The organism is Thermococcus pacificus (assembly GCF_002214485.1).
Classification (GTDB): Archaea; Methanobacteriota_B; Thermococci; order Thermococcales; family Thermococcaceae; genus Thermococcus; species Thermococcus pacificus.
In genome coordinates this window covers 549,848-988,501 of sequence record NZ_CP015102.1, presented here as the reverse complement: position 1 = coordinate 988,501, position 438,654 = coordinate 549,848, and the positions used below count along the sequence as shown (strand labels likewise).

The 438,654-nt window shown below is 53.9% G+C and carries 470 protein-coding genes, 25 tRNA genes, 1 rRNA gene and 7 pseudogenes (2 of these 503 only partly in view); 229 read left to right on the top strand and 274 right to left on the bottom strand.

From position 1 onward, the window contains the following. Together A3L08_RS05525 and A3L08_RS05520 are read right to left on the bottom strand one after the other, a co-directional pair. Positions 1-150: the start of an energy-coupling factor ABC transporter ATP-binding protein gene (locus A3L08_RS05525; RefSeq protein WP_088854066.1), read on the bottom strand. Its footprint begins 711 nt before the window's first position; 150 of the gene's 861 nt are visible here — the first part of the coding sequence; its start codon is at positions 148-150; its stop codon lies beyond the left edge, outside the window. Further along, positions 147-1,628: a TrkH family potassium uptake protein gene (locus A3L08_RS05520; RefSeq protein WP_088854065.1), complete on the bottom strand. Its 1,482-nt coding sequence runs from the start codon at positions 1,626-1,628 to the stop codon at positions 147-149. The genes A3L08_RS05525 and A3L08_RS05520 overlap by 4 nt, the downstream gene beginning before the upstream one ends. Positions 1,629-1,723: 95 nt before the next feature. Here A3L08_RS05520 and map point away from each other — a divergent pair, with 95 nt between their 5' ends. After that, positions 1,724-2,611, top strand: a complete 888-nt coding sequence (gene map / locus A3L08_RS05515; protein ID WP_088854064.1) for a type II methionyl aminopeptidase — start codon at positions 1,724-1,726, stop codon at positions 2,609-2,611. Between the two features lie 141 nt (positions 2,612-2,752). On the opposite strand, the gene A3L08_RS05510 is transcribed toward map, so the two are convergent. Then, positions 2,753-2,838, bottom strand: a tRNA-Ser gene (locus A3L08_RS05510). A 135-nt stretch (positions 2,839-2,973) separates the two neighbouring features. Between A3L08_RS05510 and A3L08_RS05505 the strand changes: the two genes are divergently transcribed. Beyond that, positions 2,974-4,149: a CBS domain-containing protein gene (locus A3L08_RS05505; RefSeq protein ID WP_088854063.1), complete on the top strand. Its 1,176-nt coding sequence runs from the start codon at positions 2,974-2,976 to the stop codon at positions 4,147-4,149. Between the two features lie 4 nt (positions 4,150-4,153). Here the strand turns inward: A3L08_RS05505 and A3L08_RS05500 are convergent, their stop codons facing one another. Genes A3L08_RS05500 through A3L08_RS05490 form a run of 3 tightly spaced genes read right to left on the bottom strand, consistent with a single transcriptional unit; the run spans position 4,154 to position 7,325 of the window. Beyond that, positions 4,154-5,257, bottom strand: a complete 1,104-nt coding sequence (locus tag A3L08_RS05500; RefSeq protein WP_088854062.1) for a DUF835 domain-containing protein — start codon at positions 5,255-5,257, stop codon at positions 4,154-4,156. After that, positions 5,254-6,513 (bottom strand): bifunctional sugar-1-phosphate nucleotidylyltransferase/acetyltransferase, encoded by a 1,260-nt coding sequence (glmU, locus tag A3L08_RS05495; RefSeq protein WP_088854061.1) that lies wholly within the window; start codon positions 6,511-6,513, stop codon positions 5,254-5,256. Before glmU ends, A3L08_RS05500 begins: the two co-directional genes overlap by 4 nt. After that, entirely contained in the window at positions 6,510-7,325 is an 816-nt protein-coding gene (locus A3L08_RS05490) for an undecaprenyl-diphosphate phosphatase (protein WP_088854060.1), read from the bottom strand. Before A3L08_RS05490 ends, glmU begins: the two co-directional genes overlap by 4 nt. Positions 7,326-7,381: 56 nt before the next feature. Here A3L08_RS05490 and A3L08_RS05485 point away from each other — a divergent pair, with 56 nt between their 5' ends. The 3 genes from A3L08_RS05485 (at position 7,382) to A3L08_RS05475 (ending at position 10,408) form a co-directional block, all read left to right on the top strand. Beyond that, positions 7,382-8,188 (top strand): MBL fold metallo-hydrolase, encoded by an 807-nt coding sequence (locus A3L08_RS05485; protein WP_088854059.1) that lies wholly within the window; start codon positions 7,382-7,384, stop codon positions 8,186-8,188. Positions 8,189-8,249: 61 nt separating this feature from the next. Next, positions 8,250-9,326 carry an NOG1 family protein gene (locus A3L08_RS05480; RefSeq protein WP_088854058.1) on the top strand — a complete coding sequence of 359 codons (1,077 nt, stop codon included), beginning with the start codon at positions 8,250-8,252 and terminating at the stop codon, positions 9,324-9,326. Between the two features lie 167 nt (positions 9,327-9,493). Continuing rightward, entirely contained in the window at positions 9,494-10,408 is a 915-nt protein-coding gene (locus tag A3L08_RS05475; protein WP_232461671.1) for a zinc ribbon domain-containing protein, read from the top strand. Between the two features lie 5 nt (positions 10,409-10,413). Here the strand turns inward: A3L08_RS05475 and A3L08_RS05470 are convergent, their stop codons facing one another. Continuing rightward, positions 10,414-10,806 (bottom strand): 30S ribosomal protein S8e, encoded by a 393-nt coding sequence (locus A3L08_RS05470; protein WP_088854056.1) that lies wholly within the window; start codon positions 10,804-10,806, stop codon positions 10,414-10,416. 129 nt (positions 10,807-10,935) lie between these two features. Between A3L08_RS05470 and A3L08_RS05465 the strand changes: the two genes are divergently transcribed. Then, complete coding sequence (locus tag A3L08_RS05465; protein ID WP_088854055.1) at positions 10,936-11,826, top strand: DUF2189 domain-containing protein; 891 nt, start codon at positions 10,936-10,938, stop codon at positions 11,824-11,826. Positions 11,827-11,828: 2 nt separating this feature from the next. On the opposite strand, the gene pyrG is transcribed toward A3L08_RS05465, so the two are convergent. Continuing rightward, positions 11,829-13,430: a glutamine hydrolyzing CTP synthase gene (gene pyrG, locus A3L08_RS05460; RefSeq protein ID WP_088854054.1), complete on the bottom strand. Its 1,602-nt coding sequence runs from the start codon at positions 13,428-13,430 to the stop codon at positions 11,829-11,831. Positions 13,431-13,544: 114 nt separating this feature from the next. Here pyrG and A3L08_RS05455 point away from each other — a divergent pair, with 114 nt between their 5' ends. After that, the gene (locus A3L08_RS05455; protein ID WP_088854053.1) at positions 13,545-14,468 is read left to right on the top strand and encodes a hypothetical protein; all 924 of its coding nucleotides are present in this window, start codon (positions 13,545-13,547) and stop codon (positions 14,466-14,468) included. On the opposite strand, the gene A3L08_RS05450 is transcribed toward A3L08_RS05455, so the two are convergent. The 8 genes from A3L08_RS05450 to A3L08_RS05415 all read right to left on the bottom strand — a co-directional run bounded on the left by A3L08_RS05450 (position 14,469) and on the right by A3L08_RS05415 (position 24,330). Beyond that, the gene (locus A3L08_RS05450) at positions 14,469-14,849 is read right to left on the bottom strand and encodes a DUF555 domain-containing protein (protein ID WP_088854052.1); all 381 of its coding nucleotides are present in this window, start codon (positions 14,847-14,849) and stop codon (positions 14,469-14,471) included. A 10-nt stretch (positions 14,850-14,859) separates the two neighbouring features. Further along, on the bottom strand, positions 14,860-15,147 hold the full coding sequence (locus A3L08_RS05445) for a DUF357 domain-containing protein (protein ID WP_088854051.1): 288 nt from the start codon (positions 15,145-15,147) through the stop codon (positions 14,860-14,862). A gap of 233 nt (positions 15,148-15,380) precedes the next feature. After that, positions 15,381-15,468 (bottom strand) — tRNA-Leu (locus A3L08_RS05440). A 91-nt stretch (positions 15,469-15,559) separates the two neighbouring features. Further along, positions 15,560-16,228: a uracil phosphoribosyltransferase gene (gene upp / locus A3L08_RS05435; RefSeq protein WP_088854050.1), complete on the bottom strand. Its 669-nt coding sequence runs from the start codon at positions 16,226-16,228 to the stop codon at positions 15,560-15,562. 69 nt (positions 16,229-16,297) lie between these two features. Next, positions 16,298-17,719: an MATE family efflux transporter gene (locus A3L08_RS05430; RefSeq protein WP_088854049.1), complete on the bottom strand. Its 1,422-nt coding sequence runs from the start codon at positions 17,717-17,719 to the stop codon at positions 16,298-16,300. Positions 17,720-17,762: 43 nt separating this feature from the next. Beyond that, positions 17,763-19,172 (bottom strand): MATE family efflux transporter, encoded by a 1,410-nt coding sequence (locus A3L08_RS05425; RefSeq protein WP_088854048.1) that lies wholly within the window; start codon positions 19,170-19,172, stop codon positions 17,763-17,765. A 134-nt stretch (positions 19,173-19,306) separates the two neighbouring features. Continuing rightward, positions 19,307-21,658 (bottom strand): phosphoenolpyruvate synthase, encoded by a 2,352-nt coding sequence (gene ppsA / locus A3L08_RS05420; protein ID WP_088854047.1) that lies wholly within the window; start codon positions 21,656-21,658, stop codon positions 19,307-19,309. A gap of 212 nt (positions 21,659-21,870) precedes the next feature. Next, entirely contained in the window at positions 21,871-24,330 is a 2,460-nt protein-coding gene (locus A3L08_RS05415) for a glycosyltransferase family 39 protein (protein WP_088854046.1), read from the bottom strand. A gap of 56 nt (positions 24,331-24,386) precedes the next feature. Between A3L08_RS05415 and A3L08_RS05410 the strand changes: the two genes are divergently transcribed. The 8 genes from A3L08_RS05410 (at position 24,387) to A3L08_RS05375 (ending at position 36,715) form a co-directional block, all read left to right on the top strand. After that, the gene (locus A3L08_RS05410) at positions 24,387-25,436 is read left to right on the top strand and encodes a hypothetical protein (RefSeq protein ID WP_088854045.1); all 1,050 of its coding nucleotides are present in this window, start codon (positions 24,387-24,389) and stop codon (positions 25,434-25,436) included. Between the two features lie 154 nt (positions 25,437-25,590). After that, a complete protein-coding gene (locus tag A3L08_RS05405; RefSeq protein ID WP_088854044.1) occupies positions 25,591-29,877 on the top strand; it encodes a S8 family peptidase in 4,287 nt (1,428 codons plus the stop codon). Positions 29,878-29,962: 85 nt separating this feature from the next. Next, positions 29,963-30,262, top strand: a complete 300-nt coding sequence (locus A3L08_RS05400; RefSeq protein ID WP_088854043.1) for a DUF424 domain-containing protein — start codon at positions 29,963-29,965, stop codon at positions 30,260-30,262. A gap of 42 nt (positions 30,263-30,304) precedes the next feature. Then, positions 30,305-31,471, top strand: coding sequence for a 60S ribosomal export protein NMD3 (locus A3L08_RS05395; protein WP_088854042.1), 1,167 nt, complete (start codon positions 30,305-30,307; stop codon positions 31,469-31,471). Between the two features lie 94 nt (positions 31,472-31,565). Next, entirely contained in the window at positions 31,566-32,894 is a 1,329-nt protein-coding gene (gene cdr, locus A3L08_RS05390) for a CoA-disulfide reductase (protein ID WP_088854041.1), read from the top strand. 285 nt (positions 32,895-33,179) lie between these two features. After that, positions 33,180-34,622 carry a potassium channel family protein gene (locus tag A3L08_RS05385; RefSeq protein ID WP_088854040.1) on the top strand — a complete coding sequence of 481 codons (1,443 nt, stop codon included), beginning with the start codon at positions 33,180-33,182 and terminating at the stop codon, positions 34,620-34,622. 4 nt (positions 34,623-34,626) lie between these two features. Beyond that, on the top strand, positions 34,627-35,763 hold the full coding sequence (locus tag A3L08_RS05380) for an ATP-NAD kinase family protein (protein WP_088854039.1): 1,137 nt from the start codon (positions 34,627-34,629) through the stop codon (positions 35,761-35,763). 52 nt (positions 35,764-35,815) lie between these two features. Then, positions 35,816-36,715 carry a hypothetical protein gene (locus A3L08_RS05375; protein ID WP_088854038.1) on the top strand — a complete coding sequence of 300 codons (900 nt, stop codon included), beginning with the start codon at positions 35,816-35,818 and terminating at the stop codon, positions 36,713-36,715. Here the strand turns inward: A3L08_RS05375 and A3L08_RS05370 are convergent. The 6 genes from A3L08_RS05370 to A3L08_RS05345 all read right to left on the bottom strand — a co-directional run bounded on the left by A3L08_RS05370 (position 36,712) and on the right by A3L08_RS05345 (position 43,196). Then, entirely contained in the window at positions 36,712-37,911 is a 1,200-nt protein-coding gene (locus A3L08_RS05370; protein ID WP_088854037.1) for a cysteine desulfurase, read from the bottom strand. The genes A3L08_RS05375 and A3L08_RS05370 overlap by 4 nt on opposite strands. Beyond that, on the bottom strand, positions 37,908-38,201 hold the full coding sequence (locus A3L08_RS05365) for a hypothetical protein (protein WP_088854036.1): 294 nt from the start codon (positions 38,199-38,201) through the stop codon (positions 37,908-37,910). The genes A3L08_RS05370 and A3L08_RS05365 overlap by 4 nt, the downstream gene beginning before the upstream one ends. Positions 38,202-38,383: 182 nt before the next feature. Then, entirely contained in the window at positions 38,384-39,400 is a 1,017-nt protein-coding gene (gene hypE / locus A3L08_RS05360; RefSeq protein WP_088854035.1) for a hydrogenase expression/formation protein HypE, read from the bottom strand. A gap of 49 nt (positions 39,401-39,449) precedes the next feature. Beyond that, the gene (gene hypF, locus A3L08_RS05355; protein ID WP_088854034.1) at positions 39,450-41,768 is read right to left on the bottom strand and encodes a carbamoyltransferase HypF; all 2,319 of its coding nucleotides are present in this window, start codon (positions 41,766-41,768) and stop codon (positions 39,450-39,452) included. Between the two features lie 91 nt (positions 41,769-41,859). Beyond that, entirely contained in the window at positions 41,860-42,969 is a 1,110-nt protein-coding gene (hypD, locus tag A3L08_RS05350) for a hydrogenase formation protein HypD (protein WP_088854033.1), read from the bottom strand. A gap of 2 nt (positions 42,970-42,971) precedes the next feature. Next, positions 42,972-43,196 carry a HypC/HybG/HupF family hydrogenase formation chaperone gene (locus A3L08_RS05345; protein WP_088854032.1) on the bottom strand — a complete coding sequence of 75 codons (225 nt, stop codon included), beginning with the start codon at positions 43,194-43,196 and terminating at the stop codon, positions 42,972-42,974. Between the two features lie 101 nt (positions 43,197-43,297). Here A3L08_RS05345 and mobA point away from each other — a divergent pair, with 101 nt between their 5' ends. Continuing rightward, positions 43,298-43,885 carry a molybdenum cofactor guanylyltransferase MobA gene (gene mobA, locus A3L08_RS05340; RefSeq protein WP_088854031.1) on the top strand — a complete coding sequence of 196 codons (588 nt, stop codon included), beginning with the start codon at positions 43,298-43,300 and terminating at the stop codon, positions 43,883-43,885. Here mobA and A3L08_RS05335 read toward each other — a convergent pair. The 7 genes from A3L08_RS05335 to hypA are packed head-to-tail and all read right to left on the bottom strand — an operon-like array spanning position 43,880 to position 46,707. Then, entirely contained in the window at positions 43,880-44,065 is a 186-nt protein-coding gene (locus tag A3L08_RS05335; protein WP_088854030.1) for a hypothetical protein, read from the bottom strand. The two genes, mobA and A3L08_RS05335, sit on opposite strands and share 6 nt — an antisense overlap. Positions 44,066-44,108: 43 nt before the next feature. Then, positions 44,109-44,339: a hypothetical protein gene (locus A3L08_RS05330; RefSeq protein WP_088854029.1), complete on the bottom strand. Its 231-nt coding sequence runs from the start codon at positions 44,337-44,339 to the stop codon at positions 44,109-44,111. Further along, positions 44,332-44,817 (bottom strand): hydrogenase 3 maturation endopeptidase HyCI, encoded by a 486-nt coding sequence (locus A3L08_RS05325; RefSeq protein WP_088854028.1) that lies wholly within the window; start codon positions 44,815-44,817, stop codon positions 44,332-44,334. The genes A3L08_RS05330 and A3L08_RS05325 overlap by 8 nt, the downstream gene beginning before the upstream one ends. 10 nt (positions 44,818-44,827) lie before the next feature. After that, positions 44,828-45,193, bottom strand: a complete 366-nt coding sequence (locus tag A3L08_RS05320; RefSeq protein WP_088854027.1) for a HEPN domain-containing protein — start codon at positions 45,191-45,193, stop codon at positions 44,828-44,830. Next, complete coding sequence (locus A3L08_RS05315) at positions 45,190-45,510, bottom strand: nucleotidyltransferase domain-containing protein (RefSeq protein ID WP_088854026.1); 321 nt, start codon at positions 45,508-45,510, stop codon at positions 45,190-45,192. The genes A3L08_RS05320 and A3L08_RS05315 overlap by 4 nt, the downstream gene beginning before the upstream one ends. A 46-nt stretch (positions 45,511-45,556) precedes the next feature. Beyond that, positions 45,557-46,291 carry an Mrp/NBP35 family ATP-binding protein gene (locus A3L08_RS05310; RefSeq protein ID WP_088854025.1) on the bottom strand — a complete coding sequence of 245 codons (735 nt, stop codon included), beginning with the start codon at positions 46,289-46,291 and terminating at the stop codon, positions 45,557-45,559. Next, positions 46,288-46,707, bottom strand: coding sequence for a hydrogenase nickel incorporation protein HypA (gene hypA / locus A3L08_RS05305; RefSeq protein WP_088854024.1), 420 nt, complete (start codon positions 46,705-46,707; stop codon positions 46,288-46,290). Before hypA ends, A3L08_RS05310 begins: the two co-directional genes overlap by 4 nt. A 243-nt stretch (positions 46,708-46,950) precedes the next feature. On the opposite strand from hypA, the gene aor reads away from it, so the two are divergent. The 6 genes and pseudogenes from aor to A3L08_RS10240 all read left to right on the top strand — a co-directional run. Next, the gene (aor, locus tag A3L08_RS05300; protein WP_088854023.1) at positions 46,951-48,768 is read left to right on the top strand and encodes an aldehyde ferredoxin oxidoreductase; all 1,818 of its coding nucleotides are present in this window, start codon (positions 46,951-46,953) and stop codon (positions 48,766-48,768) included. A gap of 71 nt (positions 48,769-48,839) precedes the next feature. After that, positions 48,840-49,088: a MoaD/ThiS family protein gene (locus tag A3L08_RS05295; protein WP_088854022.1), complete on the top strand. Its 249-nt coding sequence runs from the start codon at positions 48,840-48,842 to the stop codon at positions 49,086-49,088. Next, positions 49,045-50,226, top strand: a complete 1,182-nt coding sequence (locus tag A3L08_RS05290; RefSeq protein ID WP_088854021.1) for a tungsten cofactor oxidoreductase radical SAM maturase — start codon at positions 49,045-49,047, stop codon at positions 50,224-50,226. The genes A3L08_RS05295 and A3L08_RS05290 overlap by 44 nt, the downstream gene beginning before the upstream one ends. A gap of 143 nt (positions 50,227-50,369) precedes the next feature. After that, positions 50,370-50,846, top strand: coding sequence for a helix-turn-helix domain-containing protein (locus A3L08_RS05285; protein ID WP_088854020.1), 477 nt, complete (start codon positions 50,370-50,372; stop codon positions 50,844-50,846). Between the two features lie 133 nt (positions 50,847-50,979). Then, the gene (locus A3L08_RS05280; RefSeq protein ID WP_088854019.1) at positions 50,980-51,714 is read left to right on the top strand and encodes a sulfite exporter TauE/SafE family protein; all 735 of its coding nucleotides are present in this window, start codon (positions 50,980-50,982) and stop codon (positions 51,712-51,714) included. Next, positions 51,698-51,916 (top strand): annotated as a pseudogene (locus A3L08_RS10240) (SufD family Fe-S cluster assembly protein); the annotation flags it as partial. The gene A3L08_RS05280 and the pseudogene A3L08_RS10240, both read left to right, overlap by 17 nt. Positions 51,917-51,946: 30 nt before the next feature. Here A3L08_RS10240 and tdt read toward each other — a convergent pair. From tdt to arsB, 3 genes are all read right to left on the bottom strand, one after another. Continuing rightward, a complete protein-coding gene (tdt, locus tag A3L08_RS05270) occupies positions 51,947-52,951 on the bottom strand; it encodes a TDT family transporter (protein WP_088854018.1) in 1,005 nt (334 codons plus the stop codon). Between the two features lie 85 nt (positions 52,952-53,036). Then, on the bottom strand, positions 53,037-53,429 hold the full coding sequence (locus A3L08_RS05265; RefSeq protein WP_088854017.1) for a NifB/NifX family molybdenum-iron cluster-binding protein: 393 nt from the start codon (positions 53,427-53,429) through the stop codon (positions 53,037-53,039). A gap of 184 nt (positions 53,430-53,613) precedes the next feature. After that, positions 53,614-54,708 (bottom strand): ACR3 family arsenite efflux transporter, encoded by a 1,095-nt coding sequence (gene arsB, locus A3L08_RS05255; RefSeq protein ID WP_088854015.1) that lies wholly within the window; start codon positions 54,706-54,708, stop codon positions 53,614-53,616. 147 nt (positions 54,709-54,855) lie between these two features. Here arsB and A3L08_RS05250 point away from each other — a divergent pair, with 147 nt between their 5' ends. From A3L08_RS05250 to A3L08_RS05240, 3 genes are all read left to right on the top strand, one after another. Continuing rightward, on the top strand, positions 54,856-55,308 hold the full coding sequence (locus A3L08_RS05250) for an arsenate reductase ArsC (protein WP_088854014.1): 453 nt from the start codon (positions 54,856-54,858) through the stop codon (positions 55,306-55,308). Positions 55,309-55,436: 128 nt separating this feature from the next. After that, on the top strand, positions 55,437-55,910 hold the full coding sequence (locus tag A3L08_RS05245) for a universal stress protein (RefSeq protein WP_088854013.1): 474 nt from the start codon (positions 55,437-55,439) through the stop codon (positions 55,908-55,910). Between the two features lie 3 nt (positions 55,911-55,913). Continuing rightward, the gene (locus tag A3L08_RS05240; protein WP_088854012.1) at positions 55,914-56,930 is read left to right on the top strand and encodes an arsenic resistance protein; all 1,017 of its coding nucleotides are present in this window, start codon (positions 55,914-55,916) and stop codon (positions 56,928-56,930) included. Here the strand turns inward: A3L08_RS05240 and A3L08_RS05235 are convergent. Next, positions 56,920-57,330 carry an OsmC family protein gene (locus tag A3L08_RS05235; protein ID WP_088854011.1) on the bottom strand — a complete coding sequence of 137 codons (411 nt, stop codon included), beginning with the start codon at positions 57,328-57,330 and terminating at the stop codon, positions 56,920-56,922. The two genes, A3L08_RS05240 and A3L08_RS05235, sit on opposite strands and share 11 nt — an antisense overlap. Positions 57,331-57,389: 59 nt before the next feature. Here A3L08_RS05235 and A3L08_RS05230 point away from each other — a divergent pair, with 59 nt between their 5' ends. Further along, positions 57,390-57,719: a NifB/NifX family molybdenum-iron cluster-binding protein gene (locus A3L08_RS05230; RefSeq protein ID WP_088854010.1), complete on the top strand. Its 330-nt coding sequence runs from the start codon at positions 57,390-57,392 to the stop codon at positions 57,717-57,719. A 66-nt stretch (positions 57,720-57,785) separates the two neighbouring features. After that, positions 57,786-58,685, top strand: a complete 900-nt coding sequence (locus A3L08_RS05225; protein ID WP_088854009.1) for a cation diffusion facilitator family transporter — start codon at positions 57,786-57,788, stop codon at positions 58,683-58,685. On the opposite strand, the gene A3L08_RS05220 is transcribed toward A3L08_RS05225, so the two are convergent. After that, positions 58,682-59,641, bottom strand: coding sequence for a tetratricopeptide repeat protein (locus A3L08_RS05220; RefSeq protein WP_088854008.1), 960 nt, complete (start codon positions 59,639-59,641; stop codon positions 58,682-58,684). The genes A3L08_RS05225 and A3L08_RS05220 overlap by 4 nt on opposite strands. Before the next feature lie 190 nt (positions 59,642-59,831). On the opposite strand from A3L08_RS05220, the gene A3L08_RS05215 reads away from it, so the two are divergent. The 8 genes from A3L08_RS05215 (at position 59,832) to glmM (ending at position 67,206) form a co-directional block, all read left to right on the top strand. After that, positions 59,832-60,776 carry a ribonuclease Z gene (locus A3L08_RS05215; protein WP_088854007.1) on the top strand — a complete coding sequence of 315 codons (945 nt, stop codon included), beginning with the start codon at positions 59,832-59,834 and terminating at the stop codon, positions 60,774-60,776. After that, positions 60,773-61,468, top strand: coding sequence for a TraB domain-containing protein (locus tag A3L08_RS05210; protein ID WP_088854006.1), 696 nt, complete (start codon positions 60,773-60,775; stop codon positions 61,466-61,468). Before A3L08_RS05215 ends, A3L08_RS05210 begins: the two co-directional genes overlap by 4 nt. A gap of 27 nt (positions 61,469-61,495) precedes the next feature. After that, positions 61,496-61,675 carry a KH domain-containing protein gene (locus A3L08_RS05205; RefSeq protein ID WP_088854005.1) on the top strand — a complete coding sequence of 60 codons (180 nt, stop codon included), beginning with the start codon at positions 61,496-61,498 and terminating at the stop codon, positions 61,673-61,675. 25 nt (positions 61,676-61,700) lie between these two features. Then, positions 61,701-62,297, top strand: a complete 597-nt coding sequence (locus A3L08_RS05200) for a site-2 protease family protein (RefSeq protein WP_088854004.1) — start codon at positions 61,701-61,703, stop codon at positions 62,295-62,297. Between the two features lie 65 nt (positions 62,298-62,362). After that, complete coding sequence (gene pgiA / locus A3L08_RS05195) at positions 62,363-62,932, top strand: glucose-6-phosphate isomerase (protein WP_088854003.1); 570 nt, start codon at positions 62,363-62,365, stop codon at positions 62,930-62,932. Positions 62,933-63,005: 73 nt separating this feature from the next. Continuing rightward, positions 63,006-64,370: an ADP-specific glucokinase gene (locus A3L08_RS05190; RefSeq protein ID WP_088854002.1), complete on the top strand. Its 1,365-nt coding sequence runs from the start codon at positions 63,006-63,008 to the stop codon at positions 64,368-64,370. A 69-nt stretch (positions 64,371-64,439) separates the two neighbouring features. After that, entirely contained in the window at positions 64,440-65,834 is a 1,395-nt protein-coding gene (locus A3L08_RS05185; RefSeq protein WP_088854001.1) for a mannose-1-phosphate guanylyltransferase/mannose-6-phosphate isomerase, read from the top strand. Between the two features lies 1 nt (position 65,835). Further along, entirely contained in the window at positions 65,836-67,206 is a 1,371-nt protein-coding gene (gene glmM, locus A3L08_RS05180; RefSeq protein WP_088854000.1) for a phosphoglucosamine mutase, read from the top strand. Here glmM and A3L08_RS05175 read toward each other — a convergent pair. The 11 genes from A3L08_RS05175 to A3L08_RS05125 all read right to left on the bottom strand — a co-directional run bounded on the left by A3L08_RS05175 (position 67,196) and on the right by A3L08_RS05125 (position 73,005). Beyond that, positions 67,196-68,002 carry an energy-coupling factor ABC transporter ATP-binding protein gene (locus A3L08_RS05175; protein ID WP_088853999.1) on the bottom strand — a complete coding sequence of 269 codons (807 nt, stop codon included), beginning with the start codon at positions 68,000-68,002 and terminating at the stop codon, positions 67,196-67,198. The two genes, glmM and A3L08_RS05175, sit on opposite strands and share 11 nt — an antisense overlap. Beyond that, positions 67,999-68,658: an energy-coupling factor transporter transmembrane component T family protein gene (locus tag A3L08_RS05170; RefSeq protein WP_088853998.1), complete on the bottom strand. Its 660-nt coding sequence runs from the start codon at positions 68,656-68,658 to the stop codon at positions 67,999-68,001. Before A3L08_RS05170 ends, A3L08_RS05175 begins: the two co-directional genes overlap by 4 nt. A gap of 1 nt (position 68,659) precedes the next feature. Next, on the bottom strand, positions 68,660-68,908 hold the full coding sequence (locus A3L08_RS05165) for a PDGLE domain-containing protein (RefSeq protein ID WP_088853997.1): 249 nt from the start codon (positions 68,906-68,908) through the stop codon (positions 68,660-68,662). Beyond that, entirely contained in the window at positions 68,905-69,519 is a 615-nt protein-coding gene (locus tag A3L08_RS05160) for an energy-coupling factor ABC transporter permease (protein ID WP_088853996.1), read from the bottom strand. Before A3L08_RS05160 ends, A3L08_RS05165 begins: the two co-directional genes overlap by 4 nt. Positions 69,520-69,668: 149 nt before the next feature. Further along, positions 69,669-70,472, bottom strand: a complete 804-nt coding sequence (locus tag A3L08_RS05155; protein ID WP_088853995.1) for a proteasome assembly chaperone family protein — start codon at positions 70,470-70,472, stop codon at positions 69,669-69,671. A 1-nt stretch (position 70,473) separates the two neighbouring features. After that, the gene (locus A3L08_RS05150; protein ID WP_088853994.1) at positions 70,474-70,653 is read right to left on the bottom strand and encodes an RNA-protein complex protein Nop10; all 180 of its coding nucleotides are present in this window, start codon (positions 70,651-70,653) and stop codon (positions 70,474-70,476) included. After that, positions 70,653-71,480 (bottom strand): translation initiation factor IF-2 subunit alpha, encoded by an 828-nt coding sequence (locus tag A3L08_RS05145; protein ID WP_088853993.1) that lies wholly within the window; start codon positions 71,478-71,480, stop codon positions 70,653-70,655. Before A3L08_RS05145 ends, A3L08_RS05150 begins: the two co-directional genes overlap by 1 nt. An 84-nt stretch (positions 71,481-71,564) precedes the next feature. Further along, positions 71,565-71,762: a 30S ribosomal protein S27e gene (locus A3L08_RS05140; protein ID WP_012571194.1), complete on the bottom strand. Its 198-nt coding sequence runs from the start codon at positions 71,760-71,762 to the stop codon at positions 71,565-71,567. Between the two features lie 3 nt (positions 71,763-71,765). Continuing rightward, positions 71,766-72,050, bottom strand: coding sequence for a 50S ribosomal protein L44e (locus tag A3L08_RS05135; RefSeq protein WP_012571193.1), 285 nt, complete (start codon positions 72,048-72,050; stop codon positions 71,766-71,768). Between the two features lie 131 nt (positions 72,051-72,181). Continuing rightward, positions 72,182-72,763, bottom strand: a complete 582-nt coding sequence (locus A3L08_RS05130; RefSeq protein WP_088853992.1) for a lysine exporter LysO family protein — start codon at positions 72,761-72,763, stop codon at positions 72,182-72,184. Continuing rightward, complete coding sequence (locus A3L08_RS05125; RefSeq protein WP_088853991.1) at positions 72,760-73,005, bottom strand: hypothetical protein; 246 nt, start codon at positions 73,003-73,005, stop codon at positions 72,760-72,762. Before A3L08_RS05125 ends, A3L08_RS05130 begins: the two co-directional genes overlap by 4 nt. Before the next feature lie 196 nt (positions 73,006-73,201). Here A3L08_RS05125 and A3L08_RS05120 point away from each other — a divergent pair, with 196 nt between their 5' ends. Next, positions 73,202-74,401 (top strand): pyridoxal phosphate-dependent aminotransferase, encoded by a 1,200-nt coding sequence (locus tag A3L08_RS05120; RefSeq protein WP_088853990.1) that lies wholly within the window; start codon positions 73,202-73,204, stop codon positions 74,399-74,401. Positions 74,402-74,637: 236 nt separating this feature from the next. Here the strand turns inward: A3L08_RS05120 and A3L08_RS05115 are convergent, their stop codons facing one another. The 3 genes from A3L08_RS05115 to A3L08_RS05105 form a co-directional block, all read right to left on the bottom strand. Beyond that, positions 74,638-75,540: a hypothetical protein gene (locus tag A3L08_RS05115; RefSeq protein ID WP_157721587.1), complete on the bottom strand. Its 903-nt coding sequence runs from the start codon at positions 75,538-75,540 to the stop codon at positions 74,638-74,640. Positions 75,541-75,845: 305 nt separating this feature from the next. After that, positions 75,846-76,949 (bottom strand): hypothetical protein, encoded by a 1,104-nt coding sequence (locus A3L08_RS05110; protein WP_198362095.1) that lies wholly within the window; start codon positions 76,947-76,949, stop codon positions 75,846-75,848. 138 nt (positions 76,950-77,087) lie between these two features. Beyond that, positions 77,088-77,291, bottom strand: coding sequence for a MoaD/ThiS family protein (locus A3L08_RS05105; RefSeq protein ID WP_088853987.1), 204 nt, complete (start codon positions 77,289-77,291; stop codon positions 77,088-77,090). A gap of 158 nt (positions 77,292-77,449) precedes the next feature. Between A3L08_RS05105 and A3L08_RS05100 the strand changes: the two genes are divergently transcribed. The 6 genes from A3L08_RS05100 to A3L08_RS05075 all read left to right on the top strand — a co-directional run bounded on the left by A3L08_RS05100 (position 77,450) and on the right by A3L08_RS05075 (position 80,932). After that, positions 77,450-77,535, top strand: a tRNA-Ser gene (locus A3L08_RS05100). 20 nt (positions 77,536-77,555) lie between these two features. Next, positions 77,556-77,630, top strand: a tRNA-Cys gene (locus tag A3L08_RS05095). 322 nt (positions 77,631-77,952) lie between these two features. Further along, entirely contained in the window at positions 77,953-79,221 is a 1,269-nt protein-coding gene (locus tag A3L08_RS05090) for an Nre family DNA repair protein (protein WP_088854897.1), read from the top strand. 66 nt (positions 79,222-79,287) lie between these two features. Continuing rightward, positions 79,288-79,485 (top strand): hypothetical protein, encoded by a 198-nt coding sequence (locus A3L08_RS05085; RefSeq protein WP_088853986.1) that lies wholly within the window; start codon positions 79,288-79,290, stop codon positions 79,483-79,485. Then, complete coding sequence (locus tag A3L08_RS05080) at positions 79,482-79,817, top strand: type II toxin-antitoxin system PemK/MazF family toxin (protein ID WP_088853985.1); 336 nt, start codon at positions 79,482-79,484, stop codon at positions 79,815-79,817. Before A3L08_RS05085 ends, A3L08_RS05080 begins: the two co-directional genes overlap by 4 nt. Then, positions 79,814-80,932, top strand: coding sequence for an alkaline phosphatase family protein (locus A3L08_RS05075; protein WP_088853984.1), 1,119 nt, complete (start codon positions 79,814-79,816; stop codon positions 80,930-80,932). Before A3L08_RS05080 ends, A3L08_RS05075 begins: the two co-directional genes overlap by 4 nt. Positions 80,933-81,036: 104 nt before the next feature. On the opposite strand, the gene A3L08_RS05070 is transcribed toward A3L08_RS05075, so the two are convergent. From A3L08_RS05070 to A3L08_RS05025, 10 genes are all read right to left on the bottom strand, one after another. After that, positions 81,037-81,684 carry a 30S ribosomal protein S7 gene (locus tag A3L08_RS05070; RefSeq protein WP_088853983.1) on the bottom strand — a complete coding sequence of 216 codons (648 nt, stop codon included), beginning with the start codon at positions 81,682-81,684 and terminating at the stop codon, positions 81,037-81,039. Between the two features lie 5 nt (positions 81,685-81,689). Further along, positions 81,690-82,133, bottom strand: coding sequence for a 30S ribosomal protein S12 (locus tag A3L08_RS05065; RefSeq protein ID WP_014122317.1), 444 nt, complete (start codon positions 82,131-82,133; stop codon positions 81,690-81,692). Between the two features lie 10 nt (positions 82,134-82,143). After that, a complete protein-coding gene (locus tag A3L08_RS05060) occupies positions 82,144-82,581 on the bottom strand; it encodes a NusA-like transcription termination signal-binding factor (RefSeq protein WP_088853982.1) in 438 nt (145 codons plus the stop codon). Next, the gene (locus tag A3L08_RS05055; protein ID WP_088853981.1) at positions 82,581-82,886 is read right to left on the bottom strand and encodes a 50S ribosomal protein L30e; all 306 of its coding nucleotides are present in this window, start codon (positions 82,884-82,886) and stop codon (positions 82,581-82,583) included. Before A3L08_RS05055 ends, A3L08_RS05060 begins: the two co-directional genes overlap by 1 nt. A gap of 13 nt (positions 82,887-82,899) precedes the next feature. After that, on the bottom strand, positions 82,900-84,075 hold the full coding sequence (rpoA2, locus tag A3L08_RS05050) for a DNA-directed RNA polymerase subunit A'' (RefSeq protein ID WP_088853980.1): 1,176 nt from the start codon (positions 84,073-84,075) through the stop codon (positions 82,900-82,902). A gap of 1 nt (position 84,076) precedes the next feature. After that, positions 84,077-86,794 (bottom strand): DNA-directed RNA polymerase subunit A', encoded by a 2,718-nt coding sequence (locus A3L08_RS05045; protein WP_088853979.1) that lies wholly within the window; start codon positions 86,792-86,794, stop codon positions 84,077-84,079. Positions 86,795-86,798: 4 nt separating this feature from the next. Further along, positions 86,799-90,167 (bottom strand): DNA-directed RNA polymerase subunit B, encoded by a 3,369-nt coding sequence (locus A3L08_RS05040; protein WP_088853978.1) that lies wholly within the window; start codon positions 90,165-90,167, stop codon positions 86,799-86,801. A 17-nt stretch (positions 90,168-90,184) separates the two neighbouring features. Further along, positions 90,185-90,433 carry a DNA-directed RNA polymerase subunit H gene (locus A3L08_RS05035; protein WP_088854896.1) on the bottom strand — a complete coding sequence of 83 codons (249 nt, stop codon included), beginning with the start codon at positions 90,431-90,433 and terminating at the stop codon, positions 90,185-90,187. A 485-nt stretch (positions 90,434-90,918) separates the two neighbouring features. Beyond that, positions 90,919-90,996: transfer RNA gene (locus A3L08_RS05030), tRNA-Ile, on the bottom strand. A 5-nt stretch (positions 90,997-91,001) separates the two neighbouring features. Next, positions 91,002-91,077, bottom strand: a tRNA-Asn gene (locus A3L08_RS05025). A 124-nt stretch (positions 91,078-91,201) separates the two neighbouring features. Here A3L08_RS05025 and A3L08_RS05020 point away from each other — a divergent pair. Beyond that, positions 91,202-91,278, top strand: a tRNA-Thr gene (locus tag A3L08_RS05020). A gap of 807 nt (positions 91,279-92,085) precedes the next feature. On the opposite strand, the gene gcvPB is transcribed toward A3L08_RS05020, so the two are convergent. Beyond that, positions 92,086-93,594, bottom strand: a complete 1,509-nt coding sequence (gene gcvPB / locus A3L08_RS05010; protein ID WP_088853976.1) for an aminomethyl-transferring glycine dehydrogenase subunit GcvPB — start codon at positions 93,592-93,594, stop codon at positions 92,086-92,088. Between the two features lie 10 nt (positions 93,595-93,604). After that, entirely contained in the window at positions 93,605-94,966 is a 1,362-nt protein-coding gene (gene gcvPA / locus A3L08_RS05005; protein ID WP_088853975.1) for an aminomethyl-transferring glycine dehydrogenase subunit GcvPA, read from the bottom strand. Positions 94,967-95,322: 356 nt separating this feature from the next. Between gcvPA and A3L08_RS05000 the strand changes: the two genes are divergently transcribed. Then, positions 95,323-96,000: an HAD family hydrolase gene (locus A3L08_RS05000; protein WP_088853974.1), complete on the top strand. Its 678-nt coding sequence runs from the start codon at positions 95,323-95,325 to the stop codon at positions 95,998-96,000. Here A3L08_RS05000 and A3L08_RS04995 read toward each other — a convergent pair. Beyond that, positions 95,992-96,276, bottom strand: coding sequence for a hypothetical protein (locus tag A3L08_RS04995; RefSeq protein ID WP_088853973.1), 285 nt, complete (start codon positions 96,274-96,276; stop codon positions 95,992-95,994). The genes A3L08_RS05000 and A3L08_RS04995 overlap by 9 nt on opposite strands. A gap of 91 nt (positions 96,277-96,367) precedes the next feature. Between A3L08_RS04995 and A3L08_RS04990 the strand changes: the two genes are divergently transcribed. From A3L08_RS04990 to A3L08_RS04970, 5 genes are all read left to right on the top strand, one after another. Continuing rightward, complete coding sequence (locus A3L08_RS04990; protein ID WP_088853972.1) at positions 96,368-97,054, top strand: metallophosphoesterase; 687 nt, start codon at positions 96,368-96,370, stop codon at positions 97,052-97,054. Positions 97,055-97,094: 40 nt separating this feature from the next. Continuing rightward, positions 97,095-97,856 (top strand): hypothetical protein, encoded by a 762-nt coding sequence (locus A3L08_RS04985; protein ID WP_088853971.1) that lies wholly within the window; start codon positions 97,095-97,097, stop codon positions 97,854-97,856. Positions 97,857-97,897: 41 nt separating this feature from the next. Then, entirely contained in the window at positions 97,898-98,599 is a 702-nt protein-coding gene (locus A3L08_RS04980) for a PrsW family intramembrane metalloprotease (protein WP_088853970.1), read from the top strand. A gap of 1 nt (position 98,600) precedes the next feature. Further along, positions 98,601-98,804 (top strand): hypothetical protein, encoded by a 204-nt coding sequence (locus A3L08_RS04975; RefSeq protein ID WP_088853969.1) that lies wholly within the window; start codon positions 98,601-98,603, stop codon positions 98,802-98,804. A gap of 78 nt (positions 98,805-98,882) precedes the next feature. Next, positions 98,883-99,542: a hypothetical protein gene (locus tag A3L08_RS04970; protein ID WP_088853968.1), complete on the top strand. Its 660-nt coding sequence runs from the start codon at positions 98,883-98,885 to the stop codon at positions 99,540-99,542. 14 nt (positions 99,543-99,556) lie between these two features. Here A3L08_RS04970 and A3L08_RS04965 read toward each other — a convergent pair whose 3' ends face one another. The 7 genes from A3L08_RS04965 to A3L08_RS04935 all read right to left on the bottom strand — a co-directional run bounded on the left by A3L08_RS04965 (position 99,557) and on the right by A3L08_RS04935 (position 107,426). Further along, positions 99,557-99,904 carry a DUF1667 domain-containing protein gene (locus tag A3L08_RS04965; RefSeq protein ID WP_088853967.1) on the bottom strand — a complete coding sequence of 116 codons (348 nt, stop codon included), beginning with the start codon at positions 99,902-99,904 and terminating at the stop codon, positions 99,557-99,559. After that, the gene (locus A3L08_RS04960) at positions 99,901-101,166 is read right to left on the bottom strand and encodes an NAD(P)/FAD-dependent oxidoreductase (RefSeq protein WP_232461780.1); all 1,266 of its coding nucleotides are present in this window, start codon (positions 101,164-101,166) and stop codon (positions 99,901-99,903) included. The genes A3L08_RS04965 and A3L08_RS04960 overlap by 4 nt, the downstream gene beginning before the upstream one ends. Next, complete coding sequence (locus A3L08_RS04955) at positions 101,166-102,656, bottom strand: NAD(P)/FAD-dependent oxidoreductase (RefSeq protein ID WP_088853966.1); 1,491 nt, start codon at positions 102,654-102,656, stop codon at positions 101,166-101,168. Before A3L08_RS04955 ends, A3L08_RS04960 begins: the two co-directional genes overlap by 1 nt. Before the next feature lie 167 nt (positions 102,657-102,823). Continuing rightward, positions 102,824-104,305: a glycerol kinase GlpK gene (glpK, locus tag A3L08_RS04950; RefSeq protein ID WP_088853965.1), complete on the bottom strand. Its 1,482-nt coding sequence runs from the start codon at positions 104,303-104,305 to the stop codon at positions 102,824-102,826. Between the two features lie 279 nt (positions 104,306-104,584). Then, positions 104,585-105,886: a hypothetical protein gene (locus tag A3L08_RS04945; RefSeq protein WP_088853964.1), complete on the bottom strand. Its 1,302-nt coding sequence runs from the start codon at positions 105,884-105,886 to the stop codon at positions 104,585-104,587. 42 nt (positions 105,887-105,928) lie between these two features. Beyond that, positions 105,929-106,681, bottom strand: a complete 753-nt coding sequence (locus tag A3L08_RS04940; RefSeq protein ID WP_088853963.1) for a glycerophosphodiester phosphodiesterase family protein — start codon at positions 106,679-106,681, stop codon at positions 105,929-105,931. Continuing rightward, complete coding sequence (locus tag A3L08_RS04935; protein ID WP_088853962.1) at positions 106,659-107,426, bottom strand: glycerophosphodiester phosphodiesterase family protein; 768 nt, start codon at positions 107,424-107,426, stop codon at positions 106,659-106,661. The genes A3L08_RS04940 and A3L08_RS04935 overlap by 23 nt, the downstream gene beginning before the upstream one ends. A 91-nt stretch (positions 107,427-107,517) precedes the next feature. On the opposite strand from A3L08_RS04935, the gene A3L08_RS04930 reads away from it, so the two are divergent. The 4 genes from A3L08_RS04930 (at position 107,518) to A3L08_RS04915 (ending at position 112,064) form a co-directional block, all read left to right on the top strand. Next, a complete protein-coding gene (locus tag A3L08_RS04930; RefSeq protein WP_088853961.1) occupies positions 107,518-108,879 on the top strand; it encodes an SLC45 family MFS transporter in 1,362 nt (453 codons plus the stop codon). Between the two features lie 77 nt (positions 108,880-108,956). After that, positions 108,957-110,213, top strand: coding sequence for an MFS transporter (locus A3L08_RS04925; protein WP_088853960.1), 1,257 nt, complete (start codon positions 108,957-108,959; stop codon positions 110,211-110,213). Then, positions 110,210-111,076, top strand: coding sequence for an alpha/beta hydrolase (locus A3L08_RS04920; RefSeq protein WP_088853959.1), 867 nt, complete (start codon positions 110,210-110,212; stop codon positions 111,074-111,076). The genes A3L08_RS04925 and A3L08_RS04920 overlap by 4 nt, the downstream gene beginning before the upstream one ends. 151 nt (positions 111,077-111,227) lie before the next feature. After that, positions 111,228-112,064 carry a DUF2334 domain-containing protein gene (locus A3L08_RS04915; RefSeq protein ID WP_232461773.1) on the top strand — a complete coding sequence of 279 codons (837 nt, stop codon included), beginning with the start codon at positions 111,228-111,230 and terminating at the stop codon, positions 112,062-112,064. Here the strand turns inward: A3L08_RS04915 and A3L08_RS04910 are convergent. The 4 genes from A3L08_RS04910 to A3L08_RS04895 form a co-directional block, all read right to left on the bottom strand. Further along, positions 112,002-112,688, bottom strand: a complete 687-nt coding sequence (locus tag A3L08_RS04910) for an ABC transporter permease (RefSeq protein ID WP_335755218.1) — start codon at positions 112,686-112,688, stop codon at positions 112,002-112,004. The genes A3L08_RS04915 and A3L08_RS04910 overlap by 63 nt on opposite strands. A 321-nt stretch (positions 112,689-113,009) precedes the next feature. Continuing rightward, positions 113,010-113,627: a dTMP kinase gene (gene tmk, locus A3L08_RS04905; protein WP_088854893.1), complete on the bottom strand. Its 618-nt coding sequence runs from the start codon at positions 113,625-113,627 to the stop codon at positions 113,010-113,012. A gap of 106 nt (positions 113,628-113,733) precedes the next feature. Next, a complete protein-coding gene (locus tag A3L08_RS04900) occupies positions 113,734-114,441 on the bottom strand; it encodes a phosphohexomutase domain-containing protein (RefSeq protein ID WP_088853958.1) in 708 nt (235 codons plus the stop codon). Between the two features lie 10 nt (positions 114,442-114,451). Continuing rightward, the gene (locus tag A3L08_RS04895) at positions 114,452-115,537 is read right to left on the bottom strand and encodes a sugar phosphate nucleotidyltransferase (protein WP_088853957.1); all 1,086 of its coding nucleotides are present in this window, start codon (positions 115,535-115,537) and stop codon (positions 114,452-114,454) included. Positions 115,538-115,679: 142 nt separating this feature from the next. Here A3L08_RS04895 and A3L08_RS04890 point away from each other — a divergent pair, with 142 nt between their 5' ends. From A3L08_RS04890 to A3L08_RS04880, 3 genes are all read left to right on the top strand, one after another. Further along, a complete protein-coding gene (locus A3L08_RS04890) occupies positions 115,680-117,554 on the top strand; it encodes a phosphoenolpyruvate carboxykinase (GTP) (RefSeq protein ID WP_088853956.1) in 1,875 nt (624 codons plus the stop codon). Between the two features lie 99 nt (positions 117,555-117,653). Next, positions 117,654-120,146 (top strand): maltodextrin phosphorylase, encoded by a 2,493-nt coding sequence (malP, locus tag A3L08_RS04885; RefSeq protein WP_088853955.1) that lies wholly within the window; start codon positions 117,654-117,656, stop codon positions 120,144-120,146. A gap of 124 nt (positions 120,147-120,270) precedes the next feature. Then, a complete protein-coding gene (locus A3L08_RS04880) occupies positions 120,271-121,554 on the top strand; it encodes a sodium-dependent transporter (RefSeq protein ID WP_088853954.1) in 1,284 nt (427 codons plus the stop codon). A gap of 51 nt (positions 121,555-121,605) precedes the next feature. Here the strand turns inward: A3L08_RS04880 and A3L08_RS04875 are convergent, their stop codons facing one another. The 7 genes from A3L08_RS04875 to dcd form a co-directional block, all read right to left on the bottom strand. After that, positions 121,606-123,324: a glutamate--tRNA ligase gene (locus tag A3L08_RS04875; RefSeq protein WP_088853953.1), complete on the bottom strand. Its 1,719-nt coding sequence runs from the start codon at positions 123,322-123,324 to the stop codon at positions 121,606-121,608. Positions 123,325-123,444: 120 nt separating this feature from the next. Next, on the bottom strand, positions 123,445-124,860 hold the full coding sequence (dnaG, locus tag A3L08_RS04870) for a DNA primase DnaG (protein ID WP_088853952.1): 1,416 nt from the start codon (positions 124,858-124,860) through the stop codon (positions 123,445-123,447). Further along, positions 124,857-125,258, bottom strand: coding sequence for a toprim domain-containing protein (locus A3L08_RS04865; protein WP_088853951.1), 402 nt, complete (start codon positions 125,256-125,258; stop codon positions 124,857-124,859). Before A3L08_RS04865 ends, dnaG begins: the two co-directional genes overlap by 4 nt. A 54-nt stretch (positions 125,259-125,312) precedes the next feature. Next, positions 125,313-125,654, bottom strand: a complete 342-nt coding sequence (locus A3L08_RS04860) for a hypothetical protein (RefSeq protein ID WP_088853950.1) — start codon at positions 125,652-125,654, stop codon at positions 125,313-125,315. A 44-nt stretch (positions 125,655-125,698) separates the two neighbouring features. Further along, positions 125,699-126,973 carry a TIGR04013 family B12-binding domain/radical SAM domain-containing protein gene (locus A3L08_RS04855; protein WP_088853949.1) on the bottom strand — a complete coding sequence of 425 codons (1,275 nt, stop codon included), beginning with the start codon at positions 126,971-126,973 and terminating at the stop codon, positions 125,699-125,701. Positions 126,974-127,043: 70 nt separating this feature from the next. Continuing rightward, on the bottom strand, positions 127,044-127,247 hold the full coding sequence (gene hpkA / locus A3L08_RS04850) for an archaeal histone HpkA (RefSeq protein WP_088853948.1): 204 nt from the start codon (positions 127,245-127,247) through the stop codon (positions 127,044-127,046). Positions 127,248-127,584: 337 nt separating this feature from the next. Continuing rightward, the gene (gene dcd, locus A3L08_RS04845) at positions 127,585-128,052 is read right to left on the bottom strand and encodes a dCTP deaminase (RefSeq protein ID WP_088853947.1); all 468 of its coding nucleotides are present in this window, start codon (positions 128,050-128,052) and stop codon (positions 127,585-127,587) included. A 47-nt stretch (positions 128,053-128,099) separates the two neighbouring features. Between dcd and A3L08_RS04840 the strand changes: the two genes are divergently transcribed. Next, positions 128,100-128,175: transfer RNA gene (locus tag A3L08_RS04840), tRNA-Arg, on the top strand. Positions 128,176-129,189: 1,014 nt separating this feature from the next. Here A3L08_RS04840 and rpl12p read toward each other — a convergent pair. The 8 genes from rpl12p to A3L08_RS04800 all read right to left on the bottom strand — a co-directional run bounded on the left by rpl12p (position 129,190) and on the right by A3L08_RS04800 (position 134,631). Beyond that, positions 129,190-129,510 carry a 50S ribosomal protein P1 gene (rpl12p, locus tag A3L08_RS04835; RefSeq protein WP_088853946.1) on the bottom strand — a complete coding sequence of 107 codons (321 nt, stop codon included), beginning with the start codon at positions 129,508-129,510 and terminating at the stop codon, positions 129,190-129,192. A gap of 79 nt (positions 129,511-129,589) precedes the next feature. After that, positions 129,590-130,612, bottom strand: a complete 1,023-nt coding sequence (locus A3L08_RS04830) for a 50S ribosomal protein L10 (protein ID WP_088853945.1) — start codon at positions 130,610-130,612, stop codon at positions 129,590-129,592. A gap of 5 nt (positions 130,613-130,617) precedes the next feature. After that, positions 130,618-131,268 carry a 50S ribosomal protein L1 gene (locus A3L08_RS04825; RefSeq protein WP_088853944.1) on the bottom strand — a complete coding sequence of 217 codons (651 nt, stop codon included), beginning with the start codon at positions 131,266-131,268 and terminating at the stop codon, positions 130,618-130,620. A gap of 79 nt (positions 131,269-131,347) precedes the next feature. Continuing rightward, entirely contained in the window at positions 131,348-131,839 is a 492-nt protein-coding gene (locus tag A3L08_RS04820; protein WP_088853943.1) for a 50S ribosomal protein L11, read from the bottom strand. A 24-nt stretch (positions 131,840-131,863) separates the two neighbouring features. Beyond that, positions 131,864-132,322, bottom strand: a complete 459-nt coding sequence (locus A3L08_RS04815; protein ID WP_088853942.1) for a transcription elongation factor Spt5 — start codon at positions 132,320-132,322, stop codon at positions 131,864-131,866. Between the two features lie 21 nt (positions 132,323-132,343). Then, entirely contained in the window at positions 132,344-132,529 is a 186-nt protein-coding gene (locus A3L08_RS04810) for a protein translocase SEC61 complex subunit gamma (protein WP_088853941.1), read from the bottom strand. 38 nt (positions 132,530-132,567) lie between these two features. Then, entirely contained in the window at positions 132,568-133,692 is a 1,125-nt protein-coding gene (gene ftsZ, locus A3L08_RS04805) for a cell division protein FtsZ (protein ID WP_088853940.1), read from the bottom strand. Between the two features lie 120 nt (positions 133,693-133,812). Continuing rightward, positions 133,813-134,631, bottom strand: coding sequence for a D-aminoacyl-tRNA deacylase (locus A3L08_RS04800; RefSeq protein ID WP_088854892.1), 819 nt, complete (start codon positions 134,629-134,631; stop codon positions 133,813-133,815). Positions 134,632-134,945: 314 nt separating this feature from the next. Between A3L08_RS04800 and A3L08_RS04795 the strand changes: the two genes are divergently transcribed. From A3L08_RS04795 to A3L08_RS04785, 3 genes are all read left to right on the top strand, one after another. Further along, positions 134,946-135,935: a TAXI family TRAP transporter solute-binding subunit gene (locus tag A3L08_RS04795; RefSeq protein WP_088853939.1), complete on the top strand. Its 990-nt coding sequence runs from the start codon at positions 134,946-134,948 to the stop codon at positions 135,933-135,935. A gap of 137 nt (positions 135,936-136,072) precedes the next feature. Next, entirely contained in the window at positions 136,073-136,402 is a 330-nt protein-coding gene (locus A3L08_RS04790; RefSeq protein ID WP_232461772.1) for a DUF1850 domain-containing protein, read from the top strand. 58 nt (positions 136,403-136,460) lie between these two features. After that, complete coding sequence (locus tag A3L08_RS04785; protein ID WP_394335139.1) at positions 136,461-138,737, top strand: TRAP transporter permease; 2,277 nt, start codon at positions 136,461-136,463, stop codon at positions 138,735-138,737. A 76-nt stretch (positions 138,738-138,813) separates the two neighbouring features. Here A3L08_RS04785 and A3L08_RS04780 read toward each other — a convergent pair whose 3' ends face one another. Beyond that, entirely contained in the window at positions 138,814-140,022 is a 1,209-nt protein-coding gene (locus tag A3L08_RS04780; RefSeq protein ID WP_088853937.1) for a hypothetical protein, read from the bottom strand. Positions 140,023-140,082: 60 nt separating this feature from the next. On the opposite strand from A3L08_RS04780, the gene A3L08_RS04775 reads away from it, so the two are divergent. After that, positions 140,083-140,682, top strand: a complete 600-nt coding sequence (locus tag A3L08_RS04775) for an RNA ligase partner protein (protein ID WP_088854891.1) — start codon at positions 140,083-140,085, stop codon at positions 140,680-140,682. 26 nt (positions 140,683-140,708) lie between these two features. Beyond that, a tRNA-Thr gene (locus A3L08_RS04770) sits at positions 140,709-140,785 on the top strand. A 562-nt stretch (positions 140,786-141,347) separates the two neighbouring features. Here the strand turns inward: A3L08_RS04770 and A3L08_RS04765 are convergent. Beyond that, positions 141,348-141,425, bottom strand: a tRNA-Pro gene (locus A3L08_RS04765). 175 nt (positions 141,426-141,600) lie between these two features. On the opposite strand from A3L08_RS04765, the gene topA reads away from it, so the two are divergent. After that, positions 141,601-143,787: a DNA topoisomerase I gene (gene topA, locus A3L08_RS04760; protein ID WP_088853936.1), complete on the top strand. Its 2,187-nt coding sequence runs from the start codon at positions 141,601-141,603 to the stop codon at positions 143,785-143,787. Here the strand turns inward: topA and A3L08_RS04755 are convergent, their stop codons facing one another. From A3L08_RS04755 to surR, 3 genes are read right to left on the bottom strand one after another with little or no spacing between them, the layout of a single operon-like run. Then, positions 143,788-144,978, bottom strand: a complete 1,191-nt coding sequence (locus A3L08_RS04755; protein WP_198362140.1) for a geranylgeranyl reductase family protein — start codon at positions 144,976-144,978, stop codon at positions 143,788-143,790. Continuing rightward, positions 144,975-145,178 carry a DUF362 domain-containing protein gene (locus tag A3L08_RS04750; RefSeq protein ID WP_088853935.1) on the bottom strand — a complete coding sequence of 68 codons (204 nt, stop codon included), beginning with the start codon at positions 145,176-145,178 and terminating at the stop codon, positions 144,975-144,977. The genes A3L08_RS04755 and A3L08_RS04750 overlap by 4 nt, the downstream gene beginning before the upstream one ends. Further along, the gene (gene surR / locus A3L08_RS04745; RefSeq protein ID WP_088853934.1) at positions 145,162-145,878 is read right to left on the bottom strand and encodes a sulfur metabolism transcriptional regulator SurR; all 717 of its coding nucleotides are present in this window, start codon (positions 145,876-145,878) and stop codon (positions 145,162-145,164) included. Before surR ends, A3L08_RS04750 begins: the two co-directional genes overlap by 17 nt. A 134-nt stretch (positions 145,879-146,012) precedes the next feature. Here surR and pdo point away from each other — a divergent pair, with 134 nt between their 5' ends. The 6 genes and pseudogenes from pdo to cas2 all read left to right on the top strand — a co-directional run. Then, positions 146,013-146,693: a protein disulfide oxidoreductase gene (pdo, locus tag A3L08_RS04740; protein WP_088853933.1), complete on the top strand. Its 681-nt coding sequence runs from the start codon at positions 146,013-146,015 to the stop codon at positions 146,691-146,693. A 125-nt stretch (positions 146,694-146,818) separates the two neighbouring features. Beyond that, complete coding sequence (locus A3L08_RS04735; protein WP_088853932.1) at positions 146,819-147,742, top strand: hypothetical protein; 924 nt, start codon at positions 146,819-146,821, stop codon at positions 147,740-147,742. Between the two features lie 547 nt (positions 147,743-148,289). Beyond that, on the top strand, positions 148,290-149,594 hold the full coding sequence (locus A3L08_RS04730) for a dicarboxylate/amino acid:cation symporter (RefSeq protein ID WP_088853931.1): 1,305 nt from the start codon (positions 148,290-148,292) through the stop codon (positions 149,592-149,594). Positions 149,595-150,172: 578 nt separating this feature from the next. Beyond that, positions 150,173-151,081, top strand: a complete 909-nt coding sequence (locus tag A3L08_RS04720; RefSeq protein ID WP_198362139.1) for a radical SAM/SPASM domain-containing protein — start codon at positions 150,173-150,175, stop codon at positions 151,079-151,081. Further along, on the top strand, positions 151,078-151,680 hold the full coding sequence (locus tag A3L08_RS04715) for a hypothetical protein (RefSeq protein WP_088853929.1): 603 nt from the start codon (positions 151,078-151,080) through the stop codon (positions 151,678-151,680). Before A3L08_RS04720 ends, A3L08_RS04715 begins: the two co-directional genes overlap by 4 nt. Positions 151,681-152,113: 433 nt before the next feature. After that, positions 152,114-152,302 (top strand): annotated as a pseudogene (cas2, locus tag A3L08_RS04710) (CRISPR-associated endonuclease Cas2); the annotation flags it as partial. Here the strand turns inward: cas2 and A3L08_RS04705 are convergent. The 7 genes from A3L08_RS04705 to A3L08_RS04675 all read right to left on the bottom strand — a co-directional run bounded on the left by A3L08_RS04705 (position 152,295) and on the right by A3L08_RS04675 (position 158,863). Beyond that, positions 152,295-152,969: a PD-(D/E)XK nuclease family protein gene (locus A3L08_RS04705; protein WP_088853927.1), complete on the bottom strand. Its 675-nt coding sequence runs from the start codon at positions 152,967-152,969 to the stop codon at positions 152,295-152,297. The pseudogene cas2 and the gene A3L08_RS04705 sit on opposite strands and share 8 nt — an antisense overlap. A 49-nt stretch (positions 152,970-153,018) precedes the next feature. Then, complete coding sequence (locus A3L08_RS04700) at positions 153,019-153,912, bottom strand: hypothetical protein (RefSeq protein WP_088853926.1); 894 nt, start codon at positions 153,910-153,912, stop codon at positions 153,019-153,021. 33 nt (positions 153,913-153,945) lie between these two features. Continuing rightward, positions 153,946-154,935 carry an RAMP superfamily CRISPR-associated protein gene (locus A3L08_RS04695; protein ID WP_088853925.1) on the bottom strand — a complete coding sequence of 330 codons (990 nt, stop codon included), beginning with the start codon at positions 154,933-154,935 and terminating at the stop codon, positions 153,946-153,948. Then, on the bottom strand, positions 154,904-155,296 hold the full coding sequence (locus A3L08_RS04690; protein ID WP_157721585.1) for a hypothetical protein: 393 nt from the start codon (positions 155,294-155,296) through the stop codon (positions 154,904-154,906). The genes A3L08_RS04695 and A3L08_RS04690 overlap by 32 nt, the downstream gene beginning before the upstream one ends. Continuing rightward, the gene (locus A3L08_RS04685; protein ID WP_088853923.1) at positions 155,274-157,082 is read right to left on the bottom strand and encodes a hypothetical protein; all 1,809 of its coding nucleotides are present in this window, start codon (positions 157,080-157,082) and stop codon (positions 155,274-155,276) included. Before A3L08_RS04685 ends, A3L08_RS04690 begins: the two co-directional genes overlap by 23 nt. Beyond that, entirely contained in the window at positions 157,051-157,839 is a 789-nt protein-coding gene (gene cas6 / locus A3L08_RS04680) for a CRISPR-associated endoribonuclease Cas6 (protein ID WP_088853922.1), read from the bottom strand. The genes A3L08_RS04685 and cas6 overlap by 32 nt, the downstream gene beginning before the upstream one ends. Before the next feature lie 325 nt (positions 157,840-158,164). Beyond that, positions 158,165-158,863 (bottom strand): acetate--CoA ligase family protein, encoded by a 699-nt coding sequence (locus A3L08_RS04675; RefSeq protein WP_088853921.1) that lies wholly within the window; start codon positions 158,861-158,863, stop codon positions 158,165-158,167. Positions 158,864-159,008: 145 nt separating this feature from the next. Here A3L08_RS04675 and A3L08_RS04670 point away from each other — a divergent pair, with 145 nt between their 5' ends. After that, positions 159,009-160,313: a DUF4139 domain-containing protein gene (locus tag A3L08_RS04670; protein ID WP_088853920.1), complete on the top strand. Its 1,305-nt coding sequence runs from the start codon at positions 159,009-159,011 to the stop codon at positions 160,311-160,313. Here the strand turns inward: A3L08_RS04670 and A3L08_RS04665 are convergent, their stop codons facing one another. After that, positions 160,314-160,547: a hypothetical protein gene (locus tag A3L08_RS04665; RefSeq protein ID WP_088853919.1), complete on the bottom strand. Its 234-nt coding sequence runs from the start codon at positions 160,545-160,547 to the stop codon at positions 160,314-160,316. It lies immediately after the preceding gene. An 83-nt stretch (positions 160,548-160,630) separates the two neighbouring features. Here A3L08_RS04665 and A3L08_RS04660 point away from each other — a divergent pair, with 83 nt between their 5' ends. The 3 genes from A3L08_RS04660 (at position 160,631) to trmBL2 (ending at position 166,012) form a co-directional block, all read left to right on the top strand. Continuing rightward, positions 160,631-161,170, top strand: coding sequence for an SWIM zinc finger family protein (locus A3L08_RS04660; RefSeq protein ID WP_449353697.1), 540 nt, complete (start codon positions 160,631-160,633; stop codon positions 161,168-161,170). Positions 161,171-161,222: 52 nt separating this feature from the next. Beyond that, positions 161,223-164,909 carry a reverse gyrase gene (rgy, locus tag A3L08_RS04655; RefSeq protein WP_088853917.1) on the top strand — a complete coding sequence of 1,229 codons (3,687 nt, stop codon included), beginning with the start codon at positions 161,223-161,225 and terminating at the stop codon, positions 164,907-164,909. 308 nt (positions 164,910-165,217) lie between these two features. Further along, positions 165,218-166,012, top strand: a complete 795-nt coding sequence (gene trmBL2, locus A3L08_RS04650; RefSeq protein ID WP_088853916.1) for an HTH-type transcriptional regulator TrmBL2 — start codon at positions 165,218-165,220, stop codon at positions 166,010-166,012. A 393-nt stretch (positions 166,013-166,405) separates the two neighbouring features. Here trmBL2 and A3L08_RS04645 read toward each other — a convergent pair whose 3' ends face one another. Genes A3L08_RS04645 through A3L08_RS04635 form a run of 3 tightly spaced genes read right to left on the bottom strand, consistent with a single transcriptional unit; the run spans position 166,406 to position 167,668 of the window. Next, complete coding sequence (locus A3L08_RS04645) at positions 166,406-166,618, bottom strand: helix-turn-helix domain-containing protein (RefSeq protein ID WP_088853915.1); 213 nt, start codon at positions 166,616-166,618, stop codon at positions 166,406-166,408. Then, entirely contained in the window at positions 166,615-166,938 is a 324-nt protein-coding gene (locus tag A3L08_RS04640; RefSeq protein WP_088853914.1) for an Sjogren's syndrome/scleroderma autoantigen 1 family protein, read from the bottom strand. Before A3L08_RS04640 ends, A3L08_RS04645 begins: the two co-directional genes overlap by 4 nt. Before the next feature lie 4 nt (positions 166,939-166,942). After that, positions 166,943-167,668 (bottom strand): arginase family protein, encoded by a 726-nt coding sequence (locus tag A3L08_RS04635; RefSeq protein WP_088853913.1) that lies wholly within the window; start codon positions 167,666-167,668, stop codon positions 166,943-166,945. Between the two features lie 139 nt (positions 167,669-167,807). Here A3L08_RS04635 and hxlAB point away from each other — a divergent pair, with 139 nt between their 5' ends. The 12 genes from hxlAB to A3L08_RS04580 all read left to right on the top strand — a co-directional run bounded on the left by hxlAB (position 167,808) and on the right by A3L08_RS04580 (position 178,664). After that, a complete protein-coding gene (gene hxlAB / locus A3L08_RS04630) occupies positions 167,808-169,028 on the top strand; it encodes a bifunctional 3-hexulose-6-phosphate synthase/6-phospho-3-hexuloisomerase (protein ID WP_088853912.1) in 1,221 nt (406 codons plus the stop codon). A 50-nt stretch (positions 169,029-169,078) separates the two neighbouring features. Next, positions 169,079-169,834 (top strand): hypothetical protein, encoded by a 756-nt coding sequence (locus tag A3L08_RS04625; RefSeq protein ID WP_088853911.1) that lies wholly within the window; start codon positions 169,079-169,081, stop codon positions 169,832-169,834. 4 nt (positions 169,835-169,838) lie between these two features. After that, positions 169,839-170,483, top strand: coding sequence for an HAD family hydrolase (locus tag A3L08_RS04620; protein WP_088853910.1), 645 nt, complete (start codon positions 169,839-169,841; stop codon positions 170,481-170,483). Continuing rightward, on the top strand, positions 170,480-170,656 hold the full coding sequence (locus A3L08_RS09995) for a hypothetical protein (RefSeq protein WP_198362138.1): 177 nt from the start codon (positions 170,480-170,482) through the stop codon (positions 170,654-170,656). The genes A3L08_RS04620 and A3L08_RS09995 overlap by 4 nt, the downstream gene beginning before the upstream one ends. Positions 170,657-170,659: 3 nt before the next feature. Then, a complete protein-coding gene (locus A3L08_RS04615) occupies positions 170,660-171,469 on the top strand; it encodes a DUF4392 domain-containing protein (RefSeq protein WP_088853909.1) in 810 nt (269 codons plus the stop codon). A 4-nt stretch (positions 171,470-171,473) separates the two neighbouring features. Beyond that, positions 171,474-172,094, top strand: coding sequence for an HD domain-containing protein (locus A3L08_RS04610; RefSeq protein ID WP_088853908.1), 621 nt, complete (start codon positions 171,474-171,476; stop codon positions 172,092-172,094). Between the two features lie 101 nt (positions 172,095-172,195). Then, on the top strand, positions 172,196-172,708 hold the full coding sequence (locus A3L08_RS04605) for a KH domain-containing protein (protein ID WP_088853907.1): 513 nt from the start codon (positions 172,196-172,198) through the stop codon (positions 172,706-172,708). 45 nt (positions 172,709-172,753) lie between these two features. Continuing rightward, positions 172,754-174,070, top strand: coding sequence for an aspartate--tRNA(Asn) ligase (aspS, locus tag A3L08_RS04600; RefSeq protein WP_088853906.1), 1,317 nt, complete (start codon positions 172,754-172,756; stop codon positions 174,068-174,070). 650 nt (positions 174,071-174,720) lie between these two features. After that, positions 174,721-176,208 carry a BatD family protein gene (locus A3L08_RS04595; RefSeq protein WP_232461771.1) on the top strand — a complete coding sequence of 496 codons (1,488 nt, stop codon included), beginning with the start codon at positions 174,721-174,723 and terminating at the stop codon, positions 176,206-176,208. Between the two features lie 62 nt (positions 176,209-176,270). Further along, entirely contained in the window at positions 176,271-176,627 is a 357-nt protein-coding gene (gene pth2 / locus A3L08_RS04590; RefSeq protein ID WP_088853904.1) for a peptidyl-tRNA hydrolase Pth2, read from the top strand. Between the two features lie 3 nt (positions 176,628-176,630). Further along, positions 176,631-177,881 carry a tRNA pseudouridine(13) synthase TruD gene (gene truD, locus A3L08_RS04585; protein WP_088853903.1) on the top strand — a complete coding sequence of 417 codons (1,251 nt, stop codon included), beginning with the start codon at positions 176,631-176,633 and terminating at the stop codon, positions 177,879-177,881. A 51-nt stretch (positions 177,882-177,932) separates the two neighbouring features. Then, entirely contained in the window at positions 177,933-178,664 is a 732-nt protein-coding gene (locus A3L08_RS04580) for a phosphoglycolate phosphatase (RefSeq protein WP_088853902.1), read from the top strand. Positions 178,665-178,750: 86 nt separating this feature from the next. Here the strand turns inward: A3L08_RS04580 and A3L08_RS04575 are convergent, their stop codons facing one another. Continuing rightward, the gene (locus tag A3L08_RS04575) at positions 178,751-179,902 is read right to left on the bottom strand and encodes a M20 metallopeptidase family protein (protein WP_088853901.1); all 1,152 of its coding nucleotides are present in this window, start codon (positions 179,900-179,902) and stop codon (positions 178,751-178,753) included. A 125-nt stretch (positions 179,903-180,027) separates the two neighbouring features. On the opposite strand from A3L08_RS04575, the gene A3L08_RS04570 reads away from it, so the two are divergent. Beyond that, positions 180,028-180,105: transfer RNA gene (locus tag A3L08_RS04570), tRNA-Ala, on the top strand. Positions 180,106-180,115: 10 nt separating this feature from the next. Beyond that, positions 180,116-180,193, top strand: a tRNA-Val gene (locus A3L08_RS04565). A gap of 1,084 nt (positions 180,194-181,277) precedes the next feature. Here the strand turns inward: A3L08_RS04565 and rpiA are convergent. The 5 genes from rpiA to psmB are packed head-to-tail and all read right to left on the bottom strand — an operon-like array spanning position 181,278 to position 186,302. Then, positions 181,278-181,961 carry a ribose-5-phosphate isomerase RpiA gene (gene rpiA, locus A3L08_RS04560; RefSeq protein WP_088853900.1) on the bottom strand — a complete coding sequence of 228 codons (684 nt, stop codon included), beginning with the start codon at positions 181,959-181,961 and terminating at the stop codon, positions 181,278-181,280. Positions 181,962-181,965: 4 nt separating this feature from the next. Further along, positions 181,966-182,343 carry a hypothetical protein gene (locus A3L08_RS04555; protein WP_335755217.1) on the bottom strand — a complete coding sequence of 126 codons (378 nt, stop codon included), beginning with the start codon at positions 182,341-182,343 and terminating at the stop codon, positions 181,966-181,968. Positions 182,344-182,379: 36 nt separating this feature from the next. Then, positions 182,380-183,711, bottom strand: a complete 1,332-nt coding sequence (locus A3L08_RS04550; protein WP_088853898.1) for a pyridoxal-phosphate dependent enzyme — start codon at positions 183,709-183,711, stop codon at positions 182,380-182,382. Positions 183,712-183,733: 22 nt separating this feature from the next. Then, positions 183,734-185,680 carry a beta-CASP ribonuclease aCPSF1 gene (locus A3L08_RS04545; RefSeq protein ID WP_088853897.1) on the bottom strand — a complete coding sequence of 649 codons (1,947 nt, stop codon included), beginning with the start codon at positions 185,678-185,680 and terminating at the stop codon, positions 183,734-183,736. Between the two features lie 10 nt (positions 185,681-185,690). Then, on the bottom strand, positions 185,691-186,302 hold the full coding sequence (psmB, locus tag A3L08_RS04540) for an archaeal proteasome endopeptidase complex subunit beta (protein ID WP_088853896.1): 612 nt from the start codon (positions 186,300-186,302) through the stop codon (positions 185,691-185,693). Positions 186,303-186,420: 118 nt separating this feature from the next. Between psmB and A3L08_RS04535 the strand changes: the two genes are divergently transcribed. Next, positions 186,421-187,584 carry a P-loop NTPase family protein gene (locus tag A3L08_RS04535; RefSeq protein ID WP_088853895.1) on the top strand — a complete coding sequence of 388 codons (1,164 nt, stop codon included), beginning with the start codon at positions 186,421-186,423 and terminating at the stop codon, positions 187,582-187,584. 111 nt (positions 187,585-187,695) lie between these two features. Here A3L08_RS04535 and gdhA read toward each other — a convergent pair whose 3' ends face one another. Beyond that, positions 187,696-188,955: a glutamate dehydrogenase gene (gene gdhA / locus A3L08_RS04530; RefSeq protein ID WP_088853894.1), complete on the bottom strand. Its 1,260-nt coding sequence runs from the start codon at positions 188,953-188,955 to the stop codon at positions 187,696-187,698. A 634-nt stretch (positions 188,956-189,589) separates the two neighbouring features. On the opposite strand from gdhA, the gene A3L08_RS04525 reads away from it, so the two are divergent. After that, positions 189,590-191,149 (top strand): sodium-dependent transporter, encoded by a 1,560-nt coding sequence (locus A3L08_RS04525; protein ID WP_088853893.1) that lies wholly within the window; start codon positions 189,590-189,592, stop codon positions 191,147-191,149. A 152-nt stretch (positions 191,150-191,301) separates the two neighbouring features. Continuing rightward, positions 191,302-192,036 carry an alpha-glucosidase gene (locus tag A3L08_RS04520; RefSeq protein ID WP_088853892.1) on the top strand — a complete coding sequence of 245 codons (735 nt, stop codon included), beginning with the start codon at positions 191,302-191,304 and terminating at the stop codon, positions 192,034-192,036. Here the strand turns inward: A3L08_RS04520 and A3L08_RS04515 are convergent. Continuing rightward, the gene (locus A3L08_RS04515) at positions 192,033-192,350 is read right to left on the bottom strand and encodes a P-II family nitrogen regulator (RefSeq protein WP_088853891.1); all 318 of its coding nucleotides are present in this window, start codon (positions 192,348-192,350) and stop codon (positions 192,033-192,035) included. The genes A3L08_RS04520 and A3L08_RS04515 overlap by 4 nt on opposite strands. A 58-nt stretch (positions 192,351-192,408) precedes the next feature. Next, positions 192,409-194,401, bottom strand: a pseudogene (locus tag A3L08_RS04510) (1,4-alpha-glucan branching protein). Between the two features lie 433 nt (positions 194,402-194,834). Here A3L08_RS04510 and rqcH point away from each other — a divergent pair. Continuing rightward, positions 194,835-196,787: a ribosome rescue protein RqcH gene (rqcH, locus tag A3L08_RS04505; protein ID WP_088853890.1), complete on the top strand. Its 1,953-nt coding sequence runs from the start codon at positions 194,835-194,837 to the stop codon at positions 196,785-196,787. Here the strand turns inward: rqcH and A3L08_RS04500 are convergent. Next, on the bottom strand, positions 196,784-197,200 hold the full coding sequence (locus A3L08_RS04500; protein ID WP_232461770.1) for an amino acid permease: 417 nt from the start codon (positions 197,198-197,200) through the stop codon (positions 196,784-196,786). The genes rqcH and A3L08_RS04500 overlap by 4 nt on opposite strands. A 6-nt stretch (positions 197,201-197,206) precedes the next feature. Continuing rightward, complete coding sequence (gene nikR / locus A3L08_RS04495; protein WP_088853888.1) at positions 197,207-197,623, bottom strand: nickel-responsive transcriptional regulator NikR; 417 nt, start codon at positions 197,621-197,623, stop codon at positions 197,207-197,209. A 78-nt stretch (positions 197,624-197,701) separates the two neighbouring features. Here nikR and A3L08_RS04490 point away from each other — a divergent pair, with 78 nt between their 5' ends. Then, a complete protein-coding gene (locus A3L08_RS04490; protein ID WP_088853887.1) occupies positions 197,702-198,148 on the top strand; it encodes a hypothetical protein in 447 nt (148 codons plus the stop codon). Here the strand turns inward: A3L08_RS04490 and A3L08_RS04485 are convergent. Continuing rightward, positions 198,145-199,146 (bottom strand): TIGR00341 family protein, encoded by a 1,002-nt coding sequence (locus A3L08_RS04485; protein ID WP_088853886.1) that lies wholly within the window; start codon positions 199,144-199,146, stop codon positions 198,145-198,147. The two genes, A3L08_RS04490 and A3L08_RS04485, sit on opposite strands and share 4 nt — an antisense overlap. Positions 199,147-199,265: 119 nt before the next feature. Here A3L08_RS04485 and A3L08_RS04480 point away from each other — a divergent pair, with 119 nt between their 5' ends. Then, a complete protein-coding gene (locus A3L08_RS04480) occupies positions 199,266-199,949 on the top strand; it encodes a hypothetical protein (RefSeq protein ID WP_088853885.1) in 684 nt (227 codons plus the stop codon). Between the two features lie 430 nt (positions 199,950-200,379). Continuing rightward, the gene (locus tag A3L08_RS04475) at positions 200,380-201,705 is read left to right on the top strand and encodes a TrpB-like pyridoxal phosphate-dependent enzyme (protein WP_088853884.1); all 1,326 of its coding nucleotides are present in this window, start codon (positions 200,380-200,382) and stop codon (positions 201,703-201,705) included. A 22-nt stretch (positions 201,706-201,727) separates the two neighbouring features. Here the strand turns inward: A3L08_RS04475 and A3L08_RS04470 are convergent, their stop codons facing one another. The 3 genes from A3L08_RS04470 to A3L08_RS04460 all read right to left on the bottom strand — a co-directional run bounded on the left by A3L08_RS04470 (position 201,728) and on the right by A3L08_RS04460 (position 203,565). Next, positions 201,728-202,414 (bottom strand): Ribonuclease P protein component 3, encoded by a 687-nt coding sequence (locus A3L08_RS04470; RefSeq protein ID WP_088853883.1) that lies wholly within the window; start codon positions 202,412-202,414, stop codon positions 201,728-201,730. Next, positions 202,411-202,866 (bottom strand): RNA-binding protein, encoded by a 456-nt coding sequence (locus A3L08_RS04465; protein ID WP_088853882.1) that lies wholly within the window; start codon positions 202,864-202,866, stop codon positions 202,411-202,413. The genes A3L08_RS04470 and A3L08_RS04465 overlap by 4 nt, the downstream gene beginning before the upstream one ends. A 114-nt stretch (positions 202,867-202,980) precedes the next feature. Continuing rightward, positions 202,981-203,565 (bottom strand): 50S ribosomal protein L15e, encoded by a 585-nt coding sequence (locus A3L08_RS04460; RefSeq protein WP_088853881.1) that lies wholly within the window; start codon positions 203,563-203,565, stop codon positions 202,981-202,983. A 127-nt stretch (positions 203,566-203,692) separates the two neighbouring features. On the opposite strand from A3L08_RS04460, the gene A3L08_RS04455 reads away from it, so the two are divergent. Further along, on the top strand, positions 203,693-204,769 hold the full coding sequence (locus tag A3L08_RS04455; protein ID WP_088853880.1) for a M24 family metallopeptidase: 1,077 nt from the start codon (positions 203,693-203,695) through the stop codon (positions 204,767-204,769). Between the two features lie 14 nt (positions 204,770-204,783). Here A3L08_RS04455 and A3L08_RS04450 read toward each other — a convergent pair whose 3' ends face one another. Further along, positions 204,784-206,388 (bottom strand): amidohydrolase, encoded by a 1,605-nt coding sequence (locus A3L08_RS04450; protein ID WP_232461769.1) that lies wholly within the window; start codon positions 206,386-206,388, stop codon positions 204,784-204,786. Positions 206,389-206,612: 224 nt separating this feature from the next. Here A3L08_RS04450 and leuS point away from each other — a divergent pair, with 224 nt between their 5' ends. The 3 genes from leuS to A3L08_RS10110 all read left to right on the top strand — a co-directional run bounded on the left by leuS (position 206,613) and on the right by A3L08_RS10110 (position 210,447). Then, positions 206,613-209,516, top strand: coding sequence for a leucine--tRNA ligase (gene leuS / locus A3L08_RS04445; RefSeq protein WP_088853879.1), 2,904 nt, complete (start codon positions 206,613-206,615; stop codon positions 209,514-209,516). A 119-nt stretch (positions 209,517-209,635) separates the two neighbouring features. After that, positions 209,636-210,031 carry a methyltransferase domain-containing protein gene (locus A3L08_RS10115; protein WP_232461768.1) on the top strand — a complete coding sequence of 132 codons (396 nt, stop codon included), beginning with the start codon at positions 209,636-209,638 and terminating at the stop codon, positions 210,029-210,031. 14 nt (positions 210,032-210,045) lie between these two features. Further along, the gene (locus A3L08_RS10110; RefSeq protein ID WP_232461767.1) at positions 210,046-210,447 is read left to right on the top strand and encodes a hypothetical protein; all 402 of its coding nucleotides are present in this window, start codon (positions 210,046-210,048) and stop codon (positions 210,445-210,447) included. Here A3L08_RS10110 and A3L08_RS04435 read toward each other — a convergent pair whose 3' ends face one another. The 4 genes from A3L08_RS04435 to fni all read right to left on the bottom strand — a co-directional run bounded on the left by A3L08_RS04435 (position 210,448) and on the right by fni (position 215,537). After that, positions 210,448-211,791: a M20/M25/M40 family metallo-hydrolase gene (locus A3L08_RS04435; RefSeq protein WP_394335137.1), complete on the bottom strand. Its 1,344-nt coding sequence runs from the start codon at positions 211,789-211,791 to the stop codon at positions 210,448-210,450. A 70-nt stretch (positions 211,792-211,861) separates the two neighbouring features. After that, positions 211,862-212,893: a polyprenyl synthetase family protein gene (locus A3L08_RS04430; RefSeq protein WP_088853877.1), complete on the bottom strand. Its 1,032-nt coding sequence runs from the start codon at positions 212,891-212,893 to the stop codon at positions 211,862-211,864. Between the two features lie 75 nt (positions 212,894-212,968). Next, positions 212,969-214,303: an RNase J family beta-CASP ribonuclease gene (locus A3L08_RS04425; RefSeq protein ID WP_088853876.1), complete on the bottom strand. Its 1,335-nt coding sequence runs from the start codon at positions 214,301-214,303 to the stop codon at positions 212,969-212,971. A 109-nt stretch (positions 214,304-214,412) separates the two neighbouring features. After that, the gene (fni, locus tag A3L08_RS04420; RefSeq protein WP_088853875.1) at positions 214,413-215,537 is read right to left on the bottom strand and encodes a type 2 isopentenyl-diphosphate Delta-isomerase; all 1,125 of its coding nucleotides are present in this window, start codon (positions 215,535-215,537) and stop codon (positions 214,413-214,415) included. 194 nt (positions 215,538-215,731) lie between these two features. On the opposite strand from fni, the gene A3L08_RS04415 reads away from it, so the two are divergent. Genes A3L08_RS04415 through A3L08_RS04405 form a run of 3 tightly spaced genes read left to right on the top strand, consistent with a single transcriptional unit; the run spans position 215,732 to position 218,068 of the window. Beyond that, the gene (locus tag A3L08_RS04415; protein ID WP_088853874.1) at positions 215,732-217,093 is read left to right on the top strand and encodes an ATPase domain-containing protein; all 1,362 of its coding nucleotides are present in this window, start codon (positions 215,732-215,734) and stop codon (positions 217,091-217,093) included. Further along, positions 217,086-217,385 (top strand): NitrOD5 domain-containing protein, encoded by a 300-nt coding sequence (locus A3L08_RS04410; protein ID WP_088853873.1) that lies wholly within the window; start codon positions 217,086-217,088, stop codon positions 217,383-217,385. Before A3L08_RS04415 ends, A3L08_RS04410 begins: the two co-directional genes overlap by 8 nt. A gap of 2 nt (positions 217,386-217,387) precedes the next feature. Then, on the top strand, positions 217,388-218,068 hold the full coding sequence (locus tag A3L08_RS04405) for a hypothetical protein (RefSeq protein ID WP_198362136.1): 681 nt from the start codon (positions 217,388-217,390) through the stop codon (positions 218,066-218,068). Between the two features lie 32 nt (positions 218,069-218,100). On the opposite strand, the pseudogene A3L08_RS04400 reads toward A3L08_RS04405, so the two are convergent. The 5 genes and pseudogenes from A3L08_RS04400 to A3L08_RS04380 form a co-directional block, all read right to left on the bottom strand. Further along, positions 218,101-218,824: pseudogene (locus A3L08_RS04400) on the bottom strand (molybdopterin-binding protein). Between the two features lie 4 nt (positions 218,825-218,828). Next, complete coding sequence (locus tag A3L08_RS04395; RefSeq protein ID WP_088853872.1) at positions 218,829-219,620, bottom strand: isopentenyl phosphate kinase; 792 nt, start codon at positions 219,618-219,620, stop codon at positions 218,829-218,831. Then, positions 219,617-220,621, bottom strand: coding sequence for a mevalonate kinase (locus tag A3L08_RS04390; protein WP_088853871.1), 1,005 nt, complete (start codon positions 220,619-220,621; stop codon positions 219,617-219,619). Before A3L08_RS04390 ends, A3L08_RS04395 begins: the two co-directional genes overlap by 4 nt. 53 nt (positions 220,622-220,674) lie before the next feature. Next, positions 220,675-221,550 carry an MEMO1 family protein gene (locus A3L08_RS04385; RefSeq protein ID WP_088853870.1) on the bottom strand — a complete coding sequence of 292 codons (876 nt, stop codon included), beginning with the start codon at positions 221,548-221,550 and terminating at the stop codon, positions 220,675-220,677. Between the two features lie 36 nt (positions 221,551-221,586). Next, a complete protein-coding gene (locus tag A3L08_RS04380; RefSeq protein WP_088853869.1) occupies positions 221,587-222,651 on the bottom strand; it encodes a pyridoxal-phosphate dependent enzyme in 1,065 nt (354 codons plus the stop codon). A gap of 72 nt (positions 222,652-222,723) precedes the next feature. Here A3L08_RS04380 and udp point away from each other — a divergent pair, with 72 nt between their 5' ends. After that, entirely contained in the window at positions 222,724-223,557 is an 834-nt protein-coding gene (udp, locus tag A3L08_RS04375) for a uridine phosphorylase (RefSeq protein WP_088853868.1), read from the top strand. Positions 223,558-223,892: 335 nt separating this feature from the next. Here the strand turns inward: udp and A3L08_RS04370 are convergent. After that, a tRNA-Gly gene (locus tag A3L08_RS04370) sits at positions 223,893-223,970 on the bottom strand. A gap of 106 nt (positions 223,971-224,076) precedes the next feature. Between A3L08_RS04370 and A3L08_RS04365 the strand changes: the two genes are divergently transcribed. After that, positions 224,077-224,154: transfer RNA gene (locus tag A3L08_RS04365), tRNA-Arg, on the top strand. 186 nt (positions 224,155-224,340) lie between these two features. On the opposite strand, the gene A3L08_RS04360 is transcribed toward A3L08_RS04365, so the two are convergent. The 4 genes from A3L08_RS04360 to A3L08_RS04345 all read right to left on the bottom strand — a co-directional run bounded on the left by A3L08_RS04360 (position 224,341) and on the right by A3L08_RS04345 (position 228,227). After that, on the bottom strand, positions 224,341-225,690 hold the full coding sequence (locus A3L08_RS04360) for an FAD-dependent oxidoreductase (RefSeq protein WP_232461766.1): 1,350 nt from the start codon (positions 225,688-225,690) through the stop codon (positions 224,341-224,343). Positions 225,691-225,782: 92 nt separating this feature from the next. Further along, entirely contained in the window at positions 225,783-226,586 is an 804-nt protein-coding gene (mtnP, locus tag A3L08_RS04355; protein WP_088853866.1) for an S-methyl-5'-thioadenosine phosphorylase, read from the bottom strand. A gap of 40 nt (positions 226,587-226,626) precedes the next feature. After that, on the bottom strand, positions 226,627-227,928 hold the full coding sequence (locus tag A3L08_RS04350; RefSeq protein ID WP_088853865.1) for a hypothetical protein: 1,302 nt from the start codon (positions 227,926-227,928) through the stop codon (positions 226,627-226,629). Positions 227,929-228,017: 89 nt separating this feature from the next. Beyond that, the gene (locus tag A3L08_RS04345) at positions 228,018-228,227 is read right to left on the bottom strand and encodes a hypothetical protein (protein WP_088853864.1); all 210 of its coding nucleotides are present in this window, start codon (positions 228,225-228,227) and stop codon (positions 228,018-228,020) included. Between the two features lie 531 nt (positions 228,228-228,758). On the opposite strand from A3L08_RS04345, the gene A3L08_RS04340 reads away from it, so the two are divergent. Genes A3L08_RS04340 through A3L08_RS04320 form a run of 5 tightly spaced genes read left to right on the top strand, consistent with a single transcriptional unit; the run spans position 228,759 to position 231,949 of the window. After that, positions 228,759-230,105 carry a signal recognition particle protein Srp54 gene (locus A3L08_RS04340; protein WP_088853863.1) on the top strand — a complete coding sequence of 449 codons (1,347 nt, stop codon included), beginning with the start codon at positions 228,759-228,761 and terminating at the stop codon, positions 230,103-230,105. Next, complete coding sequence (locus A3L08_RS04335) at positions 230,102-230,341, top strand: Lrp/AsnC ligand binding domain-containing protein (RefSeq protein WP_088853862.1); 240 nt, start codon at positions 230,102-230,104, stop codon at positions 230,339-230,341. The genes A3L08_RS04340 and A3L08_RS04335 overlap by 4 nt, the downstream gene beginning before the upstream one ends. Positions 230,342-230,345: 4 nt before the next feature. After that, positions 230,346-230,846 carry a YkgJ family cysteine cluster protein gene (locus A3L08_RS04330; protein WP_088853861.1) on the top strand — a complete coding sequence of 167 codons (501 nt, stop codon included), beginning with the start codon at positions 230,346-230,348 and terminating at the stop codon, positions 230,844-230,846. Between the two features lie 54 nt (positions 230,847-230,900). Then, complete coding sequence (locus A3L08_RS04325; RefSeq protein WP_088853860.1) at positions 230,901-231,617, top strand: phosphoribosyltransferase family protein; 717 nt, start codon at positions 230,901-230,903, stop codon at positions 231,615-231,617. 5 nt (positions 231,618-231,622) lie between these two features. Then, entirely contained in the window at positions 231,623-231,949 is a 327-nt protein-coding gene (locus tag A3L08_RS04320) for a hypothetical protein (protein WP_088853859.1), read from the top strand. On the opposite strand, the gene A3L08_RS04315 is transcribed toward A3L08_RS04320, so the two are convergent. Further along, entirely contained in the window at positions 231,935-232,384 is a 450-nt protein-coding gene (locus tag A3L08_RS04315; protein WP_088853858.1) for an Lrp/AsnC family transcriptional regulator, read from the bottom strand. The two genes, A3L08_RS04320 and A3L08_RS04315, sit on opposite strands and share 15 nt — an antisense overlap. Before the next feature lie 70 nt (positions 232,385-232,454). On the opposite strand from A3L08_RS04315, the gene A3L08_RS04310 reads away from it, so the two are divergent. Both A3L08_RS04310 and A3L08_RS04305 read left to right on the top strand, forming a co-directional pair. Beyond that, positions 232,455-232,532: transfer RNA gene (locus A3L08_RS04310), tRNA-Arg, on the top strand. 597 nt (positions 232,533-233,129) lie between these two features. Further along, complete coding sequence (locus tag A3L08_RS04305; protein ID WP_088853857.1) at positions 233,130-233,891, top strand: metallophosphoesterase family protein; 762 nt, start codon at positions 233,130-233,132, stop codon at positions 233,889-233,891. 11 nt (positions 233,892-233,902) lie between these two features. On the opposite strand, the gene A3L08_RS04300 is transcribed toward A3L08_RS04305, so the two are convergent. Further along, positions 233,903-234,202 (bottom strand): FUN14 domain-containing protein, encoded by a 300-nt coding sequence (locus tag A3L08_RS04300; protein WP_088853856.1) that lies wholly within the window; start codon positions 234,200-234,202, stop codon positions 233,903-233,905. Between the two features lie 109 nt (positions 234,203-234,311). Here A3L08_RS04300 and A3L08_RS04295 point away from each other — a divergent pair, with 109 nt between their 5' ends. Then, a complete protein-coding gene (locus A3L08_RS04295; protein WP_088853855.1) occupies positions 234,312-234,641 on the top strand; it encodes a PadR family transcriptional regulator in 330 nt (109 codons plus the stop codon). 108 nt (positions 234,642-234,749) lie between these two features. Here A3L08_RS04295 and A3L08_RS04290 read toward each other — a convergent pair whose 3' ends face one another. The 53 genes from A3L08_RS04290 to A3L08_RS04030 form a co-directional block, all read right to left on the bottom strand. Next, positions 234,750-234,908 carry a 50S ribosomal protein L40e gene (locus A3L08_RS04290; RefSeq protein WP_088853854.1) on the bottom strand — a complete coding sequence of 53 codons (159 nt, stop codon included), beginning with the start codon at positions 234,906-234,908 and terminating at the stop codon, positions 234,750-234,752. Between the two features lie 58 nt (positions 234,909-234,966). Then, positions 234,967-235,054: transfer RNA gene (locus A3L08_RS04285), tRNA-Leu, on the bottom strand. A gap of 39 nt (positions 235,055-235,093) precedes the next feature. Then, positions 235,094-235,699 carry a 30S ribosomal protein S2 gene (rpsB, locus tag A3L08_RS04280; protein WP_088853853.1) on the bottom strand — a complete coding sequence of 202 codons (606 nt, stop codon included), beginning with the start codon at positions 235,697-235,699 and terminating at the stop codon, positions 235,094-235,096. A 13-nt stretch (positions 235,700-235,712) separates the two neighbouring features. Beyond that, positions 235,713-236,738: a hypothetical protein gene (locus A3L08_RS04275; protein ID WP_088853852.1), complete on the bottom strand. Its 1,026-nt coding sequence runs from the start codon at positions 236,736-236,738 to the stop codon at positions 235,713-235,715. Between the two features lie 6 nt (positions 236,739-236,744). Next, positions 236,745-236,918: a DNA-directed RNA polymerase subunit K gene (locus A3L08_RS04270; protein WP_088853851.1), complete on the bottom strand. Its 174-nt coding sequence runs from the start codon at positions 236,916-236,918 to the stop codon at positions 236,745-236,747. A gap of 51 nt (positions 236,919-236,969) precedes the next feature. Beyond that, positions 236,970-237,047, bottom strand: a tRNA-Pro gene (locus tag A3L08_RS04265). A 17-nt stretch (positions 237,048-237,064) separates the two neighbouring features. Beyond that, the gene (locus tag A3L08_RS04260; RefSeq protein WP_088853850.1) at positions 237,065-237,262 is read right to left on the bottom strand and encodes a DNA-directed RNA polymerase subunit N; all 198 of its coding nucleotides are present in this window, start codon (positions 237,260-237,262) and stop codon (positions 237,065-237,067) included. 35 nt (positions 237,263-237,297) lie between these two features. After that, positions 237,298-237,705, bottom strand: a complete 408-nt coding sequence (locus A3L08_RS04255) for a 30S ribosomal protein S9 (protein ID WP_055430131.1) — start codon at positions 237,703-237,705, stop codon at positions 237,298-237,300. Positions 237,706-237,716: 11 nt separating this feature from the next. Then, the gene (gene rplM, locus A3L08_RS04250) at positions 237,717-238,145 is read right to left on the bottom strand and encodes a 50S ribosomal protein L13 (RefSeq protein ID WP_088853849.1); all 429 of its coding nucleotides are present in this window, start codon (positions 238,143-238,145) and stop codon (positions 237,717-237,719) included. A 6-nt stretch (positions 238,146-238,151) separates the two neighbouring features. Continuing rightward, positions 238,152-238,517, bottom strand: a complete 366-nt coding sequence (locus A3L08_RS04245; RefSeq protein ID WP_088853848.1) for a 50S ribosomal protein L18e — start codon at positions 238,515-238,517, stop codon at positions 238,152-238,154. A gap of 62 nt (positions 238,518-238,579) precedes the next feature. Next, a tRNA-Leu gene (locus tag A3L08_RS04240) sits at positions 238,580-238,667 on the bottom strand. 1 nt (position 238,668) lies between these two features. Further along, positions 238,669-239,463 carry a DNA-directed RNA polymerase subunit D gene (locus A3L08_RS04235; RefSeq protein ID WP_198362147.1) on the bottom strand — a complete coding sequence of 265 codons (795 nt, stop codon included), beginning with the start codon at positions 239,461-239,463 and terminating at the stop codon, positions 238,669-238,671. 29 nt (positions 239,464-239,492) lie between these two features. Beyond that, positions 239,493-239,915: a 30S ribosomal protein S11 gene (locus A3L08_RS04230; RefSeq protein ID WP_088853847.1), complete on the bottom strand. Its 423-nt coding sequence runs from the start codon at positions 239,913-239,915 to the stop codon at positions 239,493-239,495. Beyond that, the gene (locus tag A3L08_RS04225) at positions 239,912-240,454 is read right to left on the bottom strand and encodes a 30S ribosomal protein S4 (protein WP_088853846.1); all 543 of its coding nucleotides are present in this window, start codon (positions 240,452-240,454) and stop codon (positions 239,912-239,914) included. Before A3L08_RS04225 ends, A3L08_RS04230 begins: the two co-directional genes overlap by 4 nt. A 15-nt stretch (positions 240,455-240,469) precedes the next feature. Next, complete coding sequence (locus tag A3L08_RS04220) at positions 240,470-240,919, bottom strand: 30S ribosomal protein S13 (RefSeq protein ID WP_088853845.1); 450 nt, start codon at positions 240,917-240,919, stop codon at positions 240,470-240,472. A 39-nt stretch (positions 240,920-240,958) separates the two neighbouring features. After that, positions 240,959-241,045 (bottom strand) — tRNA-Ser (locus A3L08_RS04215). Further along, positions 241,031-241,618 carry a class I SAM-dependent methyltransferase gene (locus A3L08_RS04210; RefSeq protein WP_088854886.1) on the bottom strand — a complete coding sequence of 196 codons (588 nt, stop codon included), beginning with the start codon at positions 241,616-241,618 and terminating at the stop codon, positions 241,031-241,033. The genes A3L08_RS04215 and A3L08_RS04210 overlap by 15 nt, the downstream gene beginning before the upstream one ends. A 79-nt stretch (positions 241,619-241,697) precedes the next feature. Beyond that, positions 241,698-242,708: an RNA-guided pseudouridylation complex pseudouridine synthase subunit Cbf5 gene (locus A3L08_RS04205; protein WP_088853844.1), complete on the bottom strand. Its 1,011-nt coding sequence runs from the start codon at positions 242,706-242,708 to the stop codon at positions 241,698-241,700. Between the two features lie 58 nt (positions 242,709-242,766). Further along, entirely contained in the window at positions 242,767-243,477 is a 711-nt protein-coding gene (locus tag A3L08_RS04200) for an SDR family NAD(P)-dependent oxidoreductase (RefSeq protein ID WP_088853843.1), read from the bottom strand. Between the two features lie 74 nt (positions 243,478-243,551). Further along, positions 243,552-243,803: a 50S ribosomal protein L14e gene (locus A3L08_RS04195; RefSeq protein ID WP_088853842.1), complete on the bottom strand. Its 252-nt coding sequence runs from the start codon at positions 243,801-243,803 to the stop codon at positions 243,552-243,554. Continuing rightward, the gene (gene cmk, locus A3L08_RS04190) at positions 243,804-244,397 is read right to left on the bottom strand and encodes a (d)CMP kinase (RefSeq protein ID WP_088853841.1); all 594 of its coding nucleotides are present in this window, start codon (positions 244,395-244,397) and stop codon (positions 243,804-243,806) included. It lies immediately after the preceding gene. Positions 244,398-244,407: 10 nt separating this feature from the next. After that, positions 244,408-244,680 (bottom strand): 50S ribosomal protein L34e, encoded by a 273-nt coding sequence (locus A3L08_RS04185; RefSeq protein ID WP_088853840.1) that lies wholly within the window; start codon positions 244,678-244,680, stop codon positions 244,408-244,410. 42 nt (positions 244,681-244,722) lie between these two features. Beyond that, complete coding sequence (locus tag A3L08_RS04180; protein WP_088853839.1) at positions 244,723-245,250, bottom strand: DUF106 domain-containing protein; 528 nt, start codon at positions 245,248-245,250, stop codon at positions 244,723-244,725. Further along, positions 245,243-245,833, bottom strand: a complete 591-nt coding sequence (locus A3L08_RS04175) for an adenylate kinase (protein WP_088853838.1) — start codon at positions 245,831-245,833, stop codon at positions 245,243-245,245. The genes A3L08_RS04180 and A3L08_RS04175 overlap by 8 nt, the downstream gene beginning before the upstream one ends. Positions 245,834-245,908: 75 nt before the next feature. Continuing rightward, the gene (gene secY, locus A3L08_RS04170; RefSeq protein WP_088853837.1) at positions 245,909-247,357 is read right to left on the bottom strand and encodes a preprotein translocase subunit SecY; all 1,449 of its coding nucleotides are present in this window, start codon (positions 247,355-247,357) and stop codon (positions 245,909-245,911) included. 33 nt (positions 247,358-247,390) lie between these two features. Then, entirely contained in the window at positions 247,391-247,837 is a 447-nt protein-coding gene (locus tag A3L08_RS04165; protein ID WP_088853836.1) for an uL15m family ribosomal protein, read from the bottom strand. An 11-nt stretch (positions 247,838-247,848) separates the two neighbouring features. Then, positions 247,849-248,316, bottom strand: a complete 468-nt coding sequence (locus A3L08_RS04160; protein WP_088853835.1) for a 50S ribosomal protein L30 — start codon at positions 248,314-248,316, stop codon at positions 247,849-247,851. An 11-nt stretch (positions 248,317-248,327) separates the two neighbouring features. Then, positions 248,328-249,035 (bottom strand): 30S ribosomal protein S5, encoded by a 708-nt coding sequence (gene rpsE / locus A3L08_RS04155; protein ID WP_088853834.1) that lies wholly within the window; start codon positions 249,033-249,035, stop codon positions 248,328-248,330. After that, on the bottom strand, positions 249,032-249,637 hold the full coding sequence (locus A3L08_RS04150) for a 50S ribosomal protein L18 (protein WP_088853833.1): 606 nt from the start codon (positions 249,635-249,637) through the stop codon (positions 249,032-249,034). The genes rpsE and A3L08_RS04150 overlap by 4 nt, the downstream gene beginning before the upstream one ends. A 10-nt stretch (positions 249,638-249,647) precedes the next feature. Continuing rightward, the gene (locus A3L08_RS04145; RefSeq protein WP_088853832.1) at positions 249,648-250,094 is read right to left on the bottom strand and encodes a 50S ribosomal protein L19e; all 447 of its coding nucleotides are present in this window, start codon (positions 250,092-250,094) and stop codon (positions 249,648-249,650) included. 10 nt (positions 250,095-250,104) lie between these two features. After that, positions 250,105-250,485, bottom strand: coding sequence for a 50S ribosomal protein L32e (locus A3L08_RS04140; RefSeq protein WP_088853831.1), 381 nt, complete (start codon positions 250,483-250,485; stop codon positions 250,105-250,107). Positions 250,486-250,495: 10 nt separating this feature from the next. Next, positions 250,496-251,050 carry a 50S ribosomal protein L6 gene (locus A3L08_RS04135; protein WP_088853830.1) on the bottom strand — a complete coding sequence of 185 codons (555 nt, stop codon included), beginning with the start codon at positions 251,048-251,050 and terminating at the stop codon, positions 250,496-250,498. 10 nt (positions 251,051-251,060) lie between these two features. Beyond that, on the bottom strand, positions 251,061-251,453 hold the full coding sequence (locus tag A3L08_RS04130) for a 30S ribosomal protein S8 (RefSeq protein WP_088179855.1): 393 nt from the start codon (positions 251,451-251,453) through the stop codon (positions 251,061-251,063). Between the two features lie 11 nt (positions 251,454-251,464). After that, positions 251,465-251,635: a 30S ribosomal protein S14 gene (locus A3L08_RS04125; RefSeq protein WP_088853829.1), complete on the bottom strand. Its 171-nt coding sequence runs from the start codon at positions 251,633-251,635 to the stop codon at positions 251,465-251,467. Between the two features lies 1 nt (position 251,636). Continuing rightward, positions 251,637-252,188, bottom strand: coding sequence for a 50S ribosomal protein L5 (locus A3L08_RS04120; RefSeq protein ID WP_088853828.1), 552 nt, complete (start codon positions 252,186-252,188; stop codon positions 251,637-251,639). A gap of 11 nt (positions 252,189-252,199) precedes the next feature. Beyond that, positions 252,200-252,931, bottom strand: a complete 732-nt coding sequence (locus A3L08_RS04115; protein ID WP_088853827.1) for a 30S ribosomal protein S4e — start codon at positions 252,929-252,931, stop codon at positions 252,200-252,202. Further along, positions 252,931-253,296: a 50S ribosomal protein L24 gene (gene rplX / locus A3L08_RS04110; protein WP_088853826.1), complete on the bottom strand. Its 366-nt coding sequence runs from the start codon at positions 253,294-253,296 to the stop codon at positions 252,931-252,933. Before rplX ends, A3L08_RS04115 begins: the two co-directional genes overlap by 1 nt. Before the next feature lie 10 nt (positions 253,297-253,306). Next, a complete protein-coding gene (locus A3L08_RS04105; protein ID WP_088853825.1) occupies positions 253,307-253,732 on the bottom strand; it encodes a 50S ribosomal protein L14 in 426 nt (141 codons plus the stop codon). A 5-nt stretch (positions 253,733-253,737) separates the two neighbouring features. Then, complete coding sequence (locus tag A3L08_RS04100; protein WP_088853824.1) at positions 253,738-254,073, bottom strand: 30S ribosomal protein S17; 336 nt, start codon at positions 254,071-254,073, stop codon at positions 253,738-253,740. Next, positions 254,070-254,447, bottom strand: coding sequence for a ribonuclease P protein component 1 (locus A3L08_RS04095; RefSeq protein WP_088853823.1), 378 nt, complete (start codon positions 254,445-254,447; stop codon positions 254,070-254,072). The genes A3L08_RS04100 and A3L08_RS04095 overlap by 4 nt, the downstream gene beginning before the upstream one ends. Next, positions 254,333-254,599, bottom strand: a complete 267-nt coding sequence (yciH, locus tag A3L08_RS04090) for a stress response translation initiation inhibitor YciH (RefSeq protein WP_232461778.1) — start codon at positions 254,597-254,599, stop codon at positions 254,333-254,335. Before yciH ends, A3L08_RS04095 begins: the two co-directional genes overlap by 115 nt. Before the next feature lie 36 nt (positions 254,600-254,635). Then, positions 254,636-254,836, bottom strand: coding sequence for a 50S ribosomal protein L29 (rpmC, locus tag A3L08_RS04085; RefSeq protein ID WP_088853821.1), 201 nt, complete (start codon positions 254,834-254,836; stop codon positions 254,636-254,638). Then, positions 254,823-255,452 (bottom strand): 30S ribosomal protein S3, encoded by a 630-nt coding sequence (locus tag A3L08_RS04080; RefSeq protein ID WP_088853820.1) that lies wholly within the window; start codon positions 255,450-255,452, stop codon positions 254,823-254,825. Before A3L08_RS04080 ends, rpmC begins: the two co-directional genes overlap by 14 nt. A gap of 5 nt (positions 255,453-255,457) precedes the next feature. Then, on the bottom strand, positions 255,458-255,928 hold the full coding sequence (rplV, locus tag A3L08_RS04075; RefSeq protein WP_088853819.1) for a 50S ribosomal protein L22: 471 nt from the start codon (positions 255,926-255,928) through the stop codon (positions 255,458-255,460). A 10-nt stretch (positions 255,929-255,938) separates the two neighbouring features. Further along, complete coding sequence (locus tag A3L08_RS04070) at positions 255,939-256,340, bottom strand: 30S ribosomal protein S19 (RefSeq protein ID WP_088854885.1); 402 nt, start codon at positions 256,338-256,340, stop codon at positions 255,939-255,941. A gap of 5 nt (positions 256,341-256,345) precedes the next feature. Next, entirely contained in the window at positions 256,346-257,065 is a 720-nt protein-coding gene (locus A3L08_RS04065) for a 50S ribosomal protein L2 (RefSeq protein ID WP_088853818.1), read from the bottom strand. Positions 257,066-257,078: 13 nt separating this feature from the next. Beyond that, positions 257,079-257,339 (bottom strand): 50S ribosomal protein L23, encoded by a 261-nt coding sequence (locus A3L08_RS04060; protein ID WP_088853817.1) that lies wholly within the window; start codon positions 257,337-257,339, stop codon positions 257,079-257,081. A gap of 6 nt (positions 257,340-257,345) precedes the next feature. Then, positions 257,346-258,113 carry a 50S ribosomal protein L4 gene (rpl4p, locus tag A3L08_RS04055; protein ID WP_088853816.1) on the bottom strand — a complete coding sequence of 256 codons (768 nt, stop codon included), beginning with the start codon at positions 258,111-258,113 and terminating at the stop codon, positions 257,346-257,348. Positions 258,114-258,123: 10 nt separating this feature from the next. After that, positions 258,124-259,167 (bottom strand): 50S ribosomal protein L3, encoded by a 1,044-nt coding sequence (locus A3L08_RS04050; protein ID WP_088853815.1) that lies wholly within the window; start codon positions 259,165-259,167, stop codon positions 258,124-258,126. Between the two features lies 1 nt (position 259,168). Continuing rightward, positions 259,169-259,939 carry a putative RNA uridine N3 methyltransferase gene (locus tag A3L08_RS04045; RefSeq protein ID WP_088853814.1) on the bottom strand — a complete coding sequence of 257 codons (771 nt, stop codon included), beginning with the start codon at positions 259,937-259,939 and terminating at the stop codon, positions 259,169-259,171. A 1,355-nt stretch (positions 259,940-261,294) separates the two neighbouring features. After that, complete coding sequence (locus A3L08_RS04040) at positions 261,295-262,437, bottom strand: RNA ligase (RefSeq protein ID WP_088853813.1); 1,143 nt, start codon at positions 262,435-262,437, stop codon at positions 261,295-261,297. A 133-nt stretch (positions 262,438-262,570) separates the two neighbouring features. Then, positions 262,571-263,119 (bottom strand): 50S ribosomal protein L16, encoded by a 549-nt coding sequence (locus A3L08_RS04035; protein WP_088853812.1) that lies wholly within the window; start codon positions 263,117-263,119, stop codon positions 262,571-262,573. A 90-nt stretch (positions 263,120-263,209) separates the two neighbouring features. Then, complete coding sequence (locus A3L08_RS04030; RefSeq protein WP_088853811.1) at positions 263,210-264,376, bottom strand: MFS transporter; 1,167 nt, start codon at positions 264,374-264,376, stop codon at positions 263,210-263,212. Positions 264,377-264,539: 163 nt separating this feature from the next. On the opposite strand from A3L08_RS04030, the gene A3L08_RS04025 reads away from it, so the two are divergent. Then, the gene (locus tag A3L08_RS04025; protein ID WP_088853810.1) at positions 264,540-265,697 is read left to right on the top strand and encodes a pyridoxal-phosphate-dependent aminotransferase family protein; all 1,158 of its coding nucleotides are present in this window, start codon (positions 264,540-264,542) and stop codon (positions 265,695-265,697) included. 2 nt (positions 265,698-265,699) lie between these two features. Here the strand turns inward: A3L08_RS04025 and A3L08_RS04020 are convergent, their stop codons facing one another. After that, complete coding sequence (locus tag A3L08_RS04020) at positions 265,700-266,281, bottom strand: P-loop NTPase family protein (RefSeq protein ID WP_088853809.1); 582 nt, start codon at positions 266,279-266,281, stop codon at positions 265,700-265,702. A gap of 196 nt (positions 266,282-266,477) precedes the next feature. Between A3L08_RS04020 and A3L08_RS04015 the strand changes: the two genes are divergently transcribed. Then, complete coding sequence (locus A3L08_RS04015; protein ID WP_088853808.1) at positions 266,478-267,380, top strand: asparagine synthetase A; 903 nt, start codon at positions 266,478-266,480, stop codon at positions 267,378-267,380. A gap of 72 nt (positions 267,381-267,452) precedes the next feature. Next, positions 267,453-268,631 (top strand): aminotransferase class V-fold PLP-dependent enzyme, encoded by a 1,179-nt coding sequence (locus tag A3L08_RS04010; RefSeq protein WP_088853807.1) that lies wholly within the window; start codon positions 267,453-267,455, stop codon positions 268,629-268,631. Positions 268,632-268,695: 64 nt separating this feature from the next. On the opposite strand, the gene A3L08_RS04005 is transcribed toward A3L08_RS04010, so the two are convergent. From A3L08_RS04005 to nuoE, 3 genes are read right to left on the bottom strand one after another with little or no spacing between them, the layout of a single operon-like run. Beyond that, entirely contained in the window at positions 268,696-271,557 is a 2,862-nt protein-coding gene (locus A3L08_RS04005; RefSeq protein ID WP_088853806.1) for an NAD(P)-binding protein, read from the bottom strand. Further along, a complete protein-coding gene (nuoF, locus tag A3L08_RS04000; RefSeq protein WP_088853805.1) occupies positions 271,557-273,359 on the bottom strand; it encodes an NADH-quinone oxidoreductase subunit NuoF in 1,803 nt (600 codons plus the stop codon). Before nuoF ends, A3L08_RS04005 begins: the two co-directional genes overlap by 1 nt. Further along, entirely contained in the window at positions 273,352-273,816 is a 465-nt protein-coding gene (gene nuoE / locus A3L08_RS03995) for an NADH-quinone oxidoreductase subunit NuoE (RefSeq protein ID WP_088853804.1), read from the bottom strand. The genes nuoF and nuoE overlap by 8 nt, the downstream gene beginning before the upstream one ends. Positions 273,817-274,055: 239 nt before the next feature. On the opposite strand from nuoE, the pseudogene A3L08_RS03990 reads away from it, so the two are divergent. The 5 genes and pseudogenes from A3L08_RS03990 to A3L08_RS03970 form a co-directional block, all read left to right on the top strand. Then, a pseudogene (locus A3L08_RS03990) lies at positions 274,056-274,235 on the top strand (amino acid--tRNA ligase-related protein); the annotation flags it as partial. Between the two features lie 71 nt (positions 274,236-274,306). Next, positions 274,307-274,975: a DUF257 family protein gene (locus A3L08_RS03985; protein WP_157721584.1), complete on the top strand. Its 669-nt coding sequence runs from the start codon at positions 274,307-274,309 to the stop codon at positions 274,973-274,975. Next, entirely contained in the window at positions 274,972-275,640 is a 669-nt protein-coding gene (locus A3L08_RS03980) for a DUF257 family protein (protein WP_088853802.1), read from the top strand. The genes A3L08_RS03985 and A3L08_RS03980 overlap by 4 nt, the downstream gene beginning before the upstream one ends. 26 nt (positions 275,641-275,666) lie before the next feature. Then, entirely contained in the window at positions 275,667-275,987 is a 321-nt protein-coding gene (gene pbp11 / locus A3L08_RS03975) for a tRNA-binding protein Pbp11 (RefSeq protein WP_088853801.1), read from the top strand. A 9-nt stretch (positions 275,988-275,996) separates the two neighbouring features. Beyond that, positions 275,997-276,842, top strand: a complete 846-nt coding sequence (locus A3L08_RS03970) for a TatD family hydrolase (RefSeq protein WP_088853800.1) — start codon at positions 275,997-275,999, stop codon at positions 276,840-276,842. Here the strand turns inward: A3L08_RS03970 and A3L08_RS03965 are convergent. Both A3L08_RS03965 and rtcA read right to left on the bottom strand, forming a co-directional pair. After that, a complete protein-coding gene (locus tag A3L08_RS03965; protein WP_088853799.1) occupies positions 276,818-277,444 on the bottom strand; it encodes a HEPN domain-containing protein in 627 nt (208 codons plus the stop codon). The genes A3L08_RS03970 and A3L08_RS03965 overlap by 25 nt on opposite strands. A gap of 47 nt (positions 277,445-277,491) precedes the next feature. Continuing rightward, entirely contained in the window at positions 277,492-278,526 is a 1,035-nt protein-coding gene (gene rtcA / locus A3L08_RS03960; RefSeq protein ID WP_088853798.1) for an RNA 3'-terminal phosphate cyclase, read from the bottom strand. 88 nt (positions 278,527-278,614) lie between these two features. Between rtcA and A3L08_RS03955 the strand changes: the two genes are divergently transcribed. Beyond that, complete coding sequence (locus A3L08_RS03955; RefSeq protein ID WP_088853797.1) at positions 278,615-279,205, top strand: hypothetical protein; 591 nt, start codon at positions 278,615-278,617, stop codon at positions 279,203-279,205. On the opposite strand, the gene A3L08_RS10105 is transcribed toward A3L08_RS03955, so the two are convergent. From A3L08_RS10105 to A3L08_RS03945, 3 genes are all read right to left on the bottom strand, one after another. Beyond that, entirely contained in the window at positions 279,186-279,530 is a 345-nt protein-coding gene (locus A3L08_RS10105) for a hypothetical protein (RefSeq protein ID WP_232461765.1), read from the bottom strand. The two genes, A3L08_RS03955 and A3L08_RS10105, sit on opposite strands and share 20 nt — an antisense overlap. 92 nt (positions 279,531-279,622) lie before the next feature. After that, on the bottom strand, positions 279,623-280,036 hold the full coding sequence (locus A3L08_RS10100) for a hypothetical protein (RefSeq protein WP_232461764.1): 414 nt from the start codon (positions 280,034-280,036) through the stop codon (positions 279,623-279,625). An 86-nt stretch (positions 280,037-280,122) separates the two neighbouring features. Further along, complete coding sequence (locus A3L08_RS03945; protein WP_088853796.1) at positions 280,123-280,635, bottom strand: metallophosphoesterase; 513 nt, start codon at positions 280,633-280,635, stop codon at positions 280,123-280,125. A 108-nt stretch (positions 280,636-280,743) separates the two neighbouring features. On the opposite strand from A3L08_RS03945, the gene A3L08_RS03940 reads away from it, so the two are divergent. The 9 genes from A3L08_RS03940 (at position 280,744) to A3L08_RS03900 (ending at position 290,034) form a co-directional block, all read left to right on the top strand. After that, positions 280,744-281,238, top strand: coding sequence for a hypothetical protein (locus A3L08_RS03940; protein ID WP_088853795.1), 495 nt, complete (start codon positions 280,744-280,746; stop codon positions 281,236-281,238). Next, positions 281,238-283,757 (top strand): hypothetical protein, encoded by a 2,520-nt coding sequence (locus A3L08_RS03935; RefSeq protein ID WP_088853794.1) that lies wholly within the window; start codon positions 281,238-281,240, stop codon positions 283,755-283,757. The genes A3L08_RS03940 and A3L08_RS03935 overlap by 1 nt, the downstream gene beginning before the upstream one ends. Before the next feature lie 79 nt (positions 283,758-283,836). Further along, a complete protein-coding gene (locus A3L08_RS03930) occupies positions 283,837-284,268 on the top strand; it encodes a translation initiation factor IF-2 subunit beta (protein ID WP_088853793.1) in 432 nt (143 codons plus the stop codon). Positions 284,269-284,399: 131 nt separating this feature from the next. Then, complete coding sequence (locus tag A3L08_RS03925) at positions 284,400-285,968, top strand: carboxyl transferase domain-containing protein (protein WP_088853792.1); 1,569 nt, start codon at positions 284,400-284,402, stop codon at positions 285,966-285,968. A 9-nt stretch (positions 285,969-285,977) separates the two neighbouring features. Continuing rightward, positions 285,978-286,364 (top strand): OadG family protein, encoded by a 387-nt coding sequence (locus A3L08_RS03920; RefSeq protein WP_394335136.1) that lies wholly within the window; start codon positions 285,978-285,980, stop codon positions 286,362-286,364. Positions 286,365-286,366: 2 nt separating this feature from the next. After that, positions 286,367-286,840 carry an acetyl-CoA carboxylase biotin carboxyl carrier protein subunit gene (locus tag A3L08_RS03915; protein WP_088853791.1) on the top strand — a complete coding sequence of 158 codons (474 nt, stop codon included), beginning with the start codon at positions 286,367-286,369 and terminating at the stop codon, positions 286,838-286,840. 5 nt (positions 286,841-286,845) lie between these two features. Continuing rightward, positions 286,846-288,051 (top strand): sodium ion-translocating decarboxylase subunit beta, encoded by a 1,206-nt coding sequence (locus tag A3L08_RS03910; protein ID WP_088853790.1) that lies wholly within the window; start codon positions 286,846-286,848, stop codon positions 288,049-288,051. Positions 288,052-288,134: 83 nt separating this feature from the next. Then, positions 288,135-288,980, top strand: a complete 846-nt coding sequence (locus tag A3L08_RS03905) for a CBS domain-containing protein (protein ID WP_088853789.1) — start codon at positions 288,135-288,137, stop codon at positions 288,978-288,980. A gap of 43 nt (positions 288,981-289,023) precedes the next feature. Then, positions 289,024-290,034: a homoserine dehydrogenase gene (locus A3L08_RS03900; RefSeq protein ID WP_088853788.1), complete on the top strand. Its 1,011-nt coding sequence runs from the start codon at positions 289,024-289,026 to the stop codon at positions 290,032-290,034. Here A3L08_RS03900 and A3L08_RS03895 read toward each other — a convergent pair. Then, positions 290,021-290,431, bottom strand: a complete 411-nt coding sequence (locus tag A3L08_RS03895; RefSeq protein WP_088853787.1) for a hypothetical protein — start codon at positions 290,429-290,431, stop codon at positions 290,021-290,023. The two genes, A3L08_RS03900 and A3L08_RS03895, sit on opposite strands and share 14 nt — an antisense overlap. 57 nt (positions 290,432-290,488) lie before the next feature. Here A3L08_RS03895 and A3L08_RS03890 point away from each other — a divergent pair, with 57 nt between their 5' ends. Next, a complete protein-coding gene (locus A3L08_RS03890) occupies positions 290,489-291,013 on the top strand; it encodes an ASCH domain-containing protein (protein WP_088853786.1) in 525 nt (174 codons plus the stop codon). Here the strand turns inward: A3L08_RS03890 and A3L08_RS03885 are convergent. From A3L08_RS03885 to A3L08_RS03850, 8 genes are all read right to left on the bottom strand, one after another. Next, the gene (locus tag A3L08_RS03885; protein WP_088853785.1) at positions 291,004-291,714 is read right to left on the bottom strand and encodes a ZPR1 zinc finger domain-containing protein; all 711 of its coding nucleotides are present in this window, start codon (positions 291,712-291,714) and stop codon (positions 291,004-291,006) included. The genes A3L08_RS03890 and A3L08_RS03885 overlap by 10 nt on opposite strands. Before the next feature lie 63 nt (positions 291,715-291,777). Further along, on the bottom strand, positions 291,778-292,182 hold the full coding sequence (locus A3L08_RS03880) for a cell division protein SepF (RefSeq protein ID WP_088853784.1): 405 nt from the start codon (positions 292,180-292,182) through the stop codon (positions 291,778-291,780). A 178-nt stretch (positions 292,183-292,360) separates the two neighbouring features. Next, on the bottom strand, positions 292,361-293,170 hold the full coding sequence (gene rrp42, locus A3L08_RS03875) for an exosome complex protein Rrp42 (RefSeq protein WP_088853783.1): 810 nt from the start codon (positions 293,168-293,170) through the stop codon (positions 292,361-292,363). Position 293,171: 1 nt separating this feature from the next. Continuing rightward, on the bottom strand, positions 293,172-293,921 hold the full coding sequence (gene rrp41 / locus A3L08_RS03870) for an exosome complex exonuclease Rrp41 (protein ID WP_088853782.1): 750 nt from the start codon (positions 293,919-293,921) through the stop codon (positions 293,172-293,174). Beyond that, positions 293,918-294,688: an exosome complex RNA-binding protein Rrp4 gene (gene rrp4, locus A3L08_RS03865; RefSeq protein ID WP_088853781.1), complete on the bottom strand. Its 771-nt coding sequence runs from the start codon at positions 294,686-294,688 to the stop codon at positions 293,918-293,920. Before rrp4 ends, rrp41 begins: the two co-directional genes overlap by 4 nt. Next, on the bottom strand, positions 294,685-295,395 hold the full coding sequence (locus A3L08_RS03860; RefSeq protein ID WP_088853780.1) for a ribosome assembly factor SBDS: 711 nt from the start codon (positions 295,393-295,395) through the stop codon (positions 294,685-294,687). Before A3L08_RS03860 ends, rrp4 begins: the two co-directional genes overlap by 4 nt. An 11-nt stretch (positions 295,396-295,406) precedes the next feature. Beyond that, positions 295,407-296,189 carry an archaeal proteasome endopeptidase complex subunit alpha gene (gene psmA / locus A3L08_RS03855; RefSeq protein ID WP_088853779.1) on the bottom strand — a complete coding sequence of 261 codons (783 nt, stop codon included), beginning with the start codon at positions 296,187-296,189 and terminating at the stop codon, positions 295,407-295,409. Positions 296,190-296,271: 82 nt separating this feature from the next. Beyond that, positions 296,272-296,493: a hypothetical protein gene (locus A3L08_RS03850; RefSeq protein WP_088853778.1), complete on the bottom strand. Its 222-nt coding sequence runs from the start codon at positions 296,491-296,493 to the stop codon at positions 296,272-296,274. A 55-nt stretch (positions 296,494-296,548) separates the two neighbouring features. Between A3L08_RS03850 and A3L08_RS03845 the strand changes: the two genes are divergently transcribed. Beyond that, a complete protein-coding gene (locus tag A3L08_RS03845) occupies positions 296,549-297,001 on the top strand; it encodes an HIT family protein (RefSeq protein ID WP_088853777.1) in 453 nt (150 codons plus the stop codon). Here A3L08_RS03845 and A3L08_RS03840 read toward each other — a convergent pair. Beyond that, the gene (locus A3L08_RS03840) at positions 296,988-297,314 is read right to left on the bottom strand and encodes a nucleotide pyrophosphohydrolase (protein ID WP_088853776.1); all 327 of its coding nucleotides are present in this window, start codon (positions 297,312-297,314) and stop codon (positions 296,988-296,990) included. The genes A3L08_RS03845 and A3L08_RS03840 overlap by 14 nt on opposite strands. Positions 297,315-297,329: 15 nt before the next feature. Continuing rightward, positions 297,330-297,617, bottom strand: a complete 288-nt coding sequence (locus A3L08_RS03835) for a hypothetical protein (RefSeq protein ID WP_088853775.1) — start codon at positions 297,615-297,617, stop codon at positions 297,330-297,332. Between the two features lie 92 nt (positions 297,618-297,709). On the opposite strand from A3L08_RS03835, the gene A3L08_RS03830 reads away from it, so the two are divergent. Together A3L08_RS03830 and iorA are read left to right on the top strand one after the other, a co-directional pair. After that, entirely contained in the window at positions 297,710-297,967 is a 258-nt protein-coding gene (locus A3L08_RS03830; protein ID WP_088853774.1) for a hypothetical protein, read from the top strand. 82 nt (positions 297,968-298,049) lie between these two features. After that, positions 298,050-299,963 carry an indolepyruvate ferredoxin oxidoreductase subunit alpha gene (gene iorA / locus A3L08_RS03825; protein ID WP_088853773.1) on the top strand — a complete coding sequence of 638 codons (1,914 nt, stop codon included), beginning with the start codon at positions 298,050-298,052 and terminating at the stop codon, positions 299,961-299,963. A gap of 4 nt (positions 299,964-299,967) precedes the next feature. Here iorA and A3L08_RS03820 read toward each other — a convergent pair whose 3' ends face one another. After that, positions 299,968-300,651, bottom strand: coding sequence for a DUF4152 family protein (locus A3L08_RS03820; protein ID WP_088853772.1), 684 nt, complete (start codon positions 300,649-300,651; stop codon positions 299,968-299,970). 178 nt (positions 300,652-300,829) lie between these two features. On the opposite strand from A3L08_RS03820, the gene A3L08_RS09885 reads away from it, so the two are divergent. Together A3L08_RS09885 and A3L08_RS03810 are read left to right on the top strand one after the other, a co-directional pair. Continuing rightward, positions 300,830-301,180 carry a hypothetical protein gene (locus tag A3L08_RS09885; protein ID WP_157721583.1) on the top strand — a complete coding sequence of 117 codons (351 nt, stop codon included), beginning with the start codon at positions 300,830-300,832 and terminating at the stop codon, positions 301,178-301,180. Positions 301,181-301,266: 86 nt separating this feature from the next. Next, the gene (locus A3L08_RS03810; protein WP_088853770.1) at positions 301,267-302,313 is read left to right on the top strand and encodes an AI-2E family transporter; all 1,047 of its coding nucleotides are present in this window, start codon (positions 301,267-301,269) and stop codon (positions 302,311-302,313) included. On the opposite strand, the gene A3L08_RS03805 is transcribed toward A3L08_RS03810, so the two are convergent. Continuing rightward, positions 302,249-302,785 carry a nicotinamidase gene (locus tag A3L08_RS03805; protein WP_088853769.1) on the bottom strand — a complete coding sequence of 179 codons (537 nt, stop codon included), beginning with the start codon at positions 302,783-302,785 and terminating at the stop codon, positions 302,249-302,251. The two genes, A3L08_RS03810 and A3L08_RS03805, sit on opposite strands and share 65 nt — an antisense overlap. Positions 302,786-302,876: 91 nt before the next feature. Further along, positions 302,877-303,281, bottom strand: coding sequence for a DUF2240 family protein (locus A3L08_RS03800; RefSeq protein WP_335755216.1), 405 nt, complete (start codon positions 303,279-303,281; stop codon positions 302,877-302,879). A gap of 80 nt (positions 303,282-303,361) precedes the next feature. Between A3L08_RS03800 and A3L08_RS03795 the strand changes: the two genes are divergently transcribed. From A3L08_RS03795 to A3L08_RS03780, 4 genes are all read left to right on the top strand, one after another. Next, positions 303,362-303,778: a PaaI family thioesterase gene (locus A3L08_RS03795; RefSeq protein WP_088853767.1), complete on the top strand. Its 417-nt coding sequence runs from the start codon at positions 303,362-303,364 to the stop codon at positions 303,776-303,778. A 49-nt stretch (positions 303,779-303,827) separates the two neighbouring features. Continuing rightward, complete coding sequence (locus tag A3L08_RS03790; RefSeq protein WP_088853766.1) at positions 303,828-304,127, top strand: PadR family transcriptional regulator; 300 nt, start codon at positions 303,828-303,830, stop codon at positions 304,125-304,127. Position 304,128: 1 nt separating this feature from the next. Next, positions 304,129-305,313: an MFS transporter gene (locus A3L08_RS03785; protein ID WP_088853765.1), complete on the top strand. Its 1,185-nt coding sequence runs from the start codon at positions 304,129-304,131 to the stop codon at positions 305,311-305,313. An 87-nt stretch (positions 305,314-305,400) separates the two neighbouring features. After that, positions 305,401-306,390 carry an asparaginase gene (locus A3L08_RS03780; RefSeq protein ID WP_088853764.1) on the top strand — a complete coding sequence of 330 codons (990 nt, stop codon included), beginning with the start codon at positions 305,401-305,403 and terminating at the stop codon, positions 306,388-306,390. On the opposite strand, the gene A3L08_RS03775 is transcribed toward A3L08_RS03780, so the two are convergent. From A3L08_RS03775 to A3L08_RS03760, 4 genes are all read right to left on the bottom strand, one after another. Further along, positions 306,391-306,612, bottom strand: coding sequence for a hypothetical protein (locus A3L08_RS03775; RefSeq protein WP_088853763.1), 222 nt, complete (start codon positions 306,610-306,612; stop codon positions 306,391-306,393). 39 nt (positions 306,613-306,651) lie between these two features. After that, positions 306,652-306,906, bottom strand: coding sequence for a hypothetical protein (locus A3L08_RS03770; RefSeq protein WP_088853762.1), 255 nt, complete (start codon positions 306,904-306,906; stop codon positions 306,652-306,654). 73 nt (positions 306,907-306,979) lie between these two features. After that, positions 306,980-309,202, bottom strand: a complete 2,223-nt coding sequence (locus A3L08_RS03765; protein ID WP_088853761.1) for a DHH family phosphoesterase — start codon at positions 309,200-309,202, stop codon at positions 306,980-306,982. Positions 309,203-309,237: 35 nt separating this feature from the next. Then, entirely contained in the window at positions 309,238-310,413 is a 1,176-nt protein-coding gene (locus A3L08_RS03760) for an MFS transporter (RefSeq protein WP_088853760.1), read from the bottom strand. Between the two features lie 248 nt (positions 310,414-310,661). Here A3L08_RS03760 and A3L08_RS03755 point away from each other — a divergent pair, with 248 nt between their 5' ends. From A3L08_RS03755 to A3L08_RS03735, 5 genes are all read left to right on the top strand, one after another. After that, entirely contained in the window at positions 310,662-311,123 is a 462-nt protein-coding gene (locus A3L08_RS03755; RefSeq protein WP_232461763.1) for a DUF2391 family protein, read from the top strand. Next, on the top strand, positions 311,124-312,161 hold the full coding sequence (locus tag A3L08_RS03750; RefSeq protein WP_088853758.1) for a DUF3226 domain-containing protein: 1,038 nt from the start codon (positions 311,124-311,126) through the stop codon (positions 312,159-312,161). A gap of 39 nt (positions 312,162-312,200) precedes the next feature. Continuing rightward, a complete protein-coding gene (locus tag A3L08_RS03745) occupies positions 312,201-312,905 on the top strand; it encodes an HAD family hydrolase (RefSeq protein ID WP_088853757.1) in 705 nt (234 codons plus the stop codon). Between the two features lie 15 nt (positions 312,906-312,920). After that, positions 312,921-313,121 (top strand): hypothetical protein, encoded by a 201-nt coding sequence (locus tag A3L08_RS03740; RefSeq protein WP_157721582.1) that lies wholly within the window; start codon positions 312,921-312,923, stop codon positions 313,119-313,121. 118 nt (positions 313,122-313,239) lie between these two features. After that, complete coding sequence (locus A3L08_RS03735; RefSeq protein ID WP_088853755.1) at positions 313,240-314,244, top strand: hypothetical protein; 1,005 nt, start codon at positions 313,240-313,242, stop codon at positions 314,242-314,244. Positions 314,245-314,249: 5 nt separating this feature from the next. On the opposite strand, the gene A3L08_RS03730 is transcribed toward A3L08_RS03735, so the two are convergent. The 3 genes from A3L08_RS03730 to A3L08_RS03720 are packed head-to-tail and all read right to left on the bottom strand — an operon-like array spanning position 314,250 to position 317,303. After that, positions 314,250-316,574 carry a DNA polymerase gene (locus A3L08_RS03730; RefSeq protein WP_088853754.1) on the bottom strand — a complete coding sequence of 775 codons (2,325 nt, stop codon included), beginning with the start codon at positions 316,572-316,574 and terminating at the stop codon, positions 314,250-314,252. Then, positions 316,571-317,047: a DUF3368 domain-containing protein gene (locus A3L08_RS03725; protein WP_088853753.1), complete on the bottom strand. Its 477-nt coding sequence runs from the start codon at positions 317,045-317,047 to the stop codon at positions 316,571-316,573. The genes A3L08_RS03730 and A3L08_RS03725 overlap by 4 nt, the downstream gene beginning before the upstream one ends. Continuing rightward, positions 317,031-317,303, bottom strand: a complete 273-nt coding sequence (locus tag A3L08_RS03720) for a hypothetical protein (RefSeq protein WP_088853752.1) — start codon at positions 317,301-317,303, stop codon at positions 317,031-317,033. The genes A3L08_RS03725 and A3L08_RS03720 overlap by 17 nt, the downstream gene beginning before the upstream one ends. 81 nt (positions 317,304-317,384) lie before the next feature. Here A3L08_RS03720 and A3L08_RS03715 point away from each other — a divergent pair, with 81 nt between their 5' ends. Beyond that, positions 317,385-318,740: an RsmB/NOP family class I SAM-dependent RNA methyltransferase gene (locus A3L08_RS03715; RefSeq protein WP_088853751.1), complete on the top strand. Its 1,356-nt coding sequence runs from the start codon at positions 317,385-317,387 to the stop codon at positions 318,738-318,740. Here A3L08_RS03715 and A3L08_RS03710 read toward each other — a convergent pair. Further along, positions 318,737-319,354, bottom strand: coding sequence for a TIGR00296 family protein (locus A3L08_RS03710; protein ID WP_088853750.1), 618 nt, complete (start codon positions 319,352-319,354; stop codon positions 318,737-318,739). The genes A3L08_RS03715 and A3L08_RS03710 overlap by 4 nt on opposite strands. Before the next feature lie 96 nt (positions 319,355-319,450). Here A3L08_RS03710 and A3L08_RS03705 point away from each other — a divergent pair, with 96 nt between their 5' ends. Genes A3L08_RS03705 through A3L08_RS03690 form a run of 4 tightly spaced genes read left to right on the top strand, consistent with a single transcriptional unit; the run spans position 319,451 to position 322,805 of the window. Then, positions 319,451-319,753 (top strand): MTH1187 family thiamine-binding protein, encoded by a 303-nt coding sequence (locus A3L08_RS03705; RefSeq protein WP_088853749.1) that lies wholly within the window; start codon positions 319,451-319,453, stop codon positions 319,751-319,753. Next, the gene (locus tag A3L08_RS03700; protein WP_198362135.1) at positions 319,746-320,879 is read left to right on the top strand and encodes a DUF373 family protein; all 1,134 of its coding nucleotides are present in this window, start codon (positions 319,746-319,748) and stop codon (positions 320,877-320,879) included. The genes A3L08_RS03705 and A3L08_RS03700 overlap by 8 nt, the downstream gene beginning before the upstream one ends. Next, a complete protein-coding gene (locus A3L08_RS03695) occupies positions 320,857-321,918 on the top strand; it encodes a hypothetical protein (RefSeq protein ID WP_088853748.1) in 1,062 nt (353 codons plus the stop codon). Before A3L08_RS03700 ends, A3L08_RS03695 begins: the two co-directional genes overlap by 23 nt. 41 nt (positions 321,919-321,959) lie before the next feature. Beyond that, positions 321,960-322,805 (top strand): deoxyribonuclease IV, encoded by an 846-nt coding sequence (locus A3L08_RS03690; protein ID WP_088853747.1) that lies wholly within the window; start codon positions 321,960-321,962, stop codon positions 322,803-322,805. Positions 322,806-322,809: 4 nt separating this feature from the next. Here the strand turns inward: A3L08_RS03690 and A3L08_RS03685 are convergent, their stop codons facing one another. After that, positions 322,810-324,420, bottom strand: coding sequence for a B12-binding domain-containing radical SAM protein (locus A3L08_RS03685; RefSeq protein WP_088853746.1), 1,611 nt, complete (start codon positions 324,418-324,420; stop codon positions 322,810-322,812). Between the two features lie 129 nt (positions 324,421-324,549). Then, positions 324,550-325,593 carry a DmpA family aminopeptidase gene (locus A3L08_RS03680; RefSeq protein ID WP_088853745.1) on the bottom strand — a complete coding sequence of 348 codons (1,044 nt, stop codon included), beginning with the start codon at positions 325,591-325,593 and terminating at the stop codon, positions 324,550-324,552. 83 nt (positions 325,594-325,676) lie between these two features. Here A3L08_RS03680 and A3L08_RS03675 point away from each other — a divergent pair, with 83 nt between their 5' ends. From A3L08_RS03675 to A3L08_RS03665, 3 genes are all read left to right on the top strand, one after another. Continuing rightward, positions 325,677-327,302, top strand: coding sequence for an ABC transporter permease (locus A3L08_RS03675; protein WP_088853744.1), 1,626 nt, complete (start codon positions 325,677-325,679; stop codon positions 327,300-327,302). Next, a complete protein-coding gene (locus A3L08_RS03670) occupies positions 327,296-328,300 on the top strand; it encodes an ABC transporter ATP-binding protein (protein WP_088853743.1) in 1,005 nt (334 codons plus the stop codon). The genes A3L08_RS03675 and A3L08_RS03670 overlap by 7 nt, the downstream gene beginning before the upstream one ends. Before the next feature lie 122 nt (positions 328,301-328,422). Next, the gene (locus tag A3L08_RS03665) at positions 328,423-329,760 is read left to right on the top strand and encodes an NCS2 family permease (protein ID WP_088853742.1); all 1,338 of its coding nucleotides are present in this window, start codon (positions 328,423-328,425) and stop codon (positions 329,758-329,760) included. 41 nt (positions 329,761-329,801) lie between these two features. On the opposite strand, the gene A3L08_RS03660 is transcribed toward A3L08_RS03665, so the two are convergent. Further along, positions 329,802-330,242, bottom strand: coding sequence for a metal-dependent transcriptional regulator (locus tag A3L08_RS03660; protein ID WP_088853741.1), 441 nt, complete (start codon positions 330,240-330,242; stop codon positions 329,802-329,804). Positions 330,243-330,450: 208 nt separating this feature from the next. On the opposite strand from A3L08_RS03660, the gene A3L08_RS03655 reads away from it, so the two are divergent. Next, positions 330,451-330,528, top strand: a tRNA-Lys gene (locus A3L08_RS03655). A gap of 297 nt (positions 330,529-330,825) precedes the next feature. Here the strand turns inward: A3L08_RS03655 and A3L08_RS03650 are convergent. Then, a tRNA-Asp gene (locus A3L08_RS03650) sits at positions 330,826-330,903 on the bottom strand. Positions 330,904-330,911: 8 nt separating this feature from the next. Then, a 5S ribosomal RNA gene (gene rrf, locus A3L08_RS03645) occupies positions 330,912-331,033 on the bottom strand. Between the two features lie 98 nt (positions 331,034-331,131). Between rrf and scpB the strand changes: the two genes are divergently transcribed. From scpB to A3L08_RS03625, 4 genes are all read left to right on the top strand, one after another. Further along, entirely contained in the window at positions 331,132-331,761 is a 630-nt protein-coding gene (scpB, locus tag A3L08_RS03640) for an SMC-Scp complex subunit ScpB (protein ID WP_088853740.1), read from the top strand. Positions 331,762-331,883: 122 nt separating this feature from the next. Then, complete coding sequence (locus A3L08_RS03635) at positions 331,884-332,957, top strand: OB-fold nucleic acid binding domain-containing protein (RefSeq protein ID WP_088853739.1); 1,074 nt, start codon at positions 331,884-331,886, stop codon at positions 332,955-332,957. A 1-nt stretch (position 332,958) separates the two neighbouring features. Further along, positions 332,959-333,336 carry a replication protein RepA gene (locus A3L08_RS03630; RefSeq protein ID WP_088853738.1) on the top strand — a complete coding sequence of 126 codons (378 nt, stop codon included), beginning with the start codon at positions 332,959-332,961 and terminating at the stop codon, positions 333,334-333,336. Continuing rightward, on the top strand, positions 333,333-334,148 hold the full coding sequence (locus tag A3L08_RS03625) for an OB-fold nucleic acid binding domain-containing protein (protein ID WP_088853737.1): 816 nt from the start codon (positions 333,333-333,335) through the stop codon (positions 334,146-334,148). The genes A3L08_RS03630 and A3L08_RS03625 overlap by 4 nt, the downstream gene beginning before the upstream one ends. 73 nt (positions 334,149-334,221) lie before the next feature. Here A3L08_RS03625 and A3L08_RS03620 read toward each other — a convergent pair whose 3' ends face one another. From A3L08_RS03620 to A3L08_RS03610, 3 genes are read right to left on the bottom strand one after another with little or no spacing between them, the layout of a single operon-like run. Beyond that, on the bottom strand, positions 334,222-334,602 hold the full coding sequence (locus A3L08_RS03620) for a ribonucleoside-triphosphate reductase (RefSeq protein WP_088853736.1): 381 nt from the start codon (positions 334,600-334,602) through the stop codon (positions 334,222-334,224). A 17-nt stretch (positions 334,603-334,619) separates the two neighbouring features. Next, complete coding sequence (locus A3L08_RS03615; RefSeq protein ID WP_088853735.1) at positions 334,620-335,450, bottom strand: geranylgeranylglycerol-phosphate geranylgeranyltransferase; 831 nt, start codon at positions 335,448-335,450, stop codon at positions 334,620-334,622. 44 nt (positions 335,451-335,494) lie between these two features. Continuing rightward, complete coding sequence (locus A3L08_RS03610; protein WP_088853734.1) at positions 335,495-336,562, bottom strand: Clp1/GlmU family protein; 1,068 nt, start codon at positions 336,560-336,562, stop codon at positions 335,495-335,497. Positions 336,563-336,777: 215 nt separating this feature from the next. Between A3L08_RS03610 and A3L08_RS03605 the strand changes: the two genes are divergently transcribed. Further along, positions 336,778-337,242, top strand: coding sequence for an Lrp/AsnC family transcriptional regulator (locus A3L08_RS03605; protein WP_088853733.1), 465 nt, complete (start codon positions 336,778-336,780; stop codon positions 337,240-337,242). Here A3L08_RS03605 and engB read toward each other — a convergent pair. Further along, a complete protein-coding gene (gene engB, locus A3L08_RS03600; protein ID WP_394335135.1) occupies positions 337,189-337,812 on the bottom strand; it encodes a GTP-binding protein EngB in 624 nt (207 codons plus the stop codon). The two genes, A3L08_RS03605 and engB, sit on opposite strands and share 54 nt — an antisense overlap. A gap of 85 nt (positions 337,813-337,897) precedes the next feature. Here engB and A3L08_RS03595 point away from each other — a divergent pair, with 85 nt between their 5' ends. Next, positions 337,898-338,554, top strand: coding sequence for a hypothetical protein (locus A3L08_RS03595; RefSeq protein WP_088853731.1), 657 nt, complete (start codon positions 337,898-337,900; stop codon positions 338,552-338,554). On the opposite strand, the gene A3L08_RS03590 is transcribed toward A3L08_RS03595, so the two are convergent. Then, on the bottom strand, positions 338,551-338,721 hold the full coding sequence (locus A3L08_RS03590; protein WP_088853730.1) for a preprotein translocase subunit Sec61beta: 171 nt from the start codon (positions 338,719-338,721) through the stop codon (positions 338,551-338,553). The genes A3L08_RS03595 and A3L08_RS03590 overlap by 4 nt on opposite strands. Positions 338,722-338,868: 147 nt before the next feature. On the opposite strand from A3L08_RS03590, the gene A3L08_RS03585 reads away from it, so the two are divergent. From A3L08_RS03585 to A3L08_RS03545, 10 genes are all read left to right on the top strand, one after another. Continuing rightward, positions 338,869-339,246, top strand: a complete 378-nt coding sequence (locus A3L08_RS03585) for a 30S ribosomal protein S6e (protein ID WP_088853729.1) — start codon at positions 338,869-338,871, stop codon at positions 339,244-339,246. A 114-nt stretch (positions 339,247-339,360) separates the two neighbouring features. Next, positions 339,361-340,593 (top strand): translation initiation factor IF-2 subunit gamma, encoded by a 1,233-nt coding sequence (gene eif2g, locus A3L08_RS03580; RefSeq protein ID WP_088853728.1) that lies wholly within the window; start codon positions 339,361-339,363, stop codon positions 340,591-340,593. A 32-nt stretch (positions 340,594-340,625) separates the two neighbouring features. Continuing rightward, positions 340,626-341,039, top strand: a complete 414-nt coding sequence (locus tag A3L08_RS03575; RefSeq protein WP_088853727.1) for a type II toxin-antitoxin system VapC family toxin — start codon at positions 340,626-340,628, stop codon at positions 341,037-341,039. A gap of 99 nt (positions 341,040-341,138) precedes the next feature. Then, a complete protein-coding gene (locus A3L08_RS03570; RefSeq protein WP_088853726.1) occupies positions 341,139-341,915 on the top strand; it encodes a metal-dependent phosphohydrolase in 777 nt (258 codons plus the stop codon). A gap of 21 nt (positions 341,916-341,936) precedes the next feature. Continuing rightward, entirely contained in the window at positions 341,937-342,584 is a 648-nt protein-coding gene (locus tag A3L08_RS03565; protein ID WP_088853725.1) for a DUF434 domain-containing protein, read from the top strand. Between the two features lie 147 nt (positions 342,585-342,731). Further along, positions 342,732-343,907, top strand: a complete 1,176-nt coding sequence (locus A3L08_RS03560; RefSeq protein WP_232461762.1) for a hypothetical protein — start codon at positions 342,732-342,734, stop codon at positions 343,905-343,907. A gap of 94 nt (positions 343,908-344,001) precedes the next feature. Further along, positions 344,002-344,616 (top strand): hypothetical protein, encoded by a 615-nt coding sequence (locus A3L08_RS10095; RefSeq protein WP_232461761.1) that lies wholly within the window; start codon positions 344,002-344,004, stop codon positions 344,614-344,616. Next, positions 344,613-345,068, top strand: coding sequence for a hypothetical protein (locus A3L08_RS10090; protein WP_232461760.1), 456 nt, complete (start codon positions 344,613-344,615; stop codon positions 345,066-345,068). The genes A3L08_RS10095 and A3L08_RS10090 overlap by 4 nt, the downstream gene beginning before the upstream one ends. A gap of 57 nt (positions 345,069-345,125) precedes the next feature. Beyond that, on the top strand, positions 345,126-345,767 hold the full coding sequence (locus A3L08_RS03550; protein WP_088853724.1) for a DUF432 domain-containing protein: 642 nt from the start codon (positions 345,126-345,128) through the stop codon (positions 345,765-345,767). Between the two features lie 2 nt (positions 345,768-345,769). Further along, positions 345,770-346,861, top strand: a complete 1,092-nt coding sequence (locus A3L08_RS03545; protein ID WP_088853723.1) for a mechanosensitive ion channel family protein — start codon at positions 345,770-345,772, stop codon at positions 346,859-346,861. On the opposite strand, the gene A3L08_RS03540 is transcribed toward A3L08_RS03545, so the two are convergent. Both A3L08_RS03540 and A3L08_RS03535 read right to left on the bottom strand, forming a co-directional pair. Next, complete coding sequence (locus tag A3L08_RS03540; RefSeq protein WP_088853722.1) at positions 346,858-348,186, bottom strand: RsmB/NOP family class I SAM-dependent RNA methyltransferase; 1,329 nt, start codon at positions 348,184-348,186, stop codon at positions 346,858-346,860. The two genes, A3L08_RS03545 and A3L08_RS03540, sit on opposite strands and share 4 nt — an antisense overlap. Continuing rightward, complete coding sequence (locus A3L08_RS03535; RefSeq protein WP_088854881.1) at positions 348,164-348,796, bottom strand: METTL5 family protein; 633 nt, start codon at positions 348,794-348,796, stop codon at positions 348,164-348,166. The genes A3L08_RS03540 and A3L08_RS03535 overlap by 23 nt, the downstream gene beginning before the upstream one ends. A gap of 69 nt (positions 348,797-348,865) precedes the next feature. Between A3L08_RS03535 and A3L08_RS03530 the strand changes: the two genes are divergently transcribed. From A3L08_RS03530 to A3L08_RS03520, 3 genes are read left to right on the top strand one after another with little or no spacing between them, the layout of a single operon-like run. After that, the gene (locus tag A3L08_RS03530) at positions 348,866-350,212 is read left to right on the top strand and encodes an ATPase domain-containing protein (protein WP_088853721.1); all 1,347 of its coding nucleotides are present in this window, start codon (positions 348,866-348,868) and stop codon (positions 350,210-350,212) included. Beyond that, positions 350,205-350,507, top strand: coding sequence for a NitrOD5 domain-containing protein (locus A3L08_RS03525; protein ID WP_088853720.1), 303 nt, complete (start codon positions 350,205-350,207; stop codon positions 350,505-350,507). Before A3L08_RS03530 ends, A3L08_RS03525 begins: the two co-directional genes overlap by 8 nt. A gap of 1 nt (position 350,508) precedes the next feature. After that, complete coding sequence (locus A3L08_RS03520) at positions 350,509-350,766, top strand: hypothetical protein (protein WP_088853719.1); 258 nt, start codon at positions 350,509-350,511, stop codon at positions 350,764-350,766. A 10-nt stretch (positions 350,767-350,776) separates the two neighbouring features. Here the strand turns inward: A3L08_RS03520 and dph2 are convergent, their stop codons facing one another. After that, the gene (gene dph2 / locus A3L08_RS03515) at positions 350,777-351,805 is read right to left on the bottom strand and encodes a diphthamide biosynthesis enzyme Dph2 (protein WP_088853718.1); all 1,029 of its coding nucleotides are present in this window, start codon (positions 351,803-351,805) and stop codon (positions 350,777-350,779) included. A 91-nt stretch (positions 351,806-351,896) separates the two neighbouring features. Between dph2 and A3L08_RS03510 the strand changes: the two genes are divergently transcribed. The 6 genes and pseudogenes from A3L08_RS03510 to A3L08_RS10075 all read left to right on the top strand — a co-directional run bounded on the left by A3L08_RS03510 (position 351,897) and on the right by A3L08_RS10075 (position 354,131). Next, complete coding sequence (locus A3L08_RS03510; RefSeq protein ID WP_088853717.1) at positions 351,897-352,235, top strand: YbjQ family protein; 339 nt, start codon at positions 351,897-351,899, stop codon at positions 352,233-352,235. 5 nt (positions 352,236-352,240) lie between these two features. Further along, positions 352,241-352,972: a YhfC family intramembrane metalloprotease gene (locus A3L08_RS03505; RefSeq protein WP_088853716.1), complete on the top strand. Its 732-nt coding sequence runs from the start codon at positions 352,241-352,243 to the stop codon at positions 352,970-352,972. Positions 352,973-352,978: 6 nt separating this feature from the next. Next, on the top strand, positions 352,979-353,338 hold the full coding sequence (locus A3L08_RS03500) for a PadR family transcriptional regulator (protein ID WP_088853715.1): 360 nt from the start codon (positions 352,979-352,981) through the stop codon (positions 353,336-353,338). A gap of 1 nt (position 353,339) precedes the next feature. Further along, positions 353,340-353,729, top strand: a complete 390-nt coding sequence (locus A3L08_RS10085; RefSeq protein ID WP_232461759.1) for an SdpI family protein — start codon at positions 353,340-353,342, stop codon at positions 353,727-353,729. Then, a pseudogene (locus A3L08_RS10290) lies at positions 353,730-353,861 on the top strand (DUF1648 domain-containing protein); the annotation flags it as partial. Then, a complete protein-coding gene (locus A3L08_RS10075) occupies positions 353,862-354,131 on the top strand; it encodes a hypothetical protein (RefSeq protein ID WP_232461796.1) in 270 nt (89 codons plus the stop codon). Here A3L08_RS10075 and A3L08_RS03490 read toward each other — a convergent pair whose 3' ends face one another. The 3 genes from A3L08_RS03490 to A3L08_RS10220 are packed head-to-tail and all read right to left on the bottom strand — an operon-like array spanning position 354,132 to position 355,313. After that, positions 354,132-354,524, bottom strand: coding sequence for a sigma factor-like helix-turn-helix DNA-binding protein (locus A3L08_RS03490; protein ID WP_088853714.1), 393 nt, complete (start codon positions 354,522-354,524; stop codon positions 354,132-354,134). It lies immediately after the preceding gene. Continuing rightward, a complete protein-coding gene (locus A3L08_RS03485; protein ID WP_088853713.1) occupies positions 354,508-355,200 on the bottom strand; it encodes a hypothetical protein in 693 nt (230 codons plus the stop codon). The genes A3L08_RS03490 and A3L08_RS03485 overlap by 17 nt, the downstream gene beginning before the upstream one ends. Next, positions 355,185-355,313, bottom strand: a complete 129-nt coding sequence (locus A3L08_RS10220; protein ID WP_257789348.1) for a hypothetical protein — start codon at positions 355,311-355,313, stop codon at positions 355,185-355,187. Before A3L08_RS10220 ends, A3L08_RS03485 begins: the two co-directional genes overlap by 16 nt. An 85-nt stretch (positions 355,314-355,398) precedes the next feature. Between A3L08_RS10220 and A3L08_RS03480 the strand changes: the two genes are divergently transcribed. Further along, positions 355,399-356,199: a class I SAM-dependent methyltransferase gene (locus A3L08_RS03480; RefSeq protein WP_088853712.1), complete on the top strand. Its 801-nt coding sequence runs from the start codon at positions 355,399-355,401 to the stop codon at positions 356,197-356,199. On the opposite strand, the gene A3L08_RS03475 is transcribed toward A3L08_RS03480, so the two are convergent. After that, the gene (locus A3L08_RS03475) at positions 356,165-356,959 is read right to left on the bottom strand and encodes a nitrilase (RefSeq protein WP_088853711.1); all 795 of its coding nucleotides are present in this window, start codon (positions 356,957-356,959) and stop codon (positions 356,165-356,167) included. The genes A3L08_RS03480 and A3L08_RS03475 overlap by 35 nt on opposite strands. A 514-nt stretch (positions 356,960-357,473) precedes the next feature. On the opposite strand from A3L08_RS03475, the gene A3L08_RS03470 reads away from it, so the two are divergent. Together A3L08_RS03470 and A3L08_RS03465 are read left to right on the top strand one after the other, a co-directional pair. Continuing rightward, positions 357,474-358,124, top strand: a complete 651-nt coding sequence (locus A3L08_RS03470; RefSeq protein ID WP_088853710.1) for a metallophosphoesterase — start codon at positions 357,474-357,476, stop codon at positions 358,122-358,124. 100 nt (positions 358,125-358,224) lie between these two features. Beyond that, complete coding sequence (locus A3L08_RS03465; protein WP_088853709.1) at positions 358,225-358,566, top strand: transcriptional regulator; 342 nt, start codon at positions 358,225-358,227, stop codon at positions 358,564-358,566. Here A3L08_RS03465 and A3L08_RS03460 read toward each other — a convergent pair. Then, entirely contained in the window at positions 358,563-360,251 is a 1,689-nt protein-coding gene (locus A3L08_RS03460) for a DUF4910 domain-containing protein (RefSeq protein ID WP_088853708.1), read from the bottom strand. The two genes, A3L08_RS03465 and A3L08_RS03460, sit on opposite strands and share 4 nt — an antisense overlap. A gap of 73 nt (positions 360,252-360,324) precedes the next feature. Beyond that, a complete protein-coding gene (locus A3L08_RS03455) occupies positions 360,325-361,383 on the bottom strand; it encodes a glycosyltransferase (RefSeq protein WP_088853707.1) in 1,059 nt (352 codons plus the stop codon). A 75-nt stretch (positions 361,384-361,458) separates the two neighbouring features. On the opposite strand from A3L08_RS03455, the gene A3L08_RS03450 reads away from it, so the two are divergent. Next, positions 361,459-361,536, top strand: a tRNA-Pro gene (locus A3L08_RS03450). Positions 361,537-362,261: 725 nt separating this feature from the next. On the opposite strand, the gene A3L08_RS03445 is transcribed toward A3L08_RS03450, so the two are convergent. Next, the gene (locus tag A3L08_RS03445; RefSeq protein ID WP_088853706.1) at positions 362,262-362,525 is read right to left on the bottom strand and encodes a hypothetical protein; all 264 of its coding nucleotides are present in this window, start codon (positions 362,523-362,525) and stop codon (positions 362,262-362,264) included. 94 nt (positions 362,526-362,619) lie between these two features. Here A3L08_RS03445 and A3L08_RS03440 point away from each other — a divergent pair. From A3L08_RS03440 to A3L08_RS03370, 15 genes are all read left to right on the top strand, one after another. Beyond that, positions 362,620-362,695 (top strand) — tRNA-Gln (locus A3L08_RS03440). A gap of 413 nt (positions 362,696-363,108) precedes the next feature. Then, a complete protein-coding gene (locus tag A3L08_RS03435; RefSeq protein ID WP_088853705.1) occupies positions 363,109-363,330 on the top strand; it encodes a hypothetical protein in 222 nt (73 codons plus the stop codon). Between the two features lie 29 nt (positions 363,331-363,359). After that, complete coding sequence (locus tag A3L08_RS03430) at positions 363,360-363,827, top strand: DUF7344 domain-containing protein (protein ID WP_198362145.1); 468 nt, start codon at positions 363,360-363,362, stop codon at positions 363,825-363,827. 209 nt (positions 363,828-364,036) lie between these two features. Beyond that, a complete protein-coding gene (locus A3L08_RS03425; RefSeq protein WP_088853703.1) occupies positions 364,037-364,630 on the top strand; it encodes a DUF1102 domain-containing protein in 594 nt (197 codons plus the stop codon). Positions 364,631-364,644: 14 nt separating this feature from the next. Continuing rightward, positions 364,645-365,193 (top strand): DUF1102 domain-containing protein, encoded by a 549-nt coding sequence (locus A3L08_RS03420; RefSeq protein ID WP_088853702.1) that lies wholly within the window; start codon positions 364,645-364,647, stop codon positions 365,191-365,193. A gap of 54 nt (positions 365,194-365,247) precedes the next feature. Continuing rightward, complete coding sequence (locus A3L08_RS03415; protein ID WP_088853701.1) at positions 365,248-366,315, top strand: signal peptidase I; 1,068 nt, start codon at positions 365,248-365,250, stop codon at positions 366,313-366,315. Next, a complete protein-coding gene (locus A3L08_RS03410; RefSeq protein WP_232461758.1) occupies positions 366,308-367,276 on the top strand; it encodes a hypothetical protein in 969 nt (322 codons plus the stop codon). The genes A3L08_RS03415 and A3L08_RS03410 overlap by 8 nt, the downstream gene beginning before the upstream one ends. Before the next feature lie 52 nt (positions 367,277-367,328). Further along, a complete protein-coding gene (locus tag A3L08_RS03405; RefSeq protein ID WP_088853699.1) occupies positions 367,329-368,333 on the top strand; it encodes a DUF5305 family protein in 1,005 nt (334 codons plus the stop codon). A gap of 109 nt (positions 368,334-368,442) precedes the next feature. After that, a complete protein-coding gene (locus tag A3L08_RS03400) occupies positions 368,443-368,979 on the top strand; it encodes an inorganic diphosphatase (RefSeq protein WP_088853698.1) in 537 nt (178 codons plus the stop codon). 36 nt (positions 368,980-369,015) lie between these two features. Further along, the gene (locus A3L08_RS03395; protein ID WP_088853697.1) at positions 369,016-369,576 is read left to right on the top strand and encodes a DNA-directed RNA polymerase; all 561 of its coding nucleotides are present in this window, start codon (positions 369,016-369,018) and stop codon (positions 369,574-369,576) included. A 2-nt stretch (positions 369,577-369,578) separates the two neighbouring features. After that, positions 369,579-369,764, top strand: a complete 186-nt coding sequence (gene spt4 / locus A3L08_RS03390) for a transcription elongation factor subunit Spt4 (RefSeq protein WP_198362144.1) — start codon at positions 369,579-369,581, stop codon at positions 369,762-369,764. Next, the gene (locus A3L08_RS03385) at positions 369,764-370,297 is read left to right on the top strand and encodes a GTP-dependent dephospho-CoA kinase (protein WP_088854880.1); all 534 of its coding nucleotides are present in this window, start codon (positions 369,764-369,766) and stop codon (positions 370,295-370,297) included. The genes spt4 and A3L08_RS03385 overlap by 1 nt, the downstream gene beginning before the upstream one ends. After that, entirely contained in the window at positions 370,287-370,583 is a 297-nt protein-coding gene (locus tag A3L08_RS03380) for a 30S ribosomal protein S24e (RefSeq protein ID WP_088853695.1), read from the top strand. Before A3L08_RS03385 ends, A3L08_RS03380 begins: the two co-directional genes overlap by 11 nt. Before the next feature lie 10 nt (positions 370,584-370,593). Continuing rightward, positions 370,594-370,776, top strand: coding sequence for a 30S ribosomal protein S27ae (locus A3L08_RS03375; RefSeq protein ID WP_088853694.1), 183 nt, complete (start codon positions 370,594-370,596; stop codon positions 370,774-370,776). A 51-nt stretch (positions 370,777-370,827) separates the two neighbouring features. After that, the gene (locus tag A3L08_RS03370) at positions 370,828-371,409 is read left to right on the top strand and encodes a HemK2/MTQ2 family protein methyltransferase (RefSeq protein WP_088853693.1); all 582 of its coding nucleotides are present in this window, start codon (positions 370,828-370,830) and stop codon (positions 371,407-371,409) included. Here the strand turns inward: A3L08_RS03370 and A3L08_RS09990 are convergent. Next, the gene (locus A3L08_RS09990) at positions 371,394-371,531 is read right to left on the bottom strand and encodes a hypothetical protein (protein WP_198362134.1); all 138 of its coding nucleotides are present in this window, start codon (positions 371,529-371,531) and stop codon (positions 371,394-371,396) included. The genes A3L08_RS03370 and A3L08_RS09990 overlap by 16 nt on opposite strands. Positions 371,532-371,677: 146 nt before the next feature. Between A3L08_RS09990 and twy1 the strand changes: the two genes are divergently transcribed. The 11 genes from twy1 to A3L08_RS03315 all read left to right on the top strand — a co-directional run bounded on the left by twy1 (position 371,678) and on the right by A3L08_RS03315 (position 385,782). Next, positions 371,678-372,679: a 4-demethylwyosine synthase TYW1 gene (twy1, locus tag A3L08_RS03365; RefSeq protein WP_088853692.1), complete on the top strand. Its 1,002-nt coding sequence runs from the start codon at positions 371,678-371,680 to the stop codon at positions 372,677-372,679. Positions 372,680-372,762: 83 nt separating this feature from the next. Next, positions 372,763-374,973 carry a prenyltransferase/squalene oxidase repeat-containing protein gene (locus A3L08_RS03360; protein ID WP_088853691.1) on the top strand — a complete coding sequence of 737 codons (2,211 nt, stop codon included), beginning with the start codon at positions 372,763-372,765 and terminating at the stop codon, positions 374,971-374,973. A 7-nt stretch (positions 374,974-374,980) separates the two neighbouring features. Continuing rightward, positions 374,981-376,150, top strand: coding sequence for an FtsZ/tubulin family protein (locus A3L08_RS03355; protein WP_088853690.1), 1,170 nt, complete (start codon positions 374,981-374,983; stop codon positions 376,148-376,150). After that, on the top strand, positions 376,143-376,772 hold the full coding sequence (locus A3L08_RS03350; protein WP_088853689.1) for a hypothetical protein: 630 nt from the start codon (positions 376,143-376,145) through the stop codon (positions 376,770-376,772). Before A3L08_RS03355 ends, A3L08_RS03350 begins: the two co-directional genes overlap by 8 nt. Before the next feature lie 94 nt (positions 376,773-376,866). Continuing rightward, the gene (locus A3L08_RS03345) at positions 376,867-377,385 is read left to right on the top strand and encodes a hypothetical protein (RefSeq protein WP_232461757.1); all 519 of its coding nucleotides are present in this window, start codon (positions 376,867-376,869) and stop codon (positions 377,383-377,385) included. Next, positions 377,360-377,803 carry a hypothetical protein gene (locus A3L08_RS03340; RefSeq protein WP_088853688.1) on the top strand — a complete coding sequence of 148 codons (444 nt, stop codon included), beginning with the start codon at positions 377,360-377,362 and terminating at the stop codon, positions 377,801-377,803. Before A3L08_RS03345 ends, A3L08_RS03340 begins: the two co-directional genes overlap by 26 nt. A 28-nt stretch (positions 377,804-377,831) precedes the next feature. Further along, entirely contained in the window at positions 377,832-378,260 is a 429-nt protein-coding gene (locus A3L08_RS03335; RefSeq protein WP_232461756.1) for a hypothetical protein, read from the top strand. Beyond that, entirely contained in the window at positions 378,257-379,651 is a 1,395-nt protein-coding gene (locus A3L08_RS03330) for a hypothetical protein (RefSeq protein WP_088853686.1), read from the top strand. Before A3L08_RS03335 ends, A3L08_RS03330 begins: the two co-directional genes overlap by 4 nt. Beyond that, the gene (locus A3L08_RS03325; RefSeq protein ID WP_088853685.1) at positions 379,648-381,816 is read left to right on the top strand and encodes a hypothetical protein; all 2,169 of its coding nucleotides are present in this window, start codon (positions 379,648-379,650) and stop codon (positions 381,814-381,816) included. Before A3L08_RS03330 ends, A3L08_RS03325 begins: the two co-directional genes overlap by 4 nt. Beyond that, positions 381,813-385,031, top strand: a complete 3,219-nt coding sequence (locus A3L08_RS03320; RefSeq protein WP_157721581.1) for a DUF2341 domain-containing protein — start codon at positions 381,813-381,815, stop codon at positions 385,029-385,031. The genes A3L08_RS03325 and A3L08_RS03320 overlap by 4 nt, the downstream gene beginning before the upstream one ends. Positions 385,032-385,035: 4 nt before the next feature. Next, positions 385,036-385,782 carry a DUF2101 family protein gene (locus A3L08_RS03315; RefSeq protein ID WP_088853683.1) on the top strand — a complete coding sequence of 249 codons (747 nt, stop codon included), beginning with the start codon at positions 385,036-385,038 and terminating at the stop codon, positions 385,780-385,782. Here the strand turns inward: A3L08_RS03315 and A3L08_RS03310 are convergent. The 9 genes from A3L08_RS03310 to purD all read right to left on the bottom strand — a co-directional run bounded on the left by A3L08_RS03310 (position 385,737) and on the right by purD (position 394,273). Then, positions 385,737-386,012: a TonB-dependent receptor gene (locus A3L08_RS03310; protein WP_088853682.1), complete on the bottom strand. Its 276-nt coding sequence runs from the start codon at positions 386,010-386,012 to the stop codon at positions 385,737-385,739. The genes A3L08_RS03315 and A3L08_RS03310 overlap by 46 nt on opposite strands. Before the next feature lie 152 nt (positions 386,013-386,164). Continuing rightward, the gene (locus tag A3L08_RS03305; RefSeq protein ID WP_088853681.1) at positions 386,165-386,734 is read right to left on the bottom strand and encodes a GMP synthase subunit A; all 570 of its coding nucleotides are present in this window, start codon (positions 386,732-386,734) and stop codon (positions 386,165-386,167) included. A gap of 9 nt (positions 386,735-386,743) precedes the next feature. Beyond that, positions 386,744-387,667 (bottom strand): glutamine-hydrolyzing GMP synthase, encoded by a 924-nt coding sequence (gene guaA / locus A3L08_RS03300; protein WP_088853680.1) that lies wholly within the window; start codon positions 387,665-387,667, stop codon positions 386,744-386,746. A gap of 68 nt (positions 387,668-387,735) precedes the next feature. After that, positions 387,736-388,731: a formate--phosphoribosylaminoimidazolecarboxamide ligase gene (locus tag A3L08_RS03295; protein WP_088853679.1), complete on the bottom strand. Its 996-nt coding sequence runs from the start codon at positions 388,729-388,731 to the stop codon at positions 387,736-387,738. Next, complete coding sequence (purL, locus tag A3L08_RS03290) at positions 388,728-390,872, bottom strand: phosphoribosylformylglycinamidine synthase subunit PurL (RefSeq protein WP_088854878.1); 2,145 nt, start codon at positions 390,870-390,872, stop codon at positions 388,728-388,730. The genes A3L08_RS03295 and purL overlap by 4 nt, the downstream gene beginning before the upstream one ends. 5 nt (positions 390,873-390,877) lie before the next feature. Continuing rightward, the gene (gene purQ, locus A3L08_RS03285) at positions 390,878-391,549 is read right to left on the bottom strand and encodes a phosphoribosylformylglycinamidine synthase I (protein WP_088853678.1); all 672 of its coding nucleotides are present in this window, start codon (positions 391,547-391,549) and stop codon (positions 390,878-390,880) included. A 1-nt stretch (position 391,550) separates the two neighbouring features. Continuing rightward, positions 391,551-391,793, bottom strand: coding sequence for a phosphoribosylformylglycinamidine synthase subunit PurS (purS, locus tag A3L08_RS03280; protein ID WP_088853677.1), 243 nt, complete (start codon positions 391,791-391,793; stop codon positions 391,551-391,553). A 10-nt stretch (positions 391,794-391,803) separates the two neighbouring features. Next, complete coding sequence (locus tag A3L08_RS03275; RefSeq protein WP_088853676.1) at positions 391,804-392,946, bottom strand: formate--phosphoribosylaminoimidazolecarboxamide ligase family protein; 1,143 nt, start codon at positions 392,944-392,946, stop codon at positions 391,804-391,806. A gap of 10 nt (positions 392,947-392,956) precedes the next feature. Continuing rightward, positions 392,957-394,273, bottom strand: coding sequence for a phosphoribosylamine--glycine ligase (purD, locus tag A3L08_RS03270; RefSeq protein ID WP_088853675.1), 1,317 nt, complete (start codon positions 394,271-394,273; stop codon positions 392,957-392,959). Positions 394,274-394,379: 106 nt separating this feature from the next. On the opposite strand from purD, the gene purE reads away from it, so the two are divergent. Further along, positions 394,380-394,811, top strand: a complete 432-nt coding sequence (gene purE, locus A3L08_RS03265; protein WP_088853674.1) for a 5-(carboxyamino)imidazole ribonucleotide mutase — start codon at positions 394,380-394,382, stop codon at positions 394,809-394,811. A gap of 323 nt (positions 394,812-395,134) precedes the next feature. Here purE and purT read toward each other — a convergent pair whose 3' ends face one another. Further along, positions 395,135-396,403 (bottom strand): phosphoribosylglycinamide formyltransferase 2, encoded by a 1,269-nt coding sequence (gene purT / locus A3L08_RS03260; RefSeq protein ID WP_088853673.1) that lies wholly within the window; start codon positions 396,401-396,403, stop codon positions 395,135-395,137. 118 nt (positions 396,404-396,521) lie between these two features. Here purT and purM point away from each other — a divergent pair, with 118 nt between their 5' ends. Further along, complete coding sequence (gene purM / locus A3L08_RS03255) at positions 396,522-397,526, top strand: phosphoribosylformylglycinamidine cyclo-ligase (RefSeq protein ID WP_088853672.1); 1,005 nt, start codon at positions 396,522-396,524, stop codon at positions 397,524-397,526. A gap of 31 nt (positions 397,527-397,557) precedes the next feature. Then, a complete protein-coding gene (locus tag A3L08_RS09985; protein WP_198362133.1) occupies positions 397,558-397,722 on the top strand; it encodes a hypothetical protein in 165 nt (54 codons plus the stop codon). On the opposite strand, the gene purC is transcribed toward A3L08_RS09985, so the two are convergent. After that, positions 397,694-398,401, bottom strand: coding sequence for a phosphoribosylaminoimidazolesuccinocarboxamide synthase (purC, locus tag A3L08_RS03250; protein ID WP_088853671.1), 708 nt, complete (start codon positions 398,399-398,401; stop codon positions 397,694-397,696). The genes A3L08_RS09985 and purC overlap by 29 nt on opposite strands. Positions 398,402-398,558: 157 nt before the next feature. Here purC and purF point away from each other — a divergent pair, with 157 nt between their 5' ends. After that, positions 398,559-399,908 (top strand): amidophosphoribosyltransferase, encoded by a 1,350-nt coding sequence (purF, locus tag A3L08_RS03245; protein WP_088853670.1) that lies wholly within the window; start codon positions 398,559-398,561, stop codon positions 399,906-399,908. On the opposite strand, the pseudogene fdhF reads toward purF, so the two are convergent. From fdhF to guaB, 8 genes and pseudogenes are all read right to left on the bottom strand, one after another. Further along, positions 399,898-401,892, bottom strand: a pseudogene (gene fdhF / locus A3L08_RS03240) (formate dehydrogenase subunit alpha). The gene purF and the pseudogene fdhF sit on opposite strands and share 11 nt — an antisense overlap. A 72-nt stretch (positions 401,893-401,964) precedes the next feature. Continuing rightward, the gene (gene pdxT / locus A3L08_RS03235) at positions 401,965-402,558 is read right to left on the bottom strand and encodes a pyridoxal 5'-phosphate synthase glutaminase subunit PdxT (protein WP_088853669.1); all 594 of its coding nucleotides are present in this window, start codon (positions 402,556-402,558) and stop codon (positions 401,965-401,967) included. A 38-nt stretch (positions 402,559-402,596) separates the two neighbouring features. Further along, positions 402,597-403,604 (bottom strand): pyridoxal 5'-phosphate synthase lyase subunit PdxS, encoded by a 1,008-nt coding sequence (gene pdxS / locus A3L08_RS03230; RefSeq protein ID WP_088853668.1) that lies wholly within the window; start codon positions 403,602-403,604, stop codon positions 402,597-402,599. 133 nt (positions 403,605-403,737) lie between these two features. Next, complete coding sequence (nadC, locus tag A3L08_RS03225) at positions 403,738-404,571, bottom strand: carboxylating nicotinate-nucleotide diphosphorylase (RefSeq protein ID WP_088853667.1); 834 nt, start codon at positions 404,569-404,571, stop codon at positions 403,738-403,740. A gap of 1 nt (position 404,572) precedes the next feature. After that, entirely contained in the window at positions 404,573-405,481 is a 909-nt protein-coding gene (nadA, locus tag A3L08_RS03220; protein WP_088853666.1) for a quinolinate synthase NadA, read from the bottom strand. 44 nt (positions 405,482-405,525) lie between these two features. Further along, positions 405,526-406,713 carry a TIGR00529 family membrane protein gene (locus A3L08_RS03215; protein ID WP_088853665.1) on the bottom strand — a complete coding sequence of 396 codons (1,188 nt, stop codon included), beginning with the start codon at positions 406,711-406,713 and terminating at the stop codon, positions 405,526-405,528. Between the two features lie 50 nt (positions 406,714-406,763). After that, positions 406,764-408,164 (bottom strand): L-aspartate oxidase, encoded by a 1,401-nt coding sequence (locus A3L08_RS03210; protein ID WP_088853664.1) that lies wholly within the window; start codon positions 408,162-408,164, stop codon positions 406,764-406,766. A 43-nt stretch (positions 408,165-408,207) separates the two neighbouring features. Further along, positions 408,208-409,665 carry an IMP dehydrogenase gene (guaB, locus tag A3L08_RS03205; protein ID WP_088853663.1) on the bottom strand — a complete coding sequence of 486 codons (1,458 nt, stop codon included), beginning with the start codon at positions 409,663-409,665 and terminating at the stop codon, positions 408,208-408,210. Between the two features lie 392 nt (positions 409,666-410,057). Between guaB and A3L08_RS03200 the strand changes: the two genes are divergently transcribed. The 3 genes from A3L08_RS03200 to taw3 all read left to right on the top strand — a co-directional run bounded on the left by A3L08_RS03200 (position 410,058) and on the right by taw3 (position 413,096). Then, positions 410,058-410,387 (top strand): hypothetical protein, encoded by a 330-nt coding sequence (locus tag A3L08_RS03200; protein ID WP_198362132.1) that lies wholly within the window; start codon positions 410,058-410,060, stop codon positions 410,385-410,387. A gap of 135 nt (positions 410,388-410,522) precedes the next feature. Then, positions 410,523-412,505 carry an IGHMBP2 family helicase gene (locus A3L08_RS03195; RefSeq protein ID WP_088853662.1) on the top strand — a complete coding sequence of 661 codons (1,983 nt, stop codon included), beginning with the start codon at positions 410,523-410,525 and terminating at the stop codon, positions 412,503-412,505. A 3-nt stretch (positions 412,506-412,508) separates the two neighbouring features. Further along, positions 412,509-413,096, top strand: a complete 588-nt coding sequence (gene taw3 / locus A3L08_RS03190) for a tRNA(Phe) 7-((3-amino-3-carboxypropyl)-4-demethylwyosine(37)-N(4))-methyltransferase Taw3 (RefSeq protein WP_088853661.1) — start codon at positions 412,509-412,511, stop codon at positions 413,094-413,096. A gap of 4 nt (positions 413,097-413,100) precedes the next feature. On the opposite strand, the gene A3L08_RS03185 is transcribed toward taw3, so the two are convergent. Then, a complete protein-coding gene (locus A3L08_RS03185; protein ID WP_088853660.1) occupies positions 413,101-414,168 on the bottom strand; it encodes a DUF1464 family protein in 1,068 nt (355 codons plus the stop codon). Positions 414,169-414,291: 123 nt separating this feature from the next. Continuing rightward, complete coding sequence (thsB, locus tag A3L08_RS03180) at positions 414,292-415,929, bottom strand: thermosome subunit beta (RefSeq protein ID WP_088853659.1); 1,638 nt, start codon at positions 415,927-415,929, stop codon at positions 414,292-414,294. Between the two features lie 171 nt (positions 415,930-416,100). On the opposite strand from thsB, the gene A3L08_RS03175 reads away from it, so the two are divergent. After that, positions 416,101-417,126: a tetratricopeptide repeat protein gene (locus tag A3L08_RS03175; protein ID WP_088853658.1), complete on the top strand. Its 1,026-nt coding sequence runs from the start codon at positions 416,101-416,103 to the stop codon at positions 417,124-417,126. Positions 417,127-417,350: 224 nt separating this feature from the next. Here the strand turns inward: A3L08_RS03175 and A3L08_RS03170 are convergent, their stop codons facing one another. From A3L08_RS03170 to A3L08_RS03145, 6 genes are all read right to left on the bottom strand, one after another. Beyond that, a complete protein-coding gene (locus A3L08_RS03170; RefSeq protein WP_088853657.1) occupies positions 417,351-417,626 on the bottom strand; it encodes an elongation factor 1-beta in 276 nt (91 codons plus the stop codon). Between the two features lie 17 nt (positions 417,627-417,643). Then, entirely contained in the window at positions 417,644-417,823 is a 180-nt protein-coding gene (locus A3L08_RS03165; protein WP_012572828.1) for a zinc finger domain-containing protein, read from the bottom strand. 283 nt (positions 417,824-418,106) lie between these two features. Next, complete coding sequence (locus tag A3L08_RS03160; protein ID WP_088853656.1) at positions 418,107-418,547, bottom strand: putative toxin-antitoxin system toxin component, PIN family; 441 nt, start codon at positions 418,545-418,547, stop codon at positions 418,107-418,109. Continuing rightward, the gene (locus A3L08_RS03155; protein ID WP_232461755.1) at positions 418,544-418,822 is read right to left on the bottom strand and encodes a ribbon-helix-helix domain-containing protein; all 279 of its coding nucleotides are present in this window, start codon (positions 418,820-418,822) and stop codon (positions 418,544-418,546) included. Before A3L08_RS03155 ends, A3L08_RS03160 begins: the two co-directional genes overlap by 4 nt. A gap of 638 nt (positions 418,823-419,460) precedes the next feature. Beyond that, positions 419,461-419,538, bottom strand: a tRNA-Ile gene (locus tag A3L08_RS03150). 13 nt (positions 419,539-419,551) lie between these two features. Then, positions 419,552-419,629: transfer RNA gene (locus tag A3L08_RS03145), tRNA-Glu, on the bottom strand. Between the two features lie 189 nt (positions 419,630-419,818). Here A3L08_RS03145 and A3L08_RS03140 point away from each other — a divergent pair. The 12 genes from A3L08_RS03140 to A3L08_RS03085 are packed head-to-tail and all read left to right on the top strand — an operon-like array spanning position 419,819 to position 432,035. Next, positions 419,819-420,307 (top strand): hypothetical protein, encoded by a 489-nt coding sequence (locus A3L08_RS03140; RefSeq protein ID WP_157721580.1) that lies wholly within the window; start codon positions 419,819-419,821, stop codon positions 420,305-420,307. Between the two features lie 24 nt (positions 420,308-420,331). Further along, entirely contained in the window at positions 420,332-421,216 is an 885-nt protein-coding gene (locus A3L08_RS03135) for a glycosyltransferase family 2 protein (protein ID WP_088853654.1), read from the top strand. Between the two features lie 3 nt (positions 421,217-421,219). Beyond that, positions 421,220-421,429 (top strand): glycosyltransferase, encoded by a 210-nt coding sequence (locus tag A3L08_RS03130; RefSeq protein ID WP_157721579.1) that lies wholly within the window; start codon positions 421,220-421,222, stop codon positions 421,427-421,429. A gap of 24 nt (positions 421,430-421,453) precedes the next feature. Further along, the gene (locus A3L08_RS03125; RefSeq protein WP_088853653.1) at positions 421,454-422,671 is read left to right on the top strand and encodes a glycosyltransferase; all 1,218 of its coding nucleotides are present in this window, start codon (positions 421,454-421,456) and stop codon (positions 422,669-422,671) included. Between the two features lie 17 nt (positions 422,672-422,688). Further along, positions 422,689-423,828: a glycosyltransferase gene (locus A3L08_RS03120; RefSeq protein ID WP_088853652.1), complete on the top strand. Its 1,140-nt coding sequence runs from the start codon at positions 422,689-422,691 to the stop codon at positions 423,826-423,828. Further along, the gene (locus A3L08_RS03115; RefSeq protein WP_088853651.1) at positions 423,825-424,895 is read left to right on the top strand and encodes a glycosyltransferase family 4 protein; all 1,071 of its coding nucleotides are present in this window, start codon (positions 423,825-423,827) and stop codon (positions 424,893-424,895) included. Before A3L08_RS03120 ends, A3L08_RS03115 begins: the two co-directional genes overlap by 4 nt. Continuing rightward, entirely contained in the window at positions 424,810-425,496 is a 687-nt protein-coding gene (locus tag A3L08_RS03110) for a dTMP kinase (RefSeq protein ID WP_088853650.1), read from the top strand. Before A3L08_RS03115 ends, A3L08_RS03110 begins: the two co-directional genes overlap by 86 nt. Beyond that, a complete protein-coding gene (locus tag A3L08_RS10230; protein WP_269466916.1) occupies positions 425,486-426,190 on the top strand; it encodes a xenobiotic acyltransferase family protein in 705 nt (234 codons plus the stop codon). Before A3L08_RS03110 ends, A3L08_RS10230 begins: the two co-directional genes overlap by 11 nt. Beyond that, on the top strand, positions 426,183-427,685 hold the full coding sequence (locus A3L08_RS03100; protein WP_088853649.1) for an alkaline phosphatase family protein: 1,503 nt from the start codon (positions 426,183-426,185) through the stop codon (positions 427,683-427,685). Before A3L08_RS10230 ends, A3L08_RS03100 begins: the two co-directional genes overlap by 8 nt. A 5-nt stretch (positions 427,686-427,690) precedes the next feature. Continuing rightward, a complete protein-coding gene (locus A3L08_RS03095) occupies positions 427,691-428,842 on the top strand; it encodes a glycosyltransferase family 4 protein (protein WP_088853648.1) in 1,152 nt (383 codons plus the stop codon). Further along, positions 428,823-430,598, top strand: coding sequence for a hypothetical protein (locus A3L08_RS03090; protein WP_088853647.1), 1,776 nt, complete (start codon positions 428,823-428,825; stop codon positions 430,596-430,598). The genes A3L08_RS03095 and A3L08_RS03090 overlap by 20 nt, the downstream gene beginning before the upstream one ends. After that, positions 430,599-432,035 carry an alkaline phosphatase family protein gene (locus A3L08_RS03085; protein WP_088853646.1) on the top strand — a complete coding sequence of 479 codons (1,437 nt, stop codon included), beginning with the start codon at positions 430,599-430,601 and terminating at the stop codon, positions 432,033-432,035. Here the strand turns inward: A3L08_RS03085 and A3L08_RS03080 are convergent. From A3L08_RS03080 to A3L08_RS03050, 7 genes are all read right to left on the bottom strand, one after another. Further along, complete coding sequence (locus A3L08_RS03080; RefSeq protein ID WP_088853645.1) at positions 432,032-433,561, bottom strand: flippase; 1,530 nt, start codon at positions 433,559-433,561, stop codon at positions 432,032-432,034. The two genes, A3L08_RS03085 and A3L08_RS03080, sit on opposite strands and share 4 nt — an antisense overlap. A gap of 66 nt (positions 433,562-433,627) precedes the next feature. Further along, positions 433,628-434,491 (bottom strand): dTDP-4-dehydrorhamnose reductase, encoded by an 864-nt coding sequence (rfbD, locus tag A3L08_RS03075; protein ID WP_088853644.1) that lies wholly within the window; start codon positions 434,489-434,491, stop codon positions 433,628-433,630. Next, positions 434,488-434,958: a type II toxin-antitoxin system VapC family toxin gene (locus A3L08_RS03070; RefSeq protein ID WP_088853643.1), complete on the bottom strand. Its 471-nt coding sequence runs from the start codon at positions 434,956-434,958 to the stop codon at positions 434,488-434,490. Before A3L08_RS03070 ends, rfbD begins: the two co-directional genes overlap by 4 nt. After that, positions 434,946-435,134, bottom strand: coding sequence for a hypothetical protein (locus A3L08_RS03065; protein ID WP_088853642.1), 189 nt, complete (start codon positions 435,132-435,134; stop codon positions 434,946-434,948). Before A3L08_RS03065 ends, A3L08_RS03070 begins: the two co-directional genes overlap by 13 nt. A gap of 116 nt (positions 435,135-435,250) precedes the next feature. Further along, positions 435,251-435,751 (bottom strand): dTDP-4-dehydrorhamnose 3,5-epimerase, encoded by a 501-nt coding sequence (gene rfbC, locus A3L08_RS03060; protein ID WP_088853641.1) that lies wholly within the window; start codon positions 435,749-435,751, stop codon positions 435,251-435,253. Between the two features lie 2 nt (positions 435,752-435,753). Beyond that, a complete protein-coding gene (rfbB, locus tag A3L08_RS03055; RefSeq protein ID WP_088853640.1) occupies positions 435,754-436,755 on the bottom strand; it encodes a dTDP-glucose 4,6-dehydratase in 1,002 nt (333 codons plus the stop codon). Between the two features lie 9 nt (positions 436,756-436,764). Further along, positions 436,765-437,823, bottom strand: coding sequence for a glucose-1-phosphate thymidylyltransferase (locus A3L08_RS03050; RefSeq protein ID WP_088854875.1), 1,059 nt, complete (start codon positions 437,821-437,823; stop codon positions 436,765-436,767). A gap of 426 nt (positions 437,824-438,249) precedes the next feature. Here A3L08_RS03050 and A3L08_RS03045 point away from each other — a divergent pair, with 426 nt between their 5' ends. Continuing rightward, positions 438,250-438,654, top strand: partial view of a hypothetical protein gene (locus A3L08_RS03045; protein WP_088853639.1) — the 5' portion only. 240 nt of this gene lie beyond the right edge of the window; the window shows 405 of its 645 coding nt (coding positions 1-405); its start codon is at positions 438,250-438,252; its stop codon lies off the right edge, out of view.

Below are 438,654 nucleotides of genomic sequence, written 5' to 3'. Positions count from 1 at the left end.
CGTCAGGCAGAGGGTCGATTTGCCGCTGCCGCTGGGCCCTATTATGCCCAGAAGCTCACCTTCCTTCACGGTGAAGCTCACGTCCCTGAGGGAGTACCTCTCGGCCCTCCGGTACTTGAAGCTCAGGTCTTCCACGGTGATAACGTTCATTTGCCCTTCACCACCCTGGGGACGAGAAGGAACGCGCTTATTATGAACACGAGGGTTGAGAATATCTCAAGCCTTCCTATCCACATGTGGAGGATAAGGAGAACCTTCATGTCGACCGGCATGCTTGGGGAGGTTATTCCAACGCTCAAACCAACGTTGCCCTGGGCGGAGGCCACCTCAAAGAAAGCATCCACGAGGCTCGTCCCCATGCGTATCATCGTGTACACGGTCCCCACGAGGAGGAAGGCTATGTAGGTCATTGTGAAGCTCATGACTTCCTGAACGTCCTCTTCTGTGAAGATGTAGTCGCCGACCTTGCGCTTGATGACGGCTCCCCTCGGCAGTATCGCCTGCTGGAGGGTCCATTTGAGGCTCTCGTACATCAGCGTGACACGGATGAGCTTTATACCACCGGCGGTACTTCCCGCTCCACCGCCTATGACCATGAGGATGCCCAGTATGAACTTGCCGAGCTCGGGGTACTTACTGAGGTCAGCAATCCCGAAACCGGTACAGGTAATGGCCGAGACCGCGTGGAAAACGGACTGGCGGATGGAATCTGCAGGGGTATCCCCAATCTGGAGGAGGCTGTAGGCCGTTATGGCCACCGTAGGAACGAGGAAGAAGAACATGTACCTGACCTGAATGTCCTCGAAGAAGGGCTTCAGGCGCCTGTTCACGAACATCTTGTAGTGGACGGTGAAGTTGACGGCACCCATTATCATGAGAAATATTGTGACGGCCTCTATAGCGGTGCTGTTGAAGTACCCGATGCTGAGGTCGTGGGTGCTCATACCGCCGGTTCCGAGGCCGGTCATGGCGTGGGTCACGGCATCGAAGAGGGGCATGCCGTTGATATAATAGAGGTATATGCCAGCGACCGTCAGGATGAAGTATATCTGGAAGATGACCTTTGATGTGTTCACGAGGTTGGGCAGGATCCTCTCACTCCTCGCCTCGGCCCTATAAAGCCTCGCTGCAGCGACGCCCGGGCGTATGAGAACTGTCAGTGCAACGAGGACTATACCGATACCACCGAGCCACTGCATCCAGGCGCGCCAGAAGAGGAGTATGCGAGGGTAGCTCTCCAAATGGCTCATCATTGTGAGCCCCGTGCCGGTCCATGCGCTCATGCTCTCAAAGTACGAGTCGACAAAGGACATGTGGGCTATCGCCATGAACGGGATAACGCTTATCGCGGAGGCAAAGAGCCACGTGAAGGCGGCCGACACCATGGCCTGCCTCAGGTTAACGTCCTCGATTTTCCCCATGTGCCTGCTCAGCCACGCCCCGAGTAGTATGCTGAACACTCCCGGGGCGGCGAAGTAAACAACGTATTTGATCTCCTCTGGATAAAACCACCCGAGGAGCACGGGGATGAGGTAGGCGATTCCAACGCCCTGCAGGATAGAGCCGATGAGGTTTTTGACGACGAACAGGTCATCCGAGATGTTGATGTGCTTGCCGAGCTCCAGCATAGGCCCACCGTAGGGGTAGCGCTCACAGGGAATAAAAGGTTTTCCCGTGGAAAGGTTTAAGGGAACCGGCGCTTTCCCCGTTATGGTGATAAGAAGTGGACGAAAGGGAGGCGCTGATAAAGGCCGGCGAGATAGCCAGGCAGGTCAAGAAGGAAGTGGTCGACCTGATCAAACCCGGAGCAAAGCTGTACGACATCGCGGAGTTCGTCGAAAGGCGCATAGTCGAACTCGGGGGAAAACCAGCCTTCCCATGCAACCTCTCGATAAACGAGATAGCGGCTCACTACACGCCATATAAGGGGGACGAGAGCGTCCTTAAGGAGGGGGACTACCTGAAGGTCGACCTGGGAGTCCACGTAGACGGCTACGTGGCCGACACCGCGCTCACCTTCCGCGTTGGAATGGAGGAAGACGAGCTGATGGAAGCGGCAAAGCAGGCCCTCGAGGACGCAATAGCCACCGTCAGGGCAGGGGTTAGGATAAGTGAGATTGGAAAGGCCATAGAGGAAGCCATACGTGGAAAGGGGTTCAATCCGATAGTGAACCTCAGCGGCCACAAGATAGAGCGCTACAAGCTCCACGCCGGGGTAAGCATACCCAACGTCTACCGCCCCAACGACACCTACGAGCTGAAGGAGGGCGACGTCATAGCGATAGAGCCCTTCGCGACCACCGGGGCCGGGCAGGTTATAGAGGTTCCACCGGCGCTTATTTTCATGTACGTGCGCGACAGGCCCGTCAGGATGGCCCAGGCAAGGAGACTGCTCATGCACATCAAGAGGGAGTACAACACGCTGCCTTTCGCCTACCGCTGGCTCCAGGGTTTCATGCCGGAGGGACAGCTCAAGCTTGCCCTGGCACAGCTGGACAGAGTTGGGGCCATATACAGCTACCCGATACTCAGGGAAGTCCGCGGAGGGATGGTGGCGCAGTTCGAGCACACAGTCATAGTCGAGAAGGACGGGGCTTACGTCACCACCTGAGTTTCCTCTTCTTCCTTATAGGGTTCGTAGCCAAGAAGCATACAGTCTACGATGCAAAATAGCTGGTTTTGTTTTAGATTAATCCCCGCTCGGCAAACGGAAGGGGGAAGGAGGGTAGGAAACCCTCTCGGGCTCGGCAGATGGCGCCGGGGCAGGGATTTGAACCCTGGTGCGCAGAGCGCACGGGATCTCGAGTCCCGCGCCTTCCCAGGCTAGGCTACCCCGGCGCGGTTTTGAGTTCCCGCTCCGGTTTTATAAATCTTTCCGCGAAAAATTTATTAACATCGATTAACTAAAAGTCTCCGGGTTGCAAAGGTTTAAATTAGTGAGTGCCTTAATAAGAATGAAAAGGAGGTGGCAGCATGGTCGGTATTCTTGTGCAGGAGGTTATGACCGACAGGTTCCAGAAGATAGACATCGACGCCCCGCTTTCTGAGGCGATCGGAATATTCGAGAAGGAAGACCCTGACCTGATTCTCGTGTTCGATGGGAACCTGTACAAAGGAGTCCTGACCCAGGACCTGATAATTAGATCCCACCTCAAGTGGGATCCAACGAAGGCGAAAGTTAGGGACGTTTACAAACCTGCCCCCGTTATCAAGCCCGATGAGGACCTCAGCAAGGCTGCCAAGCTCATGATGGAGGTTGACCTGCGCTCCCTCCCGGTTGGGGAAAGCAAGGCTGAAATCATCGGTGTTATAAGCGATATAGAGCTTCTCAAGAGGGTCTCAGAGGGAGACTTCGGAAAGAGGAAGATAGAGGAGTTCATGACCAAGGACGTGATAACCCTCAAGCCGGACGACACCGTCGCCAAGGCCTTCGCCACGATGCGCGACCATGCCATATCGAGGATACCCATCGTAAACGAGGCGGGCAAGCTCGAGGGACTGGTGACCCTCCACGACCTCATCATAAGGTTCATCAAGCCGCGCTTTAAGGCGCAGGCCGGCGAAGTGGCTGGAGAGAAGATACCCCCCTTCAGCATGAAGCTCCGCGACGTTATGATAAGGGGTGTCATAACTATTCTTCCCGACGCAAAGGTCAGGGAAGCCGTTGCCACAATGAAGGACAACGACATCGACGGACTGGTGGTGGTCAACGAGGACAACAGGGTCGTGGGGATCTTAACCGTCAAGGATTTACTCCTGCCAATATCAAGGATGGTCGAGAAGGAGGCGCGCTTCTACCTCCAGCTCGGCGGAGACGCGGAGATACTCAGCGACTTCACCAGGGAGAGAATAATCGAGGACGTCAGGCGCTTCGTCGACGGCTACGAGGACCTGCTCGGCCAGGAGGGCATAATCTACCTCTACATAAGGCGCTTCCCCGAGAAGTTCAGGGGAGTGCACCTCTACCAAGCCAGGATGAGAGTTGTGACCGACAGGGGAGTGTTCGTAGCCACAGGTGAAACCTGGGGTGCAATCCAGGCTGTCCACGACGCCCTCAGGGCCATAGAGAGACAGCTTCTCCAGAAGGCGGAGCTCGAGAAGGACACCCACTACTACAAGAGGTTTATAGAAAAGATGGGCCTCATGTGAGGCCTTATTCGCCAAACTCCCTTTCTATTATCTTCCTCTGTCTTTCTGTGAGAGTGTCTGGGTTGATAACGAGTATCAGCGTCCCGCCCGAGCTTATAACCCTGTCCTTGACGTTGAGCAGGAACTTGACCGCGTTCTCAAAGCTGTTTTCCAGCATCAGGTACTCAAAGGCGTCTATGTAAACCACGTGATATCCCTGGCTCACTGCCTTTGCTATGAGGTCCGTGAGGATGTCTATCCTTGTCGGGCTTGTGGCGTAGACCGTTGGCGACTCACTCAGCTTGCCCTCTGCGGAGCGGGTTATCCAGAACACTAGCGTCTCGGGATGAGCCCGCTGGGAAAGCTCCTTGATATCCTCCCTTGTGACTAAAACGGTTCCGGGCTTTGCGTAGAACTCTCCGAACTTGGAGAGAACTTCTTCCTTGGAGCGGAGCATGAAAGCACCTGGCTTTATGTCAAGCTCTGTCTCGGAAGTTACAGGACTTACGGGATAGAACACGAACTTAAGGGCTCCAATTGCGGCGATAAACCTGAATACTGCCCCTAAGAGGAACCCTATCGGTGCAAACCAGTCGATGAACCTCGCAATGGGATAGATTAAGTTGAGTGCACCAAGGAGAATAAGCCCCCACGGGAATAGCTTTTCAATCCAGTGCGACGAGACCACGTAGTTCAGGAGCACCCTCCCAAAGTAGATGGAGGCCAGCCCGAATAGTAAAGAGGGGACTGAGGCACGGATAGAGGGGCTCTCTATGAGGTCAGTTGCGAGCAGGAAGATCCAGACGTATGCCACAACCGTTACGCCTGAGATGTAGAGGACGTGCTTCAGCTTACTACTGCCGTATTTGAGATGGATTGCGCCCCAGACGAGGAGTATCGCAATGAAGAAGTTGGGGATTGTTGAAGCCACTTCATATGCGCGGGAATTAATGGTCATCCCAAGCGGGCCGAGGACGTAGTCCTCTATGTCCATCACATCGATGAAGAAGGCGGTGGTGAGGAGTGCCCACCCCTTCTCCCTCGTCTGGTAGGCTTTGTGGAGAACGGCTATAAAGAGTGCCCACCTGGAGATGATGTTGAGGTATGCGATTATTGTGTCCCACGTCATCTCGTGCGCACCTCCTTCTCCTGTTTGACGATAAGCAGGCTCTTTGGAGGAACGTTCCTGTCAACTATTGCGCCAGGCCCTATGAAGGAACCGCTGCCTATCTTCCTTCCAGGATAGATGCTCACGTTTATGCCTATCTTAACTCCGTGGCCGATTATCGCCCCGAGCTTGTGCCTCCCGCTGTCCTCGAGCTTTCCTTTGATTTCAACCCTGACGTTGCCCCTGTCGTGCCGTAAGTTTGCTGTTATCGTTCCGGCACCGAGGTTTGAGTTCTCGCCGATTATGGAGTCGCCCACGTAGTTGAGGTGCGGCGCGTTGGAATTGTCCATTATTATGGAGTTCTTTATTTCCACAGCGTTGCCGACATGGCAGTTATCGCCTATGCTCGTGTAGGGCCTTATGAAGCAGTTCGGCCCTATGCGTGAGTTCTTCCCTATCTTGACGGGACCGATTATGTAGGCCCCACTCCTGACTACCGTCCCCTCACCTATCTCCACAGGCGGGACTATCGTTGCCCCTTCCTCGACTATGCCTCTTATTGAATGCCTCAGCTTGGTCTTGAGCAGGTACTCGTTGAGCTCGAGCAGGTTCCAGGGACGGCCTATGTCGTTCCAGTAACCTGAGTAGGGGGCATACACAACGGTTTTCCCCTCCTCAATCATGAGATTGAGGGTGTCGGTTATCTCGTACTCCCCGCGCTCGCTCAGGGGAGTTTTCTCGATGAACTCGAACACTTCTGGCCTGAAGATGTAGACCCCAAGGTTGGCGTAGCCGGAAACCCTCCCCGGCTTCTCAAGAACGGCTTTAACACGGTTCCCTTCAACCTCTATCTTGCCGAATTGGCTCAGGTCGTCGAACTCCTTGACGAGCAAAGCCGCATCGGCCTTCTCCTTCCTGAAGGTTGAGACAAGCTCCTTAACGCCGTCTATCTCAAAGTATATGTCCCCGTTGACTGCGATGAACTCCTCGTCCCCAACGCTTCCCTTCGCGGACTCTATCGCCTTTGCCGTCCCTTTTCCTGGCAGCTGCTCCACGTAGGTTATCGGCTTCCCGTTGAACTCGTCGCCCAGGGCCTTTATCAGCTTCTCCTTCTCGTAGCGGACTACGACTATGAACTCGTCCACAAACGGGTCGAGGTTCTCAAGCACGTAATCGATTATAGGTCTGTTGGCGACCTTCAGTATGACCTTCGGCCTGTCGTCCGTGAGCGGACGGAGCCTTTCACCTTTACCCGCGGCAAGAATAACCCCCTTCAAATTATCACCCCCATCAGGCAGACGATGATGGACACCGAACCGAACAGGACGAGGAACGTCTCTCTCCCCAAGGCCTCGGCGGCCTTAAGCAGGGCCCTCATTGTGAGGATGCTCGTGATGAAGGATGCCACGAACGCTGTGAAGAGCAGGGACACCGGAAGCTCCGGGCTCCCGCCACCCATAAAAAGGAGTTTCATGGTTAGGTAGATTGGGGCAACGACGAAGGTGAGCTCCAGGGCCTTTTTTATATTGATGCCAGTGCTTGAAAGCCCCAGGAGAACAAGCCCCACGTTGGAGATGCCCCCGATGAGGGCAACCCCCTGAGCTACCCCCGATATAAGGGCGTCGATGAGGGTGGTGTCCTCCTCGTCCTCCCTTACCCGCTCTTCAACATCTTCAAGGGGCGCTCTGAGGTGCTTCCAGTATATCACCCCCACAACCACCAGCCCGGCGCCTATGACGGCGTTTACCAGATCGGAGGTTCTGGGGCCCAGGGAACCCCCCAGTCCACGGGCGAGGGGATATCCCACGAGCACGGTGAATATCGCGGCGTAGACAAAATACTTGATGGTGGAGCTGAAGCGACCTACGAGGGCTTTCTGGGTGTCCGGACCTATCAGATCCTTGAAGTAGAAAAGAACCGCGAAGATAACCCCCATGTAGGAGGGGACGAGGTAATCACCGTACACAGGAGCTACAGCCTCGAGCAGGCGTGAGACGGCGTACCCGCCGGACCCTATGGGAAACCACGACGTCAGGGCCACGATGATTCCAGAGATTAGGGGCGAAATATAATCCAGAGATGCTACCATGGTAACCACAAAAGGATTTTAACGAGCTGGAACATAAACTTTTCGAGGGATTTTGGATGAAGCTAACCATCCTATATGAGAACCACTCTGGCTTTAAGAAGGGCCTTCTCGGAGGACATGGCTTCTCAGCCCTGGTGGAACTGGACGGAGTTAATGTGCTCGTTGACACCGGGACAGATGGGAGGGTTCTCCTCAGCAACATGGGGGAGCTTGGAGTCGGGCCTGGAGACATCGACTACGTCTTCATAACCCACGGTCACTACGACCACACCGGCGGGCTGAAGGACTTCCTCAAGGCAAGGGGAAGGCCGGTTAAGGTCATCGCACACCCGGAAATCTTCAGGCGTAGGGTGGCCCTCAAGCCGCACAGGAGGGAGATTGGAATACCCTTCACCAAAGAGGAGCTTGAAGAACTTGGGGCGGAGTTCGTTTTAAACGGGAAGCCCTTCGAGTTTGCACCTGGCCTCTGGAGCTCGGGCGAGATAGCGAGGCGCACGTGGGACAGGGCTGTGGGATACGTTGAAGAGGAGGAGAGGCTCGTGAAGGACGCCGTCCCGGATGACATGACGCTGATAGTAGACCTTGGTGAAAAGGTCGCCGTGGTCACTGGGTGCGGGCACTCAGGTGTCCTCAACATAGCCTGGCACGCAGAAGACGTCGCCGGGAAGCCGGTTAAGGCCCTTATAGGGGGGTTCCACCTCATAGGGGCCAAGAGAGATATCCTGGACGAAGTGGCAGAGGAGATAGATGCAGAGAAGCTCTACGCCGGCCACTGCACGGGCGTTGACTCCTACGCATACCTGAAGGCAAAGCTCGGAGAGAGAGTGGAGCACCTCCACGTGGGAAAGACCATCGAGTTTTAGCGAACCTTTAAATACCCGGCCGAAAAGCTAAGCATCGCGAGAGAAAGGAGAGGTGAGAGAGATGAAGAACCCTTTCGAAAAGATGCCGACGGTTCTTACCGCTGACGAGCTCATCGACAAGGCGTTCAGAAGGGCGGAGAAGGCCGCCTCAGCCCTCACACCCAAAGGGGGACCAAGGGCCAAGGCGAGGGAGAGGGAGGAGCTTCGCGTTAGAACAGTTTCCAACGTCGTAAGGGATAACCTCAGAAAGCTCCTTGACAGAACGCCCGGTGTTTCAGAACTGCCTGAGTTCTACCGCGAGCTTGTGGACACTCTGGTCGACAGGGACCAGTTCCACCGCTCCCTTGGAAGGGTCAACTGGGCAATAAAAACGATACGGGAGCTTGAAAAGCGCCACGTCGAGAAGATACGCTATCTTAGGGACCCAGCTGAGATAGCCAAGGTCAGGAGAAGCTTCTACGGCCGCGTCGCGGATGTCATAAAGAGCATCGCCGATGACCTCGAGTACCTCAACCAGGCGAGGAATGTGCTGAAGGATCTTCCAGTTGTCGATTTAGAGCTTCCCACTGTGGTCATAGCAGGCCACCCGAACGTGGGCAAGAGCACTCTCCTGAGGGCATTGACCAACGCGAAGCCCGAGGTGGCGAGCTACCCCTTCACCACCAAGGGCATAAACGTCGGCCAGTTTGAGGAGCACCACCTCAAGTACCAGGTCATAGACACACCTGGCCTTCTTGACAGGCCGCTCAGCGAGAGGAACGAGGTGGAGAGGCAGGCGATACTCGCTTTGAAGCACCTCGGAAAGGTCATCGTCTACATCTTCGACCCCAGCGAGTACTGCGGCTACCCGATAGAGGAGCAGATCCACCTCTTCGAGGAGATCCACCGCGAGTTCGGGGAGTTTCCGTTCATAGTGGTGCTCAACAAGGTGGACATTGCAGACGAGGAGAAGATAAAGGCAATCGAGGAGTTCGTTATGGCCAAGGGCCTCGAACCGCTGAGGATTTCGGCGCTCAACGGCGAGGGGCTTGATGAACTAAAGCGGCGCGTCGTCGAATTGGTTAAGCCGATGGTCGAGGAACAGGCGAGGAAGATCATGGAGCGGGAACTCAGGAAGTACAGGGAAGAGGAGTTTTGAGCCCCTCACACTTTCGCCCCACCAATTCTTCCTATTTTCGCGCTTCCACCCTTTTCACAAGGCCTGTTGCAGCATACTCCCTCTTGCAGGTTTCATAACGTGCCAAAAATGTGACGTAAAGGTTCCCGTCGGAGGGGTTATATACTTTGAGCACGTATTCTTATTAGGTGAGACATGTGGAATACTCTAGGATTGAGAAGATACTTGCGAGTTTATTCGTTGCGTTTCTCCTCGTGGCTAGCATCAACTTCCTCCGCGAGCTTGAGAACGTCCCTCTGAGGCCGGATTATGGGTACTATCAGGAGAAATATGGGATACCTGACCTTTACGAGAACCAGAGCCGCCTGGCGAAGCTCGAGAAGGAGCTCTTCCAGGTCTACAAGGGGACGGAGTCCAACCTGACGGAGGCAGAGAGGCTCTACCTCTTCAGGAGGGAGGAATACCGGGTGGCACTGGAGAGCGGGAACGTTACGGGGGAGAAGCTTAAACAGCTGGAGGATGAATATTTGACTGCAAAGGAATCCTACGAGATGGCCTACCGCAGGTACCTCGGTGCGAAAAGTGCCTACGAGAAAGTCCATTCTCAGCTCGAGGAGTTCAACTCCAGAATCCGGGAGCTGGAAATCAAGGCGAACGGAGAGTACAACCGCGCGTATCAGGCATACAGGCTCAAGGTTCTGATCCTGAAGCTGACCTTCGTCTTGTCCCTCTTTGCCGCGTCTCTGCTGCTCCTCAGGAGGTACAAGAACATCTATACGTCATCGTTTGTCACGTACTCCTCCCTGCTCCTGCTCTACCTGATACTGTCCGCAATATGGGACACAGTACACACCATAGGCCTGAGCCTCTTCGGGGCCCTCGCGACGTTTGCCGCCCTCTACTACATCAGGAGGGAATACTTCAGGCCGGAGAGGGTCTACAAGAGGAGAATCGCCCAGGGAAGATGCTACAACTGTGGCTTTCCCGTAAAAGATGACTACCTCTACTGTCCGAACTGTGGTGCAAAGTTGAAAGAAAAATGTGAACACTGCGGGGCCCTAAAGCCCATCCATCTCGAGTTCTGCCCATACTGTGGGCGGTAGCACCATCAGGCGCTCTCTTCCTTTATGAGAACGGCGTTGACAACTCCGTCCTGACCCGGCCTGCTGGTGACGATAGCTTTGCCGGCCTCGGTCTCGATTATGGCGCCCTTGGTGATTATGTTTCTCCTGACGTACTGCCTGTTGGCCGGGTTTTCAACGACGTTAAGGATCTTGACCTTCTTGCCCTTTCCGCCATCGAAGACGTTGGCGTAGAGGGCCTCAACGAGGCGGACCTTCCTGTTGCCGCCGTAGGTCCTGATTATCTTCTTCTTTTCCCTGTCCTCGCCAACCTTCGTGAAGGCCGGCTCCCTGCCAAGCTCGTACTTCCTCTTTTTCCTCGCGAGGATAATCCTTCCGCCTGAGGGCTTCTTAAGTGATCTTCCCTGCCAGATGGCCATTCTTCTCACCTCATGAGATTGACATCAGTTTTACAACCTATCGCCACTTTCGGGAGTCCGTTTATAAGCTTTTCTAGAGGCATCCAAAAAGATTTTAAACCTTTCAGCTTTACTCTCACGGGTGGTGTGATGGGAGCGGTTGACGCCTTCGTAAAAACTTTCTCGCTTATACTGGCGAACAAAAAGCTCTACCTGCTGGCGCTCATACTCACACTCATACTGGCCCCAATGGGAGCCTACCTCGTCCCTAACGAGATACCCTTCGAGCAGAACCAGACGTCTATACAGAAGGGCAGTGTCATCGTGGAGGAATACGGGAGCCTCCTAAACGAGGACGAGATGGACGTTTTCCTCCAGCTCATGAAGGGCCTGGCAGTGTACCTGCTCATCTCGATAGTCCTGAGCTCGATCTTTGAGTACAGCGTTGCCAAGGGGGCACTCGCCTATCTGGCGGGGGAGGAGAGGGCCCTAAGAGACCTCATCCTGGACGGCGTGAGGCACTTCCCCGGCGTGTTCGTGATAAACGTGGTCTACTCACTCATCGCCTTTACGTTCATCGGGATTGCCTTCATCCCGATTGTGGCGGGAGTCCTGACCCTTCCCGTAGGCGGGGTTCTCATCCTCGTTGGAATTGTCCTTCTGATTCTCATCGGAGCGCTCGTTACTTCCCTGTCCGCCCTCGCGATACCTCTCTACGCTGACAGAGGCAGCATTGGGGCAGCCTTCGAGGCGTTCGGGCTGGTATTCAGAAACGTACTTTCGAGCATGGGCTTCGGCCTTCTGGTGTGGGTCGGAATCTTTGGAATAGCAATGGTATCCGCGCCGATAGCGTTCATAACCGAGCTGTTCCTCACCTCAGACGCGGGGACCTACGTCTCGGCACTCCTCCAAGCCCCGTTCAACGCCCTCCTCTCCACGTTCATCTGGGTCGCTGGGGTTGCGTTCTACAGAGAACTGCAGAGAATGGAAGAACTGAAAAAAGTGGACGAAGAGCTGGCCGAGCTTGGAATGGACTTCTGACGTCAGCTCTCGTACTTCTTCTCTTTTACCGCTTTTACCAAGCCCCTGAAAACTGGGGCAGGGTTCATCGGCCTCGACTTGAATTCTGGATGGAACTGGGTCGCTATGAAGTAGCTGTGCTCTGGAAGTTCCAGTATCTCCATCCTCCTGCCGTCGTCGCCGGCTATTCCGCTGAACACCAGCCCAGCCTTCTCAAACTGCTCTATGTACTCCGGGTTTACTTCCCAGCGGTGCCTGTGGCGCTCGTAGACTATCTCCCTGCCGTAGAGTTCCCTCGCAAGGGTGTTGGGCTTTATGTGAACAGGATAAGCACCGAGGCGCATCGTTCCACCAAGCCTGTCCAGATCGCGCTGCTCGGGCATTAAATCCACAACCGGGTAAGGCGTCTGCGGGTCTATCTCCGTTGAGTGCGCACCCTTGAGTCCGAGGACGTTCCTAGCGAACTCGACGACGGTGAGCTGGAAGCCGAAGCATATGCCGAGGAACGGAATGTCGTTCTCGCGGGCGTATCTCACTGCCATCATCTTGCCCTCTGTGCCGCGCGCACCGAAACCACCGGGGACGATGATCCCATCGACGCCCTCGAGGAGCTTTGTTCCAGCTTTTTCAAGCTCCTCAGCCTCTATCCAGCGGATCTTCACCTTCACGCCGTTGGCGACGCTGGAGTGCTTTAACGCTTCCTTTATGCTCAGGTAGGAGTCCGCTAACTTGACGTACTTACCGACAATGGCGATCTCAACCGTGTCCTCAAGGTTCTTGTACTTCTCAACCATCTCGCGCCATGCTTCGAGTTCGGGCTCCTTCTCCGGGAGGCCGAGTCTCTTGGTGAGGTACTTAGCGAGTCCCTCCTTCTCCAGCATGAGGGGAACCTCGTAGGTGTCCTCGACGTCGTAGGCGCTGATAACCGCCTCGTCTGGGACGTTGGTGAAGAGGCTTATCTTGAGCCTCGCGGACTCTTCAAGCGGCTCCTCGGAGCGCGCGACTATTGCGTCCGGCTGGATTCCGAGGGAGCGCAGCTCCTTGACGCTGTGCTGGGTTGGCTTGGTCTTCTGCTCGCCCACAACGCGGAGCTTGGGCACGTAGGTGACGTGGACGAAGGCGACGTTTTCCCTGCCCTCTTCTATCTGCATCTGCCTCGCCGCCTCAAGGAAAGGCATGCTCTCGATGTCGCCGACGGTTCCGCCTATCTCCACCACAACGACGTCGTAGTCCCTTGCTATTCTCCTGATGCGCTCCTTTATCTCGTTGGTGATGTGCGGGATGACCTGAACGGTGGCGCCGAGATACTCGCCTTTCCTCTCCTTCTCGATGACGGCGGAGTAGACCTTGCCAGTGGTTATGTTGTGGTCGAAGCTCAGGCTGGTATCCAGAAAGCGCTCGTAGTTTCCGAGGTCGAGGTCAACCTCGCCGCCGTCGTCGAGGACGAAGACCTCACCGTGCTGGTAGGGGTTCATCGTCCCGGCGTCGTAGTTGATGTAGGGGTCGATTTTGATGTTCGTCGTTCTAAATCCGCGCGCCTTCATGAGCATTCCGAGGGAGGCGCTCGTTATTCCCTTTCCGAGGCCGCTGACCACACCACCCGTGACGAAGATGAACTTTGCCATGGCAAAACCTCCAGGGGTTATGTCGTTCCTTGATTGGCGAATGCTTAAAAGCTTTGTCGAAAGCGCGGGGAAAAGCTTAAATGGATTCAACAACACACCACAAAGCGATGTAACATGGAGACTCATGAGGTTGAGTTGGGACAAACGCTCAGGAGTAAGAAACTGCTGGCCCTCCTGCTGATCTCGGTGCTTCTCACCTACGCCGTTCCTTTCCCGTTCATCGCAGGATTTCTCGAGGACTACGGGAAGATAAAGGAGATCAAAAAGCAAATGGAAGAGGAAAATGAAGCGATAGTATGCCACACCGTTTACGATACCGATCCGGAGTTCTTTGGCAGCCAGGGTATGGAGTGCAGCGATGAAAACTACCGCCCCAACGAGTCCACAGTCTCATGCTGCGGCATGAGCGTCTACCGCGACACGTACCAGGAGTACCTGAGGGCCAGGGAAGACCTTGGGAAGGAGCTGCCGAAGTTCGTCCTCTTCGTGGTCTGGGTCTTTCTCTCGCTGCTGGCATTCAGCTACGCCCTGGTCGAAGGCGCGGTGAGCATCACCAATGGCGGTGAAGTGTCCCTCAAGAGATCCATCCTCTCAGGCTTCCGTGCTCTCCCTGCCTTGGTCGCATCGGAGTTCGTGATGTTCGTTGCCATCATTGCAGTGCTGATCCTGCTGGCCGTCCCGATGGCGATACTCGGGCCCCTCGGCGGAATACTGGTGGTGATCCTGACGGCGCCGGCGTTTGCCCTTGTGATACCGGTATACTACTTTGAGCGCAAGATCGGGCCAGTGGGGGAGATATGGAGGATCTTCAAGAACAACACAGGCGGCTACCTCGTCCTCGGCCTCCTTGCAGGGATAGTGGATCTCCTGGTGGCCTTCCAGTACGAATACTACTTCGGGATCGGGACGCTCCTGATAATGCTGGCCATTGGGATACCAAGATATGTCCTCAACAGCGTTGGGGCGCTGGTCGTATATTTGGATGGTGTAGAGACCCTGGAACGGGAAGAAAAGCGGGGGATAGAGTGGGAAGTCTGATCACTCCCCCAGCTCGACGCCGTCTCCCTCGTCTTCCTCGGTCAGCTCCCTTATCTCGTAGACCTTGAGGGGGACCTTCTTGAGGGCCTTGCCTATGACCGCTTTAGCTATCCTTTCGGCGTGCTCCACAGTTTGAGCGTTGTAGACCTTTATGGTCAGATACATGCCCACGAGCCCGACCGATCCAATAACGAAGGCGCTCTCGAAGTGGGCCCCGCAGACGGGGCACTGGGAGTAGCCTATTTCAACCCTCACAAAGTCGAGCTTCTCCTTGTTGAGCGCCTTTGCGACCTTGGAAACGGCGACGTTTATCGCATCCTCGCTCGTTTCAACGTCCCTCACTATTATCGGCGCCTCCAAAACGACGACGTAGTCTCCCATCTTTCTCACCTCAGCCGAAGGCAAAAAGTCGGTCATCCTCTCCCCTGAAAACTCCGAGTCTTACGCCCGCATCGATAAAGCCGTGGGCGTAGTTCAGCGCCGCGAACGCTGTGACGTAGTCGCCCTTCTCGTAGTAATATTTGGCGTCCTCAAAATAGCTCTTCGCCATCGTCAGAAAATCCTGTGCGGCGACCCAGAGCAGGCTTTTCTCATGAACCGCAACCTCAAGGGTTCTCAGAGCCTCTTCTGTGATTCTAAAGTACTTCTGGAGCTTTTCCTCGGTTATCTCCCGCCCCACCGGTCTCGCCTCACGAGTGGTTGGGATGCTGTCTTATAAACCTTATCCTGTGGCTTTGCAGGGCAAAGTTCCATCAAACAAACTTTGCTCCACAAAGTTTGATTAAAGAGTGCCCTTCCCCATGAAAGAGCAAAAGGTCAGTCGTGATGTGTTCAAGGAGAAAGTGTCAGGGAGTTTAACACATTTAATTAGACTCTATCTTCCGCCAGCGCTCTCGTCAGAAAGGGCTATAATGGTGCGGGGGAGGGGATTTGAACCCCTGAACCCCTGCGGGAGTGGATCTTGAGTCCACCGCCTTTGACCAGGCTCGGCAACCCCCGCGTGGAGGGCTCGAGAATAATAAATCCCGGCGAGCTTATAAATTTAACGTGTCCCAAGGATAAACGCCACCAGAAAATGATAGAAACGAGAATCAGAGCTTCACCGGTGCCCCAAAGGCCCTATCGCCGGCGTCACCGAGGCCCGGAAGTATGTAGCCCTTTTCGTTCAGCTCCCTGTCTATAGCCGCCACGAAAATCTGGACGTCCGGGTGGGCCTCCTTTATCCTGCTTATTCCCTCTGGGGCCGCTAAAACGCCCACTACAACGTAGCGCTTGGCCCTCCCGTAGCGCTTGACCTCTTCGAGAACCTTAATGAGAGTCGAGCCCGTTGCTATCATCGGGTCGGCGACTATAACAGTGTCTTCCGGCTTTATCTCTGGAATCTTAACGTAATTCATCTCTATCTCGAACTTCGGTGCCTTTCCGCGCGAGGCGGAGACGATGCCGACGCGCGCGTGGTCGAGAACCTTGATAAGGCCCTCCATTAACGGTATCGCAGCGCGGAGAACGGTTATTATGACAACGTTTCGCCTGTCCTTTACGAGAACCCCCTCCGTCTCCTCGAGGGGTGTCTTCACAGGAACCTTCTCAACCTCCATCGTTTTCGTCAGCTCGTAGGCCATGTACCTTCCCAGCTTTACAAGGCCTTTCCTGAAGGCTATTGGCCCCGTTCTCTCGTCGCGAAGCTCAGTCAGAATCTCCATGATGAACGGGCTGTCCTCGAAGGAGTAGACACCTTCCCAGCGTTCGTCTCTCTTCATGAGTCTCACCGGCAGAACTTCGGCGGAGGGTTTATTAGACTTCCGCCTGCCAATTTCGCCATCAATGTATCACTTTTTTGATTCATCTTCGATAATGCGCCTCATCCAGGTTCCACGCATGAACCATGCTAGAGCCACCAGCGCCGCCAGAAAGTTGCTCATGCCCATCCCGAAGAATACGCCTTTGCTCGTGAAGCCGAAAAGCTTCGCCAGTGGTATCGTGAGGCCGAGCACCGTTATAGCACCGACGTAGCCGAAGGCGTAGCTAAGCGGAATCCTGAGGCCCCAGAGGCGCAGCATGCTGAGGAACATGCTCTTCTTTGTGTGGCCTGCTGAGCTAAAGGTCCTCGTGACTACGACGAATATCCCGTTGAAGAAGGGCACGGAGATGAGGAAGTACTTGAGCACGTACTCACTCTGGGCTATAACCGCTGGGTCGTCGAGGAAGACCCTGAAAACGGGAACCCGGAAGAGGCCGATAACAACTATCGCAAAGCTCGCTATGAGGAAGTTAATCACCATTGCCCTCTCAGCTATTTTCTTGGCCCTCCCGTAGTTTTCGGCCCCAACGTTCTGGGCTATCATCGTCCCCATGGCCATGCTAACGCCCCTCGCTATGCTCGTTATGAAGTTGACGAGGCGGGTGGTTATGGTGTAGGCAGCGTAAACCACGTCGCCGTAGCCGTAGATGATCCTTGTGAGGACGACGAAGCCGAAGCTGTCCGCTGACTGGCCAACGGCCGACGGAAGGCCAACGTGGAATATCTTCCTGTAAAACCCGAAATCAGGCTTCATGGTCTCGCGCGTGAGGTGCAGGCCGGCCTTCCCGCTTGTCAGAATCTTCGCGCCGATTATGGCTCCAGTGCCGTTTGAGAGAACCGTGGCAATCGCCGCTCCCTCAACGCCGAGCCCAAGGACGAATATGAAAATCGGGTCGAGGACTATGTTCATCCCAACGGTAAGCATGCTTATCTTTACGGGCGTCTTTGTATCTCCAGAAGCCCTCATGAGGGCAGAGAACGCCATGAAGGAGAATGACAGTGGTACGCCGGCGAAGACCACCTGCGCGTAGGCCTTTGCGTATGGGTAGACGTTGGGTGTGACCTTCATGAAGCGGAGCGCGTAGGGGAGGATGGCCAGGCTTATTATGGCGGTTGCCGTGGAGAAGAGGAGCATGAGCGAGTAGAGCGCTCCAGCGGAGCGGTTGGCCCTTTCGTAGTTCCCCGCGCCTATGTACTGGCCGACGAGGGCAAAGCCGGCCGTTGCAAAGCCCATGCCGAGGGCCATTAGGGTTCCTATTATCGGCCAGCTGGTCCCAGGAGCGGCCAACGCCTCCCTCCCGAGCTTTCCAAGCCAGAATGTGTCCGTTATGTTGTAGAGAACCTGAACGAGGTTGTTGACGATTAGAGGATATGCTAACTTGAGGAGTGTCTTTTCAATGGGGCCGTTGAGTATTTCCTCGCGCATTCTGAGCAGTTTTCCGCGCTCCATCAGCACCACAGTTAGACAGTAGTCGAAATGCGCCAATAAAAAGCTACTCCTCGATTATTGCCTTCATCCAGCTTCCCCTCAGGAACCAAGCCAGGGCAACCACCGCCCCAATGACGTTGCTCAGGCCCATCCCAAGCCACATCCCGGCGGTGTCTCTCATCAGAACCCCGAGACCGTAGCTGAGCGGGAGCCTTATCCCCCAGAGCCTCACCATGCCGAGCACCATGCTCTTCTTTGTCTGTCCTGCGCTCTGAAAGACGTTGTTTACCGCTGCAAAGATCCCGAAGAAGGGCAGAGATGCCGAGAAGTACTTCACAACCTTGGCGCTCTCGGCTATGACGGCCGGGTCATTTATGAAGAACCTGAAGATGGGCACGCGGAAGAATATGAAGAGGAGCGTTCCAACGCCGAGTATCGTGAAGTTTATGACCATCGTCTTCTCGGCTATGGTTTTTGCCCTGTCATAGAGCTTCGCCCCTATGGCTTGACCAACCATAGTTCCCATGGCCATGCTGATTCCATCTGAGAAGGCGAACATGAAGTTCGTTAGGCGGTTGGTTATGCTGTATGTGGCAAAAGCAACGTCCTCGAAGTTGGGGATGCCGTGAGCCTGGCCGTAGAGCTTTCCGATTGTAAAGATAACCCTCGTCAGAATAACGAAGCCCAAAGCCGTTGTTGAGCTACCGATGCTCGCCGGAAGGCCGACGCGGAAGATGCGGGAGTAGAAGTTGAAATCCGGCTTCAGGGTCTCAGGGGTGATGTGAATTCCCACCTTACCCGTGAACAGAAGGTAGCCGCCTACTATGGAACCGGCCGTGTTGGAGAGCATCGTCGCTATCGCCGCTCCGACAACGCCGAGCTCTGGAAACGGCCCCCAGCCGAAGATGAATAAGGGGTCGAGGATTATGTTAAGGATTACCGTGGCGATGTTTATCTTGACCGGTGTCTTCGTATCTCCAACCGCCCTCAGCAGGAAGTTGAAGGCGAAGAGGGTGAAGGAGAAGGGTATCCCCCCGAATATGACCCTAGTGTAGCTGAGCGCGTAGGGGTAGATGGTATCGCTGACGTTCATCAGGTGGAGCAGTTGGGGGGCGAGAAGCACTCCGGTTATGCCAACTGCTGTGGCGAAGATGAGCATGAGGGAATAGAGCGCTCCAGCAGCGCGATTCGCCTTATCGTATTCCCTGGCACCGACGTACTGGCTCACGAAGGCGAAGCCAGCAGTTGCAAAGCCCATGCCTATACTCATAAAGAACCACACGAGGGGCCAGGCAGTTCCCGGGGCGGAAAGTTCAGTCCTGCCAAGTTTACCGAGCCAGAACGTGTCGGTGAGGTTGTAGAGGACCTGAACGAGCTGGTTGATTATCAGAGGGTATGCTAACAGGATGAGCGTTTTGACTATCGGGCCGTTGAGGATCTGCTCGCGCATGGCTTCAACTTTCTCGCTCCTCATTGAGACGGCTATCGAAACGTTGGTATAAAAAGTTTGTTGTGGATAAAAGAGCCAGCTACCAAGATGCAGTCCCATTATAACCAGAACAACGATACAGACTCAAAACGAAGTAGAAAAGAGGAAGCCGGAAGGCTTCACTCGAGGGCCTTCCTGGCGGCCTCGAGCCTGATCCTGGCCTCCTCCCTGGCGACGGTCTTCCTGACGAGCTCGACCGCGTCCGGGTTGGCGCTGACGCTGTCGATGCCGAGCCTGACGAGGAGCTTGACCATCTTCGGGTCGCTTCCGGCCTGGCCGCAGATGCTGGTCTCGACGCCGTACTTCTTGCAGGTCTTGATGACGTTCTCGATGAGCTTGAGCACTGCCGGGTGCTTCTCGTCGTAGAGCTTGAAGACGCGCTCGTTATCCCTGTCGATGGCGAGGGTGTACTGGGTGAGGTCGTTGGTGCCGAAGCTGACGAAGTCAAGGCCCTCCTTGATGAGGTCCTCGATGATGAGGGCACTGGCCGGGGTCTCGATCATGACACCCCACTCGACGTCCTTGTGCGGGACGAGGCCAACTGAGAGGGCTATCTCCTTGGCCTTCCTTATCTGCTCGGGGTGGCTGACGAGCGGGAGCATGACGCCTATGTTGTCGTAGCCCTCGTCGACGAGCCTCTTGATGGCCTTGAACTCGGCCCTGAGGAGCTCCGGCTGGTCGAGACCGCGCCTTATTCCGCGCCAGCCGAGCATCGGGTTCCTCTCTTCCGGCTCGTCCTCTCCGCCCGGAAGCTCGCGGAACTCGTTGGTCGGGGCATCGAGGGTCCTGTACCAGACACGCCTCGGGTAGAAGGCCTCGACGACCTTCCTGATGCCCTCGACGAGCTTCTCAACAAGCTCCTCCTCCTTGCCCTCCCTGATGAACTTGACCGGGTGGGCACCGATGCCGAGGATCATGTGCTCGGCCCTGAGGAGACCAACACCATCGGCGCCGGTGGCAGCTGCCCTCTCGGCAACCTCGGGCATTGAGACGTTGACCTTGACCTCGGTGGCGGTGACGAGCGGGGCACCGGCAACGACGACCTGGCCACCGGTTGCTTTCTCTTCCTCCTCCTTCTTAACGAGGCTCTTGACTATGCCCTCGTAGACGACACCCCTGGTACCGTCAACGGTGACGAGCATGCCGTCCTTGAGGACCTTGGTGGCCTCCTTGGTACCGACGACGGCCGGGATGCCAAGCTCCCTGCTAACGATGGCGGCGTGGCAGGTCCTTCCGCCCTCGTCGGTGACGATGGCGCTTGCCCTCTTCATGGCCGGAACCATGTCCGGGTTGGTCATGGTGGTGACGAGGACATCTCCTTCCTTGACCTTGTCAATCTCGCTGGCGTCGAATATGACGACGACCTTACCGGCACCAACGCCGGGTGAAGCTCCAAGACCCTTGAGAAGAACCTTCATCTCCTCGGTCATCTCAGCCTCCTCCGTCTTAACCTCATCCTTGAGCGTTGTTATCGGCCTGCTCTGGACGATGTAGAGCTTACCGTCGTCCTTGTCGTAGGCCCACTCGATGTCCTGCGGCCAGCCGTAGTGCTCCTCGATCTTGGCACCCATCTTGGCAACCTCTATGATCTGCTCGTCGGTGAGAACCTGCTTCTCGACGTATTCCGGCCCGAGGTAGTCGGCGACCTTAACGTAGACGGTACCCTTGCCGGTCTCCGGGTTGCGGACGACCATAACTTCCTTCTTGGCGATGTACTTCTCCTTTATCTTCCAGGTGCCCTTCTCGACAATGTACTCGTCCGGGGAAACGCTGCCGCTGACGACGGCCTCACCGAGACCCCAGGCGGCGTTGATCATGATCTCGCTCCTGTCGTTGGTGACCGGGTTGGCGGTGAACATAACACCGCTGGTCTCGCTGTTGACCATCTTCTGGACGACGGCTGAGAGGTAGACCTTGCTGTGGTCGAAGCCCTGCTTGGCCCTGTAGAAGGTAGCCCTGGCAGTCCAGAGGCTGGCCCAGCACTTCTTGACCTTGTCTATGACGTCGTCAACGCCGTAGACGTCGAGGTAGGTCTCCTGCTGGCCGGCAAAGGAAGCCTCCGGAAGGTCCTCGGCGGTAGCTGAGGAGCGAACCGCGACGTAAACGGCGTCCTTGTTGAACCTCTGGCTGAGCTTCTTGTAAGCGTCCTCTATCTCCTTGGCTATCTCGGGGAGCATCGGGAGCTCGATTATCTTCTGCCTGATCTTGGCGGTGTTCTCCTGAAGCTGCTTTGAGTCATCAACGTTGGTCTGGGCTATGATGTTCATAATCCAGTCCTGGAGGACGGTACCGTCTTCGAGCTTGACATTCTCGACGAAGTACTTGTAGGCCTCAGCGGTGACACAGAACCCGGGCGGAACGGGTATTCCCGCGTTGGTCATTTCTCCGAGGTTGGCACCCTTTCCACCAACGAGGGGAACGTCGTTCTTTCCAAGCTCCTCAAACCATCTTATAAACTTGTATTCGCTCATGCGAATCCCTCCACAATTGTTTACTGCGGGTGATATATCGGGGGACCACTTTTAAAATTAACTATCCAAGGCTGTTCTCTGGCGTACAGAAATGAAAAAGGAGTCGAATGTGCCCATTTAAAAACAAGGAGGGCATAACCCTCCCCAGCGTAAACGATAAACCCTTCTCTTTGAAAATCCTTCCGGTCCCAGGTGTTGGCGTTGGTAGAGGTTCACCCGAACTCAAGCAGGGGGTGGAGCTTCAGGAGGTCGTTTACCATCTCCAGGGCCCTGTCGCTCCCGTAGGCGTAGCTGAAATAGCGGTACATCGTGATGACCGAATCTAATGGGGAAGCTTCTTTGTTAGGGTCAAAGGTCTCGTGAATGAACTTGAGTGTGAGCTCCTCAGCATCTTTAAGGCCGGCAACGTGGTATATGTAGGCCATCTGGACGTAGGTTGAGCGGGAGAAGGCGTACTCGTACTTCTCGTCCTCCAATTTCCCGTCCTCTCCCTGCTGTTTTGCCAGCCACTCTGCGGCCTTTCTGACGGCGTTCAGAACGGTTTCATTGCCTGTTAGCTGGTAGTACCTGGCAAGGCTCGAAGCTATTGCAGTCGTCGTCCCAACATTATCGTTCCAGCTTCCGTCCCCCTTCTGCTCGCTAAGCGCTTTCTCCAGCACGTTCCTTTCGGTGGTGCGGTTCAGTATCCCAAATTCCCTGTAGAGTGGGAGTAGCATGGAGTTGACTAATGGGGAGCCCTTCTTGTCCTTGGGGGTCGTCATGAAGAAGTCCCCCTTCTGCCTCTCCCGGAGAAGGTCGAGGGCTCTTTCGCTTCCCTCAAAGCTACTCCCAATTAGAGGTTCGAGGGTATAGGCCGTGTAGAGGGTGTAGTCGTTCGGGGGAACGCCCCAGGGGAAGGCACCGTTGTTCATCTGCTTGTAATAAAGCCACCTGAGTAGCCAGTTTGCCCTCTCCTTGAATTCCTCTTCCCCTGTCTTCTGGTAGAGACGGGAGTACACGTCAAAGATCCACGCGTTGAGGTTGAAGTACGCCTTGTACTTGCTGTCGAAGTCTGCATAGTTGTAGCCGGTCCAGAACTTTTCCAGGAAGCCTACAAGCGGAGAGTAGTTGCCGCTGTAGTCGATGGGGAAGGGCTGCTCCATCTTTAGAGCTGGCTCCGGAATAAAGCGGTATATAACCGAATTTCCGTCGCAGAACTCGAGCTTGAAATGGGTGTCGTAGGCGGCGTACTCCATGAGGCCGTACCGAACGAGACCGTAGGAGTACCTTTTTCTGTCAACAAAGACGTAACTCACATTGTATTTTTTCATAAGATAATACACCCATTCCCTCTGGGATGAGCTGAACATGACCACATGATCGAAATAGGCTTTTGAGGCTTCCTTTACAGTTGGTGCCTCTCCGAAGAAACCCTGATAGACCTTTTTCCAGATTACAACGTCCTTTCTCTTAGTATTCCCAATCAGGAGGTATCCCATGTCCCACCAGACGAGTATGGTGGCATTCTCGGGGGTGTTCTGGGATATCCACTCATAAGCTTCCCTGTCGCTAACTGTGGGGGCCTCAACGTATTTGTACGCACCATAGAACCCCTGGACGACCGGCGAACTAAGGAGGAGGAGCACCACGATGGAGGTTGCCCATTTTTTCTGGGACGTCTTTCTTATCCACTCTGCCCCGAGCCCCTTAACGCCCTCGAAGGTTTTCCTGAGGAGCGAGCCTATCCTGGGAATTACCGTGTCTAGAATGTATTCTGAGGCCATAACCGAGAGGGGTATTGCTGCGTATGGATCGCGGAACCTGAAGGATACCCCCCCTGCCAGCATAAACGCCCATGCCCAGAGTGCGAAGCCGCGCCTTATCCTGTCGCTTTTCAGATAGTAGGGAGTCGCCAGTGAACCAAAGACGAGCTGAATAACCCCAATCCACTTGAAGTAACCGAGGAAGCTCACCTCACTCCTCTGGAGCCTCAGGGCGAGCTCACCGACGGTCGATTGGATGAACGACACCTGAGTGTAGACCATTATCCCGATCACCGCGAGAGCCAGGAAGTACTGGAGATTCCTTCTTATGAAACCCCACCAGTAGGAGACCATTACGAAGAAAGCTGCAAGAACGAAGAAGAGCCACCCCCTATGGGTTACCATGTAAACCAGAAAGACTACCCCAAAGAGGAGGAAGTTTGAGGGCTCCCTTGACTTCAGGAGCCTGAGGCCGAAGAGCATGCTAAGTGAGAAAAGGAACAGCCCCAGGTTCTCTGGAATGTACAGGCTCGTCCTGTATATAAAGTTAGGGGCAAAGGCCAGGAGGGTCGTAGCTAAAATTGCCCGGTTCCTGTCCCCGGTGAGCTCCTTAAACGCCAGATAGAACCCCAGAACTGCCAACGTGCCATAGAGGGCCGGCAGGACGAAGAATATGTAATCCGAGGGGAACACCCGGTAGAAAGCGGCTCCGATTATATGGAAGAGAGGGGGATAGCTGTAGGCCCTCAGGCCGAAAAGGGATAGAATGTCACGGGAGATTGAGCCGACCCCCTGGCTCGCTATCCTCAGGGTTATGTCGCGGTGGAGGTACTCATCGTAGGTTGCCAGGAGAAGTGTCCTGTGGGGAATGAGCCTGACGATGAAGGACAAGATGAGAATCATGGGTAGGTAAAGGCGTTCCTTATTCATTACGAGGACACCCCTCAAGTTTTTAAGCTCCTGTCTTGACATTGATTGGTGGTAAAGTGAGGGGGTTAAAAATCTTTAGCCTCGCTTTCTTCTCGTATCTTGGCCTTTCACTCTACGCTAACTATTTTGACGAGGGGCTCAGGGACACCATATACTCCCGGGGCTTTGAACTCTCGATGCTCGTCCTCGGGACTGTCTATGCCCTCGCCTTCTTCGCGGTCTTTGCCCTTGGTTACTCGGCGAAAATCGAGCTTCCTCCGGGTTTCTTGGCCGGGCTGTTCTTCCTTCTCTCCCTTAGCCGGCCGGTGGTTATAACCCCCGTGGCATTTATTGTTTTAGTGGCTTATAAAAAGGGGGTAAATCCCTTCAGGCTCTTTCCAGAAGAGTCCCTTTTAGTGTCACTGCTCATACCCCTGTCCCTCTATGTAATAGTTGGGATACCCCTTCGAGATAGATGTTTAAGATATGAACTTGTTGGTCCTTTGGTTCTTGCCGCGATACTAGCAGTTATTGGAATAGCTTATTCAAAGCTTTCGCTTCGATGGAAGACCCTCCTCCTGTTCGTGTATTCCTTCCTATTCTTCCTCGGCACCTTCCGCTCCCTGACACTCCTCGTTTTCCTGGCGTACTTCCTAACAGTCTACATAGGCTATCCTCAGCTTAGGAAGTGGCTTGTTCCTCTCAGCGTTTTTCCACTGGCTCTGGTCGTCGGAATGAGTGGTGGGTTGGAAGCCGTCTTCATTCGGGTAGGCTTCACTTTCCTGGTTTTCCACAACCTCGTTCGCCTTTCCCTCCCGTGGGGCCTTTTCCACGGCTCTCTCCTGCTGAGCAACAACCCACGGCATCTGGTGGCTTCCCTGTTTGACGGGCCGACCAACTACACGTACTTCTTCTTTGGCCAGCCGATAGCTGACTTTGGCCTGCTGGGGCTCTTTGAGGCGTTTCTCCTGGGAATGTTTCTTCGCGATAGTGAGAGGACTCCGGAAAGCCTGGTGACCGTTTTGTCACTAATGATTTATTCAATCGACCCGGGGGTCGATGCTTTCCTGCTGATGTTCATTGTGAGTACGCTTCTATTTCTGAGAATGGAGAGAAAGTCTGTTTGAAGTTTATTGCAAAAAACGTGATTTAATGTCCCAATATAGTCACTTAAGGTGGTACATAGGTATTATTGCTAAGTTTACCATACTCAAAGGCCGAAATATTTATATCGGTGTCCATTCTAGATTAAGGGCGAATACTACAACTGGAGGTGGCAAGATGAATAGGAAGGCGTTAAGCCTTTTAATCGTGGCAGTAATGGTCCTTTCAATAGTGCCAGTGATGCTTCCTGAAATATCGGTGTCTGCTGCTTCAGCCGATAATCTCAAAGACACCCCGACTTCAGTGGCTAGTTCAACTACTAATACTAACTTTGTTAAAGGGGAGGCGCTCCAAAAAGAGATCCAGAGAATCTTGCAGACTAGCGACCGGACTGTAAGGCTGATAGTAGCCCCAGACAGGGAGCACGCAATGGAAGTTTATAACGCCCTCAAGGATCTTGGAAGGATAGACCCAATAAGCAGGCCTGAGTACCAGTTCATCGTCATTGAGATGCCTGTGAGCAACGTTGAGAAACTTGCAGATATACCAGGCATTCTACACGTCTGGAAAGATAGGATGGTAAAACTCCAGGAACCAGTCTCCCCGGAGGAGAATGTTTTGGCGGAGTCCCCCGCAAAGGAGTCTCCTAAGTTGCCCGACATGTTCATGAGCGTCTTTACAATAAACGCGTACAACGTCTGGGACAACTATGGAATTTACGGGGATAACGTTATCGTCGCAATCCTCGACACTGGTATCGACGTTGCTCATCCATTCCTTCAGACGACCCTCGATGGAAGGCCAAAGATTATTCACATTAAGGACATGAGCGACGAGGGAATGGTAGAGATTTATCACACCACCACAACGGTTTCGGGCGGTGTCATATCAGTAAACAAGGACGTTACTGTTTACTGGGGCGCCTATGCGAATTATTACGGCCACGATCCCATAACTACCTATCACATGGGCGACTATGTAGTGGGCTCAATATCTGGGGACGTGTACTATCTTGGACTGCTCCCTGAGAGGTATTTTGACCTAAATAACTTCAGTGGAGTTCCCAACGATCCCTATGGCTTCGGGCTCTTTGGAGATCTCAGTGACGTATATCCGGTCCTTATAGTCAACCAAAGTGGAAACCTCTTTGCCTATATTGACTTCAACCTCAATAACGACTTCACCGATGAGGAGCCCATGGGCATCTACGACCTCACGAGGGACTACGTTGTTGTTAGCACCACGAATGTTACAGTTGCTTTCGAGGGCTTCTACGGCAATGTGGCTTACTTCATGTGGGACGCCCATGGTCACGGAACCCACGTAAGCGGTACCGTTGCGGGCGTTGGTCTGCCCAGCGACCCGGTGTTCTATGGTGTCTACGGAGTTGCCCCCAACGCCCAGCTCATGGAGTACAAGGTCCTCCCAGGAGAACAGGGATTCGGAAGGACTAGCTGGATAATCAACGGAATGATCGAGGCCACGCTCGATGGAGCGGACGTAATTAGTATGTCCCTCGGTGGAGGCGGGGAGATAAACGACGGCCTTGAGACTCCAGAGATATTCTATGTTAACCTGCTCAGTGACTACTATGGCGTGGTGTTCGCGATAGCGGCGGGCAACGAAGGGCCAACAACCAACAGCGTCCACGCTCCGGGTGACAGTGACCTAGCAATCACAGTTGGCAACTACTGGGAGAGCGAGCGCTGGGAGCTTCTCTACGGCCTGCCGGGAGTTGCCAACGGCCCGGCTATGGGCTCCAGCAGGGGACCGAGGGACGATGGTCTCCTCGATCCAGATGTTATGGCGCCTGGAACAGACATATTCTCCAGCCTGCCGATGTGGTACACGGTTCTCTATGAAGACCCCTATAGGTACTATGGCTTCTGGAGCGGCACCTCAATGGCCACCCCACACGTCAGCGGTGCCGTTGCCCTGATGATAAGCTACGCCAAGGCAAGGGGCATACCCTACGACCCGATCATGATAAAGCGGGCCCTTGAGCTAAGCGCCAAGCCAACGAACCAAACTTTGGTTGACCAAGGCTTTGGTTTGATTCAGGTGGACAAGGCCATAGCCAAGCTTGAGGAGCTCAGTCAGGAGCCGAGCATATACATATTCGCTGGCACGACCTTTACAAGCTTCAAGAACCCCATCGAGGTTCCGCTCATACCAATATCCCAGGCTTATGTCGACTTCAACGGCTACTTCCAGAGCGTCTTCGGATTCCCGTACCTCTACAGGGGAGTCTACATAAGGGACGAGTTCCCCGGAAGCGTCCCAATATACTTCTCACCACTTGAATATTGGCAGGGATGGGGACTCGGGTACGTCTTTGAGAACAAGATGTACACGATAAGCACAAACGTTGACTGGATCATCCCGAACACAACGGAGGTAACCATACACGGTGCAGACGCTAGGTACATAGAGGACCTCATGGGGCAGTTCTCCATCAGCATAGACTACTCCAGGCTCCAGAAGAGTGGAACGTACGTAGGTCTCGTTTACATAGACGATCCTGACACCAGCTACATCGACGGTTACGTCCCGGTTATTGTAGACATTCCGCTCAACAGGAATGGAGAACTCAGTGCCACGATCTCTGACACGGCCAATCCAGGTGAGACCAAACACTACTTCTTCAACGTACCCCGTGGGACCAAGGAACTCCGTATTACCCTCAGAATACCCACTGATAGTGAGGGCACTCCAATGGGAAGAGTCAAGCTCGTCATTGCTAGGCCGCTCGGTGAGGTTGTTTACGACGGCGTTCCGGGTTACCTCTACGCCGGTCCAGGTGGGCCACTTGAGTACACATGGATCGTCGAGAACCCCGTTGAAGGAAATTGGGAAATAACAGCCTATGTAAGTGTTAGCTCGTACGCCAGCACCGGATACGAAAAGGCACATTACGAAATTGAAGTCATGACCAGTGATGTGGAGATGAATCCAGAGTTGATAGTAAAGGACATAGCAGAACCAGGAACTATTAACGTCCAAGCTCAGGTTATCAATAACTACGAAACCTTTAATGCTGAGCCTGTGGGGTATGGAATGGGAAGGCTCGATATCGCTGAAGGCACGATGAGTCAGGTAGGCCAAGATGAAGTGGATATAGTTGGATATGCAGGTGTAGACCCGACAACATACTTCCTGAAGATGGGGATAACAGACCCAGAAGATCCAGCTGCTGACTTGGATCTCTACGTTGCATATTACACAACATACGAACAGATGGTTAATGATCTGCAAGATGGGTACATTAACGATTATACTACCTTATATACTGACCAAATAGGGCCAACTAGTGAGGAAGTTCTTGAACTATTCATGCCCGACCCAGGGTACTATCTTGTATACGTCTACGGATACGACACAGCTGGTCACGACAAGATAACCTACACGTTCTACTACCAAATCCTCGGGGACAGCGGTGATATAAGTATTCAGAGCGAACCTTTCGAATTCATGAAAGGCGCCAAAGAAACTCTTGAAGCGTCAGTCTCGATATCTGACGAAGGCACTTACTTGGGAATTATTGGCCTTAGAAACTCCGACACTGGGGAGATTTTAAGTTACGCCCCGATCATAATTCAGGCAGGAAAACCAAGCATGACAATGGTCTTTTCAACAAATGCCACTATTGGCAAGGGATCTGTAATAAAAATAAAGTTCATTGACCCCGTAACAGATGAACCCATAAAAGGAGAGACAAAAGTGGTAGTAAATGGGGTCCCATATTACACAGACGATGGTACTCTGACAGTTTACTATGTGCCTAAGCATCTAGAGGAGACATTCACGATAAACGCAATTAATTCCCAGTACCAGGACATTGAGACACAAATAGCAGTAAAAGCTAAGGAGCCGTTTGATAGTACCATTGAATACACTACTAGGATAACTCCAAAAGTCATTTCCGGATTCGGTCAAGTTGCCTCCTACGAAACCTATGGAAATCGCCTCAGGATAACTGTTGATGGCCCCAGTGGATACGAGGGATACGTGCTTGTGCCACTACCATACAGCAGCGGTTACGCTAAAGTTGAGGGAGAGGGGGTAGTTGACTATTACTACGAAGTTGGCAGTATGGCAACGTATCTAATCGTTAAAGTCAAGTATGGCTCACCAGTTACGTTTACAGTGGACTTTGTGCCAGTTAAGCCAGCGGTGAGCGGCATTAACTACTTCTACTACAGCAGGTATCTCAGACTCAACCAGACTTTCACGGAGCTTTACCAGAAGGCGGTAGAGCTCGGTGTTGACAACGAGACACTTCAGATGGCACTTAACTACCAGCAAGCTGCAGAGGCATGGTACAAGGAGGGCCTTGAATACATGAACCCAATGGCGACTTCGAGTGGAGTACTGGCCATGATCCGCTTCAGGAGAGCATATGTCAGTATACAAGATGCCATCAGAATCCTCGAAAAGGCCGTCGAGGAGCTCCAGGCTTCATGAGCTCCAGCTTTTCCCTTTTCTTTCAGTTTTCCTTCTTGCTCAAGGTTTTTAAAGGTCTGGACGTTTCCCCCCTCTGGTGACGAGAATGATATACGTTAAAATCTACCGAGTTCAGGGTGAAGTCCTTCTGGCGGCATGCGACGAGGAACTGCTTGGAAAGACTTTCCGCGAGGGCGAGCTGAAGCTTGAGGTCAAGGAGCGCTTCTACAAAGGTGAACTCGTGGAGGAGGATGCACTGGAAAACCTCCTTGAGGAAGCTACCATAGCCAACCTCACCGGGGAGCGTTGCGTCTCTAAGGCGATCGAACTCGGCTACGTCGATGAGGAAAGAGTGCTTTACATAGATGGGGTCCCCCACGCCCAGATGGCCAGGCTGTTTCTCTGAAGGTTTTTAAACTTCCCCTCAATTCTTCTCCCGGTGAGAGAGATGGGAGAGAGGTTCTGTTACCGGTGTGGAATAAGCGAGAGCGAGGGAGGTCCGCTCATCGAGGGGCTCTGTCAGGTGTGCTACCGCAAGGAGAACCCCGTACTGCTCATCGAGGGCGAGGTAAACACCGAGCTCTGCCAGAACTGCGGGAGCTACAAGAAGAGGGGAGTTTGGGTTGATCCTCAGAGCTACGAGCTCGATGAGCTGATATTCGAGGTCGCCGACAACGCGCTCATGGAAGCCCTAGAAGACTCCCTGAGCGATAAAACCAGGGAGTACGAGGTCGTTTCGATGGAGGAGCTCGACGAGGTGGATGACCTCCCCCTGGGAAGGGCCGTCATTGCCTTCCAGCCCGTTGACTGGCACATCGAGTACTTCCCCGCGATAATAACCTACGAGGTTCGCGTTAAGGCAAGAACCCACGAACTCCAGAGGGAGCTTCACGACGAGAGGACGCACGTTACCGTCTACGTCCGCCAGACCGTCTGCCCCCGCTGTTCGAGGTTCCTGGGAGGATACTTTGAAGCCATTCTCCAGGTCCGCGCCGACGGAAGACCTCTGACCCACGAAGAGCGGAAGGTCATCGGTAAGCTCGTGGAGGAAAAGGTCGATGAAATAATGCAGAAGGACAGGATGGGCTTCATTCAGGACACCATAGAGAAGGAAGAGGGTCTGGACTTCTACATGGGCTCCACCTCCAGCGCGAGAAAGCTCGCCCAGGCCATAAAGGAGCGCTTTGGGGGGACAATAAGCGAGGCATACGAGCTGGTCGGCGTCGACAGGCAGACGAGCAGAGAAACGTACAGGACGAGCGTGAGCATCAGGATACCGAAGTTCCGGAGGGGCGACATAGTGGCCGATAAGCGCGGCAACGTCTACGAGGTCGAGAAGGTGGACGGAAGGGGCCTCTCGCTGAGGAACCTGGCCACCGAGGAGAGTGAGCACTTGACATGGAAGACCGTCAAAAGGGAGGAACTCGATACGGTTGAGCACGAGAAGAGCGAGGCCATGGTGACCAGCATTACCCCTAACGAGGTTCAGCTCATGGACATGAGAACCTACGAGACCTACGAGCTTGAGAGGCCCAAGATGAACCTCAAAGAGGGGGAGATCTACAACATGGTCGAGGTTAAGGGGAGGAGATACTTCCTGTCAAAGAAGGAGTGAGTTTTCCTTTACCCTTGCACGACCATATCAATACCCGTTTCTGCCCATCAATCTTTTTAACCAAAGGTTTAGAACACCCCCCGGTGGTGCGATCATGGAGAGAAAAACGGTTGTTATCATAGGCGGTGGAGCAGCGGGAATGAGCACTGCATCGCGTGTCAAGAGGCTCAGGCCCGAGTGGGACGTCAAGGTCTTTGAAGCTACCGAATGGGTAAGCCACGCCCCCTGCGGCGTTCCCTACGTCGTCGAGGGGCTTTCACCGAAGGAGAAGCTGATGCACTACCCGCCCGAGGTCTTCATCAAGAAGCGCGGCATTGACCTCCACATGAAAGCAGAAGTCATTGAAGTCGAGCAGGGGAAAGTCCGAGTGAGAGAGCCCGACGGGGAGCACACCTACGAGTGGGATTACCTCGTCTTCGCCAACGGTGCCTCTCCAAGGGTTCCGGCGATAGAGGGCATAGACCTTCCGGGGATTTTCACCGCCGACCTGCCCCCTGATGCGGTCGCAATAACCGAATACATGGAGAAGCACGACGTCAAGGACGTGGTCGTCATCGGAACCGGCTACATCGCCCTTGAGATGGCCGAGGCCTTCGTCGCGAGGGGTAAAAACGTGACCCTCATCGGCAGGAGCGAGCGCGTTCTCAGGAAGACCTTCGACAAGGAGATCACCGACATAGTGGAGGAGACGCTTAAGGCTAACCTCAACCTCCGCCTAGGGGAGCTCACCATGCGCTTTGAGGGCGACGGAAGGGTCGAAAAGGTCATCACCGACGCCGGAGAGTACAAGGCGGATCTCGTCATAGTTGCCACTGGGATAAAGCCGAACACCGAACTGGCCAGAGAATTGGGCGTCAGGATAGGCGAGACCGGCGCGATATGGACGAACGAGAAGATGCAGACGAGCGTCGAGAACGTTTACGCGGCCGGAGATGTTGCGGAGACGAGGCACCTCATCACGGGCAGGCGTGTGTGGATACCCCTCGCCCCGGCAGGAAACAAGATGGGTTACGTGGCCGGAAGCAACATAGCCGGGAAGGAGATACACTTCCCCGGAGTGCTTGGAACGAGCGTCACCAAGTTCCTCGACCTTGAGATAGGCAAGACGGGTCTCACCGAGGTCGAAGCAATAAAGGAGGGCTATGACGTCAGGACGGCGTTCATCAAGGCCAAGACGAAGCCCCACTACTACCCAGGAGCCAGGGAAATATGGTTGAAGGGAGTTGTTGACAACGAGACCAACAGGCTCCTCGGTGTCCAGGCCGTCGGTGCCGAGATACTGCCAAGGATAGACACCGCCGCGGCGATGCTCACCGCTGGATTCACTACGAAGGATGTCTTCTTCACCGACCTTGCCTACGCGCCGCCCTTCGCCCCGGTCTGGGATCCGCTGATAGTCCTTGCCAGGGTTCTGAAGTTCTGAACTCTTTTTCCCCCCATTTCCCCAGCAGTACCTGGCTCCCTCAGAGGAGCAGCAGGCTGGAGGCCAAAGGCTCCACCAAAACCGGCTCCGCAGATAAGAACCCCTCTCAAGGCGCTTCCAGTTATGTATCCCGTCGAGCCCACCACGTTATAGGTTTTCGTGGCACTCCCCCTTCTCTTTCTCCCCGGCCGCTTGACTGTCGGGGCCGGAGGTTCAGCATGCACGCCCTTCCGAGCAGGGAAAACCTTAACAACTAGTCTATGATGAATTTAACGTGGGAGACCTATGTGCGAATACGTTTATGAAAACGGCCAGAAGTGCAGGCTGAAACCGGTTGAGGGCTCGAAGTATTGCCCCCTCCATATCCCGTACGATGAGGCTGAGCGGCTGTTAGGTGAGAGTGCTGGGAAAGTTAAGGGAGAGGCCTTCCAAAGGCGCCTGAAATCGGGATACACCTACTTTGAGGGCGTCTACCTCTATGACGTTAAAATCAGCGAACTCAAGACAGAGAAGCCTGTAGTCTTCAAGAACTCCACGATCAGGACGATACTCTTCGACTCCGTTGATGTCCCCGGGGTAACATTCTACAACTCTCGGGTGGGGAGGATAATCCTGTTCGGGAGCAGGGTTGGAACTTTTCTCCTCCAGGGCTCCCACGTCTTCGGATTGAACATCCTCAGGGCGAGTTTTTCCAACTCAATTTACATAAGGGATTCCAGCGTCCGCTACGTCATGATAAACTCGACGGAATACGTGGGCACCGGTGAGAAGGGCGAAGAAGAGTATGGGGAGAAGAAGGCGTTGGGGAGGATAGAACTGAGTAACCTTAGCGACGTGAGGAGGATTGGAATCAACGTTCGCTACCCCTTGCTGAAGCGTATCCTGGAAGAACATGGCATAAATCCCGTCTCCTCATCGGAGAGGAGCGTCAAGGTCACAGATTTAGTTCTCAGAGACATCGAGTTCGATCAAGCCACGAGATTCAAGAGGCAGATTCGGCTGAGCGTGAGGCGTCTCCACGGCGGCCTGGTCCTCGAAAACCTCAACATCTTTGGCCATGCGGAGGTTACCGGCAGCTGGCTTCGGAACCCTGAGTTCATCCACACGAGGGTCATGGGTAACCTGATATTCCGGAGGACGGCCTTCCATGGCGACTTTGCATGGAATTCGACAGTTCTTCCCAACATCCCGGTTGAACTGAGCGTCGAGGGCTTTGTCGATGTGGAAAACTGCAGGTTCAGCAGCCCGCGGGCGGCGGAGGTGTTCTACCGCCTCGCCAGGATCAGCTGGGAGAGGAACGGGGACTTTGAGAGGGCCGACAATTACTACTACCTTGAGATGGTGGCCAAGAGGAATTCACGGCTGGGGGGCAGGAGAAAGGGCGTTAAAAGAATCTTCATAAAGCTGGAGGCCGTCTTCGAGTGGCTGTTTGCTGACCTGACCTGTAAGTACGGAACCGACTGGAAGAGGCCGATACTCATATGGCTTGTGGCCGTCAACGTCTTCTTTCCCATCCTCTACATCCTCACAGCGAGCGTTGAAGGCCTTTCAAGCACAATGGGAATCATGGACTACGAGTACTTCAGCATCGTAACCGCCACCACACTCGGCTACGGTGACTACCACCCAATAGGTGTGGGGAGGGCTATAGCGTCGGTCGAGGCGCTCTTCGGAATGTTCATGTGGGCGGTCTTCCTGACAGTGTTTGCGAGGAAGTACATGAGGTGAAAACATGCGCGTTGGACTCATAGTCAACCCAATAGCCGGAATGGGAGGAAAAGTTGCCCTCAAAGGCACCGATGGGGTTGTGGGAGAGGCCATAAAACGTGGAGCCAGGCCCATAGCCGCTGACCTCGTGAGACTGTTTCTTAGTGAATTGACACACTACGAAGAGGCCCGAAAAATTGAGTTTCTAACCGGTCCGGGGCCGCTCGGGGAAGATGTTCTTAGGGAGTTCGATTTTCCCTACGAGGTTATCCGGCATAGGGAGATAGGCTATCACCTTGTTGAAGGGATCAGAATTCCGGACACCACTTCAGAGGACACAAAGGAACTCTCGAAGAGCATGCTGGGAAAAGTCGGGTTGCTCATCTTCGCAGGCGGCGACGGAACTGCTAGGGACGTCGTTGAAGCCGTCGATGAGAAAGCCCCCATCCTGGGAATACCCACCGGCGTCAAGATGTACTCAGGAGTCTTTGCCGCATCGCCGGAGGACGCGGCGAGGGTTTTAGTGGAGTTCATCAGGGGAAAGGCAAGGCTTGAGGAGAGAGAGGTCAGGGACATAGACGAAGAAGCCTACAGGCACGACGAGGTTAAGGCCAGAACCTACGGGAAGGCCCTCGTTCCGGTCGTTGAGACCCTCGTTCAGGGGAGCAAGGAGGGAGTTCCCCTCGATGAGGAGGACGAGCTTGAAGCCATAGCTGAAGCCCTTGCGGAGGAGATACTCGAGAACGACGGGATTTACTTCCTCGGCTCCGGCTCAACGATAAAGAGAATAAAGGACGCGCTTGGAATAGACGGAACGCTGCTCGGCGTCGATGTCGTTGAGGTTCAGGGTGGAAGGGCTAGACTCCTCGTAAAGGACGCGACCGAGAAAGACCTCCTCAGGTTTGTTGATCGGAACCCGAAAATCGTTGTCACGGTCATCGGGGGCCTCAACTTCCTCTTCGGCAGGGGCAACCAGCAGTTCTCTGCGGAAGTTCTGAGGCACATTCCCAAGGAGAACATAATAGTCGTCGCCACGCCCTCAAAAGTCCGGAATGGCTTTATCAGGGTCTACACGGGCGACAGAGAAGTGGACGAAAAGCTTAGGGGGTACATAAAGGTCAGGGTGAGCCCCTGGATGGAGAGAATGGTGAAGGTTGTCTGAACGGAACCCGTTTATACCCCCTCCCCATATTTTTAGCTTAGCGGTGATACTTGTGAGATATAGCAGCATAGCCGTCAGACTTTTTGAAAGGGAAGGCGAGGTCGTCTTCTACGACCCAGCCTATCACGGCAGGACGCTGAAGGTCTTCGGTATGGACGAGTGGCCAGACAAGGCATTGGAACATTTAGCCGGAAAATACATGGAGAAAGACTACTCCAGGGTCATCTTCGACACGAAGGGAAGTTTCAGTGAAGAAGGCTTTGATACAGTTCTCAGAATTCAGGACACGAAGCCCAGCGGTCTGGATCCCATAAAGCTCGCAGCTGAAGGCCACTTTGACTTCTACACAGCCGCCACGATAATTCAGACGATTTACGGCCTTGACAGGACGCTAACGGAGATGCTCTATTCGGATATACTGGCAGGGAAGGTTGGGAGTGTTCCGGAGGCGTTAAAGGCCGGGCAAAAATACTCGGAGGTAATCGCGGAGAGCTACACTGCCTTAGACCAGCTCCTCTACTCAGGTGAAGTGCCGGAACTCGGCCAGAACATCCTCGTGGACTTTGGAGATGCCCACAGCATAACCCTCGTTGGAAACGCTTTCCTCATCTTGTCAGCAGCCGTCGAGAAGAGGAGAAGGGTGATGGTAGGCCTCAACGATGCGGCCGTTTTGGCCTATACCACCGCGGGAGGCGCGGGACTTCCCATCCTAGCAAAGCCGGCCCTCAAAAGGGTAACCGTGGTCACCAGCGAGTACGCCCTGGATTCCCTGCTGAACATGTCCGGCCCGGTTCTGCTCCTTTATCACGACCCAGATGTGCAGAGCTTGATCTACGAAGCAAGTGGAGTTCCGCCAGGCCCGATGAGGAAGCACGTCCACAAGGGGCAGGGAGCCTTCATCTACCGCACGCCTGAAACAATAGACGTGGAATGGGGCGAGATGCCCCTCTAACCTCTCAAACTTTTTACCAGCTCCTCCATCACTCCCAGGAAAGTCTCGACCTCTTCAACGCTGTTGTAGACGTGGAAGGAAGCCCTGACCGTGCCGTTTATCCCGAGTTTCTTCATAACCGGCAGGGCGCAGTGGTGGCCGCTCCTCACCATTATGTTTCTCCCGTCGAGTATCGCCGCCACGTCGTGGGGGTGAAGCGGTGGAACGTTGAAGCTCACAACTCCGGCGTGCTTCTTCAGGTTCCTCGGCCCGTACCACGGGACTTCCAGCTCGTCCAGGCCTTCAGTGATGCGCTTCACGAGTTTGTGCTCCTGCCTCTCGATCTTATCGAGCCCTATCCTCTGGATGTAGCGTATTCCTGCTGCGAGGCCTATCGCCCCGCCGATGTTCGGCGTTCCCGCCTCGAAGCGCTCAGGTGGCTCTGTCAGTTTGTAACCGTCGAAATCAACGTCTTCAATTGTCCCGCCTCCGATGAGCGGTGGCTCAAAGACGTCAAAGAACTCCCGGTTGATGTAGAGCACCCCTATTCCCGTTGGACCCATCGGCCCCTTATGGCCTGAAAACGCTAAAAAGTCCGCGTTCAGTTTCCTCACATCAACTTCCATGTGGCCGGCGCTCTGGGCGGCGTCAACGACAAATATCGCTCCCTCCTCCTTAGCGAGCTTTCCAAGCTCTTCAACCTCGTGGATGACGCCAAGAGCGTTGGAGACGTGCTGAACTGCCACTAACTTCGCGCCCCTTATCTTTTTCTCGGCGTCGCTTAAATCGAGGTTGCCCTCGTCGTCCCCTTCAATGAACTCCAGCTTCAGGCCCTTTTTCTTCGCCAGCCTCTGCCAGGGGAGCAAATCCGAGTGGTGCTCGTAGGGGGTCGTCACTATCTTGTCCCCCGGCTTGAAGAGGTGCTCCAGTCCCAGTGCTACAAGGTTGAGGCTCTCGCTCGTGTTCTTGGTAAAAACCACCTCTTCAAACTCTGCGTTGATGAAGTCGGCCACGACCTTCCTGCTCTCCTCGTACTTGTGCGTCGCCATCTGGGAAAGGCGATGAACCCCGCGGTGGACGTTGGCGCGGTACCTTAGGTAATACTCGTCCATGGCCTCGATAACGGGCTTCGGAGTTAGCGAAGTGGCCGTGTTGTCGAAGTAGATGACCTCGCTGGTAAGCGGAATATCCTTCCTAACGTCGTCCGGAATCTTCATGATACCACCTCCAGAATCCCAGCGCAGTCATACACAACGGTCGCCATCTCCCTGCCCCTGTTAGCGTCGTCGAGAAGCTTGATTATTATCTTTCCGCTGGGATAAACGCTAACCTCAAAACCTTCCATCTCAACGATTAGCATCATGTCCGGGATGAGCTTCTTGACGGTGTAGCCCTTCTCCTTGAGACACTGGGCGGTTTTCGCCAGGTCTATCTTTATCGGCCTCTCCCAGGAGTAGCCACTTATGACGATGCCCTTCATCGTGACACAGGGCTTCGAGATAATCATCCATAATCACCGTTATTATCTTCGCGGGGGCGTTTATACGGCTTTTTTGAACCCATGGTTAAAAACGTCAGTTTGAGGTTCGCGGATTTGCAAAGCTTTTATAGTCTTTTCTCTCCCTAAAAGGAAGGGGTTGTTTAAAAGTCGCTACCCCTTCATTTCTTCGCTAAAAGAAAAGGGAAAAGTCAGCATATCCTCGGAACCGGGTCCCCCTCAGGGGGTTCCATAAACCTCTTCCCACCGATTCCCGTTTCAAGAATAACCTTCCCGCGGTACTGGTCTATTACCTCACCGATTATCGCCGCGTTCTTGCCCTTTTCGGTTTTTCTCATTGCTTCAAGGGCCTCCTCGGCGTATTCTTTAGCCACAACCATCACGACCTTGCCCTCGTTAGCAACGTCGTAGGGGCTTATGCCAAGCATCTCGCTCGCGGCCCTAACTTCGGGCCTTATTGGAATATCCGCTTCCCTTACGAGGATTCCCACGTTGCTCTTACGAGCGATCTCGTTGAGCGCGTTGCTCAAACCAGCCCTCGTCGGGTCCTTCATCGCGTGGATGTTCTCCCAGCCTATTGCATCCCCCACCGCTTTAACGACGTCCCATATCGGCGCGACATCGCTCTTCAGCTCGGTCTCAAAGGCTATCCCCTCGCGGTGGCTCATCAGCGCTATCCCGTGGTCTCCTATCGTCCCGCTGACCAAAACAGCGTCTCCAACTTTGGCCCCGGCATCGCTTATCGGCCTCTCGGCAATACCTATTCCTGCGGTGATTACGAACATCTCTATCGGGTCTTCAACGACCTTGGTGTCGCCCGTGACTATCGGGACTGGCACTTCTCTGGCCGTCTCATCCATCGAGCGGAGAACCCTCTCAAGGACGTCCATATCAAGGCCCTCGCCGATTATCATGGAATTCGCCAAAGCGAGCGGCTGGGCTCCCATAACAGCCAGGTCGTTCACCGTACCGCTGACTGCCAACCTGCCGATGTCTCCGCCGGGGAAGAAGAGCGGTTTAACGGTGTGACCGTCTATTGTGAAGACTACGTGCTTATCGCCAAAGGGTATCGTCGCCCCATCGTCGAGGGCGTCGAGTCCTATTCCACCGGCGCTCTTGAGGGTCAGCGTTTTGAGTATCACGTCCCTCAAAAGCTCCTCCATTATCTCTCCGCCGGCTCCGTGTTCGAGCTTTATCTTTTCTCCCATTTTCAACTCCCCCGTTTAAGGTTATACACCTTTGAATTTAACGCTTTGCTCAAAGCATCAAATCTTCTTTGCTCAGGTAGCCCTCAAGGTAGAGGCCGCCGAGGAAGGCCTGGCCGACGTTTATCCCGTTGTCTCCGCGCGGAACTTCCGTCGTCGCGTGGAACCTCAGTCCGGATGCTTCAACCGCTTTTCTAATCGTCTTCACGATGAGCTCGTTGTAGGCTACGCCGCCGCTTATAGCAACGTCCTTCACGCCGAACTCCATGGCTTTTTCTATGGCAACGTTCGCGAAGGCTCTCGCGAGAGCCAGGTGAACTGAATACGCTATGTCCGCCGGAGAAGCTTTCTCGATTGCATCAAGGGCCTGAAGGAACAGCTCTTCAACCTTTATCAGCTCGCCCTCGACGGGAACTTCGAACTTCAGGTCGTTCTTACCTTTCATCGCAAAGCTCTCGAGCTTCATCGCGGGTTCGCCCTCGTAGTGCCTCCTGTAGGCGACGTTGAGCAAAACAGCGAGCGAATCTAGAACCCTTCCAGTCGAGGATGCGTAGGCGGTGTTTACGCCCTTGGCGAGCTGGTTGAGGATAACGCTGAACTCGACCTTTCCGTACTTGAGGCTCTCGACCGCTTTGGGACAGCAGCGCCCTATTATCTCCCCAAGCTCCTCGATTGAGTAGACTTTGCTCAGAATCCCCATCAACGCCCTCAGCGGGTAGTAGCTCGCTAAATCGCCACCTGGGAGCGGATAGTAGTCTATATGAGCTAACCTCTCGACGTCTTCGTAGCCCAGGTAGAGAACCTCCCCGCCCCAGACGTTCCCGTCGGTTCCGTAGCCGACTCCGTCGAGGGCAATCCCAACCCCCGATTCGAGGTTCTTTTCTGCCAAAACGCTCGCTATGTGGGCGTAGTGGTGCTGAACCTGGAGGAGCTCAACGTCCAATTCATTAGCCAGCTCCATCGCCAGCTTCGTCGTGTTGTAGCCCGGGTGGAGGTCAGAGATGATTAAGTCAAAGTCCTTGACGCGGAGAATCTTTCTGAAGTGCGCTATTGCCTCGCGCATGAACTCAAGGACTTCGAGCTTCCCCGTGTTGCCTATGTACTGGCTCGGGTAAACCTTTCCGTTCTTTGAAACGCCAAATGCATTCATCAGCTCTGCCCCAACGGCCAAACCGCGGTAATCGAAGGGAATCTCTACCGGCAACGGCACAAAGCCGCGGGAGCGCCTTATAACGGCCCTCTTCCCATCGACGAAGCGGATAACACTGTCATCTGCCCTGTTGAGTATCTTCCTGTTGTGCAGGAGGAGGTAGTCGGCCATCTCTTTAAGCTCCTCGAAGGCCCTCTCGTTGTCCTTGACCATCGGCATCCCGGGGTAGTTCGCTGAAGTCATCACGTAGACTTTACTCCTGCTCCAGTGGAAGAGGATGTAGTGGGTTCCCGCGTAGGGGAGCATAACTCCGATGGTGTGCAGACCTGGAGCCAGATTTTCGGGCAGGGGGAAGGGTTCCTTCTTGCGGAGCGTTATTATCGGCCTCCTGTAGCTGGTGAGTTCTTCTTCCTCTTCCCTGCTCACGTAGGCGAAGCTTTTAACCGTCTCAAGGGAGTCGGCCATTATCGCGAAGGGCTTCTGCGGCCTGAATGTTCTCCTCCTGAGTTCGACAACTGCCTCCTCGTTGGTCGCATCGCACGCTAAATGAATTCCGCCGATGCCTTTAATGGCCACTATGTAGCCTTTGTCTATAAGCTCGGCCGCCTTCCTCAGCGGGTCGCCTGTTAGTTCCTTCCCGTCGCTCGTGTATAAGCGGTAACTCGGCCCGCAGACGGGACAGGCCGTCGGCTCGGCGTGATAGCGTCTGTTGAGCGGGTCTTCATACTCGCTCCTGCAGAAGTCGCACATGGGGAACTCTCTCATGGTCGTGTTCTCGCGGTCGTAGGGGAGGTCTTCAATTATCGTGAACCTTGGTCCGCAGTTGGTGCAGACGATAAACGGATACATGTAGCGCTTGTCGGTCGGGTCGAAGAGCTCCCTCAGGCAGTCGTCGCATATTGCTATGTCGGGAGGGATTATTGAGTCGCCACCCTTTCCACCCTTCGAGCTTCTCTCGATGTAGAACTCGGGAAAGCCCTGGGGCGGGATTTCCCTCTTCTCAACCCTGTCAATCCTCGCGAGCGGCGGCTTCTTGCGGTGTAGGTCCCTAAGAAACGCCTCTATATCCTCCTCTCTGCCCTCAACCACTATCTCAACGCCCGCATCTCCAAGGTTCTTGACGTAGCCCTTAAGGTTGTGCTCGTGAGCTATTCTGTAGACGAAGGGCCTGAATCCAACGGCCTGGACTATTCCCTGAACGTGAATGTGATACGCCTTCATCCTCTCACCTGTCCTTCCTTTGCAATCAAAGGCTTTATAGGTTTCCAAAACCAAAAGTTGAAAACGATAGGGGAGTTTTGAACCTTTGGTGTCAGAACAAGACGCCGTACTTGTAGAATATCTGGCAGGTTCCCTCGTAGGACACCATGCACGGGCCAACGGGACTCCTGGGCGTGCAGGTCTTGCCGAAGTGCGGGCAGTCGGTTGGGAGCGCCAGACCCCTCAGCACTGCCCCGCAGAGACAGCCCTTTTCGAGGTCTGGAAGCTTGGGGACCTCCGGGTCGTAGTAGGTTCTTATCTCAAGCTCCCTCCACTCCCTCTTCAGCTCAAGCCCGCTCTTCGGAATAACTCCGAGGGCTCTCCACTTGGCGTCTTTGACCTCGAAGAACTTCTCTATGAGCCTCTGAGCTGTAACGTTGCCCTCGTACCTGACGGCGCGAGTGTACTCGTTGAGTATCTTTACCTCCCCGCTTTTGACCATTCTAATGAGCATAAGGATTCCCATCAGAACATCAACGGGCTCAAAACCAGCTATGACCTGCGGTATGCCGTAGTCCCCGGTGAGGTACTCCCAGCCCTTAACGCCGATTATCGTCGAGACGTGGCCGGGGTCGATGAGGCCGTGGAACTTGGTGCCCTGCTTTACAAGCGCCTCAACTGCCGGTGGCGTTAGGCGGTGGACGGAGTAAATCCTGAAGTTCTCAAGCCCCTCTTCCACGACGGTGTTGAGCATCCCGGCGGTTGGGGCCGTTGTTGTCTCGAAGCCGGGACTGAAGTGAACAACCGTCCTGTCCGGGTTCTCCTTCGCTATCCTGTAGGTGTCGAAGATGGAGTAAACTATTCTCACGTCGTAGCCTTCACTCTTCAAATCAGCGAAGCTCCCCAGGGGGGTCGGGATCTTGTACATGTCCCCGAAGGTCGTGAGGATTATCCTGTCCCCTTCGGCGTAGGCCTCCTTCATGATCTCACGCATCTTGACTATGTCCTCTACGGGGGTTATGCAGACAGGACAGCCGGGCCCACTGACGATTTTGACGTTCTCCGGGAGAAGGGAGCGTATCCCGAAACGCGTTACCGTGTCCTCGTGGGTTCCGCAGACGTGCATGAAGCGGACCTCTTCCAGTCCCTTCGCTTCCTCGTGTATCTGCCTCACGATCCTCTGGGCGATTTTCCTGTCCTTAAAAACACTGAGCGGCTCCATGGTCAGCCCTCCAAGGCCCTCTCGACCTCGGCCCAGGCCTCAAGTATCTCAAGTGCCCTCTTCTCGTCGAGCCTCTCTATGGCAAAGCCCGTGTGAACTATCACGTAATCGCCCACTTTAGCCTCCGGGAGAAGGTCGAGCCTTACCTCCCTCTTAACGCCTCCGAAATCAACAACGGCGGTTTTTCCTTCAATCTCGATGATCCTTCCGGGGACGGCTAAGCACATTTTCTCTCACCTGTGATTGGTTCTCGCAGGCCTTTTTAGGGATTTTCTAAACCTACGGTTTGAAACCGCAAACCTAAAAACTCTCAACCCAATTTCGGAACATGATTGCCGCGGTTCTCGCCGGCGGTTCTGGAAGGCGCTTTGGCGGAGATAAGCTCCTCTTCAGGATAGACGGCAGGCCCCTGGCCCTCCATACAATTGAGAGGCTCAAAAAAGCGGATTCAATAACCAAGGTCGTCATAGTTGCTTCTCCTGAAAACGCTGATAAGCTCAAGGCCTTTGGCCACGTGGTTGTTGACGAGCTCCTCGTCGGCCCTATCGGCGGTGTCTACACTGCCTTATCCCTCGGAGACGCCTTCGTGGTGGCGGGGGACATGCCTCTTCTCGTTCCGGAGTTCGTTGACTTCATAGTCGAGCGCTTTAAGACAGCTAAAAAGCCCGCCTGCGTTCCCAGATGGGGCAACGGCTACCTTGAGCCGCTCCATGCGGCCTATTCTTCGGAGTTCAGAGAGTTCTTGGAAGAGAAGATCAAAGCCGGGCATTATGCGATAAACAGGGCAATAATGGAGAGCGACGCCTGCTACATTGAAATCGAAAGCCTTCCGGAGGAGTGGAGGGAGAGCTTCTTCAACGTGAACACGAGGAAGGATTTGGGGAGAATCAGAGGCACTCGGGAAAGGGTTCTATGATCTCCGTTGTGTTCGGAACTCCTTGATTACTTCCCCCATGTCTTCGTCGGTTAGTTCCGAGTCACTCAGAAGTCTGTTGAGTTCCGTCAGCTCGGCTAACCTTTTCTCTACCAGCTTTGCAAGCCTTTTTGCAAATTCTATATCAACACCCTCGGGAACTCTAATTGCTATGCTCGTCATAACCGATCACCCGAGTTTAGTTTTTGGTGTTAATATGCTTTTCTCATCCGTGCCTCCATCTGATCCATTTCTTCCTTAACTCGGGCAGGTAAACGAGCACCGCCGCGAGGATGAAGATGGAGCCGAGAACGTCTCTTCGGAAATACCACAGCAAGAAGCCGGTGCCGAGGAAGAGGTCTTTCAGTGTCTCCTCCCTGCTCTCTTCCGCTTTCAGGTCTAAAAGAGCAGAGACAACGCCCAGGATACCGGCCACAAGCCACACGTATTCAATCATACCCATCACCGCGCAGGATTCCCGCTAGTAACTCGGCAAGCCTCTCAGCCATCTCTTTTATCAGCTCGCTCGGTTCCTCGAAGAGTCCCGTTGAAGCTGGCTGACAGCCCATTAAGACGAAATCAGCTTTGATCTGCGTCTTCAGATATTTCACGAACACCCTCAGCGGCAGGCTGTGCGTCGAGACGGCTTCCCCCACCGTTCCTTCGGGGTCGGTGATGATCAGCTCCCCGTGCTCCCCTTCGAAGTCAACCGCGTCCACAAAGACGACTAAGTCCGGTTTAAAGGAAGTTATTTTTCCCACGTAGCTCTCCGGGACCTCACCACAGTTCAGAACGAGGACGTTCGGGCTGTCGAGGAGCTCTTTAAGCCTCTCTGCGACGAGAACTCCAAAGGCGTCATCCCCGCGGATGTCGTTGCCGATGCCGCAGATCACTATCCTTTTCTTCCCCGCAAAGATTTCTTCGAGGGCATTCATAGGAGACACCTCAAATTTTATCCAGCACAAACTCCAGAACTTTCTTTGCCGTTTCTATAGCCTCAGCGGCAATCTCCTTAGGAACAGTATAGTAGCCCGGATATCTAACTTCAACGGCAAAATCCGAGAGGTAGTGGGCGTTCATGTCGTAGAGCCTTTCAAAAGATGGATCTACCTCTTTACACAATTCAATTAGATAAGCGATGTCGTGAGTTCTGGGAACGGGTTTGCCTGCCTTCACAAGAAAAGCCTTCAGGAACTTCTCAACTGCCTGCTGGGCGTGGAATGCGGCATAATCATAGATTCCGTTCTCAAGGGCCAGTTCAGCGAGCCTTATGTCGTCCTCGCCTTTGCTTATCCATCGCTCGTAACTCATACCCTAATTCCCTCCGAGAGGGCGTAGCTGTAAACGTAGCCGGGATCGTTTTTTAGCCTCTCAAGTTTCTCCCTGGATATTATGAGGACGTCGATGGGCATTCCCTTCTTCGCGAGCCTCTTTCTAATCTCCCCACTGAGGCGGAGGCGCTCCCTCCAGCTAAGTTCCCTCTCGGTGACGAGTAGGATGTCCCAGTCGCTGTCCTTTCTAAAATCCCCTCTCGCGCGGGAGCCGAAGAGGATGACTTCCCCCAGCTCTATCCCGAGTTCCCTACAGACCTCGACAACCGTTTTCTTGATGAGTTCTTTTTCCTTCATTCCCGACCCCTAAACAAATTTGAAAAACTGGAGAAAACCCTTTCGCTCAGAGCTTCTCAGCGATCTCCCTTATCCTCTCCGCGAACTCGGTCTTCATCAGCTCGTCAACTTTTCCTATTTTAGCGTCGAGGTCTGGGTAGAATGGTATCCCTGCCAAGTAGGGAATTCCGAACTCCTTTGCTAAGGCCTCGACGTCCTTTTCCTCGTCGAGTTTCATGTTTTCAACTATTCCGATAACCCTGTGCTTCTCCTCAAGGAGGAGCTGGACGAGCTTTCTGACCACGTTGAGGGCGAGCTTTGAAGGCGTTGCCACGACCAGGAATTCGCCCCTCTTGAGGAAGCGGAGCACATCGAGGAGCTGGTCACCGAGGCCGGGCGGCATGTCAATGACAAGGTAGTCCAGCTCGTCCCACCGGGTTATGGTGAGCAGCTCGATTAGAGCGTCGCTTATCTCCTTCCCGCGGAGCGGTGTCGGCCTGTCCTCGGTGTAGTAGGCTATCGTCATGAACTTGATTCCGTGAACCGTGTGGGGGATGACTCCCCTGTCTTCTTCCGGGAACTCCTTTGGCTCGAAGCCGAGGATGACGTGGTCGCTCGCCCCGTGGAAGTCGAGGTCGAGGAGGCCTACCTTGTGGCCTTTCTCGGCCAAAGCTAAAGCCAGCGTTGTAGAAACCAGCGACTTTCCTACTCCGCCCTTCCCGCTGACGACCGGAATGATCCTCTTGACATTCTCAAGCCTCGCGCTTATAGCTATCTCGCGCGGGTCTATTCCGGCAATCATTCTTCTCCCCCCTTCTCTATCATTATTCCCGCGACGTAAACGCCCCTGCCCTGGACCACCTCAAAGTCGTGGCTCCCGCACTTTGGACAGGCCATAAAGGCGTGAACCACCTCAGGGATGAAGTGAATGTCCTCCTTAATGCGCTCGTCAAACTTGTCCTTCACTTCCTTGAGCTTCCACTCATGGCCGCAGTTCCTGCACCTGAAAACCGCTTCCTCCTCTTCAAAGATTATCTCCGCGCCTTCAGCTATGGTGCCCGCAAAGAGCTGTTCCATGGCGAACTTCACTATGTCTTCCGCGACGTCCTGCAGTTCGCCGAGAACGACCTTGACGGCCTTGACGCGCTCCGCTCCCTCTCTGTTAGCGTAATCGAGAACTGTCCTAACTATGGCATCTGCTAAGGCCCACTCGTGCATTTTCGACCCCTCCTGAGATAGTAGAGGGCTCTTCTTTAAAAACAGTGGAGTTTGCAACCTTTGGTTTCATAACGCTTCCTGCCCTTCCGAGTTTGCTCACAGATATTGATGAGGAGATTTTCATACTTCTAATCTCTCCTTTTCTTTATCAACACTTCCGTTTAACAGTTGGCAGTTCGCAACTCTCTTTATTTTCACTAAGATTTATAGGCATTAATGTCCATCCTATTTTTGGCGATGCCTATGTACGGCAACTGGGGTAGATTTCTGCGTGTAAACCTCTCCACGGGGGAGGTAAAGGTTGAGGAGTATGGCGAAGAACTCGCCAAGAAGTGGCTCGGAAGCAGGGGCCTGGCCATATACTTCCTCCTAAAGGAGATGGACCCAAAGGTCGACCCTCTCAGCCCTGAGAACAAACTGATCATTACACCGGGCCCGCTGAGCGGTACGAGCGCTCCAACTGGTGGAAGATACAACGTCGTCACGAAGAGCCCGCTGACGGGCTTTATAACCATGGCAAACTCGGGTGGCTACTTTGGTGCCGAGTTGAAGTTTGCCGGCTGGGACGGCATAATCGTTGAGGGCAAGGCCGAAAAGCCGGTGTACATCTACATAAACGACGATAACGTTGAGATCCGCGATGCGAGTCACCTCTGGGGCAAGGTCGTGAGCGAGACAGAAGAGGCCATCAGAAAGGAGATAGGGAGCAAGAAGGTGAGGATAGCACTGATCGGGCCGGCAGGTGAGAACCTCGTTAAGTTTGCCGCCATTATGAACGACGGCCACAGGGCAGCTGGAAGGGCCGGAGTTGGAGCAGTCATGGGCAGCAAGAACCTCAAGGCAATAGCCGTTGAGGGAAGCAAGCGCGTCCCGATAGCGGACAAGCAGAAGTTCATGCTCACCGTCAGGGAGAAGATAAACAAGATCAAGAACGACCCTGTCGCCGGCGGTGGACTTCCAAAGTACGGTACAGCAGTTCTGGTCAACATAATCAATGAGAACGGTCTCTATCCAACGAGGAACTTCCAGAAGGGCGTCTTTGAGCACGCCTACGAGCAGAGTGGTGAGGCGATGACTGCCAAGTACCTCATAAGGAACCAGCCGTGCTACGCCTGTCCGATAGGCTGTGGAAGGGTCAACAAGCTCCCGACCGTTGGAGTAACTGAGGGGCCAGAGTACGAGAGCACCTGGACCTTTGGAGCCAACCTAGGCATAAACGATTTAGCCAGCATAATCGAGGCCAACCACCAGTGCGACGAGTTCGGTCTCGACACCATCTCGACCGGTGGAACGCTCGCCACAGCCATGGAGCTCTACGAGAAGGGCCACATAACGGACGAGGAGCTCGGCGATGCGCCGCCGTTCAGGTGGGGGAACACGGAGGTTCTGCACTACTACATAGAGAAGATAGCCTACAGGAAGGGCTTTGGTGACAAGCTCGCGGAGGGTGGCTACCGCCTCGCCGAGAGCTACGGCCACCCGGAGTACTCCATGAGCGTCAAGAAGCTTGAGCTTCCGGCATATGACCCTCGTGGAGCCGAGGGACACGGCCTCGGTTACGCAACCAACAACCGCGGCGGTTGCCACATCAAGAACTACATGATAAGCCCAGAGATTCTGGGGTATCCCTATAAGATGGACCCGCACGACATAAGCGATGAGAAGGTGAAGATGCTCATAATCTTCCAGGATTTGACGGCCCTCATCGACGCCGCTGGACTGTGTGTCTTCACGACCTTCGGCCTTGGAGCGGACGACTACCGTGACATGCTGAATGCCGCGTTAGGCTGGGACTTCTCAACCGAGGACTACCTCAAGATTGGAGAGCGCATCTGGAACGCCGAGAGGATTTTCAACCTCAAGGCCGGACTCGTTCCGGAGAGGGACGACAACCTGCCGAAGCGCTTCTTGGAAGAGCCGATGCCCGAGGGGCCGAACAAGGGCCACGTTGTCCGCCTGAAGGAGATGCTCCCGCGCTACTACGCTCTCCGCGGCTGGACCGAGGACGGAAGGGTTCCGAAGGAGAAAGCGGAAGAGCTCGGCATAGCGGAGTTCCTCTGATTCTTCTTCCCATTTTTGTCCAGCAACTCTTTTATGTTCCTTCGAAAAGAACCTGAGTTAAGGTGATCTTCGTGCTGGTTAAGCTCTTCGCGACCCTCATTGAGTTCACTGGGAAGAGAAAGCTGGAAATAAGCGGCCCGAAAACAGTTGGCGAGCTTTTGGAAGAGCTGGATCGAATGTTCCCCGGCTTTAAAAAGGAGCTTGAGAAGGGGCGCATAATCCTGGTGAACGGAAAGAACATCGAGCATCTCCAGGGCCTTGATACGCCCCTCTCGGATGAAGATACCGTTAGCATATTCCCGCCGGCAGGGGGCGGTTGAATTGACCGACAAGGAGTACACCTTCTCCCTCTGGGATGGAAAGGTTATAGTCAGGCCGAAGCTCGACATGAAGTACCTCTACATCGAGATAACGAGCCGCTGTAACCTAAAGTGCGAGATGTGCTTCAAGCAGTACTGGGAAGACGAAGAGGGAGACATGGATTGGGAGCTATTTCTTAAGATCCTCGACGACGCGGAGGAGTTCCCAGAGCTTAAGATGATTTACTTTGGCGGTATCGGAGAGCCGACCGTTCACCCGCGCTTCATGGACATGGTGAGGGAGGTTAAGAAGAGGGGCTTCGCCCTCGGAATGAGCAGCAACGGAACCCTCATGACTGACGACATGCTCCGCGAGTTCGCAAAGCTTGGCGTTGATCTGATATATTTCTCCATGGACACAGTCCCAACGGCTCAAAACGCTATAACCCTAGGACACCTCGCCGCGGCTGCGACCGCCGACAGGATAAAGAGGCTCGTTAAATACCGCGATGAGTACGGCACTCACAGGCCGAGCGTTGGCGTTGAAGTGGTCGTTACGAAGGAGAACTACAAACAGCTCCCCGAAATGGCGCGCTTCCTGCTCGACCTCGGCGTTGATTCCATGCTCGTCTCGAACCTCCTCCCCATGACAGGAGAGCAGATGGAGGACATCATTTACGACGGCAGCGTGGATATGAAGCCAATCCTCGAGGAACTCTACAGAATAGCCCACAACGGCCTCTACATAAAACTCCCCTACTTCGAGCTGAAGACTGAAAGGAGCTGCGACTTCGACGAGAACAACGTGGCCGTTGTGCGCTGGGATGGAGAAGTTGCCCCCTGCTACCGCTTCCTGCACAGCTATTACGAGTACATCTTCGGCAGGAAGAAGAAGGTGAACGCCTACTCCTTTGGGAACGTGCGGGAGAAAAGCCTCGCGGAGATATGGACGAGCGAGAAGTACACGTGGTTCCGCTTCACGATGAAGAACTACATGTACCCTTCATGCACCGATTGTCCCCTTGTTGACGCCTGCGACTTCGTCAAGACGAGCGATATAGACTGCTGGGGCAACGAGCCGAGCTGTGCCGACTGCCTGTGGGCGAGGCGTATCGTCCAGTGCCCGATTCCGCAGCATAACTTCGGGAAGTTCTACTGAGCTTCCATTTTCCTTTTAAACCACGTCCTGGGGTTGTATTCCCAGCTCCACGGCGTTCTCAAGGGCCTTAACGGCGTGAACTCAAAACCTTTTTAAGCCTCTTTTCCTTTTGGCTTTTAAGGCGTGCTCTGGGTGAGGGATTGATGGCGGTCTCGAAAAGGGAGTCCAGAAGGTTCGTTGAAATCGTTGCCCAGCTCCTGGGCAGGTGGGGCTACAGCCACACCGATGGCAAGATATACGCCCATCTCCTTCTAAGTGAGAGGCCCCTCACGATATCCGAACTCGCCGAGGCCACGCACCTGAGCAGGTCTTCTGTCTCCGTTTCCCTCTCCAGACTCACGCGCGATTATCTCGTGACCTACAGAAAAGAGGGAAAGACAAAGTATTTCTCCGCCGTCCCGGCCTTCCTCGAGAAGTTCCTCCAGCAGCCCAAGGACATCCTCGAGCGCGAGGTCAGACCGCTCAAGGAGATAATCGGCCGCCTCGCTGAGAAGGCCGAGTCCGAGGAGGCCAGGACGAGGTTCGAGGGCATACTTAACGACCTTTCCACCCTGGAGTGCGTCCTCGAGAGGATAATAAAGCTTGAGGAGCAGGAGAGCGACTGCATCAGGTCTGACTGATTTTCCTCTTTCTGCCCGCGTGTTTCCTTCCAGCCACGATTTCTCCCTTTGTGTCGGATTCGTCTGATGTATCAAAATCTTTTTAAGTGACTTCCCCTTCATTCGACAAGTACAACAAAATGAGGCGAACCTAATGAACTATCCAGAACTAGCGCTGATATCCCTCATCCTCAGTATCGTCTTTTCAATTGGGGGCGTCGGGAGTGCGATAGCGATAGTTCCAACGATGACGTGGTTAGGTGTGCCCCTGATGACCGCCAAGCCGACTGGTCTCTTCATAAACACGCTCTCGATGCTCTCCGCGACGCTCAAGAACCTCAAACACGGCAAGCTCGACCACCGCTTTGGCCTACCGATTCTTCTCGTTGCCACCGCTATGGCTCCGGTTGGTGCCTACGCCGGTAAGTTCATCCCCAAAGTCTACGTCCTCTGGGTCTTCCTGGGCTTCCTGCTCTACTCCGGGACGATGATGATTTTCTTCAAGCCGAGGCGGAGGCCGAAGGACGGGAACCACATCGTTGAAGGCTCGATAATCGGCGGGATAGCGGGCTTCCTCGGCGGTCTCCTTGGAGTGGGCGGGGGAGGGATAATAAGCCCGGCCCTCATAATGCTCGGCTACGAGCCCAAGAAAGTGGCCTCAACAACGGCTCTCGTGGTGTTCTTCTCCTCGCTGAGCGGTTTCCTGACTTACTGGGGCATGGGGGCCCTCGACTGGATGCTTTTGCTCTGGGTCTCGATTCCGGCGATAGCAGGCGGATGGATTGGAACACATCTGATGCACTTCAAGATGAGTTCGGATGATGTAAAAAAGGTAATAGGGGTGATAATCTACCTCATAGCCCTCAAAACCCTTGCAAACGTCCTCTGATTTCATTCTTTCCTTGGTGAATTCTGATCAGGCGGAGCAGGATGTCCAGACGGTCCCCCTGCTTAGGGTAAAGAATGATAAAGCGGAACTCACGCACGAGGCCCCGATAGGCAGGGTAAACGAGGCCCAGCTCGTCCAGCTAATGGCGAAGGGCTTAGCCAAAGAGGAAGCGACGGAGCTGATTATAAAGGGCCTTTTGGGGAGTGAACTTCGACCAGATAAAAAAGAAAAATTAGTCAAGCAGGGTGTGCTTCAGCGTTTTCACCCCAGTTAGGAGCCACAGCGCAAGGAGCAACCAGTACAAGGCAAAGCCGAAGGAGTCTATGGCCCCAATTCCAAAGGCCGTGCCGACGTTGTGGGTGGCGCTGACGTAGGCCCCGAGCGGGAAGATGAAGGCCCACCAGGCGAGGCTGTAAGGGAGGCTTAGCCTTCTTATGTAGTGGAGCGTCATTATTACTGCCATTGCGAGCCACCAGACACCGAAGCCCCAGAATACAATTCCAAACGCCAGGAACGGCTCCTTTGCCGTTATGAAGTCTGAGTTCCTGACTAGCATGTAGAGTGTTGAAGTGCCCGCACCTATTGGACCGAGGTTTATCCAAATTGCAGGGGCTATCCCGCACGGCAGGGGCTCGTGGGTGATGAAACGGTGCATGACTACTGCGAAGAGGGCCAAGTACAGAAAGAACCCTGAGCCCCATGCAAAGTAGTTGATCAAGATCGCAATCTCCTTCCAGATTCCGTGGAACGTGCCGATGAGGGGGCCTCCGCTCAGGGGGATTACTATAAGCCCCACAGGTGGGATAAACCACGCGGGTGTGACGCTCTTTATGTCTATCTTCTCCTGAATGAACATCAGATAGGGTATCAGGAGGGCGAAGAATATCGTCAGGGGTGTTCCGATGAGCCAGAAGGCCTTAGCTACGGCGGTTTCCCTTAGTATGAGCAGGTAGTCCGCAGAGAGGACGAGCATTGCTATGGCTATGGTCCCATAGAAGTGAGAGACCATCGGGTGATAGAGGTCTTTTGTGGAATTTTCCCTGTATTTTAACCACCTGAGGGACCAGGGTATCAGGAGCACGAAGAACATGGCAGTGTTGAAGTATGTCAGCCAGACTGCGACGTTTTTTAGAACGGCTAGTCTTCCTGAGTAAGCAAGGCTCACCAGTGCCAGTGCCCCTGTGCCCATAACGCTCGCAAACCAGCTCGGTGCAAAGTCCTTGACGCTCACTTTCATTTGACTTCACCAGAAAAAACTCACATATGAAAATTTTTAAATATTTCTTAAACCGAGTGTTCAAAACAAGTAAAAAGGAGAAAGCTCAGTGCTCCCCGCATTCTCCTCTGTGCTCTTTCTCCCATTCTATCTTCTCCTTCCAGTTGGGGTCGACTTCAAGAACCTGCTCTATGAAGGCTTTAACGACGTCCTTAATTGGGCCGTAGGCGCCGGTGACGACCGCTATTCCGAGCTCGTTGAAGTAGCTCATAGCTTTCCTGCCCATGCCGTAGGCGAGAACGACCTCACCGCCGTGCTCCTTCACAAAGCTCGGCAGGTCTCCGGGCCCGTGCTCCTCGAAGGGAACCTCGACGACCTCATAGCCTTTAATCTCGTTGTCCTCCACATCCACGAAGACGAAGTATTTAGCCCTTCCAAAGTGGCCGCTCACGTTGCTCTCCAGGCCTCTATCATCCTCAGCCGGAATTGCGATCCTCATTTTCATCACCATACCCATGAATATCTTTTCAAATATAAACTTTGTGCATATGCACGCTCATTCCTTGAAAATTTCCCCGTAACGAGGTCTATCCCGATTTTTCTGACCTTCAGCTTCCAGAGCTTCTCGGGGGTCAGTAGCTCTCCGGCTTTGGATAGGATAAAAAAGAAGAAAAAACCTGTCATTACTCCTCCGCGAGTGCAGGCGCGGCGCTCCCTGCCTCGAACTTCGCCGTGAAGAGGTGTCTCGTCTTGTTGGCTATCCAGACGAGGCTGAGCATTATGGGAACCTCTTCAAGAACACCCACGACCGTTGCCAGGGCTGCACCGCTCTCAAGGCCGAAGAGGGCTATCGCCACCGCAACAGCCAGCTCAAAGAAGTTGCTTGCCCCTATGAAAGAAGCTGGAGCCGCGACCTTGTGCGGAAGCTTCCAGAGCCAGGCCCAGCCGTAGGCTATGGCGAAGATGAAGTACGTCTGAATAGTTAGCGGAACCGCTATGAGGGCTATGTGGAGCGGGTTCTCCAGGATTATCTTCCCTTGGAAGGAGAATAGGAGTATCAACGTGAGGAGGAGGCCGACGATTGAGACGGTGCTCAGCTTTGGAAGGAAGTTCCTCTCGAACCACTCTACCCCTTTGGTTCTGAGGAGGTGCCTCCTGGAGAGATAACCTGCCGTGAGCGGAATCACCACGAAGAGGACAACCGAGAGGAGGAGCGTGTCGTAGGGCACGGGGACCTCGTTGAGCCCCATGAGGAAGCCAACTATCGGGGCAAAGGCGAAGAGGATTATGAGGTCGTTGGTAGCGACCTGAACGAGCGTGTAGAGCGGGTCTCCATCCGCAAGGTAGCTCCACACGAAGACCATCGCCGTGCACGGTGCTGCCCCGAGGAGTATCGCGCCCGCTATGTACTCCTTCGCCAGTGAGGGCTCTATGAGGCCGAGCTTCGCCGAGAAGAGCGCGCCTATGAAGAACGAGCTTATGAGGAACATGCTGAAGGGCTTTATCAGCCAGTTGGTCACCCACGTGACGGTTAAACCTTTGAGCATCTGCCCCTTGTGTACCCTTTTTATTGCCGAGAAGTCCACCTTGACCATCATGGGGTAAATCATGGCCCATATCAGCACCGCAATGGGCATGTTGACGTTAGCTATCGTGAGCCTTGACAGAGTTTCCGGGAGCGCTGGAAAGAGCTTTCCAATGGCTATGCCCGCCATTATGCACAAAGCGACCCATATTGAGAGATATTTCTCAAACAGGCTCAGCCCTTTCTTCCCCATTTTCCTCACCTTATTATTTGAAGGAACGTTCAAATAAAAGGATTTTTAGAACCTTAGGTTTACCACCCTTCTGGGGGCTATATAGCCTACATAGACTACTTTGGCAAGGAATTTAAAGGCCGTCTCCGAGTCCATCCGGTGGTAGAAATGGAGAAGAAGCTCATACTCTTCGTCTGTGTCAAGAACTCAGCGAGGAGCCAGATGGCAGAGGCGTTCTTCAATTACTTCAACGACGACCCGCGCTTTAGGGCCATGAGCGCCGGCACAGAACCGGCCGAGGACATAGACCCGCTCGCGAGGAAGGTCATGGAGGAAATCGGTATCTCCCTCGAGGGACAGTATCCAAAGCTCTACACGGAGGAGATGGCGGATAAGGCCTACCTCGTGATAACGATGGGCTGTCTCGACAAATGCCCCTATGCTCCTCCCGAGAAGACCTGGGACTGGGGGCTTGAGGATCCTTATGGTAAGCCGATTGAGAAGTATCGGGAGGTTCGGGACGAGATAAAGAGGCGCGTCTTAAAGCTCATCGAGGACTTGAAGGCCGGAAAGAGCAGGGAGGAGATAATAGGAAAGAAGAGTCTTTTCAGCATCTCTTAAACTACTTCTCTGATCTGATTTTCTTCTCACTTGAAAATAATCACATCTGTCCAGCAAACTTTAAAACCATTATGCATCCCAAACATATGAAAAATTATTAAAGTGAAAAGCTTAACAGGTGATACCTCATGTTTAGAAAGGTGCTCCTCCCAACGGATTTCAGCGAGGGGTACTGCAGGGCGGTGCTCCAGTTTGAGAGGATGAATGAGATGAGGGTTGGGGAGGTCATCCTCCTCCACGTGGTCGACGAGGGAACCCTTGAAGAGCTCATGGACGGCTACTCGCTCTTCTACGGGGACGAGGAAAAGGAGCTCAAGGACATCGAGGAGAGACTGAAAGAAGTTGCCATGGAGAAGCTCCTTGAGAGAATGGACGAGATCAAGAGGGCCTTCAGGGCTGAGAAGGTCACCCCAATGGTCCGCTTCGGCGTCCCCTGGGAGGAGATAGTTAAGGTCGCTGAAGAGGAGGACGTCTCCCTCATCATCCTCCCGAGCCACGGGAAGCTCGGATTCTCCCACGAATCCCTTGGCTCGACCACAATGCGCGTGCTGAAGAAGACGAAACGGCCCGTTCTGCTGATAAAAACCCACGAGGAGGTATGAAGAATGAACTGGCTGAAGCTCTCCAACAACCTGAAAAAGAACCTCCTATGGTACTCGCTGGTTGCAATAGCCGTGGGCTGGCTCCTTGGGCTAGCCTTTCCCGGGTTTGCCAAGGCCCACAAGGTGGGACTGAGCTCTTTAACCACCCTCCTAGTGTTCCTTATGATCTACCCGATGATGATTAACCTCAACCTCGGGCGTATCCCTCAAGTTATGAAAGAACCGAGGCCAGTACTCCTGAGCTTGGCGTACAACTTCGTCCTGACGCCCATAATAGGGTTCCTCCTCGTTAAGGGCTTCATTCACGACCCGAACCTTGCCCTGGGCTTTCTCCTGGTCATGCTCGTCCCCGGCTCCTCTATGAGCATAGGCTACACCGGACTGGCCGGTGGAGACCTTGAAGTTGCTACCGTTGCCCTCGGCGTCAACTTCCTTCTGATACCCGTGATGCTCCCCCTGTGGATAAAACTCTTGGGGAGTGCTTACAGCGTCCCGGTTCCACTTTCACTGCTGCTCAGGACGGTCTTCATCATGCTAATCCTGCCGATGCTCCTCGGGGACCTGACGAGGAGGGCACTCATAAGAAGGCTCGGCCCGGAGCGCTTCCTGTCGCTGAAGCCACTCTTTGGGGCCATAACGATGTCCACAATGCTCGTCCTCGTCGGCCTGATATTCTTTATGAAGGCCGAACTCCTGCTGAGCAAGTGGACGCTTCTCGTCGAGCTTGCCGTCGTGAACACGGTCTACATGGTGATCATGCTCGGCCTCATCACGTGGCTAGACAGAGCCCTTGGCCTGAAGTACGGGGAGCACATGGCCATCGCTTTCCTCAGCGTCGGCAAGAACAACGGGACGGCAATAGCGATTGCCACCCTCGCATTCGAGCCCCTGGTGGCGATTCCAGCCGCTACGCTCCCAATATTCCAGATAATCTTCCTCATCCTATACCTGAAGGCCGCTGAGAGGATTAAATGTATCTTCGAGACGTGCAGCGAGGGAGGAACTCCAGCTACGGTCTGACTATCTCGACTTCCCCATTTATTTTCTCCGCTCCGACTGTGTTGAAGACCGTCCCGTACTTCTCGGCGAGCTCCTTGACGCGGAGTATCTTTCTCTCCGGCTCGTTCGTGAAAACGGTGATCTTGTAGGTTATCTCTCTCAGCTGGGGCTCGTCCCTCGTGCGCCATCCCCTGACCTCGACCTTGAAGCCCTCCACGTCCAGACGCATCTTCTTGATGAGCCGCCCCCAGTTCACCGTCAGACATCCGCCTATGGCCGAGAGGAGGTACTCGGTCGGGTTCGGGCCAGCATTGCGGCCGTCGGTGTTGGTGTCAATTTTGAAGGTGAACTCTCTAACTTTAGCAGTGCTCCCGACGTTGCCGTCCCACTCAAGCTCGGCCTTGTACTCAAGCCTCTCCATAACACCACCGGAAGTCCTTGGGAGGCAAACTTAAAAATTCTTTCACCCATTCTTGACCGGTGGTGAAAACGCTGGTTGCGGTTCCTACTTCAAAGGGCGGTCTCGACGATGAAGTTCACAAGAGTTTGGTGAGGGCCGAAACGTTTACGCTTGTTGAGGTTGAAGACGGAGCTGTAAAGGACGTTAAAGTCATTGAGAACCCCTACAGGCAGGAGCCTTATGGAGCAGGCTCAAAAGTTGCCCTCTTTCTGGTCAACCTCGGCATCAACGCCATAATATCAAGAACGGACTGCCCTAAGGGTAAGATGATTTTGGATTCAGCTGGGATTAAGATGGTTGTCCTCGATACCCCCATGAAAGTGGGAGATGTCCTTCGGAAGCTTCGTTGAGATTTCAATCTTAACGTTCAAAACATTTTTAAGCCCTTCACTTCACCGGAAAATGGTGGGTAAAGAATGGGCCATCACCATCATCACGGCGAGCTTAAGGGGAGGATGGCCTTCTCGATAGCTCTCAACTTGGTCATCACGATTGCCGAAGTAATCGGTGGAATCCTCTCGGGAAGCCTCTCCCTCCTCAGCGATTCCCTCCACAACTTCAGTGACTCGATGAGTTTACTCGCGAGCTACTTCGCGATAAAAATCGGCGAGAGAAGGGCCAACGAGAAGTACACCTTTGGGTACAAGAGGGCCGAAATCCTCGTTGCCTTCATAAACTCCGCCGTCCTCGTTGGGGTTTCCCTCTTCCTCCTTGTTGAGGCTTACAGGCGCTTCAAAAACCCGGAGCCGATAGACGGTCCGCTTATGCTGGGGGTTGCCTTAATAGGCCTTGGCGCCAACCTCATCTCCGTTCTCCTCCTCCACAGCCACGCTCACGAGAGCATGAATGTCCGCTCCGCTTATCTGCACCTCATGAGCGACACCCTCTCTTCCGTGGCGGTCGTCGTCGGTGGGGTTTTGATAATCAAGTGGAACGTCACCTGGGTTGACCCGCTCGTTACGGTCTTCATATCGCTCTACATCCTGAGGGAGGGCTACGAGATACTGAAGGAGAGCGTTGAGGTTCTAATGGAGGCTTCTCCAGAGCTCGACTTCGAGGTGATAAAAAGGGAAATCGAGTCCATCCCGGGAGTTAAGAACGCCCACCACTTCCATGCCTGGCGGATTGGGGAGAAGGAAATCCACTTCGAGTGCCACGTTGAGGTTGACGACATGCCGGTAAGTAAAGGCCAGGCCATAATAGACGAGGTCGAGGAAAGGCTGAGGAAGTACGGGATAACTCACGTGACGGTTCAGCTTGAGGTGAACCGGTGCACCAGTAAGAACGTGATATGCAATGAAGAAAAGAGAAGCTAAAGCTCCGCTTCCCCGAGGAACTCCAGCAGGTCTATCTGTCTCTGATCCGTAACCTTCTCGATGTATTTGCTTACCTCTTCCTCAGACATCTTGCCGTCCTTGTAGAGGGCTATCGCCTTCACCGCCTCGAAGAAGTCCTTCATGTCCGGGAAGGCCCTTGCGAACATGTCGATGTTAAGGTAGACCGTCTCGAAGTCATCCTCAAGGAAGAGCTGCCAGAGGACGTCCATGAGCGAGCCGAAGGCTACGTCCTCGTAATCCGTTCCCTTCGCGTGGATTAGGGCGTAGAGGCACTCCTGCAGGGCGGCATCGTAGTTCTCGTCGTCCTCGAATATCTCCTCGAAGCTCAGGTGGAGCTCAACGAGCAGGTCCTTCTTATCGAGGACTTTCGGGAGCAAGCCGGCGAGCATGGCCTTCGCTTCATAGACCTCGCCGCTCTCAAAGAGCACGTAAGCCCTGTGAATCCCCACCCTGAGGAGCTGCTCCTCGTCCCCAAGGTCGCGGTATATCTCCTCCGCTCTGTCCATGAGTTCAAGGGCCTTCTCGTACTCCTGGAGCTCCTCGTGGATGAGGGCCATGCTGTAGTAGACCTTGGCCACGTTCTCCACGTTGCCCTTGGCCGTCTCCTCCTCCAGAAGCGCGCGGTAGAGGTCCAGGGACTTCTCCAGCTCCCCGAGAAGGTAGTAAAGGTCAGCCAGCTCGAACTTGGCCTCAAAAGTGTCCTTCTCCTCGGCAAGCTTCTCGAACTCATTTACCATGTCTATTCCGAGAAGCTCGTGGAAGTAGTAAATGGTGAGCTTGTAGAGTTCAAAGTCCTCACATTCCAGGGCGAGCTTTTTGGCCTTTTCAAGGACCTCTTTCAGCTCCTCGTCGCCCAGCTCGTCAACCTTGTGGTACAGAAGTTCTGCAACTTTTTTGCAGTTCCTCTCCTCAATCGCCTTCAGGATCTCTTCCATGTTAGAACACCTCATAATAATTAGCCGCCTGCGAGTATTTAACACTTTGGCCGGGATTAAACGAAAGGGAGTCGAAAAGAAGGCCCAGCTATCTCGGTACTCACCCCGATACGAACCCAAAGGGGCATCAACTTGTCCTCAGATCCGAAGAAGCAGTCACCTTTTAAAGGGGTCGCGAGGAGCATACACCATGCTCGAAGTCTTCTTCCTCGGCACCGGCGGTATAATGCCCACAAAGGAGAGAAACGTGCCAGCGATAGCCCTCCGCTACAAAGGTGAGATAATCCTCTTCGATGCCGGGGAAGGCACGATGAGGCAGATGAACACCGCAAAGCTGAGCCCGATGAAGGTTGAGAAGATTTTCATAACCCACTTCCACGGCGACCACTACCTCGGACTGGCTGCATTAATCCAGACTATGAACCTCTGGGATAGGGAGAAGCCACTCCATATCTACGGGCCCAAGTACACCTTCGAGTTCGTGCAACACTTTCTAAACAGCGGCTTCTTTCGGCCCGGTTTTGATATACACGTCCACGAGCTCGGCGAGACCCGCTTAAAGTTCGGTGACTACGAAATCTGGTCCTTCAAGGTTGAACACGGCATTCCAGCCCTCGGCTACGTCTTCAAGGAGAGGGACAAACGCGGGAAGTTTCTGCCAGAGAAGTTGAGGGAATACGGCCTGAGCGAGGGGCCAATCCTTGGGAAGCTTGAGAGAGAAGGCCAAATCGAGTGGAACGGCCGTGTAATCCGCCTTGAGGACGTTACCGGGCCAAGGAAGAAGGGGCTGAAGGTGGTCTACACGGGCGACACGGAACCGGCTGAGAGGGTGAGGCTCTTCGCAGAGAGGGCCGACCTTCTGATCCACGAGGCGACCTACCTGAATCCCGGCGACAGGGGCGAGAGCTACCACTCCACAGTAGAAGAGGCCTGCGATATAGCCAGAAAGGCGAAGGTGAAGCTCCTCGCGCTCTTCCACAGGGCCTTCCGCTACACCTACGAGGAATACGTGAGGGAAGCGGAGAGGATATGCGGGGACTTCGGGGTGAACTTTATCGTCCCAAAGGACTTCGACGTGATAACCTTCAAATCCGGCTCCTGGGAGCTGAGGAATCTCCTGGAGGAGAGAGGATGAGCTACCTTCGCTACGTCAGGGTCATAGGCACGATGCACGTCTCGCCGAAGAGCAGGGAAGAGGTCATCAGGACGATACTGGAGGAGAGGCCCCACGCCGTCGCGGTGGAGCTCGACAGAACCCGCTTCATTGCCATGGGCCAGGAGAGGGAGATGACCTTCGAGGACGCGCTCCGCTTCGGGAGGCGGGGACTGATAAACTACGTCCTGGCCAAGGTTGAGGAGAAACTCGGAGAGGAGTTTGGCATGAAGCCGGGGGAGGAAATGAAGGCGGCCATAAGCACCGCCCGGGCCCTCGGCGTGCCTCTTTACCTCATCGACGAGGACATAAACGTCATACTGGGGAAGATAGCGGCCGCCCCCGCCAGAGAAAAGCTCCTGATGGCCCTCGAAGCCCTCGCTGTCTTTCTGCCCATCAAGCCCGGCGAGGGCATGCCAGACCCCATGAGCGAGTACAGAACCATGATGATGGGCTTCAAACGCCGCTATCCGTACCTCTACCGCGTCCTGGTCGAGGAGAGGAACGAGGTCATGGTCAGAAACCTCATCTCGATAGTCGATAACCTGAAGCTCCAGGGGATTAAGAGGCCCAGAGTGGTGGCAGTGGTGGGCCTCGGCCACAAGCAGGGTATCGAGCACATCCTTGACCGGGCGGAAGAAAGGGTCGCAACCAGTCGTTACTTTTATATTTGATGGACCCAAATTAAGGTGGGGATTGCCATGAAGGACAGGCTGGAAAAGATGCTCAACGTCAAAATCCTGGAAATGGAAGAGCTTGAGGACAAAATTATCGTCTACGTTCCAAAGGACCAGGTTAGAATCGCCGTCGGGAGCGGAGGAGCCGCGGTTAAGGCGGCCGAGCTCGTTATCGGCAGGAAGATTGAAGTAGTTGGCAGGTAAGTCCTGCCGTTCTGGGGGACGGTTGATGGACTACCGCGCTTGGAAGGGGAGCAGAAAGAATGAACTCGAGGACTTTGCGATTTCTTTCTTGGTACTCGTTCTACTCTTCTCAAACTTTGATCCCAGACAGTTGCCCTACGCCCTTGTGGCGGTTCTTACGGCATTCCTCTCCCATGAGCTCGCCCACAGGCAGGTGGCAAGACGCTACGGTTATAAGGCGTACTACAAACGTTGGGACACGGGGATAATGATAGCCCTCCTGTTCGGCCTCCTAACGAGGGTTCTAACGGGGAGCACATGGATATTCGCCGCCCTCGGGGCTGTCTACATATACACCCCCTACCAGTACTGGGAAGATAAGGAAGCGTACGGAAAGATAAGCCTTGCAGGCCCGGCCACCAACATAGCCGTCGGCTTCCTCTCACTGCTGATCCTGAAGTCCCTTTATCTTTCCCCATTTGCATGGAGAGTCCTCTGGACGACCGTGGTAGTGAACCTCTGGCTGGCGTTTTTCAACCTTCTCCCCTTTCCACCGCTCGACGGATATAATGTCACGCGCTGGAACACCGGCGTCTGGGCGGCTTCCATCGGCCTTGCCTACCTCCTTTACAGACTTCCATAACACTGACAGTGATACAAAAGGGAAAGGTTAAATAGGGCTTGGCTTATCTTATCCCGGTGATGCTTATGGAGTATAAGAACCCGATTGGAGTTAACATAGACCTTGAGACCGGCGTCATTCCCGGGGCGAAGAAGCTCGTCAGGAGGCTCAGCAGCCTGAAGGGTTACTTCCTCGACGAGGAGGCCTACAACGAGCTCCTCAAGGACGACCCGGTCGTTTACGAGGTCTACGCTGTGGAGCAGGACGAGAAGGACGGCGACCTCAACTTTGCCACAACCGTCCTCTACCCAGGCAAGGTCGGCAAGGAGTTCTTCTTCACGAAGGGACACTTCCACTCAAAGGCCGACAGGGCAGAGATATACTACGGCATCAAGGGGAAGGGCGGAATGCTCCTCCAGACACCGGAAGGAAAGGCCGAGTGGATACCGATGGGCCCCGGAACCGTCGTCTACGTCCCTCCCTACTGGGCGCACAGGACTGTCAACACTGGCGACGAGCCATTCATCTTCCTCGCGGTTTACCCGGCTGACGCCGGCCACGACTATGGAAGCATAGCTGAGAAGGGCTTCTCTAAGATCGTTATCGAGGAGAACGGAGAAGTTAAGGTGGTGGACAACCCGCGCTGGAGGGAGTGACTCCCTCCGCTGGCCTGTTCTTTCCCACCGTAACCCTTATTAATTTTCACACTTTACTCACTCCCGGTGATACATGATGACCTGGGACGCTCTTTACTCATCCGCTTTTGAGGCCGTCAGGAGCAGGATTGGAAGGGTCGGAAGGGTTCTTTTGGCATACAACACCAACATCGACGCAATAAAGTATCTCGACGGGAGAGACCTGGAGGGACGGATTGAAAAGGCCGGGAAGGACGAGGTTCTCCGCTACGCAGATGGGCTTCCTGAAAGGATAGAGAACGTCCCCCAGCTCCTCGGCTCGATACTCTGGAGCATAAAGAGGGGGAAAGCGGCCGAGCTCTTCGTTGAAAGCTGCTCCACGCGCTTTTACATGAAGCGCTGGGGCTGGGACGAGCTGAGGATGGGCGGCCAGGTCGGCATAATGGCCAACCTCCTCGGCGGTGTCTACGGCGTTCCGGTCATAGCCCACGTCCCCCAGCTTTCGAAACTCCAGGCGGACCTCTTCAAGGACGGGCCGATTTACGTGCCAAAGGTTGAAAACGGCTCACTCAAGCTCGTCCAACCAAGGAACTTCGCCGGGGACGAGGAGAACTGCTTCCACTACATCTACGAGTTTCCGAGGGGTTTCGGGGTCTTCGACTTCGAGGCACCGAGGGAGAACCGCTTCATAGGCTCGGCCGACGACTACAACCCGAACGTCTACATAAGGCCGGAGTTCAGGGAGAGGTTTGGGGAGATAGCCAGCGAGGCAGAGCTGGCAGTAATCAGCGGCCTCCAGGCGCTCACGAAGGAAAACTACCGCCAGCCGTTTGAAATCATCGAGGAACACCTCAAGGTTCTGAACGAGAAGGGCATTCCCGTCCACCTCGAGTTCGCGTTCACGCCAGATGAAACTGTTAGAAAGGCAATCCTGGGCTTACTCGGAAAGTTCTGGAGCGTTGGACTTAACGAGGTCGAGCTGGCATCGATAATGGAGGTTATGGGCGAGAAAAGCCTCGCTGAGAAGCTTCTCTCTCACGATCCCGTTGACCCGATAGCCGTCACTGAGGCCATGCTCAAGCTCGCTGAAAAAACCGGCGTGAAGAGGATACACTTCCACACCTACGGCTACTACCTCGCGCTGACAGACTACAAAGGCGACTTCGTCCGCGATGCCCTCCTCTTCGCGGCCCTGGCTGCTGCGGCAAAGGCGAAGCTCGGCGATGTGCGCTCGATAGACGACGTTATAAAGGCCATGGACGTTCCGGTCAATGAGAAGGCAAAGCCCGTGGAAGAGGCCCTTGTGAGGGAATACGGCATGAGAGACGGGATAGCAGAGGTTAACGGCTACCAGCTCGCATTCATCCCAACGAAGATAGTGGCAAAGCCAAAGTCCACCGTAGGAATCGGCGACACCATCTCCAGCTCTGCCTTCGTGGGCGAGTTCGCCCTCCGTTGATTTTTCCTTTCGCCAAAGTTAAAAACCTGTAACAACAAAGCAGTAGGCAGAAGCTAGATGGTGGTCGCAATGAAGACGCTGATTCTCGCCGGTGGAAAGGGGACGAGACTCTGGCCCCTCAGCAGGGAGCTGATGCCCAAGCAGTTCGTCCGCTTCCTCGATGGGGAGAGCCTCTTCCAGAAGACCGTAAAGAGGGCGCTCAAATTCTCGAAGCCCGGAGAAATCTTCATAGTCACGAACCGGAAGTACAAATTCCGCGTTTTAGACGATCTGAGCGAACTGGGCGTTGAAGTGCCTGAGGAGAACCTTCTTCTCGAACCGGTTGGAAAGAACACCCTTCCGGCGATATACTGGGGGGCAAAGCGCATTGAGGAGACCTTTGGGGACTCCATCGCTGCGGTTCTCCCGAGTGACCATCTCATCGACGCCGGGGAGGCCTACGAGAGGGCATTCAGGAACGCGGAGAAGCTCGCCAGGGAGCACCTCGTAACCTTCGGCATAAAGCCGACTAAACCCCACACGGGCTACGGCTACATCAGGCCCGGGGAGGCCCTTAGAGAAGGGGATGACATTCTCGGCTACCGTGTCGGCGAGTTCAAGGAGAAGCCAGACCTTGAAACGGCCAAGCGCTACGTTGAGGAGGGCTACTACTGGAACAGCGGCATGTTCGCGTTCAACACGGGAGTTTTCCTGGATGAGGTGAAGAAGCACGCCCCGGAAGTTGCGAAGGCCTTCGAGGAGGAGAGCATAGAGAAGGCCTACGAGCTGGCCCCGGATATAAGCATAGACTATGGGGTCATGGAGAAGACCGACAAAGCGGCGGTAGTTCCCCTCAACACCTACTGGAACGACCTGGGAAGCTTCGACGCGATCTACGACGTGCTTGAGAAGGACGAAGATGGAAACGCCGTCGTGATGAAGGGCAAGAAAACCTACCACATTGGGGTAAACTCGAAGAACAACCTCATAATGGCCGAAAGATTGACGGCAACTGTCGGCGTGGAGGATTTGATAATCATCGATACTGATGATGCCCTCTTAGTGGCCCACCGCGGTGAGGGGCAGAGGGTTAAGGAGGTTTACAAGCGCCTGAAGGAGCGGAATGATGAGCGGGCGCTTGTGCACAGAACCGCTTACAGGCCGTGGGGAAGCTACACGGTCCTTGAGGAGGGCGAGCGCTACAAGATAAAGCGCCTCACCGTTCTGCCGGGCAAGAAGCTGTCGCTCCAGATGCACTACCACAGGAGCGAGCACTGGGTCGTGGTGAGAGGAACCGCCAAAGTCCGCGTCGGGGACGAGGAGATACTCCTAAGGCCCGGTGAGAGCACCTTCATCCCGGCAGGAGTTATTCACCGCCTTGAAAACCCGGGAAAAGTTGTTCTTGAAGTTATCGAGACCCAGATCGGTGAATACCTAGGTGAGGACGACATAGTCCGCTTTGAGGACGATTTCGGGAGGGGTTGAAATGGGAAAGCTCTTCGGAACCTTTGGAGTCCGCGGAATAGCGAACGAGAAGATAACGCCGGAGTTCGCCCTTAAGATGGGCATGGCCTTCGGGACGATGCTCAAGAGGGAGGGAAGGAAAAGGCCCCTAGTCGTTGTCGGCAGAGACACCAGGGTAAGCGGGGAGATGCTGAAGGACGCTTTAATCAGCGGCCTGCTAAGCGTCGGCTGTGACGTGATAGACGTTGGCATAGCTCCAACTCCTGCAATCCAGTGGGCAACTGCCAACTTCAACGCCGATGGAGGAGCCGTCATAACCGCCAGCCACAATCCACCCGAGTACAACGGCATAAAGCTCCTCGAGCCGAACGGCATGGGCCTGAAAAAGGAGAGGGAAGCGGTCGTTGAGGAGGTTTTCTTCAAGGAGGACTTTGACAGGGCCAGATGGGACGAGATAGGTGAAGTCCGCGAGGAGAACATCATCAAGCCCTACATCGAGGTGATAAAGAGCAGAGTGGACATCGAGGCGATAAGGAAGAGGAAACCCTTTGTCGTTGTCGACACCTCCAACGGCGCCGGCTCGCTCACGCTTCCATACCTGCTCAGGGAGCTCGGCTGTAAGGTTGTTTCTGTAAACGCCCACCCGGACGGCCACTTCCCGGCCAGAAACCCGGAGCCCAACGAGGAGAACCTTAAGGAGTTCAAGGAGATAGTTAAGGCCCTTGGTGCAGACTTCGGCGTTGCCCAGGACGGCGACGCTGACAGGGCGGTCTTCATAGACGAAAACGGTCGCTTCATCCAGGGCGACAAGACCTTCGCGCTCGTTGCCGACGCCGTGCTGAGGGAAAACGGCGGCGGGCTTCTCGTTACTACCATAGCTACATCAAACCTCCTCGATGACATAGCGAAGCGTAACGGGGCAAAAGTGATGAGAACCAAAGTCGGCGACCTCATTGTTGCCAGGGCCCTTCTGGAGAACAACGGTACCCTCGGCGGCGAGGAGAACGGCGGCGTTATCTTCCCGGACTTCGTCCTGGGAAGGGACGGTGCGATGACTACTGCCAAGATAGTCGAGATATTCGCCAAATCGGGCAAGAAGTTCAGCGAGCTTATCGATGAACTGCCCAAGTACTACCAGTTCAAGACGAAGAGGCACGTCGAGGGCGACAGAAAGGCAATAGTGGCAAAGGTCGCCGAGCTCGCTGAGAAGAGAGGTTACAGGATAGACACAACAGACGGAACCAAGATAATCTTTGACGACGGCTGGGTTCTCGTGAGGGCGAGTGGCACCGAGCCGATAATCAGGGTCTTCAGCGAAGCTAAAAGCGAGGAGAAGGCGAAGGAATACCTGAACCTGGGGCTTGAGCTGCTGGAGGAGGCCCTTAGGGCCTGATTCTCCCGGCTTTCCACTCTTCCAGCAGTTTCTTTCCTTCCTCAACGCTCCCAGGAACCGGAAGGTCCAGGCTCAGGAAGAGCTCTGCCAGCGGCGGGACATCGAGGTTGTGTTCCCTCAGAAGGTCGGGGTTTCCGAGTACCTCTTTGGGCGTTCCGACTGTGACTATTCTTCCCCCGTCCATCAGGGCTATCCTGTCGCAGAGCGAGAGGTACTCGGCCTCGTGGGAGGCGAGGATAACTGTTTTTCCTTGGTTCTTCAGCCCGAGGATAAGCTCCCTCATCAGCTTTTTGCCCCTGAAGTCCAGGTTGGCAAAGGGCTCGTCGAAGACGATGATTTCAGGTTCTATCGCTAAGACTGTTGCTATCGCTATCCTCTTCTTCTCGCCGAAACTCAGCTCCTTTGTGTCCCTATTGAGGTATTCAACCATGCCAACGAGCTCCAGCGCGTTCAATACTCTCTTCCTCAGCTCCTCTCCGCGGAGACCGAGGTTGTAGGGGCCGAAGGCGACGTCCTCAAACACCGTCGGCGAGAAGAGCTGGTCGTTTGGATCCTGAAAGACTATCCCGACCTTTCTCCGGACTTCCCTCGGGTTTTTTGCCGGGTCAAGGCCGTCCACGAGAACCTTTCCCCTCTTCGGCTTTAGTATGCCGTTAAGGTGGAGGATTAGGGTGCTCTTTCCAGCCCCGTTCGGCCCGAGGAGTCCAAAGATTTCTCCCCTCTCTATGGCAAGGCTTATCCCCCTCAACACCTCCCTGCCGGAGTAGGAGAAGTGAACGTCTTCCAGCTCTATCATACCAGCAGACCCCCCAGTGCGAGAAGGACCAGTGTCGCCGTTTGGACGCTTGGTCTCGGCTCTTCCAGGCTGGGAAACTCTCCGAAGCCCCTGGAGAGCATGGCGTTGTATATCCTCCCGTTCCTGAGGTATGCCCTGACGAAAACCTCTCCTATGAGGGAGCCGAGCTTCCTGTAGTACTCCCTTTTCCCCACGCCAAAGGTCCTCGAGTCCAGGGCGCGCTTCATCCTCATGGCTTCTTCCACGAAGAGGTCGAGGTAGCGGTAGGTGAAGGCCAGTGTCAGGGTGAGCACCCTGGGAAATCTAAGGGCCTCCATCTCGGCGAGTATCCTGGAGAAGCCCACGGAGTCCGTCACAACCACGGCCGTTCCCGCGGAGAGGAAAGCCTTGCCGAGGAGGGTGAAGAAAGAGTACACTCCTTCGTGGGTTATCGGGCCGAGGGGCGTCTCCAGAAGCGGCCTTCCAGGGTTAAACAGGGCCATAACGAACAGCAGACCTTCAAAGCCGAGGAGAAAGCCGAGCTTTTTGAAAACGCTCCTCTTAGGTCTCATTATGAGTGCAACCACCAGGAAAAGGAGTGCGAAGTAGGCTAACTCGGTGAGGCTCTTTCTCGTCACCACGCCAATTGCATAAAGGAAAATGAAGGGCAGATACACCTCAGGCACCCCTGGCGAGCTTTGCCAGGCCGTAGCCAACCCCAAAGGCCAGAGTGATTCCGAGCAGGCCCATGGCGAAGCTCTGGCCCCAGGTTTCGCCGTAGTCGAGAGGCGCTTGATAGACGGGCTTCTCCTCAAGGCCAACCTTTTCCATAGTTGCCTCCAGCCCGTCGGGATTGCTCGACGCGAGGGGTAACACTATCGCCAGGAGGAGGGCTATAATTATCAACCCCTTGAAAACCGTCCTCATGCCGGCACCCCCTCAATCGACGGAAGCTTCACCCTTACGGCGTGGACTATCAGGACGGTGAGTACAGCCTCGCCGATTCCGATTATCGAGTGATAGCCGACCATCAGGGTGAGAACCCTGAGGAACGGGAGGCTGTGGCTGAGGCCTATCTCGACGCTGGCAAGGGCCGCCCCAAGGACGACGGAGAGCCATGCTGAAAGGCCCATCGCGAGGGTCTCGTTGATGTTCTTGAGCTTTGTGTAAAGGGCATATCCTATGAATGCCCCGATCAGCCCCATGTTGAGGATGTTTGCACCGATTGCGGTTATTCCTCCGTCCCCGAAGAGGAGCGTCTGTATGAGCAGAACCGCGGTCATGACCATCACAGCTGCGTAGGGCCCGAGGAGTATTGCAACAAGCGTTGCCCCGAGGAGATGCCCGCTGACGCCGCCTATTATCGGGAAGTTGACCATCTGGGCCGCGAAGATTCCAGCGGCGAAGAGGCCGAGGAGCGGGATTTTTTCCTCAGGAAAGTCCTTGAGCTTTCTCGCAGAATACCCAACTGCTAAGGCGGTTATTATATACGTAACTGCTATCACAGGGGTGCTCAGCAGACCGTCAGGTATGTGCAACTCGAACACCTCCCTTTTGGTGTCATCAATTACAAGAAGAGTAGCACGAAATAAAAGCGTTTTTAAAACCGCGTATTACCAACCAAAGGTTTGAAACGGCCCTGCCAAAGCGGGGTTGTCATGTAAGAAATACAAGAAAAGGCGGGAGTTCAGAGGTAGCCCCTGTCCTCCTCTTCCTGCGTTGAGGGGGGCATCTGCTGTTCGAGCATAGCCCTCTGCATCTCCTGGACCTTCCTGAGTATCTCCTCTGTCTCCCTGGCGCGCTCCTCGAGGGCGGTCATGTCTATCTCGAGTCCCAGAACCTTGGTAACTGCTAGGAGGACGGACTTGGCCGACTTGGCGTCGACTATGTAGCCGAGGCTCTCACCGAGCAGGCTTATGCCGTACATGGAGCGGAGCTTGCCCATCCCGAGGAGTAGACCAGCTGCCCCGACTATCGCGCCACCCTCATCCTCTCTCCAGATAACCTCAACCTGGCAGTCCTTGAGCTTCTCCTGATAACGGCCAACCAGATCCTCGTGAGTCACCGCTGCTAAAACCCTCGGCTCACCCTGGAGCTCCGGAACCTGGTAGCCGCCCATGGTGATTATCTCCCTGACACCGAACTTGCTCACGAAGTCGAGCATCTTGCCCACGACCTCATAGTGGCCCGGACTGTCAGTTGGAGCGACCTGCTGGTCGCCGGTGATGATAATGACGTCCCTGCCGTTCTCGTCGGGGTTCTTCCAGTAGTAGAATTCGTTCTTCATGAGCTCGACGACGGAGCCCTTCTTGATGAGAACCTGGTGCATGAAGTGTGGTGAATAGAGCTCAGCGAACTTTACCGCGTTAAGCTCCTGGATGAGGTGCTCAGCGGCCAGCTTCCCAACGAGGCCTATTCCCGGGAGCCCCTCAATGAACACGGGGTCCCTGAGTTCGGGCCTCTCCAGAACGTAGATGGTGGTCTCCTTCATCTCACTCCCCCCTGGCTATGCCCATCTGTTCGCGCTTCAGCCTGCGCCTGTACTCCCCGTAGGGATCTTCGGGCGAGAAGCGCGGCGGGTGGGCTACCTTGGTTTTCTCTCCACAGACGGGGCAGGTCTCCTTCAGGGTGTAGCGCCCACAGCTGGGGCACTTCCTTATCCTGAAGTGCATCAGCTACCCCTCTTCTTGACTTTCTTTATGCGCTTCTCCTTCCTTATGAGGGTCGCCTCTCCGCCCGCTTCCTTGATAACGCGGAGTATCTCCTCAGCTATGTCTTCAAGGACTTCCTCGGCCTTGTGGTAGTCCGGGGCAGTGACGTCTATCCTGTAGCGCGGCGCCCCCTGGTAGGAGAACTTGACCTCTATCTCTTTCTCCTCGTTGGCCCTGTCGCGCGCCCTTATCAGCGCCTCTTTGATAATCTCAATGCCATTTGGCTTTGGAACTGTTATCTCGAACTCCGCGTCGATGGTGACGGTCGGGATTTCAACGTAGGCCTCGATTATTGGCCTGAGCGCCTCTATCCACTCGTCGCTTATGAGTCCCTTGAGAACTTCTATCCCGTTCTGGGCGGCGTCTTCAAAGGCCGCGTAAACCTCCCCGTACTCTTCCTCGAGCGGAACCCAGACCTCCCTCCAGGCGGTCTCGAAGTCCTTTCCTATCTTCTCGGCTGCCATCTTGAGCAGGTTCTCAGCCTTCTGGGCGCGCTTGTACTCCTGGAGCTTGGCCTTCCTCTGCTGCTGGTTTACGCGCTTGAGGCTCAGGTCGATATGTCCCTTCTCCGGGTCAACGCGGATGACCTTGGCGACTATCTTCTGGCCCTCCTTGATGTGGTCCCTTATGTTCTTGACCCAGCTCGAGGCAACCTCGCTTATGTGCATGAAGCCCTCTTTTCCGGGATACTCATCGAGCTTGAGGAATGCACCGTAATTGTGAATGTTCTTAACGGTAGCGACCACGAACTCTCCCTCTTCTGGGTACTCTTTGGCTTTCCTTGGCATTACAACCACCTCAAAATTTTCTCTGCCGGGGTAAGTTACGAAAAGAGGTATTTAAAGTTTAGCAGAACGAAAAGAAGGAGAGGTTCACTCGAGAACCTCGAGTATCTTGGCCTTTATGACACCTTTTCCGCCGGTCGGCTCGACGAGCGTTGCTCCGCAGACGAGGCAGCGGACGGTCGTGGCAGGGTTGCTGAAGACTATCTGCTCGTTGCCGCAGTCGATGCACTTAACGCGGAGGAACCTGCTCCTCGGCATGGGGATGAGGTTCTTCGGGAGCGCCATGCGTCACACCTCCACCAGCTCAAACTTCTTAACACGGAAGCCCTGTCCCCTCGTGTGGGCCTTGCCGCAAACGGTGCACCTAAAGCGAAGGTCGAGCTTCTTGACCGGTTTCTCCCTTCCGGCCGGGTTCGGCCTCGGGAAACCGCGGTAACCCTTCATGATTCTGCGGAATCTCCTCTGGCCCTGGCTGAGCTCGCTCCTCGGCCTCTTCTTGACCTTCTCGACCTTGTGGATCGTGTGCTTTTTACAAAACGGGCAGTAAGTCCTTATCTGCTTCGGGTACTTCATTCTCTCACCTCCGAGAGCGGCCCGGTGGGCTCCTACTCGCCCCGGCCTCGGACACCCCCGAGCCATGAGGCATGATAGCGCCTGCAAACCCCGGTAGCCCGGAGGCTTTAAAAAAGTTTTTGCCTGCGCACCTAAAGCTGGAGAATGAACGGCACCACGAACGGAACGAGAGCCGTTAGCACGAAGCCGTGAACGAAGGCTATAAGAGCCACCTCGCTCCCGCCGAACTTCGTTAGGAGGGGCAAGGTCGTGTCCATTGTCGTAGCTCCACCCATTGAAACCGCCAGCTCCTTCGGGAGCCTCTTTATTGCAAGGGGGTAAAACAGGACGGTTAATATCTCCCTCATGAGGTTTGCCAGGAAGCCCAGCGTGCCGTAAACGGCAGAGTACTGGCCTATAAGCGGGCCTGTGAGTGAGTACCAGCCGCAGCCGGCCGAGACTGCCAGGCCCCACTTGAGTTCTATGCCGAGGAGCAGTGATGCCACCAGCCCCCCTATGAGAGAGCCTATGAGCGTCCCGAGGGGTAGCTTCACCGCCAGTTTCCCGAGCTTTTTGATCTCTCCCAGCCTGAAGCTCCCGCCCAGGTCGATCCCGATGATGAGTATGAGCAAGTATAACATGACCTCGTACAGGTTGCCGAAGTCAGGGGCGTAGAAGTGGCCGACCGCCATGCCCGCTATGAGCGACGCCAGAACATAAGCCAGGAACCTCATCTCCTACCACCCACCAGAAGGGCCATTCCAACGCTTCCGGCTATGGTGAGGGCCGCGAATACAATTGACGAAACCAGCAGCCACCCCGCGTTTATCTCGACCTTCCCTGCCTCAACGCCCATGAAGAATATCAGCAGGAGCAGTGCGGCACTCATGGGCAGGTCTACGTTGAGCTTCTTTCCGCGCTTCCGGAGGGTGTACCCTATCAGAACGCCGGCAAGCAGGGGGATGAATATGTTCATGCAACGAGATGGCTCTGAATGTTAATAAAGCTATCGAGGGGCTCGGAGGGTGTTCACGTCATCATTCGTGAGCGTTCAGTTTGCTTGCTAATCGTCATCGCCCGCCATAAGTTTGGAACGTCCCTTTTTAAATCTGACCTGATGCCGATGCCAAGGTTTTTATGATGGACTTCCCTTCATTCAAATGGTGATTGATATGATCCGCGCATCCGAAAGGGCAATGGGTATTGAGTACGCCATAAGGGACGTCGTTCTTCCAGCCAGAGAGCTCGAAAAGAAGGGAATAAAGGTTATCAGACTCAACATCGGTGATCCCGGCAAATACGACTTTCAGCCGCCGAAGCACATGAGGGACGCCTACTGTAAGGCCATCCAGGAGGGCCACAACTACTACGGCACCAGCGAGGGCCTTCCAGAACTCAGGGAGGCCATTGTCCAGCGTGAAAAGAGAAAGAACGGCGTCGACATTACTCCTGAAGACGTCCGCGTTACCGCCGCGGTTACGGAGGCCCTTCAGTTCATATTCGGCGCCCTCCTCAACCCCGGCGACAACATACTCGTCCCCAGCCCGAGCTATCCGCCTTACACAGGCCTGGTCAAGTTCTACGGCGGTGTTCCGAACGAGTACCTCACCGTTGAGGAGAACGGCTGGCAGCCGGACATCGACGACATGAGGAAGAAGATCAACGAGAAGACGAAGGCCATAGCGGTGATAAACCCGAACAACCCAACGGGAGCACTCTACGAGAAGAAGACCGTGAGGGAAATCCTCGACCTGGCTGGTGAGTACGGCCTGCCGGTCATAAGCGACGAGATATACGACCTCATGACCTACGAGGGGGAGCACGTTTCACCCGGCTCGCTCACCAAGGACGTTCCGGTCATCGTCATGAACGGCCTCTCCAAGGTCTACTTCGCCACGGGCTGGCGCCTCGGCTACTTCTACTACGTTGACCCCGAGGACAAACTCTCCGAAGTGAGGGAAGCCATAGACAAGATGGCGAGGATAAGGATATGCCCGAACACTCCGGCCCAGTTCGCGGCGATAGCGGGCCTCACCGGGCCGATGGACTACCTCAAGGAATACATGGCCAAGCTTAAGGAGAGGAGGGACTACATCTACAAGCGCCTAACCGAGATTCCGGGAATAAGCACCACCAAACCGCAGGGAGCCTTCTACATATTCCCGCGCATCGACGAACGCTCCAAGTGGAAGAACGACAAGGAGTTCGTCCTCGACGCCCTCAACGAGGCCCACGTGCTCTTCGTCCACGGCTCAGGCTTCGGCTACGCCGGCGACTGGCACTTCAGGATAGTCTTCCTGCCGCCAGTCCCGATTCTGGAAGAGGCCATGAACAACTTCGAGGCATTCATGAGGAGGAAGCTGGGTTCCTGACACCTTTTTCTCCTTTAAAAAACACATGGGAGTTTTCACGGGCCGACTATTCTGTAGGCCTTCACCCCATTCCAGGTTTTGATGTACACTATGTTTCCATCAAGTTTAACGTCATACGGCCTCTCATTTGCTTCCTTCAAGGAAATAAGCATAATAATAGAATTCCCTCTGGAGTGGATTGGCATTGTTGTTTTTTCTTTTGTTTATGGTGTATCGACCACCTTACGTGGTGCTCGTTACCATAGACTGAGTATCTTGTAAGCTTTCACGCCTTTTGTTGTTTGCACGTACACGATGTTGTCTTTAACCTTGACTTTCAACGGGCGTTCTCCCTCATTGAGTTCTTTGCAGGCGATTTTTCGTAAGCTCCTTGCCGTAAGCACGCAAACGCCGTTCTTTTCTTCTCCTCTTTCGTTGGCTAGGAAGTATGCTACGGCCACGTACTTCTCGTTAGCGTCAATGGGTAGTCTAATGCCAACTCCCTCTCCGCTGATGCTAGCAATTTCACTCTTCCGGAGTTTGTTGCCCTCCTTCACGTAAATGAAGGCTCTGGTTCTCAGGGGAGGAGCCTCAGGAACCCCAATTGTAACATAAACCCTGTCATGGAGTATTTTAACATCTGAAATATAGCCGCCGAGAACGTTCGGACAGAACCAGTTTTTTAACAAGCCCGTTGAGATGTCTATGACGTAAACACAAGAGGTGTCAGAAGAACCAAAACGAGGATTACCAACAAGAATCAGGCTCTCGTTTAAGTGTTTAAGTGGATACGCTGGGAACTCTTTCTTCCACTTTTCGGTGAGGTTGTCACCCAAGAAGAGTAGCGTGGACTGACTGTCTTGGATGAAGTATGCGTACAGGAGAACTCCCTCTGGAATGCAGATGTATCCCCCGTTAATTCCGGGTAGCGTGTAGTTGCTCTTTTGAATATCCTGCGTGAAGATCGTGAAGTAGTAAGAGAAATTTTCAAAATTGAGGCTAGTTTGAATTTTAAATGGACATTCTAATGAGGACACATCTTCTTTAAAAGAAGCTCCTTTGGCGTTGGTCGGGACAAGTATTCCTTTTGGGATAATGAGAAGAATTAATGAAAAAACAGTTACAACTAAAAGATATTTTTTGACATTCATGTCCAGCACTCTCCAGTTCTGTTAACCATTAAACAGGACTACTATCGCTCTTCCGCATTCCGTCCCATGTTCTTCTTTAGTGCACACAACAAAATTCTGGGACTTCGATGCATCTGGTGCAAAGCATCCTCCATAGTGATTGTTCGCCCACTTACAAGAGTTCCCTACATCTCCGCATCCACAGCATGTAAGCCAATGTGTATTTATGTATAATTGATAATATTCGGAATAATGCGATACGTCGGGATCAGGGAGGGGTTTCAAGTAATTAGTGACAACCCAGCATCCAATCCTGTTACATTCTACCTGCCATATTATATTGCTTTCTTGATAGCTCGACACTTTTGGATTGTATGCGCCCCTTCATAAAACAGCTTTATCTGTATTGATCCAAATGTTTGCAATCCTAACTCTATAGCCCTGTTCCAATATTTCTCAAAGTCTGTCCCCGTACTCGGGAACTCGTAAGTACAGTAGTCACCCCAAAAGTGGTTGACATCGGGTTCGCTACTAGTATACATTCCCACCCATAACACGACAGGATAAAACTCTCTGTAGTACATGTATGGGGCTTCTGAGGCATCAAGTGGATGGATGACTCCCGGTAGAGGAGGAGCTGTGCCATAGGAATTATAGCAGTGCAGGTAAGAACAGAAGCAACCCTTTGCAATTCCTCCGAACTTTATTGCCAGGGGCTCTACTCCAGTAGCCGCTTTTATTAGTGTCTGTTTTCGTCCGGTTTCTTTGAGTGTTTTCAGGGTTTGCAGTTTCTCTTTCTCCTCGGCAAACTTGTAGATTTCTCTCCAGAGTTTTTCTCTCTTGTCAAGCAGGGTGAGGATTTCGTTGATGGTCTCTTCAGTGTAGTTCCCGGCTTCAACTTTCTTAAGCAGTTCTCTCATCCTCATGTCCGTTTGAACGACTTCTGTAAACGTCAGCTCCGCCGCCTGCCTGTAGTAGGCTATGAACCATGCCAAGTCTACGTCGCTCCTTACTGGGTGGACTTTTTTAACGTGCTCTTGGACGATGGTGCTCTCGGGGGGTGGTTTGTAGTAGAGGATTTTTCTACCATAAGGTGTCTGAACAGTGTAGTTTTGGACGAGTTGGAGGCTGAGTTTTTGACGTTTGAGGTATTTTAACTCGTTGGTGAGGAGTCTAATCTCATCTTTTTGCATCACAATTTCAAAGAGAATGCTCATGTTTTTAGTGGTGTTCCACTTCTCGTAAAGCTTTTCGAGTCTTAACTTCTTTTGGTCAATTGTGTGAGTCAAGTTCGTGATGTTTGCTGTTAGGTTATCTAAGAGAGTGTTAACGTCGATGCACGAGCAACTCTGACAGGTATGGGCTTGGTTTGTGGTTTGTGTTGTTCCCGCCTTGACTGTTTGGACACTACTCAGGAGGGGAATCCCAAGGAGGAGCATTGCTACCCACTTCCGCATTCGCCCCCTCCCACCAAAGACGTTATCACGGTATAATTATCAAAAGTAGTATATAACCCTTTCGAAATCATAACCAAGTTTTTTACAAAATTGGTAGTTATCTGGGGGATAAAATCATTTTTACCCTCCAGAAACGACCGGGATGACCTCAACGTAGTCCCCGTCTTTAACGCTCTCGTCTTCCAGAGCCACTCTGCCGTTGACCTTTGCTATTGCGCTCTCCGTGTTAAATCCGATCTCCCTGAGGACGTCCGCGACCTTCATGCCCTTCTCCCACTCCAGTTCCTTCTCTATGCCCCTGCCAAGAACCTTTACTCTGATCACTCTCACCACCGAAAGGCATATTTCCCCCGGGTTTATAAAGTGCACTGGCCGAGGATGAGCGGTTGGCCCGGCACCGAGGGGTGAGGAGGGCCACCACTCCTGAGGCCTCCAAAAAACTTAAAAACCCTCCCCTGCTCATATAACTCGGGCACTGGAATGCCGCGGTAGCCTAGCCTGGTAGGGCGCCGGCCTGCTAAGCCGGTGGCCATTGGCCACAGGGGTTCAAATCCCCTCCGCGGCGCCAAATTTTCTCCGGGATCAAACGCCGGGATAGCCTAGAGGTGAGGCGGTGGACTGCAGATCCGCTTTACGGGGGTTCAAATCCCCCTCCCGGCTCCATAACAAACTTCGCCTCCATGAAGTTTGATTAAGGTTGCATGTCGTGTTTATGGAATCCCTGTTTTGAGGGGGTTGCTCTTCCACTTGCTGGTTCTGCAGTGTTTCACTGTGGGAATAACGCCCCTCGCGCGTTAATTGGAAGTTGAACTCCTGCCAAAACGCAAACTAACAACGGCGGAATTCAAAATTCACTCCAGCGTTTTTCATTGGAATTCCACCCAAACTGGCGATTTAGCAGGAACCATAAACCTTGATGAAACCTTACAGGGTAAAGTTTTCACCTAGAACAAACCATAAATACCTCCCCGCGTACCTCCCTTCGATGAGTGCCCCAGTATTCAACTCAAAACTCTGTGCGGTCTGCAAGGGAAGGAAGCTCCTCTGCGGCAGGCCAACCTGCCCGATACTCGAACGCTTCAGGGTAGCCCGCAGTGTTGAGCAGAAGCTGAACAAGCGCCACCTCTTCGGCTCATCACCACCGAGCATCTTCGTCGGAGAGTACGGCTACCCGAAGGTTAGAATCGGACCCCTCGTTCCGCCCATCGAGGGGAATACAGACTACCTTGACAACCCCCTCAAATGGGAGAACAAGACCATAAAGGACATCCTCTACTACCGCTCGCTGCTTGTCATGGGCGAGAGCGAGGCGGACGTGAACGTGAGAAAGAGCGGCAGAATACTGGGCGAGGTTCAGGAGCTGGCGATGAGTATAAAGCCCGTCGACAGCGAGATACTCCTCAAGAGAAAGCCCGTTCTCAAGGTTCTCCCGAGCGAGTTTGCACCCCCAGTAGGGCCCAAGGCTGAACTCCTCGACTTTGAGCTGACGGAAAACCCAAAAATCCCACGCAGAACGGATTACGTCGTGAGCGACGAGCTGAAGGCAGAACAGGCAATAATGCGCCTCTACAACTGGGGCTTCGACGAGTACTACATCATTAGACTTCTCTCAGCCGGGCTCCTCGGTGTAGACAAGAAGCTCGTTCCCACCAGATGGAGCATCACGGCGGTTCAAGACACGATAGGAAAGAACCTGCGGCGTGAGGTTCTCCACTACCCCGAGATAAACGACTACGAGGTCTACTTCTACCGCTTCCTTGGCAATCGCTATGCAGTACTGCTGATGCCCGAAACTTACGCCTTCGAGCTTTTGGAGGTCTGGCTGAAGGGCTCGCTCTTCGGCACTTCGGAACCCAACGTCATCCACGACTACGAGGACTTCAGGGGCAGAAAGGAATACGTCAAGGAAACGGCTGGAGCATATCACGCGGCTCGCTTGAGCGTCCTCGAAGCTTTGCGCGGGAGGAGGAGGCAGGCGAGGGCTGTTGTTTTCCGTGAGGTTACTCCAGAATATTATGCCCCAGTAGGGGTGTGGCAGATAAGGCTGGGGGTTAAGAAGGCGATGGGCAATCCCATAGGCCGCTTCGAGACGCTAAACGAGGCCCTTGAGGCCATTAAGAGACGCCTTGAGCACCCGTTCGAGAAGTACCTTGAGAGGAGCTATATCCTAAGAAACCTCGCGAGGCAAAAAACCTTGGACGAGTGGCTCGGAAAGAATATATACCGCCTCGATAGAGAGAATGCAGGTGGATGACGACCACTCCATCCCACTGAAAGGTGATGACTGCACGTCAGGCCGACACCGCTTGGGGGTGATAGCGTGGAGAGTGTTGACCTCATTAGAGAGCTCATGAGAATTGAGAAGAAACTTGAGGACATAGAAAAACTCCTGAATGAACTGCTTGAGCGGGAGGAGAGTTATGCCCTAATGAAACTCTCGGAGGAATCTCTAAAGGAGTTCTTCACAGACGAACCGGATATATACTCCGAGGAAGACCTTAAGGTGAGATATAGATGAAGGGGAAGATAGTTCTTGTACCGTTTCCATTTACAAGCCTGAGAGGAGCGAAACTCCGCCCTGCCCTTGTGTTGTTTGAAGACAAGGACGATGTCACACTCGCGTTCATATCCTCAAGGGTTGAACGTTACAATCCAGAGACAGATGTTCTTATCGAAAAATCTCACCCAGAGTTCCACTTAACCGGCCTCAAAGTTTCATCGTTTGTTAGACTCACAAAGATAGCGACAGTCCAGAAGGATATTCTAATCGGTGAACTCGGCGAAATTGGCCCAATTCTCAAAAAAGAAATAAGCCAAAAGATATGCTCACTTCTGGGGTTTGAGTCATGAGAAAAAAGCTCGCCCTAATAAGCCTCGACGGCAATGGAATCTACAACCTCAAGCACATGCCCTTCCTGAGCGAGCTGGCGGAAACTGGCGACTTTGCGGTCGTTGATTCAATCTTTCCTACCCTGACTGACTTAGTTCACACAAGCGTCATGACCGGTGTGTGGCCGAAGGACCACGGCGTCGTCGAGAACGGCTACTACGACCGCTTAAGCGACAGGAAGGTGAACTTCTACGAGTATGAGGTGGCCTTCAATCCTCATAGGGTCATAAAGGCGCCAACCATCGTGGACATCCTCAGAGGGAGGGGCGTTAGAACCGCCGCCGTCAGCGGCTACACCATGCCCCCCTTCAGCGGGACTGACGTCAGAATTTTCCCTCCTTTCTTCGCGGGCGACAAGATGTACAGGCAGCACGGCAGGGACTGGAGGAAGGACGTCTGGGTATTGAATTCGGCGCTCTACCTCTACGAGGAGTGCAAACCGGATCTGCTCCTCGTCCACTTCGCCTCAATAGATGGAATGAGCCACGACCACGGGCCCCTGAGTGAAGGCGCGCTTAAAGCAGTGGAAACCGTCGATACCGCCGTTAGAACCCTGTGGGAGCGCCTCAAGGATGAATATGCATTCATAATCTTCGCTGACCATGGCCAGGAGGAAGTCCACACCTGGGTGAACCTGAGGGCTTACCTGAGAAAACACGGAATAGAGACTCTCAGGGTTTCATCGGGCGGAGGCGTTCACGTCTATCTGAGGGATCCAAACCAAAGCGAAGAGGCCTTCGAAGTTCTCAGGAAAGCCCCCGGCGTTCGAGAAGTCTTCTTCCGCGATGAACTTCCCCACCTCGACAGCCCGAACAGCGGTGAGCTTATAGTCTCGGCAAAGCCGGGCTACTGGTTCTGCTCCCACAGGATGTGTAAGGGAACAAAGGGCGTGAGCCACTGGGTTAAGGGCATGCACGGCTCGATGAACGAGCCAGTTGTGAAGGTTCCGCTCATCCTCTGGGGCTTTGAGAATGCAAACCTTGAAAACGCCTCGCTCATGGACATAGCGCCGACGATACTGGATTTCTTCGGCGTTGAGAAGCCAACTAACATGGTGGGGAAAAGCCTAATTTAATGGCCACTGAAGTTTGTTGGGCAAAATCTACAATTCGACCCGCGCTGAGAGACTTATCGAGAAAAGCAGAAGTGAGTGAAATGAGGAAGAAATCCAGCCAGCCCTCAGCGCGAGGACTGGGCAACCCTCTCGATCTCTTCCTTCTTGCTGTAGGCGAAGCTCTTCGGGTCCTTGTTGGCAGCGGCAATTATCTCCTCCGCGAGGGCCTGGGCGTAGCTGGTCTTGTTCCTGTAGCACTTGGCGCTGGCTCCAAGGGCGATGTTCTTCAGGGCGATGTCGAGCCTCCTGAGCGGGGAGACGTCAACTGACATGTGGTAGCGGATTCCACCGAAGGCTATCGTGGTGGTGTCCTCCCTTGGTGCGGAGTTCTCAATGGCCCTGACGAGAACCTGAATCGGGTTCTGCTTCGTCCTGCGCTCGATGATCATGAGGGCCTCCTTAACTACCTCGTAGGCCTTCATCTTCTTGCTCATGAGGGAGCGGTGTTCCCTCCTCATGAAGTGGCCGCCGACCTTTGAGTGGCTCGCACCGCTGCGCATGACTTTGTTTATCAGGCGCTCAACGATGTGGACGTTGGCCTTTCCAAAGGACTTCTTGGCGTGCCTTCCGTGGCTGTGCGGGAGTATCCTCGGCTCAAGGTTTATGTATGGCCTGAGCGACGGGTCGTTGACTGTTACCTCCTCAACGCTCCACCTGCCCATGACCTTGGGCTCCTTCGGGACGAAGAACCTCTCTGTGAGTGCCTTGGCCATTCACTTCACCTCCTCGGCTTCTCCTTCCTTCCCTTGACGAGCTCCTTGAGGGAAACCCTGTTGACCTTGACGACCTTGTACCTGATACCGGGGATATCACCCATCGAACCGCCCTTAGGACCGCCGATTCCCTCGATGATGACCTCGTCGTGCTCGTCGATGTGGTTGATGGCACCGTCACCTGGAGTGAAGGCAGTGACGACCTTACCGTTCTTGATGAGCTGAACCCTAACTGCCTTACGCATAGCTGAGTTCGGCTGCTTTGCCTCGACGGCTATCTTCTCAAGGACTATACCCTTCGCCTGCGGAGCACCCTCGAGCGGGTCGCTCTTCTCCTTGAGGCGGAGGACTCTTCTCTTGTATCTTATGTCACTCCAGCGGAACTTCTTCCTCTTGAGCTTGAGCTTCCTACCGGCAAACTCTCCATACGGAGCCTTCTTTCCAGCCATGATCATCACCTCAAATTATGATCACATCACTAATACCGTGGTGTCTCTCCATCAGTTCTTTCACGAGGTTGATGTTCTGGCCGCCCCTGCCTATCGCGCGTGGCTTGTCGCGCGGGCCTATGTCGAGGAGGGCGACCTTCTTACCATCACGCTTCTCAGTTATGTGGACCTTTTTAACCTTAACCCCGAGGCTCTTATAAATGTTCCTCAGGAACTCCTCTGGGTTGTCCGAGTGCTCGATGAGCTCGATGTCCTTTCCGAGCATGTTCTGGACGCGCTTAACGTTGGCTCCCTTCTTTCCAAGGGCGAGGCCCATCTCACCCTTCTTGATGACGTAGATGAGCCTGTTCCTGCCGGTGTCTATGAGGCAGTCGAGTACCGTGGCTCCGGTCATGCTCTCGAAGAGTGCTATGAACTTGATCTGGTCTGTGTTGAGCTTCAGCGGCATTACTCCTTACCCCCAAGGGCGAGTATTCTGCTCTCACCGGGGTCGAGGATAGCGAGGGCAGAGACAGTGTGCGGCCTTCCGAGGAGGGTTCCGAGCTCGACGCTGGTTCCCTCGAACTCGTATATCGGTATTCCGCTGAGCTTGGCGTAGTAGAGTATGTCCTCCTTGAGATCCGGCCTCGCGTTCCTGGCGACGATGATCAGCTTCGCTCCACCCATCTTCGCGTACTGTATGGCCTTTTTGGCTCCCATGACTATCTTTCCGGTCTCCTCAGCTTTCCTAAGTTCAAAGGCGAAATCAACCATTACTTACACCTCCCTACTCCCTTTTCGGTCTCAGGGGGAGATTCATTGCCAGTTTGACCATTCCCGTACCGACAGGCACGGGCTGGCCTATGAGCACGTTCTCAACGACGCCGTTGAGCGGGTCAACGTCACCCCTCTCAGCGGCCTCGAAGAGGTGCTGTGTGGTTATCTCGAAAGATGCCCTGGAAAGCACGCTGGCCTTCTCCCCAACTATACCGTGCCTGCCTATGGGCAGTATAACTCCGTCGAGCGTCATCATGTCGGCGACGAGCATGATGTGTCTGACATCGACCTCGAGACCCTGCTCGCGCATCGTGTTGACGATTTCCTCTATGATGGCGTTCCTTGCCGCTTCAATGCCGAGCACTTCGGCGATCTCCCAGATGTTGTTGGTCCTGGTTCTCGTTGGATCAACGCCCGGGACCTTGAGCACCTGCTTGAAGTTCGAGCCCTCTGTGTAGATGACGTACTCGTCGCCTTCCTTCCGGATGATGGTCTTTCCGACGCCCGAGAGGCCTTTAAGACGGTGCTTTTTAACCTTTTCGGAGAGCTTCCTCAGGTCGGAGAGCTTGCCTACCTTCTTGGGCCTCATAATGAGCGTGTATCCGTCCACCTCAAACTCTGCGGTCTTGAACGAGCCCTCAAGCTTCCTCTGAATCTTCTCCATGTCGAGGCCGGCTTTCTGAAGCCTCTCCGGGTCGATCTCCACTATGAACTCGTAGTTGAGGATGTCAATGCTGGTCTCCCTTGCGAGGTTCTCGAGGGTGGTTCCCTCTATCCTCCTCGCCACTTCAAGGGCTTTCTCCCTGTCGTAGCGGTGCTTCTCGTCGAGGTAAACGGTCATGATAGGCGTTGATGGGTTCTTTCTCGCGTCCACAATCTCGATGATTCTCGGCAGACCGAGGGTGACGTTGATCTCAGCGACACCAGCGTAGTGGAAGGTGTTGAGGGTCATCTGCGTTGACGGCTCACCGATTGACTGCGCCGCAACGGTTCCAATGGCTTCTCCCGGCTCTATCTTGGCCTTTTCGTACTCCCTGACGGCCTCCTGGATGATGGCCTCGATCTCCGCCTTCTTGAGCTTGTACTTCTTGTCGTACTCGACGAGCTTGTTGTAGAGCTCTTCCTTGATGTTCTCCGGAAGCTCTGCCTTATCAACAAGGCTCCTGATGGTCTTCGCTGCTACCATTTCACTCACCTCCCCTCATCTTCACGAGGGTTCTAACGATGACCCTATCAACGTCAATCGTCTTGCCCTGCCAGCTCTTCATCGGGTCTATTCCGTCCTCACCGTACTTGAACTGGACGATGATTCCCATCGGATCCCTCACCGTTCCGTCGTAGTCAACCTTGAGGTCCTGGAGGGCGTTTATCAATCTCCTCTGCATGTAACCGCTCTGTGCCGTCCTGACCGCGGTGTCAACGAGACCTTCCCTTCCACCCATTGCATGGAAGAAGTACTCCTGTGGGGTTAAGCCACTCTTGTAGGAGTTCGTGACGAAGCCCCTGGCCTTGGCTCCAAGGTCGCCGGGCTTGAAGTGGGTTAGAACCCTGTCGCGATAGCCGCGGTAGAGACGCTTACCACGGATGGACTGCTGTCCGAGCATCGCAGCCATCTGGGTGATGTTGAGCATCTTACCCCTCGCTCCGGTCTTGGCCATGATGACCGCGTGGTTGGTCATACCGAGGTACTTTTCAGCGACCTTACCCGCGTTGTCACGGGCCTCTGCCAAAACCGCCATGATGTTGCTCTCAAGTGTCTCCTCGAGGGTCTTACCCGGAAGCGGCTCGAGCTCACCGTTCTTGTACGCCTCTATGAGCCTGTTGACCCTATCCTCCGCCTCGCGGATTATCTCGTGTATCCTGTCGAGGGCCTCCTGCGGGAGGTCTTCGTCGTCTATTGCTGTTGTGAAGCCCTTGTGGGTGATAGCCCATATGGCGAGCTTCGTGACCTGGTCGAGGAACTGCCTGGCCCTCTCAACGCCGTACTCCCTTACGATGATGTCAAGGAGCTTTCCGTCCTCTCTACCGTAGGCCTTCTTGTCTATGGCACCGCTGAGGAGCTTTCCGTTCTGGATGTAGACGAAGCCGTCGTAGGCTATCTTCCTGACCTCCTCAGGGTCCGGGATAAGCTTCTCCTCTATGAGCTTCTCTATGGCCTCGCAACGCTCCGGCTCGTCGCAGAGTTTGTTGCGGTACCAGATGGTCAGGTCGTCCGGCAGGAGGAGTGAGAATATAGTCTTTCCACTCCAGAGCTCAACGCCATTCTCAACCTTGTCCGGTTCAGGGAGCTCCTTCACATCTACGCCCGCGAACATGAGCATCTGCTCCACTTCGCTGCGGGTGAAGTACGCTCCCTCGCGTGTGAGCAGGTAGCCACCGGAGATGTGATCCTGTATTCCCGCTATAAGCGGACCGCCGTAACGCGGTGAGATTATGTGGTTCTGAACTTCCATAAGTATCTTCGCTTCCGCCTGCGCCTCCTCAGTCTGAGGCACGTGGAGGTTCATCTCGTCACCATCGAAGTCCGCGTTGTAGGGCGGGCAGACAGCCAAGTTGAGGCGGAAGGTTCTGTAGGGCATGACGCGGACGCGGTGGGCCATGATGGACATCCTGTGAAGCGACGGCTGCCTGTTGAACAGGACTATGTCCCCGTCCTCAAGGTGCCTCTCGACGGTCCAGCCGATGTCGAGCTTTTCCGCGATTATCTCAAGGTTGTTCTCCATGAGGCGTATCCTTCTTCCCTCGGGGTCGATTACATAGTTGGCTCCAGGATACTTCTCGGGACCGTTCAAAACCCTCTGCTTGAGCTTCTCGAAGTTGAACTCGGTGACCTTTTCCGGAACGGTGAGCTCCATGGCAACCGCGAGGGGAACGCCGACCTCATTGATGCTTATCATCGGGTCTGGGCTGATAACGGTACGGGCGGAGAAGTTAACACGCTTACCGCTGAGGTTGCCACGGAAGCGTCCCTCCTTACCCTTAAGCCTCTGGGAGAGGGTCTTGAGGGGCCTTCCGCTCTTGTGCTTGGCCGGCGGAATGCCTGAGGTCTCGTTGTTGATGTATGTGGTGACGTGGTACTGGAGGAGGTCCCAGAGGTCCTCTATAATCAGCTGAGGTGCTCCTGCCTCGATGTTGGACTTGAGGCGGTTGTTGATACGGATTATGTCGACGAGCTTGTGGGTGAGGTCGTCCTCCGCTCTGATGCCGCTCTCGAGGGTGATGGAGGGCCTCATGGTGACTGGCGGAACCGGGAGGACGGTGAGAACCATCCACTCAGGCCTGGCCTTCTCCGGGTGCAGGCCGAGGAGCGGTAAGTCCTTGTCGGGTATCTTCTCGAGCCTGTCGCGGACCTCGCTCGGCATCATCCTGTGCTTGTACTCGTTGCCCTCTTCGTCCTTCCTGAGCTCCCAGTAGATGGTCGGTCTCTCAAACTTTATTGGGAACTGCGGCGCTCCACAGTGCGGGCAGACCATCCTCTCTTTGGCCTTCTTGTGTATCTCCTTGATGAGCCTGTCCTTTGCCTTCTTCCTGTCGCCCACGACATCGAACTTGTGCATGTACTCCTCTATTTCCTCGTCCTTCAGCTTTATCCTGCCACACTCACGGCAGGTGCTCTCCAAAACCCGGTGGATGGTCTTGGCGAATCCGACGTGGATTATCGGCCTTGCAAGCTCGACGTGGCCGAAGTGGCCGGGACAGTCCCCGGCCCTGGCGCCACAGGTCTCACAGCGGAGTCCCGGGTCGACGACACCGAGGCGCTTGTCCATAAGGCCGCCTTCGATGGGATAACCGTCATCGTCGTAGGTGTCCGGGACGGTTATCTCAGCCGCGCTCATCTTTCTGATTTCCTGCGGTGAGAGGATTCCGAACTCAATACTCCCGATGACCTTCTTCATCGACTGCATGGTATCACACCCTATCCGTTATGTTGAGGGACGGCCTTATTACCATCGCCTTCAGCTCGTCCAGCAGGAGCTTGAAGGCGTAGCTCATCTCGACCTTGCTGATCCTCTCTTCCTCTCCACAGACCGGGCAGTAAACCTTTCCTCTGCGCTTGTCCTCCAAAGCTAAGTGTCCACAGCTCTCACAGACCCATACTTCAGTCTTGTCACTCTCCTCAAGGAGACGCTCGATCAAGAGCATCGCAGCGCCGTGGCCGATGAGGACGTCGCGCTCCATCTCACCGAACCTGAGACCTCCCTCGCGGGCCCTTCCCTCGGTCGGCTGCTTAGTGAGAACCTGAACCGGACCGCGTGAACGGGCGTGCATCTTGTCCGCGACCATGTGGTGGAGCCTCTGGTAGTAGATGACGCCAACGAACACGTCAGCCTCAAGGCGCCTTCCGGTTATTCCGTCGTACATAACTTCTCTGCCGCTGTGCTTGAAGCCGAGCTCCTCGAGCTCCTTCCTGAGCTTCTCCTCGGGTTCACCGATGAAGGCCGTTCCATCAACGCGCCTGCCCTTGAGCGAGGCCACCTTTCCACCGATGGCCTCAATGAGCTGTCCGACGGTCATACGGCTCGGGATACCGTGCGGGTTGACTATGAGGTCGGGCACTATTCCGCTCTCGGTCCAGGGCATGTCCTCCTGAGGCACTATGAGGCCGATGACACCCTTCTGACCGTGCCTGCTCGCGAACTTGTCGCCGAACTCCGGAATGCGCAGATCCCTGACGGTTACCTTGACGAGCTTGGTTCCGTCGCCGGTCTCGGTGATGATGACCTTGTCCACTATTCCCCTCTCGCTCGGTCTAACCGAGACGCTCGTCTCACGCCTCTCCTGGAGGATTATTCCTCCGAGACCGCTCTGCTCCTCAAGGAACCTCGGTGGCGAGGTCCTTCCGACGAGGACGTCCTTTCCTTCGACCTTGGACTCCGGGAAGATTATGCCATCCTCATCGAGGTTGCGGTAGTACTTGTCGCCGAGGTAGCCCTGTATGGTTGGGTCCGGAACCTCGAAGCGGTCGGTCTGACCACCCAGATACCTCTTCTCCTCGGCTTCGTATGTTCTGAAGAAGGTCGATCTCGCCAATCCGCGCTCTATTGAGGCCTTGTTCATTATGACAGCGTCTTCCATGTTGTAACCGCCATAGCTGAGAACCGCGACCACGAAGTTCTGACCTGCAGGTCTTTCCTCGAAACCAACGGCCTTCATGATGCGCGAGTTAACGAGCGGAACCTGCGGGTAGTGCATTAAATGACCGCGGGTGTCAACTCTGATGCGGAAGTTCGCGCTTCCGAGACCGAGGCTCTGCTTGGCCATACCAGCGCCGTAGGTGTTACGCGGGGCGGCGTTGTGCTCCGGGTAGGGGACGAGTGAAGCGGGAATACCGAGTATCGCGGCCGGCATGAGCTCCAGATGGGTGTGCTCCTCGGTCACTTCCCACGGCCAGGTTGCCACGTAGGCGTTTTCCTCTTCCTCGGCGTCGAGGTACTCTATGACTCCCATCTTTATTAGGTCGCTCCAGGTGAGGGTGCCGTTCTTTATGCCCTCGACGTGCTCCCTGGTGAGCTTGGGCTGACCGTTTTCGACTATGATCAGTGGCCTTCTAACCCTTCCATCGTCGCTGTTGACGTATATCTCCTTGACCTCCTCGTCCTGGTAGAGGGCGACGTTTATGGCGTCGCTTATCCTGCCGCTTCTTCTGTCGGTTCTTATCCTGCCCACGAGGCTCTCCCCGTCCTCGACGGTTCCGATAAGGACTCCGTTGAGGTAGACACGCCAGAGCTTGGGGTTGGGCCTGCGTTCCTCTATGGGAACAACGCCGAGCCTGCTCAGATATTCCCTCACTTCCTCCTCAGGGATTCCTGTGGTTATCTGGGACATTAACGCAAGGTTTTTGACGAGACCACAGTTCGGACCCTCTGGGGTTTCCGTCGGACAGATTCTTCCCCAGTGGGTTCCGTGAAGGTCACGCGCCTCGAAGTGGGGCTGGTCCCTGCTGAGCGGGGAAGTTACACGCCTGAGGTGTGACAGGGTCGACATGTAGTTCGTCCTGTCAAGGAGCTGGCTGACACCGGTTCTTCCACCGGGCCAGGCACCGGTCGCCAAAGCGTGCTCTATCCTCTCGCTTAGCACGTCGGGCCTTATAGAGTTCCTAACAAAGCGCTGAATGTTTTCGAAGGTGTACCTTTCTCCCTTCCTCTGGTAGGTCTTGGTCATCTGGTACTGCATGTCCTTCACGAGCTGGCCAAAGGCCACTCTGAAGAGGTCCCTGAGAAGGTCTCCCGCCAGCTTGAGCCTCTTGTTGGCGTAGTGGTCCTTGTCGTCCTCGCCACGGAGACCAAGGGAGAGCTCGAGAACCTTTAGTGCCATCATGCCGAGGTAGTAGGCCTTCACCCTCCTGTCTTTCTCCTCAACCCCCATGTGCGGCAGGAGGTTGTTGTCTATGATGTGTTCAGCCCTTCTGAGCCTGTACTCCTTTGGCTGACCGGGAAGGGCGAGCTTTCCTATGTAGTCAAGGGCCTCCTCCTGGGTGGTTATGTCGCTTGCATCTTCGAGATTGTCGAAGAGAACCTGCTGTATCCTCGGGTCGTCGCTGACGGCCTCGACTATCTCCCTATCGCTGAGGAGGCCTAAGGCGCGCATGACGTAGACGAACTTAACCGGCCTCGGAACGTTCGGGATGTTGACGTAGAGAATTCCGTCCTTCCTCCTCTCGACGGTGATGAGTGCGCGGTAGCCGTGTCTGTAGGAGAAAACCTTTGCTATTATCCTGTTCTGCCTGTCGTCCCTCTCCACGAGGGTCTTGTTGGGAGCCAGGTCCTCAATAGAAACGATAACTCTCTCGGAACCGTTGATAATGAAGTATCCTCCCGGATCCTTCGGATCCTCTCCAAGCTTTACGAGCTCCTCGTCGCTGAGGCCGTAGAGACGGCAGGCCTTTGATTTGAGCATTATCGGAAGCTCGCCGATGCGGACCTCGACGGGCTCCTGTTCAATGCCTTTAATGACCGGAATGAGCTCAAGGTAGAGCGGTGCAGAATAGGTAAGGTTCCTTATCCTTGCGTCCATCGGGTAGAGCGGCTTTCTCTGTCCCTGGGCCTCCTGGAATTCAGGCTCGCCAAGGCGAACCTTGCCGAACTTGACCTCGAAGTCCGGTATGTCCGGCTTAACGCCGCCGAACTCGTCTATAACCTGCTGCATGCCGTAGTCGATGAAAGCGTTGTAAGAGTCAAGGTGCTGCCTGACAAGGCCCCTTTCCTTCCAGTATGCCTCCATAACAAGCCAGAGGTCGTCGGGAGTAACATCAACAACGGTCGGTCCTCTCGATGCCATGATCTCACCTCGCAGAATCAGTCCTCCACCACAAGGCGGTAGTAGTAATAGTAGCCCGCCGTCGGGCTCTTCCTCTTGATCTCAAGAACATCGCCTGGCTTTGCGCCGAGCGCCACCACGGCTGGGTCTGAGGCCTTGATCTGCGGGAGCTGGGATATCTTTATCCTGTACTTCCGCAGGAGCTCTTCCTTCTCCTCCTCGCTGAGGATTCTGTGCTCGGGAACCAGCTCATGCATGAATATATCAAACTCTTTTTTCGTCGCCACCGAGAATTGCCCCCTTAACATTTTTTAAGAACGATACCACTACCTCCCACCTGCGGGTTTCGGTATATAAGCTTTTCGAGTGGTATCTGGCCCGTAGGGGTTTATATCGGTTGCGTAAAGTTTAAGAACCGATTTCCATGCAGAAAACGAGCGTTGGTGTACTTCGCTGTCCACCGGGAATGGGAAAGGCTTATAAACGCTCGGCGGAGGTTCGGGGTTCGAACTTTTTGGAAAGGGAGCACTCCATGAGATGGGGCTGGCAGAATGCCATATGGACGCTCATTTTGTGGGGATTTTTGGGGTTAAACGCTCGATTCCTAGCAGAATGACAAATCAACTCGCATTATTTTCGCCGATTAGCGACAACGAAAACAGCCCCTGTAGGGGTTCAATTCAGGAGAACAGAGAATGAGTACCTGTGGAAGGTAATTTAAACCGCCATCGCTAAATCTCATAGAAACGGGGGTGATATAAGGTTATCTGAGTGGTGGGCCCGGGGGGCTTTGAACCCCCGACCACGCGGTTATGAGCCGCGCGCTCTGACCAGGCTGAGCTACGGGCCCACGGCTGGCGCCGCCGCCCGGACTCGAACCGGGGACCGCCGGATTAACAGTCCGGCGCTCTACCGACTAAGCTACGGCGGCACGACCCAATGTAGGGAATATGGGGGGGATTTATAAATCTTACGGTGTCCTCAGAAGAGACCATTAAAACCCCATCCTACCATCTGCGAAAACTTTATATTTTCCCCGGGGGTCTTTAAACCGTGCCCCGGTAGCCTAGCCTGGCGGGGCGGCGGACTTGTAATCCGCCGGTCGCGGGTTCAAATCCCGCCCGGGGCTCCATTCTAACAGCCCTTGCTCCGCAAGCGCTGGCGGAAGAGGCGCGTGCTGTTTTGAAAATGATGATTTCCAGAGAGGGTTTACCCGTCAATTGTCGTTTCTCGAGTGTTTGCTCTCCTCAAGGCGTCCAAAGGACACCAGAATAAAACGCAAACTGGTTGGGTGGCTTTCTTTCGGGATAAACCCCGTATCTAGGTGAGAATTCGAGAGTGCACGCTAATAACATCACCTAATTGTGCGGAGGGAAACTCTTTTGGTCCTTTTTCCAAAGCTTGCTCACATTCATTCGCGACGCGGAGGAGAGCTCCAACGCACGGGACGAGAGTCCCGTTGAGTTTGATCAAACTTTGCAAGATAAAGTTTGTTCGTCTGCACGACGTTTTAGAAAAGGAAATCACTCTCTGTCGTCAACCGTTACAGGAACCCCCATGGACGAGCCATCTCTTTCCGTCGTCGTTGATGTAAGCTTTGATGAGTCTGATGTTCCCCTTTATTACCTCCCCCCGTAGGAGACTCTTCCTGACGCTCCCCCGTATGACGTCCTCCCCGACGTCCTTGGGAGCTCCTCGTCAGCGAGTAGAAGCCCCCTCAACGTATATACCCTCAAGACGGTTCCCCCTAGCAGAAAGCCCTTTATGAGTACTTGGTACTCGTCTATGGTACGCTCGTAACCTGAATTGTTCGATCTTTTAATATCCCGCCTCATCCTTCAGCACCAATTTGGGTTCATTGTCGAAATTATATCAACATTTCTACCCAAAACTGGAAAGTGTCCGGCTGGGTTCAAAAAGGGAACAAAAATGGAAGAAGTCAGATGTCTATCTCGCCCTTCTCTTTGAGCTCCCTGTACATGCGCCAGGTTATCACTGGCCTCTTCGCCGCTAAAACGTCATCCACCCTCTTCACTGCTGTGTTGTGCGGTGCGCTCTTCACCACCTCGGGGTTGGTGTAGGCCTCTTCACTTATCCTCTTGAGGGCCTCAACGTAGGCGTCGAGCTCTTCTTTGGTCACTGTCTCAGTCGGCTCTATCATCAAAGCTTCGTGCACTATCAGCGGGAAGTAAACCGTTGGAGCGTGCATTCCAAAGTCGAGGAGCCTCTTGGCGACGTCCATCGCAGTGACACTAGTTTCCTTCTTCATAGGCTCGGCTGAAAAGACTGTCTCGTGCTTTCTCAGTTCTTTGCCAGGCAACTCGTAGCCGCGGGTTCCCTTCAGCTTCTGGGTGAGGTAGTTTGCGTTGAGGACAGCGACCTCGCTGACCTCTCTCAGGCCATCCCTACCCATTATCTTGAGGTAGGTCAGGGCCCTGACGATGACGGCGAAGTTCCCATAAAGCTCTTTGACCTTGCCGATGCTCTTCGGCACGTTGTAGTCGAGGTAGTAGCGGTCGTTTTCTTCGTCGTAGCTCACCAGTGGAACGGGCAGGTAGTCCTTCAGGAAGTCTTTAACGCCGACGGGCCCGCTTCCGGGGCCGCCACCGCCGTGTGGCGTCGAGAATGTCTTGTGGAGGTTGAGGTGTACCACGTCGAAGCCCATATCACCGGGCCTGACCTTTCCGAGGACCGCGTTGAGGTTCGCTCCGTCGTAGTAGAGCAGGCCGCCGGCTTTGTGGACGATCTTCGCTATCTCCAGTATCTCATCCTCAAAGATTCCAAGGGTGTTTGGGTTTGTGAGCATCAAGCCAGCAGTCCTCTCGCTTACCGCGTTCTCAAGGGCCTCAAGGTCAACAGTTCCGTTCTCGTTGGAAGGTATCTCGATAACCTTGAAGCCGGCCATGGCCGCACTTGCCGGGTTGGTTCCGTGCGCTGAATCCGGAACCAGCATCTCGTCCCTCTGAACTTCCCCGCGGTCGAGGTGGTAGGCGCGGATTATCGAAACGCCCGTGAACTCTCCGTTCGCTCCAGCCGCTGGTTGAAGGGTGAAGCGGTCCATGCCGGTTATTTCCTTCAGCCACTGCTCCAGCTCCCACATTATCCTGAGAGCTCCCTGGACGGTTCTCTCGTCTTGATAGGGGTGGACATAGGCGACGCCAGGATGGGAGGCGATCTCCTCGTTTATCTTGGGGTTGTACTTCATGGTGCACGAGCCGAGGGGGTAGATTCCGGAGTCAACGCCGTAGTTCATTTCGCTCAGGCGGGTGTAGTGTTTGACCACCTCGGGCTCGCTCAGCTCGGGAAGGTTGAGCGGGCTCTTTCTCCTGAGCTTCTCGGGGATTTCAACCTCAACGTCCTCAATGGGCTTTGGAAGGGTGTAGCCAATCCTTCCGGGGCGTGAGAGCTCAAAGATAGTTGGCTCATCCCATTTAGCCTGCCTGAACATCTTAACCACCTCACAGCTCCGCCTCGCTTATTATCTCTCCCAGCGCTTCAACCAGCCTATCAACCCACTCCTTCCTCGTTGTCTCGGTCGCCGCGAAGAGCGCTGTCTCGCCCAGCTCTGGGAAGTGCTTTCCGAGGTAGTAGCCGCCGTGGATTCCCCTCTCAAGGAGCCTCTCGTGGATGATGTCGTAGGGAATCTCAAAGCGAACTGGCACGTCTTTGAAGTAGATTCCCTCGAAGGGAACCTCGCCGACCTCTGAGAGGCGCTTCTTGAGGTAGGCCGTGTTCTTGAGGATGATCTCGCCGAGCTCCGCCAGACCCTTCGGCCCGAGCGTTGCGAGGTGTATGGCGGCTGCAACTGCAACGAGCGCCTCGTTTGAGCAGATGTTAGAGGTTGCCTTTGCGCGCCTTATGTGCTGTTCCCTCGTCTGCAACGTCATCACGAAGGCCCTCTTTCCGTCCGCGTCTTTGCTCATACCGATTATCCTGCCCGGCATCTGGCGGATGAGGGACCTGTCGTTCTTCACCGCGAAGACGCCCGCCCTCGGGCCGCCGAAGTTCATCGGGCTTCCAAGGTAAGATGCTTCCCCAACGGCTATATCAGCGCCCAGCTCCCCCGGAGCTTCAAAGACTCCCAGCATCGTCGGGTCTGCTCCAACGACGAAGTAAGCCCCTGCCTCATGGGCTATTTCGCCGATTTCTCTAACGTTCTCCTCAAGGAGGCCAAAGAAGTTGCTCATCTCGACGTAAACTCCAGCTGAGTCCTTAACTTCCTCCTTGAGCTTTTCGAGGTCGAGCTGGCCCTTCTCGTCCCAGGGAACCTCGACTATCTCAAGGTCTGCCCCGCGGGTGTAGGTTCTAATCACCGCTTTCTTCTCAGGGCTTAGGGCCTTCAGGATTAAGAAGCGCTTCCTCTTCCCTCTGTGGAGCCTCACCGTCATCAGGGCCGCTTCCGCTATTGCAGTCCCCCAGTCGTACATGGAGGAGTTCACAATGGGGAGGCCGTAGAGCTCGGCCATCATGCTCTGGTACTCGAAGAGGGCCTGGAGCATGCCCTGGCTTATCTCGGGCTGGTAGGGGGTGTAAGCGGTCAGGAACTCGCTCCTCTCGATGATGTACTTGACGTGTGCGGGAACGTAGTGGAAGTACGTGCCCGCTCCTAAAAAGCTGGGCATTTCAAGGACGGTCTTGTTTTTGCCCAGAATTTCGTTCATCTCGGTGAAGACCTCGTATTCGCTCTTTCCCTCTGGCAGGTCGAACTCCTTGACCATGCCCTTGGGAACGTCGGAGAATAGGTCTTCGATGGCTGAAAAACCTATCTCTTTCAGCATCTCCTCTTTGTGGGCCGAGTTCGGGATGTAGTGTCTGCCCATACCTATCACCTTCTGAGCTTTAAAATGCTCGTTGAAAGTTGGGTGGGGGAAATATATGCTTTGTGCCCGGAAGCGCTCACGTGAACAGAAGTGTGCATAGAAGAAAGGAAGCCACTCCAAAAAAGATAAGGAAAATCAGTCGATGACTGCATTAGAATCGAGCCAAGCTGTGGGTTGTCCCTATAGACGGACTCAATGTGGTTAAAAACTAATGGCTCATCGGAACGCCGGCAAATCTTTAAAACACCCGACTCTATGCTAAGGGCATGATGTGGGTGAGGTTCGAGAGACGTTACATTGGCCCCTGGGATGACCAGCGAGCGGGCCACTTCTACGTCTCGCTTGGAGGTGGTTGAATGATAATAGCGTTTGACTTCGACGGAACCCTTGCTGACACTTACTCGTGTATTGAGGAGGCCTTCAAGAGAGCACTGGAGAAACGCTACCACTGGCTTCCGGGGAAAGCTCTCTGGGCGAAGCTCCTCACCAAGATAGAGCTCCAGTTCGAGAGACCGACTTTTGGAAAGCACAAGAAGAAGTCAAAGCCGCCTTTCTTCCTGAGGACGAAGTTTTTTGAGACCTGGTTCGAGGAGAGGGCAAAGCTGACGAAGCCGATAGACGACTCCCCCGAACTGCTGAGGAAGCTCAAGGAAGCCGGCCACACCGTTATCTCGTTCTCGGCGGAAGACTTCATCGACGGCATGAAGGTAAGAAGGCTGAAGGAGATGGGCATCTACGACCTCTTCGACGACGTTATAGTCTTCGGGAGGGACTTAACGATAGAGGAGGCATTTCAGCTCGTCCGCGAGAAGTATGGAGACGAGATCTTCATCTGGGTGGACGACAAGCCTTGGCGCTTCATCGGCCACGGCGACGAGAACACGGAATACGTCTGGTACTACTTCCCGTTCACTGCTAGGTTCATCGAGAAGAATAGGGAAAGGCTCGCCCTGATTCCGCACATGCATATAATCCGCGACCTCTGGAGCATCTTCGACGTCATCGAGAGGGTTAAGGGGGAGCGCTCATCCTGAGTCCGCGTTCGTGTACTCTATTGTGTCTTCGACGAACTCGTCGTAGGTCTCTTTATCCACTTCTTCCAGCCTTATTGAGAACTCCTTTCCCAGGGACCACCTTATCGCGACTGGCCCCTTGTCCGTCTCCGCTATCACGAGCCCAAAGGGCAAATCGCCCGCCCAGTGGTGCTTTGAGAAGCCTATCGTGAATCCTTGTCTCTTCAGCTCGTCGATGATGGCATCGAAGGTTCTGCCCGGGCCGTAGGGACTCTTAACGAAACCAATGTAGGCCATTTTTACCCACCATTGTTCCATAGATGGACAGATTTAAAACCTTTTCGGTTCCCCTAACAAAGTTTAAAAGCCGAAGCTCCAACCACGACACATGAAACCCCGACCCCTCCCCGGAAAGGCCCTCAGGCTGGGAAGAACCATCGTCATAGCAGACCTTCACCTCGGCTACGAGGTCAGCATGGCAAGGGAGGGCTTCTATCTTCCGAGGGTCTTCCACGAGGTCGTTGAGAGCCTTCGAACAATCCTTGAGAAGGAGAAGCCGAAGCGCCTCGTCATAGACGGCGACCTGAAGCACTCCTTCGTCCCGGAGTGGCGAGAGAGGGAAGAGCTAAAGGCCTTCGTGGAGGAGGTTTCCCCACTGGTCAGTGAACTGGTTCTTGTCAGGGGCAACCACGACGTTGGAACCATCTGGCTCAGGGAGCTCGGCGTTGAGGTGGTCGATGAGCTTGAGGTTGGATGCTGGAAGCTCGTCCATGGCCATAAACTTGTGGAGGGTGAGCGCTTCATAATAGGTCATGAGCACCCTGCGATAAGGCTGAGGGACGAGGTTGGGGCGCTTGTGAAGGTACCGGCTTTTCTTTTTGGGGAGGATCTGATAGTCCTTCCAGCGTTCAGCCCCTGGGCCTATGGTAACGATGTGCTAAGGGAGATAGTGTCGCCTTTCCTGAGGGCGTACGACGTTAGCAGAGTCCGTGTGCTCGTCCCTCTAGATGATGAACTCCTTGATTTTGGGGAGCTCGGAAAGCTCTCGCGCGTCCTTGGCTCGCTCGGGGGCTAACCTTTTAATACCCCGCACGGGAGTTACCAGGGGTGATGAAATGAGGAGAGCTTACCTTGGACTGCTTATCGCATTCATCGTTTTTGCCGCCGGTTGCATCTTTGGAGGATCGTCCCAAACGGGCACCCCGAGCACAACGACCTCTAGCAGCCTTCCGTTCACGGCAGAGGAGCTTAAGAACGCCATAACCGGCCTCAAGAGTTACGAGTACGCCGTTAGGGTCGACAGCTACAACGGTACGAAGCTCGCCGCCCAGCTTTTCACCAACGGCAGCGTCGACTTCGAGAGGAAGCTCAAATCCGTCTTAACCTTCTCGAACACCACCTCAGGGGGCGGTGCCTATTACAGGTCGTACTATTACACAACGGCGAGGGGCTACGCGGCCTATTTTGACAGGAACGGCACCGTCAGCTGGGAGGCCTCGTGCTACGGCCCCGGACAGGGACCAGGCTTTAATTCGACAAGTTTGGACTGGCTCTCGGATATAATAAGCGTCGACGGAGTTAAGGTGGTTGAGAAGGATGAGTACTACATCGTCTACGCCAACGAGACCGGCGGAACCGCTGGGAACAACCAGATAACCGCCTACAAGACCGAGGTCGTGGTAAAGCTCACGAAAGAACTGATACCCGTCGAGGTTAACACGACGGTTCACTACAAGAGGGACGGCTTTGACTGGGTAGACGTGACCAGGATGGTTATCTCAAGGCCCAACGCCGCAAAAGTCGAACCTCCTGAGGAACTCGTGAGCTATCTCGAAAAGCAGGGTATAAGCCTGGAGGAGTTCCTCAAGGGATGCTAAACCTTTAAAGTCTCTGCCCCCATTTCCTTTTGGTGAACAACGTGAACGCTCTCGATGCCCTCATATTCTTCGCCTACGCTCCGGCGCTGGCAATACTGTGGTACTTGTATCACGCGGACAGGTACGAACCTGAACCGAGGAGATACGTCATAGGCACCTTCATCCTAGGGGGAACGCTCTCCGTTGGAATAGCCTACATCCTGGAGGGCGTTTTGACCGTCGGAGGGATGATAAAGCCACTCCTGCCTGCGACTGCATTCTACGTTGCGCTCGTTGCTGGACTCGTGGAGGAACCTTCGAAGGCCCTCGCAATAAGGTGGCCCTACAAGAGGGGCCAGATGGACGGGATTATGGACGGCCTTGTCTACGGCGCCGCGGCAGGCCTCGGTTTCGCCGCCACCGAGAACTTCATGTACGGTCTCGGCTGGGGCCTTGGAGTTACCATCACGCGTGCCTTCCTCACGCCATTCGCCCATGCAACCTGGAGCGCGATAATCGGCGTCGGCTACGGCCTGAAGGCGGAAGGAAAGATAAACTCCGTCGGACACTACTTCCTGCTGGCGATCTTCCTCCACTTCATCTGGGACTACTACGCCTTCCTGAGTGCCAGTGTCCCGGCATACAACATCGTCCTGATAGTTCTCATCGGGGTCAATCTGGCCATACTGAGGTACTTTATGATAGCCGGCCTCGCAGAGGACAGGTCAAGGCTCCTTTACTACTGGTTCAGGAGGGGTGTTTGAGATGGGCAAGGTTGATGATGCTCTCTTTGAGGCCCGGCCCTACGTTGAATACTGGGATAGGCTTAAGGAACTCGTGGAAAAGCTGTGGGACGAAGTGGAGAGCGAAGAGGAGTTCATCAAACGGATAATGGAGGAGATGGAGAAAGCGGAGGAGCCTTTCAAGACGGACCTCAGGATATTCCTGCAGAAGTTCGAGGTCCTTTGATTTCCCATTTCGGCTGTTAGAGCGGTGAACCAAAAAAGGCTTTTTTGAAAACCCAGTTAAGGGTGCGGAGGTGGTGAAATGGAGAGGCTGACGGCGGTGCTCGCCCTAGTACTCATTGTGCTTGGAGCCGTTGGAGCGTGGTACCTCGCTGGGGGTGGCCAAACCATCCACCATACGTCCGCCCAGGTGGTAAAAGCGAAGGTGCTGGTAAGACTCGGCACAATGGACTGCTACTCCTACTCTCAGAACATGACCGTTAGCTATGGTAACGTGACCATACAGTCTCACGCCGATGGGGGTTTGAACAATGGAACCTACTACTTCCATGGAACAAGGGATGAGATGGAGTGGTGGGGAACCATAAAGGATCACCACCTGGTTGAGAAGGTTGTGGGCTCCGGGGAGACCAAGGAGATTGAAACGAACCTAACGGATGAAGAGCTGTCCGCCATGATGCTGTACGATCCGGTGAAGCTGGCCCTCCGCGCCCTCGGTAGCTCAGAGGACGTCCAAATCTCGGCCTCCTGGATCACCTGCAACTTCACACTTCCGGAAACAGAAGGGGGAGCCCATAAAACATTCTCCGGGACTATCAAGGTGCGGTTCGACGAGTCATACAGGCCCTTAAAAGTCGTTGTTGATGGGAAAATATCCTATGAGGGGAAGACGCTCAGAAGGGTCTCGTTCTCGGCGGACGTTAAAAATGAGTGTTCAACACCGGAGTGGGAGAACGAGTGAATGCTGTTGAGGGGCTAAGCGCCCCTCGTAGCCACTATTTTTATTCCTTCCCACTCGGCAACAACGTCCCCTATCTTCACCGGTGCCTTTACCTTTATCCCGGCGAGGAACTGCATCAATTCGGGTATCTTCTCCTTCGGAACCGGCTCTGCCGTTTTCACGCTCACCGTTGGAAGGGCGCCTCCTTCCACGGGGACTACGCTCATAACGACCCTCTTGGGATTCGTGACCTCCTGAACCGCCCACTCCTTACCGCGCGGGCAGGTGTGCCCCTTGACCTCGAGGACTTTTCCGTCTTCAACATCAACCTCAATGGCACAGCCCAGGGGGCAGACGATGCAGGTAAAGCGGTAGGTGGTCATGCCTTAACCACCTCCACGGTTAGCTTTCCGTCGGCATTCTGAATCTCCTCCGCCTTCAGCTTGACCCTTATCATCTCGGCCGGCTTGACCACCGGGAGCTTGAGCCTCTTGCCTATCTCAGGAATCCCCAGCTCAACGTCCTCCATCGGTTTTGCGACGCGGAGATATAGGTAGACGTCCCTCTCCCCGCTCAGGTAGTGTGGAACTACGAGGCGAACGTTGGAGCCTTTCTCCACTTTCACCCACTTCCTGCTCTCGATTCCACCGTTGTCTATGAACTCTTTAGCCCCTTCGGCGGCAAGCTCACCCTGCTCTGCAACGTAGTCCACGAGGTCGTTGATTACCAGCGAATTCCCGGCCACGAATATTCCGGGAACGCTTGTCTCAAGCCTATCGTTGACCACAGGACCACCCGTTGCGGGGTCTATCTCGACGCCGATCTTCTTCAGATTTTTCACCGCCGGAACCAAACCCGCCGAAATCACGAGCGTGTCGGCCTCTATCCAGAACTCGCTTCCAGGCACTTCGTTGAGGTTCTCATCAACCTTGACCACCTTAACGCGCTGAACGCGGCCCTTTCCGCGCACCTCAACGACCTTGTGCCCCAGATAGAGGGGAATGTTGAAGTCCTTGAGTATCATGACGTTTCTCGCCAAACCGCCGGGATAGGGCATAAGCTCCACAACGGCCTTCACCTTGGCCCCCTCAAGGGCAAAGCGGCGCGCCATGATGAGGCCGACGTCGCCAGAACCGACTATGACTATCTCCTTGCCTGGAAGAATGCCGTAGATGTCCATGAGCGTCTGGGCCTCTCCGGCCGTGTAGATGCCCGAAACCCTATCGCCCACGATGCCTATCTCGAAGGCGTGCCTTTCCCTTGCTCCAGCCGCGTAGATTACAGCCTTCGTCCAGACCTGGTAGACACCGCTTGGAGATGTGAAGATTACAACCTTCTCCAGGTCGGAGTAGTTCTTTATCTCAAGAACCCTGGCGGAGGTTCTGTACTCCACTCCAAGCTCTATCAGCTTCTTCGCAAGCCTTGCCGCGAACTCCGGTCCGGTCAGCTCTTCCCTGAAGTAGTGTAGCCCAAAGCCGGGGTGGATGCACTGGGGAAGTATTCCGCCCAGATAGTCGTTCTCGTCGAGCAGGAGAACCTTCAGGCCAAGCTCCCTGGCTCTGACAGCTGCGGCCATTCCAGCGGGCCCGCCGCCGATGACGAGGACGTCGTAGCTGAGCATCGGGATTTCCGGGAAAGGCTCCATCATGCCTCATCCCTCCTGAGGAGGGCCTTAACGTCGCCTATTCCAATCTCGCTTCCCTTACCCTTCAGAGTCACATTCCAGGGCTCGACGCCGTATTCTCTAGCCAAGAGCTGGACTATCTTCGGCCTGCAGAAGCTTCCCTGGCAGGTTCCGGTGGTGGCTTTCGTCCTGAACTTGACGGAATCTACGCTTGGCGTCCTAACCCCTATGAACTTCATTCTCTCTATCGCCTCAAGGATGTCACCCTCGCTCACGTTGTTGCACCTGCAGACTATCTTTCCGTAGGCAGGGTTCTTCTTCACCATCTCGTTGGCCTTCTCCGGCGGGAGCATGAAGAAGTGTGTGATTTCCCTTCTGTAGGGGTTCCACTTCTCTTTCTCCACGAGCTTGATTCCAAGGTCGCGCTGGATTATCTCCGCGACCTCGTAGGCTATTGCCGGAGCGCTTGTCAAACCGGGTGAGCGTATTCCAGCGACGTTTATGAAGCCCCAGACTTCTTCCTCGGCTTTGATTATGAAGTCCCCACCGGTTGGCTCGGGCCTCAGGCCGGCGAAGGTCCTAATAACTTTGCTCCTTGGGGGTAACTGTGGCCAGAGCTTCTTTGCCCCTTCCCAGACCTCCTCAAGTCCTTCCCTCGTTGTGGCGAGGTTGTCTTTCTCCTCTGGAGGTAAATCCTGCGCGTTCGGCCCTATCATAAGGTGCCCGCTTATCTCGGTCGTAACGACGATTCCCTTGCTTATTGGCGTAGGCGTCGGGAAGAGAACCCTCCTCGGCCCGGGAATTGTGTCATCGAAGAGGAAGTACTCGCCTTTCCTCGGGTGAATCTCAAAGTAGTCTATCCCGGCCATCCTCGCTATCTCGTCCGCGTGGAGACCGGCCGCGTTGATGACTATGTCAGCCTCTATGAAGCCGTTGTTGGTCTCAACTCCTTTAACCTCGCCGTTCTCGACTTTTATTCCCCTGACCTCGGTTTCAAGGTGAGTCTTTACTCCGTTTGCAACGGCGTTCTCAACGAGCGCTATAACCGCTGGAATTGGCCCTATCTGGCCGACTATGGGAACCCAGAGGGCACCGATAGCTTCCCTTGTGAGCCCAGGCTCAAGGTGAAAGAGCTCTTCCTTCCCGATTATCCTCATCTCCGGCACGCCGTTCCTCCTTCCGCGCTCCAGAAGCTTCTCCAGTTCGTCGAAGTCCTCCTCTTGCAGAGCAACTATAAGCGCCCCATTCCAGACGTGGGGAATCTGGAGTTCCTTAACCCACTGGTGCCAGAGCCGATTACCTTTTATACAGAGCTTTGCCCTAATGGGGTACTTATCCGGGTCGTCGTCATAACCCCCGTGGATTAAAGCCGTGTTCGCTTTGCTCACGCCCCAGCCCACGTCGGGAGCTTTTTCTATTAAGTGAACTTCCAGGTTCTCGTATTTGCTCAGGACGCGCGCTATGCTCGCACCGCTTATTCCGGCGCCTATGATGGCTACCTTAGTCTTCATACTCCTCCCTCCGATTTAAGCTTAGAAACGTTCTTCTCCATTTTAAAGCTTTCTCTAACCTTTAGTTTGACCGAAGGGAAATGAGAGAATGGTTCTGGGCATAAAAAGGGAGGACATCACTGAACACCAGATGAATGTACATAAATGGACTTTAGAAATAAGAAGAATTACTGGTCAACGACCTTTGCCCAGCTCATCGCCCTCTTCACTGCCTCTTTCCAGCCGCGGTAGAGCCTCTCCCTGGTTTCTTCGTCCATCTTGGGTTCAAAGACCCTCTCAGCCTTCCAGAGGCTCTTTATCTCGTCGAGGCCGCTCCAGTAGTCGACGGCAAGGCCAGCTAAGTAGGCCGCCCCGAGGGCGGTGGTCTCCTTCACGACGGGTCTGATGACCCTTCTGTTCAAGATGTCTGCCTGGAACTGCATTAAGAAGTCATTTGCAGTCGCTCCCCCGTCAACGCGGAGCTCCTTGATTCCAACGAGCTTCTCCATTTCTTCCACCACATCACGCGTGAGGTATGCTATGGCCTCTAAGGTTGCCCTCGCGAAGTGCTCCCTGCCGGTACTGCGCGTTATCCCTATTATCAGACCGCGCGCGAACTGGTCCCAGTAAGGCGCACCGAGACCAACGAAGGCCGGCACGAAGTAAACTCCCTCATTGCTCTCCAGCTTAGCCGCGAGTTCCTCCGTCTCGGCGGCACTCTTGATGATCTTTATCCCATCGCGGAGCCACTGAACTGCCGCTCCCGTCACGAATATGCTCCCCTCAAGGGCGTAGCTGACCTTCCCGTTGAGGCCCCATGCGATAGTGGTGAGCAGGTTCTCCGAGTAGCGAACCATCTTGCCCGTGTTAGCCAGGATAAAGCTTCCAGTCCCGTAGGTGGCCTTCACCATTCCGGTTTCAAAGGCCGCCTGACCAAAAAGGGCCGCCTGCTGGTCACCGGCGTCTCCGCTGACCGGGATTTCTGCACCGAGGAGTTCTTTCTTGGTGTAGCCATAGACCTCGCTCGACTCCCTGACTTCAGGAAAAACGCTCTCTGGGATGTCGAATATCTCGAGCAGTTCATCATCCCACTCCAGCCTTCTGATGTTGAAGAGCATCGTCCTCGAGGCGTTGGAGTAATCTGTAACGTGCTCACCCGTGAGGCGGTAGATGAGGAAGGTATCCACCGTCCCGAAGAGGACTTCGCCCTTTTCAGCCTTCTCCCTCAGACCGGGCACGTTGTCGAAGAGCCACTTGAGCTTGCTCGCCGAGAAGTAAGCATCCGGCACAAGGCCGGTCTTCTCCTTGATGATGTTTCCGTACTCCCGCTTTATCTCCTCGACCATTTCAGCCGTTCTCCTGCACTGCCAGACTATCGCGTTGTAGAGCGGCCTTCCACTTCTGTCCCACACAATCGTCGTCTCGCGCTGGTTGGTTACTCCAATGGCGGCTATCTGGTTCGGCTCGATTTTAGCGCGCTCAATGGCGGTTTTTATAGCCCTCATCTGAGCTTCCCATATCTCTTCCGGATTGTGCTCCACCCAGCCGGGCCTCGGGTAGTGCTGCGGAAATTCGTACTGGCCGATGCCGGGTATGTCGCTCTCCCTGTCGAAGATTATTGCCCTCGCCGAGGTTGTCCCCTCGTCAAGTGAGAGTATGTAGCGCTCCATGGTATCACCATGGTGATTTGGGGCTCCACGGTATTAACGGTTTCGTCAGCCCCTCGCCACTAAGTACGCCATCCCAATTAGAACCCCTACCGATGCCAGTGTCTTGGAGAGGTTGTGGTAGTCTTCCGGATGGGGCGGATACGGGAGATCTGCATATACGTTGAAGTACACTGAGTTAATCCCCTCGGTTAGTCGTTCAAGCTCTCTTCATTCAGCCCTCATTGGCCAACCCTCCGGTAATGGAAATGGGGGAAGAACTCCAAAGCTACACCGGTTGTTTTACCCATCATTCTTCCAACTAACCACGAGAGCTATTCCCACGACGAGAAGGGCCAACTTCGCCAGGAAACCCGAGAGCGAGGAGTATTGAATAACCCCGTATTCGGTGGGGATTGCAATGCCAACCTCGTAGCAGTTTTTGCTCGCGTTTAGCTGTTTCTCAGTCTCTTCCAAGAACTGTTTCTGCAGCTCGATGAAGCGCTCCACGGACTCTCTTTCAGCCTTGGGCAGTTTGGGGAGGTATTTATCAAGTGTTGCTATCATCTCTTTCTTCATCTCATACTCCTTCTTTCTACTGTCTATAATCCTCAAAACGTCCGACTTGGGAAAAATATCGACCTGCAGGCCCAGCTCTTCGGCTTCCTTTGCTAATTCTTCGTAACTTTCGGGGTTCACGCCGACCTCAAGCTTCACTATGTAGTCCTCAAAGCTCACCCTGAGAACCTTAGCGTAGCTCTCGTTTATCAGCTGAAGCGCCCGGGGTATGCTATCCGCGCCTGAATCAGAGGGGACGTTTATGGCACCCACAACGGGCCAGCACTCTCCGCCAGTCCCTTTAAGCGAAAGGACGGATGCAACGTTGCTGTTCCACTCAGCTTTCTCGTGCTCCAGGTAAAGGACTTTCCCGACGAAGAAAGCTCCAAGGAGGAGAATAATCACAAATGAGACAAAGATGACCTTCTTCCTCCGTTTCCAAGAGGTAAAAAGGCCGACAGCGCTTAAGACCATGACGATAGCCCACACAAAAACGAACGGCTTCCAGACGAATTCCGTGCCTCTGGTACCGATAATTATCACTTCAACGTGGGTGTTGTTCGTTTTTGGAAGCTCAGAATTCTTGGGAGAGTAAGACGCAAAGGAGAAGAAGGGCTTTAGTTTTTCGTAGTCGGGGGTTCCCTTCGTCAGGTTCTCAAGGAGTAGTGACGCGTTGTAGAGGGCCGGGTCATGGGAGATGGTGGGTTCCTTTGAAAGTTCCTTTAGAGAGATGATTTCGCATCCGTATGGAAGGCTTTTCTCGAAGGAACTCCAATTCCCAACAACGATGGCCGTCCTTAGGCTTCCTCCCGCCCCCCGGTACACATGATAGTGAGGGAACCTGAGGGTCCAGTTCACGAGGTATTCGTAGTATTCTCTCGTTTCTGCCCCACACAGAAGGGTTGCGACCCTGCTGGGGACCTCCTGATAGACATCATAGTTACCGTTGAGATAAGGAACGTTTGGAGGGCTGTAAATCTCGCCGGGTATCGGAAGGGAAACCAAAAGCACTGTTGCAATCAAAGTGAGAATCCACCTGGAATCCATTCAAACCACCAAGAAAAGTAAAAATGTGAACTTTTTTAAAATTTACCTCAGCCCGAGCTTCCTGAGGTAATTGCTCATTCTCTCAACGTCGTTGACTATGACCACCTCGAAGAGTCCCGTAAGCTTTGCGAGGTTGTCGTTGAGGTAAAAGAGGTCGTCCTTTTCCGTCCAAAGAACGACTTTGAGGCCGAGGGAGCGGGCCCATTTAACCGCCTGAACTGTTTTTTCAAGACCGAGGAGGGGTATAGCCTCTATTGGGATGTTAATTGACCACAGGTTCAGTTCATCCTTAAGCTTCGGGATGAGTGGAACGACATCCTCCCTGTCTATCAGCAGGCCCATCCTTGTTTTCCCGTCAAACTTCCGGTACTCCCTGAGTGCATCAACGTCAAAGGAGGAAATCAAGACCCTCCCTGGGTTGTTCTCCTTTACTATTCTTGCAACCTCGCCGGCGGCATCCCTGTCCTTGAGCTCGATGTTGAGTAGGGCATTATCGGGCAGGACCTCAAAGACCTCCTCCAGCGTCGGAATCCTCTCCCCCATGCCTATATCAGCCTTCTTGAGCTCCTCAAGCGTCATGTCCTTCTGTCTCCCAGTCATGTTGCTCGTCCTGTCAATAGTCTCGTCGTGCATTATGACAACTCTTCCGTCCTTACTGAGCCAGACGTCGAGCTCGATCCCATCGGCGCTGGCCTCGATGGTCTTTCGGAAGGCAAGGAGACTGTTCTCAGGGTACTTCGCGGAGTAGCCCCTATGGCCGAGAACGAGCACTCTATCTGATTCCCAGCTCGTCATAGGTATCGCCACCGAAGAGTGCGCCATATCCGTAAAAACCTTTCTTTACCCACACAGGGTTATCCAAAATGAGAGCGTCGGCAAACCTCCAAAGCCTTGGCGCCCACTCCAGCTCGTTCATCCGATAGTTCCAGAGGTATATTCTCAGGCCCCTCTTACGCAGAGCCTCAAGCAAAGTGACAAAAGTGCGGTAGCCAACGTAAGAAACTGCATCTATCGGCACGTGAAGGGAGTAGAGCCCTTTAAGCCTTGGGATCCACACGAGGGAGGAGTAGCCGACTATGGAAAAGCCCACGCGACAGTCGGGGCACTCCCTTAAAAGGGCCTTAACGATTCCAGGGTTCTCTGAAGAGAATACGACGCGACCTGCAACGCTAAACCTCTCGACGAGTTTTAGGAGGGGCTCAACGGCCTCTGGTTCTTTAACATCAGCGTCAAAAAACGAGTTTCTGAAGGTCCTGAAAATGTCCTCCACTCTGGGAACGAGCTTTCCGAGGGGATGGATACTCCTCAATTCCCTGAGACTCAGGCCATTTATTCTGTAAAAGAGGCCATCACTCCAGAAACCTTCATCGTGGTGGGCAACCAGTTTTCCATCGCCGGTAACCCTGACGTCGAACTCCACTCCGTCGGCGTACAGTAAAGCCCTTCTAAAAGCTGGAAGGGTGTTCTCCAACGGCCCTTTGAAGCCTCTGTGACCTAGTATTAGAGTACTTTCATTGTTCACTTCTGTTCCGGCTCTCATCGTTCAGAAATGAGCTGGCAACCCTTAAAAGTTTCTCCTACAAAACTTTCATACCGCTATAACCCTTGAATATCGAATTGGGGGTGGAAATGTGGAGTTCAAATACTCACGGATATTCCTGCTCGGATTTGGTTTCTTTGGTATAAGCATCATATGGTCTCTGTACAACGCCTACATACCAATCTTCCTGCAGGACACCTTTGGCATGAGCAGAACGGCGACGGGCTTCGTGATGACAATAGACAACCTGTTCGCGGTTCTACTGCTTCCGTTCCTCGGTGCGCTCAGCGACATGACGCGGACGAGGCTCGGCAGGAGGAAACCATACATCCTTCTCGGCGCCCCATCCGCCGCCATAATGTTTGCCCTCATCCCGATAGCCAGGGAGCACGGCAGTTTGGCCCTTTTCATGGGGACGATAATCTTCATGAACTTCTTCATGGCGCTCTTCCGTTCCCCGGTTGTCGCCTTCATGCCTGACATCACACCGAGCGAGAAGAGGAGTCAGGCCAACGGCATAATCAACTTCATGGGCGGCCTCGGAGCCCTGTTGGCCTACTTCGGTGGTAAAGTTCTCTACGACATGAACTACGCCTACCCCTTCTACGCCGGTGCGGCGATAATGCTCCTCGCAAATCTCCTGGTGGTGTTCTTCGTTCCCGAGCCCGAGGAATACCGCGTCCCAGGGGAGAAGGTCAGCATTAGAAAGCTGCTCTCCGAGACGTCACGCAAGAGCTTTGGCGAGCTGAAGGAGAACCTCAAGGACGTCTTTGCAAGCCACGAGAGGAGCCTTTTGTTCATACTGGTCTCAATATTCTTCTGGTTCGTTGCTTTCAACTCCCTGGAGACCTTCTTTACCAGCTACTTCAAGTATCACCTGTTCAGAATCCCAGTGGGTGCCGCTGAGACTGAGTTCACGAGGAAGATTGAGAGCACCGGGGCCTTCCTGCTCGGCGCAGTGTCGCTCAGCTTCATGATATCTGCGATACCCGCGGGCTTTCTTGGGGCGAGAATTGGGAGGAAGAGAACCATAACCGCGGGCCTGATACTCATCTCCCTCGTGGTACTCGGGGCGTACTTTTTGGGCGAGACCCACCAGCCCCAGAGTCCGTCCCTATCTGACCCAGTCGTCATGGAGTTCATGGCCCTGTTCTTTGTTGCGGGGATAGGTTGGGCGATGGTCAACGTGAACTCCCTACCAATGGTAGTCGACATGACGACGGAGGAGAAGCTCGGCGGCTACACTGGGCTCTATTACTTCTTCAGCCAGGCCGCTAACCTCGTCGCGCCTCCCCTGGCGGGAGCCTTTCTCGACCTCATAGGCTATGAGACGCTCCTCCCCTTCGCGGTGGTGTTCTTCATACTGGCGGCAATAACGATGCAGTTTGTCAGGAGGGGTGACATTGTCAGAACCAAGGGCAATGCCCTTGACTACGTTCCGGACATGGACTGACCTTTCCTTTTTAATTTCATGGGCCGAAACCATAAAAACGCCTTTTGACAAGTTTATGGCAACTAGGAGGTGAAACCGTGGAAAGGAAGGGATTCAACTGGGGTGTTGTGCTTGGACTTGCTCTGCTCGGCTTCAGCAGGAGCATGGGGTGGGCCCTGAACAAGGGCTTTTCCTTCCCCCTGCTCTCCGATTACACCACTTCCGCCTTTGTTAAGGGTAGCATCCTCGCCCTCGAAGGATTTATTGGCCTGCTCGTCCCGCCGCTCCTCGGGTATTACAGCGATACCCTGAAGTCCAGGCACGGCAGGAGGAGGCCCTTCATCTTCATCGGGGGCGTCCTCGCGGCGCTGGCGACGCTCATGATATGGACTGCCTACAGGATGGGCGTCCCGCTCTGGGGTTTTGCCCTGACCCTTGCGTTCCTTTACTTCTCGCTTCACCTCTACACGGCCCAGTTCAGGGCCCTGATGCCTGACACGGTTGAGAGCGGGCAGCGCGGGAAGGCGAGTGGAGTAATTACCCTCCTCGAGTGGGCGGGCAACCTGTTCCTCTTCGGCCTCGGCGGCTTTTTGGTGGCAAAGTACGGAAAGGACCACATTGGACCCTTCGGTCTTACTGCTCTGTTCCTCTTCATAGCCGCTGCCTTCGTCTACTACAAGGTCAGAGAGCCGGATGCACCTGAGATAGAGGAGAACGAGAGCCTCACCGAGTACGTGAAGAGCATATTCACCATGAGGGACTTTCTCAAGTTCTACACGGCCCAGATACTCTGGTGGATGAGCTTTGAGTTCATAGCGATCTTCCTTTACGGGATACTGGCTTTCATACTTTACGGCTCGGCCACACAGGAGAACATAGACGCGGTCACCTCTATGGGCCTCTACCTCATGGCCCTCTTCAACGTCGCCGTCCTGCTCGGTTCCCTACCCGGCGGCTACATCTACGATAAAGTGGGCAGGAGGCTCAGCATAATCCTCGGCGGTCTTATCTTCGCCCTCCCGCAGCTCTGGGGCTGGTTCATCCACACTGAGGCACAGATATACGCCGCCCTTCTGGTGGCCGGAATCGGATGGGGCGCCCTCATAGCGGCTTCATATCCGGTGGTCGGTGACCTGCTCACAAAGTTCGAGAAGGAGGCCTTCACCGGCCGCTACTACGGAGTCTACGAGGCCACCAAGTCCATCCCCGTCCTTCTGGCCGGAACGATAGGAGGGGCCATAGTTGACCTCGCGGGCGGCAACTACCGCATCCTCTTCCCCATCGGGGCGGTGCTGGTGCTCATAGCCATGCCCCTCATATGGAGTATGAAGGAGCTTGAGGTGAGCGAAAAATGATCATTGAAGTCTTACTTCTTGTTATTTTCCTCTTCCTTGCCTTCTCGGCCTTCGTTGGGTATAAGATGGTGAAGCCGCCGAGGCTCATCGGGGACTGGACGCCGAAGGACCTCGGCTTCGACTACGAGGATATCACATTTGAGACCGAGGACGGGCTAAAGCTCAGCGGCTGGTGGATCCCGAACGGGAGCGATAAAACGGTCATTCCTCTCCACGGCTACACAGCGAGCAGGTGGTACGAGCTCTACATGAAGCCGACCGTTGAGTTCCTTCTCAAGGAGGGCTACAACGTCCTCGTCTTTGACTTCAGGGCACACGGAAAGAGCGAGGGAAAGTACACGACTGTCGGGGATAAGGAGATTGCAGACGTTAGGGCGGCCGTGAAGTGGCTGAAGGAAAACCACCCAGAGGAAGCGAGGAGAATAGCCCTCGTAGGTTTCTCAATGGGTGCTATGCTCACCATACGCTCCCTCGCAGAGATTGAGGAGGTCTGCTGCGGCGTCGCCGATTCGCCGCCCATGGATCTCGATAAGACTGGTGCAAGAGGCCTCAAGTACTTCGCCGGCCTTCCGGAGTGGCTCCACGTCTTCGTCAAGCCCTTCACAAAGCTCTTCAGCGGTGGGAAGGAAGTCAACCCGATAGAGTACGCGGACAAAGTAAAGAAGCCGCTCCTCCTAATAGCTGGAGAGAAAGACCCGCTCGTCACGGTGGAAGAGGTTCGGGAGTTCTACGAGCGCAACAAGGCCATAAACCCGGATGTCGAGCTCTGGGTGACTGACGCTCCCCACGTAAGGACGCTCAAGCTCCACCCTGAGGAGTGGAAAGAAAAGGTCCTGAACTTTTTAACTCGGCATTTGAAATGATTTCCAATCTTTTCTTGGGTGGGAACGGTTTCTGAAACCGTTACAGAAAAACGCTTTTATTGGGATAAATTGTAAAATTATTTGGTGAACCTGAGTGGAAAGTCGTAACGTCTATTGGCTAAAAATTGGACTAATTGTGGCTATAAGTGTTATGATGTTCATGGCCACTGTCTCGGGGATTCAGGGAGAAAAGCCACTAGGAATTCCCTCAAAGTTCTTGGGGAACGAAGAACCTAACGCTGAACACAAGCCGAGTGAACTTGGCTCAGACATAACACAGGCCCAAGAGCGCGCAGAGCTCATTATCCTCGTGCACGACGTCAGCCCCGTTTATGAGAACGAGCTGAAAGAGCTCTTGGGCATAATCTCCCACTACGGCTTTCAGAACGAGACCTACCTCTTCGTTATCCCTAATCACGGTGGAAAGATGCCAATAAATGACTATCCAGAGTTCGTGGCCTTCCTGAGAAACCTGAGTAGCGAGGGCTACCACGTGGAGCTTCACGGCTACGACCACATAGGGGACGAGTTCAACTGCGGGCGTGGTGAGGCGGAGAGGAGGCTTTATTTGGGTCTGAAAGAGCTCGAAGATGCCGGCTTTGTGCCAGAGTATTTCATTCCGCCAAGATACTCACTCTCGGAGGATGCACTGAACGTTCTTCTCTCCCATAATCTCACCGTCATCGGGAAGGACTTCATCTACCTGACTAATGGCACCATGAAACCCATTATCAATCGCGAATATACGTGGTACATCCCGCGTTTTTTAGTTGACTACCAGCTGGAGAGTGCTGAAGAAAGCTACAAAAACACAAAGGGAACCTTCTTCCTCTCCATTCACCCTAAAGCTGCCAACAACGAGGCCGGACTGGAGTTCCTGAGGAAGTTCCTTGAGTTCGTGAGGAAATATAAAACAGGCCTAGGCTCACTGGAGTCTCCTAACGGCCCAGTTGTAGAGGAGCACCGCTATCAGGAGCATTCCGAGTGAGCCAGCGGCGAGCCACACTATATCCGGGAGCACTTCACGTGGGGGCCTGGGGTAGAGCTCCAGCAGGCGGAGGTCTTTCAGCGCCCTTCCGAGCGGGAAGTAGTTCGCTATCGGCTTCGCCCAACCTGGGAGTACGCTCTCCGGGATGACGATGCCTGCTAAGAAGAGGAGGGGCATTGAGATGAGGTTCACGAGAGCATTGGTGGCCTTCATGCCCCTCGTTCCCATCGCTATTGCGAGGCCAAGGCTCATCGAAAAGACCGCCGCGAGCACGATGATGCCCCAGCCGGCCAAGCCAGGGAAGACGGTCTCACCGAAAACCAGCCTGTAGTAGCTTATACCTATCAGTATGCTCACCGTTATCACCGTGAAGGTCGAGAGCATCTTGCCCACGAGAAAGTCCCAGGCCGTTGCTGGGGAAGCCGCTATTCTCCTCAGCGTACCCTTCTCGATCTCCTCGAAGACCAGACCCGAAACCGTGAGCATGGTCGTGAAAAGGAATTGAATGCCGATGAAGCTCGTCACGTAGAACTGTATCGGCGAGGGCATTTCGCCCTTCACCCGCTCCTCGTGGAGGTCAAAGGGGTTGATGAGGCCCACCAGGTAGGCCTTCATCGTGTCCATAACCCTCAAAGAAACTCTCAATCGCCCTGAACCTCTCAACGGCTCTCTCATCGTTCGGCTCCATCCACCACCGGAAGTGGCGGTAGAACTCCTCCAGACCTCACCACCGTAAAAAATGCATGAAGCCAGTTTTAAACGTTTGGCCTCGGCTAACCCTCTTTTCCTCACCGCTCAGCGTGGCTAACGCTCGTCATCGGCCGGGAGAATTTTGGGAGAACATTTTAAAAAGCAACCGCCGAAGGGAGAAGGGGGATGAAGAGCGTTTACCGGTCTGATTCGCTACCGGATGAAGAGACTGGCACTGGCTGACCCCAAAGCGGCTCACTTCTTTAGGAGCTCGTGCTCCACGAGCGCGACGATGTCGTTGTGTATGTCCTCGACGCTCGCGAGGGCGTTGACGATCCTCATCTCCGGGAAGCGTTCGGTGAGTTTCAGATAGTTCTCGCGCACCTTCTTCTGGAGCTCGGCTATCTTGTCGAACTCCGTCTTTATGCTCCTGCCGTTTATACGCTTCATGCTCTCCTTGACCGGCAGGTCGAGGAGTATCACGAGGTCTGGTCTCACCGCAAAGCGGTTCAAGTCTATCAGCCACTCAAGGTCCAAGCCGCGGGCCCACTGGTAGGCGAGCGATGAGTAGAAGTACCTGTCGGATATCACGATTTTACCTGCCTCGATCGACGGCTTAATCAGCTTCGCCACGTGTTCCGCCCTGTCTGCCGCAAAGAGGAGCGCCTCGGCCTCGTGGCTTATCCTGGCACCGTCTATTATGCCTTCCTTCCCACCGGTGAGAACGAGCTTTCGAATGAGCTTTCCAAAGGCTGTGTCAGTGGGTTCCTTTGTCAGAACCACTTCGTATCCCCTTTCTTCAAACCACTTCGCAAGAAGCTTTGCCTGGGTTGATTTGCCGGCGCCATCGATTCCCTCGATAACAACAAACATTCCCACAGGTGTCACCTCCAAAATGAACGGAGGGGATGTCGGGAAGTACCTTTTTAATGCTTTTCCGTGAGGATTTTTTAAAGAGTTTTAAAAAATAACCGAAAAATCAAAGGTTCTTCTTCATGTGATCAAGGAGCTTCCACATGCTTCCAAACTCGAGTTCCTCACCTTCCCTGTAGAACTCGACCACTCCTTCGGGCCTGAAGCGCAGGCCGAAGTCGTAGTCTCCCTTGCTCAACTTGTGGAGGAAGACCTCCTTCGGCTTGGGTGGGAGGTAGCTGGTCATCATGTCGTTGATCAGCTCGACCTCGAAGCCGAAGTGATCGCTCATGCGCGGGAAGAAGAGCACAGCGGGGGTGTTCATAGCGTCCACTAGAACCTTGCCCCCAACTTGGAAGTTATAGTGCTTGAAGACCTCGTGCAGGAAGTCGTCGAGGGCGTTGGGATAGTAGACGGTCGCGCCTATGTCGTTCGGGTGGGCCTCGATGAAGCTTCTGCTCTCTAGTATTGCCCCTATCTCGTCGCTGTCGATGCCGCTGACGTAAACGCGGACGCCGTTGTGGTAGTAGACGTACGCTAACGGAAGGCCCTTCCGGTGGGCGAAGTCTTTGAGCGCTATGAGCGGGATGAGGCGGACGTCCATTATCGTCGAACCAGTGCTGACGATTCCCACAACCATAGCTCTCTTTCCGTACCTCGATATGGCCCTTCCGTCCCTTCCGACTATTATCGTGCCGTGAGATATGGTCCCTATGGCCCTTCCAAGGAGGGCCAGCTCCTCCGGGTTGAACCTTGGGGAATGGTATACCTCCATTTTCACCACCTCAGTCAGGCAGTACTATACTCTCCTTTCCAATCCTCGACTCCACCCATATCTTGACGTTGGAGCCGATCTTGCTGAAGTCCTCGATGAGCGTGTTGTCGCCTATGACACTTCCAGGCTGGATCACAACGCCCTTTCCAATCCGGACGTTTTCGCCGATTATCGCTTCCCTTATCTCGGCACCGTCCCCTATAACAGCGCCTGAAAATATCACCGAACGCTCTATTTTAACGTTTTGGCCGATCTCAACGTTGTCGCCGAGAACCGCAAAGCCTCTGACCTCGGGCTGCCTCAGGATGCATCTCCTGCCGGTAACGACCGCCCCGCCGTACTCGAGGTTGCCCTTCAAGCTCTCGGTTCTCAATCCTGGGAGGATTAATCGGCCGAGGAAAACGTCCTCAGTCGCCTGGAGATAGCTCGAGGCCCTTCCCACGTCGTTCCAGTACTCACTGAACGGGAAGCCGTAGAGGGCTAAGTCGTTCTCCAGCATTCTCGGAAAAAGATCCTTGGAGAAGTCGAACTCCTTTGCCTTTGGAACGAGGTCAAAGGCCTCCGGCTCAAAGACGTAGATGCCAGCGTTGACGAGGTTGCTGAAGGCTTCTTCGGGCTTTGGCTTCTCCTTGAAGCGCAGGATTCTGCCGTCGTTGTCGATTATCGCTATGCCGTACTGGGTTGGGTCTTCCACCTGCGAGAGTGCTATCGTTGCAAGGGCCTTCTTCGAGCGGTGATAGTCGTAGAGCGCCTTCAGGTCGAGGTTAGTCAGAACGTCGCTGGAAACAACGAAGAACGTATCGTCCATGTGCTTGACCACCTTCTTGGTGGCACCGGCAGTTCCGAGCTTTATGTTATCCTTGTTCGAGTAGTGAATCTCGATTCCCCATCTGCTTCCGTCTCCGAAGTATTCCATTATGCGCTCCTTCAGGTAGCCGACGAGGACGTAGACCTCATCGACGCCCGCGTTGATGAGGTTCAGCAGGGCATATTCCATTAGGGGCCTGTTGAAGAAGGGTATCATGGGCTTCGGCCGGTATACCGTCAGCGGGAGAAGCCTCGTCCCCCTGCCTCCTGCGAGCACTACCGCCTTCATTGTGCGCACCACCTCAATGTATCACTCCCAGTTAATATATTTTGCGATGCCATCACCACTGAACTCATAGATGCATCAACGTACTTAGTTACTCGACAAACTATTTTAAGGCATCGCTCAACTCTTTTTTGGAGGCGATACCATGGAACCCCTTGAGAGGCTTGAAAAGCTCCTCGATAAAGAGCAGTTCGAGAAGATAAAGGCGATAGACAACCCTGAGCTGCACGCTTTTCTGGCGGAGTGGATTGAGTGGCTCGAGCCGGATAAGGTCTTCGTCTGCACAGACAGCGAAGAGGACGAGCAGTACGTCCGCTGGAAGGCCCTCTACTACTGCGAAGAAAAGATGCTCGAAACACCGAACCATACCGTCCACTACGACAACTACTACGACCAGGCGAGGGACAAGGCCAACACCGCCATCCTCCTGTCGGGTGGGAAGAAGCTCCCCTACATAAACACCAAGGACAGGGACGAAGGCCTGAAGGAGATACGCGAGCTCATGAGGGGCGTTATGAAGGGCAAGGAGCTCTTCATTTGCTTCTTCGTCCTCGGACCTAAAAACTCAATCTTCACGATTCCGGCCGTCCAGCTCACTGATTCCGCTTACGTTGCCCACTCGGAGTTCATCCTTTACCGCAAAGGCTACGAGGAGTTTAAGAGGCTTGGAAGGAGCGCAAGGTTCTTCCGCTTTGTCCACTCGACTGGAGAGCTGGACGAGAGGAAGACGAGCAAGAACCTCGACAAGAGGAGGATTTACATCGACCTCGAGGACGAGACCGTCTACTCAGTTAACACCCAGTACGGCGGGAACACTATAGGCCTCAAGAAGCTCGCCTTCAGGCTGACCATCAAGAGGGCCGTCGAGGAGGGCTGGCTCAGTGAGCACATGTTCCTCATGCGCGTGAACGGCCCGCACGGCAGGAAGACCTACTTCACCGGTGCTTACCCGAGCATGTGCGGCAAGACATCAACGGCCATGATAAGCTGGGAGAACATAGTCGGCGACGACCTGAGCTTTATCCTCCCGGTCAACGGAGTTGCCAGGGGAGCGAACGTTGAGAAGGGTGTTTTCGGCATCATCCAGGGTGTAAACCCCGAGGACGACCCGATAATATGGCAGGTTCTCCACTCACCGGTCGAGATAATCTTCTCGAACGTTTTGGTGAAGGATGGAAAGCCCTACTGGAACGACATGGGTGTTGAGATTCCCGATGAGGGAGAGAACCACAGTGGAAAGTGGTGGCGCGGAAAGAAGGACGCCGAAGGCAACGAGATACCTCCAAGCCACAAGAACGCGCGCTTCACAGTCTCGCTCGAGCACTTCCCCAACGCAGATTTGGAGGCCCTTGAGAACCCGTGCGGCGTTGAAGTCGGTGGAATGATATTCGGAGGAAGGGACGCAGACACCTGGCCGCCGGTGAGGGAAGCCTTCGACTGGGAGCACGGCGTCATAACCATGGGCGCCTCTCTTGAGAGCGAGACGACAGCGGCAACCCTAGGAAAGGAAGGAGTTAGGGCCTTCAACCCAATGGCCATCCTCGACTTCATGAGCGTCCACCTTGGCGACTACCTCAGGAACTACCTCGAGTTCGGCAGAAAGCTCAGGAAATCGCCGAAAATCTTCGCCGTCAACTACTTCCTCCGCGATGAAAAGGGCAACTGGCTCAACCACAAGCTCGACAAGGCAGTCTGGCTCAAGTGGATGGAGCTTCGCGTTCACGGCGACGTCGAGGCCATAGAGACTCCAATCGGCTACATACCGAAGTACGAGGATTTAAGAAGACTCTTTGATGAGGTTCTGAACAAAGAATACACGAGAGATGCCTACGAGAAGCAGTTCACAATACGGGTTCCGGAGCTTCTGGCAAAGATAGACCGCATTGAGGAGATATACAGGAAGCTCGATAACGTTCCCGAAGAGCTCTTCAGGGTTCTCGAAGAAGAAAGGAAGCGCCTTCTTGAGGCCAGGGAGAAGTACGGCGACTACATAAGTCCTTTCACTCTTGAGAAATCCTGATTCCCTTCTGTTTTCTTCACTTTCGTCACCTGCCGAGAGGCAGACTTTTTAAGGTCGAGGTTAAGTTGGTATCACTGTCGATGATATAAGGTGGTTGCCATGGCGGACGTTTCCCACGCAGTTGAGGATTCAATAAGGGCGAAGCTCCCCTATCCGCTGGGAGATCTTGCAGATCTGGCGTATAATTACTGGTGGAGCTGGAACAGGCGTGCCACCAAGCTCTGGGAGTACATAGATCCCGAGCACTGGCGTGAATACAAGAACCCGGTCAAACTCCTTCTGGACACGCCAGAAGAGAGGTTCAGAGAGCTCCTCAAGGACGACGACTTCATGAACCTCTATGAGCTCGTCATGGACCAGTTCACCGCATACATGAACCCGAGATCAACATGGTTCTCGACCAACTACCCCAAATGGGACAAGCCGATAGTCTATCTCTGCATGGAGTACGGCATAAGCAAGAGTCTCCCGATTTACTCCGGTGGCCTCGGAATCCTCGCCGGAGACCACGTCAAGACTGCCAGTGACCTCGGCCTTCCGTTCATAGCGATAGGCCTCCTTTACAAGCACGGCTACTTCCGCCAGGAAATTGACGAGAACGGGAGGCAGAGGGAGATATTCCCCGAGTACAGGCCAGAAGAAATGCCAATAAAACCCGTTCTGGGCAAAGACGGAAAACCTCTCCTCATTGAAGTTCCAATTGAAGACAGGATAGTCTACGCGAGGGCCTTCGAGGTCAACGTCGGTAGGGTCAAGCTCTACCTCCTCGACACGGACGTCCCCGAGAACAGTCCAGAGGACAGAACGGTCTGCGACTACCTCTACAACGCCGAGATGGACAAGCGCATAAAACAGGAGATCCTCCTTGGAATCGGCGGAATGAGACTGCTCAAGGCTCTCGGCATCGAGCCTGGTGTAATCCACCTCAACGAGGGACATCCCGCCTTCGCCAACCTTCAGAGGATAGCATGGTACACGGAAAAAGGTCTCACCTTCACGGAAGCTTTGAGCATCGTCAGGGGAACGACCATTTTCACAACCCACACGCCGGTTCCGGCAGGCCACGACAGATTCCCTATTGAAGAGGTGAGAAAGAGGCTTTCAAAATTCCTTGAGGGGAGAGAAGAGCTCCTCGAACTCGGTCGCGAGGGTGACCAGATAAACATGACCCTCTTAGCCATAAGGACTTCAAGCTATGTCAACGGCGTAAGCCAGCTCCACGCGGAGGTAAGCAAGCGCATGTGGAAGGATCTCTGGCCAGGGGTTCCCCTCAACGAGATACCCATCGAGGGCATAACCAACGGCGTCCACACAATGACGTGGGTCCACAACAGTATGAGGAAGCTCTTCGACCGTTACATCGGCAAGGTCTGGCGTGAGCACACAAACCTTGAGGGTATCTGGTACGCTGTGGAAATGATTCCCGATGAAGAACTATGGGAGGCCCACCTCGAGGCAAAGAGGCAGTTCATAGAGCTCCTCAGAGAGAAAATAATGGAGAGAAACAAGAGACTTGGAACTGATGACCCAATACCGGAGATAGACGAGAACGCTCTCATAATAGGCTTTGCCAGGCGCTTTGCAACCTACAAGAGGGCAACACTCATCCTGAGCGATCTCGAGAGGCTGAAGAAGATACTTAACAACCCAGAAAGGCCAGTGTACATTGTCTTCGGTGGAAAGGCCCATCCACGCGATGAAGCTGGAAAGGAGTTCCTGAGAAGGGTTTACGAGGTCAGCCAGATGCCAGAGTTCAGGGGCAAGATATTCGTCCTCGAGAACTACGACATGGGAAGCGCGAGGCTTATGGTAGCAGGAGTTGACGTCTGGCTCAACAACCCACGCAGACCGCTTGAAGCCAGCGGAACAAGCGGTATGAAGGCCGGCCTTAACGGTGTCCTCAACGCGAGCATCTACGATGGGTGGTGGGTCGAGGGCTACAACGGCAAGAACGGCTGGGTTATCGGGGAGGAAACCACCGAGCCTGAGACCGAGGAAGATGACGTGAAGGACGCTGAGAGCCTCTACACCCTACTCGAGGAGGAAATAATCCCGACCTACTACGACAACCGCGAGCGCTGGATATACATGATGAAGGAGAGCATAAAGAGTATAGCCCCGCGCTTCAGCACGCACAGAATGGTCAAGGAGTACATGGACAAGTTCTACTCAAAGGCCATGAGCAACTACATATGGCTCACGAGGGAGAACTACAGGGGAGCCAAGGAAATAGCGGCCTGGAAGGACAGGGTTACCTCGTCCTGGGACAGGGTGGAGATAAAAGAGGCCAAGGTTGAGGGCAGCAGGCTTGATGTCAGGGTTTACCTTGACGGACTCAAGCCAGAGGACGTCGAGGTTGAACTTTACTACGGCGTCAGGGCTCAGGGCTACGAAATAGAGAAGCCCCACATAGTCGAGCTCAGGCATCCTCAGGAAGTTGGAGAGGGCGAGTGGCTCTACGTTTACGAGGGCAACGCTCTCAGGCATCTTGGCGATCCCTGCTGGCACTACGCGGTGAGAATTCACCCGCACCACGAGAAGCTGCCCCACAGATTCCTGCTCGGCTTTGTAAAATGGAGAGACTTGATCTGAGCGTTACATGTTTTCATTTTTATCCTCCCTCTTGAAGTCCCCTTTGAGGGGGTGCCAGTCGGCGGGTAACCAAAATATTTTTAGCAGGGATTTCGCTAGTTGTTAGGACAATGGGGGTGTAATAATGGACGAGATCAAAAAGTGGACCCTCTACCTGGTATTTCTTGTCGCAGGTTTTGCCACAGGCGTCGGAAGCATAGCTCTGTTCCCGCAGTTCTGGCTCCAGTACGGCATCACCGGACTGGCAGTGCATCTGGTGTTCCTGGCGGTGCTGACTTATGTGGCCATACTTGAAGCCGAGGTGGTCATGAAGTCCGGTTACCACTTCGTCGAGCTCTATACTAAGGCTGCCAATCGGCCGGCGATGATACTCTCAATATTCGCCGTCATAGCAATGTTTCTATCATACTACACAAGCAACACGATGCTCTCGATACTCGGCCCTGTGCTTGGAACGGGTACAGTGGCGAGGCTCGTCGCCAAGATCCTAATGTTCGCCCTCGTATTCCTGATACTCACGAGGGCCAAGGAGAGGACATTTACCATAATGGCCCTTGGCTCGGTGTTCTTCTTCGTTGCGATTCTCGTGACTGCGGTAGCCTTCAAGACTCAGATACCTGAGAACGCGACCTTCCTCGGAATGGCAAAGCACATGCTCGTTGCCAGGCAAGGAATAACGCTCGCCATGGTGAGGGCCGCCGCCGAGAGGGCCATCTACGGAGTCGGCCTTGGAATGGCCTTCTACCTCATGCTGGGTAGCTTCATAAACGAGCGCTTCAACGCCAAGGTCATCATTGGCACCGGAGTTCTAGTCCAGCTCCTCATAGGCGTTATGTCAACGATAGTCGTCGTCTATGGACTGGCGCCAACTAGTCCCGAGAGGCTTTTAACGTACGTCTATGGTGGGGAGGAGGCTGCCCTTCAGCTATTGGGAGACCTGCCGGACATCTTGGCTGACTACCAGAGCCTGCTTGTTCTCATAGCAATATCAGGGTTCTTAGCCGGCCTCACCTCTCTGCTCCCAACGGCAGAAGTCGGCCTTCAGATAATTGAGCCCATTATGGGAATCAGCAGAACGAAGGCGGCCACCTACCTCGTTGGGATCTCTCTCCTGATAGGCATCTTTGACTCCCCGCCGACGATAGCGGATATGGTTCTCAAGGCAGTTGTCGCGGCCACGTTCTTTACACCAATATTCGAGCTCTATCCGGTTGTCAGAGAGAAGCTCTCGGCTCCAGCAATGGTCGCAGTCGGAGTAGCGGCGCTGGTGTTTGTGGTGGGAGGCCTCTACGCGTTCTTCGGCGTCTTCAAGGCCGGCGGAGTTTACATAGTCTCTGGAATACTGGCAGCCCTCATAATCCTCTTTGGCCTAATCGGCGACAGCCTGATGCCCCAGAGCTCTACCTGAGCTCTTTTCTTTTTGATTCTTTGCAGATAAAGTATAAAAGCAGGGAAGGCTTCACTTGTGGGCAAATATCGCCACGACCTTCTCAGGAGTAACTTCGTCGATCCTTACGAAGCCGAAGCGCTCGAACTGAACGACCTCGTCAACTTTAACCTCTGCATCGGCTTCAAGGAGGCCTTTCCTCACGAGAAGTTCGTCTCCATCCGGGACGAGAACCTCGCAGGCCTTGCCCTCGGTTACCCAGTGAACCATCCTCCAGCGGTTCTCCCTGGCTATCTCGTAGTCGACGCTGTGGAACTTAGCCTTGATGCCGTTCTCGCTGACTTCAACTACCTCGACGTTGAAGAGGTCTTTCAGGCGGACGAAGTTGCCCGGCCTGAACAGCTCCATGTCGTCCTTGGAGACGTAGACTGGTTTGCCTGGTTCAAACTTGAGCCTCCTAACGCCCCTCTCCAGGTGGTCCGGGTGGAGCGGTATCTCTGCTGTGAACTCCTCGGCTCCCTCAATGTACATCGGAATCGGGTCGGCGACGAAGAAGTAGCGGTTCGCTATCGGCTCGACTATACGCCTGTTTATCGCCGCCAGGTTGTCCCAGCTTATCGTGGTGTCGCTCCTCTTGAGGCCGACCTCTATGATGAGTTCCCTGATAGCCTCAGGCTGGATTCCGCGCCTCCTAAGTGCCCTAATGGTTCCAAGCCTTGGATCATCCCAGCCGAGGTATTTACCTTCCTCAATTCCCTTCCTCGTCTTCGACTTGCTGAGGATGACGCCCTCTATGCTCAGCCTTCCGTGGTGAACGGTAACTGGATACTCCCAGCCTAGGTAGTCGTAAACATACCTCTGCCTTGTCTCGTTCTCAGCGTGCTCCTGCCCGCGGAAGATGTGGGTAACTCCCAACTCGTGGTCGTCTATCGCTGACGCGAAGTTGTATAGCGGCCAGACGCGGTACTTGTCGCCGACGCGCGGGTGGTCCGGGTTGTCTATGATCCTAAGGGCTGGCCAGTCGCGAACAGCGGGGTTCGGATGCTTGAGGTCGGTCTTTATCCTGACCACCGCCTCTCCTTCCTTATACTCACCGTTGAGCATCTTCCTCCAGCGTTCGAGCTGAACCTCCACTGGCTCATCCCTGTGCGGGCAGGCGATTCCCTTGTCGCGGAGCTCGCGGAACTTCTCGGGCGGGCAGGTGCAAACGTAAGCCTTGCCCATCTTAATCAGCTTCTCGGCGTAGTCGTAGTATATCTCAAGCCTGTCGCTGGCGATGTGTATCTCGTCCACCCTGAAGCCGAGCCACTCCAGATCCTCATTGATCCACTCATAAAAGATGGGTTCGGGCCTCTTGACCTTCGGGTCGGTGTCGTCAAAGCGGAGGATGAACTTGCCGTCGTACATGCGGGCATACTCGTGGCTCAGGATGGCAGCCCTCGCGTTCCCGAGATGGAAGGCACCGTCGGGATTGGGAGCGAAGCGGGTAACGACCTTTCCTTTCTCCGCTTTAGGAAGTGGCGGGAGGCCTTTCTTTTCCTCCTTCTTTTCCCTCTTCTCCTCAAAGAACTCTGGGTAAATCTCGCGGAGCTTCGCCTCCTGCTCCTCAATGCTCAGGGCGTTAACTTTCTCAACTATCTCGTTGACGAGCGGGATTATCTCCTTGGCCTTTGGTCTTAGCTCGGGGTTCTCACCGAGGACCTTGCCTATAACGGCTTTTGGGTTTGCCTTTCCCTTGTGGGTGTAAGCGTTAACTAGGGCATACTTCCAGACCAGTGTCTCGACTTCCATCTTTCACCACCGGGGAGAGAAGAGACGGGGAAGTTATAAAGGTTAGTCTTTGGCTCTCCACATTCTGAACCAGTGACGTGGGAGGAACACGAACAGAATAAGAAGGGATAGGAAAGAAAGTCACTCCGCGAAGGTGACTATCTTGAGGTTTATCGGGCGCCTGACGACGTTGTACTTCCTCGCTCCAATGAGGTACTTGACACCGCTCTCGCTGACGGTATCTATGAGCCTCTGGGTTATGACGCCGTTGAATACCACCGCGTAGACGTCCTTGCGCTCCTTGAGCTGGTTGGTGAGCTCTCTGACGGGAATCTCAGCTATGACGTTCTTGTCCTTGTCAAGGAGTATCGCAGTGGATTCCCTTGCGCTCTTGACCTTCTCGATGAAGCTTCCGAACTCCTCAAGCTCGCTCGGCCTCGACTGCTGGATGGGCCTTATTATCTTCTCTTCCTTTTTGGGCTCCGGCCTCTCGGGCCTCTCCGGCTTCCTCTCTTCAACGTGCCTCTGTGCGGGAACCTGCGCGGGAGCTGGAACCGGTACGGGAGTTGGCTTCTTCTCTTCCTTTTTCTCCTCACGGGCCTTCTCCGTCTCCTTGATGACATCGTAGAAGTTCCTGCCTTTGTAGAATATTTCGGTGATGACCTGCTCGGCCGGGACTTTGCTCCTAAGGGACTTAACTATCTCCTTCTTGGTGAGCTCCTCAACTTCTTTGCCCTCCGGCGCCCTCGCCACGTAGTCAACGTCGGCCACCTGGAGGAGCTCCTTGAGGATAAGCTCTCCGCCGCGGTCGCCATCAGTGAATGCTGTGACGATGCGCTCCTTGCTGAGCTTTATGATGGTCTCGGGGACGGAGGTTCCCTCGACGGCTATGGCGTTCTTTATTCCGTGCTTGAGCAGGTTGAGGACATCCGCTCTACCCTCGACCACTATGATTGAGTCGGAAAACGGCACGTGCGGGCCGGCAGGGAGCTTCTCGGGGCCGTACTCTATGAGCTCCTTAGCCCTTACCGCCTTCTTGACCTCCTCGGTGAGCTCCTGGGTCTCAGGAATCTCCTGTTCCATGAGCCCTTCCAGTATCTCCTTGGCCCTCTCTATGATGTACTTCCTCTTGGTCGCCCTGACGTCCTCGATGCGGAGGACCTTTATCTTGGCCTCGGCGGGGCCAACACGGTCTATCGTCTCCAAGGCGGCCGCGAGGATCGCCGTCTCTACTCTGTCGAGGCTCGACGGGACGGTTATCGTTCCGTAGGTCTTTCCGGCCTTGGTGTGAACTTCAACCCGTATCCTCCCAATCCTTCCGGTTTTTTGGAGTTCTCTAAGATCAAGATCGTCACCGAGAAGACCTTCAGTCTGTCCAAAAATAGCACCGACGACGTCGGGCCTTTCAACGATTCCGTTCGCCTCAAATTCGGCGTAGATTACATATTTGGTCGTTCCAAATTCGTCTTTGGCTGACATACCATCACCCTCTTTCCGTTTTTCAAACTTCTGCTTTTCAGTCAAAATGTGATGCAGCACTGTCTTCTTTCTCTTCATCGAATCCCCTCCGGAAGGGGGTCAGAAACGGAGATGACCTTCAGGTAGAGGCCGTAGAGGTCCTCCACCCCTTTGATGTCCTTCCTTGCTATTCTCTTGAGCTCTCTGCGCGTCTCTGCGTCGACCCTGCAGGGATAGCCCTCCAGATACTGGAGGAGCTTCCTTGCGAGCTCTTCACCCTTTCTGTCGAAGTCTGTGAGTATCATGACCTCTTTATACGATGACGCGATGAGCGCAACCTCGGTCAAAGGCAGGCGTGAGAGCCTTATTATCTCCGCCCTGACCCCCAGATTCCTCAGAGCCACCTCGTCTCGCATGCCCTCAACTATGAGGGCACCCTCAAACTCTCGCAGTTTGTCTATAAGCTCCAGGAATCTTTTATAGTTTTCGGCGTACATTTCGCCGTCGCTTGGATAACGATTGGATGCGGTTATAAGCTTATTGGCGTACCTTCAGCGTTTGTACCTGAAGCCAAAGACGGGCCAGCTCATGTAGTCGCTCCTTCTCCCGTAGAGCAGGGCAACGAGTGCTCCAATAAAGGGCAGGGTCAAAAGCACCGCCGACTCCCAGCCAGTTGCGTTCGTTTTGACGCCAATCACTATAGCCACCACAAAGCCGGCAAGGAAGCCGATGAAGAAGTAGAAGATAATCCCAGCCCGCCCTGGACTCGAGGTCGAGAGCAGGAGTATCACCGAAAGTATGACCGCAGAGATGAGGCTCTCAACTCCCCATGCAATGTATGAGAAAGCCAAGAACAGACCTATAGAGACCGCAGGGACGAGCCACTTCGACATCTCCCCCGGTTGAATCTTTGGAAAAAGATCATAAAAGCCTAACGCTAGCAGACGTTCCTGACCGGAACCGTGTGGCTCATCGGCTCCTCGTAAAACTCATCGATGAGCCTCTGCAGCCTCCTCGAGAGCTCCACCTGCTTGCCCCACGAACCCTCTATCTTCCCCTTCGCCGCCATTCTTCCCAAAAACTTCTTCATTTCCGGACTGAGGGGTGAGGGCTTACACCTCGACCAGGGTGTGCCGGGGAGGGGCATGAAATAGTGGGCGCGAACCTTTCCGCCCTTGTTCATTATCCACTTCATGAGCTCTATGCTCTTCCTCTGGCTTTCCTCACTCTCGTTGGGCAGGCCCACGATGAAGTCTACGACCGGCTCGAAGCCGTATTCCAGCATGTACTCAACGGCCCTCTGCACGTGCTCGACTTTGTGTAGCCTGTGCATGGCCCTTAACATGGCATCATCACCGCTCTGGGCGCCTATAGCCAAGCGCCTGTTGTCCGCGTAGTCAATGAGGAGCTCCAGCGTCTCGGGGAGTACGAACTCCGGCCTGACCTCACTTGGGAAGGTGCCGTAGAAGAGCCGTCTCCCCTCTTTTCTCAGCGGTTGAAGCGCCTTTAGGAGCGCCTCGAGCTTGTCGAGCTTAAGTATGGCGCCGGGACTTCCGTAGGCGAAGGCGTTCGGCGTTATGTAGCGCATGTCTCTCATCCTTCTCGAGTATTTCACTATCTGGTCTATCGGCCTGTGTCTCATTCTCAGCCCCTTGATGTAAGGCGTCTGGCAATAGTAGCAGCCGAAGGGACAGCCACGGGTTATCTCTATCGGTGAGATGAGGCGGACGCTCTCAGGATAAGGTGGAAAGCGCCAGAAGTCCTCGACCTTCGCGAAGCCCGTGAAGATAAACTCGCCGTTGATGTGGAAGGCAAGCCCCCTGATGTCTAGAAGGTCTTTGGTTATCCTGTAGCCCGTCCTCTTCAGGACGTTCAGGAGCTGGAAGAGAACCTCCTCCCCTTCGCCGATGACGGCTATGTCAAAACCGAGGTGGCTGAGGGTGTGTTTTGGCATCGCTATCGCGTGGTAGCCGCCGGCAATTAAAAGCGCTCCCCGCTCTTTGAGTAGCCTGACCTCCTCCTGCAGGGAACCCCATATTTCCTCGGTGAAGAAGGAATAGAGGACGACCTTGGGCCTGGCCTTCAGAATTTCGTTGAAGTCCTTGGTTATCAGAAGCTCGCTTAGATCAAAGCCTTGGCTTTCCAAGGCGCCAAGGAGGTGGACGAATGCATTGTGGTTGCGCTTGGTCATCCTGACGGCTATCTCCGGCATGGTCTGAAGCCGAGAGAAGGGGCTTAAAACGGTAACGGTTCAGAAATGAGTAGAAAAGCCAAAAAGGCCTTCAGGCCTTGATGGCAAGCTTGATGTCCTCGGCTTTGATGGTCTTCCTGCCAGCGTGCCTGGCGAAGTCGTTGGCCTTCTTGGCAAGCTCTATGGCGTACTCCTCGAGGTACTCGGCGAGGACCTTGGCAGCCTCCTCGCTGACCCTCTCAGCGCCGGCCTTCCTTATAAGCCTGTCAATCGGAGCAATCGGAAGCTCGGCCATTCACAACACCTCCTTAAAGGGCTTTTCGGTTTTCTTTTGGGAATTGGAGATATATAAACCTTTCGGTAAACGGGGCCATTTCCGAGGATTTACAGGCGGATGCACCCTTAAATACATCCAGCTCGGGGATATGGCTATCACTAAGTACCCGCTTCGTCCCTGAATTTGTGGACGGGCCATAGGAAACCATCGGGGGGCTCACCCAGGTGGCGCTTTTTAGGAGCCGTTGGACACTTTGAAAAAAAGCGGAGCTAAAAGATAGGGGTAATGGCGGACTTTTGTTCAAGTTTGGATATGAAGCGCCTAGGATAAGAAAAAGGTGGGTTTTTGGAAGAGATCACTTTCTCCTCTTCGAGAGAACAAGATGCTGGCTTCCCTGGTAGTTGCCGCGGTAGGGGTTTTTTGCTGGGCCCTCAAGGCGTATAAACGCTATCTGCACGAACCTTTCCCCGTAATTTAGCTCAACGGGTTCCTCCGAGGCGTTGAAGAGCATGAGCGTGAGGTTGCCGTCCCACCCAGGGTCGACCCAGGCGAAGGAGCCGAGTAAACCTTCCCTCGCGAGGCTGCTCCTGAGCTTCATGTCCCCCATCACGTCGTCTGGGAGCTTCACACGCTCGAGGGTTAGGATGAGCGCGTGGGTCTTGGGCGGGATTACGACTTTACCCTCCTTCTCTACGTTGATGAGTCTTCCGTTTATGTACGCCTCTTTCCCAACGCGCAGGTCGTAGCCAGCAGGCTGAAGGGACTTCTCGTTGAAGGGCTCGATGAGAATCTCCTTTCTGATTTTCCAGTCAGGGAGCATCATTCCAACCACCGCAAGCTTTATTTTGCCGGCCCTTAAAACACTTCCGAGGGCCCGTGGCCTAGGGGACATGGCGCCGGCCTTCGGAGCCGGTAGTCGCGGGTTCGAATCCCGCCGGGCCCGCCATCAGCCCTTTCTAACGAAAGCGCTGGCGGAAAATAAGTGCCAGTTTAAACGGCTAAAAATTCTAAGTGGGGTTTTCACCCACTCGCTCTTCGGCAAGGGTTTCACCCTACAAACGGCGTCCAAAGGACGCCAATAATAAAGTTGAAACGGTTTTAAAGGGCCCTTTTTCATAGAAACCCCTGATAATTATGCCTCAACAGAGCACACGCCTAATATTTTGCTCATGTACACAAAAAGGGAATCTTTTGATCAAGCTTGTTCGCCTGCGCGACGTTGGAGCGAAGCTCCAACGCACGTCCCGTTGAGTTTGATCAAGGTTTGTGATTCTTCTCATGGGGGATTGCAAGTGAATTCCGTTTTTTACTGCACCATTTGACTTGAATTCTTTCATATCCATTGTTTTGAGTAGTTCCTCTCGTTTGACGCCCTTCGGACGTCGGTTGTAAATGGACTCTGGTTAAGAGACCCGTTAGAAGTGCAAAATTCAGGATTTATTCTAGCTTTTTTTCACGTGGAATTCTCTCTCAAACGGCAAATTTCAATAGAATCACAAACTTTGATGAAACTTTGCAGTGCAAAGTTTCCTGCACTCTCAAACCCCCCGATGCGGGGTGAAACCCCGCAACCCCTTTTCTCTTAAGCTACTGGGGGGCTAACGCCCCCGCACCCCCTTTAAATTTTCCTTCGCAAAGTCTCATCAAAGTTAGTGGCTCCCTGTAAAAGCCAGAAACCAAGTGATTTTCCTCTTAAAAAGCCACTTTCAAGTGGGAATATTTTAAATTTGACCCAGCAAGGGGTCTAACTCCAAACCGACGCCTAACTGGTCTCAAAGAAGAGTAAACCATCGCCGATGTGCCCGATTAAAACGTTCCCAAGAGAGAATCACCTATAAGACCGAAATCCTATTCACACACTTCTTAGAGAGGAGCTACAAACTTTTGATGGAGCTTTTAGAAAAGCTTCAAAGAAAATGTTTGAGGCGTCCGCCCGAGGGCGGACAAAATGGAAGAGGGTTCAGCCGAAGAGGGCACCGAGACCGGCGAGGGCCTCCTCCTCGCTGGCCTCCTCCTCTTCCTCCTCCTCTTCCTCAGCAGCGGCCTCAGCGGCGCCACCCTCAGCGGCCGGAGCAGCGGCAACGGCAACCGGGGCGGCGACCGGCATGGCGGCCTTCTCGATGACCTCGTCGATGTTGACGCCCTCGAGGGCGGCAACGAGGGCCTTTATCCTGGCCTCGTCGGCGCTAACGCCGGCGGCCTCAAGGACTGCCTTGAGGTTCTCCTCGGTTATCTCCTTACCAGCGGCGTGGAGCAGCAGAGCGGCATACACGTACTCCATTTTTCGCACCTCCAATCATCTTCATTTTTTTCATTCATTTCACACGGATTCGTTCAGGGATACGAGGGAAATGGAAAGTTCAGCCGAAGAGCGCGCCCAGTCCAGCAAGCGCGTCCTCTTCGCTGGCTTCCTCCTCTTCTTCCTCTTCCTCGGCCTCCTCAACCTTCTCTTCAGTCGGCTGAGGAGCCGCGGCAACTGCCATTTGTGCCTGAGCGTTTAAAAGCTCTTTGGTCTTCTCGTCAAGCAGTTCCTCCGGCAGGTTCTGGGCTATGAGCAGGACTGCACGAAGGGCCCTGCCAAAGATGTCCTCCACAGTTTCCTTGGTGATGTAGCCAGCCTCGACAGCGACGTTCTTTGCTCCAAGGAATGCCTTCTGGATGATAGCCTCGATGGTCTGCTTGGTCGGGTAGGCCGTGTTGACGGACAAGTTGAACGCGTGCATGTAGGCCTGCTGGAGCATGTTGATGTACTCGCTCTCGTCGATGGCAAGGACTTCCGGAGTGTAGACTATGCCGTCCTCGTAAGCGGCGAGCAGGTTGAGGCCGACCTCGAGCGGCTCAATTCCGAGCGCGTTCAGTATCCTTGCCATCTGGTCGGTTATGACTTCCCCTGCCTTGAGGGCGGTGTAGTCCTTCTGTATGCTGACCTTACCCTTCTCGATCCTCGCCGGAATTCCGAGGGCCTGCATCTCACCAACGAGGGGACCCGGCGCGAGTGAAGTCGGTCCGGCCGGGATGACGACGTCGTGCGGAACAACCGCACCCGGCTTGGCCGGAGCCGGGGTCTTGCTCTCCTCAAGGAGCTTGTAGAGCTTGAAAGGGTTCATCTCGGTGGCGAGTATTCCGGCCCCGCCCTGAATGTGGTCGATGAGCTTCTCGAGTTCGGGGTTGTTAAGCTCCTCCGCGGCCCTCTTTATGGCCAGCTCTATGAGGGTGTTCCTGCTGACCCTGAGGAGTGCCTTGCCGCGGAGCTTCTCACGCATCTTGCTGAGCGGATAGGCTGGGACGCCGGCCACGTCAACGAGCGCTATCACTGGGTAACTCTTGATGATCTTGGTGAGTTCCTCAACTTCCTTCTTCTTCCACTCGGCTACGTGGGCCATTTCCCTCACCTCTCCACCTTGACGGCCGGTCCCATGGTGGTTTTGACGTACACTGACTTCACCTGGTTCTCTCCGCGCTCAAGCTTTCCAAGGATCGCGTTGAGAACCGCCTCTGCGTTCTCCGCGAGCTTCTCGTCGTCCATGTCCTCGGTTCCTATCGGCGCGTGAACGACCGGGTTGTTCTTGAGCTGTATCCTTACTGTCCTTTTGAGCCTGGCAACTATCGGTTCGAGGTTCGTCATGGTCGGCGGAACGACCTGCGGCATCTTGTTCCTCGGACCGAGGTACTTACCGAGGTACCTACCGATCTTTGGCATCAGCGGTGCGGCCGCTATAAACATGTCGTACTTCTTGGCAAGCTTCCTTGCCTCTCTGGGGTTCTTTGCCAGCTCCTCAAGCTGCTCTCCACTAATCACATCAAGCCCGAGCTTTTTAGCCGCCTCGGCAACGGCACCATCAGCGATGACCGCGATTTTGGGCTCCTTCCCACGACCGTGGGGCAGTACAACCTCAAGCTTGAACCTGTTCTCAGGCTTCTTCAGGTCTATATCCTTGAGGTTGACTGCCATCTCGACGGTCTGTGTGAAGTTACGCGGCTTAGCCCGGGCCTTCGCCTCCTTCACCGCTTCCGCGATTTTCTGCCTGTCAAAGGCCATTTACAGCCCTCCTTTCGGTTTTGATTTAAGCCCGAAAAAGTCAAAGATGCGTAAAAAGAGGGATTTTTAAACTTTTCCCTCACTCCTCGGCGTTGGCGAAAATCTCGTCGTAAACGCCTTCGTCGATTTCCTTCTGGACTTCCCTTGGGTCCTTGCCCTCAACGGTGACGCCCATGCTCAGAGCGGTGCCTATGACCTCCTTGGCCGCGGCCTTGAGGTCAGCCGCGAGCATCTGCTCCTGCTTGGCCTTGGCTATCCTGATGACCTGCTCCATGGTAAGGTTCCCGACCGGGCTGTGTCCTGGCTCGCTTGAACCCTTCGGGGCGCCGATCTCCTTCTTGATGAGCTGGCTGACCGGCGGGACACCGACCTCGATCTCGAAGGTCTTCTTCTTGGGGTCGGTGACAATGATCTTGACGGGAACCTGCATTCCCTCGAAGTCCTTGGTGGCCTTGTTTATCTCGTCAACGACCTGTTTAACGTTGAGTCCGAGAGGACCGATAGCAGGACCGAGCGGCGGTCCGGGTGAAGCCTTTCCTCCTTCAACGAGCACCTCAACAACCTGTGCCATCTTTCTCACCTCTGAATGGTTCTTTCACTCCTTCTGACGTTTGCTTATAAGTCTAACGTATTCGCCCCTCACCGTGACCGGTATCGGGACGATTGAACCGACGAGTTCGACGACTATCTCGTCCTTGCCCTCATCAACCCTGACGACCTTGGCCTTCTCACCCTTGAACGGGCCAGCGATGAGTTCGACGATGTCTCCAGGCTCAAAGCCGCTCACAGCGGGCTTCTCCTCGAGGAAGTGCTCTATCTCCTCGAACTTAACCTCTCCCGGGAGGGTCCCCTTAGCGTGTCGGATTCCCTTTATTGCTTCGTCAACGGCACTCTTGTTCGGGGCCTCCACGAAGATGTAACCCTTAACCTTTGAGGGCGTCAATATCGCGTAAACGGGAAGGTTGTAGGTCTTGACCTTGCTGTATATCAGCTTGGCGGTGGTCTCTTCCTGGCCCACCGTGACGCGCACTGTAAATATCTTGCCGTCGCTCATCTCCTATCACCTATCTCCAGCTCACTGGCCACTAATGAGGTAGCCGATCATGCGAATTACAAGGCCGACGGAGCCTATGAGTATCATTCCAGTGCCGGTAATCTTGACGGCCAACTTAAACTCCTTCATTCCCGGCTTTTTTGTAACCAGCAAAACCCTCCGGGACTCTGCGAAGAAATTTTTAAGCTTTTCCGTCGTAGTCGCCACGCTTGTCACCTCACTAAATTTTGAAAACGAAAGGATCGTCAAAGCTCCTCAAGGTCGAGCTTAATAATTTTTCTCTCCTGCTCCTCACCGTAGTAGGATGTCTCCTCTTCCCCCGCGACGGCGTAGGGTGAGCTGACGCCGGTGACTACTATGAGGATCCTTATCATTTTGTTAAGTTCCTCGTCGAGCTGGATGCCCCAGATGACCTGTGCCTCGGGGTCAAGCTTGCTCGTGACGAGCTCGATTATCTGCTGGGCCTCCTCAAGCTTGACGTCGCTTCCGCTGATGCTTATCAAAGCGCCCTTTGCACCGCTGATGTCGACGTCGAGGAGCGGGCTGTTCAAAGCCTGCTGGGCGGCTTCGAGGGCGCGCTTCTCGCTGTCACTCTCGCCTATACCGATCATGGCAACTCCGCCGTCCTTCATGACGGCCCTAACGTCGTTGAAGTCGAGGTTCACCAGTCCGGGCTTGGTAATGAGCTCGGTGATGCCCTTGACCGCTTGGACGAGTATCTCGTCGGCCACTTTAAAGGCCATGTGGATCGGGAGGTTCGGGGCAACCTCCATGAGCTTGTCGTTCGGGATGACTATGACGGTGTCGCTGTTCTTCCTGAGCCTCTCGAGACCGTACTCTGCGTTCTTAATGCGCCTTATTCCCTCTACCGTAAACGGAAGGGTAACCACTGAAACAGTCAGAGCGCCCATCTTCTTGGCCATCTCGGCAACGACCGGAGCAGCACCGGTTCCAGTTCCGCCACCGAGACCGCAGGTGATGAAGACCATATCCGCCCCTTCAAGGGCCTCCCGTATTTCCCTCTCGCTCTCCTTAGCGGCTTCCTCACCCATCTTGGGATTGTTTCCGGCACCGAGACCCCGGGTAAGCTCCTTACCGATGAGTATCTTCTTGTGGGCGCGAACCTTTAGGAGATCCTGGGCATCGGTGTTAATTGCTATGACCTTTGCCCCCTGTATACCGACCTGCATCATCCTGTTAATGGTGTTGCATCCGGCACCGCCGACACCAACAACATATATCTTTGCCTGGATCTGCTCAAGAATCCTCTTGAGCTCCTCATCGATATCAGTTTGCGGAGCCTGAGCCTCCGGGATTTTGTTGGGGGCGGCGGAGGTCCTTTCAATGGCGTCTTCAATCAGCTTCAGCATCTTTTCACCCTCCGGGCAATTTAACATCTGTTTCACTTTGTATGCATCCACTATATAAATTTAGCTAAGGCGGGTGCTGATTTTAAAATCCCGCTTAATATCTTTAAAGATTTCGCCCGTTCAGTCCCTTATAAACTCCAGGCCCAGCTCTTCGGCGAGGCTCCTGGCCATCTGCCTCGTTTCTCCTCTACTCCCCTTCCAGTCAACATAGATGGCATCGACGCCGCCATAGGTTTTCTCAATGGCCCTAAGGAGGAGCTGCCTGTCCACGGGGTGAACGTACTTCGGAGCTATGTGGCTAAAGGCGATGTCAGTTTCAAGGACCCTCTTCGTCTGCTTCGGCGCGTAGTGGCCGCCGCCTATTCCGATTGCTACGGGAAACTTGGCCTTTTCGTAGTTCTTGAGTACGTGAACTATCGTTTCCGCTATTATCTCGCCGGCCCTCTCGTTGCGCCACTCTTCCTCGCTTGAGCCTATCTCTATGAAGAGGCTCGGCACGTCGAGCTCGCTTGGCCCGTGGTGCGTGGCCTCGTAGCAGACCGTCCAGCCGAGGTCGTTCAGCTCGTTCATCTTTAAGAGGGCAAGTTTCATCGCGGCAGGATGCGCTACAGCCAGGCTCCCGTCCTTTCCGCCGTACACTGCCTCCCCCCAGTTGCCAGTGACGTGGGTGGTTAAAGCCGGGAGCTTCTGCTTGCTAGAGTGCCTCGAGGCGAAGACTATTATCTCGGGCCTCTCCCCAAGCTGCCTTTCTATTTCAGCATCGAGGTTGTCATAGTAGATCATCTCGTCGTTGGTGGTCAGAATCAGAGTATTTTCTCTTGAGTAGACTGGGTTGCCATCGAACACCCTCTCCGTCTCCTTGAAGCCGAAGTTCTCCACGAGCTTTCCCAGTATGTTCATCGATGCCGGGTCGATCTTGGTTGTCATTATAACCTTCATCTTCAAGCACCATACCTCCCTTATGAGGCGGGATAAAAAGTTTGCCGCAGAGCGGGGGGAGATTACCTTTACAAATATAAAGTTTGCATGTGGTGCCTCCTGTTAACGAGATAATTCTCCTCGGCGTTAGGTATTGCAAACTGCAAAATTTTGTCGAAAATTCACCGGATATTTTTCGGTACTTCTGAAAACGTTGAGAATTACACCCTAGTAAAAGTTGAAACCGTAAAGTATATAATCGTGCCGATGCACATGTTTTTACTGTAATCAACTAGTTGGGAAACCATTCCGCAAAGGTGCGGAGGTTTGAAAAAATGAAGTTGAAGGCAATTGGTTTGATGTTGGTGCTCGCCTTTGCAATTGTGGCGGCGGGCTGCATCCAGTCCGAAGGCGGTGGAACGGCCACCCAGACCCAGGAAATAACCATCTACACCGGGGGTACAAGCGGTGTCTACTTCCCGCTCGGTTCTAAGTACGCCGAAATACTCAACAAGAACGGCGTTAAGGCCAAGGCTGTGACGAGCGGTGCGAGCGTTTCAAACGCCAAGGCCATCGGAGACGGTACCGCCCAGGCGGCTATCCTCCAGAACGACGTTGCATACTACGCCTACAACGGCCTCTACATGTTCGAGGGGAGCAAGATTCCGAACATCCGCGGTGTCGCTGCCCTCTACCCCGAGACCATCCAGTTCGTTGTGAGGGCGGACAGCGACATTAAGACCCTCCAGGACTTTAAGGGTAAGAAGGTCGCCATAGGCGCCGCCGGAAGCGGTACCGCGGTGGCCGCCGAGCAGGTCCTCAAGGCAGCTGGAGTTTGGGACAGCATCGAGAAGGTGAACCAGAAGTTCAGCGAGGCCGCCCAGAGCCTCAAGCTCGGCCAAGTTGACGTCGCGGTCATAGTTTCGGGTGCACCCACTCCGGCCGTCAACCAGATAGCGGTTCAGACCCCCGTTCGGGTCATCCCGATACCCGACGACGTCCTCAGCAAGCTCAAGGACCAGGGCTACATATTCTACGTCCGCCAGGTCCTCCCGAAGGACACCTACAACGGCATGGAGGAGGACACCCCGACGATAGCCGTTAAGGCTATGCTCGCCGTCAGTGCAGACCTCCCGGACGACACTGTCTATCAGATGACCAAGATACTCTTCGACAACCTCGACGAACTCCACCAGGTCCACGCCAAGACCAAATACATAAGCCTCGACACGGCCCTCGACGGTATGAGCATCCCGCTCCACCCGGGAGCCATCAAGTACTACGAGGAGAAGGGCATTAGCGTCCCAGCTGAGCTTAAGCCGTGAACAGGGTGAGGTCGTTGAGGGGACCTCCCCCACTTTTTTTTGTATTCCTGTTGCTGGCGCCATTCCTGGTGCCCACTCATGCCCTAGTCATAAGCGACGGGCACTCATCCCGCGTATACCCTCTGGTGGGGGATGTGATGGTGGAGATAGACTACATCCACAGCGTCGAGAGGAGCGAAATTCGGGAGGTGCTTGAGGCCAACTCCAGCGGGCTCTACGCTAAAGAGATGTGGTGGAAGGACTTTGGTGCAGGACTGCCGGAGGACATCCAGTACATGGAGGATGGCTTCTACGTCAAGAAGACAAACATCCCCCTCGGGAGGAGCCTGGACTTCTGGTTCATCCCCTTAAACAAAGCTGAAATAAAGGTTAACGGCGAGACTGTATTCGCCCCCAGAGAAGAGACCCTCATGAGGTTTAGGGTCAAACGCTGCATACTTGTGGAGACACTCCTAGGGAGGTGCTGAAATGCCTGATATTGATAAAGAGCCGAAGGGGTTGGAGGAACTTGAAGAGTTGAAGGAAATGGAGGAGAAGGTTGAAGAAGTCTTCGAAAAGACCAGAACCCTTACACCAAAGCTCGAATTGCTGATAAAAGCGGCCGCCATACTCATCGGTATCTATGAAATACTGTTCATCTTCAACTTCAACTACACGCTCTACGACATGTTCGCAAGGATGGGCCTCAAGATAGACCTCCTGAGGGTAACCCTCCAGACGAAGCAGGGGGAGGCCTTCGTTCTTGCCATGATACTGCTGATAACTTTCCTGATCTATCCGCTGCGCAAACGTGAGGAAGAGCTACGGAAGGTACCGTTCTACGACTACATCTTGGCGGCACTTGGGGTAATCTCATCGCTCTATCTCTTCGTCGTCTACCAGCGCTACGCGGAGTTCGCTGAAGTTTACACGCTCGACGTCGTCTTCGGAGTACTCGCGATAATCCTGGTGCTCGAGGCAACGCGCAGGGTTCTCGGGTGGGTTCTCCCTCTCGTCGTGACGATATTTCTCCTCTACGGAATCCAGAACATCGGGTTCAACTGGGTCCGCTTCACGCAGCAGCTCTACTTTGACGAGGGCATCTTCGGAATCCCGTTCTTCGTCATGACGATATACGTCTTCGCCTTCGTGTTCTTCGGGGCGTTCCTGCTCAAGATCGGCATAAGCGACTACATCACGGAGTTCATGATAACACTCTTTGGAAAGAGACCAGGTGGACCCGCGAAGGCGGCCGTCGTCTCCAGTGGTCTGATGGGAACCGTCAGCGGTTCGAGCGTCGCCAACGTCCTCACGACGGGAACTTTCACAATACCTCTCATGAAGAAAGCCGGTTATCCCCCGGAGATAGCGGGTGCAGTTGAGCCGGTCGCTTCCACAGGTGGCCAGCTGATGCCACCGATCATGGGCGCCGCCGCCTTCATCATGGCGGAGTTCCTCGGTGTGCCCTACAACAAGCTCATCATAGCGGCCGTTCTCCCGGCGCTGGTGTACTACACAGGAGTTTACCTCTTCATAGACCTTGAAACGAAGAGACTCGGCCTCAAGGGAATGCCCTCTGAGCACTTCGCCCCGCTGAAGTACTTCCTCAGGAAGCTCTACATCCTGCTCCCGATAGCGGTCATCACCGTGGCCCTCGTGTGGGGTATCCCTCCGCACATCTCGGCCATCTCCTCTTTGGGCATAGCCATCTGGGTGGCATGGATAGCGAAGGACGAGATAGAGGGACACGAAGGGCTTTACGTTGGGCTGGTCCTCCTGACCACAGTGCTCATGTTCACTAGCAAATCCATAGCGGTGCCGGTGGCTGGGATACTGCTCCTCACAGGACTGGCACTGGTGGCGCTGGCCTTCGTTAGCGACCTCGTCGAGCTCAACGAGAAGCTCTACATCAGCCTGCTCTTCATACTCTTCGTGGCCCTGACCAAGTTCCTCGGCATGTCCAAAGAGCAGATACTCCTCATGAGCGGTGTCATGGGCATAGTGTTCTCTCTCATAGTAGGTTACGTCTCAAAGAGCGAGAGCGGAAAGAAGATGTACGAAGCGACCTACCAGTCCATGATAGACGCGGGGAAGACGAGCACGAGCGTTATGCTTGCCGCTGCCAGTGCTGGCCTTATACAGGGCGTCCTCACAATGACGGGCCTCGTCACGAGCCTAGGCTACCGCCTCGTTGACCTCACAGCAGGGAACCTTTGGCTGCTCCTCCTCCTGACGATGATCTTCAGCCTCATCCTCGGAATGGGGGTCCCGACAACGGCAAACTATATCATAACGTCCCTCGTTGCAGCGCCTGCGATATACAACGCCGTCCTCGGACTCCAGCCATACAGCTCACCGGTTCCGGGCTTCGGAACTCCAATAGCGCTCCTTGCGGCCCACTTCTTCGTGTTTTACTTTGGAATACTGGCCGATGTCACGCCGCCCGTGGCGCTGGCAAGCTACGCGGGTTCAGCTTTGGCCGGCGGGGACTTCTGGAAGACCGCCATGAACGCCGTGAAGTACGCGCTGGCTGGCTACATAGGGCCATACATCTACTTCACCCACCCAGAGATGTTCATCATAACCGTGCAGGAGTGGACTGCGAGGATGGCGCTGACGGTCATCTACGACTTCGGGGCAACGCTGCTCGTGATGTACATCCTAGCAATAAGCCTCACGGGCTGGTTTGGCGTCCACATAAGGAAGGAGCTCAGGGCACTGCTGGCTGCTGTAGGAGTGCTCTCTGCGACTCTCAACCCGATAATCGTGGGCATTGGGCTCGCGGCGGTGCTGGCCATCAAGTTCCTCGGCAAGAGGGGCTGAATCCCCTTTTTCTTTTTCCTTATCTCTGGAAGTCTGTTCTAAAAGGGTCAAAGAAGAAAGAGACACAAAGGAACCCTCAGTAGAGCATGACCTCAAAGCCCAGCTCGCTGAGCAGGTCTGCAAGCTCCTCGCTGTCGACGTAGATCAATAGGTGGTGGTTGCCGAGGGTTCCGTCTATGAAATCCATCGCGTCCTCGATCCTGAGCTTAACCTGAGTCCTGCAGCGCATGTTGCTGTGCTCCTGGCCAACCACTTCCACACCGGCGACGACCGCTTTCCTCCCGCGTATCTTTAGGAGACTTGCCTTCCCCTTCGGCAGCTGGACGTCAACGCCAACTCCCATTCCGCTCTCGAAGTGGGAGCGTATGATGTACTTCCCGATGAGAGGCGCGGTGCAGTGGGCGAGGATGAGGTAGTCGTCCCCGTAGTCCGCTATGTTACCCATGAAGGCGGGTTTGTCAAAGAAGCGCCTCGCTATCATCATGCCAACGAGTGAGTTGAGCTCCCCCTCGCACGCCGCCGGGATTCCCTGAGCGTTGAACATGGCCAAGGCCAGACATGGGGTCGAACCTATCTTCCCTATGAGGTCAAAGCAGCCGATTGTGAAGCCGTCCAGTTTGTAGTCATCAAGGATACGCTTTATGGCCACGTATATCCTTCCTGCCTTTGTCAAAGCTTCCCTGTCCGGCTCCTTGATCTCAACCGCCTTGGAGACGATATCCTCAACAGCACTCCAGCCCTCCTCGTCAGTAACCGCATCGTAGTACTCGTAGAACTTCTTGAGGCTTATGCTGGTGTAGGGGAGTTCAAAGCGCTCGTTTATGAGCCACGGTGAAACGCGACCTATTAATCCGATGCGCATCCTGAGGAACTTGTCCAGGGTTTCCTTCATATCCTCATAGCCAAGGAGTGCCGCCTTGAGCTCGTTTAGGTCCTTGACGAGGGTTGAGGGAACGAGCCTCTCGCGGAAGTACTCCCTGAGCTCTATACCTGCGGCTATCGAGTTGTTGAAGGGGTCGCCGTAGATGACTATCGGCCTCCTGTAGACGGAGAACTCCTTAAGTGGGCCCTCGGTGCCGCCCGTGAGCGGGTAGAGGACTATCGCGTCGACCTCGTTGAAGTCGACCTCTTCCTTCGCCTCCTTGAAGTCTCTCTTCGTTGAGACAAAGAAGCCCCCAACAACCTCAAAATCCTTCGCGAGGTTTGTTATGAACTCCGACGCTTTCTTTTCAAAGGCTTTCGGGTTCGCCAGTTCGCTGACTCCAAAAACGACTCCTACTTTCATGCTTTCACCCAACCGTTTTAAACTCTCGACCCTAAATAAACTTGTGGTGGTAGCGTGACGATGAGGTTCGTCCTCGACACGAGCATCTTTGTCAACCCGGAGATACGGGGGAAGTTCGGGGACAACCCTACCGAGGCCATGAGAACGTTCCTCGGTTACGCCGAGAGGCTCTTCGGGAGAGTGGAGTTCTATATGCCGCCCGGCATCTACCGTGAGGTCATGCACTTCGTCGATGAGGAGGAGCTCCTGCCCGAAATCGAGCTCTATATAATCAAGAAGCCGCCGAACGTGCACGACATCAAGATTCCCGCCTTCGTGGTCTACGAGCTCATCGATGACATAAGGCGGAGAATAGATAAGGGGCTCCGCGTTGCCGAGAAAGCAGTCCGCGAGAGTGTCATCGAGACGGACAACGTCGACAGGATAATCCAGAAGCTCAGGAGGAACTACCGCAAGGCACTCCGCGAGGGGATAGTGGACAGCAAGGAAGACTTTGAGCTTATACTCCTGGCCAAAGAGCTCGACGCGACAATAGTCTCCGCCGACGTCGGCATACTCACGTGGGCCCAGAAGATGGGCATCAAGTGGGTAGACGCGGCTAACTTCAAGGAGGTCCTTGAAGGCTTGTCCGAGAGGCTCACCAAAGGGAAAAATTTATAAAGCCTCTCCTGCATCGTATCATCGACGCCCCGGTGGCTCAGCCTGGTGGAGCGGCCGCTTGGTAAGCGGCAGGTCGCGGGTTCAAACCCCGCCCGGGGCTCCATTCTAACAAACTTTGCCTTCGTGAAGTTTGATCAAGGTTCGTGATTCTCCTTTAAAACAGCAATTTTGGCGGGATTTCTCTTTAAAGTGCCGTTTAAGAGGGGATTCTTTATCAGGAGCGTTTTCCAAGTGGGTTAAGGTTTTTAGCGCTCCAACGGAGCGCGATGAGAGTAAACCCCTCATGAAGAGATCCTTCCTCAAATCCAGTCGTTAATGCTATAATCTCGGCTTGAAATCCCTCAGATGGGGAGTATCGGTGGAGAATCACGAACTTTGATGAAACTTTGCAAAGGCAAAGTTTCTTTGGTCAAGCTTTTCTAAAAAGCTTGTTCATGAAGTTTGATCAAGGCTTGCATGTCACTTCTACAATTCCAGTTTTGAGAGGGGTTTGCTCTTTCACTAACAGGTTTTGCAGTGTTTCACTGCGAGTATAACGCCCGAAGGGCGCCTTGAGGATGGCAAACACTTGAGAGATGTGATTAATGAGTAACCCTCTCTAAAAATTAGCATTTTTAAAACAGCACGCGCCTCTTCCGCCAGCGCTTGCTTTGCAAGGGCTGTTGTGGTGGGGCCGCCGGGATTCGAACCCGGGTCACGGGCTCCCAAAGCCCGCAGGATAGGCCAAGCTACCCCACGGCCCCATGCCAGCGGTAGTGAAATAGCGGGTTCCTTATTAAGCTTTTCGCTGGTGGAGGTACACAGTGAGGGTTGTGCTTAAGCTCCTAAGGTATGGATGGAATTCCTGCTTAACCGTCTGGGCAACTCCCCCTCCGCAGGATTTTTATAACCCCTGAGCTACATTCTCAAGGTGTCACCATGGTCACACTCATCATCGCGGAGAAGCCCAACGTTGCCAGAAAGATCGCCTACGCCCTAGCAGAAGGAAAACCCGTGAGGAAAACGATAGGAAAGGTCTCCTACTACGAGTTCACCCGCGATGGGAAGCGGGTCATCGTCGCCCCTGCGGTTGGTCATCTCTTCTCCCTTGCCCCCAAAGTTAAGACCTACGGCTACCCAATCTTCGACATCGAATGGGTGCCCGTTTACGTCGCCGAGAAGGGGAAGAGCTATGCCAAGGACTACATCAAGGCCCTTGCGACACTTGCGAAGCAGGCTGATGAATTCGTCGTTGCCTGTGACTATGATACCGAGGGAGAGGTCATAGGCTACACAGCCCTCAAATACGCCTGCGGCGTTGACCCCTCGAAGGCAAAGCGCATGAAGTTCTCCGCTTTGACGAAGAAAGACCTCCTCAAAGCATGGTACAACCTCGAACCGACGATAAACTTTGGGATGGCCGACGCCGGCGTTGCGAGGCACGTCCTCGACTGGTACTGGGGCGTCAACCTTTCTCGTGCTCTCACCTCGGCCATAAAGCGCGCGAGCGGCAAGTGGATGGTTCTCTCAACTGGAAGGGTTCAGGGCCCCACCCTCAAGTTCCTCGTGGACAGAGAGAAGGAGATTCAGAACTTCAAGCCGACCCCTTACTGGGTCATCAAGATGCTCCTCGAGAAGAACGGCGAGCAGTACACCGCAACCTACGAGAAGGAGCGCATCCTTGACGAGGAGGAGGCGAAGCGCATCGTCGAGGAGGCGAAGAAAGGGCCTGCATTCGTTGAAAAGGTCGAGGTAAAGCAGCAGAACAGGAACCCACCGGCTCCATTCGACCTCGGAACCCTCCAGAGGGAGGCATACTCAGCGTTCGGATACAGCCCGAAGAAGACTTTAGAGATTGCACAGAAGCTGTATGAAAAATCTCTCACGAGCTATCCGCGCACCAGCTCACAGAAGCTCCCCAAGAACCTCAACTTCCGCGCCATACTTCAGAACCTGGCAAAGCTTCCCGAGTACAAGCCCTTCGCCCACGCCCTCCTTGGAAAGGAGAATCTCAAGCCCGTTGAGGGCAAGAAGGACGACCCTGCTCATCCGGCCATCTACCCCACAGGCGAACTTCCCAAGCCCGGCGACCTCACCAAGGATGAGCAGAACATCTATGACCTCGTTGTCAGGCGCTTTTTGGCCCTCTTCATGGAGCCAGCTGTCAGAGAGACGATGAAAGTCATCATAAACTCCAACAACCACCGCTTCATCCTGAGCGGCGCGAGAACGGTCAAAGAGGGCTGGCTGAAGGTCTACGGCAAATACGTCAAGTTCGACGAGGTTATCCTCCCGGCCTTCAAGGAGGGTGAACCCGTAAAGGTTCTCCAGATAAAGCGCGAAAAGAAGAAGACGAAGCCTCCAGCCCGCTACTCTCCGGCGGCAGTGATAAAGAAGATGGAGGATTTGGGTATCGGAACCAAGGCCACGCGTGCCCAGATACTCGAGACGCTCTACAGCAGGGGCTACATCGAGGGCAAGAGGAAGATAAAGGTGACCCCGCTCGGAATGCGCGTCGTTGAGGCCCTTGAGAAGAATGTTCCAGATATAGTCAGCGTCGAGCTAACCAGGGCCTTCGAGGAGAAGATGGAGGATATAATGGCCGGAAAAGCTGAAAAAGAGCAGGTCATTGAGGAGAGCAAGAACCAGCTGGTTAAAATCCTTAAGGTCTTCAAGGAGAAGGAGATGGACATCGGGAAGATGCTCCTTGAGAGCACCGGAACTGGTGTTACTCCGTCCAAATCTTCGGCGAGGAAGGGGGGCGCGGTTAAAGAGCTGAGTGAGGAAGAAGAGCGCGAGGTTCAGAGGGCCGTTGATGGGAAAGCCAGTTCTGAGAACGCGGAGAGCAAAAAGCCCGCGAAAAAGGCGCTCGTCATCGGCAAGTGTCCCAAGTGCGGCGGCGACCTGGTAGTTCGCTACAACCGGAAAACGGGGAAGCGCTTCGTCGGCTGCTCGAACTGGCCCAAGTGCGACGTAACTTATCCCCTCCTCCAGCGCGGCGAAATAATCCCTACCGATAAGACCTGCTGCAACGGTGCCCCCGTCGTCAAAATCCGCGAGGGAAAGAAGGAGTACGAGATATGCATCGACATGAACTGCAGGGACTGGAAGAAGGGAAAGAAATGATCAGAGGAGCTGTTTGAGCAGGGAGAGCCTGCGCTTGCTCATGAGGACCTTCGGGTGTTTGAGGAGTGCTTTGATGACCTCGACGTAGTCGCCGCCGGCTATCTTCTCCGCGTCAGCACCGCTGAGGAGCTGGATGAACAGGTCGAGATCCTCATCCGTCAGCTTCTCCGTGACCTTTCTGACCTTGAGAACTCTCTCAAGCCTCTTTCCGTCGGTTTCCCACCACTCCTTCGTGTAGTTCTGGAGCAGTGAGAGATTCTCCTCCTCGAGGGCCTTGACTATCCACTTGCTCGCTATGGTTCCAGCCTCCATCGCCTCGGCCATTCCACCACCGTGCATCGGGTTGACCTGCCTTGCCGCGTCGCCAACGACGACCACGTTGTCCTTGGCAAGCTCCTTCACGAAGCCGCCGACGGGGACAATGCCGACATTGACCTCGAGTATTCTGCTCATTGGGATGTTGTTCTCCTTCAGCCACTTGTCGAGGTAGTATTTAGCGGTGTTTGGATTGTCGGAGTTGATGCCGATTCCAACGTTGGCCCTGTCTTCGTCCTTCGGGAAGACCCAGACGTAGCCCCTTGGGGCAACCTCGTTGCCGAACCAGAGGTGTATGAGGTCGGGGTCGTAGCCCTCGATGAGCATCTCGTATTCGTAGCTTGAGTCGAACTCGTGAGGGGGAGCGTAGGTGTTTATTCCCGCCTTCCTCGCTATCATGCTCTCAACGCCATCTGCCGCGACGATAATGTCCGCGTAAATCTCGACCGGCTCGTCTTCGTGCTTTGCCTTGATTCCTGCGACCTTGCCGTCCTTCCTTATGACGTCCCTGGCCTCAGTCCTGGCGAGAACATCTGCACCTGCTTTGGCGGCATAGTAGGCCAGCATCTTGTCGAAGACCTTCCTCTCAAGGATTACACCGCTCACTTCATTATAGCGGAGTTCAAGCTCGTAGCCACTCGGGGAGTAGAGCCTGGCACCGTAGATTTCGCGGTTGATGTAGCGCTTGTCGTAGGGGATGTCGTACTTGTCGAAGACCTTTATGCTTATGCCCTCGGCGCACTGCTTTGGAGTGCCGATGGCGGGCTTCTTATCGATGAGCAGAACCGAGTAACCTGCTTTGGCAACGTTTCTAGCGACAATCGGGCCGGCGATTCCGGCACCTACGACGACAACGTCGTATTTCATCTCGCTCATTCTTTCACCTCCAGCGGCTCAGCGCTGAGCGCTCCTACCGGACAGGCGTTGATACATATCCTGCAGCTTATGCACTTGTCCTGCAGAAACTCCCAGCCGCTTGAGTGGACCTCTATTGCCAGGGCCGGACAGACACCGGCGCAACCGCCGCAGAGGTAGCAGCGGTCTTCGTTTACAACGACTCTAATCTTCTCCGGCATCGTTTTCACCGCCAATTCTTTGTTTTAACCTTTCTTCGTCAATCTTGATGGTATTGTCTTTTATTTTTAACGGAACGAATCTCTCCAGTTCCTGTGCCTTTACGAGGACTTCCCTCTCCTTGAGGTTGAGCCTGTCGCTGAGCTCGTCTATTGTGGCTTCTCCGTTGAGAAGGACGTAGTGGAGTATAGCAAGCTGGGTCATGTCGCCTATCTCATTGAGGTAGGTCTCCTTGATCCGGGCCATGAGCTTGTCCCTCTTGTGTTCCACGGCCTGGAGAAGAGACAGGATTTTATCGAGCTCCCTGGTCAGCTGGAGGAAGCTCTCTATCTGGGTGTAGAGGTCGCCGCTCTCAGTATCCACTGTCGATATGTCGATGGTGGCCTTTTCCGTGGAGGCCTCATTGAGGTCGAGACCCCTGTACCAGAATATGTGGGGAGTTATCGTGGTCACGAAGGTCTTTGAGATGTTGATCTCGTAGTACTTCCTCGCGGGCCCGAGGAAGGGGCCCTCTCTCTCGTATGACTTCAGAATGCCCTCGCGTTCCATTATCTTGAGGTGCTTGGCAACAGCGGTTGAAGAAACGCTGACTTTACTGCTTAGAAAGCTGAAGTAGCACTCTGTACAGGTTAAATGGCTCAGGAGGTCCCTGCGGACCTTGTTTCCCAGGATATAAAACACATCCGGTTCGGTTTCAGGCATGACCCACACCACCCAAATCTGTGACGCAAAGCTTATATAGTGAACATTCAACCTTAGGTTGCAAACCGGAGATTTAACTCCTGGGTAGATTGCGTTCAAAGCGTTATAAACCTTTAGATATGGAGGTGTTGAGAATGGGACTGATTAGCGATGCCGACAAGAAGGTAATAAAGGAGGAGTTCTTCTCCAAGCTGACCAACCCGGTCAAGATCATCGGATTCACGGGCAGGGAGCACTGCCAGTACTGCGACCAGCTCAAGCAGCTCGTCCAGGAGCTCAGCGAGCTCACCGACAAGCTCACCTATGAGTTCCACGACTTCGACACGCCGGAGGGCAAGGAGGTCGCCGAGAAGTACAGGATAGACCGCGCCCCGGCCGTCACCATAACCCAGGACGGCAAGGACATGGGCGTCCGCTACTTTGGCCTTCCAGCTGGCCACGAGTTCGGTTCCTTCCTTGAGGACATAGTAGACGTCAGCAACGCGACCACCGACCTCATGCCCGAGAGCAAGGAGGAGCTCGCCAAGATCGACAGGGACGTCAGGATACTCGTCTTCGTCACTCCGACCTGCCCGTACTGCCCGCTCGCAGTCAGGATGGCCCACAAGTTCGCCATCGAGAACACCAACGCCGGCAAGGGCAAGATACTCGGCGACATGGTCGAGGCCATCGAGTATCCTGAGTGGGCCGACCAGTACAGCGTCATGGCCGTCCCGAAGATCGTCATACAGGTCGACGGCGAGGACAAGGTCCAGTTCGAGGGTGCCTACCCGGAGAAGATGTTCCTTGAGAAGCTCCTCGCCGCCCTCGAGTGAGGGCCTTCTCCTCTGCTTTTCTGGATTTTCAAGTTTCTGTCAATTCCCCCCCTTTTGGAAATGACCTTTTTGCGGAAACGTTATAAACACCCTCGCGGGCTTCCATACAGGGAGGGTCAGAGGATATGAGAACGGGCGGAGTTAACATTCGATTCACGGGAGAGCTTGATGATGGTTTCAGGGATGCTTTTTTCGGGCTTTTTGCGAGGCGCTACCTTCCCGATGTTGGAGTTCGCTCCGGCGACCCGCAGGTGATCGTTGAGCGCTTCAAAGGGGATGAGTTCAGGGTATTCAGCGCCAGCTATGACCACATGGGCGTCGATTCTTACAAGATAGAATCGGGCGTCCCGTCTGCCTACGGCAACGAGGCGCCGATCTTCTTTATTCTCCAGGCGGCCGCGAGGGCCGGGGCCAAATCCGGCAGGATGTTCATCACCGACTCCGTTGGCGTCGTCACCCCCAATGGGAAGGCGGTTCTGTTCGTGGGCTACCCTCACACGGGCAAGAGCACAATGTCCGTCCTTGCACTGGGCCACGGGCTTCCCGTTCTGAGCACCGAGAACACGGTCGTCGAGGTCAGGGACGGCAGGCTCTACATAGTCGGCGGGACTGAGGTCCTCGTCTACGACCCGCGGGTCGAGGGCATCTACGACGTCGAGGTTCCATACGACGAGCAGACGAGGAGTGGATACAGGATCAAGGACATGGGGATGGACGACGAGAGGAAAAAGCTGCTCAGGGACGGCGTTGAGATCGACATGATAGTCCTCCTCCATGCGGCCTTCAACTGCATGGAGGCCAGCTTCTCGCGGATAAAGGGCAGAAAAGTCCGGAAGACGCTCTGGTACTTCTCAACGGCTCTCATGAAGGGCCTCGACTACTACGAGCCCGCACCGCTCCACGTCCCCATGAACGACGAGATAAGCAGGCACCTGAGGGAGTTCCTCGAAACCGCGTCCAGCGGCTACTCGGACAGGATGTTCGAGGCCTTCGGCAACCACAGGGCGGTGTTCGAGAGGGTTCTCGAAATGTCCTCTCTGAAGGGATGATGAGAGTTTATTTCAGTTCTCCTAGAGTCTTATTGCAACGCCCCATTACCTCCCCAAGATAATATTTACCGCCCTCCTTTCAATTCTCCCAAGTTGGAGTCTTATTGCAACAGGGCGGCTTTTTCCTTTATAACTCGATGACAACTCTTGGCTTTTTAGGCTTGACCTTGATTATGTCTGCTTTTTCATGAGCTCAAGCATCTTTTTTCTCCTTTCACTTCAGGTTCATCCATGCTTCTCACCTCAAGAAAAGTTTAAATAAATTTAAAAATAAATTTATGAATGATCTTTCAACAATCATTTGTTATCTCTACGAAAGCCATATCAGGTTAATGAAGAAATCGAATTGAACAAATTTGGACAATCAGCGTGGCTAAGGGACATTTTAGATATCTTATGGAATATGTTGCCCATCGGAAATACTTTCCTGTTTAATAAAACACATTGATGTATTAATGAGATTTAATAGACACAAAAGGTTATATACCATATCTCCATGACAATTAGGTGTAAAAAAGTTCATGGACCCCATTTGGAGGTGGGCCTGGTGAGTATACTAAAAAGGTATATCAGTATACCTCTGCCATATAGGGTTGGCGTTGCATTTTTGTTGGGTGTCACATTTGGACTGGTTCTGTGGTATTATGACATGGCTAATGGAAGCAATCTCGGTCAAGGGGTAGCAACTTATGTCTCCCCATTTGGTGCAGTGCTGGTAAGGATGCTCAAAATGGTCGTTATCCCTATAGTGTTCTTCTCTCTTATAGTGGGATCTTCGGGACTTTCACCAAAGAAGCTAGGAAGAGTCGGTGGAAAGGTAATTTTGTGGTACATGCTCACCTCATTTCTTGCGGCTGTTATTGGGGTAGGTATTGCAATGTTTGTACACCCGGGGCAAGGCGTTGCAGTTGATGTAGAGAAGCTGGGGAGTTCCATGGAGGAAGGAGGCCCCTCGATAACTCCACCATCGGGGTTAACAGACTTAATTCTTAAAATGTTCACAAACCCCTTTGAGGCACTGGCAAATGGCGAATTCCTCCCAATAATAGTCTTTGCACTCCTGTTTGGTCTTGCGGCCAGGGTTCTGCTTGACCATACCCAAAACGAAACCGAGAGAAAACAGATCCAGTCAATACTTGATTTTGCCTCAGGTGCGAACTCAGTAATGTTCAAAATAGTTTCTTGGATTTTGGAGTACTTCCCAATAGGTGTGTTCTCACTGGCAGTTGTCAATTTTGGACTTTATGGACCCTCAATAATTGGACCCTACCTAAAGGCAGTTTTGGGAGTTATCTCAGGGATTGCCATAATGGTATTCATCATTTACCCCATCTTGCTTTCACTTATCCTCAAAGAGAACCCAATTGACTTCTTCAAGAGGGCTAAAGAGGTCATGATAACCTCGTTCTTCACCAGAAGCAGTGCCGCTACACTTCCGGTTACCATTAAAACTGCGATAGAGTCATTTAAGATAAAGAAAGAGCTTGCAGAATTTTCTCTTCCCGTTGGTGCAACAATAAACATGAATGGAGTGTGTATACACCTTCCGATGTGGGCTGTCTTCGCAACGGATGTTTTTAACATTGACCTCACAGTTAGCTCCTTAGTAATAATCATAATAACCACCGTTTTATCGGCAATAGGTACAGGAGGAGTCCCCGGAGGAAGTTTAATGCTTCTCTTCATAGTACTTGGGACACTCGGTCTTGAGCCCAACCAGATAGCAACAATAGTTGCCCTTGCTCTGGGAGTCAATCCCCTCATAGACATGTTTGAGACCATGAACAATGTCACTGGAGACCTATGTTGTACGTATATTGTCGCCAAGAAAGAGGGCATGATCGACGAGTAACTGTGAATCTTTTCTCTCTATTTTATGAATCAGCAGACTCTGCAGAGCTTTGGATCAACTTTAGATAACTCTTTGAGTGGAAGGAGCATACAACCTTTTCCAAGCATCTTAGAATAGATATTTTGACTAGCGCACCATGGATATAATACTCGTTGGAATTCTTCTTCATTATAGTTTCTGCAGGTTTTCTCAGCTTCTCGTCAATGTCCAAGAGTTTTTCCACCTCTATGAGAGCGCATCGGTTCATCCTTAGGCACCTCGAAACAGCGGATTGGGTTATATATGACATCCTCCTTGCCGTGAAGGACAAGGCTTTCAAAAGAAAAATGTAAAAGCCCAGCTATATGAATTTGATTACATCTATTTTCCCCGATATTTCCACCAATCACCTACGAAGAGCAGGTATATACCTATGCCAATGCTGGAAAGCTATTAAGAGATGAACTCACAACGGAAGATGCATTAACAGTCATTGACACTCTTGGAGAGGCGGGAGTTGCCGCTTTAGCCTTTTCTGGGGGAGAACCTTTGGTTAGAAAAGACCTTTTCAAGCTAATTGACAGGGCTAAAGATATGAAATGCACGTTTCAATCGCAACAAATGGAACTCTTCTGACAAAGGAGAACGTTAAAAAGCTTGAAGAACACGGCTTAGACTTCATTCAGATAAGTTTAGATGGAACCAAAGACACCCACGAAGCCTTTAGGGGAATTCCCGGAATTTATGAAAGAACTGTGGAAGGCATAAAAAACGCCGTTGAAAGTGGAATAACAACTTGCATATCAATGACCGCTACAAAGCTTAACTATAAGGACGTCCCAAAGGTCATGGATTTGGCGGAAGAGCTTGGCGTTAACTATTTCATGTTATACAATTTTATTCCAACAGGAAGGGGAACTTTTGATATTGATCTAACTGCAGAAGAGAGGGAAGAACTTTTGGAAATGCTTTGGAAAAAGCTTAACGACGAGAGCACAAAGGTAAGCTTCCTTTCTACAGCCCCGTACTATGCGAGAATTGCCCTACAGCACGAGAAGTATTACTTGGCAACACACTTTTATAATGCTAGGCTTGAAGGTCGCTTAACGGCTTTGGCAGACTTTGTAGGGGGTTGTGGTGCGGGAAGGTTTTACATGAGCCTAAAGCCCAATGGTGACATGCAGCCGTGTGTTTTCTTCCCACTTAAGCTTGGGAACATAAAAGAATTCAAGAATGGCGATGAATTCTTAGAGTTTTGGAGGACTAACGAAGTTTTAGAAAGGCTTAGGGATAAAGATAAACTTGAGATTTGTGGAAACTGCAATTATAAGTATGTTTGCGGGGGTTGCAGGGCAAAGGGCTTACGCTTACTTCAGAGATTACTTGGCCCCAGATCCCGGATGCATAATTGCCTACTCTATGTTCAAGAAAAAGAAAGAGGAACTTGGGAATATTGGAAGTTTCCAATGACAAGATGCCGCCAGGAGAATCAGTGGGTGAGGGTATGAGCAGGTGGAGGTTTGTTTTGAATGTGTGTCGTTTTGTTGTTTTTCTCGGGCTAATAAGCGGGTTAATGTACATGAGGGTTGACCATATTTACAGGAGTGCTGTGGCACTCGTTGGCCTTTTAATTCTAGAGTTCTTCCAAAGGAAAGTTGCTCCGCCTAAGAGGCTTCAGCCGTTCTTAAAGCCGCTCTACAATGATAAAACCATGGCAATCCTGGGAATTTTCATTGCCGTTCATGTTTCACTCGTGAATGTGCCCTTCACTACCATTGATCTCTTTCACAAGGAGTGGACCAATGCAGACATTATAAGCCACTTTTTGGGTGGGCTGACGGTTTGGGTTATTGTGGCTGAAGTGTTGAATGAGATTTCAAAAACTTGTGGTTTTTCTGAAAGGCAAATTATCTTTTATTCCTTTGTTATTATGCTTGTATTAGGCGTGGGGTGGGAGATTACTGAAAGGCTAAGCGAGAGTAAGATATCATACATACGAGAAAGCTTGGGTAACAAGGCTAGGGATTTACTCATGGACACGCTTGGAGCATTACTGGGCGTTTACATGGTAAAAGCAGGGGAATTCCCCTTCAAGTTATCAAGATGAGACCTGCTGGATTGTATCACGTGCAATTCAATTAATACACAATGTTGGACGTTAATTTTGGATATAGTTTGTTTGGACAAATTTAGATTATAACCAACTTATGTCTCATTCCCATGTACAAAAAAGAGCTCCCCAGTATTAACCAAACAACACCAAAGGGTCTCAGAAAAACTCAGAAACAGCTGGATTTTCTCCCCCTAAAAGGCAGGATTCAGCAGGCAGCGCTGGCCCGTAAGGCACTTTCCAGGAGGTATTTTTATGTGCACGAGACTTCCAGAGGGAGGAGAGAAGCATAAACCAGTTAAAACAGGGGTTAAATTCCTTAATTCAAAAATGTCCCAATTTCCGTAGGGTTGGTGGTGTTTTAACTTCTCATCACCCCCCGTTCAGAACTCCGAAAAAATTTCGTTACAATTTGTGCCAAATCACGTAACATATTCACTGGGTCCAGAACAGCGTCTTCGAGGGGGAAGTGACCCGGGCAGAGTTCGAACGAATAAAGGCCGGCCTCCGGGAGCTTATAAACGAGGAAGAGGACTCCATTGTCATCTACAAACTCCGCTCGATGCCGCAGAGGGAGGTAATGGGGGTGGAAAAGAACCCGCTGGAGGACATCATCTAGACTTCTCCCACGGTTTGTCTATAGCGCCGCATATCGGCCTGAAGATGCACGACTCGCATTCCCTGGAGTAGCGCGGCCTTATCCATGCCGGGAACTTCCCCTGCTCAAGGGCCTCCACGCCGTTTATCACAACCCTTGCGCGTCCAAGCATCTTACTGAACGCCTCCCCCTCCCTCTCCACTTTGAAGTGCCTGAAGTCGAGGCCGTCCCTGTCGAAGACATAGATGTAACCCTCCTCCAGGCCGGCCATGTTGAGGTAGGCGTTGAGCTGCTCCTTCCATATCTTCGAGGGCTCCTCCATCTCGTCGAGGCTTCCGGGCCCGTTCTCCGGGTTGAAGCCCTTGAGCTTGAACTCTAAAACTTTGTCCCCAAGTATCGCGTCCGCCCTTCCGACAAGAACCCAGCCGTCCGTGATCTCGTACTCCAACGGCACCTCGAACTCTATCTCCTCCAGGTCAACGTTCTCCTGAACCCACCTGTGGAGCAGCGTCCCGAGGAGCATCTCCCCGGTGCGCTCGTACTTGAAGGTCTCAAGATACGTCGAGAGCGCCGCCTTCCTGAGGCAGAAGCTCAGGGAGGTCACCCATATCTTCCTCGGCGACCTCCTTCCTGCTATCCTGTTCCTAATCTCCCGGTTGAACGTTTCGAGCCTGTCAGGGTTTTCCATTTATATCACCTCAGAACCACGCCACCAGTAGTTTTTATGCAGCCATTTGTTATTCTGCAAGGAATAATGCTGACTTGACTACCAAGTTCCTTCTCCAGTACGGTGGCCTCTCTGCACCGTATCCAATTTTGGAGTCTAAAAGAGAGAGCCTATTATACTCCACGCCTTTCGGTGGTTTTGTTATCATACCTGCAATTTTTTCTGGTGAGATTGGTCTCCATGTTTCTAAGAATCTTGACTCTCCTTGTGCATGAAGGATATAACTAGATGTTATATTCCTGCTCTTTAGCTCATAGATATGGTACTCCAGAAGGTCTCCCCACCCCATATTGCGTTTCTTGCCTACTCCAAATTTCCTCAAGATGTATAGGAGCTCCCTAAGCTTTCTTTGAGAGATACCATCCACAATTGAGGCCCACATCAGGTTTGGAGTGTATAACCTTAGTGAATAATCCACGGCCTTATAGGGACCACTCTGGGAACTTGGCAGTCCTTTGGTTCTCTTTGTTAAGCTAACTCCCAGAGAATTACGCAAAATTTCGACCTTGATTATGTCATCTCTCCGTCCAAGCCGTAAGAATATTTGGGATGACTCCCACTTTTTAGGATGTTGTCTCTCTGAGAACTCATAACGAGCTTCGCCATTAACATTAAATACCACCTTGAACCCCATAGGTGTTGTTATTGTAAGACGTTCTTCATTTACAGTGCAAGGTAACAAATACGAACTTCTGATATTGGATACCCATTCCAGTTCTCTTGCAGTTAAGACGTCTTCTAGGTATTTAATCCTCCAATCTGGATCATGTGAGAGCTTTGTTCTGTAGTACTCCGCAAATGCTAAGGGGCCGTCTAATGGCATCAATTCCTGAGAAAGCTCATTTGGGCTAGAAAGAGAGAAGGATAGGGGATAAGCTCTGAACCTTAGGGTTACCAAGTACATTACTGCACCTCCGGCAAGCCAATTTTAAGTTCATCATGTCTCTGGGCTTTTCTCATTGGTTTTTACACTCTCGCTAGAATTCGGGGAGCTTTTGAAAAAGTCGTTGGGGTTTGTTTTCAGTGCTTTTAATATGGTGTTTAAGTTGTCCCCGATGTAGTTAGTATAAGCTTCAATAAACGCTTCCCTTTTTTCGTTGTCAATACCAGAGAGCTCGATTTTTACTTTCCCAAGGCCTCCTGCAACACGGCCACCGATCTTATCTAAGCGTTCCAAGGTCTTTAGAACTAGGCCCCATTCTGCGTCTGTCATCGGGATTACATCTTCGACATAGCTGTAGAATACTGTTCCTGGAACAACCACCTGCCTGTATAGCCTCTGTTGTACTGCGCTGTCTCCAGCTTTAGCCTCTTCAACCTCACCCTCAACGTTTAGCAGGTCCTTTAGTTGCATTACTTTGTTCGTGTCGTCCTTGCGGGTTATTAAAACCGAAGCGGTAATCTCTGAAAGAGCAGGTGCACTATCGTTGGGAGAAACCCCGAGATCAGTCAGCAAGGGCTTTGTTTCTTCAGTAACTGGATATCCAATGCCCACCTTAATCTTTCCTGGGATGATTATTTTCTTTAGGGCAACGCCCATTATAGAGAGTGGCAGGAGAGGATAGACGTACTTCTCCATTATCTCTTTGATGTTGGGCATGCCCTGGGCTTTCTCTTCACCGCTTAGTATTCCTCCACTAAAGAGAGACAGGAGCGTTCCGATGTGTGCATTTAAAGACTCCTGTTTTTCTGGAGCTTCAGTTTCATTCTTCGATTCCAGTATGGCACTTTTTACATCCTCCAGGAACTGGAGCGCCATCTGATCTCTCAAAACCCCTCTAAGGCTATTGCCCGGAATCACTGGAACCTCGAGTGCAGTGCCATCTTCCTTAACTATAGGCAGGGAATAGAGTAGGGTTTCTATCCCTATGGACTCATACCCTACGCTTATAGGCTCAAGAGCCTTCATCTTCAATATTACCCTCATTTTTGCCACCCCCAGATATGCTCTCAACATACGCTGCATATAGAACCGTGCTCAGGTAGGGATAGTCCTTCAGGAACCTGAGAACTTCCTCTTCATGCTCTTTTGCTCTCTTGTATACGTTCCTGAAGTTCTCTCCTTTTTCTCGTGAAACAAAGAGGGAATCACCAGCCATCTGGCTGAGTAGCTTCTCAACAAACTCATTGAGGCCATTGGAGCTCTTGGCGACTACTGCTATCCTCTTCGCAAGGATCGAATACTTTTTTCTGCGAACTTTGTCTCCCATAGATCCCCAGTCTATAAGACCGTCTATAGCCCCTAACAAGGAAACAATTAAATCCTCAACTTTTTCTTTTTCTTGCACGGGAGCCACCTCCTCTTTGTATAGCAACTTTGGGAACCCCAAAAATCGGATTATAAACACTCTTAATTCTATGAACAAGATTTAGACCTATACTTGGATGAGAGCTGTAAAACTTCCGTACTATAGCAAACTCTTCAGAGGTCATATCTTTTTCATTCCCCGGGAACACAACTCTGGAGTGAATGCCGCTTTGAAGAACAAACTTCTTCTTTGAATAGCGTAAGGCAACGCTTAGAACTTGGGGAGTCATATCTGCGATGTATGGATAAATGACCACTTTGGGATTTAAGTAAAATGCTGTTGTCCATTCGTTTTTCTTAGTTATTTTTTGCAACTCTTTGGATTTATGGAGAGAGTAGTACACTTCGCTCAGTAACTCAAGCCATATTTTTGAGGATATGCTCCGAAGGAAGTTCTCACTTCTGAAGATCGGGATCTCAGTAGAGATGAGACGCATTTCTAATATCGCTTCCTCAGCGAGGTACTTGTTCATTCCTTGGGCTCTAAATAGTTCCTCAATTTCAAACCCAAGCTTACATGCAGGACATACGCTCGCTCCGTGCGTTAAAAGAAGCCATGTGTCTGTGAACTTATTTGCCATAATGCTTTTTACTTTTTCATTGTCACTAATAGATTCTCCAGGTTCACCACAGAAAACACACATGGTGTCGCTCTCAAATTCGCCAGTTAGAGACATTGTAATTTTCGATATGTCAATGCTATTAAATGCAGTTTTCTGTTTGTTCTTTGAGAGAGAGCGCTTGAGGTCTTCAATTAACGCACCAAGAAGAGCGTCTAAGGGCAGTAAACCATTTCCGGCATCAACATAGACCAAATAAGCGTCTTGGGCCCCAGCAAAATATATGGTGGACAAAGCCATTCCGAATGGCACTTTGACACCCCGGATCATCCTTGCTTTTGTGTCTACATCGAGCACTATCTCTGACCCCTCATAGTATTCGAAGTAGAAAACTTCCTTATGGAACCTAGAAGGTAGGGGTATGATCATCGTGTTTTCTTTAATTTCAATTTTCCAGTCGTTTTCCTGTATTAGCTTCCCTACATCTTCTACTCTTCTAAGACCTTGGACAGGCCTATACTCATACCGAATTCTTGAAACGCCCAGTATCTTCTGAAATCTTTTCGCGTACTCTTTGCTTAACTCCCTAGAAAGCATTTCTTTCAGCAAAGCTAGTAGGAACACCCTATACTTTCCAGGGACTCGTAAATGCTGGATAATCACATAATCATCTCTCTGTGGCAAAGCGAAGGGTAGGCTAGTTTCTAATGCAGAAATAAGCTTGCTATTTTCTATTTGACATATTTCATTGCACTCTCTCGTTTTGTAGTTCGGATGGTGCCATTGAGATATCCTAGCAACGTTAAAAACATTAATCGAGTCCTTAAACTCAGACAACAGTTGAACGTATGTCTTCTGGTTTGTTATATAGTGATACCACTTCCATCGATTTTCTTTTCTAAAGTCAAACACCGGCTTATAATAGTCATGAATTAAAGCCGCTAGTGTTGTTTCTGGTGAATTAAACTTCAAAGATGCTGTGGCAACTGATATCAGGTGGTGAGTTAACTCGTCTAAGTGGGGCAACCCACTTACCCGATCTGTTCTAGCTATTGTGCCCTTGATTAAAGCGAAACTTGATTCTTGGTTTAACGTTTCTGCCTGTTGGGTACGGGAAGACGTGACGGACTTGTCTTTTGATTTGCTAGAGTTGCGTTTTATTGTCAGGAATTCATCAAGCCTCTTTACTTTCCCGATTTCTTTCACCTCCCCTCCACTTCTTCTTCACCTTCGGCTTCCTCCCATCAACCTTCACCATCCCAAAGCCTATCGAGTTCTTCTCCCCGAAGCCGGCTAAGTAACCCGCTCTGAGCAGACCTTCGTCGCCCTTCGCGCGGAAGACCAGGTGCCACGCCGTCTGGAAGATGCCGGGCTTGACCTCGAAGCGCTTGGGCTTTGCGCTCAGCACCTTCATCTCGAACTCCTCCGGCGGCCTCTCCCCGTGGAGGTGCACGTACTTCTCCCTGAGGTTCTCCCTTATCAGCTCGTAGAACTCCGGCTCCGCGGGGGAGAGGTCGTAGCTCTTCGGCCTTCCGAACTGGACCTTCCTTGTCGTTACCGCCACCGGTGAGAGGGTGACGAACTTCCGGCCGCTCAACTTCTCCGGCTCGTAGAGGGCCTTAACTTCCCTGACGGTGAAGCGCTCTCCCCAGAGTTCCACTTCCGGGTTTTCGAGGAGCCCCCCGATGAAGGCCTCCGCTATCTCCGGAACCGCCGTCGAGAAGTAGAAGAAGCCGTGTCCGTGTCCAAGCAGTCCACTCCTGTCCCCGGCAAGCTCCCTCTTCTCGGCCATAAAGAGCGAGTATGTGAAGAGCTTCGGAACTTTGGGTCTGTGGAGGGAGAGGCTGAGCTCAGGGTTGAGCCTCTGAATCCTGCGGTAGATGAGTCCCTGGAGGTAGTGCTGGTGGTTGAATGGGATTTTAAAGGGCTCATTCTCGGGCAGGAGTCTTATTAGGAACCTCAATCCAACCCCTCCGGCGTATGGCTTGAAACAACCGGAGCGAGTACGATTTAAAACCTTATAAGGCTTTCTCTTGTTGGAAGTGTAAACTGAAATATCACAAAAAGTTCCATGCTTGGGGGTTGAAGAGAGTAATCTGCTTTTGCAGGATGCTCATCAAAGACCTTGGGGGGCCTTTATGTAGGTCTTTGTGTTTCATGAGAAGATAGATATGATACATGATAATCCGCCACCCTCTACGAGCCAGCCCGTGGTTATGGCGGGTGGAACCACCGGAGAAACGATCACTGGAAAGCATGAAGGAAGTAAGGAAAGGGGGCAGAAGCCCTCAGAGAAGCATCCTCGCGTCAACGGCAACGGCGCTGTCCTCGTAGGCGAAGATCGGGTTGATGTCGAGCTCCTTGATCTCCGGAAGCTCAAGGGCGAGCTCGCCGACCTTGACGATTATGTCGGCAAGGGCCTCGATGTCCACCGGCTTCTCGCCGCGCGCTCCAGCCAGAATCGGATAGGCCTTGATCTCCTTGATCATGTCGAGGGCCTCGTCCTTGGTTATCGGGGCGACACGGAAGCTGACGTCCTTGAGTATCTCGACGAAGATTCCACCGAGACCGAACATTATAGCTGGACCGAACTGCGGGTCGCGGATCATACCGACGATGACCTCTTTACCGAGCGGGAGCATGCGGTAGATGATAACGCCCCAGAGGTCGGCGTCCGGCTTGTAGTTCCTGGCGTTTTCCATGATGGTCCTGAAGGCCTGCTTGGCCTCCTCGTCGTTCTTGATGTTGACCTTGACTCCACCGGCGTCGCTCTTGTGGATGATCTGCGGAGAAACGATCTTCATGACGACCGGGTAGCCGATCTCCCTGGCGAACTTTACAGCTTCTTCCTCGTTGGTGGCGACCTTAAAGTCCGGAACCGGGACGCCGTAGAGCTTGAGTATCTCCTTCGCTTCGGGCTCGACGAGCGGCCTGTTCTCGGCCTTAGCCTTCTCGATGATTGCCTTAGCCTTTTCAATCCTGTCCATATCAATCACCTCATCAGCCTGACATTTCCCAATCCGACCGGGCAGTTAAAAGGGTTTCCATTTGCCAACTTTCGTTTCGGCCCGGTTTGAAGCGATGCAGGGGGTATAAATACCCCGAGCCCCAAATAGGATACAGGTGATTGTTATGAAGAAGAAAGCTATAGCCGCCCTCGGCGGGATAATGCTGCTGCTCTTTGCGGTGTTCTCCTTCCAGGGCGAGAAGGCGGCCGTGGGCGATACCACCGTTGTCCTCTATAGCTCGGCGAGGATCGGCGTCATCGAGGAGACCAAGGAGGTCGAGCTGAAGGAGGGTCTCAACGAGGTTCCCCTCAACGAGCTGGCGGGGCTGAACATAGCCGAGGTCACGGTGATGCCGCTGGATGACGGGGTTCGGGTTCTCGGCGTCTTCAGCAGGGGTTCGAACGGCGACGTTTACAGCGCCAACGTGGGCAGCGAGGTGGAGATAAAGCTCAGGAGCGGCGGGACGATAACCGGGAAGTTCCTCGGCTTCAAGGACGGGAAGATAACCGTCGAGGGCGACGGCTACTACCTTGTAAACCCGGACGAGGTCTCATACTTCAAGGCCAAGAATCTCGAAGGAACCGCGAGCGTCTACGCGGTTCTGCAGGCCGATAATGCTGGCAGGTACAACGTGAGCGTCACATACCGCGTCGCCAACATGAGCTGGGAGAGCAGGTACAAACTCTACATAGGCGATAACGCTAAACTCTACGGCTACATCGTGCTGAACAACCCGACGGCGCAGGAGTTCAAGGACGCAAAGGTTCTCCTCGTCGCTGGCGACGTCCAGCTCTACCAAGCCCTCCCGCAGCCGAGAACCCTATACGCGAAGGCCGAGGCGGGCGTCGAGGCCGTTGAGGTGAGCCAGCCCCAAAAGGTGGAGGCCTTCTACCTCTACAGGCTCGGAATCGTCGACCTCAACCCGTCCAGCACCATGATGTACCCGTACATATCGATGGAGGCCCCCTTCGAGAGGGAGTACCTCTACGAGAGCTGGCCCGGGAACGGTGAGAGGCCGGTCTACGAGTCGATAGCGTTCAAGACCGACAAGGTTCTCCCCGAGGGAATAGTGGAGATTTACAGGGAAACCAGCGACGGGGCCCTCCTGATAGGGGAGAGGGGGATAGAGCACGCGCCCAAGGGCGATACGCTGAGGATAGGCATCGGCAGGGACTACGACCTCAAGGGGACCACAACGGTGCTCGAACAGAAGAACGGCGATGGCTATGCCTACTACAAGATAAAAGTGACCCTTGAGAACTTCGGGAACGAGACCAAGACAATTATCGTGAGACACCACAAGTGGGGGAAGATAATAACTTCGAGCGTCCAGCCAGTTGACGAGACGGCTAACTATGTGGAGTTCAGCGTCACCCTGAAACCTGGGGAAAGGGAAGAGATAGTCTTCGACTACGAGAACCGCTGGTGATCAGCTCTTCCTGAGCGTTATCTCGAACCTCTTTTCCCCTTTTGTTGTGTCTATAACCAGGCTCTTGTCGTAGTCGATGAACTTCGTCCCGACTATCGTGTAGCCTTCGCCTTTGAGGAACTCCGCCATCTTGAGGCCCAGGTCGTCGAAGAACTCTGCCGCCATCGTGGCCATGCTCGGTTCCTTTATCCCGAGCTCGTCGTGATATTTTCTCGCCAGCTCGAAAACGTCCATGGACACCACCAATTATAGTACGGCAAAGCCGATAAAACGCTTTCGTCCGAAAGGCTTAAAGCGGACTTGACCGAGCGTCCACCATGGGAGCCATGGACGAGAAGACCCTCAGGAAGGGCGAGCGCTATTATAAATCCGGAAAGGTTCTCTGGGTCGTCAAGTATGGGGACAGGCTTTTCTCCAAGGTTCTTGGAACCTACCCCTACTACGTCGAGCTGGACCTCCGGACTGGCGAAAATCGTTGCACCTGCCCTTTGGGGGGCGACTGCAAGCACGTCGCTGCCGTAATGAAGGCCCATGAGAGCGGCTTCTACTTTGAGACCTTTGATAGACACGCCGAGCTCTTCCCAGAGGCCGTTGCGATGGAGTTTCTGGCTGAGGTTCCCGAGCTGGCCCTCGACGTTATCCTCAAGGAGCTCCGCTTCGCTCTGAGCACCGATGAGAGCGGTAGTGAAGTGGCCAGGCTCCTCAGAAGGGCCCTGAAGCTCACCGAAGCCACCGGAAAGAGGGAGGCCCTCCACTTTCTGGAAGATGCCGTTGAGGAGTACAAGCACGTCTTCAGCGACTACGAGCTCTCCCTGAAGCTGGAGGATGAACTCAGGGAGCTTAAGACGGCCCTCTAAAAAAGCCTTATAAATCCTCAAAACTCCAAACTGAAGCTTAGAGGGTGGGAAAATGAAGGCGATATACAGGGAGATGTGCCCGAACTGCCTGGGTAGAATCTCCGATGAAAGGCTTGTAGAAAAAAACCCCTGCGACGAGTGTCTCGATAACCCCGTTCACTCTGATTCCTATTTCGAGCTCGTCACCTCCGTTAGAAACGCCCTGCAGGTTAAAGGCACGCTGAAGGAGTGGGAGCGGATCTATTCCCTCGAGAAGAACCTCCGCGAGGTTGAAGACTTCTTTGAGAAGGCCACCGGCTTCACCTTCTGGAGCGCCCAGAGGACGTGGGTGAAGCGCCTTTTGAAGGGGAGGAGCTTCTCCATTATAGCCCCGACCGGAATGGGCAAGAGCACCTTTGGGGCTTTCATGGCCGTCTGGCACGCTACCAGGGGCAAGAAGAGCTACATAGTCGTCCCAACGACGCCGCTGGTTATCCAAACTGTGAGGAAAATCCAGGCCATAGCCGGGAAGGCCGGCGTTGAGGTAAACCTCGCCTACTACCACGGCAACCTTCGGAAGAAGGAGAAGGAGGAGATGCTTGCAAAAATAACCGGCGGTGATTACGACATCCTCGTCACCAGCGCCCAGTGGATGGCCAGAAAGTTTGACGAGGTGCTCAAGGACAGGCACTTCGACTTCATCTTCGTCGATGACGTTGATGCCTTCCTCAAGGCGAGCAAGAACATAGACCGTTCCCTCTACCTCCTCGGCTTCAACGACGAGGTTATAGGGAAGGCCTGGGAGATAATTCGCCTGAAGAAGCAGATGTCGAAGTACCTCAACGGCCGCGCCCAGGACCGGGAGGAGATGCTCAAGGAGCTTAACGAGAGCATAGCAAAGCTCCAGCGCGAGATTGAGGAGTTTAAATCGAATAACGACATCGGCATCATGATCATCGCCTCTGCCACAGGCTCGGCCCGGGGCGACAGGATAAAGCTCTACCGCGAGCTTCTCGGCTTTGAAGTGGGAAGTGGTAGGAGCGCACTCAGGAACGTGGTGGACAGCTATCTGAAGCCGACGAAGGACATCAAGGAGCACGTGGAAGAACTCCTGACGATGCTTGGCAAGGGTGGAATAATCTTCACGCCCATCGACCAGGGCCTCGGCTACGCGGAAGAGCTCGTCAACTATCTCCGCGAGCGCGGTTTTAAGGTTGAACTCGTCAGCTCGAAGAACAGGAAAGCCATCGAGAGGTTTGAGAACGGCGAGGCTGACTACCTCGTCGGTTCTGCCACCTACTACGGCTCCCTCGTTAGGGGCCTCGACCTGCCGCACCTAATCCGCTACGCGGTTTTTACCGGCGTCCCGAAGTTTAGGTTTTCGATAGACCTTGAGAGGCCGACGATATACAGGGCTTTAGGCCTGCTCAGTGAGGTAATGGACTTCCTGAGCGACGAGGACCGGAAGCAGGCTGAAAAGCTCCACGCAAGGCTGAGGAGGCTCATAAGGAACATACCGCAGTTCGAACTCCTCAAGATAGAGGAAGCTTTGGCCGAGGGCCTGCCCATAGAGAACGAGTTCCACAACCACGTTTTGGGAGTCTTCCGCGAGCTGGTCGAGTTTCTGAGGAGAGTTCTTCACGACGAGGAGGTTCTGAAGAAGCTCGCCGAAGACCCCTTCGTGAGCCTGACGGAAGAAGGCGGCAAGTGGTACATCGAGATTCCAGACGTGAGAACCTACATCCAGGCCACCGGGAGAACGAGCAGGCTCTTCGCCGGTGGAATTACCAAAGGCCTCAGCGTTCTCCTGGTTGATAACGAGAAGGTCTTCAACGGCTTAGTGAGGCAGATGCGCTGGCGCTTCACAGAGTTCAAGATGGTGCCCTTCGAGGAGCTTGACCTCGACGAGGTGCTGAAACAGATTGACGAGGACAGGGAGAAAGTTAGGCTGGTGATGGAGGGCAAGATAAGCGCCAAGGTCAAGGACCTTGTCAAGTCTGCCCTCATGATAGTCGAGAGCCCGAACAAGGCCAGGACCATAGCCAACTTCTTCGGCCAGCCGAGCAAGACGAGGATAGGTGACTTAGTCGCCTACGAGGTCAGCATTGGGAACATGATGCTGACGATTTTAGCGAGCGGCGGCCACATGTTTGACCTTGTGACGAATGAGGGCTATCATGGTGTTCTAATTGACGAGAAGGACGGCATGATGAGGTTCATCCCTGTCTATGACACCATAAAGCGCTGCCGCGACTGCGGTCACCAGTTCGTTGATTGGGAGGACAAGGGCGTCTGCCCGCGCTGTGGCTCCACTAATGTGCGTGACGCCCTCGAGAACGTCAGGGCGATGCGCGAGCTGGCCCAAGAGGTAGACGAGATTCTCATAGCGACCGACCCCGATACCGAGGGTGAGAAGATAGCCTGGGACATAAGGAACGTGCTGAGTCCTTATACTCCGAACATCAAGCGCATAGAGTTCCACGAGGTGACGAGGCCCGCCATAATGCGCGCCATCCAGGAGGCGAGGGACGTCAACGAGGGCAGGGTAAACGCCCAGATCGTCAGGAGGATAGAGGACAGGTGGATAGGCTTCGAACTGAGCCAGGAGCTCCAGCGCGTCTTTGAAAACAGAAACCTCTCGGCTGGAAGGGTTCAGACTCCAGTTCTCGGCTGGATAATCGAGCGCTATAAGGAGTTCAGCGAGAGCGAGACCTACTTCCTTGGTCTAACCCTTGAGAACGGCCTCCAGGTGACAGTAGAGATAGGTAAGGATGGGAAGAATGTCGAGCCGCCGGAGTACGTCACGGTTGAAGAGGTTCACCTCGAGGAGAGGGAGTTCAACCCATCCCCACCGTACACCACTGATGCAATGCTGAAGGACGCCTCGACGTTCCTGAAGCTTTCGGCGCCTGAGACGATGAGATTGGCTCAGGACCTCTTTGAGGCGGGGCTGACGAGTTATCACCGCACAGACAGCACCCACGTCAGCAACACCGGAATAGAGATAGCGAAGGAGTACATAACCCAGGAGATAGGCGAGGAGTACTTCAAGCCGAGGCCGTGGGGCGAAGAGGGAACCCACGAGGCGATAAGGCCGACGAGGCCGATAGACACCGGCAGGCTCATGCAGCTCGTCCGCGATGGCGTTATCCAGCTTCCTAAGAACCTTACGCGGAACCACTACAGGCTCTACGATATGATATTCAGGCGCTTTATGACGAGTCAGATGAAATCTGCGAAGCTCCTCATGGAGAGAGCGGTTATCGACGCGGGTGTTGGAAAGGCCGAGCTCGAAGGCTACGTTGAGGTAATCGAGGACGGCTGGACGAAGCTCCGCTCACCTCCTTTCAGGCAGCTCCCGAGGCTTGAGGAGGGCGCGAGGCTGAAGGTAGTCGAGGCCAAGAAGTGGAAGGCTCCAAAGGTTTCGCTCTACAGCCAGGGCGATATCATAGCTCTCATGAAGGAGAGGAAGATAGGCAGGCCATCGACCTATGCGAAAATCCTGGAGACCCTGATAAAACGCTATTACGTTCTCGAGACGCGCGGAAGGAAGAAGCTCGTGCCGACGGACCAGGGCATCAAGGTCTACCACTATCTCATAAGCAAGTATAAGGAACTCGTCAGCGAGGAGAAGACGAGGGAGCTGGAGGGGGTCATGGATCTTATCGAGGAGAACGGGGTAAACTACCAGGAGGTTCTCGGTGAGCTGTACCGTGAGATAATGGAGCACATGGGGGTTGGAAAGGGTGCTGCGAGCTGACCCCCATTCTCTTTGGGCTTTGGTATGTTTGTGGAGAGTCCATCTTTGACGTCATGTGATATTTCTCGATTTTAGTGGGCTTTGTGTCTACCTTAAAGTTTCAGTCTTGGATTTGCTGTTAAGTAAAACCAAAAATTTTTAAAACATTGATGTAGTAATGGGTTTGCATGCATACGCAATGGGCGTAATATCCCGCGAAGTCATCTCCACAAATTGTGGATAGCTAACGGCTGGAACTAACATGCTTTGGAAAAAAGTTATATGGGATGGAATCGAAATGCAAAATAGAAAATACGGTGGTGGTAAAGATGGTTAAGGACAAGATGGTAGAGCTCCTCCAGGAGCACTTTGAGTTGAACCTCTACGAGGCAAGGGCGTACGTGGCACTGGTCGGCTTTGGAGTTCTGACACCGGCCGAGCTTGCCAGCGTCTCGGAGGTTCCGGCACCGAGAACCTACGACGTTCTCAGGAGCCTTGAGAAGAAGGGCTTCGCCATAAGCCAGCCAGGCAAGGTCAACAAGTACAGGCCCGTCCACCCGGAGAACATCCTCGAGAAGTTCATCGAGGAGTGGCAGGAGCGCGTCAAGGAGGAGCTTGAGGCCAAGAAGAAGGCGAAGGAAGAGCTCCTCCAGCTCATGAGGCCCCTCATTGAGACCGAGATTCCCAAGTACGGCGTCGAGAAGGTCTGGGTTGTCAGGGGCATAAGGAACGCCACCCTCAAGACCAAGGAGATGTTCGAGGAAGTCAAGGAGCAGATTCTCTTAGCGGACGACGGCTACATCGCCATAAACCTTGAGAGCGACCTCATCAAGGCGATAGACAACGGTGCCAAGGCCAAGATAATCGTTACCCCGAACGTCCTCCAGAGGCTCGGCACGTCTAAGATAATGGACTACTACAAGAAGGGCAAGCTCGAGCTCAAGGTCCTCGACAAGTTCGAGCTCCCGATGCTCATCTGCGACGACGAGGTCTTCTTCGCCCTCGAGGACATGGCAGCAAGGTACTTCAACTACGAGACCCAGATATGGATCAAGGACTTCAGGGTGAAGGCCCTGTTCGAGGCCAAGTTCAACGAGTACTGGGAGAAGGCCAAGAAGGCCTGATTTTTCTCCCACTATTTTAGCGGTTTACTCTTCTCACAGAGGTACTGCGGCAGCCAGTTAGTCCCCCTGCCGTACTGGGGGATGTATTCGTACTGGCCTTGCATGCAGTTACGTTGACGATTTTAACGTCATCGGGAAACCAGAAGCCGTTTATCGTGTCGGTCGTGTTGATGTAGAAGAGGATGCTGTTCTTCGTCAGATTGCCCTTCCTGAGTGTGAAATAGACTGGAAACTGGGTCCAGTTGACGACCAGCGATCGCAGAGGAGACAAGTTAGTATCGCCAGCCTCTGCAACTTGAATACAAAAAAGCTATTGACCTTCTACCTGTCAAGATTGCAACAATACAAACAAAAATTAGGGGTAAAAACCGGTTACGCAGTCTCCAAAAGAGTTCAGACGTACTTAAACTCCTCTTCTTCCTCGCTCTTCTCCTTGATCTTCCAGAAGAGCTTGCCTTCCTTCTGATAGCTCTCAACCTTCCCCTGCTCGACGAAGCGGAGCAGGTAGCGCCTTACCTCCATAGGCTTTATGCCCGTTTTCTCGGCTATCTCCTCGATGGTCTTCGGGCCGTCGTTAAGGGCCTCCAGCACCTTCACGTTCTTCATTCTCCTCCCTCCAGTTTTCTGTAGCGCTCCAGCAGTTCTATTATCTTCTCCATTGCCCTTAAGTGTTTCTCCAGTTCGTCGATATCATCCGGCAGGGAGTTTGCTAGCTCGGAGAGTTTCTCCTTCAGCCTCTCCTCGACGCCCCTCATCTCGCTCTTTTCCTGCTTCGCCCTGTGCTCGCAGACGGGGCAGAAAACCCTGCCGTCCTTCTCAAAGAGGGGCGAGCCGCACTTGGGGCAGTGTCTGTCGAGCATCTTCGCGCCGGAGAGCAGGAGGGGCATTATGATGTTCCGCATCTCCCACTCGGTTGGGCCCTTCATGGAATCACCCCGTTAGGAGCTGGAAGACTTCAGCAAAGGCCTTTTTCCCGAGCTTTGAGCGTCTAATCCTGTCCGAGACCTCTGCTATGTCAAAGGCACTTATTTTAAAGTTCTTCTTGACCTCTTCCAGGATCTCCAGAAGCTCCTCGAGCGTCAGTTCACCGTGCTGGAAGCGGGCTATCTTGTACTCCGGCCGGAGGACGTCGAGGTCGACGGTCAGGTATATCTCCCTTCCGAGGTACTTCTTCGTCTCGTCGAGTATCTCAAGCAAATCGTTCGTCTGGAGGTTCTTGTAAGCCCTCCACTTCCCGCGGACCTTCCTGCTTCTCAGCAGGGCCGGGAAGATCTTGACACGCCTCGTCCATAGCTGGGTTCTCTCCGTGGTGGGTATCATGAGAACAGGCGCCAGAACCACGGCCCTGTTTACCAGCCTTTCTTTGAGGGCGTAGGCCAGCCAGGAGCCGTGGTCGAGGTAGTCGTGCATCAGATCAGTGTGGGCGTCTATGCTGAGGAGTGAGTTCGGTCTGAGTTTTTCCACGATGCCGTATGTGGCGAGGTGCTCGCCTATTATGTATGCACGGTCCTGGGGTATCCTATCGGGCAACAGCTCAACCCGGCTGGACTCCACTATCATGTAGTCCTCTATGAGCTTGTTCCTCTTCAGGAACTGGAGAACGTAGAGAACGCCGTCGCGGTTGGGCTTCTCGCCGAAGGGAATGAACGTTACCATTTGATTCCACCGGCGTGAGTTGTCCCAATCTCTTTTAAACCTTGGCGAAGGACTTGGACATTTTTGTGTCAATTCAGGAAGCCAAAGTTTAAAAAGTAGCACTGCAAGCTTAAATCGAAAACTCTTCGGAGGCGAGGAGATGATACTTCAAGTTGCCCTTGACCTTACTGACATTGAACAGGCCATTTCTATTGCCGAGAAAGCCGCACGCGGCGGTGCCCACTGGCTTGAGGTCGGAACTCCACTCATCAAGAAGGAGGGAATGCGCGCCGTCGAACTCATGAAGAGGCGCTTCCCGGACAGGAAAATCGTCGCCGATCTAAAGACCATGGACACCGGGGCCCTCGAAGTCGAGATGGCGGCGAGGCACGGCGCGGACGTCGTCTCCATCCTCGGCGTTGCCGACGACAAAACCATAATGGACGCGGTTGAAGTCGCCAGACGCTACGGGATAAGGGTCATGGTCGACCTCATAGGCGTCAAGGACAAGGTGAAGCGCGCCAAGGAACTCGAGAAGATGGGCGTTCACTACATACTCGTCCACACCGGTATAGACGAGCAGGTCCAGGGGAAGAGCCCGCTCGAAGACCTTGAGAAGGTCGTCAAGGCCGTCAAGGTTCCCGTTGCAGTTGCGGGCGGCCTCAACCTCCAGACCATTCCGAAGGTGGTAGAGCTCGGTGCCACCATAATAATCGTAGGCGGCGCCATAACGAAGGCCGAGGATCCGGAGGACGTTACGAGGAAGATAATAGACCTCTTCTGGGGCGAGTATATGATGACGATAAGGAAGGCCATGACCGACATAACCGAGCACATAAACGGGGTTGCGGAGAGCCTCAAGCTGGAGCAGGTTCGCGGCTTCGTTGACGCCATGATAGGGGCGAACAAGATATTCATCTACGGTGCAGGAAGGAGCGGCCTCGTTGGAAAGGCCTTCGCCATGAGGCTCATGCACCTCGACTTCAACGTCTACGTCGTCGGTGAGACGATAACGCCGGCATTCGAGCAGGGGGACCTCCTAATAGCCATCAGCGGTTCCGGAGAAACCAAGAGCATCGTCGACGCTGCTCAGATAGCAAGGGCCCAGGGCGGAAAGGTTGTCGCAATAACGTCCTACGCCAATTCCACCCTTGGAAAGCTCGCCGATGTCGTCCTTGAGATACCGGGAAGAACTAAGAGCGACGTTCCGACCGACTACATAGCCCGCCAGATGCTCACCAAGTACAAGTGGATAGCCCCGATGGGAACGCTCTTCGAGGACTCAACGATGATATTCCTCGACGGCGTTATAGCTCTCCTAATGGCCACCTTCCAGAAGACCGAGAAGGACATGAAGAGGAAGCACGCCACTCTGGAGTGAGGAACCGAAAAGGATATGAACCGGCCACCCTTTTCCTTTTAGGGGTGGCTATGCAATCTTTTACCCACCTTTTTGTTGGAATCGGGAACGCGGGTGCTAGAATCGTGAACAACATACATGCCGACGGGACGGTTAGGGTGACCGTTAACCCCGCGTATCTTCTCATGCCCCGTGCTCAAGCCCATGAGAAGAAGCTCAGGGACTTCTTCTCCCGCCTTCCGGAGAACACGTTTCTGTGGCTCATATTTGAAGATAAGGAGGCAAACCACCTGGTTCGCGAGATAATACTTGACAGTGTCCCTTCCGACACAATAAACCTCGCCTACGTGCTCACACCCAAGAGGGAGCTGGTTACGGAAAAAAAGCCCCCCTGGGCTGAACAGTTTGAGACTGTCTTCTACGACTCCCTTTGGGAATTTTTCAGGGGGCCTGACGAGCCCCTTGCCACGGCGTTTTACGCCGCCTCGCGGCACATAGCGGAGATGTTCTCCCGCCTGCACTACTACTTGGAGAATCAGATGCTGGTGAACATAGACTACGCAGACCTCTTCAACATGATAAAGGGCGGAAACGTTGGGATCCTCCGCCTTCTCCGCAAGGTGGACTTTAACTGGCACTGGGGGATCTGGGAGCGCGGGCTTATAGGCATACTTGTGGGCAACGAGTTCCCCCTCATGAACGCCCACAGAATACTTAAGAACTTCCAGGAGATACTCTCCGAAAAGGACATAATCTGGGGCGTCATAATCGACGAGAACCTCGACAGGGAGGTTGAGATACTCTCCCTACTGGTCAGGAAGTGGTGATAGCATGAAGGCGGTGTTCTTCGACATAGACGGAACCCTGCTAACCGAAATGCCACTCATAGAGCTGTTCCTGCCCCAGGTCTACGAGAAACTCTCAAAGAAGCTCGGAATCGACAGGGAGAGTGCCAGGGAGCGCTTTCTAAGGGAGATATTCGGCAGGAGGGACACCTACGACTGGCACGACTGGAACTTCTTCTTCAAGCTCTTCGACCTTGACATGGACTACTCTGAACTGATGAAGCGCTACCCCCACAAGATTCATGTTTACCCAGACACCCTTCCGACCCTCGAGTGGCTCAAGGGTGAGGGCTACAAACTCGGCGTCATCACCAGCGGGCCTGCCTATCAGAGGCTCAAGCTTGAACTCACTGGTTTGAGCGGCTACTTCGATGTAATCGTCACGAGGGATGATGTAAAGGCGATAAAGCCCGAACCAAAGATCTTCCTCCACGCCCTGGAGAATGCAGGGGTTGAGCCGGAGGAGGCTTTAATGGTCGGCGATTCCCTCAGCCAGGACGTTTACGGCGCGAAGAACGTTGGGATGACAGCCGTTTGGATAAACCGCGATGGAGAACCCGGCTATCACATGGCAGACTATGAAATAAGAACCCTTCACGAGCTTAGGAAAATCCTGGGGGGAGTGGAATGAAGGAGATATTCAATGAAAGCGGTGTTTTTGTGAAGTATGAAGAGAAAAAGGTCAGAATGGAGAACGGCCATGAGCTGACGCACAGGAGCGAGGAGCCGACGGAGCTGTGGTGGAAGCTTAAGGAGGCCGTTAAGGGCAGAAAGGTTAGGATCGTCGTCTACGAAGAGGAATGAGCGATGATAGCCCACCTTATAACCACTGACGTGGGGAACCGCGGAGTCCTGGGGGTCTACCTGGACTACCGCCGCGAGAATCCTAATTTTTTACATAATTCTGCAGAGATGTTTTTGGATAATTATTCAAGAGTTCTCATAGTAACGGGCTTCCCCATCCCACCTGATATGACCCCAGAGACGGATGGGCCGCCCGGGGCGCTGGCGCTTGCGAAGGCTGTCCAATCGCTCGGTGGGAGAGCCGAAGTCCTGACTTACCCTGAAGTTGGAAAGGCCTTGGAGCGCTTTGGGGTCAAGCTCGCGGAAAAACCCGAATTGGGCAATTACTCCCTTGTGATTGCGGTCGAAACCCCTGGAAGGGCCGCCGACGGGAAGTACTACTCCATGAGCGGGCTTGAGATAACGAGGGAGACCTTTGACTGGGCGGTTATTGAGGCCCAGAAACTCGGCATCCCGACGATAGGAATCGGAGACGGCGGCAACGAGGCGGGCATGGGGAAGATAAGGAAACTCGTGGAGCGGCACGTCCCCCACGGGGAGAGAATAGCGAGCGTTGTTGAGGTCGAGGAGCTGGTTCTCTCGGCCGTCTCGAACTGGGGCGCCTATGGGCTCCTCGCTGAGGCGTCGGTTGAACTGGGGAGAAACCTGCTGGCAGATTGGGACGAAGAGAAGGCCGTTAAGGCCATGATGAATGCCGGGCTGATAGACGGCGTCTCAAAGAAGCTGGCCCCCACAGTGGACGGCATCCCCCTTGAAGTTCACAGGGGAATCGTTGAGCTTTTAAAGGCACTCGTCAACGAGGCCCTCGGGTGATTCGATGAGACTCGCCGACTTCATAAGCGACCCCAAGAGCATCGAGCTGATAGAGCGCACGAGGGAGTACGCAAAGCACTTCTTTGAGAGGGAAGGAACTCACGGCTTCAGCCACGTTGAGCGCGTGTTCAACCTCTGCATGCACATAGGCAGAGAGGAGAGTGCCGATCTTGAAGTTCTGGCCCTGGCGGCTCTCCTCCACGACGTCGCGAGGCCCCTTGAGAGCGCCGGAAAGGTTGAGGACCACGCCGCTGAGGGAGCGAGGATAGCGAGACACTTCCTGAGGAGCATCGGCTATCCTAAGGAGAAGGTTGAGGCAGTTGCGCACGCCATAGAGGCCCACCGCTTCTCCCGCGGCCCGGAGCCGGAAACACTGGAGGCAAAAATCCTGAGCGATGCCGACAAACTGGACGCTATAGGGGCCATAGGAATAGCAAGGGTCTTCATGTACTCCGGCGAGCACGGGAGGAGCATCGAGGACTCACTGGCTCACTTTGAGGAGAAGATACTGAAGCTGAAGGACTTGATGTACACCCAGACCGCTAAGAGGCTCGCCGAGGAAAGGCACCGCTTTACAGTTGAGTTTATCGAGCGCATAAGGCGCGAGATAGAGGGCGAAATCTGAACTTTTCGCCGGTTTTTCTCCCATAATAAGGTTTTTAAATGCCTCCTGGAATTAAGGGTTAGCCCCTTTAATGTAATTCTTCAGGCGAGGGAGGTGAGAGGATGAAGGCGCCAATCTGTGAGGTGTGTTTGAAGACCGACGACATTCTGTGCCCCGCTGATGAGAAGAAGCTCCAGGAGGGTCTAATCTCAGAGCTTGATGTAAAGGTGGCACGCTTACTCTACAAACTTCTCGGGGACGTTGATATTGAGTTCAAGAAGGCCGTCGAGGCCGGCGACATCATAGTTATCATGGTCGGAGAGGGAGACGTCCCGGTAACCATCGGAAAGGGCGGTAAGAACATAAAAGCCCTCATGAGGGAGCTCGGCAAGAGGATACGCGTCATTGAGGCCGTTGAGGTCAAAGACACCGAGGACCTCAAGAAGCTTGCCACGGACCTGCTCTACCCCGCGGGTGTCTTTGGAGTCAACATCGTCTACAAGCCCGGCGGCGGGAACTACTACAAGGTTCTCGTCCTGAGCAGGGACAGGAAGAAGCTCCCCGAGAAGGCCGACGTCCTTGAGAGCATACTGTCCCAGATGGCCGGGGCAGAGGTAAAGATAAACTTTATTTAAACTTCCTTTTCTTCCCCTACAGGTTTGCCAATGGAGGTAGATGGAATGTACAGGACGCACTACTCAAGTGAGATTACGGAGGAACTCAACGGCCAGCGCGTTAGGGTAGCGGGCTGGGTATGGGAGATCAAGGATCTGGGCGGAATAAAGTTCCTCTGGCTGAGGGACAGGGAGGGCATAGTCCAGATAACGGCCCCAAAGAAGAAGGTCGATCCGGAGCTCTTCAAGCTCATCCCGAAGCTCAACAGTGAGGACGTTGTGGCCGTTGAAGGCATCGTCAACTTCACGCCAAAGGCGAAGCTTGGCTTTGAAATCCTCCCCGAGAAGCTCGAAATCCTTAACCGGGCGGAAAGCCCACTCCCGCTCGACCCCACCGGGAAGGTTAAGGCGGAACTCGACACCCGTCTGGACAACCGCTTTATGGACCTCAGAAGGCCCGAGGTAATGGCGATATTCAAGATACGGTCGAGCGTTTTCAAGGCCGTGAGGGACTTCTTCCACGGCGAGGGCTTCATAGAGATACACACGCCGAAAATAATCGCCACCGCGACCGAGGGCGGAACCGAGCTCTTCCCGATGAAGTACTTCGAGAAGGACGCCTTCTTGGCTCAGAGTCCCCAGCTCTACAAGCAGATTATGATGGCTTCCGGCTTGGACAGGGTCTACGAGATAGCGCCGATTTTCAGGGCCGAGGAGCACAACACTACGCGCCATTTAAACGAGGCCTGGAGCATCGACGCGGAGATGGCCTTCATCGAGAACGAGGAGGAAGTAATGAACCTCCTCGAGAGGCTGGTCGCTTATACAATCAACTACGTCCGCGAGCACAACGCGAAAGAGCTGGAAATCCTAAACTTCGAGCTTGAGGAGCCCAAACTGCCCTTCCCGCGCGTGAGCTACGACAAAGCCCTTGAAATCCTCTCCGACCTCGGCAAGGAAATCCCGTGGGGAGAAGATATAGACACCGAGGGCGAGAAGCTCCTCGGGAAATACATGCTCGAGAACGAGGAAGCACCGCTCTACTTCCTCTACCAGTACCCAAGCGAAGCGAAGCCGTTCTACATAATGAAGTACGATGACAAGCCCGAAATCTGCCGCGCCTTCGATCTCGAGTACCGTGGAGTGGAGATAACCTCCGGCGGCCAGAGGGAACACCGCGTTGATATCCTGGAGGAGCAGATAAGGGAGAAGGGACTCAATCCAGAGAACTTCGAGTTCTATCTAAGGACCTTCCGCTACGGCATGCCTCCGCACGGCGGCTTCGGCCTCGGAGCAGAGAGGCTGATAAAACAGATGCTCGACCTCAACAACATCCGTGAGGTCATACTCTTCCCGAGGGACAGGAGAAGGCTCACACCGTAACGCCTTTATATCACCTTTTCCTTTTGGTTATGACATCTACTTAATGAACAAGAACGATGTTGGAGGTCTAGATCATGAGGAAACCGGCTTTAATATTGGCTAGCCTGTTGATACTGTCCTTGTTCTCTAGTTGGAGCGTATTTGCAGAGAACCAAGTTAAATATGCTGCCATAAACGATGTCTCTTTGGGCCTAAAAGACCAGGTCAAGATAGGGCCATATTCTGTGAAATTTTCAGACGCTGACCCAGACTGGAAAAGAGTAAGTTTTGAGGTCAGTGGTCCGAGTGGTTCGAAGATCTTTGTAGGGACCGATGGGGATGTTTTTTATTATCCTAGTGAAGGTGATCAGTATCTGGCCATCCGTCTAGTGTGGGTGAGTGAAGCTTCCGGTAAAGTGGTTATATCCATTAAGGCACCTCTGAGAGAAATAATGACTACAGAAAACCCATTGAAAAAAGGAGACCATGTCTCTTTGCCAGCGGGTTTCCCGGATATTCAAATTTATGTAGATTCAATTTCAACGGAGTCAAAGAAAGTGACCTTTGAAATATCTTATCCATATGGAGACACTGAGCATCTAACACTACAAGAAGGAGAAGGGGATGGGATAGATTACCGCCTTCCAGGGGGTTATATTTACTCAAACTATGTGTATATTGATGTTTTAAGTATTTCCAAAGATGGAGTTAAGTTTACTGTATACGCTCCACGGGTAGCATCTACGGATTTTAAAATAATAAGAAACAACGAAAATGGAAATCAACCCTCGGAGACCCCCGAGCAGACCGTCCTCGTTTACAACGGCCTCCTCTACGTTGACGAGAATCTCCCTGTTAAGGTCGACAACACCACATACTACGTCAAGGTGGTCTCGACCATACCCGACGTTGCCAAGGTAGAGATCCTCAAGGGAAGCCAGAGCCTCGGAACCATGCTCTTGGAAGTCGGTGACGTCCCCAAGAACGTTCCCAACACCCCACTCCAGCTCTCCGTCCAAGGCGTTGAACCTGACTACCAGCGCGCCACTATAAGGGTGTACGCCCCAATGGGCGCTCAGGTCACGCCGATACTCAGACAGGCCAACCTCGTCGCCAAGATAGACGCGATTCCAAAGGAGATAATGCTCGATGACAACCTCGTCATCACCATCAACGTCCAGAACCTCGGAAGGGGCGACGCCTACGACGTGAACGTTGCCGCCCCGATACCCGACGACTTCGAACTGGTCAGTATGGCTGAGAGCTGGACCCTCAAGAACTTGCCGGCCTTCACCAACATGCCCGCACTCATATACGTCCTCAAGCCGACCAAGGTGGGCGAGTTCGACATAGGCAAGGTCATCGTGACCTTCTACGACGACAAGAGCCTTGACACAGGCAAGAAGAGGGTCGTTTACTCCCAGCCCCTGACCGGGATAAAGGTCTACAGCATTCCGACCCTCGACGTGACGGCCCAAGCCTACAACGGCACCTGGGGCAACTACGTCTCGGCCAAGGTCAATGACACGGTTAAGCTCAAGTTCACCGTCCGCGCCTCCGACGGCAACCCGGACTATGAGTTCATCAAGAACGCCACGTTGCTCCTCGACCTCACATCGAACCTGGACGGACAACCCGTTATTGATGTTGGGATGCTCAAGGCGGGCGAAACGAAAGTAGTGAGCCTCGACGTCAAGGTTCTCAAGGAGAACCTAACCAACGTCAGGGCAACCCTCATCTACCTCGACCCGCTCGGCGGCCAACACAGGCTCGACCTCGGCAACATCGTCACCATAAACAGCATCCCGCCCAAGGTGATAGTTGAGGAGGTCAAGGTCTGGCCGACCCCGGACGAGCTCCCGGACTACGTCAACAAGACCCTCTCCGGTATGGAGGACCCCATGCCCCTGGCCAGCGAGCTCGCCAACATCTCCACTTACTACCTCCCCAAGGAGGAGAAGAGCAACCCGTGGCAGCCCACCGCGATAATCTTCATCATCCTGACCATCGTACTCGCGGGAATGGCCTATAAGTACTGGGACGAGGCCCAAAAGCTCAGGGAAAAACTCGAGAGGAAGAAGCAGCACAGACCTGGAGGACTCCCGAAGAAGGAGGGTGAGAAAGAGTCCAAGGAGAGCTCGGAGATAGTTGAGCTCTGACTTTTCTCCTCGTTTTCCTTAACTTTATAAATCGATTCAAGCCACTTTTCCCGGGATGGGTCATGTTCAAGTACAAACAGGTCATAGTCTCGCGGAAGGATTTAAAGCTCAGCAAGGGCAAGTTCGCGGTTCAAGTGGCTCACGGCGCGGTTACAGCAGCACTAAAAGCCCAGAAGGAGAAGCCGGAGTGGTTCAAGGCCTGGTTCCACGAGGGGCAGAAGAAGGTCGTGGTAAAAGCTGAGAACCTCGAGGAGCTCTTCAAGCTCAAGGCAGAGGCAGAGAAGCTCGGCATCCCGACGGCGCTCATAAAAGACGCTGGATTAACTGAGATTCCGCCTGGGACTATTACGGTCCTGGCGGTTGGTCCCGCCCCGGAAGAACTGGTTGACAAGGTCACCGGACATCTGAAGCTGGTGTGAGAGATGGACTACCGCGAGTTCTTTTCTCAATTCCACTATCTGAGTGAGAAGCCCGGAATTGGTGGCAGGATTAAGGTTTTCCCCGAGGATTTCGTGGTTATTGAAGACCCCCTGCCTTCTATCTTCGAGGGGAAGAAGTATGCGATATTTCTCCTCAAAAAGCGGAACTGGGACACGATGGCGGCGGTAAAGGAAATAGCCAAGCGTGCCGGGATAAGGCACCGCGATATTGGCTTCGCCGGAACCAAGGACAGGCACGCCGTGACCTACCAGTACATAAGCGTGCCCGCCCAAGCCAAGGAGAAAGTTGAGGGCGTTCAAATAAGGGACATCGAGTTGAGGTTCGTTTCCTACGGCCGCTTCATCAAGCTCGGCCACCTCATTGGGAACCGCTTCAGGATAATAGTTAGGGACGTCGGTGAGGAGGCTTTTGAGAGAACCAGGGAGATAGTAAGGGAGCTCCGCGAGAAGGGCGGCTTTCCAAACTACTTCGGCTATCAGCGCTTTGGAGAGAGACGTGTTACCAACCACCTCATCGGAAAGCTGCTCCTCCAGGGGGACTTTGAAGGGGCGGCGAGACTCTTCCTCGGTGCCCACGAAGGTGGAATGGAAGGGGACGAGGCAAGGAAAAACTTCTGGGAGACTGGCGATGTGGACAGGGCGCTGGAGGAATTCCCGAACTTCCTGAGGTACGAGAGGGCCATGCTTCACCGCTACAAGGAAACGGGGAGCTGGAAGAGGGCCTTCCTCTCCCTACCGCTCCCGATAATGCGCATCTTCATTCACGCCTACCAGAGCTACCTTTTCAACCTCTACATTTCGAGGCGCATTGAGGAGGGGTTGCCCCTTAACGAGGCACTGGTCGGAGATATAGTAGTTCAGGTGAAAGGAGGTATACCCTACCGCGACAGGACCTACCGCGTCACGGAGACCAACAAGGACTTCGTGAACGAAAAGATACGGCGAAACCAGGCCATGGTTTCAGGCCCCCTATTTGGCTTTTCCATGAGGACGGCCAAGGGCCTTCCTGGGAGACTCGAAGAGGGAATCCTCAAAGAGGAGGGTATAAGTCTTGAAACCTTTAAAAATCTACCAAAGCCGATGGCCGAGCCAGGGGGGAGGAGAGAGCTCCTGATAAGGCCCCTCGGGATGATCTACGGCTACGTCCCCGATACTGGCATGTGCTTCCGCTTCTTTCTGCCGAAGGGTGTTTACGCCACGAGCGTTTTGAGGGAGATAATGAAGGACCATTGATGGGTAGAAAGTCTTATATCCGTCCCCTCGTCCCTTTTTTTGGGTGAGAGAATGGGGAGGATTAAAGCAATATCGCTCGACATAGACGGCACGATAACCTATCGGGATAGAACGCTGAGTATAGATGCCCTCAAGGCTATAAGGCTCGCGGAAAGGCTGGGAGTTCCGGTTATGCTGGTTACCGGAAACTCGGTCCCCTTTGCCGAAGCTGCCGCCGTTTTCATAGGCACCAGCGGGCCGGTTATAGCTGAGGACGGTGGTGCGCTCTCCCTGAAGGGCGAGGGGACAATGAGAAAGCGCGTTTTTCTCACCGACATGGACGAGGAGTGGATTCTCTGGAGCGAGCTCAAAAAGCGCTATCCCGAGGCGGAGCTGAGCTACTCAACGATGGAGCGGAAAGCCGGCCTCGTGATAACGAGGAAGGTTCCCGTTGAGGCCGTGAGGGAGCTTATAGCAGAGCTCGGGCTAAATCTAATCGCGGTGGATTCCGGCTTTGCGATACACATCAAGAAGCCCTGGATAAACAAGGGCACCGGGATAGAGAAGGCCTGCGAGTTTTTGGGAATAAGCCCGAAAGAGGTTGCCCACGTAGGTGATGGGGAAAACGACCTCGATGCCTTCCGCGTCGTCGGTTACCGAGTTGCAATAGCTCAAGCACCTGAAAGCTTGAAGGAGAAAGCCGACTACGTTACGGAGAAGCCCTACGGTGACGGCGGTGCTGAGGCGGTAATGCACATCCTGAAGAAGTTCGGCTACCTCGGTGAGGAGAGCCTGGAAAAGTAACCCTGACAATGACTCGTATGACTAGATGTTGGGGGAATTAGAAAATATGTCCAAAAGATGAGAAAAATGGGGATAGTTGGAAGTTCTCACCTGAGGAACTCGAAGGCCAGGGCAACTTCCATCGCGGTGCCGAGGTAGAGAACCTCCTCATCCACGTCGAACTTCGGATGGTGGTGGGGGTAGATTATCCCCTTCTCCTCGTTCCTGATTCCCAGGGCAAGGAATGCTCCATGAACCTTCTGGAGGTAGAAGGCGAAGTCCTCGGCGCCCATCGTCGGAGGGACGTCGCCGTATTTGAGGCCGTACTTCTCTGCCACTTTCCTCGCGAAATTGGCCATCTCCTTGGAGTTTATCGTCGGGGGAGTTAGCTCCTCTATGCTCAGCTCGTACTTGGCTCCATGGGCCTTTGTCACGCCTTCCAGAATCTCGCGCATCCTCCTCTGGATGAGCTCGCCGATTTCGGGCTTGAAGAAGCGGAAAGTGCCCTTGAACTCGACCTCCTCCGGGATGACGTTGAAAGCAGTCCCGCCGTGCACGCTCGTGACGCTGACAACTCCCGTCTCTATCGGCGGAACGTTCCTGCTCACGATGGCTTGGAAGGCAAGGACAGTCTCGGCCATTATCGGAATTGGATCAACTGTCTCGTGGGGGGAAGCACCGTGGCCGCCCTTTCCGATTATTTTTCCGCCGAATATTCCCGCCCCTGCCAGGAAGGGGCCGTCCCTTATCCCTATCACTCCGCTCGGCAGGTCCATCCAGACGTGGAAGCCGAAGATGGCGTTGACTCCTTCTAAAGCCCCTCCCTCGATCATCTTAACAGCTCCGTTTCCGCCTTCTTCGGCAGGCTGGAAGATGAGCCTAACCCTTCCGTTGAGTTCCTCTCTATGCTCGGCTATTATCTTTGCTGCCCCCAAAAGCATCGCCGTGTGGGCGTCGTGGCCGCAGGCGTGCATCTTGCCCGGGATCTTCGATTTGTATGGAACGTCGTTCTCTTCCTGGACGGGCAGAGCGTCCATGTCGGCGCGGAGGGCTATCGTCTTCCCTCCCTCGCCAATGTCCGCTATTATTCCCGTCCCGACGCGCTTGATCGAGTAGCCCCACTTGCGCAGGTGTTCTTCCACAATCTTTGAAGTTCTTTCCTCCTCGTAACCGAGCTCTGGATGCATGTGGAAGTCCCTGCGCCAGGCTATTATCTCCTTTTCAATCTTTTTGGCCTCAGAAACGGGGTCGAGGCTCATAGTGTTCACCGTATAGGCCATTGCTAAATATGAATATTAACTTTTCGATAGGAGTCTGAACGGATTTTCATGACCGCAAAATTTATAAACCCACTCTGATAGGTGAATACGGCGTCGATGGGAGTGGGCCGGTAGCTCAGCCTGGTATGAGCGCCGCCTTGGCAAGGCGGAGGCCCCGGGTTCAAATCCCGGCCGGTCCACCATCCCTGGGTTGGGCCCGTGGTCTAGACTGGTTATGACGCCACCCTGACAAGGTGGAGGTCCGGGGTTCGAATCCCCGCGGGCCCACCATACAACCCTTTGCTGACGCAAAGCGTTGACGGAAAATTTGTGATTCTTGTTTAAAACGGCAATTTTGGCGGGATTTCTCGTTAAGATTGCTCTTTGGAAGAATTGTGGATTCTTTATCAGGAGCGTTTTCAAGTGGGTTCGCGTTTTTAGCGCTCCGGAGGAGCGCGGTGAGAGTGAACCCCTTCAAGGGGAGTCCATCTAGTGAATCCCTCTTTAATGCCAAGAATTCAGCGTGAAATCCTTCTGGGAGTGAGCCTCAATTAGGAATCACGAACTTTGGTGAAACTTTGCAGTGCAAAGTTTCGCGCTGGCGGAAGAGTAAGTGCCTCTTTTTAATGCAAACTAATGTGAGTATGGGTTTCTTTCCTGTTGATATGTTTTGTGAAGTGTTTCTATCTTCAAACGGCGTCCAAAGGACGCCAATAAAAAGGTTGAAACGGTTTTAATACGGCTGTTTGGAGAGTAACCCCTTATAAATGTTGTTCTTGATTAGTGCACGTTTAATCTCTGCCAATTTAATGAAAAGGGCACTGTTTTGGTCAAGCTTTCCCAAAGCTTGTTCGCCTGCGCGACGTTGGAGTGAAGCTCCAACGCACGGGACGACAGCCCCGTTGAGTTTGATCAAGGTTGGTGGTTCTTTTTGACAGCGCTAACCGCAAGGGGATTCCTTTTTACGAGCTGTTTTAGATTTGAATTCCCTAATTATAGCCCTTTCTCAGGGAGTTCTCCTCCCTTGACGCCCTTTGGGCGTCGGTTATAATTGAACTCATAACAAGCATTAGGTTAACAGGTGGAATTCAAGATTCACTCTAGTTCCTCTCAATGGAATCCTTCTCAAACCGACTCTCAAACCGACAATTTAAGAAGAACCACGAACTTTTGGTGAGGCTTTTTTTCAAAAGCTTGTTCGTGAAGGTTCGGTTTTTTAACGCTCAACGGAGCGCGTTGAAAGCGAACCAACCGCAATGAGAACCATACTGCAGAATCCAACGTTTAATGCTTAACTCCTAGTGGAAACCCTCCAAAAATAAAGAGCCCTAAAAAGGAATCACGAACTTTGATGAAACCTTGCAAAGGCAAAGTTTCAGCGCTCCAGCCTCTTGACACCCTCCTTCGTGCCAACGAGGACGATATCTGCTATGTCCGCGAAGATGCCGTTCTCGACGACGCCGGGGATGTTGTTGAGCTCTATCTCGAGGTCTAGAGGGTCCTCTATGCGGTGGAATCTTGCGTCGAGTATGAAGTTGCCGTTGTCGGTTACGACCGGCCCGTCCTTCTTGCTAGCCATTCTGAGCTCTGCCGTCGCGTTGAAGACCTCTATTTCTTCGGCTATCGCCCTCCATGCAGCAGGGATAACCTCTATTGGCACGGGCATCTTCTGACCGAGGCTTTCAACGAGCTTGCTCTCATCGACGAGCACGAGGAAAGTCCCTGCGCGGTACTCGATTATTTTCTCCATAGTCAGAGCCGCCCCGCGGCCCTTTATGAGGTTCAGCTGTGGATCGACCTCGTCCGCTCCGTCAACCGCTATGTCTATCGCGTCAACCTCGTCGAGGCCGAGGACTGGAACGCCGTTCTCAATGGCGAGCATTCTTGACTGGTATGATGTCGGAACGCCGTAGACGTCCTCAAGCTCCTCCTCCATGATGAGCTTTCCGAGATATTCAATGAAGTATGCCGTCGTGGAGCCCGTGCCGAGGCCAACTATCATGTCGTCTTCGATGAACTTCAGGGCCTCCTTTGCCACAGCCCTTTTGAGTTCCTCCATACCATCACCCCGCGGGAGTTACGTTACAGGGAACGGTCGCGTTGCCGTTCGTTACCATCTGGTAGAGCAGGCTCTGATTGGAGTAGCACTGGGGAGTGAAGTGGGTCATGATTGAGTAGCTGAGCATAGTGAAGTACAGCCAGAACAGGAGCCAGCCCCAGAAGGCCTTTCTCAGTATAAGCCTCTCGTCGGGTATTTCCGGTGGGAGCTCCTTGATAACTGCCATCACAAACCTGTCGATGACGAAGTACAGCGCCACTCCTAGGAGCCACCCGTATTCCATCTTGGCGGCCGCTACTCCGCTGATTATCCCGGTTATGGTCCCCCAGAGGTAGACCGTGAGTGAGAACTTGTGTTCAATAGCCAGCTTCACCTTCTCCACCTACGCTTAGCTTTTAAAAGGAGCTTTAAAACCTTTCTACCCGCCGAGTGTTTCAAGGAACTTCCGACCCTTTTCGGTCAGACCGTAATAGACCCGTCTTCCTTTCCTGTGGGTTTCCTCTATGAGCCCCATGCTCTCCAGCTCGCGGAGGTGCTGGTAGACCGCCTGGTACTTAAGCGGCTTTTCAAGGGCCTCCCATATCTCGTAGCCGTACATCTCCCGTTCGCTCAGGAGCTTGAGTATATCCAGCTTTGTCCCGCCGACGCTGAACTTCTCCCTGCTCTCCGAGTAGTGGCCCTTCAAACCAGAGCTGGTCACTATGAGCGCTATTCTGTCGTCCCTCTCGAAGTAGCCCTCCTCTGCAAGCTTGAGGAGGGCGGGGACTATGACCGATGAAGCGTACTCGGCGAATATACCTTCCTTTGCCAGGAGCCTCTGGCCGAGGTCGAGCTCATCCTCGCCAACGAGAACCGCAGTGCCGCCGCTCCCGTTTATCGCCTCGAGAGCGAGCTCCTTCATGACAGGGTTCTTCACGTAGAGTCCAAGGGCTTTTGTAGGCTCAACCCTGGGTTCAACCCCGAGAACCTCACTCGCTATGGGTGAGCACCTCTCGGTCTGCACCGCTATGAGCTTCGGCATTTCATCGAGAACGCCTATTTTCATGAGCTCAGCGAAGCCCTTGTAGATGCTGTACAGGTTGCTCCCGCTTCCTGTGGGGACAATTACATGCGTTGGCCTGACCTTCTCCCAGAGTTCGAAGGCTATGGTCTTCTGTCCCTCGAGACCTATGAGGTTGCTCTCCGGGGTTATGTTGTAGAGCCCCTTACCCTCTGCCAGCCCCTCGGCGTAGCTTATGTCCTCGTCGACGCTCTCACCGTAGCGTATGAGTCTTGCCCCAAAGGCCGCTATCTGGTTCAGCTTCCCCTGCTCTATGAGCTTTGGCACAACGGTATAGGCAGGTTTTCCCGTCCGCGCGGCGTATGCCGCCAGGGACGCGGCGGCGTTCCCGTTGCTTGCAACCACGAAGCCGTTTTCGGCGTGCGGCAAACCGTATGAGACCGCAACGGTGACCAGCCTGTCCCGGAAGGAGCCCGTGGGATTTCTGGTTTCGTCCTTGATGAAGACACTGTATCCCAGCTCCTCTCCAAGCCTGGCCCTGATAACCGGAGTGCCCCCCTCGCGGAGGCTGACAACCTCTGGAACCTCTGGTAACAGCTCGCGGTACCTCCACACTCCCGGCTCCCTGTTGCTCCACCGGGAGATGTCCACTCCCTCGTAGTCGTACTCTATCCTCAGAGGTTCCCCGCAGCATGTAGGGGGAATAATGGAAGAATAGAGCCGTCCACAGCCCGGACAGCGAACCTTCATTCCTATCCCTTCATCGAAGCGCTCACTTGAGCCTTATGGCGTCGAGGTTGTTCGGGGCGCGCGTCGGGATACCGAACTTCTTGTGGATGCTCGTGCTGAGGTCGAGGCACTTGTGGGTCTCGCCGTGGACGGTTATGACCCTCTCCGGCCTGGGCCTGAGCCTGGCGATGTAGCTTATGAGCTCCTTCCTGTCCGCGTGACCGGAGAAGCCGTCGATGGTGTGAACCTCCATGTTGACGTTGACCACCTCGGTTCTTCCGTCCTCGCCGACGAGCGGTATCTCCCTCAGACCCCTCTGCACCTGTCTTCCGAGGGTTCCCTCCGCCTGGTAGCTGACGAAGATAATGCTGTTCTTCGGATCTGAGGCTAGCTGCTTGAAGTACTCGACGCTCGGTCCGCCGACGAGCATACCTGAGGTGGCTATGATTATCGCTGGCTCGCCGGAGTCTATGATGTCCTGCCTCTCCCTGCTGTTGGCGACGGACTTGAATATCGGGTTGAGGAACGGGTTGTAGCCCTCGTGGAATATCTGCTCGCGGAGGTGTCTGCTGAGGTACTCCGGGTAGGCGGTATGGATCGCGGTAGCTTCCCATATCATTCCATCGAGGTAAATCGACACTTCAAGGCCGCCGATCCTCGCGTACTCCTCGAGGACCATCATTATCTCCTGCGCCCTTCCGACTGCCATCGCCGGGATGAGCACCTTTCCGCCGCGCCTTATGGTCTGGTGGATGACCTCTATGAGCCTCTTCTCTGCCTCCTCACGCGGCATCTGGTAGTCGTTGCTTCCACCGTAGGTGGACTCCATAACAAGGGTTTCAACGCGCGGGAACCTGCTCACTGCAGGCTCGAAGAGCCTCGTCGGGATGAACTTGAAGTCGCCGGTGATGGCTATGTTGTGCAGCCCGTTGCCTATGTGGAGGTGCACTATCGATGAACCGAGTATGTGGCCCGCGTTGTGGAGCGTGAGCCTCATGTCGGGGGCTATGTCCCTAACCTCGCCGTAGTCGAGGGTTATTGTGTGCTTGATGACCTCTTTTATGTCCCTCGGCCTGTAGAGCGGCTCGACGCCGTTCATCTTCTGTATCTCAATGAAGTCCTGCTGGAGGAGAACCATCAGGTCCCTCGTCGGAGGGGTGGTGTATATCGGCCCGTCGAAGAGCTTGTAGCGGAAGAGGTAGGGAAGCATGCCGCTGTGATCGAGGTGGGCGTGGGTGATTATTATTGCGTCCAATAACCCGGCATCGAGCACATAGCGGAACTCAGGTGCATCGAAGTGAGGGAATGCCTTCTTGGGGTCGCGCAGGGCCGCTATGTTGACTCCGAAGTCGACCAGAACGTAGCTCTCGTTGGTTTGAACCAGGAGTGCGCTCCTGCCAACCTCCCTGAATCCTCCGAGACCGGTTATCCTTATCCACTCACTCTTTGTCTCGGGCTTGCGGTAGATGTTCCTGCCAGCCTGGCGGAGGAACTTTCTCCTGTCCTTGGCCTCGGCCTGGAGTATCTGCCTTATGGAGTAAATCGTCTGGCTCTGAAGCGGCGGAGTTCTGATGACCCTGGGGGCCCAGTGGACCTTCTGGGTTATGAGCCTTAGCGTCTCCCCGTTCTTTCCTATGACGAGACCTGGTTTCTTGGCCTCTATGATGACCTCGCCAACCGATGGGTCGAAGCTGATGTTGGTTATCTCGGCCTCCTTGGGGACGAGCTCCTTTATCATCTCCTCCGCTTTCTCGGGCGGAAGGAGGATGTCTGGGTCGGGGCGGACGCTTATGCGCTTCTTGAGGACCTTGGCGAGGTTCTTGATGAGCTCCCCGTCGCGCATTATGGCCTCAGGGTTCTTGACGTATATGACGAGCTCCGGCCCCTCGAACTCGACCTCGGTTATCCTGGCCTCCGGGGGAACCATCTGGCTTATCACTTCCCTTATATCGCGTAGGATGTCGTCAACGAATGTCTCTCTCCGTATCACTGGTACCACCTCATTCCAGAAGGGCTTTTATCTCCTCCTCGGTCCACTCCTTGTAACCTTCCTCTGTGATGGTAACGAGGGTAACGCCGCCCCCGGTAAAAACGTCTCTCCTGGTGGCGGCCTTTATTGCCCTGAGTGCCAGCTTAACGCCCTCTTTAAGGGGCATATCCTCTTCAAACTCGGTTTCAAGTATGGAGAAGGCGAACTCCATTCCGGAACCGGCGGCGGTGAACCTGTCCTCCGTAACGCCGCCAGCGGCGTCTATTGAGTAGAGCCTCGGGGCAGAGTCGTAGCCACCAACGAGGAACCAGGCAAGGTAAGCGTAGCCCCTGCCCCCGTGAAGGATGTTAGAAGTCAGTGTTGCGAGGGCCTTAACGCTCATTTCTCTGCCAACCTTGGCCCTGTAGAGCTTGGCCTCTGCCCTCAGAAGCCTTACTATGCTCAGAATATCGCCGACACTACCCGCCCCTGCGAGGGCCAGGTGGTCGTCTATCCAGAACACCTTTGTCACGTTCTCAGACAGCACCATGTTGCCGAGCGATGCTCTCCTGTCCGCTGCCAGGACTACGCCGTCCCTACATACAATGCCGACTGTAGTCGTTCCCTTTAGCTTTTCAGCCAATTACAACACCCCTGCTGGTATGTTTTTAGAATAGAAGAACCTTTACAACCGCACTTTGGGGGAATAGTATTTAAAGGTTTCGTCCAAAATACGGGGTTAAATACAGTGGGGTGGTAGAATGAAGGAGGTAGTCCTGCTCACAGGCCCGCCGCTCAACGGCAGGGATGAGTACATAACCGAGGCGCTCAAGCTCGTGGAGAACGAGAGCTACGCCTACTACCATGTTTTTGATTACATAAGAGAAGTCGGCAAGGAGAGGGGCGTTAAGATAACGAGGAAGAACGTCCTCGACTTTGCCATAAACCACCAGGATTTGATGAATGAGATACGCGACGAGGCCTTTGAGAGAATCCGGAGGGAGATAGACGGGAGCGATAAGGTCTATCACCTCGTCTCAACGCCGAGCCTCTTCCGCTGGGGAAGTGGGAGTGTCATCGGCTTCACAGCGAGCAACCTCAAACTCCTGAAACCTGACCGCGTCATAATAGTCCTCGACGACGTCCTGTCCGTCAGGAGGAGGATCATCAACGACCCCGAATGGTTCGAGCGCTTCGGTGAGAACCCCGAGAACATAAAGCTCACCACCCTTGTTATGTGGCGCGAGGACGCGATAAACCACGTGAAGACCCTCGTCCACGAACTCAAGAAAGAGGGGCTCGAGGTTCGCTACGTCCTCCAGTTCGGCATAAGGCACCCACACGCTGTCTTCCTCGATCTGCTCTTCCACGAGAACGAGAAGCCCCTCGTCTACCTCAGCTACCCAATGACAGGTCACGAGGAGGAGTACTACCACCGCGTCAGGGGATTCTACAACAAGCTGAGCGAGCACTTCACGGTCCTTGATCCAGGAGCTTTAGACGACTGGTGGGTCGTCGCCGAATATGACGCTCAGGTGAACGCGGATCCCTCGGTAAAGCGCATCAGGATAAAGCACCTCCTTGATGGGGAGGAGGTTGAGGAGCTTGACAGGGCCGACATAGAGCAGGCTACCGACATACTGAGGCGCCAGCTCGTCGAGCGCGATTTCAACCTCGTCGACGTCAGCAAGGCGATAGCGGTTTATCACTACGCGGAGGGCGTTTCTGCAGGAGTTATAAGCGAGATGGCCGAGGCTTACAGAACGCTCGCTGCTATTTACCTCTACTACCCGTTCAAGAGAAGACCCAGCCCATTCATGGAGTTCTACGGCATGCAGAACCCGTCGAGGAGGACGATGTTCAAGGACGAGGACGAGATGATAAAGGCAATGGTGGAAGAAAAGGAGTACTGGGCGAAGGTGTGAGCTTCCCTCGAATTAACACCGTCCTAATTTTTTCAAACAACAGATTGTCTGCGACGCCTGTAAGAAGAGAGAATTATCAGGCGTAGAAACGAATAGAAAAGGGAGAAGAAATCACTTCTTCACCCATCCGCGCCACTTCATGGCGTCGTAGACCCTCTGGACGGCTACGACGTAGGCGGCGTCCCTCATGTTGATGCCCTTCTCCTTGTGGGTGTTGTAGACGTCCCAGAAGGCCTTGGTCATCTTCTTGTCGAGCTTGGCCCTGGTGGTCTCGGTGTCCCAGTAGTCGCCGGTTATGTTCTGAACCCACTCGAAGTAGCTGACGGTGACACCACCGGCGTTACAGAGGAAGTCCGGTATGATGAGGACGCCCTTCTCGTGGAGTATCTCGTCGGCCTCCGGGGTGGTCGGACCGTTGGCGAGCTCGGCAACGATCTTGGCCTTGATCTTGTCGGCGTTGTCCTTGGTGATGACACCCTCGATGGCGCTCGGGGCGAGGACGTCGACGTCAAGCTCGAGGAGCTCCTCGTTGGTGATGTTGGTAGCTCCCGGGAAGTCCTTGACGGTGCCGTTCTTCTTCTTCCACTCGAGAACTTCGTCGGCGTTAAGGCCGTCCGGGTTGTAGATGCCGCCCTTGCTGTCGCTGACCGCTACGACCTTCATGCCGTGCTCCTCGCTCATGATCTTGGCCATGTAGTAGCCAGCGTTACCGTAACCCTGGATGGCGATGGTCTTGCCCTTGAGGTCCATGCCGAGGGCCTTGGCGGCCTCGCGGACGGTGTAGCTGGCACCCCTCGCCGTTGCGTCCATCCTCGCGACAATACCGCCGACTCCGGGCGGCTTTCCGGTGATGATACCAAAGCTCGGAACCTTTCTCCTGCTGATGGCCTCGTACTCATCCATCATCCAGGCCATGATCTGCGGGTTGGTGTAAACGTCCGGGGCCGGAATGTCGGTGTACGGGCTGATGACGTCGTAGATGGCCCTGATGTATGAGCGGGCGAGCCTCTCCTTCTCCCTCTCGGAGAGCTTCTTCGGGTCAACGATGATACCACCCTTACCTCCACCGTAGGGGAGGTCAACGACTGCAACCTTCCAGGTCATCCAGGTGGCGAGGGCCTTAACGGTGCTGAGAGTCTCGGCCGGGTGCCACCTTATACCACCCTTGGTCGGACCGCGGGCCCAGTTGTGCTGGACGCGGAAACCGGTGAAAACCTTGACAGAACCGTCGTCCATCTCGAGCGGAACTGAGACCTCAACAATCCTCATGGGCTTCTTGAGCCACTCGAGGGCCTCTTCGCTTATGTCCATGAACTGGGCAGCCCTCTCAAGCTGCTTAACGGCCATCTCAAAGGGGTCAATCTCGACCATCTATACCACCTCGGGTTTCGGTAATCTGCGAGCTACCCTTAGGCATTTGCATATATAAACCTTTCGATAAAGGAGGCAGGAGAACGGTTGATTTCAAACAAAAAGTTATATACGGAAATTTTCGGCGAAAAGAAAAACCCTCCCGAAATCTTGGGGCAAAAAGGGCGATGTACATCCAAGATTTTTTATACATTGGAGAACACAAGACTACATCGATGAACTTTTGATGAAGAAATGGCTCAGATGAACGCATTTTCAATGCAGTTCACGGCGCCCTCAGCGAGAAGTCGGTCATCACCCCCTCAGCTCACTCTTGTTGCAATCATCGGGCGCCACGGGATTTTGGTGCACGGTAAATTAAACCTTTTTGGGATGATGCTCCCAGCAGATTTTTGACATATTTTCCACAAAAGGTCATATGGTTGTCATACCTCCAACAGATTGGTTACGTTATCATGGCGTATTGAAAAAACGACAAAATGCCGATACTGTAAGTTTTATGCCCGAGTAAATCGTCTTTCGTCGAACAAAGCCATCAGAAAGTTTTTTATAGAATGCCTTTGCTTATACACAATGCCCCAATACTATCCAGGGGTTAGCTATCCCAGACACTTAAGAATAGGAGGTGGAGATTGTGGAACAACAGAGGGATCAATGGGCAACTAAACTCGGTTTGATTTTAGCAATGGCCGGAAACGCAATAGGCCTTGGTAACTTCGTCAGGTTCCCGACGCAGGTGGCCCAAAACGGTGGCGGCGCCTTCATGGTGCCGTACTTCGTGGCATTGTTCTTCCTCGGTATTCCAGTGATGTGGATTGAGTGGGTCGCCGGTCGCTACGGTGGCAAGTATGGCCACGGTACCCTCGGTCCAACGTACTACCTCATGGCCAGGGAGAGCCTCAAGCCGAGGAGCGCGCTCTGGTTTGGCGTTATAGCAGGAATGCTTGCCTTCAGTCTGACGGTGCTTCTCAACAGCTACTACCTGCACCTCATTGGATGGTCAGCGGCTTACTCCTGGTTCAGCATAACTGGCGCCTACTTCGGCCAGAACACGGGAGAATTCTTCAGCAACTACCTCAGCAACTACGGTCAGGTCTTCCTGTTTTGGGGTATAACGGTGATATTGCTTGCCATAGCCGTTGGTCAGGGTGTCAGCAAGGGAATAGAGAGATGGGTCAAGGTAATAATGCCGCTGCTCTACGTATTCGCCATCCTCATGGTCGGCTACATCTTTGTCCTCGGCTCCCCGGTTGACCCCAACTGGAGCACCATTGACGGCTTCAAGTTCATCTGGAGCCCCAACTGGAGCTACCTCGGAGACCACCTGTGGGAGGTAATGCTCGCGGCAACAGGGCAGATATTCTTCACGCTCTCGCTGGGTATGGGTATCATCCAGAACTACGCCAGCTACCTCGGCCCGAAGGATGACGTTGCCCTCTCGGGCATAGCCACCGTCTCGCTCAACGAGTTCGCTGAGGTCGTCCTCGGCGGTTCAATAGCCATACCGCTCGCCACCGCCTACGCTCCCAAGATAGTCCCGCCAGAGATCCTTGCCAAGGGCAAGAGTGAGGCCCTTTCCTGGATCGGTCACGAGTTCGGCCTTGGCTTCTCATACACCAGCCTGCCGAACGTCTTCGTAAGCATGGGGGATGCTGGAAGGATCTTCGGTGCGCTGTGGTTCCTGCTCCTCTGGTTCGCGGGCTTTACATCGGCCATAGCCATGTACAACTACCTCACGGCACTGCTTGAGGAGGACCTCAACATCAAGAGGAGCACTGGCACCTGGCTGGTACTCCTGCTCTACCTCGTGATGGGCCTCCCAGTCGTCTACATCAGCGGTTACATGGATCAGGTCGATGCGTGGGTGAACTTCCAGCTGACCCTACTAGCGCTCTTTGATATCATAATAGCGGTCTACCTCTTCAAGCCCGACAACTTCTGGAAGGAACTCCACGAGGGCGCATGGATGACCGTGCCAAGCTGGTACAAGCCAATAATCCTCTACATCGCACCAATACTGCTGCTGGTACCCATGATCGGAATGTTCAAGAGCCTCGTTGGATCAACGCTGGAGTGGCCGGCAAGGATAGCGATAATAGTGATGCTTGTCATAGGCGCCGTGGAGAGCTACTACTCAATCAAGAAGAAGTATGCAAAGGAGCTAGAGAAGAACGAGGTCATCATAAGGGTCTGAGGTGGTGACGATGGAAAGCTGGGTAATCTACATGGTGGGTGCATGGCTCGTTATCTTCGCCCTGATGTACTGGAGCGTCGGACGGCTCCTTAAGGCCGAGAAAGCACAAGGGTCTTAAATCCCTTTTCTTTTCAAATTTTGGAGGTGTTGACGTGAAGAGTAGGGACATTCTTCTTGACACAGCAGAGGTTCTCGAATCAACTCTCGGTAGAATTGACCGCATCACGCTCCTCACCGATAAGGAAAAGGAGCGCGTGAAGGCAAAGATAAGCGAGGCCTCGAAGAACTTCAAGAAGCTTGCAGAAGAGGTCGAAAAAGACAACGAAGAGCTTGCGGAGTTCTTCTATAAAAAGGCCAAGGAATTCAAGACCATGAGCACGGACAAGGCCATTGAGAGGGAAGGAAAGAAGAACTACCTGAAGCTCGCAGATAGGATTCTCCTCTACTCCCGCTCGGCCGAGTACGACTTCGTCCCTGAGAAGATGAAGGAACTGAAGGGGGTCTACCGGAAGTACCTCTTCGGGATGACGGCGTTCTTCATGCTCACGGGATTTTATCTGAACCAATTCCTCGCGATAACCGCGCTGATACTCGCTATACCGATAGTACTCTCAATGCTCTCCCTCCAGAGGAGGGGCTACCTGGGTCTCCTCCTTGCGTATTCTGCCATCCCAATACCCGTGATAGTGGGGGCCATGGCGCTGAGCTATGGTATGAGAAACCTAAACGACCCCGCGAAGATAGCGGAAATAGCCCAGCACCTCAGCAAGAGTACAACCTTCGCAAAGGGTTACCTAATCGTCCTCGTACTGCTGGCGGCCGTAGAACTTTACTTGGTGCTAAGTTCGGCCGTGGGGCTCTACAAGCACAGACATGCTTTCCTTTAGTAGAGGGCTTCCTCCCCCCTTTCTCCCGTCCTTATCCTAACCGCGTCGTACACTGGCAGGACGAAGATCTTCCCGTCCCCGGGAATGCCCCGCTTGGCGTTTCTGGCTATTATGTCGATGACTTGCTCAAGGTCGCTGTCATTAACCACTATCTCAAGCTTAATCTTCGGCAGTAGATCGTACGGCGGAACACCTCCCTGAACTCCCCTTCCCTGAACGGAGGAGACCGTCAGGGGCATGAATCCTGCACTCTTGAGGGCCTTCTTCACGTTCTCAAAATCCTCGGGTCGTAAAATAGCCTCCACCTTCTTCATTGTACCACCAAAAATAAATAGGGCAAAGTTCCGAAAAGGGTTTCGGAAAGAAAAAATGTCATTTAATCTGTTCGATGAACTTCCGGATTCTCTTCACGGAGATCCGGGTTTTTCTGGCGAGTTCTTCGGGATCAGCCCTTTTTAGGTCTTCAACGCTTTCAACGCCAGCTTTTCTGAGCCTTGCCAGCGTTTTTGGTCCGATTCCCTTTATTGAGAGGAGGTCGCTCGCACCGTTTTCCCTTCTCTTTTCGGCCTTTTTTGAGGTTTGCTTTCTGGCGACCTTCTTTTTCTTCTTCGACGACTTAACGACCCTCTTTTTCTCTCTTTGATTCCACCGTTTCAACGGCTATGGCAGTCGAGTAGGCCCTCTCTTCGGCCGGCTTTTCGGCCCCTCCCTTCTCCGGCGGAACCTCGGGAGGCTCGACGTATTCCTCAAGCTCCGGCGGGTTCTCGCTGACGTAGTGCTCCACCAATACTGGCTTAAAGGCGTTATCGCGCTCCTCAAGCTCTTCAAGCAGTTTAGTATCGAACTCTCCCGTCTTCGCGTACCTCACAAGCTCGTTAGCCAGCCTGTGGAAGTCCCTGCTGTGGACCAAAACCCTCCTCTTGCCGTACTCCTTTGCCTGGCCCGTTGTTATAAGGAACTGCCAGTCGCTGGCCTCTAAAATCAAAAGCTCCCTCGCGAGCTGTTCTATTATGCGGTCGGCCAGGGCATCCTTTCCGTAAAACCTGCTCGCGAGAGCGACCATCCTGTCCTCCGCGCGGTAAACGTGCTCCCACGTCCACTCCGTTTCTTCATTCCACCATGTCGAGTGGTCGGCGTTTGCCCCCCACGAGCCCTCTGGAAGCTCTATATCGTGCCTCTCGCCGGAGTAGTTCTCAAGGAACCTGGAGAGGCTGACCGTCTCTATTCCCCTGCTTGCCATTAACTCAAGAACCCTGCCGAGCCATTTAACTCCCTCGAACCACCAGTGGCCGAAGAGCTCCGTGTCGTATGGAGCCACTATTATGCCCTTCTCTCCGGTCTTTTCCTCGTACTCCCTCAGAAGTCTCTCCACCAGTGAGACGAAGTGCCTCGCGTGCTCTTCAACGCGTTCCATGGCCTTGTCCGGGTCGTAGAACTCCTTTTCACCGATGTCAACGTCCTTACCAGTTATCCTCCAGTACTGGCCTCCGCTCTCCGGGGCCTTCCTGTGGAACTCCCTGTACCAGAAGTCACCGGGGTAGCCAAAGTGGGCGCTCCAGACCTGGTGGCCCGTCTCCCTGTTCCTCGCGAAGACGGCAACGTTCGAACCCTTTATCCAGTAGGGCCTGAGCGTGCTCTTTCCACCTTCGTAAACCTCAACCTCACCGTACTCTTTGGTGACGGGACCTTCATCAATGAGCTTGCTCTCCACGAAGAAGTACTCTATGCCGAACTCCTCAAGGAACTTCTCGATGCCCTGCCTCCTGACCTTCCTCCCGCCCGGTAGGTCCCACTCACCAGAGGGCCTGTAGGCACATTCCGGCAGCCATATCCCCCTCGGCCTTCTCCCGAAGTACTTCTCATAGGTGGCAACGCCATTGGCTATCTGGGCCCTTATCGCCTCGTCCCTCCCCAGGAGGGGCAGATAGCCGTGTGTCGCCGCGGAGGTTATTATCTCGATGTACCCCGCATCCTGCAACTCGCGGAACTTCCCGAGGATGTCGCCGTTTATGGCCCTCCAGTAGTCGTAGACCCTCCGGAAGTGGTCTAAGCTGGCCTTCACGGCCTTCTTGTCGTATTTCCCCGACAGGAGGTCTTTCTCCGTCGCCTCTATCTTCCTCCTTATATAGCGCTCGAACTCATCCTTCATGTACTCGTCCGCGAGCTGCTCCGCCAGAACCGGTGTTATGTTGATCACCAGGTTGAACTTCACCCCGCTCTCCCTCAGCCTCTCGAACTCCATGAGCAGGGGCAGGTAGGTTTCGCTCATTGCTTCGTATACCCACTCTTCACCGAAGGGCCATTTCCCGTGCTTCCTGACGTATGGAAGATGGGTGTGCAGTACGAACGTGAAGTAGCCTTTCATCTGTATCACCATGAGTGTTACAGCGTTAGACTATTTAACTTTAGTGAGTTCATCTATGGGCTTGTATACACAAGTGTGCTCTGCATCTGGGAAAAGGGTTTTAACATGGTCACTCCAGTTCCTAAGTGGCGGTTGTGGTGGAGGTAAAGGGTTGGAAACCGGCTTTCTTGCCAGCGTTGTCTCGGTGGCCCTGCTTGGAGCAATATTGGCAGTCCTTGCCTCCGGTGCCGGTGCTTTCAGTAAACTGGCGTGATAATCTATAACATGGGCGTTGCCGGGCTTTTCTGGGAGCTTCTGAACGAGGCCTTCGACGACTCCAACTCGGAGACTCTCCGTGCGGCCATGGCGCTCGCCGGTGGGCTCGTCCTGGTACTTGGTCCCAGGCTCTTGTGAAAGCTTTTAACTCCCCACTCCAACTCTTTTCGGTGGGAGAATGAAGGAGGAAATGAGCAGCGTTGATATACGCTACATAGTTAGAGAACTCCAGTGGCTGGTTGGTTCTCGCGTTGATAAGGTTTACCACGACGGGGATGAGATAAGGATAAAGCTCCGCACGAAAGAGGGCAGGGCAGACCTCATTCTCCAGGCAGGGAAGCGCTTCCATCTGACGAGCTACGTCAAGGAGGCCCCAAAGAGTCCGTCGAGCTTCACGATGCTCCTCAGGAAGCATCTCTCCGGTGGCTTCATCGATGCCATAGAGCAGCACGGCTTCGACAGGATAGTTAAGGTCAAAATCGGGGACTACACCATCATAGGCGAGCTTTTCAGGCGTGGAAACATCATCCTCGTGGATTCTGAGAACAAGATTGTTGCGGCGCTTCGCTACGAGGAGTACAAGGACCGGAGGATAATGCCGAAGGCCGAGTACCAGTATCCGCCCGCGAGGGAGAACCCGCTCGAGGTCTCGAAGGAGCGCTTCCTGGAGCTTATGCGGGAGGAAGAGAATCTAGAGCTCGTCCGGGCCCTGGCGAGAAAACTAAACATGGGCGGTATGTACGCGGAGGAGATTTCCATCCGGGCGGGCTTCGAGAAGACGGCGCCAGTTAAAGAGCTGAGCGACGATGACCTCCTAAAGGTTTATGACGCGATGCTCAGGACCTTCAACGACGAGCCAAGGCCAAACATAGTCTTTAAAGACGGCAACATGCACGACGTCGTCCCGATAGAGCTGAGGATCTACGATGGGTTTGAGAAGAAGTACTTCAACACCTTCAGCGAAGCCCTGGATGAGTACTTCGGGAAGATAACGGTCGAAAAGGCAAAGGTTGAGCAGACTAAAAAGCTAGAGGCGAAGAAGAGGCAGCTCCTTATGACGCTGAGGAAGCAGGAGGAGATGCTGAAGGGCTTCGAGGAAAGTGCGAAGGCCAACCAGGAGATAGGCGATTTGATCTACGCAAACTACGCCCTCGTGGAGCGCCTGCTGGAGGAGTTCAGGAAGGCAACCGAAACCCTCGGCTGGGACGAGTTTAAGCGCAGAATCGAGGAGGGCAAGAAAGCTGGAAACAAGGTCGCTCTGATGGTGAAGGGCATCGACCCCAAAGAGAAGGCCGTCACGATAGAGCTCGAAGGAAAAAAGGTCAGGCTCTACCTCAACAGGAGCATAGGGGAGAACGCGGAGCTATACTACGAGAATGCCAAGAAGTTCCGCCACAAGTATGAGGGTGCTTTAAAGGCCTACGAAGATACCAAACGGAAGCTCGACGAGGTTGAGAAGCTCATCGAGGAGGAGATGAAGAAGGAACTCAACGTCAAGAAAATCGAGCGGAGAAAGAAGAAGTGGTTCGAGAAGTTCCGCTGGTTTATCTCGAGCGAGGGCTTCCTCGTTCTGGCCGGAAAGGACGCGAGCACCAACGAGATTCTGATAAAGAGGCACATGACGGATAACGACCTCTACTGCCACGCCGACGTTTATGGCGCTCCCCACGTCGTAATCAAGGACGGGCAGAAGGCCGGGGAGAAGACAGTATTCGAGGCCTGCCAGTTCGCTGTCTCGATGAGCAAGGCATGGAGCAGAGGGGTCTACAGCGAGGATGCCTACTGGGCCTATCCAAACCAGGTCACCAAGCAGACCCCGAGCGGCGAATACCTTGGAAAAGGAGCTTTTATGGTCTACGGTAAGAGGAACTGGCTCCATGGACTGCCTCTCAAGCTCGCCGTCGGTGTGATAAACTACGAGGGAGAAGATTACGTGATCTGCGCCCCGGTGGACGCGATAAAGGCTCACACGGATAAGTACATCGTCATCAGACCTGGCTCGCTTAAGAAGAGCGAGCTCGTGAAGAGAATAAAGCACATCCTGGAGAAGTGGGGCTACAAAGTGAGGGAAGAGGACATCATGGCAGTCCTGCCGCCCGGAAATGGCGACGTTGTTGAAGTAGTCGGTTAGAGATACTTACCGCCCGCCAGGAGAAAGCCGGCCACGAAGGAACCGAGGGCCAGCAGGTAGCCCTCACCGAGGATCTCGAGGAAGCCCCCTCCGTAGAAGTACCATGCGATGACTGTGAAGAGGAGCATGCCGACCAGACCGACTCCTGGACCGAGCCTCCCCCCGAGGAGGCCGAAGAAGACGCCGAGGAGTATCATGAAGAGGCCCGCGAAAAAGGCCACGTAGGTGAATATTGAGCCCGTGCTGCTCGGGTTTAGCCACCAGAAGGCTCCCTCGAAGCCGTTCGGGGAAGTCACAATCTCGTTGAGAATATGGAGGAACGTCAGCTCTCCGGAGGGCGGCCTAAGCCAGGGGAGGAGGAACGAGAGAGCAACGAGCAGGGAGGTCAGGAAGCTCAGCACTCTCATGTGCATCCCCCGCTAGACGAGCTCCTTTCCGGTTCCGGTCATGACGAGCTTGCCGTGCTTTACCCCTTTCAGGCTCAACAGCCTGTCCGCTATCTCCTTTATCCTGCTCGCCTTTCCCTTGACGATAACGACCTCAAGACAGTTGTGCTCGTCCATGTGAACGTGAATGCTCGAAATTATCTCCTCAAGGTAGTCGTGCTGCAAATCGAGAAGCTCCTTCACAACCTCTGCCTCGTCATGGTTGTAGAGCATCGTTATAGTTCCAGCCACCTCGCCCTCGCCTTGCTCCCACTCGTGCCTGACTATGAAGTCACGCATCATGTCCCTTATCGCCTCACTCCTGTTGACATAGCCCTTCTCCTCTATTATACGGTCGAACTTCTCAAGAAGCTCCTCAGGAACGGAGACACCGAAGCGCGTTATCTTCATGCCACCACCGTATAAACTTCGCTTCAATCGTTAAAAAGGTGACGAAACCCTTTTATCCCCCCCAGAGAAGGGAGTCCCATGTCGATGGAGGAACTCTACGCGATAGCCCAGAGCGAGCTGGCCAAAGATCTGGTCTTCGAGATAGACGAGGAGCCGGTGACGGTCTCGATAAAGGGCGTTCTCCTCGCGAGGGCAGACTCGAAAACGTACAACTTCTCCTTCTTCGAGCTGAGCGATACCGAGTTCATCCTCGCGGTTCAGATGAAGGGCTTCATCGTCTACCTCGGCCTCGAGGCCGATGAAGAGATAGACGAGGAAGCGCTGCCGGAGCTCGTCAGGATACTGCTCCAGGGACTGACGCCAGCCATTGCTCTCCTTATCACGAAGGCCGAGAAGGACTACAGCGGAAGGGCCGACCTGCTTCTCGACGACAACATGAGCCCGGACCTCAAGGAGTTCTTCTACAGCCTGCTTCTCAAGCACAGGCAGGGAAAGCCCATCTACGAGCAGACGGAGGTCGCCTAAGCGACCAGCTCCAACAGGACGAGTGCAAAGACCATCAGCGCGAGCACTGCCATCGTCCTCTTTGTGTATATTTTTGCCGCCCTCTTCTCGTAGTAGCTCCTGGGGGAGACGTTAAGGACGTAGAGGCCCAGCAGGGAGCCGCTCAGAAGGCCGAGGACGTTTTCCAGGACGAGAACGAGGGAGCCTTCAAAGATTTCCCACCATCCCATCGCGAGGGAGATTCCTATCACCGTCGTTGGCGGTACCAGCGCCGCCGCTATCGAAACGCCGGCCAGTATCTCTGGAACCCTGCTCACTATCGCCACTATCCCGGCGTAACCGAGGATGATGGCCAGCAAGATATAAACGATGCCGGACTGGCCGCGGATGAGTATCTCGTGGGTCGGTTCCCCCGGCATGGCCCCAAAGATCTCCAGGAGGAGAGAAACTATGAGGGCCGATGCAAAGATGACCCCGAGGAGCTTGAGGATGGAGTAGACGGCACTCACCGCGTCCCTGCCCTTGCCCATGACGACGTTGATGGAGAAACCGTAGAGCGGGCCAAGTATTGGCGAGAGCAGCATCGCGGAGATTATCATGACTATGCTGTCTTGTATAAGGCCGAAGAGGGCTATGATCGACGCGACCGCGCCGAGGGTGAGCTGAATAGGGTCAACGCGGGCCTGGTTGTTGGCGTTCTCTATTAGACCCTCGATATCCACGAGGGTCCAGCGGCGCTTGTACTTGGCCAGTGACTTGACGGAGCTGGAGTACTTGACGGACTTTCCGCTCACCGAGGCCCAGGTTATTGAAGAGTAACCCTTTCGAAGGTCTATCGCCTTCATGAGGTCGTCTGCTATGTCGTTTATGACGAACTCCGGAACGAGGGCGGTGAAGCGCAGAACCCTTTTCCCGTTGCTCCGAACCTCCTCGGTGTAGTACTGCACGTTCCACTTCCTCAGGACTTCCTCTACCTTCTCCCCCTCACCCTCGTCGCAGTTGACCTCAAGCCGGAGCATGCCGCATCAGGATTCCTACGCCTTCCCCACTAATAACCTTTCCGGAAACGCTTCAACCGGGTTTGAAGCCGTGGAGAGGCTTTTAAGCGGAATGCCGTACTTCAGAGGGGGATGAAACCATGGGCTGGAAGCTGCCCGCGTCGGTGCTCATGTCCGCAGTCATCTCCTTCTTTGCGTGGATAGTGGTCCAGCTTAACCGCCCGCTGGGGCTCGCGACGTTCGCCCTGGCGTTTCTCCTTCCGGTTGTCACGTTCAGGCGGTACTACTCACGGAAACCCAGGATGCTCGTCCCCTTCGGAATTCTTGTCATCTTAATCGCCATCCTGCTGACTCCGCCTCGGGCAACAAGCCTGAACCTCGTCTCGGGGCTCCACCTCAAAACCGGATGCTGGGATGTCGAGGGCAGCCTATGGCCGCTTAACGAGAGCGCCGACGTTTCACAGTCCTGCTCCTACCTCGTGGAACCTGCCGGAAAAGTCGTCCACGTCTCCGGAATGGCCTGGAAAAATCTGGAGGTTAGAATGCCCATAACCAGCTACCCTATCGTCCTGAGGAGACCTGCAGAGAAGGCGGATGGAGCGTACCTTAACGCGGTTCAAAATGCCCGGGAAAATGGTTATGCGGAGGCTCCAGGGAACTTCGGACCGCGGGAAAGCATTATTCGAGAGGTCCTGATGAGAAAGGAAAACCACTGCGTTTACATCGCCGAGGTGAGAATAGCAGGTGGCCTTGCGGTTGTATCTGTCAGGGGAGATTGCAGGGCTGTTGATGAGTTCGTTCAATCGCGGGTGAGAATGTTTTAGCCCGCGCCTTCTCTGATCGTGTCGACGGTCTTCGGCGGGGCTTCCTCTTCATGAGGCATGGCTGGTGCGACCGTAAGCCTCAATCTTTGAACCAGTGACGATTTCAAAGAGAATACCGAAGAAAGTTCGTCAGATTTTCAAGGCACCGGCCGAAAACCCTATAAGGTATGCACTTCCCCTATGTCCGATGCCCTATGATATGCAGGAGTGAGTGTTTTTGGCCCCTGTAAGGGTTTCGTGAATAACGTGGGCAGTTCATCAATTCTAAGGCGGGATTGTTTTTGGCGCTGAGCTGAACAGGGGGGACCGTTTTTGGCCGACCTTCTCTCCAACGTAGAGGCCTCGGCTTAACCCTCACGCTAATTATTCCCTCGCTTTTGGGACTTGTTGAGACGATTAGTGTGGAGGTTCTTGAAAAGGAGGTGGTAGAATGAAAGCCGTTCTTCCCGACTCAAAGATACCCACGAAGTGGTACAACATCCTGCCGGATCTTCCGGAGCCTTTAGAGCCTCCCCTCGACCCGGAGACGGACGAGCCGATGGAACCTGAGAAGCTCCTGAGGATTTTTGCGGCCGAGCTTGTGAAACAGGAGATAAGCACGGAACGGTACATCGAGATACCCAAGAAGGTGAGAGAGCTCTATGCCAAGATCGGAAGGCCAACGCCGCTCTTCAGGGCGACGAACCTTGAGAAGGTCCTCGGAACTCCCGCAAGGATATACTTCAAGTACGAGGGCGCAACCGTAACGGGAAGCCACAAGATAAACACGGCCTTGGCTCAGGCCTACTACGCCAAAGAGCAGGGAATCGAGAGGCTCGTCACCGAGACCGGTGCCGGCCAGTGGGGAACTGCCTTGAGCTTAGCAGGAGCGCTCCTGGGACTGAAGGTAAGGGTCTACATGGCCCGCGCCAGCTACCGGCAGAAACCTTACAGGAAGACGATAATGCGCCTGTACGGTGCTGAAATCTACCCGAGCCCAAGCGACAGGACAGAGATAGGAAGGAAGTTCTTGGCCGAAGACCCGAACCACCCCGGTGGCCTGGGTATAGCGATAAGTGAGGCCATTAAAGACGTTTTAAGGGACGAGAAGGCCCGCTATTCCCTTGGGAGCGTTTTAAATCACGTTCTCATGCACCAGACGGTTATAGGACTGGAAGCCAAAGAGCAGATGAAGGAGTTTGAGGAGCCGGACGTTATAATCGGCTGCGTCGGCGGCGGGAGCAACTTCGCCGGCTTAGCTTATCCGTTCGTGAAGGACGTCCTCCATGGCAAAGCCGACTACGAGTTCATAACCGTTGAACCGAGGGCCGCGCCAAGCATGACGCGCGGCGTTTACAAGTACGACTTCGGCGATTCTGGCGGCTACACTCCAAAGATGAAGATGCACACTTTGGGCCACACCTACTACGTCCCGCCGATACACGCCGGGGGTTTACGCTACCACGGATTAGCTCCAACGCTGAGTGTCCTCATAAACCATGGAGTAGTTAAGCCAGTTGCCTACCACCAGAACGAGGTCTTCCAGGCGGCTGAGCTGTTCGCGAAGACCGAGGGCATAATTCCAGCCCCTGAGAGCGCCCACGCCATAAAGGGAGCAATAGACAGGGCACTGAATGCAAAGGAGGAGAGAAAAGAGGAGGTCATACTCTTCAACCTCAGTGGACACGGCTTCCTCGACCTTCAAGGCTACGAGGACTATCTGGATAGAAAGCTTGAGGACTACGAGCCGGACTACTTCCCGGCCTTGGAGGGGTGATACTTTCTTTTCTCTTTCTATTTCATTTGAGCTTTGACAGAAGCCTCCTCGGATGGAAGTTCAGACTCGTCCTTGCTTCAGGAATTTCCATCCCGAGGTTTATCCCGAGGCTCATCAGGTCTCTCGGCCCGCGAACTTCCCACCTGCTCTCGGCAGAACTCGTTATAAAGCGTGGAACGTCGTACTTCCTCACGAGCTGCCAAGTTTTGGTCATGAAGCGGAGGAGCTGAACCCTCTCGTAGGAATTGGCCCTCAGGAGCGGTGAAAGGGAAAAGCCTATGGCAACTCCCCTCCTCGCGGCTATTCCCGCCAGGATGTGGTCAAAGCCCGGATCCTTCCTCCCGAACCAGGGGCCTATCAAGGCATCCACACCCGCCTCAAGTGCGGCACGGTTCACCCGCATGTCGCCGCCCTGGACGTAGATTAAAGCCCTTGGACTGCGGTTCTTGACCTCACGAATGAGGCTCGGCTTTTTCGTGACGAGTAGGAGGGCGACTTTGCTATGGGTCTCACGGAGGGCCTTCAGCTCTTCCTTAAGCACACCCCAATCGGGAGAGCTTTCAAGGACGAGCTTTTTTGTGAAGACCACCTCGTCGAACCACTCGCTCGCGAGCTGATAGGCTTCCTCGCTCCTCACGTCCATCTCGACGAAGTAGTCCCGCGAGAAGGAAAGCTCTTCCGCTTCACGTATTTCCAGTTCTGCGCTCATTCCTCCAGCCACTCCCTAACGGCTTTAACCACCGCTTCCTTCCTCATAGGAAAGGCCTTGATCTTTATCCTGACCTGGATGACATCAGCTCCTTCGTCTATCTCGACGTCGCCTAGATAGGCCTTCTGCTTGTTGAAGCGGACGTAGAAGGTTCCCTCCTCGTCGATTTTCTCGTCGAGATGTTTCAGGAGGTAGTTCCTGTCATCCTCGCTCAGAAGCTCCTTGAAGTAGTCGAGGAACTGTCTCACGGCTTTGCTCCTCTTTATCTCAACGTTGACTACCTTGATTGGGTTGCCGAAGAAGCCCGTTGTCTCGTCGATGTCGAAGATTACATCGTCCTCGTCTATCTCCTCGGGGATAAAGGTCGCTATCGCGTCGAGAACCTTGTCCTCGTCCTCGGTCGCCTGGATGAAGGTGGTAAGCCTGATGTGGTGTGCTCTAAGCTTCGCCATCTTTCTCACCAAAGTGAATTGGAGGGGCGGCTTTAAAAGCTAATCCCCGAGAATCCGGGGGAGCTCCATACCAAAAGCAGGCAGTGCCTTAGAATAGAAGAAGATCAAGGGGCTTCACTTGCCCCTGCCCTTGTTGGCCCTTATGCTGGGCCTGACCTTTTCAGCACCTTTGCCCTTGTTCCTCAGGCCGCGGCTCTTCCTACCGGCGCTGGTGAGGCCGCGGAAGACGCGTCCCTTGTGGGCCTTACCGGTTATCCAGTTGATCTTCGGGTCGGCCTTGATGACCGGGTGGTGCGGGTCGACCATTATGACCTCAAACCACTTGTACATACCATCCTCGCCGACCCAGTAGCTGTTGAGGACCTCGAGGTTCGGGTACTTGCGAGCGGCCTTCTCCTCGGCTATCCACTGAAGGCTCTTCTTTGGTGAGTACTTGACCATACCCATCTTGGAGGGCTTCCTTCCGCCCTTCCACCTGGGCCTCTTCCTACCGCCCTTCCTCACGCGGACGCGGACGATAACGTAGCCCTGCTTGGCCTGGTAGCCGAGAGAGCGGGCGCGGTCGAGCCTGGTCGGCCTCTCGGCGCGGACGACAACCGGCTCCCTCCTCCACTTTATCATCCTGGCCTTGAGAAGGTCGCCAACGTAGCTCTTCTTCGGGCTCTTCCAGGCTTCCCTAATGTACTTGTACATGCTCATCTCGTTCACCCCTTCCGTGTTTGTGGTTCTCCCTTACGGGAACATCCCGCGGGTTGACCCCGCCTAGTCGGTCGAGGTTGGAGGTTGAGTTTTTAAGGGTTGCGGAGTAGTCGGTACGGTGAAGCACATGCGCCTCGATAGATTCGTCTCTCTGATGAAGGAGCGCGGCTTTGACGGTGCTCTAATAAGCCCCGGAACGAACCTGTACTACCTCACGGGACTGCACATTCACGAGGCCGGCGAGAGACCCACGGTTCTAGTCGTCAGCTCAGACGGAAACTACCGCCTCCTCGCGCCGAGCCTTTATGAGAACGTTGTCAGGAACTTCCCGGCTACCTTCTGGCGCGACGGCGAGAACCCCTATGAGAAGCTCGCCTGGATCCTCGCGGAGTTCAAGCTTTCGTCCGGAAAACTGCTCGTCGAGGACACCATGCGCGCTGATTGGCTGATCAACATCTTCCGCGTTGGAAACAGGGGGTTTGAGTTCTATCCGCTTAGTTCCGTTATTAGGGAGCTGAGAATGAGGAAAGATGAGAAGGAAATAGACTACATGAAGCACGCGGCTAAAGTCGTCGACAGGGTCTTTGAAGAGCTCCTAAGCTGGGACCTCCTCGGGATGCGCGAGAGCGAGCTGGCTTTGAAGATAGAGCTTGCCGTAAGGGAGCTTTCCGACGGAATATCCTTCGAACCCATCGTGGCGAGCGGTGAGAACGCCGCCAACCCGCACCATGCCCCTGGAAACAGGCACCTTAGAAAGGGCGACCTCGTTATCCTCGACTACGGTGCAAAGTGGAAGGGCTACTGCTCGGACATAACGCGAACGATAGCGCTCGGAAAGCCGAACGAAAGGCTGGTCGAGATATACGAGACTGTCAAGGAGGCACAGGAAAAAGCTTACAGGACGGTTAGGGAAGGAGTAAAAGCAAAAGATGTTGACGCCGCCGCGCGGGGCGTGATTTCGGCGGCAGGTTATGGCAAGTACTTCACCCACAGGACAGGACACGGTCTTGGCTTAGATGTGCACGAGGAACCTTATATAGGGCCAGACAGCGAAGTAATCCTCGAAAACGGCATGACCTTCACGATAGAGCCGGGCATCTACGTCCCCGGCCTCGGCGGCGTTAGGATAGAGGACGACGTGGCGGTGATAGACGGGAGGGGGAAGAGGCTGACGAGGGCTGAGAGGGAGCTTATAACCCTCTGAGCCCGGCAGCTCATTTACACCTTTTCCCCACCCACGTACGTCTCCAGCACCTTTACCTCCCTGAGTTTCCTCTCATCCATTCCGAAGGGGTCTTTGTCTACCACAACGAAGTCCGCGAACTTGCCTTCTTCAAGCGTTCCAAGCTCATCCTCCGCACCCAGTATGTAGGCGGAGCCGTAGGTGTAGGCGTGCAGGGCTTCTTCCAATGATAGGGCCTCGTTTTTCGTGTACTCGTAGGGCTCCGCGCCCTCGTATTTTCCGCGCGTTACCGCTGCATAAACCGTCTCCCAGGGGTTGGTGGGCTCTATGGGCGAATCCGTACCGAAACCGAGGACTATCCCCGCATCGAGCATGCTCCTGAAGGGATAAACCCAGCCGGCGCGCTCCTTTCCAACCCTTCTAACCGCCCACCAGTCGGTCACCACGAAGTGGGGCTGAACCGCTCCGACTACCCCGAGCCGGGCCATCCTCTCAATTTGATCCGGCCTCAGAATCGAGGCGTGCTCTATCCTGTGCCTGAGCTTTCCAGGGTCGTCGAGCGAGGAATAAACGTCCAGTATCATGTCTATTGTCGCGTCCCCTATTCCGTGGACGGCCATCTGGAGTCCGGCTTCGTGAGCGCCCCTCACGATTTTCTCAAGGAGTTCCCTCGAGATGTTGGCGTAGCCTTGTGTTGGCGCGTCGCTGTAGGGCTCGCTCAGCCACGCCGTCCTTGCCCCGAGGGAGCCGTCGGCGAGAACCTTAATCCCGTTTATTCTCAGCTTCCCCCTCCCAAAGCCGCGCCTGATTCCGAGCTTTTTGAGGGAATCGAGGACGTCCAGGTTTCCGAACATGCCATTCCCCTTTACCTCCCTCTTTCCGGGGTCGATGTACGCGAAGACCCGTATCTTGAGCTCCCCGCGCTCCTCGAGGTTGGATATGGCTTTCAACGTTTTCTCCTCAACGCTCACAGTTCCAACGGCAGTTATCCCCAAGGAGGCGGCGTAGTCGACAGCCATCTTCACGAAGTGCTCGTAGTCCTCGAGGGTTAGTGTCTCCTTGAACTTCTCGCGGGCGAGTTCGAAGGCCTCCTCCTTGACGACGCCTGTGACTTCTCCGTTTTCATCCCGCATGACACCGGGGAGTTCCGAATCCAACAAACCTGCTAACTCCATCGCCTCCGTGTTGAGGACGGCAGCGTGAAGGCAGACACGGGAGAGCATAACGGGTCTGTCATCGACGACCTCGTCAATGTCCCAGCGCATGGGCCAGCGATTTTCCTCGAAAAGTTCCTGATCCCAGCCATGTCCCAGTATCCAGCTCGTTTTGGCGATCTCAGCGTAGCTCCTAACCCTCTCCTTGAGCTCCGCTATGCTCCCAACGCCCCTGAGGTCGAGGGTCTCGAGGTACATCCCGAGCTCCTCCAGGTGGAGATGGGAGTCAATGAAGCCTGGCAGAACGACCCTGCCCTCCAGGTCAACCACCTCACCGCCGAGCTCCCGGGCGATTTTTATGGCCATCTCGCTCGAGCCCGCGTAGACAATTCTTCCAGACGCCACAAGAATCGCATCGACGGTCTTCAGAGGCTTAAAAGAGACGTATATCCTTCCGTTGACGAACGCTTTCACGAGCACCACCATTAAAATCTGCATCGAAAGGATATAAAAAGCCCGCGGAGCGCCAAAAACCTTAAATACTCAATTCCGTTACCAGAAGCGATGCTGATGAGGGGGGAGTGTCTTCTCCACCGTAATCTCAGCGGTAACTGATTTCCCCGATAACCCCCCTATTCCTGAGTCTCGCTCTTTTGGAGTTCCCCCTGGACTCTCAGTGTTGAAAATCAAAGCTAAAGGAGGTTTTAGGCATGGCTGAGCTTGACTTCAAGGCCATTGAGGAAAAGTGGCAGAGGAAATGGATGGAGGAGAGGGTTTTCGAGCCCGACAGGAACGCGAAGCCCAAGGAGAAGAAGTTCTACATAACTGTAGCTTTCCCCTACCTCTCGGGTCACCTCCACGTCGGCCACGCGAGGACATACACGATCCCGGACGTAATAGCGCGCTTTAAGAGAATGCAGGGCTACAACGTGTTATTCCCGATGGGATGGCACATCACTGGCGCGCCGATAGTCGGAATAGCGGAGCGCATAAAGAACCGCGACCCGAAGACCATCCACGTCTATCGCGACGTCTACAAAGTCCCTGAGGAGATACTCTGGAAATTTGAAGACCCGAAGGAAATCGTGAAGTACTTCATGAAGGCCGCCAAGGAGACCTTCATCAGGGCCGGTTTCTCCGTCGACTGGACGCGTGAGTTCCACACCACAAGCCTGTTCCCGCCCTTCAGCAAGTTCATCGAGTGGCAGTTCTGGACGCTCAAGGACATGGGACTGGTCGTCAAGGGGGCTCACCGTGTCCGCTGGGATCCGGTTGTCGGTACGCCACTGGGAGACCACGACATAATGGAGGGCGAGGACGTCCAGATTCTGGACTACGTCATAATCAAGTTCATCCTCGAGGAAGACGGCGAAGAAATCTACCTTCCCGCGGCAACGCTGAGGCCAGAGACGGTATACGGCGTCACCAACATGTGGCTGAACCCTGAGGCAACCTACGTCAAGGCGAAGGTTAGGCGCAACGGAAAAGAGGAAACCTGGATAGTCAGCAAGGAGGCCGCCTACAAGCTCTCCTTCCAGGACAGGGAGATAGAGGTAATCGAGGAGTTCAAGGGCGAGAGGCTCATCGGAAAATACGTGAAGAACCCAGTGACCGGTGACGAGATAATAATCCTCCCGGCGGAGTTCGTTGACCCCAACAACGCAACCGGCGTTGTCATGAGCGTCCCAGCTCATGCTCCCTTCGACCACATCGCTCTGGAAGACCTGAAGAAGGAAACCGAGATCCTGCTCAAGTACGATATAGATCCTAGAGTTGTCGAGGAGATAAGCTACATCTCGCTGATCAAACTTGAGGGCTACGGTGAGTTCCCGGCCGTCGAGGAGGCCGAGAGGCTTGGTGTGAAGAGCCAGAAGGACGTTGAGAAGCTCGAAGAAGCTACCAAGAACATCTACAAGGCGGAGTACCACAAGGGCGTCTTCAAGATAGAGCCGTACGCTGGTAAGCCCGTCCAGGAGGTCAAGGACCTCATAGCGAAGGAACTCCAGGAGAAGGGCACAGCGGAGATAATGTACGAGTTCGCCGAGAAGCCGGTAATAAGCCGCTTTGGCAACCAGGCGGTCATCAAGATAATCCACGACCAGTGGTTCATCGACTACGGCAACCCCGAATGGAAGGAGAAGGCGAGGGAAGCTCTGGCCAACATGACGATTTACCCGGAGAGCAGGAGAGCACAGTTCGAGGCGGTAATAGACTGGCTCGACAAGAAGGCCTGCGCAAGGAAGGTCGGCCTTGGAACGCCTCTCCCGTGGGATCCAGACTGGGTAATCGAGAGCCTTAGCGACTCGACCATCTACATGGCTTACTACACGATAAGCAGGCACATGAACCGCCTTAGGGACGAAGGCAAGCTTGACCCGGAGAAGCTCGATAGAGAGTTCTTTGACTACATCTTCCGCGAGGACTTTGATGAGGAGAAGGAGAAAAAGCTCGCAGAGAAGACCGGAATTCCAGCGGAGATAATCCACGAGATGAAAGAGGAGTTCGAGTACTGGTACCCGCTCGACTGGCGCTGCTCGGCGAAAGACCTCATCCCGAACCACCTGACGTTCTTCATCTTCAACCACACCGCAGTCTTCAGGAAGGAGCACTGGCCAAGGGGAATAGCGGTAAACGGCTTCGGAACGCTTGAGGGCCAGAAGATGAGCAAGAGCAAGGGCAACGTGCTGAACTTCATAGATGCCATCGAGGAGAACGGGGCAGATGTCGTGAGGCTATACATAATGGGCCTTGCCGAGCACGACAGCGACTTCGACTGGCGCAGGAAGGAGGTCGGCAAGCTCCGCAGGCAGGTTGAGAGGTTCTACGAGCTGATAAGCGATTTCTCCACCTACGAGGCCAAGGAAGATGTTGAACTCAAGGACATCGACCGCTGGATGCTCCACCGCCTCAACAAGGCCATCGAGGAAACAACCAAGGCCCTCGAGGAGTTCAGGACGAGGACGGCAGTGCAGTGGGCGTTCTACTCAGTTCTCAACGACCTGCGCTGGTACCTAAGGAGGACAGAGGGCAGGGACGACGAGGCCAAGCGCTATGTACTGAGGAAGCTCGCCGAGGTCTGGGTCAGGCTCATGGCGCCCTTCACACCACACATAGCGGAGGAGCTCTGGGAGAAGCTCGGCGGAGAGGGCTTCGTAAGCCTGGCGAAGTGGCCCGAACCCGTCGAGGAGTGGTGGAACGAGACGGTAGAGGCTGAAGAGCAGTTCGTCCAGTCCGTCATCGAGGACATCAAGGAGATAATAAGAGTTGCCAAGCTAGAAGATGCCAAGAGGGTCTACATCTACACCGCCCCGGAGTGGAAGTGGCGCGTTGTTGAAGTTGTTGCAGAAAAGAGGGACTTCAAGTCAGCTATGGCCGAGCTGATGAAGGACCCGGAGATGAGGAAGCACGGCAAGGAGGTAAGCAAGCTCATCCAGAGACTCATCAAGGAGCGCGCCTTTGAAGTGAAGCGCATTGACGAGGAGAAAGCGCTGAGAGAGGCGAAGGACTTCATGGAGAAGGAGCTCGGCCTGGAGATAATCATCAACGCTGAGGAAGACAAGGGTGGAAAGAAGAGGCAGGCCATGCCGCTGAAGCCTGCGGTGTTTGTGGAGTGATGATCTCATCCACTTCTTTTTTTCTAAGTTTAATTTTTTGACCTGTAATTACTTCAACCCCACCTTATAAAACCTTTTCTCCGAAAACTCCTTAAAGAAAAGCCCTTTAGCATTTTCCGGTGTTTTTCATACCGGTTAGTGAGGAAGCCTTCAAGAAGGACGTCCTTCCCAAAATCTCGCCCCGGAATGAACTTCCATTGCCTCCCGATTGGCTTCATCTTGAAATGCTCGAACGCTTCCGCGTTCTCCGGTTTGCACCGATAAGAGAAGGCACGAACGTCCTCGAAATCGGCTGCGGCGCTCACGCTCTAACAACGGTTCCCCTCGCCTATCTCGTTGGCGAAACCGGCCGCGTTGTGGCGGTTGATAAATCAAGGTGGTGCTTCTTCGAGGAAATAATCTCATCGGCAAGCGTGAAACAGGGGGTAATTCCCCTAAAGCTCGACGCGAGGGAGCTCCATTCCCGTTCAAAGCCTTCGACATGGTCGTCCTCGTTCACGGAATACGAAGTTTGAAGAACGAGGAGACGATGATAAAAGTAATCTCCGAGATGCTCCGCGTTGCGGATAGGGTCTTCATAGCCGAGAGCCTGCCGGTGGCGAACAACGAGAGGCAAAGGGCACACCTCGAACTCTACAACCTTCGAGAGGAGATCTTTGAGGCGCTCTTTGGCGAAAAGGACGACCTGCATTATCCAACTATGGAGGAACTCAAAGAACTCGTCGAGAAAGCGGGCGGAGAGATAATCGAAAGCGGAACCTTCGAGCCTGGCCTTCCGCACTACCTGGCATACATTCCACGGGAATACGTGGAGGGAATAAAAGACGAGAAAAAGCGCGTTGATCTTCTAAAAAGATGGGACGCAGCATACGAAAAGTGGAAGAGTGGAGCCGAGCATCTGCCGGTGGGGTACATGCTGGCAAGAGAATAACTACCCCCCAAGCAGCCTCAGCGCCACCCCTTTGTATATCCTGGGCATCTTCTCGAGTGAGTCCACCTCGACGTACTCGTTCGGGCCGTGGATGTTGCCTCCCCTCGGGCCGAAGTCTATTGCCCTGACCCCGTAGGGGGTGAAGAACCTTGAGTCCGCCGCCCCGGGCCCCTCGATGGGCTCGGCCCTCTCACCCTCGCCTTCCAGCACTTCCAGCATCACCCTCACTATCCTCTCTCCCGGCTGTGTGAAGAGATAGCCGGCTTTTTCGTTCGTCATCACTGTGAGCTCCGCCCCGGGGAGATTGAACTCGACCACTTCCCTCATCGCCCGCTCGATATCCTCTTTGGAGCGGCTCATTGCCCTTACGTCTATCCTCAGAACGTGCTCCCCGCCCTCCAGGGTGTAGAGGTTTGGGGTTATGGAGACGCCGTAGTCGCTGTACCTCTCGGTCTTTATAGGTGCCCTAACGAGGGGGACTATTGCCTTCAGGAGCCTTGTAAGACCCAAATCAACTTCCACATCTCCGCCTTCGCCCGGTTCGATGTACTTGAGCCTCACCTCGCCCGGCACAACGTTCCCCTTGAGGAAGCTCCCCTCCAGGGAGACGGCCAGAGCGTTCCTGCTCCTCAGGAAGTGAGAAGCCGCTATCATCGGGTGTGTATCAACCCCGGGCAGAAAATAGGCGGCGTGCCTCGTCTCCACCACAGGAGTGCTTATTCTGAATGTCTTCTCTCTGAGCCTGCCCTTGACCCTGACCCTCTCCGAGGGGATGCGAAGCATGACTCCAAAGCCCTTCCTCCTCCGGATTATGGGCACCATACCGATGCCATCGGCGTTTATCATGTACTCCGGGAGCTTGCCTTCCTTGCTCAGTTTTTCGGCGATGTGCATGGCCATCCTCCCGCCTATCTCCTCGTCCCCGGTGAAGGCGAACAGGACTTTCCCGTTCAGCCTCTCCCTCGAGAGCTCTCTAAGGGCGAGCATTATGGAAGCTACATTCCCCTTATCGTCGGCGCTGCCCCTCCCGTAGGCACGGTTCCCCTCTACCGTGAGCCTGAACGGGTCGGTCTCCCACTCCGCGGGGTTGACGGGCACGACGTCGAAGTGGGCCATGAAGAGGAGCCTTGGCTTTCCTTCTCCGATTTCGCCGTAGACCGCGTAGTAGCCGTCCCTTTCAAGCAGCCTGCTCTCAATTCCCCACTCGGAGAGACGATCCATTATGAAGCGCGGGCAGTCCTTCGACGGCTTTATCCCCCTTGCCGGGTCGTTAACTGTTTCAAAAGAGACGAGTTCAGATAGGAGTTCCAGAACCTCCATAACCGCCACCGTTGAGATAAACATCGAAATGCTATTTAAGGGTTGCTGGAGCAAATGGAGAAGGAACAAATTGGGAGAAAAGTCCGAAGGGGGTTCAGAACTCCCTCTCAACCAGGAACTCAGCGAGAAGCTCCAGATCCCTCCTCGCCTCGCTCTCCGGGAGGACCTTCAAAGCTTCGTTTGCTTCTTTGATGAGGTTCTTGGCGTATTGAGCGGCATAGTCAATGCTCCCGTACTTCTTGAGGAGCTCAATGGCCTTGGCAACCTCTTCCTTCACCTTCTCGTCGTGTATGAGGGCGTCGCCCTTTGCATCTCCGGCGTACTTTCCGAAGACCTTGAGGAACTCGGTCTTGTCCTCCTCGCTCGCGTGGTCGAAGAAGTGGCTCACTATGAGGGTCTTCTTGCCCTTCCTTATGTCGCTGCCGACGGGCTTGCCCAGCTTCTCCTCGTCAGCTATGAGGTCGAGCACGTCGTCCCATATCTGGAAGGCTATGCCGACGTTCATGCCCCACTTTGACAAAGCCTGAATGTACTCCTCGTTATCAGTTCCGACGATGGCTCCAATCTCAGCCGAACCCTGGAAGAGTGCCCCCGTCTTGCCGCTTATCATCCTGAGGTACTCGTCGACACCCACCTCTTCCCTCGTCTCGAACTCTATGTCGAGGGCCTGGCCCTCGCAGAGCATGTTCGAAGTTCTGACAAGGACGTCGAGGATTCTCGCCTTCTTCTCCGGGGGAACCTCGGCCTTTGCTATCGCCTCGAAAGCCTTGCTGAAGAGAAGGTCTCCAGCCAGGATAGCCATATTAACTCCCCAGAGCTTGTGGACGGTCGGCCTTCCGCGCCTCAGCTCGTCCATGTCCATTATGTCGTCGTGGACGAGGGAGTAATTGTGTATGAACTCAACCGATGCGGCCGGATAGATGGCCTTCTCTGGGTCACCACCAACGGCCTCAGTCGCGCGAAGAACGACGAACGGCCTGACGCGCTTCCCTCCCGCGAGCGGGTAGTGGCGGGAAGCTTCGTACAGGCTCTTTGGCTCCTTCTCAGGCACCAGTTCTAGAATGACTCTATCAACGTCCTTGGCTTTCTCCTTAATCCTCATGAACAGCTCATCGTACTTCCCCATTCTACCACCCCGTGAGTGATGAGAGTAAGCTGGAAAAAGAAAGGGGGCATCCTTTATCAGTTTTGCCCTCGACGTTCAGCGTATCTCAACCGTGTATCCGTTCCTCGACACAAAAACATCGCGCCCTATGAGGTAGCCTTCCTCCTCTGCCAATTCCGCGTAGTGGGTTAGCATCCTGAACTCGCCGTGGGCCGGAACGATGTTCTCCGGATTGAGCATCCTCAGTAAGTAGCGGTGGTCTTCCCTGCTCGCGTGGCCGCTCACGTGGAGGTCCTTTATCATCCTGACGCCCTTCATCTTGAGCTTCGTCTCGAGGACGTAGCGCTGGGCCTTGTTGAGCGGGTTCGGTATCGTCCCCGCGGAGAATACCACCGTGTCGCGCTTGCCTATGTCGTAGAGCTCTCCGTTGGCCATTCTGGTAAGAACCGCTCCAGGCTCACCCTGGTGGCCGGTGACGACGAGCAGGTAGTTCTCCCTCGCGCCGGAAACCTCTGCGAGAACCTTCTTTATCGCGTTGGGGCTCCTGACGGCCCTGGCTCCTTTCATTCTTATGAGGCCGAGCTGCTTCGCTATTCCCGTGTACTTCGCCAGTGAGCGGCCTACAAAAACCGCCTGCCTGCCCATCTTGTTGGCTATCCAGATGAGCTCCTGGAGGCGCGGGATGTGGCTGGCGAAGGTCGTTGCTATTAACCCATCCTCCTCCATGCCCTCGTAGAGGAAGAAGTCCTCGAGGAGCATTTGAGCAACGGCCTCACTTGGGGTTTTAGTCGGCTCTGAGACGCGCGTGGATTCCGGTATGAGGACCTTAACGCCCTCCTTTCCGAGCTCCTTGAGGCGCTTGTAGTCAGGCTTCTCGCCGAGCGGGTTGTTGTTGTCGAACTTGAAGTCGCCGGTGTGAACTACTGCGCCTTCGGGCGTGTGAACGACCACCATGGCCGCCTGCGGTATCGAGTGGGTTATCTGGACGAACTCTATCGCGAGGTTCTCGCTGACCTGCACTATCTCGCCGAACTGGGTCTCGTACATGGGGTTCTTGACCTCGAAGTACTTCTCGCTCTTGACCTCGCTTTTGGCGAGCTTTATGGTGTACGGCGTCCCGTACACCGGCACGTCAGGGTAGTGGGGTGCGAGCTTTCCTATCGCCCCTATGTGGTCGAGGTGGCCGTGGGTGAAGGTTATGGCGACGACCTTCTTGTTCCTTAGAACAGAGTCGTCCGGGATTGCTCCGAGCTTCTGGAGCTCCTTCGTTGGAAACTCCTGGATGTTCACATCCTCGTGGATTAGAACGCGGTCGAGCCTTATACCCATGTCGATTATAACTACCTCTTCCCTGCCGCCGTTGGTATAGCCGACGGCCGTCATGTTCTTGCCGACTTCCTCGTAGCCGCTAAGAGTGTAGATTTTTATCATGTCTATTCCTCCTTACGCCCCCAGGCCTCTCCTGAGGCGTGGGGCTGCGTTGGTCTTAGTTGTCCCGAGGGTTTAAAAAGGTGTGCATTTCAAAGGGAGAAAAGAAAGGTCAGAGCCTGCCGCCCCGAAGGTATTCCCTCAGATCAATCCTCTGCTCCAGCCACTCCCTTGTGAAGCCCGTAATCACGAGCGGAACTTTTCTCAGCTCTTCAACATTCCTAGCACCAACAAGGAACATCGCGTTCCTGATTTCCTCGATGTAGCGCCTCAGGATTTTAATCACGCCCTCAACATCGCCCTTTACAGCTGGCTTGAGGAGCGGAAGTGCCACACCGGCGAAGGTGGCCCCCATTGCCAGAGCCTTTGCTATAGTTATTCCATCTCTCATCCCGCCAGTGGCTATTATCGGCAGATCGGTCGAATAGCGCACTTCGGCAACGCTTATGGCCGTTTTGATGCCCCAGTCCCAGAAGCGCAGGGCCAAGCCCTTTCCGATCTCGTCCTTCACCCTGTAATACTCGACTGCACTCCAGCTCGTCCCGCCGAGGCCGCCTACATCGATGGCGTCAATCCCTATACTCTCAAGTCTTATGGCCACTTCCTTCGAAACTCCCGCTCCTGTTTCCTTCGCTATTATCGGGTATGGGAACTCGGCTTTAAGTTCGGCTAATGCTTTAAGAACGCCCCTGTACTGCGTATCCCCCTCGGGCTGGACGCTCTCCTGGAGGGGGTTCATGTGTATGGCTAGGGCATCGGCCTGAATTGTCTCAACAGCCCTCAGAGCCTCCTCCAATCCGTAGCGCTCCGGCATCGTCTCGGCGAACTGCGGTGCCCCAAGGTTGCCGACGAGAAAAACGTCTGGAGCCACATCTCTCACGTAGTAGCTCTCCCAGGTCTCGGGCTTTCTTATCATCGCCCTCTGGCTCCCAACGCCCATGGGTATGTTAAGCTCCTGGGCGGCTTTGGCCAAGGTCTTGTTTATCCTTCCAGCCAGCTGGGAGCCCTTAGTCCCACCCGTCATTCCCGCTATGAAAATCGGGTAGTCAAAACGCCTCCCGAGGAACTCAACGCTCATGTCGATCTCGTCCTTGTCGATCTCGGGAAGGCTCATGTGGACAAAATGAACGTCCTCAAACCCGTTGGAAACGTGTGCTTGCACGTTCCTCTTGAGGCAGTGTTCTATGTGCTCGAACTTCCTGATGACCGTGAGTTCCTCTTTATCAAAGGCCTGCATTCACACCACCGGATGGAAAAAGGTGGGGGAAGTTAAGAGGTTTTGGGTGGGCGGGGTAAACCTGATACTGGAGAATAAATGTGAGTAGAGCAATCGTGTGGCAGTCTCTCACTGAAATATCACAAAATACTCGTGGGTTCGAAAGATAAACTTAATAAGGATCAAAATCCATGATTAAAAAATGGTGAAAACGCATGAGAAAGATGGGCATAGATTTCTTCGATGAGCAGGTTGTAGAAGGCGGCTTTCCGGAGGGAGCGCTCATCCTCGTGGCAGGAGAACCAGGTTCGGGGAAGACGATCTTTTCCTCAACGTGGCTCTACAACGGCGCCAAAAAGTTCGGTGAGAAAGGGGTTTATATCTCGTTCGCCGAGACCAAGACGGACTTCTTCGAGGAGATGAAGCAGCTCGGAATGGACTTTGGGGAACTCGAACAGAAGGGCCTCTTCAAGTTCATAGACTTGGTCACAGTCTCTTCTGAGACCATAGAGAAGGAAATAGAGCTCATAATGGGCGAGATACTGACTTTCCAGCCACAGAGGGTGGTCCTAGACTCTATAAGCGTCTTCGGCCAGCTCATGGGGCAGGCAAAGCTCAGAGCGTTCCTTCATACAACTTTGGGAAGGTTCATGAAGGCCACCGGCGCCACGGTTCTTCTCATAGCCGAGAAGCCCATGGGCCAGGAAAAGGTCGGTTACGGTATAGAGGAGTTCGTGGTCGATGGGGTTATAGTCCTCAAGTCGAAGAGCCTTGGGGAGTCCCTTATCCGGCTGATGGAAGTCAGGAAGATGAGGCGCAGGAGCATCAAGAAGCCCCAGTTCGAGTACACCATAAGCTCACATGGTATAGAGTTCCTGGACATCCCCGAGCTCAGGAGGGCTGAGATCGAGCCGACGTGGGAGAAAATAAGCACGGGAATAAAGAAGCTCGACGAGATTGTGGGCGGAGGCCTCTACAGGGGCTCCAGCGTTTTGCTCGTTGGCATGACGGGAACGGGGAAGACCACCTTCGCCCTCCACTTCGCCGTGAACAACGCGCTGGAGGGAAGAAAGGCCCTTTACCTGGCCTTCGAAGAGCCGATGGACCAGCTCCTCAGGGCGGCCAAGAACTACGGCCTCCCAATAGAGAAGGTTCTCAACGGGAACCTCAACATTCTCAACATAATCCCCGAAGCCCATACCCCGGTTCAGACCTTCATCAGGATAAAGAGGGCTATAGAGGAGCATAAGCCGGAAGTCCTCGTCGTGGACAGCCTTACCGCGTTGAAGCAGCATATGAATGAAAAGGAGCTTACCAAGATGCTCCGCTACCTTACCCTGCTCACCAAGGAGTACAGGACCACCATATACTTCACCCTGAACGACGAGACCGACTTCAGGGTCGTCCCGATGACCGGAGCCAGCACTCTCACAGACGTTATAATTGGCCTCCGCTATGAACTGGTCAATGACAGGATAGAGCGCCGGCTGGCCGTTGTAAAGGCCAGGGGCTCGAACCATTCGAGGAAGATTTACCGCTACGAGATAACAGATGAGGGGGTGGTTATTTATGAGTAAAGGAGCCGAGATACTGACAAAGGCCCTCTCCGCTGCCCTTGAGAAAGTCAACCCTGGGTTAAAGGCCGTCCTGGAGACCCACCTGAGGGTCACCACAGGGAAAGGCCTCGAGCTCGCCTACGAGGATCCTTCAGCTTTCAAGGCCGCCGTTGGAAGGCTCTTCGGAGAGTACAGCGCAAGATTGCTTGAGATGGTTGTCATAGACAGCCTTAAGGATCGCTTTGGAGGTTCTGTAACAGTGGAAAGCCTTGAGGACCTCGTTTCCGAGCTCAAGAGGATCTACGGTGAGTGATCATGGACCCCCTGGAGATAATGGCGATGTCCACCAGACAGCTGAGCCCCACCTTAATAAGCCACGAGATTGGGAGCGACGTCGAGGTGATAATCTACCACCTGATCAAAATGCTCCAGCCCGACTATGAGAAGGTCGTCGTTATTTCCTTCAACGATGCCTACTATTCAGTAGTTAAGTACCTACGGGCGGTTTACCCTGATGTGGACGCCACTCTCAAAAACGTTGTCTTAGTTTCCATAAACCCCCTCGTAGAGGAGAGCATGAACCCGGATCTAATTTTGAGGACCAGCGATCCCGAGATAATAGGGGGCCGCATTAGGGCAGCCTTTAGTGGGATGAGCAATGTTCTGTACATCGTTTTGGGCCTCGACATCTACGGTGTCAGGCGTACCCGGGATCTTCCTGTCATGATTCCTGCAATAACGAAAACCCTATCCCTGGGCGGCAACAACGGAATACTGATGGCCTTCAACGTCAAGCTGTTTCCGGAGAACATCGTGGAGCTCGTAAACAGCTTCTCGTTGAGCGTCTTCAGACTTAGCGTTAAGGTTGAAGGTGAAAGTTTAAAGAGGGTTTTGACCGTCGTCAGAAGCCCGTTCCTCGAGTACAACCTCAAGTCCTGGAGCTATATGGTCACCAAGGGCGGGCTTATTTTCACGCCTGAGAAAGAGCCTTATTAAGCTTGATCTTTTTCTTTTTCAAGCCTTGCCCTTCAGGACGGAGGAGGCCAGCTGTGTGCAGGCTCCAGTAACTCGGCGAAGATTATCGCGCCTATGTACTTCCCGAAGCCCTTCGGCGAGGGGTGGACTCCAACATTGAAGCGCTCCAGGGTCTCTTTTAATACGGGTACGAGCTTGCTCTCGTCGGTTATCTCAGCGAGGAACTTGAGCTGGACGAACTTTCTCTCGCCAAGCCTCGGGAGGACTTCCCCCTCGAGCATGACCTTCATCTCCCGCGGCATTCCGGGGAGGACGAAGATCTTACGCCATAGTACTCGATATAATGACCAGGAGGTGCCCCTCGCTGTTCTCAAGTGGTTCGGCTCCCTCAGGGAGGTAGGTCATCTTCATCCTTCCCTCGTTCAAAGCCGGGTCGTCTATGTAGCCTTCCCTGTAAAGGCGCTCGTAGAAGGCCCTAATTTTTTCCAAACACTCCTCGCAGAGGACGAGTTTCCTTCCCAAAGCTTCGGCGACAGCTAACATGGTAACGTCGTCGTGGGTCGGGCCCAACCCGCTGGATATAACGAGAACGTCAGGCCTTCTCTCAAGGGACTCGTTGATTGCCTTTTTTATCTCCCCAAAGTCGGTCCCCGACGGTGGTGATCCTTCTCCCCAGTAGCCCCTCTCGGTCAGCTTCTTCGCTATGAAGGCGGAGTTGCTGTCAACGGTGTTTCCCGTGAGAAGTTCATCACCTACCGTCATCACCTCAGCCAGCAAGCTCTCACCCCCTCAGCCTCGTCCCGAAGCCGTCCCCCCTTATCGCCCCGCTCAGTCTTCCTGGAACTTTCCCGTTCACGAACCAGACCTCGGAGTGCTCGGCTATCTTTTTTGCCTCACGGAGCTTGTTGCAGATTCCACCGGTGACGTCGGTTCCGGCGGCAGTGCAGTGGAGCCTATCGAGCAGGGCGTCGATTTCCTCCTTTGAGAGGTTCTGGACCAGCTCCCCCTCGCCGGGCTTTCCGTCATAGATCCCGTCGACATCCATGAGGAAGATCACCTTCTTCGGCTCAAGCATCTTGGTGAGGTATGTTATTATCTGGTCGCCCGAGAGGATGTCTATTCCCTTCGCCAGGTCGATGGAAACGTCACCGAAGAGAACCGGGATGAACTTCAGCTCCAGCAGTCTTTCAATGACCTCAACGTCGCCGTAGGCCACTTCCCCGTTCTCGGTTATGAAGACCGAAGAGGTAGATACCGAGAATGCGGGCAGGTTCTCTGCAACGAAGGCCTCTATGAACTTCGCGTTGGCCCTCAGCATCGCCTGGTGGGTCAGGGTGAAGCCGATCCTTTTGAGGCTTGCTGACTCCCAGTCCTCGGGCAGGCCATCCCTTATGCCGTACTTTTTCGCCTCCGGGTGCCCGAAGCTGCCCCCGCCGTGAACTACGATAAAGTCCTCTCTGGGATAAAAGTTCGCTATTTCCCTCGCAATCTCTCTGACTGTCTCCACATCGAAGTTCTCCGGCTTCCCCTTCTTGTCACTGAAGACGCTCCCGCCGATCTTGACGATTATCATGGCAGAACCTCCTCAATGCGAAGCCCTTCGCGGCTTATCTCGGTTATCATCGGCGTCCCACCGGCTATCGTTATCGCCGTTGCCACCTCGCTCTGCCTCTCCGGGGCCAGGGCGTACATGCAACCGCCTCCTCCTGCTCCAGTTATCTTCGCCCCCAAAGCGCCGGCGGTTCTCGCGGCGTAGACCAGCTCGCTCAGCTTCTTCGTTGAGACGCCCAGGGCATCTAAAAGGCCGTGGTTGATGTTCATCAGCCTGCCGAGGCGGGCGAGCTTCTGCCCCTCTTCAAGCTCCGACAACAGGGTCTCCCTTGCCTTCTCCACGACTTTACCCATCGAAGCTAGGATTGGCTCGACTATCTCAGGCATCTCCTCGTAGGTCCTCCTCACCATTGCCACCAGCTCTTTGGTTGAGCCGCTTGAGCCAGTGTAGCCAACGACTATCGGCAGTTCCATGAAGGGAAGGTGCTCGAATTTACCTTTCTCGTAGTGAATTATTCCCCCTATGGCAGAAACCGTCGGGTCTATTCCGCTTGAGGCACCCTGGACCAGGAGCTCAACGCGGTGGCCGAGCTTTCCTATCTCCTCGTTGGTGAGTTCAAGACCGAGGAGCTTTGAGACCGCCCCGATTGTGGCAACGGCAACGGCGGCCGAGCTTCCAAGTCCAGCTCCAACCGGAATCTGAGAGGTAATCGAGACCGTGATTCCCCTACCATTAACGTCGGCCTCTTCCCGGACAAGCTCTATCGCCTGTCTGACGTAACTGAGAACCTCGGCGGCCTTTCCGTAGTCGCTCTCGAAGTATATCTCGTTCTCGGAGAAGGAAACTATCAAACCGGGGGTCTTTATGTCGTGGGCCTCTATTTTTATCCTTCCAGAGTCGTTGAACTCGGCCCTGACGTAGGTTCGAAGGTTTATGGCGGCCGCTATTGCTGGCTTTCCGTAAACCACGCTGTGCTCACCGAAGAGGATAATTTTAGCGGGAGCTGAAGCTAAGACTCTCATCTTTGACCCTCCACAAACAAAAAGAAAAAGAAAGTTTATGTGGCTTTTGGTAGTCACTTCCTCATCACGATGCTCGCGTATCCAACTACTGCATCGGTGCTCCTGCTCACCTCGAAGCTGGTCGTGTAATGGAGCAACTCAGCTTCAACCGCTCCGGCTAGGCGAGAGTAGACTATCGCGGTTCCGACGCCACCGGGCCCGCACATCGTGTGGTCAAGCTTTCTGATCTCATTGAACATCCCATCGACGTCGAAGTCAAGGATGCGCCTTATTACCTGAAAGTCCCACTCCTTTATCCTGTGGGGAAGCTCGTCAGCCCTGGCCTTAAATGGCACGTAGCCGTAAACGGAGCCGTAGTGGGTGAAGTCAGTGCTCGCGATAACGACCACGTCCCGTCCCAGTTCCCTGCTGGCTTCGAATATGGCCCGTCCAAGTGCCCTCGAAACCTCCTCATCCTGAATTCCAAGGGCTATCGGAACGAGTTTGACATCCTTTCCTGCTTTCTCGACGATATACTGGATGAATGGCACCTGTACCTCGATCGAGTGCTCGTACTTGTGGGCAAGCTCATCTAAATCCGCTATCCCGGATAGCTTTGCTATCGCCTTGGCCATCTCGGAATCGACTTCTATGGTTCCCAGCGGAGTCAGCCACTCACCTTCAGGGTAAACCGCTATCAGTGAGCCGAGGCCCGTGTGATTTGGCCCGAGGATTACGAAGGTTTCAGGCAGGCCGTCCTCAAAGATTGCCTTGTAGGTTCTGCTCGCTGTGTAGCCGGAGAAGACGTAGCCAGCGTGCGGTGCAACGCCAGCCGTGATTTTTCTCTCGCTACCCTCCTCCCCGAGATCCCTGAAGAACCTCTCCAGCATCTCGACTAGTTCTTCGTCAGCGGGATAGAAGCTTCCAGCGACGGCCGGATACCTAATCATCTCCACTCACCTCCAGCTGAATATCCACTCAAGACTTTAAATACCTTCGATTAGTTTAAGACCTGAACCAGTAAGGGGAAGCAGGACCCTCGAACCGTCTGAAATCTCCCCCCTCTCAATCAGCTTCCACATTGCCGCGAGGACAACTGCCGAGGTGGGTTCAACGAGGAAGCCGGCCCTTTTCAGCCAGCTCAGTGCCTCCCTGGTTTCATGCTCGTCAACGCTCACGCAGAGGCCGCCAGTCTCGTCCAAGACACGTTCCATCTCCTTCAGCCTGGGTGGCTGTGGAATAGCTATGCCATCCGCCAGCGGGTTCGGCAGTTTAGAGCGCTCGCAGAGGCTCTCGTAGCCAGCCGCTTGAACCGCAACGAAGACCGGAAGCCTCGCTATCTCGCCCATCTTCTCAAGCTCCTTAAAGCCCTTCCAGAGGCCGAGGAACAGAGTCCCAGAACCGGTTGGTACCAAAACGTAGTCTGGAACCCCAACCTGCTCGTAAACTTCGAAGGCGGCCGTCTTGGTTCCCTCGAGGAAGTACGGGTTAAGCCAGTGGGAGACGTAGGTTAGGCCCTCTCTCTCAGCGAACTCCTCGGCTTTCTCGTGAACCGCCATTCTGTCTCCCTCAACGAAGTGGATAACCGCACCGAGGCTCTGAAGGAGGGAGAGCTTTTCTGGCATGGTGTCATACGAGACGAAGAGGTGGGCCTTTATTCCCGCTGGAAGGGAGTAGAGGGCAAGGCTTAATGCCGCGTTTCCTGAACTGTCGAGGACAACCTCGTTTATGTCTTCCTCCATGAGCTTGGCAACGGTAACGAACGTTCCCCTGTCCTTGAAGGAGCCGCTGGGCTGGAGATATTCCAGCTTGAAGAGGGCAAAGACCGGTCCTGCCTGAACTGAAGTAGTCGGCGTTATAGCAGGTATCGCGGGAGGGAGGTAGTTGCCCCCAATGGGAAGGAAATTGAGGTACCGCCTGATGTCTAGGTAGGGCAGGAGGCTCCCGAAGAAGTCATAGCCTTCTCTCTCAACGAGTAGTGTCTCACCGCAGTCGCACCTCAGCCTGAACGTCTCGGGATATGCCTTACCGCACCGCGTACACCTGAGCATGCTTTCAGCTCCAAAGGCTTTTTTAGTTCCAACACTGACTATAGTGCACGAGAGCATAAAAAGGTGGTTACCATGGGTGAAAAGTTCGTTTCGGCTGAGAGGCCTCAAACGGAGGAAGGCTACCAGTACCACATAGCCTGCAAGCCCGGCGACGTTGCCAGGTACGTCCTCCTGCCCGGCGATCCTGAGAGGGTCCCAAAAATAAGTTCACTCTGGGATGAGGCCAAAGAGATAGCCTTTCACCGCGAGTACAGGACGCACACCGGGAAGTACAAAGGCGTCCCGATAAGCGTGACCTCAACGGGAATAGGAGGGCCATCTACAGCCATAGCGGTTGAAGAGCTCGCCGCGATAGGGGCGGACACTTTCATCCGCGTTGGCTCGACCGGTGCGATACAGCCAGGAATGGAGATAGGGGACTTAATCATTGCGAAGGCAGCGGTGAGGCTTGAAGGAACTTCAAAGCAGTACGTTAGAGTTGAGTACCCAGCCGTCGCCGATTTGGAGGTCACGATGGCCCTGATTGAAGCGGCCGAGAGCCTGGGCGTCAGGTACCACCTAGGCATAACCGCCTCGACTGACAGCTTCTACCTCGGCCAGGGCAGGCCCGGCCTGAACGGCTACTTCCCGAGCTTTGCCAGGAACATCCTCGACGACCTCAGGCAGGCCAACGTCACGAACTTCGAGATGGAGGCCGCTACCCTTTACACGCTGGCGAGCATCTACGGCCTGAGGGCTGGCTGTGTTTGCGCCGTCTTCGCCAACCGTGTTACCAACGAGTTCGGTAAAGCAGGAGAGAAGGAAGCCGCCCTCGTCGCCAGCGAGGCGGTTAAGATACTTGCCGAGTGGGACGAGGAGAAGGAGCGGAAGGGCAAGAAGGTCTGGTTCCCGGGACTGAGAGGTTGATGTTTTATTTTTATTTCCAACGTTCTGCTAAGGAAACGTCTAAAAAAAGCTTCACTAAAAATTCGTGGTTCTTGCGAGAGTTTGGTCTTTAATGAGATTCAGAGCTAAGGAACTCCAGATTAAGCTTTGAATTCAATTCACAAGGCATTTTGGAAAGAGTTCAAATTTTAACCGACGCTCGAAGAGCGTCAAGAGGAGTAACTCTTTGAAAGGGTCAGCTGAGGGAATTCAAGCCCCAAAACAGCTCGTAAAAGGAATCCTGCTGTATTTTGGCACCCCTAATAAGAACCACGAACCTTGATCAAACTTCGCGAAGGCGAAGTTTGTTAAAATTGTGGTGCGGTGGCCGGGATTTGAACCCGGGCCAGCGGCGTGGCAGGCCGCTGTCCTAGACCAGGCTAGACTACCACCGCACTCCGCGGCCCGTTACATAGTCACCTTCGGACGCTTTATAAATCTTTCGGTGCGCTGAAACGGTTAAATTTATAAAGCGTTCCCGAGAATGGTTAGCTGGCAGATGCCCCGGTGGCCTAGTCTGGATAGGGCGCAAGGCTGCGGACCTTGAGGTCCGGGGTTCAAATCCCCGCCGGGGCGCCATTCTAACAAACTTCACCTGCGCAAAGCGATGGGAAAAAATTGAGCTTCTGCTTTTTGGGAATACCATACCTTCAAGGGGGTTTGCTAACGAAATTGCAGTTTCATAGTGTTTGCCCGCCTAAAGGCGTTCGAGAGAGGCAGAGCAAAAGCAAACCACACAAAAAGTAAAAGAGTGTCCCCAGAGATTCAAGCCCTCAGCTTCGCCAGCGCGTCCTCTGCCGCCTGGAGTATCTGGTATCCAACTGGGGAAGCCGTGAGGAGCGGGTGGGTCGCTATCTGGAGGGTGTAGAGCTCACTCGCGGTCAGCCTCTTCTGTATGGCCAGCGCGAGGATGTTTATCATCTCGCCGACGCTCTTTCCGCCCGCTATCTGGGCGCCGAGGATAGCGCCCCTGTCGCGGGAGAATATGAGCTTCACGGTTACCATGGAGGTGTCCGGGAACTTTGCTGGGTGCCTGTCGGGGCCCTTTCCGTAGCCAACTATAACCTCAAAGCCCTCCTTCTTGGCGGCTTCTTCCGTGAGGCCCGCCGCCGCCAGGGTCAAACCGGCAACGTGGGTGGAGTAAACGCCTATCGTCCTCCTGTTCTCTCTCACTATCTGGAGCTTGAAGAGGTTTGCACCAGCGATTCTGGCCTCGAAGGTCGCCGTCGAGGCGAGCATAAGTCCGTAGGGTTTCCCTGTGAAGAAATCCCTGTGCTCAACGCAGTCACCGACGGCAAAGATGTCCGGATGAGAAGTCCGCATGTACTCATCGGTCCAGATGCCGTAGCGGGTGACCTTAAGCCCTGCCTTAATAGCTAGTTCAACGTTTGGCTTGTAACCTGTCGAGAGGATTACCAAATCCGCGGGAACCTCCTTTCCGTCGAGGAGCCTAATTTTCTCGACCTTTCCGCTTCCCTCAAACGCTTCAACCTGGCCGTGGATGATATTAACCCCGACTTCCTTCAGTCTTTCCTCAATCATCTCGCTGAACTCCGGATCAAAGGAGCTCCTCAAAAGCCTGCTTCTGACAACAAGCGTGACTTCCTTGCCGAGCTTTCTTATCTCGTCGCCAACTTCAAGGGCTATGAAGCCACCGCCGACAATGACAATCCTTTCCGCTTCCTCAATTTTCTCCCTAAGCCTTTTGAGGTATTCGTAGTCCTTGGAAATGGTGTATATTCCCTCAAGCTCAACGCCTGGAAAGTTCGGCTTTGCCGGCCTCGAACCCGTTGCGATGACGAGTTTCTCCCAGGCAACTTCCCTTCCCGACCTAGTTTTGAGGACTTTCCTTTTGGGGTCGATTTCAACGACTTCATCGGTCAGCAGGTCAACACCGAGGGGTTTCAGGAATCTTTCAACAGGCAGAACGTCGTCGTCAACGCTCTTCAGGGTTCCAAAGATGTACGGGATCCCGCAGGGTATCATCCCAACTTCTTCCTTTCTGATGACCAGGACGGTCTTGTCCGGGTAGAACTTCTTGGCTGAAATTGCCGCCGTCAATCCTCCCGCGGAGGCTCCAATAACCACGACGTCGTACTTCACTTCGATCACCATAAAGAACGGGGTTTCTGATTATTAAACGCTTTCTTTAACCTTAAGTTCTCAACGTAAGCACCTTTTGGGAGAGAGATGAAGAAAAAAGAACATCACTCACCTGTCGCGCCCTTCAGGGCGTCCTTGCAGCCGCAGTGCCTTTCCCTCGGTATGTACTTTATGGACTTCATGAGGAGGTACTTTATCTCCTCGCTCTTCTGGGCCATCAGCTCGACGACCTCGGTATGGGTGAGCTTCTGGGTGCTTATTCCAGCCGCGAAGTTCGTGACGATGGCAACGCTGGCGTAGCACATTTCAAGCTCCCTCGCTAGAGCAGCCTCGGGGCACTGGGTCATCCCGACGACGTCGGCACCGAGTATCTTAAGTGCCCTTATCTCCGCTCTCGTCTCGAAGCGTGGCCCCTCCATGCAGGCGTAGGTCCCCGTCGGATGGTAGCTGAAGCCCAGCTCCTTCGCCGCCGTGATGAGGGCTTTCCTCAGCTCCGGGCAGTAGGGGTCTGTGAAGTCGACGTGGGCAACAAACTTCCTGTCGTGCGGGCTCTCGTCGCCGTCGTAAAAGGTGTAGTGCCTGGTTTTGGTGAAGTCCATCAGCTGGTCGAGTATCACAAAATCGCCTGGCTTCATGGCCTCGTTGAGTGAGCCGACGGCTGAAGTTGAGAGAATCCTCTCGACGCCGAGCTCGTGGAGCGCCCAGATGTTGGCGCGGTAGTTTATCTTGTGCGGCGGAACGCTGTGGCCCTCGCCGTGCCTGGCCAGAAAAGCTATCTCCTCACCGTCGTACTCCCCTACCTTCACCCGGACCTTTCCGTAGGGAGTGCTCACGAACTCCTCCCTGACGTTTTCGAGCAGCTTGGGGTCGTATACGCCGGAACCTCCAATAATCGCTATCCTTGGCATGGTATCACCTAGAAGAAGAAAAGACCTGAGGCTTAAAACGTTAGCCCTTCTCCCAGATGGCACGCTGGGATTCGGCCTTCGCCTCGATATCCTCGCTTACCTCTCCCTCAGCCTGGAGTTCGAGGATCTTGGTGAGTATCTCGCTGAGGAGCCAGGAGCCCCACTTCGGGTCCTTCACCTCAAGGGCCGCATCGATGGCCCCGTCTATGTCGCCACCCTTGAGCTTGGAGACGGCTATGCTTCCGAAGGCGAGGGAGCGGAGGTAGTGACCCCTGACCCTTGAGGCGAACTCCAACGCGGCATCGAAGTCCCCCAGTTTAGCGAGGTACGTGGCGACCTTGACGAGGACGGCATCTTCGCGGGTTCTCCCCCCTATGGTCTTCACGAGGTCGGAGTAACTCTCGCTCACCGGCCGGGAGAGAAGCCTGTCCATGACAAAGCCCGCGATGCGCTCGAACTCATCGCCCCTGAGCAGGTTGAGGAGCCTGCTGAGGACCTCCTCCCTGTCGATCGAGGCGCTGACGATGCCTTCCAGTACGGAAGTCCTCTGCTCGGGGGGGAGCTTTTCGAGGATTCCCATCACGAACTCGAGCTCTCCCTGACTGCCCATCCCTATTAGGAGGGAGTTGAGGACGTCAGAGCCCGTCTCGCCCGAGAGCGAGAGGGCTATGTCGACGAACTTCTGGTAGGTGGCCTTTGGAACGTCGGCTGTCTTGAGGCACATGGCGACCTCCTTCATGGCCTCCCCGAGCCAGTATTCGCTCTTGAGCTCGGTGAGTATGCGTATCGCGCTTCCGAACTCCTCTCGCTTGAGGTGCACCTTGACGGTCTCGACGACAGCTATGGAGCGCCATGGCTCATCATCTATCTGGTTTATGATTAGGTAGGCCCTGCGCATGTTGCCGTGCTTGAGGTACACCCTGAGGATCTTCAGGAGGAGGTCGTTGCGCTTTATGTTGTCCTCGATGTCGCCGACGTAGAAGAGTGCGTCGTCGATTATTCCAAGCTCAAGCAGCCTGACCACGAGTTCCTCGAGGAGGTCGTCGCGTATTGGCTGAGGAAAATCGACGACGGCATCGTGAACCTGACCGAAGACCTTTCTGGCGGTCTTGGAGCCGGTCTTCCAGAGGTAGGTGCCGATCTCTATGAGGGCCTTGGCGGCCAGAAATGGGTTCTCCATGGAGGAGACGACGTTGAAGGCGTACTTAAAGGCGGTCTTGTACTCGGGATGCTTGGCCCGGTGCATGTAGTAGCCAATTTTAGCGTAAGTGACCGCTCTGAGGTATTTGTCACGTATGTCCTCGGCCAGTCGAAGGGCCTCGCGGTAAACTTCAGTGGGCATTATTTCCACCAGAGGGTTTACAACGTGGAAGTATTTAATTGTTTTCCATTAACTAAAACATACGAATAGAATTAGTCAAAAACGAAAGCTCATCCAAGCTCGTCGTATACTACTCCAACGACCTCGCCGTCGTCTAGGGAGACGAAGCTGACCTTGGTCTTTTTACCGCTTTTTGGATCTATAACAATGAAATCAGGCTTTGACAGGTAGTTGCTGCGCGGCATCTTCCAGACATCGCCGTAATGGGTTCTAAGCTCCTTCAAAAACCTCTCCGCATCTTTCCTAATCACCGTTGTCATGGGTGTCACCAGTATTACATACTATCTTAAAGTATAAAAGACTTTCTAATAGACATTCGTTAAAAATAATATCGGCGTTTGTCGATTTAAAGTCTGGGACGTAGCACAGCAGCCACATCCTCACCCTGGGGAAATAAAAAAGGTGAGGCCTCACTACATCAGCATCTCAACGTACTCCAGCTCCTCAGGAATCGACCTCTTCTTTTTCCTCTCCATCTCCTTGGTGATCATGTATCCATAGACCGCTGGCATCCACATCATCTCTCTCACCTCCTTTTCATCTCTCCATTCATTTCTAATGTTATTTTCGGCTTATAAGGGTTTTCAGCCCTCAAAATTTCATACGTGTCTCTATAAATCCCTTATTCCCTTGAAAAAGCAGAGAAGTTCGAGATTGATGCTGAATGAACATAATTGTCCAAATAAATGGCCCCTAGACACCCTTTTTCCTTCAAAAGAATACATCTGAATGGGGCTCCACCACCCAACCGTTTATAAACTTTGAAGACATCTTCCCTACGGTGGGAGAAAATGGCCCTAGAAAAGCTTGGAAAGGCACTCAACAGCGCCCTCAAGAAGCTCGCCCGCTCAAGGACGGTGGACGAGGCGACTATCAAAGAGGTAGTGCGAGACATACAGAGGGCACTCATTCAGGCGGATGTTAACGTAAGGATGGTCCTCCAGCTGACGAAGACCATAGAGAAGAGGGCCCTTGAGGAGGAGCCCCCGGCGGGGGCCTCCAAGAAGGAGCATATAATCCAGATAGTCTATGAGGAACTCACAAAGTTCCTAGGAAAGGAAGCAAAACCCCTGGAGATAAAGGAGAAACCAACCATCCTGCTCACCGTCGGCATACAGGGTTCCGGTAAGACTACGAGCGTGGCGAAGCTCGCCAGACACCTCCAGAAGAGGGGCTACAAGGTCGGTCTCGTCTGCTCCGACACCTGGAGGCCCGGTGCGTACTTCCAGCTCAAGCAGCTCGTGGAGCCCCTTGGAATAGAGGTCTTCGGTGATCCCGAGGAGAAGGACGCGGTGAAGCTGGCCCGCGAGGGAGTGGAGTACTTTAAGGAGAAGGGAGTCGACGTCATCATAGTCGACTCCGCGGGAAGGCATAAGGAGGAGTCCGGTCTCATCGAGGAGATGAGGCAGATAAGCGAGGCCATAAAGCCCCATGAGGTTATCCTCGTCATAGACGGAACCATCGGCCAGCAGGCCTATAACCAGGCATTAGCGTTCAAGGAGGCCACTCCGATAGGCTCTATAATCGTCACGAAGCTCGACGGAAGCGCAAAGGGCGGCGGTGCGCTTTCGGCAGTGGCGGCAACCGGCGCCCCGATAAAGTTCATCGGTGTGGGCGAGAGGATTGATGACTTAGAGGCCTTCGACCCCAAGCGCTTCGTCTCCAGACTGCTCGGAATGGGCGACATAGAGGGCCTCCTCGAGAAACTTGAAGAGCTCCAGAAGCAGCAGGAGTTCAAGGAAGAGGACATGGAGAAGTTCCTCAAGGGCAAGTTCAACCTCAAAGACATGTATGCTCAGCTTGAGGCCATGCAGAACATGGGACCGCTCAAGCAGATACTCCAGATGATACCTGGACTTGGCTACTCACTTCCAGACGACATGGTTAAGGTCGGCGAGGAGAAGCTGAGAAAATACCGCGTAATAATGGACTCAATGACCGATGAGGAGCTTGAGAACCCCGAAATAATCAACTACTCGAGGATAAAGAGAATAGCGCGTGGTTCCGGCACGAGCACGGCTGAAGTCAGAGAGCTTTTGAACCAGTACAACCAGATGAAGAAGATGTTCAAGAGCATGGACAAGAGGAAGCTGGCCAAGATGGCCAAGAAGTTCAACTTCGGGGGGCTGGGGATATGATGGAGGTGTTCGTGCTGGTTGTCGTTAAGCCCGGCCATGAGGAGGAGGTTTACAACGCCCTCAGCGGACACGAGAGGATCAAGGAAATTTACAGGGTCTACGGGGAGTACGACCTGATCCTCCGCGTTGAGGTGGAGAACGTTGAGGCCCTCGACAGGTTCCACGATGAGGTTCTGAGGAAGCTCAAGAACATCGAGATGACGGAGACGCTGATAGCCAGCTCCTACAGGGGGTGAGGGGTTGGAGAGGAGGTGGGTCGCCACCATCGACCTCGAGACCTTGGAGGTCGAGTACGATCCCACCTTTAAATTTAAGTGCCTTGAGAACTGCGGAAGGTGCTGCCACGAGCTTGAGATCCCGGTTCGGGACGAGGACATAACTGAAATCGAGGGGCTGGGCTATAACGCCTGGGAGTTCGTTGACTACGATAAGATGTTCTACAGGGGCGACAAGTTTCTGAGCTACGCCCTCAAAAAGCGCCCCTTCGACGGGGCCTGCGTCTTCCTCGATCCGGAGACAAAGAGGTGCAAAATCTACCCCCATAGACCCCTCGCCTGCAGGCTCTATCCTTTCGTGTTCGTGAAGTCGGGGAAGAAGATGGAAGTATACGTTAAAATGGATCCATTCTGCCCCGGTCTAAACCACCCCGACGGAGAGCCCGTTACGGGGGAGTTCCTGCTCCGCGATTATGGCGACGTTATAGGGGAATACCGCGGGAAGATTGTAAAGGCCACCGAGTGACCGAAACATATTTATACATTTTTTTGTTAATCACTGGGCACTGGAGGTGAGAGCGTGAGTCAGCTTAAGTCCGTGCAGGAAAAGCTGAGACTGGTCAGGGTGCTCAGGCTGCTCAAGAAGACCTACACCTACGAGGAGCTCTCCAAGATAACGGGGCTCCCAATAACGGTGCTCAACAGGTACGTGAGGGGGAAGGTTCTTCCAAGTGCAGAGAGGACGAAGGAGCTCCTCAACCTGCTCCTGCCCTACATAAACATAGAAGAGGAAGTCCGGAAGAGGATAAAGTTCGACGAGTACGGCTTCTTTGACAACATGCCCGTCCTCAGCGACACCGCGCTGATGAGCCTTATAGCCGAAGACGTGGCCGGAAGGTACATGGACATGAACGTGGACAAGGTTCTAACGGCCGCAACGGACGGCATAGCCTTCGGCGTCCACGTGGCGAGGGAGCTCAACGTCGATGTCGTCTACGCCAAGAAAAAGAAGGAAGTGGGCGTTGAGAAGTTCTACGAGGTCAGCTACGTCCCCAGCGCCTCGGGAAGCGTTACAACACTCTACCTGCCGCAGTGGGCCCTCAGGAAGGGAGAGAACGTCCTCATAGTGGACGACGTCATAAGGAGCGGGGAAACGCAGAGGGCTTTGCTGGAGATGTGCAGGCAGGCGGGAGCAAAGCCCGTCGGGATGTTCTTCCTCATAAGCGTCGGCGACGTGATCGACCACCTCAAAGAGGAGTATAGCATCCCGGTGGAGAGCCTAATAAAACTGGAGTGATTGGAATGAAGGTCTTCATCTACAACGCCGACGGCTTGACGATCCCGGTGGAGGTCGAGCCCGGCCTCCCCTTCAAATTCCGCTGCAGTGAGGAGGAGTGCGGAAAAGAGGTCGTCATTGAGGGAGTCGTGAGGCACGCAGACGAGGCAGAGTTCACAGAGGTCCTTGAGAGCACTGTAACAGAGAACCCTGACTTCAAGAAGATACGGGAGATAACGGCTAGGAGCCTGATTTTTGAGGGAAAGGTCAACGGAAAGGACGTAGTCCTCCCCGTCGAGAGCTTTGACGACTTCGCAAAGCGATTCCTCGACGAAGTTCTAGTCCTCCGTTAGCCTGAGCCTCATGTCCTCTTTTACAACCTGCATGGCCACACTCGTGTTGGTCTTCTCCACCCCCTCCAGCGAGAGGAGCCACTTCACGAACCGGTTCATGTCCGCCCTGTCTCTGAACTTCGCGACGACCACTATGTCGAACTCCCCGGTTATGTCATAGACCAGCATCACCCTGTCGTTTCTGGCTATCTCGCGCTCTATCTCGACGATTCTGCGTCCCTGGGCCTTCACACCGATGACGGCAGTGAGGCCAAAGCCGAGCTTCTCGTAGTCGAGGACGGGAGCAAACCCCCTAATTACGCCCTCTTCCTCCATCCTCTTGATTCTGTTGTAGACTGTTCCGACGGCCACCCTCAGTTCCCTCGCTATCTCGCGGTAGGAAAGGCGGGCATTTTCCTGGAGCAGTGAAAGTATCTTAAGGTCTAGCTCGTCCACTTCCTCACCCCCTAAAGAGTGAAAACCGTAAACTTTAAATACCCTTCCCCGGGATGAAATAGCGGGCAGTGGACCGGTAGCCTAGCTAGGACAGGGCGGCGGCCTCCTAAGCCGCAGGTCCGGGGTTCAAATCCCCGCCGGTCCGCCATTCTCCCAAAATTTGCCTTCACGAAGTTTGGTCAATGTTCACATGTCCTTTTAGAATCCTCAGTTTTAAGGGGCTTACCCATTAATTGCATCTCTCAGGTGTTTGCTCTCATAAAGGCGCCCTTAGGGCGCCAGAATAAACTCAAACTGCTTGAGTGGCTCGAGAAGTAAACCCTTATTCAAGCAGGAATTTGAGACATGCACGCTGATGCCCATCCGTCAATTATGAAGAAAGGAACCTCTTGGTCAATTTTCCCAAAGCTAACTCGTGAAGTTTTATCAAAGCCCGCATGTCACCTCTAGGATCATAAAACCCCAAGCGCCGATAAACACCCCACCCAAAATCACACTCAGCCAGTGCACGGTTATCATTGCACCCTTAGTTAAAATATACCATCCAAAGGCAACCTATTGAGATTCAAACAAAAACAAAACGGAGGTGATGACATGACGGAGGACGCGGTTCTGCTCTACCTCGCCGCCATGAGACTGGAGGAGAGGGGAAAGAAGAGCAGGAAGCGTTGATCCCCAACGAAAGCCTTAAATACTCCCATCTTTTTAGTTAAGTATAGTAAGAAAAAGTTGAGGGGTGATGCGGATGACGTACGTCGCAGTTCTGGCCAACATCAACGGGAACCTGCCGGCACTGGCGAAGGCCCTCGAGAGGATAGAGGGGCTCAAGGAGGAGGGGTATGAGATTGAGAAGTACTACATCCTCGGAAACGTCGTCGGCCTCTTCCCGTACCCAAGGGAAGTCCTAGACACGCTCGACGACCTCATAAGGAACAACAGGGTCAAGGTCATCCGGGGCGAGTTCGACCAGGTCATAGCTGAGAGCGATCCCCACGCCGAGGGTCCGGACTACATAGATCGGATTGAGTATCCTGACTACATTAAGGCTGCCCTGAAGTACACGTGGGAGGCCCTCGGCCATGAGGGCAGGGAGTTCATAAGGGACCTGCCGGTTTACCTCGTTGACAAGATTGGAAAGAACGACATATTTGGGGTATACGGAAGCCCGCTCGATCCGTTCTACGGCAAGGTGCTCCCCGAGCAGCCAACGGCGTATTACGACGCCATAATGAGGCCGGTGAAGGACTACGAGATACTCTTCGTAGCATCGCCCAGGTACCCAGTCAACGTGATGACTCGGTACGGAAGGGTGGTCTGCCCCGGAAGCGTTGGCTATCCGCCCGGAAAGGCCCACAGGGCGACTTTCGCACTGGTGGATGTTAATACCCTCCACACGAAGTTCATAGAAGTGGACTATGAGGAGGAGAAGAGGCTCATAGAGGAGAGGATAAAGAGGGAGGGCCTTCCGGAGGAGCTCGTGAGGGTTCTATACCACGGCAGGGTTTAACGTCCTCCATTTTACCCCCTGTGGAAGCCGAGGGCAAAGCCGCCCAGAAAGGCCGCCGTGCCTGGGAGGAGGGCCATGACCTTCTCTCCCGCGGTCAGGACTTCATGGCTCCACTCGCCCACGAGGTTGAAGAGCCGGTCCTTGTCTATTATCAAAACTCCTTTCTGCTCGAGCCAGAGGAGGCTGACCACGTAGGCGCCTATTAGGGCCAGCGCCAGCTTCATAACCTTCTTGATGGCGTAGCCGGTTAAGAAGCCGACCACAGCCCCTACACCCATGTCGCCCATCATGGCGTTTACGTCGAACTCCATTCTACCACCCAGAGTATAGCAAAAGCCTCATGGGATAAAAACGTTACCGCCAAAACGTTTAAATTAAATGGAACCAAAATATTTACAGACCATAAAAGTAGGTGAGAGCATGACGACTCCAATGGAGAGGCTCAGGAACAAGATAACCAAGGAAGTTCTGTGGCTCTACATACTGAGACTGTTGAAGGAGAGGCCCATGTACGCGTACGAACTGAAGGAAAGAATAAAGGAGGCCTTCAACTTCGAGCCAGCGACTGTCAGCTCATACGTCGTCCTCTACAAGCTTGAGAAGGAAGGCTACGTAACTGCTGAATGGCAGGAGAGCCAGACCGGAAAGCCGTCCAGGAAGTACTACAGGCTCACTCCCGAGGGGGAAAAACTCCTCGAGGACGGTATCGCTTTTCTTGAGGATATGCTCTCCAAACTTAAAGGAGAGTGAATGCTGGCTGGACTTCCAGAGAATTTTAAACTCTCCTTTCAATCCTATAAAAATCCCAGAAATGTAGAAACGCAGAATGGAAAAGCCAGAAATAGAATATGGGGGACTTCAGCGTCCCATTCCACCGCGCGGCTCCCTGGCCTTCGGGCGGAGGCCCTTGTAACCGCACTTCCTGCACTTCTCGGCCTTCCACGGATTGGTGGCACCGCAGCGCATGCAGATGTATTTCCTAAAGATCCTTGCCTCAGCTTCGGGGAATCTCGCCATAGTGATCACCTCATGATCTTAAACCATCTTCACCTACACGACTCGATTTTTAAAGCTTTGGTGCGGGGGACGGGATTCGAACCCGCGCAGCCCTGCGGCAGCGGATCTTAAGTCCGCCCCCTTTGGCCAGGCTCGGGCACCCCCGCGCGAGCTAAACTAAAGGGGAGGGATTAAAAACCTTCCCCTCAGGTCCTAATGATCCTCATCTCAAAGTCCTCGACCGGGACCTTAAAGTCCTCCCTGCTCTCGATCTCTTTCCTGTTGTAGAGGATCTCCCTGGCGAGGATCCAGTATATGAGCGCGAGAGCTTTTCTGCCCTTGTTGTTGGTCGGTATGGCAAGGTCAACGTAGCTGAGGAAGTTCTCCGTGTCAACGAGGGCAACTATCGGAATGCCGATCTCAATGGCCTCCTTCATAGCCTGGTGGTCAGCCCTCGGGTCGGTGACGATGAGAACGTCCGGCTCCATGAACTTCTTGACCTTTGGGTTGGTCATTGTCCCGGGGAGGAAACGGCCCGGAATGGCCTTGGCCCCGGTAACCTCGCCGAACTTCTTGACCGGTTTCTGACCGTAGAGCCTAACGCTCACGGCGAGGATGCTCTCGGGGTCGAACTTGGCCAGGAACCTGCCGGCAACCCTAAGCCTCTCGTCGGTCTTCCTCACGTCGAGGACGTAGAGGCCGTCCTGCCTGACCCTGTAGATGAACTTCTTCATGTCCTGGGTCTTCTGCTGGGTGCCGATGTGGACACCGGCGGCAAGGTACTGGTCGAGTGGAACAAGGTATTCCTCCATTCTTCACACCTCCTCATCCTTCAAAGGTTATTATCCTACCCCTTTCACCCAAATCTTCGGCGATTCTTATCAGCTCGTTCAGCTTGGCGATGGAATCCCTCCGGAAAACCATCGCCGGGCAACGCAGGCCCACAGCTATGTGAGCCAGTGCCTCATCGGAGGACTCGTAGCGAGCCTCCGCGAGGATAGGGGTTATCCTCTCCGACTTCGCGTCGTTCACGAGGTTGTATAAGTCGGTGAGCGTGCCGAGGTTTATGGGTTTTATGGAAAGCGCGTTGTAGTAGCGCCTATCGAGTATGTCCTTCTCACGGAAGAGGTATTCGCCATCAACGAACACCTCGTGGGTTCCGGCGATGAGCTCGAGGAAGAGTTCCTCGTCGCCAATGGGCTTTATGTATGCAACGTTGTTATCCTCCACGATGGAGAGCACTTCCTCCGTCCCGAGGGGCTTCTTCTGGACGAGACCGAGGGCAACGTCGAGGCCCAGCTCATCGGTGGCCTTTTCAGTGGCCTTTGAAAAGGCCCCCACCGAGTTCCCCTCCGCGTGCTCAAGTAGCTTGTTGAGCGCGTCGATGACGTCGGTTATCTCCATGAGGTCCCTGACGGTGACGTAGTAGTCAAATGTCTCCCCGCTGGCCACCTCGAGTATTGGGACGGGCAGCTCAGTGGTGAAAGTGCCGCCGAGGTAGCTGTAGAGGGGGGTCTTTTTGACGCTCGCTGCTGCTTTGGCAACGGCCACTGAGACAGCTAAGGCAGTGTTCGCGCCTATGTGGCTGAAATCCTCGGTGCCGTCTATCTCCCAGAGATAGCTGTCTATTAACTCCTGCTCGCTCGCGTCGAAGCCTATGAGCTCCGGGCCAATTATTTCGTCGACCTCACTCACAGCCCTGTGCGCCTCAGCTATGTAAAGGCTCGGGTTCTCATCTATAGGGGCGGCAAAGCGGCCAAAGCCAGAGCTTGTGATGACATCTACCTCAACGGAGTACCTGCCACCCCTGAGCACTGCAACCCTGCCGATAACGTTCTCTATCACGGTCATCTCGCATCAGCTCGGCCTTATTACGGTGAGCGGTATTATTCCCTTCTCAAACTCGAGCAACGCGGCCTCGAGTGGCGTGATTCCTTCCGGGACGTCGATGAGGATGGGCGCACCCATCGCTATCTGAAGTGCCCTGGCCCCTATGATGCGGGCCTTCTCAAAGCGGGTATATCTAAACACGACTACCACCCCTGCCTTCCACTCTAGCTCAACCCATTCCAGTGCAAATTTTGGTGGGGCCGCCGGGATTTGAACCCGGGTCTCCGGCACCCCAAGCCGGGAGGATAGACCAAGCTACCCCACGGCCCCCCGAGAAATGCGGTTTTTCAGTACACTTTGTAGACCATTACCTGGTCGATCAGCTCGACGTGGCTGAGGAGCGTCCTCCTGCAGCAGTACCTTTCAACGCCGAGGTCGTCGAGCACCTTCTCGGGGTCCTCACCCTTCTCGACCCGCTCCTTAAACTCGTAGTATTTGTCCCCTATGACTTTGCCACACGTGAAGCACCTTACGGGAACTATCACCCGTATCACCTTCTCCGAATATTAAAGGAAAGGCATCAGCGGTAGGACTTCTGCCTCTTGGCCCTCGGACCCTTCGTTGAGCGGTTGGGCTTGTGTGGCTCGGTTCTCCTGCTGTCCCCGACAAGCATGGTCCTGTCGTACTTCATAAACTTTTCCTTCAGGTTCATGTCGTTGGTCCACTCAACGAGGGCCCTGGCTATGGCGACACGGGCTGCCTCGGCCTGTCCCATGAAGCCGCCGCCTTCAACCTTAACGTCGATGTCGACCTTGCTCACTATCTCCTCACCGGCAAGGACGAGCGGCTCCATGATAGTGAAGCGTGCTATCTCTGGCTCAATTATCTCAACGGGCTTGTGGTTGATCCTAACGCGGCCCTTTCCTTCCCTGATGGTGGCCCTCGCGATGGCCGTCTTTCTCTTACCAGCAGTCTGGATGACCTTCATTTTCTCTCACCTCAGAACTTTCCACCGAGGAACTTGGCAACCTCTCCAACGGTGACGTACTTCGGGGTTGCGAGCCTCGACATGTGGGCCTCGATTATGGTCTCAAGCTCCCTGCCCTCGAACTCCTTCGGAACGCCGGCGTAGACCTTGAGCCTCTTGAAGGCCTTCCTTCCGCGGTCGGTCTTCCACGGGAGCATTCCCCTGACGGTTCTCCTCACTATCTCATCGCTCCTCTTCGGGTAGAACGGACCCCTCCTCGGGTTGGTTCTGGTTCTAAGTTCCGTCCTCTGCTTGTACTTGGCGAATATGTCCTCGCGGTTTCCTGTGATGATGGCCTTTTCTGCGTTGACTATGACGACTTCCTCGCCCTCGAGGAGCATCTTGGCGACCTTCGAGGCGAGCCTTCCGAGTATGAGTCCTTCAGCGTTAATTATCCTCATGGCCCATCACTCCATTATGATTACTCCACTACCCTTCGGGTTCCTCTCGATGAGCTCCTCAATGGTGAGGACCTCTCCACCGGCCTCGACTATCTTCTTCTTGGCCGTCTCGCTGAACTTCCAGGCGGCAACGGTGACCTTGTGCTCGAGCTTTCCAGCGCCAAGGACGCTTCCCGGGACGATGACGATGTCGCCCTCCTTGGTGTAGCGGTTGATCCTGCTGACGTTCACTTCAGCCCTCTGCCTCCTGGGCCTCTCAAGGCGCCAGGCGATATCCTTCCATATCCTAACGCCTTCCTCGTTCGACTTCTTTCTGAGGTAGCGGATGAGCCTCCTCAAGTTTACGTCAGTTGGTCCGGTTCTCTTAACCATGAACATACCTCCTCAAAGCTCTCGCAGGGAAACCGACAGTTTAACGGGGTGAGCGTAAATACTGGTGCGGGGGCGGGGATTTGAACCCCGGAACCCCTACGGGACGGGACCCTGAATCCCGCGCCTTTGGCCAGGCTCGGCTACCCCCGCGTCAGTCGGCTAATTTATGGAGCTCGTTTATAAATCTATCGCTCTTCCTCATGAGGATTTTGAGGGCTATGGTCACGATTTCCTCAACGGGGAGTTCTCCGTTTGTCTCGACGGTAAAGACGAACGAACCAGGGACTATCTCCTCGCGTATCTTATCACCTACGTACTCGTCGAACTTCCTCGGCAGGTAGAAGGCCTTGGTGGTGGTTATGACCAGTTCCCCGTCGGTCTCTTCAACCGGCAGACCGCGCCTCTCGGCGAGGGCCTTGAGTTCCTTCCAGTCCGGAACCTCCTTGTCCACGTGTATCCTCGTGAGGTACTTGTAGTACACGAAGCCCGGCTGCCACTTGGCGTGATCCTTTCCGCGGCCGAGCTTGGCGTAGGCGTTGAGGGTAAGCTTTTGCCCCTCGGCGAGCTTGACTATCGGAATGTCTGGGTTGGCGGGCTTTACACCTTCATCGTCGCTTTTCAGGTCGCCGGAGTAAACCATTCCCGGCCCCTCTGCTTCGAGGGACAACGTAACGGTGTAATCGTCCAGCTCGAGGGAGTCGAGAGAAAACCTCTCGTGAGGCGTGGTGAGGGGTATCATAGCGAGCCTGTGGGCGATTATCTCATCGAACAGGGCAGAGTCGTTTTCAAAGAACTCGACCTCATCCACGGCGAAGGTGGGAACCTCTGCAAGAATAGTCCTCCTGAGGGCGTTTGCAAAGGCAACGTCAACTCCACGGAGGATGAACTTCATCGAGTCCTCCCGCTTTTCAAGAACCTCAAACTCCGGCTTCACAACCTTGCTCATTGGCATCACCAAAAAAAGAAGTTGTGGGATCAGACGCGCCTACCCCTTCTTCCGCCCTTCGGCCTGGTGCCGTCGTGCGGAATCGGGGTGACGTCCTCAACCCTCCCGATCCTGAGGCCTGCCCTGGCGAGGGCACGGATGGCCGCCTGGGCACCCGGACCGGGGCTCTTGCTCTTGCTTCCTCCCGGAGCGCGGACCTTGATGTGGACGCCGACAAAGCCCTTCTCCATGGCCTCTTCGGCGGCCCTTCTTGCCGCGATCATAGCCGCGTACGGGGAGGGCTCGTCCCTGTCGGCCTTGACGACCATACCACCGCTCCACCTGCTGACCGTCTCGGCTCCGGTGAGGTCGGTGATGTGGATGATGGTGTTGTTGTATGAGGAGTAGATGTGCGCAACTCCCCACTTCTCCTTCTTCTTTATGTTAACCTGCTGGGTCTGCTCCTCGCTCATGCCTCACCACCCTGCTTAGCCTGTTCAATAACCATCCTCTCGGGGTGGCTCTCCTTGGCGAAGGGAGAGTTCTTCGCGTAGGTGATAGTGTCTTCCTCCTCCTTGAGGACGAGGTAACCCGGAGAGCGGATGACCTGGCCGTTTACTTCTATGTGACCGTGGACTATGAGCTGCCTGGCCTGTCCAATGGTCCTGGCGAGGCCCTTCTTGAAGACCACCGTCTGAAGGCGCCTGTCGAGAACGTCCTCAACGGTAAGTGAGAGAACGTCATCGAGCACCGCATCGGCCGGGAGAAGGCCAAGCCTGTTAAGCCTCTGGAGGAGCTGAACCTTCTCAATCTCGGCCTGCTTTCCACGAGCCGCGAGAAGGCGCCTCGCCCTTCTCCTGAACTCCTTGAGCTGGGTCTCGTGGCGCCAGAGCTCCTTCTTGTTCTTAAGGGCGTACTTCTTCATGAGGACTCTCTCACGGTCGAGTCTCTCCTTAATCCAAGGGTGAGAGGGAGTCTCATACCTCTTCCTCTGCCTCTTTGGGTCTCCCATTTACACCACCTCACTTCACTTCTTCTTCCTGCTAACACCAAGGGTGGTGCCGTGCCTGAAGTTCGACCTCGTCCTCTGGCCGCGGACGGGCAGACCGCGCTCAAGTCTTATGCCGCGGTAGGACTTGATCCTGCGGAGCCTGTTAACGTCCTCACGCCAGGCCATGGCAAGCTTGGCGGTGACAAGGTGCATGTCCTTACCGGTCTCGTAGTCCTTCGGCCTGTTGACTGCCCAAGCCGGGATTCCATGGGCAACCGGGTCTTCGAGTATCTTCTCAATCTCCTTGACCTGCTCGTCAGTGAGGTAGCCCGCCTTCATGAACGGGTCTATCCCTGCCACCCTGAGCACCATAGTCGCGAAGTTTATGCCTATACCCCTGATGCCCGTGAGGGCCCATCTCAGCTGCTTATTTCCGTCCAAATCAACTCCCGCTACACGGACGATGTGTCTGAAGTTGTCCGTCATTACTAATACACCTCCATCTCAATCCTTCGTAGAGGATTTTGGCGCCGGGACGGGGATTTGAACCCCGGTGTCCAAGCGGACACGGGCTCTCAAGGCCCGCGCCATCCCAGGCTAGGCGATCCCGGCATATACGCGATAGCCAGACCCCTTAGCCAGCTCTCTCACTTCAGTGAAGTGGTCATCCATTAGAGCCTTAATATACTTTGCCCCCTGCTTTGTCTTGATAACGAGCTGCAGGAGGCCTCCATCGTTGAGATGCTGGGGAGCGTTTATAACTATTTCCCTCAGGATGTCCTTACCAGCGTGGACGGGAGGGTTTGTGATGATAGTGTCGAACTTTTCTCCCTTAACGGGCTCGTAGAGACTGCCCCAGCGAACTTCAGCGTTCCTAACACTGTTGATTTTTAAATTTTTCCTCGCCAGGTTCAGAGCCCTCCTGTTAACGTCGGTCATGACCACGTAGTCCACAAACCGGGACGCGACGATGCCAATGGCACCGTAGCCACAGCCCAGATCCAGGGCGCGCCACTTCTCGTCCAGCACCATGCTTTCTATCAGCAGCTCGGTTCCTCTGTCTAGCTTCCCGAAGGAGAATACACCACTTGCCGTGATGAACTTGAAGCAGTGACCTCTGATGCAGACCTCTATCGTCTTGGTCTTCAACGGCGTGTTTGGCTCTTCGGAGTAGTAGTGGCTCATGGTCGGGGATATGGAGAGGGGTTTATCAACCTTTGCTTGCACAATGTCTGAGAAAAGAAGGGAAAATACAACCACGCACTCACTTAGCCCAAAGTTTGGGATACCACTCCCTCGGCATGAAGACCTTGTCAACATCGACGGCTATGCCCTTGCTCTTCTGGAGCATCTCGCCGCTCGTCATCGTGGCCTTGCCGAGTGCCACCAGCTCGTCCTTGAGGGTCATTATGGCAACCAAATCGCCCTTCTTGATGCCCTTGTTGAGCTTGACTATGCCCGGAACGGCTAAATCAGCACCGTGGGTGACCGCCGCAACGGCGGAGTCCCTTATCCACACCTTGGGGAGGTGTTCAACCGCCTTCTCCATCGGCTGTATCGCCTTCCTGAAGTACTCCTCAATCCCATCCTCCTTCCAGAAGTGGTAGTAGTCAACGAGGTCGTGGAGCGTGACGAGGGTTTCGTCCTCCTTAAAGGGCCCGCTTCTAGTTCTCCTCAGCTCGGCCATGTGCGCTCCAACCCCGAGTGCAAGGCCGAAGTGGTGGATGAGTGATCTTATGTATGTTCCAGCCTCGACGCCAACGCGGAAGAGAACGTCCCTGCCGTCTATCTCAAGCACCTCGATGTAGTAGACCTTCCTCGTCCTCAGCCTTCTCTTGACCGCACTCCTGAGCGGTGGTCTTTGGATTATCTCGCCCTCGAACTCCTTCATGACGGCCCTTATTCTGTCCTCGGGAACGTCGCCGTGGAGGTGCATTAGAGCAACGTACTCCTTACCTGCAGGAAGTAGGGCCTGGACCACTCTGGTTGCCCGTTCAAGCGCGACCGGGAGGATTCCGCTGACCTTCGGGTCAAGGGTCCCCCCGTGGCCGGCTTTGCTGAGGTTGAATAGCCTCTTGACCCAGGCAACGACCTCGTGGCTCGTCGGCCCCGGTGGCTTGTCGAGGTTTATTATGCCGAACTGCATGTGCATCTCCATGGGCCTCTTCTCGGGCGGAAAGCCCCACTTTGGATTCGTCTCGGCCTTCTCGTCCTTGATCAGGACCTCTCGCTTTATGTCGGCAGGCAAAATCCTCCTGACTTCGTCCCTCGCCATGAGCATCACCCGGTGAGCGTTATCGCCCTAATTTAGTCTTCGAGTTTATAAACCTGAGCTAGTATTTGAAGTGGTATGTGAAGACCGGCCAGTTGGGCAGGTACTTAACAAGCTTCAGATAGCCGGGCACGAAGACTTCCCTTTTGCCCTTATCGAGCCCTCTCAGTATAGCATCCACGACTCTTTGGGGCTCTATTGAGCCCTTCGGGACCCTACCATTCCAGAAACTTGTCTTAACCTGCTTGGGGTACACCCTCATGACATGGATTCCCCTAGCCCCTAGCTCCCGCTCAAGGTTTATGGTTAGATAGTGGAGCGCGGCCTTGGCGGCGCAGTAGGATGGCAGTTCAGGGACGCTGATGAAGGCAACACCGCTGATTACGAACACTACGGTCGAGCCCTTTGGGAGCATTGGGATGAGAGCCTTCGTGAGCTCCACGGGCGCGAGGGTGTTTACCCTGAACAGGTTCTCCAGCTCCTCCCTTGAGTGCTCAAGAAGGGGTTTCCTCAAAGCGAAACCCGCGTTGTTTACAAGAAGGTCAACTCTTTCAACACCGAGCCTCCCAAGCCCTTCCAGGACTGTATCCGAAAAATTCTCCTTACTCAGATCTGCGACTATGTATTCAAAGGACAGTAACTCATCCCGGAGTTTACGAAGCTTCTCCTCATTTCTGGCCACACCAACAACCCTATAGCCCCTCTCAATGAGCTTCTCAACAAGGAGTCTCCCAAGTCCACCAGTTGGGCCTGTTATAAGTGCAGTTTTCATGAAACCACCATGAAAACTTGAGAACAAGGACTTAAAAGCGTTGAGAAGTTAAGAAGCGGCCGAAGGCCGCTGTATCACTCAAGGCTTATTCCAGCCTGCTCGAGAGCGGCCTTGACGGCCTCGTCGTCGGCGCCGCGCTCAATGTTGACCTTCTCCGGAAGGGGCTCGAGGTGCTTGACGTTCATCCTCCTGCGCTTGACCTTGTTGAGGCCAGCGCCGGTAACGAGGACGAAGTTCCTGTCAATGACGTCAACAACGACGACCTTCTGGCCGGCCCTCCTGCCGGCGATAACAACGGCAAGCCTTCCAACTTCCATAGCAGGCATTCATACCACCTCCGCTTTTTTGTTGCCCGGGTTTGAACCCGACCCCGCGTCACCGTCGGGGTACAGGTGGTCGATGGCGGCCTTCACAATGGCGAAGACGCCATCAGGATTCCAGTGGGCCGTATTAATGATTAAATCGTAAATCGACTTGTCGTCGATGTCAATCCCGTAGAGGTTTAAATACCTTTTCCTGTTGCTCTTTTCTCTCTCGGCAATTTGAACGAAGGCCTCCTCAACGGAGATGCCTTCCCGCCTGGCAACCCTCTTGGCGCGCTCCATTATGGGCGCGTCGAGCCATATTCTCAGATCAGCTTCCTTTACCATCCAGCCGGCCAGGCGGCCCTCTATAACGACGTTACACTCTTTGGCTGCCTCAACCTGTCTCCTGTCAACCTCCCTGTCTATCTCAGGGTGAAGTTCGGCGTACTCCTGAAACTCCTGCAGGGTCATTCCCCTCTCCTTCGCCATCTGGCGGAAGATGAGTCCCGCGTATATGTGCTTGAACCCGTAGTGCCTGGCAAGATTCCTGCATAGGGTTGTGGTTCCCGAACCGGCTAAGCCGCTGACTGTGATGACGAGGCAGCCCTTCGGCATGGAAACACCTTCAGAGGGCAATGCCGGCCCTGACCTGGGCCTTCATGACCTTCCTCATGCAGCTCGGGCAGAGGTTCGGGTAGGGCCTCTCCGGCCTCTTTGCGGTCTTCGGGAGCTTCCTGAGTTCACTGGGCCTTCCACGCGGGACGCCGTTGAGCGGCCTTCCGCACATGGCACAGTGGGCAACCTTTGGCTTCCTCCTCTCGAAGTGTATGACCGTCCTTCCACCCGGAGTCCTGACGTATTTCCTCTTCCATGACCTTGACCTGTACATAGGCTTCATTCCTCTCACCTCGGCTTTCCTTTTTGGGAATCGTTTTTAAATTTAACTCATATCAAGGAGCTTCCTAAGTATCATGCCAACGGCATAGCTTGTCAGGAAGTACCATCCGATGTAGCCGAGTTCGCTCGCTGGCAGACCCGAGTGATACATCCTGTGGAACCAGTCAAACACGAAGAAATTAAACGGGGCCTTGGCTATGCCGACTTCAACGTACCATCTCCTGAGCCAGCCGAAGAATATCCAGAATATCGGCAGGGTCAGAAGGGTAACCTTGAACATTGTGTCCTTCATTACCTCACTCTGGAGCCTCATAAGCTCCATCTGCTCCTGCTGAAGCTTTCTGAGCTTCTTTTCGTCCTTTGATGCCTGGGCCTCCCGGTATTTCTTCTGGAACTCCTTGCTCTTCTTCTGAAGGAGCTTCGTCTTCTCCTGATCCACCAGGAAGTAGTTCATGAGAGTAAAGAAGACACCGAGTATGGCACCTGCTATCGTGACCACCACTATCGGGTGGTACGCCTGTATGAGCGGTCCAAATACACTGTCAAGGAAAGAGTATATCCCCTCAATCATATTCTCCCACCGCCAGGTCAAGCACTTCAACAAGCTCGTGGACGGCCTCCTCAAGGCCCTTGTCCTCGTGGTTCTCAATAATCTTTATGAGCGCGTTTGAGTGCATAGCGTAGCTCACAGCCGCCGCGCGGTTCAAGTCCTGGTGCCTCTGTATCTGCTCCTCCGTTTCAACATCACGGTCGCGCTTCAGGTCACGGAGGCGCCTTCCAAGTATCTCGCTTGGATTCGCTTCTATTATCACTATGAAGTTGGGGTTTATGATTTCTATAACCTCCCTGGGGAAACCAAGCAGGTAGCCGACTGGAGTCCTTATGGTGGCGTGGGTGTCTATGAGCACCGGCTCACTCTGGGATATCTCAACTATTCTCCTCGCGGCCTTTAGCTGAAGCTCCTTCTGGACGTTGGGGTTGAGCTTCCTCATCTCGTCCCTGTGCTTCACCAGCCCAGATTTCAGCGCCTCATCGAACATAAGGTCCCCGAAATTGACCAGCCTGAACTTGGCACGGGACTTCTTGAGTGCCAGTCGAGTGATAGTGCTCTTACCCACCCCTGGAATCCCTGTTATCATGACCACAAACGGCATCGCGCTCACCCAGGAAGGTTTCTGGAAGAAATAACCGAACCAGGTTTAAAAGGTTTTGTGAAAAAAAGAAAGTGCTCACTTGGTGAAGAACTTCCTCAACGCCGGGAACATCTCCGTCGCCTGCTCTCTGGCTATCTCCTCGTAGAACCTGTAGAGGATGCCGACCGTAAGCAGTATTCCAGTTCCCGTACCGAGGGCGCCGAGGAAGTCTGCGAGCACCGCCACGATTGCCAGGGTGAAGGAACCCCAGAATGTAACGTATGGTATGTACCTGTTGAGCACCCTTTCGAGTATTCTCGGATCCCTCCTGAATCCGGGTATCTGAAGTCCAGCGTTCTGGAGCTGTCTGGCTATACTTTTGGCGTCGAGGCCCGTCAGCTCGACCCATAGGAACCCGAATATTATGGCCCAGAATATCGTCATCAGAGCGTAGACGAGGGCCCTTCCAGGATCAGCTATGACGTGGTAGATGTCTCTGGGCGGGTAGAGGTACGTGACGAGACCGCTCAGTGGGTTACCGTTCTGGTCAAAGGTTCCGAGGAAGGTATAGCCGTAGTTGTTAAGGAGCCTGGCCCAGAGCTGGACGTTGGCGTAAAGGGCGAAGGTTAGGATGATGGGTATGTTGCTCACGTACATGAACCTTATCGGATACCTTCCGCGGACTGTGACGCGGCCATAGCTGAGGGGTATCTCAACGCGCATGCTCTCGAGGTAAACGACGACGAGGAACACTACTATGGTTGCCAGAACGTCCATTATGTCGGGTAGTGTGCCCCTGTAGAGGGCTCCCGTTAGATCGCCGTGGATGAGGTGCTGTATGAACGCCGGAATGGCACCGATAATGGCGGGACCGCCCGTAACCGGGTCGATGTACTGACTGGTGGTAAACGGGTTAAGGGACTTGACAATGACCGTCTGGGAAACACCCGCGGCGATGAAGAGGCTGATACCGCTCCCTATGCCCCACTTGCTGACCAGCTCATCGAGGAGGATGAGCAGGGTCGATGCAAAGCCGAGCTGGAGTATGATGAGTATTCCAAGGCCTAACCCTATGTAGACGGCACCTCCTGGTGTGGAAACCGTCTGGAACGCTCCTATTCCCGTATCAACCTTCCCAAACGCACCGGCGAAGACGTATATGGCGGCCTCAAAGAAGCTCATGAAGACTGCAAAGAGCTTCTGGGCGGCCTGATAAAACCTCCTATCCTCGTGATTTGAGAGATCGAGGTGAACGATTTCAGACCCGACGAGAAGCTGCATGATGATACTCGCGGTAACGATGGGGCCGATACCGAGGGTAAGAAGAGAACCGCTCCTTCCGGCAAGCACGAACCTCAGAGTGGCGAAGTAGTCCTGGATGTTCTCCGGAATTCCGTAAAGCGGAATTTCGGCGAGTACGAAGTAGAGCAGCAGGGCAAGTCCGGTCCACATGAATTTCTCTTTGAGGGGTACGTGCCTCTTGGGCCTCTCAACCTCAGGAAAGTATCTTTCCAGGGCGTAGATGATGTCCCTTGCTTTCCCCATGATTAACACCCGCCAGAAGTTAAATTAAAGGAATCAGGCGAGGAGAACCTCGCCGCCAACGGCCTTGATCTTCTCCTCGGCCTTCGGGGTGACGTAGTAGGCCTTGATGACCAGAGGTCTGGTGAGCCTGCCAGTTCCAAGAACCTTGTCGACGCCGAGCTGGGTGGTGTCGACGATTATCTTCCCTTCCTCCTCGTAGGCTATTCCAGCGTCGAGGAAGAGCTGGAGGTTCTCGTCGATGTCGCTGAGGTTTATGGTCTGCGGAGTGTACTGAACCGCTTTGGGCCTGTGGAAGCCGCGCTTGCCGAGGTGGTCGGGGGCGTACTTGATGGTCCAGGTGAACTTCTGATCCTTCCTCTTTCCGGTTCCAGCCATTCCCTTACCACCCTTGCTTCCACCGCCGCGGTGCTTCTTCTTGCAACCCCATCCGTGAGTGTGACTTCCGCGGAGCTTCCTAACCTTCTTCTTTCTCCTTATCATCTCTCGCCACCTCAGAGCATTCTCTCAATGAGCTCGTTTATCTTCTCGCCGCGATAGCCGAGCGCCCCGCCTTCCTTGAAGCTGCGCTTCTTGCTACCCTTAAGTCCTCCCCTCGGCGGGTGGAGCCTGAAGACGGGCTTGATGTTCGGGAGGTCAGTGAGCTTCATCTCGCCGCTGACCACCTTCTCGGCGAACTCGTCGATGGTCATTCCGAGCTTCTCCTTGACGTACTCATCAGTGACAGGCTTGTTGCCGATGAGCCTGCCGCGCTTCCTGATGAGCTCCGCAAGGGTCTCCTTGTTGATCTCGCCCCAGGTTATGTAGTCCTTGACCTTCTGAACCATACCCTTGTAGCTCGGGGTGTCGTCGACGAGGACGAGGTGGTTTATTCTGTGGAGGCGGAGCATGGCGAGGGTATCCCTCACTTCACCCTTCGCCCTTATCCCGCTCCTAAGCCTGATGAGCGCTAACTTAGCCATCTCCTCTCACCTCACTCAACCTGGAAGTTCGCTGACATCTCCCTTCCGACGATTATGCCGTAGCGCTCGATGTCCTCTGGCTTGACGGCGACGCTGTTGGTGTTGTAGAGCGCGTTGAAAACGGCCTTGGCGAAGTTAACGGTGGTTCTCGTCTCACCGAGGGTCTGGGACCAGACGTCCTGAACGCCGGCCAGGGAAAGGATCTTCTTGCCGACGTCACCGATGACCAGTCCAAGACCACGCGGTCCCGGCATGAGCTTGACCTTAACGCTACCCTCCTTGCCCTCGACGGCGAACGGGATTGAGTGCGGCCTCCTGCACCTACACTCCCAGCTTCCACAGCCGCGCTTGATCTCGATGATGTTCATCTTTGCATAGTCAATGGCCTTCCTGATGGCTATTCCAACCTCCTTGCCGTGGCCGATTCCAAGGCCGACGTAGCCGTCCCTGTTGCCCACAGCGGCAAGAACCCTGAAGCGGATCCTCCTGCCGCTGTCGGTCATTCTCACGGTCAGGGCTATGTCGAGCACTTCCTGGTTCTCCCTGAGGTTGACCTCCGGAAGGAGGACATCGACTATCTCGGGCTCCTTTATCTGGTAGCCCTTCCTGAATATCTCGTGAATGTCAGTTATCTGGCCCTCCTTGACAAGCTTGCCGAGCTTGGTCCTCGGCTCCCACTCCTCAAGAACGCGCTGGGCCATCTCTCTCGGGTCGCTCATTCTCTCGCCCCCTCAAACTTCTCGATTATCTTGGCCTTAACCTCTTCAAAGTGCTCGGGGAGCTTCTCGGGCTCGAGGCCCCTCACGAGGTAACCGCCGAACTGCTTCCTATACAGGCTCTCGTCCTCCTCCTTGAGTGCCTTGGCGTAGTTGGCAACGTGCTCGCCGTTTATCCTGTAGTCCTCAGGGTAGATCTCCTCGCTGTGAGGAACGTTGAGTCCAGCGTCAACGGCACCCTTGAGGACTGCGAAGATTGAGCTTCCCTTGGTCGGCGGGTGAAGGCCTATGTCGAGGATGGCCTCCTCGATGCCGGCCTTCTTGGCCTTGTAACCTATGAGGAGACCGAGCAGGTAAGCCGACGGGGTGTTGCCGCCGTGACCCTTCCAGCCGAAGTCCCTCATGAGCTCCCTGGTGTGGGCGGAAACGAGGGTCCTGTCGCCCTTGGGGTCGTAAACGACTATCTGCGCTATGTGGTGGTTGAGGGTCTTCCTCACGACAAGCCTGGGCTTGCCGGACTTGAGGAGCGCGAGCCTCTTGTGATAGTTAGTCTTACCCTCTCTCCTCCTTCTGAACGGAACCCTATACCTCGGTCCGTGTGCCATCTCTCTCACCTCACTCCTTCAAGATACCGTGCTCCTGCATGAACATGTAGAGCTGCCTCTTGTTCTTGAACTGGCCGCCCTTGGCCCTGATGTAGAGTCTCCTGTAGGTGTGCTCGTCGAGCTTGCCCTCGGCCTTGAGCTTCCTGAGCTCCTTCCTGAGGGCCCTTATGGTCATCATCCAGCGCTCCTTCTTGCCCATCCTGGCTGTCTTCTTACCCTTCTTGCTTCCCGGGCCGCGGTGCCTGCCCTTCTTCCGGGCCTCCTGGAATGCCCTTGCCCTGGCCCTGCTCTGGCCCTTGATGGGCTTCTTCTTTATGACGCCGTCGTTGATGAGCCTCTTGACGTCCTCTCTGGTTATAGCGGCGGCCACGTCGTCTATCCTCTCCGGGTCTATCCAGACCCTGTTCTCACCGCACTTCAACAAATCAGCGGCAATCCTTCTCTGCATCTTGAGCATAAGCCCCACCTCACGGGTTGAGTACCTTCACTCCAAGCTCCTTGGCCTTGGCAAGTATGGCCTCTCTCTTCCTCGCGCCGACGGTTCTTGCTATCCTCGCCGCCTGCCTGCTCGGGTCGATGGCCTCAAGCTCTCTGACGTTGTGGACGAGAACCTCCTCATAGCCGCTCGGGTGGAGTCCGCGAACGGCCCTGGGTGAACTCCAGCCTATGCTCGGTGAGCGCGGCTTGCCCTTCTTCTTGAGCCTCATCTTGCTGTCGATTCCCTTAGGCCTTCTCCACTTGGGGTTGTTCTTGAACTTCGGATAGCGCCACCACTCCTGGCGAAGGAAGCGGGGCTTCTTCCTCTTGATCCTGGCCCTTATCCTAAGGAGTCTCGCCTTCTCGTTCATTTCTCACACCTCAGAACCTTATCGGCTTGCCAGCCTTCTCAACGATGTAAACTCCATCCTGGAAGACGCGCCTGTCCCACTTGGTTATCCTCGTAGCCTGTTCGATGTTGGCAGCGGTCTGGCCCACAGCTTCTTTGTCTATGCCCTCGACGATGACCTCCTGACCGCGAACCTTGACGGTGACTCCGGGGAGTATCTTGGCCCTCCTCGGATTCTTCTCACCGAGGAAGTTCTCTATGAGTACCTCGTCCCCCTGGACCTTTATGGTCATGGGGAAGTGGCTGTAGACGGCCTTCAGCTTGTATGTGAAGCCCTCCGTGACGCCCTTGATCATGTTGGCTATGTGCGCCCTAAAAGTCCTCGCTATGGCTATGTCCCTCCTCCTCGGGAACTCCTTGAAGACGACGACCTTGCCGTCCTCGGTGAATATCTTGACACCCGGATAGCTGAACTCCCTCTCAAGCTCGCCCTTGGGCCCTTTGACCTTGACAACGTTGTTCTCAACGGTGACTTCAACGCCCTCTGGGATCTCAACCTCTTCCCTTACCCACGCGTCTATCGGCATCTCTCTCACCTCAGTAGACGTAGGCTATCAGTCTGCCGCCAATTCCCTTCTCGATTGCCTCTTTGTGGGTCATAACACCCTGGGAGGTCGAGACTATGAGGATACCGAACTCGAAGGCCGGAAGGAACCTCTTCTCCCAGGCCTCGTACTCCCTAGCCTTGACCGGGAAGCGCGGCTTTATTGCTCCAGCCTTGTTGATCTTACCTATGAGCTGCACCCTGTAGATGCCGGCCCTTCCGTCGTCAATGAACTCAAACTCGCCGATGTAGCCGTTCTCCTGCATAACCCTGAGGACCTCTCCCATGAGTTTGGAGGCCGGCTTGAGGTAGACCTCCTTCTTTCCAACCCTCTCGCTGTTGGTTATGTGGGAGAGAGCGTTCGCCAGCGGATCAAGCAGAGTCATCTCATCTCACCTCACTCGTACTTCTTAAAGCCCAGTTTGGGGGCTATCTCTCTAAAGCAGTGTCTGCAGAGCATGAGGCCGTGTATCCTGATCACCGGGCCGTACTGGCCGCAGCGCACGCACCTTCTCGCGCCCTTCCCAAACTTCCTGGGCTTCCTCTTGTTGTAGTCAGCCTTCGCCATCTCACAATCCCTCCACCTTGGCCTTCAACTCCTCAATAGCGAAGACGATACCTTCTTCTTTGGCCAGCTTGTGCTTGGTCGGGAGCTTCTTCCTCTGCCTCTTCCTCTTGGCGACCCTGAAGCCAGGTCTCTCGAGGGTAACGCAGACGTCCATACCGAAGATTCCTATCTCGGGGTCGTACTCGACGCCCGGGATGTTGATGTGCTCCTGAATTCCAAAGCAGAAGTTGCCGTGCTCGTCGAAGTTGCTCACATTGAGCTTCCTGTCAACGGCTTCCAGGAGCCTGTCGAGCATCTGATAGGCCTTCTCGCCGCGGAGTGTGACCTTCACTGCTATCGGCTCTCCGCGCCTGATTCCAAAGTCCCTGTTGGTCTGCTTGGCCCTCCTCCTGATCGGCTTCTGGCCGACGAGCCCCTCAAGCATCGTCTCAGCCTTAGTCAAGCGCTCACCGCTCTCGCCAACTCCAATGTTTATGGTGACCTTGGCAATCCTGGGCTTCCTCATCGGGTGAGCTTCCCAGTCTGCAAGGATAGCCTCTCTGTTGATCTGCATCTCATCTCACCTCACGGAAGGGAAATCTCCGGCTTGTCCTTACCAACGACGAAGGCGTACTCCTTCAGGGTGTCGAAGAGCTCACCATTCTCGTCCTCGATGGTGACGACGTCCGGCCATCCCATCGGGAACTGCCTGACCTCAACGATCTTACCCTTCCTCGCGACGTTCTTACCTTGGGTAACGAAGACGTAGGAGCCAACCTCAAACGGGAGGACCTCGATGACCTCCCTCTCGGGGACCTTCATGAGGACGGTGTAAGCGGTCATGTACCTGTCCTTCTCGTCCATGGTGACGAGGTGGTTGCTTCCGTCGTGGAGGTTGAGCTGAACCTTCGCGCCCTTGACCATGCGCTTGTTGCTTATCCTGAGCGGCTTTATGTTGGCTTCCTTCTCGCTTATCGGGTGGAGTATGAGCTTTCCTATCCTGTTTGGAAGGACCCTGTAGTGCTCTCCGGTCTCGGGGATGGATATGACGTCCATTATGCCGACCGGGAACTTGTAGTCCTTCCTAACACGGCCGTCAACGAGGACCTTGCCCTCGTTGAGGATCTTCCTCGCCTCTCTCGCGGTCCTTGCGTAGCCGAGGTAGTCCCTAACTATGTAGAGCAGCGGTATGGAGGTCTTCATGCTGTGCGGGCCCGGCCTCGGCCTGACCGCCCACTTGTACTCCTTCCTGTGGATGTACCACTGAGTGGGAGCGGCAAGCCTCTTAAGGTGCCTCTTAGCTCCTTTTCTCGCCATCAACCAGCCCTCCTACTAATTATCTTCTCCCTCTTCTCATCGTCGAGGTTGAGCTCGATTATCATAACGTTCGACGGGTGGAGCGGGTAGAACACCTCGGTTCCGTCGGTCTTCTTGTGGGTGACGCCCTCGACGTGTATCCTGTACCTCTTGAGGTCGAGCTCAACGACCTTGCCTTCCTTGCCCTTGAAGTCGCCGCGCATGACCCTAACCTTGTCGCCAACCCTAATCGGGATGCTCCTTATGCCGTACTTGTTCCTGAGCTCGGGGCTCAGGGTGGCTGCCATTATCTTGCTCCTAAGGTGAAGGGGAGCGGTGTGGAGGAACTTCCTCTGCTTCCTCGGCTGTTTAGTATCGAGCTTCATCATTCTCACCTCACAACACTATGCTCGCTATGCTGCCGAGCCTAACCCACCTCTCGGCAGCCTCTCTAGCGATGGCACCCCTGATCTCAGTTCCCCTCGGGACACCTTCAGGGGTGACTATCGCCGCCGCGTTATCCTCGAACTTGACACGCATACCGTCAAGCCTGCGGTACTCCTTCCTCTGCCTGACCACGACGGCCCTGACGACCTGGTGCCTTATGTCCGGCCTTCCCTTCTTGACGGTGGCTATGACCATGTCGCCGACACCCGCGCTGGCGAGCCTCCTCCTCGTTCCCTTGTAGCCGACGACACCAATGATCTGGATGACCTTGGCACCGCTGTTGTCGGCGACATTGAGGTATGCACCGACCGGAAGAGCACGAGTTGGCCTGACGGGGCTAATTCCTCTCGTAGCACCTGCACCTTTCTTCGCCATCTAAATCACCTCTCGCCGGCCCTCTTGGTGACTGCCACGACAACCCAGCTCTTGGTCTTGCTTATCGGCCTGGTCTCCGCTATAAGAACGCGGTCGCCAACCTTTGCATCGATGCACTCCGGGTTGTGGGCGTGAATCTTGCTCCTCCTGAGCTCATACCTCTCGTACTTCTTGAGGTAGTGGTAGTGCTGCCTCTCAACGACGACGGTCTTCTTACCTTTGTCGCTGACGACGACGCCCTCGAAGTATCTGCCGTGTATCTTGAGGTGCCCGTGCCAGGGGCAGTGCGGATCGTCACACTTCTCAGCGGGAGGCTGAACCTTCAATCCGATCTCTCTCATCTTCTCCACCTCTTCTTCAGTCTCATCTCGGGTCTTCCAATCAGCTCTTTTCCGTTGATTCGGATCCTTTTATCGCCAACCTCAAATTCGAGCTCCGCCACGTCCTTCGGGATAACCCAGACCCTCTCACCGCCGATGGTGAGGGTGTTCCTCGTCTCGTCAAGGACGTAGCCCTCGATGCCAACCAGCTCTGGATGAGATGCCCTTATAATTTTTGCTTTCAGGCCTATGAGCTCGTGCCAGACGATGTTTTTGGCAGTCACTCGATCTCTATCAGATCCTCGGAAAATCCAAGGTCTGCGAGCAACTTCTTGACCCTGTCTCTGTGGTCGCCCTGGAGCTCGATCCTTCCTTTTTTCACCGTTCCGCCGCATGCCAGCTTCGCCTTCAGCTTCTTTGCTATATCTTCAAGGTCGAACTCCTTCTCGTCTATGCCCTCTATTATGGTTTTAAGCTTTCCGTATCTGGCTTTCTCTATGTAGACCCTAATTCTCTGCTGCTCCTTCAGGACCTCCTTAAAGAGCATCTCATCCAGAGGGTTAACAATCCTTGGCACCGAACCTCACCTTTTCTCCCTAAGCTTCTCCTTCTTTATGGTAAGCAGGCGCGCGATGTCGCGCCTGAGGTTGCGGATGACCATGGGGTTCTCGGTGGAAGCCCCCATGGTGAGCACACCCCTCTCCTTGGCGAGTTCGAGGCGGAGCTCCCTGAGCTTCTTCTCGATCTCGTCAAGGCTCATCTCCCTAATCTCACTCGGCTTCATTGGTGCTCACCTCTTCCTGAACCTTCTCGATGACCTCGATCTCGTCCGGGAGCTTGGCGTCGGGCGGCATTATGGAAACCTTAACACCGATGACACCGAGCTTGAGCTTGGCCTGGGCGTAGCCCTTGCTGACGAGGGTCTCGGCAGGGTTTCCAACCTTGGCGAGGTAGCCCTGGTAGAAGCGAACGCTCTTGGCCCTCTCGCCGGTAAGCTTTCCGCTGAGCCTTATCTCGACACCCCTCGCACCGTTCCCCATGATGGCCCTTATGGCAGAGTAGGCAGCCCTCCTAAAGTGGACGCCCCTCTCAAGGGTCTGAGCCAGGCGAACCGCCTGAACCTTGGCGTTGAGGTAGGGGTTCTTGATCTCCTCGACCTCTATCTGGGGATTCTCAAGGCCAAACTCCCTCTCAAGAATCCTGGTAAGCTCCCTTATCTTCCTTCCGCCCCTTCCGATAACGTAACCGGGGTTGGCAGCGAAGATGACGACCTTGGTTCCGAGGGGGGTCTTCTTGATGTCGATTCCACCGTAACCAGCTCTCCTAAGCTCCTTCTCAAGGTACTCATCAATGAGCATCTCCTTAACGCCTTCCTTAATGAAGTATCTCTCGATCGCCAAAGGTCTCACCTCCTAATCTCCTCGACGACTATCTCTATGTGGGTGGTCTGCTCGTTGAACGGTGTGGCCCTTCCGAAGGCCCTCGGGATGTACCCACGAAGCACTGGACCCCTGTGAGCTGCCGCGTGGATTATCTTGAGCCTGTCAACGTCGAGGCCCTTCTGCTCGGCGTTGTTCCTGGCGTTGAGGAGCACCTTCTTGACGGCCTTGGCGACCTTGACCGGGTACCTTCCCGGACCGAAGCCCTTGCCCGGCTTGTGCCCCTGGCTGTCGTGGTGCTTCCTGAGCGGAACCGGCCTCTTGAGGGCTATGACATCGTCGAGGTAGCGGAGAGCGTCGTTGACCATCATGCCCCTTATCTCCCTGAGGAGCTCAACGCTGTGCTTGGGGGAGATTCTGAGGTCCCTTCCGCTAGCGCGAGCCATCCTCTCGGGGTCAAAATTTTGGAATGAGTAGGAAAACCTGCCCCTGCTCATCTATACCACCTCACTTGACCGCCACGAACATCGATGACCTGGTAGCACCAACACCAGGTGATCCGTGCTGGACTATCTTCCTCGTGAGTGCGAACTCGCCGAGGTAGTGGCCTATCATCTCCTCCTTGATCTCGATCGGGACGAACTCCTTCCCGTTGTGGACGTGGATGGTCATGCCGACCATCTCAGGAAGTACAACCATGTCCCTGCTGTGGGTCCTTATCGGCTTGTTGTACTTGCCCTTCTTAGCCAGGCGAATCTTCCTGAGGAGCTTCTTCTGCTCCGGGGAAAGGCCCCTCTTAAGGCTCCTCCTCTGCCTGGCCGGGAGGAGCTTGGCGAAGTCCTCGAGTGACATGTTGAGCAGTTCCTCGAAGGTGTAACCCCTGTACCTAAACTCCTTCTTTCTCGCCATCTTCATCACTTCCTCCTACCAGTTCTTCTCGCGGCTATGTGACCGACCTTCCTTCCGGGCGGGGCGCGCCTCGAAACCGTTGAGGGCCTTCCGATGTGGTGCTCCTTACCACCGTGCGGGTGGTTGACTGCGTTCATCTTGACACCCCTCGGCTTCGGCCAGAACCTGTTCCTCGCCTTGGCGATGTAGTAGGCCTTACCGGCCTTGACGATCGGCTTCTCCAGCCTACCGCCGCCTGCAACCACACCAATGGTGGCCCTGCACTCAGGCTTGAACTGCTTGAGCTCACCGCTCGGAAGCTGGACTATGACCTTGTCCTTCTCCCTGCTGACGACGAGTGCGTAGGCACCGCCGGCCCTAACGTACTTCCCTCCGTCGCCCGGGACTCCCTCGATATCGTAGACGTAGCTTCCCTCCGGGATCATGGCAAGCGGAAGGGTGTTGCCGATCTTTACCGGGGCGTTCGGTCCGATGGCAATCTCCTCACCCACGAGTATTCCCTCGGGGGCTATGATGAGCTTCTCCATGCCGTTCTCGAACTTGACGCGAGCAACCGGCGCGGTCCTTCCAGGGTCGTGGAGTATCTCGACGACCTTGCCGACGAGGGTCTTCTCTTTGGTAATGTTGAGCGGAACGTACCTGACGGCGCCCCTGTACCTGTGGGACGGCGCCCTAAAGGTCGTGGTTCCCTTACCTCTCCTCTGCTGAATCAAACTCTTTCCCATCTCACTCACCCCGTCAGAACAATCCTATCCTGGCAGCAACCTCACTTGCGCTGTACTCAGGCTTGAGCTTCACGTAGGCCTTCTTCTCTCCCCTCATGGTTATGAGGGTGTTGACCTTCTCGACTTTGACCTCGAACATCTCTTCCACGGCCCTCTTGATGTCCTGCTTGGTGGCCCTCTTGTCCACTATGAAGGTGAGCTTGTTCTCGTTCTCAATCATCGCCACGGCCTTCTCCGTGACGACCGGCTTAACTATAACCTTGTAGGGGTCCATCTCTCATCACCCGTAGATCTCCCTAAGTCTCTCTATGGCACCCTTCGTCCAGATGGTAAGCCTTCCCGGGTGGGTACCCGGAGCGAGCAGCTCGGCGCTGAGGTTCTCGACTGTGACGACGTCAACACCCGGGTGGTTCCTCGCACCCTGGACTATGCCCTCGTTCTTCGCGACAACCACGAGCGGACCCTTGGCCTTCTTGTAGCGCCTTCCACGCATCTTACCCTTACCAGCCCTGATCTTGGTGTTCTTCTTTGCCCTCTCGATGTCGTCCCAGACGCCGAGCTTCTTGAATATCTCCCTGGTCTGGGCGGTCTTGAAGACCTTCTCAAGGTCGTCGGTTACTACAATCGGAACCTGCGGGACGTTGTCAACGACGTGGCCCCTAGCCCTGACGAGGTCGTAGTTGGCCGTTGCAGCGATGGCACTCATTATAGCCAGCCTGCGCTCCTTCTTGTTGATGTCCTCCCAGATGATCTTCTCGACCTTCGGCGGGTGGGTTCTCCTTCCTCCGACCGCGAAGGGAACGAAGGCCGCAAACCTGGGGGAGGTCTTTATCCTCTCAACCCTCGCCATGCCGTGGCCCTTTCCGATGTTCTCGGTGACGCGCCTCTTACCGGCGTATGGGCTCCTTCCCTGAGGCTGTATCCTGTGGGTCCATGATGCGATGACGGCCCTCCTGATGAGGTCGGGCCTGTAAGGAGTGCTGAAGACCTTGGGAAGCTCGATCTCCTCCACCGGCTCGCCTTCGAGATTGAAAACCTTAACCTTCATTTATCTCACCTCACTGCTTGGACTCCCTACTGACGTAGGTTATCTGCGGCCTCTCAACGGGCGGCCTCTTCTTCGGTGCCCTTATAGCCGGCCTGACCCTGACGATCCTCTTGAAGGAACCCGGAACGGTTCCCTGGATCATTAGGAAGTCGCTCCTTATGATTCCGTAGTGCGGGAAGCCACCCTTCGGGGTGATGTCTACCTCGTTCTTCTCGTCGAGCTTGAGCTTGCCGTTCTCACCGATGGCGATGAGCCTCTTGTTGAACTCGGTCCTGTGGTGGAAGCCCATCTGACCGGCCTGCGGAACGGTCCACATGACCCTGGTCGGATGCCACGGACCGAGGTTACCGATGTGCCTGGCCTTGCCAGCCCTCTGGGCCTTGTGGAACTGTATCTTGACGCCCCAGCGCTTGACCGGGCCCTGGGTTCCCTTGCCTTTGGTGACGGCTATGATGTCAAGAAGCTCGCCCTCGTGGAGAACCTCGCTTGCCCGTATCTCCTTGCCGATCTTCTCCTTGGCGTAGGCAAACTTGGCCTTGACGTCGTCGCCACCGATGGCGTACTCCATGACCTCGGGCTTCTTCTTGAGCTTGATGAGCCACGGCTGGGTGTGGACGAGAAGCCTGACATCAACTATCTCGCCGTCGTTGACGAGGTCCTCAAGCTGGCCGAGCTTGGCCTGGAAAGCATCCTCGTTGTAGTCCTTCGGCAGGGTCTTTATGCGCCTCTTAACGTGGTCGTTCAGCTCGTGGAACCAGACCTCGGTAGCCGTTTCAAGCCCGAGGTAGCCCTGCCTGTAGGCCCTGATGCCGTAGACGAAGAGCGGCGGGACCTCCACGATAGTGACCGGCATGAAGATCTCCTTGCCCTTCGTGAGCCCTGGTCTGTCGTCTATCATGAGGACGTGGGTCATACCGGCCTTGTAGCCGGCGAAGCCCAGCATCCTGACCTCGCTGTCCTTCGGCCACTTCCTGATTCTCGGGACTATGCTCTTAGCCCTCTTTCTCGGGGAGTAAGCCAGTGAACCTCTCCTTGGCCTGTGTATTTTTCCCATCTCAATCCCTCCTTATGAGATTAAATATTGCGAGAGTCGCGAGGAGCGCCTCCTCGGTGCGGACGGTAGCTGTCCGCTGATTTGGAACCGTGTTGAGGATTAGATCAAAGGTATAATCCTCCTCGCCGAGGAGCTCGATCACGCCCTTCCTCGGTGAGCCAAAGACGAATCCGACCTCCCCCTCCAGCGGGGGAAGCTTCACCTCTCTAATGTCGCGACCCTTACGCGAGGTCGCGATGACCAAATCCAGCCTGGCCTTTTTAAGTGTTTTCGCCAATGACTTCCCAGTTAGGTGCACCCTGTACCCCCAGTACTCCTCTGGCTTCGCTGGTATCACCCTGAGAGGCCTTACCGAGACGATCCTGAACGTTGCACGCCCTTCAACGTTCCCTTCGACCATCGCGAGGTCGTCGAGGCCGATGTCTGCGTAGATTCTGCGCCCCTTCCTGAAGGCAAAGCCCTCGCGGATTTCGCCCACCTTAGGTTTTCCCTTGAGCTTGTGGTGCGGGGTTCTGAGCGGCGGTATAACGCCGGCGTACTTGAGCTCTGGCATGAGCGGGAACAGCCTCTTTCTGAGATACTGGGGCGTTTCCGCGTATTCGAGGATGGTCTTGATGAACCTCCCGTCCCGACCGCCGGCCCTGTAAATCCAGATGTGCTCGACGCCGAAGATGGCACAGGCCCTGGTTATCTGTCCGACCTTGTAGGTTCTGATCTTTGGGTCGTCACTCTCTTCGAGGAGCGAATCCGGAATGAAGACGTGCCAGGCCATTTTCCCGTCATCCTTCGCTGTGGTCACTTCAACGCTGAACTGGGGTCTATGGAGAGTATTTAAAAGGCTTTCGAACCTTTCCACCCTTTTTTGGTTTGAGAGGTGTACAATTTTTTTGCAAAGCAAACTTCACCTTCGTGAAGTTTGATCAAGGTTGGTAGCTCATCACTGAACTTCCGGAGCTAAGAGTGTGATCCCTCCCCAAACGCCCATTCCAAAAACGGAATTCAACTCAACGGGCAGGTATTATTAGGAGTTCCTGCTCACTGACGCCCTTCGGGCGTCGATTTAAAGTGAACTCACTCTTAGTGACTTGCTTTTATAGAAAAAGCCTCATTAGCTGGATCACTAGCTCAGACTAACTCTCAGAACGAGAGCTACAAACTTTTGGTCAAGCTTTCCTAAAGCTTGCTCTGTACTCTCAAACCCCCAAAGTGGGGCTTCGCCCCACGGAAAGAAACTTTGCCTGCGCAAAGTTTCATCAAAGTTTGTACGTGCTTTTCAGGTGCCGTAATTCTGAAGGTTTTCCTCTTAAGCAGGTTTTCTCTAAGAGGGGTTTACTTTTAATAGCGCCCGAAGGGCGCGAAGGAGATAAACCCAACAGACATCGGCTACTCTGCCCAAGAAAGCCACTAAAAGTCCCTCACATAACGAAACACGTACGAGCTACTTCAAGGCGATTAAGTCGAGTCAGAGCCATTTGGTCAAGCTTTGCGCAAGCAAAGGTTGCTGGGGGGCTAACGCCCCCACACCCCCAATCAGCCCTTGCAAAGCAAGCGCTGGCGGAAAGTAATAATAGTGCTTCCCCTAAGCCAATTTTAACAAGGGTTTACCCTCGAGATTCAGTTTTTGAGTGAGAACATCTCCAAGGAATCCTTTTGAATGGGTTCGCTTCAAAAAGACGCCCGAAGGGCGTCAAAGAGTAGGAAACCCTCACAAGATACCCTTATTATGCGCGTTCTTCGTTAGATCGGGGGCATTGGAAAGAAAACCCGATGTTGTAACCCCCACCTTGTTTGAGGACGAATTGTTTGATGAAACTTTGCGCAAGCAAAGTTTCTTAGAAAGGACTAACTTGCCGGGGTGCGAGTTGATGGGGCTTTCCTCAGGAACGTTAATAACAGACAAAAGTTTGAGAAGACCATTAAGGGCCCAAATATCCTCAGAGCTTCTTTATCTCCTCGCCCTTTCCAAACTCGCCCCGCTTTATTATTTCGAGCGCGAAGGCAGCTCTTGAAGAGGAACCCAAACAGAAAAGCCAACGAGATAATAACCGCGGTTATCATAATGGCGATTATCATTCTCAGCGAATTTAAAAAGAAAGCACGCGCCTCAAAAACAAAGCAGGGGAAACCTCAGTCCACAAATGCCAGCCCGTTCCACAGCTCTTTTATCTCCCTCGTCGCGTCTGGGTAAACGCGCTTAAAGGTTATCCTCCAGTAGCCGTTCTTCAAATCCTCGATGTCCTCGATGTGAATATTCACGCCCAGCCTCTCGAAGTGGGTGACCATTCTGTGGGCGGTGCTTATGTTCTTGACCCGCACAGTGAAGGTCTCCTCGACCTCTCCGCCGTTGGCAACTTCGTGGATGCTCTCGACGAAGGACCTCAGCAGGGCCTTTCCGAGGGCTTTGGCATACTCGTCGAACTCCTCTCCCTTGACGTGCTTCTCGGCGAGGTAGAAGGCGAGCCTCTCTATCCTCCCCATGAAGTAGCCGTGGGGGAGGTCGAAGAATATGTGCGAGCCTATCTTTATGTCGTTGATGTTGGCGTATGGCGTCACGTACTTCGCTATCTTCCTCATGTCCGGGCTCTTCATGACGATGCCTTCCCTCTTCTCCCTACCGAGCCTCTCTATCAGGTCGTAGAGCTCATCCAGGCGGGAGCGGTCAAAGAGGCCGAAGCGCTCAACCTGTGGAATCCCGTACTCCTCCGCGAGTTTATAGCGCTCTTCAACTGGCAGGCTCTTTCCGGTTCCCTTCTCCTGGATGTCGAAGAGGAAGAACTCTATATCCTCCTTCACGTAGGGCGGCCCCTCGACTATGTAAGGGCTCTCGGGCCCGGCCATCTCCCCAGCCAGGACAAGGTTGGGATAGTCCTTAAAGAACTCGAAGTTCACGAAGTCCTCTATTCTCTCGGTGGTGAAGGGGCAGACGAAGCCGCCGCGGGTGAGGGCGAGAACCCTGTCCTCAACCTTAACGACGCGGACGTTATAGCCATCCACCTTCTCCTCGACGTAGAACGGCCTGCTTTTGAAGACCCGCTTTACCCCGTTCTCAAGCTGGACGACGCGCTTTATGTGGGGAAAGCCGAGGACTGCCTCGCCGTTCTCAAAAACTACCGTGCCTCTGCGGAAGCCCTTGGCGGAATCGCGGAAGCGGACGTACCTGATGCCCTCAAACTCGTCCTCAACGATGCCTCCCTTACCCTCTAGAACGAGAAGCCTGTCCTCGGGAACGCCGATCTTAAGGAGTAGGCTCATGAAGTGAGAGCTTACCATCTTCCCACCAGTAAGGATAGGGCGGCATCGTTAATAATCATTATGAATATATGGGAAAACCCTAGCACAAAATCTGCCATGAGTAGCGCACAAAAGTTGGTAAAGGAAGAGCCCAAGGGGCTCAGCATGCACATCAGAGCTTCATCGTGGAAAGAACCTTGGTGGTGACGTCGTTGCCTTCCTTGTCGTAGATCCTGTAGTAAGCCGAGTAAGGCAGCTTCATCTTGGCCCTGTGCATGGCGCCGAGGGCGAACTTGAGGTGGGCCTCGTTCACCCAGACGGTGAGGATCTTCTGGTCCTTCTTAACCCTCGCCGCCAATCCAATCGGCTTTCCGAAGGGCCTGCGCATACCGTTTCCGTAACGGTCGGCCTTCCTTCCGGTAGCCATCGGGTTCTCACGGAGAACCTGGAACGGGAAGACCCTTATCTTGAAGTGGTAGTTGCTCCTTCCGACGTTCTTCTGGAGGTACCTGTTGACCTGTATACGGATGGCCTCAAGGGCGTTCTGCCTTATCTGCATGGCCTGCTCGGCGTGAAGGCTGACCTCATACTCGAACTCGGCCGAGAGATTACCCATGTCGAATATCGTTATCTTCGGACCCGGAGCACCGCGTATGTACTCCCTTCTTGTGTAAGCGGGCTTGTCAACGTCCCTATCAATCTTTGCTGGCCTCAGTCCCATACTCTCACCTCCAAATAAGCGTAAGCTAAGCCTAAACTTAGCTTGCCCTCGCTTTTATAAAAGTTTTGGAGTGTCCCCCAACAGTGGCCGCTACTCCACTCCACCTTTAAGCTTAACGGCCTCCCAGAGGAGCAGGAGGGAGACTGGTGTGAAGGCCAGAAGGGCGAGGTTGAGCGTTAGGACTCCCCGAAGCTCCCCCAGAAAGTAGGCGAAGCCAAAGAGCATTCCTCCGAGAAAGGTGGACAGGTTCTGCACCCCGTTGACGCCCCCTATCGCGAGAGAGGAGCGGTGGTAGCTTACCAAAACCTTCCTCGAAATCGGGCGAAAGCTCTGGAAGGCGAAGAGGGCAAGGAATATCCCAAGGAAGACCGTCGGGGCAGTCTTCACCGCGGCAAGAAGCGGGGAAACCGCAGCCATGATAGAAGTCAGAACGACCATCCTTCTCTCGCTCCTCACGTCGGCGAGCCACGAGATGCCGTAGCTCAGCATGGCGGAAAGAAAACCGGCCCAGCCTACGAGCGTTGCGGTCGTTGCCTTGTCCATTCCCAGAGCCTCGGAGACGTAGACGTAGGTTATCTCCCCCGAGGTAAAGGCGACTATGACCGCCATCAGGGAGGCTATTATCAAAATCCTCCTCGGGTCGAGGCTCGGCTTTTCGCCGTCAGGGGTTTTCTTCCGTTTGGGCGTTATTCTCCCGTAGAGGAGGGCGTAGCTGGCCACCATTATCAGGCCCGTTAAGACGAAGAAGGCCGAGGAAATCCACATCTGGCCACCCAACCCGAGGTCTATCGTGTAAGCGTAGACGTAGTTCCCGAGGAGCGAGGCTATGCTCCCGAAGAAGAAGTAAACCGAGGTCACCCTCGCCCTTATCTCGTTGGGCGTCGCCACGGCTATGACGAACTGGGCCATCGGCCAGCTCAGACCGTTGAGGAAGCCGTTGAGGAGCTTTATCCCAGCAACCTGGACCCATGTAGAGGTGAGTGGGTAGAGCTGAACGGACAGGGCGTTACCCATCATCGCGAGGGCACCAACGTAAACAAGCTTTTTACCCCTCTCAAGCATCAAACCGCCGAGAACCGAGGAGAAAGCCCTAGCGAGGACAAAGGACATTGATACAATTGAAACGGACAGCATGCTTGCTTTGAGAATATCACGGGTGTAGAACGCTATCGCTGGGGTGGCGAGGCGAAAGGCTATCGTGCCGGTGAAAGCGGAGATAATCAGCAGGATGATTCCAGCAAGGCGTCGCCGTTCCATCAGACCACCTTCTGAACGTTAGTCCAACGCTTTAAAAGCCTTGGTCGTGTTGAAAAGTTTTCAGATATTGGACTTCTAGAAGAAAAAAGCTTCAAAAACCAGCCCCCTGGCTGAAGAGAACCCTTTTATAGCTCTCACGTCAACTCCCGCCGAGGTGATGTTGATGGAGCTGAGGTTCGACATGCAGTACGAGGACGCTTACAGGGAAGTTTACGAGATGGTGAAGCCCAAATACAAGCTCTTTACCGCTGGTCCCGTCGCCTGCTTCCCAGAGGTTCTCGCGATAATGAGCGTCCAGATGTTCAGCCACCGCTCGGCCGAGGCCAAGGAAGTTCACGTTGATACTCTCAACAGGCTCAAGGCATTCCTCGAGGCCGATAAGGGCGAGATAATCCTCTTCCCGAGTTCTGGAACCGGCTTCATGGAAGCAGCTGTTAGAAACACCGTCCCGCGCGGCGGAAAGGTTCTTGTCACCGTCATAGGTGCCTTCGGAAAGCGCTTTGCAGAGGTCGTTGAGGCCAACGGCAGAAAGGCCGTTGTCTTCGAGAAGGAACCAGGACAGGCAGTTAAGCCGGAGGAGCTCGACGACGCCCTCAGAAAGAACCCCGATGTCCACGCGGTGACGATAACCTACAACGAGACTTCAACGGGTGTCCTCAACCCGCTCCCCGAGCTGGCAAAGGTTGTCCACGAGCACGACAAGCTCCTCTTCGTTGATGCCGTCTCTGCTATGGGCGGCGCCGACATAAGGTTCGACGAGTGGGGCCTCGACATGATATTCGCGAGCAGTCAGAAGGCCTTTGGTGTTCCACCGGGATTGGCGGTTGCGGCAGTAAGCGAGCGCGTCTTTGAGATAGCCGAGAAGATGCCGGAGCGCGGCTGGTACTTTGATCTCCCCCTCTACAAGAAGTTCAACGAGAAGAAGAAGGGAACACCCTCAACCCCGCCGCTTCCGCAGATATTCGGCCTCAACGTCGTGTTGAGGATAGTCGAGAAGATGGGCGGAAAGGAGAAATGGCTCGGAATGTACAGGAAGAGGAGCGAGATGATAAGGAACGGAGTAAAGGAGATGGGCCTTGGAATTTTGGCAGAACCTGGCTACGAGAGCCCGACCATCACCGCCGTTGTCGTCCCCGAGGGAATGAAGGGTGTTGACGTTTACAACGCAATGCGCGAGCGCGGCTTCGAGCTGGCTAAGGGTTACGGAAGCGTCGCCGAGAAGACCTTCAGGATTGGAAACATGGGATACATGACCTTTGAGGACATAGAAGAGATGCTTGACAACCTTAGAGAAGTCATAGAAGAACTGAAGAAGAAGTGAAATCAGAGCAGGAGCTTCAGCTCCCCGTTCTTCACTTCGTAAATTTTGTTTATCCCCTTTATTCCTGTCCTCCAGTCCCTCTTGAGTTCCACGACCATGTCGAACTTGTCAAAGGTTTCATCATCGATGCGGAGCCAGTGCTTCACCTCGCTTTTTATGTCATCGGTGAGCGCGAGAGATGTCACTATGAAGGCGTAGTCGTCTATAAGCTCCCGGAAGACCCTGGCGACGTCTATCGTGTGGAGCGTATCGATGACAACGTAATCCGGGTTTATGGCCTTTATTTTGGATATCACCTCGGCAGTGCGCTTTTCGAGCGGCTGGCTGTCGAACTGGGTGTCTATGACGACCACGTGGTGTTTGAATGGCTTGAACTCGCCGTAGGCCGTAATTACCGCCACCTTCTTGTCATCTGGAATGAAATGCATCAAGGCCTCGACGAGCTTCGTCTTTCCGGAGCGGCTGGAACCGACGATGAGAACGTCCTTTTTGGCCAAGATTGCCTCTTTAAGAACCTCAAGCTGCTCTTGCGTTGCGGAGCCATAGCGGACGAGGTCTTCCGGCGTGAATATGTAGACTCCCATATTACCACCGTACGGGATTCCCGCGGAGGGTTATAACGATATCGATACCTCAGATAAACAAATGTCAGTTTAGGACCAGAATTTAGTCAATTATCCAAAAAATTCGCCAATTAAATGTCTTATTCTGTCCAAAATCCAAAGTCTTTTGGATAAAAGCCATAAAGGTGAAACTCGATGACAAAAACAGGTGATACCCATGAACGCCCTTCAAATCGTAAGCAGAAAAATTGAACCTGTACTCAACATACAGACGAAGGTTATTGACTATATGACGAGATACATGGTAAGCAGGGGCTTCAAGTGGATGCTCCCCGTGATGCTCAGCTCAATAACAGATCCCCTATGGCCGGACCCCGCGGCGGAGGATGCCCTGAAGCCGCCCGAGGTCGAGGTCTACGGCTCCAGACTGCGGCTGACCCACAGCATGATACTCCACAAGCAAATGGCAATCGCGATGGGGATAGATAGGCTCTTCATCCTCTCGCCGAACGTGAGGCTCGAGGGAAGGGATGCAGACGACGGCAGGCACGCCTACGAGTTCACACAGCTCGACTTCGAAATCGCCTACGCGAGCATGGACGACATTATGAGCCTCATCGAGGGGCTCATCAGCGGACTCTTCAAGGAGGCCAGGAGCTGGGGACTCGAACGCGAGATCCCCAAGGTAAGGCCGCCCTTCAGGCGCTTCACACTGGAGGAGATAAAAGAGGAGTTCGGGAGTGAGGACGAGGCCAGCAGGCTCATGGATGAGCCCTTCTGGATAACGGACATTGAAAGGGAGTTCTACGACAGGGAAGACCCTGAAAGACCCGGCCACTTCAGGAACTACGACCTTTACCTTCCTGAGGGCTACGGCGAGGTTTCAAGCGGGGGAGAAAGGGAGTGGGAGTACGAGAAGATACTTGCGAGGATACGCTCCTCTGGGTTGAGCGAAGAGTCGTTCAGGCCTTACCTCGAGGTTGCAAAGGCCGGCCTGCTGAGGCCCAGCGCAGGAGCAGGAATCGGTGTCGAGCGATTAGTCCGCTACATGGTCGGGGCAAAGCACATAGCGGAAGTTCAGCCCTTCCCGAGGGTTCCTGGCGTTCCAGCAGTGATTTGACCTCTGCCTTTAACATCTTTATGCTTCAAAATTGATTTAAACGTATTCTCCAAACTTTTTTTGGCGATGGCAATGAGAAGAAGCCTGTTTCCAGCGCTGAGAAAGTTCAGGACCTACCTGAACACCGCGGGCCTCGGTCTCATGCCAGCAAGCGCCCTCCAGAGGACCAATGAGCTTCTAACGGATGTCATCGGGTTCGAGGGCGAGGTCAATTCAGTGGACTATATGAACCCGACTTTCCTCGAGCCAACGCTCAGGGAAGCGGCGAAGCTCATGAGGGTCAGCGTAGAGAACGTAAGCCTCTCAATCCAGACCACAGAGGGACTTAGGAGACTCCTCTTCTCGATGGAGCCGCGGAAGGGACAGAACGTAGTCTCGCTTGACACAGAGTTCCCAACGACACCGGCGCTCCTGAAGAGCTATTCCGAGAGGTTCGGCCTAGAACTCAGGGTGGTCAAGAACGAAAACGGCCTCCACCCGTTGGAGACCATCGAAAGGGCTATAGACGACAACACCCTCGCCCTAGTCCTCAGCAGCGTCAATTGGGTCACCGGCGAGAGAATCAATCTGCGGGAGCTCTCCAAAGTTGCCCACGAACACGGGGCATGGCTTATTATTGATGCCGTCCAGCATCTCGGCTCCCTGCGGCTCTATCCGGAGAGGGAAGGGGTGGATGCTCTCGCAGCCGGCGGGGAAAAGTGGCTCCTGAGCCCGGACACCGGGGCGGGACTGATCTACGCCTCAGATGAGTTCTTAGAGGAGGCAAAGCCCATAACAGGCCTTCTCAGCATGGAGCCTCCAACCGGGGACTGGGGAAGCTGGTGGGGGCTGCCGGACAAGGACCCATGGGGCGAGCTGAAGATTTCCAGAGGCACCAGAAAGCTTGATTTCGGTGGCGGGCCGCCGTATATTATTGCCGCGGCCTTCAGGGCCTCACTGGAGCTGATAAATGAGATAGGAATTGAGGAGATAGAGCGCCACAACCTGAAGCTCGCGGAGAGGGTAATGGAGGAGGCTCTGAGCGCGGGGCTCGGGGTTTTTGGCGGAAACTCCGCGATAGTGACCGTAAAGACTGGCATGGGCTACGAAGCAGAGGAAGAAGTATACAGAAGGCTCTCCGAGAGAGGAATCGCAGTCAGTCACCGCGGCGTCTTAGGGCACCATGGCATAAGGGTCTCGCCGCACCTCTACAACACAATGGAGGACGTTGAACTGTTCCTGGAGGAGCTGTTCGGGACCATGGGAGGCTGACTTCCAAAAGGGCTTTTCTTTTTCCCAGTGTTTCAACTTCCCATGTGGATAAATAGGGGAGAAATCAGGGAGAGAAGAGCTCAAGGGCTCTGTTGACCTCTTCAACCGCCTTACCGACCCTCAGCTCCATTCCAAAGGCGTTGGTTACTGTTCCTTCCTTCGCCGCCCATAGACCGGCCGGGAGCACCAGCACATCGCCCGGAAGCTCCTTCTCCGTTCTCCCCATCACGACGTAAGCTTCCACCTCGGGTATTCCGGTTATCCCCGCTTTGATGAGACCGGCCGCGTTAACGCCCGGATGCAGTATCAGCGTCGGGACATCGAGCGGCTCTCCGCCCTCGAGTATCGCAACGTCGTAGTCCTCTTCAACGATTTCCTTGCCCTTCAGGAGTATCTTGAGGAGGGGGTACTTCTCAACGTCGGCCTTCAGGAGGACGCGCTTCGCTTTTCTAACGTCGTCGAGCGTGGCCGTTGATATTGCCCCTTCCACCGTGGAGCCTATTGGAATGCCCTTCTTTTCCGCAAAGGCCTTGAAGAAGGCTATCTCCTCGTTCGTCAGCTCAGGAGTGAGTATCAGGGTGTAGTCCTTCTCCTCTATGAAGCGCCTTGCCTCCTCCCATGACACCGGCTTCCCGTTGAGGAGCGGCCCGGCTAAGTCCTCGGCCCAAGGCCTGGCGAAGCGGCAGAGGTCGCAGAGGTGTTTGTTCCAGCTCTCTTCCGCCCTCGAAGCCCTCACGAGCATGCCGTCGTAGGTCTCGACGTTCATCTCGCATGCAAAGCTACAGCCGTTGCAGACGGTCTTTACCGGCTCAGTCTTCCACGGCCCGGGCTTGACGAAGGGGAGCCTCTCTGTTATAGCTCCTACAGGGCAGAGGTCTATCATCTCGCCGAGGAACAGGCCCTCCATGTCCCCGAGGCCCTCCCCGAGCGGCGGTGAGATTCTCGTCTTGAACCCGCGGAAGAGGTAGTCAAGAACCCCTTCCCCGGCAACGTCGTGGGTGAAGCGGACGCACTGGCCGCAGAGGACGCACTTGTTGTTATCGAGCGTAATCCACGGGTGGCTCTCGTCTATTTCAAACCTGTTCCCCTCGCCCTCGAAGGCGTCCTGCCTAGCGTTGTAGAGCGTCGCGTACTCCCTCAGCTTGCACCTGAAGACCTCCATACAGCCGCAGCTCATACAGCGTTTGGCCTCTTCGAGAACCTGCTCCTCGGTTAAGGCCGGCTCGACCTCCTCGAAGGTTCTCTCCCTCCTTTCAGGGTCGAGGAGCTTAACCTTAACCCTCGGCTTCCTCTCAACGTGCTCATAGTCCTTCTCCGTCACCTTCTTCCAGTGGTTATAGGGCCTTAGGTCGAAGAGAACCCTGTACAGGTCGTCATCGGCTAAAACCTCCTCGATGTGCTTCTCCGGCTCGGTGAGGACTTCTTTGGCTTTCTCGAGCTTGCCTTTAAGATACATGTCTATCATCACCGCGGCCCTTCTTCCCGTTGCTATGCTCTCGATGACGGTTGAAGGCCCGAGGACGAGGTCGCCGCCGGCGAAAACGCCCTCAAGGTTTGTCTGGAGCGTCACTTCATCCACAACTGCCTTCCCGCGCTTTGCCTCGATGCCGAGGCTCTTGAGAAACTCCTCGTCGCAGTACTGCCCTATGGCGAGGATGACGTTGTCGGCCTTAACCCTGAACTCCGAGCCCTCTATGGGTATTGGCCTCCTCCTCCCGCTCGCGTCCGGCTCGCCGAGGCGCATCTTTACGAGTTCAACCTCCTCGACCTTCCCGTCGCCGAGTATTCTGACAGGGTTGGTGAGGAAGAGGAACTCCACGCCTTCTTCCATCGCTTCCTCCACTTCCCTCTCGTTTGCCGGCATCTCGGCCTTCGAGCGGCGGTAAACGACGGTGACCTTTGCGCCGAGCCTCAAAGCTGTCCTTGCGACATCCATGGCCGTGTTCCCGCCTCCAACGACTATGACGCGCTCGCCGAGCTCGACCTTTTCGCCCGTGTTGACCTTCCTGAGGAACTCTATGCCGTGCATCACTCCCTCAAGCTCCTCGCCCGGAATCCCCATCTTCCTGCTTCTCCACGCGCCGACGCCGAGGAAGACCGCGTCGTACTCTTTGCGGAGCTCCTCAAGGGTTACGTCCCTTCCGAGGGCGGTATTAGTTTTCACCTCGATTCCGGTGTTGATGACGGTCGCTATGTCTTTATCGAGCACGTCCCTCGGCAGTCTGTAGGGTGGAATGCCATAGCGCATCATGCCGCCGAGCTCTGGCATCGCCTCTATTATGGTAACCTCGTGGCCCATCGTTCTCAGGTAGTAAGCACATGCCAGTCCGGCCGGGCCCCCACCGACGACAGCAACGCGCTTCCCGGTCGAGGGCGGAATCTCAGGCATCCACGGGCCGTGCTCAAGGTCGTAGTCCGCCGCAAACCTTTTGAGCTGCCTTATAGCGAGGGGCTCCTCGACGAGGTTTCTCCTGCAGGCCTCTTCACAGAAGGCCGGACAGACCCTCCCGAGAACGGCGGGCAGAATGTACTTCTCCTTCATCAGCTTGACGGCTTCATGGTACTTGCCCATCGCTATGAGCGCGAGGTAGCCCTGCACGTCGCTGTGGGCCGGACAGCCGTTCTGACAGGGGCCGATACAGTCGCCGTAGTGGTCGGAGAGGATGAGCTCAAGGGCAGTCTTCCTCATCGAAACAACTTCGTCGCTCAGCGTCTCAACGGAGAGCCCTTCCATTGGTTTGAGGGTGCACGAGGTGGTAACTCCCCTGGGAGTGCTCACGAGACAGAGCCTGCAGGAGCCGTAGGGTTCGAGCTCTTCGGTGTAGCAGAATCCTGGAACGTGTTCCCCAATCTCGCGCAGGAACTCTATGAGCGGTTTCTCCGCCGGAACGTCTATTTCCTTACCGTTAAGGGTGATTTTGACCATCACTCATCCCTCCCGGTGAGGATTTCAATCGCGTTGAACCGGCACACCTCGTAGCAGGTTCCGCACTTGATGCAGGCTTCCTGGTCTATGGAGTGGGGCTTGAGCCTCTCGCCGCTTATGACCTTGGCAGGGCAGAATATCGCACACGCCGTACAGCCGGTGCACTTGTCGGCAATGATGACGTACCTTATGAGCGGCTTGCAGACCTTGGCTGGGCATTTCCCTTCGATGTGCGCTAAGTATTCATCCCTGAAGTAGCGGAGCGTCGTTAGGACCGGATTTGGAGCGGTCTGGCCAAGGCCGCAGAGCGAGCCCGCCTTGACCTGATAGGCCAGTTTTTCGAGCTTCTCAAGGTCTTCTAAGGTGGCTTCGCCCCTCGTGAACTTGTCCAGGATCTCCCACATCCTCTTCGTCCCCAGCCTGCAGAAGGTGCACTTGCCGCAGGACTCCTTCACAGTAAAGTCGAGGAAGAACTTCGCCACATCGACCATACAGGTGTCCTCGTCCATGACGACCATTCCGCCGCTCCCCATTATCGCTCCGGTGGCGTTGACGCTCTCGTAGTCAACGGGCGTGTCGAAGAGCTCTTCCGGGATGCAGCCGCCCGAGGGGCCGCCGAGCTGAACCGCCTTGATCCTCTTGCCCGTCTTAGTGCCCCCGCCTATCTCGTAGAGTATCTCGCGGAGCGTTATGCCCATTGGCACCTCCACGTTGCCGCCGTGCTTTATTTTACCCGAGAGGGCGAAGACCTTGGTGCCCTTGCTCTTCTCGGTCCCGAGGGAAGCGTAGGCCTGCCAGCCGTGCTTGATTATCCACGGCACGTTGGCCCAGGTCTCGACGTTGTTTATGTTGGTCGGCTTGCCCCAGAGGCCCTTTTGAGCCGGATACGGCGGCCTCGGCCTCGGCATTCCCCTCTTCCCCTCGATGGACGCTATTAAGGCCGTCTCCTCGCCGCAGACGAAGGCTCCCGCCCCTTCTTTGATGGCGATGTCGAAGGAGAATCCGCTTCCAAGGATGTTCTCCCCGAGGAAGCCCCTCTCGCGCGCCTGCTTCAGGGCTATTTTAAGGCGTCTTATCGCGAGCGGGTACTCCGCTCTCACGTAGATGAAGCCCTTAGTAGCTCCAATCGCGTAGGCACCGATTATCATGCCCTCTATGACGCGGTGCGGGTCGCCTTCAAGCACGTTCCTGTCCATGAAGGCACCGGGGTCGCCTTCGTCGGCGTTGCAGACGATGTACTTCTCGTCCCCTGGGGCCTGGCGGGTGAACTTCCACTTCATGCCGGTGGGGAAGCCGGCACCACCCCTCCCCCTGAGGCCGGACTTGATGATGACGTCTATTATCTCCTCAGGCTCCATCTGGAGGGCCTTCTTAAGGGCCTCGTAGCCGCCAGCAGCTATATACTCGTCTATGTTCTCCGGGTCGATGTAGCCCGAGTTTTCAAGAACTATCTTCTTTTGCTTGGCGAAATAGCCGTCCACGTCCCACGTCTTCCTCTCTCCGTTCTCCCACCAGTCGCGCTTGACTATCCACTCCTTAATGGGCTTTCCGTTGATGACGTGCTCCTCTATAATCCTCGGAACCTTCTTGGGGTCAACGTGGCCGTATGTGATGATCTCATCGTCGGTGATGATGTCCACGAGCGGCTCGCGGTAGCACATGCCGACGCAGCCGACTATCTTGAGCTTTACGTCAAGGCCCCTCTCCTCGAGCTCGCGCTTTAAGGCCTCGTAGGTCTCCTTCGCACCCGCTGCTATCCCGCAGGAGTTCATGCCAACCGCTATGGCCTTTATCTCAGACATCGAGCTTCCCCTCCCGGAGCTTTCTGATGAGCTTCCTCACCTTCTCTGGTGTCAGCTTGCCGAAGACCTTCTCGTTCACCATGAGGACCGGTGCCAGGCTGCAGCAGCCGAGGCAGGCGACGCGCTCAAGTGTTACGAGGCCGTCTTCCGTTGTCTGTCCCTCCTCTATGCCAAGCTCTTCCCTTATGGCCTGGGAGATGTTGACTGCCCCGTTGACGTGACAGGCAGTGCCGTGGCAGATTTTGACGACGTACTTCCCGAGGGGCTCAAAGCGGAACTGGGCGTAGAAGGTGGCCACACCGTAGACCCTACTGAGCGGGATTCCCAGGTAGCTGGCGATCTCCTCAAGCGCCTCTCTGGGAAGGTAGCCGAAGCGCTCCTGCGTCCTCTGGAGAAGTGGAATGAGAGAGCTCGGCTCGGGTGGATAAGAGCGTATGTAATCGAGATCTGCTTCCATAACCCTCACCCGTACTTTCCTTCGAAAAAACCTCGACTTTGATGTTTATAAAAGTGCACTAAAGCACATGTTTGAAACAATTGGTTGGCAACCGTTTGTTTGGAAAATTCATAATCAAGGCTCTTCAACTCATCAAAGGCCTGGGAAAGTTTACGGACCAGTGAAAAAAGGAAGGATTTATTCTTTCTATGGGGGTTTACGGGGGTTTAAGAAATGGCCCACGGCTACAACAGGATGATGCTTCCCCCGAAGAAGTATCCTTCAAGCCTTACCTCGAGGTTGCAAAGGCCGGCCTGCTGAGGCCCAGCGCAGGAGCAGGAATCGGCGTGGAGAGGCTCGTCCGCTATATTATGGGAGCAAAGCATATAGCCGAGATTCAGCCCTTCTCGAGGATTCTGGGAATTCCACCGGTTATTTAAGAACAGGATTTTCTCAAGCTTATCGAAACTCTTATATCCATCGTTTTCATAATTTAGCTAAGGTGGGGGTGGTGGACACGAGCGTCCTCAAAATAATCGAGAGCGTTAAGCCTGGCGAGATAGCCCTTCTTGAGTACCTGCCTTCGTACATCCCGGAGCTCACGCTCTTGAAGCTTATGGAATACTCGGAGGAGATGAAAATACCCCTCATAATAGACGACAACTTCGACACTCTACCTGTCATAGCGGCCCACATAGAAAACCTCGGGATCAAAGTGGACTTCAGCGGGGTCTACGTCATAAAGACCGGCGGCAGAATAGATGTGGGCAACGTTGTGGCGAGGGTCCCCTTCCACCCTGACCCCAGGGTTTACATAAAAAACTACGAGAAAGAGGCCAGCAAGGTCCTCGAAGATGTCGAGGATTCAATAAACCTGGTCCTCGGCCTCGAAAACTTCCTCAAAACCCTTTCAAGCCCATCAGATATTTACCTGGTCATTTGGATTCTTCAGAGGTTCCTGGGAAATACCAGGAGGAGGGCGTTCTACCTGCTCAACAAGAAAATACTAGACTCCCTCAGCCCAATTATTTCCAGCGAGATGAAAAGGGTAGCCAGCACGGTTGTCGAGATGGTTCCATATCCTACAGGTGCAATACTCCGCTTTGTCAAGAGCACCAACGTGGATCTATTCGGGGAGGAGTTAAAAGTTGATATAGTCGATATAGGTGGTGAACTATGAGCCTTTCCGAGCTTTTTAACCTCCTCGACGGGGCGAAGTTCGGCAGTACTGTCATCGTGGAAAACCGCGCTCCCCTGGGTGCGGAGGCACTCTTGGCAATCCTCCTCAGGTACACCCGCGAGAGGGAAATTCCAGTCTTTGTTGACGACATCCTTGACGCATTCCCCCTCTACGTCAAGCACCTTAATCTCATGGGGATAAACCCCGACCTCTCAAGCGTCAGGGTTCTCAAGATGGGTGGGAATGAAACCGTTGGAAACGTGGTCAACAGGGGACGCTTTGATATGGACCCTACTGTGTATATAAGCCACTATGAGAAGCTCTTCTCCTCAGCGGCTCCGAAAGGAGAATTCATTGACATCGTACTTGGCATTGACAGGCTCTTCGTTTTCCAGGACAACCTATCGGGAACTTGGGCCATCCTGCGCGCCATGAAGCCCATCGTCACCAACAGGAAGAGAACCGCGTTCTACATACTGGAGTCCGCGATAATGGAAAACCTCAGAATGAAACCCCTTCCAGTTCTCGAAGACCTAGCTACTTCGGTGTTTGAACTGAAGCAGGAAGGACGCATGCTAACCGTAGACATCAGGAAGGATCCCTCGATGTTCAGAACGAAAATTGATACCATAAAGCTTGATCTGAGGGAAGTTTTCTCTGAGTAGGGGCAAAAACAACCCGGTGAAAATCCATGGGGTTCCTGAACAGGGTATTCAGGAGAGCCAAAGACGACAATCCCCTAGAAATAGTCTCCAGAGAGCCAGTGGGAAAGTTTAGGGTAAGCAAAACCCTCCGGGTCATGGGCAGACAGGTTCTCATCGGCGAGGTTCTTGAGGGGGTTGTTTACCCCGCTTACAAGGTCAAAGCGGGTAGGAAAGTTGCCATCATCTACCGCATCGAGAAGGGGCACAGGGAGGTCGAGTTTGCCGCCCCCGGTGACATGGTGGCACTCATCCTCGAAGGAGAAGTAGAGGTGGGGAAAAACGATGAAATCGAAGTCTATCAGTCGTGAGGTGAGAGCATGATAATCTGGGACGACCACTTCCACGTTGACCCCTACCACGGACTCTTCCTTGAGGCTGTGAAGGAGTTCCACCGTGCCGGAGGGACGCATCTCGTCGTTGTTTACAAGACGGCCCATGACTACGGCTTTCCGGGCCTCAAAGCGGAGGACTTCATCAAAGCGATGGACTTCCACATTGAGCTTGTTGAAAAAATCAACAAGGAGACGCCGGTGAAGGCTTATGCAGTCGTTGGCGTCCACCCGGCAGAGTTTGATTACCTGGCGAGGGAGAAGGGCCTCGAATACGCGAAGAGTGAAGTTATGAAGGCTTTGGAATACGCCCAAAAACTGTGCCTTGAGGGTAAGGCGATAGGAATAGGTGAGATAGGCAGACCCCACTACGAGGTTCCTCCTGAAATCTGGGAGGCGAGCATAGAGCTGATGAAGTACGGAATGGCGCTGGCGAAGGAGGCCGACTGCGCGGTTCAGCTGCACACGGAGAGTTTCGACGAGGCAAAATTCAGGGAGCTGGGAGAGTACGTCAAGGAAGTCGGAATAAAGCCTTACAAGGTCGTCAAGCACTTCTCGCCACCGCTGGTGAAGGTGGCTGAAGAAGTCGGCGTCTTCCCGAGCATAATATCCAGCAGGAAGAACATAAAAGCCGCAATAGAGCAGGGAAACAGGTTCATGATGGAAACCGACTACATAGACGACAAACGCCGTCCGGGTGCGGTTTTAGGGCCAAAGACCGTGCCGAAGAGGACAAAGGCCTTCCTCCAGAACGGCATCTTCACCGAGGAGGATGTTTACAATATTCATGTGGAAAATCCGAGGAAGGTTTATGGGGTCGAGGTGGAGGAGTAGAGGGGTTTTCCTTCTTCCAAAACCGTCCTTATGAAGCTGTCCTTTCTCCTTTTGAACTCCTCGGGCTTGATGACGATGGGACTTACCAGCTCGCCGTGTTTGAGGAGAATATCGGTTACAATCTCCATAAGCTCGTCGAAATCAACCTCCCCCACTATGAGCACATCAATGTCGCTCTCTTCGTCGTAGTCGCCCCTCACGTATGAGCCGAAGAGAATAACCTCCTCTATTGAGTCACCAAAGCGCTCTCGCAGGGTTCTCAGGAACTCACTGAGAGCTTGGGCCTTTTCTTCGGTTGGTTCATAATAGACATCATAATCTGCCTTAGAACGGAGGGAGAAAGCAGAGGTCAGGTACTTGGCATAAATCCTCTCGACAAACCCTTCGTCTACAAAATGGAGGCCAAACATCCTAATCACGCCGGAATGTTTGCGGGGATTTAAACCCTTCACCAGGAGCAGGGCCTTCGCCGCGTGAAACATGGAATAATAGGCGCGACTAATCGCGTCCCTGAGCTTACTGTTCTGGAGAAGGATTTTGGCCGAGGACAGCTCCTCCTCTGCGAGTTCAAGGTGTCTGAAAACCTCTTCTGGAATAGCCATGCTCCCACCGAAGTAGTTTTTTGACTTCCGCGTATTTAACTCCTCCGTCAGACCTCCACCTCCCTTACCACTCTAACCACCCCCGGCCCTCCAACCTCTCCCTCAACCTCGAAGACCTTCCCGAGGAACTTCTCGACAACCCAGACGTTGGTAACGAGATGGTTGGTTATCTCCGCAACTCCTATTTCCCCGCCGGCGAAGGCCAAGAACGGTATCAGCTGGTCGCCAAGGAACTTATCAACTGCCGCCCGGGTCTTCAGCTGGTCGAGGAGTTCGTCTGCCGCCTCCCTGCCGACGACTTCAGCGGGTTTGCCTCGCTTCCCAAGGGCATCACCGCCGAGCCTGAGCATGTCCGTTTCGGCCCAGACCACTATCCCGCTCCCCGGGCCGAGTGAACGGCTCACTTCAGTCTCTATCTCCACCGGAACGTTGTAGAGCTCCCCAATTCTCTCCCTTGCGGCCTTTGCCTGCCTCTCAGCAACGTGGGCCGGCAGGTTTGTTGCGTGGCTTATTCCGGCGAAACGTTCTACCTTCTCCCATTCCAACGCCACCAACGGCCTTTTCTCTTCCCAGGGCTCAACCCTGCCAGCAACAACTCCACCGCCTTTTGGGTAGTGGCCCCTCCTCCTGATTTCGAGTTCAACCCTCAGTCCCATCTTGCCGAGCGCAAAGAGGGTAACGTGCTTGAGGTAGTCCACGGGCGGACTCCAGGGGACGTCGGTTCCACCGGTTACCTCAAAGCTCCCGCCGACGAAGGCCATGGCCGGAAGCAAAGCCTGGAGAACGAGCGTTATACTGCCGGCGGTGCTTATTGGGACGCGCACGTGCTTTGGCTTTGCTTCCCCGGGGATGAACTCGAGCTCGGTCGAGCCAACCTGAGCGCCCTTAACCCTCGCGCCGCTCAGCTCCTTCAAGGCAAGGATTCCGTGGAGGTGCTGGGGCTTAAGGCCCGAATTTGGTCTGTTGGCACGAATGTTGTATATCCTCACGGCTTTTCCGGTTATAACCGAGAGGGCCACGGCGGTCCTAAGTATCTGTCCGCCACCTTCGCCGTAGGAACCGTCTATCTCAACCCACCCCATTCTCTCACCGCACCTATCTTCCGTAGGGGGGCTAAAAAACCTGACGAAAGGCTTTTACATGAAGGAACCAACACTCACCGGTGTGTCCATGGACGAGCTTGAGTTCTGCATCAAAAGCCTGAGCTACCCCATAGGGATGCTCCTTGAGAAGCTTGAGAAGAAACCAGGGGAGTTTATCCATGTAGTAGGTGGTAAAATCACCCTTCCAGAGGTTCCCTTCGCGGCCCTCTGCTACCTGACAGGGATAGCGCTCTTCGACTCCCTTGACATGGTGGACAAGAAGAGACTGAGCGGGGACTACGACTCCATAGTGGCCTTCGGGAGAAAGCTCCTGGATTCAAAGTCCGCGGAAGGCCTGAGAACCTACCTCAAAAGCCCTGGGAGATACATTTCACCGGGGGAGAGACTCTCGATAGACTGGCTGGAGTTCGAGAGGAGGGCCGAAAGGGTTAGGCCCTACCTGAGGAGGGTGGTGGAAGTTCAGGGAAAAGGTGCCCTCCAGAGAGAATTCCTGGAGAAAGCCGCGTTTCTCTCCGAGCTCACCGTGGATGAGGGGTTGCTCCTCGGCTACATTGCGGAGGACGAAAAGCTGAGGGGGCTTATAAACGCGGCACTGGGCAGGCACAACCCAGAGTTCAAGGCGGCGGTGCTCAGGTACTTCAAAGCCCTCCGAGGTTGAGCCTCACCGCCAGGGAGACAGCCTCTTTCTCAGCCAACCCCTTCTTCTCGATGAGAGCCATGACCAGCCTCGCCAGGGCCTCAACGTTTTGCAGGTTGAGCTTTTCCGGAGGGTAGTCTAGGAAGTAGCCTGGCGCGACCTCAAAGCCAAGCCTCGCCGAAAGCTCCGCCGCGAACTCTTCAGGTGAGAGGGGCGGGATCCTCAGAACCGCGGAAAAGTCAAGGAAACTGTACTTCCCAGCATCCTTGGTCTCGACAACGATGGGATAATCCCGCTTACTGCCCAGCAGTTCGACAACCTTCTCGACCGGCGGTTCTTTAAGCAAAACCGCGTTTTCCGGGAGGAACTCTGATAGTTCTATTCCCCTGAGGTTCTCAACGAGCGTGTCAACGCCCAGGGAGAGGATTTCCTCGGACGTCAGAGCATAATGCCCTTCAGGTTTCGCACTCTCGCCCTCTGGGGGCCCTCTGAGGTTATCCTCTCGTAGAGGGCCTCGCTCACGAGGGTGAACTGGTACAGGTTCTCGATGCCGTCGAGGTAAAGAACGCCGTTGGATAGGAGCCTGAGACCCAGCCTGGCCAAGGCCGCGGCCAGGGATGACTCGCTCCTCGTCGTTATCGCTCTCCTGTCGCCAACCTCTTCTATACCCCTGCTCACGAGTCTGTATTCAGCGGGAAAAAGCCCTTTCGCGCTGAAGAACTCCTCAAGGGTCACCTTGGCGGTCTCCTCGCTGACGGCATAGACTTTTATGAACTCAACGTTCTCAGCTCTGTCTACACCTACGAACACAACGGCATCACGCCTCTCCTTCGGAACAAGTATATCGTCCATATCCACCGCCGGGAACGCGTTGGTTTAATCAGTTCAAAAAGAAAGGGCCCAGGGGCCTCACCAGAGGCGCTCGTTAGAGACGCTCGTCAGAGGCTCATTGCCCCGAGCAACTCCCCGGTGTCGAGGTTCACTATCCTCACTTCTCTCTTCCTGGTGTCAAGGAGGGCAACGCTCTTCACACCCGTAACGTAGCCGCAGACCTCTCCGGGGTTGACGAGTATGGTCCTGCCCTCCTCGCGTATCTCGTAGCGGTGGGTGTGGCCGACGACAACGACGTCGTAGAGATTGCTCCGGGCCAAAGCCCTGACGAGAACCTCGTTCGTCCCGTGGGTCACCGCGATCTTCATGCCATCCGCCTCGAGCTCAATAAGCTCGTCGTATATGCCAAGAGCCTCGTAGAGGCCCTTTCTCTCACCGTCGTTGTTGCCGAAAACCCCCTTGAGCGGTGCATCGAGTTTCTTAAGCTCCCATGCGACGAAAGGGGCTACGAAGTCGCCGGCGTGGATGACCAGTTCAACGTTTTCCCGGTTAAAGAGGTCGACAGCTTTCCTTATCGCGGGGAGGTTGTCGTGAGTGTCGCTCATTATCCCTATCAGCATGCTCCCACCAGGGGGTAATATGGCGGCTGGGCTTATAGGCTTATCCATCCCCCATCGGATAAGTTTAAGAGCCTCGCGGGGTAGGGGTATATTCGAGAGGGTGGTGTCATGTTCACCGGGAGGGCAGTCATAGCCGTTAAAATCCTTCGCCCCTTCGGCGACTGGAAGACCGGCGATATCGTGCTCATAGAGGATTGGAAAGCGAAGGAGCTCTGGGAAGCGGGGGTTGTTGAGGTAGTTGACGAGACCGACAAGGTCATAGGCGAGATAGACAAGGCCATAGCCGAGGAGCGCTCCAATGAGCCGCTGATGCCCCTTCCAGCCGGACTCTACGAGAGGGCTGCCTTTTACATGTACTACCTTGAGAACTACGTCAGGCTGAACGCTGGCGAGAGTATAGAGACGATAAACGTCAAGCTGACGAAGCTCGCCAACCTGAAGAAGAAGACGGAGCACCTCAAGACGATCCGCTTCAACAAGATCCTGAAGGCCGTTATGTGGCGCCCGAACAGCTTAGAACTTCTCTCCAGGCTCTCCCCAGAGGAGAGGCGGGTTTATCTGCAGCTGTCAAAGATAAGGAATGAATGGCTCGGTGAGGAGTGATGGAAAGGGAGGACATGATAGAGAGGTACGCGAGGTTTTTGAGGGGATACGTTGACGATGAGGGGAGAGAGGTCTACCTCAACAAGCTGAAGGATTTACTGACCCTCACCCCAAAGCGCTCGCTCTCGATAGACTGGACGCATCTCAACTCCTTTGACCCGGAGCTTGCCGCAGAACTGCTGGAGAACCCGGAAGAGAGCATTTTAGCCGCCGAGGATGCAATACAGATAGTCCTCCGCGAGCAGCTCCTCAAGGAGGATGAGTTCAAGGTCCACGCGCGCTTCTTCAACCTCCCAAAGACCCTCCTGGTGAAAGAACTCGGGAGCGAGCACATAAACCGTTTCATCCAGGTCGAGGGGATAATCACGCGTATGAGCGAGGTCAAGCCCTTCGTCGAGAAGGCCGTCTTCGTGTGCAAGGACTGCGGCAACGAGATGATAAGGCTCCAGAGGCCCTACGAGAACCTCGTGAAGCCGGCCAAGTGCGACGCCTGCGGGAGCAGAAACATAGACCTCGATGTGGAGAAGAGCCGCTTCATCAACTTCCAGAGCTTCCGCCTTCAGGACAGGCCAGAGAGCCTTAAGGGCGGCCAGATGCCCCGCTTCGTTGATGCAATACTCCTTGACGACCTCGTGGATACGGCTTTACCAGGAGACCGCGTCCTCGTCACAGGAATCCTGCGCGTCATCCTCGAGCAGAAGGACAAGAGGCCGATCTTCAAAAAGGTCCTGGAGGTCAACCACATCGAACAGCTCAGCAAGGAGATAGAGGAACTCGAGATTTCGCCCGAGGACGAGCAGAAGATTCGCGAGCTGGCCAAGAGGAAGGACATAGTCGATGCCATAGTGGATTCCATCGCCCCCGCTATCTGGGGCCACAAGACCGTGAAGAAGGGCATAGCTTTAGCTCTCTTCGGCGGCGTGCAGAGAACTCTACCTGATGGGACAAAACTGAGGGGAGAGAGCCACGTCCTGCTTGTGGGTGATCCTGGAGTAGCTAAATCTCAAATTCTCCGCTACGTGGCCAATTTGGCCCCAAGGGCGATTTACACGAGTGGTAAGAGCAGTTCTGCGGCCGGTCTTACGGCAGCCGCCGTGAGGGATGAGTTCACAGGTTCTTGGGTTCTGGAAGCGGGTGTTCTCGTCTTAGCGGACGGCGGGTTCGCCTGCCTGCATCCGGACTCAAGGGTTCTCGTTGATGGGAAATACCAGAGAATTGAAGACCTCTTCGAGCTGAGTAAGTCATACAAGGCTCTCTCCAACGGCCAAGTCGTGGACATTCAAGAGAAGGAAATGAAGGTTGTAGCCCTCGACCTTGGAAGCATGAAGACAAAAACTTCAAAGGCCACGATAATCCGCAGGAAGCCATGGAAGGGAGAGCTCCTCAGGATAAGGTTCCGCTCGGGCAGCGAGGTAACCCTAACTCCAGACCACCTCCTGGTTGACGGAAGAACGCTTGAGTGGAAGGAGGCTGAGAAGTTCAGGGTTGGCGATTCGATCATGGCCGTGGATGAGGAGTTAAATCCACGCCGGGATGAAATCATCTCCATCGAAAAGGTTCCCTACGAGGGCTACGTTTACGACCTCTACGTCCCCGGAGAGCACAACTTCGTCGCCGAGGGAATAATCGTCCACAACTGCATAGACGAGTTCGACAAGATGAGCGACAGGGATAGGAGCGCCATACATGAAGCGCTGGAGCAGCAGAGCATCAGCATCAGTAAGGCGGGCATCACGGCAACCCTAAACTCAAGGACAACAGTCATAGCGGCCGCAAACCCGAAGTACGGGCGCTTCAACAGGCACAAGAGCCTCCCGGAGCAACTTGACCTCCCACCCACACTACTCAGCCGTTTTGACCTCATCTTCCTCCTCCTCGACGAGCCGGACGAGAAGGTGGACGCAAGTATAGCAGAGCACATCCTCAAGGTCCGCAGGGGAGAGGCCGAGGCTGTGACGCCGAAGATACCCTACGACCTGCTCAAGAAGTACATAGCCTACGCAAGGAAGAACGTCCACCCCGTCTTAAGCAGGGAAGCCATGGACGAGATAAAGCGCTACTACGTCAGGATGAGGAAGGGCTTCAAGCGCTCGGGAGAGGATGAGGGCGTTCAGCCGATTCCAGTTACTGCAAGGCAACTCGAGGCCCTCATCCGTCTCAGCGAGGCCCATGCGAGGATGCGCCTGAGCGAGACCGTGACGAGGGAGGATGCCAGAGCCGCAATCCAGATAATCGAGGAGATGATAAAGAACGTCGCCACCGACGAGGAGGGGACGCTCGACATCTCGATACTCGAAGTTGGCAAGAGCTCAAAGCAGATAAACAAGATCGACAGGCTCATCGACATCATCAAGAACCTCGAGGGCGAGGGAGAGTTCGGGGCTCCGGAGGAGAAAGTGCTCGAAGCAGCAAAACAGGCCGGAATCGGCACGGAGAGGGACGTCAGGAAGCTCATCGACGACCTCAAGAGGGACGCGAGGATATACGAGCCGAGGGCAGGCTTCTACAGGGTTCTCTGATGGCCCTTTCTCCTCCCATTTCATCCACCACGCCAAAAGGTTATAAACGCCACAGGATAGTTAAGATGGAGGTGAGAGCATGAGCGAGAAGAAGGTTGACTTTTACGATTTCGAAGGACTCCTCGATAAGGCTTACGAGGAACTCCCGGAGAACGTCAAGCATCACGCTTCACGTTTTGAGGTCCCGCCAGCCCAGGTTACGATAGCTGGAAACAGGACAATCATAGAGAACTTCGTGGACATAGCCGAGGCTATGAACCGCGACCCGAGCCACCTGCTCAAGTTCATCCTGCGTGAGGTGGCAACGGCTGGAACGCTCGAGGGGAGGCGCGTCATACTTCAGGGACGCTTTACGCCCTACCTCATAGCCAACAAGATGAAGAAGTACCTCAAGGAGTTCGTCATCTGCCCTGTCTGCGGAAGTCCCGACACCAAGATCATCAAGAAGGGCCGCTTCCACTTCCTCAAGTGTGAGGCCTGTGGAGCCGAAACTCCGATACAGCACATCTGAGCCACCTCCATTCCTTTTTTCTCTGGACTACTGTATACATCCCTTCTTCTGTTCATCTCGCGGCTTTGAAAACCCTTTTAAACTTTACAAACTACAAGTGCCACGCATCAAGCCACTGAGGGGGAGTTCTTATGAGCATGGAGGAAAAGGTCAACGAACTGTATGAAAGGAAGAGGAAAGTTCTCGAAATGGGCGGCGAAACGGCCGTCGAAAAGCAACACGCCAAGGGAAAACTAACCGCCCGCGAGAGGATTGAGAAGCTCCTCGATCCTGGGAGCTTCGTCGAGATTGGAGCGTTTGTGAAGCACCGCGGCACCGAGTTCGGTCTCGACAAGAAGGAACTGCCCGCAGACGGCGTCATAACCGGCTACGGAACCATCGACGGAAGGCTCGTCTTCGTCTACGCCCAGGACTTTACAGTCATGGGCGGTTCGCTCGGTGAGATGCACGCGGCGAAGATAAAGCGCGTCATGGAGCTTGCCCTCGAAGCCGGCGCCCCGGTTATCGGCCTCAACGACTCTGGAGGGGCCAGAATTCAGGAGGGCGTTGACTCGCTCAAGGGCTACGGCGAGATATTCAAGATGAACACCCTTCTGAGCGGTGTGGTTCCGCAGATTACAGCTATTATGGGTCCATGTGCCGGCGGAGCAGTTTACAGCCCTGCCATCGGTGACTTCATCCTCATGGTGGACAACCCGGCCAGCTTCATGTTCATCACTGGCCCACAGGTCGTTAAGGCAGTTACCGGCGTCGAGGTTACGCCGATACAGCTCGGTGGAGCGATGGTCCACGCCCAGCGCTCCGGTCAGGCCCACCTCATAGGGAAGAGCGACGAGGAGGTTCTGGCTCTCATAAGGCGTCTCTTGAGCTATCTGCCGTCAAACAACATGGAGAAGCCGCCGAGGGTTAAGACGAACGATTTACCGTTCAGGAAGACCGAGAACCTCTACAGCATCGTCCCGGATGACCCGAACAAGGGCTACGACGTGAGGCAGGTCATCTACGAGATAGTCGATAGGGACGAGAACGGAAACCCGGACTTCCTTGAGATTCTCCCGTACTTCGCCCCCAACGCTGTTGTTGGCTTCGGAAGGATGAACGGACAGACAGTTGGTATAGTCGCCAACAACCCGATACACTTCGCGGGCGTTCTTGACATAGACAGCTCGGACAAGATAGCGCGCTTCGTGAGAACCTGCGACGCCTTCAACATCCCGATAGTTACACTCGTCGACGTTCCCGGCTACCTGCCGGGCACCCAGCAGGAGTACGGTGGAATCATCAGGCACGGTGCCAAGGTCCTCTACGCCTACGCTGAAGCGACCGTCCCGATGGTGACAGTCATCCTCAGGAAGGCCTACGGCGGAGCATACCTCGCGATGGGAAGCAAGCACCTCGGTGCCGACTTCGTCTACGCGTGGCCCACCGCGGAGATAGCGGTCATGGGGCCGGAAGGAGCCGCGAACATCATATTCAGGAAGGAGATAACTCAGGCAGAGAACCCGGAGGAGGTTCGCCAGCAGAAAATCAAGGAGTACCGCGACAAGTTCGCCAACCCGTACGTTGCCGCGGCAAGGGGCTACATCGACGACGTCATCGATCCAGCCGAGACAAGAGCGAAGATAATCATGTCTCTCGAGGCCCTGGAGAGCAAGCGCGTCAAGCTTCCACCGAAGAAGCATGGCAACATACCGCTGTGAGGTGTTAGCATGACGACTATGGCGGAGTTCATGGAAGGGCTTAACTTAACCGTGCTGGGCGTTACGATAGTCTTCACAGTGCTGGCCATACTCGCGGTGGTCCTCTACGCCGTAGGTTGGGCAGAGAGGAGGCTCGTGGAGAAGGAGGCCAAGACCGCCCCCTCTCCAGCATCCACTCCAGCCCCCGCACCTGAGGCGAAAGAGGAGAAGCCGGCCATACCGCCGAGGGACCTCGCGGTCATAACCGCGGCGGTTTTGGCTTACACCGCCGAGAAGGCAAGCCAGCTCAGGCCCCTGCCGTTTAAGAGGAAGATTTCCGATTCCTGGCGCCTCTACGGCCTTCAGACTCAGATGGAAGATGTTGAGGACTTCAACTACGAGATAGGGAAGTGGTGAAAATGGCCAAGGTCAAAGTCATCGTTGATGGTATAGAATACGAGGTTGAAGTTGAGGAACTCCCGGGAGGAAGGTTTAAGGTAAGCTTTGAGGACAAGGAATACACTGTCGAGGCCAAGGGGCTTGGGATAGACTTTGAAGCTCTAAGTGCACCTGTTCAGGCTTCAACTCCTGCCCCGACTGCCACCCCAAGTGCTCCTTCACCTGCTCCAGCGCCAGTTGCCCCAGCCGCCCCTGCAGCACCGACCCCAGCCCCGGCTGGTGAGGGCGTCGTCACAGCGCCGATGCCAGGAAAAATCCTGAGAATACTCGTCAAAGAGGGGGAGCAAGTAAAGACGGGCCAGGGGTTACTCATCCTTGAGGCTATGAAAATGGAGAACGAGATTCCAGCGCCAAAGGATGGTGTGGTCAAGAAGATTCTCGTGAAGGAAGGCGACACCGTAGACACCGGACAGGCCCTAATAGAGCTCGGGTGAGAACCATGGCTGGACTCGTAGGATCAATAGTGACGTTCTTCCAGGGCATGGGGCTCCTCAACCTCACGTGGGGCAACGTGGTCATGATACTTGTGGGGCTGGCCCTCGTCTACCTGGCCATCCGCTACGAGATGGAGCCCCTCTTGCTGCTCCCGATAGGAATAAGCGCGGTGCTCGTTAACATACCCCTGGGACATCTCGCCAACTGGCCGGTGGCGCCAAACCTACCCGAACACATAGCGGACAACATCTTCTCCACGCTCAGCTACCTGAACCAGCAGTACGGGCCGCCCGGAATCTTCGACATAATCTATTACACCCTCATCAGGACTGAGCTCGTGCCGCTCCTGATATTCTTCGGGCTGGGTGCGATGACCGACTTCGGTCCAATGATAGCAGACCCAAAGACGGCCCTCATGGGCGCGGCGGCTCAGATAGGTGTCTTCATAGCGATGCTCACCGCTCTGGCGCTCGGCTTCAACCTGGACCAGGCGGCTTCGATAGGCATCATCGGCGGTGCCGACGGGCCGACCACCATCTACCTGACGACGAAGCTCGCACCGGAGATACTGGGAGCGACAGCGGTTGCTGCCTACTCCTACATGAGCCTGGTTCCGCTGATACAGCCGCCGATCATCAGGGCAATGACCAGCCCGGAGGAGAGGAAGATAAGGATGGAGCAGCTCAGGCCGGTCTCAAAGCGCGAGAAGATTATCTTCCCAGTAGTTGCCATGATCGTCATCGGCCTCCTCGTCCCCAGCGCCGCTCCGCTGGTTGGAATGCTCATGATTGGCAACCTGTTCAGGGAGAGCGGCGTCGTCGAGCGCTTAAGTAAAGCCGCCCAGGAAGAGCTCATGAACATCGTCACGATCTTCCTCGGACTCGGCGTTGGCTCCACAATGCGCGCCGACAGCTTCCTCACAGCGCAGACCCTCATGATCCTCGGCCTCGGTATAGTGGCCTTCGCCAGCGCCACCGCCGGGGGAGTGCTCTTCGGAAAGCTAATGATGAAGCTCTCCGGAGGAAGGATCAACCCGATGATAGGCGCCGCTGGAGTTTCCGCAGTTCCGATGTCCGCCAGGGTTGTCCAGAGGATAGCCAGTGAGGAAGACCCAGGGAACTTCATCCTCATGCACGCCATGGGGCCGAACGTCGCAGGAGTTATTGGAACCGCCGTTGCCGCAGGTGTTTTCCTTGCCGTTCTCGGCTGACCCTTCTCAACTTTTTGCCAAATTTCAAATGAAAAGCTTAAAATAGGAGGAGGACGCTTTAACTTAAAGCGGTGGTGAAGAAAATGCGTGTGAAGACTTTGATGACTAAGGATCCAGTGGTCATAGAGCTTCCGGCCACGAGGGAGTACGCCCTCGAACTCTTCAGGAAGCACAAGGTTAGGTCATTCCCGGTCATCAACAAGAACACCAAATCCCTCGTGGGCATCATAAGCATAAAGAGGGTTCTCCTCCATCCAGACGAGGACCAGCTTGCCATGCTCATAAGGAGGGACGTTCCAGTTGTCAAGCCTGACGATGACCTCAAGAAGGCAGTCCGTGCCATGCTCGAGATGGACTACAGACGCGTCATTGTCGTTGACGATGAGAACCGCGTTCTCGGCATACTGACCGTTGGAGACATCGTGAGGCGCTACTTGGCGAAAAACGAAAAGCTCAAGGAGGTTACCATAGAGCCGTACTACCAGAGAAACGTGGGCGTGGTGTGGAGGGGAACACCGCTAAAAGCCGCTCTCAAGGCACTTCTACTCTCCAACTCCATGGCAATACCGGTTATAGACGACGAAGGCAACCTCGTTGGCATGGTGGACGAGACAGACCTCCTCAAGGACAGTGAAGTCGTCCGCATTATGAAGCAGACCTCGCTAGCAGCACTGAGTGAAGAGGAGTGGATGCTCGAGAGTAACCCCACTTTACTCTTCGAGAAGGCCGAGCTCCAGCTTCCCAAGAAACCTGTGGGAGAAATAATGAATCCAAACGTTGTGGTGGCCACACCACACATGAGCGTCTACGACGTTGCCCAGAAGATGGTGCAATACCACATCGAGCAGCTGCCCGTCATCAGAGGAGAGGGCGAGCTCGTCGGCATCGTCAGGGACATGGACATCATAAAGGTAATCCTCAACAAGTGAGCGTTTTTAAACCCCTTTTCTCCCCTTCTTAGCGGTGGTACTGGTGAGGGAGGTTAAAGTTTCCCTCTTCGGTTTTGGCAACGTCGGACGCGCCGTGGCGAGGGTTCTCGTCGAGAAGGGAAAGCTCTTCCGGGAAAATTATGGAATGGACTTTAAAGTAGTCAGCATATCGGACACGAGCGGAACGCTCTGGCTCCCCGAGGGCGTTGATCTCAGGGAAGCCCTCCTGGTAAAGGAGACCTTTGGAAAGCTTTCTTCCTGGACAAACGACTATGAGGTCTACAATCTCACTCCCGAGGAAGCAGTTAAGGAAATTGACGCCGATATCGTTATCGACGTAACCAACGTGGAGAACGCCCATGAGTGGCACCTCACCGCGCTCAGGGAAGGGAAGGCCGTCATAACCAGCAACAAGCCGCCGTTGGCTTTTCACTACGCGAAACTTATTGGTGAGGCGGAGAGGAGAAACGTTCCCTACCTCTTTGAGGCGACGGTGATGGCCGGGACACCGATCATTGGCCTTCTTCGCGAGAACTTCCTCGGGGACACCGTCGAGAGGATAGATGCCGTTCTGAACGCGACGACAACATTTATCCTAAGCAGGATGGAGATGGGGCTCCACTTCGAGGAGGCGCTGAGGCAGGCCCAATCCCTTGGAATAGCCGAGAGGGATCCGAGCGGGGACATACTCGGCATAGACGCCGGCTACAAGGCCACAATTCTGCACTGCGTCGCTTTTGGACCGAAAACCTTCGACGATGCGAGGGTAAAGGGCATAGCCGAGATAACGCTGGGAGAAGTCCAGAGAGCCAGGAAGAAAGGAAAAACAATAAGGCTGGTCGCAACTGTCGAGAGGGGAAACATAACCGTCGAGCCGAAGGAGGTGCCGCTGGATAGTCCGCTGTCAGTGGAGAGCCACGAGAACGCGGCGGTGATATGGACCGACCTCCTCGGGGAACTCGTGATAAAAGGAGCTGGTGCAGGGTTGAAAGAAACCGCCAGCGGGGTTGTGAGCGATATTGTGAAGGCTGCTCTCACTATCACGGGAGGGTGATCTTTTTGTTTTCCTTCCATATGACCAGCTCAATTTTTCCAAATCGGTGAGTAATGGCCTGAATTTTTACCGTCCCACACGGAGTTTCTATCTCCTCCGCCTCAAAAAGGGGAAAGGACCTCTTGAGGAAAACCTGCCCACCGGAGTCCTTCAGAATGACGGATGAGGTCGAGTAATCCGGGATAAGGAAAAACGTTTCCGCATCGCACTCAAGTTTAACTGCACGAAATCTGTTGGCCATAACAATAAAGACGACCCCAACAAAGACATTGGGCAGCGAGAACAAAGTGTCCCCTCTCATCACTTCAACCGCAAGCAGTACCACCGACAGAACCAAATATGCCACACCAGTCTTCCAGAACAATTCGTTCCTGAGGGTGATTTTCTCGAGCTTCACAGCAACAGATGGCCATAACCCTTTTTAATCCTTTTTCGAGCCCTTGGTGGTGAAAGCATGGAGCACGTCATAGCGCTCCACCAGGTTTACGCTGAACTAATATTCCGGGGCCTCAAGACCGTGGAGATACGGAAGAGCCGTGCTTTTCAGGAAGGAGACCTCGTTTTCCTCTACGTCGCGAGGGGCAATCCCTACGAGCTTCGCGATACCCTCAGAAGGCTCGGCCTCCACGAAGAGCAGACCCTGACCCAGAGGGGAACGATAGCCGGCGGCTTCGAGGTGGGGGAGGTTATCAAAGCCGACTTAGATACACTGTGGGAGATGACGAAGGAGACGAGCGGCTTAACCCTCGTTCACGGCGAGAATGGGAAGAAGTGGCTTGGAGAATACATACGAGAATACGGCTACGCCTTTACCATAGAGAGACCCTTCCTATTCAAGGAACCCATGAGCAGGGAAGAAATGAAGGAGCGATACGGTATCCATGTGGAGGGAATAATTCATCTCTCGAGGAGGACGAGAAAGGAGTGGGTGAAAAACCTGATAGAGGACCTCCTGACGAGAGAAGTGGTTTACCTCTGAGAGGCCTCTTCTCCGGGCTTTTTCTCAGAGGAATCCTCGGATTTTTCTGAACCCTCTGAATTTCCCTCGGTCTCAAACTCTTCCGGATTTACCTTCACGTAGGGGCCGAGACTGAGGGAGTCTATCTCCTCCTGCGTGAGGAGCCTGCTCTTGACCTTCTCGCCTATCAGCGCGCTATTTCCGAGGGGATCCATTATCCTGATGGTTAGGGGCTTCTTTCCGTCCTTAACGTTCTCGATGTAGTCCATGATCTCGTCCACTTTCTTAACGGCCTCGTCGTCGCCCTCCTGCTCCTTGAAGTGCCTGGTCATTAGAAGGGTCTCGCGAACCCTCTCAAGGACTCCTTCAACGTTGGTGACGAAGCCCTCTGCCGCTGGTCCAGGCTCTATCTTGACGCCTATCTCGTCCAGCTCTATGGTCCCGCTCTTGCTCCTCACGACCCTTGTGAAGAGGTCCTTCTCCTCCTCAACCTTGACCGTGTAGAGCTTCGGCGGTCTGTCCTCGAGTATCATGACGTCCGCGTTTCTGTAACCGCACTTCTCGCAGATTATCGTGCTCTCCATGACCTTACCGAAGTAGGGGATGTCGTGAACGTACTGGATGGCTTTCAGAGTCCCCCTCCCGCCACATATCGGGCAGTCGCCGAGGGATATGACCTGAACGTCATCCGGCTTTAGCTCCTTCTCGCGCTTCTCAGTCATCTCACACCACCAAAGAATAGAACCGAGCTCCCCTTATAAATTCATAGGGGGAGAAAAGCAAAATCACTTGGCGATCCTTATGTCCGACGGGACGAGGATCAGCTTTATCTCGTGCTTGCAGATTTTAGCGGCCTGGCCGCCGAGGGCGTTGACCATGCCCTTAAGCTGTTCCGCCACCTTCTCGAGAACCTCGGGCTTGACCTCGAGCGGGGTAAGGTCGACGAGAACGATGTTGCCGCTCTGGAGCTCCTCGGAGATCCTCTCAAGGTCTGCGTAGCTGGTCACGACTATCTTCTTCAGGTAGCGTATCTGAGGCTTCACTATCTCCTTAGCAAGAACATCCTCCTCGAGAGGGACTACATCGATGTCACGCCTGGAAGCAGAAACCTCCTTTTTAACGGCCGCGGGAGGCTTCCTGGCCGGCTTGGTTTTTGTGTCGTTTTTCTTGAGACTGTCAAACAACCCCATGACTATTCCCCCCAATTAATCGTAAGGGCTGGATTATTTTGGGAATTGGTGTTTATATCTCTTTCTGAAATCCATCATCTGCAAACTCAACCACAATAGGAATGAAGGGTTTTAAAAGCAGGTACTGGAATGAGCAGAGGCCCATAAGGACAAAGAAAAATCACCAAAAGGAAAAGGATCACCCGGCCTTGACGGCCTCAAGAACCTTCTCCCTGAGCTCCGCCGCCTTCTTGATGGCAGTGTCAACGGCGTACATGACCTCCTCGAGCTTAAAGCTTCCCCCTTCACCCTTCTGGACGGAGGATATCATTTCGTTCTCATCGGTGGTGATGGTTATCCTGCCGTCCATGACCATCTCTTCGTCAAGGCTTGGGTCCACGAGCAGGTTGGACCCGATCTTAGCGAACGTGACTGGTATGGGAAGCCTCCTGACGGGGAGGGGCTCGTACTCGTCGAGAACCTCGACCTCGTCGGTCTCCTCATTGTACCTCACTTTCGGCATCTTGGTGCTGAGGAGGGCAGCTATGGCGCCTATTCCGGTCGCGTCGAGGAGGTTGCCGCCGTGGTCGAGAACGTGGACGTCTATGAAGACAACGCGGACGAGCTTGCCCGGCACTATGACGAGCTTCTCAAGCTCAACGGCCTGGCTCTCCCTGATGCCCCTGTCGACGACCCTCGCCAGCTCGATGGCGTTCTCGTCCGGCGGGCCCGGTTCAAAGCTCGGTGAAGCAAGCGGGACGAGCTCGACGTTGGTGGTTATGACACCCCTGTCAGGGAGGTCAGGGAAAGGCTCGCCCATGTCAACCTTTATGCCGACGAGAACCTGGGTGTCCCCGAGCCTGACCCAGGCGGAACCTTCGGCCTTCTCGATGACGTTGACCTTAACTTCGAGGTCGCGGTAATCCTCTAGACCTCTCCCATCTATTCTCCTGCCGTCCTTGAGGAGCTCGAGGATCCTGTCGCGCATGATCCCTGCCATGACTTCCATCTCACTCACCTCCACCGACCTCCTCGGCTATTTTGAGATACTTCTCCTTGAGTGCCTCGCGCTGCTTCTGATAGACGGCCTTGGCTCCCTTGATTGCCAGCCTCACGGCCTCGACGAACTCGTCCTTGGTGAGGTAGCCGTCCATCTGGAGGAGCGTTATGTCGTTCTTGAGCGGCATTATAGCCACTGGAATGTCCGCCTCGCCGTAGTTGTCTTCGTCCTTGTTGAGGTCGAGGACTATCTCCCCGTCTATCTTTCCGGCGGCACAAGCTGCGACGAGGTCCCTCATTGGGACGCCCGCGTCGGCGAGCGCCAGGGAGGCAGCTGTGATGCCGGCGACGCGGGTTCCAGCGTCGGCCTGGAGAACCTCAATGAAGACATCCACCGCTGTCCTCGGGAACATCTCGAGCATGAGAGCCGGCTCGAGCGCTCCCCTTATGACCTTACTTATCTCAACGCTCCTCCTGTCCGGTCCCGGCTTCTTCCTCTCCTCGACGCTGAAGGGGGCCATGTTGTAGCGAACCCTGAGAATCCCCCTGTCAGGCCTCTGGAGGTGCTTGGGGTGAATCTCCCTTGGACCGTAGACAGCAGCCAAAATTTTGTTCTTGCCCCACTCAACGTAGGCAGAACCGTCGGCGTTCTTGAGCACGCCGACCTCCATTTTAATGGGCCTCAGTTCATACTTCTTTCTCCCGTCAAGTCTCTTTCCATTCTCGTCTATGAGCTTTAAACCCTCAGGTCTGCCCATCATTCTCCTTCACCCTCTCCGTTCTTGGGTTCCTCAATCTGCGGTATCTCCTCAATAACTCCCTGCTCTTTGAGCTCCTGAAGTCTAGTGGTGAGGAGCTCCTTGATCCTGTCGGTGAGTCCCTGGGTGTGGCTCTCCCTGTTGACCTTAAGGATGGCCTCTATCGCGAGCTTCTCAAGTTCATCGTTCTTTCCGCTGACCCATACCCAGCCGTTCTGGCCGACTATTATGCGCGTGTTGGTCAGCTTCTTGATGAGGTTTATCATCGAACCGCCCTTGCCGATGAGCCTCGGCACCTTGGAGGGCGTTATTGTTACAAGCTGACCGCCCCTGAGCGGGCCGCCGTGGAAGGGCATGCCCTTCGTGGTAAGGTCTATCTGGTTTATCTCGTTGTAGCCCTTTATCCTGGCGTAGATTATGTCGCCTATGTCGAATATCTTCCTCAGGTCGGTCTTCATGAGATCGATGCGCTCCTCTGTGGCATCCTGAACGCGCAGGCTGGCCTCGTAGGGTGCGCCTATGTCAACGACCCAGTTTGAGAAGCGGACGTCCACTATCTTTCCGAGGACGTTGTCTCCCACCTCAGGCATGTAAGGGCCCTCAAGCGGGATGACCCTTATGGCGTCTCCCCTGACCTCGACCAGCCCCACGACCGTGGAGTATATCCTGTTGCCTTCCCTGAAGGTCCCTCTTCCGTTCTTAAAAGGCCCCTGGGCAAGCAGAGTCCCAGGAACCACAAGCTCCCTTGGCTTAACAAAAATCCTCTTCATAACCCCTTCCTCTCTATAAGTTTAGTTATGGCACTGCCCTTTGTAAGGGCATTAAGCTTCTCGTAAAACTCCTCCTCAACTCCTCCGGGGATCTCAATGAGGAACATCCACGAGCCGTCGCTGGCCCACTCCTCCCTCTTTATGTTCCCGAACTTCCTAACCTCTCCGTAGGCTTTGCCCACGTAGTCGCTCGGTATCTTGACGGCGATGACCTTCATCTCCAGCTTTATCGGGAGGAGCGGTCTGATAGCTTTGATGACCCCCGGAACCTGCGCTTCTGCATCTTTGAAGAGGTCAACGTGAACCCCAGCCTCGTCCATTGCTTTGAGAATCCTGTCGACGGGGTGGGGATAGCCGGTTCTCGGATCAACGGCGTGCCGGTGTATCACCGTCGCTATGTATCGCTTCTTATCCTCAAGCATCTGCCTCCTCTGTTCGGCTGTGAGCTGGACGTCACCCTTGCGGAGAATAACCTTGGCGACCTCGTAGGGGTCGCTGGTGCCGAATATCTTCTCCATCTCGTGCTCGCTGGCCTTGTCACCCTTGTGGGCGTCCTTGAAAATGTAGGGAGTGGCAAGAATCTCCTCTATCGGGACTTCCTTGCCCTCCTTGAAGTCCTTCGCAAGGTATGGGTCGACCAGTATCTCAAAGGTCTCACCGTGCGTCTTCAGACGGGCGATGACGGCCTTATCAACGCTTATGGGCATCGCCCGTCACCTCAGTAGTTCTGGTCGAGTTCGGAGTAGTCCTCTTCCCTCTCCTCGACTTCCTCTTCCTTGACCTCTTCGAGGATTTCAGCAAGGTACTTCTCGATGTCTTCCTTTGACAGTTTCTTCCACCGCTTGTCCTCGGTGGTGATGTATGCTACCTCTATCCCCTCCGCGCTCGGCTCTTCGAGGGTCTTGGCGAGGGCCAGTATGGCGAGCTTTACCGCGCCTTCCCTGTCTATGTCGTCGGTGTAGTGCTCCTCGAAGATGGCCATAGCCACGTTCCTTCCGCTTCCTATTGCAACGGCCTTCCACTCGAAGTATGCACCGCTCGGATCCGTCTCATAAAGTTCGGGCTTGTCGTTGACGCCGGCCATGAGGAGGGCGGCACCGAAGGGCCTCACACCGCCGTACTGGGTGTGGGCCTGCTTGAGGTCGCATATCTTCTTCACCAGAACGGTGAGCGGGACGGGTTCGCCGTAGGTAAGCCTGTAGACCTGGGCCTCAAGTCTGGCCCTGTCGACAAGAACGCGGGCGTCGGCTATTATGCCGCTCGGAGCCGCGGCTATGTGGTCGTCGATCTGGAATATCTTCTCGTAGCTGCTCGGCTCTATGAGCTTGCTGGTTATCCTCTTCTCGACCGCGAGGACGACGCCGTCCTTCCATTTGACGCCGACAGCGGTGGCTCCGCGCTTCACTGCCTCCCTCGCGTAGTTCACCTGGAAAAGCCTTCCATCAGGGCTGAAAACGGTAATAGCCCTGTCGTAGCCGGCCTGTGGTGGTACAAACGCCATTTTACATCACCTCTAAAGGATTATCGTCATTTCTCCTACTCTCTTCCCAGTCAATTTGGACGCGGTCATTAATTAAGCTTTTCTATTCACCCCTCAGAGCAACCAGCGCCATCTTTCTCGCTATCCTGCGCGCGAACTCCAGGGGCAAGAACGCCACGAGGAAGACTATCACAGCCAGAACCAGCGAGGGCTCTCTACCAAGGGGCTGCCATATCATCAGCAGGAACGCGATCAGCATGAGGCCAAGGCCAACCGCCAAAAACCTCTGGTAGCTCCTCTTCATAACCTCCAAGGTCTCACCCATCTCTCCCACCGGGGGCTTTTTATTCCGAACCCGTTTTAAGCCTTTGGTGTTGGCGATGGAGTGTCCCTTCTGCAACCCGGATAAAGAGGCTCTCCTCTACGAGGATGGGCTGATCAGGATACTGATAGACTCCTACCCAGCGAACAGGGGGCACCTGCTGGTCGTCCCGAAGAGGCACGTCGAGAGCTGGGAGGAGCTCAGAGAAGAGGAGAAGCTCGCCCTCCTGAGGGGTATGGAGCTAGCGATGGAGAAGTTAAGGGGGACGCTGAAGCCGGATGGGTTCAACGTGGGCATGAACCTCGGAAGGGCAGCGGGTCAAACCGTTCCCCATCTCCATCTCCACGTGATTCCAAGGTGGGAGGGCGACTGCAGGAGCCCAAGGGGAGGGGTTAGGAAGGCGGTTCTCGACTTGGAGGACGAGAACTTAAACCTAAGGGAGCGCTGGGTGAGGAACAGGCTGAGCGGGGAGGAAATCGAGAGGCTGAGGGCGGCGTTCAGTCGGAAGTGACACCGACAGGATACTTTCTCCCGTTCTTCTCAATCTTCCTTTCAAGCGCTTCACTAAGGTCTATCCCGAGCTCATGGGCGAGCAGGGTGAGGTAGATTACGACATCCGCTATCTCGTCAGCTATGGCCTCCTTCTTCCCCGACTCCTTCACAGCCTCGAGTATCTCCCCATCGCTCTCCCACTGGAAGTGCTCAAGCAGTTCTCCCAGCTCAACTGCGGCAGAGATAGCGAGGTTCTTGGGCGTGTGGTACTTTCGCCAGCCCCTCGCGTCCCTGAACTCGACAAGCCTCCGCTCAAGCTCCTTAAAATCCACCCTATCACCCCACGGTCAGTAAACGTGGGCATCGGCGCTCCCCAGCAGCTCCAGCATTTTAAGGAACTCCCCAAGCTCTTCCCTTGAGAAGTGCTCCTCAGCATCGTCCTCAGGATTGAGCTTTGCGAGCATCTCGCGGGCCTTCATGAGGTCGTCAAGGTCCTCCTGGAGCTCAATAGCCCGCTGGGTGAACTCGTAACTTGTGTGCGGACTCTCGAGGGCCCTCTGCTGATTGGCGACTACCGCTATCTTAAGGTTCGCTATCGTCTCGTCGATAAGCTCGAGCAGTTCTCCAATCTTCATGTTCACCACGGTTTCTATATCTGGGCCAGAGTATTTAAGCCCTACCGAAAAGCTTTTACGCCTCAAGGAAGAAAATCCTATGGTGGTGCAGGGTGGACTTCGACCTCTTCATGGAGAGGTACGGTTACAAGATGCTCTTTGGTCTCTTTGGTCTGGTTCTGCTCGTGATATTCGGAATACTTGGCCTCTACGTCTACGCGGTTGTCAGGCTCTTCGGGCTCTTTGTGGGAGGACTGCTACTGGTTCTGGCACTGGTGTACGCCTTCACTACTGGCCGAAAATTGCTCGATGCCCGGGCGGAGGCCCATGCCAAGTACTTCTATGACTCCCGCCAAGGAAAGAGGCCATGATCCGAAAATTTTTCGAGATTTCTTCCCCCTTTTCGAGCCACAAGTTTTATACTCGCAAAACGAAGCTTCTCCGGTGGTGAATGTGGAAGCGACTAAGGCTTACCCTTCTGATTCGGCTGAGGTAAAAACGGAGAGGCGCGAGAGGAAGCTTCTCATGGGCAACGAGGCGATAGCCTACGGTGCCCTTGAGAGCGGGATTGCTTTCGCGACTGGCTACCCCGGAACGCCCTCGACCGAGGTGGTAGAGACTATAGCGAGGCTTAAGCCAGAGGTTTTCGCCGAGTGGGCTCCCAACGAGAAAGTGGCCTTAGAGGAAGCGGCCGGCGTTGCCTACACCGGGCTGAGAGCCCTCGTCACGATGAAGTGTGTCGGTCTTAACGTCGCCGCCGACCCGCTAATGAGCCTGGCTTATTCTGGAGTTGAGGGCGGTCTCGTTGTCCTCGTGGCGGACGACCCCGGGCCGCACACCTCTCAAACGGAGCAGGACGACAGGTATTATGGTAAAATTTCACTCCTGCCAGTTCTTGAACCCGCTGATCCTCAGGAGGCTCACGACCTCATAAAGTACGCCTACGAGCTGAGCGAGAAATACAAAGTCCCAATAATCTTCCGCACCACAACGAGGGTAAACCACACGACGGCCGATGTGGAGGTAGGCGAGTTTGTCGAACTCGACAGGAAGCCAGTTTTCAAGAAGGACATTGAGAGATACGTTAGGGCCAGCATGGAGGGCAACAGGAAGAGGCATAAGTGGCTCAACGAGACTCTCGCTAAAATCGAGGAGGAGTTCAACTCAATGCCCTTCAACTGGATCGAGGGTAAGGAAGAAGCCAGAATCGGAATAATCGTCGAGGGAGCACCTTACAACTACGTGAGGGAAGTGCTCCCGAAGATCAACGCGGACTTCAAGGTTCTCAAGCTCTCAACACCTCACCCGCTCCCGAGAAAGCTGGTCACTGACTTCCTGAAAACTGTTGATTACGCGATAGTCGTTGAAGACGGCGCACCCTTCCTCGAGGAGGAGGTCAAGATAGCGGCCTACGAGGCCGGCCTAAACGTCCCGATATACGGAAAGAGGACCGGGCATTTGCCACTCGAGGGCGAGCTCACGCCGAGCCTCGTTAGAAACGCCCTGCTGAAGCTCATCGGCGAAGAAGGCGAGGAATACACCAAGCCGGAGGAGGTCGCCCACGCCGAAAGTTTAGCCCCAAAGAGGCCTCCGGTGATGTGCCCCGGCTGTCCGCACCGCGGAAGCTACAGGGCCGCTTTGGACGCCCTTCGTGACCTCAAGCTCGGCCGCTACAAGGTTCCCATACACGGCGATATAGGTTGCTACGCGTTATCGCTTCTCCCGCCGCTTGAAGCGATATGGACGGAATACGTCATGGGCGCGAGCATCAGCCTGGCCAACGGCCAGAGCGTCGTCATGGACAAAAAGATAATAGCGACCATTGGTGACTCAACCTTCTTCCACAACGGAATCCAGCCCCTGATTGACGCCGTCTACAAGAACCTAAACGTCTTGGTGATGATACTCGACAACAGGACGACGGCAATGACTGGCCACCAGCCGCACCCAGGAACAGGAGGAAGCGAAACCGGCAGGAAGTTCAACGAGATTGACATTGAGGCGCTGGTTAAGGCGCTGGGAGTGAAGTACGTCAAGACCGTTGACCCCTACGACCTTAAGGCAACCAGAGAGGCCATAAAGGAGGCCATGCAGGTTGAGGGGCCCGCTGTGATAATAGCGAAGCGCGAGTGCGTCATACCCGTCATAAGGCGCGGCGAGATTGGAGAGAAGCCAGTTGTCATCGAGGACAAGTGCACCGGCTGTAAGGCGTGCATTCTCCTGACTGGCTGTCCAGCATTGGTCTACGACCCTGAGACGAAGAAGGTCCGCATAGACGAACTCATCTGCACCGGTTGCGGCGTCTGCAACCAGACGTGCCCGTTCGAGGCAATAAAGTTCCCGAACGAGCTGGAGAGAGGGGCTTAGCCCCTCATTCCCTCCACACTTCCAGAACCATGTACCTCCTCACAAGCGGGTTCGGATAGAGTTCCCAGCCGATTCCATCGGTATCTGCCTCAATCTCCCCGAAGAGGCCGCCCTCGCGCGGGTCGAGGCTTTCCCCGTAGATTTGTCCGGGCTTTATCTCGACCTTCATATAGCGTGGAAGGCCCACCATAACTTTCCCGTTCTCCCTCGCGTAGTCGATCGCCCACTTCGCCGTGTATATTCCGGAGTAGATCTCGGCTATCCTCACCGGGACGCTCCACTTGCCGATCGCTATGATCTCGATGCCGGTTTCCTCCCAGAACTTCTTTGCTAAGGGCTGTAAATCCTTCGCGAGGTCCTTCCACACTTCCTTTCCGCGGTCTGTTATCGTTAGGGCATCGATGGTAGGCTCGTCGAGCTTCCTGACCTCTATTCCGCCTATCGTCGAGTCGAGGTGAATCACATCAGGCTTGACTTCCCTCGCCAGTTCAACCGCTAAAAACGCCTCGTCCCTAACCGCCTGCCTGCCGCTCATGTCGTAGTTGAACGGGTCGGCGTACCTTACCGCGCTGAGCGTTGCCGTCCTGTAGGGTTTCTCGACGAGGACCGCAGCCGTCGCTATGAGTCCAACCGGCTCGTAATCCTCGGTCAGCAGTGCACCCCCTGTATCAGCGGCCACAAACTTCATCGAAACCACCATTAACGGGCAATTACCAATATACACCCTGGGACATAGTATGTGGTGGTGAAAGCGGTGGGTATGTTAACTGATGTTATTTATGAAGCTTTGGGTAGCTACATAGATGACCTGAGCGGCTCGATACACCTCGGGACCGCCAGGGGAAAGGCGGTTCTGTACCTGGACGGTGAATACCCCCTCACCCCCGCAGGACGGGACATTACCCTTTATCAACGTTTTCTACACTGAAGGGGGGCTGGAGCTGGTTGGATTCTGGGATAACGGCGGTAGAGAAGCGCTCCTCCTGAGAATGAAGCCAGGGGATGTCAGCGTGAAAGAGTCCACTGGGGAGGTTGAGATAACGTTCCCGTCCCAAACGGGCGCGCTGGTGGTGGTCACTCTCTACGGAAACCGCGGGTTTGCAGAGACCCTAAAAAGCGCGGTTGAGGCGTGCAGGCAAAGCGAGAACGTAGAAGAGAGGCTAATATCATCGAGGAGGATTCCCTCTAGAGGACAGAGCTTCCCGAGGGAAAAGTAAGCGAAAGCCTTTTTCATGAACCTCTTTTCATTTGTCACCCCACACAGCCTTTATAAGGAAGACGTTAATAAAACCCCCGAGGGGCCATGCGGACAGAGACCATCGCGTGGAGCATCGCGGTTATAATCATCCTCTACATAGCCTGGAAAACGGTAAGCCCACTGGTCACACCCATATTCTTCGGCGTTGTCCTCGCCTACGCTTCATACCCCATCCACCGCAGGCTGGCTGTGAGAACGGGTAAGAAAGAATCGGCCGCCCTCCTCACCCTGGTCACCGTCGGTCTCGGCGGAATGGTGACATTTGAGCTCATCAAGATATCCGTCCAGGTGGCGGTTTCATTCTACAACAGCACCGTCGACGTCTTCAGCTGGATCATGGCACAACCGCTTCCACAGGATGTGCTCGAGTTCATACAGCGCTTCTTCAACCAGCTGATCCCAAGACTCTCGGAATACATCTCAAGGGGTGCCTTCTCGCTGCCGATGTACCTCCTCCAGCTCCTTGTGTTCCTGCTCACCTTCTACTACACGCTCGCATACTCCGGGGAAATCTACAGGCAGATAGTGCTCTCCCTGCCGGAGAGAAACCGCCACATAGGTGAAGAGATACTTGAGAGCCTCAACAAGACCCTTGGGGCGCTCGTCAGGGCATGGCTCGTCCTCAATGTCATAAAAGGCGCCCTCATGACAATCGGCTTTATAATATTCGGGGTCTCCGACCTCTACACCGCCATAGTGGCAGGCTTTCTGACCTTCCTTTTCAGCTTCATACCCCTCTTTGAGGGCTGGATGATATGGCTCGCGGCTACGGCCTACTTCGCCGTGAACGGCGCCTACCTGCGCGCTGTCGGGATAGCGCTCTACGGGTTATTTCTCGTCTCCCCGATGCCGGACTACACGGTAAGGCCCATGATGGTGGCCCGGGACACCAACCTCGACGAGACGCTCGTTTTCATTGGAATGATAGGCGGCACCTGGGCCATGGGGGTAAAGGGGCTGATAATAGGGCCGATAGTCCTCAACCTGCTCCTGGTCCTCCTGAAGGAGTGGAAGAGGATTGTGTCGGCTAAAGAACCTTCACACCAGCCCTCTCCATCTCCCTCAGCGCCTTCTCCTCATCCTCAGGATTAATGCCCTTCACAGCATCGCTGAGGAGGTAGGTCTCAAAGCCGTGTTTGATAGCGTCGAGGGCAGTCGCCTTCACGCAGTACTCGGTGGCAACGCCGCAGACGTAGACCCTCTTCACGCCGTTCTTTCTCAGGATTTCGGCGAGCTCTGTGCCCTCGAAGCCGGAGTAAGCTTCCTTGTCAGGCTCGGTGGCCTTGGAGATTATCACGGCATCGGAGGGGAGATCTACAACGAACTCGGCACCAGGGGTGTTCCGGACGCAGTGCGCCGGCCACGGCCCGCCCTGCTCTTTAAAGCTTATGTGGTTCTCCGGGTGCCAGTCGCGGGTAGCGACTATGAGCGCCCCGCGCTTCCTGAACTCTTCGATGTAGTGGTTGCACCACGGGATTATCCTGTCCCCATCCGGAACCGGGAGCGCTCCCCCTGGCATGAAATCGCGCTGCATGTCAACAACGATCAGTGCCTCCTCCGGCATGGTACCACCCTAAAAGAGTTCGGTGGGGAACTTAAAAATCATTTTTGAATGATAGAGCAATCATGAAGCAACTAAAAAGAGGGTGCTGTTCTCATAACTCAAGCCTCTCCCTGAAGCGGGCCATGTCAACCCCTTTGTCCATGCCGAAGAGGTAGGCGAGCACCTTTTTGTCCAGGTCGCCGTAGCGCTCCCTCATACCGTTTATCCCGTCAATTACGTCCGCACGCTCCCAGCCGAGTGAGCTCGCTATGTGCTCCACCATCTCCTCGAAGAGGTCACCCCCCTTCCTCTCCTCATCAAGCGCGGCTTCATTCACGACCAGTTTTCCGTCCCTCTCGGTAAGGAGCCCGCTCTTCACGGCCTCGGCTATGAACTCCTTGGCCTCCTTAACCCCCATTATCCGCAGGCTGAAGGAGAGTATACCGACCAGCTCGCTCTTCGTGAACTCAGTTGAGCCCTTATAGTCAACCGCACGCTTAAGCGGGTGCATAGGCATCTAACTTTTTTAGGGTGCTGGAATAGATAAACTTTTGCCTCCAACGGTGAACGGACCCCAATGGATTGGAGGTGGTTGAGATGGAGCAGAGGACGCACAGGCTGACCTCGGAGAGGCTGGTTGGAAAGCCGCTCAAACTTGAACCCGGCTACGCGGAAGTGGAGCTCAGGACGACGAAGGAGATGGCGGTTGACGAGTACGGCCTCGTTCACGGCGGCTTCACCTTTGGCTTAGCAGACTACGCCGCGATGCTCGCTGTGAACGAGCCGACAGTGGTCCTTGGAAAGGCGGAGGTGAAGTTCCTCAAGCCGGTTAAAGCTGGGGAGATTTTGACGGCGAAGGCAAGAGTTCTCGAAAGCAATGAGGGGGGTGTGGGGGACGGAACGTCCCCCCGGAGAAAGAAGCTCGTGAAGGCGGAGGTTTTCAACGAGAGAAACGAGAAGGTCTTCGAGGGGACGTTCCACTGCTACGTCCTGGAGAGGCACGTGCTCGAGTGATCCAAAATTTTTTATAGCACTATATCGAATTTCGATATCGGTGTTCGATATGATGCGCCGAGTGCTCTTGGGGTTCATGGGGATTCACATCCTTCACCACGCGAGCAGGGGAGAGGTAACCGGGACCTTCATGATGGCGGAGTTGAGCAGGCACGGTTACAAGGTCAGCCCGGGAACCATCTACCCCCTCCTCCACAAAATGGAGGAGATGGGCCTCCTGAGGAGCAGAACAGAGGTTAGAAACGGTAGGCGGGTGAGGCTCTACAGGGCAACGCCCAAAGGTGAGGAACTCCTCGAGGAGGCGAGAGAGAAGGTTAGGGAACTGTGCACCGAGATCCTGGGTGATTGATATGGAAGAGAAGGAGCGCAAAATCTTTGGAATAAGCTGGAACGTCTTCCTGCTCGGAATAGTGAGCTTCCTGAACGACATGAGCAGCGAGATGATAAACCCGATAGTGCCGAGCTATCTCACCGGTGTCCTCAGGGAGGGCCAGCTGGTCAGCGGCTCCGTGATGGGAGCGATAGAGAGCATGAGCTCCCTCTTCAAGGTGGCCTTCGGCTACGTCAGCGACCGCTTTAGAAAAAGGAAGGCCTTCGTTTTAGCCGGTTACGCGCTCTCGACCCTCGCCAAGGGTGCCCTCGCTTTTACTCGCTACTGGTGGGACTTTCTAACGCTGCGCGCCCTAGACAGGGTGGGCAAGGGCATAAGGACGGCACCGAGGGACGCGCTCATAGCGGAGTCGAGCGAGAAGGGGAAGAGCGGCAAGTCCTTCGGCTTCCACAGGATGATGGACACGCTTGGAGCTGTGGCCGGTCCTCTCGCTGCCATAGCCCTCATTGAGCTCCTCAGGGGTCTGCCGAAGGAGACGATGTACCGTTATATCTTCCTGCTATCTGCGATTCCCGGCCTCCTATCGCTCTTCGTTATAGTCCTCTTCGTCAGGGACCGGGGAAGCGAGGTAAAGAAAAAGATCAAGGGCATCTCCACGCTGAGGAGCAGAGGCTTACAGCTCTTCCTTGCCGTCGTTGCGGTGGGAGCTCTCGGCAGGTACAGCTACGCCTTCACACTCTGGAAGGCGGAGGAGCTCGGCTTTACCGTCGTCCAGGGGATAGCGTTCTACGCCCTCTTCAACCTCATCTACGCCCTCTCGGCATACCCGCTCGGCGTCGTCTCGGACAGCTTCGGCAAGAAGAGGCTCATAACCATAGGCTTCCTCGTTGCGACGCTGGCCTCTTTAGCCTTCGCCTACGCGAGGGACTTCTACACGCTTGTTGTGGCCTTCGTCCTCTACGGGGTCTACATAGCCATAGAGGACACCATCCCGAGGGCATACATGGCGGATTTAGCGGGGGAGCACGAGAAGGGGACGATAATAGGTGCCTACCACACCGTCTTTGGCCTCTTCGTCTTCCCCGCCTCGGTCATAGCGGGCTACCTGTGGCAGGCCCGCTCCCTCGAGCTCGCATTCACCTACGCCGCCCTGATGAACGCCCTCGCTTTTGTCATGATGTTTTTCGTTCCGGAATCTCATTGACATTTTTCCCATTTTTAGTGCCTTTTTCGGTGGAATTTTGTCAAAAAGACTAAAAGGTGATGTGCACATTCCCCACCGGTGAGGAAAGTGCGGATTCTGATAATAGGAACCGGGGGCACCATAGCCAGCGCGAGGACAGAGAAGGGCTACAAAGCGGCGCTGAGTGCCGATGAAATCCTCGAGGTGGCGGGAATCAAAAAGAGGAACGGGCTCATCATAGAGACCGAGGACATCCTTAACCTGGACAGCACGCTCATCCAGCCTGAGGACTGGGTAACGATAGGGGAAGCCGTCTTCAGAAACCTCAGCGACTACGACGGCATCGTCATAACTCACGGGACGGACACCCTCGCATACACGTCCTCCGCCCTCAGCTTCATGCTCCGGAACGTTCCAATCCCCGTCGTTCTAACCGGCTCGATGCTCCCGATAACGGAGCCGAAGAGCGACGCCCCCCGGAACCTCAGGACCGCCCTGACCTTCGCCTCTAAGGGGTTTCCCGGAATCTACGTAGCGTTCATGGACAAAATAATGCTGGGAACGAGGGTCTCAAAGGTTCACTCCCTCGGCCTCAACGCCTTCCAGAGCATAAACTACCCGGATATCGCCTACGTGAAGGGCGGCGAGCTGAAGGTTCTCCACAGGCCGGAGGTGCCCCAGGGAGAGGTTATCTTCGACCCCCTTCTGGATCCAAACGTCGTCCACATAAGGCTGACCCCCGGTCTCTCCCCGGAGGTGTTCTCCTCCATAGGGGAATGGAGCCACGGAATTGTTCTCGAAGGCTACGGAGCCGGCGGAATCCCCTACAGGAAGAGGAACCTCCTGAAAGCCGTGGAGAGGGTCGCGGGAGAAAAGCCCGTGGTGATGACCACCCAGGCGGTTTACGGGGGTGTTGACCTCACCCGCTACGAGGTCGGGAGGAGGGCACTGGAAGCGGGAATCATCCCCGCGGGCGACATGACGAAGGAAGCCACGCTGACCAAGCTCATGTGGGCCCTCGGCCACACTGCGGACGTCGCTGAAGTCAGGGAAATTATGGAAAGAAACATTGCCGGGGAAATCACCCCGAGGGGCTGATCAGGCACCTGAGGCCAGCTTCTTGAGCTCGTCATCCCCAATGAGGAGGGGCCTCTCCGATTCTATAACATAGCTCAGCTCCCATTTCACTTCTCCCCGGTTCATAAGCGCGGCGTAGCGCCTCGCCTTCTCCTCCGCCTCCTCCATGCTGGAAGCCTCGACGATCCTCCTGACGTACCACTTCCTGTCGCCGAAGCGAAGCTTGAACTCGGCCATGTACATCGGCACCACCGTTGGGGGTTGGAAAGGAAGTATAAAAACTTAAGGCTCCATTGCCCTGTAAACGCCATCGGTTTCGGTGGCCTCGAAGACCTTTCCACCTTCCTTTGTCCTCAGCTCGACGAGAACTTTAGAGGGAGCCTTCTCCACTTCCTCCTCGACCTTTCTGGTGCTGAGAACCTGTATGAACGCATCTCCGAGCCTTTCAAACTCAAAAACGAGTGCATCATCCTCCCAGCGGTGGCCGCGGTAAGAAACACCGCCCATGCGGAAGGTAACCTCAAGAACGATTTTCATCAACATTCCTCCATATCTTTCTTCGGAATAGGTTCTCATAGGGGGTTAAAAAGGTTGGCAGAAAATGAAAACATCAAACCCTCTTCAGCTTGACAACCTGCTTGGCGAACTCCTCCAAAACCTCCTTCCTCATGCCCTCGAAGAACTTTATCGAGCCCGCGTAACTGTGGCCGCCGCCCTCTATTCCAGCACTCGGCAGTGCCTCCTGGAGCTTTGGAATTATCTCGTTCAGGTCGAAGCCGTAAGCGGCCATTCCGTCCGCGGCTCTGACAACCGCGAAGTCCGGACCATAGGCAAGCGTTAGTATTGGCGAGTCCTCGCCGTACTTCTCCTTGAAGTGGTCGTGGATTAATCCTGAGAGCTTTCCTGGTGAGGGATAGCTGAACTTCGGTGCGAAGAGTTCCACGTCTATCGTGTTGAACCTTATGCCGTTTGGAAGGACGACGCTCTTGACGTGCGGCAGGGAGGCCCTCAAAGCCTTCTCCTGCTTCTCTTTGACCTCGGGGTAGATAGCATTGATAAGCTCGCGGTGCCGCTGGAGGTTGCCGGTGAGGAGGAGTATCTCGTCGATTATTCCGTGGCCGTCCATGAACTTCCAGTAGAAGGCCTCGTGGTCTATCACCTCGGCTATCTTCTTGAGGTCTTCCTCGGTCAGGCCCTTGGTCTTCTTCGCTATCTCGAGGTACTGCTGGAACTCTGGTGCCTTGCTCCTGTCGCCAGTTCCCGCTATTGCCGGCAGGTGCTTTATCTTGTCCTCCACTTCGGGGTTGATGAAGCGGGCCACTTCAGTTGCAAGCATTCCAGCCGTCAGCTCGTAGTAGCCGCGCTTGACGTGGTGGGGATTGACGTGCACGTCAACGTACTCGTCAACCTTGGCCTTGTCCTCGCTGATCCACTCGCGCGGGTCGTGGTGGTCTATGACGACGATGGGAACTCCGTAGGCCCTTATGCGCTTGTAGGCCGGAATGTCTTCGCTCGTTCCTCCATTGTCAACTATAACAACTAGCGGGAGCGGGTCGCCGAACTTCTCGTGGTCCTCGATCATGAATATGATGTCCTTTAGGACATCCTCAAGCTCGTAGAAGGGGGCCCTGCTCGGCCTCCTCTTGAAGAGCTTCCACCTCGCGCCAGAATCCGGTGAAACCTGCTCGATGAGCGGAACTATCGCGTACTCCAGTGCTAGGCCTGAGGTGTAGCCGTCGGCATCGGAGTGGTGTCTCAGGAGTATCGGCCTGCCTTCGAGAATGGCCCTCCTTATCATGAACGCGGCCTTCATTATCTTGGGCTTGAGCTTTTCGAGAACCTCGCTCTCCACGAGGAAGCCGACGTCCTTCGGCTGGGCGCGCTCGTCGAGGGCCCGCTCGATAGCCTGCTTGACCTGGGCTGCATCCGGGCCCCAAAGCCTGGTCATGTCGCTGGCCTCTATCTGGATCTCGCCGGCATGGAACGCGACCTTTCCGATGACCTCAACGACATCGCCGACGTTTATGTTGGGGTAAGCCCTCACTCCCGGGGCCTCGAAGGCAGCAACCCAGGTTATTCCCGTCCCGTCGGTTATCGTGAAGACGGTCGGGCCGCCCGTGACCTGTATCTGAGTCACCCTGCCTCTGAGCCTGACGGTCTTGCCCGCCATGTCTTTGCTGAGCTCCCTTATTGGGGTAACCGGGATCTCCTTCCTGACGACGACCTCCTTGTAGTTCCTGAGGGCAGACTCGACCAGATCAACCTCCTTCTTGTCGGGCCTGACGTCGAGAACCTGGACGAGTATCTCTTCACCGGGTTTGTACTCCCTTCCTCCGAGCAGGTCCTTTCTCTTGATTAATCCCGTAACGTGTGGATTGAGCCTGACGAAGACACCGAAGCGTTCAACGCGGTCTATAGTGCCCTTGTAGACACTCCCGACCTCAACGTCCTCGTAGTCGCAGGTCTTGTCGAGAATGTAGACGACCTTGTGCTTCCTGAGGCAGTCCGGGCAGACCCAGGTAGTTTCCATACCGGGTTCCCAGGGCTCCTTGATCTTTCCACAGATGTCGCAGGCTAGAACCCTGCCCGTTCCGCCGCAGGTCGGGCAGGTGTCGTAAACAGGAACGACTCCCTTCCCGTGACACTCGGGACAGGGTATCTCATCCACCTCGTCCTCAACTCCAAGGTAGTCGAGGTTGCGGTAGCCCTTCAGCTTGTCGCCCACATTGAAATCAGCGGGAACGTAGCCCCACCCTTCGCACACGGGGCACTCCTTCTCGCCAACTTTAACTTTCCCCGTTCCACGACACTCTGGACACTCTTTAACCACCATGAGCATCACCTTAGAAGCCTCTTACTGGAGAACTCTTAAGCCCTGGATGGCTTATAACCTTTTGTCTCCCCCCTAAAAAAGCCCCAGAAAAAGACCATCGAGAGCGCATAGAGCAGCGCGGTTATCATGAAGGGCCACGTGAGCGAGACGTCGAAGAGTATGCCGCCGAGGTACTGACCGGCCCCAAAGGTCGCCGTCCAAGAGAGGTTGTTCAGCGCCATCGCCGTTGAGCGCTCTTCCTTCTTAAAGAGGCTCATCATGAAGGAGTTCCATATGGGGCTGACTATGTTCATAAGAATCGTCCTCACGGTGTAAACGGCTGCCGCTATGTAGAACGTCGGGGAAAGGGGCATCGCGGCGATCAGAACACTGGCACTCCCATTGAAAGAGACTATCGTCTTCACGCTGCCCAGCCTGTCGGCTATCATCGGCAGGAGGAACGTGCCCAGACCCATTATGAACTGCTGGAGAGCGAAGAGCCACCCTATACTCTCAAGGCTCGTCCCAAAGCGCTGGTTGAACCAGAGGCCGACGTACGGAATCGTAACTCCCGCGCCGAGACCGATGAGGGCGCTCGGGAGGGCAAAGCGACCTATCCTGAAGAGCAGCTCCCTGTTCAGGTTCAGCGACTTCTCGGAATGGGCGAGCACCGACTTCACGACCGCCACCAGGACGAACCGGACTGGGATTATGAAGAGCACGAGGGAGAAGACCTCGCGGTAGGTGAGGTACCTCGGGAGGAAGCCAGCGAGGACGAGGCCGATTGCGGAGCCTATCGTCCCAACGGCGGAGGATAAACTGAACAGGTAGTGCCTTTTCACGTCCGTGACCTCGCCGCTGAGGAGTGCCATGAAGGAGGGGCCCTCGAAGGCCATTCCAACCCCGAGCAGGACTCCACCGAGGACGAGAGGGATCAAGGCCGGGTAGAGCACCTGGACCAGCCGACCGAAGAACATGAACGAGATTCCCATGAGAACGGCCCTCTTGTAGCCGATCCTGGCCCCCAGCGGGCCGGAAAACAGGAGTACCGAGGCCTGGGCGAGCGTCGAGAGGGAGAATACCATGCCGATTCCGGTGTAGTCGTAGCTGAGCGATTTCAGGTAGAAGGGGAATATGAACCAAGCTATGTTGTCGCCCAGCCAGGAGACGAAGGAGTAGGCCACCAGAAGCCACGCGTCCCTGCTGAACCCCCGGTAATTCTGCAATGACATGAACGTTCAGATGCTCATCGAGTATATAAAAGTACCGGGAACACTGCCAGGGGAGAATGGGGAACGAAAAACGGAGAAGCAGGCCAATCTAGATTTTCGTGAATTCTGTAACGGTAACAAGTTTAAGGTCAATCTCAACATTTATAACCCTTCTCGATGAAGAGTTTTCCGCGATGATGAGTGAATCCAATGCTGACCGGATGATGAACCCCGAACCTGAGCGCACAAAGGACGAAAGGCGAACCACGATGGAGGAGAAACTTGAGGAGATATACGAAGGCATAGAGGAGCTCAGGAAGGAATTCGACGGCAGGAAAGCGCCGGACGCCCTCGGCTGGGATGACATAGCGCAGGAAGTGGTGGGAGCGATAACCTTCGCACTGCCGTTCCTATTCACCGGCGAGCTGTGGGAGATAGCCAAAGATATCTCCCTGGAGCGCTCCCTGGCGATTTTCCTGATGACGCTGGTTGTGGCTTACCTCTTCATAGCAAAATCCAGGATAGGCAACCTCAAGAGGGAGGAGATGTTCCATATACCCAAAAGACTCTTCACAGTGGCAGTCATAGCGTATCTAACCTCTGCAGGGTTGATATACCTCTACGGCATCAACCGGATAGCTGATTTCAACGTGGCCCAATACCTGAACGCGACCGTTCTCGTGAGTACCTTCGCGGTAATAGGCGCGATAACTGTAGACCTGGTGAAGTAAATGCGAGTCGTAACTGGAAGCAGATGGGAGGAGTTTGCGGAGGAAAACTCTGCTCTTTTCCCAGAATACCGGAAAAACCGTGATGAACTGTTGACTTTTACCAGCTCACTCAAAGGGAACGAGACAGTCGTAACTTCAAGCCTTGAGCTGATTGACCTGATCGCCTGGAGGTTCCGAAAGGGCGAGGAGAACGTTCTGATATACTCGGACACTGGAAAGGCCCTCACGCTCAAGGAAGTCTATGAGCTGAGGAAGTACCTCGACTTCGACGTTCGCGGTGGCTTCTCGGGTGAAGAAGCGAGGACGAGCGTCCTGTTCGTTGAGGGAAAGACGGACGCCAAGTTCTTCAAGGCGGTCTTCAAGAAGCTCTTTGAGTTCAAAGAGAGCAGAAGTGCCCCGAGAAATTTAAGGTTCATTGAACGGGTTTTCGAGCGCGACAACTTCGACCTGCTCAGGCGTGAGGGGGACAACTACTACCTCGCGGTGATTCCGAGCGAGGGAAACTCTGGGGTCATCAGGAACCTCGGAAACTTCCTGAGGGCGATGGACGTCTTCGACTTCAGGGTCGACAGAGTAGGGGCGGCAATAGACGTAGATGAAGACCGAGAGAGTGCCCTCGCATCCATAACCGGGAAGCTCTCCGGTTTCAAACACGAAAAGACCCCCTTGGGCTACCGCGTCGGCGAAACCGAGGTGGTTCCGCTCATAATAGGCCTTCCCTTCGAGGACGAGCTGATAGAGTGGAAGAAACCGACGGTTGAAGACCTAATGCTCCACCTCATAGCGAGGGAGGGACTGCTTGATAAGGTAAAGCCCGGCCTGAGGGCACTCAACGAGAGCCTCGGGAGAAAGCTCAAGCCAAAGGAGGTCATGTATTTGGCGCTCTCGGCCTACGGGCACTGGGGGAACCTTGAAGGCTTCTACGAGCTGTTCGTCATGCGCTCCCGCTTCAGGAACCTGAAGGCGGTCCTGAGGGAAGCTAGGCTGATGGAGGAGCTCTCCTACCTGGCCGGAATGGAAGTGGGTGGGAGGCGTTGAGTTTTTATTCCCCCGTTCCAACCTAATTCGGTGGTGAAGGTGAAGCTGGTTTCATTCGACGTCTGGAACACTCTCCTAGACATAAACGTCATGCTCGACGCTATGGCGGTTGAGCTCTCGAAGCTCATGGGAGCGTGCATAGTGGACGTTGTCGAGGGCATGATGCTCACGAGGGAGAGGATAAAGGCCATGCGCGCCAAAACGGCTGGCGACCCGACCAGGGCCCTGGAGGAGAGCCAGGAGATGCTGGCCGAACTCCTCGGAATCGACGTCGAACTCGTTAAGAGGGCCGCCGCGAGGGCAGTTCTTGGAGTTGGGGACGAGATAGTCCTGCCGGGAGCAAAAGAGGCCCTTGAGGGCGTCAAGCGGAGAGGCCTGAAGGTTACCGTGACGGGCAACGTGATGTTCTGGCCAGGCTCATACACGAGGCTTTTGCTCGAGCGCTTTAGGCTCATGGACTACATCGATAAGACCTTCTTCGCGGACGAGGTCAGGGCTTTCAAGCCAATGAGGGAGATGTTCGAGAAGCCTCTCAAGGCCTTCAACGTGAAGCCGGAGGAAGCGATACACATCGGCGACACAAAGGCGGAAGACTTCGAGGGAGCTTTGAAGGCCGGAATGTGGGCCGTCTGGATAAACCCGGAAGCGGAAGGAGTAAGGCAGATCCACGAGAGGGGCTTTGAGGTTCCGGGCGTTGAGGGGATTTTGGAGGTGCTGGAGCTGACAAAAGGGAATGATATTTAAGTTAAAGCACCAAATATGATGATGAGAGGTTTGAGTGAGGTTATTGAAAGGCTGGAAAGAATAGAAAAGCTGCTCATAGCACTTAACTCAAAGGTGGATAACTTTCTTGGATATGAGAGTCTGACAAAAAAGGAGCGTGAGGAGCTCAGAAAAATGAGGGAAGAGGTCAAGAGAGGCGACTTCGTGAAGTTCGAGGAACTCTTCGGTGAAGACTGACGTACGATGAGTGAATTGCTTCAGGAAGTGATACCCCCGTTATTTTGACAATATGAGGAGCATACTGAAAATTGTTTTAAGTAACAAAAACACAAAACAATACTCCGGGTGGCACAAGATGCACCTTCTCCCAGAGCAAAAACCACACGAAACTGGGTCTGACTTCGAGCTTTCCCCGAAGCTAATAAGGGAGAATGATACCACCCCCTATCAGAGCAGTATAGTTATCGATGCCGAGCGGGGCGCAGCACTCGCTGAGAGATTATTCCAGATATATTCGAATGAGGGCATTTTTGGGAAAAGAGAGATGCCAGAGGATTATCCGCCCAAGGGCGTCAAAATAGGATCAAGAGAACACCTGCTGTTTTTGACCCTCACCGTGGCCATAGATTACATGAGAAACGCAGACGCACTATGGGAGAGCGCAAGAAAAACGTTCGAAGACCCTGAAACGCAGTTCGTATTCTTCCCCGAGAGATTGGCTGAAATTCCTTTGAGGGAGATAGAGAATGTAAAATCCGCCCTCACCAAGTACAAACTTGCATTAAGACCAAACCGAGATACGAATATCTGGCTTACAATTGCTATGAGCCTCCACGAAGAATGGAACGATGATCCCAAGAATTTCTTGGAGAGTATGGAATTTGATGCCCTTAAAATCATAGAATATCTCACAAAACACAGAACAAAGTATCCAAACTTGAATGGGGAGAAAATAAGATCCCTATGGTTGAGAATGCTTAGGGACAACGCAGGTATTCTGCTAGACAACCTTGAAAAAGTCCCCATTCCCGTAGACGTTCATATAACCCGAGCTACGCTAAGCTTGGGCATAATACGTGGAAACTTTGAGGGCACATTGGACGAGTTCAGAGAAGTGGTGGCAAATGCGTGGATGGAATCCACAGAGCAACTTAGAAAGTCTGGGAAACATATTATATCCCTCGATTTGGACAGGCCTTTATGGCACCTCTCCAGAAACGGATGCAGTTATAGAGGAGGAACACACCCCGAATCCTGCCCTAAATTTGAAAAATGCCCGTTTAGAGAGTATTGTACCTCAGGAGAGATCAAAATCAAGAGAAAAGGAAAACACCAATACTGGGTGCACTTGAAGACTTAAATCTTTCACTTCTTCCCCATTCCGAGCCACGCCCCCAAGCCAACCTGCCGCGTCTTCTGGTAGCGTAGGTCCTCCTTACGGTAGCCAAAGGCCCTCAGAATTCTCTCCACCGCCGGCAGAACCTGGTTCTCGATGTAGTATTCCGCATCGTACTTGTGCTTTGTCGGATCGAACTCGTCGAACGGTATAGCCCTGTCCCCAATCCTTCCAGAGCCTTTGAGCACGATGTAGCTTATGACCGTCCCGGGCCGGATTTTTATTCCCCTCGCGGCGAGGCGCTTTGCAACAGCCACATGCGGGCCGGTGGCCTTGTAGTCCTTCAGGTCGCGAGTTATCTGCTCGTGGATGACAAGCTTCTCTGGTGGAACTTCGTACTTGCTGAGCTTTTCCGTCACCTCTTTGACAATCTTTACAGCTTCCTCAACGTCACCGTGCTTGAGTATCGCCTCAAGAACCCTCGCCTGCGTCTCCTTTGCTATCTCGCTCCAGTCACGCCTGACTATTTCAAGCCCGCGCGTCGTTATCTTGTCTTCCTCGTCTATAACCGCGTACTTCTTCTTCGTCACGAAGAAACCGCGCTTGTAGAAGCCCTCGTACTCCAGCTCGAGCAGGCCGGGCAGCTTGGCGTTAATATACTTGAGGAACTCCTTGGACTTCTTTTTGACGGTTTCGGCATCAGCTCCTGGGATTGTCGCGAAAAACCCGTCGGTGTCTGCGTAAAGCACTTTAAAGCCAAATTTATCCTCTATTTCCCTTATCGTGGTCTCGATGTACTGCCTGCCCCAAGCTGTCACGCTCTCGGCGCACTCCCTGCAGTACCAGCGGGCCTTTGCGTAGCCGTAGTAACCGTAGAAACTATTAGCAAGGATTTTAATGGCCCGTTGCCTGTAATCAAGGAGCTTCTTCTCGATCGGGTCTATCGTGGCCTTCATGTTCTTCTTTATCTTCTGCCTCTCCTCCAAAAGGTCTCCGAGGAGGCTCGGAATGAAGCCGGGGAAGTCCTTGCAGAAGCGGTGTCCCACCTGAGGAGCCACGTCGTACTCCTTACAGCCCTCCCTGTTGAGCGTATCTGGGGAGACGTTGTGTGTAATAATTATAGAGGGGTAGAGAGAGCGAAAATCTAAGTAGACTATGTTTTCCCACAGTCCTTTCTCAGGCTCCTTGACGTATCCACCCGCGTAGCTCTCCCTTCTCCTGGCCAGTTCCTTCTCGTCTGGCTTGTTTGGTGCAAGCTCGTTCCTCTCGTAGGCCTTCCTCAGCAAAAACCACTCGACGAGGTTTCCGGTACTCGAGCGCGAGACATCCCAGAGGCTCTGGCCTACGAGACGCGAGAGCTGGGCCTCCATCGGGAAGAACTCTTTTCCGAGCTCGTAGGTTACCTTAGCATCTTCCATCGAGTAGCGGGCCACCCTTTCTAATCCCTCGCCCGTCTCCCAGGCCTGCGTTATCTCTTCCGCGTAGACCTTCTCCTTTGGCTGTCCAAAGATGGCTTCATATACTGCCTCAAGGGTGTAAGTGGGCAGGTTAATCGTCCTCCTTATGACGGGGTAGAGGTCGAAGTGAATCCTTCCCTTGACCTCCACTGCAAAGCGGTCGCCCATCCTCTGAATTTTCGGCTCACTGCCGTCCCTCCCGAGGATGAACTTGACGCCGAGCTTCTCGGAGCGCTTCTTGAGGTAGGCGAAGTCGAAGTTATCGCCGTTGTATGTTATTAGCACGTCGGGATCCTTCTCCTTGATGACCCTGAGGAAGCGCTTTATCATCTCCTTCTCAGTGGAAACGACGTCAACGTAGGGGAGGTCGATATTCTTCCAGGTAATAACGCGCGCCCCTTCCTCGTCGGCGTAGCTTATCATCAGGATGGGCCCTTCGGCGAACTCCTCGCCCTCGTGGTAGAGCGTCTCGATGTCGAAGGCGAGCATCTTAAGTTCTTCATCGCCCTCCATCGGGATTAAGCCCTTGTCTATGAGGTAGCGCTTCGCGAAGGGGATGTCGTACTCGTAGATGTCCACAACGGCTGGATGTTCCCTTATTTTGTCTCTGATTGCGGGAACGTCCTGGGGGTGGGTGAAGTAGAGCTTCCAGACCTCTATCGGCCTGCCGAGGAACTTCTTCTTCACCTTCTCGGCCCTGACGACCCTAACGGTAGTGCCGTGCCTCTCCGCGGTTATCTTTTTGACGTCTTCAATCGCAGAATCGTCCTTCAGGAGGGCATAGAAGTAGGGCTCAAAATTCCTGTCGTACTCGATCTTAAACTCGCCCTTCTCCTTCCTGAATATCCTGATGACGGGCTTTCCGTCTTCGGTAATGTAGTCGGCATCGAGGATCATAACTCACCACCCATAATCTTGTAAAACAGTTCTGGGCGTATCCTAAACCCGACCGAACGCAGAGCATTAAATAGCTCGTCGTCAGTCTCCTTCAAAAGACCGGCATCCTTAAGAAGCCTCAGGACTGCCACCGTGCCAATGACACTAAGTCCCTCCAATCTCGCCGCTTTGCGGGCCTTTAAATCGTCCAATATGACAAACGCTCCGAGTTCCTTGGCGAGTGCTATTGCCTCCAATTCTCCATGGTGGAGCCCTGAATAGCCGGGCAGAGCCTCTCTGGAGGGAGAAGCCATCTTAACCTCCCCGGACTTCAGCAATTTTGAGAGAACCGAGCTAACTTCGTCTTCTTTGGCGTTGATATCTTCAACAACGGCCTCTGGAACAAAAACTTCGCCGAAGAGTCTAACCGCGTGCTTTAGGTATCCGAGCTTTGCGAGGGCTATGACGGGAGAAGAGTTAAAGACGACCCTCACGTTTCAATTCCTCCCGAATCTCCTTCAGCTTTGAGAGTTCAAGCTCGGCTTCTTCTTCGTCAAGGAGTGAATATTCAACGCCCAGCTTGTCAAGAAGAAATGAAAGCTCTTCGAGTTTCATGTCCAAGAGTTCTGCGGCCTTCTCAAGAGTTATTTGGTGACTTACAAGCAGGCCTATCACTTTGAAGAACCGCTCCTTTTCCTCGTAATCTTTGAAGAGGGGAAAGTTGAACACCAGCCGGTTAACTTCTTCCATGCCACTCACCAGTAGATATTAGGCAAAGGAGCTAATAAACCTCACCACCACCTTTTTAAACCTCCCATCAAAGTCCCGCCCATGGAACTGTTTTACCGCGTGAGCTTCCAGGAAGTGGTGGCGGACGCGCTGATGCTCGTTGAGGAGCGCGAGCTGTCTTCCAAGCACGCGCTTGAGAGAGTCTTTAAGCGAGTGGTCGGAAAGGACCGCGAGAAGGCGAGAGGTTTGGCCCACGCCTACGTCTTCGAGATAGAGAAGTGGCGGGCGAAGATAGACTTCATAATCAACTCGGTTTTGAAGGGCTCAACCGTTGAAGACCTCGACCCCTACCTGGCAAACCTCCTCCGCATAGGGACCTTTGAGATACACTTCCGGAAGGTTCCTCCCGCGATAGCGACTGACTCAATAATCCGCGTGGTTAAAGAAAAGTTCGATTTCTCCCGCGCCAAATTCGTCAACGCGCTGATGCACTCGATAGAGAAGTTCGACGTCGAAAAGGCTCTAAAGAGGCTCAAGGAGAAGGACAGGATAGAGTGGTTGAGCGTTCGCTTCTCCCACCCGCGCTGGTACGTGGAGTATGTTATCGACCTTTTCGGCTACGACGAGGCGGTAAGGCTTCTCCTCAGCAACAACAAACCTCAGCGCTACTATGTAAGGGCCAACACGCTGAAGACGGACGTTGACTCGCTGAGGGACTACCTTGAGGAAAACGGCGTTAGGACTGCCTTAACTCCGGTTCCTGACGTTTTGAAGGTTCTTGAATACAAGACGCCGGTCACGAGGCTCGACTGGTATAAACAAGGGAAGTTCGTGATCCAGGATTTGGCCTCAGCATATGTCGCCCACGTTCTGAATCCTGATCCGGGCGAGAGGGTTCTCGATTTGGCGGCGGCCCCCGGCTCGAAGACATTCCATGCGGCGGCGCTGATGGAGAACAGGGGCGAGATAGTTGCTGTGGATTATTCCTACGACAGATTGATGAGAATGAAAGAGAAAATGAAGCTTTTGGGGATTAAAAACGTCAAACTGGTTCACGCCGACGGCCAGAGCTTCAGGGATAAAGATAAGTTCGACAAAATAATCCTCGACGCGCCGTGTTCAAGCTCCGGGACTTACCGCCAGTTCCCGGAGGTGAAGTGGCGCTTCGACGGGGAGAAGATTAAGCGCATAATCAGCGTGCAGAGGAACATGCTGAGGAATGCTTACGAGAACCTCCGCAACGGCGGCGAGATGACATACTCAACATGCTCGATCAGAATCGATGAGGACGAGGAGAACGTGCTCTTCGCGGTAAACCGCGTTGGGCTGGAGCTTGTTCCCTACGAGTTCAGCTGGGGTGATAGGGGCTTCCTTGAGATTGGGGATAAAGTCTTCCGGGCCTGGACTCACAGGCACGACTGCAACAGCTTTTTCATTGCAAAATTGAGGAGAGGTTAGACCAGCGGCTTCCTCCTCACTGGCCCCCTCGGGTATTCTTCCTCGAATACCTCTGCAGTAAAGCGGTAGACCTTCGTGTCCTCATCGAGCCAGCAGTCGGGTGGAAGGCCGGCTTTCCAGCAGGTCTGCGCTAAAAACTCCTCCTCGTCCCAGCCCCACTCTATCGGAACCTGCGGGAGCAGTAAGCCCGAGTAGATGCCCTTCTCTATGAGTAACCCATCCCTGCCGACCTTTATCTTCTTAGGCCTCTCCTCGGGCGGGCCTTCAACAGGTTCAGGAGGAGTTAGAACGCTGACCTCAACAACAAGATCGTCAAGCTCGCTCTCCCTCACCGGCGGGAAGCGCGGGTCGTCAACAGCGGCGTAGATTGCCGCCTTTATCGTCGCTTCAACGAGTGGATAAATCGGGAGTGGAAAACCTATGCAACCACGAAGAGCAGCCTGAGGCGGAACGTCGTGCCTGTTGAGGGTGACGAAGACGCCCATCTTCTCCCACAGCTCCGGTGGGGTATCTTCCGGAGGTTTTATCGTTCTGCCGTGCCTCACGTACTCCTCGACGGCTTTCCTCGCGAGCCTGACGAGGAACTCACCCCATTCATCCTTTATCCTGTACATGCACCTCACCCCAATGATATGATGCACCCGAAGGGTTATTTACCTTTCCCGCAAAATTTAAAAGATTGCCGAAAAAGATTAAGTCGGGTGTCGAATGTGGTCATAGTGGAGTTCGTAGTCGTCCCCCTCGGCGAGAGGAGCCTGAGCCGATACGTGGCCGAGGTAGTAAAGCTTTTAGAGAGTAAGGGTGTTAAATATCAACTGACGCCGATGTCAACGATAATAGAGGTTCCGACCGTGAAGGACGCGTTCGCAGTGATCGAGGAGGCCCACGAGCTGATGTTCAAGCTCGGCGCCGAAAGGGTCTCCACCACCATCAGAATCGACGACAGGCGTGATAAGGAGCGGAAGATGGAGGACAAGGTGAAATCCGTCATGGAAAAGGTTAGGGGTGGTTGATATCAAGGCACTGGTTCTTGCCATAGACCGCGACGACGACTTCGGCCAGAAGGCCGGCGTTGAGGGGCCCGTGATAGGGAGAGACGCCTGTGTAGACGCGGCTTTAAAGCTCAGTCTGGCAGATCCCGAAGACAGCGATGCGAACGTTGTTTACGCTGCCGTGAAGCTCCACGACGAGCTCAAGGAGAGCGGTGAGTTTGACGAGGTCGAGGTTGCCCTCATAACCGGACATCCAAAGGTCGGGCTGAAAAGCGACATGGAACTCGCGAGACAGCTTGAGGAGGTTCTCAAGGTTTTTCCGGCCGATGGGGTTATTCCCGTGACCGATGGTGCTGAGGATGAGCAGATTTTTCCCATCATAACCTCCAGGGTTCCAATTTTGACGTCTCACCGCGTTGTGGTCAAGCAGAGCGAGGGCATAGAGACGACCTACTACATCATCTACCGCTACATGAAGGAGATACTGAGCGACCCGGAGGTCGCCAAAGTTGTCCTCGGAATTCCGGGAATGATACTACTCCTCTACGGCATAGCAAGGCTCATAAGTGTCTGGTATCCCGAAAGCGTTAAGATAATCTCGGCGACGATAACGGGCACGATACTACTTCTCATCGGCGGCTACTTCTTCACCAAGGGCTTCCGCTTCAACGTAAGGGAAACGGTCACAAAGCAGTTCGTTGTCGTCATCTCCGTCATAGCCGGCTCGCTGATAATCGCGGGCGGCGCAATAAACGCCTACTTCCGCCTCGAAGAATACGCCTTAGAGCTGATAGGAAGCTACCCCGGAACGCCGCTGCTTGCGACGCTTATCTACATCAGCGCCCTCAACGCGTCGCTTATACTGGGAGTCTCCGTCATGATAACCGGTAAGGTCATCCAGTCCTACCTTAAGAAGGACTACCACATCTGGTACCAGTCCTCGGCGCTCTTAATGATGCCGGCAATGTGGGTGACGATAGACCTCACCACGAGGTACGCGATGGCCATACTCACTCTGTCGGATATAGAGGTGTTCACAAAGCTCCTGCTGGCCATCATGGACGTGGCCGTCGCAATTCTTGTAGGCGTGTACATGAGAGGAAAAGTTAAGGGATGGGAGAAAGTTGAAGCTGGAGCAAGCGCTTGACGAGTACGAAAGGAAGAGGGAGAAAGCCCTGAAGGAAGCTGAGAAAATAAGGAAGAATTACAACAAACGGCTGGAGAAGAAAGTAAGGGAGATTCTGAAGAGAATAGACAAGCTGGATAGGAAAGACATTCCAAAGAACGTGGACGATAGCATAAAGAAGATAGTGACCGCAGAGCGCAGGAGCTACGTCACCGCCCTCAGAAACGCCCTCAGCAGCGTGAACGACATGGAAAGCCTGGGAAAACGCCTCCCAGACCTGGCGAAGCTCCACGTGGGGCACGGGAGGTACCTTCTCATAATCTTTGAAAAGGACGTTTACGCCATAAACCGCCTTCTCAAGGAGCTGAACGAGGAGTACCTGAACTACCACAACGAACTGGCTGAGAAGGGGCTGGAAGACCTCAGGATCAGGGAAAAGATGCGGGAGATCGAAGATGTAAAGAAAGACATTGAGAGGGTGAAGGATGAGCTCACTGAGCTGACCGAGAGGCTCCGTACTGGGGAGAGGGAACTTGAGGAGTTCTACGACAGGGAAGGTCTCCCCAAACTGGAAGAGGAAATCAAGAGGCTCTCCTCAAAGGTGAAGAACGAAGAGCTGGAGGTCCGCTCGAAGGTTTCAAAGCTCCAGAAGCCCGTGAAGAGGATGCGCCTCCACGAGCCGATAGCTGAAGAGCTCGTAAGGGACAGCTCCGTTGCGCTTGGGCGGCCCAAGGAGTTCATCGAGTTCGTCAGAAAGATTGAGCCGAAGCTCGAACCCAAGCAGAGAAAGGCAGCGAAGTGGCTCCTTGAGAACCTTGAAGAGAGGGCAGAGGAGATAAGGGCCCGGAGGAAAGAGCTCAGGGAACTTGAGGTGAGGAGGGAAGAGATCCTCTCAAGGGGGCACGAGCTGGAGGAGGAACTCAAAAGGCTAAAGAGATTGATAGAAGAAAGGGAAGCAGAGCTCAAAAAGCTCGGGAACAGGCTGGAACACCTTGAGAGTGAGCTGGAGAAGGAAATCGAGAGGCTTGAAAAGATACTGGGCACGGAAATCGAACGGTAGGCTTATAAGTTAGGCTTCCCTAATTCTTTTGGGTGGTGAGCATGTTTAAGGTTGATAGACTGCGCTTCGGAACGGCCGGGATTCCGCTCTCAACACCGAAGCGCTCAACGATTGATGGCGTAGCCCACGTGAGGAACCTGGGTTTAGATGCCATGGAGCTCGAGTTCGTCCGTGGGGTCAACCTCAAGCCGGAACTGGCGAAGAAGATAAAGTACGTGGCCAAAAAGCACGACGTCCTGCTCACGGCCCACGCTCCATACTACATCAACCTCAACGCGGCTGAGAAGGCGAAGGTCGAGGCCAGTAAGAACAGGATAATCCAGAGCGCAGAGCGCCTGCACGACGCCGGTGGCTGGAGTGTGGTCTTCCACGCGGGTTACTACCTCAAGCAGCCCCCTCAGAGTGTTTACCAGAAGATACTCGAAGCCCTCAGGGACATCGAGAAAAAGCTGATGGACAAAGGGATCAAGGTCTGGATAAGGCCCGAGCTGACGGGAAAGCCGACCCAGTTCGGAGACCTTGAGGAGATAGTGAAGCTCAGCGAGGAGCTTGAGATGGTTCTCCCGACGATAGACTTTGCCCACGCCCACGCGAGGAGCAAGGGGGAGTTCAACAGCATAGAGGAGTGGCGGGAGATGCTCTCCCTCCTGGAGGACAGACTGGGCAGGGAAGCCCTAGACAATATGCACATACACATGTCGGGCATAGAGTACACTGCCAAGGGCGAGAGGAGGCACCTCAACCTCCAGGAGAGCGACATGAAGTGGGAGGACCTCCTAAAGGTTCTCAAGGAGTTCAAGGTCAAAGGAGTCGTCATAAGCGAGAGTCCCAACATAGAGGAAGACGCGCTGCTGATGAAGAAGAAGTACGAGGAGATAGAGGCCTGAACCTTTAGTAGGCCTCCGCGAGGGCAGGCTTGGAATACCACCTATGCTCATCAACCTCGATCCTTAGGCCTTCCAGCGGCTCCAGCCTCTTGACCTCGTAGCCTTTGCTTTTGCCCCACTTCTCGATCTGCCTTATGACGATCCTCGTTCCCAGTCTGGCCAGGGGGTAGAACGGTATCAGGAACGGGTTGTTCTTCATTACCGCAGGCAGTCCCCTCGTAACTTCCCGCATCATGTGCTTCCAGGCGTAGTACAGGTGGAGGAACTGGCCGTAGGTGATCATGTCGTCGATTTTGTAGAACTCCTGGTCCTTGAGGAGGCCCATGGGCACGAACGCCAGAGGTGTGACCGTGAAGTGCGCCCTGTTGCCGAGCTTTTCCTCGAGTTCCTTCTCCATCGTGACTATGAGGCGGGCCGTCATTATCTCGTATTCATCGGTATCACCTGGGAGGCCGAGGATTGTGGTATAAGCTGGGAACCAGTAGTTCTTGTTGAAGACGTAGGTTCCATTGAGCAGAACCCAGGGCCACTCCTCGGGCGAGAAGGGCTTCATCTTGTTGTTCATGTATTTGCCTATCAGCTCGGGCGAGGCCGTCTCGAAGCCAACCTGTATGCCCACCCAGTGGTTCGGTCCGGCATCGACTATCTCGGAGATCCGCTCTATCATGTCCGGAATCGCCAGGGCCCCTGCCACCGAGCCGTGGGTCGGGTTCACGTTCCTCGTGTACCTCCTCGCGACCTCAAAGAGCTCCACAACGGCCTCTGCGTTGGGGTAGAAGTTCTTCTTGTCCTCCACCCGGTAGAGGAATACGTCCTCGCTGTGCAGCCAGGCGTGGTCTATTCCAGCGTTCACGTTGAGCCTTATTTCCTCTTCAATCTTCTCGATGGGTATATAGCGGGCCACCCTCAGGTTGGGCTCGCAGAAGCGGCACCCCCTGCCGCAGCCCCTCATGACCTCGACAAGCCCCTTGTAGGACGGAGCTACTATCGTTGGTATCTGCTCCACCCTCGGCCAGCCCCTCACGAATACCGCCTCGTCGGCACTCCCGCTCTCTATGTCCCTGAAGATTTCGCCCGCTACGTGATCCACCTCACCCATCACAACGTGGTCTATTCTAAGTTTCTCCCGCTCTTCCCTTCTAAATTCGAGCTGCCATGCACCGGGCCCGCCAACTACAAGCTTGAACTTCAGCCCCTTTGCCTCCCGAACCCGGTTTATCCTGTTGATCAGCTCCCTGAACTTGACGCTCGTGTAGTTCCTCCACTGGCCACCGTTCGTGAACATCATGCTGACAGGCCCGAGGCCGAGGGGGTCCATTTCGTAAAGGGCAACTATCGTGGTTTTCCCGTCAATGAACCGCTCCACCGCCCGCGGATGGGCTACCACTACTTCATCCCTATTGAAGCCATCCCTCAGCAGTGCCGCTTCAACCTTTCTCAGCCCGTAAGGGGCCTGGCTTAGAACACCGTTCTCATCCGGTAACTGGGTGTCAAAGAAGCGAAAGACCCACTTCGGCAGTTTATCGTAGGGCGCACAGCCCAGAAAATCGAGCAACGGCACGTCATGGTACGTGCTCGTCAGGGTTTCGTCCGTCGTCAGGACGATGCGGGCCATTTTATCACCTCATGGGTATGAAGAAAATCTTGCATATATATGCGTTTCGGATTTCTCTAAAGTGGATTGATAAAACTAAAAACATTCCGGGTTAACACTAAAAACCATGGTAAAAAAGAGTCGAATGACCTACGGACGCTCAATCATCCCGTGCCTTTCCAGAATTTCTAGCACTTTTTCCACGGGCAGTGCATACCTCACGTGCCCGTTGCCTTCAACTGTTTTCGCCTGCAGGAGAGCGTTGATTATCGCCTCTTCCGTCGCCTCGGCGGTAGCTCTGAAGAGCCTGCTGAGGGAGTTGTCGGGTAGGAAGCTCACGAGTTCGGGTTCCTTCCCCATTGGAACCGTCTGGGCGGTAGAGAATGCTAAAACAACGTCGCCGCTCCCGTGGTAGGCGTAGCCGCCGGTTCTCGCCAATCCTACAACGGCCCTCTTTGCGAGCCTCTTCAACTGCCTCGCTGTAAGGGGCGCATCCGTAGCAACTACCATGGAGATGCTTCCCTTTCCGGAGGTGCCCCTGCCGGGGTAGTCCTTCAGGCAGAGTCCAACCGGAACGCCGGCGATGGTCAAGTCCTCCCTTCTGCCAAAGTTCGCCAGGACGAGGGAAGCTACCGTGTATTCTTCCCCGCCAATCTCAACGACCCTTGACGATGAGCCTACACCTCCCTTGAACTCGAAGGCGCTCATTCCGGTTCCCGCTCCAACTGAACCCTCCTCGAAGTCGAGTTTGGCTCTCTTAACGGCCTCGAAGTAGTGCTCCTCACGGACGGCCATCCTCCGAATGTCGTTCAGGTAGGAGTCGTTGCACTCCATAACTACCGGCGAGACGCTCTTCAAATCCGGGTTCAGCTCGATCATGTGCCTGACCATTGCGCTCGCAACGGTGTAGACGCTCAGCGTGTTTGTTAAAGCGATGGGCGTCTCAATGTAGCCGAGCTCATTTACCTGGACGAAGCCTATCGGCTTGGAAAAGCCGTTCATGACGAAGGTTGAGGCAAAAAGTCTCTCCCGGTAGGGGTTTTTCACGGGCGGTAAAAGGACTGTGACGCCAGTCCTGATGTTTTCACCCTCGATGAGCGTCTTGTGCCCAACTCTGACGCCCAGGTCCGCTATGGAGTTCCTCTTTCCGTGCTCATGAATCCCAATTTTTATCCCAAGTTCGGGGGCCTTCATGCTACCACCGGGGATACTTCTCAGCAAAGCTTAACAATTTTGTCCAATCAACCCTTATAAAGAACGAAAACCGAGTTGTTGGCATGAGGATAAGGCCCACCCAGCTTGTGCTCCTCATTCCGCTGGCTTTCCTGATGGTCTTTTTCTACATCCCCCTAGTCAGCATTATCTACATGGGGCTGTGGGACAACGGCCCCACGCTCAGGTACATCAGCTCTGTTCTCGCGAACGACTATCACAGGCGCGTCATCCTATTCACGGTCGGGCAGGCGATAGCCTCGACGCTCCTGACCCTAGCTTTCGGGCTCCCCGGGGCGTACATCTTCGCCAAGTACGATTTTCCCGGGAAGAGGGCGGTAAAGGCCGTTCTGACGGTTCCCTTCGTGATGCCGAGCGTTATGGTTGCCCTCGGATACATCCTGCTCTTCGGGAAGAACGGGTTTGTGACTGGGCTAATCGGGCGTGATCTCGGAATACTCTACTCCTGGAAGGGCATACTCCTAGCCCACGCGTTCTACAACTTTCCCATCGTCATCAGGATGGTCTCGTCGCTCTGGCAGCGCATCAACCCACACTACGAAGAGGCCGCGATGGCCCTTGGAGCGAGGGGCTGGAAGCTCTTCTGGCGCGTAACGCTGCCCATGCTCTCCCCGGCGATATTTGCCTCCGCGATGCTCACCTTCGTCTTCTGCTTCCTGAGCTTCTCCATACCCCTCATCATCGGCGGTTACCAGTACGCCACCATCGAAGTCGACATCTTCACCTCTATAATGACGCTCCTCGACTTCAAGACCGGCTCTGCCCTGGCGATAATCCAGATAACCCTGAGCGTGGTCTTCATGTATATTTATCTCCGCTCCCTCGACGCCTACGCCAAGAGGGAGGAGCAGAGGGTCTTCAGGAAGCCGGTTCCCTTCACAAAAAGGGACTGGCTGAGCCTCAGGGGGCTTGCAATAGCGGTTTACTCTTTCATAGTCTTCATCTTCATCGTTTCTCCGCTTCTGGCGGTTATCTACGACTCGCTCCACTTCAACGGCCAGTGGAGCCTCGAATGGTACAGGAGGGTATTCTCTGCCGAGTACAATCCGATGTTCGGGGCGACGACGCTGGGGGCGGTGAGGAACTCCCTGACCTTCGGCCTCGCCACGGTGTTTCTCTCGGTCCTCGTGGCCCTGCCCATAGCCTACGCCCTCCACCGCTGGAACTTCAGGGGAAAGAGGCTCTTCGACGTCTTAGCGATGCTCCCGCTCGCGAGTTCGGCGATAACGCTGGGCCTCGGTTACATCAGGGTATTCCACGCCACACCGCTCTACTACACTATGTGGATCGTAATAGCGGCGCACACCGTCATAGCCTACCCCTTCGTCCTGAGGGCCGTTTCTACGAGCCTCAAGAAGATAAGGCCGAACCTCTTCGAGGCGGCGCTCAGTCTGGGGGCGAGGGAGTGGAAGGCTTTCCTGAAAGTGGAGCTGCCACTGGCCATCGGCGGCGTGATAGTGGGGGCGATCTTCGCCTTCGCCATGAGTATAGCGGAGCTGGGAGCGACCTACATGCTGGCGAAGCCGGAGTACACGACTATGGCTGTGGCAATATACAAGTTCCTCGGGGCAAGGCAGTTCGGGAGCGCCTCTGCACTCTCGGTTCTCCTGATGGCGATTTCAACGCTGAGCTTCCTGGTGATAGAGAGGATAGGTGAGGAGGTATGGTGAGGGTCGAGCTGAGGGGCGTTATCAAGAAGTGGGACGACTTTAAGCTGGAAATAGGCGAGTTGAAGGTCAAGGACGGCGAGTTCCTCACGCTACTCGGGCCGAGCGGCTGCGGGAAGACCACGACGCTGAGGATGATAGCGGGCTTTGAGAGACCCGACCGGGGCGAGATACTCTTCGACGGAAAGCCGGTGAACGATTTACCCCCCTACGAGCGCGGGATTGGGATAGTGTTCCAGGACTACGCCCTCTTCCCGCACATGACCGTCTTCAAGAACATCGCCTTCGGGCTTGAGATGAAGAGACTGCCAAAGCCGGAGATAGAGAGGAAAGTCAGGTGGGCCCTTGAGCTTGTGGGTCTGACCGGCTTTGAGAACCGCTATCCAGAGCAGCTCAGCGGCGGCCAGCAGCAGAGGGTCGCGCTGGCGAGGGCCTTGGTGGTTGAACCGGAGGTTCTGCTCCTCGACGAGCCGCTCAGCAACCTCGACGCCAAGATAAGGGAACGCCTGAGAGGAGAGATAAAGAGGATCCAGCGCGAGCTTGGGATAACCACTATCTACGTCACCCACGACCAGGAGGAGGCCATGGCGGTAAGCGACAGGATAGCGGTCATGAACGTCGGCAGGGTAGAGCAGGTCGGAAAACCGCTGGAGCTCTACTACAGGCCAAAGACCGAGTTCGTGGCGAGGTTTCTTGGTTTAAGCAACATACTGGAGCTTGAAGCGGAGAACGGGAGGGCCTGCCTCAACGGGCTCTGCTTCGACGTTGCGGGGGAAGGGAAGGTCAGGGTCTTCTTCCGCCCGGAGAGCGTCTACATAAAGTCAGGGGACACGGCGGAGGTAATCGACTACGAGCTCCTGCCCGGGAGGATAAGGCTGAAGCTCGGGATTGAAGGCGAAGTAATCCTCGCGGAGCGCTTCCTCGAAGAACTGCCCTTCAGCGTGGAAGAAATGCCGGAGCGCGTTGGCATCGAGGTGAGGAGCTTCTCGGTGCTGGATTGAGGGTGTCCTCGATACCTCTTCTCAGGACCCCACCCTTTCATCTTTTAACATTTTTGCGTTAAAAAACATTTAAAAAACCAACCTATTAGGCAAAAACAAGTCAATTCACGGAGGGTAAGCTCATGGGCTGGTTTGAGGACTACTTCGAGTTTGATAAGCACAGAACAGATATGAAGACCGAAATCCTGGCCGGCGTTACCACCTTTATGACGATGGCTTACATCCTCTTTGTCAACCCCAGTATACTCAGCGATGCCATGGGTAAAGAGGCCTTCAACTCGCTGGTGGCAGTTACTGCCTTGGCAGCCGGTTTCGCGACAATCCTGATGGGCCTCTACGCCAAGAAGCCCTTCGCCCTCGCTCCGGGAATGGGCCTCAACGCCTACTTCGCCTACAGCGTCGTCCTCGGGATGGGCTACGACTGGAGGATAGCCCTCGCGGCGGTCTTCGTCGAGGGCCTGATATTCATAGCCCTCAGCGTCACCAAGGTCAGGAGCGCGATAATCCACGCCATCCCGCTCAGCCAGAAGTACGCCGTCGGAGCCGGAATCGGGCTCTTCCTCGTCTTCATCGGCCTCAACGATGTGGGCCTTCTCACCGCCGTCGTCAACGACTCAGGTGTCCTCCAGTTCACCGGGCTGAACACGGGCGCTCTCGCAAGCAAGGAGATAGTGCTCTTCTTCTTCGGCCTCTTCCTCGCGGCGATACTCATATCGCTCCGCATCAAGGGAGCTTTGCTGATCTCGATAATAACCACCAGCGTCCTGGGCTGGCTGACTGGGGCCGCCCCCTGGCCCGACCACCTGTTCTCAACGCCTGACATAAGCTACACCTTCCTCAAGATGGACCTCAAGGGGCTTCTCAACGTCGGGGCACTGGGAGTCATCTTCGCCTTCTTCATGGTGGACTTCTTCGACACCCTCGGAACGGTCACCGGACTCAGCGCCAAGGCCGGCTTCCTGACGAAGGACGGAAAGGTCCCGGATGCTGAGAAGGTTCTCCTGACCGATGCAATAGGAACCACCGTCGGTGCCGTCCTGGGAACCTCAACCGTCACGACCTACATTGAGAGCGCCGCGGGAATAGAGGAGGGTGGAAGAACCGGGATGACAGCCCTCGTCACCGGCCTGCTCTTCCTCGGAATAGGCCTCTTCATAGCACCCCTCGCCGGGGCGATACCGGCCTTCGCAACAGCGCCTGCGCTCGTCATAGTCGGCTACTACATGCTCAGTGCCGTCAAGGAGATAGACTTCACCGACCACACAGAGGCCATTCCGGCATTCCTCGTGCTCGTTATGATACCCTACACATACTCGATAGCCGACGGAATAGGAGCGGGCTTCATAAGCTACACACTGCTCAAGCTCTTCAGCGGCCGCGGAAGGGAGCTCCACCCGCTCATGTACGCCCTGGCAATTGTGTTCCTGGCCTACTTCGCCTACCTCGGTGGAGCCTTTTGAGGCCTTTTTACCATTTTTAAAGGGGTAAAGAAGAGCGGCATTCATTCTGAAGCTTTTTCGTTCTCGGCGAGCTTCTCCTTGATGAACTGCTTGAGGACGTAGGGACACTCTTCCTGTACGAACTGGGCGAACTCCTTGATGCGTTTAACGGTGATATCGTGGACGTAATGCTCAAACTGGCAGGCGTCCTGTTCCGCTATCTCCGGCGGAATGCCGAGGATGTCGATGAAGAACTGCGTGAGGAGCAGGTGCTTGGAGTAGGTAGCTTCGGCCACCTTTCTTCCTTCATCTGTCAGGAGGATCCTGTCGTACTTTTCATACTCGACAAGGCCCTTGTCGGCGAGCTTTTTGAGGGCATCGACTACACTGGGCGGCTTCACGCGCATCGTTTTAGCTATGTCCTTGACGCGGATAACGCCCTTGTTCTTGTGCAGGAGGTACATGGTCTCAAGGTACTCCTCTTCTCTCTTACTTATTTCCAACGGCCTCACCGCATTAGGTTGGCCAAAAATGTTTAAGTAGTTTTCGCAGGGAGACGAGCTTCACACCGCTCGGACACCTTAACAGGGGAAGAAGTTTTTTGGCCGACCATAGACTTTTCTCTGAAAACTTACCCTTTAGGGCGGGGGAGGTCAGCTCAACCGCAGGGCAAAGCTTATAAAATCATCCCCAAAATTCCCACTCGGACACGGGCCGGTAGCTCAGCCTGGTTAGAGCGCGGGGCTTTTAACCCCGTGGCCGCGGGTTCGAATCCCGTCCGGCCCGCCATAACAACAAACTTCACTAACAAGCTTCTGGAAAAAGTTTGACCAAAAAATTCTCCCTCTGAGTGAATAATACTGGCGTGCACGTTTCAGAACCATCTTTCAGAAGGCACGCACTTCCCGTCAACGCTTTGCACCAGCTAAAACAAGTTTCAACTTCCAATTAACGCCCGAAGGGCGTTATTCCCACAGTGAAACACTGCAGAACCAGCAAGTGGAAGAGCAACCCCCTCAAAACAGGGATTCCATAAACACGACATGCAACCTTAATCAAACTTCACGAAAGTAAAGTTTGTCAGAATGGCGCCCGGGTCGGGATTTGAACCCGAGTCACGGGAGTGACAGTCCCGTATGATGGGCCTGGCTACACCACCCGGGCATGTGAGTGGCCGGCGGCGTCCCCGGTTTCCCGCCCCCTCTCGGAGGGCAGTACACCCGGGATCGCTGGCGGGCTTAACTTCCGGGGTCGAAACGAGACCGGGTGTGACCCCGCCGCTATGACCGCCGTACCGGTACCAACCTTTCTAGACGGGTTTATAAATTTTGCGGTCGGACATGGAAAAGGTTATAGTAGTTTCATCGGAGGTTTCATGGAGAGGTGATAATAATGGGACTGCTTGAGGATAAAGCCCTCGTCGAGGCCGCTCTGTTCGTTTCTGGAAGGCCGTTGAGCATCAAAGAGCTTTCAAGGGCCCTTGGAATAAGGTCCCTCGACTACCTTGAAAAACTCATCGAACTGATAGCTGCAGAGTACGCCGAGAGAAAGAGCGCGATAGAGGTTGTCAAGGTTCTCGGGGACAAGTACGTCATGCAGGTCAAGCAGGAGTACAGCCAGCGTGTCGTCCACCTCATGCCGAGGCCAGATCTGAGAACCGGTGAGCTCAAGACGCTCGCACTGATAGCCTACCTACAGCCGATAGAGCAGAGCAAGGTCGTAAAGCTGCGCGGAAGCCAGGCCTACGAGCACATAAGGAAGCTCCTTGAGATGGGCCTTATCTATGCGGAGCCATACGAGAGGACGAAGCTCCTCGGGACGACATCGAAGTTCGCCGAACTCTACGGCTTCCCAGAGAACGACCCCAACATCATAAAGGAGGCCTTCAAGAGGGTCGTTCACGCCGAGTACAGCGACCTGATATCGAAGCTTGAGGGTAAAGGGGAAGACGAGGAGGCTCCTGAGGGCGAAGGGATGAAGGAAGTGGAAAGCACTGAAGCAATCAGTCCGGCCGAGGAGTGAATTTTGGACTATTACTTCCCCATTTCTCCCTATGCCGGGAAGAACAGCTTTATTTTTGAAAACGCTCTCTCTGGAGAAAGGTTTAAATACCCGAAGCCCCAATTACCATTAAGGTGAGTGTTATGGGAGTGCTGACAAAGGAGCAGGTTATCGAGATGATCAAGAGGCAGAAGGGCCTCTCGGAGGATGAAATAGAGGAAAGGATAGCCGAGATTGCAGAGCGTGAGGGCATCTCGGAGCACGCCGCTGCAGTCATGCTCGCGGAAGAACTTGGTGTTAACCTTGAAGGAAAGGAAGAGCTTCTCCACATAGCCGACCTCGTCCCCGGGATGACCGGGGTCAACGTAGTCGCGAGGATAATGAGGAAGTACCCGCCAAGGGAGTACCAGAGGCGCGACGGCTCTACCGGCAGGGTGGCCAACCTCATAATCTACGACGGAACGGGCAGGACAAGGCTCGTCCTCTGGGACAACCTGGTGGGCAAGTACTACGAGGAGCTCAAGCCGGGAGATGTTATCAAGATAATCGACCCCACAGTTAGGGAGGGAAGGAACGGAATAGAGCTGCACGCCAACTTCAGGACGAGGATAATACCCAACCCAGAAGACCCGCGCGTCGAGGAGATACCCCCCCTCGAGGAGATAAGGAGCTACAACTACCAGAGAAGGAAGATAGGCGAGCTTATGGGCGGCGAGAAGTTCGTCGAAGTTAGGGGCACGATAGCGAGGCTCTACCGCGTCACGGCTTACGACGCCTGCCCCCAGTGCAGGAGGAAGGTCGACTACGACCCGGCCACGGAGACCTGGATATGCCCGGAGCACGGCGAGGTGAAGCCGGTTACGATGGTTATAATCGACTTCGGCCTCGACGACTCGACGGGCTACATCAGGACGACCCTCTTTGGAGATGACGCCGCTGACCTGCTCGGCAGAGAGCCAGAAGAGATAGCCGAGAAGCTCAAGGAACTCGTTGAGGGGGGATTAACCCTCAGGGAAGCCGGAAGGAAGCTTGCGGAGGAGGAGTACTACTACCTTCTCGGCAAGGAGATAATCGTCAGGGGCAACGTTGTCGACGACAAGTTCCTGGGTCTGATACTCAAGGCCTTTGGCTGGGACGAAGTTGACCCCAAGAGGGAGATAGCCAGGGTTAGGGCCGAGCTGAAGAAGGCCATAGCCGAGCTCGAGGGTGGTGAGTGAAATGGAAGAGATTAAGTTTAGAAGAAGAAAGCCGGCCGTCGAGAGGAAGATAGGCGAGATACGGGAAGACGACACGCGTGTTTCCCTCATAGGCAAGGCATTCAAGGTTGATAAGATGGACTACACCTTCTGGCTCGACGACGGTACCGGGGTCATACTCGTCGAGAGCGAGGAGAACGTTTTACCGGAGAACGGTCAGATCGTCAGGGTCATTGGAAGGGTCATCAGGAACGAGGAGGGCACGCACATCTACGGCGAGGTCATACAGGACTTCAGCAACGCAGACCTCGACGCCCTAGAGGAGGTAAGGGAGCTTGAAAGGAAGGTTCTCCCGAAGGTGGAAAGCATCATTGAGTTCTTCGGAGGTGAGGAGCTATGAAGAAGCGCCTCCCAGCGAGCAGGGTCTACATCATGGACATCATTAACGGTTACTTCGTCAAGAGCGAGGGCGACTTTGAGCCGAACTACCTGATAACCAGGGACGCAAGGAAGGTCTACCGCGTCAAGGTGGTCGCGACGGTGGTTAGGGAGCCGGCGATAAGCGAGGATGAGACCTACGGCAAGTTCCAGATTGACGATGGAACCGGAACCATCTGGGTGCTCGGCTTCCGCGAGGACACGCGCTTCATCAGACTCGTGAAGAAGGGCGACCTCGTCCAGATAATCGGGAAGATCAGTGAGTGGCGCGACGACAAGCAGATTCTCGTTGAGGGCATATCCAAGGTGGAGCCGAACATGTGGATACTCCACCGCTTCGAGACCCTCAAGGAAAAAGTCGAGCACGCTAAAAAGGCCAAGATAGCGTTCGAGATATACGACAAGTACGGCGTCACCGCTAAGGCCAAGGTCATAGCCAAGAACAAAGGGGTAAGTGAGGATATGCTCCTCACCATAGACGAACTCTACACCATGATGCTGGAGCAGAGGAGCGCGGAGGAGGCTCTCTTTGAGGAAGAGATTTCGGAGGAGATTTCGGAAGAGGAGGAGGCCCCCACGAACCCGGAGCTTGAGAAGGCCAAGAATGCCGTCTTAGAGCTGCTCAAGGAAAAGGAAAAGGCGCTCTCACACAAGTTCATAGTCAAGAAGCTCTCCAAGGACTTCAGTGAGGAGCTCATCGAGGAAGCCATAACCCAGCTCCTGGCGGAGGGCGAGATATACGAGCCGGAGATCGGCTACTACGAGCCGCTCTGAGCTTTTCTACTTTTCTACCCACCCGTAAGAATTAGACCTGAAAACTGACGGTTAAAACAAAAAAGCCGGGGAGTCAGTACTGCTCCCTCATCGTCCTTATGACGGGGTCGTGGATCAGAGTGGAGGTTATGCTGTCCACCATGCGGAAGAACTCATCGCGTCCCCTCTCGAGGGACATGTTCTCCAGGCTTATCAGCTCGCACTTGCTGCCGAGTATCCACTTCCCCAGGAGTATCTTCTCCCTGCCGTTCTTTCTCAGGTCCAGCCTGGCCAGACCGTAGGGTATGTCAGCGGTCCACCAGTTGGCACGGAAGGTTATCCTCCAGCCGGCGCTCTCAGCGGCCTCGGCGAGCTTTTCCAGTGTAATCCCCGGACCATGGGGCGTCTTGAACGTGACGACCGTCCAGAGGCCGTCCCCCTCGAGGGCCTTACCTATCTCCTCCTTAAACTCCATGAGCATCACCTCCTTTCTTAGACCAGTGCCGCAACCAGGAAAGCCATTACCGCAAGGAATATGCTGATTTTGAGCAACTTCTGCGACCTGTGAGCGGTCTCCCTGTCCTGGGAGCGGAGTATCAGGTACGCAGCGTAGAGGATTATCAAATCGACCGGCACCATGGCATAGTAGCCGAGCCCGACCCCGGCTTTAACCGGGAGGAAAGAGGCCGCAACGGTGAGCACCGCAAAGAGAGCCCCCACGCGGGCGGCTTTCTTATTTCCCCAGAGTATAGGGAGCGTCCTGGCGCCCTTGGCGACGTCCCCCTCCACGTCCTCGATGTCCTTGATGACCTCCCTCGCGACGTTGACGAGGAAGGCGCATACCGCAAGATAACCAGCAAGACCGAGGTGTTCAACCGCAACGGCACCGTAGAGCGGCGTCGCCGCCGTCAGAGCCGCCACGGTGAGGTTCCCCACGAAGGGGAGGGGTTTGAGCTTCCAGGCGTAGAGGAACATCATGACGTAAGCCACCAACGCAATGGTGAAGGCGTAGATGTTTATCAGAGCCGCCAGAGAAAGGCCAACGGCAAACAGGGCCAGCGAATAGTAGAGGGCTGTCCTTCTGCTCATTGCACCTCTCGGGAGGGGCCTCTCCGGCCGGTTGATCTTGTCTATCTCGTAGTCGAAGTAGTCGTTGATGGTGTTTCCTCCGGCGCAACCGAGGACGACCACCAAAAAGACCAGGAGCGCTGTCCGTGGGGCAGGGATGTCGCCGACGGCCACTATGGAGCCGAGAACCCCGACTATCCCTGCGAGGAGGCAGTTGTGGGGCCTGGTTATCTCGATGAAGGCCTTGAATTCCATTAGGGTCACCTAATTCAGTTAGAGAATTGGCTTAAAAATCTTTGCTACAGCTCATCCCTCCGGAGGAGGCCCAGCTCCTCGCCGTTTTCAAGGACCCTTATGCGGCCGAAGCGGAGTTCCACGGCTTTGCTCACCTCCTCGGGGGAGAGGGGAGTTAAAACCTGCGCCTTTCTCGCGCTGAAGCTTATCCACTTCAGTATACCTACGCCAAGGCAAAGGCCATCCCCATCAATGAAGCCCACAAGCAGGTTGCTCAGCTTTTCAAAATCAACGGCATGGAGGGCAAAGCGGTCGTAGTGCCTTGGGGAGGACTCAACGTCGGATTTGACGACGGTGTATCGCCCTCCCTTCCAGCCGGCCAGGACAAGCCAGCCGAATGCAGAAGAAAGGAGCTCCACTTCTTCAGGGGTCAAAGGTCTGCCCTGGAAGAGGGACGTGCCCCCTGGAATGACCTCCCTCAGATCGACATCCACAGGAGTGGAGGCCGCGAAGTACGCCCGCCACTTTTTCCCCCGGATCTCCCTGCGCTCCTCTCTGGAGTAAGCCCTGACCTTCGGACTGACCGGGAGCCGGAGTATTTCGCCGTAAGGCGCGAGAAGGTTCCGCAGATGTTCGAGTTCACCCCCTTTCTCCAGGAAGACCACGATATCGGGCCTCACGAGTTCAGCCTTGAGGCGCTTCATCTCGGCACCCGGGCCTGTAACGAAGCCGGTAGTATCTATCAGGACGATGTCTGCTGATTTGATGGCGATGTCAACGAGTCTCTTTACGCCAACGGCCATCTCTCCAGCGTACTGCCCGGGGGAGGTTGTGCCTATGAAGTAGTGAGCCGCTCCCCTCAGCTCACTGGGGTTGGAGAAAGGCCCTTCAGGGAAGGCAAGGCTGATAGCCGCGGGGGGGAGTACTCCCTTCTGACCCACATCGCTGTCCACTATGGCGACCCTCAGTCCTCTCTCAATGAGGCCGTTGGCGAGGAACGTGAGGAGGGTTGTCTTTCCGCTGTCCGTTCCGCCGATGAGCATTACTTTGGTCGGTCTCTGGCGGGAAGAGAGTGTTTCCAGCAGGGAGAGCCTGTCCCCTGGAACGTCCGTGGTGTAGGTCGCTTTGTTCATGGAGGAAATCTTTGAGGAAGAAATTAAAAATCTAACTGCTAAGGCCCACAGAACATGCTGAACCGGGCCCTATCTTGGAAGTGGAATGGAGGATGAAAAAACTTATAAGATTCCCCCTACGCCACTAATATTGGGCCATCAAAAGTTGACATTGGCCTGAAAAATCGTTGGTTTAATAAATGCATAAAGGCTAATCATGCAAAGGAGGTTTAAAAATGGAGGAGAAAACTGCACTCACCCCCAGGCAGCTCAGGCTTCTGAGAAAGTTCTACGAGGACGGCAAGACCATAGAGGTGCACACCGTCGAAAAGACCCAGGACGAGCTCGCGGAGGAGCTCGGGATAACCAGACAGGCCCTCAGCAACCACCTCAAGGTTCTCAAAGAACTTGGATACATAAGAACGGGCAGGGGCTTCATAGACCTAACCGACAAGGCCCTTGACCTGCTTGGCGAAAAGAAGGGTGATGTATTCGTTTTCGTCAGGATAGAGCCCACCAAGAGGAGGAACGTCTACGAGGCCATAAAGAACCTCAAGATAAAGAAGATATACCGCGTCACCGGCGACATCGATCTGATCATCGAAGCGGACAAAACGAGGCTGGACGAGATACTCGAGGAGATATCTTCACTCGACGGAGTCAAGGAGACCATCACCCACATCGTCCTTGAGGTTCTCTGAGGGCTTTTCTCTGCCCTCCTTCAGCTTCTTCTCCATCGTCAGCCTGAGTTTATCCAGGTTCTTCCCGAACTTTGCAGATATCGGCACGAAGGTCTCGTTGATTTCGGAAGGCGGAACCCCAAACTTCTCCGCCAGGAAGTTTATCGTCCTCTGGAGGTTCTTTATCTTGTCAAGCTTGTTCACGGCTACTATCGTCGGTATGTTGAGCTCCCGGAGGAACTGATAGAACTCGACGTCGATGGGTATCTCCCCGCGCTTCTCCCAGCGCTCGATTATCTCCGGCGCGGCTTTGCCGTCCACCACAAGAACGGCAAGCTCTATCTCGTCCGCTTTCTCCTCTATGAAGCGCACTATCTCATCTTTGACTTTCTCCTGAACCCTCTTCGGAACACCGCTCATGAAGCCGAAGCCCGGCATGTCGACTATTATCTTCCCCCTCCAGTTCACCTCGGTGGGTTTTCTCGTCACTCCGGGCCGCTTTCCGCGCTTGACCCACTTTCCGGTTAAACGGAATATGAGCGTACTCTTACCAACGTTTGAACGTCCCGCGAAGATTATCATGTCTCTCACCGTAGGTTGATGGCGGTGGTTGCTTTATAAGCATTGGCGGAAAGGTTAAGTATCCTTCCAAACAAAATTGGCCGGGTGATATTCTATGAGTGAAGCTAGTGAAGCCAAGGCGAACCAGCTCATTAACAAGTTCGTAATCTCTCTCACCGAAGGAAAGATACTGGGCTACGTGACGGACATCAACGTCGAGGTCGAGGGGGACCAGTTCTACTTCATCCTGAAGATGAGGGAGGTTGAGAACCTCGGAAAGGGTCAGAGCATGTTCTCAAGCGAGAAGAAGCTGAAGATAAAGCCGAGCGACATAGTGAACGTTGGCCCGGACGTCATAATCCTCGGTAACGGCAAGGTCCCCCCGCTGAGGGAGATCGAGCGGCTCAACCAGGTTGCGGAGGAGTACAACACCTTAGTGAGGGAGCTTGAGGAGAAGGACAAGATGATAGAGAAGCTCAAGGCGGAGAACTACTCCCTCACGAAGCAGGTTGATGAGCTTCAGCGCGAACTCAGAAAGTTCCAGGTCATGAAGGACGACTTTGAGCACCTCAAGGAGCAGCTGGTCAGGCAGGAGGGACAACTGGATATGGCCAAGGAGTACATAAGGCTCCTCGAGGGACTCAGACACGACATAGACAAGATAAAAGAGGATGTGGACAGGCTCCTTCAGAACCAGCTGGAAGAAGTCGTAAGGAGCATAATAAACGAAGAGCTGAACGCAAGGGGATTAAAGAAGACGAGCTTCATTTAGCCGAAGATCTGGGGACCAAAGGTGTGGAGGAGTATCTCAAAGGCAACCAGTATAAGCGTCAGGGCGATGACTCCCTTAGGCCCGATCTTTATTGCCTTCGTGTCCTCGTCGAAGAACCTCATCAATCCAGCTCCCGTCGGTGGCAGGGTCGTCTTTTCCTTTGCCATTTCTCTCACCCCTTTACATAAGGCTCTCGTGTGAGTATAAAAAAGTTGTGATGGGAAGGGGAAACTTTTTAAAGGCCGAGCCACACCAGGGGGTGGATAAGGGGCTAACCCAATGAATCCCGCTAATGACACAGGAGGTGGGAGGAAATGGCCACTTTCAAGCTTGTTATATCCAACCCGAAGAACGGCATAGCCAAGCAGGTAGAGATAAGCGGAGAAGAGGCTGAGAAGCTCATAGGAAAGCGCATAGGCGATGAAGTTCCTGCGAGCGAGCTCGGACTCAACCTCACCGAGATATTCGGCGAGGAGATTCCGGGCGACGCGAAGCTCAGGATAACCGGCGGAACCGACAAGGACGGCTTCGCCATGAGGCCCGACGTTCACGGCCCGAGGAGGGTCAAGATCCTCGTCTCCCGCGGCCCTGGCTTCAGGCCCAAGGAGCGCGGTGAGAGGAGGAAGAAGACCGTCAGGGGCAACACCATCAGCCCCGAGATCGTTCAGGTCAACATGAAGCTCATCTTCTGAGCTTCTCCCCTTCTTAACTTCCGCTTTTCTGCTGGGTTCATTTATTCTCAAAAAGTCCCTCCTAAAGTAACCTTAATAAACGTCCCCACGCTCTAAAGTTAGGGGTGAGAGAATATGGCAAAGAAGAAGGAGTTTAGACAGGCTGAAGTTAACATCGGAATGGTCGGTCACGTTGATCACGGCAAAACAACTCTTACAAAGGCTTTAACTGGAATCTGGACTGACACGCACAGCGAAGAGCTGAGGAGAGGAATTACCATTAAGATAGGCTTCGCCGATGCCGAGATAAGAAAGTGCCCGAACTGCGGCAGGTACTCCAGCTCCCCGGTCTGCCCGTACTGCGGTCATGAAACCAAATTCGAGAGAAGGGTTTCATTCATAGACGCCCCTGGTCACGAGGCGCTCATGACAACGATGCTTGCCGGCGCTTCCCTCATGGACGGCGCGGTTCTCGTCATAGCCGCCAACGAGGGCATAATGCCCCAGACAAGGGAGCATCTCATGGCCCTCCAGATAGTAGGGAACAAGAACATCGTCATAGCCCTCAACAAGATAGAGCTCGTCGACAGGGAGACCGTTATGAAGCGCTACGAAGAGGTAAAGGAGTTCGTTAAGGGCACCGTCGCCGAGAACGCTCCGATAATCCCGATTTCAGCACTTCACGGGGCAAACGTTGACGTTCTCCTCGCCGCGATTGAGGAATTCATTCCGACACCGAAGCACGACCTCAGGAAACCGCCCAAGATGCTCGTCCTGAGGAGCTTCGACGTTAACAAGCCGGGAACTCCTCCCGAGAAGCTCGTTGGAGGAGTCATAGGAGGTTCCATAGTCCAGGGCAAGCTCAAAGTCGGGGATGAGATCGAGATAAGGCCCGGTGTCCCCTATGAGGAGCACGGCAGGATACGCTACGAGCCGATAACAACGGAGATAGTATCGCTTCAGGCCGGAGGGAAGTTCGTGGATGAAGCCTATCCAGGCGGTCTCGTCGGTGTCGGAACCAAGCTCGACCCGTTCCTAACCAAGGGCGACCTCATGGCGGGAAACGTCGTCGGAAAGCCAGGGAAGCTCCCGCCGGTGTGGGACGACATAACCCTCGAGGTTCACCTCCTCGACCGCGTCGTCGGAACCGAGGAGGAACTCAAGGTCGAGCCGATAAAGAGGCGCGAGGTTCTCCTGCTCAACGTTGGAACTGCAAGAACCATGGGGCTCGTCACGGGCCTCGGAAAGGACACCGTTGAGCTGAAGCTCCAGATACCTGTCTGTGCCGAGCCTGGAGACCGCGTTGCCATAAGCAGGCAGGTCGGAAGCAGGTGGCGCCTCATAGGCTACGGCTTCATCAGGGAGTGATTCCCTCCCCTTTTCTCCCGTTGGTGGTTCCCATGGGAAAGAAAGAGTGGCTGGTCATTCCAGACACCAACTTCCTCCTCGTGCCGGGGCAGTTCGGCGTTGACATCATAGGTGAGCTCAACAGAATTCTCGACGTCCGCTTCAGAATCCTCATCCCGAACGTCGTCCTTCAGGAGCTGGAGGTCATAGAGAGGAAATCAAAGGGGAAGGACCTGATGGCCATAAGGATGGCGAAGAAGCTGGCCGAGCGCTTTGAGAGGGTTGATATAGGAGAGTTTGGAAAGAGGCCCATAGACGACCAGATTTTCGACTTCGCGGTGAAAAACGAGCGCGTCATAGTCTGCACCAATGACAAGGGGCTGAAGAGACGCCTCCGCGAGAGAGGGGTTCCCGTAGTTTACCTCCGCTCGAAGAAGATCCTTGAGCTTGAGGGAATGCTGGAGTGAAAGAGAAAGTTAAAAACGCCAAAAAACACCCTGTCATTTTCACCGGCTTCCGTTCAAAACCCTTAAATTCTCCCCACCGTTTAGCTTCCGGGTGAGAGAATGTACACGGAGGAAGAACTCCTCAAGGAGATAAGGGAGCTGATGGGCGACGATGAACTTTTCAGCATGTACGAGAGAACCTTCAGAGAGTACCACTACTACTTCGACACCACCAACTACATAGTCCTCAACGTCTACGGCTTCAACGACCACGGCCCCGTGCACGTCCTTCTGACGACGAGAAGGGCTTTGGAGCTCCTCAGTATCATCAAAAAGTTCGGCATCCAGACGACGGCAGAAAAGCTCGGAAAGCCCCTCCGCTGGAGCAAGTTCATAGTGGCCTTTGGAGCCCTCTTTCACGACATCGGCAACATGATACACAGGATAAACCACTACGGGTTCAGCGCGTTCCTCGCGGAGCCCATAATAGAGAAGCTCGTGGGCGAGTTCGAGGACGGAGACCCCCTCCTTCTCAAAGCCCTCACCCTCAACGCCATCTACACCCACGACGAGGCAGTCCCGTGCACCACCATCGAGGGCTCGCTCGTGACCATAGCGGACGGCTGCGACATGGAGGAGGGGCGGAGCAGGCTCGTCCACAAGAAGGACAAGGTGGACATCCACGCGGTTTCGGCACTGGCCATCGAGAGAGTGAAAATAACGGAAGGGGACGAGGAACAGCCGATACTCATCGAGATATGGATGAAGCATCCCGCAGGAATCTTTCAGGTTGACGAGATACTGACGAAGAAGGTCAAGAGCTCCCTCCTCAGCGGAAAGGTCAGGCTCAGGATACACACGGGCACAGATGGAGAGGTGGTGGAGAAGGTTATTTAACCTCCCACCGTTTCTTTATCCATGCTGGAGGAAGCCTACCGCGACCTCAAGTACCTCCTGAACAGGGGCTACAGGAAGAAGTATGCCCTTGATTTCGTGGCCAACCACTACCGCCTGACCCTTGAGGAAAGGCACCTTCTCGCGAGGTGCGTCTTTCCGGATTCTTGGGTTGAGGAGGTCAGGAGAAAGCTTCTAAAACTGGAAGAGCTCGCTGGCAGAACCCTCGCCATAGACGGCTTCAACGTTCTGATAACCTTGGAGTCCATCATGGAGGGAAAGGGGATAATCTGCGAGGACGGCCTGGTTAGGGATTTAAAGTACCAGGGAAGGTATAAGCTCAACGAGAATACGGAGGAACTTCTGGAAAAAATCGCCGGGGCAGTGAGCGGGCTCGAAGTTAGAAAGGCCGTCTTCTTCTACGGGAGGAACGTCCCGAAGAGCGGCGTGGTGAAGGCTCTCACTGAGGAGGCTCTAAAAAGGTTCGGCCTCCAGAGCGAAGTTCACCTGGTGAAAAACCCGGACTTCGAGCTGAAGGGTTTTGAGACCGTAGCGACGGCCGACGTTGGGGTAATCTCGAAAGTCCCCCATGTTTTCGACCTGGCGCAATACATAGCCCAAAGGCTAGGAAAAAGGCCCCAATCGTTCGTTGAACTTCTAGGGGAAGCGTAATTATCCCAGATTTAGCATGAGACGCCTTTCGAATGACTACAGGCGCGGTTGAAGCTTTGGAAAATCTTTAATATTCAAATGAGATAGTAATGTCATAAACCCATCCTGTAGGCCGCTTTCGTTTCTTGCGGGTCCGGAGGGGATTGCATGAAGAAAGTTGTAACCGTGATGCTGATATTGACACTCCTCGGGATGGTCGCAGCGAGCGGCTGTCTCGATGGAGGCGAAGAGAGCTCGAAGACCTCCCCAACCAGCTCAACCACCGCGCCGACGAGTTCCCTGCCAATGACCTCAAAGCCGTCCGAGACCACGACGAGCCAGGCCCCGCAGAGCTGGGAGATGGAGCTCGTCTGGAACGTTTCGACCTCGGGCATTCCCCTCCTGGACATGAGCCCGGATGGGAGCCTTTCGGCGGTTATAGACTGGAACAACGCCGATCTGTACCTCGTGAAGCCCAGCGGCGAGAGTGTTACCTTCGACCTCCAAGGGGACGATGCCGTCGAGCCGGTAGTAGTTGGGGTGGTCGTGAGGGACAGGGAAGCCCACGTCCTGGCCGATTACGCTGAGTTCGCCGGGGTAAGGATTTACTCCTGGGAAGGACAGACCGGTGAGGAGAGACACGGCTGGGCCGGCGCTGTTGCTGACTCTATAGCCATCTCCCCAAGTGGGAACCACCTCTGCTACCTGATAACCACCGGTGCAACCACGCAGGAGCTGTACTGCGACGGGGTGAAGACCACGATAGAGAACGCCGGGGGCTACAACATGGTGGATGTCTCTGACACCGGGCTCGTTGCCGTCGGCAGCGGAGGGGAAGCGGGGGACGTCCTGATATTCAAGAACGGGAGCAGAGTCATGACGCTCAGCCCCGACAGCCACATGGTGGTTCTCTACGGGGACAGAATAATCGGACAGTTCGAGGGAGAGCTGAGGGTCCTAGACGCGGAGGGGAATGTTCTCGCCCGGAGCGGCCAATACTGCCTCCGCTGGTACTCCCTTCTGATACCGAGCGTGCGGGCGACGGAGAAGTACCTCCTCTGGACCGACGAGTTCGAGGGCACGAGGGTTCTGACCTGGAACATGACCGAGGTGAAGAGCCTCGAGGGATTCATGCGCTTCGCCAACGAGAACTTCGTGGTTACAGTCAAAGGCGGGGTGATTCACTGCTACTCCCTCCGGGACTTCCACGAGGTCTTCAGCGTGAAGGTTCCGGGGGAGTCACTTGGCTACGTTAGGCTGAGCGACGACGGTAGGGTTCTCCTTGTCTCAGGTGAATTTGGCAGTTTTTGGCTTTATGTCAAAGGGCTGACACTTAACGTTTAAATACTCACAGATCATATTTGAGTAAGAGAAAGGAAGGAGTTGAGAGAGTATGAAAAGATTCAGGGCTGCTTTTGCAGTTTTTCTCGTGTTTTTGGTGATTGTAAGCGTTAACGGATGTCTCGGAGGCGGGGGAGGGACCACCACCTCGGAACAGCCCAGCGGCGGTTCTCAGACCACCAGCCAGGGCGGAACCAGCAGCGGTGGATACGGTACGACTGAAAGCCCTGGAGGGACAGGCACCGGAACCTCAACGGGCACCACCACCGAAACTGAGACAGGAACGGGCGAATACGCCTCGTGGGCCGATCCATGGGACGCGTACAATCCAGTTGATATAGACGACCAGCAGTATATGATCACCTACGTCAAGTACAAACTCCGGGTAAGAACCGAGGAGGGCAGTCAGATTTACGAGTACGAGGTCGAGAAGAGGCGGGGCCCCACAAAAATCCACGTCTACGGGAACCAGATAAACATGGAGACCGGCGAGCAGGAGAAGGTCGACCTCGGCGAATTCGATGTCTACGAGTATTACGGAAAGATAATTCCGATAAACTCCGAGAACATGACGGACACCTTTGAGTACCGCCTCTGGGTTAAAGAGAGGACAGAAGACACAGATACCTTCTTCCTGTTCCCCTCACTCGATTTCCTGACGCTCTACGCATCACTGTACGGAGGAGCCGGCGATACCGTTGGGTCTGGATGAAGTACGGAGACACAGAGGTCGAGTTTTACAACCCCGGCGCGGTTGGAGAAATGAGTGTTACCCCCTACCAAGAGGGGGACATCAACGTGCTCTCGCAGATTGCGGACATACAGGACATCTACATGGGCTGGTGGGGCTTCTATAACTTCGGTTTCTGGGTGGCCCTTGAGGACGAGAACCTATACCAGGCCACTCAGGCCAGCGTGGGGGCCATGGGGTACCAGTACAACTACGAGATAGACCCGGACGGGACCATGACCCTTGGCGGACACGACTTCAAGGTATCAAACGTCAAGTGGACCTACCAGCTCGGTGACGCCACCGGACAGGGAGAGGCAACATTGGCAGCCAACCTCCCGGTGCCCATAGAGGCGAAAGGCGTCTTCATAGCACAGGGAACCAACGTCTTCACGCACGTCAAGATGGAAGACATAGGCTTCGAGAAAATCTGAAGCCCCGTTCCCATTTTTCAGGCAAAGTTTAAATCTTTCAAAGACTACTTTTCTCCCATGTTCGGAGAGCACGAGCTAAAAACACAGTTCATAAAGATTGCCGACAAAAAGGTACATCTGCTTGAGGATAAGGGAGGCATTGTTCGTTACAGAAGGGATGAGGTTGAAAAAATTATCAAGAGCAACGGGGAAAAACTCAAAATTCTCCCCTCTCCCGCGGTGGGCTATGGGGTTAGGCTCCTCATGGTGAAGTTCAGGGAACCCGTTGTGGTCCCCCCTCAGGGTTCTTTAATAGGGTATATTGAAGCTCCAGTGGAGATTGATGTTAAGGTTGGTGAGCTGAGCATAGACCACTTTATTGTCGGAAAGGAGAAGTACGCCCTCTACGGGACGCTTGAGGCAGGGGTTATATGCCGCTATCATGTGAGTTCGTTCCACGCGGAAGAGCCCGAGAGTTTAGGCGTGGTTAAGTTGATTGTCTCGAATCCCTCCAGCGAGTGGAAATCCCTTGAGAAGGTTATAATCCCAGTAAAAGGGAGCTCAATGTATTATACAGAAGATAAGGCGTATTATCCCCTGCTTGTTGTTACAATTAAAAATCATATCCCAGAAGTCAACAACACGGGAAAACCCCCCAAGGAGGGGCTGAACTCCTTGGGCAACCAGCTTTCGCTTCCAAACTTCCTCATGAGGTGGTGATGATGAACTCCACAGCGGCTAACACAACCTCTCTCTGGGAGCAGGGTCTCCTTGGAGAGAAGCTTTTCCTTACTCTAACTTTAGGTGCAGTTGTAAAAGCAGTTCTAATTCTTGTAACGGGCATTATAATAGCGAAGGTTCTCAAGAAATATCTCCTTAACCTCTCCAGGAGTACCAAGTACGTCTGGATAATCAACGAGGACACCGCATCAACGCTCCACAACCTGATAATGGTCGTAACTCTCGTTTACACCTTTGATGCTCTTGGGCTTCTATCCCTTAAGATTGCGGGAACCAGAATAAGCAACCTCCTCACGGCCTTCCTCGTGTTCTATTTCTCCTACCTCCTTGCCAAGAAGTCAAAAGAATACATGATAATGCGTTCTTCACAGCAAAAGCTCCCGGAGGTTCAGGTCAAGGCAAAGCTCTTCTACTACACCCTCGTTACCCTTGCGTTCTTCATAGCCCTCAATATTGCTGGCTTCACGGGCAAACTGACAACGCTCCTCGCGGCAGCTGGAATAACGGGTATCGTTCTCGGTTTTGCCTCTCAAACTGTCGTGTCCAACTTCATCTCGGGCATATTCATGTACTTTGATAAGCCCCTCAAGATAGGCGACCCGGTTGAGGTGGCCGGCTATTCCGGAATAGTGCACGATATCAGAATCCTCTCAACCAGGATAAGGACGTGGGATGGCCTCCTCGTGAGGATTCCAAACGAGAAGCTCTTCAACAGCGAGATAAAGAACTTGATGAAGTATCCGGCAAGGAGGGTTGATGTAACGGTGGGTATAGCCTACAAGGAAGACGCACAAAAAGCGATAGAGGTAATAAAGAAGACCCTCAACGAGATGCCCTACGTTCTGGCAGAGCCTGAACCTCTTGTTTTCGTGGACAACCTCGGGGACAACAGCGTCAACATAGCCGTTAGGGCGTGGGCACCGAGCGAGAAGTGGTTTGACGTGAGGACTCAAATAGTCCAGAAGATCAAGGAGGCTCTCGATAGGGAGGGCATAGAGATACCGTTCCCGCAGAGGGTCAACTGGTTTGCGGAGGAGCTGAGGGTGAAGATAGAGGGGGAGAACGGGACTTAACCCCTCTTCTTTTCAATCAGCGCGTAGAAGAAGCCTATCGTCCCGTGCCGGTGGGGCCACGCCCTCATCGTGCCCGGTAAAAAGCCTTCGTCGTATGGACCGTTGAGGGGGATTAGCTCCGCGTTCTCGTGTCTCTTGAGAAACCACTTCACAACTTCCTCGTTCTCCTCTGGGAGCATCGAGCAAGTCGAGTAAAGCATCCTCCCGCCAGGCTTTAAAAGCTTCCATGCACTCTCTATTAGCTCCTTCTGGAGGGCGACTACTTTTGAAATGTTCTTCTCGCGGAGGCGCCACCTCAGTTCAGGGTTTTTTGCTATCGTTCCATCGCTCGTGCACGGCGCGTCGAGCATGACCCTGTCCGCCACGCCCTCACCGAGGATTTCCGGGGCTTTCCTGCCGTCGGCTTTGATCGTTTCCGCTATCTCTACGCCCGTTCTCCTCAAGACTTCGTTCATGCGTTTTACCCTTGCTTTGTCAATGTCGAAGGCGTATATCTTACCCTCGTTGTTCATTAACTCGGCCATGTGGCTCGTCTTCCCACCGGGAGCTGCCGCGAGGTCTACCACTGTCTCCCCGGGCTTTGGCGAGAGGACGAGCGATGCAACGGCAGCAGCCTCCTCCTGCGCTACAGCAAAGCCCTTGTTGAAAAGCCACTCAGGGTTGAAGGGGTCGAGGATTCTGATGGCGGTATCAACCCTCTCGCTCCTCTCGAAGCGGACGTTCTTTTTTCTCAGGTAGTTCTCAACGTCCTCAACGCTCACCTTCAGCCGATTGACCCTTATACTCGTTGGCAGGGTCTCGTTTAGTGCTTTTAGGAGTTCCTCTGCCTCGTCTCCAAGGAGGTTTCTCACCCTCCTTATGAACCACTCGGGGAACAGGTAGTCCCATTTCAGCCTCTTCTCCTCGGAGTCGATAACGGGCATGTATTCGAGAACCCTCGGAAGGATGTCGTAGTAGTAATAGCCAACGTAGGGGTGGGTTCGCTTTGACAGAAACTGGGCGAGGCCCCTGAGGTGCTGAATTGTTTTTTCATTCGGATCACGGAATACGGCGACCTCGACGGCCACCCTCAAAGCGGCCCTCAGCCAGGGGTCGAGGATGAGGGGGGAGACGCCGACGAGCTCTTCTATTATCTCGTCTATGAGGCCAAGTCTCCTTTGGATGGAGTAGAAAATCCCCGTCAGCTTGGAGTTCTCCCAGCCCTCGATTTTATACTTTGCGAAGGCCTTTCTCTTGGCCTGCTGACTCGGCTTCACCTCTTCACCGAGCTTGACCGACTCTATGAGTGCGTAGAGCTGTCTGTCACTCAGTTTCAGCTTTCCCATTTCCAACCCTCTCGAACCTGTATACGTCAACCATAATCCTTTCCAGCCTCTTTTTGTGGAAGTGGAACTGGGCGGGGATTTCAAACGGCAGGGTTATGCGGTGGGTAATTTCAAACCCGTTGTCCCGAGTGAAGGCCTCTATAAAGCCCCTAACTTCAGGCTTCGCGAGGTGGATGGAATAAACCACATCGCTCACCTCGAAAGCCTTGAGGAGGAACGGCCTGTCCGCGTGCTTTACCTGGCTCCCGAAGGGCGGGTTCATCACGACCGTATCAACCCTCTCCGAGAACCCAGAGACGTCGGCGTTTATGAACTCAACGCACTCAACACCAAGGGAGCGGGCGTTTTCTTTGGCTATCCTGAGGGCATTCCCGTCTATCTCAACCGCGTAAACCTTTTTCGCCCCCAGGAGCGCCGCCCCGATGCTCAAAACTCCCGTCCCGGCGCCGAGGTCCGCTATGACCCTGCCCTCAATATCGCCGAGGGAGTGGGCCAGCCATAAAAGCTCCGCCGCAACGTTTCCCGGCGTCCTGTATTGCTCCAGCTCCTGCTTCGGCTTCGGAAAGCCCTTTAATTTTGAAAGCGTCATCGCGAGGTGCTTCTTTTTCATCATAGTGGCTTTAAAATTCAGAAAACTATTTATATTTTTTGTGCATTAACCTTTCCGGGGGGAAGAGACATGAAAATCATACCAACGGGCATAGAGAGCCTTGACAGGGCTTTGAGCGGCGGTTTCAACAGGGGTTCGACGGTTTTAATAGCCGGAAACCCCGGGGCGGGTAAGACCCACCTTATGCTCCACGTTCTCTACAACAACATGAAGAGGGGCCTAAAGGGAGCCTACATCTCCTTCGCCGAGACCAAGAAGCAGTTCTATGAGGGTGCGCTGAACCAGGGGATAGACCTCAGGGAGATGGAGGAAAAGGGCCTCTTCAGGTTCTACGACATGCTCACCCTGCCGAAGGATGAGTTTGAGGACTTCGTGGACTACCTCGTCACCGATCTGGTGGACTGGAAACCGGACATAGTCGTTTTCGACTCCATAACTGTTTTCGGCCAGGTTTTTGGTGAGATACACCTCAGGGCCTTCCTGCACTCGATAGTGGGCAGACTCGTGAACGCGCTCAACATGCTCGTTTTCCTTATCGACGAGATACCCTACGGTGGAAAGGGTATAGGTTTTGGCATCGAGGAGTTCGTGGCGGACGGGGTTATAGTCCTTGAGATGGAGAAGTACGGCGAGATAATTCGGCGCTACATGAGGATACCCAAGATGCGCAACAGGCCCCTTGAGCGCTACTCATACGAGTACGTGATTACAGATAAGGGCATAGAGGTCTTCGCCGTTCCAGAGCTTGAGTTTGTGGAAGAGGAGAAGAGAAGAGAGCGCATCAGGACGAACATACCCGGCTTCGATGACTTACTCGGGGGCGGCCTCTACGAGGGTAGCATAACGCTTCTTGCTGGCCCAACAGGTTCAGGAAAGACGATACTGGCCCTCAACATAGCCGCGAACCTCTCGAAGGCAGGAAAGAGAGTCCTCTACATAGCCTTCGAGGAAACTGCTGAGGGGCTAAGGGATGCAAAGGAGAAGCTGGGCCTCGAAGGTGAGTTCAAAATACTCTCCCTGGTGCCAGAGGCAAAGACTCCGGTTGAGTACTACGTTATGATAAAGTCCCTCGTGGAGCGAGAAAATGCCGACGTGCTCATAATAGACTCCCTGTCCGCGATGCAGGCTCACATGAACGAGGAGGAGTTCACCAAGGCCCTCCGCTACCTCCAGCTCCTATCAAAGGAGCGCGCTCTAACTCTCGTCCTAACGTACACCGGTGCAGGATGGGAAAAAATGGTGAGGACCGGGTTCAGCACCCTCGTTGACAACCTGGTGTTCCTCATGTACACCTTCCCCAAGGCAATAGGGGAGACGCTTGAGCGCGCGATCATAGTCCTGAAGAGCAGGCGCTCGAAGAGCGACCCAACGCTGAGGCGCTTCACGATAGGGGAAGGGGGGATAAGGATTGAGTGAGTTCCACTCCGAGATAAACAGGGGGATGGTTGTCGCCACCGCCAGGGAACTCCTCACCAAGTTTGGCCCCCACTTCTTAGTTGCCGTGGAGGCGTACCTGAAGGCAAAATACGGGGAAACCCTTGAGCTCGCCGGGAGGGATCCGGAGCTCTTCTACGACGCCGTCAAGGACCTCTTCGGGGAGTTCGCGGCCGTGATGTTCCTCCAGAGCCTGGTGAGGGAGCTCCACCTTAGTGTTGAAGAGGAGAGTGAGGAAGGCCTCCTAAAGGCCCTGAAGAGCTACGTGGGTGAGTGATATGGCTGAGAGGATACTCGAGGTCCTCAAAACCAAGTACGACTTCCTCAGCATAATGCTCCAGGGCCTTGAAGGAGCGATAGAGGATATCTCAAATGAAACAGACCCCCACGAGGTCTACAGGACACTCGTAAGATATTTGGGGGAGTTTCCGACGAGGGCGATGCTCCAGAAGATGGCCGACGAGAAGGGCCTCGGCATCAGGGTTAGAACAGAGGAAGATGTCATAAGGGCCATAGAGCTGGTATCTAAGAAATGAATGGTGGAAATCACAACCCCTTAACAGATATCCCAGGCGGTTCATCTTCCTTTCGTTCAACGCCGAGTATTTCGTCGAACTCGTAGTCATCGCGCAGGCCGAGGAGTATCTCGACCTCCCTCGGCGTGAGCACCGGCTTCCTCCAGTTTTCGTAGTCATCTATCGGGACCCTCGGGCAGGCGACGACGACATAGGCATCGAAGTCAAAGCCCTCCAAAGCCGGGTAGCTTATGTGGTTCATCGCTATCAGCTTAGCGTACTTCCCGTGCTCGCGGAGGAGCTTTACCACGCGCTTCGCCTCCGCAAGCCTTAACTGTCCCTTCTTGGTACTCGTGATTACGCCAAAGCGTTCCGCGTCCATAGCCTTCGCTATCTGCGCCCAGCGCTTCCTGATGAGCCGTTCAGCTTCTTTGTCCATCCATATTGCATCGCCCGAGTAGGGATTTACCGCGAGTGTGGGCTTTCTCGTTGAGATTGCAAGGCCTATCGGGTGGAAATAACCCGCTCCAATGAATAAAACCCCATCGGCATTGACCCTCGCGGCAGAGAAGTTGCAGCCGAGAACCTGTCCAGGCCAGCTGACGCGAGAGTCGCCTTTCCCAACGAGGACTTCAAAACCGTTCTCTTCCAAGAACGTCCTCGCCCTTTCAAGCTGGTGGATGTGCTGGGTCGTTGTTACAAGCGCTATTTTCTTCCCGAGCTTTTTAATCTCTTCAATGTTCCGCTCGAGGGCTGGAACGACGTCGACCTTCGCGAAGGCCGGCACGAAGAGCGTCGGAACCTCGAGGTGGAGCGCCATGTAGCTGTGGCCTAGATGGATAAGGGCGCCGCAGCCGAGCCTTTTGGCCTCTGTATCAGCCGGGTCACAGGCGCCGTAGTTGATGTCGCCGCTTATTATCGCCTCTATCCCATTCCTCTCAAGGAAGTCCGCTAATGCCTGTGCCTCCCCCTTCAGGCCCTCTGGAGTCTGAATGAGAACACGGTTAGCTTTAAGATCGAGAAGCCTTTGAAGTATCTCCTCAAAAGGTATCTCATGCATTGTCTCGCACCTATGCACTCTCAGCGGGAAAGCTTTAAATACTTCTCCCCACCAAATATACCTCGAAGTTCGAGGTATAGGGGTGACCGATATGGAGACCATTGAAGATGTTATTGTTGTCACCACAGAGGCAATCCCCGGCTACAGGATAGTCGAGGTCAAGGGCATTGCCAGAGGGGGCATCGTCAAGGCAACCCATCTTGGGAGGGACATAATGGCCGTCCTCAGGAACATCAAGGGCGGTGAAGTCAAAGAGTACACTGAGATGATGGCCGAGGCGAGGGAAGAAGCTTTGAGAAGAATGGTGCTTCACGCCAAGGAGATGGGGGCCAACGCGGTCGTTGACGTCCGCTTTGCCACTTCAAACGTCGGTTCGAGCGTCGCGGAGGTCTACGCCTACGGAACGGCCGTCGTCGTCGAGAAGGAGTGAGGGCCATGTACCCGTTCCCATTTACCATTCTGGGGGCCTTACTCGCCTGGGCGACGGTTTATGCAGTCGGTTTCAGAAAGCAGAGGTGGGCCGAGTTCATTCTGGGTCTGGCAGCGTTTTTCCTTGCGATGATAGTCCAGAACCCGGTTCAGCAGCTCCCCCTCCTGGGGATCGGCATCAGGTCAAACGCGGACGTTGTGGCGAGGGGAACGGCCTTCACGGTTGCTGTGGCACTCTGGCTTGGATTAGCCGCTGGCTTTGTCCAGGAGGGCGTTAAGTACTACCTCGTCAGGGAGAGAAGGCTCCGTGAGGCCGTCTTCGTTGGCCTCGGCTTTGGCGTGACTGAGGCAGTTGTGATAGCCATCGCCACAGCCATTCCATTGATCACCCGCGGGCTCTCACCGGAAGTGCCCCTTCTGAACGCCCTCGTTTCCATGGGCGAGCGCTATTTCACGACCCTCTTCCACGTAGGAACCGCGGTTCTTTTAGCCTACTACGCCCAAAAAGGCCTGGGAAAGAGGGGACTCCTTTACATGATTGGCCTCCACACGGTACTTGACACAGGTGCGGCATACTTCCAGCTGGCATTCTTTATGGAGCCCCGGCCCGTTCACACGTTAAACGTCCTAGCCTACTTCCTGGAGGCCGCCGTTGCGGTTGTTGGAATCCTAGTGTTTGCTTACGGGGCGTTAAAGGCACTCAGTGAGCCAGAAGTGGAAGAAAGGCCCATATGGTGAGAAAGCTTGCTCGGAAACCCGAAGGAGAAGGCCCTCAAGAAGCTCCGAAAGGAACTCCGCTCCGGCCTTTACTCCTACTTAATTCTTTCCATTCTAGAAAGGGAGGGCGAACTGCACGGCTACGCGATAAGGAAGAGGCTCGGCGAGCTTAGCGGTGGGAGGCTCGTCCCGAGTGAAGGGGCTTTGTACGACATCCTGAAGGGACTTAAAAAGCTCGGCCTTGTGGAGGACGAGTGGGCCGAAGCGGACGGAAGGCCGAGGAAGTACTACCGCCTCACCGAGCTTGGGAGGGAGGTTTTGGGGGAGCTTAGGGATGAAATCAGGGAGACCGTGATGGTCGTAGAGAAGGTGAACGGGGGATGGTAGGGTGGAGTTTCAAACCGCCTTTGAGGTTTTCATAGGCCTGACCCTCCTAGCTGCAGGCCTCTTAACCCTGGCCTTCCGGAACAGACAGAACCCCTTTATTGGGGTTAGGATAGGCTACACTTACATGTCGAAAGAAGCGTGGCGGAAGGCAAACACGGCTGGAGGGCTGTTCTTCGTGGGGTTTTCCCTCTTTCTCGTCATCATGGCCATTGCAGGGGCTTCAATAGGGGCTTTTCTCATCGTCCTCATCGTCGGGGTCCTTGCCGGCGTGGGTGTATCCGTGGCTGTGGCCAAGAGAACGTACGAGCTTGAAGAACTCTCGGAGGAAGCCCCAGAAAAACCCACGGGGGAGAGAATAGAGGCGAACATAAAGCCCTACCTGCTCGTGTAGCTGGCCTTCCTCGGCCTCTATCTACTGCTCGTTGCCGTCAACTGGAACTCCCTACCGGAGCCTATGGCGTCCCACTTCGACGCATCTGGAAACCCAAACGGCTTCATGTCGCGGGCATGGGGAGCGGTGGGCGTGCCTATGATGGTCTGGGCCATGTTCTTCGGCCTCACCCTGCTCGGAAGGGACCCCGGATTCTTCGCGAGGATGAAGCACTTCTCCCCAGCCGACTGGAAAGCTTGGGCCGAGTTCACCACGCTGATGGGCCTCGGGCTGATCGTAGTCTTCTCGATGGTGATCCTCTACAACGTGGGGGCAATCCCAGGGGAGTGGATAGGCTATTCGGCGTGGATATTCCTTGCATTCGTTTTCCTTGGGATATACCGGCTGGCAAAGGCAAAGTAGTCATCCCTCGAGGACCTTCACCAGTTCAGCCCTTTCCTTCTTCCATATAAGGCCGATGCTAATCGCGTGTTGGAGAATGTATTCCGGAAACTCGCCGTTGAAGAAGGCCCTTATCCCCCTTCCCGGGAGGTAGAAGGCGTAAACGCGAACGTTCTCATCGCCGCACTTCCCCCTCGCCACCATGAAGCCCTTCTCGGCGTTGACCCTCACCACGTCCCACGAGAAGACCTCGGCAAGGCCAAAGAACGCTTCAAAGAGCTTGACCCGGGCATCCTTCAATGCCTTGTTTACGGCCTGCCTCGATATCCCGAGGGTCTCGGCTATCTCAACCTCGCGCATTCCTTTAGCTCTCATGAGCCAGACGCGTTCCATGCCCTCAGGGAGTCTGAGCATTCAAACCACCCACTATGATGGATCTAAGCCCCTTCAGAAATCTCTCCTTGGAGGCTGACTCTCCGAGGAGGACTATCTTTTCATTTTCGGTTTTGATTATGATCGCGTCTTGACCATAATCCTCGCTGGAGATAACATCGAAGAAGCCGTAGGCGATAACACCCAAACTGAACTCGGGATGCCGGAGGTAAAAGAACGCCAGTGCCGAGAATAGGGAGATGATTCCAGAAGCCACAACCCGGATTCTCTTATCTACCGGCCTAAAGAGGTAGTCAAGGGACGAGAGCAGTGAGATATACATCCAGAAAATTCCGTAGGACTCTCCCCTAAGAAGCAGGAGGATCCCCACGAATAGTCCAGTTGTTAGACACCCTATGGGAACCCAAGGCCTTTGAAACTGTCCGATCATCCTGATTCCATATGCCCCAGGTAGTTCTATGACCTCAACCACCTCGTCTAGGAGGATTTCCTTTTTGGCGAGGGGGATTGGTCTTCCAATCCTGATGACTATTTTCTGGCCCTCTATTTTGGCCTCGCCCGTGAAGGAAATGTAGACGATAAGCCAGAGAGAAAGCCCCATGAGAATCCAGCTGACTTTCTCGCCTGTTAGGAGGGACACCGCAAGAAGTAGGAAGGGCATGAGAACAACCGGATGGTCCACTATTCTAAGTGGCATCTCAACACCTCCGGGGGTCTCCCTCCTATGTCTTCAATTTTTACCCTGAAAGGAGCATACCTGCGTATGGGATCTTCATCTTTCATAACACGGCCAAGCTTCATGCCCTTCACCTTGTCAACCTAAGTAAATTGACAAAATATTTAAGCCTTTCGATAACCTTAAATTATCCGACTCACTCTTTCCTGTGGTGATGCCATGTCTCTCGAGGAACTCTACCGCCACATAAACTGGCGGATGAACCCGGGTGACGGGAGGGCCAGGGAGCGGTTTGGAGAGTTGTTGAAGTTCTTCGAGTCCCTTGAGTGGCTCCCCCGGAACGGAAGGGTCCTCGACCTCTGCGCCGGCACGGGGATAGCCGGAGTTGCCCTGGCGAAGGCTACCGGTGCAAAGCTCCTAACGGTTTTAGATGCGAGAAGCGATGACCTCGAGCTTGCCCGCGAGTGGCTTGAGGTGGCGGGCATAAACCCGGAGCTCAGAACGGTTCAGGGGGACGCGAGGGAAGCTGCCAAACTCGCAGGCGAGCATGACGTAGCGGTTCTCTGGGGTTACACGATGCCGCACTTCGACCCCTTTGACGCTGTAAAACTGTTCGCGAACGTCGCACTTGTCCTCAGCGACGACGGGGTCTTCATGATAGAGGACATGGATAGGGTCTACTGGATACTTTACAGGGCCGGTTACCGAGAGTTCCTGATTGAGGGGCGCAAGGGCGACCATACGATAGCCTCGATGCACGAGGGCTACGACATCCTTAGAGGCACGTTCAAACGGGGCTACTACCTCCTCCCGGGCTTCAGGAAGGTAAGCACCGTGGATTTCCACTACTGGGACATAGCGACGCAGCTGGCCATTGGAAGCGTCTTCTTCAGGGAGTACGAACTCATAGGGCGCGAGGAACACGGGGTTGGGGGTGTTGGGAAGATCCTCGTCTTCAAAAAACCGGATAAAAAGGTGGCGGAGCTCAAAGTGAGTAGTGCTCCGGCCGCCTGTCCCTAAAGACGTCGTTCATCTCGTTTATTCTCTTGTTTCTCGCGAGTTCGAGGTCTATTTCCACCACGCCGACCTCCTCCCCGTCCTCGCTGCCCATGGCTAAAACCTCCGCCTTCGGTGAGGCTATCGTGCTCTTGCCTATGAACCTCAGCCCGAACTCCTCGCCAACCCTGTTGGCGGTTATCGTGTAAACCCTGTTCTCCAAAGCCCTTATAGGCATGGCCCTCGGCGCGTAGGGCATCACGAGGTTGCTCGGGTGGGCTATAATGTCAGCGCCCTTCAAAGCTAAAGTCCTCGCCGATTCGGGGAAGAACCAGTCGAAGCAAATCATAACGCCCACCTTCGCGATGCCTATGTTGAAGACATGGAAGCCGAGGTTACCGGGCTCGAAGAAGAGCTTCTCGCGGTGGAAGAGGTGCACCTTGCGATACTTTCCAATGTATCCGCTTCCTATAGGCCCGGTTATGACGGCGGAGTTGTAGAGCTTCCCATTCTCATCCTTTTCGGCCGTTCCTGCAACTATGAACACCCCAAGCTCCCTCGAGAGCTCCATGAGGAACTGGGTCGTTGGACCATCCGGAATTTCTCCAGCAACGCTCTCAACCTCCTCCCTGCTCCTGAAGTTGTAGCCGGTGTCGAAGAGTTCCGGCAGAACAATGAGCTTTGCGCCTTTGTCGGCCGCTATGCGAATCAGCTCCTCTGCCCTCGAGTAGTTCACTTCCGGCTCGAGGAAAACAGGCCTCATCTGAACGTAGGCGACCTTCATGGTACCACCTAGAAAGAATCGTGCCAGGGGCAAATAAGGTTAGCGGCGGAGTGGGGGCAAAATGTCAAATATTACAGTTGAGTTTTTACCGTTTTCCCAGTGTTTAAGGAGCCAAGTGAAGATTGAAATACGAATCACAACGCAACACCCAATAGAACGAGGCAAACATAATATTTGGCCAGCAGAAGCTGTTTTTACCCCGGAAAAATAGGCGGACTAAAACCGAAGCTCCAGCGTCCATTTCGCGGCTCAAAGGCCCTTCTGTATCTTTTTTGCCGTTAGAAAGGGAGAAACCTTTCCTCACGGAAAAGCTTAAAAAGGGACTCCCGGAGCTAAGGCTGGAGAGAAACTCAGGGGTGATGATCATGAAGAGGCGCCCGAGGAAGTGGAAGAAGAAGGGAAGGATGAGGTGGAAGTGGATCAAGAAGAGGATCAGGAGGCTCAAGAGGCAGCGCAGGAAGGAGCGCGGACTTATCTGATGCTCCTCCTTTTTCTCCACGTTTTCGGTGGTTCTATGGACTCTTTTGATGACCTTGAGAGGCTCTCCCTGGAGATGGAGACTTCGCATGGAAAGACGCTTCTCATAGCCGACCCGCACATCGGGTTCGAGCTATCGAGGGGACTGAGGATAAGGACACACTTCGAGGAGAGGCTCGCGGCTTTCGTTTCCGAGAAGGACCCAGACCTGCTCGTCATCCTCGGGGACGTGAAGGAGCCAATAGGGCTGAGCTTCACGGTCAAGCGCCTTCTCATGGGCTTCTTCTCGGACCTGCGTGAAATCCCAACGGTGATAACAAAGGGAAACCACGACGGAAGGATAGAGGAGGTCGCCGGAAAGTTCCCCCACGTTCAGGTCACCGAGCACCTCCTGCTGGACGAGGAACTCTTCCTTCACGGGCACACGAACCTGCAGGGGGTGGAGTTCAGGGAGGCGTACCTCGGCCACATTCACCCCGCGTACACGTTCAAGAGCGGGGGTGTCTCGCGGAAGACCAAGGTCTTCGTCCGTGCGGGGAAGTTTCTGATACTCCCAACAGTGAACCCGTTCATAGAGGGCTTTGACGTGAGGGAAGGAGTAAGAATGGTGCCCTTTTTGAGGGGCGTCCCCTCGCTGGACCTCTTTCTGCCGGAAGGGGTTTACGTTGGCAGGGTCCAGCTCCGGTGAAACCCGACGTCCAGTATCGTCCAGTCCACGGGTAAAGTTTATAACCTAGTATGAAGATAATCTTTCATAGGTGAGAATACATACGTATCAGGTGAGAGTGATGAGTGACGTCTACGAGAGGCTTGAGGCACTGCTGCGTTCGCTGGGGGTGAAGAAGACCGAGCTGAAAATATACAGACTTCTTCTTGAGAAAAAACAACCGATGAGGATAACCGAGATACAGAGAGAGCTCGGCATAAGCGAGCGCTCCGTCAGGGAGCATGTCCTGAGCCTCTACCGTAAGGGCATCCTCAGGAGGACGCTCATCGAACAGGGCTGGCTCGGCTACACTTACAGCGCCGTTTCTCCGGGCGAGGTCCTCGATAACATAAAGCGCAACCTCTTAAAAAGGATAAACGAGCTGGAGCAGGAGCTAAAGGGCTCCAGAGCCGGCGAGGGCTAAAGGAACCTCACAACTCCCGCCTTCTCCAGGATGATCACGAGCCTCTCCAGCTTTTCTCCCTCCACATCTCCGTACTCCTCCTTCAGGGCCTCAAAGGCCCTCTCCTTCGGAAGGAGCTCCCCAAGCATCAGGAGCTCGTGCAGGTGCGCCAGTACTTTTCTGTCCCCCGTCAGCTCCTTGAACTCCTCAGCTAGCTTTTCATCCCTCTCGCGTATGAAACGCTCCGAGACCACGCCCTTGATTTCCCAGACGAGCCAGGGCTTTTCCTCAAAGCGGTGCCCGCTCTCGATGCCGAGAAAATCAGAATCCCTCGCGAGGCCCATCATCACCAGCCTCTCGGCCTCTTCGGTCTCCTGCTCCCGTGAGAGTTCGCCCAGGTACTTCATGGCGTAGCCCCTGGCGAAGCGCCGGAGCTCATCCCCTTCAGCCTTCGCGAGGGCAAGGGCCGTTGCAAGAACTGCTTTTCCGATGATCTCTATGCTCTCCTTGCTCACCTTGTCAACGGTGTCCTCGCTCGAGTGGTAGAAGCGGTCAGGCCAGGTTATCGGCATCGTTGAGGGTATCCCAAAGAAGTTGAAGACGTCGTGGTCGCTGCCCATCTCGTAGGGGAAACTCTTGAGCCTGAGCCTCGGAAGAGGACTGCCAGAGAAGCTCTTTCCTCCCTCGTTCGCCAGTTCAAGGAAGTACTCGAGCAGGCCCGAAACGATGGAAAACCTCGACAGGGGCGTCCTCACGAGCATCACCGTCGACCCGGAGCGGTCCGGACTTCCAGCCACCATATCAAGGTTTATAACGGCGTAGTACTTTTCCAGCTCCGCATACTGCTCAACGAAGGCCTGCGTCCCGTAGTACTCCGGAACCCAGAGGAAGGCAAAGCCGAAGCGAGAAGAGCCGTCGTGGAGCCTGCTGAGAACCCTCGCGAGCTCCATCAGCATCGCACTGCCGCTGGCGTTGTCGTTTGCCCCAGGCTTCGGATGGCAGATGTGGGCCGTGAAGAGAATGAAAGGCGGCTCCCCTATCTCAGCGTAGAGTATCGGGAGAACTTCCCGCTCTTTTATCTGGGCTTTGACCTCGATCTTCGCCTCCACCTTCTCCCCGGAGTTCAGCTTCCTGATCATCTCCTTAGCAAGGCCCTCAGGAACGGCCACGGCAGGAATCCGCGCCCACTCTAGGTCCGCCTTCGTCAGAAAAAGCCCGATGTAGGGGATGGCGTTGCCCGTTCCCTCCCGGTAGGCGATGAAGCCGGCCGCACCCTTCTCGTTTGCGCGCCGGTAAGCCTCGCGCCACTCCTTCCCGGCCAGGACTATCTTTCCTTCAACATTTTCCCAGTCTTTCTCCCTCGCCACGTGGACGATCTCGCCCTCGGCACTCCCACTCGGAGAGTGTGCCATGACGACGAGGGGGCTCTGCCCGGTTGTGATGGTCTTTCCGAGAACTTCCACCTTTCCCTCAACAACGTCCCATGCTATTGGTGCCCTGAGCGTGAGATACCTGCTCTCACCATCGTAGACCTCCTCGTAAAGCTCCGGACTGATGCCCCAGATGCGGAGTTCCTCCCGTATGAACCTGACCGCCTCAGGGAGTTCCTTTGAGCCCTGTATCCTGTGGAACTGGCTTATCTCCGCTATGTAGTGCAGAACCCTGTTCGGGTCAAAAACTTCGGCTTCCTTCAAAAAGCGCCTCATGGGTATCCCCATCCAATATAGGGCCAGCGGATATTTAAGCTAAGCGGAGAAAGGAGAAACGAGAGGAAAACAATCATCCCCACGTGACGTGCCTGTTGACGAGGAAGCGGACTGTGAAAGAGACCACGATGCCCACGAGGTTGGAGATGAGGTAGTGAAGCCCAATGTACACAAGGCCCGCGTAGATGACCCACTGCACGACCGCGCCCGTGAGCGCGGCTATGTGGAAGTTCAGGAGGCGCCTCAAGAGGGGCTTTCTCTTGAGGTCCTTGAAGGTCCAGAGGTCGTTCCAGGTGAAGTTGTTGAGGATGGCCAGCTCTGTCGCGGGTATGTTGGCGAGTATCTTGTCCCAGCCCAGGAAGTTGACAAAGGCCCAGAGGAAGCCCTCGTTGACGAGAACGCCCGAGAGGCCAACGAGGGTGAACTTGATTATCCTGTCCAGCTCACCTTCCCAGCGCATAAGCCTGTAGACGTGCTTGAGGTAGCTGACCATCGTCTTTCCGCTCAGCTTGCTCTCGCCGGCCTTCCTCAGGCCGAAGGTGAAGGGCACCTCGACGACCTTATTATAGCGCCCCTTGATGAGTATCTCCATGAGTATCTTGAAGCCTATCGGGTTGAGTTCGGTCCCCTCGACAACCTCTCGCTTTAGGGCGAAGAAGCCGCTCACTGGGTCCTTCACATCCCTTATCTTCGGAAGGGCGAGGCGGCCTATCATTATCGCACCCTTGGAGATGAGCTTCCTGTACCAGTACCAGTTCTTGACAGCCCCACCGGGGACGTACCTGCTGGCGATTGCTATGTCGGCTCCGCTTTCTATGGCCTCCACAAGCTCGGGTATCTTCTCCGGCGGATGCTGCAAATCAGCGTCCATCACGACAAAGACGTCTCCTTCAGCTTCCTTGAAGCCCCTTATTACAGCGGAGGAGAGGCCCTTCTCATCTGTCCGTCTGATAACCTTCAGGGGGTACCTTTCCGAGAGCTTTTGGGCGAACTCCCAGGTTCTATCAGGGGAATCATCATCAACAACAATGATTTCATAGTCGTAATCCCGCAGAGCGCTGTTTATTCTCTCAAAGAGCTCCTCGAGGTTCTCCCTCTCGTTGTAGGTCGGGATTATAACCGAGACCTTCACTACCCTTCCCTCCGATGCACTTGGGTAAATCCGTAAACTTTATAAGCCCTACGAATTCCCTTAAGGGCGGGCAGTGGGGCCGTGGGGTAGCTTGGCCTATCCTTCCGGCTTCGGGAGCCGGGGACCCGAGTTCAAATCTCGGCGGCCCCACCAACACAAACTTCGCCTGCGCGAAGTTTGATCAAGGTTTGCATGTCACTTCTAAAAGTTCCTGGTTTTGGAAGGATTTGTTCTCCCGTTAACGCTTTTTAAAGTGTGTTTCACTGTAATAATAACGCCCAGAGGGATTAATGGGAAGTTGAAACCTGTTTTGGATTGCTTTCTAGATTCAAACCCCTTCAAACTTGCCATCTTAAAGAGACACGCAAACTTATTCTGGGAAGTTTTGGCAGGGGTTTATTCTTCGATCAAACTTTGCAAAGCAAAGTTTGCTTGCTGGCGCAAAGCGTTGACGGAAAGATTGCGCGCTGTTTTGAAAATGCTGAATTCCCGAGTGGGTTTGCTCATTAACCATAATTTCTCGAACGTTTGCTCTCCTCAAGGCGTCTGAAGGACGCCAGAACAAAACGCAAACCCGTCTGGAAGGATTCTTTTGGAAGTAAACCCATGCTTTAACAGGGTCCCGAAATGTGCATGCTAATACCATCGCCTATTTTTGCGCAGGGGACTTTTTTGCCCAAGCTTTTGGAAAAAGCTTGCTCGCGAAGTTTCATCAAAGTTTGTAGCCCCTTCTTGAAGTGCCGCTTATGAAGGTTTTCTACTTTAAATTAATTGTTCCGAGGGAGAACTCCGTTAGAGGCCCATTTTAAAGGAGTTTGCACTGAAAAGATGCCCTTCAGGCGTAGAATAAGCTAAAGGCCAGGTAACAAGAAAATCCCTCAGTCATTGCCCTTCTCGTTCCAGTCCTCCAGAATATGAGTGTGGCGCATTTTGTCGGCGAAGTCCCAGAACTTCGGGATCGCCATGAGGAGCACACCTATGCCAAGGATTATAACCGCCAAAACTGCAACCGCCAAGCCATCGCTGCTGAAGGCCCAGAACGTCATGATGAACGGTGCCAAGGCTATACCCAATATAACAGAGACCGTTATCAGCATAAGCAGCCTGTAGCCGTACCTCTCCATGAAGAGGGCGAAGTCCATATCCTTCACCGGAGCAAGTTGGTAATTGGGGGTATAAATGCATTTCCGCAGGATAAAATTTATAAAGGCAACCCAACACCTAATCAACGGGCACAGCCCCGTGGTGTAGCGGCCAAGCATGCGGGACTCTGGATCCCGCGACCGGGGTTCGAATCCCCGCGGGGCTACCATTCAACTGGGCTCCAGACGAACTTCGAACCCCGTGTTCTACCTTTCATCATAACTTGTGCCCTTGGGGATTCTCCCAGTTTTTCCGCTGATCCTTGGATCACGTCCAAGAGGTTGTTAGCTTCTTGCGTTCTCCCCTTGCCTTTTCAAAGTCGGTTTGGCCGTGCTCTTCAGCCCTGCCGGCAAATTCTGAAGGCACTCCCCTTCCTTAAAGAACTCTCAAGCTTTGGGTTTCCTTCAAAAAAATCCCCTGAGAAATCTTATTTTGACCCAAAAAGCTGTGAAATCGAACTTTTTAGGAAGCCTTTTAAGGAGAACCCCCTAGTAGAGTTAGGTAGAATTTTAGTAACTTGTCTTGCTTGTTAAGATTCTGGCGCTTTAATCAGCTGAGAGCGGATATAGGCGGTGAGAAATTATGAATGGGACGGTAAACCTTGAGCGTGAGATCAGGATCCTTCTCCAGAGAAGGGGACCGCTTAGTGTTGCGTTTATCACAAGGTTTCTGAACGAGATGGGTATTGACTGCACCAGGCAGAAGGTCGAGAGGGTTCTCAGAAACCTCGTTTTGAACGGCGTGGTCGAGGCTTTCTACAACGGCGGACGGTACAACAGAAGAAGGCATTATCGGTTGAGGTGAGCGAGTTGATCAACAACGCGCCCTCCAACATGATCCTTGGGAACGAGAGGAGGATGCTACTTATAGAGTTCCTTCAGATGAGGAATGGCAGGGCCGAGCTCAGGGAGATAGTCGAGTACATTGCGGAAAAAGAGGGAAACACCGACAGGAAGCACAGGAAGAGCGTCTACGTGAGCCTCATGCAGACTCATATACCCAAACTTGAGCATGAGGGCGTTCTGACCTTCGAGCGTGGGGTGATAACGCTCCTCCAGGTCCCCGACAACGTCACGCTCTACATGGAAGTCGTTCAGAGAAACGACATAAGCTGGAGCACCTTCTACGCGGGCATCTCCTTTATCTTCGCCATTACTGCCCTCTGGTTCGGCAACTCCCTTCTCCTGTTTGCCTCGCTGACCTACCTTCTGGTTGCGGTGGTTCAGCACATGAAAACTTACAAAGTTTTGAGGCCCAGAGATGAGGAGAGCCCCAAAAAACCTGATGGTAATGGCGAGTAACGTGGCGTTACCCCCGGGTAACCTCCAACTTCATATATATCCCGGGCCCAAGTGACTGTGGAGCGACCGTAATGGTTGCCCGCCAAGGGGCATCTATATGGTGCAGTTGATGTGGCAAATGAGTGCCACGGAATTGAAGCAGGTCTTTTAAGACCCAGCACTCACAACCGTGGCCTGTTCCATGATGCCTCCAAACGGAGGCGAAAAAATTGAGAAAGAATATTGTTTTAGGCATTTTTGGCCTGTTGGTGGCCTTTGGCCTCGTTTTAGGGGCAGGAGCCAACTTCAGGGACTACAACGCGGACAGGAGCGTGCATTGGGATATAGTCAGCGATGACAACGAGCTCATCGATCTGACTCCAGTGCAGCCCTACGCGTACATTAACGATGGCGGCGTTCTCGTGGTTGACATCAGCCCGGAAAACCCGCACTGGCCGGGATACGGAAACGGCCTCAGCCCGAACTCAGAGTACAACTTTGACGAGGTATTCAACGTGAGCAACGACCTTTGGGAAGAGGGAATGGCAATAGTCGTCAGGATAACCAGCGACAACTCAGTTATTCAGTTCTATGGAGCTGACATGGACATACACGACAGCGCAAATGGTACAGTTGTTTACGCGAGCGACAACGCTAAGAACGACGTGTGCTTCGTTGTGCAGAACGGAGATGCAGTTAGCGTTGGCATGGACTTCACCGTTGGAAACGACGCACCCGGCACGATCAACAATGCAGCAATACACATCGAAGCCTACAGACTCGGCACCGAGCCGCAAGAGCTCGTTGGCAAGTGCGGTCAGTGAAGGAGGAATGAAAGATGAATAAACTATTTGGATTGGCCTTCCTTATGATTGGAATGCTCCTGGCAGTAGGCGCGGGTGCCAACTTCAGGTACTACGCCGCCGACAGGTCTGCATCATTCCAGGTTGTCTCAGACGACAACGAGCTTATTGATTTGACTGCCCTGCAGCCCTACGTAACCTACGACGCTGGAAAGCTCTACGTGGACATAAGCCAGTACAACCCGAACTACAACCAGAGCCGTGGATGGGGAACAGGCATGAGCCCGAACACTACCTACGTCTTTGAGGAGATGTTCGAGGTAAGCAACGAGCTCTGGGAGAACAACCAGACCGACTACCCGATCTGTGTTAAGATAAAGACCGACCACGACAACGTCCTCATCTTCGCGGGCAACTACACCAACACCATAGCAGGGCCCGACGACAACATAGAGTTCACAGTTGAACACGGCAACCCCATACCCATTGGCATGATCTTTGACAACACCAACGCCACCCTTAACATGGACCAGTTCCAGATGAGCTTCGAGGCACACGCAGGTGCATGCGTACCGCAGGAGTGATTTCTTTCCGGGGCCTTTGCCCCAATCTTTGACTTAATTTGAGAAGGCCTGAAGATGAAAAAACTGATAGAAAACATAATAGTCTTCATTGTTATCATGTTCCTGATCACTTCAGTCATGGGATTCGTTCTTGATAGGCCTGTTCTGATTTCGTACGCTTATTCTGAAAGCATGACCCCCACGATAAACAAGGGGGATCTGTTCTTCATAAACCCGCTCTCAAAGGGCGGGGAAGTCGGTGATATCATTGTCTTTCACAGGAGAGATGGATGGACCGTCCACAGGATATTCGCGGTAACGGACGAAGGATACATCACGAAGGGAGACAACAACGTCGCCACAGACCAGCAGGATGGTGCATACCCCCCGGTTAATCGGGAGGACATAATCGGAAAGGTCATGGCGGTGGGAAACCATCCCCTCGTTATCAGGGGAGGAGGTGCCCTCATAGAGTCCGCCAGAAGCAAACTAACGAACATCTACGCGGTAGCGGTGATACTGCTCCTGGGAGCGTTCCTCACGTTTTCAGGGGGGAATAACCGCAGGGGACACGGCAGGAAGAAGAGGTTTCTCAAGTTATCAATGCGCACGGTGTATGCCGTCGTATCGGTGGGCATAGTGGCGGGGTTCATCTTCGTAACGGTTGCATCATGGGGGACCCTAGCCTTCACTTACTCTTCCACCCTTGCGAGCGGGCAGATGGAAGGATGGTACCTCCCCGGAAGCACTTTCGAGAAAAACCTGAGCATAGAGAACAGGGCCATCTATCCTTTCCACTACTTCATAGGGACAAAGAGCGTCAGGGTGACCATTCTAAACGAAAAGCAGTTCAAGATAGACGGAAAGGGCTCACATGAGGTCCTAATGAAAGTCTCAGTTCCCGAAGACACAAAAATCTACCGCGAGGAAATAGAGGTACGTTCGTATCCGGCGATACTTCCCGGGAGGCTCGTGGCGGCGATGTACAAAATCAACCCATACCTCCCCTTGATCCCGTACACGCTGGAACTGGCCGCAATACTGCTGGCCTTATACTACATGGCAGACATTGGACAGGGCGAAGTGATTAGAATCAGGATCAGGAGGAGAAGCCTCCTGAGCAAAATAGCAGGAGATGGTTGATATGAAAATGGCGTTCTTTTTTGTCGCACTGGTTTTTGGGGCACTTCTCGTGGTCGGGTCAAGCGGCAACTTCAAGGAGTACAACTCCACAAGGGAGGTAGCCGTTACCGTAGTGCCCCACGATAGGGAGTACATGGGCTTCGTGTGCGAGAGGGGATACGCGGCCGTCATTACCGTGAGTTCAAATTCCGAACAGGACTTCAACGCCCTAACCGTCATGAACTACCTGCCGGAGGACAAAGACGTTGACATAGCGCTCTCTCCCGACTACTCGGGCCTGCCCGGAGGACTGGGCGTGTCCATAGAAACCGACGACGGAGCCCCCAGGACGTTGGCACCGAGCGAGGAGTACACTTTTCTGGGGCATGTAAGTTCCGGAAACGTTGAGCCCGGGGAGTACATAATCCCAATGGACATGTACGCCACGTGGGACGGGGGAGGTGCCTCTATATCGGCATGCCCCATAAAGCTCATCGTGGTCAACAGACCGAGGATCGAGAAGATACTGCTCTCAGGGAACACAAGCGACATCCCCATGAAGACGTTCCAGAAGTGGACGTTCCAGATAGTCGTGACAAACCCGACGGGCGAAGACCTTGACCTTACCATAGCGGACACTATTCCAGCGGAGTTCAACGTGAGCCTCGGAGAAACCGGGGCCAGCTCGGGAACCTACAGCTTCCACCCCGCCAACGGTGGTGGCCATGGACACTCCATGCCCGCAACCAAGATGGAGTGGGACGTTACGGTTCCCGCCGGCGGAAGCGAACACCTAAATGTGACGATATTCACGAGGGTAAACGGAGGCAACCAGCAGGAGTTCACATCATGTGGGGATTACTCCCTGAACAATGGGGCGGAGATTAAAGGCTACGGCATCGTCAGCAACCCGCTCTGGGTGTCCGTGGCGTGCTGTGACGACAATGAAGATGATGAGCAGTGCGATGGACATGGGGGCTGACCACAGTGTTTTTTCATTTTTATAGCATGAGAGTTATGGAGGGTGTTGATTTATGAAAGAACTTTCTTTGGACAAGGCTAAAGCAATCAAGATCACGTTGGCGGTTTTCATCGGTATGTCGGTTCTGTTTGGGGCATATTCTGCAATGGCATACAGTACAGATCCGACCACCACCCAAGTTACGTACAAAACGCTCTATATGGAGAAGGGAGAGCTGAGTCACGCGGGATTCTTCTCAAACGAGACGATATACAAAAACGGGACCAGCCTGAAGTACTACCCTGAGAAGATAACGGGGCTGATTGTGGGCAACTATGACTACTCGATAGCCCCGGAAACGGAAGGGAACTACAGAGCAGTTCTGAGAACGGACTACTACGTGGTCTCCAACAAAGAGAGGATATACCTAATGAACACGACTCAAGAAGCATGGAGCGGAAAGTTCTCCGGATCGTTCTCTATACCAGTGACCTTCAACATCAGCAAGATCAACGGTGAACTGAAGGTTCTACGGGAAGGAACGGGCCTATTCCGCGCCAGTGTGGATACATACCTTCTTGTAGAGGTTCAGATGGCAGGGAAGGAGCCTTTTACCCACAGGATAACGCTTGCAAAGGACACATCGGGGATGCTGAAACTTACAGAGCCTGAGAAGGACTACAAAAAGGTCGAGAGGTACACCAACACCACGGCGAACAGCATAAACTTCGCCGGCAAAGAGGTGCTCGTATCAACAGGCAGGACGGTCTTTCCGGCCCTAGCACTGCTCTTCATGATGCCCCCGCTGGGATTCGCTTACACCCACAGGGAGAAGAAACCCAAAGACGAACTGAAGGGGCTCAGGAAGTTCATGGTGGAGGGAGTTCCCAGCGAAGTTGAAGCCATGGATCCCGTGGAGCTGAGTTCGGCGGAAGACCTTGAGAGGGTCTTTGACCTCGTGGACAAGCCGATAGTACACTACACCAAGGACGGACATGACGTCTACGCCGTGGTGGATGGGGAACTCGTCTACGAGTACCGCAAGCCCCTACCCCGGGAAGGGAAAAAGGCCAACTGAAAGCTTTCACCCTTCCAGGCTTTTTTAGGTTTTCTTAACCAACAACTTTAAAAGCACTACCCAAAAGCCTAAGCTAGAAGTTCTGCAAAAAGGTTAGAGGTGGTTAGAGATGAACCCGTTCCACGAGCTTGAGCCCGGACCGGAGGTTCCAGAGGTTGTGTACGCTCTCATAGAGATACCGAAGGGGAGCAGGAACAAGTACGAGCTCGACAAGAAGACCGGCCTTCTGAAGCTCGACCGCGTCCTTTACAGCCCGTTCTTCTACCCGGTCGACTACGGAATCATCCCGCAGACCTGGTACGACGACGGCGATCCCTTCGACATAATGGTCATAATGCGCGAGCCGGTCTACCCGCTCACCATCATCGAGGCCAGGCCCATAGGCATAATGAAGATGGAAGACAGCGGCGACAAGGACTGGAAGGTTCTCGCCGTCCCTGTCGAGGACCCGTACTTCGAAGACTGGAAGGACATCGACGACGTTCCGAAGGCCTTCCTCGACGAGATAGCCCACTTCTTCCAGAGGTACAAGGAGCTCCAGGGCAAGGTCACCACCGTTGAGGGCTGGGGCAACGCCGAGGAGGCCAAGAAGGAAATACTCCGCGCCATAGAGCTCTACAAGGAGAAGTTCGGGAAGAAGGAGTGATTTCTTTTCCCCCTTATTCCTCAAGGAGGTTGAGGCATGTACAAGCTCCTCAAGATTAAGGACGTCGTCAGGATTCCGCCCAGGATGTTCACGATGGACCCCAAGGAGGCGGCGAAGCTCGTCCTCCGCGAGACCTACGAGGGTATCTATGACAGAGACGAGGGCGTCGTTCTGGCGGTCATGGACGTTGAAGACATCGGGCAGGGCGTTATCGTCCCAGGGGACGGCGCCACCTACCACGAGGTTGTCTTTGACGTCCTTGTCTGGAAGCCCGAGATGCACGAGGTCGTTGAGGGCGAGGTCATCGACGTCGCCCCCTACGGTGCCTTCATAAGAATCGGCCCGATGGACGGTCTCGTCCACATCAGCCAGCTCATGGACGACTACGTCGTCTTCGACGAGAAGAACAAGCAGTTCCTCGGCAAGGAGACCAACAGAACCCTCAAGCTCGGTGACTACGTGAGGGCCAGGGTCATAGCGATAAGCGTTAAGAGCCGCGTCATAAGGGAGAACAAGATAGGCCTCACAATGAGACAGCCGGGCCTCGGGAAGAGGGACTGGATAGAGAAGGAGAAGCACAAGGAGGCTGAGGCTTAATGGTGAAGGAGCGCGCCTGCAGGCACTGCCACTACATAACCACAGAGGACCGCTGTCCCGTCTGCGGTAGCAGAGACCTCAGCGATGAGTGGTTCGACCTCGTCATAATCACCGACCCAGAGAAGAGCAGGATAGCCGAGAAGCTGGGGGTTAAGGTCCCCGGCAAATACGCCATAAGGGTCAGATGATGCTGTACTTCAAGCTAACTCCCGAACTCAGAAGGGAGCTGAAGCACCCGCTGGGCAGGTTAGTCCGCGGGGAAATTCCCGAGCCGTACCTCAGGGTTAGGGGCGAGCTTGAAGGGGCGAGACACGTCGTTACCGTCGGCGATGTGGTTACCGAGAACGTGCTCAGGCTCGGCATTCAGCCGAGCGTTGCGATATACGACCACAAGACCAAGAGGCACGAGTACAACCCAGGCATAGAGACCGACGCCGTTGTAATGACCGTCCAGAACCCTGCTGGAACGGTAACGAAAGCTTTATTAAACGCAATCAGAAAGGGCTTTGGACTGGCCGAAAGGGGCCGGAGGGTTTACATAAAGGTGAACGGCGAGGAGGATTTGGCCGCTATTCCAGCGGTCCTCTACGCTCCGTATGGGAGTTTGGTCCTCTACGGCCAGCCCGATGAGGGAGTAGTGCTTATAAAGGTAACACCCGAATGCAAGCTCAAGTGTGGAAAGCTCATGTCGAAGATGGAGGTGGTTCGCGATGGAGATTAAGGTTACCGAGATAAGGGAGAACAAGCTCCTCGGGAGGAAGGAGATATACTTCGATGTCATCCACGAGGGAGAGCCAACCCCGAGCAGGGCCGACGTCAAGGGCAAGCTCGTCGCGATGCTCGACCTCAACCCGGAGACCGTCGTCGTCCAGTACATAAGGAGCTACTTCGGTAGCAGGGTCAGCAAGGGCTACGCCAAGGCCTACGAGAGCAGGGAGAGGATGCTCTACATCGAGCCCGAATACATCCTCGTTAGGGATGGCTTGATAGAGAAGCAGGAGGAGTGAGGTGGTTTAAATGACCAAGGGTAAGGGCGGTAAGAAGACCAGCCAGAAGTGGAAGATGTACGAGGTTCAGGGCGGAAAGGTCAAGAGGAAGAACAAGTTCTGCCCGCGCTGCGGTCCGGGCGTCTTCATGGCCGAGCACAAGGACCGCTGGAGCTGCGGCCGCTGCGGCTACACCGAGTGGAAGAGGAAGTGATTTCCTTTTCCCTTCCAATAATCCACGCTTTTCTGACTTCTGGTGTTGTCCATGCCCCTTTACTACGGCCTCAACATTAAACTCCACCCTCAAGTGTATGAACCTGCAGAGGACACATTCCTGCTCGCGGAGAACCTCGCCGTCAGGGAAGGTGACACTGCCCTCGACATGGGCACGGGGACGGGGCTTATAGCACTCCTGATGGCGAGGAGGGCAAAGTTCGTCCTCGGGGTCGATGTAAACCCGATTGCTGTTGAGTTGGCGAGGGAGAACGCCAGGCTGAACGGGATCCAAAACGTCGAATTCTTCTTAAGCGACCTCTTTGAGAACGTTTCTGGAAGATTCGACGTTATAACCTTCAACGCCCCATACCTGCCCGGCGAGCCTGAGGAGCCGATTGACCTGGCCCTAGTGGGAGGGGAAACGGGGAGAGAAGTTCTCGACAGGTTCATCAAGGAAGTGCCGGACTATCTAAAACCCGGCGGAATCGTCCAAGTAGTCCAGAGTTCGATAACCGGGGTTGAGGAAACCCTCAAAAGGCTGGAAAAAGTTGGATTGACCGCGAGGGTTGCCGCTAAGAGGCACATCTTCTTCGAGGATATATTGCTGATAAACGCTCAGGCGAGATGGTAGCGCCTGATTTCGAGGAGGAGCTTAACCTTCGGCCTTTCCGGGGCGTCAACGTCGTCCTCAAAGAAGTCGATTTCAATCTCCCTTGCCTTCAGCTCGGGTTGGGGTTTTATCTGCTCGAACATGGAAGGAAACACGAGTCCAGGCTTTTAAACCTTTCGCAGATTGCCGAATTATTTTTCGACGATAAAATACATTCCGCACCTTTGTCCAGCAACTTTTTAAAAGCGTCCGCCCAAGGCAACCCCAAAGAGAGGATTAGGTGAGGCTAATGGCGATAACCTTTGTATCCAACCCGAACATGCCCGAGGAGATGGCGAGACTCTTCAGGAAGCAGCATTACGCTCTGGTGGGGAGGCACAGCTCGGTGAAGCTCTGCCACTGGCTCAAGGAGAGCATAAAGCACGACCGCTTCTGCTACAAGCAGAAGTTCTACAACATACACTCCCACCGCTGCCTCCAGATGACGCCCGTAACAGCGTGGTGCACCCACAACTGCATATTCTGCTGGCGCCCGATGGAGGGCTTCCTAGGAACCGAACTGCCGGAACCATGGGACGACCCGGCCTTCATCGTCGAGGAGAGCATAAAGGCCCAGAGGAAGCTCCTCGTCGGCTACAAGGGAATGCCGGGTATAAACATGAAGAAGTTTGAGGAAGCCTGGAACCCGAAGCATGCGGCCATAAGCCTCTCGGGCGAGCCGATGCTCTACCCCTACATGGGCGACCTAGTGGAGGAGTTCCATAAGAGGGGGTTCACCACCTTCATAGTCACCAACGGAACCGTCCCGGAGAGACTTGAGGAGATGAAGCGCGAGGATAAACTCCCGACCCAGCTCTACGTCTCGCTCACCGCCCCCGACATCGAGACATACAACCGCGTCAACGTCCCCATGATCCCCGACGGCTGGGACAGGATAAAGGAGACGCTTGCGCTAATGAGGGACGCTCAGACAAGGACCGTGATAAGACTCACCCTCGTCAAGGGCGAGAACATGCACAACCCTGAAGGATATGCGAAGCTCATAAAGCTCGCCAACCCGATGTTCGTCGAGGCAAAGGCATACATGTTCGTCGGCTTCTCAAGGAACAGGCTGACCATCAACAACATGCCGCGCCATGAGGAGATTAAAGCCTTCGCGGAGGAGCTGGTGAAATACTTACCCGGCTACCACATAGAGGACGAGTACGAGCCCAGCAGGGTCGTGCTTATAATGCGGGACGACGTTGACCCACACGGGACCGGAGTAAACGGCCGCTTCATAAAGCACTGAATCATTCTCTGTTTTATCCCTTTTCGACGATGGAAAAAGTTTATTTATTCTGGACGCTTAGAATCAGCTTAGGGTGAAAGCTCATGAAGAAGGTTCTGGCCGTAATAATTATTGTTCTCATGCTGGTTCCAGCCGTTAGTGCCGAAGCGATAGACGGCTCCGTGAGGTTTCTAAGTGGGACCTCGGAAAACACCCAGCAAGTAAGGGAGATAAGCCTGAGCATAATGGCCCTCGCAGCGGCGAAGGACGACGTGAACTGGGACATAACCCCCGAGATAGAGGTACTGGTCAACGAGCTCCTCGAAGACCAGAACGCCGATGGAGGGTGGGGCTACTACCCGAACGAGCCGAGTAACGTTCTCGACACGGCCTATGCGGTTATAGCATTGAGAACATTCATAGATAATGTCAGTTCACCTCTCCATGCAGAAGCTTCCGTATCTCTAAAAAAAGGCCTCAGATATTTAGTATCTGCTAATAATGGGGAAGCCTGGGGTTATATACCTAAAACAACGTCTGAGTGTTACCCCACCTTAATAGCCTTATGGGCTTTAGGAATGAACAAATACACCATCCACAGAGAGATTGTTAAGAACGCTATTGAATACCTCTCCTCTGTGGAGACATGTGAAATCTCTCCTCATGAAAGATTTGCCTTGGAACTAATAGCTTATCATTACCTCAAAGTTCCCGTTAACTCTGAGCAGATAGAAAGGGCCAAGTACATATTGCTGAATGAAACTCTCACAACCAAAGAGAGAGCAGTATTAACGTATGCTCTTACATTATATGAACCAGTAGATTTCAATACGTTAAGGGCGCTCCATATACTCATTAATCAGGGCCAAAAAACCATAGACAACCTAACATACTGGACGAACGTACCAAATTGTTTTGGTACCAGCGAACTCGTGGCCACTACAGCGTACGCTATCATGGGGATATCCAGATCATATCAAAAACCAATACCTCCCGAAAGTTTCAACGAAACAACCATGGATCTCTGCTCAGTTTTAGCATCGGCACAAAACCCTGATGGAGGTTGGCCGTTTTCTGATTTTCAAGAGTCCAACCCTACAGTCACTTACTACGCTCTGAAGGCATTATCTTCTTGTTATCCTCGTGATTCAAAGATCATACAGAATGCCCTGACGTTCATGAGAAAAGTTATGAAAAAAGAAGAAGACAAAATAAAGCTAAGAAACTATATTTCCCCCGAATACTACTACGCGGTTAAAGCTCTAGCTGAGTCCGGAGAGCTCAGTAGCAACGAAAAAAACGAGATCATCAGAAACATTCTAAACTCCAGACTGCAAGGAACTAACCTATGGGGATCCAAAATCCTAGGTCCACAACCGTTAGACACCGCCTATGCCATCGATCTCTTGCTGGATTTGGGAATATCCCCCTCAGATCCTGTAATACAAAGTGCAACAAAATGGTTAATGGATATAAGCAGCACTGGCTGGGGTACATACATGGGCGGAAGATACATTAAGTACATGCTGAAACCAAATCTTTTTGTAACAATGGTGGTGTTGAAAACGCTCACAAGGGTTGTCAACGAGAAGGAGGTGAGAGAACACATTGATTGGCTTGAATCTCAGAGATGGGACAAAGGATGGGGCTATTATAAATACTACGAGGACATAACCGGCAGAAGAATCCCTCAAGAACCAGAGATTTTCATAACCACTGAGATTACAACATTACTCTTAGAATATGGCATTGATTATAGAGAAGACACACTCACATTGATCCTTGAAAATCTGAACGACATCAAAGAGAATTATCTGGATCTGGCCGCTTCTATAGCATTCATAGCCAAGATAAGGCCGTTAGTAACCTTGGAGAACATCGTGTCAATTCTAAATACTCAGTCGTTTAAGGTATTCGCAGATTCGGACGAGTACAACATCTCAAAGATTGCCTCAAACCTGCATAGTGTCTTTGGTCAGCAGTTTATAAAAACCAAGACAATCTCAAAAGAGGGCAACTACGTAATCATCTCAAAAATTGGAGGAATTGACGTACAAGAATACAACCCCCAGATCACCGTAGAGATACTCAACAGCTCCATTAAGATCGGGGATATAGAGGTTCCCAAATCAGACGTGGTTCTGATAGTTCCTGGAAGGACCTCAAACGGATTTGCACTGCTGATACTATACACCCCCGGAACCGAAGAGATAGTCAAGGAGATATTCAGCATCGGCTTCATAAAGTACATAAGGGGAGACGCGATGGTTCTCGTAAACGAGAACGGAAAGGCGAGAGTAATAGTGGTGAGGTGATTAGGGAGTGAGGGCTCTAATCATAGGGGTCGGCCAGTGCGGCACTAAAATCGCCGACCTCTTTTCCCTCGTCGATTTTGAGGCCCTAGCCGTTAACACGTCCAAGGGAGACCTGGAGTACCTGAAGCACATCCCCCACGAGCGCAGGATACTCATAGGTGAGGGCCTGACCAGGGGAAAGGGTGTCAACGCAAACCCCATCCTCGGAAGGGAAGCGATGAAGCGCGACCTCCCCTTGGTGATGAGAAAGATAGGCTCGATCATCGGCTACGAGGACATTGACATCTTCTTCCTGACCTTCGGCTTCGGCGGCGGAACCGGTGCAGGAGGAACGCCCATCCTAGCCGAGGCGCTGAAGGAGGAGTATCCTGATTCCCTCGTAGTAGCGATAGGCGCCCTCCCGCTCAAGGAGGAGGGCATAAGGCCCACCATAAACGCAGCCATAACGATAGACAAGCTCTCCAAGATAGCGGACTCGATAATAGCCATCGACAACAACAAGCTCAAGGAGGGGGACGACGACATCAGCAAGGCCTATGAAAAGATAAACTACACGATAGTGGAGAGGATAGCGTCGCTTCTGGCCCTCGTCGACGTTCCCGGCGAGCAGACTTTGGATTCAAGCGATTTAAAGTTCGTGCTCAAGGCCTTCGGGAGCTTTGCAACGGTCGGATATGCCAAGGCGGACGCTGGAAAGGTTAAGAGCCTGTCGAGGCTCATAATGAAGTCCTTTGAGAGTGAGGGACTCTACCTCGAGGCAAACATCGAGTCAGCCCTTTACGGCCTCGTCGCCGTCCACGGCCCGCCTGAGGTGTTGAAGGCGAGCGACATCTTCGAGGCCTTGGACTACCTCACGGGCAAGATAAGGGGCAAGCAAATCTTCAGGGGCTTCTACCCGGACCCAAGGGAGAGGGAAGTTGAAGTAGTTACGCTCCTCAGCGGAATCTACGACAGCAGGAGCATCGAGGACATCATAATCACCGCAAAGAACTACGCCCAGTCCTTTATGAAGGCCAGGGAAGAGGCCGAGACTAAGAAGAAGAAGCTCCTTAGTGGCCTGCCGGACTTCGACGATGTCTACCCCCCAGGGGAGACAGGGGTCTCGGAGCTTTACGACGGCTCGTTTCCGGACGTTGATGGTATCACGAAGAAGCTGAGGAGGCAGGAGGATGACTGATCCGGTCAGGGACTCAGTCGAGGTGGCCCTCGACCTCGACGAGAAGGAAGTCTATTCCCACATCGCCCACGAGAGTGCCGAGGACATCATCAGGATAATATCCTCCCTAGATGCGGAGAGGGCCAAGCTTCACGGCGAGGTTATCTACTACAGGGACGACTGGGACGACCTCATAAGGGAGAGGATAGCGAAGGGGAAGCGCCACACCGCCTTCGACTTCTACAATCCAGCGCTCCTCGACATCTGGGAGGCGAAGGTGCAGGAGATAAAGGAGATAAGGAAGCGCGAGAGGCTCGGATATACAGCCCTGGGCATCGTCATAGCCGCCGCGGGAGCCATCTCTGTCTTCACGGGCCAGCCCTACGTCCTCCTCGGCCTGGCACTGCTTCCGCTGGCAGTGCTACTCCACGACAGGGCGAAGGAGAGGTTCGACCTGATATACTACGAGCTCACCCAGCTCTTCATTGACGAGCTCAGAAACCTCGTGGGGGGACACGGCCTCCAGCCAGAGCACTACAAGTTCAAGATATTCAGCGGTGATTATTTCGGTATCGAGACCAAAAAACTCGGAACGGGCCTTTTCGCGGTGGTAAAGGTCGAAAAATCGAAGGGCAACTATTAAATATATGTTCAAAGATATACCCATTGAGGGAAGAAACATGCGTATTGTGAGACGTGGTCAAGTGTCCTTAGAATTCATGTTAGTGTTCGGTATCATGCTCGTACTTATGTTATACTCCGTCAACAGCATAACCTTCCAGCAGGGTTCCACCTCAGCGGAAACCCTGAACATGCAGATTCTCCTGGAGGAGAAGAACCTCGCAAACACCATCGCAGGCACTGTAGCCCAGGTCTACGCCCAGGGACCCGGGGCGAAGTCCACGACCTACGCTAAGGTCACCTACCTTGCCGAGCCGGACTACCTGCAGAAGACCTTCGGCTCCACTTCGGTTACCATAAAGGGCAGCGGGAACTCCGTAATGGTGTGGGTAGGGAGCAACTCGGTCACGAGCGGGGACAACAAGAACACCGTGACTACGGAGGTGCCATACAGCTTCAAGGAAGCCTCCCTCCCGTTCCCAAATGGCCTTCCCTCAAAGTCCGTTAGAATAGTCGTGGAGTGGAACCCGGACAAGGCAGAGGGCTGGAGCAGCAAGACCGTCGACGGATACCTTGAGATCAGAATCAACATCAACCCGGTGGGTGACCATGAAGAGGGGACAGATCAGCCTTGACTTCCTGTTCGCGATTACTCTCATCGCCATCACCGTTCTTAACATGGTCTACATCGCCAACATGCAGCGAAGCCACGCGGAAACCTTCGACGCAACCACCCGTCTGAAGATATTCTCCGTGGACATAAGGGACACGGTGACCAAGGTATACGCCTCCGGCAACGGGTTCAGCGCCAAGAAGGAGTCACCCATCCCGCTCACGGGTGGCGATAGCATCACCGTAAGGCTGAGCTCGAAGGATAATATGATAATCATAACCGGCAACATCGGTGGAAGACAGTACACCACGGTACAGCAGAGCCCGGTCCCTATATACCAGGACGAATCAATTCAGATAACACCCGACAAAAGCGAGATATGGATAAAGGCCCGGGAGAGGGGAGGGAAGGTTTATGTTGAGCTCAGCTACTCGCCGTAAAGGGCAGGTCGCCATTGAGGTTCTCTTCATGACCGCGATAATACTGACAGGGATAGTCATCCTCGTTCCCTCTTACCTTGACGAGAACCGGAGCAGCACCCTTATCACCTACGTGAAATCCTCCGCTTCGAGCGCGTGCTCGTACCTCAATTCAGGGGTCACCGCGGACAGTCAGCCGTACAGTATCCTCAACCCCGTGATAGAGAAGTCCAACTACACCTCGAGAAACTTCATGGTCTCGTCGATAAGCTCAAGCGAGAGTGGAGACACGATAACCATTAACATACAGGTCAGGTACTCCGGAAAAGTCGACCTCGACAACGATAACATAGCCAAGGCGATACAGGACTTTTTGGTGAGGGACCTCCTCGACCACACCAACGCCAGGATGGAGGGGAAGACCATCTACTACGGCGGGAAAAAGGTCTTGATAAACGTGAACGTGGTGGGAGCATGAGGCGCAGGGGACAGATACTTTCGCTGGACGCAATGTTGGCATTAGTCATGGTAGTCGTGATGCTCGGCACGATAACCAGCACCTCAACGGCCCTTCAGAACGAAATATCCACAATGGTGAGCTGGTACGATAGGGCTAACATAGCCAGCAATATGCTCGACGTTCTGACCAAGAACCCGGGAGACCCAGCCAACTGGATCAAGGACGCTTCAAAACTCAGGAGTCTTGGCCTCAGAAGTGACACGTACCCCTACGCAGTCAGCTACGAGAAGATATCAGCCCTGATGCAACTGGGGGACGACACCGCGGTGGTCAACAGCCTAATCAGCATGAGCAACAACAAGGACTTCGAGCTCCACCTCTACCTCACAAACACCACCGTCAGCCTGACCGGAAACTTCCCCAAGAGGGTGTTCATTGACCTCAGCGACGGAAAGGACAGGAACATGCAGATAGGACAGGGCAGCACGGGCAACAACCCCTTCGACGCCACCAACGTGACGCTTAACGGGGACAAACTCCCCAAGCGCAACCAGCCGTACAGCCTCTCCCCTGGGGACGTTCTGGCGTTCTACACCCTTGAGGACATAACAGTTCATGATAGAAAGAACGGCGAAGACTATCCAATCCCCGCGCCCGCTTACGTAGGGATACAGGTGATATCCACCGGCTCACACTTCCAGGTGCAGTGGACCGACAGGGGGCTCCACATAACCGGACAGGGACAGGTTAGGATCATAGTGGAGGGCTACCAGAAGAACACTATACAGGTGAATGTCGATGTGACGGAGCCCGAGGAGCTAACGGCCCCCTCATACAGGATAGCCGTCATAAACGGAAGCAAGGTGAATGATGACGCCACAATACAGAAATCCCGCGACAGGTCACCGTGGGTCGAGTACATAGAGAGAAAGGTCACGGTGGAGAAGTTAAAGTACGAGGAGAGCATCGATGTCGATTCACCCTCAACCACCGAGTGGATAGCCGGCAGGCTGACGATGAACGTGCCGGAGTACGCCTACTTCCGGGTCACCGTTGCGCCCCAGGACACGGGTAGGATAATCCTGATAGCTAGGGATGGAGACGAGTATAGGGGCGTGCTCATAGAGAAACAGAGCGAGGATTCTGCCCTGCAGGCGGTAGTGGCAACCTCGGGCGATTCATCCCCGCCCAAGTTCTACATAGGGAACACGACCAGCGTGGACGTTCCATGGAGCTCTATATTCCAGGCATTCGACACGAGTACCGGTTCGAAGGTCATCCTGGTGTGGATATACGGCAACACGTTCGGCGGGACGGCCAAGATAACGGACATGGGGCATCTGGGCACCATTATGAAGCCCAAGTTTGAGAGAACGATGTTAAAGCTGTGGGTGTGGGATGACTCATGAAGAGGCGAGCCTTCATTTTCACACTTGACGCGATACTATCCGTGTTTCTGGCACTGATAATAATAACGAGTATAATCGGGATAGAGGCCCAGACTAGGAACGTGTACTCCACTTACATGCGCTCGAGCGACAAATACCTCGCGGAGGACACGTTGACGATGCTGAAGACCGTTCCCCTCAGCGACATCGTCCCGCAGGAAAAGCTCTCGGAGTGGATATCCTCAGGGGTTATCAACACCACCCTCGTCGACCCCCACATGTCCCCCCTCGAGATAACTACCACATACTGGTCGATGGACGCTAAGTACCCCTCCCTGAGGCTGAGGGAAAAAGCCGGGGAGATTTTATCGTTCATCCTGGACACGGCACTGAAAGACTATAACTACGAACTCATAATCTCCACCAACAACAGCAGCAACGTGTACAACTACGAGAGGCCCTACATCATCAAGAGCGGCAGCAACTACAACCTGACCCCAGACGTCATGCCAGCGACCCTTATACTCAGCGGTTACGAGTACAACAAAACGCCCAGGGGATACATGGCCAGGGCCTACCTGAGCAAACTGAAGGCGAAGGAAACGACGTACACCTACATGGGAGACTACATAGCAACGGCTAATGATAATACGGGACCGATAAAAATCAGGTACATCGTCCCCACGTCGCAGTTCCCCTCCGATGCGAGGATTACTGGAGTTAAGTGGCTCTTGGAGGGAGCTTGGACGTACTCGGACTACTCCATCAGGATCAATGACAAATACGTCACCTGCCGGGACTGGGACAATGGGGGATGGAATAACGTCCACCTAAACGAAGAGCTTGAGGACACCAACGACAACGACTACACCACCTGCAACCTTGTGGAGGAGGTACAGAACAGTGTGGATCAGAATATCAACGTCACATTCCAGGTGCTGGTAAAACACTCCATGAACTCCGGTGAAGACGGAGCCCAGCACATCATAATCACCTACAAGACGTCTCAGGCGTCCACCTTCACATACCCTCACAAGTTCTACTTCGCCGATGTCTACGCCAACGATTCGCTGGACATGGAGAAGTACGTCTTCGCCCCCGGAAACATCAGCGAGCTTCGCATTCACATCGAGGGTGAGAACATAGAGGTCGTGACGGCCAGATTCCGGATATTCAACAAACTCTCTGACCCGATAACTCTCTCGAGGTCGGGCAACGTGTTCACCGCTGACAACGCCACGATAGCGAGTGCCATACAGTCGACCGGTTACACGTACCAGGACATCTCGGGGTCTTTCTTCACCATAATCTTTGACATAACAAGGGCAAGCTCCAGTGAACTTCACCTCGACGGGACGAAATCCTACGTGTACGTCGGCTACACCCCGTTCGTCTACGCCAGCTTGTACTCGATAGACTTTAGGAAGACCCTCGATGACTACACTGCCAGAAACCGGAAGAGCGGCGACTTCTACAACGATGTCACCTGGCAGTGGAGCCTACCTGAAAAAGGAACCCCCATCTACGTCAAGTATCAGTTCCCGTGGCTTCATGATGCGGGGACAGTATGTGACCAGGACGTCCGGATACTCAGCAAGGACGAGACAACATGGATAACCCTCTACGACGCTCCCCAGCACAACGATTTCCTCGATGTATTCACCAGATGGGGATACACCGTCACCACGAGGGACTACCAAGGCAGAGTGGTCGAGGACGCCATACATCCTGGCCTCAACAAATTTGACCTCTCCTTTGGGAAATGCTACGGAGTGGACCCCTCCCACGCCCTCGGTGAGGTTCTGTTCCTCCTCGACGCCTACGCCCCGTACAAGGACATCAAGCCAAAGCTCCTCCAGGGATACCCAGAGGTCAAGGCCTACAACCTCACCTACAAGTACATAGTTGGAAGCACTGTGAGGGAGTCGAGCATAATCATAGGCGACAAGGCCGCGGTCTCCCGCGGGGAATACATGAACTTAACCGCCGCAGAGCTGAAGCCAGGGGACTACGCCGTGGACGATGCGGTTCTCAGGCTGTTCCAAAAGCTCGGTGGGGATGGCTGGAACCACCCGATACTGGTCGAGCTCTCGGACACCAAGATAGACTTCGCGTCCCTCGGTGGAATTCCAAGTTCAATATCGCCCATAATGGTCACCCTAAGGGTATGGAGGGAGAACTCATGAAGAGGCGAGGATTCCTCATAAATTCGGCCGTTCTGCTTCTTCTCATCCCGCTGTTACTGCTCATAGCCACGTACGAGGATGCCTCATCGATGATAATCACCTCCCAGAGCGAGAACGTCCAGATAGAGAGAACGTTCAGGCTGACTTCTTATCTGGAGGAAGACTTCAAGAACACTCTCTCGCTCTCCACGAAGAGAGCTATCGCGCTCAGTGTTGATTACGTTACCAGCGAGAGGCCTCTAGACAACGCCAGCGCGGCTTTGAAGCAGCTGATAACCTACGGCCACTACCCCTACATAGGGGGGACGAACTCCGAGTGGAAGTCTCGCGAGGAGTTCTTCATGAAGAACAACACCATCAAGGACTGGCTGAGGAACATGGAGTGGGAGCTCGAGAGGCAGGGCTACACGATGAAGCCAAGCCCGGATGAGATAGTTCAGAACATGAAGCTCACCGTGGCACCGCTCGACTCCTTCCACATAGTCGTCAACGCGAGCATACCCAACATCATCATAGAGGACTCCTCAGGACTAGTCGTCTACAATTCCTCAATCCCGCAGAAAGGCTCCGTTTACGTGGTTATTCCGATAGAGGGCATAGAGGACCCGCTCTTCCCACACCTCACGAGCGGAAGAACCTCCAGGATAATCTCCGCGTGCAAGTTCGCCTACCCCTCAATCACCCCGCCCTACACCCGCCTCGATGGATACGGGCATTCCAGCATAAAGACCTTCTCAGGACAGCTTTACAACGTGCCCAGGGGAGGAACGATATTCTACAGCGACAAGTACACCGCGGGGGAGAACGTCCTCGGTTACATAACGAGGCAACAACCGTCCGAGACCCCGAACGCCCCTTACATCTTCAATACAACGCTCGGCGGAAGGAAGGTTTCGCCCTTGAGCGTCTTCAACCCGGGAGACATAGGAGTCATGACGTTCGATTCAATCAGCGGGGGCACTGGCACTCCCTCCCACTGGTGCGAGAAGAAGCTGGAGTACCGCGCCAACATGACGCTCCCCAGTACCGCTCCCCCGAATTCACTCGTGCTCCTCGAGCTCACCCCCTCCTCCGTGCCGTTCGGAAGCGCCGTCCATGACGGTAGCGCCGCCTCAATAAGGATATACAAGCGCTCGGACACCTCCTGCGAAATAGCCCCCTACTGGATAGAATACTGGGGGGACGACAAGATACTTATCTGGCTCAACACCACCGACACGAGGGAGTACACCGTCTACTACTCTACCAGCGACCAGAGCATGGAGTGGAGCGGAAACATAGCGATCTTCCCCGTTCACAACCAGAGCGTGGCCCTAACCGCCGGCGAGGAGGAGAGCAAGCTTGTATCCACCGTACCGTGGGATTCGTTCTTCGTCAGGTATTCGGTTAAGGCCTCGACCAGCACGTGGGATTTTGACTCGGGAGTGGAAGTAGAGACGATTCCAAAGGGTGGAGAAAAATACCTGAAGGCCACAGTTAACTACCCCGAAAGCCTCTCTGGAGTCCAGATACCCATTCACCTAGACTCAGCAACGGCCCAAGCGATAACCCACAACTCTCAAAACGAAGCACAGATAGAGGTTTACTCGGATGAACAGCTTCAGAATCCGGTTCCCTTCTGGATTGAATACTGGAACGATAACGGTGCTCTAATCTGGGTTAAGGGGAATCTTCCAGGTACTTTCTACATAAAGTACAACACGGGAACTTACACGAGGGGGGACGGCTCCCAGGTTTTCCTTTGGTTCACTGATAGCGATAAGAGAATAGACGACGGCCAAAGCACCTCTTTTGACCTCTCCAGTTACGGCATACAGGGCGATATAGCCATCAGGTTTAGTATGAAACCCACAACCAAGAACAAAGCGTGGAACGCGGGGATAAGGGTCCACACGGAATACACGTACAAAGTGCGCGGAAGGTGGTATACGGACGTATACTACATCAACTTCACCGACGATTTAGTGGAGGAGGACAACACTCTGAAGATCCAAGACGAATGGTGGGACGACTATTATGGTGGGTGGTACTCCTATTATCCAACTAGTGTGCAGAAAACCAGGGGGTGCTGTGGATACCGCACGTACGAAGTCTCAATACACCCGGGATACTGGGACGGTGATTATCCCGTTGCTGACGTTGATTTTGCAGACTACGGCACTACCAACAGGGCATACTTTGATAATCCCATAAGGTACAACGACGACGATGGCTACTACCGTGTGTACAAAGACCCCCTCCTCAGCCTCGAGCTGATAAACCTCGATGACAATAATGATAATACCGCAGTTTTCGACTGGGTCTTCATAAGGAGGTACGTGGACATCTCCCAGCTCTCGGAGTATGTCGAAATCGCCGGAGGGCAGGAGCCGGTCTCACTCCAGTTCATAGACGACAACCCTGGCCATCAGGACCACGGGGGCGACAAGCTCGCCATCCTTCAGGATTGGGACACCAACCTCGACAACTACAACGGGGCCTGGGACGTGGAAACTCCCCAGAGGTACGAGGTAATCGTAGAGAAAGACTCTATCAACCTCGACCTGACGTTCACCCACAGTCCCAACCTCGCGGGCTCCCGGGAGTCCACCGCGAGCGTGCAGATCGGACAGGTCACGGGATTCAAACTATTCGCCATCATCGACAACGGCCAGGGGAACGACGCCTACTTTGACTGGATAGTGGCGGCCCTGTACCCGTACGAGACCTACACAGAAAGCCAGATTACGACCACCTCGAGCGAGAGCGTGCCGTCCGCCGGGGGATACTCCACCGCGAGGGCGTACGATATTCAGCCCTTCATCGACTGCATCCAGGCCCAGAAGTACTTTGGAGTACAGGGGGCACCGTCGTTCTTTGAGAGACTGGAAGGCGGGGACACCACCAACAGGAACTACTACGAGAGAATAGCCGCGAAGATGCAGATGGCCGTCTACGGAACCGCTAGATACCCCATAGGACTGGTGAGCTTCATCCTGCCGAAGGACCTGCCGCCCAACCTCAACTTCCTCATCAGGAGACAGCCCGCCGCTGACTACATATACCTCAACTATCGCGACTACCCCTCAGACAACCCGAACGCCAAGAAGGTCTTCGGAATCTCTACCAACGGCGGCGTCTCATCGCCCTTGCTGGACGAAAACTTTTATCTAACACCCGCGATAGCTAGAAAGATGTTTGACGTACAGGGAGCGAGCGACCTACTCCAGGGGTGAAATAATGTCCGTTGAGGAAATCCTATACAGAGTAGGCGATGCAGTATACTCAATTGGGGACAGGATCTCGGAGTTTTTGAAGCCCTCCCCCTCCGAGCAACCCCCTGACTTCAAGTACCTGAAAAAGGTCATCAAAAAGCCCCTGAGCCCGCACGAGTTCCTCAGCCTTAAGCTTCAGATCAGCTTCCTCCTTTACCTAGGCATCGGTCTGATACTTCTATTCCTCAGGGCCAACCCCCTGTGGATACTGACCCTGGCGGTCATTAATTTCCTCTACGTAAGGCACCTCACGACCAGGAACAGGAGTTTCTTCATCGATGTTGAACCGTACAGGTTCTTCTACTACTCAATAACCTGGCTAACGTTCGCCGCGTTCGCCGGCTACGACGCGGTGAGGAGACTTGCCACTAGCGTGTATTACTACTACGGCTACCTCGCTCTCGTGGTTGCAGTGATCCTAGCTTTCAGATGGTACTTCAAGCAGAGATACGGCAGGGACTACACCTACGGGACAGTGGAAGAGATCAAAGGTGAAGCCGTCAGGGTTTTCGTCCACGACGACATAGCGGCCAACGTTAAACCTGGCTACTACTGGGTGGACGCGGTGGAAGACCTAGAGGTCGGCAGGGTTGTGAAGCTCATCGTGGAGGATAAAAAACTCAGAGGGGCAGTCCCGGTTAGGATAATAGAGATCTACCTCGATGATCAATCCTCCCAGAGCTCGACGGAGCCGAAGAACGCGACTGAGTGAAGGATCAGCAGATAGATGGAATGGCAGGGTTCGACTAAGTTCGTTTTGACGAAACCTTTTCCGTTCTTCTTTATCTCCAGGGGCTCGACACCACGGCATTCTGGTAGGATCATAACGGAATCTTCTCCCTCAACAAAACGGAAGCCGAGCCCTTCACAAACAGCTTCCAGGAAATCCCTGAACTCATTCCACCTATCAATTATGGTGCGGTAATAGACCGTGTGCCCCAAGCTATCACCATAGATAGTAAGGGCTAAAACTTTAAAAAGTTTTCTAATTTGCAATCCTTAATCGTAACCAGCAAGGCTTTTCAAAGGAGACCTAACATGATGAGAGAGCGATGATGAGAGAACCGTTGCCGATAAAATGAGGAGAGGACCGACTAGCTGAGCTCCCCGCAGAGCTCCGCGAAGTTCCGGTATATATCCACACCACGCTCGGTGTGGGCCACCTCGGGATGGAACTGCACACCGTAGATTGGAAGGCTTTCGTGCTTCATCGCCTCGACCGGGCAGGTTTCACTCCTGGCGAGCAGTTTGAAGCCCGGGGGAAGCTCCTTTACCTCGTCCATGTGGCTCTCCCATACTTTTAACTTTCTAGGGAGGCCCTTGAAAATGTCGTTCTCCTCAAGAATTTCGATCTCAACTAAACTGTACTCCGCCTTATCGCCCCTTCCGACCTTCCCGCCGAAGTGCTTCGCTATCAGCTGGTGGCCGAGGCATATGCCGAGGATAGGCACGTTGAACTCGTCGTAGTGCTCCAGGATTGCCTCACAGTTGCTGATCTTGTTTATATCGGGACCGCCCGAGAAGATTATGCCCTTTGGCCTCATCGCCTTTATCTCCTCAAGCGGGGTGGTGTTTGGGATAATTTTCGCCTCTACCCCCAAATAGCGGAGCGTCCTCCAAATCCTGTGAACGTATTGCCCGCCGTTGTCCATTATGATTATCATGCTCCCACCTCACTCGAACTCTATTGTGGCAGGAGGCTTGTTGGTGACGTCGTAGAGCACCCTCCCGACCTCTGGAATCTCACTCGTTATCCTGAAGGCTATCCTCTGGAGCACCTCGAAGGGGACGTTCATTGCATTGGCCGTCATGCCGTCGAGGCTCTCAACGACGCGGACGGCGATGGTTTCTTTGTAAGCCCTAATGTCGCCCTGAACTCCGACGGTTTTAACGCCGAGAAGAACCGCGAAGGCCTGCCAGGGCTTCAGCCCGGCCCTCTCAATCTCCTCCTCGACTATGGCGTTCGCTTCCCTCACGATGGCGACTTTTTCCGGCGTTACCTCTCCGAGGACTCTCACTGCCAGCCCCGGCCCGGGGAAGGGCATACGGTTGTATATCTTCTCGGGAAGGCCAAGCTCCTTGGCAAGCTCCCTCACTTCGTCCTTGTAGAGGTCCCTCAGCGGTTCGATGAGCTTCAGGTTGAGCCTCTCTGGAAGGCCGCCCACGTTGTGGTGGCTCTTGATCTTTCCCTTGCTCTCAATCCAGTCTGGGGCGATGGTGCCCTGGATAAGGAATTGAGCATCTATCTCCTTCGCAACCTCCTCGAAGACCTCGATGAAGACCCTGCCGATTATTTTCCTCTTCTCCTCCGGGTCGGTTACGCCCTTAAGCTCACTGAAAAAGCGCTCGCTAGCGTCAACGTAGTGCAGGTTAAGGCCGAACTCGTCGCGGAAGGTCTTAACGACGAACTCAGGTTCACCCTTGCGCATAAAGCCTGTATTGACGAAGACCGCGTGGAGTCTATCGCCTATTGCTCTGTGGGCAAGAACCGCGGCCGTCGAGCTGTCCACACCACCGGAGAGCGCTATTATAGCCTTTCCATCACCGACGGTCTTCCTTATCTCCTCAACCTTCTCCTCAATGAACTTCTCCCACATAAGCACCACCTTTTTTGCGAGCATTTGGGAGTCAATATATAAACCTATCCTTGTGAGTTTTAGCAAATTCATGTCAAAATTTCTCCGAGCCTGCCCTCCTCAAGGGCCTGCCTCAGTTCCATCGCGATTCTCCTGCCGGTGCTCACCGGAAAGTCGTAGCGGAGCCAGCTGTAGGGCGAGCCGTGGACGAAGGGGTTGGTTCCTGCCACTATTCTGGCCGAGATTTCAAAGACCACAAACTCAAGCTCTTCCGTGAACACCCCTTCGAGGCAGAACGGCCCCCAAAGACCGCCCATGAGCTCCTCAGCGGTTTTCACGACCCTTTCTCCGGCTTCAATCACGTCCATCAGCAGGCTCTCGCGGAGAACTATCGGGATGTTGCCGATCACCGTGTAGTTTGTCTCCAGTTCCAGACCAAGCTGTTCTTTGGCGGGTATTCTACCTATTGCATCGGCGTTGCTCTCGTAGCGCCTGTCAACGCTCATCAGCTCAAGCTCGCGGTTGAGCTTCGAGTAGAAGTAGTGAGGATAAACCGGAACGCCGAGGACGTACTCCTGAATCTGAACATTGGACAGGTCTTCCTTGTCCCTTATCCCAAGCCTTTTGGCCTTTTCCCAGAAGTCGGCTGGATTTTTGGCGAGGAAGTAGCCTTTCCCGCCCTTGGCGCCGTGAGGCTTGACAATAACGGGGCCATCAATGTCGTCCGGGTCGTCATAAACCCTCGGAAGGCGGAGCTTTGCCTTTTCAAGCCACCTCCTTTCGAGGTTCCGGTCGCTCTCCCACCTCAGAACTTCTTTGTTGCCGTAGTAGGGAACGCGCATTCTCTCGACAAGCTCGATTCCGAGGTGTGCCACGAAGGAGCCCGTGGGGACTACAACTGCCTCAAGCTCAAGCAGCTCCTCCTCTGGATAAGTCCCCTCGATGAAATGATCTGCTACCGGGAAGTACTTCGTGTAGAGCGGTCTGACCCTACCACTTCCGAAGGCGACCGTCTCAAAGCCCTCGTCCTTTGCGCCCTTGAGTATCTGAAGCGCCGAGTGGGAGGCGTACGTAGCGACCCTCATTCCTCCTCACCCAGAAGCCTTGGTAGGGATTCATGAACTTCTCTAAGCTCGGAAATTGACTTCCTAAGGAGTTCCTTCCCGTTCCAGCGGAAGACCGCCCCGCTTCCCCCGGCCCTTCCAATGACTGCGAAGTGCCTGAAAAGGGCCTTCAGTTCATCGAGGCTCTCTTCCGGGAAAGCCACGACGTAGCGCCCGTGGCTCTCGCTGAAGGCCACTTCCAATGGGCTGAGGTTTTCTTCCACATGAACCGCCGAGAGGTCTACCTCGAAGCCAACTCCTCCAGCTAAGCTCATCTCCGCCAGAGCGACCGCTATGCCGCCCTTACTCACGTCGTGGACTGAACTGACGAGGCCTTTCTCGATGGCCTTGAGAATTCCCTCGGCGTTAGCCTTCTCCTCGTCGAGGTTAACGCGCGGGGCAAGGCCACCCTCCACTCCGAGCCTTGCGTAGAGCTCCGAGCCCCCGAGTTCCTTCCTCGTAACTCCAACAACGCCGATGAGAAGGCCTTCCTCAAGTCCCATCGAGGGAATCTTCCCAAGCTTCACTTTCCCGAGGCCCGCAACCACGGGCGTGGGCTTTATCGGTTTCCCCGCTATCTCGTTGTAGAAACTCACGTTGCCGCTGACGTATGCTAAACCGAAGGCTTTAGCGGCATCAGCTAGTCCCCTAACCGTCTCGGCGAAGCTCCAGTAGACCTCCGGCCTCTCAGGAGAGGCGAAGTTGAGGTTGTCAACGAGGGCTAAAGGTTCCGCCCCGACACTCACGAGGTTTCTAACAACCTCTGCCACTGCACCCATCGCGCCGTGATAGGGGTTGAGGTAGCTGTGGTTGGGGTTTCCATCGGCCACGAAGGCAAGGCCGTATTCGTCGTTGATTTTCAGCACCGCCGAGTCCATTCCGGGCTTTACAGCGGTTCTCCCCTGAACCTCGTGGTCGTACTGCTCCCAGACCCAGCGCTTGCTCAGAACGTTGGGACTGCCCCATACGAGGTCGAAGGCTTCCCTAAAGTCAATATCCGGCGTCTCAACGTCCTTTTCCACGTTGTAAGGCTTCATCTCCCACTCTATCGTTGGGACGTCCGTGAGGAGCTCAACAGGCAGGTCAGCGACCTTTTCCCCCTTCCAGTAGACGATGTAGCGCGGCTCCTCTATGACCTCGCCGACAATTGCCCACTCCAGCCCGTACTTCTCGAAAATCCTTCCGATTTCCTCAATGTCTTCAGGTTTTACCGCGAAGAGCATCCTCTCCTGGCTCTCGGAAATCATGACTTCAGCAGGCCTCACGCCGGGTTCTCTTAGAGGAACCCTGTCGGCGTAGATCACCGCACCGAAACCCTTCTTCTCGGCCATCTCAGAAGATGCACAGGTCAAACCGCCGCCGCCGAGGTCCTTGAGGGCCTTCACCTTCCCCGTGTAGACCGCCTCAAGTGTCGCCTCGATGAGGAGCTTCTCCGTGAAGGGGTCGGGAATCTGCACAGCGGAGCGGTCTTCCTCCTCGGCGTTCTCGCTCAGCTCTTCGCTCGCGAAGGTTACGCCATGGATTCCGTCTCTGCCTGTTCTGTTGCCGACGAGGACGAGCTTTAGGCCCGCCTCGGTAACGTAGCTGTGGACGAGGTGCTCGGGCTTCATTATCCCAATGCAGGCCACGTTGACGAGGGTGTAGTTATCTAAGCTCTCATCGAACTCGGTTTCGCCGCCAACTGTTGGGACGCCTATCCTGTTGCCGTAGTCTGCTATACCCTTGACGACGCCCTCGAAGAGGTATCTGTTGCGCTCCTTCTCCAGAGGGCCGAAGCGTATGGGGTCGAGGAGCGCCATTGGCCTTGCGCCCATACAGAGTATGTCCCTGACGATTCCGCCGACGCCCGTAGCGGCCCCTCCATAGGGTTCAACGGCGGAGGGATGGTTGTGGCTCTCTATCCCAACGGCTATCCAAGTATCGTCGTCGAACTTAACTATCCCGGCATCCTCGCCCGGCCCGATGACGACGTGCTCGTTCTCAGTGGGTAAAAGCCTCAGCCAGGGCCTGCTCGACTTGTATGACGCATGCTCGCTCCACATGACTTCGAGCATGGCCCACTCAACTTCGTTCGGCTCTCTGCCGAGCCTTTCACGGATGAGCTTTTCCTCGTGGGGGAACACGTTAATCATCTCCTCGCCCACTCGACCATGCTTTTAAAAACCTTCAACCCGTCCTCGCTCCCGAGGAAGCTGTCGCTGGCGCGCTCAGGGTGCGGCATCGTCCCGAGGACGTTCCCCCTCCCGTTTGCCACCGCCGCTATATTAAGGACCGAGCCGTTCGGGTTTGCCGCCTCAGTTACGTTGCCTTCCTCATCGCTGTATTGGAAGACTATCCTGACCTTCGACGGGTTGTCAACGTAGTAGTTGCCCTCGGCGTGGGCAATCGGCATCCTTATGACCTCTCCGGGCTCGTAGAGGGAAGTGAATGGCGTCTCATTATCGGCAACCCTGAGGTGAACCCACCTGCAGAGGAAGCGCGAGATTTTGTTCGGCCTGAGCGCACCGGGTAAAAGGCCGGCTTCAGTTAAGATTTGAAAGCCGTTGCATATCCCGAGGACGGGCCTTCCCTCGCGGGCGAACTCCTTCACTTCCCCCATTATCTCCTGACGTGCCGCTATTGCCCCGGCGCGGAGATAATCCGCGTAGCTGAAGCCACCGGGAAGAACTACGCCGTCGAAGTCCTTGAGTGAGCGCTTGTACCAGACGCGCTCCGCCTCGGCACCGGCCTTCCTTATTGCCCTCTCCGTTTCAAAGTCGCAGTTGGTTCCTGGGAAAACGACAACGGCGAACCTCACCATCTCAGCTCACCGGCTCGACCCTGTACTCCCAGCTGTGGATGAGGGGGTTGGCGAGGAGCTTCCTGCACATTTCCTCGACTTCTTCCTCCGGGTTCTCGCTCTCCAGCTCGAACTCGAAGTATTTGGGGACCCTCAGGTTCTCAACCGCGTAGCCGAGGTTTCTCAATGCTTTTCCAATGACCCTCCCCTCGGGATCGTTGAGGCCCTCCTTAAGGCGAACGATAACCTTGACCTTCCATTTCATTCAGACCACCTCACGTGACCACCTTCTCAAGCTCATCCAGCTCAATCGCGCGCTTTATCTCAAGCGCCACCCTCCTACCGGTGCTCATCGGCATCCTCCAGAGGGCGTTTCCATACGGATGGCCCATGGCCATGTGAATGTTCGTTCCACCGCCCGTTCTTGGAGCTACATCGTAGATGTAGAAGTTGAGGTCCTTGTCCACGGCCGTCTGGAGCGTAAACGGCCCGATTATCCCCGGCGGATAGTACTCCTGCGTCGCCTTGACGTAGCGTTCGGCCATGTCGAAGACCTTCTCCAAAAGCGACTCCCTCAAAGTAGAGCTTGCGTGCCCGCAGACCGTGTATTCGGGCTCGAACTGGTGCTCGGGGAGCGTGAGCTGCTGGCTCGCTGGAAGCCTCACGTGACCGTCAAGGCTCGTCTCAAAGCGCCAGTCTATGCCCAGGAGCTCAATCTTCCCGTCAATCGGCGAGTAGAAGAAGTCGAAGTTGAAGACCGGGCCGATTATGTAGCGCTCGATTCTGGCTCTGGCTAAGTCCTCCTCTGTGATGACGCCGAGCTTCTTCAACCGCTCGGCCTTCTCGCGGAACTCCTTGTACGATGCCGCCGTGAAAAAGCCGCGCTCAAGCCTCTTCTTGGCGTGCGGGAGCTTGACGATGACGAGGCCGACGTCGTCTATTTCTTCCGGCTTTACTTCCTCGGGATAAGGAAGGCTAGCCTTCTCAAGGAGCCAGTAGTAGCTCTTTTCCTCGCTCCTCTCCTCGCTCCGGAGCAAATTCCTGCTCCCGAAGAGGGGAACGCGGAAGTCGTTCTCAACCCTGTCAATGCCAGTGTAAACCACGAAGGAGCGGTTTGGGACGAAGATAACGTTCCTTTTGATGAGTTCGTCCTGGACGTCAATGATCTGGGCGAACTTGTCGAGGACAATGACCTCGTCTATGAAGCCCTTGGTCAGGCCGTCCCTCGTCTTTCTGAGCTTAAAGTATTCTGCGTAGGTCCTGTGCCTCCCGCGCTGGGCCACAACAAGGACGGGAAGGCCCTCTTCCTTAGCACCGTCGGCTATGTCGAGGGCCGAGTGGCTCCCAATCACTCCGACGGTTATCCTCTCTGGGTCGTATTTCTCAAGGACTCCCAAAATCTCGTCGCGGCTTATCATTCCAACCACCTCAGCAGGAATTCGGCTCGAACTCCTTTCCAAGCTCCCTCATCAGGCGAATCCTCTTCTCCACGCTCCCCCTCGTCCCAACGTCCCTCCGGTAGAACAGCTCGCCCTTGATGTGCGGAACCGCGCTTTCGGCAATCCTCTCGGCCTCTTCGAGCGTCTCCGCTATTCCAACGACAGCTATCGCTCTTGAACCGAGGAGCTTGAAGTTCTCGTCTATGGAAGCGTAGTAGAGCCTCGCGCCGGCCTCTTCTACGGCCCTCTCATCAACCTCGACATTAACGCCCCTGATTGGGTTCACCGGGTAGCCCTTTGGGGCCAGATACTTCACGACCGTTGCTTTCTCCTCGAACTCCGCTTTCCTCAGGTTTCCGTCCACTATGCCCTCAGCTACCTCCGTCAGCGGTGTCTTCAAAAGCGGGAGGACGTTCATCGCCTCCGGATCGCCAAAGCGGGCGTTGTACTCTATGATAACTGGTCCGTCTTTGCTCAGCATGAACTGGCCATAGAGAATGCCTTTGTAGGGAGTTCCCTCCTTTCTCATCGCCTCGATTGTCGCCTTGAGCGTTTCAAAGGCCCTCTCGTAGTCCTCCTTCGTCACGAAGGGCAGGAGACCGTTTGAGCAGGAGTAGCTACCCATACCTCCTGTTATCGGCCCCTCGTCGTTCTCGTAAGCGTGGGGGTAGTCCTGTGCGAGCGGCATAGGAATGACGTGCTTCCCGTCGCTGAATACCTGGAACGTGAACTCAACGCCGTCCGTCCTCTCCTCTACCAGAACCTTCCCGTCGCGCTTTATCAGCTCCTCCGCGTAGGCCTTGGCTTCGTCGTTGTCCCTCAGCTGGTAGCCGACGACTTTAACTCCCTTGCCGCCTGTGAGACCGAGGGGTTTCACAACGACGGGCTTTCCAAAATCGTCTATCCACGAGCGCATCTCGGAAACATCGTCGAAGACTTTGAAGGCTTTCCTTCCCGGGATTTTGTGCCTTTCCATGAATTGCCTGGCGAAGGCCTTGTCCGTTTCTAGTTTTGCGGCCTCCTTGCTCGGACCAACCGCGGGAATACCGTTCTCCTCAAGGATATCAACGATGCCCGTCCCAAGCGGCGCCTCCGGGCCGATGAAGGCCACCTCAACGCCGAACTTCTCGGCATAAACGAGAACCTTCCCCACGTCCGTTTCCTTGGCTAAACCATAGCCTTTGGCAAGCCTCGCAAGGCCCGGGTTTCTGTGCTTCGAGACCACGTAGAGCTCAGCCCCGCTCCCCACCAGTGCCTCTCCTATTGCGTTCTCCCTTCCACCGCCACCAACGAGCAGGATTTTCATGAGATTCACCATTTATTTGTCAAAAACTTAAGTTTTTAAGCTTTATTTTTACACTAAAATGGCAAAATTTATAAGGGGTAAATCCCAGTTCTTCCCGGTGGTAACCGTGAAAGTTCTCGTTGTGATGGGTAGCAAAAGCGACTCCCACATAGCCGAGAAGGTCACCTCGGTTTTTGACGAGTTTGGCGTTGAATACGACGTTGAGGTTGCCTCAGCCCACAGGAACCCCAAGAAGGTCGAAGAACTGGCGAAGAAGGACTACGACGTTTTCATTGCCATCGCAGGCCTGAGCGCGGCTTTGCCCGGCGTAATAGCCGCCCACACAACCAAGCCAGTAATTGGCGTCCCCGTCTCGGCCAAGCTCGGCGGCCTGGACGCACTTCTCAGCGTAGCCCAGCTTCCGCCAGGAGTCCCCGTCGCCACAGTCGGCATAGACAACGGCAAGAACGCGGCGTTACTCGCGGTAGAAATTCTTGCCCTGAAGGATGAAGGCCTGAGGCGAAAGCTTGAAGAATATAGGGAGAAAATGAGGGTCTGATTGCATCCCTATTCTATATTTTATCTGGGGTCTGATTTGAGCGGGAAATGAGGGGAAACCCCGACTCTTAATTTCACCCTCTCTTTATTCAGGCTTGCTCCTCGATTACAACCCTCTTATTCTGAACTCTGGGGCCTGATTTTATCCCAAGAGCTTACACCATAGTGACGGGCATAAGACATTTTAAATTTTTCGAATATTATCCAAACCATTGGACAAACATACACCTCTGTTCACTGAAATAATGTATGTAGTTGTCAAATAATATGTCTTTTTATGCCCATTTAGGTGTCATTTTAGTGCATCTCGCTGATGGGTTTCCATTAAACGTCCTGCCTCTGCCAAGTGGATGTCCTGGTTCTCAGCTCTACTGCGTGCGCCACCATCTCCGCCCTTTTCTTTGCATCACTCACACTCTTGTCCCAAGCTATCGCAACGCCGAGCCTCCTTCCGGGGTAGGCCTCAGGCTTTCCGAAGAGCCTTATCGTGGCATTGGGAACGCTTAGAGCTTTGGCGAGACCGCGGAAGCGCGGGGAGTAACCACTGACACTGGCCTTTATGACGTGGGTTGCCGCCGGTGTGAGCATTGGGAAGAGCCTGTAGCCGTCGACCCACTCTCCCGGAATTGGAAGCCCAAGGACCGCCCTTAGGTGGAGCCCGAACTCTGAAAAACCCGTGGGATGAGAAGCAAGGGTTACCATCCCGGTGTCGTGGGGCCTTGGAGAAACCTCGTTGGCCCAGACCTTATCGCCCTTCACGAACATCTCAACGCCGAAGAGTCCGAGACCGCCGAGGACATCGGTGATGCGCTTCGCTATCCTGTAAACCTCGCGTTCCGCCCTCTCGCTTATCTCCGCCGGCTGCCAGCTCGCGTGGTAGTCGCCGTCGATCTGGTAATGGCCGACGGGTTTCGGGAAGGTAGTAACGATATCGCCGTTCTCGTCGTAGTGCCTCACAGCTAGCTCGGTTATCTCGACGTCAAACTCGATGTGCTCCTCGACTATTATCTTGTCGGCGCTGCCGCGGGCTTTCTTCTTCGCCTCTTCCCAGGCTTTGGGGATGTCTTCCGGACCCTTCACAAAGTAGGAGCCCTTTCCGGAGGAGCTCATTATGGCCTTTGTGTGGCAGGGGTAGCCTATCTTCTCGCAGACATCGTAGAGCTCGTCGAGCGTTGTGGCATATGCATAGCGCGAGGTTGGGACTTTCGCTTCCTTTACCAGTGTTTCCCTGAGCCTCTCGCGGTGCATCGCTATCCAGGTCGCTTTTGCGTTCGGGACGACGAAGTAGCCGTCCTTCTCAAGCTCAAAGAGGGCATCGAGGTTTATCGCCTCGATCTCAGGAATTATCGCGTCCGGCTTCTCCCTCTCGACGACCGAGAAGAGGAAATCGGCGTTCTTCATGTCGCCAACGTAGGCCCTGTGGGCAATCTGCATCGCCGGAGCGTTGGCGTAGCGGTCAACGGCTATCACCTCAACGCCGAGACGCTGGGCCTCGATGGCTATCTCCTTCCCCAGTTCGCCGCTCCCGAGGAGGAGTATCTTCTGAGCTGAGTCAGTCATGGCGGTTCCGAGTTCGTCGCGGGGCTTTATCATGGGCACCACCTCAAGTATTGACGTTTAAATGTTAAAAAATGAGTATATTTAAGCCTTTTTAAGCATAAAAATGGCAAAGCTTTTAAAGAACCGCGGATAGAGTGTAGCGGTGGTGCTCATGCTGACATACGCTCAAGCTGGAGTTGACGACGAGAAGACTGCCAACGCTTTGAAGGGCATAATCTCACTCGCAAAGGCAACCTTCGAGTTCAGGAAGGGCAGAATCGGCGAACCAGCTGAAGACCTCGGCCACTACGCTGCTTTGATGGATTTCGGAAACTTCTATCTTGCCATGACGACCGATGGTGTGGGAACCAAGGTGCTCGTTGCCGAAGCCGTCGGAAAGTTCGACACGATTGGTATAGACATGATAGCAATGAACGTCAACGATCTGCTCTGCGTCGGGGCTGAGCCCGTTGCGCTCGTTGATTATTTAGCGGTTAGGGAACCGGACGAGAAAGTTTTCTCAGAGATAGCCAAGGGACTCTACGAAGGGGCGAGGCAGGCAGGGATAGCGATAGTTGGCGGCGAGACAGCGGTTATGCCAGACCTTATAAACGGCTTTGACCTAGCCGGAACGGCCATCGGAGTGGTTGAGAAGGGAAAAGTCATAACAGGCGAGAGGATAAGGCCCGGCGATGCAGTAATAGGGATTTCCAGCTCTGGCATTCACTCCAACGGTTTAACTCTCGCGAGGAAGCTTTTGATTCCAAAATACGGCCTCGACTATGAGTATGAAGGCAAAAAGCTCTGGGAGTGGCTTTTAGAGCCAACGAGAATATACGTCAAGCCAGTTCTGGAGTTGCTGGAGAGCGTCGAGGTTCACGGACTGGCGCACATAACTGGGGGAGGACTTCTCAATCTCAAGCGCTTGACAAACTACGGTTTCTCGCTGGAGATGCCTCCAATCGCGGGAATCTTCAGGCTCATCCACGAGAGCGGCGTTCCGCTGGACGAGATGTTCAGGGTCTTCAACATGGGGGTTGGCATGGTTGCGATCGTTCCACCGGAGGAGAAGGAGGAAGCCCTCGAAGTCCTCAACAAACACTACGAGAGCTTCGAGCTTGGAACCGTCACGAGAGAGCCGGGGATAAGGGTGGAGAACTATAGGGTAACCCTTTAAACTCTCTCCCCAACCTCTTTTCGGTGATCCGATGGAACTGACGGTAAAGAAGAAGGCCTTCCTTGAGAACCTGCCCGAGCTCGTTGAGAGGGGCGTGGAGGAATATGGGGTCAGGCTGAGAAAGATAGTGATAGAAAAAGACGAGAAAGGCTGTTACACGGTTTTAATCACGTACGACTCGGAGTTTCGCCCGTGAGCCTTGCGTAGAGCTCTTCGTAGGCCTTAACGAGGTCGCCCTTGTCAAAGCGGAAGACATCCTTGTCGAGGCTCTTCCCGGTTTTCGCGTCCCAGAAGCGGCAGGTGTCGGGGCTTATCTCGTCGCCGAGGACTATCTCGCCCCTGCCGTTCTTCCCGAACTCGAGCTTGAAGTCGACCAGAATTATTCCGCGCTCCCTGAAGTACTCCCTAAGGATTTCGTTCACCTTGAGGGCTATCCTCTCCATCTCCTTTACCTCAGACTCGTCTATGCCGAGAACTTTCGCGTGATAGTAGTTTATCATCGGGTCGTGCAGGGAGTCGTCCTTGTAGTAGAGCTCGACTATCGGCTCTTTCAACTCGGTTCCCTCATCAAGGGGGAGGCGCTTCTTCAGGCTCCCTGCGACGACGTTCCTCACCACGACCTCAAGGGGGTACATGTCAAGCTTCTCGACGATTAGCTTGTTATCACCAGCAACGCCGATGAAGTGCGTCTTTATGCCCTTCTCCTCAAGAACCCTGAAGAGGTGGGCGCTTATCTGGGCGTTCAGCCAGCCCTTGCCCTTGAACTGGGCCTTTTTACCGCCGTCGAAGGCCGTTGCATCGTCCTTGAACTCCATCACAACCTTCCCATCATCGAGCGGGATTATCTTCTTGGCCTTACCCTCGTAGGCCTGCATGGGTTTCACCATTTGTATGTAAAATTTTGCGAGTTTTTAAGGATTTTTTGACATTTAAAAGTCAATCACTGGGCAAGGTTTTTAAACTGAAATCTGTAAAGAAGTACAGAGTTAAAGACGAATATAAGCACATAAACGTCAAAGGACGGTGGGGACGTTGAGGGAGAAGTGCGGTATCTTTGCAACGCTTTCAGAGAACGCACCAAAGAAGGCCTACTATGCGCTCATAGCCCTCCAGCACCGCGGACAGGAGAGCGCTGGAATAAGCGTCTGGAGGCACAGGATAAGGACTGTTTCCGGGCCAGGCCTCGTCCAGGACGTTTTCAAGGGGCCGGTTTTAGCTAAGCTCAAATCAAACCTCGCGATAGCTCACGTCCGCTATTCAACATCGGGCTCCCTCACCGAGACCCAGCCGCTTGAAACGGAGTGCTGTGGAAAGAGAATAGCGGTTGCCCACAACGGAACGCTCACCAACTTCCTGCCGCTGAGGAGGGAATACGAGAACCGGGGGATTAAATTCCACCACTCAGTTGATTCCGAACTTCTCGGGATTTCCTTCCTCTGGCACCTCAAGGAGACCGGCGACGAGTTCGAGGCTATGAAAGCCGTTTTTGACGAGGTTAAAGGTGCCTACTCGGTTGCCTTTCTCTTCGACGGGAAGATACTGGTGGCGAGGGACCCGGTCGGCTTCAGGCCACTTAGCTACGGAAGGGGAGACGGCCACTACTTCGCGAGCGAGGACTCGGCATTGAGGCTCTTCGTCGACGAGTCTGAAGGCGGTGAAATACGAGATGTCGAACCCGGAGAGGCCTTCCTGCTCTCCGAGGATGGCGTTGAGAACAGGGTTCTGGCGAAGGAAGAACATCACGGCTGCGTCTTCGAGTACATCTACTTCGCCAGACCGGACAGCACCATTGACGGCATCAACGTCTACTCCGCGAGGGTTAGGATGGGTGTAGAGCTCGCCAGGGAGAGCCCAGCTGAGGGGGATGTTGTTATAGCGGTTCCCGACTCTGGAAGGGCCGCCGCACTTGGCTTTTCGATGGAGAGCGGAATTCCCTACGCCGAGGGGCTGATAAAGAACCGCTACATCGGAAGGACTTTCATAACGCCGGGCCAGTTCAACCGCGAGCTGAAGGTTAGACTAAAGCTTTCGCCAGTGCGGGAAGTGGTGAGCGGGAAGAGGGTAGTTCTGGTTGACGACTCCATCGTCAGGGGCACCACGATGAGGAGAATAGTCGCCATGCTCAGGAAAGCGGGAGCGAGGGAAGTCCACGTCAGGATAGCGTCGCCGCCGATAAGGCATCCCTGCTACATGGGGATCGACATACCAACGAGGCACGAGCTCATAGCGGCCTTTGGGAGCGTTGAAAAGGTCAGGGAAGCGATAGGGGCGGACAGTTTGGCCTACCTAAGCGTCGAAGGCCTGAAGAGGGCCGTTGGTAGGGAAGAACTCTGCATGGCCTGCCTCACCGGGGATTATCCCGAGTGGGCGTTCAGGTTTTGAGCTTTCTCACCCTGCAGGCCGAATACTTGAACTCCGGCGTTCCCGCCTTGTTGAGGGCCGAGCCGGTGAGCCTGTTGGCCTTGAAGTGGAAGGGGACCGCAACAACTCTCGGTGGAACACCGCCAACCTTTGCGCGCATCCTTATCCTTCCGCGCCTCGTCTCTATCTCCACCCAGCCCCCATCGGCGATTCCGAGCCTCTCCGCGTCCTTCTCGTTTATCAGTGCCTTCGGCTCGCCCATCAGCCTGACCAGTGAGGGGCTCCTAAGCGTCATCTCGCCCGTGTTGTAGTGGCTTATCAGCCTCACCGTCGTGAGAACGAAGGGATATTCCATATCGGGCGTCTCCTAGGGCGATATTTGCTCAACCGCTACAAGCCTCGCCTTTCCATCAGGTGTGGCGAACTCCCACGTGTGGAGCCTCTTCTTAGGCAGGAGTATTCCGTCTGAGTTCTTCAGCTCCTCGACGGTCCTCTCCTCAAGCTCTGGAAAGAGCCTGAAATATTCCGCAGTTACTTCCTCGACGCTCGAATAGTTGAAACCGGGCAAACCGAGTGCCCTTCCGAGCATCGTCAGAATCTCCCAGTCGGGTTTTGAGTCTGCGTAGGGTTCACAAACCTTCTCGCTCCACTGGATCCTCCTCTCGCTGTTCATGTAGCTTCCACTCTTCTCGCAGAAGGCCGAGGCCGGTAGGAGGTAGTGGGCATAGCGGGCCGTTCTCGTTGGGAAGATGTCCTGAACGACGAGGAGGTCGAGCTTTCTAAGGGCTTCTCTGACTCTGGTGAAGTCGGCCTCGCTGACGGCCGGATTCTCGCCGACGATGTAGAGTGCCCTCACGTTGCCTTCCTCTATTTCATCCCACAGCTCCGTCAGGTAGAGGCCCCTCTCCGTTGGAAGGTCCTCAACGCCCCAGAGAGATGCGACGCGCTTCCTGAAGCGCTCGTCCGTTAGAGGAACGTAACCGGGCAGGAACTCGCTGAGAGCGCCCATGTAAGCCGCTCCCTGCACGTTGTTCTGGCCGCGCATCGGGTAGAGGCCGCCGCGCTCGCCTATGTAGCCGAGCAGTAGGGCGAGGTCTATAACGGCCAAAACGTTTTCCACGCCCGAGACGTGCTGTGTAAGACCCATCCCCCACATGATAGCACCGCTTCCAGATAATGCGAAGGCCCTCGCAACTTCCCTTATGGTCCCCGTCGGAATTCCGGTTATTCTCTCAGCGTACTCGGGCGTGTACTTCCTCACCGCCATCTTGACCTCTGAAAAACCGCTCGTCCGCGAACGGACGAAGTCCTCATCGTAGAGCTCCTCGCGGATTATCACGTGCATCATGGCGTTGGCGAGGGTTATGTCGGTTCCGGACCTTATCACGAGCTTATAATCAGCGAAGGCCATCGTCCTCGTTTCCCTCACGTCAACGACGATTATCTTCGCCCCTTTCCGCTTTGCCTTCAGGATGTAGTCCATGACAACCGGGTGAGTCTCGGCCGGGTTGTAGCCCCAGATGAGTATCGCGTTGAAGCCCTCAAGGTCTTCGTAGGGGTTGGTTTGAGCACCGGTCCCTACGGCCAGCTTAAGGGCGTGAACCGAAGCTTCGTGGCATAAGCGAGCACAGTTGTCAATGTTGTTTGTTCCAAAGAGGCGCGCTATCTTCTGGAGGAGGTAGTTCTCCTCGTTGCTTACCTTCGATGAAGCTATGAAAGCGACCGCATCCGGGCCGTAGAGCTCGCGGATTTCGAGAAGTTTATTCGCTATCTCCTCAACCGCCTTGCCCCAGCTTATCGGAACCATCGCCGAGCCGACTCTCTTAAGGGGCCTCTTGAGCCTGTCCTTTGAGGCAACTATCTCGGTCGCGTAGAGACCTTTCGGGCAGAGCTTTCCCCTGTTTGGCTCGCCGCGGTGGGGTTTTACCTTCAGGGTTTTTGGGTCTATGAGCAGCTTACAGCCAAAGCCGCAGTAGGGACACACCACAGTCTTGAGCTCGCTCACGCTATCACCTGATTGACAAAAGAAGTGCAAAAATAAAAAGTTTTTTGACAAATTTTAACACTAAAAAGTCAATCAAAGTGCCTTCCTCAAAAAGTATTCGTGAACCCTCGTGTCGTCGGTCAGCTCGGGGTGGAACTCCAGGCCGATTATGTTGTCCTGCTCAACGCCAACAACCCTGTCGCCGAGCCAGGCTATTGGTTTGACTTTATCGCTCAAAAGCTCCACTATCCTCGGGGCGCGGATGAAGACACCTATGACGGGCTCGTCGCTGAAGGCGAGCTTTATAGGAGCTTCAAAGCTGTCCACCTGCCTGCCGTAGGCGTTCCTGTTAACCTTAACGTCGAGGAGCTCAAGGAACTTCTGCTCCGGTGTTGCCCCTATGATCTCCTTCGAGAGCATTATCAAGCCAGCACATGTGCCCATTATGGGAAGTCCTTCCTCGCCGAGTTTTTTGACCGGCTCAAAGAGGCCGTTCTTCACCATGAGCCTCGATATCGTCGTGCTCTCACCGCCGGGGATTATTATCGCGGAGACCCCCTCAAGCTGCTCCGGCTTTTTGAGCCAGATGACCTCGCCGGAAACGCCGAGGTTTTCAAGGGCTTTTTTGGCCGCCTCAATGTGCTCGCTCACGTCGCCCTGGAGGCCTATGACGCCTACCTTAACCATATTGACCACGCTCCAATAAATTGACTAAGAAAAGAGGCTCAGACGCCCCTCTCCTCGAGCCTGACTTCAAGCTCCTCAATGTCCTGTCCGCGCATTGGCTCTCCAATTTCCTTGCTTATCTCCACGAGGACGTCGGGCTCGTCCCAGTGGTTTACGGCCTCGACTATCGCCCTCGCCATCTTCCCTGGGTTGGAGCTCTTGAAGATTCCAGAGCCAACGAAGACACCGTCCATGCCCATCTGCATCATCAGGGCAGCATCAGCGGGTGTGGCAACTCCTCCAGCCGCGAAGTTGACTACTGGTAGTCTTCCGAGCTTTTTGATCTCCAGAAGGATCTTGTAGAGGCCCTCAACGATCTCGCGGTAGGTGTAGTGGCCGTAAACTGGCTCGTTCTCAAGAACCTGCCTCGGGAGGCCGCTTATCTCTCTGACCTCAAAGGCGAGCCTGAGGTAAGGTTCGGCAAACTTCTCAGCAACGCCATAGACCTGCTCGTCGGTCATGCGCTGGATTAGGGCGATGTTGTCCTTGAGAAGGCGGACGTGCCTGACCGCCTCGACGATGTTTCCGGTTCCCGCTTCGCCCTTCGTCCTCATCATGGCCGCGCCTTCCCATATCCTCCTGACGGCCTCACCGAGGTTCCTGTTGCCGCAGACGAACGGGACCTTGAACTCGCGCTTGTCAATGTGGAAGTACGGGTCTGATGGAGTGAGAACCTCGCTCTCGTCGATCATGTCTACTCCCAGGGCCTCAAGGATCCTCGCCTCGGCGACGTGGCCTATCCTGACCTTGGCCATCACCGGGATCGTCACCGCATCCATTATTTCCTGGATCTTCTCTATCGGTGCCATTCTGGCGACTCCACCAGCCTTCCTGATGTCTGCCGGAACGCGGTGGAGGGCCATAACTGAAACGGCCCCGGCCTCTTCAGCTATTCTCGCCTGTTCAGCGTTGGTGACGTCCATTATAACGCCGCCCTTTACCATCTTTGCGAATCCCCTCTTGAGTCTCTCAGTGCCCTTTGCCTCGATAATATCAAGCTTCCCCATCTCAACCACCTTTTCAAGTTTTGACTTGCAATTCATATCAAGGAAAAACTTGAATATAAAGGTTGCCGTGAAAGTTCCCGTAAGTTTCAGAAAAAGCCTCGAAAAATGAAGAGGAAGACAAAAAGGGCTTTGATTAGGCCCTCCCAATAATTTCGAGGCTGACGTCAAAGTTTCTGACGGAATGGGTGAGGTAGCCGAGGCTTATGACGTCGATGTCGAGCTTCGCGTATTCAGCTATATTTTCGGGCGTTATTCCCCCGGAGACCTCGATTTTGATCCTATCTCTGAGGCCTTCCCTCTTTAAAGCCTCTATTGCCTCCCCTATCTCCTCCGGCGTCATGTTGTCGAGCATCACAACGTCTGCTCCAGCTTTAGCGGCCTCAACCGCGTCCTCAAGGCTCTCAACCTCAACCTCGACGACCTTGTAAACGCTGAACTCCTTCGCGCGCCTTATCGCTTCCTCAAGCGGAACTAAGGCAAGGTGGTTGTCCTTTATGAGTATCGCGTCGCTCAGCGAGAAGCGGTGAGGCTCGCCGCCGCCGATGAGGAGCGCTCTCTTGTCTATCGGCTTTAGGAGGGTCTTTCTGGTCCCCGCTATTCTGACCTTTGGATTGACGGCTCTAACCCTCTCGACGAGCCTTCTGACCTCCGTTGCGATGCCGCTCATCCTGCCCATGACGTTTAATGCGGTTCTCTCGACGAGGAGAATCGCCCTCGCGTCTCCCTCAAGGTTGAGGATGACGTCTCCTTTTCCCACTTCTTCTCCGTCGCGCTTCCTGACCTCCACCTTAACGCCGAAGTGCTCGAATAGGGCTTTAGCTTCCTCAACGCCCGCTATAACCCCTTCCTGCTTTGCTATGATAACGGCCTTCGCTTTTGTTCCCTCCGGGATGACTGCCTCACTCGTGACGTCGCCGAAAGGTGCATCCTCCTCAATGAACCTGAGGAGATAGTCGAGCGGGACCATATCAGCTCATCTCCAGCATTCTCTCTATTGCCTTCCTCGCCTTCTCCGCTATCTCTTTGGGCACCTCAACCTCGTACTTCATATCGCGGAGCGACTCGTAGATGTGGTTCAGCGTTATCGCCTTCATCCCGATGCAGGTGGCGTCTTCTCTCGCAGGGTGGAACTTGATGTCCGGATAGAGCTTGCTCAACCTGTAGACCATCTCCCTCTCCGTGAAAACAACCCACTCGTTCCACTCCGGGGCGCGCCTTATCATCCCGCCGGTTGAGACGATGAGATCAGCCGCCTCCTGCACCTCCGGGTTGCACTCCGGGTGAACCATCAACTTGGCGTTGGGATATAGCTTCCTCGCGCGCTCGACGTCCTCGAGGGTGAACCTCCTGTGGACGTAGCAGTGGCCGCCCTCGGGGATGGGTATTATGGTCTTGCCCGTCCTCTTCGCCACGTAGTGGGCGAGGTTGTTGTCGGGGCCGAAGATAACCACGTCCGAGTCGAGCTTTCCGACGATTTTGGCGGCGTTGGCTGAGGTTACCGTAACGTCCGCGAGGGCCTTGCACTCGGCCGAGCTGTTGACGTAAAGAACAACTGGGGCGTCGGGATATCTCTTCTTCGCCTCGATTATGTGCTCTGGTTTGAGCATGTTGGCCATCGCGCACGTGGCCCTCCTCGTCGGGAGAAGGACAGTCTTTTCTGGATTGAGGATTTTAGCCGTCTCGGCCATGAAGTCAACGCCCGCGAAAACTATGACTTCTGCATCAACGTTCACCGCTTTCCTCGCGAGCTCGAGGCTGTCCCCCAGGAAGTCCGCTATGTCCTGTATCTCCGGCAGCTGATAGTTGTGGGCCATGATTATGGCGTTGCGCTCCTCCTTAAGCCTGATAATTTCATCGATCAGCCCGTCCACGTCCATGTCTCTCACCTGTGATACGCTATGCTGGGGGTATAAAAGCTTGTTCAAAGCACGAAAAATATGTAGGTGAGCCCGAGGACGAAGAGGGCCGCGGCGGGAGCAAGGAGCTTCAGGTAGACCCGCCTGAGTTCCGCCCCATAGTACTCCGCCGAGAATACGAGGCAGAGGTGAACCGGGCTAAAGAGCATACCCATGTAGCCGCTCAGGTAGGCGAGGGCAATGGCGTCAAAGCTCTTGAAGAAGGGCAGGAGTAAGGGGAACGTCATTCCGACGTAGGCGAAGCTTATCCCTGTCATTAGGCCGACGATGAAGGGAGTCAACATTAGTATGAGGATCACGGGGAGGTTCATGGCCAGCATGGCCTTCGGCAGGGCCTCCACGGCCCCCGTCGCCTCCAGGATGTATTTGAAGTACATGATTGAGATAAGGAGGAAGACTATCTTGGGCTGCAGGGCATGGGTGGCGACCTCCCTCACGTTCACCCGCTTAATGTTCGGGAGGAGGGCGGAGAGAAAGCCGAGGAGCGCACCGTAGACCATGTCAATTCCCAGAACGATGGAGATTAGGATTATGACCAGTATAGGGTAGGTGCTCTTCAGGAGGAGCCAGAAGCCCGCCCAACGGTTCCCACTACCGCTTCCCTCATCCGGGAGTGGGCGGATGAAAATGAGGTAGCCGATGAGGGCCATAAGAACCGTGAGCGGGAACATCTTGGTGCTTATCTCCCTTATGGAGAGACCAACTATGGCGGAAGCTATGACTATAGCCTGGTACATGGGCCACGAGTGTTCCCACACGTGCCGGAACCAGTAGTTCACGAGCGTTTTGTCAGATGGGTCCATCTCGAACCTCCCTGCCACAGGCTCTATCATCGGGGCCGAGACGAGGGCTCCTGCAGGCATGGGCATCAGGCCTATTAGCGCTGGGAGCATGGCGAGGGAATACTTGGCCTTCGGGAACAGTTCGGACGCCGCCCTCTCCATGTCCTTGAGGTAGCCTATCTGAGAGACGACCGATGTCATCCCCATTATCGAAGCTATTATGAGGACTAACCTAAGGGTCTCCCAGGAGGTCGCCGAGCGGTAGAGGGCGACGGCTATCTCCGGCGGGCTCATGCCAAAGAGGAAGGCCAGAACCAGCGAGCCGGCGAATATCGACAGCCCTATGTTGATCTTGAGCCAGATGAGAGCTATGACGACCGCGAAGGAGAGCACTAGGTAAAGAACCTCCACTCGTTTCACCGGGTGTTGTAATGGTTCGATGGAGATTTAAACCTTTGGGCTCAGAGGCGGCAGCCACCATCGAAGAAGCTTGGCCTCTCGAATTCCTTCCGCATAACCAGGAAGTCCTCGCGGTAGTGCGCACCCCTGCTCTCCTCCCTGGCTAAGGCGCACTCAAGGACGCCTCTGGCGAGGAGCTTCAATCTTTCGTCGGCCTCTATCCCCTCCAGCTTCTCAAGGCCTGCTTTCAACCCCTCGGCAGTTCTTACGATTCCAACGTGCTCCCATAGGAGTTCCCTAAGGGAGTTTATATCCCCGAGGGAGTCGAAGGTGTAAGGAACCTCCGGAACCTCCCCGAGCCTGGGTTTTTCCCTCACTATCATCCTGGCCACCTCTAAGCCTGAAACTATGCACTCGAGGAGCGAGTTGCTGGCCAGCCTGTTCGCCCCGTGGAAGCCATTGCTTGCTGCCTCCCCAATCGCGTAGAGTCCCTTAACGTTCGTGCGATACCAGAGGTCGACCGCTATGCCTCCTATCGTGTAGTGTGCTATGGGAGCTACGGGGATGAGGTCCTTCGAAGGGTCTATGCCGTCCTTTCTGAGGAAGGCGTATATCTGGGGGAAGCGCTTCTTGAAGTCCTCTATCGAGCGGGTATCGAGGTAGACCCGCTTTCCGTTCTGCATCTGCATGTATATCGCCCTCGCCACGATGTCCCTCGTGGAGAGCTCGTTGACGAACCGCTCCCCGTCTTCAGTCACGAGCTTTGCCCCGGCACCGCGGACGGCCTCGCTGATGAGCTTAACCCCGTCCTTCCCGAGATAGCCCGTCGGATGAAACTGAACGAATTCCAGGTCTCTGGCGGGGGCCCCTTTCATCACCCCATCGCCTATGAGAAGGCCTATAGCCAGTGGCGAGCCGGCAGTGTATTTGAAGAGTCCGGCGAAGCCGCCGGTGGCTATGACAGTGGCGTCGAACTTCAGAATCTCCCCGTCGAGAAAAACACCGTACGTCCTTCCCTCTCTAACTGCCAGCTCTTCTGCAAAGCCCTCGACGAAGTTGACCCCGGCTTCCCTGGCGGCCATGAAAAGCAGCTTTGCCATGTGCTTTCCGGTCTCGTTCCTTATCGTGAAAACCCTGTGGAAGGAGTGACCTCCCTCGGTCTCATTGGTCTCGAACTCAAGGCCTATTGACGAGAGGAAGTCGTAGACCTCAGTTGCCTTACCCAAGACGTTCCAGACAACCTCTTCGTCGTTGAGGTACTTGCCGGCCCTGACTGTATCTATGAAATGCGCCCTGAGTGAATCACCGTCGAGGATCGGCAGCGCTATTCCAGCCTGGGCGAGGTAGGAGTTGGTGTTCTTGAAGCCCCTCCCGATGACCGTGACATCGAACCCGCGCCTCGCGAGTGCCACAGCGGCGGTCAAACCCGCCGCGCCATCTCCGATAATCCCAACGGATGTCATCTCACCACCGGGAGAAAAGAGGAGGGAGAGCTTAAACGCTTTTTCATTTCCCGACCGGGTAATTCGGCGCCTCGTTGGTTATGAGGATGTCGTGCGGGTGGCTCTCCTTGACGCCGGCGTTCGTGATTATCACGAACTCGCCCCTCTCCTTGAGCTCCCCGATGTTAGCGGCGCCGACGTAGCCCATCCCCGAGCGAAGGCCGCCGACGAGCTGGTAGAGGACGTCGCTCACGCTTCCCTTGTAGGGCACTACACCCTCAACGCCCTCGGGGACAAACTTGCGCGTCTTCATGTGGCCCTTCTGGTAGTAGCGCTCCGCTCCGCCCTTCATCATTGCCCCGAGCGAACCCATCCCGCGGTACTGCTTGTAGCGCCTGCCGTTGATGACGACCTCTTTTCCAGGCGCCTCCTTTGTTCCTGCCAGGAGAGAGCCGAGCATGACAGCATCAGCTCCGGCCGCTATGGCCTTGACTATGTCGCCCGAGTACCTTATTCCGCCGTCTGCTATGACGTAAAGCCCGTATTCTTGTGCCCTGTCGGCGACGAGTGCCACCGCTGTGAGCTGGGGGACGCCAACGCCGGCCACAACCCTCGTCGTACAGATGCTTCCGGGGCCGATTCCGACCTTTACAGCATCCGCAAAGGTGAGGTCGTCAACCGCCTTTGGATTGGCTATGTTTCCGACGATTAAATCTGCATCAACCGCCTTCCTTATCTCCTTCATGGCTTTAATCGCCTTGAGGTTGTGGGCGTGGGCCGTGTCAACGACTATGACGTCGGCTCCGGCCTTATCGAGGGCCTTTGCCCTCTCAAGGTCGAAGGGACCGACTGCCGCTGCCACCAGCAGGTCCCCGTTCTCATCTCTAACGGCGTTCTTGTACTTTCTGCGCTTCGCCAGGTCGCTCATCGTGATTATTCCCACGAGTTTGCCGTTCTCGTCAACTACGGGGAGCCTGTCTATCCTGTGCTCGAACATGAGGTTGAGGGCCTCCTCAGCGGTCACGCTCTCGAGAACTGTTATTGGCTCGCTCGTCATAACTTCCTTCACGAGTTTGCCCTGCTTTACCGCTATGTCCTTCTTGCTTATAACCCCTACAACCCTCCCGTCCTCAACTACTGGCAGGCCGTCTATATCGTTCTTCTCCATCAGGAACAGGGCATAGTCAACGGTCTCCTCTGGGGAAATAGATATGACGTCCTCCACTATGAAGCGCTCGGCTCGCTTTACTTTTTTTACCTGCTCAACCTGCTCCTCGATGCTCATGTTTCGGTGGATAACACCAAGGCCACCCTCGCGGGCCATCGCGACGGCCATCTCCCACTCGGTAACGGTGTCCATGGCGGCGCTGAGAATCGGTACCTTAAGCCTTACGTTTGGCGTTATCTGGGTGGAAACGTCCACGTCCTTCGGCTCGACCTCGGTCGCCTGCGGTATCAGAAGAACGTCGTCGAAAGTGTAGCCCTTAATTGCATTAACAAGTTTGTGTTCAAACCTCCCCATTTTCTGCGGACCCCCGCGTCCTTTTTAACTTGGGCCTGTTAAGGGTTTTTAAGGGTTTCCACGGCGGGTCTCGAACCCTGAGTAAAAAGCCAGACAGGATAACGAACCCGGGGCTTGATTTTCAGGCCTTTTACAAACGTAAAGCTTTTAAACAAATGTATACCTCCGTGCACGGTGATACCATGAGGAAGCTCGCGATAATCCTCTCATACGCGGCCCCAATACTGGCCGTCATTGCTGTCCTGGCCTTGGCTGCGTGACGAAAATAGACTCGATTTGGGTAGATTGTTCAAGAATCTTCCGAATTTTTCCACATTTTTGTCATATGTACAGAAGAAATTACAAAAAACTGATATAGGAGATGTGCATTCTAAAGACGGTGGTTCCAATGGATGCAGTATCAAGGATTCCAAGGGGGGAGGGCCAAACCCTCCGCTGAGAGCGTTGAGAGCTTTGGTTTTGACGAGTTGCTGTATGAAATCCTGAAGGAAGGTCTTTTCTGGGCGGCCCTCGGTCGGTCGTCGGAAGTGATGCCGTTTCTGAGGGGCAAGCTCCTTGAGAACGGCGTTTCGTTGGAGAAGCAGCGCAGGGAGTACATGGAGTACCTGCTCGACGAGCTTGAGCACTTTTACAGGCGTGTCTCGTGGAGCGGGGAAATCAGTGAAGCCCACTGGAAGGCCTTAAAGTCGTTCCATAGGGAGTTGCTGGCTCTCCTGTATTAGCTACCTTTTTAACCCCCTTTCCCTATTCTTCCAGGGATGATGAGGGAAGTTTCGTCCGAACGGTGAGGACACTCGCATGGTCTGACCACCCTCAACCTTTTAAGCACCTTTTCTTCCCGCTCACCGGGAGGAAAAATGAGTGAAAACGAAACCCTTATGAAGTTCGTATCCCGCTTAAAAGAACTCGTCGAGCTCGAGCGGAAGGCCGAGATAGAGGCGATGAGGTTAGAGATGAAGCGCCTCTCCGGGCGCGAGAGGGAGAAGGTCGGGAGGGCGATTTTAGGCTTAAACGGCAAAATCGTCGGTGAGGAGCTCGGCTATTTTCTGGTGAGATACGGTCGCGATAGGGAGATTAAGACCGAGATAAGCGTTGGTGACCTGGTTGTAATCAGCAAACGCGACCCCCTGAAGAGCGACTTGGTTGGGACGGTCGTCGAGAAGGGGAAGCGCTTCATCACGGTTGCCCTCGAAACCGTTCCGGAGTGGGCGCTCAAGGGCGTTAGAGTTGACCTTTACGCCAACGACATAACGTTCAAGCGCTGGATTGAGAACCTGGACAACCTGAGGGATAGCGGTAGAAAAGCGCTGGAGCTTTATCTGGGCCTGAGAGAACCAGAGGCGGGCGAACCGGTAAGCTTCAGTCCCTTTGACAGGAGTTTGAACGCCAGCCAGAAAGAAGCTGTGTCGAGGGCCCTCAGTAGCCCAGACTTCTTCCTGATCCACGGGCCATTCGGCACCGGGAAGACGAGAACCCTTGTCGAGCTGATAAGGCAGGAGGTCGAGAGGGGCAACAGGGTTCTCGCAACTGCGGAGAGCAACGTTGCAGTTGACAACCTTGTCGAGAGGCTCGCCGGCTCTGGCATTAAGGTCGTCCGCGTGGGGCACCCGAGCAGGGTGTCAAAAAATCTCCACGAAACGACCCTCGCCTACCTGATAACCCAGCACGAACTCTATGGCGAGCTGAGGGAGCTCTGGCTCACGGGTCAGGCCCTGGCGGAGAAGAGGGACACCTACACGAAGCCCCTGCCGAAGTACCGGAGGGGGCTGACCGACCTAGAAATCCTGGCCCTTTCGCGGAGAAGGAGGGGAACCCGGGGCGTCCCTGCGAAGCTCATCCGCGAGATGGCCAACTGGATAAAGCTGAACAAACTCGCCCAGAAGGCCTTCGACGACGCAAGAAAACTCGAAGAGAGGATAGCCCGTGAGATAATAGAGAACGCCGACGTCGTGCTGACCACGAATTCTTCAGCGGGCCTCGACGTCGTGAACTACGCCGAATACGACGTCGCGGTTATAGATGAGGCGACGCAGGCAACGATACCCAGCGTCCTGATACCCATAAACCGTGCTAAGCGCTTTGTCCTTGCCGGAGACCACAAACAGCTTCCGCCGACGATACTGAGCGAGAAAGCTAAAGAGCTGAGCAAAACGCTCTTCGAGGGCCTTATCGAGCGCCATCCAAACAAGAGCGCCATGCTCACCGTCCAGTACAGGATGAACGAACGCCTCATGGAGTTCCCAAGCAGGGAGTTCTACGACGGGAGGATTATCGCCGACGAGAGCGTCAGGTGCATAACCCTAGCAGACCTCGGGGTTAAAAGCCCCGCGTTCGGTAACTCCTGGGATGAGGTGCTGGAACCCCGGAACGTGCTGGTTTTCATCGACACCTCAAAGAGAGACGACCGCTTCGAGAGGCAGAGGCGCGGGAGCGACAGTAGGGAGAACCCCCTTGAGGCGAAGCTGGTTAAAGAAACCGTCGAGAAACTCCTTCGGATTGGTGTTAAACCGGAGTGGATCGGCGTTATCACTCCCTACGACGACCAGAGGGATTTAATAAGCTCGCTCCTGCCAGAGGAAATCGAAGTAAAGACCGTGGACGGCTACCAGGGAAGGGAGAAGGAGGTCATTGTTCTCTCCTTCGTCCGCTCAAACGAGAGGGGTGAGATAGGCTTCCTAAAGGACCTGAGGCGCTTGAACGTCTCGCTGACGAGGGCGAAGAGGAAGCTGATCCTGATAGGCGACTCCTCGACTTTAAGCGCCCACCCAACTTACAGGCGGTTGTTTGAGTTCGTGAGGGAGAGGGAAACAGTGATTGGGGCTAATGAGTTGGGGGTGTGAGGGATGTTCCTCTACGAGAAAAACTTCGAAGAGCAGAAGGCAATGGCTATGGAAGGCCTCAGGAAAGCTCTGGCTGAGGATAAAGTAGATCATGATATAATCCCCCTCCTTGAGAAGATCAACGCCCTCGATAACTACTTCACCACAAGCTCCTGCTCCGGAAGGATTTCGGTCATGGAGATGCCCCACTTCGGCGACAAGGTGAACTCGGTCTGGCTCGGCAAGTGGCACAGAGAAGTAACGGTTGAGGAAGTTCTTGAGGCCATCAGAAAGCACCGCTCCGGTCAGCTGTGGTTTCTTGTGAGGAGTCCCATCCTCCATGTCGCGGCTAGAACCATGGAAGACGCGGTAAAGCTTCTCAACCTCGCGATAGGCCTCGGCTTCAAGTACAGCAACATCAAGAGCGTGAGCCACAAGAAGCTCCTCGTTGAGATACGCTCTACCGAGAGGATGGACGTCCCTTTGGGAGAGAACGGAGAGCCCTGGGTGAGCGAGGAATACATTAAGAGAATTGTGAACCTCGCTAATGCCCAGTTGAGGCGCTTCAAGGGGAAGCTGAAGAGGTTTGAGGAGGAAATAGAAAAGCTCTGAGGGATTAAACCTCCAGCGGGAACTTAACGTAGTCGAGAACGCTACCGCGGCTCTTCTTTATCTCGACGTGCTCGACGAGTTCCTTAAACTCCCCGCCGGCAAGGCCGTCCGCTATTATCGCGCTCCCCTGGGCGGCCTCCTTTGCCATGCCCTCAAGGCCCCTCTGCCTCACCATTGGAAGACCAAAGTGCTCCTCAAAGAGGTCCTCAACGTCCTCCCTGAGCTCGTCTATGCGCATGAGCCTTCCGGATAGGATTATCTCCTTTGCTTCCCTCACAACGGCCAGTTCACTCGCAACGGCTTTTAGGAAGCCGTCCTTCATGGCCTCCCAGGCCCTGGCGAAGGGTTCTTCGTCGAGCCTCCTGGCGAACTCCTCGGGCGGGAGGATTTCATTGGCCGCTATAACAGTTGCACCGCCCCAGAACAGGTGCCACTTCTTGATTTCTCTTAGAAGGTAAGCAACCTCGCCATCGAGGGCGCCGCTGTTCACGTATGCCGGGCCCGGGAAAATAGTTCCGCCTATTCCATCTACTATCTTCCCGCCCTTAACCGCTCCGGCGTAGTTGTATCCGAAGCCGACCTCCAGGAGGACGAAGGAGACATCTTTATACTCGATTCCGAGCCTCTTTGCCTGGTCGTAGATCCCGAGAACGGTTATGGCCATCTTGTCAGCGGTTCCCATGTCGATCTTGTTGTACTTCCTCCACTCGGGGACAGTTGGAAGGTGGATGACGCCAGGTATGAACCAGACGTTCATTCCCTTCTCGGCCATCTCCGATACCATCTTCTGGAGGCCGATGAGGACGGGTATCTCCTTCAGCTCGTCCTCTCTCACCAAGGTCATCTCGAATCGGTCTCTTTCAGTCAGCTCGCTTATGTGCTTTAGGGGAACTCCATAGCCCGAGGGGCCGATTATGAGGTCCGCGTTGAACTCCTCTATCGCCTTCACGATTTTCCCTGGTTCCTCAGCCACCACTTCACTCGGAAAACTCAAGTCAAGCTTTATCTTCCCGTCTTCGAGGCCTATGACGTCGAAGCTCTTCGTGCCCGGATCAACACCTATAACCCTCATTTTGCCCACCGGGAGGAGTGAGGATGGACGGGATATAAAAGTTGTCGGGTGAAGAATTAAGGCGAGAGGAGATACTGCGAGAAGAGAATGAGCTAAAGGAGAAAGAATTAAGGGCTAAAGTCTTCAGTCGAGGTCGCCACCGAAGTCGTTGCCTCCGCCCTCGCCGCCCTTGTCCTTATCGAGCTTGCTGGCGGCAATGACGTCGTCGATCCTGAGGATCATTATTGCCGCCTCGCTGGCGCTCTTGATGGCCTGCTTCGGAACGCGGAGCGGAGCGATGACGCCGCGCTCCATCATGTCAGCCGGCTCGCCCTCGAAGACGTCGACACCGATGGTCGGGCCCTTCTCCTTGTGGGCGGCGATGACCTTAACGAGGGTCTCGATCGGGTCGAGACCGGCGTTCTCAGCGAGGGTCCTCGGGATTACCTTCAGGGCCTCGGCGAAGGCCTCGATGGCGAGCTGCTCCTTGCCACCGACCTCTTTGGCATACTCGTCAAGCCTGATGGCCAGCTCGATCTCTGGAGCACCACCGGCGGCGAGTATCTTGCCGTCCTCGACGATGTCCTTGACGACCTTGACGGCGTCCTCGAGGGCCCTCTCGACCTCGTCAACGACGTGCTCGGTTCCACCGCGGATGAGTATGGTGACGGCCTTCGGGTTCTTGCAGCCCTCAACGAAGATCATGTTCTCGCCGGCGACCTTCCTCTGCTCGACGAGCTCGGCCTCACCGAGGTCCTCTGGAGTGAGGTCGCGGACGTTGGTGACGATCTTGGCGCCGGTGGCTTTAGCCAGCTTCTCCATGTCGCTCTTCTTGACTCTCCTGACTGCCATTATGCCGTACTTGGCCAGGTAGTGCTGGGCGAGGTCGTCAATTCCCTTCTGGACGAAGACGACGTTAGCGCCGACCTCCTTGATCTTGTCGACCATCTCGCGGAGCATCTTCTCTTCCTGCTCGAGGAAGGCCTGGAGCTGCTCCGGGCTGGTGATCCTGATCTCGGCGTCGGTCTCGGTCTCCTTGACCTCAAGGGCCTCGTTGATGAGGGCAATCTTGGCACCCTCAACGCGCCTCGGCATACCTGGGTGGACGACCTCCTTGTCAATGACAACACCCTTGATGAGCTGGGTGTCGCTGACCGCTCCGCCCTCCTTCTTCTCGAACTTGATGTTGTCGAGGTCAACCTTGTAGCCGTCGCCGACCTTCTCGGCGACCTGCTTGACGGCCTCGACGGCGATCTCAGCGAGGTACTCCCTCTCCTCCTCGGCGGCCTTACCGGTGATTGAAGTGATTGCAGCCTTCTTGAGGGTCTCAACGTCCTCGACGTCAACGTCCTTGGCGATGCTTTCAAGTATCTCCTGGGCCTTCTCAGCAGCGAGGGCGTAACCCTTGATGATTATGCTCGGGTGGATGTTCTGGTCGAGGAGCTCCTCAGCCTTCCTGAGAAGCTCACCAGCGATAACGACGGCGGTGGTAGTTCCATCACCGGCCTCCTTGTCCTGGGTCTTCGCAACCTCAACCATCATCTTAGCGGCCGGGTGCTGGATGTCCATCTCGTCGAGGATGGTCGCACCGTCGTTGGTGATGACTATGTCACCGAGGCTGTCGACGAGCATCTTGTCCATGCCCTTCGGGCCGAGGGTGGTCCTCACCGTCTCGGCAACGATCCTGGCAGCGAGGATGTTGAGCCTCTGGGCGTCCCTTCCGACATACCTCTGGGTTCCCTCGGGCAGAATAACAACCGGCTGACCTGCGAGCTGGGCCATCTCCCCTCACCCCCTCCCATTTCTTTTTTTAGGGGTGGATGAGTTTTAGTTACAATTTGTGTTTTCTGTGTTATCATTCTTTTGGGCTATTTATAAATTTTTCGGTAGACTCAAGGATGAAGAAGGATACATTTTTAACTCCTCCTTCCAACCGAAGGCCGGTGGTTGAAGATGACTGATGTAAAAGCCGAGTGGGAGAATGCCCTGAAAAACAAGGACTGCGAGAAGCTCCTCGAGCTGTTTGACGATTACGTTGATACCATCGATGATGAAGAAACCCTCAGAAGAGAGCTGGAGCGGCTCAAGAGCGTTGCCTTGGAGTGTGAAGACCCCTACGACCTTGCCCATGAGATTGGCCACGTCTACGCTCACCTCGACGACGTTGAGGGTGGAATAGAGCTCTATAAGAGACTCGTCGAGCTTAAGAAAGACGACCCCGAGGAGTACGCGACGGCCCTCTACTACCTGGCGGATGCATACGAGCACTTTGGAAAGCCGGAGAAGGCAATCGAGGTCTATGAGAAGCTTTTGAAACACGAGGAAGAGGTTCTGAAGAACGAGAAGGAGATTGCCCTGACCTTGGCGAACCTCGCGGTCAACTACGACGAGCTTGGGGAAACCGAGAAGGCAATAGAGCTGATGGAGCGCGCGAGGGAGATATTCGAGAAGCTCAACGACGAGAAGAACCTCATGATAAGCCTCCTCGATTTGGCCCACTTCCACTACGAGCTCGGTAACTACGATACTGCCGAGACCCTCATAAAGGAAGTCCTTAGAAACCCGAGGGACGATGAGATAGAGGTAAACGCGAAGCTCGTCGAGGCAGAAATCTGGGCCGGCAGGGAGGATTATGACAAGGCCTTCAAAGCCCTGCGCGAGGCTTTGCTTAAGGCAATAAACGTCAGCGATGATGTGTTTGGGGTTGTCTTCGACACGCTCGTGGACTTCATCGAGGGCCTCTTCAACGAGGGCGCCTACGAGGCGGTGGCAAAGAACATGGACGCCTTTGCCGAGCTCTTTGAGGACGACACGGCTTACTTCTTCAAGGCCATAGCCGAACTGGCACGCTGGAAGGCCGGCGACGAGGATGCAACGAAGCGCTTCGACGAGCTTTACTCAAAGGTTGAAAACGAGGAACTGAAGGCCATACTCGACGAGTGGAAAAGGCCCAAGCTGGGCCTGAGTTTGGGGCTTTGAGCTCCTTTCCCGATTTCCCGATATGTTTTTAATCCGCTTTCTTCATTTTTCTGCGGCGTGGCAGATGAGGATGAGCCGTGAACCCTTTCAGAGGATTCTGGAGCACGTAAAGGACTCGCCGTACCGGAACTCCCTCTACATATCCCTGTCGCTCATGGTCAACGCCGCAGCAGGTTTGCTGTTCTGGAACAAGAAAAGCAGTAGAATAGAAGAAAGCCGAGGATTCAGATCCTCGAAACGGTCTCGACCTGGGCGCTCTCGACGTTCTCAACCTTCTCGAAGAGTTCGGCAACCTCGTCGTAGGAGTAACCCTCTTCGTCCTTTCCAAGGACATAGAACTTGAGGGCGACGAGGCCGAAAGCGATAGGCTCGCGCTCGACCTTGGCGAGGCCGAACTTCTCGGGGATAACTGCTTTGAGCTTCTCCTCGAGCTCGTCGAGGTTCACATTGGGGTCGGTCGGCATGACCTTAATAACACCAACAAGGTTGAAGTCGCTCATTCTTTTCACCTCCTAGTTCACGGGCCCTCCCAGCCGCACTTGGGGCACTTGTAGGGGACGCTGAGGACCCTGCAGGATTCGCAGCGCCAGATTATCTCCTCACCGCAGTTGGGGCACACGAAGTGAGTGGCGTGCTCCCTCGGGGTTATCTCCTTTCCGCATGACGTGCATACCGGTATCTCGAACTTGGCTTCCACTGCAAACACCTCCGAGAAAGGTGGTTTTTAATCACTGGTGGGCATTGAGGGAGTTGGCTTATAAGCTTTTCCATGGGCAGGTTTTTGCTGGGCTAGTAATTTTTCTTCGAGTCGTGACCGTCTTAGTCAGGATGTCGATTAAAATTTTCCAGACAAGTTAGATTGGAATTCATGATATCACACCAGCTCCTTGATATGGTGGAATGCAGGGGCTTCGCCCCTGCACCCCGATTTATTTGAAACATTGGGGGGCTAACGCCCCCACGCCCCCGAAGGTTTTAGCCTAACAGATTTGGTTCAGAACCTCGTGATAGAACTCAAGAGGTGGGAGGATTTTAAGGGTATGATCCTCCAAACACACAACCCTGTTCTCGCCCCTCAAAGCTATCAGATCATCGTCCCAAGTTAAGATGTACTCAACTTTTCCTTCGTAGGCAATCTCCAGCCATTTGTTATCGTTGGGATCTCTGGAAAGGTTAAACTCCCTCGAGGGTGAGACTGTTATGGAACCCCTCAAATACCTGGCCAGAATCCGCTTCCATTCACTGAAGAGCCTCCCCTTCTCAGCCAAAAGGCCAATCTTTAAGCTGAGCTCATGGAGCGCTTCTTCGCTTGTGTAATTCACGAGAAAATTCCCGTCCAGGGCTTTGATGAGAAGTGCCGCCAGTCCGCTTGGCTTAATCATGGCCGCAAGGACAACGTTGGTATCCATGACCACCTTCATCTCCTGGCACCCGTGAGTCTCCGGTACTCCTCATCAACTTCCCCGAGGACGTCCTTGACTTCGGGCCACTCGTCTTCAAAATCTCCGGCGGTCAACATTCTCCGGGCCTTTTCACTCTCTGCCTGAATCTCCTGAGGAGTTAGGTTCCTGGAAAGTTCCTTGGCATCTTCCATCATCATCTGTCCAAGCGCCAGCGTAACGGCGAACTTGATGAAGTCTGAGCGGCTCCGGAACTCCTTCTTTTTTACCAGTTCATCTATTTTCTTTGATAACATACCCCGGCAACCTCACGGAGACGGGTTAATCCACCATCTCTGCCATGGCACTCACCGATTACATATGGAATACAATAGTATTTAAAGATGACTTCCCATCTTCCACCAGTCCCACGAACACCCAGCTTCAACGGCAATTTTCGCCCCACTTAAGACGAAGTCAGCCTCCCATTCTGGGCATTATAGTAAGGGTAAGCTTCTACCGTTTAGTCTACCCAGACAGAACAAAACTCCCGTGTTCTAGTCGACTTGAACAGACTAGAGCTAAATCTAGTGGAGGTTAGCGTGCATTCTTTCCGCCATCCCTTAAGGACGCTTGAACGAGTGAAAGCGATACCGAAGCTTTTGGGAAAGTTTGACCGGAAGTTCGTAGCTCTTTTCAATAGTGTGAATTCAAGCAGTTTTAAATTCTAAAACGCTTCCTTTAAATGGGAACTCTTTTTAATAGGGCCCTGACCACAAGGGTTTTACTTTCCTCCGACGCCCGGAGGGCGTCTTTTTAGTGTAAACCCCCTTAAACGGAGCCTCTAACGGAGTTCTCCTTCAAAACAATTAATTCCAAGTAGAAAACCTTCACGAGCGGCACTTCAAGAAGAGCTACAAACTTTGATGAAACTTTGCCTGCGCAAAGTTTCTTATGGTGGGCCCGCGGGGCTTCGAACCCCGGACCTCCCGCTTATCAGGCGGGCGCTCTGACCAGGCTGAGCCACGGGCCCAAGAGAAGGATTCTGGTGCCCCGGCCGGGATTTGAACCCGGGTCGCGGGATCGAGAGTCCCGCATGATTGACCGGGCTACACCACCGGGGCGTGTCCGAGATTAGGGTATCAGGAGGGTTTAAAAAGTTTTCGGTGGGGTGAATGCAACCTCAGAGGACAACAACGTTCGGCTTGAGGATCTGCACCGTCCCGTTCACAACCTCAAGGATGAGGTTTCTGGTGTCAGTCTCGGCGTAGTTCCCGTCCGGAGGAGCTGGAGGGAGTTCAGGCGGCTTGTCCTTGAAGAGGAGGAACCGCGACTGGGGGCTTGCGGTTTACTTCCTCTACGGCGTGCTTGTACTCAACGCTGCCAGCTTCAGCGACTTCCTCTCCTATCAGGCCCTCCAGGTTGTCCTCATGCTCGTCCTGCCGTCGCTGATGGCGCTCCGCGAGATGATGGTGGGTTTCGAGATTCCAGGGAAGGTAGAACCAGAGGTTCTAATACCCGCCGCCCCCTTTATCCTGGGTGCGGTTTACGATGTTTTGTTCTTCGCCGGTATCGTTCTGACCCTATTATCAGGTTTTAAAAGCCAACACCTTGTTACGGCGAAAAATTTATTAGTGCCCGTTGGGTTTCTAACCGTAGTAATCGCCATTATCAGGGGGGGGCCTATCTCCTCTCCACACCCCCGAGACCCAGACCGCGATGACGGCTGCGGTGGCGATATTCGCCATCCTGCTCGGACTGGAAGAGAGGGAGGGGGTCGAGTTCAGGGTCGTGTAGATTGAAATCGGGAAGAGGGTGAGTAGGGGTTGAGAACGCTCATAATAATTCCCGCCTACAACGAAGAACTAACGATCGGCTCAGTGGTGGCTTTAGCAAGGAAGCATGGTGATGTGCTGGTAGTTGATGATGGCTCCAAGGACAGGACTTCTGAGATTGCGAGGGAGAGCGGGGCAGTGGTTATACGGCATGAAGTTAACGGGGGCAAGGGAAAAGCGCTGGGGACGGGGTTTGAGTACGCGTTCTCCAATGGATATGACTTCGTTGTGACGATAGATGCCGATGGACAGCACAATCCGGATGAGATTCCAGTCCTGCTGGAACCTCTGCTTAAGGGAGAAGCGGACTTAGTGATAGGCTCGAGGTTTCTCAACGGTGCCAAGAAAAACATACCCCTCTACCGCAGGCTGGGTTTATGGGTTCTGAACGTCACTACGAACATGAACCTTGGAGATGGTCTTAAGATAACTGACTCTCAATCGGGCTTTAGGGCGATGAACAGGAAGGTGCTCGGAGAGATACTGCAGATTAACAGTGAAGGCTACAAGGTTGAGAGTGATATGCTGGTGCACCTTTCAGAGAGGGGCTTCCGGATAAGGGAGGTCCCAATAAACGTCCGTTATGATGTTCCTAACAAGCACAAGAAGAACCCTGTGAGGCACGGATTCGAGGTGCTTGCAGGACTGATCGGATTGATAGAGTACAAAAGGCCGTTGCTGTTGTTTGGGGTTTCAAGTTTGGTCTCTTTCATCATTGCCGCCGGATTGGCATATTGGGGACTCAGTCCCTATTACCGCGGTGAGGGCGTGTACCTGACCCAGCTGATCGGGGCTGGGATTTTTGTGATTATTGGGATTCAGCTGTTTGTTGCAGGTCTGACGTTGAATGTGTTGAGAAAACTGGTGAGGGAGTGAGATATGGAGCTATCAAAGAGTCCGAGAAATTTAGGTTATGGAGAAGGAGATGATTTAGGCGTTAGACACACTAAAGGGGAATATATGGTTATCTTAGATCCAAAAGTTGAGAAAAACTGGCTTGAAGAGTTTTTAAAGCCCTTAGAAAGGGAAGAGAAATTAATTACTAATCCGAAGATTCTAACGCATGATGGTTCCACACTAAACACCTGAAGGTTAACGCAGGAGGTGAACTCGATGGATGTATTAGCAATTGTCTATATAATCTCAGGAGCACTCATACTTTGGCACTTACTTATTTATCCAATTGTTATGGGAATTATTGCATTAATTAAAAAACCGCTAGAAAAAGATTATTCATACTTGCCTAAATTCTCAATAATTGTGCCAGCATATAACGAAGAAAAGGTAATAATAAATAGAATAAAAAATCTTGAAGCGCTTAATTATCCAAAAGATAGGTATGAGATAATTATTGTTGAATCTGGGTCAACCGATAACACCTATATGAAGGTTGAAGAGTATATAAAATCTAGAAAGAGCAAATTTCCAATTATAAAACTTCTACACGAAGCTAAGAGAAAAGGAAAACCTTCTGCAGTCAATTATGGCAAGAAATATAGTGATGGCGAAATAATACTTGTTACTGATGCAAACTCCATTTTTGACAAAAATGTTCTGAAAGAACTAGCTCCTCATTTTAAAGATCCCAAAGTTGGAGCTGTAGGGGGGAGATTTGTTCCAATTAAAAATAACTCACAGGGGGAAGGAGTAGACTTCTATTGGGATTGGGAATTTTTAATGAGACTTGGAGAATCGCAACTCTATTCAACGTGTGTGATGCATGGGGAAATAAATGCATGGAGAAAAGAATTAGTTGAATTAAATCCAAATTTGATTTCCGATGACTTGATGATTCCTCTAGAGGTTATATCCAAAGGCAAGCTCGTTAAGTATGAGCCGAATGCAGTAGTTTATGAGAAAGTGCCCTCAACTAAAGTTGATGAGATCAAGCAGAGAAAGAAGAATGCAATAGGTACAATCCAAGTCACCTTCAAGTACATCAAATTCCTCCTAAGCCCAAGATTGTATTCTTTAATATATTTTTCCCATAAGGGATTGCAAATATTTTTCCCCTATCTAATAGTCTCATTCGCGTTACCGCTATTGGTTGGACTCGCCAAAAAAAACAGTAATGTTTTGTATTTGCTGGCACTTTATTCCATATTATCCATAGTATCACTATTTATACTAATGATAATAATACAAAAAGTCAAAGTTACATACGACATAGGGGCACAAACTAATAACGCGAAGGCATCTTCTCTTATTATAAAGCTGCCAGCAATCGTAATTTACTTTTTATGGCTACAGTGGATAGTAGTGTTGGCATGGTTTGATTATCTAAGAGGGAGATACTCGGTAAAATGGCAAAAAGCTGAATCAACAAGATAACTGGGAGGTGATTCTTGGTGAAGATTTTAGTTATATCCCTTCCAGATCTTCAGAAGATACCAATCCAGAGGTACCATCATTTGATTAAGGAAATTTCCAAAAAACATGACGTAACAGTCCTTTCAGTAAATGCTTGGTGGCTCCAAGAGATAGAGGAGTCAAAAAGATTCCTCCAAAATGTCGATTATCATTATATAACCAAAAGAAGAATCCACCCCATTATCCAAGAAGCACTAATAGTGCATCATATATCTAAGATCAAGAGGAGTAATTTTGATTTAATAATAAATTTTAATACCTTAATTGCGACTCTCTTAGTTAAATCTTTTATTCCTACCATACCTCTGCTCTTTGATATCGCCGACGAGCTCATTAGTGGTATATTGGACTCTCCAAAGTTCCCAAAATTCATGAAAAATGCATTGTCATTGAAAATTTTGAGGTTATTATTATCCTTTAATGTTTCCAAGGCAACAATCGTGACTATAGTCTCCGAAAATCTAAAACGCAAATATAACCTGCCCGATGCTAGATTAATCTACAATGGAGTGAGAAAAGACCTAATGTACAGTTTTTATACCCCAAGAAGGCAAAGAGAAGCTGACATGACTCTAGGATTTGTCGGTGTTGTTAGAGAATGGGTAGATTTGCATCCAGTATTCAATGCGATTTCAAAACTGAAATTTGAATACAAGATAAACTTTTTGATTATTGGAGATGGGCCTCTTATTGGGTACTATAAAAAACTTGCACAGAAGTTAAATATCGAAAAAAATGTCCAATTCTTGGGCTTCATACCTCACTCAAAAATACCCCGCTACCTACAGAGCATTGATATTGGTCTCATTCCATTTAACCAGAGTGAAATTGCAATATTCGCTTTTCCAATCAAACTTTTAGAATATTTCTCCTTGAAAAAACCTGTTATCTCATCCCGTTTACCAGCGATAGAAAATAACTTTGGAAGTACAGTATTTTATGCCGAGACAAATGATGAGTATCTCCAGATACTTAAAGATGTGATGAACAATAAGAAACTACTAAAAAAGAAAGGAGTTAGAGGATATAAAATTACCAAAAACCAGTATACTTGGGAACATATTGGTAAAACTCTCAATTTAGTACTCTCAAAAATTGTGCAGGGGGTAAAAGAATGAGGATTGCAGTTATAGGACATTTTGATAATACTGACGAAGGAACTAGGATAGTCGCGAAAACTATTGCTCAAAAGCTGGAAGAGAGGGGACTACGAGTAAAAAAGATAAACATATCGTCGATATCCACGTTTTTAGAGATTAGAAGATTTAAACCAGATGTTATCCACTTTGTCATTGGTCCAACCACACTAGGTTTCATTTCTACAAAACTGCTGTCATTCTCATGGTTAAGAGCCGTTACCGTATTGTCCGTAGTTCATTCATCAATTCCTAAGAAAAAAATATTGTCACTGTTCAGACATGATATTGCCCTAGTCCAGTCAAAAGACAGCGAGAGAGTTTATGAAGAGTTAGGATTCAATACAAGATTCCTCCCCAATGGTGTTGATATAGACAAATTCAAGCCGGTTCCTATTGAACAGAAGATCAAGTTAAGAGAAAAATATGGATTACCTACTGAGAAGTTTATCATACTTCATATGGCGTCCATGAAAAGAAAAAGGAACTTAAGTGTGTTCAAAACTTTAAAACAGCAATTTTCGGATATCGAGATACTACTAATTGGGAGAGAGAATGAAAAGAACATCGATTGGGAACTTGTGAAAGAACTGAAAAGTGCTGGTTGTAGAGTATGGCTCAAGCACTTTCCCGAAATCGAGGAGATCTATCAGCTTGCGGATTGTTACGTCTTCCCAGCTAAAAATAAAACAGCAGCTATAGAGACACCTCTGTCAGTCCTAGAAGCAATGGCGTGTAACATACCCGTGATCACAACTAAGTTTGGAGCTCTTCCACGGATGTTTGACGAAGGAGAGGGGTTATTTTTTGTTGAAAATGAAGATGAAATAGTTTCAATAATCAAAACACTAAGGGAAAAAAGGGATATCCCCGTAAACACTAGGAAGAAGGTATTAAAATATTCGTGGGATAACATTATTAACGACCTGATCAAAATTTATAACAGGATGTTGGGGGAGGGCTATGAAAAAACCGATCATAATAGTATTTCTTGGTCCAGACGGTTCGGGAAAAAGCACTCTATCCAGGGAAATAGCCCAAGAACTTGAAAAAAGGGGATTTAAGGTTCAGTACCTTTGGTGGCTAAGTGGAGAAAATACCCACCTAAGAAGGTTAATCAGGAAGCTTTACTCCCCAAAGCAGTTACCAATAGAAGTCACTGAAAAAACGAAGACAACACCTAAAAACAAGTCCATTATAGCAATGTTATATTCCTGGTTTTATCCTAGGGTAGTCTTTCTTGAATATATTCGGTTTGGTATTATGAAAGTTGTACTGCCTAGATTCATAAAAAAGTATGATTTTATTGTTCTTGACAGGTACATCTATGATGTGAGATTAGCTCTTTCAAAGGAGTTTAAAACATCATTTAGATACCTAAGAAGACTGACAAAGGTACTCCCCTCTCCGGATCTTATATTCTTCATAGAAGTCTCCCCCGAAGTAGCATATCAGAGAAAAAAAGAAGAGTTGGAATCCATTGAAAAAACGAAAAAACTATTTAAAAATTACCAACAATTATACTTTGATGTGTTAAGGGAGATGGGGGATAAAGTGATAAAGGTAAACAATGATGGAGAACTTATGAACTCTAAAATCGTGATATTAAACGAGCTTTCCAAGTACTGGGGGGATAAGAATGAGCGTTAAGAGATTCCTAAAGGGTTTGTCAGCAGTTGTACCATATCTTATCGTGAAAAGATCCATCTTAATTCCTCCAATTTATATTGACAAGGTAACTGTAGGCAAGAACGTTCTAATCATGCAAAATACACATATTAAGAATTCTACGATAGCAGATTATGTTAAGATATACGCAAACAATACAATATGGTATTCTAGAATTGGAGAGTTTTCATATATAAACAAAAATAGCACCGTTGTGCTGGCAAAGATAGGAAGATTCTGTGCAATAGGTCCTGGAGTAGTAATTGGAGCAATAAAACATACATCTAACAAAATTTCTCAATACCCTGCGGAGATGTCTAAAGACCTTCTAGTAGAAGTGGGGAGTGATGTCTGGATCGGAGCTAATGCAGTTATAATGCCTGGAGTTAGAATTGGAAATGGGGCTATTATAGGAGCAGGGGCTGTAGTTACAAGAGATGTCCCCGACTATGCTATCGCGGTTGGGGTTCCCGCAAAAATCAAAAAATACAGATTTACAGAGGAGATAATTGAGAAACTTAAAGAAATTGAATGGTGGAATTTTCCAGTTGAATACCTTAAAAATCCTGAAGTTAGAAAAGTTCTTTTCTCTGACCCGACTCCAGAAAACCTTAAAAAACTCGAGGAAATTAAGGCCGACATTATTACCACTAAAAAGGTGGATAAGTATGAATGAAAAGCTCGTCATAATTGGAATTGATTCGCTTGACCCCTATGTAATCTTGGAACACAGAGATGAATTGCCAACTTTTTCTCAGCTCATTAAAGAAAGCTCCACATTTTTATCGAAATCTGTGTTCCCCGTAGACACAATCCCTGCGTGGGTGAGTATATACACAGGATTTCATCCTGGGAACCATGGAGTACTCTATGTTTACGATGTATTTGATCCGAATTTAAGTGATCTGAGAAAGCTTGATATCTCCCACATTAAAGGAAAAACTTTCTGGGATTATGCAAGTGAAGCAGGATACAAAGTTGCAGTATTGTACCCAACGTTGATGTTCCCCACTTGGAAAGTTAATGGAGTTATGATAAGCAAAAGTCCCTACGATCGTAGAGTCAACGATATACAGACAAGTAGAGACATCTCCTGCTATCCTGAAAAAATCAAAGAGAAGTACGGAATTCCCACTGAAGTGAAGGACATCTGGGGAGGGTATCCCGGAAAGGACAAACTTGCAGAATGGGCATCACTAGGTAAAGACGCCGTTCTGGAGGACTTTAACATGGCATTCCGGATATATAAGGGAGAGAAATGGGACATGTTTTTTGTTTATTTTTCTCACTTAGACATAATACAACACAGGCTGTGGAGATTCTTTGATAGAAAAGATCCGATGTACAGATATGATCAAAAGTTAACCCCTATAATCTTGGATTTTTACAAACTATTTGATAATATCATAGGAAAGTTCATTAATGAATTACCAGATGCCCAGTTCATAGTTCTAAGTGATCATGGGCACCAAAGTCGGCCTATAAAAACACTCAATATAAATGAGTACTTACGACAAAATAAGTTACTCAAAGCCAAAAAAGTGAACATTTTGGGAATATTTAGGAAAATAATGCTAAACATTATAACCACGTTAAATTTAGAAAAGCACGCCATAAGAATAATCTCAAGAAGTCATTATTTAACGAAGTATAGCAAACAAGCCTATTCCTCTTCTGGTCTTATCCTCAAAGAAGAAAGCAAGGCGTGGTTATCTACATTTGCTGGAATAAAGTCGTATCCTCATGGGGGGATCGAGATAAACTCTGAAATCGTGTCAAAGAAAGAATATGACGAACTCGTGAGCGAAATAATTAAGCTTTTGTACACTCTGAGAGGTCCAAATGGAGAACAACTCGTTAAGTGGGCTAGGAGAAGAGAAGATGTGTATAATGGAAAGTATACTGAGCAAATTTTTCCGGACATATTATTTGAACTGAAGGACGACTGGGGAGTGGGCTGGGAGCTCGGGAGACTCTATGGAAAATCTCACGACCACAAAGTTGCGTCGGGTGGACATAGAAAGGACGCGGTATTATTACTGAGAAACATACGTCGCGACGTTGTTCGGAAGAACGACATCAGTATCGTCGATATGGCTCCTTCAATATTAGACCTGATGAATGTTGATACATCATCTTTGAAGTTAGATGGCAAAAGCATCTTCAGGTGATAAAAATGAAACCGCGAGTCATGATTGTAATGTTCCCTTGGAGATCAAACAATCCATATAAGTTTGTGTCAGAAGTGGCTCACATCTTGTCCTTTCTCTCCGAAAAGGTGATAATCGTATCCGACAAAAAAAGATTGGATGCTATTATTGAAAATTCTAGCTCCATCGTTATCTATGATACTAAATTTTCCATGCATTACATAACCGAAATATCTCCTGCCATATATTCTATATTTTTGTGGATTTTGAAGATGATATACATCCAATTAAAAGAAGCACTGATTATAGCTAAAAATAGACGAAACATAGATATTGTAATATTCTATATGGCTTATCCATATTACCTCCTTCCTCTAATTATTGCAAAATTTCTTAGAAAAAAAACCATAGAAATAGTCACGAGAAGCAAGCCAAGTTTAATAGATAGACTATACTTTTGGATACTTGATGGCATATCCCCCGAATCGAGAGGAATAATTGAAAGATTAAACCTCCATAAATATTCACAAAAATTACTGCCAGAGGGAGCTAGATTCATTGATACAGAAAAATTTAAGGTCAAAAGGAAAATCAAATTCAGAGAGAACAGTATAGGATATCTTGGAAGGCTGACGAAAGAAAAGGGTATCCTGCAATTAATAGATGCATGTGAATTAATTGCGATGAAAGATGGAACATTTAAGTGTTATATCGCAGGGGAAGGGCCTCTGCTAGATGCGGTCATAAAAAGAGCAGAGAAGCTTAAAAAACAGTATAACAGGGAGATAATTAGAGTTCTAGGGTATCTACCAGATGAAATGGTTCCGGAGTATCTCAACAGAATAAAACTCTTTGTACTGCTTTCTCAACATTCAGAAGGTTTACCAACAGCAATTCTTGAAAGTATGGCCTGTGGGACACCGGTTTTAACTACCCCTGTTGGGGCAATAACTGATATTGTAACTAATGGATATAACGGATTTTTAATTACAGATGTTGATCCCCTAAGTATTGCAGAGAGCATAGAACGTATTCACAGTATGAATCTTACAGAGATTTCAAAAAACGCACGGAAGGTTGTGTTATCTAGGTATACCCTGAAAAAGGCAACAAAAAGATTTACCCATATTGTATCGAGACTTCAAAGGGGGGATAGATATGACAAAAAATATGCATAAAGTGTTGAATTTTATAGATGGCATAATATTTGTATTCACACTTAGTGTATACTTATACACAATGACAAAAATACAACCTGCAAGTGGGTATGAAATATCTATATACAATGGAATATCGAGAGTGTTATATATTGTAATTATTTTATATATTACTGGAGTAGTAAATATATACTATCAAAAAGGTGTTAACAAGATTTTAGTAATGTTGCTCCTAACGGTAGTAACAATAACACTAATATTATTGCCCGAATTAAAAGGTTATGCTTTTTTTGGGCGACACGATTCTATGACTCATGCGGGGCTTGTAAGAGATATTCTCATTACTTCACGGGTATATGAACAATATAACATATATCCAATACTTCATATCTATACAGCAATGCTCTTAAAAATTCAGGGAATAGATAGCATATTCACAGCCAGTAGAGAAGTAATTGTGATGTATTTTGGAACATTCATAGTCTTTGCAATAATGATCTTAAAAGGACTACACCCTAATCTTAAAACCCATCAAATTTTATTTCCCATAATTTTATTCACAATACCCTTATTGACAGAACCAATTATCTTGTTTAGGCCATCTTCGAATTTGTTTTTAGTCATTCCCCCCATTTTGGTGTATTTATTTATAATAAAAAATTGGAGTATGAGAGCCATAAAGTATTTAGTGATCCCATTTTATTTGTTGTTACCATTTGCACATTTTGAGTTTGTATTATTTGCAACAACGCTTGTCATTTCAATAATTGTCACTAAATATTTGTATTCCAACAATAAAGAAGACAAGTCAAATTTGGTACTCTCACACATTGGTACTCTCACAGTATTCATAGTATTATTTAATGTGTTCTATGTCTTGAATTCAACTAGAGGTATGAAATATGCCAATAGAATTTATTATGTAATCTCAGGAATCACCAATAAAAGCCCTGCTGAATACTATGGGCAATTTGTCACAAACAGACAGATACCATTAATTGAGATACTAAAAAATGCATTAATACCAAATGTGGCATACATAGTCTTTTTAGGAACCACAGGGCTCGTTCTATTCATCGTATGGAAGTACAAAGACGAGTTCTTATTCAATGACACGAGATTATTCTCTATAATCATAATATCAAGCACGCAGATCATTATTTTCGTGATTTTAGCAATAGTCTCTATTTGGGTTGATATCGTAATAAAATATTACAGGTTTTTGAAGTATCCAAGTTTATTCACATTCATGCTATTAGGCATCTTAATGGGTAGTAACAAAATCATGCATAAAAAGATCACAAAAATAGTAATACTAAGCATTACTATCTTAATCGTATTCGGGACTGTTGTTAGCGTCAAAACATTTGGGGTCACCCCCGCCCAGATCACACGGTATAATCCTCAAGTTACATATAGCGAAATAAGTGGTTCTGCATGGCTTGTACAGCGTGGGGCTTGTTATCCAATCTCCAGTAGAATGTATATACCTTACAGGTTTTTTAGTTTTATATATGGACAGTACCGAGCAACCCATATATGTTACAATAAACTACCACGACTCTATCCTGATCATTTCAATTACAATAGTAAAACGTCTCTTCAAACCACATATCTTATATTGACCCGGTTTGAAGAGACGTTTTATTTAAAAATCCCCGAAGTCAAAAAACTGCACAAGTTTAATGAGATAGACTATATGCGGCTTCAAGCAGATAATTATTTTCAAAAAGTATATGTTGCTCCTGGGATGAAAATATTCCTCGGAGGTGTGTAAATGCCAAAGAACAGAACCAAGGTTGTTGTAATAGGCCTAGATGGTGCGAATATAAATACTGCAAACCTAGTAGGACTAAATACAAAATACATCCATAACTTCATATCTACAATTCCCCCATATACTCCCCCAGCATGGACCTCTATATTGACAGGAGTAACCCCCGCAAAACATGGTATCATTGATTTTCAGAGAATTGATCCTAAAGAGCTCACAGTGAATATCGCAACTTCTCGTGATGTTAAATACTACAGAATATCAGAGCTACTCAGCATGCATGGTTTAAAAAGTGTTCTCATTAATCTACCAATGACATACCCATTCGAGGGTATTAAATTTAAAGAAAACACTGTGATAGTATCAGATTGGGCAGCTCCATATCAGGAGATTTATCCGAAAAGGCTTAACGAAAAATACAAAGAATATCTAATTGACCCCCCACACTCCTGGGAAAAGCACATTGATAATCCCTCGGGTTATGCAAAACGTGTAGAAGAGTACACGACTACCCGGCTTAACATATACTACGACCTACTAGAAGATTGGGACTGGGATCTATACTTTATAGTTTTTAGTGAAACAGATTGGTTCTCTCATATTTTTCCTCAAATACTGGAGGGCAAAGATACTCATCTCGTATATGGAGTATTTAAAAAGATAAAAAAATTCATTGATAAAGCAATGAATATAGCAGATATCACATTTATTGTAAGTGATCACGGATTCGAAATCAAGCGCAAGATTTTCTATGTGAATGAAGCATTAGCTCGTTTAGGCTTTCTGAGATATAACAAAACTAAGGCATCCTTTGTAAGGTTTGGCAAAAAAATAATACCCTCTAAGATTGCAAAAATACTCGCTACTCGCGGCACAAATCAGATGTCCTACGCCACGGACCCTCAAAAGAGGAAAGCATTTATGTTATCTCATGCCACATGGGGGGTGTATGTAACTGATAAAACACTTAAAGAACAAGTAAAGAAAGCACTTGAGTCATTTCCAGAGATCTCCAAGGTAGTATTGAAGGAAGAAATATACACGGGACCACATATTCAGTTATTGCCAGATTTATTTATAGTGCCCAAGGATGGAATCAAGTTTTCTAGAGATCTCAGCGGGAAACTAACAGAGACAACTTACCAAGGGGATCACGAGATTCACGGAATACTTGGTGCTTTGGGGGAGGGAATTAACTCAGAGATTACTTTCAGACATCTCCCAACAGTTTATGACATAGCTCCCACGATTCTTCATATATTTAATTTCCCTATTCCAAGCGATATGGACGGAAGGGTTTTAATGGAAATATTCAAAGAAGATTCAGAATTTGTGAAAAGAAAACCAAAATACGTTGACCCCAGTTATTATAGAATAAAACAAAAAGATGAAAAACTTAAAAAAGCTATTAAACACCTGAAATTAAAAGGTAAAATCTAAACGAACCTCTTCAAAACTCTCTTTATTATTCCAAAATCAACTCCCAATATCTTTTCAACGGCCAGCAACAGCTCGATATCTTCTTTATCAATGCTCCTGCTGAGAAGGACAAGAACAGCATAAACTCCCATAAAGACCAGAAGAGCTAGGATGGCGTACCATATGTCAGGCACACTAAGGTTTAACCCCTTAATAATCCCAAGTAAAACAAACCATATGGCCAGAGGCTTCACATAGCTCCAGCTAAATGGGTGAATCCTCGTCATTTTATAGAGCCAGTACGACCTGAACACGTTGGCGACAAAATAAGAAACTGTCGTGGCAACGGCAGCACCAACCATTCCATATGAGGGAATTAGAGCGAGGTTTAAAGCAACGTTCGAGACCACCGCAAAGGTATCCCCGATCATGTTGAGCTTCGGCTTACCGATAACTATCAGCGTCATGCCGTTTAGCCCCAGAAACGTGTGAAACATAAAACCCAAGGAGAGAACCTGAAGTGCGAGTGCTGCTGATACGTATTTCTCTCCAAAAAGGAACGATATCGTGGCTTCCGGGAAGAGGAAAATGAGAGCAAACAGCGGGAGAGTCAGCAGAAATATCCACTTCGTGAGCACTTGGTAAACCCTTTTCATTTCCGCCATTTTCTCCTGAGCATACCATGAGGTGACTATGGGGGAGTAAATAACAGCCGCAGAATTCAAAAACATCGGAATCAGCCTAGCCAGCGGTGTTGCTGCGTTGTACAACCCTACAACCTCGGAACCTTTATAGTAACCAAGCATCAATGTGTCAGTCCAGGTCATCAGAAAGTTCAGTATTCCAACAAACATCAGAGGAAAAGAGAATGCAACTAACTTCCGCCCGAGCCCCACGTCGAGAGAAGGTCTGAACCTAAAGAGCCCAATCCTGTAGGTTTCAAGGATCAATGTGAGGAATGTCAGGAACTGGGCGATGACATATGCCCAGAACAAGGAAGCAAACGGAAGGCTAAGAAGGGCAAGTAAGACGACAAATACCAGCCAGATTACAGGATAAACCACATTCTGAAAGTATACCTTTTCTCTGACTCTTCCAAAGCCTTGGGAAATTGAAATTATCGCACCTATTAAAGCAGAAAACGGCAGGGCAAAAGCCATCACTTTTAGAGGATAAACTAGTCTCTCTTCATTAAACACCTGAGCTATAAAGCCCGAACCAAAAATCAGAAACATCATGATTGCAAAGCTGTTTACAGCAACAATCACCACGGCTGTCGAAATTAAATCTCTTACTCTTGACGGCTCTTTCTCTCTATAGAAGGCGACTTCCCTAGGGAGAGAGTTCGGAAAGCCAAGCGTTGCAAGTACGAGGGTGATACTCAAAATTGTCAGAGCTAGATTAAACACTCCATACTCTGAAGTTGAAAAGTACCTCGCTATAACCCCTCTGCTCAAAAACCCGAAGAACATTGAGATAACAGTTCCAGCAAAGACAATACCCGTCCCCCTTGCAATATTCTGCAAAGCCTGGCTTGCTTCGCTCATAGTGCCTCACCTTTTTACCTCTTTTGCATCATTATTGCGTCATTTTTGCGATGTATGGGGCGAGGTTTAGAGATATCTCTTTTCCACCAGGTATCTCTTCAGCCTCTCCTTCCAATTGGGCATTCTGAGCCCTATCTTATGAAGTCTCCTGTTCTCAAGCGCCGAGAGCCTCGGTCTCCTCGCCAGCCTGTTGAGCTCGCTCGATTTTATAGGCTTAACCTCAACTTCCCAGCCAAGGATTTCGAATATCGCTCTGGTGAACTCGTACCACGAGCAATAACCCTCGTTGACCATGTGGTAAATCCCGAACTCCGGCTTCAACTTCAGGAACTCCTTCAGAGTCCTCGCAACGTCCATCGTGTAGGTGGGGCTCATGAACTGGTCATTCACGATTTTCAGTTCTTCCCCGCGCTTCGCCTTCTCAATGACCCACTCAACGAAGTTCCCGCCCTTTCCGCTCGCGCCGGCCTTTCCGTAGAGGCTCGCAACCCTAATGATGTAATATTTCTCAGAATAATTCCTCGTGAAGATCTCACCGGCGTACTTGCTCGCCCCGTAGACGTTTACAGGGTTCGGAACGTCCTCCTCAGTGTATGGCTTTCCTTTCTCGCCGTCAAAGACGTAGTCGGTGCTTATGTAGACGTTTATTGTGCCGATCTCACTGGAGACCCTCGCAACGTTCAGCGCGCCAATAGCGTTGACGGCAAAGGCTTTCTCCGGGTAGAGCTCAGCATCATCAACCCTAACGTATGCTGCTGTGTTAACTATAACATCAGGCTTAAGCTCCTTCAAAATCCTCAAGCTCTCGGGAATTGTAACATCAAGATCCTTGTGAGTCAAGGGAATAACTTCAAAAGACGGGTCTTCCCCAAAGACCTCCACCAAATCTGTTCCGAGCTGACCGTTGGCACCGATTATCGCAATCTTCACGGGACATCACCGACCCTGGTTATCTCCTCTGGATCACTAATAAGGGATATCCCCTCACTTTCACAGGCATTGGCAAAATCGCTGTCAAACGAAATTAGATACTTGAGGCCGTGAAACTTACAGGTTGCAAGAATGAGTGCATCATTCGGTAGCAGGCCGTATTTTATCATGTACTCAACAGCAAGGGTTTCAACGGCCCTGTTTATCTCCAGATCAAGGAAAAGTCCAAAAAGCCCTAAGAAGTCCAGGAGCTCCTCACTCAGGTTCCTGATAATATTGGGGTTGTGTTTGAGTGTGTACGGGCGTTCGCCAGTTAACGCCATCAGGTAAACCATAAGCGCCTCACTGAACACTATGTTGTTGGAATACAGAGCGTCGAACCTCTCCCTTATATCGAGAAGGTCAACATTGCCCTCCAGATGCTCAATTATCACGTTGGTATCCACAAAAGCCGTCAAAGGCCCCATTCCTCTTCTACCTCTCTCAGGAGTTTTTTAAGGTCCATGCCCCTGAACTTTCCATGGAGTTTCTGGGCACTGTACTCTGCAATAACTTCCCTCTCAACGATTCGTTTCAGTCGCTTAGGGTCAATCGTCTTCAGTATCTCATCAGGGACGTTGAGTTCAATGGCAATTTTTCCCATATCAACCACCAGTGTACTCCTGTGTTACTAATTCAAAAATATTTTGCGATGGTGGTGTCTCAGAAGGCCCATCCCCTTTCAACCGCTTCCCTCAGCGTTGGCCACTTCCTATCCTTTTAAGAGACCACTGGCTCATCAACTGGCCAGTCTATTCCTATCTCCGGGTCGTTCCAGATTATTCCCGCCTCGTAGTCGGGAGCGTAGACGTTGTCCACCTTATAGACAACCTCTGCAACGTCGCTCAGAACGACGAACCCGTGGGCGAAGCCCCTCGGGATGTAGAGTTGCCATTTGTTGTACTCCGAGAGTATGACGCCGACCCATTTGCCAAAGGTCGGAGAATTCTTCCTCAGGTCAACGGCGACGTCGTATATGACTCCCCTAATGGCCCTCACAATCTTTGCCTGGGCGTAGGGTTCGCGCTGGAAGTGCAGGCCCCTTAGCACGCCGTACTTTGAGCGGGAGTGGTTGTCCTGGATGAATTCACCCTTTATGCCTGCCTTTTCAAAGTCCTGCTTCTTGTACGTCTCCATGAAGAAGCCCCTCTCGTCCTCAAAAACGCGGGGCTTGATCAAGACAACATCGGGGATTTCAAGGCGCTTGAACTCGAACGGCATTATTACCACCCCAGCTTCCAGGGCGTTGGGTGAAGGACTTTCTCGTTCACCAGCGGCCTCCACCACCACTCGTTTTCGAGGTACCACTTGACAGTCTTCTCTATACCTTCCTCGAAGCTGTGCCTCGGCCTCCACTTCAAATCCCTAGTTATCTTCCACGAGTCGAGCGAATACCTCAAATCGTGGCCCGGCCTGTCCTCAACGAACTCTATCAGATCCTCATCCTTGCCCATGAGCTTGAGAACTGTCTTAACTACTTCCAGGTTAGTTCTCTCCTCACCGGCCGAGATGTTGTAGATTTCCCTCGGCTCTCCTTTGAGCAGGACTGCCTCGATCGCCCTCACATGGTCTTCGACGTAGAGCCAGTCCCTGACGTTCTGGCCGGTGCCGTAGACCGGTATCTTTAGCCCCATGCTGGCCCTTATTATCGTCTTCGGGATGAGCTTTTCCGGGAACTGGTAGGGGCCGTAGTTGTTGGTACACCTGGTTATTGAGGCGTTCAAGTTGTATGTTCTCGTCCAGCCGAGGACGAGAACGTCGCTGGCAGCTTTGGTGGCGGAGTAAGGTGAGGAGGGCATCAGCGCGTCCCTCTCGGTGAAAGAGCCGTCAAGGATGTCGCCGTAGACTTCATCGGTGCTTACGTGGACGAGTCTAACTTCGGGGTTTTCCTTCCGTATCGCTTCGAGAATAGTGTAGGTGCCGATGACGTTGCTTCTCAGGAAGTGCTCCGGGCTTGAAATACTCCTGTCCACGTGGCTTTCAGCGGCAAAGTTAACTACCGCGTCCGCCTTCTTAATCAGCTCACTCACGAGCTCGAAGTCCGCAATGTCACCCCTGACGAAGGTGTAGCGCGGGTCGTCTTCAATGTCTTTAAGGTTGGCTGGGTTCGAGCCGTAGCCAAGCTTGTCGAGGTTTATCACTTCCCAGTCGGGGTGCTTTTCAAGAACGTAGTGGATGAAGTTGCTCCCTATAAAACCCATCCCGCCTGTAACCAGCAGCCTCATCTTTCCACCTCACAGTATGAGCCTGGAGTTGTCACCGATGACCAGCTTTCTGCCGAACGGATGGCTTGTGCCGTTTATTATCTTCACGCCCCTCCCAATAAGGCTCTCCACGATCCTGCCGGCGTTCCTTATCTCGCTTCCCTCTAGAATTATCGAGTCCTCTATTTCCGTGTTCTCTATAACAACGTTGTCGCCGATGCTCGTGTAGGGGCCAATGTAGGAGTTCTTTATTTTAACGTTCTTCCCGATGACCACGGGTCCTTTTATTACCGTGTTCTTGTCTATCTCGCTTCCCTCCTCAATAACAACCCTGCCGTGGATGCGGGCGTTGGTGTGTATCCGGATGTCGGTCTTTATGTCGTCCAAGATAAGCCTGTTCGCATCGAGCAAGTCCTCGGGCTTCCCTGTGTCCTTCCACCAGCCGGTGACCTTCGTCCAGCCCACACGATAGCCATGGTCGATGAGCCACTGGATGGCGTCGGTTATCTCAAGCTCGTTCCTCCAGGAGGGTTTTATGTTCCTGACGGCCTCATGGATGATCGGTTTGAAGAAGTATATGCCCACTAAGGCAAGGTTGCTCGGCGGGACTTTGGGCTTCTCAACGAGGCGTTTTATCGTCTTCCCATCCTCACTGAGTTCAGCAACACTGAACTGCTGGGGATTGAGAACCTCTTGGAGGAGTATGCTGGCGTCGAAGTTTCCTTCTTTGAAGTGCTTCAGGTGTTCTACTATGCCCTCGCGGAGTATGTTGTCACCGAGGTACATGACGAAGTCATCATCGCCGAGGTAGTCCCTGGCAACCAGAATGGCGTGTGCGAGTCCCTTAGGATCGTCCTGATAGATGAACCCTATTTCTGCGTCCCATTCCCTACTCAGAACTGTTTCCTTTACCTGCTCGGCGTTGGGACCAACAATGATTCCAATCTCGTGAATTCCGGCCTCGATAACGTCTTCGATTGCATAGAAGAGCACCGGCTTGTTGGCCACTGGGATGAGCTGCTTCTGCTGGGAGTAAGTCAGAGGCCTCAAGCGGGTGCCGTGACCACCAGAGAGTATAAGGGCCTTTATTACTAACACCCAGGATTTTATCTTGCTAGAGTTATAAAAGAATTTCGTCAGACTCCTCTTCACGGCAATCTTTGGCCATTGTCTCTCCAATTTATATATTTACCAGCGTAAAACCCTATCAGTGGGATTTCCAGAGAAAATACCACATAGTCCCGACGAGATCCTAAAATCTCTGAACCCCTATTTCGCCCATTCGTATGAAGGGGCAGCCAAAAAACAAGCCCATCCTCAATATATAATGTTAAGGTAAACTCCCATATCAAAAAAATCACGGTACAAAAGTACACAGTACACCATATGTACCTTTGTACCCTCGTACTGTTATATTTTTATCGAGAAATACCTTAATATATAACGACACGGCCCAGCACACAAAAACCGTTATGTTTAATACTTCGTCTTAACCCTCGCCCCCCGGTGTGCAACATGAGAAGGAGAACGAACCATGTCCTTGGGGGCGAGGTCCCCTCCACGGTTGAGTACACCGCCCGGAGCAATCCATTAGAGGCGGACTACTACAGGCAGTTCCCCGAAATCTTCGATGGTCATCACGTTTACATCCCGGACGATATACTCCACCAGATATCCAGGAAAGAGCGGAAGGCCATGCGGAAGATAAGGCGTGGAAAGATGCTCTCCGCAGAGGAGGCGGAGACGATTCTGTCATTAATCAAGAAAATACGGCGGCACCACCACACTCTCGAGCTGTCCGACGAGGAAGTTCTCGAGCATATTTCCATCATCACTCAACACGTCCTGAATGCAAACCGCAAAAACCCTGGCCCGTGGGGGGAGACGTCGTTTTACAACATGCGAAGAATAGTCAGAGCA

What these genes read in the sequence shown, in the direction of transcription:
- A3L08_RS05520 (WP_088854065.1), bottom strand. Translation starts at nt 1,628, where the DNA reads ATGCTGGAGCTCGGCAAGCACATCAACATCTCGGATGACCTGTTCGTC.
- A3L08_RS05505 (WP_088854063.1), top strand. Translation starts at nt 2,974, where the DNA reads ATGGTCGGTATTCTTGTGCAGGAGGTTATGACCGACAGGTTCCAGAAG.
- A3L08_RS05500 (WP_088854062.1), bottom strand. Translation starts at nt 5,257, where the DNA reads ATGACGTGGGACACAATAATCGCATACCTCAACATCATCTCCAGGTGG.
- A3L08_RS05490 (WP_088854060.1), bottom strand. Translation starts at nt 7,325, where the DNA reads ATGGTAGCATCTCTGGATTATATTTCGCCCCTAATCTCTGGAATCATC.
- A3L08_RS05485 (WP_088854059.1), top strand. Translation starts at nt 7,382, where the DNA reads ATGAAGCTAACCATCCTATATGAGAACCACTCTGGCTTTAAGAAGGGC.
- A3L08_RS05480 (WP_088854058.1), top strand. Translation starts at nt 8,250, where the DNA reads ATGAAGAACCCTTTCGAAAAGATGCCGACGGTTCTTACCGCTGACGAG.
- A3L08_RS05470 (WP_088854056.1), bottom strand. Translation starts at nt 10,806, where the DNA reads ATGGCCATCTGGCAGGGAAGATCACTTAAGAAGCCCTCAGGCGGAAGG.
- A3L08_RS05465 (WP_088854055.1), top strand. Translation starts at nt 10,936, where the DNA reads ATGGGAGCGGTTGACGCCTTCGTAAAAACTTTCTCGCTTATACTGGCG.
- pyrG (WP_088854054.1), bottom strand. Translation starts at nt 13,430, where the DNA reads ATGGCAAAGTTCATCTTCGTCACGGGTGGTGTGGTCAGCGGCCTCGGA.
- A3L08_RS05455 (WP_088854053.1), top strand. Translation starts at nt 13,545, where the DNA reads ATGGAGACTCATGAGGTTGAGTTGGGACAAACGCTCAGGAGTAAGAAA.
- A3L08_RS05450 (WP_088854052.1), bottom strand. Translation starts at nt 14,849, where the DNA reads ATGGGAGACTACGTCGTCGTTTTGGAGGCGCCGATAATAGTGAGGGAC.
- upp (WP_088854050.1), bottom strand. Translation starts at nt 16,228, where the DNA reads ATGAAGAGAGACGAACGCTGGGAAGGTGTCTACTCCTTCGAGGACAGC.
- A3L08_RS05430 (WP_088854049.1), bottom strand. Translation starts at nt 17,719, where the DNA reads ATGGAGCGCGGAAAACTGCTCAGAATGCGCGAGGAAATACTCAACGGC.
- A3L08_RS05425 (WP_088854048.1), bottom strand. Translation starts at nt 19,172, where the DNA reads ATGAGGAGCGAGAAAGTTGAAGCCATGCGCGAGCAGATCCTCAACGGC.
- ppsA (WP_088854047.1), bottom strand. Translation starts at nt 21,658, where the DNA reads ATGAGCGAATACAAGTTTATAAGATGGTTTGAGGAGCTTGGAAAGAAC.
- A3L08_RS05415 (WP_088854046.1), bottom strand. Translation starts at nt 24,330, where the DNA reads ATGAATAAGGAACGCCTTTACCTACCCATGATTCTCATCTTGTCCTTC.
- A3L08_RS05405 (WP_088854044.1), top strand. Translation starts at nt 25,591, where the DNA reads ATGAATAGGAAGGCGTTAAGCCTTTTAATCGTGGCAGTAATGGTCCTT.
- A3L08_RS05400 (WP_088854043.1), top strand. Translation starts at nt 29,963, where the DNA reads ATGATATACGTTAAAATCTACCGAGTTCAGGGTGAAGTCCTTCTGGCG.
- A3L08_RS05395 (WP_088854042.1), top strand. Translation starts at nt 30,305, where the DNA reads ATGGGAGAGAGGTTCTGTTACCGGTGTGGAATAAGCGAGAGCGAGGGA.
- cdr (WP_088854041.1), top strand. Translation starts at nt 31,566, where the DNA reads ATGGAGAGAAAAACGGTTGTTATCATAGGCGGTGGAGCAGCGGGAATG.
- A3L08_RS05385 (WP_088854040.1), top strand. Translation starts at nt 33,180, where the DNA reads ATGTGCGAATACGTTTATGAAAACGGCCAGAAGTGCAGGCTGAAACCG.
- A3L08_RS05380 (WP_088854039.1), top strand. Translation starts at nt 34,627, where the DNA reads ATGCGCGTTGGACTCATAGTCAACCCAATAGCCGGAATGGGAGGAAAA.
- A3L08_RS05370 (WP_088854037.1), bottom strand. Translation starts at nt 37,911, where the DNA reads ATGAAGATTCCGGACGACGTTAGGAAGGATATTCCGCTTACCAGCGAG.
- A3L08_RS05365 (WP_088854036.1), bottom strand. Translation starts at nt 38,201, where the DNA reads ATGATTATCTCGAAGCCCTGTGTCACGATGAAGGGCATCGTCATAAGT.
- hypE (WP_088854035.1), bottom strand. Translation starts at nt 39,400, where the DNA reads ATGGGAGAAAAGATAAAGCTCGAACACGGAGCCGGCGGAGAGATAATG.
- hypF (WP_088854034.1), bottom strand. Translation starts at nt 41,768, where the DNA reads ATGAAGGCGTATCACATTCACGTTCAGGGAATAGTCCAGGCCGTTGGA.
- hypD (WP_088854033.1), bottom strand. Translation starts at nt 42,969, where the DNA reads ATGGAGCCGCTCAGTGTTTTTAAGGACAGGAAAATCGCCCAGAGGATC.
- A3L08_RS05345 (WP_088854032.1), bottom strand. Translation starts at nt 43,196, where the DNA reads ATGTGCTTAGCCGTCCCCGGAAGGATCATCGAGATTGAAGGAAAAACC.
- mobA (WP_088854031.1), top strand. Translation starts at nt 43,298, where the DNA reads ATGATTGCCGCGGTTCTCGCCGGCGGTTCTGGAAGGCGCTTTGGCGGA.
- A3L08_RS05335 (WP_088854030.1), bottom strand. Translation starts at nt 44,065, where the DNA reads ATGACGAGCATAGCAATTAGAGTTCCCGAGGGTGTTGATATAGAATTT.
- A3L08_RS05330 (WP_088854029.1), bottom strand. Translation starts at nt 44,339, where the DNA reads ATGATTGAATACGTGTGGCTTGTGGCCGGTATCCTGGGCGTTGTCTCT.
- A3L08_RS05325 (WP_088854028.1), bottom strand. Translation starts at nt 44,817, where the DNA reads ATGAATGCCCTCGAAGAAATCTTTGCGGGGAAGAAAAGGATAGTGATC.
- A3L08_RS05320 (WP_088854027.1), bottom strand. Translation starts at nt 45,193, where the DNA reads ATGAGTTACGAGCGATGGATAAGCAAAGGCGAGGACGACATAAGGCTC.
- A3L08_RS05315 (WP_088854026.1), bottom strand. Translation starts at nt 45,510, where the DNA reads ATGAAGGAAAAAGAACTCATCAAGAAAACGGTTGTCGAGGTCTGTAGG.
- A3L08_RS05310 (WP_088854025.1), bottom strand. Translation starts at nt 46,291, where the DNA reads ATGATTGCCGGAATAGACCCGCGCGAGATAGCTATAAGCGCGAGGCTT.
- hypA (WP_088854024.1), bottom strand. Translation starts at nt 46,707, where the DNA reads ATGCACGAGTGGGCCTTAGCAGATGCCATAGTTAGGACAGTTCTCGAT.
- aor (WP_088854023.1), top strand. Translation starts at nt 46,951, where the DNA reads ATGTACGGCAACTGGGGTAGATTTCTGCGTGTAAACCTCTCCACGGGG.
- A3L08_RS05290 (WP_088854021.1), top strand. Translation starts at nt 49,045, where the DNA reads ATGAAGATACCGTTAGCATATTCCCGCCGGCAGGGGGCGGTTGAATTG.
- A3L08_RS05285 (WP_088854020.1), top strand. Translation starts at nt 50,370, where the DNA reads ATGGCGGTCTCGAAAAGGGAGTCCAGAAGGTTCGTTGAAATCGTTGCC.
- A3L08_RS05280 (WP_088854019.1), top strand. Translation starts at nt 50,980, where the DNA reads ATGAACTATCCAGAACTAGCGCTGATATCCCTCATCCTCAGTATCGTC.
- tdt (WP_088854018.1), bottom strand. Translation starts at nt 52,951, where the DNA reads ATGAAAGTGAGCGTCAAGGACTTTGCACCGAGCTGGTTTGCGAGCGTT.
- A3L08_RS05265 (WP_088854017.1), bottom strand. Translation starts at nt 53,429, where the DNA reads ATGAGGATCGCAATTCCGGCTGAGGATGATAGAGGCCTGGAGAGCAAC.
- arsB (WP_088854015.1), bottom strand. Translation starts at nt 54,708, where the DNA reads ATGGGGAAGAAAGGGCTGAGCCTGTTTGAGAAATATCTCTCAATATGG.
- A3L08_RS05250 (WP_088854014.1), top strand. Translation starts at nt 54,856, where the DNA reads ATGGAGAAGAAGCTCATACTCTTCGTCTGTGTCAAGAACTCAGCGAGG.
- A3L08_RS05245 (WP_088854013.1), top strand. Translation starts at nt 55,437, where the DNA reads ATGTTTAGAAAGGTGCTCCTCCCAACGGATTTCAGCGAGGGGTACTGC.
- A3L08_RS05240 (WP_088854012.1), top strand. Translation starts at nt 55,914, where the DNA reads ATGAACTGGCTGAAGCTCTCCAACAACCTGAAAAAGAACCTCCTATGG.
- A3L08_RS05235 (WP_088854011.1), bottom strand. Translation starts at nt 57,330, where the DNA reads ATGGAGAGGCTTGAGTACAAGGCCGAGCTTGAGTGGGACGGCAACGTC.
- A3L08_RS05225 (WP_088854009.1), top strand. Translation starts at nt 57,786, where the DNA reads ATGGGCCATCACCATCATCACGGCGAGCTTAAGGGGAGGATGGCCTTC.
- A3L08_RS05220 (WP_088854008.1), bottom strand. Translation starts at nt 59,641, where the DNA reads ATGGAAGAGATCCTGAAGGCGATTGAGGAGAGGAACTGCAAAAAAGTT.
- A3L08_RS05215 (WP_088854007.1), top strand. Translation starts at nt 59,832, where the DNA reads ATGCTCGAAGTCTTCTTCCTCGGCACCGGCGGTATAATGCCCACAAAG.
- A3L08_RS05210 (WP_088854006.1), top strand. Translation starts at nt 60,773, where the DNA reads ATGAGCTACCTTCGCTACGTCAGGGTCATAGGCACGATGCACGTCTCG.
- A3L08_RS05205 (WP_088854005.1), top strand. Translation starts at nt 61,496, where the DNA reads ATGAAGGACAGGCTGGAAAAGATGCTCAACGTCAAAATCCTGGAAATG.
- A3L08_RS05200 (WP_088854004.1), top strand. Translation starts at nt 61,701, where the DNA reads ATGGACTACCGCGCTTGGAAGGGGAGCAGAAAGAATGAACTCGAGGAC.
- pgiA (WP_088854003.1), top strand. Translation starts at nt 62,363, where the DNA reads ATGGAGTATAAGAACCCGATTGGAGTTAACATAGACCTTGAGACCGGC.
- A3L08_RS05190 (WP_088854002.1), top strand. Translation starts at nt 63,006, where the DNA reads ATGATGACCTGGGACGCTCTTTACTCATCCGCTTTTGAGGCCGTCAGG.
- A3L08_RS05185 (WP_088854001.1), top strand. Translation starts at nt 64,440, where the DNA reads ATGAAGACGCTGATTCTCGCCGGTGGAAAGGGGACGAGACTCTGGCCC.
- glmM (WP_088854000.1), top strand. Translation starts at nt 65,836, where the DNA reads ATGGGAAAGCTCTTCGGAACCTTTGGAGTCCGCGGAATAGCGAACGAG.
- A3L08_RS05175 (WP_088853999.1), bottom strand. Translation starts at nt 68,002, where the DNA reads ATGATAGAGCTGGAAGACGTTCACTTCTCCTACTCCGGCAGGGAGGTG.
- A3L08_RS05165 (WP_088853997.1), bottom strand. Translation starts at nt 68,908, where the DNA reads ATGAGGACGGTTTTCAAGGGGTTGATAATTATAGCCCTCCTCCTGGCG.
- A3L08_RS05155 (WP_088853995.1), bottom strand. Translation starts at nt 70,472, where the DNA reads ATGAAGGAGACCACCATCTACGTTCTGGAGAGGCCCGAACTCAGGGAC.
- A3L08_RS05150 (WP_088853994.1), bottom strand. Translation starts at nt 70,653, where the DNA reads ATGCACTTCAGGATAAGGAAGTGCCCCAGCTGTGGGCGCTACACCCTG.
- A3L08_RS05145 (WP_088853993.1), bottom strand. Translation starts at nt 71,480, where the DNA reads ATGCCAAGGAAAGCCAAAGAGTACCCAGAAGAGGGAGAGTTCGTGGTC.
- A3L08_RS05140 (WP_012571194.1), bottom strand. Translation starts at nt 71,762, where the DNA reads ATGGCGCTCCCGAAGAACCTCATCCCCATGCCGAGGAGCAGGTTCCTC.
- A3L08_RS05135 (WP_012571193.1), bottom strand. Translation starts at nt 72,050, where the DNA reads ATGAAGTACCCGAAGCAGATAAGGACTTACTGCCCGTTTTGTAAAAAG.
- A3L08_RS05130 (WP_088853992.1), bottom strand. Translation starts at nt 72,763, where the DNA reads ATGAGGTTCCTGGCTTATGTTCTGGCGTCGCTCATAGCGGGCATGGCG.
- A3L08_RS05125 (WP_088853991.1), bottom strand. Translation starts at nt 73,005, where the DNA reads ATGAACATATTCATCCCCCTGCTTGCCGGCGTTCTGATAGGGTACACC.
- A3L08_RS05120 (WP_088853990.1), top strand. Translation starts at nt 73,202, where the DNA reads ATGATCCGCGCATCCGAAAGGGCAATGGGTATTGAGTACGCCATAAGG.
- A3L08_RS05110 (WP_198362095.1), bottom strand. Translation starts at nt 76,949, where the DNA reads ATGCTCCTCCTTGGGATTCCCCTCCTGAGTAGTGTCCAAACAGTCAAG.
- A3L08_RS05090 (WP_088854897.1), top strand. Translation starts at nt 77,953, where the DNA reads ATGAGTGCCCCAGTATTCAACTCAAAACTCTGTGCGGTCTGCAAGGGA.
- A3L08_RS05080 (WP_088853985.1), top strand. Translation starts at nt 79,482, where the DNA reads ATGAAGGGGAAGATAGTTCTTGTACCGTTTCCATTTACAAGCCTGAGA.
- A3L08_RS05075 (WP_088853984.1), top strand. Translation starts at nt 79,814, where the DNA reads ATGAGAAAAAAGCTCGCCCTAATAAGCCTCGACGGCAATGGAATCTAC.
- A3L08_RS05070 (WP_088853983.1), bottom strand. Translation starts at nt 81,684, where the DNA reads ATGGCCAAGGCACTCACAGAGAGGTTCTTCGTCCCGAAGGAGCCCAAG.
- A3L08_RS05065 (WP_014122317.1), bottom strand. Translation starts at nt 82,133, where the DNA reads ATGGCTGGAAAGAAGGCTCCGTATGGAGAGTTTGCCGGTAGGAAGCTC.
- A3L08_RS05060 (WP_088853982.1), bottom strand. Translation starts at nt 82,581, where the DNA reads ATGCCGCTGAAGCTCAACACAGACCAGATCAAGTTCATAGCACTCTTC.
- A3L08_RS05055 (WP_088853981.1), bottom strand. Translation starts at nt 82,886, where the DNA reads ATGGTTGATTTCGCCTTTGAACTTAGGAAAGCTGAGGAGACCGGAAAG.
- rpoA2 (WP_088853980.1), bottom strand. Translation starts at nt 84,075, where the DNA reads ATGGTAGCAGCGAAGACCATCAGGAGCCTTGTTGATAAGGCAGAGCTT.
- A3L08_RS05045 (WP_088853979.1), bottom strand. Translation starts at nt 86,794, where the DNA reads ATGCAGTCGATGAAGAAGGTCATCGGGAGTATTGAGTTCGGAATCCTC.
- A3L08_RS05040 (WP_088853978.1), bottom strand. Translation starts at nt 90,167, where the DNA reads ATGGCATCGAGAGGACCGACCGTTGTTGATGTTACTCCCGACGACCTC.
- gcvPB (WP_088853976.1), bottom strand. Translation starts at nt 93,594, where the DNA reads ATGTTCAGGCAGGCTAAATGGGATGAGCCAACTATCTTTGAGCTCTCA.
- gcvPA (WP_088853975.1), bottom strand. Translation starts at nt 94,966, where the DNA reads ATGGGCAGACACTACATCCCGAACTCGGCCCACAAAGAGGAGATGCTG.
- A3L08_RS05000 (WP_088853974.1), top strand. Translation starts at nt 95,323, where the DNA reads ATGATAATAGCGTTTGACTTCGACGGAACCCTTGCTGACACTTACTCG.
- A3L08_RS04995 (WP_088853973.1), bottom strand. Translation starts at nt 96,276, where the DNA reads ATGGCCTACATTGGTTTCGTTAAGAGTCCCTACGGCCCGGGCAGAACC.
- A3L08_RS04990 (WP_088853972.1), top strand. Translation starts at nt 96,368, where the DNA reads ATGAAACCCCGACCCCTCCCCGGAAAGGCCCTCAGGCTGGGAAGAACC.
- A3L08_RS04985 (WP_088853971.1), top strand. Translation starts at nt 97,095, where the DNA reads ATGAGGAGAGCTTACCTTGGACTGCTTATCGCATTCATCGTTTTTGCC.
- A3L08_RS04975 (WP_088853969.1), top strand. Translation starts at nt 98,601, where the DNA reads ATGGGCAAGGTTGATGATGCTCTCTTTGAGGCCCGGCCCTACGTTGAA.
- A3L08_RS04970 (WP_088853968.1), top strand. Translation starts at nt 98,883, where the DNA reads ATGGAGAGGCTGACGGCGGTGCTCGCCCTAGTACTCATTGTGCTTGGA.
- A3L08_RS04965 (WP_088853967.1), bottom strand. Translation starts at nt 99,904, where the DNA reads ATGACCACCTACCGCTTTACCTGCATCGTCTGCCCCCTGGGCTGTGCC.
- A3L08_RS04960 (WP_232461780.1), bottom strand. Translation starts at nt 101,166, where the DNA reads ATGGAGCCTTTCCCGGAAATCCCGATGCTCAGCTACGACGTCCTCGTC.
- A3L08_RS04955 (WP_088853966.1), bottom strand. Translation starts at nt 102,656, where the DNA reads ATGAAGACTAAGGTAGCCATCATAGGCGCCGGAATAAGCGGTGCGAGC.
- glpK (WP_088853965.1), bottom strand. Translation starts at nt 104,305, where the DNA reads ATGGAGCGCTACATACTCTCACTTGACGAGGGGACAACCTCGGCGAGG.
- A3L08_RS04945 (WP_088853964.1), bottom strand. Translation starts at nt 105,886, where the DNA reads ATGGATTCCAGGTGGATTCTCACTTTGATTGCAACAGTGCTTTTGGTT.
- A3L08_RS04940 (WP_088853963.1), bottom strand. Translation starts at nt 106,681, where the DNA reads ATGACGAGCTGGGAATCAGATAGAGTGCTCGTTCTCGGCCATAGGGGC.
- A3L08_RS04935 (WP_088853962.1), bottom strand. Translation starts at nt 107,426, where the DNA reads ATGAGAGCCGGAACAGAAGTGAACAATGAAAGTACTCTAATACTAGGT.
- A3L08_RS04920 (WP_088853959.1), top strand. Translation starts at nt 110,210, where the DNA reads ATGATCATTGAAGTCTTACTTCTTGTTATTTTCCTCTTCCTTGCCTTC.
- A3L08_RS04915 (WP_232461773.1), top strand. Translation starts at nt 111,228, where the DNA reads ATGATGTTCATGGCCACTGTCTCGGGGATTCAGGGAGAAAAGCCACTA.
- A3L08_RS04910 (WP_335755218.1), bottom strand. Translation starts at nt 112,688, where the DNA reads ATGGACACGATGAAGGCCTACCTGGTGGGCCTCATCAACCCCTTTGAC.
- tmk (WP_088854893.1), bottom strand. Translation starts at nt 113,627, where the DNA reads ATGTTTGTTGTTATCGAGGGAATCGATGGCGCCGGCAAATCAACCCAG.
- A3L08_RS04900 (WP_088853958.1), bottom strand. Translation starts at nt 114,441, where the DNA reads ATGGAGGTATACCATTCCCCAAGGTTCAACCCGGAGGAGCTGGCCCTC.
- A3L08_RS04895 (WP_088853957.1), bottom strand. Translation starts at nt 115,537, where the DNA reads ATGAAGGCGGTAGTGCTCGCAGGAGGCAGGGGGACGAGGCTTCTCCCG.
- A3L08_RS04890 (WP_088853956.1), top strand. Translation starts at nt 115,680, where the DNA reads ATGGAACCCCTTGAGAGGCTTGAAAAGCTCCTCGATAAAGAGCAGTTC.
- malP (WP_088853955.1), top strand. Translation starts at nt 117,654, where the DNA reads ATGGCGGACGTTTCCCACGCAGTTGAGGATTCAATAAGGGCGAAGCTC.
- A3L08_RS04880 (WP_088853954.1), top strand. Translation starts at nt 120,271, where the DNA reads ATGGACGAGATCAAAAAGTGGACCCTCTACCTGGTATTTCTTGTCGCA.
- A3L08_RS04875 (WP_088853953.1), bottom strand. Translation starts at nt 123,324, where the DNA reads ATGGAAGTCGAGACACTGGTCTGGAAGTATGCCCTAGTTAACGCTTAC.
- dnaG (WP_088853952.1), bottom strand. Translation starts at nt 124,860, where the DNA reads ATGAAGAGAAAGAAGACAGTGCTGCATCACATTTTGACTGAAAAGCAG.
- A3L08_RS04865 (WP_088853951.1), bottom strand. Translation starts at nt 125,258, where the DNA reads ATGTACGCCGAAAACTATAAAAGATTCCTGGAGCTTATAGACAAACTG.
- A3L08_RS04860 (WP_088853950.1), bottom strand. Translation starts at nt 125,654, where the DNA reads ATGTCGAAGTGGCTCGTCCCTGCGGTCTCTATAGGTCTGTTCTTGGCT.
- A3L08_RS04855 (WP_088853949.1), bottom strand. Translation starts at nt 126,973, where the DNA reads ATGCCGGAGATAGCCGTCAGGATGACCAAGCGCAACCACAATGCATTC.
- hpkA (WP_088853948.1), bottom strand. Translation starts at nt 127,247, where the DNA reads ATGGCCGAGCTTCCGATTGCTCCGATTGACAGGCTTATAAGGAAGGCC.
- dcd (WP_088853947.1), bottom strand. Translation starts at nt 128,052, where the DNA reads ATGATGCTCCCTGACTGGAAAATCAGAAAGGAGATTCTCATCGAGCCC.
- rpl12p (WP_088853946.1), bottom strand. Translation starts at nt 129,510, where the DNA reads ATGGAGTACGTGTATGCCGCTCTGCTGCTCCACGCCGCTGGTAAGGAG.
- A3L08_RS04830 (WP_088853945.1), bottom strand. Translation starts at nt 130,612, where the DNA reads ATGGCCCACGTAGCCGAGTGGAAGAAGAAGGAAGTTGAGGAACTCACC.
- A3L08_RS04825 (WP_088853944.1), bottom strand. Translation starts at nt 131,268, where the DNA reads ATGGCCTTTGACAGGCAGAAAATCGCGGAAGCGGTGAAGGAGGCGAAG.
- A3L08_RS04820 (WP_088853943.1), bottom strand. Translation starts at nt 131,839, where the DNA reads ATGGCACAGGTTGTTGAGGTGCTCGTTGAAGGAGGAAAGGCTTCACCC.
- A3L08_RS04815 (WP_088853942.1), bottom strand. Translation starts at nt 132,322, where the DNA reads ATGAGCGACGGCAAGATATTTACAGTGCGCGTCACGGTGGGCCAGGAA.
- ftsZ (WP_088853940.1), bottom strand. Translation starts at nt 133,692, where the DNA reads ATGCTGAAGCTGATTGAAGACGCCATTGAAAGGACCTCCGCCGCCCCC.
- A3L08_RS04800 (WP_088854892.1), bottom strand. Translation starts at nt 134,631, where the DNA reads ATGAAGGTTATAATGACAACCAAGATCGACCCGGCATCGATGAACATA.
- A3L08_RS04795 (WP_088853939.1), top strand. Translation starts at nt 134,946, where the DNA reads ATGAAGTTGAAGGCAATTGGTTTGATGTTGGTGCTCGCCTTTGCAATT.
- A3L08_RS04790 (WP_232461772.1), top strand. Translation starts at nt 136,073, where the DNA reads ATGGTGGAGATAGACTACATCCACAGCGTCGAGAGGAGCGAAATTCGG.
- A3L08_RS04785 (WP_394335139.1), top strand. Translation starts at nt 136,461, where the DNA reads ATGGAGGAGAAGGTTGAAGAAGTCTTCGAAAAGACCAGAACCCTTACA.
- A3L08_RS04780 (WP_088853937.1), bottom strand. Translation starts at nt 140,022, where the DNA reads ATGAAAGTAGGAGTCGTTTTTGGAGTCAGCGAACTGGCGAACCCGAAA.
- A3L08_RS04775 (WP_088854891.1), top strand. Translation starts at nt 140,083, where the DNA reads ATGAGGTTCGTCCTCGACACGAGCATCTTTGTCAACCCGGAGATACGG.
- topA (WP_088853936.1), top strand. Translation starts at nt 141,601, where the DNA reads ATGGTCACACTCATCATCGCGGAGAAGCCCAACGTTGCCAGAAAGATC.
- A3L08_RS04755 (WP_198362140.1), bottom strand. Translation starts at nt 144,978, where the DNA reads ATGAGCGAGATGAAATACGACGTTGTCGTCGTAGGTGCCGGAATCGCC.
- A3L08_RS04750 (WP_088853935.1), bottom strand. Translation starts at nt 145,178, where the DNA reads ATGCCGGAGAAGATTAGAGTCGTTGTAAACGAAGACCGCTGCTACCTC.
- surR (WP_088853934.1), bottom strand. Translation starts at nt 145,878, where the DNA reads ATGCCTGAAACCGAACCGGATGTGTTTTATATCCTGGGAAACAAGGTC.
- pdo (WP_088853933.1), top strand. Translation starts at nt 146,013, where the DNA reads ATGGGACTGATTAGCGATGCCGACAAGAAGGTAATAAAGGAGGAGTTC.
- A3L08_RS04735 (WP_088853932.1), top strand. Translation starts at nt 146,819, where the DNA reads ATGAGAACGGGCGGAGTTAACATTCGATTCACGGGAGAGCTTGATGAT.
- A3L08_RS04720 (WP_198362139.1), top strand. Translation starts at nt 150,173, where the DNA reads ATGCACGTTTCAATCGCAACAAATGGAACTCTTCTGACAAAGGAGAAC.
- A3L08_RS04715 (WP_088853929.1), top strand. Translation starts at nt 151,078, where the DNA reads ATGAGCAGGTGGAGGTTTGTTTTGAATGTGTGTCGTTTTGTTGTTTTT.
- A3L08_RS04705 (WP_088853927.1), bottom strand. Translation starts at nt 152,969, where the DNA reads ATGGAAAACCCTGACAGGCTCGAAACGTTCAACCGGGAGATTAGGAAC.
- A3L08_RS04700 (WP_088853926.1), bottom strand. Translation starts at nt 153,912, where the DNA reads ATGTACTTGGTAACCCTAAGGTTCAGAGCTTATCCCCTATCCTTCTCT.
- A3L08_RS04695 (WP_088853925.1), bottom strand. Translation starts at nt 154,935, where the DNA reads ATGAGGGTAATATTGAAGATGAAGGCTCTTGAGCCTATAAGCGTAGGG.
- A3L08_RS04675 (WP_088853921.1), bottom strand. Translation starts at nt 158,863, where the DNA reads ATGGACAGGATTGAAAAGGCTAAGGCAATCATCGAGAAGGCTAAGGCC.
- A3L08_RS04670 (WP_088853920.1), top strand. Translation starts at nt 159,009, where the DNA reads ATGAAGAAGAAAGCTATAGCCGCCCTCGGCGGGATAATGCTGCTGCTC.
- A3L08_RS04665 (WP_088853919.1), bottom strand. Translation starts at nt 160,547, where the DNA reads ATGGACGTTTTCGAGCTGGCGAGAAAATATCACGACGAGCTCGGGATA.
- A3L08_RS04660 (WP_449353697.1), top strand. Translation starts at nt 160,631, where the DNA reads ATGGGAGCCATGGACGAGAAGACCCTCAGGAAGGGCGAGCGCTATTAT.
- rgy (WP_088853917.1), top strand. Translation starts at nt 161,223, where the DNA reads ATGAAGGCGATATACAGGGAGATGTGCCCGAACTGCCTGGGTAGAATC.
- trmBL2 (WP_088853916.1), top strand. Translation starts at nt 165,218, where the DNA reads ATGGTTAAGGACAAGATGGTAGAGCTCCTCCAGGAGCACTTTGAGTTG.
- A3L08_RS04645 (WP_088853915.1), bottom strand. Translation starts at nt 166,618, where the DNA reads ATGAAGAACGTGAAGGTGCTGGAGGCCCTTAACGACGGCCCGAAGACC.
- A3L08_RS04640 (WP_088853914.1), bottom strand. Translation starts at nt 166,938, where the DNA reads ATGAAGGGCCCAACCGAGTGGGAGATGCGGAACATCATAATGCCCCTC.
- A3L08_RS04635 (WP_088853913.1), bottom strand. Translation starts at nt 167,668, where the DNA reads ATGGTAACGTTCATTCCCTTCGGCGAGAAGCCCAACCGCGACGGCGTT.
- hxlAB (WP_088853912.1), top strand. Translation starts at nt 167,808, where the DNA reads ATGATACTTCAAGTTGCCCTTGACCTTACTGACATTGAACAGGCCATT.
- A3L08_RS04625 (WP_088853911.1), top strand. Translation starts at nt 169,079, where the DNA reads ATGCAATCTTTTACCCACCTTTTTGTTGGAATCGGGAACGCGGGTGCT.
- A3L08_RS04620 (WP_088853910.1), top strand. Translation starts at nt 169,839, where the DNA reads ATGAAGGCGGTGTTCTTCGACATAGACGGAACCCTGCTAACCGAAATG.
- A3L08_RS09995 (WP_198362138.1), top strand. Translation starts at nt 170,480, where the DNA reads ATGAAGGAGATATTCAATGAAAGCGGTGTTTTTGTGAAGTATGAAGAG.
- A3L08_RS04615 (WP_088853909.1), top strand. Translation starts at nt 170,660, where the DNA reads ATGATAGCCCACCTTATAACCACTGACGTGGGGAACCGCGGAGTCCTG.
- A3L08_RS04610 (WP_088853908.1), top strand. Translation starts at nt 171,474, where the DNA reads ATGAGACTCGCCGACTTCATAAGCGACCCCAAGAGCATCGAGCTGATA.
- A3L08_RS04605 (WP_088853907.1), top strand. Translation starts at nt 172,196, where the DNA reads ATGAAGGCGCCAATCTGTGAGGTGTGTTTGAAGACCGACGACATTCTG.
- aspS (WP_088853906.1), top strand. Translation starts at nt 172,754, where the DNA reads ATGTACAGGACGCACTACTCAAGTGAGATTACGGAGGAACTCAACGGC.
- pth2 (WP_088853904.1), top strand. Translation starts at nt 176,271, where the DNA reads ATGTTCAAGTACAAACAGGTCATAGTCTCGCGGAAGGATTTAAAGCTC.
- truD (WP_088853903.1), top strand. Translation starts at nt 176,631, where the DNA reads ATGGACTACCGCGAGTTCTTTTCTCAATTCCACTATCTGAGTGAGAAG.
- A3L08_RS04580 (WP_088853902.1), top strand. Translation starts at nt 177,933, where the DNA reads ATGGGGAGGATTAAAGCAATATCGCTCGACATAGACGGCACGATAACC.
- A3L08_RS04575 (WP_088853901.1), bottom strand. Translation starts at nt 179,902, where the DNA reads ATGAGCCTCGACCCCGTTTCTGAGGCCAAAAAGATTGAAAAGGAGATA.
- rpiA (WP_088853900.1), bottom strand. Translation starts at nt 181,961, where the DNA reads ATGGAGGAACTCAAAAGGGCTGTGGCAAAGGAGGCCCTGAAGTTCATC.
- A3L08_RS04550 (WP_088853898.1), bottom strand. Translation starts at nt 183,711, where the DNA reads ATGAAGGTTCGCTGTCCGGGCTGTGGACGGCTCTATTCTTCCATTATT.
- A3L08_RS04535 (WP_088853895.1), top strand. Translation starts at nt 186,421, where the DNA reads ATGAAGGAGGTAGTCCTGCTCACAGGCCCGCCGCTCAACGGCAGGGAT.
- gdhA (WP_088853894.1), bottom strand. Translation starts at nt 188,955, where the DNA reads ATGGTCGAGATTGACCCCTTTGAGATGGCCGTTAAGCAGCTTGAGAGG.
- A3L08_RS04515 (WP_088853891.1), bottom strand. Translation starts at nt 192,350, where the DNA reads ATGAAGAAGGTGGAGGCTATTTTACGACCCGAGGATTTTGAGAACGTG.
- rqcH (WP_088853890.1), top strand. Translation starts at nt 194,835, where the DNA reads ATGAAGGAGGAAATGAGCAGCGTTGATATACGCTACATAGTTAGAGAA.
- A3L08_RS04500 (WP_232461770.1), bottom strand. Translation starts at nt 197,200, where the DNA reads ATGCACATGAGAGTGCTGAGCTTCCTGACCTCCCTGCTCGTTGCTCTC.
- nikR (WP_088853888.1), bottom strand. Translation starts at nt 197,623, where the DNA reads ATGAAGATAACGCGCTTCGGTGTCTCCGTTCCTGAGGAGCTTCTTGAG.
- A3L08_RS04490 (WP_088853887.1), top strand. Translation starts at nt 197,702, where the DNA reads ATGTCGATGGAGGAACTCTACGCGATAGCCCAGAGCGAGCTGGCCAAA.
- A3L08_RS04485 (WP_088853886.1), bottom strand. Translation starts at nt 199,146, where the DNA reads ATGCTCCGGCTTGAGGTCAACTGCGACGAGGGTGAGGGGGAGAAGGTA.
- A3L08_RS04480 (WP_088853885.1), top strand. Translation starts at nt 199,266, where the DNA reads ATGGGCTGGAAGCTGCCCGCGTCGGTGCTCATGTCCGCAGTCATCTCC.
- A3L08_RS04475 (WP_088853884.1), top strand. Translation starts at nt 200,380, where the DNA reads ATGAAAGCCGTTCTTCCCGACTCAAAGATACCCACGAAGTGGTACAAC.
- A3L08_RS04470 (WP_088853883.1), bottom strand. Translation starts at nt 202,414, where the DNA reads ATGAGCGCAGAACTGGAAATACGTGAAGCGGAAGAGCTTTCCTTCTCG.
- A3L08_RS04465 (WP_088853882.1), bottom strand. Translation starts at nt 202,866, where the DNA reads ATGGCGAAGCTTAGAGCACACCACATCAGGCTTACCACCTTCATCCAG.
- A3L08_RS04460 (WP_088853881.1), bottom strand. Translation starts at nt 203,565, where the DNA reads ATGAGCATGTACAAGTACATTAGGGAAGCCTGGAAGAGCCCGAAGAAG.
- A3L08_RS04455 (WP_088853880.1), top strand. Translation starts at nt 203,693, where the DNA reads ATGCGCCTCGATAGATTCGTCTCTCTGATGAAGGAGCGCGGCTTTGAC.
- A3L08_RS04450 (WP_232461769.1), bottom strand. Translation starts at nt 206,388, where the DNA reads ATGGTGGTGCTCGTGAAAGCGTTCGTCAACGGAAGGATATACGTCTCT.
- leuS (WP_088853879.1), top strand. Translation starts at nt 206,613, where the DNA reads ATGGCTGAGCTTGACTTCAAGGCCATTGAGGAAAAGTGGCAGAGGAAA.
- A3L08_RS10110 (WP_232461767.1), top strand. Translation starts at nt 210,046, where the DNA reads ATGATAAAAGTAATCTCCGAGATGCTCCGCGTTGCGGATAGGGTCTTC.
- A3L08_RS04435 (WP_394335137.1), bottom strand. Translation starts at nt 211,791, where the DNA reads ATGTTTATCTCAACGGTGGCGGTTATGGAGGTTCTGGAACTCCTATCT.
- A3L08_RS04430 (WP_088853877.1), bottom strand. Translation starts at nt 212,893, where the DNA reads ATGGGGAAGTACGATGAGCTGTTCATGAGGATTAAGGAGAAAGCCAAG.
- A3L08_RS04425 (WP_088853876.1), bottom strand. Translation starts at nt 214,303, where the DNA reads ATGATAAAAATCTACACTCTTAGCGGCTACGAGGAAGTCGGCAAGAAC.
- fni (WP_088853875.1), bottom strand. Translation starts at nt 215,537, where the DNA reads ATGCAGGCCTTTGATAAAGAGGAACTCACGGTCATCAGGAAGTTCGAG.
- A3L08_RS04415 (WP_088853874.1), top strand. Translation starts at nt 215,732, where the DNA reads ATGAGAAAGATGGGCATAGATTTCTTCGATGAGCAGGTTGTAGAAGGC.
- A3L08_RS04410 (WP_088853873.1), top strand. Translation starts at nt 217,086, where the DNA reads ATGAGTAAAGGAGCCGAGATACTGACAAAGGCCCTCTCCGCTGCCCTT.
- A3L08_RS04405 (WP_198362136.1), top strand. Translation starts at nt 217,388, where the DNA reads ATGGACCCCCTGGAGATAATGGCGATGTCCACCAGACAGCTGAGCCCC.
- A3L08_RS04395 (WP_088853872.1), bottom strand. Translation starts at nt 219,620, where the DNA reads ATGATAATCGTCAAGATCGGCGGGAGCGTCTTCAGTGACAAGAAGGGG.
- A3L08_RS04390 (WP_088853871.1), bottom strand. Translation starts at nt 220,621, where the DNA reads ATGAGAGTCTTAGCTTCAGCTCCCGCTAAAATTATCCTCTTCGGTGAG.
- A3L08_RS04385 (WP_088853870.1), bottom strand. Translation starts at nt 221,550, where the DNA reads ATGATTAGGTATCCGGCCGTCGCTGGAAGCTTCTATCCCGCTGACGAA.
- A3L08_RS04380 (WP_088853869.1), bottom strand. Translation starts at nt 222,651, where the DNA reads ATGCTCAGGTGTACGCGGTGCGGTAAGGCATATCCCGAGACGTTCAGG.
- udp (WP_088853868.1), top strand. Translation starts at nt 222,724, where the DNA reads ATGGGTGAAAAGTTCGTTTCGGCTGAGAGGCCTCAAACGGAGGAAGGC.
- A3L08_RS04360 (WP_232461766.1), bottom strand. Translation starts at nt 225,690, where the DNA reads ATGGTGATCGAAGTGAAGTACGACGTCGTGGTTATTGGAGCCTCCGCG.
- mtnP (WP_088853866.1), bottom strand. Translation starts at nt 226,586, where the DNA reads ATGCCAAGGATAGCGATTATTGGAGGTTCCGGCGTATACGACCCCAAG.
- A3L08_RS04350 (WP_088853865.1), bottom strand. Translation starts at nt 227,928, where the DNA reads ATGCCCACTGAAGTTTACCGCGAGGCCCTTCGACTGGCCGAGGACATA.
- A3L08_RS04345 (WP_088853864.1), bottom strand. Translation starts at nt 228,227, where the DNA reads ATGACAACGGTGATTAGGAAAGATGCGGAGAGGTTTTTGAAGGAGCTT.
- A3L08_RS04340 (WP_088853863.1), top strand. Translation starts at nt 228,759, where the DNA reads ATGGCCCTAGAAAAGCTTGGAAAGGCACTCAACAGCGCCCTCAAGAAG.
- A3L08_RS04335 (WP_088853862.1), top strand. Translation starts at nt 230,102, where the DNA reads ATGATGGAGGTGTTCGTGCTGGTTGTCGTTAAGCCCGGCCATGAGGAG.
- A3L08_RS04320 (WP_088853859.1), top strand. Translation starts at nt 231,623, where the DNA reads ATGAAGGTCTTCATCTACAACGCCGACGGCTTGACGATCCCGGTGGAG.
- A3L08_RS04305 (WP_088853857.1), top strand. Translation starts at nt 233,130, where the DNA reads ATGACGTACGTCGCAGTTCTGGCCAACATCAACGGGAACCTGCCGGCA.
- A3L08_RS04300 (WP_088853856.1), bottom strand. Translation starts at nt 234,202, where the DNA reads ATGGAGTTCGACGTAAACGCCATGATGGGCGACATGGGTGTAGGGGCT.
- A3L08_RS04295 (WP_088853855.1), top strand. Translation starts at nt 234,312, where the DNA reads ATGACGACTCCAATGGAGAGGCTCAGGAACAAGATAACCAAGGAAGTT.
- A3L08_RS04290 (WP_088853854.1), bottom strand. Translation starts at nt 234,908, where the DNA reads ATGGCGAGATTCCCCGAAGCTGAGGCAAGGATCTTTAGGAAATACATC.
- rpsB (WP_088853853.1), bottom strand. Translation starts at nt 235,699, where the DNA reads ATGGAGGAATACCTTGTTCCACTCGACCAGTACCTTGCCGCCGGTGTC.
- A3L08_RS04275 (WP_088853852.1), bottom strand. Translation starts at nt 236,738, where the DNA reads ATGACCGTGATAGAGAACGTTATCGGCAGGGTTGCAGTGCTCAGGGGT.
- A3L08_RS04255 (WP_055430131.1), bottom strand. Translation starts at nt 237,705, where the DNA reads ATGAAGGTCATCCAGACTGCTGGTAAGAGAAAGACGGCCATCGCGAGG.
- rplM (WP_088853849.1), bottom strand. Translation starts at nt 238,145, where the DNA reads ATGAGGATAATTAACGCTGAAGGACTCATACTCGGAAGGCTCGCCTCG.
- A3L08_RS04245 (WP_088853848.1), bottom strand. Translation starts at nt 238,517, where the DNA reads ATGGTTAAGAGAACCGGACCAACTGACGTAAACTTGAGGAGGCTCATC.
- A3L08_RS04235 (WP_198362147.1), bottom strand. Translation starts at nt 239,463, where the DNA reads ATGAGCAAGGTTGTGAAGCCGGAGTTTGAGGTTCTTGAAAAGCGGGAG.
- A3L08_RS04230 (WP_088853847.1), bottom strand. Translation starts at nt 239,915, where the DNA reads ATGAGCGAGGAGCAGACCCAGCAGGTTAACATAAAGAAGAAGGAGAAG.
- A3L08_RS04225 (WP_088853846.1), bottom strand. Translation starts at nt 240,454, where the DNA reads ATGGGAGACCCAAAGAGGCAGAGGAAGAGGTATGAGACTCCCTCTCAC.
- A3L08_RS04220 (WP_088853845.1), bottom strand. Translation starts at nt 240,919, where the DNA reads ATGACGGACAACTTCAGACACATCGTCCGTGTAGCGGGAGTTGATTTG.
- A3L08_RS04210 (WP_088854886.1), bottom strand. Translation starts at nt 241,618, where the DNA reads ATGAGCCACTACTACTCCGAAGAGCCAAACACGCCGTTGAAGACCAAG.
- A3L08_RS04205 (WP_088853844.1), bottom strand. Translation starts at nt 242,708, where the DNA reads ATGGCGAGGGACGAAGTCAGGAGGATTTTGCCTGCCGACATAAAGCGA.
- A3L08_RS04200 (WP_088853843.1), bottom strand. Translation starts at nt 243,477, where the DNA reads ATGAAAACTGCACTTATAACAGGCCCAACTGGTGGACTTGGGAGACTC.
- A3L08_RS04195 (WP_088853842.1), bottom strand. Translation starts at nt 243,803, where the DNA reads ATGCCTGCTATGGAAGTTGGAAGGCTTGCCGTTGTTATCGCCGGCAGG.
- cmk (WP_088853841.1), bottom strand. Translation starts at nt 244,397, where the DNA reads ATGCCGAAGGGCTGCCTCGTCATCACAGTCAGCGGCTTAGCCGGTTCG.
- A3L08_RS04185 (WP_088853840.1), bottom strand. Translation starts at nt 244,680, where the DNA reads ATGAAGCCTATGTACAGGTCAAGGTCATGGAAGAGGAAATACGTCAGG.
- A3L08_RS04180 (WP_088853839.1), bottom strand. Translation starts at nt 245,250, where the DNA reads ATGATTGAGGGGATATACTCTTTCCTTGACAGTGTATTTGGACCGCTC.
- A3L08_RS04175 (WP_088853838.1), bottom strand. Translation starts at nt 245,833, where the DNA reads ATGCCGTTTGTGGTCATGATAACAGGGATTCCAGGGGTGGGTAAGAGC.
- secY (WP_088853837.1), bottom strand. Translation starts at nt 247,357, where the DNA reads ATGGGGAAAGCAAGGGACATCATCTACGCCCTGGAAAGATACTTTCCT.
- A3L08_RS04165 (WP_088853836.1), bottom strand. Translation starts at nt 247,837, where the DNA reads ATGATAAGGAGAAAGAAGAAGGTTAGGAAGCTCCGCGGAAGTCACACT.
- A3L08_RS04160 (WP_088853835.1), bottom strand. Translation starts at nt 248,316, where the DNA reads ATGGCTAAGTTAGCGCTCATCAGGCTTAGGAGCGGGATAAGGGCGAAG.
- rpsE (WP_088853834.1), bottom strand. Translation starts at nt 249,035, where the DNA reads ATGAGCGACCCGAGAGAGATGGCCCAGCGCGTTCTTGAGGAGTGGGAG.
- A3L08_RS04150 (WP_088853833.1), bottom strand. Translation starts at nt 249,637, where the DNA reads ATGGCACACGGACCGAGGTATAGGGTTCCGTTCAGAAGGAGGAGAGAG.
- A3L08_RS04145 (WP_088853832.1), bottom strand. Translation starts at nt 250,094, where the DNA reads ATGCTCAAGATGCAGAGAAGGATTGCCGCTGATTTGTTGAAGTGCGGT.
- A3L08_RS04140 (WP_088853831.1), bottom strand. Translation starts at nt 250,485, where the DNA reads ATGAACGAGAAGGCGAGACTCCTTAGGATAAGGGCCAGGATCAAGAGG.
- A3L08_RS04135 (WP_088853830.1), bottom strand. Translation starts at nt 251,050, where the DNA reads ATGCCGATAGACGCGTGGGTAAGGGAAGAGGTTGAGATCCCAGAGGGC.
- A3L08_RS04130 (WP_088179855.1), bottom strand. Translation starts at nt 251,453, where the DNA reads ATGACTCTGCTTGATCCGCTGGCGAACGCTCTCTCCCACATAACCAAC.
- A3L08_RS04125 (WP_088853829.1), bottom strand. Translation starts at nt 251,635, where the DNA reads ATGGCGAAGGCTGACTACAACAAGAGGAAGCCCAGGAAGTTTGGGAAG.
- A3L08_RS04120 (WP_088853828.1), bottom strand. Translation starts at nt 252,188, where the DNA reads ATGCAGATCAACAGAGAGGCTATCCTTGCAGACTGGGAAGCTCACCCG.
- A3L08_RS04115 (WP_088853827.1), bottom strand. Translation starts at nt 252,931, where the DNA reads ATGGCGAGAAAAGGAGCTAAGAGGCACCTTAAGAGGCTTGCCGCTCCC.
- rplX (WP_088853826.1), bottom strand. Translation starts at nt 253,296, where the DNA reads ATGAAGCTCGATACTAAACAGCCGAGGAAGCAGAGGAAGTTCCTCCAC.
- A3L08_RS04105 (WP_088853825.1), bottom strand. Translation starts at nt 253,732, where the DNA reads ATGGCGAAGAAAGGTGCAGGTGCTACGAGAGGAATTAGCCCCGTCAGG.
- A3L08_RS04100 (WP_088853824.1), bottom strand. Translation starts at nt 254,073, where the DNA reads ATGAGAGAGATCGGATTGAAGGTTCAGCCTCCCGCTGAGAAGTGTGAC.
- A3L08_RS04095 (WP_088853823.1), bottom strand. Translation starts at nt 254,447, where the DNA reads ATGCGGCGGAACGGTGAAAAAAGGAAGGATCGAGCTCCAGGGCGACCA.
- yciH (WP_232461778.1), bottom strand. Translation starts at nt 254,599, where the DNA reads ATGCTCTTTAAGGAGGTCCTGAAGGAGCAGCAGAGAATTAGGGTCTAC.
- rpmC (WP_088853821.1), bottom strand. Translation starts at nt 254,836, where the DNA reads ATGAAGCCGAGTGAGATTAGGGAGATGAGCCTTGACGAGATCGAGAAG.
- rplV (WP_088853819.1), bottom strand. Translation starts at nt 255,928, where the DNA reads ATGAGCAGGGGCAGGTTTTCCTACTCATTCCAAAATTTTGACCCCGAG.
- A3L08_RS04070 (WP_088854885.1), bottom strand. Translation starts at nt 256,340, where the DNA reads ATGGCGAGAAAGAAGGAGTTTAGGTACAGGGGTTACACCTTCGAGGAA.
- A3L08_RS04065 (WP_088853818.1), bottom strand. Translation starts at nt 257,065, where the DNA reads ATGGGAAAGAGTTTGATTCAGCAGAGGAGAGGTAAGGGAACCACGACC.
- A3L08_RS04060 (WP_088853817.1), bottom strand. Translation starts at nt 257,339, where the DNA reads ATGGACCCCTACAAGGTTATAGTTAAGCCGGTCGTCACGGAGAAGGCC.
- rpl4p (WP_088853816.1), bottom strand. Translation starts at nt 258,113, where the DNA reads ATGAAGGTTAAGGTTTTCAATCTCGAAGGCGAGCCGGTGGAGGAGATC.
- A3L08_RS04050 (WP_088853815.1), bottom strand. Translation starts at nt 259,167, where the DNA reads ATGGGAAAAATACACAGGCCAAGGAGAGGTTCACTGGCTTACTCCCCG.
- A3L08_RS04045 (WP_088853814.1), bottom strand. Translation starts at nt 259,939, where the DNA reads ATGGCCTGGCACGTCTTCATTCCGGATTCGCTCCTCGAAGAGAGTGAC.
- A3L08_RS04040 (WP_088853813.1), bottom strand. Translation starts at nt 262,437, where the DNA reads ATGGTAAGCTCTCACTTCATGAGCCTACTCCTTAAGATCGGCGTTCCC.
- A3L08_RS04035 (WP_088853812.1), bottom strand. Translation starts at nt 263,119, where the DNA reads ATGGGACTGAGGCCAGCAAAGATTGATAGGGACGTTGACAAGCCCGCT.
- A3L08_RS04030 (WP_088853811.1), bottom strand. Translation starts at nt 264,376, where the DNA reads ATGGAACGGCGACGCCTTGCTGGAATCATCCTGCTGATTATCTCCGCT.
- A3L08_RS04025 (WP_088853810.1), top strand. Translation starts at nt 264,540, where the DNA reads ATGGAGCTGAGGTTCGACATGCAGTACGAGGACGCTTACAGGGAAGTT.
- A3L08_RS04020 (WP_088853809.1), bottom strand. Translation starts at nt 266,281, where the DNA reads ATGGGAGTCTACATATTCACGCCGGAAGACCTCGTCCGCTATGGCTCC.
- A3L08_RS04015 (WP_088853808.1), top strand. Translation starts at nt 266,478, where the DNA reads ATGAACGCCCTTCAAATCGTAAGCAGAAAAATTGAACCTGTACTCAAC.
- A3L08_RS04010 (WP_088853807.1), top strand. Translation starts at nt 267,453, where the DNA reads ATGAGAAGAAGCCTGTTTCCAGCGCTGAGAAAGTTCAGGACCTACCTG.
- A3L08_RS04005 (WP_088853806.1), bottom strand. Translation starts at nt 271,557, where the DNA reads ATGGTCAAAATCACCCTTAACGGTAAGGAAATAGACGTTCCGGCGGAG.
- nuoF (WP_088853805.1), bottom strand. Translation starts at nt 273,359, where the DNA reads ATGTCTGAGATAAAGGCCATAGCGGTTGGCATGAACTCCTGCGGGATA.
- nuoE (WP_088853804.1), bottom strand. Translation starts at nt 273,816, where the DNA reads ATGGAAGCAGATCTCGATTACATACGCTCTTATCCACCCGAGCCGAGC.
- A3L08_RS03980 (WP_088853802.1), top strand. Translation starts at nt 274,972, where the DNA reads ATGAGCCTTTCCGAGCTTTTTAACCTCCTCGACGGGGCGAAGTTCGGC.
- pbp11 (WP_088853801.1), top strand. Translation starts at nt 275,667, where the DNA reads ATGGGGTTCCTGAACAGGGTATTCAGGAGAGCCAAAGACGACAATCCC.
- A3L08_RS03970 (WP_088853800.1), top strand. Translation starts at nt 275,997, where the DNA reads ATGATAATCTGGGACGACCACTTCCACGTTGACCCCTACCACGGACTC.
- A3L08_RS03965 (WP_088853799.1), bottom strand. Translation starts at nt 277,444, where the DNA reads ATGGCTATTCCAGAAGAGGTTTTCAGACACCTTGAACTCGCAGAGGAG.
- rtcA (WP_088853798.1), bottom strand. Translation starts at nt 278,526, where the DNA reads ATGGGGTGGGTTGAGATAGACGGTTCCTACGGCGAAGGTGGCGGACAG.
- A3L08_RS03955 (WP_088853797.1), top strand. Translation starts at nt 278,615, where the DNA reads ATGGACGAGCTTGAGTTCTGCATCAAAAGCCTGAGCTACCCCATAGGG.
- A3L08_RS10100 (WP_232461764.1), bottom strand. Translation starts at nt 280,036, where the DNA reads ATGGACGATATACTTGTTCCGAAGGAGAGGCGTGATGCCGTTGTGTTC.
- A3L08_RS03945 (WP_088853796.1), bottom strand. Translation starts at nt 280,635, where the DNA reads ATGCTGATAGGGATAATGAGCGACACTCACGACAACCTCCCCGCGATA.
- A3L08_RS03940 (WP_088853795.1), top strand. Translation starts at nt 280,744, where the DNA reads ATGTTCACCGGGAGGGCAGTCATAGCCGTTAAAATCCTTCGCCCCTTC.
- A3L08_RS03935 (WP_088853794.1), top strand. Translation starts at nt 281,238, where the DNA reads ATGGAAAGGGAGGACATGATAGAGAGGTACGCGAGGTTTTTGAGGGGA.
- A3L08_RS03930 (WP_088853793.1), top strand. Translation starts at nt 283,837, where the DNA reads ATGAGCGAGAAGAAGGTTGACTTTTACGATTTCGAAGGACTCCTCGAT.
- A3L08_RS03925 (WP_088853792.1), top strand. Translation starts at nt 284,400, where the DNA reads ATGAGCATGGAGGAAAAGGTCAACGAACTGTATGAAAGGAAGAGGAAA.
- A3L08_RS03920 (WP_394335136.1), top strand. Translation starts at nt 285,978, where the DNA reads ATGACGACTATGGCGGAGTTCATGGAAGGGCTTAACTTAACCGTGCTG.
- A3L08_RS03915 (WP_088853791.1), top strand. Translation starts at nt 286,367, where the DNA reads ATGGCCAAGGTCAAAGTCATCGTTGATGGTATAGAATACGAGGTTGAA.
- A3L08_RS03910 (WP_088853790.1), top strand. Translation starts at nt 286,846, where the DNA reads ATGGCTGGACTCGTAGGATCAATAGTGACGTTCTTCCAGGGCATGGGG.
- A3L08_RS03905 (WP_088853789.1), top strand. Translation starts at nt 288,135, where the DNA reads ATGCGTGTGAAGACTTTGATGACTAAGGATCCAGTGGTCATAGAGCTT.
- A3L08_RS03890 (WP_088853786.1), top strand. Translation starts at nt 290,489, where the DNA reads ATGGAGCACGTCATAGCGCTCCACCAGGTTTACGCTGAACTAATATTC.
- A3L08_RS03885 (WP_088853785.1), bottom strand. Translation starts at nt 291,714, where the DNA reads ATGACTGAGAAGCGCGAGAAGGAGCTAAAGCCGGATGACGTTCAGGTC.
- A3L08_RS03880 (WP_088853784.1), bottom strand. Translation starts at nt 292,182, where the DNA reads ATGGGGTTGTTTGACAGTCTCAAGAAAAACGACACAAAAACCAAGCCG.
- rrp42 (WP_088853783.1), bottom strand. Translation starts at nt 293,170, where the DNA reads ATGGAAGTCATGGCAGGGATCATGCGCGACAGGATCCTCGAGCTCCTC.
- rrp41 (WP_088853782.1), bottom strand. Translation starts at nt 293,921, where the DNA reads ATGATGGGCAGACCTGAGGGTTTAAAGCTCATAGACGAGAATGGAAAG.
- rrp4 (WP_088853781.1), bottom strand. Translation starts at nt 294,688, where the DNA reads ATGAAGAGGATTTTTGTTAAGCCAAGGGAGCTTGTGGTTCCTGGGACT.
- A3L08_RS03860 (WP_088853780.1), bottom strand. Translation starts at nt 295,395, where the DNA reads ATGCCCATAAGCGTTGATAAGGCCGTCATCGCCCGTCTGAAGACGCAC.
- psmA (WP_088853779.1), bottom strand. Translation starts at nt 296,189, where the DNA reads ATGGCGTTTGTACCACCACAGGCCGGCTACGACAGGGCTATTACCGTT.
- A3L08_RS03850 (WP_088853778.1), bottom strand. Translation starts at nt 296,493, where the DNA reads ATGGGTGAGACCTTGGAGGTTATGAAGAGGAGCTACCAGAGGTTTTTG.
- A3L08_RS03845 (WP_088853777.1), top strand. Translation starts at nt 296,549, where the DNA reads ATGGAGTGTCCCTTCTGCAACCCGGATAAAGAGGCTCTCCTCTACGAG.
- A3L08_RS03835 (WP_088853775.1), bottom strand. Translation starts at nt 297,617, where the DNA reads ATGAAGATTGGAGAACTGCTCGAGCTTATCGACGAGACGATAGCGAAC.
- A3L08_RS03820 (WP_088853772.1), bottom strand. Translation starts at nt 300,651, where the DNA reads ATGAAGTTTGTGGCCGCTGATACAGGGGGTGCACTGCTGACCGAGGAT.
- A3L08_RS03810 (WP_088853770.1), top strand. Translation starts at nt 301,267, where the DNA reads ATGCGGACAGAGACCATCGCGTGGAGCATCGCGGTTATAATCATCCTC.
- A3L08_RS03805 (WP_088853769.1), bottom strand. Translation starts at nt 302,785, where the DNA reads ATGCCGGAGGAGGCACTGATCGTTGTTGACATGCAGCGCGATTTCATG.
- A3L08_RS03800 (WP_335755216.1), bottom strand. Translation starts at nt 303,281, where the DNA reads ATGCCTATGCACCCGCTTAAGCGTGCGGTTGACTATAAGGGCTCAACT.
- A3L08_RS03795 (WP_088853767.1), top strand. Translation starts at nt 303,362, where the DNA reads ATGGAGCAGAGGACGCACAGGCTGACCTCGGAGAGGCTGGTTGGAAAG.
- A3L08_RS03790 (WP_088853766.1), top strand. Translation starts at nt 303,828, where the DNA reads ATGATGCGCCGAGTGCTCTTGGGGTTCATGGGGATTCACATCCTTCAC.
- A3L08_RS03785 (WP_088853765.1), top strand. Translation starts at nt 304,129, where the DNA reads ATGGAAGAGAAGGAGCGCAAAATCTTTGGAATAAGCTGGAACGTCTTC.
- A3L08_RS03775 (WP_088853763.1), bottom strand. Translation starts at nt 306,612, where the DNA reads ATGTACATGGCCGAGTTCAAGCTTCGCTTCGGCGACAGGAAGTGGTAC.
- A3L08_RS03770 (WP_088853762.1), bottom strand. Translation starts at nt 306,906, where the DNA reads ATGAAAATCGTTCTTGAGGTTACCTTCCGCATGGGCGGTGTTTCTTAC.
- A3L08_RS03765 (WP_088853761.1), bottom strand. Translation starts at nt 309,202, where the DNA reads ATGGTGGTTAAAGAGTGTCCAGAGTGTCGTGGAACGGGGAAAGTTAAA.
- A3L08_RS03760 (WP_088853760.1), bottom strand. Translation starts at nt 310,413, where the DNA reads ATGTCATTGCAGAATTACCGGGGGTTCAGCAGGGACGCGTGGCTTCTG.
- A3L08_RS03755 (WP_232461763.1), top strand. Translation starts at nt 310,662, where the DNA reads ATGGAGGAGAAACTTGAGGAGATATACGAAGGCATAGAGGAGCTCAGG.
- A3L08_RS03750 (WP_088853758.1), top strand. Translation starts at nt 311,124, where the DNA reads ATGCGAGTCGTAACTGGAAGCAGATGGGAGGAGTTTGCGGAGGAAAAC.
- A3L08_RS03740 (WP_157721582.1), top strand. Translation starts at nt 312,921, where the DNA reads ATGATGATGAGAGGTTTGAGTGAGGTTATTGAAAGGCTGGAAAGAATA.
- A3L08_RS03735 (WP_088853755.1), top strand. Translation starts at nt 313,240, where the DNA reads ATGCACCTTCTCCCAGAGCAAAAACCACACGAAACTGGGTCTGACTTC.
- A3L08_RS03730 (WP_088853754.1), bottom strand. Translation starts at nt 316,574, where the DNA reads ATGATCCTCGATGCCGACTACATTACCGAAGACGGAAAGCCCGTCATC.
- A3L08_RS03720 (WP_088853752.1), bottom strand. Translation starts at nt 317,303, where the DNA reads ATGGAAGAAGTTAACCGGCTGGTGTTCAACTTTCCCCTCTTCAAAGAT.
- A3L08_RS03715 (WP_088853751.1), top strand. Translation starts at nt 317,385, where the DNA reads ATGGAACTGTTTTACCGCGTGAGCTTCCAGGAAGTGGTGGCGGACGCG.
- A3L08_RS03710 (WP_088853750.1), bottom strand. Translation starts at nt 319,354, where the DNA reads ATGTACAGGATAAAGGATGAATGGGGTGAGTTCCTCGTCAGGCTCGCG.
- A3L08_RS03690 (WP_088853747.1), top strand. Translation starts at nt 321,960, where the DNA reads ATGTTTAAGGTTGATAGACTGCGCTTCGGAACGGCCGGGATTCCGCTC.
- A3L08_RS03685 (WP_088853746.1), bottom strand. Translation starts at nt 324,420, where the DNA reads ATGGCCCGCATCGTCCTGACGACGGACGAAACCCTGACGAGCACGTAC.
- A3L08_RS03680 (WP_088853745.1), bottom strand. Translation starts at nt 325,593, where the DNA reads ATGAAGGCCCCCGAACTTGGGATAAAAATTGGGATTCATGAGCACGGA.
- A3L08_RS03675 (WP_088853744.1), top strand. Translation starts at nt 325,677, where the DNA reads ATGAGGATAAGGCCCACCCAGCTTGTGCTCCTCATTCCGCTGGCTTTC.
- A3L08_RS03670 (WP_088853743.1), top strand. Translation starts at nt 327,296, where the DNA reads ATGGTGAGGGTCGAGCTGAGGGGCGTTATCAAGAAGTGGGACGACTTT.
- A3L08_RS03665 (WP_088853742.1), top strand. Translation starts at nt 328,423, where the DNA reads ATGGGCTGGTTTGAGGACTACTTCGAGTTTGATAAGCACAGAACAGAT.
- scpB (WP_088853740.1), top strand. Translation starts at nt 331,132, where the DNA reads ATGGGACTGCTTGAGGATAAAGCCCTCGTCGAGGCCGCTCTGTTCGTT.
- A3L08_RS03635 (WP_088853739.1), top strand. Translation starts at nt 331,884, where the DNA reads ATGGGAGTGCTGACAAAGGAGCAGGTTATCGAGATGATCAAGAGGCAG.
- A3L08_RS03630 (WP_088853738.1), top strand. Translation starts at nt 332,959, where the DNA reads ATGGAAGAGATTAAGTTTAGAAGAAGAAAGCCGGCCGTCGAGAGGAAG.
- A3L08_RS03625 (WP_088853737.1), top strand. Translation starts at nt 333,333, where the DNA reads ATGAAGAAGCGCCTCCCAGCGAGCAGGGTCTACATCATGGACATCATT.
- A3L08_RS03620 (WP_088853736.1), bottom strand. Translation starts at nt 334,602, where the DNA reads ATGGAGTTTAAGGAGGAGATAGGTAAGGCCCTCGAGGGGGACGGCCTC.
- A3L08_RS03615 (WP_088853735.1), bottom strand. Translation starts at nt 335,450, where the DNA reads ATGGAATTCAAGGCCTTCATCGAGATAACCAGGCCCCACAACTGCCTC.
- A3L08_RS03610 (WP_088853734.1), bottom strand. Translation starts at nt 336,562, where the DNA reads ATGAACAAAGCGACCTACACCACGGACGTTCCAGGGGACAGGCTCTCC.
- A3L08_RS03605 (WP_088853733.1), top strand. Translation starts at nt 336,778, where the DNA reads ATGGAGGAGAAAACTGCACTCACCCCCAGGCAGCTCAGGCTTCTGAGA.
- A3L08_RS03595 (WP_088853731.1), top strand. Translation starts at nt 337,898, where the DNA reads ATGAGTGAAGCTAGTGAAGCCAAGGCGAACCAGCTCATTAACAAGTTC.
- A3L08_RS03590 (WP_088853730.1), bottom strand. Translation starts at nt 338,721, where the DNA reads ATGGCAAAGGAAAAGACGACCCTGCCACCGACGGGAGCTGGATTGATG.
- A3L08_RS03585 (WP_088853729.1), top strand. Translation starts at nt 338,869, where the DNA reads ATGGCCACTTTCAAGCTTGTTATATCCAACCCGAAGAACGGCATAGCC.
- eif2g (WP_088853728.1), top strand. Translation starts at nt 339,361, where the DNA reads ATGGCAAAGAAGAAGGAGTTTAGACAGGCTGAAGTTAACATCGGAATG.
- A3L08_RS03575 (WP_088853727.1), top strand. Translation starts at nt 340,626, where the DNA reads ATGGGAAAGAAAGAGTGGCTGGTCATTCCAGACACCAACTTCCTCCTC.
- A3L08_RS03570 (WP_088853726.1), top strand. Translation starts at nt 341,139, where the DNA reads ATGTACACGGAGGAAGAACTCCTCAAGGAGATAAGGGAGCTGATGGGC.
- A3L08_RS03565 (WP_088853725.1), top strand. Translation starts at nt 341,937, where the DNA reads ATGCTGGAGGAAGCCTACCGCGACCTCAAGTACCTCCTGAACAGGGGC.
- A3L08_RS03560 (WP_232461762.1), top strand. Translation starts at nt 342,732, where the DNA reads ATGAAGAAAGTTGTAACCGTGATGCTGATATTGACACTCCTCGGGATG.
- A3L08_RS10090 (WP_232461760.1), top strand. Translation starts at nt 344,613, where the DNA reads ATGAAGTACGGAGACACAGAGGTCGAGTTTTACAACCCCGGCGCGGTT.
- A3L08_RS03550 (WP_088853724.1), top strand. Translation starts at nt 345,126, where the DNA reads ATGTTCGGAGAGCACGAGCTAAAAACACAGTTCATAAAGATTGCCGAC.
- A3L08_RS03545 (WP_088853723.1), top strand. Translation starts at nt 345,770, where the DNA reads ATGAACTCCACAGCGGCTAACACAACCTCTCTCTGGGAGCAGGGTCTC.
- A3L08_RS03540 (WP_088853722.1), bottom strand. Translation starts at nt 348,186, where the DNA reads ATGGGAAAGCTGAAACTGAGTGACAGACAGCTCTACGCACTCATAGAG.
- A3L08_RS03535 (WP_088854881.1), bottom strand. Translation starts at nt 348,796, where the DNA reads ATGAAAAAGAAGCACCTCGCGATGACGCTTTCAAAATTAAAGGGCTTT.
- A3L08_RS03530 (WP_088853721.1), top strand. Translation starts at nt 348,866, where the DNA reads ATGAAAATCATACCAACGGGCATAGAGAGCCTTGACAGGGCTTTGAGC.
- A3L08_RS03520 (WP_088853719.1), top strand. Translation starts at nt 350,509, where the DNA reads ATGGCTGAGAGGATACTCGAGGTCCTCAAAACCAAGTACGACTTCCTC.
- dph2 (WP_088853718.1), bottom strand. Translation starts at nt 351,805, where the DNA reads ATGCATGAGATACCTTTTGAGGAGATACTTCAAAGGCTTCTCGATCTT.
- A3L08_RS03510 (WP_088853717.1), top strand. Translation starts at nt 351,897, where the DNA reads ATGGAGACCATTGAAGATGTTATTGTTGTCACCACAGAGGCAATCCCC.
- A3L08_RS03505 (WP_088853716.1), top strand. Translation starts at nt 352,241, where the DNA reads ATGTACCCGTTCCCATTTACCATTCTGGGGGCCTTACTCGCCTGGGCG.
- A3L08_RS03490 (WP_088853714.1), bottom strand. Translation starts at nt 354,524, where the DNA reads ATGCTCAGACTCCCTGAGGGCATGGAACGCGTCTGGCTCATGAGAGCT.
- A3L08_RS03485 (WP_088853713.1), bottom strand. Translation starts at nt 355,200, where the DNA reads ATGCCACTTAGAATAGTGGACCATCCGGTTGTTCTCATGCCCTTCCTA.
- A3L08_RS03480 (WP_088853712.1), top strand. Translation starts at nt 355,399, where the DNA reads ATGTCTCTCGAGGAACTCTACCGCCACATAAACTGGCGGATGAACCCG.
- A3L08_RS03475 (WP_088853711.1), bottom strand. Translation starts at nt 356,959, where the DNA reads ATGAAGGTCGCCTACGTTCAGATGAGGCCTGTTTTCCTCGAGCCGGAA.
- A3L08_RS03470 (WP_088853710.1), top strand. Translation starts at nt 357,474, where the DNA reads ATGGACTCTTTTGATGACCTTGAGAGGCTCTCCCTGGAGATGGAGACT.
- A3L08_RS03465 (WP_088853709.1), top strand. Translation starts at nt 358,225, where the DNA reads ATGAGTGACGTCTACGAGAGGCTTGAGGCACTGCTGCGTTCGCTGGGG.
- A3L08_RS03460 (WP_088853708.1), bottom strand. Translation starts at nt 360,251, where the DNA reads ATGAGGCGCTTTTTGAAGGAAGCCGAAGTTTTTGACCCGAACAGGGTT.
- A3L08_RS03445 (WP_088853706.1), bottom strand. Translation starts at nt 362,525, where the DNA reads ATGGACTTCGCCCTCTTCATGGAGAGGTACGGCTACAGGCTGCTTATG.
- A3L08_RS03435 (WP_088853705.1), top strand. Translation starts at nt 363,109, where the DNA reads ATGAATGGGACGGTAAACCTTGAGCGTGAGATCAGGATCCTTCTCCAG.
- A3L08_RS03430 (WP_198362145.1), top strand. Translation starts at nt 363,360, where the DNA reads ATGATCCTTGGGAACGAGAGGAGGATGCTACTTATAGAGTTCCTTCAG.
- A3L08_RS03420 (WP_088853702.1), top strand. Translation starts at nt 364,645, where the DNA reads ATGAATAAACTATTTGGATTGGCCTTCCTTATGATTGGAATGCTCCTG.
- A3L08_RS03415 (WP_088853701.1), top strand. Translation starts at nt 365,248, where the DNA reads ATGAAAAAACTGATAGAAAACATAATAGTCTTCATTGTTATCATGTTC.
- A3L08_RS03410 (WP_232461758.1), top strand. Translation starts at nt 366,308, where the DNA reads ATGGTTGATATGAAAATGGCGTTCTTTTTTGTCGCACTGGTTTTTGGG.
- A3L08_RS03405 (WP_088853699.1), top strand. Translation starts at nt 367,329, where the DNA reads ATGAAAGAACTTTCTTTGGACAAGGCTAAAGCAATCAAGATCACGTTG.
- A3L08_RS03400 (WP_088853698.1), top strand. Translation starts at nt 368,443, where the DNA reads ATGAACCCGTTCCACGAGCTTGAGCCCGGACCGGAGGTTCCAGAGGTT.
- A3L08_RS03395 (WP_088853697.1), top strand. Translation starts at nt 369,016, where the DNA reads ATGTACAAGCTCCTCAAGATTAAGGACGTCGTCAGGATTCCGCCCAGG.
- A3L08_RS03385 (WP_088854880.1), top strand. Translation starts at nt 369,764, where the DNA reads ATGCTGTACTTCAAGCTAACTCCCGAACTCAGAAGGGAGCTGAAGCAC.
- A3L08_RS03380 (WP_088853695.1), top strand. Translation starts at nt 370,287, where the DNA reads ATGGAGATTAAGGTTACCGAGATAAGGGAGAACAAGCTCCTCGGGAGG.
- A3L08_RS03375 (WP_088853694.1), top strand. Translation starts at nt 370,594, where the DNA reads ATGACCAAGGGTAAGGGCGGTAAGAAGACCAGCCAGAAGTGGAAGATG.
- A3L08_RS03370 (WP_088853693.1), top strand. Translation starts at nt 370,828, where the DNA reads ATGCCCCTTTACTACGGCCTCAACATTAAACTCCACCCTCAAGTGTAT.
- A3L08_RS09990 (WP_198362134.1), bottom strand. Translation starts at nt 371,531, where the DNA reads ATGTTCGAGCAGATAAAACCCCAACCCGAGCTGAAGGCAAGGGAGATT.
- twy1 (WP_088853692.1), top strand. Translation starts at nt 371,678, where the DNA reads ATGGCGATAACCTTTGTATCCAACCCGAACATGCCCGAGGAGATGGCG.
- A3L08_RS03360 (WP_088853691.1), top strand. Translation starts at nt 372,763, where the DNA reads ATGAAGAAGGTTCTGGCCGTAATAATTATTGTTCTCATGCTGGTTCCA.
- A3L08_RS03350 (WP_088853689.1), top strand. Translation starts at nt 376,143, where the DNA reads ATGACTGATCCGGTCAGGGACTCAGTCGAGGTGGCCCTCGACCTCGAC.
- A3L08_RS03345 (WP_232461757.1), top strand. Translation starts at nt 376,867, where the DNA reads ATGCTCGTACTTATGTTATACTCCGTCAACAGCATAACCTTCCAGCAG.
- A3L08_RS03340 (WP_088853688.1), top strand. Translation starts at nt 377,360, where the DNA reads ATGAAGAGGGGACAGATCAGCCTTGACTTCCTGTTCGCGATTACTCTC.
- A3L08_RS03335 (WP_232461756.1), top strand. Translation starts at nt 377,832, where the DNA reads ATGACCGCGATAATACTGACAGGGATAGTCATCCTCGTTCCCTCTTAC.
- A3L08_RS03330 (WP_088853686.1), top strand. Translation starts at nt 378,257, where the DNA reads ATGAGGCGCAGGGGACAGATACTTTCGCTGGACGCAATGTTGGCATTA.
- A3L08_RS03325 (WP_088853685.1), top strand. Translation starts at nt 379,648, where the DNA reads ATGAAGAGGCGAGCCTTCATTTTCACACTTGACGCGATACTATCCGTG.
- A3L08_RS03320 (WP_157721581.1), top strand. Translation starts at nt 381,813, where the DNA reads ATGAAGAGGCGAGGATTCCTCATAAATTCGGCCGTTCTGCTTCTTCTC.
- A3L08_RS03315 (WP_088853683.1), top strand. Translation starts at nt 385,036, where the DNA reads ATGTCCGTTGAGGAAATCCTATACAGAGTAGGCGATGCAGTATACTCA.
- A3L08_RS03305 (WP_088853681.1), bottom strand. Translation starts at nt 386,734, where the DNA reads ATGATAATCATAATGGACAACGGCGGGCAATACGTTCACAGGATTTGG.
- guaA (WP_088853680.1), bottom strand. Translation starts at nt 387,667, where the DNA reads ATGTGGGAGAAGTTCATTGAGGAGAAGGTTGAGGAGATAAGGAAGACC.
- A3L08_RS03295 (WP_088853679.1), bottom strand. Translation starts at nt 388,731, where the DNA reads ATGAGGGTCGCTACGTACGCCTCCCACTCGGCGCTTCAGATACTCAAG.
- purQ (WP_088853678.1), bottom strand. Translation starts at nt 391,549, where the DNA reads ATGGTGAGGTTCGCCGTTGTCGTTTTCCCAGGAACCAACTGCGACTTT.
- purS (WP_088853677.1), bottom strand. Translation starts at nt 391,793, where the DNA reads ATGAAATGGAAGGTCAAGGTTATCGTTCGCCTTAAGGAGGGCCTCAAC.
- A3L08_RS03275 (WP_088853676.1), bottom strand. Translation starts at nt 392,946, where the DNA reads ATGATAAGCCGCGACGAGATTTTGGGAGTCCTTGAGAAATACGACCCA.
- purD (WP_088853675.1), bottom strand. Translation starts at nt 394,273, where the DNA reads ATGAAAATCCTGCTCGTTGGTGGCGGTGGAAGGGAGAACGCAATAGGA.
- purT (WP_088853673.1), bottom strand. Translation starts at nt 396,403, where the DNA reads ATGATAAAGCCCCGCGACGAACTCGGAACCGCCATGACTGACTCAGCT.
- purM (WP_088853672.1), top strand. Translation starts at nt 396,522, where the DNA reads ATGCTGACATACGCTCAAGCTGGAGTTGACGACGAGAAGACTGCCAAC.
- A3L08_RS09985 (WP_198362133.1), top strand. Translation starts at nt 397,558, where the DNA reads ATGGAACTGACGGTAAAGAAGAAGGCCTTCCTTGAGAACCTGCCCGAG.
- purC (WP_088853671.1), bottom strand. Translation starts at nt 398,401, where the DNA reads ATGCAGGCCTACGAGGGTAAGGCCAAGAAGATAATCCCGCTCGATGAT.
- pdxT (WP_088853669.1), bottom strand. Translation starts at nt 402,558, where the DNA reads ATGGTTAAGGTAGGCGTCATAGGCCTCCAGGGCGACGTGAGCGAGCAC.
- pdxS (WP_088853668.1), bottom strand. Translation starts at nt 403,604, where the DNA reads ATGGGGAAGCTTGATATTATCGAGGCAAAGGGCACTGAGAGACTCAAG.
- nadC (WP_088853667.1), bottom strand. Translation starts at nt 404,571, where the DNA reads ATGGTCCCGCTCGACTATCTCCTCAGGTTCATTGAGGAGGATGCACCT.
- nadA (WP_088853666.1), bottom strand. Translation starts at nt 405,481, where the DNA reads ATGGACGTGGACGGGCTGATCGATGAAATTATCAGGCTTAAGGAGGAG.
- A3L08_RS03210 (WP_088853664.1), bottom strand. Translation starts at nt 408,164, where the DNA reads ATGACATCCGTTGGGATTATCGGAGATGGCGCGGCGGGTTTGACCGCC.
- guaB (WP_088853663.1), bottom strand. Translation starts at nt 409,665, where the DNA reads ATGGGGAGGTTTGAACACAAACTTGTTAATGCAATTAAGGGCTACACT.
- A3L08_RS03200 (WP_198362132.1), top strand. Translation starts at nt 410,058, where the DNA reads ATGCAGTATCAAGGATTCCAAGGGGGGAGGGCCAAACCCTCCGCTGAG.
- A3L08_RS03195 (WP_088853662.1), top strand. Translation starts at nt 410,523, where the DNA reads ATGAGTGAAAACGAAACCCTTATGAAGTTCGTATCCCGCTTAAAAGAA.
- taw3 (WP_088853661.1), top strand. Translation starts at nt 412,509, where the DNA reads ATGTTCCTCTACGAGAAAAACTTCGAAGAGCAGAAGGCAATGGCTATG.
- A3L08_RS03185 (WP_088853660.1), bottom strand. Translation starts at nt 414,168, where the DNA reads ATGAGGGTTATAGGTGTTGATCCGGGCACGAAGAGCTTCGACGTCATA.
- thsB (WP_088853659.1), bottom strand. Translation starts at nt 415,929, where the DNA reads ATGGCCCAGCTCGCAGGTCAGCCGGTTGTTATTCTGCCCGAGGGAACC.
- A3L08_RS03175 (WP_088853658.1), top strand. Translation starts at nt 416,101, where the DNA reads ATGACTGATGTAAAAGCCGAGTGGGAGAATGCCCTGAAAAACAAGGAC.
- A3L08_RS03170 (WP_088853657.1), bottom strand. Translation starts at nt 417,626, where the DNA reads ATGAGCGACTTCAACCTTGTTGGTGTTATTAAGGTCATGCCGACCGAC.
- A3L08_RS03160 (WP_088853656.1), bottom strand. Translation starts at nt 418,547, where the DNA reads ATGAAGGTGGTCATGGATACCAACGTTGTCCTTGCGGCCATGATTAAG.
- A3L08_RS03155 (WP_232461755.1), bottom strand. Translation starts at nt 418,822, where the DNA reads ATGTTATCAAAGAAAATAGATGAACTGGTAAAAAAGAAGGAGTTCCGG.
- A3L08_RS03130 (WP_157721579.1), top strand. Translation starts at nt 421,220, where the DNA reads ATGGAGCTATCAAAGAGTCCGAGAAATTTAGGTTATGGAGAAGGAGAT.
- A3L08_RS03125 (WP_088853653.1), top strand. Translation starts at nt 421,454, where the DNA reads ATGGATGTATTAGCAATTGTCTATATAATCTCAGGAGCACTCATACTT.
- A3L08_RS03115 (WP_088853651.1), top strand. Translation starts at nt 423,825, where the DNA reads ATGAGGATTGCAGTTATAGGACATTTTGATAATACTGACGAAGGAACT.
- A3L08_RS03110 (WP_088853650.1), top strand. Translation starts at nt 424,810, where the DNA reads ATGAAAAAACCGATCATAATAGTATTTCTTGGTCCAGACGGTTCGGGA.
- A3L08_RS10230 (WP_269466916.1), top strand. Translation starts at nt 425,486, where the DNA reads ATGAGCGTTAAGAGATTCCTAAAGGGTTTGTCAGCAGTTGTACCATAT.
- A3L08_RS03100 (WP_088853649.1), top strand. Translation starts at nt 426,183, where the DNA reads ATGAATGAAAAGCTCGTCATAATTGGAATTGATTCGCTTGACCCCTAT.
- A3L08_RS03095 (WP_088853648.1), top strand. Translation starts at nt 427,691, where the DNA reads ATGAAACCGCGAGTCATGATTGTAATGTTCCCTTGGAGATCAAACAAT.
- A3L08_RS03090 (WP_088853647.1), top strand. Translation starts at nt 428,823, where the DNA reads ATGACAAAAAATATGCATAAAGTGTTGAATTTTATAGATGGCATAATA.
- A3L08_RS03085 (WP_088853646.1), top strand. Translation starts at nt 430,599, where the DNA reads ATGCCAAAGAACAGAACCAAGGTTGTTGTAATAGGCCTAGATGGTGCG.
- A3L08_RS03080 (WP_088853645.1), bottom strand. Translation starts at nt 433,561, where the DNA reads ATGAGCGAAGCAAGCCAGGCTTTGCAGAATATTGCAAGGGGGACGGGT.
- A3L08_RS03070 (WP_088853643.1), bottom strand. Translation starts at nt 434,958, where the DNA reads ATGGGGCCTTTGACGGCTTTTGTGGATACCAACGTGATAATTGAGCAT.
- A3L08_RS03065 (WP_088853642.1), bottom strand. Translation starts at nt 435,134, where the DNA reads ATGGGAAAAATTGCCATTGAACTCAACGTCCCTGATGAGATACTGAAG.
- rfbC (WP_088853641.1), bottom strand. Translation starts at nt 435,751, where the DNA reads ATGCCGTTCGAGTTCAAGCGCCTTGAAATCCCCGATGTTGTCTTGATC.
- rfbB (WP_088853640.1), bottom strand. Translation starts at nt 436,755, where the DNA reads ATGAGGCTGCTGGTTACAGGCGGGATGGGTTTTATAGGGAGCAACTTC.